Source organism: Steroidobacter gossypii (assembly GCF_016801985.1).
Lineage (GTDB): Bacteria > Pseudomonadota > Gammaproteobacteria > Steroidobacterales > Steroidobacteraceae > Steroidobacter > Steroidobacter gossypii.
The window spans coordinates 115,344-576,716 of record NZ_JAEVLS010000003.1; the positions used below are offsets into that span (position 1 = coordinate 115,344).

Sequence of the window (461,373 nt, forward strand, 5' to 3'; positions counted from 1 at the left end):
TGGCCAGCATCTCGTGTGCTTCGCCTTCGGCCCTGACGGCCGCTTGCGCGGCATAGCCGGCCGCTGCGGTGATCACAGCGCTGCCCGCAGCGATCGGCATCAGACATTGACCGACTCGGCTGAGTGCGGCGTTGTCTGTGACATGCCCGAGCGCATCCAAGGCCAGCGCGGTAGGCACCAGCGCCAGTGGGAAATGCACCAGCGACGGATGTACTTCGTGCAATCGCATGGCCATGGCTTCACCATCCGCGCTCGTTGACTTCAGATAGCAAGACAAAGGCGCATGAAGCGCTTTGGTTCCATGAGGCGTGGCGCCGCGGCTATCGGCCGCTGCGGACCATTTGTATGGGCCCGCCCCAACCTGGTCGCTCGCGATGGCCGGGATTTCGACGACCGTGCTAGCATCGGCTGACCGGGGCAGGGCAGCCTTCAAATCTCAAGGAACAGGAAGTATGAGAAACGGGTATCTATCGTTGCTGATCGCCAGTGTGCTGGGCATGGCTTCGACGGCGTCGGTCGCCGCCGTCTGTGCATCCAATGCAGCATCATCCAATACAGACGCGGCCGTTGCGTATTCCGCGGATGGTCAAGTACACATCTTCCATTCGCTCACCAATGGCAATCTGGTGCGTCGATTCGGCAATCCGGGCAATCCGGCCGGATTGAACGTTGAAAATCTCGGCGGCGTTGCCGGCTCCGAGCCGTCGGCGGCTTCATGGGGGCCGGGACACGTTGCAACCTTCCTTCGCGGCAGCAACGGCGCGCTGTGGTACTTACAATGGGACAACGGCTCGTACAGTAACTGGCAGAGCCTGGGTGGGACCGTGACCTGGAATCCGTCAGTCGTCGCGACCGCGCCCGGTCAGATGACCGTGTTCTATCGTGGCGCCAACCAGCAACTCTACTATCTGGATTACAACGGCGGCTGGAGCGGACATCAAGGCCTGGCCGGCGTACTCACATCGAGCCCGGTGGCCGTCTCGTGGGGTCCGGGTCATGTCGCCGTGTTTACACGAGGCCAGGCGAACGATATCTGGTTTCGTCAACGCATCAACGGCGTCTGGGGCCCGTGGGAAACTCTCGGCGGTAACTTCGCAGGTCCCGATCCGGCGGTCGCCTCGAGAGGTCCCGGCCTGATCGACGTTTTCATGAAGGGCAACGACAATCAGTATTACGTGAGGAGCTACAACGGCGCCTGGACGCCCAACTGGTTGAAGATCGACCTGCCCCCCGCAGTCTTCAATCGCGTCTCCGAGCCTGGTGCGACCGGCAATCCGAACGGCACGGTCACAGTGTTTGGTCGTGGCATGATCCTGCAGGGACACAACGGCAATCCGGACACCATCGCCATTTTCGCGAAAACTTCTCCGGATGGTCTGAACTGGTCTGCCAGCTGGCAGGCTCTTCAGACGGTGACCGGCCCGAGTGTCAGCACCACTGCCGCCAATCCTGAAGCAGCTGCGACAGGATACGGCTCGTGGACGGTAGCGAACCCCGTCTCCAACGGCGGGCCGCTGGTACTTTGCACGGGTCCTTAAGCAGTGAATGAAGCACGGGAGCGCACAACGCTCCCGTGCTTCCTCTCAGAACTGTTGGATGAGCCTGTTGACGCGAGCGGCCAATCAGAAGCTGTAGATGACGCCAAGGAACGCTCGTCCGGCGCGGCCGGCATCTTCGTCGATCAGGGGACTGTCCTTTATCTCGCTGGGCAGCGCTTCGTAAGCCACCTGGCCGAAGAGCCGCCATTTCTCTGCAAACGGCACCGCCGCGGCCAGGCCGACGTAGGGAACGACTGTGCTGTCGGGCTGGTACAGCGGCACGCCGCGCTCGACCTCTTCTTGCAAGGTTCCGTAGTAGTAGTTCGCAAGATCTTCGGATAGAAACTTGACTCCTACGCGCGGTGTCAGCATCACGCGAGAAGACAGGCGTATCGGATAGCTGTATCCGAGGTCGGCCTCATAGCCTTCGCTCGCGCCAGTGACATCGGCTCGTAACGAAAGCTCGATCTCTCCGGCGTCACCGCGCCAGCTGGCGGACATGCCGACATCGGCGCCGTCATCGCGATCTTCCAGCAGGTCGCGATCGATGCCGCGCGCGGCCAATTCGCTCCTGCCGAAATCGTCGGCATCCACCGCGTCCAAGCGGCCAGCGACGAACCCGTCGATCACGAAGGTCTCGCTTCTTACGAGGTGATAGCCCAGTGACAGGCCACGCCAATAGACACGTTCGCCCTCATAGCCAATCAATGGAAAAGCCCGCACGGTGGAGTCTTCGCCGGCGTACAAACTCTGGCGAACGCCTGCGGCTGCGCCGACGCTCCAGTTCGATGGCGCTACGTCGGCGCGATCTTCGCCTTCCTTGACGACTTGCGCGAACAGCAACTGTAGGGGCGTCATCAGCAGGACGACGATAGATGAAAGAGCAGGTGCGATGCGCATGACACGGTCCTTATGCGTCCAGGGTGATATGTAACAGAGTCACGCGCGCATCTGCGCGGTCGGCGCAGAGTGTAGCTGCCAATGCGTCCAGCGGCGATAACCGTCATCAGGCTGACATCTTCCTGAGACCCAACTGTCACACGCCGATCTCATATTGCCGCCCCTGTAAAGTTTCCTACATGGGATCGGTATGTCGAGTCATGTTCGCGGTGTGAATTGGCTGATTGCAACGGCTGTTGCCGCGGCGCTATCGCAAGGTACGGTCATGGCTCAGGAGCTCTCGACCGAGCAGACGGAGCTGAATGAAGTGCGGGAGGTGGTGGTGTACGCCACCCGTTACCGAGACCGCACTGCCGATATCGCACCCGTGCTCAGCTATGACCTCGAGTACTTCCAGAAGTTCGAGCCGAACACCGTGGGCGACATGCTGAAGCGGGTGCCTGGGGTTGCCTTTGTTGGTTCGGATATCGCGGAGTACGACGGTGCTCAGCTGCGCGGCTTGGGCGGTGGCTACACGCAGGTGTTGATCAACGGCAAGAGAGTCCCGGGCGCCGGTGACGACCGCTCGTTCTGGGTGGATCGCATTCCGGCGGAAATGGTCGAACGCGTCGAAATCCTCCGCAGCAACAGCGCCAATCGCAGCGGCGACGCGGTGGCCGGCGCAATCAACATCATCCTGCGCGACTCCTATTCATTCGACGGCACTTATGTTCGCGCCGGTCTGAACCATTGGTACGACGGCGAAGCGAATCCGACCTTCGGTGCGGTGACCAGCGGCGATTTCGCCGGTGGTCGCATTCTCGCCGGCGTCAATATTCAGGATCGCTATCGCGCCAAGGAGAAGCGTTCCGATCGCTTCAGCGATGCCTCGCAGGAAGAACTGGTCAGCTGGGAAGACCAGACCGAAGTCAAGGATGGTCGCGACTATTCGGCCAACCTTTCCTACATCGTTGACGTTGGCGACGCCGCTCGCCTGACCCTCGACGGCTTTTTCGTCAAGACCGACCGCGATGTGACCGAAGTGTCGTTCGAAGAAGAACTGGACGACGGGCAGACCATCGACGCCCGCGTCCCCGGCCTGAACCCGATCGATCAGAAGAACTGGGGCTTCGGCGGCGAGTTCGAGTTCGACATGATGGGCGGCGCCACTGAAATCAGCGTCGACCACGCTCGCTTCCAGGACGACAGCTCGACCACCGAGGAGACGCACTCCTACATCAGTGAGGTGAGCAACTGGGACCGGGTCTGGAGCATCGACGGCGCCGATTGGGATGGTTCCGAGGCCGAGGCGGAGTCCGTGGACGCCAGCGACGCCGAGACGGGATTCAAGCTGGCCCACAAGCGGCCGCTCGGCAGTGATGTGCGAATGGAATTCGGCGTCGATTACCGTCAGAAGAAGCGCGACATCACTTATACGACGCTGGAGTGGGAAGCCGAAGAGGAAGGCGACCCGGTGATGTACGAGCCGGACAGCATCATCACCAGTGTGATCAAGGAAAAGCGCCTCGACCCGTACATGCAGTTCTCCGGCGACGCCGGCAAGCTGAGCTGGGAATTGGGTCTGCGCTACGAGACCACCGATTCGGACATTCGCTACGTCGAGGATGGCGCCGTCGAAGGCGCAGCCAGCACCGACTACGACAAGCTGCTGCCGTCGGTCCACTTCAAATGGGACGTGAGCGAGTCGGATCGCATAAGTCTGTCGCTGGCTCGCAGCGTCAAGCGCCCGAATTTCAACGAGCTGATCCCGGCGCTGCTGGATGGCGAGTACGGTGACAATGACTACATCGGCAATCCACGGCTCGAGATGGAAACCGCCAATGGCGTCGACCTGGGCTACGAGCGTCGGCTCGGCAGGCAGGGGGTGGTGGGCGTCAATCTCTTCTATCGCAGGATCGAGAATCTGATCGAGCTGACCAACACCGGAATCGCCGGCCAGGACGCGCTTGCGAGCATCGGCGAGGATGAGCTGGACGACGAGGATTTCGCCGGTGACTTCATGGACGATTATATGGATGAACATCCGGGCGCTTCCAAGAGGGAAGCGCAGGCCGCCGCCGATGCGGCGTTGCGGGCCGCGGTGGCGGACGCCGGCGGCGAATTCGAACCGGACAGCTGGCTGTTTACCTCGGAGAACGTCGGCACCGGCAAGGTGTATGGCGTCGAGCTCGATGTTTCCACCCCGCTGAGCGTGCTGGGCTTGCCGAACACCGGCGTGTTCCTCAACTACTCCTGGGTGAAATCCGAAGTTACCGATTTCCTGGGTGAACGCCGCTTCAACGACCAGGCCAAGAGCGTCTACAACATCGGCTTCATCCACGATCTGCCGGTTCTGGACGTGTCCTTCGGCGCCACCTATCGCAAGCAGGGCGACGCGTTCAGTCGCGTGCTGGCCGAAGAAGTGACCATCAGGTATGGGGACGAGCTGGATCTGTTCGTCGAGAAGCGCTTCGGCAATAACTTCTCCGTGCGCCTCTCCGCGAACAACCTGCTGGATGCCTCGAAGGACGAGATCTTCCACAAGTTCGACAACATGGACGATCAGATCGACCGCGACTACGACGAGTTCGAACTGGAAAGCGAAGAGGCGGGTCCGTACTATCAGATCGTCGCGCGTTGGGCGTTCTAATTCAGGCGAAATCTTTCGGTTGACGGAAGCAGCCGGCGTGCGCCGGCGCTTTCACAGATAATGAAATCAAGATGAATACGAACATGAGCCGGCCGCTCGCGCTGCTCGCGGTGGCGCTGCTGGCCGGTTGCGGCCAGGGAGAGGGGAGGGATGTCGCCAGCTCCAAAACGCCCGCTGCGGCCGCTCGCGTCGCGGTGGATCAGGATCTGCCGGTGCCTGCCGAAGGTACGCCCTTCGGGGCAGTGCTCTGGTCGCATCCGACCGATCTGGCGCGCAGCTTGGTGGTGACCGCATCGGGCAACGCCGGTGTGACCCTCAGCACTCTGGATGGGCAATCGCAGGGCAGCTCCTCTGGTTTCATCGCTGATGCCATCGCGCTGTCGTACGGTTTCGATACCGGCGCAGGCCAGGCGCCATTGTTTGTGGTCCATGACCGCGGCACCGCCGCGCTGCGAGCATTTTCCATCGATCCAGGAACGCTCGAGTTGCGATCCCTCACTGCTGCGCCCCTGCTGTTGGAGGCGGAGCTCACAGGACTCTGCCTCTATCGAAGTTCGACCACTGGCAAATTCTATGCGTTTGCCGCCACCGATCCCGGCCAGCTACAACAGTGGGAACTATCGCCGCGGGATGGCGCGATTCAAGGTCGCCTCGTGCGAAACATTGCAGTCGGTGCGGGCGCCGGCCACTGCGCCGCCGATGAGATGGAGCAGGTGGTGTACGTCGCCGACGAAGCGGTCGGCATCTGGCGCATCGCGGCCGAACCCGAGGCCGATCTCGCGTCACGCGAATTGCTGGATCTGACCGCGCCGCGCGGACATCTCGGCGAGGAAGTCAAGGGACTCGCTCTGCTTCATGGCGCGACGACGAACTACCTGCTGGCCGCAGACGAAGATGCTGCGGCGGTCTATGTTTATAAACTGCCGGAGGCCAAGCACGTCGGCAAGTTCACGCTAGCGGGTGTCGAAGGTGCGAAGTTTGAATCGCTGTGGGCCGGCTTCGCACCGACGCCGCGCGATGCGGGGGTCGTACTGATCCCGGACGAAGGAGAAACTGCTGCCTTCCGCATGCTGCGATGGGACGCCATCGTCAGCGCGCTAAAGTTGCCGGCCGAAGGAGCTCGCGATCCGCGAAAGGTCACGCCGATCGCCGTGAACACCGTCGAACCGGTGGTTGAGACGGAGCAGGTCGAGGACTACGGTGACGCGGCCGACGATCCGGCGATCTGGGTGCATCCCACCAAGCCGGAGCTCAGCCTGGTGATCGGCGCGCAGAAGAAACGTGGCATCGAAGTTTACGATCTGAGCGGAAAGCGGGTGCAGGTGCTCGCGGTGGGGCGCACGAACAATGTCGACTTGCGCCAGGGCGTATCGCTCGGAGGCAAACGACGGGACATCGTCGCCGGATCGAATCGCGATCACCGAACGCTCACGTTATACGAGATCGATTCAGCCACCCGAAAGCTGACTGATGTGGCCGCGGCGCCGATAGCCACCGGCCTTCGCGATCCCTACGGTTTGTGCATGTATCACAGCGCGAAGAGCGGCAAGCTCTATGTGTTCATCAACAATCCGGACGCCGGCGAGTTTCGGCAGTGGGAGATTCAAGCCAGCGGCTCCAAGCTCACCGGCAAGCTGGTGCGTGAGTTCACCGTCGGCACGCAAGCGGAAGGCTGTGTGGCCGATGACGAAACCGGCGCGCTCTACATCGCGGAGGAGGACGTCGGCCTGTGGCGATACGCGGCGGAACCGGATGATTCTTCGCCACGTCGGCAGCTGGATTCGACCGGCGATGCCGGTCGTCTGAAAGACGACGTCGAGGGTGTCGCTATCTATCGCGGCCAGGATGGGGTCGGATATTTGATCGTGTCGAACCAGGGCGCCGACAACTACGCGGTCTACCGGCGCGAGGGCGAGAACGACTTCGTCGGGTTCTTTTCCATCGTCGCCAACGACGAGTTGGCCATCGACGGCGCGTCGGAAACGGACGGCCTGGATGTGACCAGCGCACCGCTTGGCCCGCTTTTTCCGCACGGCCTGCTGGTGGTGCAGGACGGCCGCAATATCACGCCGGTGGAACGGCAGAATTTCAAGCTCGTTTCCTGGGAGCACGTCGCTACCGCGCTAGGCCTGCAGCAGCGGTAATCAGGAGGGCGTAACACCTGGCGTTCACAGCCCTCCTGTAAATCGTCCCGGCCTCGGGAGTTCACCGTGCCGGCGTGCAACTCCCGAGTGACAAATCCGCAGGCCGCCGCATAATCGACACAATGAAAACCATTGTGCTGATTCCAATCCTGCTGTCGCTGCTCTGTTCTGGATGCGCGAGCATGGGTGGCGCAGGTGGTGAAGAGGAGCCGACGCTGATCGATGCGGCAGGCGATTCGCCAGCCGAGGTGGCCGCGTCGCTCGAGCAAGCGGCGCCCGCTCCGGAAGTGGGTTCGAAGCAAGCAGAAGGCGAGGTGCCCCTGGCGGTCGCCGAGTCCGAGCCGCCCAGTGACAAGCCCGAGGAGGTCATCGTCCATGGCCGCAATCTCAACCGTCACCAGGTGATCCAGGATCTGGTCGCCGAAGCGCAGAGCGTGCTTGCCGACGTCGAGCTTCAATACGTCTTCACTGGCAAGGGCAAGAGACAGATCCTCCGCGGCCGACCCGTTGCCTTCGCTCTATGGAACGAGACGAAGCAGGAGTGGACCGTCGCTCATATCGAGCTGCCGCGGCCGCCCATCAAGTGGCAACCCGGTCGCAGGCCCTTGCCGTTTCGCATGCTCACGCCCGGTATCCAGGCCAAACACGTCAAGGGCACCGGCGCCGAGCGGCTGATGTTTGCGTTCTCCCAGGACGGCACTCCGTTGAAAGTGTACGGCCGCAAATTCCCGGTCTTCGACAACAACCTGCTCAGACGCGGGCAGTGGCGTGCCGTGGTCCAGACTGCGAAGCCCATCATCTATCTGCCATTCACCGAAGATACGTTCGACCCGGGCCTGGTCAGCGCGGGCAGAGAGTTTCTCGTCGCCACGGCGCGCCAGGCGATCGAGGAACTGCGTCTCGCGGAGGTGCCGAGTGCGGCCTTTCGTGGCGAATTGCTCGCCGACTCGATTCCACTTCAGGTCATCACCACGCTTGCAGTCATCGAGCAGACGGATGACGCCGATTACGTCAGCAAGCAGACGCTCGCCTTCGACGAGGTGCTGAACCAGTACGGGTTGAAGCAGGAAGAGGCGTATCGGTACAGCGTCTCCAGCGCCAATGCGCTGGGCCCCATGCAATTCACCAATCGCCGGGGCAACGGCACCTATTCGCTCGTCGTCAGGCGCTGTCCTCGCGCCAAGCTCGATCCGGTGTTCGAGAGCGGCGCGACGAATCTGTTGAACGCCATGAAGGCGGCAGTCTGCCTGCTCGATCTCGAACTGGCGGGGATGCGAGCGGATATTCGTCGCGCGTATCGCGACAATCCCGCCGTGCTCGGCATCTTTCCGGTCGCCGCATATAACGGCGGACCGCGCAATGTCACGAAGCTGCACCGTGTGCTGACTCGAATGAAGGTCAAGCTCGATGAACTGAGTCGCCCCGGAGTGCAGCTCGCCGAAGCGCCGGTGAAGTGTCCGTGTGTCTGGAAGGCCGTGGGTACGGAAATCCGTCCGGTCCCGATCCCGAGATACAACAATGAAAACCGGTGGTACATCGAGAAGTACCAGAGCATCGTGAGTCTGTTCGAATAGCAGTGTCAAAAAATTGTCGGCGACGATGCACTGTCCAGTGCGGTGTCGCTTTTCCTTACAACCGGCTAGACTAGCTCGCGTTGCTGCATGGGGCGCTACTGGAAGGCGTACGGATGGCGAATATAAGTGTCGATCTCTACCGATCCTGCAAGTCGTCGGGATGGACCGGAAAATCCGCGGCGAAGAAGACCGAGACGTTCACCGCCGCGCATGGCAGGGGCAGTCTCTATCCGGACTACCAGGGTTTCTGGAAGAAGGATAGGAGCAGCTTCCGCCCGCCCGACGTCACATGGTTCGAGGACGACGAAGGCACGGCATGGGTGCGTGGCGTCGAGGATCGGAACGATAAAGGGCGCCACTATGTCAGCTGGAAGGAAGGCGTTTCCGTCAGTGACGCGCCCGGCGGTTTTGGCTACAAGGGCTGGTTCTACTTCCTGTTGCCGGAAGGCACCACGATCCCCAATTCGCTGGATGTGACGCACACGCCAACGCGCAGCAACCCGGGACACTACTCGATCCGCTGTCGCAACCTGATGCGACGGGATGCATACGAAGGCGCCCTGGACAATCTGGCGCGCGCGGCCCTCGCGAAAGCAGTCGAGCTCGGCAAGCAGTCTCTTTACCACTCCGAGTGAACGAGGTTGGATCTCCATGCGATCGATCAGTGAACGTGACCTGGCGGTGGTGATCCCGCTGCTCGCCGCGAAGATCCGCGAGCTCACGGCGGAGTTGCGCGCCACCGACGAACGGCTCGACGACCTCACCGAGGAGGAGGTCGAAGACCGCGTGCAGCTGCAGGATATGCTGGAACAATACGACGGCGTGCTCGACTCGCTGCGAACCGAATATGAAGAGGCGTTGTCCGAGGGTATCAATCTACCCAGCTACGACCAGCTCGTGGCGCCTTGAGCGTTCGGCGCTCGCTCAGCTGAGCGTTCCCATCTGCGCCTGTAGCAGCCACACCAGTTGCGCCTCGTCGATGGGCTTTTCGAGCACCAGCATCCGGTCCTCGATGGCCCATCGCGCGATGGTGTCCTCATCGTAGGTCGTGCAGATGAAGATGGGCAGTTCGGGGGCGCGCGCTCGGAGCCGTTGCGCCACACGATGCGCGCCGATGTCGGTCGGGCCGGCATCGATGATCGCGGCGTCGAACTCACCGCCGGCCGCCACACCGATGGCGCGTCCGCCGTCCTGCTCACATTGAACACGGAATCCAGCCTTGCACAGTGCGTCGGTCAGCGCCACCGAGAAGGCCCTGGATTCAACAAGTAGGATGGTGCTCATCGATGCCTCCCAGGAAGTCGCCTTATTGAACACGTATTGCGAGGCCATTTAGTTGCCTGCGAAAGCGCGACGTCGAAGAGCACTTACGGTAGATTCGCACAGTAGTCCTGCTCCCGACAGAGAACGTCGGGCCTGACCGTGAAGAATTTGGAGAGCTCATGATTACACGCCGCACGCTGATGCATTCCGCGTTGGCCGCCACTGCATTGGGAGCAACGTCACCGCTGCTCGCGGCGTCATCGAAGCGCAAGTTCAAACTGAAGTTCGCTCCGCACCTCGGTCAGTTCGTCGGCCACGCGGGCGAGAACATTGTGGATCAGTTGAAATTCATGGCGGACGAGGGTTTCACGGTCCTCGAAGATAACGGCATGATGCAGCGATCGGTCGCTACGCAGGAAACGATTGCCCGCACCATGCAACAACTGGGCATGTCGCTGGGCGTGTTCGTGGTGGCGGTGGGCGGCAATGAGAACCGGCTGTTCACGACGGGTCATCCCGACAATCGCAAACAGTTCGCGAAGGCCTGTCAGGAGGCGGTGACAGTCGCGAAGCGGGTCAACGCCAGGTGGATGACGGTCGTCCCAGGCGTGTTCGAGCGCAAACTGCCGATCGGCATACAGACGGCCAACGCGATCGACGTACTGCGCGCCGGCGCCGAAGTGTTCGAACGAGAGAACCTGGTCATGGTGCTCGAGCCACTTGCCGACACGCCCGATCTGTTCCTGCGCACGGCCGATCAGGCGTATGAAATCTGTCGCGCCGTCGACAGCCCGGCCTGCAAGATTCTGTTCGACATGTATCACCTGCAGCAGAATCAGGGCTCGATCATCGCAAGCATCGACCAGACCTGGAGCGAGATTGGCTACTTCCAGATGGGCGACGTGCCGGGGCGGCTCTGGCCTGGCACGGGCGAGATGAATTACGGCAACATCTTCAAGCACATCCTGGGCAAGATGCGGGAGAGCGGCCGCGACTTCATTTTCGGCATGGAGCATGGACCGTGGAAGCCGAACAAGGCAAGCGAGCGTGCCTGCATCGAGTCATATGCGGCGCTCAACGCGGTGTTGTGACGTCGAGCTGTCCGTTCATCGCTTCAGTTCTGGAAAGACGATGACGGTGTTGGCGCCAGGCAGCTCTCTGCTGCGCTTTCTTGCGGCAGCAGGCAGAGAGGAAGATTTCCAGGGTTCACCGGTGGCGAACGTGTGGATGTCATCGTAGGCGCCCACCACCTCGAAACCAGAGAACACGTACGGTAGTCCTTCCGCTGCAAGCTCCGCCTCGGCATCTGCGACGTGAAAATGAAGGTGAGGGCCGGACGAGCTGCTGCCGGAGTTGCCGAGTCGCCCGAGCACCTGGCCGCTCTTCACCCGATCTCCACGTTTGACCGCGATGCTGCCATGTTGGAGATGCTCATAGAACGCGTAGCGGCCGCCGCCCAGGTCGAGCGTCACGTAGTTGCCGCTGGCGTTCTCGAGAGCGAGCGGGCCGGTTGCCTCCGACAGCGTCGCCCCTTCGGTCATGTCGTCGACGGCTTCAGCGATGACGCCGTCCGCAACGGCAAGCACCTCGGCGCCGTAGCCATGCCAGTTTCGGATACTGTTGACGTCGCCGCGTGCGCGTGTCGCGTCGTCACCCAGCTTCACCCAATCGATGGCGAAGCGCGCAGGAATGCGGGCACGTCCATTGAGTGTGTAGACAGATGTTCGATGCCCGCCAACCATCAGCGGGTCATACAACGCAACCCACGGCCCACCACGCAACGGCGCGTTGAGAACGACGGGCTGCTCGCCACGTACAGCGCACCCGCTATCAGTAATGACGGCGTGCTCGCGTCCTGACGACCGCATGAGATCGAGCTCGATTCTGTGCTGAAGCCTGGCAGGGATTGCTGACCTGTCTTCCAACGGCAGCCATAAATAGATGATCGTCCTCCCGCCAGGGGGGATGATCTGGCGCTCAGCGTCCGCCACTCGCGCGCCCACGCGATCGAGCCTTGCTGCGAGCTGCGAATCGCTGAATTCCGCTACGCGGCTGTCGCGACCGGCGTCCAGTATCTCCAGGCGCTTCAACACCACGTCGACCGGTCGAAAGTTCGTGATGTGCAACTCATAAGCAAGGTGCCGGGCGCCAGCGATGGTGACCGGCGTGGGTGCGGACGGAATCTGAATGTCCACCGACTGCACCAGTCGGGCGCGCTGTTGCGAGGCTGCCGCCTGATCGAGCGGAGCGAACCAAGCCAACATCACTAATACGACGACGCTTGCGCTGCTTGTCACAAAGCGCTCCCTGCAAGTAGACGATGCGCGCGATTATCCGGTCGGCGCCTGTCATTTGTCCGATATTGCGTCGAACTGTTCTCCGGTTGCGATGGACCGCGCTCGGTGGGCTTTGGCGTTACGCGAGAAGCCGCCAACCAGGCGGTATGTAACTTCCCCTGACAGTCGTCTGGTCACCAGGACTCGCTGATGACGAGCTGCACGCTCTCATCATCCACCGCTGTGGTGATCGAGGACGAGAATGCCTGCACGTGACGTTTGAATTCTTCCGGCGTGCGGCCGTTGAAATCGAGCCAGTTGAACTTTGCGACGAACTCCGGCTTGTTCAGCGCGGGCTTGAAAGTCACATACATATCCCGCGGGCCGCGGCAGGTGATCTCTTCGACACGTTTGACGTGCGCCCGGCATTTGTAGCCGCTGGCTTCCGCCACTGCCCAGAAGGACTTCGAGATTTTCTCCGGCAGCGGCTTAGTCGGCCACTTCGATTCATGGTTCGAGCTCTGCGCCGGGACCGGATAGGAGAGGGTGAGGATGGCGTATTCACCCTTGGCGCACGAGGCGACGACGAGGCTTGCGGCCAGTGTGAATGCAAGGCGCTTCGCCGCTTGTGGCATGTCTAGTTCCAAGTCGGGCGAATCGCGAGATTCGATTCGCTGAATGTAGCGCATCGCTGCGCCGGTCGCGATTTGCGTGATCGCGCTTGTGGTATACGATATACCTACATATGAAAGCCTTCACCTGCTTATCGCTCGCTGCGCTGCTGTCTTCGATCGCGGTTACTTCAGTGCTGGCCGCTGCTGATTCCGCGGCGGTCCGGCGTTCGGTCAGTCTCCGGGACGATTGGATGTATCTCACTCGGGACGTGGCCGAGCCCGCCGAATGGACGCATGACGGCAAGCGATTTCACTATCGGAAGACGGTGGAGGGTGGCTTCGCCTTCGTCGAAATCGATGCGCGCACGCTGAAGCGGCGCGCTCCTTTCGACCCGGGCAAGCTCGCTACAGCGCTCAATGAAGTGACTCAGCAGAGTTATCAGCCCCTGCGCTTGCCGTTCGAGACGTTTGAATACACTGATGAGAACCGCGCGATCAACGTGACAGTCGAAGGTCAGCGATGGACCTGTGGCATCGTGAACTATGCGTGCAACAAGGCCGAACCCAAGGACAGAACCCGCCCCCGCGCCTTCGGCGTGGTTCGCGATCTGGACGTGCCGGCCGACAACTCTCCGCGCACATCGCCTGACGGGAAATGGGAGGCATTTGTCGAAGATGACAATGTCGTCGTCCGTCGCGTGGGATCGAAGGAAGTCATCGCGCTCAGCACCGACGGCACGCCGGGCGAGTTCTACGATCCGGAGACGCTCGCCTGGTCGCCCGATTCGTCTCGCTTGGTCGCGTATCGAGTGCGCCCGGGTTTTCGCCGCATTGTCACGCGAATCGAAGCCGCTCCGTTGCGACAGCTGCAACCCACCGTGCGCACGCAGCTCTATCCCAAGCCTGGCGATCCCGTCGATATCGAACAGCCCGTGTTGTTTCACGTGCTCGAGCGGCGCCGGCTGGACATCGACAACGCGCTATTTCCCAACCTGTATGAGCTTTCTGCGCCGCAGTGGCGCAGGGACGGCCGAACCTTCGCGTTCGACTATCAACGGCGCGGGCACGGCCAGGCGCGAGTCATCGAAGTCGACGGCCAGACGGGCGCGGCCAAGGCCGTGATCACAGAAGATGCGCGGACGTTTGTTTTTGCCGACCGTCGTTATCGACACGATGTCGGCGACGACGCGCGCGAGATCGTCTGGATTTCCGAGCGCGATGGCTGGCGGCATCTGTATCTCGCCGACGCCGCCTCAGGCGAGATGAAACAGATCACTCGCGGAGCGTGGATCGTGCGAGACGTGCTCAAAGTGGACGATGCCAAGCGGCGCATCTGGTTTTCGGCCAGCGGCATGGATGAGGGCAAGGACCCGTACTTCAAACATGTGTTTCGCGTCGACTTCGACGGCGCCAATCTCACTCGGCTGACCACTGCGGACGCCACGCATGAAGTGCGCTTCGCGCCCGACATGTCTCTTTATGTCGATACGTATTCGCGTGTAGACATGCCGCCGGTGTCGGAGCTTCGCCGTGCGGACGGCTCGCTGGTTGCGACACTCGAGCGCGGGGACATCTCTCGCCTCACCGCCGCCGGCTGGCGCCCGCCCGAGCCCTTCGTGGCCAAGGGACGCGATGGCGTGACGGATATCTGGGGGCTGGTCGTGCGTCCGCGCGACTACGATCCCGCCAGAAAATATCCGGTGATCGAAAACATCTACGCCGGTCCGCACGACAGCTTCGTGCCCAAGAGCTTCTGGCCGTTCGGCTTTCATTCGGGCGGCGACAAGGTCATTGGCATGCAAGCGCAGGCGGACCTGGGTTTCATCGTCGTGCAGATCGATGGCATGGGCACCGCAAATCGATCCAAGGCGTTTCACGATGTCGCCTGGAAGAACCTTGCGGACTCCGGCTTCCCAGACCGCATTCTCTGGCACAAGGCGCTGGCCAGCCGCGATCCTTCCTATGACATCGGTCACGTCGGCATCTATGGCGCCTCCGCCGGCGGCCAGAGCGCTCTGAATGCGTTGCTGTTCTATCCCCATTTCTACCGGGCCGCGGTCGCGTACGCCGGCTGTTACGACAATCGGATGGACAAAATCAGCTGGAACGAGCAATGGCTGGGCTGGCCAGTCGATGCGAGTTACGCGGCTGCCTCGGGCGTCGAGCACGCCGCCAGATTGCAAGGTCGGCTGCTATTGATCGTCGGTGAGCAGGACTCGAATGTGGACCCGGCTTCGACGATGCAGGTGGTCGATGCGCTGATCAAAGCGGACAAGGACTTCGAGCTACTGGTGGTGCCCGGCGGCGAGCACTCCGTGGGCCGATCGACGGGCCCCATCCACTACGTGCAGCGCCGTCAGTTCGAGTTCTTTATGCGCGCGTTGCAGAGCGTTCCGGCGGCGAATGGAAACAGCGGGCCGACGTGATCATTCGGCTCGCCCCGGGGGCGCGCTGGACCTGGCCTGCGCGCCGCTGCGATTCGGCGGTGCACGCATCACAGTCTCATGCGACTTGACGGCCGCCGCACCAGGTTGCGACAACGACCGGGCCGTGCGCTGAGTCGCGGACCCGAACGAGATCGGCGCGGTGCCCGGTCTGAATGCGACCGCGATCGTGCAGCCCGAGGACTCGGGCGGGGACCTCGGCGACGCTGGCGATGGCCTGCGGCAACGAGTGATGGAAGTGGCTCGAGAGGTAAAACGCGGCTTGCAGCAGGCTGGGGGGAAAGTAGTCGGAGGAGAGGATGTGGCATACGCCGGCCTTGACCAATTCGCTGGCGGCGATGTTGCCGGAATGCGAGCCATTGCGGATCAAGTTGGGAGCGCCAGCGACGACGTTCATGCCACGGCCCGCGGCCGCTATCGCAGCCTCGAGCGAGGTCGGAAACTCAGCAATCCGACAGCCGTCACGATGAGCATCGGCGATACTGGCGGCGTTGCAGTCATCGTGACTTGCGATGATGGCCGCGTACTCAGTGGCAACGCGAATTGCGAACCGTCGATTTTCGTCCGCGAACGTTGCTCGCGCCTGTTGTCGGCGAGCAATCAGGGCGTCCAGCCGCTCGGCAGTCATGCCGTAACGAGCCTGGTAATGCCGACGAAATCTGCCGAGGTCGGTCCATTGTCCCTGGCCGGGCGTGTGATCCATGAGTGACACGATCCGGGGCGAACGTATCTCACAGGCGCGGAGAAGTTGCGCGGGCATGCGAGGGCTGCTCAGCTCGCAGCGCAAGTGCAGTTGATGATCGACTCGCAACAAGCCGGTGCGTTGAGCGGAGAGGGTAGCGAGAATCTCTTCTAGATAGGACTCATCGTTCGCCTCGTCGCTCAGGTCCGCGCCCAAGGTCACTGCATCGAATGCGGTGGTGATGCCCGCCGACGCCAGCTCGGCATCGTGCGACAACACGGCGCGCTTGGCCAGCCATGGAGCGCCCAGGCGTGGGATGCGGTGACGTTCGAAGTTATCGGTGTGCAGCTCGATCAAGCCCGGCAGCAGATAGTCGCCTTCGCAGTCGATCTGCCGAAGCGATGTTTGCAATCCCTCCCCGATGCGACCAATCCGACCGTGCCGCACTTCGACGGTCAGCAGCGCCAGCCGCTCCGGCAGAACCGCCTGAGCGTTGCACAGCGCGAAACAGTTCGGATCGTCGGGAATGCCTCGAACCTCAAGCCGTGCTCAGTTTCGCGACGCGGGGAGCGGGCTTCGGTGCGGTGGTTTCGACGCCCACTGCGGCGAACAACTCCTTGACGGGAGCGCAGACCGCGTCCGCTTCGGCCGAGCGATCATGCTGCAGGATCAGCTCAGCTGCCTGCTGCATGCTCCGATACGCCGCGCGGATCATATGATTCCCGTGGATCACCAGGCGAACGCCGTGCTTGTGTAGCTCTGCACCGGTCAGATGATTGTAGGCGGTAGGGATGCAAGCGAGCGGCTTGCTCACGCCGGTCTGCTGCTGAAGGCGACGGTAAGCTTCCATGAAGCGCGTGGCTTCGGCGCCGGAGCGGTCTTTGGAATGAATCACGACGGCGTCGGCGTCGCTGTGCAAGTAGCGCTCGGCCCGGGCAAGCGCATCGGCCATGCCGGCGCCCGCGATCAGGCTCTCGATGCGAGCAAAAATCAGGAAGTCGTCGCTGAGCAAGCGATCCTTGGCCGCTGCAATCTTCCAGCACACCGTCTCTGGATCTTCCAATTCATGGTTGGCGTCGTCCGCCAGGCTGGTGCGCTTGGAGCCCGACTTGTCTTCCAACACCACGCCGGAAACGCCGAGATCTTCCAGTCGCCGGCACAGATAACCGAAGGCCATTGCGTCGCCGCCAGTATCGCCATCGGCCAGAATCGGCTTCGACGTGACGGCCGCGATGTCGGCGATGGCATCGAGGCGGCGTTCCAGCGTCGCCAGCTCTGCATCGGGCAGCGCCAGTGCGGTAGCGTGGCTGAAGCCGCTGGCCCATAACACGTCGAACTCTGCGTGCTGAGCGTCGCGGCTCATGGCCGTTGCGGCCAACACCGCCGACAGCGGCGAATGACATTCGATCGCACGCAACAGGCGCGGCGTGCTCAACATTTGTTTGAGGAGCGGGCGGCGGACCTCGGGCAGGAGGGAACGTACCAGTAACATCAGCGTCGCTCGATCTCGAGGAGAAGAGCGCTTCTTACCCTACGGCGCCATGCCATGTCTACTAGGAGAGTGGTTTCAGTGCCGCTGCCAGCGGCTCAGGAAGGCACCACGAACTGCAGCCGGTCGGCGCGAAAGCAGGTTCTGGCGAAGGTGACCGGCCGATCGCTGTCGCCGATGTCGATGCTCTCGGTTTCCAGCACAGGTTGCTGGCGCGGCATGCGCAGTTGCGCGGCTTCTTCGGCCGAAGGCAGGCGTGCGCCGATTCTGGTGTGGGAGCGCCGATACGACTCGACGCCGCAGGCGCTCAGCAGTTCGGTGATCGACAGTGAGCGATGCGGCTGAGCGAGCTGCTCCAGCGCCGCATCGAGCAAGGGCAGGCGTTTGCTGGGGAAATAATTGTGACCGAGGCTGAGCGGCACGTCGTCGGCCTCGCCGAGCAGGACCAGCAGGTGACAGGGCGCGCCGACTGCGATCTTCAAGCCTCTGGCAACCGCTTCCGGCGCTTCGATCTGGGTGACTTGCAGGATTTTCCGGCGCGGATTGCGGCGTTGATCGAGCAGATTCTGAGTGAAGCGCGTCTGTGCGCCGAGCCGATATTCGAGCAGACCTTCGACCACGAACGTGCCCTTGCCCCATTCGACGCGCACCAGGCCCTCCTGCTCGAGGTGTGCGATCGCCCGGCGCGCGGTGTGCTTGTTGCAGCCGAAGCGTTGCGCCAGCTCGATATCGGTGGGCACTCGATCGCCTCCCTGCAGCACCTGACGCTCGATGTCGTTGGCGATGGAGTCGCTGATCTGCCGCCACAACCTGGGGGGGCTGTCTTTCTTGAGTCGGTCGGTCGAAGACATGAGGAGCATTGTTCACCGGGCAAGTACCGGGGGCATTGTAGGATCTGGCGTGCCGCAACGGAAATCCAGCCTCGATATATCTCGGATTGTTCGCCGGGATGTCATCTGCTCGTAACGATCGGCTTGCTACCCTAGGATCAAGTCCCCTAGTGGAGTGAGTCGTGACACAACTGCCGTTCAGCCTTCGGGCAGGCTGCGCTTTCATGCTGACGGCCGCCGCGGTCGGTTATCCAGCGTCGGTGCTTGCCGACGATGCGCAATCCACAGTGGCGACGGCCGTCGACGGCGTGACGGAAGAAATCATCGTCACCGGTTCGAACGTGCGCGGCGCGCCGATGAACACCATGGTGGATCTGCAAGTGCTGGATCGGGCGGTGATCGAACAGACCGGCGCGCGGCAGGTCAGCGATTTGCTCGCGAACGTGCCCGCGAATACCGGCAGTCAGCTCTACAACGAAACCGGCCAGCTGAGCGGCACGGCGCAGTTCGTGTTGCGCGGGCTGGGGTTTGCTTCGACCTTGACGCTGCTGAACGGCCGCCGCGCCGGTGTCTCGCCGCTTTCGGACAAGTCGGGCGCGGACTTCGTCGACATCAATCAGTTTCCCCTGCTCATGATCGAGCGTGTCGATGTCCTCAAGGATGGCGCGTCGGCGATCTATGGCTCGGACGCCGTGGCGGGCGTGGTGAATCTGGTGACGCGCAAGCGGTTCGATGGGCTCGATCTCAGCACCGACTATGCCGGCTCCTCCAACGACGCTTACTCGGTCAGCGCAGCGGCGGGCCGCACTTTCGATCGCGGCTCGCTCAGTGCGTTCGCCACCTATTACCGCCAGAGCGGCAATGTTCGCTCGGACTTCGATTGGATCATGGAGCGACTGGCGGGCAACGGAGTGCCCGGCCGGTCACAGCTGCTCACCAGCAACAGCTATCCAGGCAACTACGCGCGCGCCGCGTTCACCGATATGGGGCAGCCGACGCTTGCTCCAGGCGCAACTGCCGTCGCGGATCCCAACTGTGAGGCGGCCGGCGGCGTGTTTCGAATCAACAACGACGGCAGCGTCAATCGCAACACCTGTTACTTCGACTATCACGATCAGATCGCCGTGGTGCCGGAGCAGCAGCGGCTGCAGGCGTTCGTGCAGGGCGAGTTCGAAATCACCGAAAGGGTTCGCTACTTCAACGAGAGCAGCGCGTCCGAGAACGAAAACCTCATCTACAAACAACCGGGGAGCTATTCCAACGGCCTGTCGACCGGCAATGCCGCCGGCAACATCTATGTGCCGGCGGAGTCGCCGTTCAACTTCTTCGTGGCCGACGCCAGTCGGCCGGGTGGCATCGCATACATCGATCCGGCGCAATGGGATCCGAGCGTGCATCAGGCGGTGCCGCTGGTCGGCAATTTCCGGCCGCAGGGCATTCATTTTTCGGGCGACAAGCAGCAGACCAACACCTATCTGCGCAGCGTAAACGGCTTGGATATCGGCTTGGGCGGCGACTGGCAGATGACGATTTCGCATGCCTATGCGCACGCCAGATACGATGAGCGCGATCCGGTGCGCATGGACTCGCGTGCGTTGAACCGGCTGCTGCTGGAAGGCCGCTACAATCCATTTGCCACCTCGATCACCGATCCGACGCTGGTGTCGCCGAAGGACGGCGTGAGCGTGGCGGGCAACTCACAGGACGTGATCGACCAGATCTTCTATACCGCGGAGATCGAGCGTCGCACTCATCAGCAGGTAGTCGACCTTTCCGCTTCGGGGCCGGTGCTCACACTGCCGATCGGCGAAGTGTCTCTGGCAGTAGGGGCTCAATATCGCGAGCAGTCGCTGAAATCGAGGCCCGATGCGCTGGCGCTGCAGGGCCTGGCGGATTCTCCAGCCACCGACCAGCCTTATTCGGCCTCGGCCGACGTGCTGGCGGGCTACGCGGAAGTGGTGCTGCCGATCAACGATCTGGCGATGGTTCAGGCGGCGGTTCGTCACGAAGATCACGGTGGCAGCGTTGGATCCTCCACCGATCCCAAGATCGCTGGCCGGCTCAATCTGTTCTCTGGCGCGCTCGCGCTGCGCGGCTCCTGGGGCACGTCCTTCCAGGCGCCGACCCTGACGCAAGGCGCGACCTCGCAGGCCTTCGTGGTCATCAACGATCCGGTGGTGATGGGCCCCAACGGCTTGACCTGTGGCCGTGCCACCTCTGGAAACAACGTGAACGTGGTGACGTTCGGCGGCGGGTTGGAGCCGCAGCAGGCCACGAACTACAACTTCGGCGTCGATTGGCGTCCGTTCGAGGCGCTGACCCTGGGCGCCGGTTACTGGCACTACGACTACAGCGAGCTGATCGCCGCTGGCCAGAACGGGCAGGCGATCGTGAACGGCGAGTGCGTGAACGGTGTGTACGTGCCGGATCCACGCGCCGTGCGTGGCTCGGGCGGACAGTTGTTCCAGATCAACACTGAGTATGAGAACGTAGGCAAGGTGGTGACCGACGGCGTCGATCTGTCCGCGATGTATCGACTGTCGACCGATCGCGCGGGCGACTGGCTGTTCCGGACGGAGGCCACGCGCGTCAATCGCTTCGATGTGTACGGCGCGAACGGCGCCGTAAGTCGCAACGTCGGCAGCCGCAATTTCAACAACAATTTCGCGCCGATGCCCGAGTGGCGCGCCTTCGCGCAGGCGGTGTGGTCCGGAGACGTACACGAGCTGAGCCTCGCGGTGCGTTACACGGATGGATACAAAAACGATCAGAGCAACAACGCGCCCATCGACAGCTTCACCACCGCCGACCTGCAGTATCGGCTGACGCTGGAAGAACTCGTGCCGCTGGGCTCCAGTGAGTTCACGGTCGGTGTGAGCAACCTGTTCGACCGCGATCCGCCCTCGCTGGTGCGCTATGACGCAGCCGGGCAGCTCATCTCCGGCACCACCTCGGACATCGATCGCCCCGGCTACGATCCGTTGTCGGTCGCGAACATCCAGGGCCGCTCGATATACCTGCGCTTTCTGCAGAAGCTCTGAGGCATCACGATGGCGTCAATCGCGTTGGATCGCATTGCCAAGGTATTCACGCGCCCGGACGGTTCGCCGACCCGGGTGCTCGATGAGCTGACGCTGCAGGTCGCGGCCGGAGAGTTTCTGACCTTGCTCGGGCCGTCTGGATGCGGCAAATCCACGTTGATTCGAATCATCGCGGGCCTGGAGCCGCAGAGCGCCGGCTCGGTGAGCATCGGCGGACAATGCGTGGATGGTCGCCATCCGCGCCAACGCGACGTCGCGATGGTGTTCCAATCCTACGCCCTGTATCCCCACATGACGGTGGAGGCGAATCTTGCGTTGCCGTTGGTCATGCGCCGATTGACAGCGTTGCAGCGTGCGCCGTGGATCGGACGGTGGATGCCTGGCTATCGCCGTGTGCGCGAGACCATCGACCGCGACGTGCGCGAGGTCGCCGGCGCGCTCGAACTGACTCATTTGCTCGAGCGCAAGCCCGGGCAGCTCTCCGGTGGCCAGCGGCAACGAGTCGCACTGGCTCGAGCGATGGTGCGCCAACCGTCCGTGTTTCTCATGGACGAGCCCTTGTCGAATCTGGACGCCAAGCTGCGCACGCAAATGCGTGCCGAGATCACGGCCCTGCATCGACGGCTACGCACCACCTTCGTTTATGTGACTCACGATCAGACCGAAGCGATGACGATGTCGGATCGGGTGGCGGTGATGTTCGACGGCCGGATCGAGCAAATCGGTCCACCGACCGAACTCTACGCGCGACCCGCCACACGGCGCGTGGCCGAGTTCATCGGCACACCGCAGATCAACTCGATCGACGGCATCGTGCGTTCCGCCAGCACCATCGAAGTGGCCGGGGCGGTCCTGCCGATCGGTACTTGCCTGCCCACGGGATCGGTGGTGACGGTGGGCTTGCGCCCTGAGAGTTTGACGCCGGTCGAGCGCGCCGGCGCGACGGTGCTGCTGGGACGAGTGCAGCGAATCGAACATATGGGCGCCGACAGCTATGTCTACTTCCATGTGCTGGGGCAGGCGCGAGCGCTGGTGCTCAGAACATCGGCTGCGCGAGCCGCCGGTCTGCAGCCGGAGATGGTGTTTCACGTCGCCACTTCGCTCGATCAGGTGTTGCTGTTCGACTCGCAGGGGCGCGCCATCGACAGCGTGGTTCCACAGATCGCCTCGGTCAGGAGCTTTCGTTGACGACCGACGCGCAGGCGACCTCAATGGAGCACGCCTCGCAATCCAGCCACGGTTGGCTGCTTGCGGGGCCGGCCGCCTTTGCGTTGCTGGCGCTCATCATTCTTCCCGCGCTGTCAGTGTTCTTCGTGGCGCTGACCGACTGGCAATTCGGCGCGCGCACGTTCTCGTATGTGGGTCTTGAGAACTACCACGAATTGTTCGCGGATCCGGACTTCTACAAATCGCTGCGCAATACCTTTGTGTACGTGCTCATCGTGGTGCCGGGAACGGTGCTCACCGGATTGGCCATCGCGCTGCTGGTGGAATCCGACCGCACTCTGCGTACTTTCTATCGAGCCGCTCACTTCCTGCCGTTCATGGCGACGCTGGCAGCGATGGCCGTGGCCTGGGAGGCTTTGTTACATCCCACCATCGGTCTGCTCAATCAGGCGCTCAGCGACCTTGGACTGCCGACCGCCAACTGGTTGCGTGACCCGTCCACCGTGCTGGTGACGCTGGCGGTGATCGCCATCTGGAAAAATCTCGGCTTCGCGATGGTGCTGTTCATGGCAGGGCTGAAGGCCATCCCGCGGGATCTTTACGACGCGGCTGATGTCGATGGCGCGGTCGGCGCCACGGATCGGTTGCGAACGGTCACGCTGCCGATGCTCGGGCCCACGATGTTGTTCGTCGTGATCGTCACCGCCTTGCGCGCGCTGGAAACGTTCGACACGGTGAACATCCTCACTCAGGGCGGGCCGGCTCGGGCCTCCGAAATGTTGTTGTACACGTTGTACGTGGAGAGCTTCGGCTATCTGCAAGCCGGGCGGGGCGCCGCGATCACCGTCGTGTTTCTGATCATCGTGGTGTTACTGACGCTGTTGCAGATGAGAGTCATGGACAGGAGGGTTCATTACTCATGAGCGTGCGCAGCCTGCCGTGGCCAGCGGCGGTGGCCAGGCATTCGGTGCTCATCGTGACGGCGGCCCTGATGCTGTTGCCGTTCGTGTGGATGCTGAGCCTGTCCGTGAAGGGGCCGGGCGAGATGTTCCGCTCGGGCTTTGCGCTGCTGCCTGCACATTTCCACGGGCTCGACAATTACCGTGCCGCGCTTACCGCTGCGCCGCTGCCCAGATTTCTCTTGAACGGGGTGTTGGTGTGTGGATCCATCGCGATCCTGCAGTTGCTCCTGTGCGCGCCGTGCGCGTACGCCCTGGCCAAGTTGCAGTTCAAAGGGCGCGGCGCATTGTTCGCTCTGGTGCTGCTCGGCCTGATCATTCCTCAGCAGGTGCTGGCGCTGCCATTGTTCTTCATCGGCTATCGGCTCGGACTGTTGGACAGCTACGTCGGCCTGATCTTTCCCTTCGTGATCTCGCCTTTCGGGATCTTCCTGCTGCGCCAGTTCTTTCGGGGCATCCCGGACGACATCGTGCACGCCGCGCGTCTCGATGGTGTGTCCGAGTTGGGCATCGTCTGGCGCATCATGGCGCCGATGGCGCAGCCGGCAATCATCGCGTTTCTGATCTTTTCGGTGGTCAGCCATTGGAACGATCTGTTCTGGCCGCTGATCGCGGTGCGCAGCGAGTCGCTGATGCCGCCGGCATTGGGCATCGTGACATTCCGCGATGCTGAGGCCGGCACTGACTACGGACCGCTGATGGCCGGCGCGGTGCTGGTCGTCGCGCCGCTGGTGCTGGCGTTCCTGCTGGCCCAACGTCGCTTCATCGAGAGTCTTACCCTGGGCGGCGTCAAATAGCCGCGTCGTCTCCACTTCTCACGAGCATCATGAACACAGACAACGGCATCCATGTCATTCCCGCGACTCCCTACATTGGCGCCGACGTTCACAACGTCGATCTGGCGCGTGTCGTCGATGTCACCGACGTGGCCACCATCGAAGCGTTGCGACTCGCGCTCGATGAGCATCTCGTGCTCCGCTTGCGCGGCCAGCATCTCAGTGCGTCGCAGATGGAGCGCTTCGGCGCATACTTCGGCGGTTTCGTGAGTCTGAAGCGGCCCGAGCAGCGCGACGCTTTGCATATCCCCGGACTACAGTTCGTGAAGTGTATTTCCAACGGCGTGACAGCGGACGGTCGGCCGGTCGGAGATGGCAGCGCGAAGCCTCAGGACTGGCACACGGATGGGGCCATGAAGCCGCGCCCGGCGACTTATTCGCACTTCTATGCTCGAGTCGTGCCGGCGGATCCGCCGCGCACGTATTGGATGAATATGTATCGGGTCTACGATTCCCTGCCGGCGCAGTGGCGCGAGGAGATCCAGGATCTCTGGGTGATCCATCATCAGTATTCCGCGGGCAACGAGTTTCCGTTGCCGCCCTCACTGCCGCTGGCGAAGCGGATGGAGGGACCGAGACATCCCTTGGTTCGTCGCCATCCGACCAGCGGACGCCCGTTGCTCTACTTGCCGCACCGTGACGACGCCATCGTGGTCGGCAGAGATGAGGCCGCAAGCCGACAGTTGCTCGCTCGCCTGCGTGACTTCGCAGCCCGCTCGCCGTACTGGTGGTCGGCGGCAATGGAGTTGGATGACTTCGTGATCTGGGACAATCGCGCCTGTCTGCATCGTCGCGACGGCTGGGATCCGGCGCGTGAACGCACGCTGTGGCATCTTGCGAACGAAGGGGAGGTTCCCGTGCCGTATTACGCAGCGTCGGAGCTGGATGTGAAACAAGCTTCCTGAGGGCGGCGTGTCGTTGAGCATGCATCGTTCGATTCGAGCAATGGCGCGAGGCTTGCTCGCGGCGCTCGCGCTCCTGGCGGCCGGTTGCGACCGGCCCGAGTCGGATGCGCTCGTCATCCATGCACAGCCCTATATCAAAGAGGTCTATGCGCAAGTCGTTGCCGACTATGGAAGTGCGCATCCGGATGTCAGTGTGCGTTTCGAGCCAGGACCCCGGGACGAGGAGCAGATGGTGCAACAGCTGCTGCGCTCGAGTTTGATAGGTGCGCCACTGCCCGATGTCGTGATGGTGAGTGGCAACTTCGTGAGATTGCTCGCCGAGCGCGAACTGGCGGTGCCGCTGGGCGCGTTCATCGCAGGTCATCCGCACTGGCGCACCACGGTGGCAGAGGCAGTCATCGAAGCCGGGCGCTACGGCCGATCCAGCTACGGGCTCGCGTTCGGCTTTTCCGTCCCGGTAGTGCTGTTCAATAAGCAGCTCGTGCGACGCGCCGGTGCGGACCCCGAGCATCTGCCGACGGATTGGCCACAGATTCTGGCGCTCGCAAAGCGCATCGACGATTCCGCCGAGGGCGTGGTCGGGGGCTTGCTGGAGTACGACGGGGGCGGCGCTTTCGCTTTTCTTGCGCTGCTCGAGAGTCATGGCGGCACGCTGCTGAGCGGGGATGAGCGTGAAGTGGCCGTCGATACAGTCGCCGGACTGCAGGCGCTGGATGTGGTGCGCGGGTTCGGATTGGCCGGGCAGGCGAGAGCAGACATGTCGCGCGATCAGGCACGTCAGGCGTTCGGCGCCGGCTCGGTCGGAGTCTTCGTCACCATGAGCAGCATGCTGCCGCGTCTCGAACAGGCCGCCGAAGGATATTTCGAGATCGGTATGGCGCCCTTTCCCATGCAAGCACAGGGCAGATTGCCGACCGCAGGGCCGGTCGCTGTGATGTTGACTCGCGATCCCGCGCGTCAACGCCGCGTCTTTGCATTGATGTCATATCTCACCAGCGCCGAAGCGCAGATCGCGATGGCGAAGGCGAGTGGCTATGTTCCTGCGAACTCGCTGGCCATCGCACAATCGGCTGCCTTGCGCGGACTGCTGGAGGAGCGCAGTTTCTCTGCGGCGGTGCTTGGACGGCTCGACGCGGCGACTCGCTGGTATGCGCCGCCCGGGCCCAACGCCATCCGTATCGCGGATCGCATCACGACTCGCATGCAGCAGGTGGTGACTCTCGAACAGGAGCCAGCGGCGGCGCTGCGGCAGCTCGTTGATGAGATCCGGCCGCTGTTGCCCGATCCGACGTCCTGAAACCGGCGCTCAGTCGGCCGGCTGCCCGGCGATGAATGTTTCATTCACATACGTCATCGTCACCACGCCTTGCGTGTCGGCGTGACGAGCAAAGATCGACAGCGCCTCCGCCAGCACTGCATCGATGCCGAGGCGCTCGATGGCGGATTGCAAGATGGTAGAGGTGCGCACGAGCTGAATCAGATTCTGACGATCGACGCGTGCGTCGATGGGCCAACGCAGCGCCTCCACGTCGGTGAGCTGTGACGCCTCGCGCAGCTCTGTTGCGTAATCGATGTCTTGATAGCTGCCATCGCGCGCGGTGCGCATTCCCCGTCGATACGTGGGCGCGTGTTTCTCCAGCATCGAGAAGTATTCATCGACGAAGGCGCTGCGACTGTCGTCGAGACTGTTCTGCACGAGCGCGAGAACTCCGCCCGGCGCGAGCACACGACGGGCTTCAGCATAGAAGCGCGGCCGATCGAAACGCTGCGCAGCCGCGGCGGCAACCACCAAGCGCGCGGCGCCATCTTCGACCGGAAGTTGCTCCGCCGCACCATCGATGTAACTCACCTTCGCCGCGTCCGGGGTCGATCGTGCAGCAGTCGCCCGCATGTCGCTGCTGGGCTCGATGGCAAGGATGGGGCCCGCCGGCCGCAGTTCGCGAGCCAGCAGCCGAGTGAAGATTCCGGTGCCCGCGCCTACTTCGATGACTGCGCCTTGCAGTCGAGGTGACATTCTGCGATTGATCGCCTCGACGCTTTCGCGAGGGTACGGTGGCCGGCAGTCATAGTGCTCGGCAATCCCGGTAAAGGCCTTCCAGGCGGTGCTATCGACGGCCATCGGCGAGCTCCTCGTAAACGTTTCTCAGCACGCGCAGACCCTGCACGAGTTGCTCGCGATTCGGCGCATCGCCGATCGCGGGCCGCACACCATGCATCGTCGCTGGACCGGAGTTCATCGCATAGAGATCGCTGGCACGCACCGGAACACCGGCCTCGAAAGCGGCGCGTTCCAGCTGCGCAGCGCTACGATTGTGAGGCGCCGGCAACCAGAAGTGCAACCCGTAAGAAGATCGGCAGCCGGGAATGTTCTGAAACACTTCGCGCACCAATTGCTGGCGCGCGCGTAGCTCGGTGCGATTCGCTTCGAGAATGGCATGAGCGGCGCCGGTCCGGATCCAATCCATCACGAGCGTCGCAACCAGGGGCGCGGGATGCCACGTGGAGAGGGTACGGACGCGAGCCAACAAGGCCTGAGCCGCCGTGGACGAAGGCGCCACCATGAAGGCGGTGCGGATTCCAAGGCTCAGATACTTGGACAGGCCCATCAGATACCAGCTCAGTTCCGGCGCGAAGGTGGCAATCGGCGGCGCGAGGTCCTCGGCATACAAGGCCTGAGCTTCGTCCTCGATGATGGCAATTTGATAACGCCGGGCGACCTCGGCGATGTCGCGACGGCGCGAGGCCGGCATGACGGTCGCCGTGGGACTTTGAATGGAGGGGTTGCAGTACAAGGCCGTGGGTTTGCGAGGCGAGCGGCAGATGTCTTCGAGCGCGTCGGCGCGCAAGCCGTGCTGATCCATCTCCACGCCGACGATGTCGACGTTGAACAGCGAGGCGATGACTTTGACCTGAGGGAATGTATAAGCCTCGGTGGCGAGTCGACCGCCAGGTCCCAACAGCGTCGCCTGCAACAGCAGCAGGCTGTTCATGGTGCCGTTGGTGACGATGATTCGATCGGGCGAGGGCTCCTGGCCCAAACGTGGCGACAACCAGCGGGCGGCGAGCGCTTTGTCGTCGGCGGTGCCGTCGAAGCGATGCTGTCGAAACAGTTCGGCGTGACCGTCACAAGCGGCCGTGAGCTTGTGTAGCGCTTCGCGGACGCCGGCGCCGAGAATGCCGAGCGGCGGCGGCGTCGCACGAAGAAATCCAATGGGAGTCCGGGCGTCGCTCATATCAAGGGCTCGGCGAGAACGCGGTGGGCTTGAGCAGAGTATTGCTGACCCGCTGAACCAACGGACCGTCGCTCTCCGTCTCGTGCCGGACGGCCAGCCATTCCGGGTCGGCCTGGAATGCGCCCCAGCGTTGCTCGCGCTCGGCCATCGACGCCCAGCGCAGCAGATAGATCAGGTTCTGGCTGGATTCGCCGATCACCACGGTCCAGAAGCCCACCGGTTCGATGCCATGCTTGCGAAACATGTGCAACGTGGTGGCTTCCATCCGTTTGAGCACCAGCGGCAGCTTGCCCGGTACGCAGTGATAGGTCCTGAGCTCGTAGATCATAGCGACGCCTCCGCGGCGACCGTGGTTGCGGCGAAACGTTCGGGTCGATACGGGGCGAGTTGTTTGACCGGATCGCCCAGAATTTCCTGGCTGGCCAGCCTGCCGAGATAACAACCCAACGTCATGCCACTGTGGCAGGTGAGCACATACGCCCTCGGCTGCCGATGAAGCCAGCCGAGCACTGGCAAGCCATCCTCGGGCACCGGCCGCGCGCCAATCAGGACCGCGTGTGGCGGCATGTTTCGCAGGGCGGGCAAGCGGCGGCTCAGTTGCTCCGCGATGAGCTGCGCCTCCATTCCGGGAGTGCAACCTGGAGGAAACTCGCCACCATGGTGGCCCGCCATGATCCTGCCGGCGCCGTCCGGCCGGAAATGCAGATGGCCGGCATAGCAGGTGTGAGTCAGCCTGCTGGGCAGGTAGTGCGATACAAACAAGGTGCCCGGGTCGGATCTCACTGTAAGTTGCGTGCCGAGGATCGCCGCCAACGAGCCGGTATCTACGCCGGCGGCCAGCACTACGACATCACCATCGATCGGCCCATGATCCGTGCGCACAGTGACCGAACTGGCGCGCGTTTCGAGCCCGGTGACTCGCGTGCATCGCCATGAAAACCCGCTGCGCGCCTGAGCCGCAGCCAGCAATCCGCCAACGAACGGCGCTCCATCCATCCAGCCTTCGTTGGGAATGCGGACGATGTCACGGGCGATGCCGTCGACATTCAGATCGGGTTCGAGGTGACGCCGCACGTCGGCGGGCGAGAAGAACTCCACGGCGACGCCGCGCTCGATCAGCGCATTGACGCTGCGATTGAGCTTGTCCCAGCTGTCCGGCGTTTCGCCCCAGCGCAGGGTGCCTTGCAGGTGCAGCCATTGCGACACACCGAGCTGCGCGGCAAGCTCGCGCGTGTAATCGATCGAGTTGCGCCGAAGCGTGAAGTACGGTTCGTGCCAATAGTTGAAATAGTTGATGCAGGCGAAGGTGGTCGAGGAGGCAAGGGCGGCGGGGCCGATGCGATCGATGGCCGTGACCTTGACGCCTCGCTCGAGCAGATGATGCGAGACAGACAGGCCGAGTATGCCGGCGCCGACGACGATGACGTGCATGGCAAGTCCTTTTGAGCATGAGTCGTTTGCGGGAATTCAACGGCAGCATGTCAGGCCGCCGTCGAGATACAGGGTTTGTCCAGTGATGTAGTCCGCGCCGGAGGAGCAAAGGAACAGCGCAGCTTGCGCGACATCTTCAGGCAGCGCGAGACGCCCCAGCGGAATCGGTTGCACCCAGCGCTGCAAGGTGGCCAGGTCGCCGGTTTGCGCCGCGTTTTTGGCGGTGCTGACGATGCCCGGTGCGATGCCATTCACGCGAATGCCCAGCGGCCCAAGCTCGGCCGCGTGTTGACGGACCAGCGCAGCGAGTCCGCCTTTGGCGCTGGCGAACGATGAATAGCCGCGCTCGAGATAGCCGAGGATGGAGCGCAGCGACAACAAATGGATGTGCCGCCCGCGGCGGCGCTCGGCCTGATGTGAAGCCACCGACTGGGCCAGAAACATCGCGGCCTTCAGCTGAGTGCCGACCACCAGGTCGAACGCCTCTTCAGTGACTTCCAGCAGGCGCTGCTCGCGCTGCGCGCCGAGACAATTGATGAGGAAGTCGATGCCGTTGCAGCGGGCGTCCACTTCGGCCACGACAGATCGGATCTCGGACACGTTTCGCACATCCAGCTCGGCGGCGGAGGCGCGTGCGCCGGAACTGCAGAGCCGTTCTGCAAGAGATTCGGCATGTTCCAGCCGACGGCCCGCGATCACAACGTGACAACCAGAGCGAGCGAAAGCGGTGGCGATGGCGCTGCCAAGCGCGCCGTAGCCGCCAACGATCAAGGCCGCGCAACCGTTCAGATCGACTGACAGGGTCATGGAGATCTCCTGCTCAATGCGTGCCCGGTGGGGCAACGGAAGATGTCCCGGCGGTGGCCCGGCTGCCGATCCAGGCCGCGCAGAGAATCATCGCGCCGCCCAGCAAAGTGGCGGCGCCGATCGTCTCGTTGAACACGAGCACGCCGGCGATGGTGGCGAAGATCAAGCGCAGATACTCCAGCGCCGCAGCCTGCTGTAGCCGCAAGGTGCCGAACGCGGCTGCAGCCGCGGCCTGACCGAGCACGAGCAGAGCCGCCGCCACGAAGATGCCTGCGAGCGCTGTGTGCGAAGGCCACTCCCAGACTTTCAACGCCGGCAATGCCGCGAGCGGAATGGCCGGGGCGAGTCGCAGGAGCGCCGAAAGCGTCGGCGTCTCACGCCCACGGAGCATTCGGAGTTGAGTGATCGTCAGCGCGGCCAGCGCCGCTGCAAGCAGCGCGGCGGCCACGCCGTCGACGCGGACCTCGCCAGCGGTGGGTCGCAGCACGATGAGGACTCCGCATAGTCCTACCGCGAGCGCAAGCCAACTGCGGCGCTGAAATGGCTCTTTCAATAGCCACCAGGCGTACAGTCCGGCGAACAGTCCGGTGGTGAAGAACAGGCTCGTCGCCATCGCCAGCGGCAGAGCGATCATCGCGTACAGCCACGCCATGGAAGCCAGGTAGCTGACGCCGCCGCACACTGCGTAACGCAGCAGGCGCGACCGGTCTGTCATCGGCTGATAACGACCCGGGCGCAAGCGTCGATCGGCCGCGACCCACGGAGTGACGAGCACGGCGGCGAACAGCAGGCGAAGAAACAATGCCTCGGGCGGACTGAGCGCGATAGCGGCGGTGCGCAGCAGAACGTGCGACACAGTGGAGAACATCATCTCACCGACAATGCAGCTGATCGCCACCACCTGTGCAGAGCGCGCTGCCACTCTAAAGGAGTTTTCCATCACGAGGCGCTCGGCGTGAGACGTTGGGCGCGCCACTGCGCTGTGCCGAACTGGCGCTGGAACACCGGGCCGGCGTGTTCATCGGAGGCGGCGCCCAGATGCACAGTGCCGGTCAAGTCGAGATCGCTCGAGCGGCCCAGGAACTCGTAGTACAGAGGCAAGCTGCCCTGCGGATGTTTCGCGATCAAGCGACAATGCTCGCCGGCGACCGAGCCCGTGAGCTCGCCTTCTGAGAATCGCGAGATGTGTGTTCCGGTCACGTTCCGACCGCGCTGTTCGAGGATCAATCGATGTTCGGCGCGACCGTGCAGGAAGGTGAGTCGCACCAACCAAGTTCCCGACAGATCGACCGTCGGCGCAGGGTCGTCTGCGACCGGCGTTCGGGCGAGCATGGAGAGCGCTCGTTGAAGGGTCTTGCAAACCAGCCGAGCCTCGGCGTCTGTGAGATTGATCGGATCGATGACGATCGAAAACCGCCCACACCAGAAGTCGTGAATGAGAATGCGCGGTCGACTCTCGAGCAGCATGGCTCGCAGCGCGCCGCTGTCGTGAGGAATCACTGAGGAATCCCATTCGACGCGAACCCGCGGCGCGGTGACAAACGGCGTATCGGGGATGAGCGTCATCGTGAGCGCCGGTGTGCCGGCGAGCTCGCGGCAGATTAACTCCGCGCGCTGCCGCCATTGCGAGCGTTCCTCGCGGGCGGTATCCGAGTTCAGCCATCGATCGAGCGCGACCACCGCGCCCACCATTTCTTCCTTGCCCACCTTCATGGTCCGGCCGATCGCTTGATGCGGGGCGCTGTTGCGCCAGATGGCCTCGCACAGCCGTCTGTCTCCGAGCACAATGCCGGTGGAGTGGGGCGCTCTCAGATATTTCCCGCCCGAGTACACGACGAGATTCGCTCCGGCGGTCAGCCATCGATCGGGTCGGGCCGGCGAAAGCCCGGCAGCATCCACCAGCACCGGCACTTCACGAGTGCGCGCGAGGGCCGCAATCTCTTCAAGTGATGGATTGGAGCCACGTCGCGCCAGCAAGCAGATGAGTACGACGCTGCCGTCGAGCAGAGACGCCAGATGTTGCAGATCGCGAGCGGTCACGATCTCGGCGCCTACGGATGACAGCGCGTGATCGTAGTCGAAGCGCTGCTGCTCGAGCATGGCCACCCGATGGGCGAGACCCGCCGTGCGCGGCAAGCGCAACATGTACTCGGGATTGTTTCCTGCGATACAGGCGGCAGCGGCCAGGGCGAGCGCCGCGGTCGTGCCGGATGTGACGACGCCCCAGGGTGCATCGGTCAGCTCATGCAGCCGCTGCCCGATGCCTTCGGCGAGCTCATCGAGGTCGACGAACTGCTCTGAGGCCGCCGCCATCGCGGCCAGCACTTCGGGCGCGGGATTGGCGCCGCCCCATTGAGTCCGTACGCCGCCGCAGTTGATGAGCGGCTCGACCCGCAGTTTTCTGAACACGTCGAGCGCGTCCGTCGGCGCCGCCTCCAACCGGGCGGCGCTCATTGCATTCCTCGAATGAACAGCGCCACCGAGGATGCAACCGTAAAGGCGATGATGCCGCCAAGGTAGACGCCGCGCGCTTTGGGCACCAGCAGCGACGAAACATGTAACACCGCCAGCAGCAGCAACGAGCTGTTCACCAGCGCTTGGAACAGCTGCGCTTCGAGCCATGGTCGAAACAGGAACAGCAGCGCCAGTGCAGGCAGATCGTATGAAAGCGGCACGCCGGTGAAGTGCTGGCCGCCGGAGAGACCAAAGGTGTTGAAGTAGCTCAGGCGCAGGGCGCCCGCCAGCAGCAACAGCCCCGCCAGCCCGAGCGACAGCAGCGAAGCGCCGTTCAACTGCAACACCAGCATCGCCGGGAACACCGAATCCGAGATCAGATCGGTGAACGAGTCGAGTTGCTTGCCGATCGCGCCGGCGTTCTGCCGGCGATTGCGGGTGCGCGCGGCGACGATCCCGTCCACGTGATCGGCGATCAGCGCCCAAAGCGCCGCGGCGAGCGCAACCTCGAGCTGTCCGATGTGGACGTAGTACAGCGCCAACAGGGCGAAACACAATCCTACCGCGGTGATGGCGTTGGCCGGGTCGCGCAAATAGCTGACCATCAGCGTTTGCGATCTCATGCGAACCGCTCCGCCAACTGGCCTTCTGGCGCAGGCTGCTCCGGCGCGAAAATGCGCTCGGCGATGCGCAGATCCTCGACGCTGTCGATTTCGAACCAGTTCAGATCGCCACAGTCGACTGCCCCGAGCTGCAGCCCTTGTGGACGTATCAATGCGCTGAGGATCTGCTCCACGTAAGCGCCGTGCGCGCCGCCGACGATCGTCCGGTCGAGTTCCGGGAGCAGCTGCGACTGGAGCGTCTCGGCGGTGAAGCGATAGATGTTGATGGTCTTGTACAGGGGCTCGACGAGCGCGTCGGACATTTTCTGATTCAAGCGCAGCTCGCGGGCGCGACCTCGTTCATCGAGCGTTGCCGCCGAGCCGGTGAGCAGCGGCGACATCGGTGCAACCGCGCCAGCATCGGGATGTTCCGAGCGCAGCAGACGTGTCAGCACAGCCCTCTCGAAGAACACATCGCCTTCCAGCAGCAGGCAGCTGCCGGCCGCGAGAAAATCCCGAGCCAGCCACATTGAGTAAGCGCTGCCAGTGCGTTCGAAAACATCGGAGCGCACGTAGCTCAGGCGCATACCCCTGAAATGATCGCCGTACACGCCTTCCACCGCATCGCTGCGATATCCCACCACAATGGCGGTCTCACGAACGCCGCAGCTGGCGAGCTGGCGTAGCGCATTCTCCAGAATGGCGACGCCATGAACCTTGATCAGTGTCTTGGGAACGTCGGCGGTCAATGGGCGCAAGCGGGTGCCGAGTCCGGCCGCTAGAATGAGTGCGCGATGGGTGCCTGTGGTTGGCATGGGTGCGTCCTTGCTCCAGTTGTTGAGAGTTGCTAACGGATGGAGTTCAGCTCGCGAACCAGTCGGGGCAAGCCGCTGCGAAGCTGTTCCGCGGATACGCCATATGAGAGTCGCAAGCCGGCGGGATCGCCGAACGCCACACCAGATACCCCAGCTACGCCGGCTCGCGTGATCAGGCGCGCCGCCACGTCGTCTGCGGTTCGCAACGACTCATCCGCGCCGATGGGCGCAAGCAGATTGGAAAGATCCAGATAGAAATAAAAGCCTCCCTGAGCGTTGGGATCCGGCACGCGCTCCAGCTCGGCAAGGATCGTGAGACCCTCGTGTCTGGCTCTGAGCAGTTGCTCGCGCAGATCCGCCACGAAATGGCCGCTGCCGCTGCGCAGATGCTCCAGCACCGCATGTTGCGCGATCACGTTGGGATTGGAGGTCGTGTGACTCTGCAAGGCGCGCACGGCCTTGATCAGTGGTGCAGGTCCGGCCATGTAGCCGATGCGCCATCCCGTGATGGCCAGTTGTTTGGAAAAGGCGTTGACGATCACCAGTCGCGAGCGCAACTCGGGTGCGAGACCGACGATGGAATGGTGGATGTGCGGCGCGTGCGTCAGCTCTCCGTAGCATTCGTCGAAGATCACCCAGAGCTGGTTTTCGATCGCGAATTGCGCGATCGCGAGCAGGCACTCGCGTGAGTAAACCGCGCCGGTCGGATTGTTGGGGGTGTTGATGATGATGGCGCGAGTCGCCGGGCTCGACGCATCGCGCAGTGCCTGGATGCTGGGCAGATATTGAGTCCGCCGGGTGTCGACGAACACAGGCTTGGCGCCCGCCATGGTCACCTGGGCAGGGAAGGTCGACCAGTACGGCATCGGGATCAGCACTTCATCGCCGGGATTCAGCAATGTCATGGCGGCGTTGAACAGCGCCTGCTTGGCGCCGGCGGTGACCGCGATCTCATCGGCGCTCCAGATCTGCCAGGTTTCGCTGGTGAGCTTGGCCGCGATCGCTTCACGCAATTCCGGCATGCCGATCGTGTCGGAATAGCGCGTCACGCCTTGCTCGAGGGCGTTGAGGGCGCCTCTATAAAGTGTCGGGGCGAGATCGGCGCTGACTTCGCCGGCGCTCAGATCGAGAACGGTGGTGCCCGCGGCGGCAGCCGCCTTGGCGGCTGAGCGCGCCGCCGCCGTACCGGAATTGCCAAACGACTGCATCCGTTGTGCAAGCATGTGAGTGCTCTCCGAAGCCGTAGATGAGTTGTCTCAGGCCGAAGCCGATGTTTCTGGGAGGTAGCGGCCTTCGGCATTGGCCAGCTCGTCGTAGCGCATCAGCTTGAATACTTCTTCGAGGGTGGCGACATCCGGCTCGATCCCGGCGACGCTCTCCTCCGACAGGATTCGCCGGCACACTTGCCCCATGGCGCGAACCGAGGCGCGCATCGCATGATTCGCCCAGATGACGGTGGAGATCGATGCCTGCCGATAGGCGGCGACCGGGGTCCGATAATATTTGGTGGGAACGATGATCAGCGGCAGGCGATTCTTCCAGGCCCGGGCGAAGGACAGGACTTCGTCCGCCGTTCCCTTGCGGGAATGGATCAGGATTGCATCCGCGCCGGCTTCCGCATACGCATGCGCTCGTGACAGCGCCTCTTGCTCGTCGTAACCGGCAATCAGCGCTTCAGTGCGCGCAATCAAGCAGAATCTGTGCTCGGGAACCGTGTCTTTGACCGCTCGCAGTCGACCGGAAAATTCCTTGACGTCGGCCAGCGGATGCTTGTCGCCGACGAACGAATTGAGCTTCGGGAAGCCCTTGTCCTCCAGACAGATGCCGGAGGCGCCGCGTTGATAAAGCTTGAGCGCCGCGAGGCGGGCGTTGTTGAAGTTGCCGAAGCCGCTATCGCCGTCGACCAGAATGGGAATGTGGGTCACATCCGCCATGCGCTCGACCACTTCGACCACCTGGGTCCATGACGCTTCGTTCGCATCCCGGTAGCCGAGACTCGAAGCGATCGACAGGCCCGACGCCCACAGCCCGGGGAAGCCACTCTCTTCGGCAATCGCCGCCGACAGTGCGTCGTGCGCTTCCATCAGAAAGGTCAGTTCCGGAGAGTGTAGTAACTGGTGTAACGCACTCGACGTTGCGGTTGAGAAATCCTGGGTGTGTACGCGAGTGGTTTCAACGCTCATCGATGCTCTCCGTTGCTTGCTCAAGTGACGACGTCCGTTCGGCGTGGGGATTGTTTGTATTGCGTCGTCGTAAGCAGCGTCAACGGATTGCGCACCCGCTTTGTTACAACTGATGAACCTTATATTTCAGCCGAAAGATCCCAGCGTCGATGGCCGGTCGAGAAGCAGGCGAATGTGACAATCAGATAACGGACAGATAACGCTCTGGGCGGCGAACACTGCAGCGCGCCTAGCGTTCGCGCCGTCGGTGAGGTCTCGGATGGGCGCTCGCGCGGAGCGGCGCGGTTATATCGGCCGCAGTCGCGTCCGGTACATCGGGTGGCCCGGGGCGCGGTGCGTTCGAACGAGTTGGGTGTCAGTCGTGGGAAGTTGACATCGGCTCGACTGGCGAGCCTTTCGATGACTGGGATGAAACGCTCGGACCAGACAGGTGACTTGTTATTGCGTGCTTATGGATCGCTCGCCGCCCAACTCAAGGGCGACCGCTTCCGTGTGTCGCCACGCCGCTGCGATCGCTGCGATCAGCATCAACACCGCCGCGACGAGCGCTGACATCGCGAAGCCCAAGCTCGTGTGAAGTGGACCGAAAGCGGCCGTTCCTGCGAAGCCTGCGAGATAAGTGACGGCGCTGTTCAATCCCATGATGGTGCCCCGACGCGATGGATCGAGCGCAGTCAGGCGCATGATCAGCACATTGAGGCCGAAGTGATTGGCCAGTCCCCAAACGAACACCGCGACCAGCAGCGCGCCAAAGCTCTTGCCCAGCAGGGCCATAGACACATACACGGCGCAAGCCGCGACGAATGCGACGGGCATGACACGCTTTGCGCCCACGCGGTCAACGAGATTGTCGAGCAAAGCGGCCGCGCCGAAACCAACGCCGTACACCATCGCCGCGAGTCCGTTGGCGCTGACCGGCTGGCCGAGCCCGTTGTTCAAATAGTCGCCGAGATAACCATACATGCCGTAGAAGGCCGCCATGAATGCGCCGCAGGCGATCAGCAGCGGTTTGGCGCCTGCAATTCTGAGCGCCTCGAGCGGCAGAGGCGCCGATTGGGTCGCCAGAACTTCGCGATATTTGCCGATCGAAAGCATCGCGACGGCGGCGAAGGCGAGAGCCGCGATCGCTCCGAACACCGCACGCCAGTGAAGGACGTCTGCGAGCACCGCGGACAATGAAACGCCCGCCACCATGCTGAGCGTCCAGCCGGTGAGCACGACACCGATGGTTCGGCTTTCTCGTCCTGGCGGAGCGACGGCGGCGGCGCTCGAATATATGGCCGGCAATGCAACGCCCGATGCGACGCCTGCGATCAACTGGCTTGCAATCAGCACACTGACCATCGGCGACAGCGCACTTAGAATGAGTGCCACGGCCAACAGCGCCAGCGCCAGTTGCAACATGCGACGCGCTCCGATGCGATCGATGTGACGCGCAAGGAACAAAGCGCTTGCGGCGGTCCCGAGCCCGAATGCGGCCGCCGCGGTCATGACGACAGGCACTGTAGAGCCGAAGGAGCGGGCGACTTCCGGTGCGATCGGGCCCAACCCCAGGGAGTTCGAGCCGATGACGGCGATACAACCGGTGAGCACATAAGCCATCCGCGGCAGCGGCGCGGCGGCTTCGGTGGTGCGAGCGAAGGATTGATCTGTGTTCGCCATAGTTGCATATTGACCGAATCGTATTCAGCCACAAGCGGAATCGGCGGTATGAACCAAGAAACAGATGGCATTCGGCAGAACGGCGGGCGCGGGCGCGATCTGGATGCCTTCGACCGAAAATTGTTAAGCCTGCTGGTCGAGGATGCGACGCGCAGCTATGTGGAATTGGGCGAGCAGATCGGGCTCTCCGCGCCCGCCGTCCATGAGCGCGTCAAACGTTTGAAACGCACCGGCGCCATCCGGCAGACCGCCGCGCTGCTCAACCCGATCGCCATCCATAAGACGTTGCTGGCGTTCGTTCATGTCGACACGCACGGCTGGGGCAAGTCGCCGGAGCTGCTTGCGATCTCGAAATATCCCGAAGTGGAGGAAATGCACTCGGTAGCCGGCGACACCTGCATGCTGCTCAAAGTGCGCACCAAAGATTCACGAGCCCTCGAAGGACTCCTCGCGCGCATCTACGACGTTCCCGGTGTGATCAAAACGCGCAGCTACGTCGTGTTGTCCACTCACATGGAGCGTCCGGTGCAAGCCGATATCACCACCGAATGGCCGGCGCCTCGCCAGGCGGCCCGGCCGCCGCGCTGAAGCAGCGTGCCTCTGCGCAGTCATTAACACGCGTGAGAGTGAGTGTTGACGGCGGGCCCCGCTCACCGGCATTATCGAATCGCGCCGGCGTCCGGCCGGCTGCGACACATATTCGATGGCAGGGGGGAATGCGATGGGCAAGCTGGTTTCGCACGGCACGGCTGCCGTGTGTCGGGAGCGTTGATTGGCTGCCGTGCCCCTTGCACGGCCCGACGCGCGGGCATGGTTCGTGCTCGGCATGTTGTGCTTCGTGTATGTGTTGAACTTCCTGGACCGGCAGCTGCTGTCGATTCTGGCCAAGCCGATTCAGGACGATCTGCAGCTTAGCGACGGGCAGCTCGGACGCATCGGCGGTTTGTATTTCGCCTTGTTCTATTGCCTGATCTCCATTCCGGTGGGTTGGCTGGCCGATCGCACCAATCGTGTGAAAGTGCTTTCGTTTGCCTGCGCGCTGTGGAGTGCGGCGACCGTCGCTTGCGGAATGGCGTCGACCTACCCGCAACTCGTCGCGGCGCGCATGGCGGTGGGAGTGGGCGAGGCGGGCGGTGTGCCGCCATCCTACGCGATCATCTCCGACTACTTCCCTTCGGGCACGCGAGCGACCGCGCTCGGTTTGTTCAATCTCGGGCCACCATTGGGGCAGGCCCTGGGCGTCGCGTTCGGCGCATCGGTGGCAGCAACTTATGACTGGCGCAGCGCCTTCGTTGTTGTCGGCGCAGTGGGCGTCGTCACGGCGCTGCTTGTTTATATGTTCGTCCGGGAGCCCGTTCGTGGCGGCCTGGACCGAGCGCCTTCGGTGGCGCCTGTGGAATCTGCGACGGCCCACGCCGGCTTCCGCGCCACCATCGCAATGTTCTTCTCGAGGCCGGTGCTGGTGCTCGTGGCGCTCGCTTGCGGCGCGACTCAGTTTGTGACTTACGCATCGCTGAATTTCACGACGCTGTTCCTGATGCGCGAGAAGGGCATGACCCTGGAGGAGATCGCCGTCTACTACGCGTTGCTGATCGGCATTGGCATCAGCGCTGGAATGTATGTTTCGGGGCGCATCACGGATCGCCTGGCTCGTAACGGCAAACAAGCCTATGCCCTGGTGCCGGCCGTGGGTCTGGCGCTGGCGATCCCATTTTTCATCGGCTTCGTCTGGGCGCCCGGCTGGCAGCTGGCATTGTTGTTCCTGATCGGACCGACCTTCTTCAATTACTTCTACCTGTCGCCGGCGGTGACGTTGGTTCAAGAGGAAGTGCGGCCGAGCGAGCGCGTGCTTTCCGGTGCGCTGCTGCTGTTGGTGATGAACCTCATCGGTCTGGGCCTGGGGCCCACCTACCTCGGCGCTCTGAGCGATCTGCTGCGCGACACTCATCCGGAGAATTCGCTGCAGCTGGCCTTCTACACGCTCGTGCCGTTCTACGTGCTGGCCGTGGTGATGTTTGTCGTTCTGGCTCGCAAGTTGAAGCGCGAGCCGCTGGTCGTCGGAGATCAACCTTGATGTCCCTGGTTCTGCGTGCCGCTGCATTGAGTGCGCTCGTGCTGCTGGCCGCGCCCGCATCCGCTCAGGATCCTGTCGTTCGTGCCCCGGCCGGCGCAGTCAGAGGCGTCGCTCAGCAGGGCGTGCGCGTCTTCAAAGGGCTGCCTTACGCGATGCCACCCGTCGGTGCGGCGCGTTGGAAGCCACCGGTAGCAATGCCGGCCTGGAGTGAGGTTCGAGACGCGACCCGCTTCGGGGCGGCCTGCGTTCAACCGAAGGGGCGAGCCGACAGCATCTACGCCTGGGATCTCGAGCAGACCAGCGAAGATTGTTTGTTTCTGAACGTGTGGACGCCAGCACAAGCCCAGAACGCGCCGGTCATGGTGTGGATTCACGGTGGCGCGCTCACGACAGGCGCCAGCAGCGATCTGATGTATGACGGCGCCGGATTCGCCAGGCTGGGTGTAGTCGTCGTATCGATCAACTATCGGCTTGGCGCGCTCGGTTATCTGGCGCATCCGCAATTGAGCGCGGAGTCGCCGGAGGGAATCTCGGGCAACTATGGATTGCTCGATCAGATCGAAGCGCTGCGCTGGGTGAAACGCAACGTCGCCGCGTTTGGCGGCAATCCAGAGAATGTGACCATCGTGGGCGAGTCGGCCGGCGCGTTGAGCGTGATGTATCTGATGGCGTCGCCGCAGGCGCGCGGGCTGTTCAACAAGGCGGTCGCACAGAGCGCTTATATGATTTCGATGCCTGAGCTGAAGCAGGCGCGTTTCGGCCAGCCCGCGGCTGAGGCGATTGGCGCCAGCATCGCGGCCGAGCTCGGCGCCAAGGACCTTGCAGCGCTGCGTGCAGCGCCTGCATCCGAGCTGATCGCCGCGTCGACTCGCGTTGGTTACTTTCCATTGGGCACGGTCGATGGTCGCGTGCTGACTCGACAGCTGGTGGAGACGTTCGATCGGGAAGAGCAGGCGCCAGTGCCCATCATCGCCGGCTTTAACAGCGGCGAGATCCGGTCGTTGCAGATGCTTGCGGCGCCGATGCCTGCGAACGCGGCAGCGTATGAATCAACCATTCGCGAGCGCTACGCTGATCTCGCCGATGAGTTCCTGAAACATTATCCAAGCAAGGATCTCAAGGAGAGCATCCTCGCAGCGCCGCGCGACTCGCTGTATGCCTGGACCGCGGAGCGGCTGGTTCGCAAGCAGACGGCCATTGGCAAACCTTCGTTTCTCTATGTGTTCGATCACAGCTATCCGGCGGCGGACGCCGCGGGGCTGCACGGCTTCCATGCCGCCGAGCTGCCTTTTGTATTCGGTACGCTCGACCGAACGCCGCGTCATTGGCCCAAGGTGCCGGACACCAGGACGCAGAGGGATTTATCCGCGGCCATGATGAGCTACTGGGCCGGATTCATGCATTCCACCGAGCCACGTGCGAAGGATCACGCGCAATGGCAAGCATATGGATCAGATCGAGCGTACATGAGATTCGCTGAAAGGCCGGAGTCTGGCACGCGTCTGCTGCCGGGCATGTTTGAATTGAACGAGCAGGTCGTCTGCCGACGACGCGCCAGCGGCGATCAGCCGTGGCACTGGAACGTGGGATTGATCTCGCCGCCGCTGCCGCCCGCCGTGGAGTCCTGCCGATGATCGACGGCGCAATGCAGGATTTCGCACTCACACTGGACAAACTGCTCGATCACGCCGCCAAGTGGCATCCAAGCGCTCAGGTCGTCACCGGGCGCGAAGGCGGCAGAATCGATCGCGTGAGCTATGCGGACCTGAGAGATCGCAGTCTGCGCGTCTCGGCGCTGCTGCGGGATCTTGGCGTCGAGCGCGGTCATCGAGTCGCGACTCTGGCCTGGAATACGCAGGCGCACGTCGAAGCCTGGTACGCAATCATGGGCATGGGGGCGGTCTGTCACACGCTCAATCCCCGGCTCACTGCAGCTCAGCTGGCGGCGATGCTGGCGCAGTCCGAGTGTCGAGTGATCGTGGTCAGTGCCGATCTGGTGCCGCTCACCCGGCAGATCGTCGAGCTCACTCCGACGATCGAGCAGGTGTTGATCATCGATGGCGGTCCGGATGCGTGGACCGGCGAGCGACGCCGGCCGGTTGTGGACCTGCTCGAGGAGGCGATGGCCCAGGCGCGCGCTCAGATCACCTGGGGCGGCTTCGATGAACGCGCACCGTGCGGGCTGTGTTTTACCTCCGGGACCACGGGCGCTCCCAAGGGCGTCACGTACACCCATCGTTCCAGTTTTCTCCACACGTTGCGAAGCCTGCAGGCGGACGTGTTTGGAATCACGGCCGCCGACAGTGTGCTCACCGTCGTCCCCATGTTTCATGCAAATGCGTGGGGCTTGCCGTTCGCAGTGCCGGCGGCGGGTGCGAAGCTCGTGCTTCCCGGGCGTCAGGCGGACGGCGCGAACCTGGCCCGTTTGATCGCGGCGGAATCCGTGACGATCGCGGTCGGTGTTCCGACCGTGTGGCTCGGATTGGTCGAGCACCTCGATGCGCAGGGCGGCGAGCTGCCCTCGCTGAAGCGCATCATCGTGGGGGGCGCACCGTTGCCCCCAGCGCTGATGGAGCGAATCGAGCGGCGCCTGAATGTTTCTATACAGACGAGTTGGGGCATGACGGAGCTTTCGCCTTCGGGCACCGTGGCGTCGCCGAACGATCCCCAGCGATCCGCCGCATCGTCGGGACGCCCGGCTGTCGGCGTGGATCTGCTGTTGACCGACGCAAGCGGCGCGCCACTGCCAGAGCAGCGTGGCGTGGAAGGTCATTTGCGGGTGCGTGGCGCCAGTGTGATTCAACGTTACTTTGGCGATGAGCGCTCGGCCACCGACGACAACGGCTGGTTCAACACAGGCGACCTGGCGCGCATCGATCCGGACGGTCAGTTGTTCATCACTGGCCGGGCCAAAGATCTGATCAAGTCCGGCGGCGAGTGGATCAATCCCGCGGAGATCGAGGCCATCGTCGGCGCCTTGCCCGAAGTCAGCCTCGCCGCGGTGATCGGCCGCCCCGATCCGAAATGGGGCGAGCGCCCGTTGCTGCTGGTGGAGACGCGTCCACATCAGGCGATCAGCGATGAGACGCTGATCGGGGCGTTGCGCGGTCAGGTGCCGCCCTGGTGGATTCCCGATGCGGTCATTCGGCTCGAGCGAATGCCTCTGGCCGCCACTGGCAAGATCGACAAGCTGCGCCTGCGCTCGGCCTACGGCGGCGCTTGAAACACTCGAGCACCGGCCTCTCTGCCGGTGTTCTCTGATCTTATTTTGGAAGGAATGGCACGCATGATTCTGCAAGACCGAGTCGCGATCGTTACTGGAGCCGGTGGGGGACTGGGGCGAGCCCACGCGCTATTGCTCGCGCGCCACGGCGCCAAGGTGGTGGTCAACGACATGGATCAATCCGTCGCCGTTCGTGTCGCCGATGAGATCATCGCCGAGGGCGGACAGGCCATCGCTGCCGCTGCCTCGGTGACCGAGGAGACGCAGATCGCCACGATGGTCGAGCGCGCGATGAGCCGATGGGGCCGCATCGACATCCTGATCAACAACGCCGGCATTCTGCGCGACAAGAGCTTCGCGAAGATGACCCTGGCCGACTTTCGCCTGGTGCTGGATGTTCATCTGATGGGCGCGGTGATCTGCACCAAGGCGGTGTGGGAGATCATGCGCCAGCAGCAGTATGGCCGCGTGGTGATGACGACTTCGTCTTCCGGGCTCTATGGCAACTTCGGTCAATCCAACTACGGCGCCGCCAAGATGGCGCTGGTGGGATTGATGCAGACGCTGGCGCTGGAAGGCGAGAAGTATGGCATTCGCGTCAACAGTCTCGCGCCGACGGCGGCCACGCAGATGACCAACGGCATTCTCACCAAGGAAGCGCTCGAGCGCCTCGATCCAAAGCTGGTCAGCCCGGGCCTGCTGGCGTTGGTGGGCGAGAATGCGCCGACGCGTGCAATCCTGTGCGCGGGCGCGGGCCACTTCGCTCGTGCGTATGTCACGTTGACCGAGGGCCGCTATGTGGGCAATGCCGACGATGCCGGAGAGCGGGTGATCGCCCGCTGGGAAGAGATCGGCGATCGCTTCGGCGAAACCGTGCCGCCTTATGGATTCACTCAGGCGGAACACGAGCTCGCGAGCGCTGGTTGCGCCGGCAAAGTGCTGGCCGGCGGACACTGAAAGTCGAATCGCTACTTCGACGGAGGCGCCTGCAGGCTCGCGTTCACGCGATCGATATTCGTTTGATGCGCGTCGAGCATGTTCGATAGCTGGTCGCGCAGTTCCTGGTCGCGCACCTGGGGAAGCAGTTCGCGCAGGCGTTTCACAACCCAGCCCTGACCACGATTCACGAAGGCCAGTCGTTCTGGCAGGTCGGGGATCGCCATGGCTCTTTCGTTGAAAGAGCCGATGCGCGAGGACGGCGTGCCACCCAGCCTCACGATGGCCTGGGTTAGAACGCTGCACCAGTGCGCTTCGTCGCGCTGGATGTCTTTCACCAATGCCGCCAGTTCCGGATCTTTTGCTTCCTCGGCCGTAAGCAGGCAGACGCGAGAGCCGGCGCGCTCGGCTTCGAGCAATTCGTTCAGAGGTGTGAGCAGCTCGGCCTGTTTGGTGAGGATCTCGGTCGCTTCGGCAATGATGCTTTGCAGACGTTCACCGACGCTGACGATGGCCGCGATGCGGCCAACGCCGGTGCCTGAATAGAGCGCCATGGCTTCGAAGTCGCCGGTCATCGAGCACAGCGGCGAGTCGGTGCTGAACAGGTAGATCGGCCGGCCGTTTTCATCGCCAATGATGACTCTTTCTGCACGGAACGGATCGCCATGCTCGCCCTGGGTGACACTGTTGGCGAGCACGCGCACTTTGGCGCCGCGAGGCCAGTTGATGTGAAACATATCGGTAAGCACGGTATCCGTATCTTTGGCCGCGAGCAGTCGTCGCTTGTGATAGGGGTGCGCGAAAGACTCGTGAGTAGCCATGAGCGCGGTGCCCAGCACCGCGCCTTGGGCGCCGAGGGCGAGTACGTCCGCCACGTCCCGGCCATCGGAGATGCCACCAGCTGCGAGCACCGGACAATCCACGGCTGCAACGACTTGAGGAAGGATTTCTCGAAGAGGTGAAGCGCCGCGTACGTGCCCGCCGGCTTCGCAGCCTTGCGCGATGATGGCGTGCGCTCCGGCCTGCCTGGCGGCGACGGCTTCTTCCACCGAGCCCACCTGACAGACTACGACGATGCCGGCCTCCCGCAGCCGCGTGACGATCTGCGCCGACAGATCCCAGAAGAGAGTGACCACCGGCACAGACACCTCAGCGCATACCTGCAGCTGGGCTTCGAGCAGATCGGGAGGCGTGGCGGCCGGAATCAGGTTCACGCCGAATCTCTGCACGCCGCGCGCTCGCATGATTTGCACTTCACTGCGAATCAGCGAAACCGGCTCCCGCACCATTCCCAGGAAACCGAATCCACCCGCCTCGGTGACCGCAGCCGCCAACCCGGAGCGCGCCACGCCTCCCATGCCGGCCAGCACCAGGGGATAGGTGCAGCCGAGCAACTCGCAGATGGGTCGATGCAGGACAGTGCTCATGAAACGCTCCAGATCATACTTGTGCTTGCGTGTGCCAGACACCTGCGGCTTGCGCAGCGCAACGCCTGAATCAATCGCTGAGCGCAGGCTGTTCCACGTTTTCTCTGTTGTAACCTCATCGTTGGATTCGATCCATCAGGAATCAGCACGCCGCGCTCGCGGGGCCGGCGGTATGGTTAGAGAAAACGGAACGTATCGCTAGAATAATTCCAATTGAACGCAGGTCGGACGAGGCGGTACAACACTCCTCACCCCTGAGTAAGGCTTGCTGTGATTCGAGGTTATCCGATCGAACAGTGCTGCTCGCATCGCGGTCAGCTCGTCCAGCTCGAGTTTGCGCGAAGAGCCATGCCGCTGTTGCCCAATGATTCGAGCACCGTGTTCGAGGCGGATGAGCGTGGCCTGGTGATCGCGGCCGAGACCGAGATGGCGTTGGAACGGCCGATGCGCAGGCTCGCGGACGTCTACGGCGACATGGTGCGCATCGGTCCACCGAAGGTCCGATATCGTTACGGCAATCGTATCGAGCAGCCCATCATGGGCTTGCGCGTGCTGTGCGCGCCGCAGGTCTATGCGGCCGTTCGTGAGGATCTGCGTTTGCGTCGCGCGACGATCATGGATGCCGAAGTCAATCGTCAGTTTGGCATCGTGCGCGCCGCTGCGCCGCTTGCATCGCTGATCGGGTACCCCGATCGGATCGCTGCGCTCAGCGGCGGACGAGGGCAGCTGGTCATGTGGCTCAGTCACTACGAGCAACTCGACCATCCACCACCTGCCGGGGTCGCGGCGTGATACATCGGCGCTGCTGACAGCGGGTTTCATTCTCCCTGCAAGTCGTCCGCGTTCGGCACGAAGAAGCGCCCCTGCAACTGCAAGAGCTCACGACGGTGCAGATCGGCGAGTCGGGCGAGCTTCTGTTCTCCCTTCGGCGTCAGATGAACGTGCACCACGCGCCCATCCGCATCGCTCACACGCCGTTGCACCAGCCCGGCGGCTTCCGACCTCGTAATCAGCGCCACCACCCCGTGGTGCTTGGCTTGCAGGCGCTCGGCAAGCTCGGTGACCGAGGCATGTTCCCGTCCCGGGAAGCCCTTCACATGCAGCAGCAATTGGTATTGGAGCGGGGTGATGCCGTGGCGACGGGTCATCTCCTCGCTCTGCCGCAGATAGCGTCGCAGCTCGTAGCGAAACGCCGCCAGAGCCTGGTACTGGCGCTTACCGATGGGGCGGGCGGTCATGCCGGTTCCGTATGTGTTCAAAACCAATCGTTAGGAATATATCACACTGTGAGGGGTATGCTTCCATCCCGTTGGCGCATGGAGCGCTCATGATGGGGAGAGATCCATGACTCTGCAGATCGGCGATACCGCTCCGGACTTTCAGGCCCACACCACCGTGGGGCGCATCCGTTTCCACGAATGGGTCGGCTCGAACTGGAGCGTGCTGTTTTCGCATCCGAAGGATTTCACCCCGGTTTGCACCACCGAGCTGGGCTACACCGAGCGGCTGCGCCCGGAGTTCGAGAAGCGCGGTGTGCGGGTGATCGGCCTGTCGGTCGACTCGATCGGCGATCACGAGCGCTGGGCGGATGACATCGAGGCTACGCAGGGCGCGCGGCCGTTGTTTCCCATCATCGGCGATGCCGATCGCAGCATCGCCAGTCTGTACGGCATGCTGCATCCGAAGGCGGACACCACGTTCACCGTGCGCTCGGTCTTCATCATCGATCCGGCCAAGAAGGTGCGCGCCATGATCACGTATCCCGCCAGCACCGGCCGCAACTTCGACGAGATCCTGCGCGTGATCGATTCGCTGCAGCTCACCGACAAGCACAAGGTGGCGACCCCGGTGAACTGGCGGCCGGGCGACGATGTGATCATCGTTCCCTCGCTGTCCAACGACGAAGCGCGCAAGCTGTTCCCGGAAGGTTGGAACGAGCTGCGTCCGTATCTGCGCGTCACCAAGCAGCCTGCGTGAGCACGCGAAGATCCATACGGGTCAAATCATGAGCGAGATGGCAGCGGCGAGCGCGACGCTCGACGTATTCCCGTTCGAGAGGGCGCTGGCGGAGGATGTGCGACGGATCGTCAACCGGCTGGACGCCACGCAGCGCGCGTGGCTGAGCGGCTATCTCATCGGCACGCTGAATACGGCGGCGGTTTCCCAACCCGCTGCCGTTCCCGCTGCCGCGCCGATCGCCACGATCGTGTACGGATCGCAGACCGGAAATTGCGAGACGGTGGCGAAGCGCCTCAGCGAGGCGCTGTCGGCTGCCGGCGTGAGCAGCGTGATGCTCGACATGCTGGATTGCCGTAAGGTCGAGCTCGATCAGGCGCGGCACCTGCTGGTGATCGTCAGCACACACGGGGAAGGCGATCCGCCGGATCGTGCCCGCCCGCTGTACGATCTGTTGCACGGTCGCAAGGCGCCGAAGCTCGCCAGTCTGAAATATTCCGTACTTGCGCTCGGCGATTCCAGCTACGAGCAGTTCTGCGAAGCCGGACGTCGCTTCGATGCGCAGCTGGAAGCGCTCGGCGCGCAGCGGCTCCATGAGCGTGTCGAATGCGATGTGGACTTCCAGGAGAATGCGGATCGCTGGATCGAAGCGGTCGTCTCGCGGCTCGCCACCGTCCGTGGCGACGTAGTTGCGCCACCCCCGAGTCTCGCGCGGCCCAGCGCCACTGTGGCGACCGCCTACACGAGAAAGAATCCCTGGCAGGCCCCTGTGCTTGCAAACATTCGATTGACGGCGCGGGATTCGAGCAAGGATGTTCGTCACATCGAACTCTCAACCGAAGGCGCCGGCATTCATTACGAAGCGGGCGACGCGCTCGGCATCGTGCCCCGCAACTCCGAAGCCGAAGTGAATGCGTTGCTCGAGCATCTACCCTTCGACGGGGACTCCGCCGTCGAAGTGAACGGCGTCAACGTGTCTTTGCGCACCGCCTTGACCGATCACTTGGACATCGGTCCGCTCAATCGGTCCGTGTTCGAGAAGTACGCGACCCTCAGTCAACGGCGCAGCCTGCTGGAGCTGATGGAGCAGGGCGCCGGTGATCGGCTCAATGCAGCGCTGCGCGACAGCCATCTGATCGACCTGATCGCGGATCATCCAGCCCAGGGCGTCAAAGCCGAGGATTTCGTGCGCATCCTGCGGCCACTCGCGCCTCGCCTGTATTCGATTGCTTCGAGTCCGCATGCAACGCCCGACGAGGTGCATTTGACGGTTCGTATCGTGACTTACCAGTCCCGTGGACGCATGCGCGGCGGCGTCGTATCGACGGCACTGGGCAGCGCGACGGATGCGCATGCGAGAGTGGCTGTCTATCCCCATCGCAATCCCGCTTTTCGCTTGCCCGCCGATCCGAATGCTCCGATCGTGATGATCGGGCCGGGCACGGGTGTGGCGCCGTTTCGTGCCTTCGTCGCCGAGCGTGAAGCGCTTGGCTCGCGTGGCAAGAACTGGCTGCTGTTCGGCGATCGAACCTTGCGCAGCGACTTTCTCTATCAGACCGAGTGGTTGGACTGGCGCAAGCGCGGGGCCTTGCATCGCCTCGACGTGGCCTTCTCTCGCGACGGGCATGAAAAAGTTTATGTCCAGCATCGCATCCGGGAGCACGGAGCGATGCTCTATGCGTGGCTGCAAGACGGCGCTTACGTCTATGTCTGCGGCGATGCGCAGCAGATGGCGCCCGATGTCGACGCAGCGCTGCGTGACGCGATTCGGACGCATGGAGCGCTTGGCGACGAGCAGCTCGAGGAGTTCATGTTGAATCTGCAGCGCGAGCGCCGCTACCAGCGAGATGTGTATTGATGGACGCGATTCGCAAGAACGATCTTTCCACGCCAGTGGAGCAGCTGCATTCGAATGAGCAGCTGAAGCTTCGCAGTCGCTTCCTGCGGGGAACGCTCGAACAAAGTCTCGCCGAGCCGCTCACGGGGAGCATCGCGGCCGATGATGCACTGCTGACCAAATTCTTCGGCGTCTATCAGCAGGACGACCGTGACCTGCGCGAAGAGCGGCGCGTGTCGCGTCTGGAACCTCTGTATTCGTTCATGGTTCGCGTCCGCCTGCCGGGCGGGGTGTGTACCGCCAGGCAATGGCTGGCGCTCGATGCTCAGGCGCGCGCCACTGCGAACGGCCAACTGCGCATGACGACCCGTCAGACGTTTCAATTCCACGGCGTGCTGAAGCACAACCTGGCGAAGCACATCCAGGGCATCGCGGCCGCCGGCCTGGACACCATCGCTGCCTGTGGAGATGACAATCGCAACGTGATCTGTACCGCCAATCCGCTGTTCTCTCGCGCGCATGCAGAAGCAACCGCAACCGCGCGCAAGCTGAGTGAGCACTTGATGCCGCGAACGGCTGCCTATCGAGAGCTGCTGTTGCAGCAGCCGGCGTCCTCGGGTCTGCCGGAGAACGAGGAGCCGCTCTACGGCCCAACCTACTTGCCGCGCAAGTTCAAGATCGCCATCGCCGTTCCGCCGAGCAACGATGTCGACATCTACGCGCACGATCTCGGGTTTGTGGCCATCGTGGAGAACGGCGAGATCGTCGGTTACAACGTGCTGGTCGGTGGCGGCATGGGAATGACGCACAAGGTGCCCACGACGTTTCCAAGACTGAGCACGCTGGCGGGATTCTGCAATGCCGAGGAGATCGTGGAGGTCGCCGAGCACACCATGTGCATTCAGCGCGATTTTGGCGACCGACTCGATCGCGCGCACGCACGCTTCAAGTACACGATCGAAGACCGGGGCATCGAATGGTTCAAGGCTGAGTTGGCCCGGCGTCGCGGCAAGCCTTTGGAGCCAGCGCGTGCATTCGGGTTCACCACCAATGGCGACCGCTACGGTTGGCATCGAGGCGAGGATGGGCGTTGGCACTGTACGGTGTTCATTCGCAATGGCCGCATCGCCGACTCGGCAGAAGCGCCACTCATGTCCACGCTGCGACAGATCGCGAGCGAGCTGCCCGTGGTGTTCGCATTGACCACCAACCGGAATGTGACATTGGCCGGAGTCGAAGACGCCGACCGATCGCGGATCGATGCGTTGCTGCTAGCGGGTGGCCTGGCCGGCCTCTCATCGCCGGCCGGACTGGAGCAGAATGCAATGGCCTGCGTGGCGCTGCCGACCTGCGGTCTGGCGATGGCCGAGAGCGAACGCTATCTGCCATCGTTACTTCACAAACTGGAAGCTCTGGTCGAAGCCGCAGGGCTGGCGGACACCCCAATCACGATTCGTATGAGCGGCTGTCCCAACGGCTGTTCGAGACCGTTCCTGGCCGAGATCGGCCTGGTCGGCAAGGCGCCCGGGAAATACAACCTGTATCTCGGCGGCAGCCCGCGTGGTGAGCGATTGAACTCGCTGTGTCGAGAGAATATCGGGGAGCAGCAGATTTTGGATGCGCTGCGCCCCTTGTTGAACGCCTATGCCAGCGAGCGAGCCGGCGGAGAAGCGTTCGGCGATTTTCTGATTCGCACTGGCGCCCTCAGCCGAGCGAGCTGAAGACGCCGTTTGGAGTGCGATCAGTGGGCGGCAGCCAACGCCTGATCCAGATCGGACAGGATGTCCTCGATATCTTCGATACCGACCGACAGCCGGATCGCTTCCGGCGTGACGCCGACGCTGCGCTGTTCCGCCTCGCTCAACTGGCGATGCGTGGTCGAGGCCGGATGACAGGCCAGCGATTTGGCGTCGCCGATATTCACCAGGCGCTTGAACAGTTTCAGCGCATCGTAGAACCTCACGCCGGCGTCGAACCCGCCCTTGACACCGAAGGTGAGAATGCCCGCGGCGCGGCCCTTCATATATTTCTGGGCAAGGTGATGATGCGGATGGTCCTTCAGGCCCGCGTATCGCACCCATTGAATCGCTTTGTGAGATTGCAGGTGCTCGGCGACGCGCTGAGCGTTCTCACAATGCCGTTGCATGCGCAGCGGCAGCGTCTCCATGCCCTGCAGGAGCTGGAAGGCATTGAAGGGCGAGAGCGCAGAGCCCGTGTTCCGTAGCGGCACGGTGCGCGCGCGGCCGATGTACGCGGCAGGCCCTAGCGCGTCGACATAGACGACGCCGTGATACGACGGTTCCGGCTCGCTGAACATCGGATAGCGATCTTTGTGCGTACCCCAGGGAAACTGCCCGGAGTCGACGATCAAGCCGCCCAGGGTAGTGCCATGCCCGCCGATGTACTTGGTCGCCGAGTGCACCACGATGTCGGCGCCATGCTCGAACGGTTTGAGCAGCACCGGCGTCGCGACCGTGTTATCGACGATCGTGGCGACGCCATGGCTGCGGGCCATCTGGGTCACCGCGGCGACGTCGACGATGTTTCCAGCCGGATTGCCGATGGTCTCGAAGAACACGGCGCGCGTCTTCTTGTCGATGAGCTTCTCCAGGTCGCTGGCCGCATCGCTCTTGGCGAAGCGCACCTCGATGCCCAGCTTCGGCAGCATGTGAGCGAACAGCGTGTACGTGCCGCCATACAGCTGCGGCGTGGTCACGATGTTGTCGCCCGCTTGGGCCAGGTTCACGATCGCGTAGTGGATCGCGGCGCTGCCGGCCGAGACCGCCAACGCGCCCACGCCGCCTTCCAGCATCGCGATGCGCTTCTCCAGCACATCGCAAGTCGGATTCATGATGCGGGTATAGATGTTGCCAGGCACGGCGAGATTGAACAGGTCGGCGCCGTGCTGGGCATTGTCGAACTCGAATGCGACGTTCTGATAGATCGGCACGGCCACGGCATGCGAGGTCGGCTCGGTTTCATAACCGCCATGGATGGCGATGGTCTGGTCTTTCATGAGTCCCTCGAGGGCGTCGGGTTCAAACGGGATCCACCGGCGAATCCAGGCCATTCTGGACGATGCGCGTCGGCAAGCCCAGTCGATTCAGTTGCCGCAGGAACGGTTGCGGCGGCAGTTCCTCGACGTTGGCCATCCTGCGAACGTCCCATTCGCCCGAGGCGATCAGCAAAGCGGCGGCCACCGCGGGCACGCCGGCAGTGTAAGAAATGCCCTGGCTGCCGACTTCCTGGTAGGCCTGTTTGTGATCGGCCACGTTATACACGAAGGCCTGATGCGGCTTGCCTGCGCGTTCGCCCTCGACCAGCGTGCCAATACAGGTCTTGCCCTCGTAATCGGGCGCGAGCGAGGCGGGATCCGGCAGCACTGCTTTGACGACCTTGAGCGGCACCACTTGCAGCCCTTCGGCCGTGCGTATCGGCTGCTCGGAGAGCAGCCCCAGACTCTTGAGCACCGTAAACACGTTGATGTAGTGATCGCTGAAGCCCATCCAGAAGCGCACGTTCGGAACACCGAGCAGCTGCGACAGCGAATGCACTTCGTCGTGGCCGGTGAGATAGGCTTTCTGCAGACCCACCACGGGCAGGTTCCACTCGCGGCTCACCTCGAACATCTTGTTGGACGTCCACTTGCTGTTCTGCCAGCTCCAGACCTGCCCGGTGAACTCGCGGAAATTGATCTCCGGATCGAAGTTGGTGGCGAAGTACCGGCCGTGCCGGCCGGCATTGATGTCGACGATATCGATCGATTGAACGCGGTCGAAATAGCTGTCACAAGCAAACTTCGCATAGGAGTTGACCACGCCGGGGTCGAAGCCCGCGCCGAGGATGGCGGTCAGGCCGGAACGTTCGCACTCCGCGCGCCGCTTCCATTCGTAGTTTGCATACCACGGCGGCGTTTCGCAGATCTTGGCGGGATCTTCATGAATGGCGGTGTCGATATACGCCGCGCCGGTCTCGATGCAGGCCGACAACACCGACATGTTGAGAAACGACGAGCCGACGTTGATGACGATCTGCGCACCGGTTTGTTTGATGAGCCTCACGGTCGCCGCGACGTCCAGGGCGTCGAGCGCGTGCGCCTGCAGAGCGCCGTGGGTCTTGAGCGCGTTCTTTTCGTGGACCGAGGCGATGATGCGCTGGCACTTCTCGACGGTGCGCGAGGCGATGTGAATATCGCCGAGCAGCTCGTTGTTCTGGGCGCATTTGTGAACGACCACCTGACCGACGCCGCCAGCGCCGATGACCAGCACGTTCTTTTTCATTCCGGGAAGAACTCCTTCATTGCGAAACACGGTTGGGGAAGGGGACTCAAGACAGGCTGGCTTGAAAATCCGCGAAGCTGAACTCGCGCACCGGACGGATCGACCCGTCGAGCTCGCGAATCACGATGCTGGGCATCTGCACGCCGTTGAACCAGTTCTTCTTGACCATGGTGTAGCCGGCGGCGTCCTGGATGGAGAGTCGGTCGCCCACCTGCAGCGGCCGCGGAAAGCGGAATGTGCCGAACACATCGCCGGCCAGGCACGACTTGCCGCACACCATGTATTCGTGCGGCCCTTGGTTCGGGGCGATGTGAGCGCTTTCGCGATAGATCAACAGATCCAGCATGTGCGCTTCGATCGAGGAGTCGACGACGGCGAGGTGCTTGCCGTTGAACAACGTATCGAGCACGGTGACTTCGAGCGTGGTGGTCTCGGTGATCGCCGCTTCGCCGGGCTCGAGATAAACCTGCACGTCGAAACGTTCCGAGAAGCGCCGGAGGCGCTCGCAGAACTTCTCGATCGGATAGCCTGCGCCGGTGAAATGAATCCCGCCGCCGAGACTGATCCAGCGAACCTTATGAAACAGCGCGCCGAAGCGTTCCTCGATCTGGCCGAGCAGCCGATCGAACAGGTCGAAATCCTCGTTCTCGCAATTGTTATGGATCATGAAGCCGTCGACGCGATCCAGCACGCTCGCGATCTTCTCGACATCGTGTTCGCCCAGCCGGCTGAAAGGCCGCGCGGGATCGGCGATATCGAAGCCCGAAACGCTGACGCGCGGGTTCAAACGCAGCCCGCGCGCGATGCCGGAAGCCTTGTCGGCGAAGCGCTCGAGCTGTCCGATGCTGTTGAAGATGATCTTGTCGGCGAGCGACACCGCTTGATCGATCTCGGCATCCGACCAGGCCACGCTATACGCTTGAGTCTCGCCGCCGAAGCGCTCGCGACCGAGTCTCACCTCGAACAGAGATGAGGACGTAGTGCCGTCCATGTACTCGCGCATCAGATCGAACACCGACCACGTCGCGAAACACTTCAGCGCGAGCAGCACCTTCGCGCCCGAGAGCGCCCGCACCTGCGCAATCTTCTCCAGATTGCGGCGAAGTGCGGACTTGTCGATCAAATAATAGGGTGTCTGGATCATGGCTCGGCTTGGATGAGCAGCGGCTCAGGCCGCGGGATCCGGCATGTCGCTGCCGTACACGGCCAGCACGGTGAGCGTGCGCGGCTCGCCGACCGGTCGAGGCCAGGTGATCGACTGCCCCGGGCTCATGCCGAGCAGGGCTGCGCCTACCGGAGACAGTACCGAAATGCGATTACGATTGACGTCCGCCTCCAGCGGCCAGACCAGCCGCACGGTGCGATAGCGATCGTTCGCGCCGTCGCGATACGCGACCAGCGAGCCGACCCGCACGATGTTCGGGCATTGGTCATCGGCCACGACCTCCGCGCGATTCAACTCCTGCGCGAGAAAATCGACCACCGGCGTCGGCGCGCGTTCCGCGGCGTCCACCAGCGCGATCAAGCGGTCATAGTCGCCCGCCGGGATCGAGATGGGCGGTAAATCGCCCGTGTTCATGGGTTCCATGATGGATCTGCCCCTCCAAACAAATTCGCCCATCGAACCGGCGCGGCCATGGCGCCGGACTCGCGAGCGAAGCAAATCAGTGGTGAAGAAGCCTCAACCGGTTCGGATGGGGAGCCGGTCGGGCAGGTGCCTGAGACCGAAAAGCCCCGGGCACAGCGCGTGAGAATGCGCTACACCCGGGGCGACGCGTCCCGGATGTGAGTCTCGCCACAATGCGGGTGGTCGAGTAAAAAATGCGCGGAATCAAGCATGGGGGGAGGATAGTTTGTTACGCTGAAGAGTCAAGCTCGCAGGTCCAATCTGCGGGCCCGATCCGCAGACTTGACAGGCGGTTCCTACGACTTCCCACCATTGTCACGAGCGGCGACGTCGTCGACTCTCGCAGCGTGCGTTTTCAAGTCAATCCGCCGGTATTTTTCACTTCCGCCGCCGTCATTCTGGTCTGCGCGACGCTCGGCGCATTGTTTCCTGCGCGGGCCAGGCTGCTATTCCAGCAGTTGCAGGCGGGCATCATCGAAGATTTCGGCTGGCTGTATATCGCAGCAGTCGCAGGCTTTCTGATCTTCGCGCTGTTCCTGCTGTTCAGCCGCTATGGCGATGTGAAGCTTGGGCCGGACGACAGCGAGCCGGAATACGGCGGAGCCTCGTGGTTCGCGATGCTGTTCAGCGCCGGCATGGGCATCGGGCTGATGTTCTTCGGCGTTGCCGAGCCTATCCAGCACTACATGGCGCCGCCGACCGGCGAGGGCGCCACGCTCGATGCGGCTCGTCAGGCCATGGTGCTCACCTTTTTTCACTGGGGCCTGCACGCCTGGGCCATCTACGTCATCGTTGGGCTGGCGCTGGCGTATTTCGCATTTCGTCGCGGATTGCCCCTGACGTTGCGCTCGGCGCTGCATCCGCTGATTGGCGATCGCATTCACGGGCCGATCGGTCATGCCGTCGATGTGTTCGCGGTGTTCGGAACCATGTTCGGGGTGGCGACTTCGCTCGGCCTGGGCGTGCTGCAAGTCAACGCTGGCGCCACTTATCTGTTCGGCTGGCCAGCGACCATCCCAGTGCAACTGATGCTGATCGCGGCGGTGACCGGCCTTGCGACGCTCTCGGTGATGCTGGGCCTGGATCGCGGCATCCGTCGACTGAGCGAGCTCAACGTGGTGCTGGCCAGCCTGCTGCTGCTATTCGTATTGATCGCCGGGCCGACGCTGTTCCTGCTGCGGGCGTACGTTCAGAACATCGGCGCTTATCTGAGCAACGTCGTGCCGCTCACGTTTCGTTTGTATGCCTATGAGCCGAATCCCTGGCTCGGCGAATGGACGTTGTTCTATTGGAGCTGGTGGATCGCATGGTCGCCGTTCGTGGGCATGTTCATCGCGCGCATCTCGCGGGGACGAACCATCCGCCAGTTCATCGGTGGCGTGTTGCTGGTGCCGGTGCTGTTTACGTTTCTATGGATGACGGTGTTCGGGAACACTGCGTTGTGGCAGCAGACCTCGGAAGCGTTACCGTTGGCTGAGGTTGTGAGGGATAATCTGCCTGTCGCGCTATTCGCGTCGTTGGAAGGTCTGCCGCTCGCTACGCTCAGCTCGGCGATCGCTACCATTCTGGTCGTCACCTTCTTTGTGACATCCGCGGACTCCGGTGCGCTGGTGATCGACACGATCACTTCAGGCGGCGCGGCCGATTCTCCCGCCTGGCAGCGAGTCTTCTGGGCGACGGCCGCCGGGGCCATCGCCGCGGTGCTGCTGGTTGGCGGTGGGCTCGATGCGCTTCAAACAGCGACCATTGCGAGCGCATTGCCATTTACGATCTTGATGATCTTCATCTGTTACGGTGTGCTGCGCGCGCTGCAGCTCGAAGGCACCGCGCGTGCGGACAGCGCACTGATCGAGACTACACATGTCGAGACCAGCTGGCAGCAGCGCCTGAGCATGTTGCTCAAGGCGCATACGCGAGCGGATATAGAATCGTTCCTGGCGGATGTCGCCGCGCCGGCCTTGCAAGACGTGGCGGCACGCATTCAGGAGGAGGGGCATGCCGCGGACTTCAACTGCGGTCCGGACCGGGTCGAGCTTGCGATCTCGCATGCCGGGCGCCAGACGTTTCGTTATAGCGTGCGCCTGAAGGGATTTCGCGCTCCGACCTTCGCGCTCGCCGAGCGGCCACTGGCGGACACGGGCGATAGTGAGCGCAGCTATCACGCCCTCGCCGAGTCCTCGGTGGATGGTGTGACTGACGTGACCGCATTCACCCGCCAGCAGCTCATCGACGATTTCCTGGCCCGCTATGCGCGCTCGCGAGCGCTCGCCAGGAAACAATGACCTCACATCGGCGCTGACCAGCCTCGGGTTTCCAGTTCCCGCACCCGGCGCATGAGCTTCAAGCCGCGTCGGCTGACGTTAGTGCGTCACCAAACCTCGCACCTCTGCGCGGCGGGACGGACCATCGGTGCGCCGGTTTTACATTGGAATGCTTGCTGGAATTCGGGCAGGTTCGACAGTGGACCGATGACACGGTATTTGGCGACGGGATGCGGAGCTCCCTGCACCATGGAGCGCGCCGTTTCAGGGCGCGTTTCATCGCCGCGGAACTGGCCCCAGGAAATGAAGAACTGCTGTTCCGGAGTGAAGCCGTCGATAGTGGGCAGTGGCGCTTTGCCACGGCGGGAGATCTGAAGTGCGCGATAGGCGATGCGAGCGCCGGCCAGATCGCCGATGCTTTCGCCGAGCACGAGTTTGCCGTTGTGATGAATGCCCGGCTCGATGAAATATCCCTCGAACTGCTCCACGACACATGCCGTGCGGGCCTGGAATGCTTTGAGATCGGCGTCGCTCCACCAGTTCTTCAAGCGCCCGTGCGCGTCGTATTGGGCGCCTTGATCGTCGAAGCCGTGGCTGATTTCGTGGCCGATCACCACGCCGATGGCGCCGTAATTCACCGCGTCGCTGGCCGCCAAATCGAAGGCGGGCGGTTGCAGGATGCCGGCGGGAAACACGATCTCGTTGAGCAGCGGATGGTAGTACGCGTCTGAGGTCGGCGTGGTGATGCCCCAGCGCTCGCGATCCAATGGCTTGCCGACCGACGACCAGTTGTCGCGCACGTTGAATTGCCGTCCCGCCACGACATTGTCCCAGTAGCTGTCGCGACTGACGCGCACGCCGCTATAGTCGAGCCACTTGTCTGGATAACCCACCTTGGGCCTGAACGTCGCCAGCTTTTCAAGCGCGCGCTGTTTGGTGGAAGCGCTCATCCATTGCAGGTCTCGAAGGGTCTCGCGCATCGCGAGACGAAGGTTTTCGACCATCTCCTGCACCCGCGCCTTCGCTTGGGGAGGAAAGTATCTCTCCACATAGATCTTGCCAACTGCCTCGCCGAACAGCGCGTCGGCGGATTCGGCGCATTGCTTCCAACGCGGCTTCATCTCTTGGACGCCCTTCAGGAAGGCCGCGTTGAAGGCGAAGTCTTCCTGCACGAACGGCTTGGACAGCGACGGCGCCGCGGATCGGAGCAGGTGCCAGCTCAGGTAGATTTTCCAATCGGCCAGCGGCGTCGCCGCGAGCTGTCGATCGATCTCCTTCATGAGCTCCGGTTGCGCCACATTGAGCTCGCCGCGCGGCAGCTTGCTGGCCGAGTAGTACTGCGGCCAGTCGAAGTTGGGCATGAGCTGTGTTAGTTGCGCAAAGGTCAGTTTGTGATCCGTCGATTTCGGATCGCGCAGCGCCACGTTGTCGAGCGAATGCTGCGCCAGGGATGTTTCCATTTTCATCACGGCTTGCGCGGCGGCTTTGGCATCGCCGGCGGCGTAGCCGGCCAGCTCGAACATCCTCTGGACGTGGGCGAGATATCGGCTACGGGCTTGCTGGAAGCGGTCTTCGGCCTTGAAGTAATAATCGCGGTCGGGCAGACCGAGCCCCGCCGCGTCGATCTGCACGATCACATCGTCGGGATTGCGATCGTCGGACAGACCATACAGATTGAAGGGGGCGATCACGCCCATGGCATGCAGCTTCTGCATCTCACGCTGCAAACCGGCGCTGTCTCGAATGTGGGAGATCTCGGTGAGTAGTGGCTGGAGCGGCTTGATGCCGAGGTCCTCGACACGCGCCTCATCCATGCAGCTTGCATAGAAATCGCCGGTGAGCTGAGCGATGCTGCCGTGCTGTGCCCGGGTGGCCGCAGCCGCTTCGAGAATGACCTTGAGCCGATCTTTGTTTGCTTCGCTCGCTGCCCAGCGACGGCTCCAGCGCGTCATCGAGGCAGGGATCGGATTCTGCGCGCGCCAATTGCCATTGGCATACGCGTAGAAGTCGCTGCAAGGTTCGGTCTTGTGGTCGATATCGCCGAGCTGGACGCCATGTTGTCCACCCTCGGCGGCGCCGGCCACGCCGGCGATCAAGAACAGGACGCCGGCTGCTGCTGGCCATTTCATGCCGTTCTTCCCTGACCAGAGAAGAGCGGATCGTACGTTACGTTTCGAGGGCCGACAATGTGCCGTCAGCGGCGCCTGGTCAGGGAGCTTCGCCCCGCTGCGCAGCCGACGTCTCGCCGGGCAGCTGGCCCAGGAAATCGCTCAGGCTGCGCCGGCCATCTTTCCATTCTTCGTAGTATTGCGGCCGGTTCGGGACGCCCAGCGCGGCCAGCTCGATCCGGGTCGATGTCGCCAGCGCCCGCAGGTCGTCGCGCTCGATGGGATAGTAGATGAAGGTGGAGCCGGAGATGGGCAGCGGCAGCGTCGGGTCGCCGATGCCCAGCTCGGCGACGTCGCCTGCATACTGATTCAGAACGAGCATGCGCTCCTCCGTGCGGATCTCGATCTCACCGAAGGAGCTTTCGAAGCTCGTCATCTGTTTGGGCGTGAGATCGCCCGAGGTGCGAGGAATCAGCGTCAGGTACAGGCGGCGGGCGCCCATTCGGTTGACTTCGATGGCCATGAGCTGCGCGAAGTCGCGCCGATTGATTTTGCTCGAGCTGGTGACACGGGCCAGCACCAGCGGCTGGGTTTGCGAAGTGATGGTCGCGACCGAGACCGGATCGAGCCAGGAGGTGACGGTAGGTTGCGCCATGCAACCGGCCAGGCTCAGCAGCAGCAACAGCACTGAATACTTCATGAAGATCAACAGGCTCGGGCGTCGAATGCAGAGTAGATCGGCGCGCGAACCTGGGTGGATTCACGCTGCCTTGGAGCAGCGCAAGCGCCGACCTGCCGCGACCTGTAGAATCGCCGGTCTTCCATGGGATTTGCAATGACCAGGCCCGAAGTCGCGATGTACTTGCCGATCAGCGAGCGGTTGCTCGCGCCGGTGCTGGATGAGGCGCGCGACCTCGCCTCTGCGCTGGCGCCGCTCGATGTGCCGCAGATCGCGGCGTTGATCGTTCTTCAGTACCTGCCGCGGTTGCGGGGCGAAGTGGCGAGCTCGCCGCAACAGATCCTGAGTAACGCCGTTCGGGGCGGTCACGAGCAGGTGAGTCGGACCGGGCTCCAAGCATTCGTCGAGCAGATCGCCGCGCAATTGGATCGGGCGAAGGTGCGCGCGGGCGTTGCTTTGCTGGGCGAGTTCCGGCTTGCTTTGGCCGGCGATACACACGCGCAGGAAGGTCTGGAGTCGATCGCGCTGCTGAGCGGCGATCGCGCGGTTCTCACCAGCGAGCAAAGCCGGATCTTCAAAGAGGTGAGGGCGCAGACGGACGATCACATCCACGTCCAAGGCTATGCCGGTACTGGCAAGTCGTTCCTGATTCGATCGCTGGCGGCGATGCTCGAGCCTTCGGGCGCAAGGCTGCTGGTGCTTGCCGAACGACAACGGCAACTGCATGCCTTGCTGTCGGGCTTAGGGCAGATGACGCATGTGCAGGCGTCCACCTTCGAGCGGCTGGTCACTGCCATGACCCCGAAGGGCTTGATCGATCCGGTGAACGTGCGCATGAGTCGCACGAACTATCATGCGCCGACGCCGCACGATCAGCAGGTCGCGGAGTACTTGAATATCCAGCCGACCGGTCAATTCTCCACGCACGATCTGGTGCGAATGGTTCGAAGCACGGTGGCCGCGTTTTGTTTCAGCGGCGAGCGTGAGATCGATGGCAGCCATATTCCGGCTTGGTGCGCCTCGTCGCTCGACGATTCGACGCGGCTCATGGTGCTTCACCACGCGAGCCAGCTGTGGCAGGCGACTTTGTTGCCGGACTCGCCGGGCTTCGAGCCGCCCGTGCGCGGCTATCACCGCATCAAGTGGGCTGCGCTCAACGGATGGAAGATTCCATCGCGCTACACGCACGTGATCATCGACGAGTGTCACGATCTGGCCAAGCCCATGTTGCAAATCCTGGACGCGAGTCCGCAGGCGGTGATCAGTGTCGGCGACGAATATCAGAATCTGCAGGGAAGGCCGCAACGGCGCGCCAACGTCATCCGTCAGCGCGCGGTCACCTCTTCGGTGCGCACGGGCACGGCGCTCGAACAGGTGGTGAACTCGCTCATCCTGGCTCATCCGGGCGCGACCAAATTGCCGTTCCACGGCAATCCTCTGGCGCGGACCGAGATCGTCTACTACGACCGACCTCAGGCGCCCGAGGCGCCCGCGACGATTCTCGTGCACGATACGTGGGGCCTGTTCGAGTGGTCGCAGCGCCTCGCCAGCGAGAACATCGAAGTCGAGCTGTTGAGCAGCTCGGAACGTCTTGATGTCTTCGTCAGCGATTGCATCGATTTGTATCAGCGCGGCGCGCGCCCGCGGCACCCGGAGTTGTTTCGCTTCGAATCCTGGCAGGCAGTCTCGGAGCGTTTTGAAAAGAACCGCGGCTTTCAGCGCATCGATCGCATGCTCACGCGCGGCTATGGCGCACAGGATTGGGCCAAGGTCTCTGCGCGTCGCCTCGATCCCAGCGCGCGTCGCTGTTCTCTCGGCTTGATCTCCGATGTGCGCAATCGAGAATTCGACGTCGTCATGCTGACGCCCGAGCTCGTGGAGCACGCATGGCAATCCAGATTCGACGCGCTCGCCGCGGCCAGCTCATCCATCTACGTCGCCGTCACCCGCGCCCGCCGCCGTCTCATCGTTCCAGAACGTTTACGACAGTGGATCGAAGAAATCACGACCCGGCGAAACTCTCCGCGACTGCCTTTTCAGATCGCGTAATTTCCGCCACCCGAGCGCGGCGCCTCGCTCAGCGTGAGCTCCCGCGCGGCCAAATCCTCACACGGCAGCCCCGTTCTTGAGACCAGGAACGGGGCTGCTTCGTTTTCGAGCGTGCCAATCAGGCGATGCACCGTTTGCGTTCCTTCGGCCGGCGGGCTTGACACCATTCCCTCAAGGTATATCGTAGTTCGTATACGATTCGCGAATAACGACAGGGGAGTGACGATGACCATTCAGTTCGCCTCGATCCAGCCACCACGTCGTGGGCCTGCCATATCGAACACCGTTCGCGCGCTGCTCGCGTTGTCAGTCGCCGCTGCGCCCTGCCATGTATATGCGCAGGAAACACTCACGGAAGTGGTGGTCACCGGATCGCGACTGGTGCGCAGTGACCTGAGCGCACCGAGCCCCACCACCGTGCTCGGGCAGGACCTGGTCCAGCTGTCCGGCGACACAACGGTTGAGACGGTGCTCAACGAACTGCCGCAGCTGTCGGCAGGCACAAACTCCAGCGTGAATTCCGGCGGCGGCTCGGGTGTGTTGACCGCGAACCTGCGCGGCTTGGGTTCGATGCGCACGCTCACGTTGGTCAACGGCAGACGGTTCATCCCGGCGAACGGCGCAGGCAACGTGGATCTGGCGACCATCCCGAGCGCGCTGGTCGAGCGTGTCGAATTGATCACCGGTGGCGCCTCGGCGGTGTATGGCTCCGACGCCATTGCCGGCGCAGTGAACTTCATCCTGCGAGACGACGTCGAGGGCTTGGAAACATCGGTGCAGTACGGTGAGACCGCCGAAGGCGATGGCATGAGCCAGAACTACGATCTGTTGTTCGGCACCAACGTCGGCGAGGGTCGCGGCAACGTCACGCTGTATCTGTCTCGCTCGGTGCGCGACCCGGTGATGATGGAAGATCGTGATTTCTCGCGAGTTCCGCTGAATGCGCAACTTGGCGTAAGCGGTTCGAGCAACATTCCGGGCGGACGCGTGAGTCTGAGCGCAGCTCAGCTTGCGACGCTCGATGTCGGGCAGGGCCCGGGCGTGCTGCCCACCGGCGCCGAAGGTTGCTCGCAACGGTTGAACTCGATCCGCTTCGGCGCCGGCGGGCAGGTGCTCGCCCACTGCGACCCGGAGAATCTGTACAACTATGCTGCAGGTAACTATCTGCTGCGTCCGCTCGAGCGCTGGCAGGTGGCGGGCTTGGCGCGATTCGATGTGACGGACAACGTCGAAGCGTACACCGACGTTCACTACGCGCTGTCCAACAACGAATATCAGCAAGCTTCCGATTCGCTCGCCATCGTCACCGGCACGGCCCCGTATTTCGAGGTGCGCGACTACGCCACCAATCCGGTGCTCACCGAGGACGTGCGCGCGCTGTTCATGAACAATCCACAGATCTTCGACCCGACCGGAAGCGGCGATGCACGGATTTCCGGTGGCATCGCACGTCGCTTGGATGAGCTGGGCCTGCGCACGTTCGCGTTCGAGCGTGCGACGCTGGGCGGCACCGCGGGTCTGCGCGGCGATTTCGATATCGGCGAGCGCACCTGGAAGTGGGACGTGTTCGGTCAATATCAGCGCTCGCGCACCGATGAAACAATCAACGGCATGATGTCGGCCGCGCGCATGTCGCTCGGGCTCGACACGGTCGTCGATGCTTCCGGCAATGTGGTTTGTGCCACTGCAGTGTTTGGCTGCGTGCCCGTGAACCCGTTTGGCATCGGCTCGATCTCGCCCGAGGCCGCGGCCTTCATCACGCCAGCGCGGTCTTCCACTGAAGTGTTCGAGCGCAAGGTCGTCGGCGCGTCGCTGGCGGGTGAGGTGTTCGATCTGCCCGCGGGCCCGGTCTCCACCGCCATCGGCGTCGAATATCGTGACGATCAGTACGAGTTCATGCCGGGCGCGACCGATCTGGCGCGCGAATACGGCTCGGCCTCGCGCGGTATCACTGTCGGCGGCTTCGATGTTTCCGAGGTGTTCGGCGAAGTGCGTGTGCCGATTCTGTCGGGACTGCCCATGGCCGACATCCTCGCCATCGAAGGCGCGGCCCGGTTGTCGGATTATTCGAACTTCGGCGACGCCACGACGTGGCGACTCGGCATGGAGTGGGGTCCCGTGCAGAGCCTGCGCTTCCGTGCTGCTTATAACGTCGCCATCCGAGCTCCGGCGATCTCCGAGTTGTATGCACCGATCAGCGAAGGCTTCTCGCCGGGCACCGATCCGTGCGCAGCGGTTCGCAATCCCTCTCAAGCCCAGAAAGATTTCTGCGTGCAGCAGGGCGTTCCGGCCGCCGAAGTCGACAATTTCCAGCAGACGGTGCTGGGCTTCAGCCAATTGTCCGGCGGCAATCCGAACCTGCGGGAGGAGGAGTCCGAAACCTTCACCGTCGGTGCGGTCGTGCAGGTGCCCTGGGTCGACAACCTCAATGTCGCGGTCGATTACTTCCGCATCGAAGTGGAAGACGCGGTGGCGACCATGAATGCGCAGACCACGCTCGATGTTTGCTATCAGATGCTCGATGCTGCCAGCGAGCCGTGTCAGGCGATCCTCCGTCTGCCGGGCAGCGGCCAGGTGTACCAGGTGCGCGCCAGCAACAGCAACATCGGCTCGCTGTCGGTCGAAGGCGTCGATCTGTCGACCGACTACACCGTCGATCTGCCCGATGGCTTCGGGCTGTTCGAAAACTCCGCGAAGCTGGGCGTGGTGTTGCATGCAGGCTGGCTGTTCGAGCGTGTCAGGCAGATCATCGGCGCGGCGCCGATCGATTGCGCCGGCTACTTCGGCTCGTGCACGGCTCAAGGAGCGGACTCGGGCGGCTCGCCGGATTTCAAAGCGACCTTGATGGCTTCGTATACCAGCGGGCCGCTGCTGGTGCGCACGCAGCTGCGCTACATCGACGACCTGCAACCGCTCGCCAACATCGTGGCCAGCACGCCTGTGAAGGCGGACTCGGTGACCTATGTCGACTTCTCCGCCAGCTACAAGATCAACGACAGCGTCGAAGCGTTCGGCGGCATCGACAACGCCTTCGACGAACAGCCGCCGCTGTTGACCTCCAGCTGGGGCGGCGATGCAAACACGGATGTGACTTTGTATGACGTGCTGGGGCGTCGTTACTTCGTCGGCCTGCGCACGCGCTTCTAAGCGTAAGGCGGGCCCACTGGAAGGGTGGGCCCGCATCCGCGCCCACGTGCGGGATTCGATTCATGGCCGTCAGCAGCGCCGTTCGCGTATCATATGCGCGTATATAAATCGCCGTTCCGGCGAGCCAAGCTTGCATCCCATGAGTCGTTCTCCCGAGTCGTCGTTCATGAGTTCACCGCCACTCGAGATTCGGAATCTGTCCGATCGTCTGGTCGAGGTCGTTCGCGACTTCATTCTGTCCGGCGCCATCGCGTCGGACTTGCCCATCCGGCAGGACGCGCTCGCTGCGGAGCTGCGCGTCAGCAAAATCCCGTTGCGGGAGGCGCTGGCGCGGCTCGAGCAGGATGGGCTGGTGATCTCGCATCCCAATCGAGGCTTTTTCGTCCGGCCGATGTCGCCGGACGAGGCTGAAGAAATCTATGCGCTGCGTTTGAAACTGGAACCGGACGCGGCGGCGCGTGCCTGTGTGCTCGCCACCGACGCCGATCGCGAGCGCGCCAAGCAGGCGCTGACGTTGTTCGATATCGATGCGGCCGCTCAGAAGCCCACCGTCGGTGCGCTGAATCGTGCCTTTCACCTGGCGTTGGTGCAGCCGGGCGGACAGCAGATCACTACGAATACCGTGGCCCGGTTGCACGTGCTCGCCGATCGTTATGTGCGCAAGCACCTCGAGCCCAAGGGCAGGTTCGTCGCGGCGGAAGCCGAACATCACGAGATCCTCGACGCCTGGCTCGCCAAGCGCGACGCTCGTGTGCGCAAGCTCATCACCGAACATCTCGAACATACCCTTCGCGACCTGCGCTCGGCGCTGCGCCCTTCGAGCGAAGTGCGTGTCGCGCCGGTTCGCAAGAAAGTCTCGCGGAAATAGCGCTGCGTTCGCCGGCCAGAGCAATACCCGCACTCTCGCCAAGGGTGCGGCTTGCAAGGAAAGCTAAATCGGTTGACTTGTACCCCGTAGAGGATAGTATTTCGTATACGATAACTCCCAGGGGATCGAGGATGGCGAGAAGCAGGGCGCTGGCACTCACGACTCTTGCTGCAATCGTCGGCTGGAGCTGCCAGGCCGGCATTGCGGCCGAGTCGGGCAAGCCACCGGTTGCGGATCCCATCCCGGCTCGCACGCAAGGCATCGGTCCGCACAAGCGCATCGTTCTGCGCAACGTCACCATCGTCAACGGCACCGGCGCGCCAGCGCAGGGTCCATACGACATCGTGATCGCCAACGATCGGATCGGCGAGCTGAAAGCGATCGGCGCGCCGGGCGCTATCGATGAGAAGCAGCGCGCGGCAGCCGGCGACCACGAGATGGACCTGACTGGTTACTACGTGCTGCCCGGCTTCGTGGATACGCACACACACCTGCACAGCCTGGGCGACAAACAGCATGTGCCATCCGACTACGTCCTCAAGCTCTGGCTCAGCCACGGCGTGACATCCGTGCGGGATGTGGGCAGCGATCGGCCGATCGAATGGCTGGTGGACATCAAGCAACGCAGCGCGCGCAACGAGATCGTCGCTCCGCGAATCGACGTGTATCCGATGTTTCATCAGATCCTGCCAACTCCGCCGAACGACGCGAACACCGCACGCCACGCCATCCGCGAAGCCAAGCGTCGCCGCGCCGACGGAATCAAGTTCATCAACGGTGAGCAGGACGTGCTGTTCGCGGCTCTGGATGAAGCGGAGAAGGTGGGCTTGCGCACGACCATGCATCACGCCCAACAAGTGGTCGCCTACGCCAACGTGCTCGACACCTCGGCGCTCGGGCTGGACTCGATGGAACATTGGTACGGCCTGCCCGAAGCCATGTTCACCGATCGCTCGGTGCAGGACTGGCCCGTCGACTACGTGAACACCGACGAGCAGATGCGCTTCGGGGAAGCCGGCCGGTTATGGCGGCAGTCCGCGGCGCCGGGCTCGGAATCCTGGAACAAAGTGATGGATCGGCTGCTGGAACGAAAGTTCGTGCTCAGCCCGACCTTCACCGCTTATCTCACCAGCCGCGATTTCATGCGCATGAGCCGGGCTTCCTGGCACGACGAATACACCATGCCCGCATTGTGGGATTGGTATCGACCCAGCCGCGTCAATCACGGTTCGTACTGGTTCGACTGGACCACCGAGCATGAAGTCGCCTGGCGCGAGAACTATCGGCTGTGGATGCGCTTCGTGAACGAATACAAGAACCGGGGCGGCACCGTCACGGTCGGCAGCGACAGCGGCTACATCTATAACCTGTACGGCTTCGGTTATATCCAGGAGATGGAGCTGCTGCGCGAGGCCGGCTTCAGCTCGCTCGAGGTCATCCATGCCGCGACCGAAGCCGGCGCGAAAGCGCTCGGTCGCGACGACACAGTTGGCACCATCCGCGTGGGCCGCAAAGCCGACCTGGTCATCGTCAAGGGCAACCCGGTCGCGAACCTGAAACTGCTGTTCGGCACCGGCACCCTGCGCCTGAACGACGAGGCCGGGCAGGTGGAACGCATCGGTGGCATCGATTACGTCGTCAAGGACGGCATCGTCTACGACGCCCGTAAGCTGCGCGCCGAAGTTCGGGACATGGTCCTGCGCGCAAAAGCCGAAAGAAACATTGGCCCCGGCCCGATGAAGATCGAAACCGTGGACCACTCTCACTGACCGAGTATCGAAGGAGATTGCGCATGCGTCGGCTCCGAAACATTGCGGTGACCCTGCTGCTGTTTGCGCCTGTGTGGGCGAACGTTGCGATCGCCCAGCAGGCGAGCGGTCCCGGAGCGAGCGCGGACGCGCGACTGCAGGCGCTGTACAACGCGGAGTGGGAGTGGCGGCTGAAGGAGATGGCGCGCGAGCCTGGTGACCCGAAGCGCGGGGCGACCGCGGATCATCTCCCGAAAGTCGACGCCACCAGCGAGCAGGCCAGGCTGCAGTATTGGACCAGGACGCTGCAACAGCTCGGCCAGATCCCGTTCGACCAGCTCTCGCCGGAAGAGAAGATCAACGCCGGCGTGTTCCGCACCATTCTTCAAGACGAGATCACCGACATCCGCTTCAGGAACTATGAAGCGCCGTTCAACGCCGACACGTTCTTCTGGACCAGTTTCACCCCGCGCGAAGGATTTCAGACGGCTGACGAGTATCGGCGCTACCTCGGCCGCATTGCCGATGTGCCGCGCTATTTCGATGAGAACATCGCCAACATGCGCGCCGGACTGAAGCGCGGCTTTTCCGTGCCGAAGGTTTCGGTCACGGGGCGCGATCGCACCATCGAACCCTATCTGAAGGCGGACGATACAAATCCATTGTACGGACCGTTCAAGATGATGCCGGTGTCGATCGCGCCGGAGGAGCAGGCGAAACTGCAGGCCGAGGCGCGCCAGGTGATCGCCGAGAAAGCGGTTCCCGCCTATAGCAAGCTGCTCGACTTCATCCGCAAGGAATATCTGGTGAAGGCGCGCACCACGCTGGCCGCCTCGAAGCTGCCGGACGGCCCGAAGTACTACCAGGCCATGATCGAGAAGCACACGACCCTGAAGCTCACGGCGCCGCAGATTCACGAGATCGGATTGAGCGAAGTCGCGCGCATCAAGGCTGAGATGGAAACGACCATGCGGCGGACCGGGTTCACCGGAACCTTGCCGGAGTTCATGACCTTCCTGCGCACCGATCCCCAGTTCTACGCCAAGACACCGCGCGAGTTGTTGCAGACGGCCGCGTACATCGTGAAAAAGGCCGACCTGAAGCTGAAAGACACGATCGGTACGCTGCCGCGCTTCCGTCACGGCATCCTGCCGGTGCCCGACGCGCTCGCGCCCATCTACACCGGCGGGCGAGGCGGGCTGGAAAGCTGCCTGTTCAATACATACAACTTGCCGGCGCGTCCGCTCTACACGTTGCCGGCGCTCGCGTTGCATGAATGCACTCCGGGTCACAGCTTCCAGGCGGCGCTTGCTTTGGAAGGACCGGAGCGGCCGGCGTTCCGCAACGAAGTTTATTTCTCCGGTTACGGCGAGGGCTGGGGTCTGTACACGGAGTGGCTCGGCCGCGTGATGGGCATTTACGAGACGCCGTACGAGGAGTTCGGCCAGCTCGTGTACGAGATGTGGCGCGCTGCTCGTCTGGTGGTCGACACCGGCATCCATCACTACGGTTGGAGCCGTGAGCAGGCCCTGGCCTACATGAGAGACAATGTCGCGTTGTCGGAGCACGAGATCACCACCGAAGTCGATCGCTACATCGCTTGGCCGGGCCAGGCGGTCGCCTACAAGCTCGGCGAGTTGCAGATTCGTCGTCATCGCAAGGAAGCGGAGCAGGCGCTCGGGCCGAAGTTCGATCAGCGCAAGTTCCACGACGCGATCCTGGCCATCGGCGCGGTGCCGCTACCGGTGCTGGAGCAGCGTATGGCACAGTTCATTGCCGACGGCGGCGAGAATCCGCCGCCACCGGCGGACGAACGAAATTTCTCGGCGCCATGACGCAAGCAGGGATGGCGGCTGTCAGGATGTTTGAACACCTTCATGCGTAGCATTCGAGTATTGGATTCCCACACGGGCGGCGAGCCCACGCGTCTGGTCATGAAGGGCGGCCCCGACCTCGGGGACGGGCCACTCGACCAACGGCTGCAACGATTCAAAGGCAGCTTCGATGCCTTTCGCTCCGCCATCGTGAACGAGCCGCGCGGCAGCGACACGGTCGTCGGCGCTCTGCTGTGTAAGCCGCATCGTGAGGACTGCGACTTCGGTGTGCTGTACTTCAACAACGTCGGCTATCTCGGCATGTGCGGTCACGGGACCATCGGCGTGGTCGTGTCGTTGGCGCACGCGGGCATGTTGAAGCCAGGTGAAATCAAGATCGACACACCGGTGGGCGCGGTCCACGCCAGGTTGCTTGCCGATGGCTCGGTCACCATCGCGAACGTGCCTAGTTTCCGCAAGGCGCGCGCTGTGAGCGTCGATGTTCCAGGCTTGGGTCGCGTGACGGGCGACGTCGCATGGGGCGGCAACTGGTTCTATCTGATGGAGTGGGCGTCGGCGCCGATCGAATTGCGGCATGTGGAGCAGCTCACCGATGTTTCCTGGCGAGTCAGACAGGCCGTCAACGCGCAGGGCTTCCCCGAAGTCGACCATGTCGAGTTGATGACGCCCTCGCACTCACATTCGGAGAAGCGTGGCCGCAACTTCGTGCTGTGCCCGGGCCGCGCTTACGATCGCTCCCCGTGCGGCACGGGCACCAGTGCAAAGCTCGCTTGCCTCGCGGCCGACGGTCATCTGCAGGAAGGCGAGGAGTGGACGCAGGAAAGCGTGCTCGGCAGCGTATTCACCGCAAGCTATCGCTGGCTCGATCGCGCCGCCGGAACCATCGCGCCCGAAATCACCGGCACCGCGTTCGTCACGGCGGAGGCGAAGCTGCTGCTCGATCCCGCCGACCCGTTCTGCTGGGGAATTCGTTCCTAGGCGGCGGAGAAGCGCCCGATGTCGAATGGCCGCAGGTCGACCGTGGGCAGCTGATTCCAGATCAGCTGCCCCACCAGCTCGGCGGTGATGGCAGCGAGCGTCAAACCGAGATGCTGGTGACCGAATGCGTACAGGATGTTCGGGGCGTCGGCGACGCGGCCGATCGCGGGCAGGTAATCGGGCAACGTGGGTCGGGCGCCCATCCATTCAACGGTCCCTGACTCGGGCTGCGGCTCGCAGGGCAAGCCGAGCTCGGCGATGTGATTCCGCAGGCGGTCCCATTTGCGTCGGTCAGGCGGCGCGTCCACGTTACCGAACTCGACAAAGCTCGCCGCGCGCAGGCCCGACTCGAAACGAGTGACGATCATGGAGCGGTCCTCGAACACGAGCGGCGGCAGATCGGGCCAGCGATGGTTGGGCATCTGCAGGTGATAGCCGCGCTCGGCGATCAGCGGCACGCAATCGGCAAAGGGTTCGAGCAGTGCGCGCGATCGAACGCCCGCAGTGATGAGCACGAGATCGGCGGACAAACGTTTGCCATCCTCCAGCAACACGGCAGTGCCGGAGCCGCCATGTTCGATGGCGCGAGCCGCGCCTTGCACGAGTTCCACGCCGTGTTCGCGCAGCGATGCGCTGAGCAGGGCATTCAATTTGGGAAGGTCGGCGATTTGACCTGTGTTCTCGAAGCGGATGCCTCCGCTCAAGGGACGCTTGATGAGTTGCGCCACTTCGCGCAGCTCGGCTTGATCACATTCGTGAAAACGCGCGGTGCCAACATCAACGGAACGCCAGGAAGCGAGGCCGGCCGCAGCGGTGGCGGGCGATTCCCAGACCACGATGTGACCTTGTTCCAGCAGCACGCCCGGTGCGCCCAAGCTCGCAGCCAGCGTGCGCCAGGCGGGCATGGCCGCTGCAAGCAGGGAACGCAGAGCTGCGCGCCCTCGCTGCACGTGAGCCGCGGACGAAAATTTCGTCATGCGTAGCGCGAACGGCAGCCATCGACCGATCTGGCTCAATGGCAATCCGAGCGCGCCCCCGGCGCTGAACAAGCGGCGGGGCGCGGAGCGGATCGTGGCCCAGGAGGCAAGCGGCTCGACCTGCTCGATGGCAATATGTCCGGCGTTGCCCCACGAGGCCGCCCGGAGCAGGTCCGAAGGATCGACCAGCGTGACCTGAAGATCTCCTGCGCGCAGGCGCAAAGCCGTGCTCGAGCCGATAATGCCGCCGCCGATGACAATGATCCGCATGCAACCTCTGTTGGATCTTGAGCGATTAGTAGATAATATACGATATACGTAACCTGCTCGACCACGAGGCAATCATGATCCCCACCTGGCAAGGCGTTTATCCGGCGGCAACCACTCAATTCAAGCCGGATCTGTCGATCGACGTTGCGGACACTCAGCGCGTGGTGGATCACCTCATCAAGGATGGCGTGCACGGCATCATCGCCATGGGCACGGTGGGTGAGAACAACTCGCTGGACGGCGATGAAAAGCGCACGCTGCTGCGCGCGGTGGTCGAAGCGGTCGCAGGCCGGGTGCCGGTGGTGACTGGCGTGTCCGAGTTCGATACGCGTCGTGCGGTGGCATACGCCAAGGACGCGCAGCGCGCTGGCGCCGACGGCCTGATGGTATTGCCGGCCATGGTGTATGTGCCCACCGAAGAAGAGTTGATCTTTCACTTCCGCACGGTCGCCGAAGCCACCGACCTGCCGATCATGTTGTACAACAACCCGCCGGCCTATCGGGTGAACATCACCAGCGGCGTGTTGCAGGCCTTGAGCGATGTAAAAAACATTGTCGCCATCAAGGAATCGGCGCCCGATCCGCGCCGGTTCACCGATCTGATCAATGCGTTCGGCGACCGCTTCAAGCTGCTGGCGGGCCTGGACGACGTCGCCTTCGAAGGCCTCGTGCTGGGCGCGGTGGGCTGGGTATCGGGCCTGACGAATGCGTTCCCGCAGGAATCGATTCAGCTGGTGGAGGCTCTGCGTCGCAACGATCTGAACCGCGCGCGCGCCATCTATCGCTGGTTCATGCCGCTGCTGCACCTGGATGCCGAGCACGATCTGGTGCAATCGATCAAACTCGCCGAGCAGATCATGGGGCGCGGCTCGGAACGCGTGCGTCCGCCTCGCTTGCCGCTGTCCGGCGCGCGGCGTAAAGCGGTCACAGCCCTGGTGGAGCAGGCCGCAGCAACACGCCCGAGCATGCAAGCCTCATAGCCCTGAACCGGCGCCAAGTTGCCGCAATCGTCACAACCGGACTTAAGGGGAAGAGCTTGGGCATATTCGGTTCGCGTAAACCGCTGCAATCCGGGGCGGTCGCCGAGGAAGGCACGCGCTTGGCCAAGACGCTGAGCTGGCCGCACCTGATCGCCCTGGGCGTCGGTGCGATCGTGGGGACGGGCATCTACACGTTGACCGGCGTCGGCGCAGACCGCGCCGGTCCCGCGGTGATCGTGGCCTTTGCCATCGCCGGAGCAGTCTGTGCATGCGCCGCTCTGGCCTACGCCGAAGTGGCCACGCTCATGCCGACGGCGGGCGGCGCCTACACCTATACTTACATAGCCATCGGCGAGCGGCTCGCATGGATCGTGGGATGGAGCTTGATCCTCGAATATTCGCTCGCTTGTAGCACTGTTGCGGTCGGATGGTCGGCCTACCTCGTGGGCTGGTTGCAAAGCGCAGGCATCGAGTTGCCAGCCGCCCTATTGAATGGACCTCATGCGGGCGGCATCGTGAACTTGCCCGCCGTGCTCGTCGCCCTGGTGATTGCAGGCATGCTCATCATGGGCACGCGCGAGAGCGCGACGTTCAACATCCTGCTGGTGGTGATCAAGCTCACGGCGCTGGCGTGCTTCGTCGCGCTCGCGCTGCCGGCATTCAACGGTGAGAACCTGCAACCGTTCATGCCTTATGGATTCACCAGTCATGTCGAGGGCGGCGAGGTCCGAGGCGTGATGGCGGCAGCGGCCATCGTGTTCTTCGCGTTCTATGGTTTCGATGCGGTCGCCACCTCGGCGGAGGAGGCTAAGAATCCGGGCCGCGATCTGAAGATCGGCATCATCGGCTCGATGGCCGTGTGCACCTTGATCTACATGCTGGTGGCGATCTCCGCGGTCGCTTCGGTCAACCATACCGAATTGGCCGCGTCCGCCGAGCCGCTGGCCTATGTGTTGCGCACGTTGAATCATCCGTTCGCCGCCTGGGCCATCGGGCTGGCGGCGTTGATCGCGTTGCCTTCGGTGATTCTGGTGATGATGTATGGCCAGAGCCGTATCTTCTTCGTGATGGCCCGCGATGGTCTGCTGCCGCGGCGCCTGAGCGCAGTGTCTTCGCGTACTGGTACGCCGGTGCTGATCACTGCGGTCACTGGCGTTTTCGTGGCCGCCGCGGCGGGCTTGTTCCGGCTCGATGAAATCGCTGAGCTCGCGAACGCGGGCACCTTGCTCGCTTTCGTGACCACTGCGGCGTCGATGATGGTGCTGCGTCGTACTGCACCCGAGCTGCCGCGCGTGTTTCGTTGTCCCGCGCCCATGCTGATCGGTACGCTGGCCATCCTTGGCTGCGCCTATCTGTTCTTCAGCCTGCCGGCGTTGACCATCCAGCGGTTCCTGTTGTGGAACGCCATCGGCTTCGCGATCTATCTGGCGCTGCAAGCATTTCGGCAGAACCGAGTGGCAGCCGCATCCGATGCCGGTGGCTGACGGGCTCGCTCACTGGGAGGGGCACGTGCCGATGAGCCTGCCGGTGAGGCGTTGAGAGAACGTCATGTTCTTGCCGCCGAGTGTTACATCGAGCGTGCCGCGGATGTGGCGGTCGCCGATTTGCCAGGTTGCTGTGCCGGTGGTGCCCGACGAGTTCTCACACAGCAGGACGTAGGCGATGGTTGCTTCGTCGGTGATTTGCTCGTGTAACTTGCAGCCTGCGAGTGGAGGCTGCTGAAGAACAGGGAAGGCCGCTGCGAGATCCTCGCGGGTCAGGCATCGCTGCGTACGTGAGACGGCGTAGCGCAGATTCTCTTCCAGGTGAGGCATGCTCGTTGCGACAGTGACGTCGTAGAGCCGCGCCGGACCGCTCGTGTCGGAAACTAGCGGTCGCGGCAAGGCGGCGAGAGCCAGCAGAAAACACCAGCGCCACATCGTCAGCAAAGCCTCCGAGCCGGACTCGTAAAACCTGCGCGATCCTGTTTATACCCCGAGTCGCAGCCCCGGTACCCTCCGGTTGTTGCGGAACTCGGCGGTCGGGCTGTCCACCAACGGTGTTAAGGTTTGACATCGGTTGGAGCAGCGATCATGCACACACTTCTGATCATCGATCCCCAGAACGACTTCTGCGAACCCCGGGGAACCCTGTTCGTGCCCGGCGCGGGCGAGGACATGCAGCGGTTGGCGAGTTTCGTCCGATCCGCCCGCGGAGGGCTAAAGGAGGTGGTGATTACGCTGGACTCCCACCCCAGCATCGCCATCGAGCGTCCGACGTTCTGGAAGCGCGGCGACGGTCAGCCGGTCGCTCCTTTCACGCAGATCACTCATGCGCAGGTGGCGGCCGGCGACTACACCCCCATCGATGCCTCGTTGCGGCCGCAAGTTTTGAGCTATCTGCAGACCTTGGAGGCGCAGGGCCGGTATAAATTGATGGTCTGGCCCGTGCACTGTGTGATCGGCGCATGGGGTCACAATATCCATGGCGCCGTGCTCGAGGCCGTCGGCGAGTGGGAGTTTCAGGTGCAGCGTGGAGCTTTCAAGGTGCTCAAAGGTCAAAATCCGCTGACGGAGCAGTACAGCGCGGTGCGCGCCGAGGTGCCCTTGCCTGACGATCCGCGCACACAGACCAATCATCAGCTGATCGAGAAGTGCCGGCCGGGCGCAGGGCTGTTGCTGGTGGCGGGCGAGGCCGCGAGCCACTGTGTGGCCGCGACCCTCGATCACTTGTTCGAAGAATTCACCGCTGACGAGATCGAGCGTGTGGTGCTGCTCGAGGATTGCATGAGCCCGGTCTCCGGCTTCGAAGCGCACGCCGCGGCCTGCTATGAGCGGACGCTGGCGCGCGGCGCCAGGAGGTCGAGCAGCGCTCAGGCCCTCACCGAAATGTTCCGACCATAAGCCCTGGCGGGTCTCCCATGTTCACCCCCATCATTCACTCGCTGCTCGATACCGATCTTTACAAGCTGACCATGCTGTCGCCGATACTGCATCGGTTTCCGGCCAATCAGGCGGTTTACAGCTTCGTCTGCCGCAATACCCCGCAGTATGCGCTGGCAAGCCTGCAAGCAGACGTCGAGGCGCAGCTCGACCATCTGTGCACGCTCAACTACACCGAAGAAGAGCTCGAGTACCTCGCGACCAAGTCGTACTTCAAGAGCGACTTCATCGATTTCCTGCGCATCTTTCATTTCCAGCGGCGTTACATCACCGTCAGCACCGAGGGCGACACGCTCAAGATCGTGGCGCGAGGCCCGCAGATCCACGTGATGGGCTTCGAAATTTTCGTGCTCTCGATCGTGAACGAACTGTACTTTCGCCGCTTCAACTCACCGGAGACCATCGAAGAGGGGCGTAAGCGGCTCGCCGAGAAGATTCGCATTCTGCGCGAGTTCCGTTCACAGCCGCCGGTCGCACGGGTCTCGCCGCCCAACCTGTTGCAGTTCGCGAACGGCACCAGCGCGCCGATCGAGGCGGCCGGCGTGCGAGCGGTCAAGCATCCGTTTCAGTTCTTCGACTTTGGCACGCGGCGTCGATTCTCACGCGAATGGCACGAGGAAATGGTCACGACGTTTGCTCGCGAAGTGCCGCAGTACTTCAAAGGCACCTCGAACGTGCATCTCGCCAGGAAGTACGGCTTGACCGCCATGGGCACCATGGCTCACGAGTATCTGCAAACCTTCCAGGCCGTGGGAGTGCAGTTGAGGAATTTCCAGAAGGAAGCGCTGGAAGCCTGGGTCCAGGAATATCGCGGCGACCTCGGCGTGGCATTGACCGACGTGGTCGGCATGGACGCCTTCATCTCCGACTTCGACCTCTACTTCGCCAAGCTGTTCGACGGTCTGCGCCACGATTCCGGCGATCCGGTCGTGTGGGGCGAAAAAGCGCTGGCGCACTACCAGCGGTTGCGCATCGATCCCCACACCAAACGTCTGGTGTTCTCCGACGGGCTCAATATTCCCAAGGCGCTGGCGCTCTATGAATATTTCGCCGACCGGGTGCAGTGTGGCTTCGGCATCGGCACCGACCTGTCCAACGACATGGGCGTGCCGGCGCTGAACATCGTCATGAAACTTACCGAGTGCAACGGCCAGCCGGTCGCCAAGCTCTCCGACACGCCGGGCAAGACGTTGTGCTCGGATGAGACGTTTCTTGCCTATCTGCGTCAGGTCTTCAAACGCGCTGCATGAGCAGGTGATCCATGAACCCCAACGTCGCCGTCATCATTGGCCGATTCCAGATCCTGCAGCGGGGACATGGCACGCTGTTGAAGGCGGCGCTCGCTCTCGCGCCTCGCGTGCTCATCGTGATCGGCTCTGCGTTTCGAGCGCGCGATGCTCAGAATCCTTTTACCTGGGAGGAGCGCAAACAGCAGTTCGAAGCGGTGCTGAGTAAAGAGCACAGGGAGCGCGTCGAGTTCCTGCCGGTGCGCGACTATTACGACGATCAACGCTGGGGCGACGCGGTGCGTGCGGGCCTGGAGCGCTTTGCGGGTCGCGGCGCTCGAGTGACCCTGGTGGGATTCAAGAAGGATCGCACGTCGGGTTATCTCGATGCCTTCCCGGGCTGGACCGTGCATGAGGTCGAGCCGCAGTTCGACATCAACGCGAGCGATCTGCGTCGTGTGTACTTCGAAAGCACCAGCTTGTCGGCGGCGCTGACGGTCATCGGCAACTACGTCGAGCCTGGCGTGCGTGACTACCTGGAAGCCTGGGCGCAGCTGCCTGCCTATCGCCAATGCCAGGCGGAGCATCGTGCGGTCGCCGAGTATCGCGAGAAGTACACGGCGCCATTTTATTTGACGGCGGATTCGGTCGTGACGACGCAGGATCATGTGCTGTTGATCAAGCGCGGCGGCACTATCGGTCACGGCTTGTGGGCGCTGCCCGGCGGATTCGTCGATGCCTGGGAACGTTTCTACCCGGCAGCGGTTCGCGAGCTGGCGGAGGAGACGGGTTACAAACCCCATCCTGCGCAGCTGCGCGCTGCGCTGAAAGCGTCGGCCGTATTCGATCATCCCGCCCGCTCTGCTCGCGGACGGATCATCACCAATGCATTTCATTTCGATCTCAAGGATGCGGAGTTCCCGGATGTGCAGGGGGCGGATGACGCGAAGCTCGCGCAGTGGGTGCCGATCGCACAGCTGCCGTCGCTCGAACCGCAACTGTTCGAAGATCACGCCTGCATCCTCGATCACTTCCTCGGGCTCTATCCCGCACCATGATCGATCGCCAGCTGCGCTCCTGACGCGCTACGGCGAGCACGCAGGTCCAATATCGAGTTTCAGATTGCGGCGCATACTCCCTCGCAATCCATGGCGCGAGGTGAGCGGATATGAGCACGATCACGACCAAAGACGGAGTAGAGATCTACTATAAGGATTGGGGCAGCGGGCAGCCCATTGTGTTCCATCACGGCTGGCCGTTGTCGGCGGACGATTGGGACGCGCAGATGATGTTCTTCCTGGAGCGCGGCTATCGAGTGATCGCACATGATCGCCGTGGTCATGGTCGATCGAGTCAGACCGCGACCGGCAACGACATGGATACCTACGCCGCCGATATGGCGCAGCTCGCCGCTCACCTGGATCTGCGCGATGCAATTCACGTCGGGCATTCCACTGGCGGCGGCGAAGTCACTCGCTACGTCGCGAGGTATGGCGCTGGACGTGTGGCCAAGGCGGTATTGATCGGCGCGGTGCCTCCGGTCATGGTGAAATCCGCGAAGAATCCTGGCGGGTTGCCCATCGAAGTATTCGATGGCTTCCGCGCCGCTCTCGTGGCGAACCGCGCCCAGTTCTTCCGTGATATTCCAGCCGGACCCTTCTATGGTTTCAATCGCCCGGGCGCCACGCCGTCGCAAGGTGTGATCGACAACTGGTGGCGGCAGGGAATGATGGGCGGCGCGAAGGCGCACTACGACTGCATCAAAGCATTCTCCGAGACCGACTTCACCGAAGACCTGCAGTCGATCAGCGTGCCGGTGCTCGTCATGCACGGCGACGACGATCAGATCGTGCCGTTCGCGGACTCGGCGCCGCTTTCCGCCAAGCTGCTCAAAAATGCCACGTTGCAGGTGTACCCTGGACTGCCGCATGGCGTCTGCACGACTCATCCGGACATCGTCAACCGGGATCTGCTGGCCTTCATCGAAGGGAAATGAATGAGCGCCGGCGCGGTGACGCGCCGGCGAAAGCCAAGCTCGTACGCACGATTACGCTCAAGCGTACGAGCTGGCGACACCTCAGGGCTGTCGGATGTTGATGTCGTCGTAACGAACCGCGGTCTTGAACGCGGCCAGGCCGTGGCTGCCGCGAGCGTGCGACGTGTCGTTCGCTTCCAGCATCAAGCGGCCGTTGACATAGAGCCGCAGTGAGCTGCCGATCGCTTCCATGCGCAGAGAGTACCAGGTGCCCAAGGTGACCTGCAGCGGCGCGCTGTCGAGCACGGTGGTCACGCCATTCACCAGCTTACGCAGCGAAATGGTGTTGTTGTTTCGGGCGGTCACATAGTAGTAGTTCTGATCGTCGACGAAGCGCGTGATCAGCCCGAACCAACGCTCGCCCGTGGTGGTGAAGCTGGTCGGTTTGGCGCGCGCCTGCAGGATCTGGTCGTCGGCCGCCACGCCGACGATGGCGCGGGCGCCGCCGGCAAGCGAGGTCTGCGCGAATACCACTGAACTGTCGTTGGCCAACGCCCAAGTGCCGGTCTGCGGCTGCCAGAAAGGATCGAGAATGCCGCGGCTGTCGAAATCGTCGCTGAACAGCGTGGTCTGCGGGCTCGGTGTCACGATCACGTTGTCGAAGTCTGCGCTGGTTTTGTAGGTGTACAGGCCGGCGCGGCCGCTGGAGTGCGACGTATCGCTGGCGCGTAACACTTCGTTGCCGTCGATGAAGACGCGAACCAAGGTGCCGATGGCTTCGAGACGTAAGTTATAAGTGCGCCCGAGCGTCACCGGGAAGCTGGCGGTGTCCAGCGTCACGATCGCGCCGTTCACCAGCTTTCTGAGTTGCACGGAGTTCGTGCTGCGCATGGTGACGTAGTAGTAATTGCCCACGTCGGTCTGACGCACGGTCAAGCCGAACCAGCGATCCGAACCGTTGAAGGCGGTGGGCTTCACGTCCGCCTGGATCGATTGATTCGCCCAGTCCATGCCGGTGGGCGAGGAGGCCGCGGCGCCAGCGAGACTCGACTGCCGATACACATAGGTGCCACCGGAGGAAACCACCGTGAAACCGCTGCCGGCGATCGGCGTCCAGGTGCTCGCATTGCCGTCGCCGAAATCGTCGGCGATCACCGCCGGCTGACTCAGATCGGCAGGCAGCTCGAACAGGTAGACGCCACCGCCGGCGCTGGCCACCACCGTGCGGCCGTGAATATCCACATCGCCGCCGCCGAATCCGTTCACCTGGGTATCGCTGGTGACCAGCTTGGCCGAGTAGCTGAAGTTTTGGTTGTCGCTGCTGGTGAACACGGCAATCGAGCCGGCGAATGCAGCGCGCTCCGGATCGTCGAAGCTGGGCACGAGCGCTACCCCGTTGTTCAGCACCAGATTGCCGGTGCGCCCGGCCCTCAGGGCATCAGGCCGCAGCAGATTTCCGCTGCTCTGTTGATACGGCGGCAGGAAAACATAAGGGCCGCCCGCGGTCGGAGGCGCGCCGATCAGTAGTGTGTCGTCGGACAGCGCGACGTATTCGTTTTCGCCAAGACCGGAAGGGGACACGGTCGGCGTGGGCACCAGCATGCGCTCCCAGTTGGCGCCCGAGGTGTTGGTAAACAGGTAAGCCTGGGGACCGCCCACCACGACGCGATTGCCGCTGATGTCCACCTCGCGGCCATAGAATTCATCGTCACACCCATCCGGATGCATGGCGCCGGTGAAGTCCTGCACGATCGCGAAACTACCGTCGGCCTGACGTTCAATCAGGCGTCCGTAATAGCCACAGCCGCCATCGCTCACCAGGAAGCGCCCGGCATCGGCTTCGATATCGAGGCTGTTGGACGCGCCGGCCGTGGAAGGGATACTGATCCAGCCGGTGGCGGTACGCTCGAAGAAAAGCACTCGGCCGAACGCGACCGCTGCGATCGAGCCGTCCAGTGCGACCGAGATCGGAGTGATGTGTCCGATCCGGTCCTGAATCACGGCGGCCAGCTGCGTGACGTATTGCCACTGGCCAGCGGAGTTACGTTCGAAAGCGAACGCCGCCTGCTCGATGCTGCCCGGGTCGCCGCCCGGGTCGCCGGGGCGGCTGGCGGTGACGATCAGAATGTTTTCGCCAAGCGCCACCGAACCGCAACACTGCCAGCTCGGATCCGGCAAGGTGACTGTCGCTTGTTCCTCGAGCACCAGTGGCCGGGCGTGCGCGAGACCGCCGAAGCCGGCGACGATCGTAAAAAACAAGGCCAGCGCCCAGCCCGGTGCCGTCCGAAATTGCTGACGCATATTTCCTCCCCCGGCGTGATCGTTTTCGATGTGCCATGGCGGAACGCCGGAAAAGGAACAAAGATCCCCGGTCCAGATGCGATGCGAGGCAGGCGCATGGTTGCGAAAGCAATGCGGCGGGTAACACACCTGAGCCCGCGTTGCATGCGCAACTCCCACAGCGTCATCGGACCTGCGTCACGTTTGATGCGCGATAAAGATTGATCCACTTCACGATTGTGCCGTCGGTTTTATGACACCCATCACGTTCCCGGATTAAGTCCATTCGGCTGCGCAGCATTTGGCTACGGTACGCGCGTCGTTTGTGCCGTAAGTTCTCAGCGGGCTCCCGGTCGACAACGACTCAAATCAACTTCGGACGGGAAGCTGCAGATGCTCAAGCCGTGGGCCCGGATGCCGCGAGCGGGATTTTTCTGGTGGTTGTCGCAAGCGACGTTGCTAGCGTGGCTCGCCGTGATGTTCACGGCCGGGGCGGTTCACGCCACGCCGTTGATCGAAGTTCTGACGTTGCAGGATTCGGTCGATCCGGTGCCTGCGGGCGGCGAACTGACGTACTCCGTGCAGGTCAGCAACGTCAGTTCGTCGACGCCCGCCACGGGTGTAAGCCTCACCGTTGCGCTACCCGCCGGCACGACGTTCGTTTCCACCGATAACGCGTCTTGCTCACATTCTTCCGGCACGGTCACGTGTTCATTCGGCACGTTCCCTGCCGAGCACGACGTCCTGTTCGACATCGTCACGCGAGTCACCGCTGCGGGCGGCACGACGCTCACGGCCGTCGCGACCGCGACAGGGGATGGCGAAACTCCCAGCACCCTCGAGCAGGAGACGACCGTCATGAACGGCGCCGACCTGACGCTCTCGATGGGCGCGACGCCCGATCCAGTGGCCGCGGGCGGCGATGTGACTTACACGCTGTCCGTGCAGAACGAAGGGCCGGACGCGTCTTCGAACCTGCAGATCGTCGACACGCTGCCGCCGAACATGACTTATGTGTCTTCGTCCGGAGCAGGGTGGTCGTGCTCACCCGCGGGCAGTACGGTAACCTGCAATCGCAGCGGCACGCTGGCGAACGGCGCGAGCAGCGTGCTCACCATCATCGGTCGGGTGCAGAATTCGCTGAGCGGCTCGCTCACCAACTCGGCCACCTTGAGCGCCGACACTGCCGACGGGGTGCCCAACAACAACACTGCCACTGCATCGGTGAACGTCATCGCCGGCGCGGATCTGACTCTCACCAAGCTCGCCTCGCCAACGCCGATGATTTCGGCTGCGCCTGCGACCTTCACCTTGCAGCCACGCAACGCCGGGCCCGATCCGGCGGCGGACGTCACCGTCGTCGATACATTGCCAACGGGTTTCACCGCCATCGCGGCCAGCGGCTCGAACTGGTCGTGCTCGGTGGATCAAGCGACGCGCCTGGTGACGTGTACGCGCGCGTCGATGCCGGTGGGGGCGAGCGACGACATCACGATCACGGCGACGGCGCCGGATGACACCGTTGTGCCGCCGGGCGGCATGACCACGAGCAACACGGCCAACGTCACTGGCGCCACGTCCGATCCGGACAATGGCAACAACGATGGCAGTGTCGACATCACCATTCAGCGCGATGGCGCCGACATGTCCATCCAGAAGAGCAAGTCGCCCAACCCGGTCGCGGCAGGCTCGCCCCTTACCTCCGTCATGCAGGCCACTAACAATGGTCCGCGTGCGCTGGATGCGGATGACACCATCACGATCATCGACACGCTGGCAGCAGGGGAGAGCTATGCAGGCGCTTCACCGTTTACCGATAACGGCTGGACGTGCACCTACAGCGCGCCAGCATTCACGTGTTCGCGCCCCGGGCCGTTGGCGGTGGGCCAGACTACGCCGCAGCTGACGCTCATCACGACGGCGGCAGCGCCGACTTCCCTCACCAATACGGCATGCGTCGCGCTCGCGGGCTCGCAGACCGATCCGAACAACACCAACGATTGCGCCAGCGCGAATTCGAGCTCGACGGCCGCGCACGGCGATCTGCGCATCACGAAGACGCAGAACCTGTCGACGGTGACCGCGACGGACACGTCCATCACGTACACGCTCACAATCGCCAACGACGGTCCGCAGGATTCCGCGAACGTAGTGGTTCGCGATGTCATTCCGATGCGCACCACAGTGGTCGCTGGCACGCCCACCGTCATCAACGCGAGCGCCGGGCTCGGCAGTAAAGGATCGGCCGGCAATTGCAGCGTCGCGGCGCAGGTCGTGACTTGCGATTATCCGACACTGCTTTTCGAGAGTGCCGGTACGGGCGCGCCGAACACACCGGAAACCGCGGTCATCACCATCACGGTGGCACGGCCGATGGCGGACGGTGCGTTCACCAATACCGCGACCATCACTTCGACCAACGTCGGCGATCCGGATCATGCCGACAATACTTCGTCGGTGAACACCACGGTCGAGCCGGTGGTGGATGTGCAGGTCGAAGCCAAGACGGTGACGCCGTCCGCCGTCGAAGCGGGCGTGAATGCGACGTACGTGATCACCTTCAGCAATCGCGGTCCGTCGACGGCGCAGGACGTCACGCTGACGGATCAGTTCAATCTGCCGGGTGGCGATGCGGGCTACGAGGTGATATCGATCACCGCCAGCAAGGGAACCTGCAACCCGCACGACCCGGTGGCTCACCGCATCGATTGCAACATCGGCACGCTGGCCGCAAACGAAGCGCAGACCGTGCAGGTGGTGGTGCGTCCCATCTGGATGGCGTCGCCGCCCATGGGGCGCAATCTGCCAAACACGGCCACGATCGCAACCACTACGTTCGACTCGGATGCGAGCAACGATGCGCGCAGCGCGACGCTGGATATCACAGCGGCCGAGGTCGATCTGATCTCCAACGTCTCGGATGTTTCCAGCTTCGTGGGCGTAACGGCGGATCCGCTGGCGTACGACGGCGGCGCGCCGGACACGAACCTCATCACCTACCGGGTTACGGTGAGCAATCTCGGACCGTCCGAGGCGACCTCGGTCGATTTCGTCAACACCTTCACGCCGCCGGGCGGGCGTCAGGTCACCTTCCTGTGCGATTCGTCCGATCCACTCTCATGTGCTGGTACGCCCATCTGTAGCAGCATCACCGCCGGGACCGTCATTGGCACGCCTCAGCAAGTCACTTGCGCCGCCGGCGACATGGAGGCCGGCAGCTCGTTCACCCGCTACCTTCGGTATCGCGTGGAGACGGCGCCCGGGCCGACCGGCGACGCCTATCAAAGCGCGGTCACGGTCGACTCGAACGAGAATGAACCCAATACCGGCAACAACAACGCGCAGGAGCCCACTGCGGTGCGCGCCAAAGCGGACCTGCAGGTGAGCAGCAAGACCGCGCTGATCAGCTCTCCGCCGTTACAGTACGGCCAGGAATTCCAGTGGCGGATCGTGGTCGCCAACAACGGCCCCGGCACGGCGTATCAAACGACTCTGACCGATACGTTGCCTGCGCACATGGTGCTCACGATGCCGTTCACCGCCGTCGTGACCCCGTCCGGCAGCTGCACCAACACCGGCAACACTCAATTCTCCTGCGATCTCGGCGATATGCTGGCCGGCGCGGGACAGGAGCGCACGATCACGGTGAATGTGCGCATCGACCGTCCGGCTTCGCCGCCGTATCCATCGACCTATAGCAACACCGCCTCGGTCACCACGACCTACAGCGTCGATCCGATCTCGAGCAACAACTCGAACAGCGGGTCGGTGAGCCTGGTGAAGTCGAGCATCGCGGGCACGGTCTATCGCGACAACGACAACGACGGCGTGCTGGAGGCGGGCGAAGGCGGCATCGCCGGCGTTTCGCTCACGCTGACGGGCCAGGATGTCTTCGGCAACGCCGTGACTCGCAGCGCCACGACGGATGCCAGCGGCAACTATATCTTCGACAACCTCGAGCAATCGAACGCCACGGGCTACACGATCACGCAGTCGCAGCCGGCAGGTTACAGCGACGGTCTGGAGACGGCAGGCGTCGGCACCGGCGCGAATCCGCCTGGTGGAGTCGTGTCGGCCGCGCCGGACTCGCAGACCATTTCGAACATCGTCCTCGACAAGGATCAGATCGCCAGCGGTTATAACTTCGGCGAGCTGCGTCTGAACTCGCTGGCCGGCCGGGTGTTCGCCGACGTCGACAACGACGGTGTGTTCGATACCGGCGCCATCAGCGATCGCGCTTTGCAGGATGTGGAGATCACACTCACGGGCACCGATGTGCGCGGCGGGGCCGTCAACCTCGTGACCAACACCGACAGCACCGGCAACTACACGTTCAGCAACGTGCTGCCGGGTAGCTATCGAATCATCGAAACGCAACCCGTGCGGTATCTCGATGGAGTGCACACCGCGGGCACGCCGGCCGGCGACATCTCGGTCAACGACGAAGTTGCGTTGGATGTCACAGATCAGGACGGCACGGGCTACAACTTCGGCGAGCAGGGCGGCACGATCAGTGGCCGCGTGTGGCGCGACGCCAATCGCGATGGCGTGCTCGATGCCGGCGAGGTGGGAATCAACAACGTCACGGTCACCTTGACCCAGACCGATCCGCTCGGCTCGTTCACGCTGGTCACAACCACGAACGCCACCGGCAACTACAGTTTCTACACAGTGCCGGCTGGAACATTCACGATCACCGAGTCGCAGCCCGCGGGCTTCGGCAGCACCACGCCGAACAGCATCGCTGGGATCACGATTGCCGCCGGCGGGTCCAGCACCGATCACAACTTCGGTGACTCGACGTCGGCACTACAGGGCACAGTGTTCTTCGATCGCGACGGCAACGGGGCGAATGGCGGCAGCGACACCGGCATCGCTGGCGTGACGCTCGCGCTCACCGGCACGAATGCCGCCGGCGCTGCTGTGAATCTGAGCACGACCACCGGTGCCGATGGCACGTTCTCCTTCGACGATCTGCTCGCGCCCAACGGCGCCGGCTACACGCTGACGCAAACTCAACCAGTCGAGTTCGCCAATGGCCAGATCACTGCCGGCTCGGCCGCGGGCACGGTCAATCAGGGCGCGAATCGTGTCAGCGCAATCGCTCTCACCAGCGGCACGATCGGCAGCGGCTATCTGTTTGCCGAGCTGGGCACGCCGATCTCCGGTGTCGTGTACCGCGACGCCAATCGCAATGGCGTGAAGGAAGCGTCGGAGCCGGGCATCGCGAATGTCACGATCAGGCTGCGCGACGCGGGCGACACGGTCATTGCGACCACCACGACCGCCGCCAACGGCACATACAGCTTCGCTCCACAGCCGGGCGGCAGCTACACCGTCGAACAGGATCAGCCCGCCGGATTCTCGAGCGGCCCCGAGAATGTGAGCAATAGCGTCGCGCTCGCGCTGGTCGCCGGCACTCCAGGCGTGGTCGATTTCGGTGAGAGCACCGGATCGCTGTCCGGTGTGGTGTTCATCGATGTGGATGAAGATGGCGTGCAGGATGCCGAGGACGTGGGCGTGCCGGGCGTGACGCTCACGCTGACCGGCACTGATGCGCTGGGCAGTGCGGTCAATAGAAACGTCGTGACCAATGCCTCTGGCCTGTACGTTTTCAACGATCTGCTGTCAGGCACGTACACGATCACTGAAACGCAACCTGCCTCGCTGGGCGACGGCTTGGAAGTGCTTGGCGCGGGCAACGTCGGGGGCACCGTCGGTAACGACGTGTACAGCGCGATTTCGCTCCCCGTTGGCGAGCAGGCGACCGGCTATAACTTCGGTGAGTCCGGCTCGGCGGTCACCGGTGTGGTGTTCCGTGACTTCAATCGCGACGGCGTTCAACAAGCGGGCGACACGGCGATCGAGAACGTCACGATCACACTGCGCGATGCAAGCAACAACGTGGTCGCCACCACGACCACCGCGGCCGACGGCAGCTACATGATCGCCGGCATTCCCGCTGGCAATTACACCGTCGTTGAAACGCAGCCGGCAGGCTATGGCTCGGCGGCAACGTCGCCCGACACGGTGGCCGTTGTCGTTCCCACCAACGGCGTCGTGACGGCCTCCTTCGCCGACACGCTGTCGACCTTGGCTGGCGCCGTGTACATCGACTTGAACAGCAACGGCGTGCGCGATGCAGGCGAGGCGGGCATCGCTTCGATCACCGTGACGTTGACCGGTACGGATGCAAGCGGCGCCAGCGTCAGCCGCAGCGTCGGCACAGACTCGACCGGTGCCTTCATGTTCATCGATCTGCTGACCCCCACGGCTGCCGGTTACACGCTGACCCAGCCCACTCAGCCCAGCGCATTCGCGGACGGACTCGACACCGCCGGCACGGCAGGCGGCAGCGTCGCGAACGACGTGATCACCGGGATCCACCTCGCGGTGAACACCGACGCGACCGGCTACTGGTTCGGTGAAGGCGCCTCGACCATCGGTGGGGTCGTGTTCAAGGATGTGAACGCGAACGGGACGCGCGATGGCGGCGATACCCCGATCGCAAACGTGGTGATCGTGGCGCGGGACGTTTCAAACACTGTTGTCGCGACCACGACGACCGATGCCAGCGGCGCCTATACATTCGTGGGCTTGCCGGCCGGCAATTACACCATCGAAGAGACACAACCGGCAGGTTACGGTAGCAGCACGCCGAATTCCGTCTCGGTGACGGTGAACGTTGGCAGCTCCGCAACTGCGGACTTCGGTGAAACCACCTCGAGCATCGCCGGTTTCGTCTGGACGGACACGAACAACAACGGCGTTCGTGATGCCGGTGAGCCGCCGATTGCAGGCGTCGCCATCGCGCTGACCGGTACTGACGCTTCCGGCGCATCCATCAGCCTCGCGACCACGACCGATGCGACGGGCGCGTTCCAATTCGTCGATCTGCTGAGTGGCACGTATAGCTTGAGCGAGACGCAGCCTGCCGCATACGCGGACGGCATGGATGTCGCGGGCACAGCGGGCGGCACGGTTGGCAACGATGTGATTTCCGCCATCGCGCTTCCGGCAGGCACGGATGCGACGGGCTATGCCTTCGCTGAAATGGGCCAGGCCGTGGTGGGCCGCGTGTGGCGTGACAGTGATCGCGACGGCGTGCTCGGTTCGAGCGAGGCGGGCATCGCCGCCGTGACCATCACCCTGCGCAGCAATGGCTCGATCATCGCCACCACGACCACCGATGCAGACGGCAACTACTCGTTTGTGAATATTCCGGCAGGTCAATACACCGTCGAGGAGACGCAGCCGGCCGGTTACGGCAGTTCCACGCCCGACAGCGTCAATGTCGAGTTGATCGCGGGCGTCGTCGCGCCGAATGTGAACTTCGGCGACACCGTCGGCAGCATCGTCGGCCGCGTTTATAACGATGCCAACAACAACGGCCGCATCGATGCAGGCGAGCCGGGCATCGCCGACGTTGCCATCCAACTCACGGGCACCGACGCACGTGGCAACAACGTGCTGCTGAGCGCGAGCACGGATCGCGACGGTCGGTATCGCTTCGATGATGTCGTGGGCGGCACGTACGCGCTGACCGAAACACAACCGACCGGCTATCAGGACGGCACGAACACCGCAGGCACAGCGGGCGGCGCGGTCGCCGGCGACACCATCAGCGCAATCGCGCTCGGTGCACAGGTGGACGCTGCGGACTATCTGTTCGGCGAGCGCGGTGACTCCGCCAGCATCGTGGGTCATGTGTGGCGAGATGCCGATCACGACCGCATTCGCGAATCAGGCGAGGCGGTGCTCGCCGACTGGATCGTCGAGCTGTACCAGGGAACGTTGCTGGTGCAGTCGGTGCGCACCAATGCGGACGGCGCGTACGAGTTCTCGAATGTCGCCTCCGGCAGCGGCTATGAAATCCGCTTCCGCGAGCCGAGCAGCAATTCCGTGTACGGCAAGGCGGTCACAAACGAGAGCGGCGTCGATGTTGTCGCCGGCGCGGTCTCGGCGGCGAATCCCGGCGGCGCCGATCCACGCGGCGGTACGCTGCTTGGGATCATTCTGCCGCCGGGCAGCCAGCTCATCGAACAGAGCTTGCCGCTCGATCCGATGGGCGTGGTCTACGACAGCGTCAGTCGTCAGCCCATTGCTGGCGCGACGGTCACGCTGAGGGGACCGTCCGGGTTCGATCCGGCCCTGCATCTGCTGGGTGGCGCGAGCAATATCACTCAAGTCACGGGTGCGGATGGTTTCTATCAATTCCTGTTGCTGACTGGCGCTCCAAGCGGCGACTACTCGATCAGCGTGACTCCGCCCTCCGGCCGTTACATGCCCGGTCCCTCGACCATGATCCCGGTATGCCCAGGGATTCTGCAGGTCGGCGCGATGCCCGATCCAGCGCTGGTGCAGAGCTCGGTGTCCGCGCCCGCGATCGGTATCGGCAATGTGCAGAGCTGCCCAAGCAACTCGGTGGGGCTGGCCGCCGGCGTCGATACGACCCAATATTTCCTGGCGTTCAACCTGACGCCGGGCACGTCGGCCGACGTGATCAACAATCACGTGCCGGTCGATCCCATCCTGCAGGGCGCGATCGTGGTCACCAAGACTACGCCGATGATCAACGTCACTCGCGGCGACCTGGTGCCGTACACGATCACGGCGACCAACATGTTGAACGCGACGCTCACCAACGTCGATGTTCGCGACCTGTTGCCGCCGGGCTTCGCTTATCGCAGCGGCACGGCCTCGCTCAACGGCGCGATGCTCGAACCGGAACGCGTCGGTCGGCAGCTCACCTGGCGCGATCAAACCTTCGCGCCCAGCGAGACCAAGACCTTCAAGCTGGTGCTGGTGGTCGGCTCCGGCGTGAGCGAAGGCGAGTACGTGAACCAGGCGTTCGCCTTGAACAATCTGATCGATCCGGGCCTGGCCGATCCGACGCTCTCGAACGTTGCAACCGCGGCCGTGCGTATCGTGCCGGATCCGGTGTTCGATTGTTCCGATCTGATCGGCAAGGTGTTCGACGATCGCAACGCCAACGGTTATCAGGATCCCGGCGAGCCCGGCCTGCCAAACGTTCGCGTCGTGACTTTGAACGGCATCATCGTCACCGCGGACGCGGACGGTCGATTCCACGTCGCCTGCGCAGCCATTCCGAACGAATACCGTGGCTCGAACTTCGTCATGAAGCTCGATGAGCGCACGTTGCCGTCGGGCTATCGCGTGACGACCGAGAATCCGCGCGACGTTCGCCTGACCCGCGGCAAGCTCACGAAGTTGAACTTCGGCGCAACCATCCATCGCGTGGTGCGAGTGGAAGTGACCGACGAAGCCTTCGAGCCTGGCTCGACCACATTGCGCGCCGAATGGCGTGAGCGGCTGTCGGAGCTGCCGAAGACGCTCGCCGACAAGCCGTCGGTGGTGCGCGTCAGCTATGCCGGCGACGAGGATGCGAAGCTGGTGAAACGTCGCAAACAGACGCTCATCCGGCAGATCCGAGAACAATGGGAGGCGCTGCATCGCGAGTATCCGCTGCACGTCGAAGACGAGACGGAGGTGCAGCCATGAACGGGCGCTCCAGGCTGTTGGCGGCGACGATCGCCAATGTATTGATCATCGCCAGCACGTATGCGGCGAGCGATGAGTCGATTCGCGGCAAGATGGTGGATCGCAGCACGTCGAGGACGGTGGCGCCGACCGCCAACATGGAGTTCGACACTTCGTTGGACGGGCTGACGGGCCATTCCGACGTGCGCGTTCGCGATCTGGAGCTGATGCGCAAGTCGGTGTCGACACTGCCGCGCGAGCAGGCCACCGAAATGCAGACGCTCTCGGATGCGGACCAGGGCGCTTTGTTCGAGTCCGGTCGCGATGAGTTGCTGCCGTCTTCGCGCGAGCGCCTGACCCGCATTGCCGAGAATCTGCGGCATCGGAGCAATCTGCGAATCCTGGTCATCGGTCATGCCGATGCACAGCGCCTGAGCCCGGCGACTCGCAAGCGCTTCGAGAACAATCAGAAGCTATCGGAAGCTCGCGCCTACCAGGTCGCGCAGTTCCTCCGTCTGAAGCTGGCGCTGAATCCGACATCGTTCACCATCGTCGGCAAGGGCGACACCGAGCCGGTGGCCAGCAACGCCACGCCAGAAGGCATGGCGCGCAATCGTCGCGTCGAGTTGCAGGTGTGGTACGACGTGGAGAAGCCGGTGACTGCGCAAGCGCCCGTGGATCCGGAGCGCTCGCTGTGCTCGACGAGCACGGCGCTCAGCGCCGCGCCCATGAGCATCACCGTGGATGGCCGACCGCTCGAAGGCATCGACAATCTGACCGAGGCAGACCATCAGCGCTGCGTCGACGTGGCCGTGAATCGCCACGACATACAAATTCAGTTCGATCCGCTGAAGACCGAGCCGGCTCTGAATATCACAGCGTGGCCGAGCAGCGTGGTCGCAGGCAAGCCCGTGGAGCTGATTCCATACAGCAACTACGTGCATTGGATTCGCAAAGCCGAAGTGCGGTTCTTCCTGCCGGGGCAGGATACGCGCGAGCAGCCGCTGGCCGTGGTGCCGATGGAGATCGGCTCGTCGCTGTCATGGACGCCGGATGCAAGCATCCCTGCTGAAAGCGCGTATGTGCTGCGCGTCTACGACGAGAAAGGTCGCTTCGACGAAACCGCGCCGAAGCCGCTGACTATCGTCGATCGCGAACGGTCGCCGTCGGATCTGGAACGTCCGGAGCGTGAACGACTGACGGGCTACGGCGAGAGCGCGCTGAAGATCCGGAACATCTCCGTGAGCGGCGGCAGCGTCACGGTGAGTGGCCGCAATGTCGCGAAGGGCACGACCATTACCGCGCTCGGATCGACGGTGCCCGTGGACGATCAAGGCCGCTTCGTCATCCGACAGCTGCTGCCTTCGGGCCGACACAGCGTGCTGGTCGAAAGCAGGCGTGAGAACGGCGAGTTCGAGAAGTACCGGCGCAACATCGAGCTGGCGGGCAGCAGCTGGTTCTATGTCGCGCTTGGCGAGCTCACGGCGGCCAAGAACAATACGACGGGTCCCGCGCAGCTGGTGACGCAAGACACGATGCGCTACGAGGATGACACGGAGATCACCGGTCGCGGCGCGTTCTATGCGAAAGGCAAGATCGACACAGACTGGCTGGTGACCTTGAGCGCCGATACTCGCGAGCAGCCGATCGAGGATCTGTTCAGCAACTTTGCATCCAAGGACCCGCGCTATCTGCTCGAGCGTATCGATGCCGAACGAGCCTATCCGGTGTACGGCGATGACAGCAGCAGCGAGTGGGATGCGCCCACCAATGGTCGTTTCTACCTCCGTGTCGATCACAAGGACTCGCGCGCCGTGTGGGGTAACTTTCAGACCTCGTGGACGGGCCTGGAACTCAATCAGTTCAGCCGCGGCCTGTATGGCGCCGACGTGCTCTACAAATCGGAAAGCTCGACTTCCTTCGGCGAACGGCGCGTCATCAACGACCTGTTCGCGGCAGAGCCGGGCACATTGAACTCGCGTGAGGAGTTCCGCGGCACCGGCGGGTCACTCTATTACTTGCGACGACAGGACATCACGCGCGGCTCCGAGCGTCTGTGGATCGAAGTTCGAGATCCGACCTCTGGCATCACGTTGCAGCGGGCACAGCTGATCCCGGGAATGGACTACGAGCTGAGCTATCTGCAGGGACGAGTGCTGCTGCGTGCGCCGTTGTCGTCGATCGCGGAGAGCAATTCGCTGGTGCAGCTCGGCAGCTTGAGCGGCAATCACGTGTATCTGGTTGCCACCTATGAATATGCGCCTGGGCTCAACGAGCTCGACAGCAACGTCTACGGTGTGCGACACAGCTCCTGGCTCACCGATCATGTGCGCGTCGGCTTGAGCGGCTACGAGCAGGGCGAGTCTGCGGACAAACAGAGGCTGGGCGGTCTGGACATGACCTTGCGTTTCGCACCCGCGACCTATCTCGACCTGGAAGCGGCGCGCTCCGAGGGCGTCGGCTCGCAGTTCGGATCTATCGACGGCGGCTTCGGGTTCAATCAAAACCTGACGCCGGGCGAGGAAGCCGATGCGTTCCGTGCTCAGGGCGTGTTCGATCTGGCCGAGTTCTCGTCGCTCCGGGGCCGCGGCAGTGTGTACTGGCAGAATCGGGAAGCGGGTTTCTCCGGCGCGGGCGCGCTGGTGGGCGGCGAGGAAGTCGAGCAATTGGGCGCAGCCCTGAGCCTGCCCATCGCGGATCGCGTGTCGATTGACGCCAAGACGGATCGGCGCGATGCGCGCACCGACAGCGTCGAGGCGCAAGAGCTTGCGCTTCATTATCAGACCACTGAAACCTGGAGTGTGAGCGTCGGCGGTCGTCACGACGATCGACAGAATGCCTTCGCGAACGCGAGCCCGTTGCTGTCGCAGAACGGCCAGCGTACGGACGCCATCGTTCGTATCGACTACAAACCACTGCCCAAGGAGGAGGGGGATCCTCTCACGCGTGCGCTGGGGACGAGTGCTGCGCCGACCAATGAGTTCGACGTGACACGCGCCGCTGTTCCGGCGGACTTCGCCGCTCAGGTCGCCGCTCGACCATCGTCATGGCAGGCCTATGGATTCGCGCAGGCGACGGTCGATCGGACCGGCACGCGCGATGAGAACAATCGCGGCGGTCTGGGCGCCGAGAAACAACTGACCGATCGCTTCCGCGTGGGGGCGGAAGTTTCCGAAGGCACCGGCGGCGTCGGCGGCAAGCTGACGGGCGACTATCGGCTCGACGATCGCGCCAATGTTTATTTCGGGCACACCATGGAGACCGAGCGGCAGGACTCGTCGTATCGGGGCCGCTTTGGCAACACCGTCCTCGGTGCGCGCACCAAGCTCAGCGACCAGGTGAGTATTTACGACGAAGCTCGCAATGCGCGAGGCGCGGGGCCGGAGAGCCTGACCAACGCCTTCGGCGTGGACCTGGCGCCGAACGATCGTTGGACCTTTGGCATCACCGCGGAAGTCGGCACGGTCAGCGATCCGCTCGCCGGCGATCTGGAGCGTCGCGCGGGCGGCTTCGGCATGGCTTATAAGTATGAAGACGTGAAGTTCACCAGCAATCTCGAATATCGCGACGAGCAGGGCACGAACGGCGAACGCAAGACCTGGCTGGCGCGCAACACCGCCGGCTTCCAGGTGACGCCGGACTGGCGCTTGCTGGGCAAGGTCAATGTTTCGTTCAGCGAAGCGAGCGCAGGTAATTTCTTCGACGGCGATTTCGTCGACGCCGCCTTGGGCGGGGCGTACCGTCCCGTGGGCAGCGATCGCTGGAACACGCTGGTGCAATATCGCTATTACTACACGCTGCCTTCGCCCGGTCAGGTCGGTGTCAGCGACGATCTGCTCGATTACGCCCAGCGCAGCCACGTGGTGTCTATCGACACCATCTACGACGTGCTGCCGTGGCTGTCGTTCGGTACGAAGTACGCGCAGCGCCTTGGCGAATTGCGTGACACGCGTATCGGTGGCGAGTGGTATTCCAGCCGCGCAGATCTGACAATCTTCCGCGCGGATTTGCATCTGGTGCACGAGTGGGATGCGGTGATCGAAGGCCGACGCTTGACGGTGAAAGAGGCGGATGACTCGCGCAGTGGCGTGCTAGCGGCGGTCTATCGCCATCTGAACGCGCATGTGAAACTTGGCGCCGGTTATAACTTCACGGATTTCTCCGACGACCTCACCGATCTGTCCTATCGCAGCCGCGGACCGTTCATCAATATTCTGAGCACGTTCTAACGTCGGTAACTTCAGGCAGGGGGCCGACGTCAAGCGGCCCCGTCAAGGTTAGTCACGATTGCAGATCCAGCAATCCATGTAGAATGCGGGCTCATGTCAGTTTCAGGCCCGTCCGCGTCGCCCGCCGAAAAGAAAGTGCTGCTGGTCGAAGACGACCCGCTGGTGCAGGAGTGGGTGAAGGCCATCCTGGAGTCCGCCGGTTACACCGTGAGTGCGGTGCATTCCATTCAGGCGGCGCGCGCGGTCGTCGCGCAAAGCTTTCATCCCATCGCGATCCTGGATCGTCGACTCGCCGATGGCGACGGCCTCGCGCTGTGCGGGGACTTGCGCAGCCCCACGAATCCACATCGGGTCTATGTAATGGTGCTCTCGACGCGAGACACCGTGCGCGACATCGGCGAAGGACTGCGCGCCGGCGCAGACGCGTATCTGAGTAAAAGAACCTCGGAAGCCGAGCTGCTGGCCTATCTCGACGCAGCCGTGCTGGCCAACGAGTTCGTCGCCCGAGGTACGCGAACGCCCAAGTAGTTTCCCTGTTTCAACGCAGGTCGCCGACGCCAACGAGGAGTTGTCGCGACGAACCGACGAACACACCGCGAGCCTGGAAGAGACGGCCGCACGATCGCGGAGCTCCGGGAATTTACGTCTCGATCTGTCTGTCGTCGCCCGGCAACGTGGCGGTCACATCTGACGCACCGTGGCCGCGCTTGCTTCATGTGGTTCGACCGGAACAACAGCAGCGGTCCGTCGTTGCTTCAGCGAACGCCGCCAAATTCGCTGGAGAGCGCCATGAACACCGCCGTCGCCAATCGCATGACCCCGAGCGTCACGACCATGATCCGCATCGATCATTCGCATGCGCTGGCATTGTTCCACCGCTACAAGGCCGATACGCCGCCGAACCGCAAACGTGCGTTGATCCGCAATGCGTGCCTGGCGATCCAGGTGCATGCCCAGCTGGAAGAGGAGATTTTTTATCCGGCGCTGCGCAACGTCATGAGCGGCGATCCGGTGCTGGACAAGAGCGAGCCGGAGCATCAGGAGATGCGGCGACTGATCGACGAGTTGCTCTCCCTGACCGCCGGCGACAATCGCCTGCTCGATGCCTCGTGCGATGAAAAATTCTTCGCGCTGATGCGGCTGGTGATTCATCACGTGGCGGACGAGGAGACTCAGCTGCTGCCTGCCGCCGAGCGGCTGCTCAGAGATCGACTGGCCGAGCTCGGCATGGAAATGACCCGGCGGCGCGTGGAGTTGATGAAGCCGTACGCCGGTGAGTTCGCGGCCAACACGGTGCGCTCGTTCCCGGTGGGCGCTGCTGCCGGAGCCACGTTGCTCACAGCCGGCGTCATTGCGTTGGGCGCGATCGCGTTCGCGCGTCAGAAGAACGGACGCGGGGCGTCGCGCTGGACGCGGCCGCATCGGTGAGTCAGGTTTCCGGGCTTGCCGAAATCAGGCGCTTCTTGAGCAAGTATTCACGCCACAGAATGATCAGGCCGGCGCCGACCACCAGCGGCGCCCCGATCCACACCGACAGCGCCGGAATCTCGCCGAAGAACACATAACCGAGAATGATGGCCATCACCATGTTGCTGTAGTCGAGCGGCGCGATGGTGGAGGCTTCGGCGTAACGATACGAATACGTCATCAACAGCTGGCCGAACACGCCGAACAGGCCGGCGAGCACGATCAGCAGCCACTGCGTCGAGGTGGGCTGCACCCAGCCCAGCAGGGAGGTGAGGGCGGAACAGACGGTGAAGGTGAGCGAGAAGTAGAACGTGATGGTGATGGCGTGCTCGCCGACGCTCATCTTGCGCAGGAACGTCATCGCGATGGCGGAGAACAAGGCCGCGCTCAACGCAATCAGTGCGCCCAGCTGTTGCTGCGATGAAGCGCCCGCGCCCAGCGACAGGTGCGGCCCGATCATGATCATCACCCCGAGAAAGCCGATGCCGAGCGCTGTCCAGCGAAAGCGGTGAATGCGCTCGCCCAGAAACACCATGGCCAGCACGGTGAGGAACATCGGCGCGGTGAACGAGATGGCGGTGGCGTCGGCCAGCGGGATCATGGTCACGCCCACGAACAGGCAGAACATGCTGACGGTGCCGGACAACGAGCGCAGCGCATGCGAGCGCCAGTTGCCGGTCTTGAGCAGCTCCGGCCGGCCGGTTTGCCAGGCGATCAGGGCCATCACCGCCATGGAGATCAGGCCGCGAACGAAAATGGTCTGGCCGGCGGGCACTGCCTGCCCGAGCATCTTCACGCATACGGTCATGCCGGAGAACAGCACGACCGAGCCGAGTTTGAAAGCGATGCCGAGGACCGGACGAGGGGCGGAGGAGGCTGAAGGACGCAAGACGCACCGGACCGTTAACCGGGCGGCACGTCATACCCTTTGCCGGCCGGGGTGTCAAAGCGATTGACGAGCCGGACGTATTCGGGCGGGTAGAGCTGCGAGACTTCGAACTGGCCGGTGGTGCGCTCGGCGACGGCGTCGATGGTCTGCCTCAAGATCATCGCGTGGCCCACCATGTTCCATTGGCCATCGATTTCTTCAACCAGCAGGACGCGGGTGGGCTTGAGGTTGTACAGCCGCCGTCCCGCGATGCTGAAGTCGTATACGCCGCCGACCCGAACGTTCTCCGGGAAGCCGGCGCCGCGCTTGAGTTTCAGCGTGTCGTTGAGTTCGATGAGGTGGCCCATGCGGTCGAGTCGGGTGTTGGGTTTTTCGGGATGCTACTGGCGTTGACACAAGTTTCACCAGTGGCCCGTCTCGGCAGGGGGGCGGGGGTGGGTTTGCATCGTGTAAATTGCGCGCATCGGCGGTGCGGTTTAGGCTGCGGGCTTGCGGGTCGAATGGATTCCAATGAACAAGCTTTCCAAGGCCGAAGCGCAGTTGCGCGCTGACCAGATTCGGGTGTTTCGAGAAGAGTTGCAGCGCCTGCAGGCGGCGGGCGTGCTGAGGCTGACGGCTGAGCAGCAGGCGGCGGTGGGCGAGCATCACGACGGTCTGCTGGCCGGTTTCGCGCAGGCTTTCGACATCGATCGGGACCGGCAGGCCAAGCAGCTCTCGCTGGGCATGCGCATCGCTTCGTTTCTCGGCGCACTGGCGCTGGCGGCGAGCGTTTTCTTTCTATTCAACCAGTACTGGGGCCTGTTTCCAGCCTCGCTCCAAGTCACGCTTTTGATCGTCGCATCGCTCGGCTCGTTGGGGGCCACCTTCTGGGTGGGCGAGCGAGACAGCAGCGGCTACTTCGCCAAGCTGGTGGCGATGGTCGGGTTCGCCTGCTTCGTGCTGAATGTTTCTCTGCTGGGCGGGATGTTCAACATCACGCCTTCGGACAAGGCCTTCGTGGTCTGGGCGGCGCTGGCGCTGCTGCTCGCGTACACCTTCGATCTCAAGCTTCTGCTCGCCGCTGGCATCTTGTGTGCGGTGGCCTTCATCGCGGCTCGCGCCGGAACGTGGAGCGGTATGTACTGGCTGGAGTTCGGCGAGCGGCCGGAGAACGTCTTCCCAGCCGGCGTGCTGCTGCTCCTGACCCCGGCCTTGATCGCACATGACCGCTTCTCCGGCTTCGCCACCATGTATCGGGTGTTCGGCCTGCTCACGCTGCTGTTACCGATCCTGGTGCTCGCGAACTGGGGACGCGGCAGTTACCTGCCGCTCGCGACGATCACGATCGAGTATCTGTATCAGGTGCTCGGCTTCGTGGTCAGCGCCGCCGCCATCTGGTGGGGCGCCCGTCGCGACCATACCGAAGCGATCAACACCGGCACGACTTTCTTCGTGATTTTCCTGTACACCAAGTTCTACGACTGGTGGTGGGAGCTGATGCCCAAGTTCGTGTTCTTCCTGATCATCGCGCTCACCGCCATTCTGTTCATCCTGGTCATGAAACGATTGCGCTCTGCCGCGCAGGCCAGCGGAGGTGCGCAATGAAGCTCCAGTGGTCGCGCACGCGAGCGCTGCTCACCGGAGCGGCGCTGATCGTAGTGACAAACGCCGTGGTGCTCGCCGGCGTCGCATACAACAGAAGCGGCGAGCCGGAAGCCGTGCTTCGCCTCACCGAGCGGGAACTGCGACTGAGTTACTGGAGCTGGCCGGACAACGAGAACAGCAGTATCGACCTGCAACTGAGCTGGCGCGTCGCGCGGACCCAGCAGGATGAGCGCCTCGGCTATCTGTATGGCGGCCTGGACTGGTTGCAGCCGGCACAGCTGCAGGAGCTGGGATTCGACGTCTCGGGCGACATGCAATCCAATGAGGATGCGCAGCGCGTGTCCCGCCAGCCGTCCCGACGCGTCTGGGTGGCGCTGGAGTACGATGGCCCGGCCTATCAGGCTGCCCTCGAGCAAGCCCGCGCCGCCTTGGAGCGGGCGACTGCGTTGGCGCAGGCAAACGCGGGTGAAGAAGAGTTCGAACAACGCCTGAGAGCCGCGCAGGCGGGGTTGGAGAGAGAAAAGCGCATCGACTCCCGCTTGTTCATCGTGGATGTCGGGCTCGATCCAGACGCACTCCGGGCGCGGCATCCGAACCGGCAGCAATATGTGATGGTCCCCGGCCGGCTCCGCGTCTCGATTCAAGGACCCGAAGGGCAGCAGCGCCCCGTGGCGCACGTCTTCGATCTCGATGTGGATGCGATCCGCGTGCCTTATGATTATCGTGACATCGTCGAGCCGCTGACGCGGGCTGCCGATGCAACGTACTACGATCGGCGCGAGCCGCGCTTCCAGGCGACGGTCAACTTCGGCCGGCGCTTCGAGCCCTGGATCGTGGAGGTCCAATCATTGCAGGCCACTCAGCCATGAGCCTTTCGCCGTTTCATCTCGCCATTCCGGTGCACGATCTGCCGGCCGCCCGCCGCTTTTATGGCGAAGTGTTCGGCCTGGCCGAAGGCCGCTCGAGCACCCAGTGGGTGGACTTCGATTTCTTCGGCCATCAGCTGGTGATTCACGAACATCCCAGGACCGCTTCGCAGGAGCACGCGCACACCAATCCCGTCGATGGCCATGACGTACCGGTGCCGCACTTCGGTGTGGTGCTCGAGTGGGCGCAGTGGGAGGCGCTGGCCGAACGCCTCAAATCGTTCGACGTGAAGTTCGCGATCGAGCCGCACATTCGGTTCCGCGGCCAGGTGGGTGAGCAGGCCACGATGTTCCTGTTCGATCCCTGCGGCAATGCCCTGGAGTTCAAGGCGTTCAAGGATATCGGTCAGCTGTTCGCGAAGTGACATGAGCGCGGGCCAGGACGCCTTGCTGGTGAAGTTGACGCCGCCGGCCACGGAGGGCGTGTATCCACGGCGCCGGCTCATGAAAGAGCTCGATCGACTTCGAACTCGCGCGGCGGTGTGGGTGACGGCGCCGGGCGGTTCGGGCAAGACCACGCTCGTGGCCAGTTATCTCAAGGAGCGACGCCTGCGTTGCGCCTGGTATCAAGTCGATGCCGGCGATGCGGATCTGCCGAGCTTTTTTCATCATCTCGCCCTGGCGGTGCGTCGCGCCTCGCCGCGTCATCGCCGTTCGTTGCCGCAACTCACGCCGGAGTATCTGGCCGACGTCGAAACGTTTGCGCGCTGGTTTTTTCGTGAGATCGGCCGACGTTTGAAAAGCTCCACGCCCCTCGTGCTCGATGACGTGCAAGAAGCCGGTCCGGGCGAGGCGTTACATCGAGTGCTGCGCATCTGCGTGGAAGAACTTTCTGGGCTCGTGCCGCTGATTTTCATCAGCCGTGCCGATCCGCCCAGCAGCCTGGCTCGGTTACGATTGAATGGGCGCCTGAGGTGCCTGGATTGGAATGCGCTCAAGCTACGCGAAGACGAGTCGCGAGCCCTGGTGAAACTGATGGCGGGCGATGTCGCTGCTCGCAGCAATGTTTCTCGCCTGCATCGGCAGTGCGACGGTTGGGTGGCCGGATTGATCCTGTTGCTCGGCGGAGCGAGCAGTGAGCCCACCGTCGAAGAAGGCAAGCTCGACTGGTCGAGCGCGCAGCCGCTGTTCGATTATTTTGCGTCGGAGATCCTGGCGCATCGTACCCCGGAGGTGCGGGAGTTCCTGCTGCTCACGGCGTTGTTTCCGGCGTTCACGGCATCGATGGCCGAGGCGCTGACGGGGAGGGCAGGTGCCAGCGAATTGCTCGAGGAACTGGTCAGTCAGCACCACTTCACCGAGCGCCACGGCCAGACCCAGCGCACTTATCGATACCATCCCTTGTTTCGTGACTTCCTGCGCGAACAGGGCGCGCGGCTTTGGAATGAAACCGGGCGATCCAAGCGATTAGTCGCCGCGGCGACCATCCTCGAGAACGCCGCTCAGCTGGAGCATGCGCAGTTGCTGTACCTGGAGATTCGTGATCACGAAGCTGCTGCCCGCGTGATCCTCGCGCAAGCGCCGGCCCTGGTCGCTGCCGGTCGCCTCGGGGTTTTGAGAAATTCGATTTCGCAGCTGCCTGCATCGGTGCTCGAAAATCATCCGTGGCTGCGGTACTGGCGAGGCGTGTGTCATCTGGTCAGCGACCTGGCGGCTGCACGCGCCGATTTCGAGTTCGCATATCGGGCATTCCGCGATGGCGGCGATGCGCAGGGAAGTTATCTTGCATGGGCGGGAGTGGTCGACTCGTTCGTCTTCCTCTGGGGCGAGTACATCCAGCTGCGAGGTTGGATCGCGGAGTTCGAGAAGCTACGGCGCGACTTCCCCAAGTATCCGTCACGCGCCGTGGAAGAGCGCGCGATATACGCCATCTTCACTGCGCACGTGTTCGCAGCTCCTGAGTGGGATTCGATCGGCAAATGGGTGTCGCGCGCCGAGCGAGTGGCGCGCGAAGCGGAAGATCCAAGCCTGCGAATCATGACGGTGGCGTCGTTGGCGCTCTACTATCCCTGGGTCGGAGAGTTGCAGCGCTTTGAAACGCTGACGCGGACGACACGTGATCTCGCTCGTAGCGATACGGCCACACCCTTCGCTCGGCTGAGTCTTCTGAGCATGCAGTCGCGCACGGCTCTGCTGTACGGCGACGTTACCAGCGCTCGGGCATTTGCGGAGGAGGCCACCGCGCTCGCCGAGTCCAGCGGCGTGCACATCATGGATCGCTCGAACTGCGCCGGTCTGGTGTATGCCTGCGCTCACCTGGCCGACCTCGATGCAGCTCGCGTCGTGCTCGAGCGCTACCGCGGGCTGATCGCACCTGGCATGCATCTGGAAGAGGCGTTGTGGACCTACCTTGCGAGCTTCGTCGAGCTGCTCGACGGAAGACTGCAGGAAGCCGAAGCGCGCGGTCGCCACGCCGTGCGGTTGGCTCGACAGTGCGAAGTGCCGTTCGCAGTCGTCGTTTGCAGCTTGCACCTGGTGCGGGTGCTGGCGCGCGCCGGTCGGCACGATGAGGCGGAAGCCTTGATCGAGGAAATACTGCCGGTTGCGAGGGCGATCCGCAGCCATCTGTTCGAGTGCGAGTGCGCTCTGAGCTACGCATGGTCGGCGGGGCGCAAAGGAGATATCGCGTCGTGCCTGAAACATCTGCGACGCGGGCTGTCGGTTGCGCAGAGGCACGGATTGAAGTCGTTCATCGCGACGGATCCGAATTGGTTGGCGGAGCTGTGCGCGATCGCGTTGGAGCACGACATTCAGGTGGCGACCGCGCGAGAAATGATTCGTGTTGGCGGACTGGCGCCACCGGCGGATGGAAGTGCTTCGGCAGCGTGGCCCTGGCCGGTGAGAATTCGCACGTTAGGTATGTTCGACTTGCGCGTGCATGACGAGCCGGTCCGCTTTGCTGCCAAGGCGCAGAAACGACCGCTGGAGCTGCTCCGAGCATTGATCGCGCTCGGCGGACGGGCGGTTCCTGAAGAACAACTCACCGAGTTGCTCTGGCCAGAAAGCGACGGCGACGCTGCGCATCGAGTCTTCGACACGACGGTGCACAGGCTACGCAAAGTGCTCGGCTCGGAACGAGCGGTGATCGTGGCAGGTGGAACGCTGACGCTCGATGCGCAGCTGGTTTGGGTGGATGCGTGGGCGTTCGAGCGCGCCATGGCCCGCAGCGAGTCCGCTGATCCAAAGCTGCTGGAACGCGCTGTTTCACTCTACTCGGGCGCATTTCTTGGAACAGAGTCGGCGCCCTGGACGGTGCCCATGCGAGAGCGGCTGCGTTCCATGTTTCTGCGAGCCGTGGAGCAGCTCGGGGCGATGCATGAAGCGAGGGGAAGGTTGCAGGATGCAATCCAATGCTATCGCCGCGGTATCGAGGCGGACCCGCTGGCCGAAGCGCTCTATGGCCGCCTGATGATTTGTTACGAGCAGCTCGATCGACACAGCGAAGGTCTCGCCACCTTCGAGAGACTCCGCGCCGTTCTGAGCTCGCAGCTGGGTGTGAAGCCGTCCGCACGAACTCGCGAGCTGCAGGAACGCCTGCGCCGATCGGCGCAGCTCACCGCTAGGTAAAGCAAGGCGAGAACGGCGTCACGAATCGCTGGCCGTCGCCCACCTTCGAAACCGATCTGTAAGTCATCGGTAAGCGCCGCGCTCTTAGTCTTCGCGCCCATTGCCCGAGCCGGGGAAGGGAGTGTTCGCATGCTGTGGCCGATGCGTTTCCGCACGCTGTTACGTGGCAGTTTACTGGTCGGCCTCTTGCTTGCTTCCAGTGCATACGCCGCGGACGTGGCGGGCTCGAAGGACCATCCGATCGTGTCGCGCTATAGCGGATCGGAGATCCTCAAGTACGAGACCAAGGACTTCGACAGTTTCACCTTGCCGACCGGGCCGGTGCGCGATCGCCGCAGCGGCGCCTCCAAGTCGCAGGCGCTCGAGGGCCGCATCACGCGCATCCATTATCGTGCGCCGGAAGGGCGCAGCGCGCTGGAAGTGTTCCGAAACTACGAGGAGTCGCTCAAGAGCGGCGGCTTCACCTCGGTGTATGAGTGTCAGAACCAGGCATGCGGCAACGATTTCAGCTACGCGCTCGATCCGCCGAGCATCATGCACTTCAGCAGCAAGGATCAGAAATATCTCGGCGCTCGCCTGTCGCGACCGACCGGCGATGTGTATGTGTCCGTGTACACGACGGCGGCCTATGGCGTCGGCGGCGCCAACAAGGATCGGGTATTCACGCTGCTCGATGTCGTCGAAGTCAAACCGATGCAGACCGGACAGGTCGTGGTGGATGCGGGCGCGATGGCTCGCGAAATCGCTGCCACCGGGCGCGTCGCGCTGTACGGCATTTACTTCGACTCGGGCAAGGCCGAGGTGAAGCCCGAATCCCGGGACGCATTGCTCGAGATCGCGAAGCTGATCAAGCAGGATCCCGACCTGCATCTGCTGGTGGTCGGTCACACCGACAGCACGGGCACGTTCGAGCACAATATCGACCTGTCGCGTCGACGCGCTCAATCGGTGGTGCAGGCGCTGGTGTCGAGCCATGGCATTCACCCCGATCGTCTCAAGCCATGGGGCGTGGGTTATGCCTCGCCGGTCGCTTCGAACAGCGCCGAAGACGGGCGCGCCAGGAACCGACGCGTCGAACTCGTCGCCTGGTAGCTCTGGCCGCGCTACGTGCTAACGTAGCGCGATGTCAGATCGTCAGCGGCGGATCTCTGTAAATTTGCATCGGTTGAGCAGAGCGGCGGCGGTTCTCGCCGTCGCTCTGTCGGCTGCCTGCTCGGCTCCGCGAGTGCGCGAGCCGAGGATCGATCCGGATGTGGCACGCGCCGAGATCGTCAAGCGCATTCCAGCGGCGACCAGGAATCGCGAAGGTTGGGCGATCGATATCTTCGCCGCCTTCGAGGCGCTGTCGATTCGTCCCACGCCTGAGAATATCTGCGCGGTGCTGGCTGTGACCGAGCAGGAGTCGACATATCAAGTCAATCCGCCGGTCGCGGGACTTTCGACCATCGCTCGTCGCGAGATCGATGCGAGAGCGAAGCGCTACAAGATTCCCCAGCTCATGGTGAATGCGGCGTTGGGCGTGCAATCGCCCAATGGCAAGACGTATCGGGAGCGGTTGGAGCAGGTCAAGACGGAGCAAGAGCTGAACGATCTGTTCGCCGATTTCATCGGCATGGTGCCGTTGGGCGAGCGATTGTTCGGCAGCTTCAATCCGGTGCGTACCGGCGGGCCGATGCAGGTGAGCATCGCGTATGCGGAAGAGCACGTTCGAAACAAGCGCTATCCGTATCCGATGCCCGGCAGCGTGCGCGAAGAGGTGTTCACCCGCCGCGGCGGCATGTACTTCGGCATCGCGCATCTGCTGGACTATCCCGCGGACTATTCCGACATGTTGTTCCGCTTCGCCGATTTCAACGCGGGTCACTATGCCAGCCGCAATGCTGCCTTTCAGAGCGCCGTCGCCAAGCTGAGCAAAACCAAGCTGGCGCTGGACGGCGATCTGTTGATTCACGGCTCGGATCAGCCGAGCAAGACCGAGCTGGCGGTGCGCAGTCTGAGCGCCGAGCTCGGTTTGAACGATCGGGAGATCCGCCGCGATTTATCGCTGGGCCGGGAGGAGTCGTTCGGCGAGAGCAAATTGTTCGAGCGAGTGTTTGCGCTGGCCGATAAGCGGCTCAAATCTACAACGCCGCGCGCCGTGGTGCCCACCATCCGTCTGGAAAGCCCGAAGATCACCCGCAAACTCACCACGGCGTGGTTCGCCACACGCGTCGATCAGCGCTACGAGCGATGCCTGACTCGGCCTAAGAAGTGAGCGCAGCTGTGAGCCCCACAGCACTGAAGTGCTACGCTATGCCGCCATGAAGACGACCACTGCGATTTGCGCGGCCCTGTTGGGCACTTCTGGCGCCACCCTGTGCGGCGTAGCTTCGGCGGAGAACGTGGAGCCGAAGCGTCTTTCGGAGATCGTTCGCATTCTGGCTTCGGATGAGTTCGAGGGGCGCAGTCCTGGGACGCCGGGGGAAACGAAGACCATCGAATATCTGGTGGATACGTTCAAGCGCCTGGGGCTCGAGCCGGGCGGTGCAGGAGGTGGCTGGACGCAGCAAGTGCCCTTGCTGCGAACGCAGATCGAGAAGCCGCGCACGCTGCAAGTGAGCATCGATGGCAAGGTGCGGCCGCTCACTCAGGCAAAAGACATTTACGTCAGCACCATTCGCGATTCGACGGTAGCGAAGATCGACAACGCTGCATTGGTGTTCGTCGGCTACGGCGTGACGGCGCCGGAACGTCAGTGGGACGATTACAAGGGCGTCGATCTGAAGGGCAAGATCGCGGTGTCGCTGGTCAACGATCCGGATTTCTCCGCTGCCGAAGGCGAAGCCGTGGCTGGGAAGTTCGGCGCCCGCCGCATGACCTACTACGGCCGCTGGTCGTACAAGTTCGAGGAAGCGACCAGGCGCGGCGCGATCGCGTCGCTGATCGTGCACGACACTGAAGGCGCAGGTTACGGCTGGTCGACGGTGGTGGCGCCCGGCGGTGGTAATTTTGCATTGGTAGAAACAGCCGCGGCGCCGTCCACTCTGCGCCTGCAGGGTTGGTTGGAAGGCAATGCCGCCGCCGAACTGTTTCGCAGCGCCGGCCTGGATCTCGCCGCGCTTCGGGCGCAAGCGCGCCGCGCCGATTTCAAGCCAGTAGAGCTGAAAGGCGTCACGTTGAGCGCGGATGTGCCGGTCACCACCGAAAAGGCGGTGAGTCGCAACGTGCTGGCGAAGATCACGGGTAGCGAACATCCGGACGAGACGATCATGATGGCCGCGCATTGGGACGCGTATGGCATGGGCCCGCCGGATGCGCAGGGCCGGAAAGTTCGGCCCGGCGCGAACGACGATGCGCTGGGCGTGGCAGGAGTCATCGAGCTCGCGCGCGTGTTCAAGAGTGAGCCTCGCCCGAAGCGTACATTGGTGTTCGCCGCGTGGACGGCGGAAGAGCGCGGCCTCATCGGCTCGCAAGCCTATGCGGCGCGACCGATCTATCCACTGCCCAAGACAGTGGCCAATCTGACGCTGGACATTCTGCAGACCGCGGGTCTGGCGCGCGACGTCCTGCTGGTGGGGGCAGGGCAGAGCGATCTGGAAGAGGATCTGGCGCGCGCGGCCGCCACTCAGGATCGAACCATCACGCCGGAAACTCTGCCGGAGCGAGGTTTGTTTTATCGCGCCGATCATTTCCCATTGGCGAGGCAGGGCGTGCCCGTGCTGTTGCTCATGGCGTTGAGTGGCGCGCCCGACATGCGCGAAGGCGGGCGGGCCGCCGGCGACAAATGGCTGACGGACTACATGCGGTGTTATCACCAGACCTGCGATACCTGGGACCCCAACTGGGATCTGCGGGGCGCAGCTCAGGATGTGGAATTGTTTCACACCATCGCGCGCGATCTCGCCAACTCACGCCGTTGGCCGCAGTGGCGAGCCGATTCGGAGTTTCACGCGATTCGCGAACAGTCCAAAGCGCAGCGCTCAACGGCCCGTTGAGCGGCCTGCCTTCAGAAGCGATAGCCGAAGCCGACGAACACTTCTTCCTGCAATGTTTGCTCGCCCATGCCCTCGGTGAGATCGAATTCGAACCAGCGCATGCCGCCGAACACCAGCACCTGCGCACCGAAGCCGAGCTCGACGCGAGCCATCAGGTCGGTGAGATTGTCGGCCGTGCCGAAGGTGAGGATGTCCGGCGAGTAGTAGGCGTGGCCGGCGACCGCCAGGCCCAGACTGCGGTTGAGCAGCACGCGCGCCTGCGCTCCGACGCTGGCCGCGAGCACATCGTTGTTTTCTTCATCCAGTAATGCGGCATACACCTGCGGTCCTACGTGTAGAGACAATGGGAACGGGCCGACATCGATGTTGGCTGGGAATCCCAATCCGGCGCTGAGCACGATATCGCGCTCTTCACTCAGGAAGAATGCGCCGGTGAGCAGGGTTTCCTCGCCGCCGAAGTTGCCCGCCGGGCCTTCGTATCGCAATTGCAGTGTGTCATTGCTCAGGGCCAGCTCGCCAATGGCGTCGTATTCCTGGTTGTTCTGCGCTTGCGAAATGTTTGGGAGTGAAACGAGAGCGCAGCTCGTGAGCACGAGCGCGGTGAGCGATTTAATCATTGGCGGCTCCCTGAAAAGACGTGCAAGCGCACGCACTAGGGCAATCGGCGCGGATAGGAAATGTTCCGTTTCCTGGTCTTGCAACGACCTGCGTGCGACCGCGACGCTGCACGCGGGTCGCAATGTGTTATCAATTCAAGGTGTGCTGTAGTGAAGCGGCCGATGTGAATGCGACCGGCCGGCCCAGGGAACTGACTACAGACTCGGGTGTTAGAAGCATGTGTTCCATCAGGGAGTCGAAACCATGGCGCAATCGCAGGACAGCTCCATCGTAGTGAGCGCCCTTTGGATGATCGTGATCAGTCTGCTGTTGTTCTTCCTGCCGGCCATCAACGGTCTGATCGGCGGCGCGGTCGGCGGCTATAAGGCCGGATCCGCCGGTCGCGGCGTGAGCGCGGCGATCTTGCCGTCACTGATCGTCGGCGCGGCGCTGTGGGGCGTTCTGGCCGCTTTCGATCACCCCATCCTGGGGTTCTTCGGTGGATTGGCCGTCGGGCTTTGGGCCGTGATTTCCAGCGTCAGTCTGCTGATCGGCGCGGCCATCGGCGGAGTCATGGCGCCGGAGCGCGGCCGTTGAAGCTGCCATTGCCATAACGCCAGCCGCGCCTGTCATTTCGCCAATAATCCTGGCGGCGCGGCGCAAAGTGCCGCCTTCAACATGACATTGCCCGCCCCTACGATGATTGCAATACGAAATCGAGGGTGGCAACGATGGTCGATTACGTCGGCATTGCGGATATCCAGCATCTGATCGAAGAAGTCGGTGCGGGCGAATTCATGGAGCGGCTCGCTGCGCATCTCGAAGCGGATTACCGGCGCTGGAGCGCGTTCGAAAAATCGGCGCGGCTGGCCAGCCACTCCTCGGTGGGTGTGATCGAGCTGATGCCCATCAGCGATGGCGGGCTGTATTCGTTCAAATACGTCAACGGTCATCCGAAGAACACGAGTCAGGGCCTGTTGACCGTTACCGCGTTCGGCGTGCTGGCGGATGTCTCGACGGGATATCCGCTGCTGCTTTCCGAATTGACCGTCACTACGGCGCTGCGGACCGCGGCGATGTCGGCGCTCGCGGCGAAGTGGATGGCGCGTCCGGACAGTCGCTCGATGGCGCTGATCGGCAATGGCGCGCAGAGCGAGTTCCAGGCGATCGCGTTCCATCGCATGTTGGGCATTCGTGAGCTGCGTCTGTACGACGTAGATCCTCAGGCCACCGCCAAGCTGACGCAGAATCTGCGCGCCATGCCCGAGTTGCGCGACATCTCGTTGGTGCGTGCAAATTCCGCTGCGGAGGCTGCGCGCGGCGCCGATATCATCACCACGGTGACGGCCGACAAGCGCAATGCCGTCATTGTCACGCCCGAGATGATCGAGCCGGGCATGCACTTGAACGCAGTCGGCGGCGATTGCCCGGGCAAGACCGAGCTGCACGTCGATATCCTGAAACGTCAGGATGTTCGCATCGTGGTCGAGTACGAGCCCCAGTCGCGTATCGAAGGCGAGATTCAGCAACTCGCGAGCGACTCGCCGGTGATCGAGTTCGCCGACGTGGTGAATGGCGTGCAATCGGCACGCCGCTCGACCGAGGAGATCACGTTGTTCGACTCGGTGGGCTTCGCGCTGGAAGACTACTCGGCGTTGCGCTTCCTGCACGAGCTGATCGGCGAGCGTCCGGAGTTGTGTCGCCAGATCGATCTGGTGCCGGAGCTCGACGATCCCAAGGATCTGTTCGGCGGCACGCTCGGCAAGCGACGTGCGCGCATGCGCCGCGCGGCCTGAGGCTAGCTCAAGCGGAACGTTTGCAGATGGATGCTGGTCTCGGTATTGCCGATGCCTTTGATCTTGCGGATGCGCTCGAGCACCACGGAGAGCTCGCCGATCGAAGCGGCATGCACTTCGGCCAGCAGATCCCAGCGACCATTGGTGTCGTGAAGTGAGCGCACCGAGGGCTCTCCAAGCAGGCGTTTGACCACTTCCCGGGTCTTGTCGCCTTCCACGGCGATACTCATCCACGCCCGGATTCCGCTCGGTTCGGCGTCGGCGCCGACCTGCGCGGTATAGCCGAGGATCACGCCGCTCGCTTCCAGACGCGCGATGCGATTTGCGATAGTGCCCCGGGAGACGCCCAGCTTCTTCGCCAGCGTCGCGGTCGCCGTCCTGGCGTTGGCGCGTAGCAGGGCGAGCAGCTGGTGATCGAGATCGTCCAGCGCAACGCGTTTGTCTGTGATCGGCTTCGATTCGCTCTGCATGGAAAGGCGGCTGCCAGCGCGTGAGGGCGCAATGGTAGCAAAGCTTCGACGAGCGCTGAGGGGAGCGTTACGTTTCGAGCGATTGCGAGATTCGCTCGTAGAGCTGCGCCCGGGTAAAGGGCTTGGAAAGCAGTGGAATGTCCATGACGGAGCGGGACGTGGTGGGCGAGGGCATCTGCGCGTAGCCGCTCGTGAACAGCACACGCAGCTGCGGGTAGCGACGTTGCACGGTGGCCGCCAGCTCCCGGCCATTCAACCCCGGCAGTCCGATATCGGTGAACAGCAGATCGACGTTGCGATTGTGGTCCAGAATCCTCAGCGCTTCGGAAGCGTCGACCGATTCGATCACATTGAAGCCGAAGTCGCGCAGGGTATCGCAAGTGAAGCTGCGGACCGCATCGTTGTCCTCGACCACCAGGATGGTTTCCTTGCGGGCCCGATTCATCGTGGCCACCGCGCCTTGCTGAGCGCTTCGCTCCTGACCGTCGTCGACCTGCGGCAGATACATCTTGATGGTCGTGCCGTGGCCCGGACGACTGTACAACTTGAGGTTGCCACCGGATTGCTTGACGAAGCCGAACACCTGGCTCAAGCCCAGGCCCGTGCCCTGGCCGATCGGCTTGGTGGTGAAGAACGGATCGAAGGCTCGCTCGAGCACCTCCGGTGTCATGCCCATGCCGGTGTCCGTCACACAAATCACAGCGTAGCTGCCGGGCCTCAGGTCGGGCTGCAGTTTCACATCCTCGGCGCCCAAGAGCGCGGTCGCGGTCTCGATCGTCAGCGTGCCGCCGTTAGGCATCGCGTCCCGCGCGTTCACCACCAGATTGAGCAGAGCGCTTTCGAGCTGATTGGCGTCGACCTCGACGATCCCGGCGCCCTCATCCTCGACGCGCCGGATACTGATGCTCTCCGGCAGCGTGCGACGGATCATGTCGGTCCAGCTGGCCAGCAGCCGATTGAGCTCGACCGGCTTGGGCTTGAGCGGCTGGCGGCGCGCGAACGCCAGCAGCTGCTGAGTCAGGCCGGCGGCTCGTTCAGCGGCGCGCAACGCCTGCTCGACCGAGCGACGCCAACGGAGTTGTTCGGCCGGCAACTGCTGCGCCAGGGTATCCAGATTGCCGAGGATCACCGTGAGCAGGTTGTTAAAGTCGTGCGCCACGCCACCGGTGAGCTGACCGATCGCTTCCATTTTTTGCGACTGATGCAGCTGTTCCTGCATCAGTCGACGCTCGGTCATATCGCGCGTGATCTTGGCGAAGCCGACCAGCTCGCCCTCGGGCGAGCGCAGGGCGTCGATCAGCACGCTGGCCCAGAACTTGGTGCCGTCCTTGCGCAGACGCCAGCCCTCGCCCTCGAACTTACCGGCTTTTTCAGCAGCGGCCAGCGCCCGAGCCGGCAGGCCGCTGGCGCGATCTTCGGGCGTATAGAATTCGCTGAAGTGCCGGCCGACGATTTCTTCGGCGGAATAGCCTTTGATGCGTTCCGCACCGGGATTCCACGAGACGACATTGCCGCGAGGATCGATCATGTAGATGGCGCAATCGCGAATGCCGTCGATGAGTCGCGCCAGGTGAGTGCCGCTGTTCTGCAGGCTATGGGTGACACTTCCCTTGTCGTTGGCGGCTCCGGCGCTGGCTGTGTCCCCTTGTTTCGGTCCCATAGCGTCGTACTGTGAGTTGTGATGCCACTGAACCAGCCAGTGGGGCCAAGAACAGATAATTCGCCTGGCCGCTACGAAGTTCCGGCATGCCAGTATTTTTTTCAAACCCGGCGTCCGGCCGAGATCCCTACAATACCCACCCCGTTCGCATTGCTAAAGCAAAAAGGAGTCTCGCTGATGATCCTGCGAATCCTGCACGGATTGCTGTTTCTCTCGCTGTCCGCGGTGGCCCTGGCCGAGGACCGGGTTTTCGACGTGCACGTCCATATCTGGGAGGGCGACCGGTCGGTGAAAGAATATTTAGGTCAGGTGGCCTCGGCCGGTCGGCAAGTGACGGGTTTTGGCGGCATCCATATGGCCGTGCTCGGCAAGCTGGAACACACCCGCGCCAAGAACGACGATCTGATCGCGCTCGCCAGGCGCTATCCCCAGTTGATGCCCATCGCTTCGGTGCATCCGTACGACGGGGAAGCGGCTTTTGCGGAGCTCGCGCGCCTCGACGGGCTGGGCGTGAAGGCCATCAAGCTGCATCCTCACACGCAGAAGTTCGATGCCGCCGATGAGCGCGTGCTCGCCATCTGCAGGCGCGCCGGCGAGCTGGGCTTGGTTGTGCTGATGGACAATGCAAACGTTCTGCCCGGCGACAATCAGAAGCTGTTCAATCTCGCGCTGGCGGCGCCGAAGACGCATTTCGTGTTCACGCACATGGGCGCGCTGGAGTTTCGTTTCTGGAACATTCTGCCGCTGGCGCGCACCGCCAAGGGCCTGCTGGAAAACAACATCCATTTCGACATTTCGGCCACCTCGGTGCTGGCCGCCGATTCGCCGCTGGAAGAGGAATTCGTCTGGACCATGCGCAACGTCGGCATCGACAATCTGGTGCTCGGCTCCGACTTCCCGCAGCTGTCGCTCGAACAGGCGGTGGATGCGCTGGAGCGTCTGCCGCTCACCGAAGAGGAAAGGCGCAAGATCCGCTGGCAGAACGCCAGTCGCATCTTCTCGCTGGAGGACGCTGCCGGCTCCTCCAAGGCGACCGCGCGCTAATCCCGGTAGAGATAAGTCAAGATGGTGCTCTTGGCGGGATGAGCTTTCAGCCAGGCGCGCAGCGCTTCGACTTTATCCGCCTCCTCGGCGCCGAGCGTACGTCGCAGAATCTCCTGACGCGTACGCTCGCTCGCTTCCGTGCGCAGTTTGCGTTGCCAGGCGTCCGTGAACACGGCCGGGAGTTTGTCGCTGAGCTGCAGCTGTTCGAGCAGCTCCCATTCACCGCCGTCGAGCCAGGCTTCATCGCAGATGTTGCATACGTCGAGCCGGTTGCCCACCGTGCCGCTGAGCCGATACTTGGTCATGATGCGCGCACACTTCGGGCAGTGCAGGGCGCTGGCGGTGTCCGCCGGGGCTTCAGCGATGGTGCCGGGCGCGGTGGTTTGCTGCTGCGGCCGATGTTTCTCCGCCCAGTGCCGATAGTAGAGCAGACCGACCAGCGAGCCTTTGCACAGCTCGCAGCCCATCGCGGGCAGCAGCTCTTCGATCATGGTGGGTCGCAGATCGGCGCGCTTGCATGCCGGACACTTCATTCAGCTTTCTCCGCGAGTCGAACCATCGGTCGCGCACAATAACCAAGCAGGGCTCCACTGTTAAGTGAGCCGTTCGAGGTTTTGTCCCGCAATCGCGGCGGGGTCGCGCTGTTTCGAGTTCGACTGGCTAAGTGGTTATACGCAAAGCGCATTTGCAGCATCTTCTGAATGTGAAATCGCTCCAAAAATCGATCGACGCGCTTCCGTACAGTCGCGCCCGCTCCGCGCTGTCACGTGGAGCGTTACCAACAAGAGATGGGAGTGCATGATGATCAAGCGTGGAATGATTGCAGCGGGCATGGGGCTGCTGTTGAGCGCCGGTTCGAGCGTCGCGGCCGAGCAATCGACCGGTTGGTACTTCGGGGCGACCGGCGGACAATCGCAGGCCGATCTGGACAAAGGCGAGTTCGACGCCATCGTTGAAGATGCATTTTTCTTCGCCGGCACGCCGATCCTTTCCGGCAGCTCGGATCTGGATGACAAAGACGTCTCCTGGTCGCTGTTCGGTGGCTACCGCTTCTCGCCGTATCTTGCGGTCGAGGCCAGCTACATCGATCTGGGAACGGCGGAATATCGGGCGACGGGCACGGTGGATCCTCCGGGGCCGGTCCCGTCCGTGAACGCGAGCTACGGCGCTGACTTCGAAGTGAGCGGCTTCACCGCTGCGGCTGTCGCCGCCGTGCCGGTGGGTGAGATGTTCGATCTGCACGGGCAGGTCGGCGTGCTGTTTGCCGATATGGAATTCTCCCAGCGTCTTGCGGCGACAGGAGCTGGATCCTTCAGCGACAGCTTCTCTTCGGATTCGCGCGACTTTTTCTTCGGCCTCGGGGCGGGTCTGAGCATCGGCGCGCAATGGTCGTTGAATCTGGATTGGCAGCGCTTCAAGGATGTGGGCGACGAGGACGAGACGGGTGAGACGGATATCGACCGCATTTCGCTCGGCGTGATCTATCGCCTGTAACGCGATGAAGACGACCAGCGGGGCGGCCCGCTGGTCGTCGATCTCGCCATTGAATGTCGCGAGCCTCGGGCGTATATGCACGACAAGGCAGTCGCGAGGCGCCCCTCCATGACTACTCCCACGAGAGCCCGCAACCCCTTCGTCATCCTGGCATGTGTGATCGGCGCGACCGCAGCGTGGGGAGCGCAGTGGGAGGGATATCCGCAACTCACCAGAGGGGAGTTGGTGGCGCTGATCGAAGCTGCGCCACAAGGTGAGCAGCCGCAGGTCAATGGCAAGAATCTGAGCGATCTGGATCTCACGCGAGTGGATTTTCGCGGCGCGAATCTGTCCGCCTCGGTGTTGAATGGCGCCAAGCTGATCGATGCCAGGCTCGATGGTTGCAATCTCACTGTCAGCTTCATGGAAGGCGCGGACCTGTCGGGCGCCACGTTGCGTGATGCAATGCTGTTTTCCACTCAGTTGGCGGGGGCGAATCTGTCCGGCGCCGACCTCACGGGCGCGCGGTTGATCGGCGATATGCGACGCGCCGATCTTTCCAAGGCGAAGTTGGTGCGGATGAATGCCGCGGCCGACATGAAGAATCAATCGATGGGGCTGATGCGCGCCAACCTGGTGAACACCACCGCCATCGAGGCCGACTTCTCCAATTCAGACTTTTCGCGCACCGATTTCAGCTTCTCGGACTTGAGTCGCGCCAGGCTGGTCAAGACCACCTTGTATCGCGCCGACTTCAGCGGGGTGAACCTGGGCGGCGCGGACCTGAGCGGCGCCGATCTTCGTAGTGCGATCCTGATCGATACGGACTTGAGCGGCGCGAATCTGAGCAATGCCGACTTCACCGGCGCCACTTTCCGTTCGGTTCGCGGACTCGACACCGCCACCACTAGCGGCGCCCGCGGCCTGCCGACGAACGCAGCACAGTAACGACGCGCCTCACGTCGGCAGATACAACGTCTCCTTGATCTCCTCCATCACCACATAGCTGCGCGATTGGGCGGAGGCGGGCAGCCGTTGCAGGATGTCGCCGAGCAGGGTGCGGTAGTCCTGCATATCCGGGATGCGGGCCTTGATCAGATAGTCGAAGTCGCCCGAGACCAGGTGGCACTCCATCACGTCCGGGATCCGCTGCAGCTCGCTCTTGATCTTCTCGAACACCTCGTCCGATTTGGCGGCCAGCTTGATCTCCAGGAACACCAGCAGGTTCCTGCCCACCGCCTTCGGCGCCACGCGCGCGTGATAGCCCAGAATCGCGCCGCTGCGCTCCAGGCGGCGCACGCGATCGGCGCAGGGCGTGGCCGACAGCCCCACTTGTTCAGCCAGGTCGGTGATGGAGATCCGGCCGTCGCGTTGCAGAATGTCCAGGATCTTGCGATCGATGCGATCGAGCTGTTGCATGCGCCAGTGGGATCGATCAGGAGCGATGGGTCGAAGGAGCCCGCCCGGGCCCCGCCATAGGCTAAGCCCTGAGCCTGCGTCCTGGCCAGCGTTATCGACTGGGACGTCCGTCACAGCCAGTGTTTTTCACTGGCCGACCCGCTTGGGCCCAGGGCATGGCAGGGGAAAGCGCTGCCAAATGCCACTCTTCGATGAAAGTCACTGCCGGGCTCTCCATAAAATGGAGCGCGTCGAACGGTTCCGGAGTGAAGTGTTCATGCATGTGGTCGTGGTGGGTGGTGGCGTCATCGGCGTGTGCAGCGCCTGGTATCTGGCCCGCAGGGGAGCGCAGGTCACGCTGATCGATCGTCAAAGCGCGGTCGCCTCCGAGACCAGCTACGCGAACGCAGGCCAGGTCTCGCCCGGCTACTCGACGCCCTGGGCCGCGCCGGGCATTCCCATGAAGGCACTGCGCTGGATGTTCCAGAAGCATGCCCCGCTGTCGATCCGGCCGGACGGCAGCCTGCACCAGCTCAAGTGGATGGCGGAGATGTTGATGAACTGCTCGCCCGAGCGGTACGCCGTCAACAAGGAGCGCATGCTCCGTCTCGCCGAATACAGCCGCGACTGTCTGCGAGCGCTGCGCGGCGACACCGGCATTCAATATGAGCAGCGGACCGGCGGCACGCTGCAGTTGTTCCGAACCCGGGCGCAGTTCGAAGCGGCCCGTCAGGACATCGCCGTGCTCGAGCGATGCAATGTTCCCTACGAGTTGCTCGACGCACGCCAGCTCGCATCAGCCGAGCCGGCGCTCGGTCGCGTGCACGGTAAGTTGACCGGCGGTCTGCGGCTGCCCAACGACGAGACCGGCGACTGTCATCTGTTCACGCAGCGGTTGGCGCACGCGGCGGGGCAGGCCGGCGTGACCTTCAAGCTGAATCGCTCGGTTACCGGTTTCGAGGCGCGCGGCGGTCGAATCGTCGGCGTGCGCGTCGGCGAAGAGCAGATCACAGCGGACGCTTTCGTGCTCGCTTGCGGCAGCTACTCGCGCGAGCTCGCGTTGCCGCTCGGCATCGATCTGCCCGTGTATCCGGTGAAGGGCTACTCACTGACGTTGCCTGTCGTGAGCGATGCCGCCGCGCCGGTATCGACCGTGCTGGATGAGACTTACAAAGTGGCGGTAACGCGTTTCGACAACCGGATTCGGGTCGGCGGCATGGCGGAGCTGGCAGGCTTCGACAAGCGGCTGCTGCCGCGTCGGCGCAAGACGCTCGAGCTGGTGGTGAACGATCTGTTCCCCGGCGCGGGCGCGCTCAACCAGGCGCAGTTCTGGTCGGGCCTGCGGCCCATGACGCCGGATAGCACACCGATTGTGGGCGGCAGCGAATATCGCAATCTGTTCATCAACACCGGTCACGGCACGCTCGGCTGGACCATGGCGTGCGGCTCGGGCCAGCTCATCGCCGATCTGGTCACGGGCTATCGGCCGGAGATCCGCACCGACGGTCTGGATGTTTCGCGTTACCAGAAGTCGCGCGCCTCGCGACAGACGCTGGTGACGGGCGAGGACGCGGCGTGACGCGTCCGACTCAGATTCGAATCGATGTAGCGGCCCTGCGCGCGAATTATCTGTTCGCGCGCGGCTTGCATGGCGGTCGTGCGCTCGCAGTGATCAAGGCGGACGCCTATGGTCACGGCGCGGTCGCTTGTGCTCAAGCGCTCTCAGCGGTGGTCGATGGCTTTGCCGTCGCGTTTCTGGATGAAGCTCGCACCTTGCGTGAAGCGGGCGTGCGCAATCCCATCCTGGTGCTGGAAGGGGCATTCAATGCGAGCGAGATCAAGCTCGCCCAGCAGCTGGATCTCTGGCTGGTCGTGCATCACGACGAACAGATTCGTTTGTTGCAGGAAAGCCCGGCGCAGGCGCGCTTCAATGTCTGGTTGAAGATCGATACCGGCATGAGCCGTGCTGGTTTCAAGAGCTCGGATGCAACTGGTGCGCATGAGCGACTGCTGAGCAGCGGCAAGGTCGGCTCGATCACGCTGATGACGCACTTCGCGCGGGCCGACGAGCCCGGCGTGCCGATGACGGTTCAGCAGATCGATCTGTTCGACAAGGCGACCGCGTCGCTTCCGGGAGAGCGCAGCTTGTCCAACTCGGCGGGTTTGCTGACGACGCCGGCGGCGCGTCGCGATTGGGGCCGCCCGGGATTGATGTTGTACGGCGCGACGACTCACGGCGCGGAAGTGCCGGAGTTGCAGCCAGTGATGAGCTTCGAGAGCAGTGTGTTCGCGACTCGAACGCTCGAACCCGGTGAGTCGCTGGGCTACGGCGCTACGTTCGTCGCTTCACGACGAACGCGTGTGGGACTGGTGTGTGCCGGTTACGCCGACGGTTATCCGCAAACGGCTCCGAACGGCACGCCGGTCGCGGTGGACGGTCAGACGACGGCGCTGATCGGCCGCGTGTCCATGGACATGTTGACGGTGGATCTTACCGATCTGCCCGATGCCGACATCGGCAGCTCGGTGGAGCTGTGGGGAAGAAACATTTCAGTGGGCGCCGTTGCACGCGCCTCGGCTCGCAGTCCTTATGAGTTGCTGTGCGCGGTTCGACGCGCGCCGCGCGTTTATCTCAATACAGAGAACTCGGAGGATCATTGCGAGATCCTGTCGTGGCCGCGAGTCAGGACCGGCTGAAGAGCGTCAGCGCGGCTCGCCGGCATGACGCTCTGAAGATTCCTTAAGATCCCGCACCATGTAATCGACCGCTCGGGTCCAGGACGCATCGTTGTCGCCGCGGAAGCTGAAAGATTTACGGGCGGCGATCTGGCCGGAAGCCACGTCGTGGATCTCGTACGTAAGATCCAGGATCAGCGCGCTGATGCGATGGACCCACGCGACCATCACCTGATCGGCTCCGAGCTCACGTCCCACCTCGAGGTCGCAGCCGTTGCAATCGTGCAGATAGCGGTGTTGGGAGCGCAGCTGGTCGATGTGATCCTGCACGGGCGCGGGATCGACCACTTCATAGAGACCACTCCGCGATAGGTATTCGCGCAGCCGGGCGCTGGTCAGCTGCAACCGTTCCGTTTGTTCTGCACTCGGCTCCGTGCCGCCAAGATCCCCCGTCAGCTCGATGTCCAGCACGAGCAGCTCCGGGCGCGTGCCGGGATCGGCAGCGATCGCGGCCGGCGCGCAGGCTGACAACCCAAGGCTCAGGACCCAGGCGGCTCGGTTGTTACTTCCCGTTTTCCTCATTTGTGTCTTCATATGGCGATCATACGCCGTGCACAGCGCCATGCGAGTGTCGGCGTACATCGAGCGCCGGCTATTCCCACCCCACCTCGGAAGTCAGCCGACGATTACCGGCGTTCCGAACGATCGTCGTTCGGTAAGTCGTATTTCGCTCACGTCGAGAGGAACTAGTCCGTTGACCGGTCATTGCACCGGTGAATTGGCGCGAGCCACGGCAAACGATCATCAGGGGTGAAATATGGCTACGGTAGTGAATGAACACGTCGAGGTCCCCCTGGAGGGATTTCGTCTGTCCTGGGGCGGCATCTGGGCGGGCGTGCTGACCGTCATGGGGACGCTGTTGTTTCTTACGACTCTCGGTATCGCCGTAGGAATATCGGCGGCGGAGCCGGGTTCGGGCAACGCCGACGAGATCGGCATGGGCGCGGCGATCTGGTCGGCGCTATCGCTGCTGATCGCGTTGTTTGTCGGCGGCATGGCGGCGACCCGCCTTGGCCTGGTGTTTGACAAAGCCGCGGGCGCGTTCGAAGGCGCGCTGGTATGGGTGCTCAGTTTTCTGGTGATTCTATGGCTTGCGAGCAGTGGCGTCCGACTGGTTGCCGGCGGCATCTCCGGAGTTTTTGGCGGCGTGACGCAAACCATCAGCTCGGTCGCCACGGGCACGGAAGATCTGTCTTCAGGTGACGTCGATCAGATGCTCACGCGCCTGCGCGATCCGGATCTGGCGCGAACCCTGGCGGGCGCGACCGGTATGCCGGAGGAGGAGGTTCGCTCCATCCTGAGCAACGCGGCTCAGCGTGCAGAGATGGCGCGTAACAATCCAGAACAGGCCGCGATGGAAGTTCGCGAAGGCACGCGACAACTGATGGATCGTGCTCGTCAACAACTTCCGGTGATGGCGGAACGGGCGCAAGACACAGCGACCAAGACCGCATGGACCACGTTTGTGGCCATGGTGATCTCGTTGGCTGCGGCGATCGTCGGTGCAATGGTCGGGCGTCGACGAGCGGAAAAGCGCGTGCTGCGCGCGGCGGCGGGCGAGCCGGTCTCCTGATTCGATCCGGCGTCGAAGGCTTGAGCGCAGATGGCGCGGCGGGTCATCCCCGCCGCGCTGCTTTCTTGCGTGGCGCGCGCTTCTTCGCTTTGGTGGTCTTGCTCGCCGATTTTTTCTTGGTCGAGCTCGAGCGAGCGTCGCGCTGAGCGCGTCGTTCCGCAAGGTCGATGGGCTCGCTGCCGCCGGCCGTCGTGACCACGGCGTTCTTGGACAGGCTCTTTCTCAGCACTTCCATCAGATCGATGATCTTGGCGCCTTCGCCGGCCTCGGTGTCTTCGGCGGCATCCGCGCCTTTGGGATGGATCACGTCGTCGCTTTCTTCCTGCTTCGACTCGACCAGCTGCTGTAATTCCCGGGCTTCGCGATCTTCCAGGTCCGCGACTTCGATCTCCTTGTGGGTGAGTGCTTCGATCGCTTTGGAGAACTGAGTGACTTTGGTGGTCGCCACCTTGCCACGCCTGGGCAGGCCGATGGTTTCCGGCGTGCGAATCTCGTCGGCATAACGCAACGTATCCGCACGCAACACGCCATTGTCTGGAACGATGGCGACCAGATATTCATGGCCGCGCATCACGAAGCTGCCGATGGCGACGCGGCCGGTGCGCTCCATGGTCGCGGCCAGCAGCACATACGCCTTGGCCGATTTCCCGGAAGGCGCCAGGAAATAAGGCTTCTGAAAGTACAGCGCCGGGATCTGCTCGATCGGCACGAAGCTGCGCAGCTCGATATCGGCCGACATCTCCGGCGCAACCGATTCGAACTCCTGATCGGTGATGACCACCATCTTGCCGTCGTCGGTTTCATAGCCGCGCACCAGGTCGTCGTAGGCGAGCCGTTTCTCTTCCTTGGAGCAGTGATATTCGCGGCCCAGCGCGTGCCCCTGGGTGTCGACCAGTTTCATGGCCGTCTGGCGCGGACGAACGGCAGTGAGCAGGTCCACCGGGATGCTCACCAGGCCAAAGGTGATGGTGCCGGACCACAGCGAGCGTACGCTGGCGCCGCCGCGCTCCTGTTCCTGCTCCTGTTGCGGCTCGGGGGCGCGTTTGCGTTTGCGGCTAGGCAACTTTCTTCTCCCTGGCGGCGGCGATGCTGGCCTTCAGGCTGTCGGCGAGACTGCCCTCGGCGCGCTTTTTCTTCGCGCGCACCGGCTTGATCTTTTCACCGCGAGCCTTGGCTTCAATCAGCTTGCACAGCCGCTCGCGATATTCGTTCTGCCACTGTTGCGGATCGAAATCCGCCTCGATGGACTTCACCAGCTGTTCGGCCAGCTTGAATTCGTTGGCTTGCGGCGTCGCCGCCCGGCCGGGCTCGATGCCCGAGAAGCTCAGCACCTGTTCGGCACGCCGCAGAGTGGTCATGACGAGATAGCCATCCACCACGCTGATCGCACCGAGGTAACGTTTCTTGCGCATGACCCAGCGTGCGATGCCGATGACTTCCTTGCGTTGCATGGCTTCGCCCAACGCGAAATAACCGTCCTCATCGCCATCGGGACCCAGGTAATAGGGGCGCTCGTACCATTGATCGCCGAGCGCATCGGGCGGCACGAATCTGGTGATCTCGATCTCGCGCGACTCCGGCGGCACCAGCTTCTCGATCTCATCCGGCTGCAGGATGACGGCGGTGTTGGGGCCGACTGCATACGCCTTGCGCATTTCCTCCTTGGGCACGTCCTCGCCGGTGTCCTTGCGCACGATGTGCTGTTGGACCGGAGCGCGATCCTTCTCGTGCAGCAGATGAAAGTGCACGCTGCGATCTTCGATCGCCGAATAGAATTTGACGCCGACGTGCTGCTTGCCCAGTGCGATCGCGCCTTTCCAGATGGCTCGGGCTGCCATTACGGTGTCTCCTTGTCGCTCTCGGCGCACGACACGCACATCCAGCGCCCGTCGGAATGACGCCGCCGGCAGTGAAGGCAACTGATGGTGTCGCACTCGGGGCAGCGGAACTCCAGCTCGTAGATATAGAGCTCGCCGCAGGCCGGACACTCTTCATCGCCTTGCATCAACCACCAGGGAGCGGGCTTGGAGATGATCGCCTTGGTTCGAACCTTTGCCATGGATGTCCTCGAGGAGTCGCGGTCGCTGTAGGAAAACGAAGGTACGGCGCTGCCTGTTCCCACGGCAAGGCAGGACCGCTGTGCCGAAGTTACATTCGGTACATTTCTTACAAGCGGTGCACACGCCGTGCTAACGCCCGCGCGGCGGCTTGGCCATCGTGAATTCATCGGGGCGCGTCCCGCGCTCCACACTTGCCCAACTCACCGGCGCGGCAATGGGAAAGCCGGGCCGTGCACGTGGTGAGAAGGTGCCCACTGCGGTGGTGCCGCGACCATTGCGAAGATAGTCCACGAACAGCCGGCCCTTGCGTGCTGCCGGTGACGCTGTAATGGTGTAACGATCGGGATCGGTGCTGACGAGCAACTCTGACAGTGCTCGGCTCTGCTTGTGAGCCGCATCGTGCGTCATGCGCTCGGACGCGGGCGCCATCACATGCAGACCCTTGCCGCCCGTCAGCTTGGGCCAGCTGTCTCCATAGCCGTGTTGGTCGAGCAGCTCGCGCAGTGTGAAAGCTGAATCCACCACGAAGCTCCACGGCACGCCCGGCCCGGGATCGAGATCGAACACCAGGGTGTCGGCATGCTCGATGTCATCGACCTGCGCGTTCCATGGGTGCAGTTCGACGACATCCATCTCAACCAGGCCGATCAAGCCAGCCAGATCGTCGATCCACACGCGCGTTCCTTCGCCGCCCTCACGCTTGCGAATCTTCAGCTGATGCACAGACTTCGGCACGGGAGGCAGCGCGCCCTTGTGATAGAACACCTGGCCGCCGACCCGGCGAACCAGCTTGAGGGGTCGATGCGCAAGATGGGGCAGCGCTCGCTTGTGAATGCGGGTCCAGTATTGGGTGAGCTGCTCCACGTCGGGGGCGACTGCATCGTGGAGCAACTGCAGGATGTTCTCGCGTGGCACGGTGCGTTGCTTGCGCACCATACGCGCAGCCCGTTTCGGTGCGCGCACCGCTCGAGTGTCCGCCAGATCGTCCCGGATGCCTTTGTAAACAGGCGCTCTCAGCAGCCCGTCCGCGGTGTAGGTGCTGAACTCGATCTCGGCCTGCAACTTCGGTTCGACCCAGGTCGCTTTGGGTTTCTTCACGGGCACGGCAAGCGGCGACTTGCCCGCGATCAACGGGTCGAGCAGCTCGCGCAGCTCGACCAGCTCCTGCATCGTGAATCCGGTCTGCGCCTTGCCGGCGTAGAGCAACTTTCCCTGCTCGTAACGGCCGAGATACAACGAAGCGATCCGGCGCGGCCGCGCGCCCAACTTTTCTACGAAAGCGATGATGGGAAACGAGTCGCTGTTGTGACATTTGATCTTGAGCCAGGTCATCTGACGCCTGGAGCGATACGGGGCGTCGAGTTGCTTGCTGATGATGCCTTCCAGCTCCATGCGGCACGCCAGCTGTAACAATTCATCCGAGTTGGATTCGATGGCGTCGCTGAACAACAGGCGCGGCTGTGGCGGGTCGAGCAGGCCTTGCAGCAAGTGGCGACGATGTTTCAGGGCGGCGTCGCGCAGGTCGTAGCCATCCAGGTACAGCAGGTCGAAGGCGCAGTAGGCGAGGCGGTCGGCGCGCCCCGAGGCCAGATCCGCCTGCAACAGCCGGAAATCGGAGCGACCGGAGGGCGCCTGCACGATCACTTCGCCGTCGAGAATGGCCGACTTGCTGCCGATGGCTCGCAGCGCCTGCGGTATGCCGGCGAAGCGCGTGGTCCAGTCATAGCCGTTGCGCGTGAACAGCCGCCATTTGCCGTTGGCGAGATGGGCCTGCGCCCGGTAGCCGTCGAATTTGATTTCGTGGCACCACTGGCCGCGAGTTGGAACTTCTTCCACCAGTGTGGCCAGACACGGCTCGATGAAGCCGGGCATCGCGCTCCGACGTGCGCCAGGGATGTTGGCGAGGGTGCGCGATGCGCGAGCCACGACGCCCTCGAGCGAGGACTGATGTCAGTGCAATGAGAAACCGCCGTGGCCGGTTCCGACCCGGGGCGGTGGGGCGCGGGAATGAAGGAGCTACAGTTCGACGATGGTGACCATCTCGCCTTCGGGCGTATTGGCGAGAATGAAATCGATCAACTCCTGTTGATCCGTGCGATACGCGAAATCGACACCGGCGCACACCTGGCTGGACAGACCGAAGGAGGTGACGCCGACGATGATGTTGGAGCTGAAGCCGCCGTAGAACACCGGACCGCCGGAATCGCCGAAGCAGGTGCCGCCGCCGACGCCGGGATTGTTGGTGGTCTGCAGATTGAAGCCGCCGGTGAGGGCGCTGCGCAGATTGACCAGGCGCGAGCTCGCCATCAAACGTTCGCGAAACGAAATGGTCTTGGCTGGGTTGGTGTAGCTCAACCCGTACCCGCTGACGGTGAAGTCGATGGCTTGCCGGCCGCGCCGGGTCGCCAGCGCATCCAGCGAGCCTGCTTCGGCGAGCACCCCGTACTCGCTGAGCAAGATGGGATCGTCCAGGATGAGCAGGGCCGCGTCGCGCGTATTCGGGAAGCCGGCCGGATAGCCGTAGTTGATCAGCTCGCTGGATGTCGTGCACGGCTGACTCAGACAGGTTTCCGGATAGCCCGTGACGGGATCGAGCTCGGTGACCGGATCGAAGTTCGCGCCGGCGCCCTGCTGAAAATAAACGCGCGCACTGTCGGCGCCCTCGATGCAATGCCCCGCGGTCAGAAACAAGGTGGGCGATAACAGCGAGCCCGAGCAGCGTCCGATGAACTCGCCCTGCTCGTCATAGAACACCGCGAGCCCCACGAAGGGATGCTCGAAATCGTCCACGAACTTGCCGGTGATGGCATGGGCCGGCTGCGCGGCACTGAGAACCAGCAGCAGACTCGCCAGCAAACTGATGAAGCGCATCACTTTCTCCCCCATAAGTCGTTGTTGCTTATCAATGTGATTTTTTGGCAACGCTCGTGCAACTAGAGTTTCCCGCAGCTGCGAAACCTCCGCGCAGCTGCTGCGTTGGCCTGATATCTGCTATGGGTTTGACGGAGCAATGAGATGCGACGCAACGTGGTGTTCGACAAAGGACGCGGCTGGCAAGGCGCCGGGCATGGCGCCCAAGTAGGCGAGTACCGACCCCAGGAGACCAGTGAATACAGTGACGCTTATTACGGTCCGGGCGACGAGTATTCACGCCGGGGATCCGCGAGCGGTGGATACAGTCGTGAACAAGAGCCTTTGCCGCAAGGTGATTTGCGGCCTGGCCATCCTGTCGGTCGCTTTGCTCCCGAGCGTCATCCAGACAACCGCATCTATGGCGAGGTGCGCTCGTTCGGTGAGTTGCAGCAGGGCCGGCAGAGCTGGGCAGATCTGGGCGTCAACTCGTTTCGTGGTAAAGGTCCGAAAGGTTACACGCGCAGCGATCAACGTCTGATCGAACTGATTTGCGATCGACTGACGGACGACCCGCACATCGACGCGAGCGAGATATCCGTGGAAGTGCGCAATGGCGAGGCGACTTTGACGGGCAGCGTGCGTGATCGACAGGCCAAATGGCGTGCCGAAGATCTGGTCGAGTCGTGCAGTGGCGTGAGCGCTGTACACAACCGGCTGCGGGTCCAGCGCTGACGTCCGGTCATGACCGTGGCTACTTACATGATCTCCGGAGCGATCATGTTCAGTCTGCTTTGTGCGCCCGACCTGAATGCTGCCGGGCCTGCCTCCGATGACGCAGCGGCGCGGTCGGAGATGGTGACGCGCCAGATCGCGGATCGAGGCGTGCGCGACCAGCGCGTATTGTCAGCCATGCGCAAAGTGCCACGCCACGAGTTCGTGCCGGCCGCCGAGCGGCGTCATGCATATCGCGACACGCCTCTGCCCATCGGTGACGGTCAAACAATCTCGCAGCCGTACATTGTCGCTCTCATGACCGAGCTGGCCCGACCCGACCCGTCGGACCGCGTACTCGAAATCGGTACTGGATCGGGCTATCAGGCTGCGGTGCTGGCCGAGCTCGTGCAACACGTCTATACGATCGAAATCGAACCGGTCCTCGCGCAACGCGCGAAGCAGGCGCTGGATCGGATTGGTTATCGGAACGTCACCGTGCGAGCCGGCGACGGCTACGCGGGTTGGCCCGAGCACGCGCCATTCGACATCGTGATAGTCACTGCGGCGCCCGATCACATCCCGCAACCGCTGATTGATCAACTGAAGGCTGGCGGTCGCATGGTCGTGCCGGTGGGCCCCATCGCGTCCACGCAACAGCTGCGGGTGCTGGAAAAAGACACGACGGGAAAAGTCAGTTCGAGCGTGGTGGCCCCGGTGCGCTTCGTGCCGCTGCGAAGAAACAGCGATTGACGCCGCCGATCGGGGGAACCGCGATTCGGCGCCACGACTAGGTGAAAAGACACTACAAATAGCAGATCTGGCAACGATGGTAGCGGTCGAGCCCAACTCCCGTAGCGATACGGGAGACGCGCGGAGCGAACCCAGACACCACGACAGCAGCTCAATGGGTCCCCGGCCGCTCGTGAAAGCGTGGGTTGCTGCCCTTTTGTTGTATGCACTGCTGGTCTACACCGACCTGCTCAGCTACGACGCAATAACAATTGTTAATGACATCGCCTGGATGATCGCGGCTGCGCTCGCGGCGATCAGTAGCTTGCGCGCCGCGCTGAGCTCGGAAGGCCGGCATCGGGCGGCCTGGATGATATTCGCACTGGCTTGCACTGCCTGGACGGCCGGTCAAATCGTCTGGAACGTGTATGAGTTGTATCTTGGCGTGCGAGTGCCATTCCCCAGCTATGCCGACGTGGGTTATCTCGCGTTCGGCCCGCTCATGATTCTGGGGCTGTTCACGCTGCGTGCGACTCAGCCGGAACGACGTTTGACCTGGCTGCGCGTCGCCAATCTCGGCCTGATTCTGTGCACCCTGGCCGGCCTGTTAATCGGCACGCTCACGCGTCCGTTCGCCGAGATGCGGCAGTCGCTTGCGGATTCGCTCATCGTGGTCACCGAAAACGTTACCATCATGCTGGCATTCATCGTGGCCATTTATTTCCTCTGGTCGTATCGCTGGGGTGAGCGGCTCACCTCGTATTCATTGCTGACATTGTCGCTGGCGGTGCAGGCCATTACCGGGCTGATGTACACGCACGGCATCCTGGTCAACGAGTATGGCGCGACCAGTCTGTTCAATGTCGGCTGGCTGCTGGGCTTCGCGCTCCATCAATGGGCGGCCGAAGTGCAGGTGAGCGTCGACAAGCGCGGCCAGCCGGATGCACCGGCGGCAGGGCCGAGCCAGGGTTGGGTGGAAGCGGTGGTGCCTTCGTTTCTTTTGATCTGCGTGGCCGCGTCCGCAGCTTTGCTCGCCGAGGAGCTCACCGTAGAGACCATCCAATGGCGCACGCTGGTGCTGGTGATCTTCGCAGCGATCCTGGCCTCGCGCGAAGCGTGGTTGTACTGCCAGGGACAGCAACTGCGAGCGGCCTTCGATGTCTCCGAACAGGCGTTGACGCGTGCGCGCGAGCGACTGACCAGCGTGGATACCAAGCGACGCCAGCTGGAGCGCGAGGTCGAGCTGACCGCGCGCGCCGGCGGCGTGGGACTTTGGGAATGGGACATTCTCTCCAACGAGGTGCGATTCTCCGCCGAGTACAAACGACAGCTCGGCTATGGCGAACACGAGCTGCCCGATCGCTTCGAGGAATGGAGCAGTCGTTTGCATCCGGACGAATACTCCGAGGTCATGGCGTATCTGGATCGTTTCATACGCCACCCGGAACAGGAACTGACGATCGAGCACCGGCTGCGGAATCGCGATGGGGTTTATCGCTGGTTTCTGGCGCGGGGACGCCTGGCGCAGGACACCTCGGGCCGGTCCGGACGCATGATGGGCTCCATCGTCGACATCACCACCTTCAAGGAACTGGAACAATCGTTGCGCGACAGCGAGCGTCGCTATCGCGAGCTGGTCGATGCGTTGGAAGGCCGCGTCGGCGAGCGCACGCGTGAACTGTCCGATGCCTATCGCGAATCGCGCAACTTCGCTTACGCAGTAGCGCACGATCTGAAGGCGCCGTTGCGCGCCATCAACGGCTTCTGCGCGTTGCTGGAACAGAGCGTCGGAACGCGCTTGACGGAGGTCGAGCGCGGTTACATTGAAAGGGCGCGCCAGGGCGCCACGCGCATGGCCGGGCTCATCGACGACCTGCTCAACTATTCCCGCCTGGAACACCGCGAGCAGCGCTTCGGGCCGATCGATTGCCGGGAGTTCGTAGAGGATCTGCTCGACACCATGGCCGACGTGATCGAGGAGGCGCGCGCGGAGATACAGGTCGATCTGGATCGAACGCCGGTGCTGGCGGACAGCGAAGGGTTGCGCATCGTTCTGACCAACCTGCTGGAGAACGCGTTGAAGTTCTCCAGGAACTCGCAGCCTCCCCGTGTCGTGTTCGATTCCTGCCTGGACTCGGGACGCTATGTGCTCAAGGTTCGTGACAACGGCATCGGCTTCGATCCCGCCTATCGGGACAAGATATTCGAGATCTTCAATCGCCTGCATGCCGCCGGTTACGAGGGCACGGGCATCGGCCTGGCGCTGGTCCGCAAGGCCGTTCAGCGCATGGGCGGCGAGGTCTGGGCCGATTCCAAGCCGGGGCAAGGAGCGACATTTTACGTCAGTCTGAAGCTCGCCCATGCAGAAGTGATACGCCGCACGCTTTGAAGCGCTGCCGTGCACAGTTCCTTGACCCTGTTGTTTGCTACGGCTAGCGTGCCCGCCGCCAGGGATCAAACATCACAACTTCAATACTCGGCGGGAGAGATTCATGAGGAACTTCAAGGCGGCGCGCTGCGCGCTGGCCATGGGCATGGTCGGCGCCAGCCTGTTCGCAGGCGGCTGTGCATCCATCGTTCACAATGGCAATCGATCGATCGAAATCGCCACCCAGCCTCCGGGCGCCACGGCTTCCATTCGCAAGACCGGCGGCGGCGTGATGGACGTGGTCTCGGTGTCGAAGACACCGTGCATCGTATCGCTCGACCCGAAGGGCGGCTATTTCAAGGGCCAGAGCTATACGCTGCGGCTGGAGCTGGACGGCTACAAGACCACCGAGCTGGAGCTGACGCCGAAGATGTCGGGCTGGTACTGGGGCAACCTGCTGTTCGGCGGACTGATCGGCATGCTGGCGGTGGATCCCGCCACCGGCGCGATGTGGAACATCGAGCCCGAAAAGGTCGATCAGAAACTGCGTAGCGGCCAGAGCGCGATGATCAAGAACAAGAGCGGCTTCATGGTGGTGCTGGAGTCGGAGCTGACGCCGGCCGAGCGCATGGCCATGGTGCGTGTGAACTGACGAAACTTCGAGTCGATGGGCCGGTCAGCGACGCGATTTCGCTGGCCGGCCGTTCTCCATGGCGCGCGCCAGCACCTGGTAGACGCGCTCGCCGTCCATGTGCGTGACGTTGAAGCGCATGAAATCTTTCGCCGCGCCGCTGGCGCTGAACGCATTGCCTGGCGCAAGCACGACGTTCTCCGCCAACGCGCGCCGCGTGACTTCGGCGGCGTCACATCCCTCCGGCAGCTTGCACCAAAGAAACATTCCGCCCGCCGGTTCGATCCAGGGCACGATGCCCAGCCTGGCGAGTTTCAGCTTGACCGTCTGACGCAGGCGGGCGAGGCGATCGCGTACGCGTTCGAGATGTCGCCGGTAGGTGCCATCGACCAGCATTGCGGATAGCAACTCGGCATTGAGGGTGCTCGTGGCCATCCCCGTGACCATGCGCAGATCGGCGAGCCCGCGGATCCAGTCCGGGCGGCCCGCGATGTAGCCGCTGCGTACCGAAGCGGACAATGTTTTGGAGAAGCTGCCGACGCGAATCACGCGATCCAGTCCGTCGAAGGCCGCAAGACGCGGCGCCGGTTGTTCCTCGAAGTCGCCGAAAATGTCGTCCTCCACGATCACCAGGTCGTGCGGCGCGGTGATTTTCAGCAGTCGATGCGCGACGGCGGCGCTCATGGTCGCTCCGGTAGGATTCTGCAGGCCGGAGTTGGTGATATAGATGCGTGGCTTGTGCGTCTCCAGGATGGCTGCGAACGCGGCCAGATCCGGGCCTGTTGGCGTAACGGGCACACTGAGGACATTCGCGCGATGAGCACGCAGCAGCGCCATGAAGTTGAAGTAACAAGGATCGTCGATGACCACGGTGGCGCCGGGCTCGAGCAGGAAGCGACACACCAGATCGATGGCTTGCGAGCAGGAGTCGGTGAGCATCACCTGTTCAGGGGTGGCTTCGACGCCCTGATCCCAGAGTCGTCGTGTGATCAAAGTGCGCAGTGTGTCGGCGCCCTGGGTCGGCGCGTATTCGAATAGTGCGGGGCCGGTACCGTCGCGTGCGGCGCTCCGCAACGCTTTGCGCATTGTTTCGTGCGGCATCCAGCTTTCCGGCAGCCAGCCGCAGCCAGGCCGTATGTCGTCGCCGCCAGGTCGCAGGGCCTGGCGCATCATCCACAGCGGATCCACGGTCGGGTCGGTGTCGGGACTGAGCTCGGCGAGATCGAGCGGCGCGAGCGGGGCGGCCACATAGAAACCCGACCCCAACCTCGGCTGCACCACGCCTTCGGCCGCCAGACGACCGTAAGCCTCGACCACTGTCGATTTGGAAACACCCATGCTTTCCGCCATCGCGCGCACCGAGGGAATGCGCGATCCGGGCGTGTACTGGCGACGATCGATCCGGGCCTGGATCGCTCGCATCACTTGGGCCACCCGCGTGGGCTGCAACTGTTCGGCTGATTCGACCATGACAGTTCGCTTATACCGTACTGGACTGTGCTTGGCCATCGTACGCGGCTTTGCCCAAGATTCCGGGCATGAACAGTCGAGACCAAGGGCTCACTCTGGGCCTGATCGCGGTGGTGATCTTCAGCGGCTCGTTGCCTGCAACGAGGGCCGCGGTCACTGGCTTTGAACCCATGTTTCTAACCGCGGCTCGCGCACTGCTGGCGGCGCTTGGCGCGGCGCTTGCGCTTGCGTTGTTTGCGAACGGCCGGCCGGAGCGTTCTGAACTGCGCTCGCTGCTGATCGTCGCGGTGTCGGTGGTCGTCGGGTTTCCGTTGCTCAGCGCGATTGCGATGACTGAAGTGAGCGCGGCTCGCGGCTTGTTGTTCACGGGTCTGTTGCCGCTGTCCACCGCCATTTGGGCGGTGGTGCGTGGCGGGGAGCGGCCGCACGCGGCGTTCTGGATCTTCGCCGTGGCCGGCTCTGGCTTACTCGCTGTTTACGCGTTGAGTAACGGCGGAACCGAGGGCGCTTTGGTTGGCGATGCCTTCATGCTCGCCGCGATCGTGATTTGCGGTCTCGGTTATGCCGAAGGCGCCGTGCTGTCACGTCGTCTTGGCGGATGGCAAGTCATTTGCTGGGCGCTGCTCATCGCCGCGCCCGTGATGCTCGCGCTCGCCTGGTTCACCTGGCCGACCCAGTGGCCCGATTCGCGTTCCAGCGCCTGGATCGGACTGGGCTACGTCGCGATGTGGTCCATGCTCTTCGGCTTCTTCTTCTGGTATCGCGCTCTCGCCATCGGCGGCGCCTCTCGCGTGGGCCAGCTGCAGTTGTTACAGCCGCTGCTCGGCATCGGTCTCTCTGCAGCCCTTTTACACGAACGCGTCGCCTGGCCTTTGATCGCCACCGCCGTCGGCGTGGTCGGCTGCGTCGCCGGCGCCCGGCGGGCGGCGTGAGCTACCGAGCGGCGATCTGACCGCCGCCAAGGGCGACGTACAGGGAGACGAGGTTGGAGACTTCGGAGCGGCGGACCTGGAGCAGCGCTTGTTCGGCGGCGAACAGGTTGCGTTCGGCGTCGAGCACTTCGATGTAGCTGACGACGCCTTCGTTGTAGCGGCGGCGAGCAAGTTCAGCGAGCTGGCGTTGGGCGGTGGTGGCGCGTTCCTGGGCGCGGACCTGTTCGGAGAGGAAGCGGCGGCCGGCGAGGGCGTCGGAGACTTCCTGGAAGCTGACCTGGATGGTGCGCTCGTAGTCCGCGATCGCGATGTTCTCGCGCGCGGAGGCGACATTGAGATTGCCGCGGCGGGCGCCGAAATCGAACAGCGGCAGTGTGATGGTGGGACCGTACGACCAGCTGCGTCGGTCGTTGCCGACCAGCTGATCGAGCTCGGTCGAGGCAAACCCATAACTGCCGGTGAGCGTGATCGAAGGAAAGAACGCTGCACGAGCCGCTCCAACATTGGCGCGCGCAGCCCGCAGCCGCAGCTCGGCGCCGACGATGTCGGGTCGATTCGACAGCAGATCGGAAGGCAAGCCCGCCGCCAATGTTTCCAAGCGGGCCTGCTCGGCCAGCGGCAACGGCTCCGGCAGCGGCTCCGCGATCGCTCGTCCGACCAGAGTCGCCAGCAGATTCTCATTCTGCGCCTTGGTGAATCGCAGCCCCGCCAACTCAGTCTCGGCTTGAGTCAACAAAGTTTCGGCTTGCCGGAAGTCGAGCGCAGAAGTCACACCCGCATCCAGACGTTTCTTCGCGATGCGCAGCCCCTCACGACGACTTTCCACCGTCGCTTCCGCCAACTCTAGTCGCTCGTGAGCCTCGAGCAGCGCAAAATACGTCAGCGCCACATCGCGAATCAGAGACAGTTGAAACGACCGAGTGGCTTCAACCGTGGCCAGATACTCCGCCCGCGCCGCCGTCGACAGGTTACGAACCCGACCCCAGAAGTCCAACTCGAACGAAGCGATGGCAGCGCCCACCGTATAACGATCGAACGTCACATCGCGGCCAGGCGCGTCGCCGATACCCTGAGTGGCCGCGGCCTCCGGCCCGAGCCCGGTGCGTGTGGCGTCGGCGCTGGCGACAACCGTCGGCAACAGCTCCGAGCGCTGAATCCGATACAACCCACGCGCCTCTTCGATCTGCGCCACTGCAATCACCAGATCTCGATTGTTCGTGAGCGCCGTGGAGATCAGCGCCTCCAGCCGGGGGTCGACAAAGAAATCCCGCCAGCCAAGCGTGGTCGCCTGCGCGCCCGTGCTCGGATCTTCGACGTAACTTTCCGCGTAAGCATCCGGCGTCGGCAGCTCCGGTCGCACATGGCGAGGCGCCAAACATCCGGCGAGATGCACGCCGGCGAAGGCAAAGACAAATGCAATGGAAACCCTAGCCATTTGCCGACTCCGTAACATCGCGCGTCGAGGCGGGAGGCCGGCGCGGATTGCGCGCAATCCATCGCCGCACGCTCATATACAAGAGCGGAATGAAAAACACGCCCAGGATGGTCGCGGCAATCATTCCACCCATGACGCCGGTGCCAACCGCGATCCGGCTGGCCGCGCCCGCGCCGCTCGACACCACCAACGGCACCATGCCCAGGATGAACGCAAGCGACGTCATGACGATGGGCCGCAGGCGCAGCTTGACCGCATTCATGGTCGCCTCGAGCGGCGCCTTGCCATGCGCTTCCTCTTCGAGCGCGAACTCGACGATCAGAATGGCGTTCTTGGCCGCCAGGCCGATGATCGCAATCAGGCCGACGTTGAAATAAACATCGGCCGGCAAGCCGCGCAACATCGTGAACAGCACCGCGCCCAAGACGCCCAACGGCACGATCAGCAACACGGACAGCGGCACCGACCAACTCTCATACAACGCCGCGAGCAACAGAAACACCACGATGAGCGACAAGCCGAGCAGCGCGCCCACTTGTCCGCCGGCCTGTTGCTCTTCATACGAGATGCCGGTCCATTCGAAAGCGAACCCCTCGGGCAGTTGCTCGGCGAGTCGCGCCATTTCATTCATGGCTTCGCCGGTGGAGCGGCCCGGGGCAGGCGAGCCTGAGATGGTCATGGCGGGATAGCCGTTGTAGCGCTCCATCTGCGGCGGGCCCGCCGTCCACTCGGTGGTAGTGAACGCGCCGAACGGCACCATTTCGCCTTGCGCGTTTCTGACTCGCAGCGCCAGGATGTCCTCGGGCGTCATTCGATAGGGCGCGTCGGCTTGCAACAGCACGCGCAGAATGCGCCCCTCGCGGCTGAAGTCGTTCGCATAGGAACTGGCGAACGAGATGGCGAGAGTGGCGTTGACGTCTGCGATGGAGAGCCCCAGCGCCCGCGCTTTGATTCGGTCGATGAGCACTCGCAGCTGCGGCGAGTCCGCCTGTCCTTCGGGGCGAACTGCGGCGAGCAGGGGACTCTGAGTCGCGGCGGCCAGCATCTGATTGCGCGCATTGAGCAATGCCTCGCGCCCGAGACCGGCTCGATCCTGCAGCTTGAACGTGAATCCGGCCGCGACGCCGAGCGATGGAATCGACGGCGGGTTCAGCGTGAAGATCATCGCCTGTTTCACCTGCGACAACGCCATGTTGGCTTTGCCCACCAGGGTCAATGCGTTGTTCTCCGTGCCCGGGCGTTCATCCCAAGGCTGCAGCGAGACGAACGCCATCGCATTGGATTGCCCCTGCCCGAAAAAGCTGAAGCCCCGAACGAACACGATGCTTCTCGTCTGTGGCTGCGCGCGATAGAAGCCGCTGACTTGTTCGATCGCCTCGTTGGTGCGAGTGATCGTCGCGCCCGGAGGCGCTTGCACGACGGTGATGACGGAGCCCTGATCTTCTGCGGGCAGAAAGCTGCCGGGCAGCCGCATGAACAACAACAGGGTCAGTCCCACCATCAGCAGGAACACGGCGAGAAAGCGCAGCGGCCGGGCCAGAATCTGGCCGACGCGGTTCTGATAGCGCTGCGTCACCCTGGCGAACCAGTCGTTGAAGCCCTCGAAGAAGCACTCGAACCACTGGCCGACGCGGCTGCGCGCATGACCATGCTGCTCGCCCCCGTGCGCGTCTTCCGGCTTGAGCAGAGTGGCGCAAAGCGCGGGCGTCAGGGTCAAAGCGAGCAGGGCGGAGAAGGCGATCGACAGCGCCAGCGTGAGCGAGAACTGTCGGTAGATCCCGCCGGTGGACCCTGGAAAGAAAGCCATGGGCACGAACACGGCCACCAGCACCAGCGTGATGCCGATGATCGCCGAAGTGATTTGCGTCATGGCCTTGACCGTCGCCTCATACGGCGGCAGCCCTTCCTCGGTCATGATGCGCTCGACATTCTCCACCACCACGATGGCGTCGTCGACCAGAATGCCGATGGCCAGCACCATGCCAAACAACGTCAGCACGTTGATGGAAAAGCCGAGCACCCATAGCCCGAGACAGGCGCCCGCCAGCGCGATCGGCACGACGATGGTGGGGATCAAGGTGGCGCGCCAGTTCTGCAGGAATAGAAACATCACCAGGAACACCAGCACCATCGCCTCGATGAGCGTTTTCACCACCTCGTCCACCGAGATGCTGATGAACGGCGTGGTGTCGTAGGGCACGGCCCAGCTGATGTCTTGCGGAAAGTTACGTTGCAGCTGAGCCATGCGCGCTTTGACGCCTTCCGCGGTGGCCAGGGCGTTGGCGCCCGTGGAGAGTTGAATGCCCATGCCGGCGGCGGGCTTGCCATTCAGCTCCAGATCGGAGGCGTAGCTCTGCGCCCCGAGCTCGATGCGCGCCACATCGCCGAGACGCACCGCGGATCCATCGGGGTTCGCGCGCAAGATGATGGATGCAAATTGTTCCGGCGTGGTGAAGCGGTTCTGCGTCAGGATCGGTGCATTCAACTCGGATTGCCGGGCCAGCGGACGATCGCCGAGTTGTCCGCCTGGCGACTGAGTGTTTTGCTCCTGTACGGCCGCGAGCACTTCCGCGGCCGACAACCTATAGGTGGTGAGGCGGTCCGGATCGAGCCAGACGCGCATGGCGTATTCGGACGAGAAGGAACGAATGTCGCCGACGCCAGGCACGCGGCGCAGCTCGTCGATCACGCGCGTGGCGGCGAAGTTGCCCAGCTCCAGCGAGTTGGTCGCGCCGGTTCGGGAGGTGAGGGCGACGATCATCAAAAAGCTGGAGGTTGCCTGTCTCACCAGAATGCCCTGGCGACGCACTTCTTCGGGCAGGCGTTGCTCCACCGAGCGCAGCCGGTTCTGCACATCCATCTGCGCGATGTCGATGTCGGTGCCCGAGGCGAACGTCACCGTGATCGAGGCGCTGCCGTTCGACTGGCTGGTGGAAGACATGTACAAGAAGCCTTCCACGCCGTTCAACTCCTGCTCGATCACCTGCGTGACATTTGTTTCCAACGTCGCGGCGTCCGCGCCGGGGTAAGTGACGGCGATGGTGAGCGAAGGCGGTGCGATGTCGGGGTACTGCTCGATGGGCAGCGAGCGCAGCGCCAGCGCGCCGGCGAGCAGAATGCCGAGCGCGATCACCCACGAGAAGATCGGCCGATCGATGAAGAAGCGCGGCGACACTCCTCAGCGCTCCGTCGGCTGCGCAGCCTTGTCGGCTGGCTGATTCGCCGGCGCGATCCGAACACGCGCGCCGGGCTGCACTTTCTGCAGGCCCTCGACGATGACGCGATCGCCGCTTTCGAGTCCTTCGAGCACCACCCATTGATCGCCTTGTTGAGTGCCCAGCTTGATCGGGCGTGCGGCCACCGTGTCGTCTTCGCCCACGACCAGGACGTTGGCGCCGGACGGCGTCAGCTGTACCGCGCGCTGAGGAATCGCAAAGCCGTGGGGCCGCACGCCTACTTCGATGCGGGCGCGTACGAACTGCCCGGGCAACAGAATGCGGTCGGGATTCGGAAACTCGGCGCGAATCGCGGCAGTACCTGTCGCCTGGTCGATGGACAGATCCAGGAAATCGAGATGACCCGGGTGTTTGTAAGGTGTGCCGTCCTCCAGCAACAAAGTGACGGCGACTTTGCCCAGCTCGGGCACCTTGAGTGTGCCAGCGGCCATCTCGCGTCGAATCGACAGCAGATACGCGCTCGACTGGGAAAAATTCACAAAGACCGGATCGAGCTGCTCGATGGTCGTCAGCAAGGTCGCTGCCGAGGCGCTGACCAGCGCCCCTTCAGTGACCTGAGCGCGACCCGCGCGACCTGCGATCGGTGCAGTCACAGTCGTGTAACTCAGGTTCAGTCTGGCGCTTTCCAGTTGCGCTTGAGTCTGCGCGACATCTGCCTCGGCGGTTCGCAGTCGAGCGAGAGCAGCGTCGAACTCCTGCTGACTGATGGCCTGTTCCTGCACCAGCCCTTTGTAACGTTCGACATCCTGTTTGGCGTTGGCGGCTGTCGCCAACGCTCGAGTGAGCGCGGCTTCCACGGCGCTGACGCTGGCGCGCAGCTCGCGAGGATCGATCAGGAACAAAGTCTGTCCGGCCTTGACGTCGCTGCCTTCGTTGTAAAGCCGTCGCTCAACGATGCCGTCAACCCGCGCACGCACCTGCGCGGTGCGCACCGCCTGCACCCGGCCAGGCACCTCGGTGATGTTTTCGAGCGATTGCGCCTGGGCGACGACGACTTGAACTTCGGGCGGGGGCGGCGTGGGAGGCGCGTTACCGCCGCACGCAGCCAGGAGAACGAAACAAGCAACTCCGCTACGTCTGGCCTGCTGCAGCATGGGGGCGCCTTGGATGTCAGCGTTACGACATCCCGGCGTAACGCGGGCTTGCGTGTTTTGGTTGCGTAGCATCGCGTATAGCGCCGCGATGTTTGAAAAGCAATTAGGAGAGTCGCACATGTAAAATGTGCTGCGCGCCGCGCCGTGAGATGGATGGCAGCGGCTGCTATCTAGCCGTCGTGGTCACGGCCGCACATCGAAACAAGCGAGAGGCTGAAATCGATGCGCGGCCGCTGGTGCGAGGGCGTGTCGAGTCGATCGAGCCTATTCAGCGACCCACACGTAGCTGTCGTCGCGCTTCTCGAATTTGCCCAGACCGGGATACGGAAAATGCACGGCGTAGATGCGCTGTCCGCTGGCGGCGCTTTGCGCAATCAGTTCGGCGCGGCTCTTCTGGGCGGTCGGCGCATCGCGATCGAAGGCAATCGTCCAATCGGGTTTCTGCACCGAGACCACGTGGTGATGCATGGAATCGCCGATGTACAGCAGCGAGTTGTCGCCCGAGCCGATCAGAAAGCCCGAGTGGCCGGGCGTATGGCCGCGAATCTCCACCGCTTTGACCACGCCCGGAAGCAGCTCCGCGCCGGGCTTGAACGCATTGACCTTCGGCGACATCGCGGCGACCTGCGACTCGTAATTGCTGAGGCCGATGCTCGCGGCCGTTTCCGCATCCAAGCCCTGCAGAAACGCCCAGTCGGCGGCCGCGATGTGAATCGTGGCGTTGGGGAAGGCGAGGGCGCCCTCGGCAGTCACCAGCCCGCCGGCGTGATCCCCATGCGGATGTGACAAGAACACATCGGTGACGCTGGCGGCCTCGACACCGGCTTCCGACATCGACTTCATCAAACCGCCCGCGCTCGGGCCGAAATTCGCACCGGCGCCAGTATCGAACAGCAGCACGCGATCGGGGGTCTTCACCAACAACGGCTGGATATTCAAGCTGAGCTTGTCGGTGGGCAGGCCCGCCGCGCTGAGCAGCTGCGCAATCTCTTCAGGCGTCTTGCCCACGCCGACGATCTTGTTGTCGTTGGGGAATTCCAGGCCGCCGTCGCGCAGGGCGAAGCCGGTGAATTCGCCAATGCTGAACGTCTGCGCGTTGACTTGATCGTTGCTGAGGGCGCTCGTCTCGCTGGCGGGCGCTTCCGGCTGCGCTTGCTGTTCAGTGTTGGGCGGCGCCGCCTCGCGCGAACAGGCGGCGAGCGTCAATGTGGCGATGATGGCGAGCGTGAGGGAGCCAATGTTGGGTTTGTTCATATGTTTCCTCGGAGATGCGACTCATTATAGCCGCTTTGCGATTCGTCTCCCGCTGTCGCTTCTGGGCCCGCTTGTACTGGACCGGCAACGCATGCCGCATCTCCGGCGCTAGGTCATGGAGCACCCGTCGAAAGCCGGCTCGCATCGTGGACAGCGGAACAAGCGGATGCCGGTAGTTGATCAGGCCTGGCGTCCAGGCCGCGCCCAGCAGCCGTGCGACGTACCAGCCGATGGTCTCATCGATCTGTAACGAACAAACTCCGGCGCGTTCGCAAGTAGCCGGCGCCAACGGTGCGGGGATCTGGCTGCGCATCTGAGCGAGCGCAGCCTCGCCGAGCGGCTCGTGGCGGCCCGCACCGTGGGCAAGCGAAGTCGTCGTCGACCGCCGCGTCTGAGATTAGAATACAGCGCCGCTGACGATGGAGACTCCAGACGTGCCTTCAAATGTGAAACCCCGGCGCAAGCGGGCGACCAAGACCCGGCAGTCCACTGCCAGATCCGCCAAGGCGCGCGGCAAGCGCCCGACCAAGGCGGAGCAGCGCGCCGAGATGATGGAGCAGATCCTGGACGCGGCCGAGGAGCTGTTCTCCAAACATGGTCTCTATGGCGTCACGCTGAAGGACGTGGCCCAGCGCGTGGGCGTGCATCACACGCTCATGAACTATTATTTCCAGGACAAGAAGAAGCTGTTCGACCAGGTGTTCGGCCGGCGCGCCGTGGTGACCAGCACGCGCCGCATCGAGGCGCTCGATGCCTACGATGAGGCCACCAAGGGCAAGCCGTCGGTCGAAGGGGCGTTGCGCGCGTTCCTCGATACCGACCTCGATCTTTACATCCAAGGCGGGGAACGCTGGAAGAACTACGGTGCGCTCGGTGCGCAGGTCGCCAACACGCCGGAGTGGGGCGCGGAGCTGATGGACAAGCATTTCGATCCGGTGGTGCTGCGCCTGATCGACTTGCTGAAGCGGGCGCTTCCGCATGCCGCCGACGAAGATATCTTCTGGGGCTATCACTTCGTGACCGGCGCCTTGCTGCTCACCCTGGCGCGCACCGGGCGCATCGACAAGCTGTCCGGCGGCATCTGCCAGTCGGAAGATTTCGAGGCGGTCAAACAGCGCATGGCCAAGTTCATGGCGGGCGGTTTTCTCGCCATCTGCGGCAAATAGCCGGCGCTAGGCCGGCTCCTGCTTCATCCCGAGCGAGCGCCACAGCAGCATCACGGCGTAGCTGCGCCAGGGCCGCCAGCTCTGTGACAACGCTTCGGCTTCTTTGGCGGACACGCCGCCGAGTGCGTTGCGAATCGCGATGTCTTCTTTTGGGAAGGCGTCGGGCCAGTTGAACGCGCGCATGGCGACGTAGTGCGCGGTCCATGGACCGATGCCGGGCAGCTCGGCCAGCCTGCGAATCGCCTCTTCGGGTTTGTAGATCACGCCGCCATCGAGGGCCAGGGTTCCCGTCACTTGTGCTTGCGCCAGCGCGATGATGCTGCGTGAACGCATGCTCACGATGCCGTGCTTGGCGATATCGTCGATGGTCGCAGTCGCCACACGCGCGGGGGCAGGCGTGAGCCGGTGGAGCTCGGGATAGGGCGTTTCGATGGGCTCACCGAACGCTTCGACGAAGCGGCAGCCCAAGGTCGTCGCCGCTTTCACGGTGACCTGCTGACCGAGAATGGCGCGCAAGCCCAGCTCGAATCCATTGAATGCGCCCGGGACACGAATGCCGGGGATCTGCTTCACCAGCGGCGCAAGCTTCGGGTCCTTGCTCAAATGGCGAGAGATCACGTCCATGCGCGCGCTCAGATCGAACAGGCTGCGCACCCGGCTCAATAGCGCAGGCAGGACGTTCGTCAGGCCGTGACTGAACTCGAGGGTCAGAGTGTTTGGTTGCTTGCCTTGAGCGACGCGGATCCATCCTTTCGCATCGCCCAGCTGCACCGTGCGCGAATAACTATCGTCCGTCACCCATTCGATGCCTTTGAGCTCGCGGCCGGCCAGGAAGTCGAGCACGCCTTGCCAGTCATAGGGCGGGCGATAGGCGAGTTGCAATGTCGAGGTCTCGCCGCGCGTTGCGGCGCCGTTTGCGACCTTCTTGCGCAGGCGGGAGGGTGCGAGCCCGTAGCGTGTGTTGAACGCGTCGTTGAAGCGTCGGAGGCTGGAGAAGCCGCTGGCGAACGCGATCTCGGTCACGGGCAGGGCTGTGTCCGTGAGCAGGCGTTTGGCCAGGAGCAGACGGCGGGTCAGGAGTAACTGCACGGGTGCGACGCCCAGCTCCTTGTGCACGATGCGTCGGATCTGTCGCGAGCTCAGCTCGAACTGGTTCGCTATTGCTTCCAGGCCGGCGTCGCTGCCGATGGAGCCGTCTTCCAGGCGTTCGATGATGAGTTGAGCGATGCGTTGAGAATCGTCGACCGGTGCGTTGCCGGGCGCAAGTTCGGGCCGGCAGCGCAGGCATGGGCGGAAGCGAGCCTGTTCTGCTTCCTGGGCGCTGTCGAAGAACAGGCAGTTTGCCTGCTTCGGCGTTCGCACCGTGCAGATCGGGCGGCAGTAGACGCCGGTCGACGTGACGCCGACAAAGAACACGCCGTCAAACCGCCGGTCGCGCGCGGACAGTGCGCGGTACAGATTGTTGTGATCCTGTGCCATGGAGGGAACTATAGGTCGCGCGGCGGTCCCTCGATAGCCGTTTTCGGACATCATCCTGGGGGCAGGGTGCTGTCCGAAAATGGCCAGCGTGTTCGCTTGAAGTGTCTAGTATGGGTCTATGCGACAGGTGTTCGAGGCGGTGTCATGCAGCGCTATTTCGGTAAGGTGATCGCTTCGCCCGTCGGGCTTTTGAAGCTGGTCGCGAGCGATCGCGGCCTGGCGGCCATCCTGTGGGAAAACGACGATCCGCGGCGGGTGCCGCTGGGGGAGGTGGTCGGATGTGGCGACCATCCAGTGTTGTTGGAGACGGAGCGCCAGCTTCGAGAATATTTCTCCGGCGTGCGAGAGGTGTTCGAGCTGCCGCTCGACGTTCGTGGCACGGAGTTTCAGCGTCGCGTATGGAATGCGCTGCTCAGCATTCCTTACGGCGAAACTCGCTCCTATCTGCAAATCGCGCGGCACATCGGCAACCCCGCCGCCGTGCGCGCCGTCGGCGCCGCCAACGGCCGCAACCCGCTTTCCATCATCGCCCCCTGCCACCGCGTCCTCGGCTCCAACGGCCAACTCACCGGCTTCGCCGGCGGCCTCGAAATCAAGGCCCGGCTGCTCTCGCACGAGCGCCGGGAGGTGGTGCTTTGCGCCGCGTGATGCAATGAGCCACGCTGTATTCATCGAACGAATACAGACAATATGCCGCCCCCCGTTGCTCAAGGTAACAAACCTCCCGACCATGCGTTCAACGTGGGGAGTCTCGAATCGGGAAGGGCGCATGAAGCAGCGGCAGGTGAAACCGGCGATGCTGATCGAGCCGGGGGTGATCGCGCAGCTGGCGCGGGACAGCTCGATCGAGATGAACGTGCAGGATGTGCCCGATCTCGCCGCGAGTCGGGAATTGTTGCCGGCGGGCAAGAAGGTGTACGTCAGTCATCTGCCGAAGCAGACCTGGCAGCAAACCCTGCACGCCTGTCGCAAGGTCCGAGAGGCGGGCTTCGATCCTGTGCCCCATGTGCCCGTGCGTCTGCTAACGAGCGAACGCGAACTCGATGACCTGCTGAAAGGGGCAGTGAGCGAGTCCGGTGTACAGGAAGTGCTGCTGATCGCCGGCGACTATCCCAAAGCAGCCGGTCCGTATCCGGCCGTCGCCGACGTACTCAAGCAAGGGAAGCTCACTCAACACGGCCTGGGACGAATATCGCTGGCCGGCCATCCCGAAGGACATCCCAAAGTATCGCTGACGGAAATCCGCCGCGCGGAGCATGAGAAGGCGCAGCTCGCACAAGATGCCGGCCTTCAAACAACTTTCCTCACCCAGTTCTTCTTCGAAGCACAACCTTTCCTCGACTGGAGCAACGATCTAAGAGCGAACGGCGTGCAGGCACGACTCGTCGCCGGGCTGGCAGGCCCGGCGAGCATCGCCACGCTATTTCGATACGCCGTCCGCTGTGGCGTCGGACCGTCGATACGGGCGCTCGGCGCCAGGCCCTCATCGCTGGTGAAACTGATCGGCGACCACGGCCCCGAGCGCGTAATTCGCGACCTCGCCAGCACAACACACAACGAGTCGTTCAACGGCATCCACCTGTTTTGTTTCGGCGGCTTCCTCCGCACGTGCGCCTGGCTGAAGCGCGTCAGCGACGGCAACTTCAAGCTCGACGATCAGCGCGGCTTCGTGGTCTGACGCAGCGCTATCAGTAAACGTTATCGCTCGAGCGCCCATCGGCATTGGCGCGGCCGCCGCGCGCGTCTCAATATTTCAAGCACGGAGAGCAACCAAAAGATTCACGGGCGCATCCTTGAGCACCATCGGGACCAGCAGGGGTGAGAGCAGAGCGCTGACTCTGGGCCGATACGCTGGAGCCGCCGAACGTCGCGGCGATGGATCCTGGAGCCTGCGATCGATCGAGCCGCTAGGTCAGTATCCGGAGCGCTTCACGGAATATCTGGTACGTTGGGCAGATCGACGCCCCAACGCCGTGCTGCTCGCCCAGCGTGATAACAACGGTGAGTGGCGAAAGCTCACCTACGCCGAGGCGTACGAGCAAATCCAACGCATCGCGAGCGCGTTGCTCGAGCGAGGACTGAGCGCGGAACGCCCGCTCATGATTCTATCCGGCAACAGCATCGAGCATGCCTTGCTCACGCTGGCCGCGATGCATATTGGCGTGCCGGCCGCGCCCGTATCACCGGCATACTCGCTGCTCGATCCCGAATGTGCTCGCGTGCGCCATGCAGTCTCGCTGCTGACGCCCGGACTCGTGTATGCGGAGCATGCAGCCGCGTTCGAGACTGCGATCATTCAAACTGTGCCCGCGCAGACCGAAGTCGTCTCATTGATAGGTGAGTTGACCAGACGCACGCATACTCCATTTCAAACGCTGCTGAGCGAACCCAGCTCGAAGCTCGATGAAGCTCATCGAGCCGTCACAGGCGACACCATCGCCAAGTTCTTGTTCACATCAGGTTCCACGCGCATGCCGAAGGCGGTGATCAACACCCATCGCATGCTTTCCTGCAATCAGCGGATGTATGCGCAGTGTTATCCCTTCCTTGAAGAAGAGCCGCCGGTGCTGGTCGACTGGCTGCCGTGGCATCACACGGCGGGCGGCAACGCCAACATGGGCACGGTGCTCGCGAATGGCGGAACACTGTATATCGATGCGGGCAAACCGACTCCAGCCGCCATTGCGCAAACCGTGGCGAACCTGCGTGAAGTAGCGCCGACCATCTACTACACGGTCCCTAAAGGACTGGAAATGCTCGTCGAGGAGATGCGCGAGGACCGACAACTGCGCGAACGTTTCTTCAGCCGCCTGCGCCTGATCTACCCTGCGGGTGCGGCCCTGCCGCGACCTGTGCAGGAGGCCGTCGATGCCATGTCGATACAGGTGAAAGGCGTCAGAACGCCCATGACCATGGGCTTGGGCATGACGGAAACGGCGCCGTTCGCCATCTCCGCGCATTTGCCAGACTGGCAAGCCGGCGTGATTGGCCTGCCAGCGCCTGGCGTCGAAGTGAAGCTCGAGCCCATCGGCGACAAACTCGAAGTGCGCTATCGCGGCCCGAGCATCACGCCGGGCTACTGGCGTCAGCCGGAACTCAATCAGCAGGCCTTCGACGACGAAGGTTATTTCTGCAGCGGGGACGCGGCCACATTCATCGTCCCCGAACATCCGGAAGAGGGACTGCGCTTCGATGGACGCATCGCCGAGGACTTCAAACTATCGAGCGGCACATGGGTGAATGTCGGCGCCATGCGAGCGGCCGTGCTCGCTGCGGGCGCGCCGTATCTGCACGACGTCGTGTTCGTCGGACACGATCGGGACGAGCTGGGCATGCTGGTGTTCCTGAGCGCCGCCGCCAGCCGTCTTTGCCCACACCTGAACGGTGAATATCACGAGATCGCAAGCGACGTACTGGTAAAGCAGTGGCTGCACGAGTTGCTCGAACAGCTCGCAGCGCGCGCGAGCGGTGCTTCGCAGCGGATCGTCCGCGCACTGATCCTGGATCAACCGCCCTCGATCGTCGCGGGCGAGATCACTGATAAGGGCACGATCAACCAGCGAGCCGTCATTCAACGTCGCCAGGCGGCGGTCGAGCTGCTGTATTCGCCCGAGCCCCCCGAACACATCGTGGTGCTCACATGACCACGCTGGTGCTGGTGCCCGGCCTGCTGTGCGATGGATTTGTTTGGTCCGAACAGCAACGGGCTCTGTCGGCGCAAATGCAGGTGTGGGTAGCGGACCACGGCGCGCTCGACTCGCTGACGAACATGGCCTCGGCCATCTTGCGAGACGCGCCCGCAGAGCGGTTCGCGCTCGCCGGTCATTCCATGGGCGGGCGAGTTGCCCTCGAAGTGTTCAGGCTCGCGCCGCATCGGGTGCAGCGACTTGCGCTGCTCGACACGGGCTGGCGTCCACGTCAACCGGGCGCCAAAGGCGAGGAGGAGCGGACGTCACGCCTGGCGCTGCTGGAAACCGCGTTCCAGCACGGGATGCGAGTCATGGGCCGGCAGTGGGCCAGCGGCATGGTGCATCCGAACCGGCTCGACACGCCGATCTTCGAAGCCATCGTCGCCATGATCGAGCGCAAGACGCCGGAGATCTTCGCCGCTCAGATCCACGCACTGCTCACGCGACCCGATGCGACGGCCCAGCTGCGCGCTCTGCAATGCCCAGTGTTGGTCTTGTGTGGGCGGCAGGATGCCTGGAGCTGCCTGTCACAACATGTGGAGATGGCCGAGCTCATCCGTCGATCCCATTTGCGCATCATTGAAGAATGCGGTCACATGAGCACCCTGGAACAGCCGGCGGCGGTGACCGCGGCGCTCACGGAGTGGCTCGGAGACATGGAATGACTCAGCTCGATCCCAGCCTGCAACTGCGTCGCGAGCCGATGAGCTCGTTTCAGATCGTGGCCGTCGCGATCTGCGTGGCGCTGAATGCGCTGGACGGCTTCGACATTCTCGCCATCACCTTCGCCGGCCCGGGCATCATGCGCGAGTGGGGGCTGGGTCCCGGCGGCCTCGGCATCGTGATCTCGACCGGCCTGGTGGGAATGTCGGTCGGCTCGCTGGCGATTGCGCCGCTTGCGGATACGCGCGGCCGCCGGCCGATCATTCTGCTTTGTTTGATCCTGATGACGCTGGGCATGTTGTTCTCGGCCACGGCGAACAACGTCGTCGCGCTGTCCATCTGGCGCGTGATTACAGGGCTCGGCATCGGCGGCATGCTCGCGTCGATCAACGCCATGGTGGCGGAATACGCCAACGATGCGCGCCGGGATTTCTGCGTGAGTCTCATGACCATCGGTTATCCGCTCGGCGGCATGCTGGGCGGCATGGCGGCGGCCGCGCTGCTGGCGCACTTCGACTGGCGCTCGGTGTTCATTTTCGGCGGCGTGGTTTCGATCGGCATTCTGGCGGTGGTCTGGTGGCGGCTGCCGGAATCCATCGAGTTCCTGGTCTGGAAACGCTCGCCCGACGCACTGAACCAAATCAATGTGATTTTCCGTCGCATGGATCGCGCACCCATCACCCAGATGCCGGCCGCTGCGCGCAGGGAGCGCGTTAGCGTGTGGCAGGCATTCGACAGCACCCTGGCGGCGCGCACCGTGCTGATCTGCGCGGCGTACTTCTTGTACATGATGACCTGCTATTACGCATTGGGCTGGATCCCATCGATCGTTGCTGCTCTGGGGTTCACACCGAGCATCGGTGCCGAAGTGTCCGTGTGGACCAACCTCGGCGGCATCATCGGCGGCATGTTGCTGGGTTATCTGGCCCGACATATCGGTCTAAAGCCGCTGGCGAGCGGGGCGATGATCGCCACCGCGCTGGCGCTGATGCTATTCGGTCGTACGCAGCCCGATCTGATGCTTCTCAAAGCCGTGGCTTTCGTGCTGGGTTTCTTTCTGTATTCATCCGCCGTGGGCTTCTATGCAATGTTCGTGCGCGTGTTTCCTACGCACGTGCGCGCGACCGGCACGGGGCTCGCCATCGGTCTGGGACGCTTCGGCGGCATGTTGGGCCCGGTGTTGGGCGGCTGGTTGATGGCGGAGGGCACGAGCCGGCCAAGCGTCGCTGCAATCATGGCGCTGGGCGCGGCGCTCGCGGGGCTGGCGATCTGGTTGCTGCAAGGATCGATGCTCGCCGCGCCCGCGCGGCCGGCGCCGCAGGGTTCGTGAGCTGCTATCAGTATTTCGTATCGCTTGAGCGCGAACGGTATTGGTTGGGACGATGTGACCAGTCCCATACTTCAAGATCGAAGACACGCTGATTAAAAAAGATCGGACACGACAGGGGGCTGTGGTGTTGTCATTCAAACGTTACCCGACGACGGTGGCCGTGGCATTGACGCTGGCGGCGCCGCTGATGACCGCGTTGCCGGCACGCGCGGCGGAGCTCGAAGAAGTCATCGTCACGGCGCAAAAACGTGAGCAATCGTTGCAGGATGTGAGCGTGGCCGTCACGGCCGTCAGCGCTGACGACCTGCTCCGAAGCAACATCAAAAGCATCGAAGATCTGCAGACCCGCGTACCGGGCGTGACTTTCGGCAACGACTTCAGTTTCGCCAAGCTGTTCATTCGCGGCGTCGGTCTGAACAGCTCGTTCGCCGGCATCGATCCTTCCGTCGCTCTGCACGTCGACGGCGCGGTGGTCGCACAGGCTTCGGCGCAGTTTGCGTCGCTGTTCGACCTGGAGCGGGTGGAAGCACTGCGCGGCCCGCAAGGCACGCTATACGGTCGCAACGCTACAGGCGGCTCGATCAATCTCATCACGGCCAAGCCGACGCAGCACTTCAGTGGCTACACCAATCTGTCCATCGGCGGCAGCGACTTGAGCTATGGCCTGGACTCGGCGCTGAGCGGACCGCTGACCGACGCGATGTTGGGACGCGTGGCGGTCCACTATCAGCACCATGACGGTTATGGCATTCACACCGGCAGCGGCAAGGACATCGACGACCTGAACGTGATCGCCACGCGAGCTCATTTGCAGTTCAAGTTCAGCGACAACGTCGACCTGCTGTTGAGCGGTGAATACGCCAAGGAAGACGATCACAGCAAGTCGGTGCATTTCATCGCGCCGATGTTCCCGGTGCCGCCGCAACCCAGCCTGCGGGCGCTGGGTCTGCCGAACGTGCTGGCGAACTCGCGCAATGTCGGCGGCGACTTCCGTCCATCGTTCGAGAGCGAGACCTGGTCGACGACCGCCACGCTCACCTGGCAGCTGAGTGACGCGGTCGCCTTGAAGTCGCTGACGAACTATCGTGAGTTCGACGATCAGCTGGTGCAGGACTTCGACGTGTCCGACACGGTCAACGGCGGATTTCCGCCAGCGCCCACCTCGACCATGCAGCTGCAAGCCATTGGCGACGAGCAATTCTCCGAGGAGCTGCAATTCATCTACGAGGGAGACAAGCTGCGCGGCATCGCCGCCGCTTATTACTTGCAGGAGAGCATCGACAGCCTGGTGTTGCTTGGCCGGGATCCGGTGAGATTCCCGGAGCGCTCGCGCGTGGTGGTGCCGGCGACACTTGATGTGGATGCGTGGGCGGTGTTCGCCAATTTCACATACGCGATCAACGATCTTTTCTCGGTGAAAGCGGGCGCGCGCTACAGCGCTGAGGAGCGCACGGTGGAGAATCGCTTCGGTGTCGCGAGCCCGGTCGATCCGGCCGCGGTGTTCGACCCCGTACGCCGCGCCTCACGGGACTATTCCGATTTCTCGCCTGAAGTCGGTGTGGAGCTGCGGCCGTCCTCGGACATGATGCTTTATGCAACGTACTCGGAAGGCTTCAAGAGCGGCACCGCCAATCTCGGCGAGCGCGTGCCGAACCTGGTGAATCCCGAGACCATCGAGAACTTCGAAGCGGGCATCAAAAGCCGCTGGCTGAGGGACACGTTGCTACTGAACGTCGCGGCGTTCAAATACAAGGTCGAGGACGCGCAGTACGACCGCACTTACGCCATCACTGCGCCGCCATTCTATGCAGCGCGCCTCGAGAACGCCGCGACCACCGACGGGCGGGGCGTGGAGCTGGAGTCCAGTTGGCTGGCGACGGATCGCTTCCGCCTGTCGCTCAGCGGCACCTACTATCACATCCGCTTCGATCGGTTCCTGTCGCAGAACCCGATCAATCCCGCGTTGTTCGGTCCGGCCGGATCGAGCCTGCCGCCGGAGGATCTGGCGGGCAACAGCCCGCGCAACACGCCCGATTGGACCGCCGAGTTGTCCGCTACCTACAAATGGCCGTTGACCAGCGGTGCGTCGCTGGCGTTGACGGCAGCGGCAGCCGCGCGAGATAAACAGTACTACACGGAGTTCAACGACGATATCACCGGACAGGACGACTACACGCTGTACGATGCGAACTTGCTCTACACCACGCCGGGCGGCAAGCTCACGCTCAATCTGTGGGGCAAGAATCTGACAGATGAGATGATCGTGTCGGGCATCTACGTCACATCGACCGCACGCACCATCACGGGTACGTATCTGCCACCGCGCACATATGGCGCGACGGTGGGTTACAAGTTCTAGCAGTAACGGGGATTCGATGCAGTCTGAAGCCGTCGGCTATCGTCACACACAACACGTCGGCTTGCTGCTGATCGATCACCCGCCAGTGAACGTGCTCGGCGCAGCGGTGCGCGCGAGCCTGGCGCATGGTTTGCAAGCAGCGCTCGCGGACGATGCTGTGCAGGTCATCGTCATCGCAAGCACGGGCAAAGCGTTCTGCGCCGGCGCTGACATCGCCGAATTCAATGCGCCGATGAAGGAGCCAACGCTGCAGGATGTATTTGCAGCGATCGAGGCGGCCAGCAAACCCGTGGTCGCAGCGATGCACGGTGTGGCATTGGGCGGCGGACTGGAACTCGCGCTTGCCTGTCACTACCGAGTGGCGTCGAGAGACGCAAAGCTCGGCTTGCCCGAGATCACATTGGGTGTGATTCCAGGAGCCGGCGGCACACAACGATTGCCGCGAATCATTGGAGCCGTGGCCGCGTTCGACATGATCGTCGGCGGCACGCCCGTCGATGCGACCACTGCACGACACCTCGGCTTGATCGACGCCTTGATCCAAGGTGACTTGATGGAGGGTGCGCACCAGTTCGCCGAGCAATTGCTCAGGCGGGGCGCGGGGCCGCGACCGACGCGGGATCGATCCGTCGATCTCACCGGCTTCAATCCGGCCGGCGTGGCCGCTGTTCTGGAGAAACATTCGCGAGCGCTCAAGGGCCGCACGACTCAGCAGCTCGTCATCGAGGCATTATCGGCGGCCATCCAGCCGAACTTCGATGCCGGCCTCGCCATGGAGCGGCGGCTTGCCGATTACTCACTCTCCACCACCGAGAGCCGGGCGCTGCGTCATCTGTTCTTTGCCGCCCAGGAGTTTAAGAAGCTTGGAGGCGCATCCGGCGGAAGTTTCGAACTCATCGGCCCCAGGATGATGGACGCCTATGCAAGCGAGTCGGAGCGATTGATGCAGGAGGGCGCGACGCCGGAGCAGGTGGATAGCGCCATGGAGACGTTTGGATTCTCGGCGGGACCGGCGCGTAGCCAGAAGACGCCGGCGTCCACGAACGGGGTCGAGCGTCGGGCCATCGACGCCGCGGAGATCATGGAGCGCTGCGTGCTCCAGCTGATCAACATGGGCGCGCGCCTGCTCGAAGAAGGCGTTGCCTTGCGAGCCGCGGACATCGACGTGCTCTGGGCCCAAAGCTATGGATTTCCGCGTTACCTGGGCGGGCCGATGTTTTATGCCGGTACGCTCGGGCTGGCGCACGTTCGCCAACGCCTCGAATACTATCGGTTACGACTGCAGGATGATCGTTGGACGCCAGCGCTGCTCATCGAGCGCCTGGCGCGACGGGGTGAGACGTTCGAGCAGTGGGACAGCGAACGCCGCGCTCCGGAGCCTGCCCATCTCAGGTGATCAGGAAGGGACCCCATGCCCGCGCGAACGGCTTCCATTCTGCTGCATCCGAATGTGACTCGTGAGCGTGCGCCGCCGGCCCGCGCTCTGCCGGCTCGCTTGGAAATGAACATGCGCCAGCTGCGGGCGCTGGTCGCCGTAGCGCAAGGCGGGTCGGTTCACAAGGCGGCGTCCATTTTGCATGTGACTCAGCCTGCCGTGACGCGCGCAATCCACGAGTTCGAACAAGCGCTCGGCCTGGAGCTGTTCGAGCGCACGGCCAAGGGAATGGTGGCGACGGCCGTGGGCGCCATTCTCGTCGAGCGAACTCAGCGCGCACTGGCGCAACTGGCTCAGGCCGAACAAGAGCTGGCCGAGATGGGCGTGGTGCGCCGTTCGTCGGCCAGTATCGGCGCCAAGGTCACGCATCGACATCTAAGAGTGCTTATTGCTATCCATGAGCATCAAACGGAAACAGCGGCCGCCGTGGAACTGGATGTGTCGCAACCCTCGGTGACGCAGGCGCTGCGCGAGATGGAGCGCATCGTCGAAGCCGATCTGTTCCTGCGGACCGCGCGGGGCATGTTGCTGACGCGGGCTGGCGAGGTGATGGTCCGACGCACCAAGCTGATGCTTCACGAGTGGCAATTGGCGAGAGACGACATCGCCGCGCAACTTGGCAATATCACCGGTCGCATCGTGGTCGGCGCATTGCCTCTTGCCAGCACGTTGCTGGTGCCGCGAGCCGTTACTCGATTGAAGCAGGAGTATCCGGAACTGCTGGTGACGATTCTCGAAGGGACCTATGAATCGCTGCTCGACAGTCTGCGTTGTGGCGACGTCGATCTGCTGGTCGGCGTGCTGCGCTATCCGATTCCCTGCAGCGACATCGTGCAGGAGAAGCTGTTCGAGGATCTGCTCTCGGTGGTCGGTCGCAAGGATCACCCGTATGCCACAGCGAAGGCGCTGCGGCTCGCCGACGTGATCGACTCGGAATGGGTGCTGCCTTATAAGGGCGCGCCGTCGCGCCGGGCCTTCGAGCAGGCGATGCATGCGGCCGGCTTGCCGCTGCCGAAGAATGCGATCGAGTCCAACGCACTGGTGGCGCTGCGTGGCCTGCTGATCGAGAGCGATCGACTTTCCATCCTGTCGCGCAACCAGATCCATTACGAAGAGCTGCACGGCATGCTGTCGGTATTGCCCATCGACATGCGCGGCAGCGAGCGACCGATCGGCATCACCACCCGCGCCGACGCGAAGCGTTCGGTCGGCCTGGATGCGTTGATGCGCCATTTGCGAGCGGTCGGCGATGCAATGAAAGACGGGCCCCACTAGTTCGGAGAGCGAAGCGATGACGGCCAAGAATCTGGAAACGGTGATGCAGGCGGCGGGCAATCCGGTGCGCATGCTGCGCAACTCAAAGATCGGCGCTTATGTGTATCCGGTGGTGCCCAACGAGTTCACCAACTGGCGCGACGAGCAGCGCGGCTGGCGTGAGACGGCCGTGCTGTTCGATCAATCGCATCACATGGCCGAAATCACGGTCAGAGGTCCGGATGCGCTCAAGCTGTGTTCCTATCTCACGATCAACAGCTTCGCGAATTTCCAGCCCGATCGCGCCAAGCAGATGGTTCCCTGCAGCTACGACGGCTATGTGATCGGCGACGGCATCCTGTTCTATCTGGAGCGCGACGAGCTGCTGTTCGTCGGCCGCGCGCCCACCGTGAACTGGATCCAGTTTCATGCGGAAACCGGCGGCTTCAAAGTCGAGGTCATCCGCGACGATCGCTCGCCCTCGCATCCGCGAGGAAAACTGGTCACGCGGCGGCACTATCGATATCAGATCCAGGGGCCCAAGGCGGCGCAGATCCTGGCCAAGCTCAACGGCGGGCCGCTGCCGGATGTGAAGTTCTTCACCATGGACCGCATCAACATCGGCGGCCAGCCGGTGCGCTGCCTGCGTCATGGCATGGCGGGCGAGCCGGGGCTCGAGATCTGGGGGCCGTACGAACAGTACGACGAGATTCGCGAAATCATCCTGGCTGCCGGTGCGGAGTTCGGGCTGGTGCAAGTGGGAGCGCGCGCCTACTCGACCAACACGCTGGAGTCCGGCTGGATTCCGTCGCCGCTACCGGCGGTGTACAGCGGCGACAAGATGCGGTCGTATCGCGAATGGTTGCCGGCCACGGGCTACGAAGCGACCGGCTCGATTGGCGGCAGTTTCGTCTCCGACAACATCGAAGACTACTATCTCACGCCGCACGCGCTGGGTTATGGACCGTTCGTGAAGTTCGACCACGAGTTCATCGGCCGCGAGGCGCTGGAGAAGCGGGCTCAGCAGCCGCAGCGAAAGAAAGTGACCTTTGAATGGAATGCCGAGGACGTGGCGCGCATCTATCGGTCGTTGTTCGATCCGTCGATGCCGAACTACAAGTACATGGATATTCCCAATCTCAACTACGCCTCGTCTTCCTATGACGCGGTGATGAAGGGCGACCAGGTGGTTGGGTTCTCGATGTTTGGCGGCTGCAGCTTCAACGAGCGGCGCGTGTTGTCACTGGGCGTGGTCGACCCGGAGATCCAGGTCGGCGACGTGCTGACGCTGGTGTGGGGCGAGGAGAACGGAGGCACGGAGAAGTCCACCGTCGAGCGACACACGCAGACGGAAGTTCGCGTGAAAGTTGCGCCAACACCCTATGCGAAGGATGCGCGCGAGGGTTATCACCAAGGTTGGCGCACGCGGCAAGTGTAGACTAGGGCCGTCAACCGGCGCGTCGGACTCCTTCGGCTCTGTCGGAGGTCTGCCAGCGAGTTTGCAGCATATCGAACAGCGCGCGGGTGGATTTCTGGAGGGCAGGTTCGGGCACTTTGGAAATCCACCAGCTCAGCGCCATCACCATGGCGACCGCCATGCATAAGGCAGTGGGCGTCGATGCGCCCCAGTCGACGAAGGCGCCCATCAGTGCTCCGCCAGTCACGTTGTGCAGCAGATAGAGCGGATACGTCATCAGCCCGAGTCGTCGCAACAGCTGCAGGCACCAGATCGGCAACTGCTGGATCTTCGCGTTGTTGGTGACGACCAGGCAGAAGAACGCCATGGCGCCGAGCCACATCGCGCAGGGCAGCAGGGGAGAGAACTCGACGCCCGTCTTCTCCAGCTTGAGCGAGTTCTCGCCTGCGATCTGCAAACAGCCGCCGATGGCGAATAGCACCAGCCATGCGGTCAGGCGGCGCGAGGGCTGCTGCACCAGGCGAGACCATAGCAGCACGCCAAATGCGAAGAACACGCCGTGCTGGAGCAATGTCAGTTGCGCCCAGCGCGACCATTGCACGTCGCTGAACAGTTCAAACGGGGCGCTGTGTCGGTCCATGCCGGCCACCGTGAAGCCGATCCAGAACAGCGTGCTCGCCAGGCCGACGCCGCACATGATGGGCTGGATCAAGCGTCGACGCTCGGTGAACAGCAGCGCGAGCACCAGCAGGTAGAAGCAGATCTCCACGCCGAGCGTCCAGTACACGCTGTCGATCCACGCGCCTTGCGGAAAGAACGCTACGCTGCGCACGTACATCGCGAGCAGCGACAGCGGACGAGTGTTGGCGTCGATGAGCAGCCAGGCGAGCAGCGTGATGGTCGCGCAGACCCACACGCCCGGCACGAGCCGGGTGAAGCGGCTCACGAAGAATTTGAACGGAGTGCTGCGTTCCGCGGACACTACGATGACGAATCCGGAGATCACAAAAAAGATCTGCACGCCGGCCCAGCCGAAGGGCGCGAAGGTGGTCCAGTCGTGGAAATTCGCCACCCCGTGTGAGGCGATGGCCACTTGTCCGGCGGGGAAGGCCCACGACCAGAACACCAGATGAAAGATCATCACGATGCATGCGGCGAAGAATCGCAGCAGGTCCAGTCCTGGGACGTATTGAGCTTGTTGAACTTTCATTCGCAGCGAAACCCGGAAAGCGCGACAGTATGCACGGCGCGGCCGCTTCAGTCGGCCTGTCGCAGTTCACGAACAACCGGCTGCCACAATTGATCATGATGTCCGCTGCAACCTGCAGCTATGCTGCCGGCCTTTGCAGAAATTACGGAGGGAACGAGCATGCAGGGTCGCTGGGCGACGGGTGTCGTATCGTTAGCATTGCTGGTCCAAGCCGCCGGCGCGGCGTCGATCGATTGCACGCAGTGTGAAAAGTGGAATCGCGACCAGGCGCCATTCCAGATCTTCGGCAACACGTACTTCGTCGGCACGCACGGCTTGAGCTCGGTGCTGATCACGACGCCCGGCGGACATGTGCTGATCGATGGCGCGCTGCCTCAGTCCGCGCCGCTGATCGCAAGGCATGTGGAGCAGCTGGGCTTCAAGATGAGCGACGTGAAGGTCATTCTGAACTCACACGTTCACTATGATCATGCCGGCGGCATCGCCGAGCTGCAGAAGCTGAGTGGCGCCAAGGTCATCGCCAGCGACAAGGCCGTGAACGCATTGCGCACCGGCAAGCTAGATCCCAGCGATCCGCAAGTCGGATATCCGATTCATTATCCTGGGGCGGAGAACGTCGAAGCGCTCGGATCGCGCGAGTCGATCGAAGTCGGCGGCGTGCGGTTCAACGTGATTCACACACCGGGTCACACGCCTGGCGGCACGTCGTGGCGCTGGCAGGCGTGCGAGGCAGCGCGATGTTTGAACATCGTCTACGGCGATAGCTTGACCGCGGTCTCGGACGATTCATTCAAGTTCAGTGGCGATCCACGGTATCCAAATGCGGCGGCGGATTTGACTGCCAGCATCGCCGCCATCACAGCCACACCGTGTGACATTTTGATCGCCGCTCATCCCGAGCGGACGGGGCTATGGTCGGTGTTCGACGAGCAGGGTAAAGGCGATCGCGCGCGGCTCATCGATCCTTCGGCGTGCAAGCGTTCCGCCGCGGAAGCGAAGCAGTATCTTGACCAGCGGCTGGAGAAAGAGCGCCAGTCCGCCCGGAGTCCCAACAAGTCATCCTAGCAAGCGCAACGGCGGCTTCGATCACGGCCATGGTCAGCAGGGCAAAGCTGACCAGCCGATGGTCGGCGTCGTGAATGTCGATACGCCACACGTGCGTACGCTCGTTGATAGAAACATTGTGGCAGCGGGCGATCATGGGGCCGGCCGATGATCGATGCGTGTGATACACGTTGAGCGTCTGACCGACCACGCGATTCACCGACGTGTCGATGGCCATCGTCGCCGCCGTGCTGCCGATCGTCTCGGCGAGAATCGACAACGCTCCGCCGTGCATGTTGCCATGCTCGTCGATGGTCTTGGCATGCAATGGCAACTTCGCCTCCACCCAGTCCGGCCCGATCGCGGTGAACGACATGCCGAGCTGGCCGGCAGCGGATGAGCCCTGCAACTCATCGAGCTCGGCGGTGGTGTAGGGGCGATTCCAGAGTGTCATCGGGCGTTCTTGGGTCAGCCGTCGTCCTGGTGCGGGCGTGCCAGTCTACAGGCCGTGACGGCGCTTCACACCCATGGACCTCGGCGCACGTCAGTCCTAGAAGGGCTTGAGCAGAGTGGCGTAGCCTTCACACTCTTTCGAGGTTTCCAATGAACGCCAGCAGTCAAGCACCTGCCGACGAGCGGCCGGCCCAGGACGAGACCGCTCTTTTGAACGATTGGCTCGACACCGCGCTCGAGCAGTCGTTCCCCGCCAGCGATCCTCTGCCTGCGTTTCGTGGCGATCCGACCGCTCCATCGAACCACGCCACCGCGGACACCGCACAGGGCGTGTGATCCTTGACCTCAAGTCGACTTGAGCTTGTAAAGTGCGGCCGTGGGCCACAGGCAGGCGGAAGGAGACGAGGTATGAGCGGGGCGAATCAAGATCAGGTTGCGCTATGGAATGAGGCGTCCGGGCGAACCTGGGTGGAATTGCAGAGCGTGCTGGATCGGCTGCTCGAGCCGTTTGCTGCGTTGCTCGTGAATGAAGGGTCGCCGGGCGAGGGCGGGCGAGTGCTCGACATCGGTTGTGGGGCGGGTGCGACGACGCTTGCGATGGCCAGGCGCCTCGGGCCGAAGGGTCGGTGTGTCGGCGTCGATATCTCGGAACCTCTGCTGAGCGCAGCCAAGGCGGCGGCCACTGCCGAGCAGATCAGCACGGCGGCGTTCATACAAGCCGATGCGCAAACTCATGCTTTCGAGCCGGGCAGCTTCGATGCGGTGATCTCACGTTTTGGCGTGATGTTCTTCGACGATCCCGAGGCGGCGTTCGCCAACATCCGCCGCGCTGTGACAAACGCGGGCAAGCTCGCTTTCGTCGCGTGGCGAAGTCCCGCCGAGAATCCATTCATGACGACCGCGAGGCGGGCGGCCGAGCCGATGTTACCCAATATGCCTACGGCGGATCCGCGAGCCCCAGGACAGTTCGCGTTTGCGGATGGCGATCGCGTCCGACAGATCCTGGCGAGCAGCGGATGGAGCGACATCGAAGTGCGCCCCATCGATATCGAAGGAGTTATTGCCGAGAACGACTTGCTCGCTTATGCCACGAAACTCGGACCGGTCGGCGTTGCCTTGAGAGAAGTGGACGAAGCGACTCGCGCCGGTGTCTCGAAGGTGGTGCACACCGCTTTCGAGTCATATGTTCAGAACGGCGTCGCGCGTTTCAACATGGCCTGCTGGCTGGTGAAAGCGATACGCGTCCATTGATAACAATCGAACAGGGAGAACAATTGGAGACCGGCGCCACATAGGAAGGTTCAGTATCGCACTCGGTGGCTTGTACGGAGATCGACGCTGCCGTGGTGTGCGCTACCTTCCATTGCAACAGCGAACCTCGGCTCGAGTCGATAGCTTCCGAAGAGGGAGTTACGTCCATGGCGATGAGTGTTTCCTCCGCTGGCAGCGGCGAACCGATGGTGGATATGAACACCACGCCGCTGATCGATGTCATGCTCGTGTTGCTGATCATGTTCATCATCACCCTTCCGGTGATGACGAATAACATCGATCTGGACTTGCCTCAGGGGCCGGGTAGTACCGCCGCACGAGAGGCCATCAATCTGTTCATCGACTACGACGGCACCATCGTATGGAATGGCGCGACGGTGTCGAACCTCGAGCAGTTGGAGCAGTACTTCCGCGCCGAGGCTGGCAAGCCCAACCAAGCCGAGCTCCACGTGCGGCCGGACAAGCGCGCCAAGTACGATGATGTCGCGCAGGTGCTCGGCATGGCCCAGCGCCATGGCATTCAGCGCATCGGCTTCGCCGGGCAGGAACAGTACCTACCTTGATCGGCGAGGCTTAGCGGCGGAACACCGAGCCGACGGCTTCGGCGAGATAGTCGATCGATTCCAGGCTGATGCCGGCGATGTTGATGCGACCGTCGCGAGTCATGTAGATGTGATGTTTCTCGCGCAGCGTGTCGACGGCTTCGGGCGTCAGCGGCAGCATCGAGAACATGCCACGCTGCCGGTCGATCGCGGTGCCGACTTCGGCGTTGCAGGTCTTGGTCAGCGCCGCTGCGAAGGTGTGGCGCAGCTTCAGCATGCGATTGCGCATGGCGTCGAGCTCGTTGCGCCAGTCGGCGTTGAACTTGGCCTCGCTCAGGATGCGCGCGACGATGGCGGCGCCATGATCCGGCGGCATGGAATAAATGCCGCGAGCGATCTTGCGCAGGTGGCTGGCCGAGGCGTTCGCCTGAGCTTCGTTCTCCGCGAGCACCATCAGTAGACCGACGCGTTCGCGATACAAACCAAAGTTCTTCGAGCACGACACCGCCACCAGAGCTTCCGGCACCGTCGCAGCGATCAAACGTGCGCCTTCGGCATCCTGCTCGATGCCTTCACCGAGCCCCTGATAGGCGATGTCGACATATGGAATCAGACGACGTTGCAGCAGAACGTCCGCCACCTTGCGCCATTGCTCCATCGACAAGTCCGCGCCGGTCGGGTTGTGACAGCAGCCGTGCAGGAGCACGACATCTCCCGCTGGCAGCGCATCGAGGCGCTCGAGCATGGCGTCGAACCGGACCGCGCCGGTGCGCGCATCGAAATAGGGATAACTTTCCAGCTTCAGGCCCGCGCCGCTCAACAGCGGCACATGATTGGCCCAAGTCGGATCGCTCACGTGCACGGTCGGGCGCGAACCGGTGGCGATCAGCAACTCGGCGCCCAGACGCAATGCTCCACAGCCGCCCGGCGCCTGAACGCCGCGGACGCGGCGGCTCGTCAGAGCAGTGTGCTGCTTGCCCAGAATGAGCTCGGTCATCAACGCATTGAATTGGTCGTTGCCGCCCGGGCCGACATAAGTCTTGGTCTGCTGATCCGCCAGCACCGCCTGCTCGGCGGCGCGCACCGCGGCCAGCACCGGAGTTTTGCCATGCTCATCCTTGTAAACCCCGACGCCGAGGTCGATTTTTCGAGAGGCGGGGTCGGCTCGGAAAGCCGCCATCAAGCCCAGGATGGGGTCCTCGGGAAGCGCCTGCAAACTGTCGAACAAGGGAAGACTCCGTCAAATCGGCGCGAGTCGCACCGGGATGGGGCGGCTATCTTAATCGGCGGCAGGCGGCTAAGCCACCGCCGACGCGCCGGGGACCGCGCGAAGTCCGACTCGCGATGGTTCTAGAAGCGGTACGACAGCTTGAGTTGCAGAATAGGCCAGAGCTCGTAGTCATCGAGCTCGTCCTCGATGCGACTTTCCTCACGTTCGATGTCAGCCTCGAATTGTGGTGCGTTGGCGAGCAGCCCGGTGCCGCGCAAGTTCTCGATGGTAGGCTCGCCTTGCCAGAGCACACCCAGCTCGGCGCCGAACGTCAATCCTTTGGCGAGCGTGCCTCCGTAGCCAATGCTGAGCGCCGGTGTGAAATCATCGGTGGTCACGGTGCCCGTCAGCGTGCCGATCTGTTGCGGCGTGTATGTGGTATCGCCGATGGTCACGCTGCTGGAGGGCGCGCCGGTCAGATCCACCTCGTTGTCGTTCGCCCGGCCGCCGATCGAAATCCGAAACCCGCCGCCGAGCGGATACCAATCCAGCATGGCGCCGAAGGAACTCAGTTCGAGGTCGCCGTCGTACTCGATCTCGTCCACTTCCTCATCGCGCGAAACCGTCAGAAACCCAGCGTTGGCGCGAATGCCCAAGTGCTCATTGGGCCGGAACGACACCTGCGGCCCCACGCCGAGCGTGCCGCCTGTGACACCTACGCTCCAACGACCTTCTTGCGCGACCGCGGCGCTCATTGCTGTACATGTACCGAACGCTGTAACGCACAGCGCAATCCATAGGGATGTTTTCACAGCGGATACTCCAGGCTTCGCTCGCGATGAACGAAGCACGTCGCCTGGAGTTCCTGAGGGAAATTACCACCAGATGGTGTAGAGCGCGGTCAGGATCGCGATCACGCCGAAGGAGCACATGTTGAAGCTTGCCGAGGTGCCGTACGTGACATCGGCGGTGTTGACGCGATTCGAGCCCGCGGTGGCCGGCTGCTTGATGGAGAACACGACGGCGAGCGCGAGAGCCAGCACGAACACGAGGGCCATGCGGTTCATGAAGGGCAGCGACGGCCACAGCGCCTTGAGGGCGATGGACAACACGAAGGAGCCGATGGTGGCGGCGAGCGCGCCGGCTTCGGTGGCGCGTTTCCAGAACAGGCCGAGCATGAAGATCACGACGATGCCGGGCGTGAAGAACCCGGTGTACTCCTGAATATACTGAAACGCCTGATCGAAGCTGCCGAGCAGCGGGCGAGCCGTGACGATCGCAAGCAGGATCGACGCCACCGCGGTGATGCGACCCACCAGCACCAACTGCTTCTCGGGCTTGGGCTCACCGAGCTTGTTATAAATATCCAGGGTGAAGATGGTCGCGATGGAATTGATCTTGGAGGCGGTCGAGGCAATGATCGCGGCGATCAGCGCCGCGAACACCAGGCCGGCGATGCCAGTCGGCAGCAGCCGCATCATGGTCGGATACGCTTCGTCCGGCTTGGCCAGATCCGGCGCCAGGATCACCGCGGCAATGCCGGGCAGCACGATGATGACGGGCATCAGCAGCTTCAGATAGGCCGCGAACATCACGCCTTTCTGCGCTTCCCGCAGGCTCTTGGCCGCAAGCGCGCGCTGAATGATGTATTGGTTGAAGCCCCAGTAGCTGAGATTGGCGATCCACATGCCGCCGATCAGCACCGACAGGCCGGGCAGATCCTTGTAGTACGGATGCGCCGAGTCGAGGATCATCTCGAAGTGCCCCGGTACGCGCTCGAGCAGGGTCGAGAAGCCAGCGACCACACCGGTGCCGCCGCTGATTTCATTCAACGTGAGCCACGAAACCAGCAGACCGCCCAACACCAGCAGCGACACTTGGACGATGTCGGTCATCGCCACCGCTCGCAGACCGCCGCGCAGCTGATACACGAGGGCGAAAAGACCAAGCCCCACGAGCGCCATGCTCTGATCGGCGCCGGTCACCTTGGCCATGGCGATCGAGCCCAGCCACAGGATGGAAGTGAGATTCACGAAAATATACAGGCCGAGCCAGAAGATGGCCATCAGCGTGCGAATGCGCGTGCCGTACCGCTGTTCGAGAAACTGCGGCATGGTGTAGATCTCGTTCTTCAGGAAGATCGGCAGGAACCATTTGCCGACGATGATCAGCGTCAATGCCGCCATCCACTCGTAGGAGGCGATGGCCAGGCCGATCGCATAGCCCGAGCCGGACATGCCGACGATCTGCTCGGCGGAGATATTGGCGGCGATCAGCGAAGCGCCAATGGCCCACCAGGGCAGGGTCTTGGAGGCCAGGAAGTACTCGGCCGAATCTTTCTCACGACCGCCGCGCTCCCGCGACACCCACTGCGCCAGTGCGAACAGACCGATGGCATAGATGACGATGATGACCAGATCGAGCGTGGCGAGCTGCATGTCTGTTGTTCTCTAATCCGTGTCTAAAGTATGGCCGTACCTGAGAATGGCCGCATCCGAAGGCTAGAAATGAAAAGCGGCTCGTTCGTGACGGCGGCCGAGCATCAATGCATCCTCGACCAGTCGCAAAGGTCGGCAGTCCACGTCGCACGCTCCGGTCGCAATGAGATCCGAAAACCGCCGGTAGAGCCGCGCATATTCCTGATCGCTGCCGGCAAGGTGCGGCGTTTCATCGATGAACATGCGGTGTCCGCCCTCGGTGAGCAGCAATGTTTCCCGGTCGGTGCGCACTTCGATGTTCCAGCACGGCGTGCCGGTATAAAGGAAATCGAGCGATGCCGCCACCCGCGCCGCGCCGGCATGCGACAGAACCATTTCAGCGGCGATCGGCGACTGACAATTGTTGGGGAAGTCGAGCGAAGCCGACTCCAATGTCAACCGGCCGGGCAGAATGCGCGTGAGGATAGACAGTGCATTGATTCCTGGATCGAACACGCCCATGCCGCCCGCTTGCAGAATCCAGTCCTGGCCGGGATGCCACACTCGGATGTCTTCTTTCCAGGTAACGCTGACGCTTTCGATCACGCGCTCGCTGAGCCAGGCGCGCGCCGGCTCGACGCCGCCGGCCTCGCGTGAATGCCATGTCGTGAATAATGTTCGGCCGCGCTGACGAGCCCGAGCTTCCAGATCGTGAACTTCCGTCACGGTCGCTGCGGGAGGTTTCTCCAGCATCACATGCAGCCCCGCATCGAGGGCCATGCGAGCCAGCTCATAACGGCAGGCGGGCGGAGTGCATAGTGAGACCGCATCGACCTCAATGCCGGACTCGAGCATCGATTGCAGATCCGCGAAGCTGGACAGGCCGGCAATCGGCCCATCGCGGTTGACGGCCGCGACCAGCTCGAAGCCCTCGCTGCCGGCCAGCGCCGGCAAATGCTGACCGCGCGCGATCTTGCCTACACCCACGAGCGCCAATCGTTTCGCAGTGGCTCCCACCTGTATTCCTCTCACGTCTTCGGGCCCGTCGGAAGCCGCGGCGCTGGCATTTAGCGACGCATGCGGCTATCTTCGTCGTGGCAAGGCTGATTTATATGATATATAGGCTTTATAGACCGTGACATCGCCAATAGCAACAGCGAGGTCGCGCGCCCCGGGTCGGCCCGGGGCATCGCTTCGGGGTACAGGGGATTTGCATGACTGATCGTGGTGAAGCTCGGCGGAAATTGCGCTCGCGGCAGTGGTTCGACAATCCGGCCAATCCGGACATGACGGCCCTGTACATCGAGAAGTACCTCAACTACGGGCTGTCCATGGAGGAGTTGCAGAGCGACCGGCCCATCATCGGCATCGCGCAGACCGGCAGCGATCTTGCGCCCTGCAACCGTCAGCACCTGATCCTGGCCGAGCGCGTCAAGGCGGGCATTCGCGAAGCGGGCGGCATCCCGCTGGAATTTCCCATCCATCCCATTCAGGAAACCGGCAAGCGGCCCACCGCGGGCCTGGATCGCAATCTTGCGTACCTGAGTCTGGTCGAGATCCTGTTCGGGTATCCGCTCGACGGCGTGGTGTTGACCATCGGCTGCGACAAGACGACGCCGGCCTGCCTGATGGCCGCGGCCACCGTGAATCTTCCGGCCATCGCCTTGTCGGTCGGCCCGATGCTCAACGGCTTCCATGAAGGCAAGCGCGTGGGCTCGGGCACCATCGTCTGGAAGGCGCGCAGCATGCTCGCCGCCGGCGAAATCGATTATCACGGCTTCGTGCGTCTGGTCGCCTCGGCAGCGCCGTCCACCGGTTTCTGCAACACCATGGGCACGGCCACCACCATGAATTCGTTGACCGAGGCGCTCGGCATGTCGTTGCCGGGATCGGCCGCCATTCCGGCGCCGTATCGTGATCGGCAGGAATGCGCCTATCGCACCGGCTTGACCATCGTCGATCTGGTCAACAAGGACTGCAAGCCGTCGGACATCCTCACGCGCGATGCGTTTCTCAACGCCATTCGCGTGAACTCCGCGATCGGCGGCTCGACCAACGCGCCCATTCATCTCAACGCGATCGCTCGTCACGTGGGCGTGGAGCTCACGCTCGATGACTGGGAACGACACGGTCACGATGTGCCGCTGCTGGTGAACTTGCAGCCTGCCGGCGAGTATCTCGGCGAAGATTTCTATCGCGCGGGCGGCGTGCCGGCGGTGGTGAATACGTTGATGCGCGAGGGTTTGATCGCCGAGAACGCAATGACGGTCAACGGCAAAACCATCGGCGAGAACTGCGCCAATGCCCGCAACCTCGATGAAGACGTGATCCGCCCATACTCGCAGCCGTTGAAGCCGAAGGCGGGGCTCACGGTGCTCAGGGGCAACCTGTTCGACTCCGCGATCATGAAGACCAGCGTGATCTCGCCCGAGTTTCGTCAACGTTACTTGTCGGATCCCAACGATCCGGATGCGTTCGAAGGCAAGGTCGTGGTGTTCGACGGTCCCGAGGACTATCACTCGCGCATCGACGATCCAGCCCTGGGCATCAATGAGCGTTCGATCCTGGTGATTCGCGGCACCGGCCCGATCGGTTATCCGGGCGGCGCTGAAGTCGTGAACATGCGGCCGCCCGCGGCGCTCATTCGCTCCGGTGTCGACGCCTTGCCTTGTATCGGCGACGGCCGCCAGTCGGGTACGTCGGGCTCCCCATCGATCTTGAATGCCTCGCCGGAAGCGGCGGTGGGCGGCGGCTTATCACTGCTGCGCACCGGCGATCGCGTGCGCATCGATCTGCGGCGTCGTGAAGTGCGTGTGCTCATCGACGACAAAACTCTCGCCGAACGTCGCAAGGAAGCCGAAGCCGCGGGCCCGAGCTATCCGGCCTCGCAAACGCCTTGGCAGGAGATTCACCGCGCCTTGACGGGACAGTTCGATACCGGCGCGGTGCTGGAGCTGGCGGTGAAGTATCAGCGGCTCGCCCAGACCGTCGACAACTTGCGCGACAGCCACTGATCCACGGGGAACGATTGATGTCGAGAATGTGTCTGCACGTGACGCCACGGTCGGCCGTGTCGTTGAGTTTGGTTTGTGCGATGTCGCTCGCTGGCGGTGTCGCTCACGCCGCCGATTATGCGCGCGCATCCTTCGGCAAGCTGCCGGATGGCAAAGCCGTGGAAGTCATCACGCTCAGCAATGCCAAAGGCGTCAAAGCCGGCGTGATGACGTATGGCGCGGCGTTGCAGTCGCTAGTGATGCCGGATCGCGATGGCAAGCTCGCGGACGTGACCTTGGGCTATGCCTCGCTCGAGGGTTATCTGAAAAAGCCGGAATATTTCGGCTCGACCGTGGGACGTTTCGCCAATCGACTCGCGGACGGACGCTTCACGCTCGATGGCAAGAGCTATCAGACCCCCCGCAATAACAACGGCCAGGCGTTACATGGCGGTGAGCGCGGCTTCGACAAAGTGCTATGGGACGTAGTGAAGGTCGAGCGCGGCGACACCGCATCGGTGCGTCTTCGTTACGTGAGCCCGGATGGCGATCAGGGTTATCCCGGAACGCTGACGGTATTCGCCACCTATTCGTTGAACGAAGCCAACGAGCTGCGCATCGAGTACACGGCCACGACCGATCGGCCGACCATCGCAAACATCACCAATCATGCGTACTGGAATCTGGCGGGCGAGGGCGCACCGGCCGGCGCGATGGGCCACGTGCTGACCATTCCGGCCGAACACTATACCCCGGTGAACGAGGTGTTGATCCCGACCGGAAAGTTGCAGCCGGTGGCGAACACCGTGTTCGACTTCCGTCAGCCGACGCCGATCGGCGCACGAGTGCGCGAGGCGAGCGATCCGCAGATCGTGTTCGGCAAAGGCTATGACCATAACTTCGTGATCGCGCGCGATGTGGCCAAGGAGCCGCGCCTGATGGCGAAGGTCGAGGAGCCAGGCAGCGGTCGCGGTTTCGAACTGCTGTCCAACCAGCCGGCGGTGCAGTTCTATTCGGGCAACTTTCTCGATGGCACGGTGGTCGGCAAATCCGGGCGGGCATATCGGCAGGGCGATGCTCTGGTGCTCGAGCCGCAGGTGTCGCCGGATGCGCCGAATCAGCCGCAGCTCGGCTCGGCGCGCCTGGATCCCGGGGCCACCTATCGGAACGTGATCGTGTATCGATTGTTTGTTAGCGGGGAGCGTGCGCGCTGAAGCGTGCGTAATCGTCAGTGCAGGAGATCTTCATGACTAGAACCAAATCCATCGCCACAGCCATCTTGCTACAAGTTGCGCTCTTGATGCTCTCGCCGGCGTTCGCCGCCGAGCGCTGGAGCGAAGTCAAGGCGCACGAGTGGTACAACGCTCAGCCCTGGCTGGTGGGCGCCAACTACATCCCCGCCAACGCCATCAATCAGCTGGAGATGTGGCAGGCCGAGACGTTCGATCCGGCCACCATCGACAAGGAACTGGGCTGGGCGCGTCAGCTGGGCATGAACACCATGCGCGTCTACCTGCACAACCTGCTGTGGGAACAGGACGCCAAGGGTTTCAAGCAGCGCATCGAGAAGTTCCTGCAGATCGCGGCCCGTCACGGCATCAAGCCGATGTTCGTGCTGTTCGACAGCTGCTGGAATCCCGAAGTGAAACTGGGACCGCAGCATCCGCCGATCCCCGGCGTGCACAACTCCGGTTGGGTGCAGGCGCCCGGCCGTGCGCGTCTCGAAGACGCCTCGGGCTATCCGAAGCTGGAACAGTATGTGAAGGGCGTCGTCGGCGCGTTCGCCAAGGACTCGCGCATCCTCGCGTGGGACGTGTGGAACGAGCCCGACAACGACGGCGGCGGCAACTACAAGAAACATCAGGGCAAGCAGGGCTATGTCGAGAAGCTGCTGCCGCAGGTGTTCGACTGGGCCCGTTCGCAGAATCCCACGCAGCCTCTGACCAGCGGCGTGTGGCATCACGATGACTGGTCTTCGCTCGACAAGCTGAACGCCATCGAGAAGATTCAGATCACCCAGTCGGACGTGATTTCGTTCCACGACTATAGCTGGCCGGAAGTGTTCGAGCGCCGCGTGAAGCAGCTGCAGGGCTATGGCCGTCCGTTGCTGTGCACGGAATACATGGCGCGCGGCAATGGCTCGACGTTCGACAACACGCTGCCGCTCGGCAAGAAGCACAACGTGGCCATGTTCAACTGGGGCTTCGTCGACGGTAAGACCCAGACGCGCTTCCCCTGGGATTCCTGGAAGAAGCCATACACGTTGGAAGAGCCCATCCTGTGGTTCCACGACATCCTGCGTGCCGACGGCACGCCGTATCGCAAGGCCGAGACCGACCTGATCAAGCAGCTCACCAGTGAGCCGCGCAACAAGTCGGCGACGCAATAAAGGCTCGAGCGGGTGACAAGGCCAAGGACGGCTTCGGTCGCCATGACATTCATTTCACATCGAACATTCTATTGAGTCGGGGGCATTTCCATGAAGACGGTAAGCAACATCCTGCGCTGGTCGGCCGCGTTGGCGTTGGGTTCTACGAGCGCGGTCCACGCGCAATCCGAGCCGGCTCAATCCACAGCCGAGACCGGCGCGGTGGAGGAGGTCGTGGTCGTCGGCTTGCGGGCCAGTCTCGAAGCGGCAGCCGAGATCAAGCGCAGCGCCGATCAGGTGGTCGACTCCATCGTCGCCGACGATATCGGCAAGTTTCCTGACAACACCACCGCGGCCGCGCTTCAGCGCGTGCCTGGCGTGCAGGTGACGGTCAATGACAACAACGAGATCGCCAATCCCATCATCCGCGGCATCCCGGACATTCTCACCACCCTCGACGGGCGCGAGATTTTCACCGGCGTGGGCCGCGGCTTCGCCTTCCAGGATCTGCCGGCCGAGGCGCTGGCGGGGGCGGATGTTTTCAAATCCAACACCGCCAACCTGATCGAAGGCGGCGTGGCTGGCGTGATCAATCTGCGGCTGCACAAGCCGTTCGATTTCGAGCCGGGCTGGAGCGGTGCGCTCAACACGCGGGGCATCTATGGCGACAACGTTGACAAATTCAGCGGCACCATCGGCGGTCTGATCAGCAATCGCTGGCAGGCGGGCGACGGCGAAATGGGCGCGCTGCTCAATGTTTCCTATTCGGACATCAACTTCGATCGGCCCGTATCGTTCAACTGCGATCCGCGCTCGGGCACCAATGGCCCGCCGGGCGCAGCCGGCGTGATCCTGCCGACCTGCGTCGGCGGCTTGAATCAGTACGGCGACTACCAGCGTCCTCAGGTCAACGCGGCGTTCCAGTGGCGGCCGACCGATGCGCTGGAGGTGTATGCGGACGGCATCTACACCGAGTACGAGTCGCGCTGGGAGTCGGACTTCATCTTCTCGGATATCTTCGCCGCGCAGAATGTCACCAACGTCAACGCGACGGATCGTTGCGCCGCCTACGACGTGACCGATGCCGGCTTCGGCGGCGGCGACACCCGCCAGGATCTGTGCATCGGCCAATCGGCCCGCTTCAACAACGTCCCGGTCATGACCAGCACCCAGGCGCGCGACAGCGGCACCGATCAATATCTGTTCGCCACCGGCCTGCGCTGGAACTCCGGCGCCTGGCACCTGGACGGCGATCTTTCCTATCAGCGCTCGCACACCGAGAATCGCATCATCATCGTCGACATCGGCAAACAGGCGAGCGCCGTCGATGTCACCATCAATGCCGGCAAGCACGGCACCACCAACATGGTCGGCAATCCGCTCGGTGACGCCAACGGCTTCCTGTTCGCCAACAGCCTGTTCCAGGATCTGAACGACGCGGTCGGCACGCAGTTCGCATTCGCCGGCAACGGCGCGTACGACCTCGACGGCTGGCTGAGCCAGCTCCAGTTCGGTGTGCGGTACGCCGATCGCGACTCGGAGTTCCGTGCGTTCTCCGGCGGCCCGGCGGCGCCGGGCGGCAATCGCGCCACGCTGGTGAGCTCGGTCGGCCTGCCCGACAACTTCCTGGTGCGCTCGCGCTCGAGCATTTCCTATATCAACGGCGGGCAGCGCTGGATGACGCCGAATCGGGATTTCCTGCTCGACCAGACCGATGCGCTGCGAGCGATCTATGGCGCGCCGGCGGGCGATCCGGCATACACGCCCACGCGCAACTACGACGCCAACGAGAAGAACTATGCCGCGTATCTGCAGGGCAAGTATGAGTTCGACTTCGCCAACGGCATGTCGCTCGACGGTCTGCTGGGCGGCCGTCTCACCCGGACCGATCGTGAGCTCTCGGGCACCGGACTGGTCACCGACGAAGGCACGGGCGAACAGGTGCTGACGCCGGTGAACAGCGACGTGAGCGATACTGACTTCCTGCCGAACTTCAGCGCGCGACTGCGCATCACGCCCGATCTGCAGCTACGCTTCACGGCCGCTCGCACGCTCGCGCGACCGGCGTTCGAGGATCTCAATCCGGGTCTTACGTACGAGGTGCCGATCAACGCCAACATCCGACCCAACGGCTTTGGCGGCAACTCGGATTTGAAGCCGCAGCAGTCAGACGCGGTCGATCTCACGCTCGAGTATTACTTTGCGCGCAGCAGCTACGTGTCCGCTGGCCTCTACTATCGCGACATCAAAGATCGAATCATCGACGCGATCGAGCCGGAGACCATCGACGGCATCACCTACAACATCACGCGTCCGCGCAACGTGGGCGGGGCCGAGTTGCAAGGCATCGAGATCGCGGGACAGACGTTCTTCGATTTCCTGCCAGGCTTCTGGAGCGGCTTCGGCGCGATGGCGAACTTCACGCTGGCGGACAGCGAAGTCACCACCAAGGGCGATCCGCTGGAGGGCAGGGAGCTGCAGGGCGTGTCGAAGTACAGCTACAACCTGGGTCTGCTGTACGAACAGTTCGGCATCACCGGCCGCCTGATCTACACGCATCGCTCTGAGTACACTGAGACGCTGCTGGCGGGTCTGCTATCGCCCGTGGGCAGCGGCCCGCAGTTCAACGGCGTGCGTGACAACGGTCGGCTGGATCTGTCGCTCGGCTATGACGTGACCGACAACGTGACGGTGAGCGTTGACGGCACCAACCTTACGCAAGCGAAGTACTACAGCTTCTTCGGCACCGAAGCATTCCCGCACGACGTGCGAGATGACGAGCGCACCTTCGGTGTGAGCTTGCGCGCGAGGTTCTAAGACGTTGGGCGGCGGCGGACGGGATGTTCGTCGCTTGCCTTCTGCCGCCGGGACGAAGTTATTTGCGCTTCGTCCTGGCGGGCTTCGCTTCGCGCTCGTTGGTGTCGATCAGCTCGAGCACGTCGCTGACGATCTTCTTCATCGCAGCTCGCGCCTTGTCCGGCTGTCGCTTGGCGATGGCCTGTTCGACCGCGGCGTGGTCCGGGATGCTTGCCGAATGTCCCTTGATGCGGTTGGTGAACTGGATGGAGCTGCGCAACGCCGTTCCCACCACGTCCTGGAACTGCGCGAAGAACGGATTCTTCGAGCCTTTCAATACGGCGACGTGAAACGCGATGTCGGCTTCCAGGATGTGATCGGCGCCGTTTTCGGCCGCTTTCATGCGCTCGAGCCCCGCCTTGATGGCGGCAAGCTCGCTCTCATCCGCCAGCGTGGCAGCGAGCGCCGCCGCTTCGGGCTCGATGGCGATGCGCAGCTGGTTGAATTGTACGAGTAGATCCAAAGAAAACTTGCGATTCAACAGCCAGCGCAGCACGTCGGTATCGAACAGGTTCCACGACGAGCGCGGCTCGACGATGGTTCCCTGGCGCGGGCGCGCGCTGACCAGACCCTTCGCCGTCAGCATCTTCACCGCTTCACGCGTCACCGAGCGGCTCACGCCGTGTTGTTTCGCGAGCTCGGCCTCGGTGGGGAAGGAGCCGTTGTCATACTGGCCCATGACGATTGCGCGGCCGAGTGCATCGAGCAGGCCATGCGTGAGGTTTCTGCCCAGATTGGGCCGCTGTCCCGCGGCAGTGGTATCGATCACGGCGACGACTGACTTCCCTTGATTCGTCATATAAATCGACATTACCACATCCCGCGTTTGTGACGCACGATGAGATACGGGCGCCGCGAGGGCGCCCGTCACTCGTCGCGATGGATTCGAAACGATCAGCGGTGACGCGCGCCTTGGGCGGTGGCGGTCTTGGATCCGCGCGCGGCGATGTTCGCTTGCGGCGTCTGTTCTTCACGTGAACCGTCGGTATACGTCGGACCCTGACGATTCTGGCCCGGCCGCGGCTTGCCTTCGAGCGGCGGCAGGGCTTTGGCGCGCTCCAGATCGATCCCGGCGGCCTTGGCGACTCGCGTGCCGTAGTCCTGATCGCAATGCCAGAAGTGCCAGACCATACGGAGTTGGATGGGCTCCGGGCACTGTTTCAGATCGTTGCCGAGGTTGTTGATCAGGTCGTTGCGCTCCCACTCCTCGAAGGTGCGATAGCGCTCGCCCGCTTGTTTGTAATCGTCGGCGGTCTTGGTGGTCTGATAACGGCCCAGGTGACCTTCCACATATTGGTGATAGTCGGGCGGGGTGCGCGGCGCTTCGCGCAGGCCGCCCATTGAGCTGGGTTCATAGTTCACATGCGGATTCTCGCCGCCGCCATCGACGGCGTACGCCATCTGACCGTCGCGCTGATTGGTGGTGGCAGGCTGCGCCGGCGCGTTCACCGGCAACTGCAGATAGTTGGGCCCCACGCGATAGCGCTGCGTGTCCGAGTAGGAGAGCGTGCGACCCTGCAGCATCTTGTCGTCTGAAAAATCGATGCCGTCGACCAGCACGCCGGTGCCAAACGCGGATTGCTCGGTCTCCGCGAACACATTGGCGGGATTGCGGTCGAGCACCAGGCGGCCCACCGGCAACAACGGGAACTGATCTTCCGGCCAGCGCTTGGTGTCATCCAGCGGATCGAAGTCGAGCTCCGGATGTTCGCCGTCCGCCATGATCTGCACGCACATTTCCCATTCCGGAAATTCGCCACGATCGATGGCGTCGTAGAGGTCGCGCGTCGCATGGCCTACGTCGCGCGCCTGGATCTCGGCCGCCTGTTCGCTGGTGAGGTTCTTGACGCCCAGCTTGGGCTCGAACGAGAACTTGCACAGCACGGCTTCGCCGCGCTCGTTCACCAGCTTGTATGTATTCACGCTCGAACCTTCCATCTGCCGATAGTTCGCTGGAATGCCCCATGGGCTCTTGACCCACGTGACCATGTGCAGCGCCTCCGGATGCAGCGACACGAAGTCGTAGAAGCGCCACGGCTCCTGGCGATTGGAGACTGGATCGGGCTTGAATGCGTGGATCATGTCCGGGAATTTGATGGCGTCGCGAATGAAAAAGATCTTGAGGTTGTTGCCGACCAGGTCCCAGTTGCCATCCACGGTTTTGAATTTGATTGCGAAGCCGCGCGGGTCACGCGCGGTCTCGGGAGAGTCCTTCGCGCCGATCACCGTGGAGAAGCGAACGAACACCGGCGTGCGAACGCCGGTCTGCGTCAGCACCTTCGCACGCGTGTACTTCGAGGCCGGCTCCTTGCCAATCTTGCCGTAGGCTTCGAAATAACCATGCGCGCCCGTGCCGCGGGCATGCACCACACGTTCGGGAATGCGCTCGCGATCGAAGTGGGTGATTTTCTCGATGAACTGATAGTTTTCCAGCGTGGCGGGGCCGCGCTCGCCGACCGACCTGAGGCTCTGATTGTCGGTGACGGGATGACCTTGCCGGGTCGTGAGAATGCGGCGATCTTCGCTCATGGCGGGGACTCCGGGTGTCAGCAGTGCGGAATCGCACGGGACGACGTAACCCGCGCCTTGCGATGAGTGTTCCTGTAGGCCGGTCCGCATTGGCCGCAGCACTGAGCAATGAGGTACGCTGACTGCCTAGTACGGGTAGGTGAAGATGACAGCGCACGAAAACCAGGACGACGACGAGCCGCGGGAGTACAGCTCGCCTGCCTGTTCGATGCACGAGTTCGATCTGGCCGGCGAACGCCGTAACGCCCGGATCGATGCGGCTTCCCGGATCATCGCTGCTACGCCGGCGGCGCTGTATCGTGCTCACATGGACCCGCAAGCGTTGATCTCATGGCTGCCGCCGGAGGGAATGAAAGGGCGCATCGAGCAGTTCGAGCCGCGGGTTGGCGGCACCTATCGGATGGTGCTGACATACGAGCAGTCTGGTCAGGGCGCTTTGGGCAAGACCACGGATCGTTCGGATGTGGTCGCTGGACGGTTCGTGGAACTGGCACAGGATCGACGCATCGTTCAAGTTGTCGAGTTCGAGTCCGACGATCCCGCCTTCGCCGGCGAGATGCGGATCACCTGGACGTTCACGCCGGTAGCCACAGGCACGCACGTCATGGTTCGTTGTGAGCACGCGCCGCCCGGAATTCGGGCGGAGGATCATCAGGCGGGCCTTGCGTCGTCGCTGGGGAATCTGGCGCGCTACTGCGAGTGATCGATCGCATATTGGACGCCCATGAACGATTGCCGAACACGGATTTTCGCGCTGTCAGATGTTCATGTCGACTACGAGGTGAATGCACGTTGGGTGCAGAGCCTGTCGCGCGAGGACTATCGCCACGATCTACTGATCCTGGCGGGTGACATCACTCACAGGCTGCCGGAGCTCGCCTCGTGTTTGAGCGCCTTCGCCGAGCGCTTCGCCAAAGTGCTGTTCGTGCCGGGCAATCACGAATTATGGGTGGCCGGCGACCGATCTGAGCGCACCTCGCTGCAGAAATACGCCGACGTGGTCGCGGTCGCCGAGCAGAGCGGCGTGTGCATGCGACCGTACCTGCATGGCAACGTCCTGATCGCGCCGCTGCTCGGCTGGTACGACTACTCATTCGGCCAGCCCAGCGACGAGCTGCGCCATCTCTGGACCGACTTCCACGCCTGCCGCTGGCCGGCGGGATTTCAGCCAGAGGACGTCGCCGCACACTTCACCAGATTGAATAACACGCTCTCTGTGCAGGGCGCGGCGCGGGTCATCACCTTTTCACACTTCCTGCCTCGTATCGATCTGTTGCCGAGCTACGTTTCGAGCAGCCATCGTGTGCTGGACCCAGTGCTGGGCAGCTCTCGCCTGGAGCGGCAGCTGCGCGCGCTGGGATCGAGCATGCACGTATATGGCCACAGCCATATCAATCGCCGCATCGAGCTGGACGGTGTAACGTACATCAACAACGCCTTCGGCTACCCCGGCGAGGAGCGTATCGCCGCGCGCGGGCTTCTTTGTATCGACGAGCTATGACACAGCCTTCACGGATCCCATTGGCCGCCAGCGAACGGCACATTGATGTGTGGCTGGCGTATTACAACGAGATTTCCGATCCCAGCCTGCACGCCGCCTATCGCGCGCTGTTGACCGAAGAGGAGCGCGGCAAGGAGTTTCGTTTCTATTTTCCCGATGACCAGCGGCGCTATCTGGTCACGCGCGCGATGGTTCGCACTGTTCTGTCTCGCTACCTTCCCTCTGTCGAGCCTCGATCCTGGCGATTTTCCAACAACAGCTACGGTCGACCGGAGATCTGCAACTTCAGCAGCGCCGAATGCGGCCTGCGCTTCAATATCTCTCACACGCGTGGTCTCATCGCTCTCGGCGTCACGCATCGGCGCGAGCTGGGCGTGGACGTCGAGAACGTTCGAACTCGCGAAGTCTCCTTGGACATCGCCGATCGCTTCTTCGCCGCCCCGGAAGTCGCGGAGCTCGCGACGGTGCCCAAGGAGCGGCAGCAGGATCGATTCTTCGAGTACTGGACCTTCAAGGAGTCTTACATCAAGGCTCGCGGCATGGGCCTGTCGATTCCGTTGGGACAGTTCAGTTTCCATTACCCGCATGAACGCGGCGTGCACATCGCGATCGATCCTCAGCTCGGCGACGATGCCAGTCGCTGGGGGTTCTGGCAGTACCGGCCGACGGCGGAATATCTGCTCGCCGTGTGCGCCGAGCGTCGCGAAGGGCCGGGGCCTTCGCTGACGCTTCGGCGGGTGGTGCCGATGGTGGGGGAGGAGGTGGTGGACGCGGAGGTGCTGAAGAGCTCGGAATGCCGCGAGCTCTGACTAACGCCCGAACTTGGTAAATACATCGATCAGTGCAACGACCGCCGGACCTACGGCCACCAGGAAGAACGACGGGAACAAACATAGCACCAGTGGAAAGATCATCTTGGTGCCGACCTTCGCCGCCTGTTCCTCGGCCGCCTGGGTACGCTTGTCACGGAATTCCTCGGAGTACACGCGCAAGGCCTCGGCAATGCTGGTGCCGAACCGCATGGTTTGCACCAGCAACGAGGTGAGACCTCGAATATCGTCGAGCCCGGTGCGGTCGGACATATTCTTCAATGCTTGGCCGCGCTCCACGCCGGCGCGCATTTCGGCGTTGACCAGCGCAAGCTCATCGGCGAGTGCCGGGTGACTCACGGCCAGTTCGTCCGCCACCCGTTGCAGTGCCGGTGCGAGGCCCAGGCCTGATTCGACGCACACCACCAACAGGTCCAGCGCATCAGGGAACCCTGCGCGCAGACCACGCTGACGTTTGGCAACCTGCCTTTCCAGCCAGATGGAGCAAGCTAGCCAGCCGAGGTAACCGGCAACGGCGGCATACAGCATCAACTGATTGGTGGTCAGCGTAGGAAGCAGTGGCGAACAGACCAGCACCAGAACGGGCAAGATGAGCGCCAGCAACGCTTTGACGCCAAAGTACAACGTCCGCGCATTGGCAGAGCGATAACCTGCATGCAGCAGCATATTGTCTATGCGCAGGCGGTCGCGCTCCGATCGAGGTGTGGCGAGATTAGCAAGACCACTCAGACTGTCAGCGATGCTTGCCGTGGTGGACGGCCGTTCGTTTCCGCCGGAGCGAAGTTGTCCGAGGCGTCGCCGCACCGGATCGAGCAGACCGACAACAAACGCAGACAATCCCATGCTCAACGCGAAGGCAGCCGCTGCCGCGAGCAAGATGAGTAGGATGCCGGAGCTGCCGTCATCGCCTAGGAAATCCTGCAGAATAACCAGCACTGAGTCCACGGCGACCTCCTCACACCTCGATGCGTACCAGCTGACGAATCCACAGCACGCCGATCGTGCCCAGCACGACCGCGCCGCCTATGAGCGTCGAGCCCATTGGATGCCCAGTGAGTCGTCCTACATAGTCCGGATACAACAGCCACAGCACCCCGAACAGAACGAGAGGAGTCATCGAGAGAATCCAGCCCGATAAACGCCCTTCGGCGGATAGCGTTTTGACGCGTCGCTGAAAGCGAAACCGACCGCGAATCACACTGCTGATCTTCGCCAGGTTCTCGGCGAGATTGCCGCCAGTCTCACGCTGCACCATCACCGCCGTGATCAAAGCAGTCACGGAGACGCTCGGCACCCGCTGCAGCAAGCCAAACAACGCACGCCGTGGATCGTTTCCATAGCTGAGATCCGCGAACGTCGTTTCGAACTCGCGCGAGATGGGCTCCTCCATGTCTTCCGCAACCAGCTTCAGACACTGGCCGAAAGGATGTCCTGCCTTGAGTGCACGCTGGATCATGTCGATGGCGTCAGGCATCTGCTCCTCGAAGCGCATGAATCGCTTTGCTCGCGCGCGTAGCACTTGGAAGTAGGGCAGGGCAAGACCCACCACGGCGCCTGCGATTGCGACCGGCCACCATCGCGACATGATCCACGCCGCGATGGCGACACCCACTGACAACCCGAACGAAAACAGGACGAGCCGGTACGCGGGAGTCTGGCGGCCTGCCTGCTCGAGGATGTGCGCTAGTCGTCCCATACCGGGCAGGGCTTCGAGGGTGCGCTCGAAACTGGACAAATCTCGCAGATATTTCTCACGCAGCAGTGAGTTGAATTCCAGACCGCCGGTGGCTTCGGCGAGCCGTTGCAGTCGCGCCTGGATGCGCTTGTTCATCTTGCGCGAGTCACTGAAGACTGGGACCACCGTCCCCTGCAGCAACAGCACGACGGTGAAGAACACCAGCAATGCGAACAGCCAGATGCCGTTGGACATAGAACTATCTCCGCGGCGGATGCGAGCCCACATCGGCTCGGAAGGTTTCGATGGGCAGTTCTATGCCACGAGCGTGCACCTCACGCAGGAAAGCGGGCACGATACCCGTCGGCTTCAGCTCACCGAGCACATTGCCTTGAGCATCGACGCCCTGGCGCACGAAAACGAACAACTCGGTAGAGGTGACGATATCGCCTTCCATGCCATTGATCTCTTGCAAGCTCACGACCCGGCGCTTGCCGTCTTCCATGCGCTCCACCTGAATAACGATGTCGATGGCCGAAGCAATTTGCGCACGCAGCGCCTTGGTTGGGAAGTTGATGCCGGTCATGGACACCATGTTCTCGATCCGGCCGAGCGCGTCCCGAGGAGTGTTGGCGTGGATCGTGGTCAACGAGCCATCGTGACCGGTGTTCATCGCCTGCAGCATATCCAGAGCTTCGCCGCCACGGACTTCGCCCAGCACGATGCGGTCCGGTCGCATACGCAGACTGTTTCTTACCAGATCCCGCTGAGTGACGGCGCCGCGCCCTTCGATGTTGGCGGGGCGAGTCTCCAAACGCACCACGTGCGGCTGTTGCAACTGCAGTTCGGCGGAGTCCTCGATGGTGACGATGCGGTCGGTATCCGGGATAAAGCCGGACATCAGATTCAACAATGTGGTCTTGCCCGCGCCTGTGCCGCCCGAAACTACCACGTTCAGTCGAGCATTCACGATTGCGCTCATCACCTGCGCGATCGCCGGCGTCAGGCTGCCAAGCTGAATCAGGTCGGCGATGCTCAGCAGCTCGACTGCGAAACGCCGGATCGACAGTATCGGACCGTCGATGGCGAGTGGCGGAATGATCGCATTCACACGCGATCCATCCTTTAGCCGCGCATCCACCATGGGAGAGGACTCGTCGATGCGACGTCCCACCGCCGACACGATGCGATCGATGATGTTCAGCAGATGAGCATCGTTGCTGAAAGTGATGTTGGTCAGCTCCAGCTTGCCGCGCCGCTCGACGTACACTTGCCGCGCGCCGTTGACCAGAATGTCCGAAACCGACTTATCGGCCAGCAGCGGCTCTAGCGGCCCCAGCCCGAGGACTTCATCTTCGATGCGCCGGATGATCCGTTGCCGCGAAGCGATGCTGAGCGGCGCGCGTTCCTCTGCGATGAGGTTCTCGCATACATCGCGGATCTGTCGCCTGGCGTCTTTATCGTCGGCGCCCGCGAGCAACGATAGATCCAGCACCTTCAAAAGACGCTGATAGGTGATCTCTTTCCATTCGCGCTCGGCGGGCGAAAGTGGCCGCATGCGATCGTCTGCGGCGTCGGCGGCCTCTTCGCTCACGAGACCGGGACGCTTCGCGAGCAGTACGGTCAGATCCGCGTTCATCGGGTTCTCCCAGGCAGCAAGCTAGAGAAGGTGCGCGCGATCACGCTGGAGCGCGCCTGAGCGGAGGTTCCGCCCAACCGGGTCTCCAAAGCCATCACCGCGCGCGTGATGGAGGCGTTGCCCGCGTAGTCGAGCAAAGCAGTACCGCTGTTGATGCACTCTGAGACCGTGCCGAAATCGTTCGGCACCAAGGCTGGCTTGCCGCAGCTCAGCGCCTTCTGAATGTCGTCGACGGCGACTGTCGCGCTCTTCTCGAAGCGATTGATGACCACGCACAATTGATCCTTGGCGACACCGACCTCCGAGCGTAGCCATTGCACCAAGCGAGTGGCGTCGCGCACGGCGGTGACGGACTGCTGCAAGACCAGCACGATCTGATGAGCGCGTTGCATGACTGCGGTAGTGACGGCACCAACGCTTCTGGGCGTGTCGACCACGACGTGCTCGTGACCGCGCAGAGCCACGTTGAGCAGCTGATTGACGGCGGCCGGAGAAATGTTGCTGGCTGCGAGCGGCTCATCGGTCGCATGGCTCAAAACATTCAAGCCCGAGGCGTGCTTGGCGAAATACCCTTCGAGCGCGAGCTCGTCGAGCCCCGCCAGATTGTCCAGCGCCTGTTCGATGCCACGCTTCGGATAAAGGTCCAGGTAAAGCGGCGCCGCACCGAATTGCAGATCGAGATCGAGCAGTGCGGTGCGTTGTTTCGAGCGCGCGGCGAGCACATGAGCCACATTGCACGCGAGCATGGTCGCGCCACAACCGCCTTTCGCGTTCATGAATACCGAGATCCTGCCCGCACCCGTGGTGGTCGGCCGGCGGCGCTCCTCCTGCATGCGCTGAATTGCTGGCAACAGATCGCTCTTCACCAGCGCGTCAGGCAGCAGGTCGCGAGCGCCGGCCTGCATTGCCAACCGCATGACATTCATATCGGCAGCCGGACCGATGACGATCAACGCGGGCCGGTGTCCGGCAGGTAGAGCGGCGATCGCCTCGAGTTCTTCTCGCCACAGCCGACTCAGGTGCAGCACCACCAGCTCGGGCAGCGGATCGACTCCATGCAGCGGGTTGACGTGGCCGTTGTCATTGAGTTGCCGGGCCGGAGCGAGATCTGCCGCGTGCAGGATTTGCTCGAGGTGATCGAGCACCTCCTTTCGGCGGGACACGAGCAGAATGTTGAGCGGGTGAGTCATGCCTATACCGCCGCGCACGGCAGGAATGCCTGTTGAGTAGGGGAGTAGCCGAGGCTCTCGATGGGCAATGTCGCGCTGAAAGGTGGCATCAAGAAGCTGGGCATCGCGAACGGAATCAGCAATTGTTGCGTATAGTCCACGATGCTCACCTGTACGTAGCGAATGGATGAATAATTCGCGCCGGGATCTGCGAGCGTCGCGCCGGACTGGTCGAGATAGGAAACAAGGACGTTGGCAGTAGTGAGGTCCGGCGCGATGTCGCTGACGCCGTCGCCATCGGCGAAGATCGCGACCTGGGCCGGCCGGCTGTCTCCGACCGGACATATCGCCGCCACCCGTGCGCCGCGCCGGGTGCCTTCTACCAAGGCGTTGGCTACGAACAGCGCTCTACCGAACTCGATCACGGCGAACAGCACTATGAACAACACGGCACCGACGATCGCGAATTCGACGGTGGTGATGCCTCGCTCATGGTTTCGCATCACAGGGCCCTCATCAAGACGCTCGCTGGCAGCGTCAGCGTCAGATCGATCGGCGCGCCCAAACCGAATGTTGGTAGCGTCGCTCCCACGACGGGAGCGTAGGTGTAGGTTGCAGCCACCCGCACGAATCCATTGCCTACGTCCGTGACAGTTACGTTGTCGACACTCAATCCTGGTAGCAATGGCGCGCCTGTGCCCAGGCGATTGCCGGTAACGACCAGATTACGGGTGTCGTCGCGCACCGCCGGAGTGATGTTGACGACTCGCGTCGTGCCAACAGCTGCGTTGGTTGCCGCGTAACGCGCGCCGTCGCGCACCGCCTTCATCAGGGTGTTGTATTGGAACAGTACTCTGCCGATTTCGGCAGTCGCCAGCATCAGCAATAACAGCCCTGGGATGCAGATGGCGAACTCGACCATGGCGAGCCCACGTTCGGAGCGGCAACCCCGCGTGCGGAGGTGCGCGTTCATGAGTCGTTACTCGCTGGATCGTCATAGAGTTGAATGATGTGTGGGCCGGTGCCTGCGACAGGATTCGGTCCTGGGGTGCCGGTCACGGCGCAGTCCGAGACGAACTGGCCGTATACGAACGAATCGTTGCCTTGCTGTTCCGCCGGTTGCAGCAGGAAGAAACATGCGAATCCCAGCAGTGGCACCGAGCCCTGCCCGTTGACTGTGCCGTCGCAGTTGCCGACCGGCACCGCCAGCACCCGCCGCTCGAATGCGCCGATCCCGCCTTCGTTGATGGGCTGGTAATCGTACGTTCCGGGATTCCGGAGATCGTTCATGTAGTCCTGGTAGTTATAGAGCACGTCGATGTTGGACGGGGTGATCAGCAGGTTCCCCTGGTAGACGTCGTAGCCCGTCCCATTCTGGACGGCGCGCAATGCCGGCGTCTGAGCGTCGACGATGACATCGGGCGGATAAGTGGCCTGCTGACCGTTCATCGGTCCGTTGTACTGGCCGAATCGCGTGTTGAGTCCTTGCGCGACCGGCCCCGCTTCGTTGCCGGTCTGCGTTTGGATCGTGCTGCCCCCGGTGAGGCACGCGCCATAGCTGCCAGCCATGTTCTCGCGCACGATCGCGGCGCCGGGACCGCCGAGCTGGATCAGTTGGAAATTGCCGGGGCCGACCGCGGACTGACCCCCGGGCGTCGATTTCTTCAGGACGACGGCTGAGTTCGGTGTATATCCGAAGTAGCCCGGGCCGCCCGCATTGCCACAGACCATCATGGGCGCGACGTTGCAAACGGTGCTGCCGACATTCAGCGTGCGCGGCCCGGCGACTGCAGCCGCTGCCACCGTCTTCTGGAAGATGCCGCCAGCGCGAACCAACCATGCAGGCATCACGAACCCGGTGGCCCGCACTCGAACGTATGGACCGTTGGCAGCGCCAGCCGCGAACGGTGGCAGCGTCTCCGAATATTCGATCGTGACCTGGATGCTGCCGTTACCGGCACCGTACGCATCGCCAAGCTCACCATTGCCGCTCGCCGATGCATTGTCACCGAAGGCCTGCAAAGCCTCGGCTGTGGCCAGCCCGGTATTGCCGGTGTCGTCCAGCGTCTTGGCCGCCGCGAGCGCCGCGGCGTCTACCGTGTTTTGCAAACGGGTCTTGTTGAGAAACACATGACCCATGTCGAGCGCCATCCCGGCGGTCAGGATCAGTGCTCCCATGGCGACCGCCATCAGGACGACGACGGCGCCTCGTTGCGAATGGCATGACTTGATGGGTTGCATGGCGTGCCTCGCGAGGACGGTCTTGCGTAGATTTATTGCTTGGAGCCAATCTCGAAAACCACCGGCTGCTTGACCTCAGCGATGCCTTTGGCGACATCCTGGCGATAGATTTCGAGCGCCTTCTCCAGGCGCGCGCCATCGGTGATGGCCGGTGCCAGGGCGGGTGGGTTGCTGGCTGCGGCCGGGTCGAGCGTTTGAGCTTGAACCATTTGTCGCACTGACTCGCCGAAATCGGCGTCGGCCAGCGGCGTGTCGGCGCAACCGCCGATCAGCAGTGTGGCGATGGCAAGCGCAGTCACATTGACGATGTTCATGTGTGATTCCTCGCGGGCATGCATGGGCGCGTTCATTTGCTGTCCGAGCTGCCAGATGGAGCGGCCGCTTTGGGTTTGCCTTCGATCTTGCCGCCGAGGAAGAAGGCGGCAGCGCCCGGATCGCCAATGGCGTCGGTGGGCAGCTTGATGTCGGCAGGCTTGATCGGTTTGGCCAGCTTGGGCGTGACCAGGATCACCAGTTCGCTTTCACCTTTCTGAAAGCTCTGGCTGCGAAACAGATGACCGAGAATGGGCACGTCGCCGAGGCCGGGGAACTTGTTCACGGCCGAGCGCATGTTTTCGTTCATCAGGCCGGCGATGCCGATCGTCTGACCGTCACTCAGCTCGACGGTCGATGCGGCGCGACGCTCGGTCAGCGAAGGGATCGTGAACACGGCGGAAGTGCCGATGGGTTGCAGCGAGACCGAGTTGGCGTTGGACAGCTCGCTGACGCTGACATTGAGCTTGAGGTTGATCCGCTGCGGATCGAGGATCAGCGGCTGGAACGACAGCTTCACGCCGAAGTCCTTGAACTCGATGCTGATCTGACCGTTCTCCTGGGACACCGGAATCGGAAAGCTGCCACCGGAAAGGAACTGCGCATCCTGGCCCGACAACGTTGTGAGGGTCGGCTCGGCGAGAATTTTTGCCAGGCCGCGCGTCTGATATGCGTCTAGCACCACGTTGGCGAGGAAGTCGCTACTGAGGAAACTGCCGAATAGGCCGGTGCTGGTGACGATCTGCTCGTTGGGTGCGAACTCATCGAACACCGGTCCGATCGGATTGCCGTTGGCGTTGGCGCCGTCGCCGAAGACCGGAACGCGCACGTTGCCCGGTTGAAACAAAACATCCGGGAAGGTGGCGCCGCCGTTGACGCCGCCGGTCACCCACTTGCCGGTGTTTTGCAGAAAATGTGCCTGCGCGTTGAGATTGCGGATCGCCTCGCGATTCACTTCCGCGACTCTCACTTGCAGCATCACCTGGTGCGCGCCGCCGACCGTCATGAGGTTGATGACTTCGCCCGCTTTCTTGTCGGGCTCGCCCATGCCGCCGGTCTCTGTTTTGAACATGATCTTTTCCTTGGCCGTGGCGGTTTGTTCCAGGTAGCCCTTGGCGACCTGCAGCGCGGCGTCCATCTTGGCGGTGCTGGAAACCTGGCCGGACAGCACGATGTTTCGCTGGGCGCTCCATATTTCGACGTTCTCGCCGGGCAGCACGGTCATGATCTGCTTCTTCAAGTTGTCCAGGTCATGCGTGACGGTGATGTTGAGCGCGCTGACCAGCCGATCGTCGCGATCCCACAGCATCACGTTGGTCGCACCGAGATCCTTGCCGAGTACGTACAGCGCGTCGTCGCCGATCAACAGCACGTCGGCTATGTCGGGGTTACCAATGGATACGCGCTTCACCGCCGCTGGCAGCTCCACGACGCGGCTTTTGAAGATGGGTACCGAGAAAGTCGTGCTACGCGTCGCGCGAATGACCTGATCCGGTGCTTCCTGTGCCGGTGCGAAGGACGATGTGATCACGCTCGCCAATCCAATCATCAGTGCACACATATTCGCTATCGGGCTCGACGTCGGGCTCTTGTGACGCATGTTGATTCCGTTACGGATTCCGTGTGGCAAAGGGAGTAGGGAAGCAGTGGAGTTGCTAGTTGGTGGGGAACGTTTCAGGAGCTCTTCTCGGCGGTGTCGACGAGAGTGCCGCGAATGATCGTGACACTTGGGGGCCGCGGCGGCGTGCGCGCGGGTTTCACGACGGGCCGGGGCGGTGGCGGCTCGGCCGCCAGCTGCGGGCGAAACTCATCGGTGGGGTTGCGTAGAGTGAGTTGGATACGTCCTTCCTCACGAGCGCGCACCAGGACCTCCGCTTCCTGCGGTGTCATCTCTAACGTGACGGCGCGCACCACCACAGGCTCGCTTTTGTCCTGGGTCGAGGTCTGATCGACTGCGAGCACATGGATGTTCATCAAGATGGTCTCGGTGGTGGCGCGATCGTTGACCTTGCGCGCGGCGACCACATCGACACGATTGCCGGGCAGCAGGAAGCCGGCCACACCGACGACATCATCGACACGCACCGTCACCGCACGCATGTCGGGCTTTATGAGCGCGGCGAGCGTGCTTCCTGCTCCACCTTTGGTGAATCGCTCTTTCAGCAGGACTTCGCCGGCGAGCACCTTCTGGGCCGCGATCAGGCCTTCCACTTCTTTTATGTTGCCGAAGTTGTTGCCCAGCGACGTGCCGGTAGGGACCGTGATCACGTTCAGATGCCGGCCCTCGATGACGGTGCCATAGGGAATTTCCATCGCGGCGACCACAACCGTCGCGCCGGCGTCCGGCGTCTGGGTGACACGCGCACGCTGCTCGACCCAGTTTTTCGCGGACCAAGCCGCCGCGGCGCCGAACACCAGCGACAGCATCACCATCATCAAGCCTCGACGCTTCATCTTTGCCATCTCCGCGGTTCTGCCAGGCTCAGTCGCGACCTGGCGTGGTTACGAAATAGTTGTCCCACGCCCAGTGCAGCGCTTCGGCCGTCAGGCGGTCACGCATGTCCAGGTACACGTTGCGGTCCAGCGCCATGCCGATCAGATCTCGTGGGTGACAGGGCAGCAGGGGCGTGCCGGTCGGCGTGTAGAGCGCATCGATCATGTGTTGGCAGAGCGCCGGATCGTAATGAACGCCGTGGGTTTCACAGACCCGCTGCCACACCAGATGGAACTGTTTGGCGTCCAGCGGGTGGAATCCGATCTTGTACCCGATGCGTCGCAGGAATGCGTCGTCGACCAGGTCGCTCGGCCGCAGATTCGTGGAGAACACCAGGATCACGTCGAACGGCGTGCGGAAGTGCTGTCCGGTGTTCATGCTCAGATAATCGATGCCTTCTTCCATCGGCAGAATCCAGCGGTTCAGCACGATGTTCGGCGCGACACGCTGACGGCCAAGGTCATCGAGAATCAACATGCCGCCATTGGCTTTGACCTGCAGCGGCGCGCGGTACTGTCGCGTCGCGGGATCGAATTGCACTTCGAGCATGTCAGTGGTGAGCTCGCCGCCAGTAACCACCAGCGGGCGCCGGCACAACACATAGCGCGGATCGTGCCCTCGAGTGAGCATCACCACGGGTGAGTAGTCTTGAAACTGACGGTGGACGCTGGAATCGAAGATGCGCACGACGGTATCGCCGATGGCGATGGCGTGCGGAATCAGGCAGGTGTCATCGAACAGCCGTGCCAGGCGCTGGCTGATATAAGTCTTGCCCGTGCCGGGCGCGCCGTAGACAAAGATCGCCTTGCCTGAATTCATCGCAGGGCCCAGCCGGTCCAGCATCGCTGGATCGAGCACAGTGTCTGAAAAGGCGGCACTCATGCGCGCCCGAGTCACGCGCCGGCTGCGAACCGATTGCATCCGTACGGTTTCGACATAGCGCTCGAGGGGCACGGGGGCGGGGCCGACGTAGCCACTGACCATCAACGAGGCCATTGCGCTGCCACGACCTCTCTCGGTGAGAACGTAGCCGAGACCGGGGGTGTCACCTTGCTGCGCACGAACCTCGATGCGGCCTTCTTTACGTAGGAAGCCGAGCAGTTCCTCCAGCAGCCGCCCGGAGAGGGCGCTACGAATGACGAGCTCGCGCATGCTGAGTACGCCGCCCTCGAACAGATGCTTCTCCAGCAGATCGCACAGAAATGCTAGCGGCAGCCCCGTGGCCGCAAGCGTCTGCGGCCGCGGCGCGATCTGCGCTGGATCGAAGCTCGGCGCGTGTGGCTGTGGCGCTTGATATGTTGGTGTCGACATGAGTTTCTGCCTTCCTGGATCGGTGTCTCATCGAGTAGTGATCAGTAGCGCGACAGCAGTGCCGCACGCGATGGCCACGCCATATGGGAAGCGGAGGGATGTAGCGTCGCGGGTCCGGCGCGAGTTGCGCATGCTGACGACGGGCGCCAGTAACAGGCCGAACAACCGATGCATGGTGGCCCTGGCGTGCGTTGGCTTGAATAGAAGCACGCAGAGTCCGAGGACCGTGCCGGCCATCAATGTCATCCCGACTGCGAGCAGCGTGTGCTCGAGTCCCAGGAAAATGCCGACCGTGGCCATGGCCTTCACATCGCCGGCGCCGAAAGCTCGCAGCACATAGAAAGGTAGAAACATGGCGAAGCCCACTGCGGCGCCGCCCAGGGCGGTAAGCAATCCGTCTTCGCCATGCAGCCACAGCTGTGAGCTCAGACCGAAGATGGCTGCGGTCGCACACAGGAGGTTCGGAATGCGGTGCGTGCGCCAGTCGATGATCGCGACCGCCAGGACGAAGGTGATCAGAGCGGCGTGCATTTGGTCGAAGGGCGCGAGCATCGGAGATCCCTGCTGGTGGGCCATGCGGAGAGCACCTGGTGGGGCGCCCTCCGCATCGGCGGTTAACCGGTGACCGCGGCGATCAGTTCGTTGATGCGGGCGAGAACTGCGCCACCGAGCGCCTCGAACGCCCCCGCGACCGCCACGGTGATCAAACCACCAGCCACGGCGTACTCAACGATGGTCAACCCTTCCTCTTCGCGAATGAAATTCAAAACCGCCTGCTTCAGACTGTTCATTTGTTGACTCCTCAATTTCAACTCACCCGATATGGGCCGGGTGCTGACCCTTTCTTCCCCGCCGTCCGCGGTGGAGCGAACTTTCCCGGAATTGCGACGCGCGAGGCGCGCATGTTCTTGCGGAAGGGCAGGACGTTTTTGCGGGTGTGGCGGCGAGGTGTGTTCGGATTCACACCGCACTACGTGGTCGCCACAGTTATGCAACTAAGGGGAATGCGGAATTAATGTGTCCCAGACGCTGGCGAAGAGAACAAGGTGATGGGAGTCACTAAGGAACATTTCTCGCCGGCGTAGTCTCGGAATCAGCTGAATTGCAGCGTTTGCGTGGGAGCCTGCGGGTCATGCTGCTTTGGGTCGATATGTGTTGCGGTGCGCGCGTTGCGGCATCGTTGGCGGAGTTTTCGCGCATTTGCGAGGTCCGGGCGACGGATCAAAAGCATTTGTGGGCGGCGTTGTCGCTGGCGACTCCCGCCGATGTCATCTGTTTCGACTTCGAGCACCCGGACATGGGCTGCCTCAAGTTCGTCACCGACACCAAGGCCAGGTTTCCGTCGGTGCCCATTATTATGTTGCTCTCCCAACAGTCGGCCGACGTAGTGCTATGGGCGCTGCGCACCCGAATCTTCGATGTGCTGCTCAAACCTTTGACGGCACGCGACGTGTTGCGCTGTGTGCAACGCCTGTCGCCGGTGCTCGAGGCGCGGCGGACGCAGGGGACGCGCTCCAATGCGACCGGCGCGGAGGCAATTCCAGATGAGGCTCGCTATCACGCCAAACGCAATACCCGAGGCAAGCTGGACGGTGTGCTGGGTTATATAGAAAAGAACTATGCGCAGCCGATCAGCGAGCAGGAGGTGGCGCGTGATTACGGCATGTCGCCCTTCGAGTTCAGCAGGGCATTTCGCGCCGCGTACGGCATCACTTTCCGAGACCATCTGAGCGATTGCCGGTTGCTCCAGTCGAAGCGGTTGCTCGGCATTCCGCAGGTGTCCGTCAGCGACGTGGCTGCCATGGCGGGATTCAACGATCCTTCATATTTCGCTCGGTTGTTTCGCAAACGAACTGGCCTGTCGCCGAGCGCCTACCGCGCTTCGGTGCTGACGGCGCAGAAGGCGCCGCAAGGTTCCGGGTTGATGGAAGCCGGTACCGAAGCCACCGGCTGAAGCGTTCAATCGCGCGGTGTGGCGAACCCGGACGCTCTTCCGTGAGCGTCCGAGCGAATGATTCAAGTTAGCGTTGCGGCAGATGTCGGCCCAGGAAGTCCAGCATCAGCGCGGCGATTCGATCGCCCTGGTCTTCCAGCGCGAAATGTCCGGTGTCGAGCAGATGTAACTCCGCCTGCGGCAGATCGCGCAGATAGGCCCGGGCGCCTTCGGCGGGGAAGATCTTGTCGTTACGTCCCCAGACGATCAGGGTCGGCGGCTGCCGCTCACGAAAGAATCGCTGGAACTGTGGATACAGGGCGACATTGGTTCGGTAGTCATAGAACAGATCCAGCTGCACCTCCACGTTGCCGGGCCGATTCATCAACGCATCGTCGATGAGCCAGGTGGTGGGATCGACCCGCGTGGGGTCCTTCACGCCATCCAGATATTGCTCGCGGATCGCAGCCAGGGTGGTGGCGGCGCGCAGGACTTCGCGGTCGGCTTTCGAGCCGCTAGCCCAGTACGCTTTGATCGGATCCCAGAATTCTTTCAACCCTTCGGTGTAGGCATTGCCGTTCTGAGTGATCAGCGCCGTGACGCGCTCGGGATGTTTGAGCGCCAGTCGGAATCCAACCGGGGCGCCATAGTCCATCACATACAGCGCGTATTTATCGGCGCGCAGTTCGGTGAGCAGCTTGTCCATCAGGTCCGCGTAGTGCGCGAAGGTGTACTCGAACTGGTTGCGCGGTGGGAATGCACTGTGACCGAACCCGGGATAGTCCGGCGCAATGACGCGATATTTGGTCGCGAGCGCAGGAATCAGGTTGCGGTACATGTTCGAGGAGGTCGGAAAGCCGTGAAGCAGCACGACGGTCGGTGCATTGGAGGCACCGGCTTCTCGATAGAACACGTCGACGCCGTCGATCTGTTTGGTGTGGTACCGGACGGCGGATCGATCGGAGGTAACAACCGGTTGAGCGCCCGGACGGTCGGCGTTTGCCGGCGTGACGGTCGCGATCACCAGGGCAGCGGCCGCAAGATGTTTCAGTGGAAGTCGTTTGAGCAGGTTCATAGCGAGTCTCTTGGGTTGGGTGGAAGAGGGTGTAACCAGAATGGATTCGCTTTACAAGTTACGTGGCCCCTCGTAACTTGTCAACACGGGATTTAATGGTTACGATGGGTCCCTGTTGACGAGGTGCCCATGCAACCCCAGTTCATTGGCAGTCACCCGGCCGCCGATCTCCTGAATACCGCCTTCGAGCCGCAAGGCCAGCACGTCGAGATCATCGGCGACGGCAAGGCGCTGCTCGAATGGCTGCAGGTTTCCGGCCTGCTCGATGCTGAGCAAATTGCGCGGCTGTCGCGGAAGCTCGGTGCGAAAGGACTGGATGCCGCGGCTGCAGAGGTCAGGAAGCTGCGAGAATGGGCGCGCGCCTGGCTGATGCGCTGGCGTAGCGCGCCGGGGCGCGACTACAGCGCTGAGATTGCGACGTTGAACAAAACGCTCGCCAACCTGAGCGTGCGGCATGAAGTGACGCGGACCAAGGAGGGGCTGGAACGGGTCGCGAACTACCAGATCGATACGGTGGAAGAACTGTTAGCGTTGTTGGCCTCGCAGGTCGCCGATCTGGTCACGGAGGAAGACCCGAGCTTGCTCAAGTCATGCGCCGGCGACGGCTGCACCTTGTGGTTCCTCGATCGAACCAAAGCGCATCGACGCCTGTTCTGTAGCGCCGCCGGCTGCGGCAACCGAGCCAAAGTCGCCGCATTCCGAGAGCGCCAGCGCGAGGGCTGATACTGATTCGCGCTCAATGACAAAGCGTTCATCGCGCGAGCTCGGCACCTCGACGAACGGTCGATACGCGATTGCATTCTTCATGGTCCGGGAGTATTCCTAACCGCACGCGCCGTCGTGACATGAATCACGGCGCGCGAAATCTACAGACCGTCGGCCGACGAGCCGAAGGTCACAACAGACGGGGGATATCTCATGACGACGGATCATCGTCGGAAAGCTGCTATTGCCGGTCGGAGTCGGTGGCGGATTTGCGTGCCACCGGCAGTCGCGATGCTTGCGTTATGCGCTGCCGGAATCACTCACGCTCACAACGGTCGCGGGTGGGACAAGGATGATCGGGATCGTGATCACGGCAAGGGACACAGCTCGGTGGAGCTGAGCGTGGTTTCGAGTCCCGCGCAGTATGTTTCAGGCGGCGATGCTCGCATCGAAGTCCGTGTGCCGCCCGGACTGCAGAACAAAGTCGAGCTGTATCTGAATGGCCGGCGCGTGACAGCCAACCTCAAGCCCGTCAGCAGCAAAGGGCATCGGCTGCAGGGCGTGATCACCGGATTGGTTCGCGGCGAGAATCGGCTCGAAGCGTTGCTCAAAGGCCGTTGGGATCGGGACGCGCTCAGGCTGATCAATCATCCCATCACCGGCCCGATGTTCTCCGGCCCACAGCAACATCCCTTCGTGTGTACAACGACCCAAGGCGCGGTAGGTCGCCAGCCCATCGTGGAGAGCGCGACCCCGCCGGGCACGCGGGTCTTCGACGCGGCCGGCAACGTGATTGGATACAGTCGCGATTGTTCGATCGAAACCTTTGTCACTTATCTATATAGGACCACGGCGAACGCCTGGGCGCCCATGCCAGCCGATGGCAGCCGGCCCGCCGATCTTGCGCAGGTGACATTGCCGGACGGCCGCACGGTGGATTTCGTCGTGCGTCGTGAAGTCGGATCGATCAATCGGTTCCTTTATAGCTTCGCCATGCTGGCGCCGGCGAACGAGCAGCCGGGCAAGCTCGATCTGAGCCGCTGGAACGGCCGGTTGCTGTATTGGTTTCAGGGCGGCGTGGCCATCGGCCATACGCAGGGCACGGTGCACAGTGGCTCGCTGAACCCGGACATCCTGCGGCTCGGCTATGCGATTGCCCATTCCAGCGGCAACAACACCGGCACGCATTACAACCTGGCGGTGGCGGGCGAGACCATGATGATGACCAAGGAGCGTTTCATCGAGCGCTATGGCGTGCCGACCTACACGGTCGGTCTCGGCGGCTCTGGCGGCGCCATTCAACAGTACGTCATCGGTCAGAACCAGCCCGGCTTGCTGGATGCGCTGTTGCCCGTGCAGTCCTATCCCGACATGGTGACGCAGACCATTCACGTCGGCGATTGCGAGCTGCTCGAGCACTACATGGATGCGACCGATCGCGCCAACCCCAAATGGCGCGTCACTAAGAATCGCAGCTGGCTGGTCGGCTTCAATGCCGAGGAGGGCTTCGACGATGTGAACGATCCTTTGGCGCAGCTGAAGGTGGCGCTCGGCTACAGCACCGCGCTTGGCACGACCGAGTGTGTGCCGGCCTGGCGCGGCCTGTCGCCGCTCGCCATGAACCCATGGTATGGCCAGGCGCCGAATCAGCAGAACTACGAGCCGCAGTCTGCCATCGCGGCGATTCGCTGGACGCACTGGGACGATCTGCGGAACATCTACGGCGTCGATGAGACCGGCGCGGCGCGTCCGACGTGGGACAACGTGGGCGTGCAGTACGGATTGCGTTCCTTGCAGGAGAGCAAGATCACGTTCGAAGAGTTTCTGAATCTGAACTGGCACGTCGGCGGTTGGAAACAACCGAATGAAATGGTGCAGGAGGGATTCCCCTTCCTGGGCACTTCGCCGGAGGAGATCAACAAGGCGCTGACGGTACCGGGCTACTTCGATCCGTGGAGTCGGCGCAATATGAATCTCAGCACCGATCCGGCCAAGCCTGCGCCGCGCACCGAGGCCGATCTCAGACCGATTCGCAATGCCTACACCTCGGGCATGGTGTTTCAGGGGCAGCTCGATCGGCCGACCATCGATCATCGCCAATACATGGAACGCGAGCTCGACATGCACAACGTGCATCAGAGCTTCGCTGTACGTCAGCGTGTGCTGGAACGCATGGGCAACAGCGACATGCTGGTGATCTGGTTCACCGACACCATGCCGGGCCTGCCGAAGGCGAGCCAGTCCATGGATGCAATCCTGGTCATGGAAGAGTGGATGAGAAACATCCAGAAGAATCCGCACAAAGGGATTCGACGCAATCGTCCGGCGCGCGCCGTCGACAGCTGCTTCGATGTCAATGGTCAGCTGATCTATGCAGGCGACGATGCGTGGAACGGCATCCTCGATGACAAGCCCGCGGGTCCGTGCACGCAGCGCTTCCCGATCTACTCGACTTCAAGGATCGTGGCGGGCGCACCGATCGAGGGCGGCATCTATAAGTGCGCGCTGAAGCCGGTAGAAAAAGCGATCAAGGAAGGGTTGTATGCGCCGTGGACACCGACGGCGCAACAAGTGCAGAAGCTGAAGCAGATCTTCCCGAGTGGCGTCTGCGACTACAGCCGGCCGGATCAGGGACGGCCCCGCAAGCGGCATTGAGTTTCAGATTGTTTGCTCGAGGCCGGACGCGCATCGATGCAGTCGACCGTCCGGCCCGGAATCTCGAAGTCTGGTATCGCCCGATCCAGGCGTCCAGCGATGGGCAGCCTGGATCGGCTTCAAGGTACCCATTCAGATCGCCCGCCGGATGGTGATGCTGCCCAGTTCAGCTTCGCCGTTCTGGCTGCGGTACTCACGCGTGCGGAAGTAACGGGCAAAGGCGATCTTCCAGTTGCCCCAGTGCGCGGCGACTCCGACACCCAGATCGGCAACGACGTCTTCGCGCTCGACACTGGCGCTGTCCTTGAATGTATTGCCATCCAAAGTGATGTCGTGAGCGACGTAGCGAACATCCAGCGCCACGAAGCCGTGTACGCGGACCGTGTCGCTGTAGAGGGCGCCGATGGTCGGCGCGGTGTTCTCCGCGACGGGTAGTGCCGGCGCACTGCCGAAGTTATCCGGAATCCAGCCGCCGATACGCACTTCAGCGCCAGCGTTCACGAAGGTGGTGAGATTGCCGATCGCGCCGCCGTAATGAAAGATCACATCCGACATCCAGGTGGGCTTGGTGAACGTGCGCTTGTGAAGCCGCTGCTGCATCAGGCGGAACACCGGCTCGTCACGCAACTGATGATCCCAGCCGGCGAAGTCCTCGCCACCGACCAGGCTGTGCACGAAGTCCTGCGTTTCTTGTGCGAACGCAGATGGGCCCACCATGCCGACGTTGAAGGTGGTGCTTCGCATGCTGTTCTCGTCGCGGCCGTTATAAGTCACGCCCAGCATCAGCACGCCAGCATAGGGGCGATCGTTCGGATCGGGCGTCTCGAGGCGCCAGTCGCTTGGCGTGAATATGCCCTGACCCAGCGTCATCACCATGTTGTTGTACTCGTAGCCTTGCGGCTGCAGCCATGCCAGTTTGCGATTGAGCCAGCGCGTGCTGCCCGACAGGCGCTGATCCTGGAAGCTCTGGATGGTCGGCGAGACGAAGCCGAACTCCGTGCCGTTCGAGTAGCCGCGATCGGTGCCAGCGAACACGTCGTTGTCGAGGCGCATGTAGGCAGTCATGCCATTGGCGTCGTCGGGCGATTCGCTGGCCTGGCTCAGTGTCGAGCTGCCGAGCGCCAGTGCGATCGAAGCGGCCCAAGCGAGGGAGGGACCAGAGGTGGTGCGCGTTTGCTTGTTCATGATGTTTCCCCGTTTGCGATGCGTCGAAATGACGATCCGTCGTTGCGAGGAAATATCCGCCGTCACGGCGTGCAAGCCGAGTTCAGAGGCGTGAAGCTCAGTGAAGCGTTGCGTCGGTTGTAACAACGTGCCCTTGCACGACTTAACAACTCGTAAAAGCTTCCCTGCTGCGCTAACAGAGGAATGCGGGCAGGTCGAGCGGGAGGAGAGCTAGCTGGGAGCTAGCTGGGAGAGTCAGCTGGGAGAGAGGTGCAATCGTGTCGGAGGATTCGGCGTGTCGAGCAGATCGATCAGCGCTGCAGCGAGCTTGGCCGGGTCGCTCGCCTGCGTGGGTTGGGTAGCCGCTGCCAGCTGACGCATCGCGCCCGCGCTCGTTCGATAGTCCTGGATGTTTCGGGAGCTGGCCGAAAGCGATTTCGGATCCAACGAGTTCGTGTGAAAATGCTCCGGCGCGACGACCGTGACATGGATCCCGACGGGCTTCAGTTCTTGAGCCAGCGCTTCCGTCAGTGCTTCGACTGCAGATCGGGTCGAGCAGTACACGCCGCAGCCGGCATGAGCGACATCTCCGCCGACGGAACATACATTGATGACATGACCGGTGCGTCGACGCCGCATGTATGGCAGCACCGCGCGCGCGACGGCCAGCACGCCGAACACGTTGGTGCGATAGATGGCTTCGATTTCCTTGCCGGACGCTTCCTCGACGGCGCCGATCAGAACGTAGCCCGCGTTGTTGATCAACACGTCGATGCGCCCGAAACGGTCCACCGCGGCCATGGCCGCGGCGTGCGCTTGCGCCTCGTCAGTGACATCGAGTGCGACCGGCAGCGCGGCGGGATGATCCCGATACCGCTCCACCAGCGCCTGTGGATCCGGAGCAGTCGCCACCACCGAATGGCCTCGGGCGAGGGACTGCTCGACGATGGACTCGCCGAAGCCCCGGTTGGCTCCGGTGATCAGAACGACCTTACTGCTCATGCGCGACACATTGAGGCCGCGGCGGGGTCGGGACGAGTTTTGACCCGTGAATCGGTGTGAATCGCTGTAAACGCCCCGGCAGTCAGGCGGATTCGAGCCCCGCCATGACCTGTAACAGCTTGTTCTCCCAGCTCGGTGTGCCTTCGCTGCGGGCCAGCTCCAGGCCGCGCCGGACGCACTCGGCGGCGGCCTCGCGTTGCCCGGAATCGAGCAATATTTGCGCCTTGATCCGGTGCATCTCCGGCAGATCGTAGGACCGACCCACGGCTTCGCGCTGGGCGATCGCCTGGTCCACCACGTCGAGCGCGGCGCCCGGCTCGCCGGTGGCGCGCAAAGCATCCGCCAGGATGGCCGAACAATACGGCGCTTGAGCGACCTGTCGTTCCCGATTCAGTCGTTGAGCGGCGTCCCTCAGCAGCGGCACCGCGGCCTCATGGTCGCCCAGACCGTGCAGCAACTCGCCTTTGAGCATCTTGCCGCCGGCGAAATAGGGCTCGAGCAAGTAGTGATGCGAGGTATCGGCCAGGCGCTCGATGGCCTGCTCGGCCTCGACCCAGCACTCTCTCCACAGGTACACCGACGTGGCATAGAGCAGGGTGAGGCAGTACGACACGGGATGTTTGAGCTTGGCGCCTTCGTCGATCGCCTGCGCCGCGACCTGCAACGCCTTGTCGGTTTGTCCGGTGAGCCACAGGAGTCGCGCGCGGACCGCAAGACCGGGCGTGCGCTGGTCGTAGCCGAAGTAACGTTTTCGGGTGCCGGGCGGGGCGGTCGGATGTGACATGGCCGCATCACAACTTGCCAAAGCCGCGACCTGATCTCCGGCCAGGTGCAGGGCCATGCCCAGCATCCACTGCGCGCTGGCCATCTCAGCATGATTGGCCACTTCGGCGGCCGAAGCGGCGGCATCGCGCGCTCCAGGGAAGTTTCCGGTCCGAGCCGAGAACGCGTGCATGCCGGTGAGGAACTCGAACTGCCCCCGCTGGTCGCCGAATTTGCGAGCCAGCTCCAGGCCGCGCACGATTTGCAGCCGCACTCGCTCATCGTTGCCCAGAGAAAACATCGTCGAGACGGACAGCGTCCTGAGCAGCTGCGACTCGTGGATGCTGTCTCGATCCGCATCGATGAGCCGTTCCAACGCTCGCGAGCTCCAGACACGAGCCTCGGCCAGGAGCGACCAGCGCAGAATCACTCTCGTCGCAGCGACGCTCAGGTCTCGCGCGATGGCTGGATCGCCTTGCTCGGAGAAGCTCCATTCGAGCGCCGAGCGAATGTTGCCGAGATCACGACTGTCCAACGCGCCCGGCGCGGAGGCGTTTTCAGACTCGCGACAACGCAGCGCGAAGTAGCGCGCGTGTCTTGCGGCAATGAGCTGCGCTTCTCCGCTCTCGGTGAGTTTGAGCAGCGTGTAGGCACGCACCATTTCGAGCAAACGATAGCGAGGCTGGCCTTCGGTGATGCGCATCGACACCAGCGATTTCGCCACCAGGCTCGCGATGATCTCGATAGTCGCGGAGGAATCCTCGTCCTCCTCGCCGACGATGGCCAGGGCGCCGGCGAGGCTGAATTCGCCCATGAACACCGACAATCGGCGTAGCACCTGTTGCTCCTGGTCGCAGAGCAGGGAGTAACTCCAGTCGAGGGTGGCGCTCAGCGTCTGATGTCTGGGCAAGGCCGTGCGACGGCCACGCCATGCCAACGCGAGTTGCTTCTCCAGCAACTCGGCCGTGCCGCGAATGCCGAACACGCTGACCCGCCCGGCGGCGAGTTCGACGGCCAATGCAATGCCATCCAGGCGGCGGCAGATCTCCGCGACGATCGGCGCTTCCTCATCGCTCAAGGTGATCGGCCCGGCGGTGGCGCCGGCGCGTTCCAGGAACAATTGAACGGCAGGATATTCGAGAGCGCGCGCGGCGGTCATGTCATCCGTCGTTTCCGGCGTGCCGAGCGGTTCGAGCGCATAGACATGCTCGCCTTCGACATTGAGCAGTTCGCGACTGGTCGCAAGGATGTGGACGCGCGGCGCTTCGACGAAGATCCGCTCGGCGAGAGCGCCGATCGCCTGGATCACGTGCTCGCAATTGTCCAGGAGCAACAGCAGATTGGTCTCGCGCAGGAAGGCCAGGATTTCAGGCGTCGGATCTTCTTTGCGAACGGTCAATCCGAGCGTGGCGGCAATCGCATTGGGCACACCGGCGGCATCTGTGACCGCGGCGAGGTCGACGAACACCGCCGCGGTGAACTCCGGACTGAGCAGGTGCGCGACGCAAACGGCGACGGTCGTTTTGCCGAGGCCGCCGGGGCCCACGATAGTAACGAAGCGAGTGCCTCGGACCTGTTGTGTCAGGGCGGCGATGGCGGAATCGCGGCCCACCATGCGGGTCAATCGCGCTGGCAGAGAGGAGGCGACACGAGCGGGGGCGCGCTCCGAGGTGGAAGCCGGCGATGCCGGCGCATGAGGCGTCGATTCCGATGGGACGTTCGAATGGGGCGTGGAGACGGGAGCGACGAACGAATAGCCGCGGCCGGGAACATTGGTGATGTAACGAGCGCCGTCAACGCCGTCGGTGAGCGCTTTCCTGAGCGCGGCCACGTGCACGCGAAGGCTGCTTTCCTCGACGATCACATCCGGCCACACTCGCGCGACCAGAGTTTTCTTGCCGATCACCTCGCCAGCGCGCTCCACCAGCGTGATCAAAATGTCCAATGCACGGCTGCCGATTTCGACGGGTGCACCGTCTCGTAACAAACGGCGCTCGATGGCATGCAGCCGAAACGGACCGAAATGGTACTCGCGTGCGGGTGAAGGGGGCGGGCCCATGGTTCGAGTCTCGAGTTCGCGCGGGAAGCGTGGATGATACCGCGTACGCGGGACGGTAGCAGTGAATGCACTGATACCACGGCCCGCGGCGCCGTAGCGTAATGACCCGGTCAACGGATCGGAGGTGTGTCATGGCAAGCAGCGGACTACTCATCCGGATGGACGCAATTCATGGCAAGGAGCGCGAGGTCGAGCAATTCCTGCGTTCGGCCGTGCCTCTGGTGGAGGAGGAGATCGGCACCACCTCCTGGTTCGCCGTGCGTTTTGGGCGTGGCGAGTACGGAATCTTTGACACGTTCCTGGATGATGCCGCGCGCGAGGAACATCTGGCCGGGCCGGTCGCCGTCGCCTTGCGAGAGCATGGCGACAACCTGTTCGATTCCCCGTTGCGCATCCAGCGGGTGGAAGTGCTGGCCGACAAGATGCCGGTCACGCATCCGTTCCCGGACACCAAGGGCATCCTGCTCACCTTCAAGCCCAAGAGCGGTCACGAAAAGGAAGTGGAAGAGTTTCTGGTCGACGCCAGGCGCATGGTGATGGAGGAGCCGAACACCGCCGCCTGGTTCGCTCTCAAGACCGAGAACGGTGAGTACGGGATCTTCGATGTCTTCCCTGACAACGGTGCGCGCTTCGTGCACCTGGTGGGCCACGTGCCGCGCGAGCTGGCGAAACACGCCATGTCGTGGCTGGGCTCGGTGCCAGAGGTCGAGTTGGTCAGCGTGCAGGCCGAGAAGCTCGGGGTGTGACCGCGGCTGTTTGAAATAACGTGATCGCAATGTCATCGAAGCCCACCGCGCGCACGTGGAAATGAATGCCTAGGCAGCCGACACGACAAGGAACTTTCCCGACAAACATACGTTAGTCATGTGTGTTGTCAGCTACGTGTGTGAGAGCGGGCGCCACAGCGCGGACACGACCGGACTTCCGGTCATTGCTGCTGCTGATTCCATTGGCCCTGAGCGCGGCCTGCGCTCAGAATCCGCAAGTCGAAACTCCTGAACGGACGCCACCGATCGTCACCCGACAGCGAGCGCTGTCCGAGCACGAGAGCGATCCGTTGCTCAAGGCGGCGCTGGAGGATTACAAGAACGACGCCCAAGTGCGCGAGCTCGTCAGTGCCGTGCGGCGCTATTCGTCGGCGCCGTTGACGACGGGCAATCGCGTCGGCGTGCTCATCGACGGGCCGCAGACCTATGCCTCCATCGAAGCGGACCTGAAGGCGGCCCGACATCACATTCACCTGGAGACCTTCATTTTCGGCGCCGACGATATCGGCCGGAAGTTCGCAGATTTGCTGGCGCGCAAGCGCAAGGAAGGCATCGAAGTGCGCGTGCTCTACGACAGCATCGGCAGCATGGAAACCCCGAAAGATTTTTTCGAGCAGCTGCGTCGGCAGGGCATCGAGGTGCGCGAGTTCAGACCGATGAATCCGGTCAAGAACCCGCGCATCTGGGACATTCACAATCGCGATCATCGCAAGATCATCGTGATCGACGGCCAGGTGGGCTTCACCGGCGGCATCAACATCGATAACACCTATTCGAGCGCGTCGACCAGCCGGCCGGGGCCGAAGCGCGGCGTCGAAGACGGCTGGCGCGATACCCACCTGCGCATCGAGGGCCCGGCGGTCAAGCAGCTGCAGACGTTGTTTTTGCAGTCCTGGGCGGAAGCCGGCGATCCGGTGCAGGCGACCGACGGCGATCGATACTTACCGTCGCCGCGATCGGCCGGCGACACGCTGGTCACCATCGTTGCCAACGATAGCGAAAGCGAGGACCGCTCCCTGTACGGCACGTATCTCGCGGCGTTCAAACATGCCAGCAGCCGATTGTGGATCACGCACGCCTACTTTGCTCCCAACGACGAGCTGTTGGATGCGATGGCGGATGCCGCGCGTCGTGGCGTCGATGTGAGGCTCATCGTGCCGGCGTTCACCGATTCGCGGCTGGTGCTCAATGCCACTCAGTCGACGTTCACGCCCCTGCTGAAGGCGGGCGTGAAGATCTATGAATTGCAAGATGCGCTGTTGCACGCCAAGAGCGTGGTGATCGATGGCACGGTCTCGATCGTCGGCTCCGCCAATCTGGACATGCGTAGCTTCGTGCACAACGATGAAGTCAACGCCATCGTGATCGATCGCGATTTCGGTCGACGCATGGAGCAGGTGTTCGATCGCGACCAGCGCGCGGCGAGCCCGGTCACGCTGGAACGTTGGAAGAAGCGCTCGCTGTGGCAGCGAATGAAGGAGTTCAGCGTCAAGCTGTTCGGCTACTGGCTGTGACACCTTGCCAGGCGCGCATGAACTCCGCGCGTTGCGTGGCTTCGTCGTCGTGATAGCGCGATGAGAAATGAAACGGATGCGCGTCTTTGACTGACGCCAATCGGGCGACGGCGCCCGCTTGCGCCGTGGTGAGATGAGACTTGCCGGCGGCTAGCTCCTGGTCTGCTTCCAGGAACACCGCTTCGATGAACAGCAGGTCCGCGTCGGCGGCGAAGTCGATCAGGCGTTGCCGATTGGCGTCGGTCCAGCCCACGTCGGTGATGTAGCAGACCTTCTGGCCGGGCACGAACTCCAGCACGTCGCGTTTCAATTCGCCCAGCGAGAACGTTTCTTCGCGGAAGCCGTCGCGCGTGCGCCATCTGACGTGAATGGGTGTGTCGTCAGGCGCGTCCGAGCGTGCTTGTTTTTTGAGCTCCGTCAGCCACGGGCCGGTGGGCAAGCCGCGGCTCTCGAGTCGATTCTTCCACACGTTGATGTGCGTGCTCTCCTCGAAGCGGAAGGCAAGTGATGTGATGTCGTGATGGTCCAGCGCCACAGTGCGCACCAGGAATTGTTCGTCTCGCAGGAGCACCCCGTCGTCGGCTGCGATGTTTGAAAGCGGCTCGCGCTGGAATCGGTCACGACTGCGGAAGCGGGCGCGCGCGACGGTGCCGTCCGTTCGCATCTCATGCGCCTCGATGACGAAATCTACGCTGTAGTTCTGCACCAGATTCCAGGTGTACGCCGCGAGCTTATGCTCCACCTGCGAAATGAAATGCTCCGGTCCGTACAGACGCACGCCGGTATCGCGGCCGAGACATACGCGCAGCAGGTGATCGAAGCCCGCGAAATGGTCCATGTGCGTGTGGCTCACGAACACATCGCTCACTCGCAGCAGCACGCGCGTGGAGAGCGATCGTACGTCCCCGATATCGAAGAGCAGGGCGCGCCTCTGGAACTTCAGGTCGATGCACACGCCCGGGTCGCCCCACACTCCGTTGACCAGCCTGGCGTGATAGATCGGTCGCATGCCCGCGCAACGCCGTCACACCGGTGAAGTTCCTGCGCCTGTCACTGTCCGGGGATGGGCAGGCACTCCATGACTTCCACCGACTGGCCCGGGAAGATGGCGAAGTGCGGATGATTCTCGAACATGCGCGCCGCCGCCTCGTGGGACTCGGCCTGGACCACCACATAGCCGACCAGATTATTGGTGATGTCGGAAACGCCTGACCGATCGATCTGCTTGGTCTTGCCGAGCGGTCCACCTTGCGCCACCACGACCGCCTGGTGCTTCTGCATCCAGGCGCCCCAGGCCTGCATGCCTTCCTGCTCGCGCTGCTTGCGCTGAGCTTCGGGCATCGCGTCCCACTGTGCTTTTTCCGGCGCGGTGGCCGCGCCGGTGTAGACCGCTAGGAAAGTTTTCATGTGGCCCTCCTCAAAAAAATTGCGACTCGATGCGGCCGGGAACCGCTGGCGCTGCGCTTGTCCAATCGGTTCCGAGCCCGGGCTCGGTACTATAATTCTCCACGGCGGCCGGGACGACCCGCGCGGCTGTTTTAGCACGAGGGACGACCCTCGCGATCATGGAGCGCACCATGAATGGTGCTCGCCGGCATCGTCGGATTGAAGATGAGCTCAGCTCGAGGACGGCGCTGACGCTTGGGCGGCGCCCGGAATCTCGTTCAGCGCCTTGCCTTCGCTGCGAGGCTTGCTGAACGGCGTCGGGCGCGTCGGCGCTTGCGGCGTGTTGCGAAGGAGCATTCCCATGCCTGCTTCGTAGCCGCCGCCGGCGACCTCGAGCGCGAAGCGTTCGGCATCGCGCTCGCGAATGGTGTCGATGACCTCTTCGATCTCCGCATCTTCCATGCCCAGCTGACGCAGGGCTGCGCCACCAAACTGCAGTGCCGATTCGAATGTTTCCCGGATGTGGTAGTCGACGCCCGCGCCGACCAACAGTCGCGCGTGCTCTCGATCGAAGGCGCGCACCAACAGCTTCGCTTGTGGGAACTCGGAGCGGACGAGTTCGACGATGCGATCGGACGCTTTCCGATTGTCGACGCACACGGCAATCGCTCTGGCATTGCCCGCACCGGACGCTCGTAGCACATCCAGACGGGTGCCATCGCCGTAATACACGGTGAAGCCGAAGCCCTGGGCGGCGCGGATCATCTCGATGTCCGAATCGATGATGCTCACATCGACGCCGCGCGCGAGCAGGGCCTGGCTCACCACCTGGCCGAAACGGCCGAAACCGATCATGAGCACGCTGCCGGTGAGGCCTTCGGCGATGGGAATGCCGTCCAGCGACTGGCGCGCTGGCTGTATGAAGCGGCGGACCACGATGACGACCAGCGGCGTGAGCACCATCGAGAGCACCACGATCGCGGTGAAATTCGCGTTCACCTGGGCGTCGATGAGTCCGCGGGCGGAGGCGGCGCTGTAGAGAACGAAGGCGAACTCGCCACCTTGGGCCATCAACACGGCGCGATCCAAGGCTTCGGGATGCGAGCTGTGGGTGAGCCGGGCGACGAAATAGATGCACAGCGCCTTGGTCAGCATCATCGCTGGGACGGCGGCGGCGATCAGCGCCAGGTTCTCGGCGACGACGGACAAATCCAGGCTCATGCCTACGGCGAGGAAGAACAGGCCGAGGAGCAGACCGCGGAATGGTTCGACGTCGGCTTCCAGCTGATGCCGGAAAGTCGATTCGGAAAGCAGCACGCCGGCGAGGAATGCGCCCATGGCACTGGATAGCCCGCCGGCCTCCATCAACAGCGCCGAGCCGAGTACGACCAGGAGCGCGGCGGCGGCCATCACTTCGCGAGTGCGAGCGGCGGCGAGCAGGCTGAACAGCGGGTTGAGTAGCCAGAGGCCGGCGAAGATCAGCGCCGCCAGCGAGCCGATGCCGGTGACGATGGCAAGCCAATGGGGAGTGTCAGTGGCGGCGGCGACGCTGGGCGAAAGGAAACTGACGAGCGCCAGCAGGGGCACGATCAGCAGATCTTCGAACAGCAGCACGGAGACCATCTTCTGGCCGTGCGGGAGGGCGATGTCGCCGCGCTCGGCGAGCAGTTGCATGACAATGGCGGTCGAGGTGAGCACGAAACCGGCGCCGCCGACGAATGCCACCACCGGTGAGAAGCCGAACGCCATGCCAACGCCGGTGAGGCCGAGCGTGCAGGCGCCGATCTGCAGGGCGCCGAGGCCGAAGATCTGTTTTCGCAGGTGCCACAGATGGGACGGGCGCATCTCCAGGCCGATGATGAAAAGAAACATCACGACGCCGAGTTCGGCGAAGTGCAGGATGGCTTGGGGGTCGGAGAACAGACCCAGGCCGAAGGGGCCGATCAGCAGGCCGGCGGCGAGGTAGCCCAGCACCGAGCCCAAGCCCAATCGTCTGAACAGTGGCACGGCGATGACGGCGGCGCCCAGCAGGGCGACTGCGCTGATGAGCATGTTGGAGTCTTGTTCGGGGGCCATGTCGTTAGCCTGTGCGAAGAAACGGATGGTCTGCGTCGGCGGCTTGCAGCGGCAGGGCGGTGGTACCGGCCGTGGCTCGATGCCTTCCGATCAGACGGCACTGGTACCGGCCCCGCTTCGATGCCTGCGTATGGGGCGACGCAGTCGCGGGGTTAGCTTGCGCGCGCAGGCTGAATCATATCGATCTGATGGCGCACGCGCAGGGGAAAGTCGTGGAGCGCGCACGATCGTGATAGTCGAGGGTCAGCGCGACTTGGGTGAGCGCTGGAACAGGTCGGCGACGACCGAGCGAAGCCAGCGGTTGCGTTCGTCGTGGTGGAATTTTCGGTGCCAGAACTGTTTCAGGTCGATGCGTGGTGAATCGAAGGGCAGGCCGACCACTCGAAGTTGGGCGGATACGCGGGAGAAGTAGCGGGCCAGGGGTTCGGGCACGGTCACGATCAGGTCGGATTGCGCAACGATGATGGGGGCGCTGGAGAAGTGTGGCGTCGTGAGCACCACCTGGCGGCGCAGTTTGCGACGAGCCAGATACCGTTCGATCACCTCTTCAGTGCGACTCTCCGCACGCACCACGGCATGTTCCAACTGCAGATACTGCTTCAACGTGAGCTTGCTGGCCGTGACTGGATGATCCGACCGCAGCAGGCTCGCGAACGTATCCGAGAACAAGGTCTGCTGAAAGAAGTTGTGCTTCTTCAGATCGGGAAAGTAACCCATCGCCAGATCGATGCTGCCCGCCTCGAGCCCGGCCGCCACATCGTTGGCTGGCAAACTCACCGCACGCACTGCTGCGCGAGGGGCAAGCCGGCGAAGCTGCTTCAACAGCGAGGGCAGAAACACCACTTCGCCCACGTCCGACAAAGCAAGACTGATGGTCTGATGGCTGGTGGCGGGATCGAACGTCGGGGCCGCGACGATATCCGAGCCCACGCGTCCTAGAACGAACCGTGCCGACTCGACCAGCGACAACGCTCGCGGCGTCGGTTGCATGTTGTTGCCGGAGCGCACGAACAGCGGATCGTTGAAGAAATCGCGCAGCCTGGCCAAAGCGGCGCTCACGGCCGGCTGGCTCTTGCCGAGCTTCACGGCGGCGCCGCTGACGCTGCGGCACTCATCGAGCGCCACCAGCGTGTAAAGGAGATTCAGGTCCAGCTCGTTCACGATTGCCCCTGTCAGGCCCCTATCAAGCCATGAGCCACTATCCGTTTGGCAAATACAGCGAATATATAGGATCCCGTTGCCCGATCCAGCATGCCCGCCCGAACATCGAGCATTCTGGCTGAAATGTCGAAGGGGAATGAAATGGCGCGGCAGTCTTTGGAGCAGTTGTTGAAGGGCGCCGGCAATCCGGTGCAATGGTTGCGCAACTCGCAGCTGGGCGCGTACGTGTATCCGGTGGTGCCGACCGAGTTCAGCAACTGGCGCACCGAACAGCGCGCCTGGCGAGAAAGCGCGGTGCTGTTCGACCAGTCGCATCACATGGCCGAGATCACGCTCAAAGGGCCGGACGCGCTCAAGTTGTGCTCGTACACCACCATCAACAGCTTCAACAACTTCGCGCCTGGCAAGGCCAAGCAGATGGTGCCGGTCAGCTACGACGGCTACGTGATCGGCGACGGCATCCTGTTCTATCTGGACAAGGACGAACTGCTGTTCGTGGGGCGGGCGCCGACGGTGAACTGGTTGCAGTTCCACGCCGAGACGGGCGGCTTCAACGTGGACTTCATTCGCGACGATCGTTCGCCTTCGCATCCCAATGGCAACGCGGTGCGGCGTCGTCATTATCGTTATCAGATCCAGGGTCCCAAGGCGGCGCAGGTGCTGGAGAAACTGCACGGCGGTCCGCTGCCCGAGATCAAGTTCTTCAACTTCGGCGCCATCAACATCAACGGTCAGCAGGTGCGTGCGCTCCGGCATGGCATGGCGGGCGAACCGGGTCTGGAGATGTGGGGGCCTTACGAGCAGCGCGATGAGGTGCGCGCCGCCATCCTTGAAGCCGGCAAAGACGTGGGCATCGTGGCCGTCGGCTCGCGCACGTATGCGAGCAACACGCTAGAGTCCGGCTGGATCCCTTCGCCGCTGCCGGCGGTCTACACCGGCGCCAGCATGCAGAAGTATCGCGAGTGGTTGCCGGCGGCAGGCTACGAGGGGACCGGTTCTATCGGCGGCAGCTTCGTCTCCGACAATATCGAAGACTACTACCTGACGCCGTATGAGCTGGGCTATGGTCCGTTCGTGAAGTTCGATCACGATTTCATCGGCCGCGAGGCGCTGGATCGGATGATGAAGGAAGGCCGGCCGCAGCGTCGCAAGGTCACGTTCGAGTGGCATGGTGACGATCTCGCCAGAGTCTTCGCTTCCTTGTTCGATCGCGAGCGCGAGCCCTACAAGTTCTTCGATCTGCCGATCGCGAACTACGCTTCGGCGTCCTACGACAGCGTGCTGGACAACGGCAAGCTCGCGGGCTTCTCCATGTTCACCGGCTACAGCTTCAACGAGCGCTGCGGACTGTCGCTGGGCGTGGTCGATGCCGAGGTGAAGACTGGCGATGAGCTCACTTTGCTATGGGGCGAAGAGCAGGGCGGCACGCGCAAGCCGACGGTGGAGCCGCATCGCCAATGTGAGATTCGCGTCAAGGTCGCGCCCGTGCCTTATTCACGCGATGCGCGCGAAAGCTATCAACAGGGTTGGAGAACCCAGCAGCGATAACGCCGATCACTCGTGCTCCGCCTTGCGGCGGAGCTCCTCGGCGACTTCTTCGGCCGGCAGCATCAGCGTCTCGTCGGACAGCACGACGGCTTCGGAGATGGTGGGCGATTCGTCATGCGACTCGCCCGCGCTGACAGCCTGTTTGACCGAGGGCAACGAGCTGTCGGCATTGCGCACCACCTTGAAGGCCTCTTCGGCTTCCAGCGCGCCATAATAGAAATAACCTTGCGCATAGTCGCAGCCCATCCGCTGCAGATCGTTCGCGGCCGCATCGGTTTCGACGATTTCGGCCACGGATTTCAGTCCCAGGCTCGAGGTCATCTGCACGATGGCCGCGGCGATGGCGCTGTTGGCGTGAGCGCTGCCGGCGCGATCCACGAACGGCCGGTCGATCTTCACATAGCTGAAAGGGAACAGCTGCAGATAGCTGAGCGAGGAGTAACCGGTGCCGAAGTCGTCCAGCATCATCTCCACGCCCAGGCTGTGCAGGTCGTCGAGTATGTCGCGGGCCGCGCCGGGGTTGCTCATCAGCCCGCCTTCGGTCAGCTCCAGCTTCAGAATCTCCGGCGGCGTTCCCGTGTCTTTCAAGACTCGCGCGACGAAGGATGTGAACTCGGGATCGCGCAGCGCCGCGGCCGAAATATTCACTGTGAGATAGAAGTCGCGCTCGCGAGGCAGTCGATGACGCCACTCCGCGGCGAGCGTGCAGACCTGCTGGATGGTCCAGCGGGTGATGGGCACGATCAAACCCACTTCCTCGGCGAGCCCGATGAACTTGTCCGGCGTCAACACGCCTTCGATCGGATGCCGCCAGCGCAACAGCGACTCGGCGCCGGCAACCCGCCGATTGCGCAAGTCGACGATGGGTTGATACATCATGTGCAGTTCGCGGCGCTGGAGCGCGACGTGCAGGTCGGCCTCCAGACTCACAAGGCTGGCGGCGCTGCCGCCCATCGCGGGCTGATAGGCCACGGCGGTCGCGGTGTCATGGCGCTTGGCGACGGATAGAGCGATATCGGCCTCACGCACGGCTTCTTCGGCGCGTTGCAGGCCCGAATCGATGCAGGTCACGCCGACGCGAGCGGCGGCGTTGAGGCGATGCTTGCGCAGCTCGAAGGGCTGTTGCAGCTCCCCTTGCAGGATGCCGGCGATGTCGAGCGCGGCGTCCGTCGAGGCAACGTCGAACACCAGCACGGCGAACTGATCGCCGCTCCAGCGCGCCAGCACACATTCGAGCTGCGCGGTGGCTTTCTGGAAGCGACGCGCTGCCTGCACGACGAGCTCATCGCCCGCGGTGTGGCCCAGCGAGTCGTTGATCAATTTGAAACGATCGATATTGATGAGCATCACCGCGAGCCGCTTGCGCCGACGGGTGCGCACTTCTCGCAGCGCGCGGTCCAGCTGATCCATGAAGTAGCGCCGGTTCGGCAAGCCCGTGAACGCGTCGTGATAGCGAGAGTGCTCGAAGCTCTGTTGCAGGTTCTGACGTTCCTCGATCTCCATCGCGAGCTTGCGATTGGTCGCCTGCAACTGCCGGCGGGAGAGGGAGAGCGCATCGCGGGCTCGATGCAGGGCGTGCACCAGATCGTGAGTGGCGAATGCGAGCAGCCAGGCGACCACCGCCAACAACGCGATGGCTGCCGCGAGCTCGCGAGCGGGATACCAGCCGGTCTTCGGTCGTAACGCAAGCTGCACGTATCCACCAGACAATTCCTGCGCGTACGCCTGCGGAAGTCGGATGCGGCTGATGATGGCGTCGGCGAGCGGCTCGATCTTGCTGCTGACAAAGATTCTCGGCGCGCCGCCGGAGCCATCGACCTTGGACAGCTCGAAGTCGTACCCGGCATCGACCATCCGGTTCAGCTGCAGCTTGGAGAGCACTTGATCCAACTCGCCGGCGGAGCCTTGTTGCGCGAGTGTTTGCAACTGCCGCTCCAGGGAGCGGCTGTAGGTCGTGACCAGCGTGCCTGCGGTGGCGCGCATCTGTTCGGCGCGCGCATTGACGCTCAGCGCGATCAGGCGACCGCCGGCCAGCAGCACGACGGCCAGCACCACGAGGGTGAGCCCCCATTGCGAGCCATGCTTGAAGGACGAAAGTTTCATCGCCCTCTCGAGCCGAGGAACGCGGTGAACGTCAGCGTCACCGTGATCTTCTCGCTGTCGGAGACTTTGAGGTAGTCGCCCAGCAGCTGGAACTCACCGCGCTTGAAGGTCCTGCCGATGCCCACAAAGCCTTGCGTGGAATGGGTCGGCGGCAGCACCACGCCCGGCAGAGGGACCAGCACCGCGGGGTTCGCGGTACCGGTGGAGCCGCCGAGGAGCAAGTTGACACGTTTGCCGTAGTAGTCGGCGCGCGCGCTGGTGAGCTCGGTGCCGAGATTGCCGCTGACAGACTTCGCATAGGAAACATTGGTTACGAAGCGCGGTGTCCAGACGTAGGTCAGACCCAGCTCGGGCAGATTGCCATCGGTGGTATCGATCTCGAACTGGCGCGTCTCGAGCTGCACGGAGAATTTGCTGGTGAGCGCCTGGCTGATGCCGAGGACGCCCACCCTGTAGTCGAACTTGCGGCCGACGTCGTCACCCTCGCCGTAGTAGGCCTCGGCCAGAAAAGTGAATCGTGAGCTGGGCTCACCCCGGCCCCAAGCGCCGCGCAGCGAACCGTAGGTCAGCTCGGTGTCCTCGACGAACGTATGATCCACACCGCCGCCCACGAGTGCATTGGGCGTAAGGTAATGCAGATAGCTGAGCGCACCGCCGCCGCCATCGGCATCCGAGTTTCGAAAGTTCGAGACGTTGCCACTCACTGACAACTTGTCCGGCGGGCGCGCGTCGATCTCGGCGGCGGTGGCGGGAATGGCCGCCGCCATCGACGTGAGACACAGAGCAGTGAGCGAAAGCCTCATGGGGGTGTCACCAACGTTGAATTGGAAGCGCTGTTCTTTGGAGCGTCGACGAGCGTGGCCGCCGTGATCTCGCTGCGATCGAGCGCGGCGCGGCCCATCGGCAGGAACGAGACGATGTACAGGCGCTCGTCTTCACCGGGCAGCGGCGTGGCGGAGCAGGTGACTTGATACACGCGAGGGCCAATCTCGATGTGCATCTTGCGTCGCCCGGTGAGGCCCGGCTCCCACCAGCGAGCCGGCATGCCCCCGAGGGTGAGCATCTGCGCCGCGTCGACATCCTTATCCAAGGCGGCGAACAGGGCCTGCGCGGGTTTGTTGAATGAGAGCAGGCGTCCTTGCGAGTCGATCACCAGCATGGCCTGACCGCTGACATCGAGCGCGGCGTGTGCGGTGAACTCCTCGGTCTTGTCGTGAATGACCACGAGAGAGAAGCGTCGTCCCGTCTGCGTGAGGTGCCGCACCTGAACCTCGGTGGCGCGCAGTCGGTCGTCGACTTTGATCATGCTGAGCGGCACGACGCCGCCATTGCCCGTGATCAATTCCTGCACCATTTCCGGATAGGAGAAACGAATGGTCTCGAACAGCGCATGACCGGACAGCGAATCGCCGCTCTGGAACTTCGACGCTCGCGTGCTGGCGCAGACCACCTGCAACGTATCGCTGTCGACGAGCAGCGCAGGCAAGGGCATGGCCTCGATCAGCGTCGTCCAGAATTCCTGCCCTCGCTCGGCTTCTGCGCGTGCGACATCCACGTGCGAATGCAGCCGCTCGAAGATCGTGCCCAGATATTCGGCGGCGACAGCGCAGGCGAACATCAGGATGGTGAAGACTTGCAGCAACACCGCGTAGAACGCGGACGGCGCATAGAAGCCAGGGAAAGGCGAGCTCGCGGCGGCGCCCTGCTGGCCGAGGATCACGGCGAGGGACGCGCCGATGGTGCTGAGGCCGGGCACGTACCACCGCAGCTCGGGAGCTTGCGCCAGCGCCACGACACCCGCGACCACGATCGCAATCAGCGCCATCAAGTACGGTTGCCAGCGCGATAGAAAGATGGCGCCCACCACGGGCAGCACGAAGACCATGAGGAAGGCCGGGTTCTGCAAGCCGCCGGCGTTCATCCAGACGAATCCCACTACGAGGATGCCGGCCACATGCAGCAGCGTGAGCACCGGGCGGCGTTCGCCGACACGTGCAGGCTTGCCGACCACCGTAAATGCGATGTGAATCGCGCCGAGCGCAAGCAGCCCGAGGCAGGCGGCGACGAAGTTGATATCGAGCGCGCTGACCAGCCAGGGCACCACCGTTGCGAGCAGAATCGCGAAGATGGTCAGCAGCCACGTGTCATCCAGAAGATGGATGCGTGGATCGGTCCACGTCGGCGCGGGTATCAGCTGTGTGTCACCGATGTTCATCGCTGCACGACTCCACCGGACGCCTTCGCGTTGCCGGCCGCGACTGTGGCCGAGCCGATCTTGAAATTGTTGCCTTCGAGAAACGGTGCGGAACGAATCTTTTCTCCGCCACCCTCGGGCTCGAAGTCGATCACCTTCAGCGGCAGTCCGCGCGGCCGCATCACCTGGTTGCCGCGCAGAATGGGCGAATCGCCGATCACGTCGATGCCGGTGACCTTCGGCTCGATGATGGTGTTGTCGATGGCGCTGCTGGGATTGCGTGGCGTGCCGAGTACGAACGCCAGGCCGTAGCCGCTGTTGTGAATCCGATTGCCGCGCACCAGGGTGTCGGCGGAGCCTTTGAGCATGATGCCGTAGGCGGCGAGGCCGTCGAACTCGTTATCTTCGATCACGACACCGCGTGCATTCTCGGCGACGATGCCCATGGCCGCGCCGCGACTGATACGATTGCCGCGCGCGACCGCACCAGTGCCCATCAACTGCATCGCCGCTTCCTGCGAGTCGAGCAACTCGTTGCGTTCCAGCAGCACCGACACGTTCGCAGTCAGGATGCCGATGCGCTCCTTGCTGAAACGATTGTCGCGAATGCTGATGCTGCCGCCGCCATTGTCGGGCTCGCTGCGCACCGCCCAGAGCCCGGCGTCACGATGCCCGGAGAACTCGTTCTTCACCACCACGGCGTTGCGGTTGGAGGCGGCGAAGCGCACGCCGACCCGATTGTTCGCGAAGCGATTGCGCTCGAGCATGATCTGGTTGGAGTTCTCCGCCACATCGACGCCGACGTCGCACGACTCGATGGTCGTCGTTTGCAGCTTGAAGCGCTCGGCGCCGCGCAGGACGATGCCGGTCGCCTTGCAGTCGCGGATACGAACATTCTCGATCGAGACATTCGCGCCGGCGACATCGAGCACCGCGCCGGTGGACAACGTGCTACCGTCGATCTCGGTGCCTTGCTCGTCGCCGACGAGGCGGATGCCATGCGCGTTCGCCAACGGCGGGAGCGTGGAGGCCAGCGTGATCTTGGGGACCTGCAACGCGATGACGACTTCAGTGTCGGCCGCGGTGGCTTTGAACAACGCTTCACGCAAGGAGCCCGGGCCGCGGTCGTTGCCGCTGGTGACATCGATCGAGGCGGTGTTGGCTGCCTGGCCGGGTGTTTTCTCTCGCGACTCGTACCAGTAGCCGAGCCCGACGAAGACCGCGAGCAGCACGAACACCGCGATGGAGATGCTGGAGCGACGGCTAAGCGGCATGGGCGCCTCCGGTACGCTGCAAGACGAACACCGCGTGCCACGACTGTTGCACGGCGACCCTGCCGAAGATCACGTCGATGGGCGTCGACAGCAGCGTCACCGCCGCGATGGCCGACACCGCGAGCGGGCGAGGCAGCCGTCGCAGATGGGGCAACAACCAGGTTTTGAACGGCGCGGGATCGACGCCGCTGATGGCGCGCAGCTCGACGCCGGCCTCTGCGAACAGATCCAGGTAGACACTGCGCTGGCGGGCTCGGAACACCGTGGTGTCGCAGTGCTGAGCGACATCCACAGGCGCAGCTTCCAGCAACACCATTCGTCCACCCGGTGCGAGATGACTCGCCATGCGCTGCGCGGCCGAGCGCAGCGCTTCCGGATCGAGAATGTGCTGAAGCACGGTGACGCCGAGAATCAGATCGAATGTTTCTCCCGCATCGAGCTGCGCCAAGTCCTGCACCAGGAAGCGACAGCGGTTTGAAACATTCTTGAGCTCGGCGCGACGCCGGGCTTCGGCGATCATGGTGGGGCTCAAGTCCATGCCCGTGACGCTGCCGCCTCGTTTGGCGAGCAACGTGCTCCAGCGCCCGACGCCGCAGCCGACATCGAGCACCCGCGTGCCGGGTTGGATGTTCAGCCAGGGACGCAGCGCCAGGTGCTGGCTATAATGGATCATGCGGTTGTAGAACTCCGGCATGCCGTACGAGCACACGGCCGCAAGCCCCGAGCCTTCGGCGGCGAAACGCCGCGCGCGATCTTCCCAATAATGTTGGGGCAGGTAGTGCTCGGGCGCCGGCGCGCCCCGGGCGTTCACATGGGCATTCACGGGGGCATTCACAGGGACGTTCAAAGGGGCGTTCATGAAGCCTTCCGCATGAGACTGGTTTTCTCTTCCAGGGGCAGCGTCGTGCTGGCGCTGGGCAGCGGCTCGTAGTGATCGCGGTACACCCGGCGACCCCACAACTTCATCGCCAGCCAGTTGACGTAACCGACCGTCATCGGTGCGATGTGAGTAAGGGCGTAGAACAGGTACAGGGGCACGATGGGCGCGATGTAGGCGCGCTCCTGTTTGGGCACCACGGTGAACAACGCGAACACGCCAAGGGCGAGATAGCTGCCAATGGCCGCGATGAAGTACGTCGGGTTGATCAGCGCGTTTTGCGGAACCAGGTTCGCCAGGAACAGATTGTCGAAGCCGCTGATGAAGCTCAGCACCAGCAGCAGGGCGCTGATGATCTTCAACGGGTGAACGATCAGCGACAGGCCGCCCAGGTAGATCACGAAATGATACATGGCGAACGGGGTTCGCTTGCTGATGCGCCAGATCTCGCTGAAGCGCTCGACGTACACCTTCAGCAGCCCGTAGTACCAGCCCACGCGCTGCGAGAACCAGCGTCGCACGTTGCCCGGGCCTTCCGTGCTGACCACCAACCGACCATCGTAGTAGATGCGCTCGCCGTGGCTCAGCAGGATCAGCGCGTTCTGCAGATCCTCGGCGTAGACCGAATGGGTGTGCTCGGCAAGGGCCCGTTCCAGCGCGCTGCGCCGATAGCAGGAAACACCCGAGGTGATGCTGTAGTCGGCCAGGCTTTCACGCCCGATGCGAAACGCCAGCGCATATTCGAAGGCCTGGAACCGCGCGAGGAAGCCGTCTGGCTCGATCATCACACGCGGGCACACGGCCGCGGCGCCGGATTGCTGGAAGTCGCGAATGAACCGCTCGAAATCGATGCGACTGCCGCCGCTCTTGTCGCGAATGCGAATGTCTGGATCGACCACCAACACGGTTTCGATATGTGGCGGCAGACGTTCCAACAGGCGGCGGATCGCGCCGGGTTTTTTACGATTCACGCCATCGTCGAAACAGCGCCAGCCCGCATGGCGCAGACGGAGCACCGTCGCATCGGTGGAGCCGTCACTGATCAGCCACACCTTGTCGCGATAGGGCGCGAACGCGTCCATGAACTCATCGAGCAGCGGCTCGAGATTGTAGATGGAGGCGATGATGGCGTACGGACGCACCGGGACCAGTTGCCGCGCGCCGCTCGGCAGTGCCGCAGATAAATCGATGGACAAGTGACGATTCTCTTCGGTGGGCGCGGTGGCGATGTGCCGGCGACGCACATGCAGGCGCAGAATGAAATCCAGCGCGTCGGTGTAGACGATCAGATTCGCCAGTCCGTACACCAGCAGCGAGAAGCTCGCGGTCTGCAGATTCGCCGCCGACAGCGCGATCCAGCCGGCGAGCAACGCACATACCCCCAACGGGGCCAACAGACTCCAGGGGGTATTGAATTTCACGCTATCGCGACGGCACGTTTGGCCGTCGCCCTCCTGTCCTGAGGTAAGCGGGACTCGAGCTCGGCGCGCACCTCCTGCTCGGAGGCGACGTCGATTCCATGTTGAGCGAGAACCGGCACACCGGCGAGGATCCATACCAGCGAGCGCAGCCGTGAGGGCAGGTGCGCGGCGCGAGGTTGCAGCTCTGCCAGCACCGCTTCGAAATTGCGCTCGATCTGCAAAATCACTTCGCGCACCGTGGGATCCATGGGCAGGATCTTGGCCGGCTGCTCCCATTCGATGTGGGTGCCGTCCACCTGCCGATGCGCATATTCGGTGTGCGGACGAAGCGCGGGGTCTCGCGCAAAGGCCGCGCCCGAGAACGGAATGACATAGGGATACATACCGATCTCACAACCTTGCCGCAGCCATCGATACGCTTCGCGCAAGGTCTCCGCCACGTCCTCGAGCGTCGCGCGCGGCGAGCTCAGAATCAGATCCAGAAACGGCGTGATGCCCAGCTTCAAAGTCTCGGTCAACATCGGCTCGATGTGACGATGGATCTGGCCCTTGTTGAATTCATTCAACACGTTGCGCGAAAAGTTTTCGATGCCGAAACCGAGTACGCGGAAACCGGCGCGGCGCATCGCACTCAGACGCTCCTCGCTCATGGCGTCGATGCGATTGGTGCTGATGAACTGCAGATGCTTCGGCAGCTCGCCGGACTGCTTGGCGGCCACGATGCCCTCGCACAGCGGCAGCACGCGGCGGTCCTTGGAGAAAACGAAAATGTCGTCCTGGAAGATGATGGTGCGCACTCGCGGATGCGTCGCGACGATGCGCTTGATCATCGCGAGACATTCATCGGCATCCAGCCGGGCGATCGAAGCCACGCTGCCTTGCGCCTCGTGCAGAAAATTGGTCGAAGAACAGAACGTACAGCCCATCGGGCAGTAGTTCAGCGTGATCAGACGCACCGAGCGGATTTCCGCCAGCGCCGCTTCCCGCGCCGCTTTGGTGGGCAGGCCGCCGACGCGATAGGCCGCTTCGAGCCTTTCCCAGTAGGCCTCGTACGGCATGCTTTCATAGGGCGTGGAGAAGATCGCGGCGCGCAACTCGTCATGGTTCAGCGCCGTCTGCGGCAACCGAAGCAGCGTGCCGTCATCGCGTCGCTCGGCGGTGCCAACGATGCCACCCAACGATTGCTGCGATTGCAGCCGCGTGGCGATTTCCAGCAGCGGGCGTTCACCTTCGCCGAGAATCACGCGATCGAACGGACCGAGATCGAACATCAGCTCGGGACGAAACGTCGCTTCCATGCCGCCGGCGACCATGAATGCCTTGGGCGCCAGCCGTCGGGCGAGGTGCGCCAGCTCCAGGTCGAACTTCAACGTCATGCCGGTGGTGGACACGCCGATGACATCCCATGTATCGCGCAATATTTCCTTTTCGAGCGCGCGCTCCGGCGGCCCCACGCAACAGTTGGGATCGAAGACTTTGACCTCGACGCCTCGTTCTGCCAGTACCCCGGCCAGCCGCCACACGCCAAGCGGCGGCGCCAGAAAGGTGTACTCCCCGCAATGTGGGTCGTAGGGGCCCACTAAGAGAAATTTGGGCAAGATGGCACCCGAACTTCTGACTTGTAAATTGTGCGGACATCAAACGCGCCAGAATGCCGCTACGTTCCGCGTAGGTAATATTTGATTTGCGTGCGCGACAATTCAGGTAAGTGTCGGGACGCGCAACCCCATGCTGCAAAGTGTGCCCGGTCGCACCTGATGCGCAAGCCGGCGGAATACGGACGGGCTATAGCGTGGCTTCGACGCCGGCGGAAAATCGGTTGCCGCGATAGTCGTAGTCGGAGAGGTCGGCTTTGTTTTGGGTATATGCGTAGCGGGCGACCAATCGCCAGCGGCGGGACAGGGTGCGGGTCACGGCCAGACCCAGGTCGCTGCGGCGTTCGACGCCATAATCGGAGAGGTCGTAGTCGCTTTGCCGAAGCGAAGCATCGAACTGTACTGTCCAGTCGTTGTTGATGGGATGCTCCACGTCCACTCTCACTTCGTGGCGGGTCGAAGACAGCGTCGCTGCGTCGTAGTCGGCGAGCTCCAGCCGATATGACGCGTAGATATCCCAATCGGCATAGGTCCATAGCAGCGCGGCGCTGCCTTCATGCCGCAGACCGCTGATCCCGCTGTATTCGTCGAGGCCGTCGATGTGATGCAAGCGATAGCGCGCGTACAGGTACAGATCCGGGCGCAACCCTCGACGTGTTTGTAACGAGAGCGTCTGTCTGCTCTCGAAGCCGGAGCCGTCGAGCAGCGAATAACCAGCCCGCAGGCCGGCGTCGTGGGTCCAGTCGCCCGTCGCCCAGCGGTAACGCGCGCCGCCGTAGCCGGTCCACTGATCGAATGTATCCAGATCCTGGTAGTCGGTGAGCATCAACGCGCCTTCCAGGCGCCAGGCGTCCGCCACCGGAGTGCTCACCGCGAGTTGCAGATCGGCGAAGCTGTCTTCGGTGTCGCTGATGCCAAGCACATTGGAGTTGGAGACCAGCGCCACGTTGTCGTCGTAGCCCAGAGCGAAAGCGGCGTAGCCGTACCATACACGAGGCGTTTCCTTCGGGCGCAGCTCGGCCAGCCTGCTTGCGGCCAGCGCGTGCAAACGTTCGTCGCTGGTGGCGGGTCTGACTTTGTCGAACCAATCGGCGGCCGTGGCGGAATCGTTGCGAGCCAGCGCGACCAGGCCGAGGTTGTAATGAGCGAGCCCGGCCATGCTCGGCGTGCGGGCGGCTTCCAGAAATGCGGTCTCCGCGCGGGAGTAATCGCCGCTGCGATAGGCAGCGACGCCGATATTGAAATGAACCGCGGGGCCGGTCATGCCTGCGGCGAGCGCCGCTTCGAAGTCAACCAACGCTTTGGAGTAGTCGCCGGCCTGAAAGGCAGTGCTGCCGGAGCGGAACTGTCGTGCGGCCTCGTCGCTGGCCGCCAATGCTTCGATGCCGACCAGTAACAGCGCGAAATTCAATAACGCGGCAGGCAAGGGCCGCGCACGCGATGTTTCAATTGCGGGGTGAACGACTCGGGCGTTCGTTCGAGCGGATGCGATCCTGGGGAGGAACGCGGGCGTCCGATCGGGCGCGAGCATCCGGCCGACCGCGATCATCTGGCGGGCCGCGATCATCGGGAGGGCCACGGTCGTCGGGAGGACCGCGATCATCCGGCGGGCCGCGATCGTCGGGAGGCCCGCGATCATCCGGCGGGCCGCGATCATCGGGAGGCCCGCGATCATCCGGCGGGCCACCCGACGACCGTGGCCCGCGATCATCCGGCGGGCCGCGATCATCGGGAGGCCCGCGATCATCCGGCGGGCCACGGTCGTCGGGAGGACCGCGATCATCTGGCGGGCCGCGATCATCGGGAGGCCCGCGATCATCTGGCGGGCCGCGATCGTCGGGAGGCCCACGATCATCCGGCGGGCCACGGTCGTCGGGAGGACCGCGATCATCCGGCGGACCACGGTCGTCTTGCTCGCGCCGACGTTCTTCGGCGGCGGCCCGGCGAGCTTGCTCACGTTGTTCGTTGGCTTCCTTGGCTCGTTCTTTGGCGGACTGCGCGACTTCGCGCCCCAGCTCCTGAGCTTCGCGAGCGCGATTCTGGCCCTGGGCGCGATCCTTCTCTTTATCTCCATCCTGACCCGGCCGGTTGTCGCGTCCGCCGGGCTGCGGGGCGGACTTGCGCTCGGGCAGCGGGATTCGGCGAACGACTTCGTCGGGCAGCTTGGCATCAGGATCCACGATGATCTGCATGGTCACGTCGAGGTCGTCGCCTCTGCGTTCCCGCTTCGATGCGGACTGCTGTTGCGCCAGAGCGCCGTGCGCCAGCAAGCACAGGGCGATGATGGTTACGTACCTCACTCGTGGTCGAATGATGGTCGCCCACCCCTCGGGTGGCAAGCAGGCAGCTGTGACGGGCGTCATGGTCACGAGGTTTGGCTGTCCAGCACGTTGAGCCTGACAGTCACCCGGCGCGTGCGGCCGCCGTGCTCGATGACCGCCACCAGCTGGCCGGCGCCGGTTGACCGAGCCACCACCGGCAGCGACAGCACGTTGTTGCCGGGTGCGAGATGCGTCTGCCAGTCGATCTCGCGCTCCTCCTCGAAACCTTCCAAGGCCACGCTGCCGGTGGCCACGATGCGGATGGTCGCGTCTTCGAGGGCGCGTTCGGAATCGATCAGGACGTCGATGGCGCGAGTTTCGTTCAGCGCGAGTGTGATGTCCGCGGGACTGGAGCCCGGCGGGCGTAACAGAAACAAGGTGAACAGCACCGCGACGGCGGCGCCCACGACTGCACCCGTCCAGGTTTCCCAACGGCTCACCAGGTGCGCGAGCCGGCCTCGCGGCCGCGCCTGACCGGTGGCTTTGGCGAACGCACGATCGACGAACTCGGGACGTGGCTCCGGCGCAGGCATGCGCTGGAGCGCCCGGCGCAAGATTTCGGAGTCTTTATCCACGGTATATGCCTGAATGTCGGAAGGTGACGACGGTGGGCCCACGCTTCATACACGAGCCAGCCGTGAATTTCGTTCCGAGGCCAGCAGTTCCCGCAACCTGGCGCGGGCGCGGTGCAATCGTGACTTCAACGTACCCAGCGGCACGTCCATGATCTGCGACAACTCCGGCAGGCTGTAGTCCTCGATATCGTGCATCGACAACACGACCCGGTGTTCTTCGCCGAGGCTTTCCCACGCAGCCAGCACCCGCTCCTGGGTGAGCTCTCGTTCCATCAGTTCGGCCGGACCGGCCGAAGGATCGATGTATTCCTGGCCATCGTCTTCGCCGCTGTCCGCGGGCGCGTCGGCGACGAACTGCACCGGCGAGCTGCGCTCGCGCCGCACCTGATCCACGAAGATGCGATACATCACCCGCAGCGCCCACGGGCGGATGCGGTCGAGCCGACGTAACTCATCGAGCTTGGGAAACAGGCGGACCAGCAGTTCCTGCACCAGGTCTTCGGCGCGGTCCACCGCTCCAGTCCAGCGAAACGCGGCGCGGTACAGGGCGGGGACGTGCGGTCTCAGCAGATGGTCGAACTCGGCTGCCGCGTTGGCATGCGACGGACGATCGCGCTTCTGCAGAACCATGATTGCCATTAAGCCTCACACGGATCGTTCTGTCGAATGGTTCCGTTGGCAAAGCATTGGAACCGTTTGCTCGAGCCGACCGTGTCACTTCAAAGGCGTAATGTCGCGTCGTGCCTGGAAGCGAGATTGGGAATGTTCAATGACGATCAGGTGAAGATGACCGGTTCGATCATCCTCAGTTTGATCTGGACGCTGTTGGTCAGCAGCGTGTTGTTTGCTCTGGCGGGTTAGCCGCAATCGAGTCTGTGACCGATGCCGCAGTCGACCGCGCCGCGAGTGTGCTAGCGCAGCTCAGTGGAGGGTCGAATCCGATTGCTCACAGTCTCACCTGATCAGCGACGTGACGCCCCTGTCGTGAGCCGATTTGTTTCTAGCGGGCGAGCAGTGTTTGCCGTGGGGAGCCGTGTCGCCGGGGCGGGGGAGCCGCCTCGGCGACGCGTTTTCTTTCTGACGCGGATGCGGGCGCATTCTTTCTGACGCGGGATCCGAGCATCTGCCCGGCCCCGCGTGGCGAGTCGGCAAAAGCGGTGACTTTTGCCTTCTCGCCCGCCAACGTTGTGGCGGGTACTTCCCTGTTCCGGGGGCTGGGTGCCCTGACCTCACATAACGATCTCAATGCACGCCGGGGCGCTGCTCGTTCTGAGTTGCGCGCGCGCCCTGGCGCTGACGGGCGTGGCTGCCTTCTTCGATCTCTTCGATGATCTTGGCGGAGAAGGCGTCGAGATCGTCCGGGTTGCGGCTGGTGATGATGCCGCGATCGGTCACCACTTCGCGATCCACCCATTTGCCGCCGGCGTTGATCACGTCCGTCTTGATCGAGTGATACGACGTCACCTGCCGGTCGCGCACCGCGTCCAGCTGCACCAGCAGCCACGGCGCATGGCAGACCGCCGCCACCACCTTGCCCGAATCCAGAAACGAACGAATCAACTGCAACGCCTGCTCATTCACGCGCAGCAGGTCGGGATTGATCTGTCCGCCCGGTAGGACGATGGCGTCGTAATCGTCGGCCTTGACTTGATCGAGCGTCTTGTCGACGGTGACGCTTTCACCCCAATCCTTCAACTTCCAGCCGCGGATCTGGCCTTTCTCGGGGGCCACCACGTCGACCTGCGCGCCAGCTTCTTTCAACTTACGCTGCGGGACCAACAACTCATCCTGCTCGAAGCCGTGTGTGGCAAGAATGAGGACTTTAGCTTGGCTGATTTCAGGCATGACGCACCTCCTTCAACGAGTACCACTAAGCGTGTGAATGCCACTGAAGTTCCGGGGCCGCAGGCCTCGATAGAAGGCGCGTGAGCAGGGTCGCCACGTGGACGTCAGCATCCGCCGGCGCTACAGTCCGTCGCTTCTTCGGAAAGGGAAATACCGGCATGCATCGACGAGGCAGATTGTTTCGCATGCTCTCGCTGTGGAGCTGCCTGGGTCTTGCTTGCGGAGCGAGCGCGCAGGAGCTGTCGACATGTGAGTTGCCGGACATCGCGCAGCAGGCGAAGTGCGGAACGATCGAAGTGCCGGAGAACTGGCAGCGGCCCGAGGGACGAAAGCTCGGAATCGCAGTGGCGGTTCTGCCGGCAACCGAACCGAAAGCGTTGCCCGATCCGATCGTCTTCTTGATGGGCGGCCCAGCCGAAGATGCGATCAGCGCCGCGAGCGTGTTTGCGAAGTGGTACGAGCAGGCGAGGCGTGATCGCGATCTGGTATTCATAGATCAGCGCGGCACCGGCAAGTCACATCGGCTGGCGTGCGACATCTATGCGGGCATAGACGCTGAAACATTGTTCCGGGACGCTTTTCCGCTAGCTCCCATCGAACAATGCGCTCGCGACCTGAGCAAGATCGCCGACCTCACCCAATACACCTACGGGCATTTCATACGCGACCTGGAGCACATACGCCAGAAACTCGGCTACGGCCCGATCAATCTCAGCGCCGGCTCCTACGGCACGCGCCCCGCGCAATTGTTCATCAGAACGTATCCACAAAGCGTCCGCACCGTCTTTTTCCACAGCATCGTTCCCATCGATGTCGCCATTCCACTGCCGATGAGCAAGGCGGCCCACACTGCGATGGACCGCGTCTTGAACGACTGCCAGGCGCAGCCGGAGTGTCGAGCCGCATTCCCTAACGTGCGCGAAGAACTCACCGAAGTGTTACGGCGGCTCGACACGCAAGAGGTGAAGGTCGCCATTGCCGGCCAGGCAGAGCAGGTGCGACTGCATCGCGGCCGTGTCGCCGAGCGGCTGCGTTCGATGATGTATCGGGAGGAGGGTGCGGAGCGCATCCCGCTGGTCATTCACCGGATGTATCAAGGTGACTACCGCGACGTGGTCGAAGACATCCTCGAGAACGCGCGGGGCGCATCCACTGCGATCAGCTTCGGCTTGTTCTTTTCGATCGCCTGCAACGAGGACGTGCCGTTCATTCGCGAGTCGGAGATAGCCCCGGCTACCGCAGGCACCTACCTGGGCGAGTATCGAGTCCGGCAGCAACAGGCGGCCTGTTCGAAGTGGCCGAAGAGCTCGTTACCCGCCGGTTATCGCCAGCCGATTCGTTCAACGGTCCCGGCGCTGTTCGTATCGGGCGATAGCGATCCTGCCACGCCGCTGTGGTTCACGGAACATGCCGCGAAGGGATTCGGAAACAAGGCCGAAGTCGTGCTCGGCAATCGCGGGCACACCGAATGGCGGCCCTGCGTCGCTGAGATCTACCGGCGCTTCGTCAGTTCGGGAACGGCGCAGGACCTGGATACGTCCACCTGCAAGCCGGAACCGCGGCGTCCGTTCAAGATCCCCAGCGAAGGCTAGCAACCTGCCATCCCACGATCGCTGACGCCGTGAAATAAAAAGCGAGGTCGGCCGGTCCATAGAGGAACGGTCATCGTCCGCGCAGAAACCATGCGTGCACGGAACCAACGTTGGAAGATATCCAGCGTCACTCGAGGCCGGATGCCGCGGGCTCGCAGGATTGGATACGATGGGTAGCACTTTACGAATATCGGAGTCGCCATGAACACAAGCTTGAAGGGGATGCTTCTGACGGGTCTGCTGGCGGTGGGCACGGCGTTGCCCGCGTGGGCAGCGTTGCAGGAGGGCGCCAAGGCGCCGGACTTCGTCGCGCAGGCATCGCTTGCCGGCAAGCCGTTTACGTTCTCGCTCAAGGATGCGCTGAAGAAGGGGCCGGTGGTCGTGTACTTCTATCCCTCGGCGTACACCGGCGGCTGCAACGTTCAAGCACGCACGTTCGCCGTCAACAAGGAGAAGTTCGCCGCGGCCGGCGCGTCCATCATCGGCGTCTCGCTCGACAGCATCGAACGGCTCAACGATTTCTCCGCCGATCCCGAATTCTGCGCCGGCAAATTCCCCACCGCCTCGGATGTGGACGGCAAGATCGCCCGTTCTTATGAACTGACGGTGCGCGAAGGCAGTTCGGGCGCGAAAGACACGCGCGGACAGGACATCGATCACGGCTTCGCCGAGCGCACCACCTTCATCGTGACACCCGACGGCCGCATCGCCGCCACGGTCGGCGGCCTCAACCCTGTCGATAACGTCAATAAGTCCCTGGAAATCGTGCAGAAGCTCAAGGGCGGCTGACGAAAGGCGGCTAGCGATGAATCGGGCTGGCGCCGGTGTTTGAACACTCTCCGGCGCCATTCCATGAAAATATATAAAGGTCCGTTGAAGGCTGGGCGTGCTGTTCCACCTGCACGATTGTCAGCATCCTGTCCGCGGCGCCACAGGGACTAGTTCAATTGAATCTCATCCATCCCCATTCCCTCAACGGAGAACGGATTCAGAAACTGACGAGTTGCGAGTAGCGCACGATCCGTCTTTGAGATCTCAGCCTCCTCGCACACAGCATCCCAGTGCTCTGCAATCGCCGCAACCTGCCGCTGTGCAATCTCCATTGCTTCATCGTGCGACAACAGAAAGTGATGTGCGGCCGCCAGGCACGTTGAAATTCTGCTCAGGTTGTCGTTTCCTGCGATCAGCATTGCCTGCGATGCCTCATTGCCTGCCCGCGGCTGCGGACAAATGTCATAGGCAGGCGTCAGTCTGAGGTATTCACCGTCCCAAAACGCAGCGTGATTCCGCGCATGGTCGTCGGTGTTGCCGCACAGAATGTTGAAAACCAGTCGCGAGAACAACTCGCGCAGATCTGCCCGTGGATCGGCAAACCGATGACGAATGATTTCCGCCAGATCCTCGTAACTCGCATATCGGGCCATCATCTCGTCCAGACCCAGCAGCGTCAGGGCGGACACCATTGCCTTGCGCTGCCACCCTCCATTTACCGCCGCACGATCGAACCGCTCGACCAGCAGCACATCCCTGCTCGAAGCGCGCCTTAAGCTCACGCCGGCCGAGTTCAGCCCTGCGTATCGAGCCAACCGCATCGCGATGAATTCTGCTTTCACGATGCTGTACAGATCGGTTGATGAGGAGAACTTGGCCAGATACTTGAGGTTGCCATCTTGAATGAGCGCTTTCGGACGCGCTCCACCGATCGCGCTGCCGTGCTGCAAGGCCTCTGCGAGTTCCTGCGTGAGAGGCACGCCCTGTTCGACGCGGTCCGCTGCCTCCATCAACTCAGTCAATGTCGCATTAGCGCCCTGCCGTGGCACGTACTCCGTTGCCGATGTTTGAAAATCCAGAGCGCCTGCCCGATCCGAACCGGATTCCATGAGATACGTCAATTCATCCAGTTGCGTTGTATCTGTCCGCGGACCGCGGATCCCGAGCAGCCTGTTGATCAATACGCGCCGTCCCCACGCATCAGGCGCCGCATCTCGAATACATCCAGGCATCGAAAGGCCTGGAAGGAGGGGTAGCACCCCGGCGCGCAGTGGCAGCTCCGTGTCATAGAGCGAAATCGCATTGGTGCGATCCAGGTAACTTCGGCCGTAGTTGAACTCGAGCCGAGTGCCGTTGGCGCTCAATCGTCCGGCCACGACCGGGTCGGTAGCACCGGGCAACCACGTCCAAACGAATGCTTCCGTGAACCCCTTCTTCTTAGAAAGCATCCTGGACCTTCTTGTCGGGGTGCGTGTGAGCCGGCAGCAACGCGATCTGCTCGTCGGTGCGCTTGATCCTCGCGCTCAAGGCGGCACTATCCGCATCGTAGAGCGGTACTCCAACAATCGCCGCCGCCTCGAACACCGCGCCGATTTGACATCCCGGATCGCCTTTTTCGATTCGCTGAACCAAGCCGCGAGAAATCCCTGCGCGATCCGCAAGCTCTTGTGCCGTCATCCGACGCTGCTTGCGCGCAAGCTTGATCTGCTGGCCGAGCAGTGTGATGGCCTGCCGACCGACTCGGGAGAATGGGCGTACCTTGGGTTTTGGCACAATTTGATCCATACCTAGTCCATATCTATCGGATATGGATCATTAATGAATCATTATACTAATCCGTAAATCGCCGCGCGTCAAAGCCGATGCGAGCTGCCTGTCGCTCGACGCTAGTACGGCCCGCGGGGCGCGCCTGGTTCTGGAGTTTCCCGAACCTCTGTAAGTTTCACGCCTTGCTCGCCACGCAGGGGTCAGATCGATGCTCAAGTCGAGGTTGGAAGAGGCGCAAGTTGCGGGGCCGCAGGTCCTTGTGGACGGTCAGCGTTCGATCAGGCCGGCGCGTAGCGCAATTAGCGTCAGCTCGGCCTGATTGCCGGCGTGCAGCTTTTGTTTGATGTTGTAGAGGTGCGTGCCCACGGTGGACGCCGAGAGGTTCAGCTCCGAGGCGATCTTGGGCACGGCCGCGCCATTGGCCAGACGCAGGAACACTTCGAACTCGCGTTCGGACAGCGCCTCGATCAAGGAGCTGGCGCCGCCGACTTCGGCGAGCGCGATCTCCTGCGCGAGTTTGGGATCGATATAACGCTGGCCCGCCGCGACCATGCGGACTGCTTCGAGCAGCGTTTCGGGCGCGGTGCGTTTGGATAGAAACCCGAGCGCGCCTTGTCGCAGAGCGCGCCGCGCGTGCATGGCGTCGTCGTGAGCGGAGAGCGCCAGGATTCTCACATCCTTATCTCGCGCACGCAGCCGCTTGATGGTTTCGAGCCCGCCCATCCCCGGCATGGACAGATCCAGCACCACCGTGTCCGGCGACAGTTCATCGAAGCGCAGGCAGGCCGCTTCGCCGCTGTCGGCTTCGGCGACCACGCGTACGTCGTTGACGGTTTCCAGGAGCAAGCGAAAGCCGGTACGCACCACGGTGTGATCGTCGACCAGCAGCACTTTGATCATCGCTGCGCTCCGAGCGGGATCTCCGCCGTCAGCTCGACGCCATGCGGAGCATGTTCGGTCAGAGTCAGCTTGCCGCCCAGCATTGCCATTCTTTCTTGCAGTCCTCGCAATCCGAAATGTCCCGGCCGCGACCATTCTTCCGGGAGTCCGACGCCATTGTCCGCCACGCGCACGCGCGCCGTCGAATCCGAGCATACGACTTCGACGTCCACCTGGGTCGGGCGCGCGTGCCGGACGGCGTTGATGACCGCTTCCTGCACCACGCGATAGATCGCGATGGTGATGCTATCGCCCAGCTGCGCCGGCAGCTCGTGGCGTAACGAGAATTGTATGGCCGGATGGCGACCTCGCCATTGTTTGATGAAGTCTTCCAAGGTTTCGGCCAGGCCCAGCGTGTCCAGCGTCAGTGGCGCGAGGCGAGGGATGAGGCCGTGCATGGCGTCGTAGAGCCGCGCGGCTTCCGTCGAAATCAATCGGGCGACCTCGGCGGTGCGCGAGCCGGCGTCGTGCTGATTGGCGATCACCACGGCGAAGCTGCGGATCGCCGTGACCGATTGGGCGAACTCATCGTGCAACTCCCGGGCAATCAGCCGTCGCTCTTCATCGAGCCGTTGCTCGATGAGTTGATCGAGCTCGCGTCGCTGCTGCAGGCGTTGCTCCGCCTCGAAGGCTTTGCGATCGCTCAGCTGCTTGTCCTGCAGCGCGGCGGCCATGCGATTGAAGGTCGCGCCGATCATGTTGGCTTCGTGACCTTTCAGCGGGGGCAGGCGATGCGCCAGTTCGCCTTGCTCGACGCGGGTGAGCCCGTCGACGATCACCGGCCAGGGCGCCATGGCCCGGCCGACCAGCCAGAACACGGCGATATTGAGCACCGCGAAGGCGATGCCGCCGAATATCACAAGCTCGATCAGATTGTCCCAACCGTCGAGGATAGCGCGCGAAGCATTGGCCTCGACACGCACTTCACCACCACCGCTCAATGGGAACACATGCACGGGCATGGTCGGCAATATCAGGGACGCAAACCAAGCCGGCGGTTCGCGGCCGGCCTTGTATGGCGAAGGCGGGGATTGATAGATCACCTCGTGATTCGCGTTCCGCATCGTGATCTCGTGCGCGCGCACGCGGCCGAGTTGCTCCAGGAAGGCGAGAATGGCCGCTTCGCCGCGTTGATCGAGTCCGACGATCATCCGCGCCAGCAACTGGGTGGCGACAATATTGGCGCCGGCGATTTCCTCGCCCACCGAGCGGCGCGTCCCGTCGAACTGCAGCCAGGCCGCCAGCATGACGAGCGCGGCGCTTAGGCTGGCGACGATCAGATTGACGTGAGTGCGGAGCTTCAAGGTTCGTCCTGAATGCCGGGAACGCCAAGTATGCACGGCGGGGCGCGAGGCGCGTTCGGTCTCATGAAAATCATGAGTGGAGAATCATGATGCTCGCGTGGCGGCGCCGGCCCGCCCGGGTGCATGGTCGGCTTGGAGTCGAGCGATCCATAAGGAGCCAATCATGATCTGGGAAACACCGGTAGCCATCGATCTGCGGCTGGGCATGGAAATCACCATGTACGCTGAACATCGCTGAGCGATGAGGGCGGGGCCGTCGCAACCCGGCGGCCTTGCCTGCTACATGCAGGTAAGAATTCTAGGCTCCGCCGCGGGCGGCGGCTTCCCGCAGTGGAACTGCAACTGCCGGAACTGTCTGGGCGTGCGACGGCGGGAGTTGAATGCACGGCCCCGGACGCAATCGTCGATCGCCATTCGCGGTGCGGACGAGACCGCATGGACCCTGGTCAATGCCTCTCCCGACATCCTGGCGCAGTTGCAAGCCAACCCGCAATTGCAGCCGGCTCGCACGGCGCGCGACACGGGCATTCGCAACATCGTTCTAACCGATTCGCAGATCGATCACACCACCGGCTTGTTGATGCTGCGCGAAAGTCCGCGGCCCTGGCCGCTGTGGTGCACCGATGGCGTATTCGCCGACCTCACCAGCTCCAATCCGATCTTGCAGGTGCTGCAGAATTATTGTGGCGTGAATCGTCAGCGCATCGAGCCGGGTGAATGGTTCACCGTCGAGGGCAGCGAGGAGCTGCGCTGGCAGGCGATCGCGTTGCCCGGAAAACCGCCCCCGTATTCCAAACGCAGCGCTCAGCCCGGCGACGTGATCGGGCTGGTGGTCGAGGATGTGCGGGCCGCTCGGCGGCTGTGTTACGCGCCTGGCGTTGCCTCCGTCGATGCGTCGCTGTTCGAGCTGATGGCCGGTGCTCACTGCGTGCTGGTGGACGGCACGTTCTGGACCGACGATGAGCTGATCGAGCTCGGCGTGTCGCGCAAGCGCGCCGCCGACATGGGACATCTCACGCAATCCGGCGGCATGATCGGCTGGCTCGACCGGCTGCCGCCGAGCACCCGTCGCGTGCTGATTCACATCAACAACACCAATCCGATTCTGGTCGAGGACTCGCCCGAGCGCGAAGTCCTGAACGCTCACCACATCGAAGTAGCGTACGACGGCATGGAGATCACAGTGTGAGCAACGCTGAGCTGGAGTCCGCCTGGAGCGCCGAGGATTTCGAGCAGAAGCTGCGAGAGCAGGGCCGCGCGTATCACATCTATCATCCGTTCAACGTGATGTTGAATTCGGGCCGAGCCACGCGCGAGCAGATTCAGGGCTGGGTGGCGAACCGTTACTACTATCAGATCAATATCCCGCGCAAGGATGCGGCCATCCTGGCGAATTGCCCGGATCGGGAGGTGCGGCGTCAATGGGTCGAACGCATTCTGGATCACGACGGACATGGCGACGATGCTGGCGGCATCGAGGCCTGGCTGCGCCTGGCTGAAGCGGTGGGCCTGGAGCGCACGGAAGTGGAAAGCCTGAGTCGCTTGATTCCAGGCGTGCGCTTCGCCGTCGACGCCTATGTGAATTTCGCGCGCCAGCAGCCGTGGCAGGAAGCCGTGTGCTCATCGCTGACCGAGCTGTTCGCACCAGACATTCATCGACAGCGTCTGTCGTCGTGGCCCGAACATTATCCCTGGATCGATCAGCAGGGACTGCAGTACTTCCGCAGTCGAATGTCGCTGGCTCAGCGAGACGTGAATCACGGGCTGGCGGTCACGCTGGCGTATTTCAAGACGCACGAACAGCAACGGCGCGCGCTCGAAGTGCTCAAGTTCAAGCTCGACATTCTCTGGGCGATGAACGACGCCATGGCTCGGCATTTTGGAGTGCAGTCATGACCCACGCCGACCGACCGAGCCTTCGCAGCGGAATTCGGTTGCAGTGGGAAGCCGTACAGAACTCGTATGTACTGCTATACCCCGAAGGCATGGTGAAGTTGAACACCAGCGCCTCGGAGATTCTGCGTCGTTGCGACGGCGTGCGCAGCGTCGATGAGATCGTGGCGGACCTGGAAGCCACGTTTCAACGCGCGGGTCTGCACGACGATGTGATGCACTTTCTCGAGCTCGCAACCGCGCAGGGCTGGATTGGCGCGACTCAATCGTGAGCACGACATGAGCACCGCCCATCCCTACTTGCCGGATGCTTCCAGCAGCGTGGGCCCGCCGTTGTGGCTGTTGCTCGAGCTCACCTATCGTTGCCCGCTGCAATGTGTGTTTTGTTACAACCCGGTGGACTTCGCGTCGGTCGAGAACGAGCTGACTACGCAGGAATGGCTGCGTGTGTTGCAGGAGTCGCGTGCGCTCGGCTCGGTGCAGCTCGGATTGTCGGGAGGCGAGCCGCTGGTGCGCGACGATGTCGAGGAGATCACGGCTGAGGCACACCGGCTGGGTTATTACACCAACCTCATCACATCAGGCGTAGGGTTGAGCCGCGAGCGTTTGACGGAGCTGAAGCGGGCAGGGCTGGATCACATCCAACTGTCGTTTCAGGATTCCACGCGCGAGATGAATGATTTCCTGTCGCACACGCGCACCTTCGAACTGAAGCGGCGTTGCGCCGAGTGGATCAAGTCGAGCGGCTATCAGATGGTGCTCAACTGTGTGATCCATCGCCTCAATATCGACCACCTCGAGACCATCATCGACATGGCCGCGCGCATGGGCGCCGATTATCTGGAGCTCGCCAACACTCAATATTATTCATGGGCGCATTTGAACCGGGAGCACTTGTTGCCATCGCGCGCACAGCTGGAGCGCGCCGAGCAGACGATGCGCCAATGGCGCGAGCGGCTGAAAGGCAAGATGCGCATCTTCTTCGTCGTGCCGGACTACTACGAACAGCGCCCGAAACGTTGCGCGAACGGCTGGGGAACCACGCTGATGACCGTGGCGCCCGATGGGACCGCGCTGCCGTGTCATACGGCGAAGATGCTGCCGGGCTTGAGTTTTCCGAATGTCCGCGAGCACGGCATGCGCGACATCTGGTTCGATTCCGAGGGATTCAATCGCTTCCGTGGCCAGGGCTGGATGAAAGAGCCCTGCGCCAGCTGTGAGGAACGCGACAAAGATCTCGGCGGCTGCCGTTGCCAGGCTTATCTGCTAGCGCATGATGCCGGCGCGACGGACCCGGTCTGCGCCAAGAGTCCGCATCATCATGTGGTGCTCGCCGCCGTCGAACGGGCGCAGCAACCGCGAGCGCCCGAGGCCCCGCTGGTGTTTCGCCGAAAAGAAAGCTCGCGGGCGCTGGCCCAGCGGCCGCTGCCTACACGATAGGTCCGCGCGAGTGTTGCAGCGGAATGTCGAGCCGCTTGCAACGCCGATATAACGTGTTGCGACTGACGCCCAGACGCTCGGCGGCGCGTGACATGTTGCCATCGCAGTCGCGAATGCATTGGATCAACGCATCGCGTTCGATGGAGCTCGGCGCCTCGCTGGTTTCTTCCGTGTGGGTCTGGCACAGCCGCACTTCGCTGGGCAGATCGACCAGCCGGATCACGTCGTTGTCGCAGATCGCGAGGATGGTGCGGATCACATTGCGCAGTTCGCGAATGTTCCCTGGCCAGCTGTAATCGAGCAGGCGCTGGAAAGCGTCCATCTCGATGGCCACGGGCCGGCCGTCGCAGCTCTCGGTCGCCAGGAACTCGCGAATCAAGCGTTCCTTGTCGCTGCGCTGAGCAAGCGAGGGCAGCTCGATGGTGATGCCGTTCAATCGGTAATAGAGATCCTCGCGGAATGCGCCGCGCGCGATCATCGCTCGCAGGTTCTGGTGCGAGGCGCACATCACCCGAAGATCGACCTGAATCGGCGTATCGGTTCCAAGCGGCATGACTTCCTGTTCTTCCAGCACGCGTAACAGGCGTGTCTGCAAGCTCAGCTGCATGTCGCCGATCTCATCCAGGAACAGCGTGCCGCCGGAGGATTGCAGGATCTTGCCTTTCATGCCGCTCCTGCGAGCGCCGGTGAATGCGCCGGCGGTGTAGCCGAACAGCTCGCTTTCAATCAGCGTTTCGGGAATGGCGGCGCAGTTTAGAGCCACGAACGGCCGATTGGCTCGATCGCTGGCGGCGTGCAGGGCGCGGGCAAACATTTCCTTGCCGGCGCCGGTCGGGCCTTGGATCATGACGGGCACGCGCGAAGTCGCCACCCGCCGCGCGCTGCGAATGTTGCGCGCCATCTGCGCATCTTCGCCGGCGAGGTCTTCCAGCGTGAAGATGCTCTTGCGCGTGGGCGCAGGCGGCAGTTGCAGAATCTCGCGCGTCGGCGTGGGAACCGAGATGGAGCGGCGCGCAGCCGCTTCCTGATCCAGGCTGAGAAAGAAATGTCGGCCGTAGGTCACATCGCGCACCGGGCGCAACGAGGTGTCGGTGCGACGTGAGGGTTCGACCAGTTCGGCGGCGCTCACGTCAAAAATCTCGTCAATGCCGCGACCGACGAGGGACGCGCGATTCTTGGCGCGCAACAGCCACAACGCGGTCTCGTCGACCGCGACGATTCGGCCGTCGCGCGACACTGCGATGGCGCCGCTGTGCTGCAAGTTCACGAATTCCGGTCGCGCGTGGAAGCGGAACACGGTCTCGCTCTGGAACTGCTGCAGGAACAAACATTTTTCAATCAGCTGAGCCGACAGGCTCACCAGCGCCATGGTGTGCGCCAGACTTGCGCGAGTGTCCCGCGCATTGAGCGTGGAAGCGTCGAGGACTGCGACCAGATTCCCCGAATGATCGCGAATCGGCGCGCCCGAGCACGACAGACCGATATGACAGGAGCGGAAGTGCTCCTCGCGATACACGATCACCGGTCGATTCTCGGCGATGCAGGTGCCGATGCCGTTGGTGCCTTCCTGTCGCTCGCTCCAGTCCGCGCCGATCATGAGTCCGGCGGAGCGGAACACATCGACCAGCGTGGCGTCGGTCTTCTCATACAGCACGATGCCGCTGGCGTCGGTGAGCACCAGCGCGTAGCCGGAGCCCGCGATGTGCTCGTACAGCCAGTCGATTTCGGCAGACGCGATCTGTAACAGATCGGCATGCTGGACCAGGCGCTCGGCCAGTTGCGCCGCGTCGATGACGGTGGGCGCATAGGTGCGTCGCCCCGGATCGATGGAGTAGTCGAGCGCGCAGCGGCGCCAGGAACCGGCGATCGCCGGATGCAAAGTGAGCGGAGGACCGAGTGCCGGCGTCTTGGGCTCGCGCACGAGCTCCAGTACATTGCCCGCATGCACTGCTGTTGCGTCCATGGGTTCTCCTTCGGTTCATCCCCCATGCGGCAGTGTGTCAACTGTGTCGTGACAGTGTCACGCCCTGTATCGCCCCTGACACACTTGCCGCGGATTGATTTTCCACTGCATCCCTTGCAGTGATCGTTACCGCCGGCTGCGCGAGTTTAACCGTCTTAGTTAATCTGTGGCATATGACTTGCTCGATCCGAACCCGAAAGGAGGGCAGAAGCATGGCATTTGTAGCTTGGCGGCCACTTGGATGGTTGATTTTCTTCGGTGTATGCGGATCGGTATTCGAAGTTGCCGCAGCCGATAACAATGCAGGCAGCGGCCGCGCCTATGTTTCCAACGAGGATGGACAGAGTGTTTCGGTGTTGGATCTGGCCAGCAACACCAGCATCGCGACCGTGGAAGTAGGCAAACGACCGCGCGGGCTGAAGCTCTCGCCCGACGGATCGCGCTTGTTCGTGGCGGTGAGCGGCTTGCCGAAATGTCCGCCTAGCGTGCCGGACGAGGTGTGCGCCAAGCGCGAGCGCGATTTGAAAGCCGACGGCATCGCCATCGTCGATACCGTCGAACACAAGCTTATCAAAGTGTTGGCGGCGGGCTCCGATCCGGAACAGTTCGCCATGAGCGCCGACGGCAAGCGCCTGTATGTGGCCAACGAAGACGTGGGCCTGATGTCGGTGGTCGACGTCGATGTCGGAAAAGTGCTTGCGAAAGTGAAGGTGGGGCTCGAGCCCGAAGGGGTGGGTGTGAGCCCGGACGGTCGCTGGGTGCTGGTGACCAACGAATCGGACAACTCGGTGTCCGTGATAGATACCAAGACACTCGAGGTGAAACAGCATGTCACGGTCGGCAAACGTCCGCGAGACATGGCTTTCAGCCCCGACGGCTCGGTGGCCTATGTGTCCGGAGAGCTCGATGCTTCGTTGTATCGGATGGCGGTGCCGGCAGGCGAGCCGGTGCAACGCGTGTTGCAGCTCAGAGAGGCTGCCAAGCCGATGGCGGTGGTTCTCGATGATGCGCGCAAACGCTTGTATCTGAGCACCGGGCGCGGCGGCACGGTGGCCGTGGTCGATACCAAGCAAGCGCCGAAGACTTACAGGCTGATCAAGGAGATCGAGGTCGGCGCGCGGCCGTGGGGAATCGCGCTAACGGTCGATGGCCGCTTTCTCTACACCGCCAACGGCCCCTCCAACGACGTGACGGTGGTGGACACCACGGCGCTCAGCGTCGTGAAGCGCATTCCGGTGGGAAAAACCCCTTGGGGTGTCGTGATCGGGCCGGCCCCACCGCGGTGAGGCCCAGCCGGTCATTTCTCGATCCGGTCAGTCCTTGATCAGGCCGCACTCGCGCTCTGCTTCGGACTCCAGCAGACGAAAGCGTTTGGCCAGGGCGCGGCCTTTTTCCGGATCGCGGAACACCGCGCCGCCCTCGCCAGGCAGCCCGGCGTAGCGCGCGAAGGTAATGGACTCGACGAAGTCGTCGTAGCTGAGCTGATCCGCGATGCGGTCGATCGTGCACGAGCACTGATAGACGTTCGCGAGGCTGTCCTGATGCCTGCCGATACATTCATTCACGTATTCCACCCGCGCCTGCGTCGGATAGTCGTGCTTCGGCGGCGCGCTATTTACTGGAATGCTGAATGTCACCAGCGCAACCACGAATCCGATCGTGATCATGCGCGCCGTCGAGCGGCGGGCTGCGGAGTGGCACAGGCGTTGCATCGTCATGTTCGCCTCGTTGAGGTGGAGTGTGTTGGCGCCGACCATCATTGTGCATGCAGCGCGCCAGCGGCGATCAACAAAAAATTTCTCGGTCAGTCTCGGGGGATTGAACATGAAACGTCAGCATTGCTGGGTCCTGCTGGTGGCTGCCACGTCCACTGTATCCGTGGCTTCGGCGACGGACTTGGAAATGGCCATGAGCAAGTCGTCCAATTGGGCGGCTCAAGCCGGCGATTACGCCAATCATCGTTATAGCGACTTGAAACAGATCAACGCCGGCAACGTCGGCCGGATGCAAGTGGCATGGACCATGTCGACCGGCGTCCTGCGCGGTCACGAGGGATCGCCGCTGGTCATCGGCGACACCATGTATATCCACACGCCGTTTCCGAACAACGTCTACGCCATCAACCTGAAGGACCAATCCTACAAATGGAAGTATGAGCCCAAGCAGGATGCGGCGGTTGTCCCGGTCATGTGCTGTGACACTGTGAACCGCGGCCTGGCCTACGGCGATGGCAAGATCCTGCTGCAACAGGCCGACACCACGCTGGTGGCGTTGGACGCCAACAGCGGCAAGGTGATGTGGACCGCCAAGAACGGCGATCCGAAGATCGGCGAGACCAACACCAACGCGCCGCATATCTTCAAGAACGTGGTCATCACCGGCATCTCCGGCGGCGAGTTCGGCGTGCGCGGTCGGCTGCTCGCGTATGACTTGAAGACCGGCAAGAAGCTGTGGACCGCGTGGAGCACCGGTCCGGACAACGAGATCCTGGTCGATCCGGCCAAGACCATGACCTGGACCAACGGCAAGATGGCGCCGGTGGGCAAGGACTCCTCGATCAAGACCTGGAAGGGCGATCAATGGAAGCTGGGCGGCGGCACCACCTGGGGCTGGTATGCCTACGATCCGAAGCTGAACCTGGTGTATTACGGCACCGGCAACCCGGGCACGTGGAATCCCGCGCAGCGCCCCGGCGACAACAAGTGGTCGATGACGCTGTTCGCGCGCGACTTGAACACCGGCATGGCCAAGTGGGCCTACCAGATGACGCCGCACGACGAATGGGATTACGACGGCGTCAACGAAAGCGTGCTGGTGGATCTGAACATCAAGGGCAAGCAGGTGCCCTCCATCGTGCACTTCGATCGCAACGGCTTTGCCTATACCTTGAACCGCGAGACTGGCGAGCTGCTGGTCGCAGAAAAATACGATCCGACCGTGAACTGGGCCACCAAGGTCGACATGAAGACCGGCCGGCCGGTCGTCGATAAGAGATATTCGCCAGGAACGACCGGCCCGGACGTGAACGTGAAAGACATCTGTCCGGCCGCGCTCGGCACCAAGGACCAGCAGCCCGTCAGCTTCGATCGCAAGAGCAACCTGTTCATGGTGCCCACCAACCATGTCTGCATGACGTACGAGCCGTTCCAGGTTGAGTACACCGCGGGTCAGCCGTATGTCGGCGCGACTCTGACGATGTATCCGACGCCGGGCAGTCACGGCGGCATGGGCAACTTCATCGCGTGGGACGCGGCACAGGGCAAGATCGTCTGGTCGAAGCCCGAGCGCTTCTCGGTCTGGTCCGGTGCGCTCACTACCGCCGGCGACGTCGTGTTCTACGGCACGCTCGAGGGCTACATCAAAGCGGTGTCCCCGAAGGACGGCAAGGAGCTGTGGAAGTTCAAGACGCCCTCCGGAATCATCGGCAACGTGTTCACGTATGAGTACGGCGGCAAGCAGTACGTCGGCGTGTATTCGGGTATCGGCGGTTGGGCAGGCATCGGCATGGCGGCCGGCTTGACCGAATCGACCGAAGGCCTGGGCGCGGTGGGCGGCTATAAGGACCTGGCGAAGTACACCACCTTGGGCGGCTCGCTCTTCATCTTCGGACTGCCGGACTCCACGTCCTCGGCCACCACCTCCCTGCAGCAGTGAAGATTCATGAATTACAACGTTCAGCGGGTCATGAAGTGGTCAACGGTCGTTTTGAGTCTCAGCATCGCCGCGGTGTGCGTCAGCGCAAGTGACGCGCCCGCGGCGGGCGCCAGCAAAGCGTCCGCGGGCGATGCTCTCTACCAGGTACAGGACGGCAACAAGGTCGACCAAAAAACCCTGCAAGGTTGGAAGACATGGCGGGCGCTCGCGTGCGAGCGCTGCCATGGCGCCGCCCAGGAAGGCATGGTCGGTCCGTCGCTGGTGGAGTCGCTGAAGACACTGAGCAAAGAGGACTTCCACGACATCATGATGAACGGGCGGCCCGAAAAGGGCATGCCGCCGTTCAACACCAGCGCCATGGTGAATGAGAACTGGGAAGGCCTGTACGCGTATTTGAAAGGTCGCTCCGATGGCAAGATCCAGCCTGGTCGCCTCTCGCCGATGCAATAGTGTGCGCCTGGGCGCGTCCGCGCTGATTTGTCTGTTGTTGTCGCCAGGGGCAACTCCGGCGAATCAGGCGGAATCGGTCCTGCGCGTGTGTGCCGACCCGGACAACATGCCGTTGTCCAATCGGCGCGGCGAAGGCTATGAAAACAAGATCGCCGAGGCGTTGGCGAGCGATCTCGGCCGTCGCGTCGAGTACACCTTTTTCCCGCAACGCATGGGCTTCGTGCGCAACACGTTGCGAGCGCGCGATGAGAAGACCAAGCAGTTCAAATGTGACGTGATCATCGGAGTGCCCAAGGGATATGAGCTGACCGCGACCACGCGGCCTTACATGCACTCCACTTATGCAATGGTGTTCGCGCAGCGTCCCGAGTTCGGCGATCTGCGGGCGGCGGACGACTTGATGAAGCTGCCCCGAAACAAGCTCGCTTCGTTGCGCATCGGAGTGTTTGCGCGCTCGCCGGGCGCCGACTGGTTGTTGCGCAACGGGCTGATGGAGCGCGCCGTGATGTACGCGGCTCAAAGCGGCGATCCCGCCGAGAATCCCGCGCACACCATCGAACAGGATCTGGCGGCGAACAAGATCGACCTCGCCATCGTCTGGGGCCCCATCGCCGGTTTCCTGGTGGAGCGACATTCGGGCGACCGGCAGTGGCAGGCGGTGCCGTTCCTGCCCGATCCGCAGATCAAGTTCGATTATGAGATCGCGATGGGCGTGCGCTTCGGCGAAAGGCAATGGCAGGGCGTGCTCGATGCCTGGATCGACCAGCACCAGTCGACCATCGATCGGATCCTGTCGAGTTATCGCATTCCGCTGCTCGACGCCAGCGGCCAGCTCAAGCAAACCGTTCCGGAGAAAGGTACATGAAAGTCAAAGCCGCAGTCGCCTACGCCGCCGGCAAGCCCCTCGAAGTGACCACGGTCGATCTCGACGGGCCGCGCGCCGGCGAAGTGCTGGTGGAAATCAAGGCCACCGGCATCTGTCACACCGATGAGTTCACTCGCTCCGGCGCCGATCCGGAAGGTTTGTTTCCTGCCATCTTCGGCCACGAGGGCGCCGGCGTCGTGGTGGATGTGGGGCCGGGCGTGACCACGCTGCGCAAGGGCGATCATGTCATTCCGCTGTACACGCCGGAATGTCGCCAGTGCAAATCGTGTCTGTCGCGCAAGACCAATCTGTGCACGGCGATTCGCGCGACCCAAGGCAAGGGCGTGATGCCCGACGGCACCAGTCGCTTCTCCGTCGGCAACGAGATGGTGCATCACTATATGGGCTGCTCGACCTTCGCGAACTTCACGGTGATGCCGGAGATCGCGCTCGCCAAGATTCGCGAGGACGCGCCGTTCGACAAGGTTTGTTACATCGGCTGCGGCGTGACCACCGGCATCGGCGCGGTCATCAACACCGCCAAGGTGGAGCCGGGCGCCAACGTGGTCGTGTTCGGCCTGGGCGGCATCGGCCTCAACGTCATCCAGGGCGCGCGCCTGGCCGGCGCCAACAAGATCGTCGGCGTGGATATCAATCCCGGCCGCGTCAAGCTCGCCGAGGCTTTCGGCATGACGCATTTCGTGAATCCCAAAGAGGTGGGCGGCGATCTGGTGGCACACCTGGTGAATGTCACCGATGGCGGCGCCGACTACAGCTTCGAGTGCGTCGGCAACGTGGATCTGATGCGCCAGGCGCTGGAGTGCTGTCATCGCGGCTGGGGCGTTTCGGTGATCATCGGCGTCGCCGGCGCGGGCCAGGAGATCAAGACGCGTCCGTTCCAGCTGGTGACCGGGCGGGTCTGGAAGGGCACGGCGTTCGGCGGCGCGCGGGGCCGCACCGACGTGCCGAAGATCGTCGACTGGTACATGGAAGGCAAGATCAAGATCGACGAGCTGATCACGCACCAGATGCCCATCGATCGCATCAACGATGCGTTCGACCTGATGCACAAGGGCGAGTCGATCCGCAGCGTGGCGATCTTCTGAGCGGCCAGTCAATTCCTTCAGATCAGGCAACAACGAATTGGAGAACGATCATGGCAGCGTTAAAGATTCATCCGTCGGTCGACAACGGCGTGCAGGCCGGCCAGAGCGGTTTCGCGGGCGGCACCTTGACCTGCAGATGCAAAGACAATCAGGTCACGGTGAAACTGGCAGGGGACGTCGCGTTCAATCACGTCTGCGGCTGCACCAAATGCTGGAAGCCCGAAGGCGCGTTGTTCTCCATGGTCGCGGTCATTCCTCGCGACAAGCTCCAGGTCACGGCCAACGCGCAGAAGCTGAAGATCGTCGATGAGTCGGCCGCCATCCAGCGCTATGCGTGCACCGGCTGCGGCGTGCACATGTATGGCCGCATCGAAAACAAGAACCATCCGTTCTATGGCTTCGACTTCGTGCACACCGAGCTGTCCACCGACAAGGGCTGGGCAGCCCCCGAATTCGCGGCGTTCGTGTCGTCCATCATCGAGTCCGGCGCCAAGCCCGAGAACATGGGCGCGGTGCGTGCGCGGCTGCAGGAGCTCGGCTTGCCGACGTACGATTGCCTGTCGCCGGCGCTGATGGATCTGATCGCGACACACACCGCGAAGGCGAAAGGCGTGCTGGCAGCGTGACCCAGCAGCAGCGCTACCAGCGATGGTGAACGTGGCGGGCGATGTTTCGTTCGTACATCGAGCGCAACGCCTGCATTGTTTCCTGGGACAATGGCGCAAGGTCACTTGCGACCACGTTCGCCTGCGCCTGCTCTCGCGATTTGGCGCCGGGGATGACGACTGATACGGCGTCTTCCATCAGGATCCAGCGCAGAGCGAAAGCCGCCATCGACGCGCCTGCCGGCACCAGCGGACGAATCGCGTCGATGGCGTCCAGGGCGATTTCGTAGGGTACGCCCGAGAACGTCTCGCCGACATCGAACGCCTCGCCATGACGATTGAAAGCGCGGTGATCGTCGGCGGCGAATTGTGAGTTCCTGTTCAACTTGCCGGTCAACAGGCCGCTTGCCAGCGGCACGCGCGCGATCACGGCAACCTTGCGCGCCTTGGCTTCCCTGAAGAACAGCTCCGCCGGGCGCTGACGAAAAATGTTGTAGATGATCTGCACCGAGACCACGCCGGGGTACTCGATGGCCTTGAGCGCTTCTTCGACCTTTTCCACCGACACGCCGTAGTGACGGATCCTGCCGTCGGCGATCATGCCTTCCATCGCCTCGAACACCTCGGGGCGGTAGTACACCTCGGTGGGTGGGCAATGCAATTGCACCAGGTCGAGCGTGTCGACGCCGAGATTCTTCCGGCTGCGATCCACGAACGCTTCGAGATTGGCTCGCGTGTAACCGTCACCCACGTGCGGCGACAACCTGCGCCCGGCTTTGGTTGCGACGATGGGACGCCGGCCCGTCCAGTCCTCGAGCACATCGCGAATGATGCGCTCGGAGCGACCGTCCCCATACACATCGGCGGTATCGATGAAGCTCGTGCCCGCTTCCAGGGCGGCGAGCAGCGCATCGCGCGCCTGTGACTCTTCGACATCGCCCCACGAGCCGCCGATCGCCCAGGCGCCGAAGCCGATTTCCGAAACGTCCCAGCCGGTGCGACCGAACGGGCGAGTGTGCAAGGTCATCGATTCACTCCCGAAACGACACGGTAAAACGCGCAGGATAACCACGGCTGCGGGCGGTGTCGCGTCGATCGGCCGTTCGAGAACGGAACTCGATCGCGCATCGGCAGATTAAGGACTCAATACCGGCAGATGACACCGGGGCCGCCGCCGTGCGAACGGGTATCGCCCATCGCCACAAAATCCTGTTTGTCTCCATCGGCGCGATCGCGCTGGTCGTCATGGGCGCCGCCGCGGGCGCGGTGGTCTTGCTGTCCGGCGCGTACAGCACCGCTGCGACCAAGCAGCACTTCGGCATCACGTATCGCATCCTGGAGCTGGGCCTGCGCTTCTCTGTCACCCGTCACGCGGACCAGATCGTCGTGCCGGACCTGCAACGCGTGGCGAATGTAAAAGTGGGCTATGCCTGCTACCGCCAGTATTGCCAGCAGTGTCATGGCGCGCCCGGCGTGGCGCGCGATCCGCTGGGGCGCGGTCAACTGCCATCGCCGAGCAGCCTGTCCGAGTCGGCTCGCGATTGGCCCGAGGCGCATCTATTTTACGTCACGGCGAAGGGCGTACGCATGTCGGGCATGCCGGCGTGGGAATTCCGGATCTCGGAGGACGGACTGTGGTCCACGGTCGCCTATTTGAAAGCCATGCCGTTCATGACGGCGGCCGAGCATCGAGCGCTGGATGCATCGATGACGACAGAAACCTGTCCGCCGCCCGCCTCTGCGCCGCGCTACAGCCGGGAGAACGCGCACATCATGTTCCGACAATACGCCTGCGACAACTGCCACATCATCGGCGGCATGGTCGGGCCGAACACGCACGTCGGGCCATCGCTCGAAAAATGGCGCGAGCGAAAATACATTGCCGGCGTCCTGCCCAATACGCATGAGAACCTAGTGCGCTGGATCGTCGCGCCGCAGGACATCAGCCCTCACACCCTGATGCCGGATCTGGATGTGATCGAATCGCACGCTCAGCTCATGGCGCGCTACTTGATGACGACGGACGAGTAGTCATGCGTCATCGATCCATCGCGTGCCGCTCGATCGCACTGACGCTCATATGGTCATGGCTTGCCGGCTGCATCCCCGGTCACGACTACGAGCCCAGGGTCATCGGTGGAGATCCGGAGCGCGGGCGTGCGGCGTTGGCGCGCCACGAGTGTGGCGTCTGTCATGTGATTCCAGGGGTGCCCGACGCCGTGGGCAAAGTCGGCCCCGCCTTGGACCGATACGCGCGACGCTCGTATGTGGCGGGCAAATTCCCGAACGAGCCGGAAACATTGGTGCGCTGGATCGTGGATGCGCCCGCCATGGCGCCGCAGACTGCGATGCCCGCCGTTCCCATGTCGGACAAGGACGCGCGAGACATGGCCGCTTATCTCTATGAGTCGGATTGAGCATGCAGTCGACTCATCCTTCCTCCGCTCTGGATCCTGCCGCGAACAGCGGCGCAGCGCTCATCGATCAGTTGGGAACTGTGCTCTATGTGGGGGCCGCGATCATCTTCGTGGCAGTGATGGCGCTTGCGCTGTATGGCGTGATCGCAAGAGCCAGAGCGATCAATGCGCGCAGCTGGATTCTCGGTGGCGGTCTGGCGTTTCCGATCTTCACATTGACGGTGCTGCTGATGTACTCGCTGGCGGTCGGCAACGGCTTGAACGCCATCGGTTCAAGCAATGCGCTGCAATTGTTTCTGGAATGTTTCGGCATCGGCGAGGCCCGCGAGCGTGCGCCCGCGGACGGAGTGTTGAAAGTTCATGTCATCGGCAAGCAATGGTGGTGGGAAGTGCGCTATGAGCAGCCAGGACGAGAACCAGTGGTGCTGGCGAACGAGATCCGCATGCCGACCCATCGGCCCGTAGAACTGGTGCTCTCGACCACGGACGTGATTCACAGCTTCTGGGCGCCGTCACTGGCCGGCAAAGTCGACATGATTCCCGGTCGCACGACCCGCTTGCGGTTGCAGACCAGTGAGGAAGGAACATTCCGGGCGCTATGCGCCGAGTATTGCGGCGGGCAGCACGCGTTGATGGCGCTGTTCGTCATCACCCAGAGCGAGGATGATTTCGGTGCCTGGCTGGCGCGTCAGGCGCAGCCAGTGACTGAGCCGCGCGATGCGTTTCTGAAGCAGGGTTACGACGCGTTCTTTCGCGGCGAATGTCACGAATGCCATACCGTTCGCGGCACGCCCGCCAATGGCGTCTCGGGTCCTGATCTTACGCACGTCGGCGGCCGCAGGTCGCTCGCGGCTGGGACCTTGAACAATCACATCGGCACCATGGCCGGCTGGATTGCTGGCGCGCAGGAGGTGAAACCGGGCAACAAAATGCCATCGAGCCTTGCGTACACCGGCGTCGAGTTGAGAGCGCTGTCGGCCTGGCTGGGGAGTCTCGAGTGAGCATGCGTCCGCCCAAGGAGTTGCCGAATCCGTTGCCGCGCCCGGATGGTGAGTTCGAGCGTCTGCAAGCCGTGTGGGAACCGCCACGCGGCTGGCGCGCGCTCACGCAGGTGAACAACACCGCCGTCGGGCTTTGGTATGTCGGCGCGGCGCTGCTGTTCCTGGTGCTCGGTGGCATCCTCGCCTTGATCATGCGAACGCAGCTGGTCGTGCCGGGCAACAATCTGGTGGATTACGACCTGTACAACCAGCTGTTCACCATGCACGGCTCGGTGATGATGTTTCTGTTCGCCGTGCCGGTGATCGAGGCCATCGGCATTCTGCTGCTGCCGGCCATGCAAGGCGCGCGGGATCTGCCGTTTCCGCGGCTGTCGGCGTATGCATTCTGGGCCTATTTCGTGGGTGGGCTGGTGTTCTTCACCACCATCTTTTTCGATCTTGCGCCCGATGGCGGCTGGTTCATGTATCCGCCGCTCACCAGCTACGAGTTCTCGCCAGGCTTGCGCACCGACTTCTGGCTGCTGGGCATCGGCTTCATCGAGATCTCGGCCATCGCCGGCGCGATCGAGATCGTGGTGGGTATTCTGCGCACGCGCCCGCCCGGCATGACCCTGGACAAGATGCCCATCTATCTGTGGGCCATGCTCATCGTCGGCGCCATGATCATCTTCGGCTTCCCGCCAGTGATCCTGGCGACGGCGCTGCTGGAGCTGGAACGTGCGTTCCACTGGCCGTTCTTTCTGGCGGAGCGGGGCGGCGATCCGCTGCTGTGGCAACATTTGTTCTGGCTGTTCGGCCATCCCGATGTCTACATCATCTTTCTGCCCGCGGCCGGACTGGTGTCGATGATGGTGGCCACCATGGCGCAGACGCCGCTGGTCGGGTATCGCTGGATCGTGGTTGCGATGCTGGGCACCGGCACCATCTCGTTCGCGCTGTGGGTGCATCACATGTTCGCGACCGGCATGCCGCACATCTCTTTGAGTTTTTTCTCAGCCGCGAGCATGGCCGTGGCCATCCCGGCAGGGCTGCAGGTGTTCTCGTGGATTGCAACGCTCTGGCGCGGCAATGTGCAACGGGCCACGCCGACGTATTTTCTGCTGGGCTTCTTCGGCGTGTTCGTGCTCGGGGGCCTTACGGGCGTGATGCTTGCCGTCGTTCCCTATGACTGGCAGGCGCACGACACGTATTTCGTTGTCGCTCATCTGCACTACGTGCTGATCGGCGGCATGTTGTTTCCCGTGTTCGCGGGCATTTACTACTGGGCGCCCCTGATCAGCGGGCGGCAGCTGTCCGAGCGCATGGGTACGTGGGCATGCGCCATCATGTTCATCGGTGTGAATCTCACTTTCTTCCCCATGCACATCGCCGGCCTGCTCGGCATGCCTCGCCGCGTCTGGACGTACGCGGACGGGTACGGCCTCGAGATATACAACCTGCTGTCGACGATTGGCGCATTCATATTCGCGGCCGGCATCGGCATCGTGCTGCTGGATCTGCTGTTGCATTTTCGACCGGCGGGCAAGGTGAGCACCAATCCCTGGAAAGCCGGCTCGCTCGAATGGCTGCCGCAGGATAACTATGCCATTCGCAGCATTCCTTTCGTCACCAGTCGCGATCCGCTGTGGCAGCATCCGTCGTTGCCCGAGGAGGTTGATGCAGGTCGGCACTATCTGCCGGGCACGGTGACGGGCGGGCGCGAGACCATCGTCACCAGTCCCATCGATGCGCGGCCCCAATATCTGTTGCGCCTGCCGGGACCGAGCTGGCTGCCGGTGCTTGCCGGCGTCGGCACAGCGGTCTTCTTCCTGGCGCTCACCGTGAAATGGATGTTGGTCGCGGTGGCTGGGGCGGCGGTCGCTCTGGTCAGCATCCTGCGCTGGCTGTGGCAAAGCGACGTGGCGCCCTCGGGCAAGCTGTTCGACGTGGGAGGCGGGCTGAGCCTGCCTGACTACCTGAGCGGCAGCAGCTCGCATTCGTGGTGGTCGGTGGTGGTGTTGATGCTCGTGGACGGCAGCATCTTCGCGTGTCTGATCTTTACGTTCTTTTATCTGTGGACCATCACGCTCTCCGACTTTCCGCCCGAAAGCCTCGATCTGCCGCTGCTTGGCAGCTCGGTCGCAGCGGCGCTCGCTTGGGCGGCGTCCGTGGGAGCGATGTATGTCGCCCATCGACAGTTGCGTCCGGATCGAACGAAGGTGGTCAGCCTCGCACTCGCAGCCGCGCTGATTGGCGTCTGGGTGGCGTTCGCACTCAGTTTGCACGCACTGCTTGCGACCAATCTACGGCCACAACTGCATGGCTTCGCCTCGACGGCTTATACGATGCTGGCCTGGCAGGGACTGCATGCCGTGCTGCTGACGTTAATGGCCGGGTTCACGCTGCTGCGATTGTGGCTGGAAATGGTCGATCCGGTGCGGCGAGTCGTCTTCGATAACACGCGCATCATGTGGTACTACTGCGCGGCGCAGGGCCTGATTGCGCTCGCCGTGATGAACTTGCCGCGGTTGGCGATGTGAGATCGAGCATGCAACATCGCTTCACGGCAACTACGTTCCTGGTCAGCGGTGGCTTGCTGGTCTGGATGGCGAATTTCACGTTCGTGTACGTGTTCGCCGCGTTGGCCTGCGCTCGCGGCTTTGCCGACGTGGATCTGCTCGGATTGCCAGTCGTGCCGTTGGCGTCTCTGGTCGCGACTTCGCTCGCTGGAGCAGTGACCGCAATGATCGTGCGTCGAGGCTTGGTGTTGCATCGTGAGAGCGACGAGCACACGCGCTTCATCGGGTTTGTGACATGGGCTGGCGGCGCGTTGGCGCTGGTGGCGCTGGTGCTGTTGGTGATCCCGGCGCTGGTGGTCAGCGCCTGCCCGCAGTACTGAAGGGCAGGTCAATGTTTGCTCGCGCGCTTCCAGCGCCAGCCGCGTGGGCCGACCGTGTCGGCGGAGAATGCGCCACGCTCGCCCAGCGGTTTGCCCGGGCCGATGGTCGTATCGTTGACCGTCTGGCGCTCGAGCTCTGAGTTGATCTCGGCGCCGAGGATGACGACGTAGGAGGACACGTAGAACCACATCAGCATCACCACCACGCCACCCAGCGCGCCGTATGCTTCGCCGTATGAATTGAAGTTTCGCACGTACACCGCGAACAGCACGCTGCCCAACAGCCAAAGCGTGGCGGCGATGATCGATCCGGCATTGACCCATTCCCAGCGCGGTCGCGTCCGATGTGGGGCGAAGCGATAGAGCAGCGAGAAGGCGAACACGACCATCAGCCACAGCAGCGCCCAGCGCACGGTGAGCAGCACCCATTCGGTGGCGCCTCCCAGCGGGAAGAACGCCAGCACGACCGGAACCGCGACGCCGAGCGCCACCAGCAATACGAAGCCAAGAACACCGCCCACCGTAAAGGCGAACGAGACCAAGGTTCGCATCAAAAACGAGCGACGATCGTGCTCGTTGTAGGCCACGTTCATGGCAGTGATGAGCGCCACCATGCCTTTGCGCGCGCTCCAGATCGCCACCAGAATGCCCGCGACGACGCCGATGCTGAGCGTCTGATTGCGCTGATTCACCAGCTGATAGAGCTGGTTCTGCAGAATCTCCACCGTGCCTGCGGGGAGCAGGTGGCTGAATGCCTGGATCTGCGAGGCGATCGCCTCGGGTGAGGCGACGATGCCGTAAATCGCGACCGCAGCCGCGAGGCTCGGAAACAGCGCCAGCAGCCCGAACAGCGCAAGACCGCCTGCGACGATGGACACATTGTCGGCATCCAGCTGATTCTTCACGCGCCAGAGCACGTCCCACCAGCCGTGCCAATTGATGTCTCGGGGGCGGTGTGCAAGTCGGCCCCGGTCCGCTTCAGCGTCCGCGATCTCCGCGGGATTGACTGACACAGGCATTGCAACACCCGAGCCGCTGCATCGATGTGGACTGGAGCAATGACGCAGCAAAAGGCAGGATGTTCCGCAAGGTTCAACGGCTTGCGCCGCCAGCGCATCGTTGCGCGTCCACGCCGGGCAGCTGTCCCTTGCGCAGCAGAATCAGATTGATTCGTGCGACGTAGTCTTCCGGGCTCAAGGCGATGGCCCGCTGGAATTGCGTGGCGGCCTCGTCGAAGCGACACGCCATCGCATAAGCCATGCCGAGATTGTTCGCTGCGCGCGAGTTGTCGGGATTGCGCACACTCGCGTCTTGCCAGAACGTGATTTCGGTTTGGTAGACCTGGTTGCGCTCGAACGTCGCCCAGCTAAGCGCCGCAAGCAATGTTCCTACAGTGGCGAACAGCATCGCAGGTCGCTGTCGCCGCCAGAGAATCAGCCGCGTCGCAAGCCACCATGCAGGCCCCGTCAAGGCCAGGTACAGCTGTCGGTCGTTTGCCACGTCGAGCCGAGGCAGCAGCGAATTGGTGGGCGCCAGCCACAACAAAAACCACAGCACGGCAAGCGCGCTCACTGGCGCCCGACGCACATTCCACAACGCCCCGGCGAGAATCGCCAACCAGGCCAAGCAAAGCATCGCGCTCAGCCCATCCAGCGTCGTCACGACGGGCAAACGCGGATCCGCATTGCTGTTGGTGATGCGGATCAGTTGACCCGCCAGATACAAGACGGCCTGCGCCTGCGTCAGAAGATTTTCACCGATGGTTCGGGTATCGAGGCTCACGGCCAGCAAGCGTCGATACGTCGGCAGGCTGAGCGCGATGCATGACATCAGCGCCACTAATATCAACAGCGGCGCCATTCGCTTCAACGTCGTCGACAGCGGCCGATCGGCAGAGTAGAGCAGCAGCGCAAGCGGCAGTATCAGCGCTGTTTCCTTGGTAGCCGCGGCCAGGCAGAAGCAAACAGAGCACGCCGCGAGCCATGCGCGAGCCCAGGCTCTGGCTTCGCTTTGTTCGCTTCGGACCCAGCAATAAAGACTCAGCAGACAGAAACATCCGGCGAGCGAGCTCGAGCGGCCCGAGATATAAGTGACCGCTTCGGTCTGCGCCGGATGCAGCGCGAAGAACAGCGCCGCGAGCAACGCCGCGCACGATGCGTCCGCTTCGGTCAGCCCGGCGCGCAATCCACGCGTACGAACCAGCGAGCAGACGAGTGTCGCACTGACCATGTGAATCAGGATGTTCACGACGCGGAAACCGGCGGGGCTCGCATCGAAACTCATGTTGAGCGCGTAGCTCAGTTTCAGCAGCGGTCGAATGCCCGGCATCGACTGCCACCAGGCAGCAAGCGAATGCACGCGGAGCTCATTGACGATGACGTTCCAATCATCGAATTGAAAACTCGCGGTCAGCGACGGCCACCACAGCGACACGATGGCAAGTGTGGGCAGCGCCGGCGCGAGCGTCGCCAATGACGATGCCCTCCAGATGCGCTGCTCAGTCCGCGCCAGCGAATGCATCTTCAATCATTCCATGCGCGAGCCACCAGCGCTGCGTTCCGCCCAACATCACCAGCCAGACTTCGTGATCCTGCCGGCGCACGTACGCAATCAAGCATTGACCGGCCTGTGACGTGTTGCCGGTCTTCAGGCCTTGCGCGCCTGCCAATCGACCGAGCAGGGCGTTGGTGCTGTTGAACTTGATGATGCGCCCCGCGCGCGTCGTCAGCTGCGCTTCAGGCATTGCGCCCAAATGCGCAATCAACGGGACGGCCCGCGCGGCTTGCGCCAGCTTCAGCAGGTCGGCCACCGTGCTGTGCTGGCCATCGGCGTCGAAGCCGCAGGGATCGACGAAGTTGGAATCGGTCATTCCCAAGCGCACCGCTTGCGCCGTCATGCGCGCTCTGAACGCGGTGAGATTGGCGCTGAACCCTTCGACCAGCACGCGGCACGCATCGTTGGCGGACCGGATCAGCATCGCTGCCAGCGCCGCCCCCGCGGTGATTTGTTCGCCCGCCTTCAGGCCGAGTCGCGAGGGCGGCACGCTCGCGGCATAGGCGCTTACGGTGAGCCAGCGATCGGCCTTCCAATCGGTCTCCAGAACAACGAGCGCAGTGAGTAACTTCGCGAGCGAGGCGGGTTGCAATTGCAGCGTCGGCGCGCGTTGCCAGAGGATCTGATCATCGCGCACGAGCAGATAGCTGCGCGCCGCGTGAGGGTAGGGATCCGGCGCGTCAGCGTAGAGAGGAACAGCGATCGTCAGAAACAACGCGCCGAGCAGCGAGGCAAGCCTCACCGATCGGCGCGAGCTGTGATTAGTTGTTGAACAAGCCACCCAGCGCCTTCTTGCCCTTGTTGAACAAACCTTTGGTCTTGTCCATCGGCGTTTCGGCTTGTTGCTGTTCGGCCTGCGCCTGGTTGCTGGCGTATTGCGAGCAGAAGTTGCGATAACGTTCGGCGATCGCCGTGTAACGACGACCGGCGCACTGCGCAGCGGCGATGCCGGCCGCCTGAGTCGGGCACTCGGTAGCGATGAAGTCCAGCTTGCCGCTCTGCTCGGCGGTGAGGCACAGCCCTTCGCGTTCCTTCTCGACGCCGAAACCGCAGATGCGCGCGGAGTGGGTCAGCGGCTTGCCATTGAGATTGTTCGGATCGTGGGCGGCCCAGTTGGCGTTCCGGCGTTCCTGTTCGGCGAGCCGCTGGAACTTGTCGTGCGAGCGGATGGCCTCGCAGTAGGTGCGCTGATCGGCCGGGTCCTTGCACATCGCGAGAAAACCGGGGCCTTCGGCTTTGGCGGCTTCCTTGTGGCAGTTCTCGATCATCTGCTGCTCGGCCAGCTTCTGCTGACGCTCGCCCTCGGCGATCATCTTCTTGGCCTGCAGGTTCATTTCGCCGCCGTCGCACTTGCCGAGCTTCTGGCCTTCGTAGCTCATGACCATGGTCTCACCCTGCGTGGTCATTTCCATCTTGCCCTGGTAGCGATCACTGCCGAGGTAGGTGAACTGCGCCGAGCCTTCCACCGGATCCTTGCCGGTACAGCGCATCTTGAAGCTCTGCACGTTGCCGTCGCGCTTCATGTCGTAGATCTGGCAGTTCTCTTCGGTCTTGATCGGCGCGGTGTCCTCGCCCGGCTGCTTGCAGATCTCCGAGGACATGCCCGGCATGGACATGCCGGCCATCTGCATGGAGCTGGTGATCCGCCATTTCTCGCCTTCGACCGAGCCCTGAGCGTGCGCCAGCGACGCGCCGACGCAGCTGAGCAACAGCAGCTTGCATACCTGTTTCATGAGGATTCCCGCATGTTCGAATTCTGGGGAGCAGGCTCGCATGCGCCGCTTTTGGGCGTCTATGCCACGTCAAGGCAGTTGACTTTTGAGTGGCGATGCATTTGCGCATCGCTGTTTGCGAGGTCGTGTCGGATTCGAGCGGCCTCGACCGTCCTTGGGGGGAGTGTCACTTCACTGGAGCAAGTCATGCCTTACGTGGAAGGTTTCATCGTCCCGGTGCCCAAGGATAAGCTCGCGCTTTACAAGGAAAAGGAGGCCGCCATGGGCGAGATATGGAAAAGCTACGGCGCCTTGAGTTACGTCGAATGCATCGCCGACGACGTGCCGTATGGCAAGCTCACCTCGTTTCCGCGCGCCGTGCAGGCGACGCCGGAGGAGACGGTGGTCCTGGCCTGGATCACTTATGAATCGCGCCAGCAGCGCGACGCGATCAACGAGAAGGTGATGGCCGACCCGCGCATCCAGGCGATCTTCGAGGACATGCCCATCGATGGCAAGCGCCTGATCACCGGCGGGTTCGAGGTGTTTTTGCAGATGTAGGGATGGGGGACCGGACGGACATGTGTCGCAACATCAAGACGTTGTTCAATTTCGAGCCACCGGCGACCGACGACGAGATTCACGACGCGTCGTTGCAGTTCGTGCGCAAGTTGAGCGGCTTCACGATTCCGTCCAAGGCCAACGAGGCGGCCTTCGAGCGCGCGGTGGAGGAGGTGGCAGCCGCCGCGCGCACGTTGCTACATTCCATGACGACCAACGCCGAGCCGAAGAATCGGGAGATCGAAGCAGCGCGAGCCAAGGCTCGCAACGCTGCAAGGTTTGGCGCCAAGGCATGATTCGGAGTCGTCGATGGACAAGCTGATAGGGAAGCCGCTGCTGGTGGTGGCGATGTTCCTGGCGCCGTGGCTGGTTCGAGCCGAGCCGGCCGTGTCGTTCGATTGGTTCGAATACACCGGCAAGGACGCGGTGTTCGACACGCCGCTGCCTGCCGGCAGCTACCGCAATCCCATTCTCGCCGGCTTCTATCCCGATCCAAGCGTCACGCGGGTCGGGGATAAGTTCTATCTGGTGAACTCGACGTTCGCCTATTTCCCCGGCATCCCGGTGTTCGAAAGCAGCGACCTGGTGCACTGGCGTCTGCTCGGGCACGTGCTGGAGCGGCCGGAACAGTTGCGTTTCCAGGGCTTGGGCGTCTCGCGCGGCGTGTTCGCGCCGACCATCGAACATCACGACGGCGTGTTCTATGTGCTGAACACGCTGGTGGACAGCGGCGGCAACTTCATTGTGACGGCCAAGAGCGCGGCCGGCCCCTGGTCGGATCCCGTGTGGCTGCCGGAAATCGATGGCATCGATCCCTCTTTGTTCGTCGATGCGGACGGCAAGGCATATGTATTGAACAACGGGGCGCCCGACGAGCAGCCTCGCTACGAAGGGCATCGCGCAGTCTGGATGCAAGAATTCGATCTGAAGCGCATGAAGCTGGTCGGTCCACGTCGTGTTCTAGTGAACGGCGGCGTGGATATTTCCAAAAAGCCCATCTGGATCGAAGGTCCACACATTTTCAAGCGCGGCGACTGGTACTACCTCTCGTGCGCCGAGGGCGGCACCAGCGTGAATCACTCGCAAGTGATCCTGCGCTCCAAGTCGGTGTGGGGCCCTTACACGCCGTATGAAAAGAATCCGATCCTGACCCAGCGTGATCTGCCGAAGGAGCGCGCCCATCCCATCATCAATGCCGGCCATGCCGATCTCATCGAGGCGCCCGATGGCACCTGGTGGGCAACGTTTCTTGCGTCGCGCCCGTACGATGCGGTGAATTACAACACCGGCCGGGAAACCTATTTGTTGCCTGTGAGCTGGCAGGACGACTGGCCGATGATTCTGGGCCCGGGCAAGCCCATTCCGTATGTGACTTCGTCACCCAAGTTGCCCAACGTCCTTCGAGACGCGGCTGCGTTGAGCGGCAACTTCACGTGGCGCGACGAATTCGATGCGCGCGCTCTGGATGGCGCGTGGCTGCAGGTGCGCGCGCCTGCACGGCGCTGGTTCGACTTCACGGCTGAGCGCGGGCGATTGCAGATGCTGGCCACGAGCGAGCGACTGGATGGCGCCGGCAATCCGGCGTATCTGGGGCGACGCCAGCAGCACCTTGCGTTCGAAGCGAGCACGGCCCTGCGTCTGCCCGAACAGCCCGGTGTGGCCGCTGGCATCGCCGCGTTCCAGAACAGCGATTACTGGTACTTCCTCGGGGCGCGCCGGGTCGGCGAGTCGGTGCAAATCTTTCTGGAGAAGAAGAGCGGGGCGACAGTGAAGCAGCTCGCGACCAAGACCGTGAAACCTGCCCCCCGTGGCGATCTCGAGCTCAAGATCGCCGGGCAAGGACGCAACTATTCGTTCTATTACCAGGGTGATGGTTGTCAGGCGCTGGTCGAAAACGACGACGGTTCCATTTTGAGCACCGAAGTCGCGGGCGGCTTCGTCGGCGCGACGCTCGGGCCACACGCCCGGCTCGAATAGCGAGCTTCAAACATTGCGGCCCTCCGCAATGAGGGAACCTTGCGCGGCGCGGACGATTATTCGAGCAGCATGCCCGAAGGTCCTTCGCTGATCATCCTGCGCGAGCAGGCGCAAATATTCAAAGGCAAGCGAGTGCTGGCCGCGGAGGGCAACTCGAAGATCGACAAGACGCGCGTGGTCGGCCAGCGCATCGTTTCGCTGCGCAGCTGGGGCAAACATTTCCTGATCGAATTCCCCGGCTTCACGGTCCGCATCCACCTGCTGATGTTCGGTCGCTACTGCATCAACGAGCGCAAGCCGGACAAGCCGATTCGTTTCGGGCTTCGTTTCGCGCGTGGCGAGGAGCTGAACTTCTACGCCTGCTCGGCGCGCTACCTCGAGGGCGATCTGGACAGCACGTACGACTGGAGCGGCGATGTGATGTCGGATTCGTGGAACGCCGCGGCCGCTCGCAAGAAGCTGCGCGCGATGCCCGATACGCTGGTCTGCGATGCGCTGCTGGATCAGACCGTGTTCGCCGGCGTCGGCAACATCATCAAGAACGAAGTGCTGTATCGGATCCGTGTGCATCCGTGCTCGAAGGTGGGCGCGCTGACGGCGGCGAAATTGCGGCAGCTGGTGGAGGAGGCGAGGCGCTACAGCTTCCAGTTCCTCGAGTGGAAGCGGGCGTACGTGCTGAGCAAACACTGGCTGGTGCACAACAAGGGCATGTGTCCGCGCTGTGAGATCAAGCTGCAGCGGGCCTATCTGGGCATCACCGACCGGCGCACTTTTTTCTGCGAGCGGTGTCAGATCCGCTATTCGCCGCCCGCCCGGCGGACCGCCCGCGCCAAGCGCCGACGGATTTCAGCGCGCCGTTAGACGCGTCTTGCGGCGGCTGCCCCCGCCGGCGTGCCAGCCGGGCCCCGGGTTTGTTACTATCGCGCGCCCTCGGCCGCATGGCGCGCCAGGCAAGTCGTTGGGAATCAAACGCTTAGGGAATATCCCGCTTACACATGCTACAAACCATCCGCGACAAGATCACCGGCTGGGTCGCCGGGCTTTTCCTGGGCGCCATCGCCATTGTGTTCGTGTTCTGGGGCATCGACTTCCAGTCCACCTCGGCAGCCTTCGCCGCCAAGGTGGATGGCGAGCGGATCCCGGCCGAGACGGTGCGCCGGGCCTGGCAGCAGCGCCAGTCTCAGTTGCAGCAGATGCTGCGTGACGAGCTGCCGCCGGAGATGGCCAAGGCCCAGCAGAGCGCGCTGCTGGATCAGTTCGTGCAGCAGTCGCTGCTCACCCAGCGCGCCCACGACCTCGGCTACCAGGTGAGCGACCAGGCGCTGGTCAAGCGCATCATGGAAATCCCGCAGTTCCAGGTCGACGGCAAATTCTCTCAGGACCGCTATGCCGGTCTGCTGCGCTCCAATGGCACCACCGAATCGCAGTTCGAGTCGGATCTGCAAGCCGAGCTGCTGCTCGAACAGCTGCAGAACGGCGTGATGGAGTCGGCGTTCACCGTTCCCTATGAGCTGGACCGCCGCTACGCGCTGGAGAAGCAGCAGCGCGAGATCGACTACGCGCTGATTCCGGCGAACGAGTTCCTGGCCTCCGCCAAGGTCACCGACGAGCAGATCCAGCAGTACTACGAGCAGAACGGCGACGATTTCCTGCTGCCCGAGACGGTCGATCTGCAATACATCGAGCTGACGCGCGCGCAGGCCGAGTCGAAGGTCGATGTGAGCGAGCAGGCGCTGAAGGAATACTACGAGCAGGTGAAGGAGCGCTTCGAGTCGCCCGAGCGCCGCCAGGCTCGTCACATCCTGATCACGGCCACCGACGGGCTGGATGACGCGGCCGCGCAGAAAAAGGCGCAGGAGCTCACCGAAAAAGCCAAGGGCGGCGCCGATTTCGCGCAGCTCGCCAAGCAAAATTCCAAGGACCCGGGCTCCGCCGAGCAGGGCGGCGATCTGGGTTGGGCGCAGAAGGGCATGTTCGTCGGGCCGTTCGAAGACGCCTTGTTCAGCATGCAGCCGGGCGAGATTCGCGGCCCGGTGAAGACCCAGTTCGGCTATCACGTGCTCAAGCTCGAGAACATCGAGAAAGGCCATCTGCTGAGCTTCGAAGAAGCGCGCGCCGAGGTCGAAGCGGAATATCGCAAGGATCGCGCGCAGAGCGGCTTCTACGACGATTCGCAGAAAATGGCCGATGCCGCGTTCGAGGCGCTGACCGAGCTCGACTCGGTGGCGAAGAAGATGAACCTGCAGGTGAAGGAGATCAAAGGCTTCACACGGGAAGGCGGCGGCGAGTTCGGCGCCGACCCGGGCGTGATCGATGCGGCTTTCAGTGAAGACGTGCTGGAGCGCCGGCAGAACAGCCCGTTGATTCCGGTGGGTGAAGACAAGGCGGTGGTGTTGCGCGTGGTCGCTCACAAGCCGGCCGAGCCGCGCCCGCTCGCCGAAGTTCGTGGCGCCATCGAATCGCAGCTGCGCTCCCAGCAGGCGCGTGAAGCGGCGGCGGCGAAGGGCGCCGATGCGGTGGCCCGTCTGCAGAAGGGCGAGAACTGGGAAGCGCTGAGCGCGCTGGGCGTGAAGCCTGTCGGCAAGCGGTTCGTCACGCGTGACGATTCGATCGCGCCGCCGGCGGTGCTTCGCTCGGCGTTCCAGGCGTCGAAGTCGGAGATTTCGGAAGCCAAGCCGTACGTGGCCGGTGTGACCACCGACGATGGCAATTACGCCGTGCTCGCCGTCACTCAGGTGCGCAATGCTGAAGCGAGCAGCGAGGCTGAAGCCGAGCGCAACAACCGTCGCCGGCAGCTCGAGCGCCGCACCGGGGGCGAGGAATTGACCGCCTACGTGGAAGAGGCCGAGCGCAACGCGGATATCGTGCGTAACGAAAAGGTATTCGAATAACGCAGCCGCATCGTTGTTCTATCTGGTGAGCTTCGCCGGCCAGGAATGACGCCGGCGAGGCTGACGGGATCGGGTTACAGCAACACGCCGCGCGCTTCTTCGATGAAGCCGCGGCGTTTGCTTTGATGGGGTTTATTCCCCTTCGGGGAAGGACATGCCGACCGTGCTGTAGCCCGCGTCGACATAGATGATTTCGCCGGTGATGCCGGCCGACAGGTCGGAGGCGAGGAAGGCGGCAGTGTTGCCCACGTCCTCGATGGTGACGTTCCGGCGCAGCGGCGCAATGGAGGCCACGTGGCTCAGCATCTTGCGGAAGCCACCGATGCCGGCGGCGGCGAGGGTCTTGATCGGACCGGCGGAGATGCCGTTGACGCGAATGCCCTTCGGGCCGAGATCCGCCGCCAGGAAACGTACGCTGGCCTCGAGGCTGGCCTTGGCGAGACCCATGACGTTGTAGCTCGGCAGCGAGCGGACCGCGCCGAGATAGGTGAGGGTGAGGATGGAGCCGGCGCGTCCTTCGAGCATCGACTCGGCCGCCTTGATCACGGCGGTGAGGCTGTAGCTGGAAATGTCGTGAGCGATGCGGAAATTCTCGCGCGTGGTGGACTCGACGAAGCCGCCGCGAATGGCATCGCTCGGCGCGAACGCCACGGCGTGCACGATGATGTCGAGCTTGTCCCAGCTCTTTTTCAGGGTCTCGATACCGGCGTTGATGCTCTCGTCGCTGGCCACGTCCATTTCGAACACCGCGGCGGCGCCGAACTCCTTGCCCATGCCTTCGACGCGGTCCTTGAAGCGCTCCTGATAGCTGAACGCCAGTTCCGCGCCTTCACGCTTCATCGCCTGGGCAATGCCGTACGCGATGGAACGCTCGGTCGCCAGTCCGATGATGAGGGCGCGCTTGCCTGCGAGAAATGCCATGAACCGCTCCAGTGGAAAGACTGGAGCGTAGTTTAACGGAACCGCTTCTCTTTAGATCCCCGCGCGGCGGCGATCTTCGAGGTACATCACCAGCCGCTGACCCGGCTTGATGACGCTGCGCTTGGTGAGGTTGTTCCAGCCGAGCAGGTCGGACAGGCGCACGCGGAATTTGTCGGCGATGGTCGACAGCGAGTCGCCGCGACGGACCACGTAGGTGGTGGAGCGAGCCACGGAGCTGCTGTCGTTGGAAGCCAGCTGCGCCGTGCCAGGCACCTTGAGGACCTGGCCGATCGAGAGTGTTCCACTGCGGGCGAGGCCGTTGCTGTGGGCGAGGCTGTTGACGCTCACCCCGTACTTGCGAGCGATGCTCCACAGTGTGTCGCCGCGGCGAACCACGTGCTTGTCCGAGGAGCCCCGGCGACGCACCGGCGGTTCATCATCTTCCAGCGCGGCGAGCTCCGCTGCCCCAGGCAACTTCATGCCCTTGGGCGCCGCTGCGATCAGCAGATCCTGACCAGGATGAATCATGCTGCCGCGAATCTTGTTGGCGGTCTTCAGGGCCGCCACGGAAACGCCGTACTTGTCGGCGATTTCGCCGAGCGTGTCGCCACGACGCACGCGGTGATAGACGATGCGCACGCGCTCTTCGGGCGGCAACGCGGCGATGCCTGCCTGGAAGCGCTCGTGACGATCGATCGGCACCAGAATCTGATGCGGACCATCGGGATCGGTGACCCAGTGATTGAACGCGGGATTGAGCGCCAGCAGCTCTTCCTTGGACAGGTCGGCGAGCTCGGCAGCGACGTGCAGATCGAGCTGACCGCCGACATCGACCTTCACGAAGTAGGGCGCGTTCGGAATCGGCGCGAAGGCCAGCCCATGGCTGGTCGGATCGCCGACGATGCGACGCATGGCCAGCAGCTTCGGCACATAGGCGCGGGTCTCGCGCGGCAGTTTGAGGCTGAAGTAGTCAGTGGGCTTGCCCTCGCGCAGATTGCGCGCCACTTCGCGGGCGACGCGAGCTTCTCCGCAGTTGTAGGCGGCGACGGCCAGCAGCCAGTCGCCATCGAATTCGTCGGCCAGGAACTGCAGATAGTCGAGCGCAGCGTTGGTGGAGGCGATCACATCGCGACGGCCGTCGTAGTACCAGTTCTGTTTCAAGCCGTAGCGACGGCCGGTGGCGGAGATGAATTGCCACAGACCGGAAGCGCGGGCGCGCGAATAAGCGACCGGATTGAAAGCGCTCTCGACGACCGGCAGCAGCGCGAGCTCGAGCGGCATGTTGCGCGCTTCGATCTCACCGACGATGTAGTGCAGGTAGCGCTCGCCGCGCTTGAAAGTGCGATCCAGATAGTCGGGGTGCTTGACGAACCAGCGCAGCTCCAGGTCCACCGAAGGGTGCTCGACATCGGAGAGCATGTAACCCTTGCGAATGCGCTCGAACAGGTCGCCCGCTTCGGCGGCCGGCGCGCCCTCCTGGCCGAGCTCGCGCACCAGGCGCGGTCCGGTCCTCGCGTCCAGCGCCTCGATGGCATCTTCGATCTGTTCCGGGCCCGACACGCCGATGGCGGCTTCGTCCAGCTTGGTGATGCTCGGGTCGAGCTCGACCATCTGCACCGGATCTTCATCCTCGGGGTCTTCCAGATCGGCGCTGGGAGTGTGATTGCAGCCGGCCAGGAAGACCGCCCAAGGGACGACGAGCGTCGTTGCAAGAATTGCCCGCAGCGCGGACGCTGGTCGCCATTGAAACATCAGATTCCTCCACCTGCCTCGTCCCGGTGCCGGGCAGGCGTTGTCAAAGCCAAAATCGGCCCTTGAAACTCGGCAGACCGAGCCGGCGGGCGACTTTCACACTCCGGCGCGCTTCGGCGCCCTGATTGATCGTCTGCAACTTGCGTGTCCGCGTGCCTTCGGACACTGACTCAAACGAGCTTACCGAAAGCTGTCTTTCCACTGACGGATGACAGCGAACACTTCAGGTTCACTCTGTAGCCCGCGGCCCGCATGGGCTTCAGCGGCCTGTTTCACACTCTCGTCGTCACACCGCAGGAACGGGTTCACATTCCTCTCCCGCCTGATGTCCGATGGAATGGTCGCCTGATCGCGGGCCCGCAATTGCTGGCAGTGTTCGAGATAGCTCGCGGCCGCCCGATTCTCCGGCGCCACCGCCAGCCCGAACTTCAGATTGCTCAAGGTGTACTCGTGGGCGCAGTACACCAATGTTTCGGCCGGCAGCGCCGCAAGCTTCGACAACGAGCGATGCATTTGTTCCGGCGTGCCCTCGAACAGACGGCCACAACCGGCGCTGAACAGCGTGTCGCCACAGAACACGGCGCCGTGACCGACATACGCGATGTGGCCGGCGGTGTGTCCGGGAACATCCAAGACCTGGAATTCGAGCTCGAGCTCGGCAAAGCGCGCTCGATCGCCTTCGCGCAGGCGCTGCGGATGGCCGGGCACGCTTTCGTTGGCGGGCCCGAAGACCGGAATGGAACGGTCGCGCAGCAGCTCGGTGACGCCACCGACGTGATCGCCGTGATGATGAGTGATCAGCAGCCCGGCCAGCGTGAGATTGCGATCGGCAAGGGTGCGCTCGACGGGGCGGGCGTCGCCCGGATCGACGACGACCACGCGCGCAGGATCGCGCGGCGAATGAATCAGCCAGATGTAGTTGTCAGTAAATGCCCGAACCTGGGTCACTTGCAGCATGTTTTGGAGCGACCCCAGGGGACATCACCTGCCAGTATTAAACATGCCATGTCGCTGAGCGGCAAGCGTTTAGTTAATGATCAAACGGCGCTCGCGGCGCTCGGTTCCATTGGCACTAGAACCCTGGGCGGCTCCGATCCGTTATCCTAGCGCCATGGCCGAACCTTCCGCCCTCGATCTGCACGCCTGGCTGCGCTCGCCGCTCGGCCAGCGGGTGTATGCGCTCGAGCGCAAGATCGCGAGCGAGGCGCTGGCGCAGGTATTTGGCTGGCAGCTGCTGCAGATCGGGCAATGGGGCGACGATGACGGCCTGCTGGCCGAAGCGCGCACTCAACGCAAATCGGTGCTCGCCTGGCACGGGGTGCGTCGGCCAGGCGTCGCGTCGGCGATTCGCTCGCGTACCGATGCGCTCGCCATCCAGTCCGATTCGGTCGATGCCGTTTTGTTACCCCACACGCTGGAATACGAGCCCGAGCCGCACGAGATCGTGCGCGAAGTCGGCCGTGTGCTGTCGGCGGAGGGGCATCTGATCGTGTTCGGCTTCCGGCCGTTCTCCAGTTGGGGCCTGCGGCACTGGTTCGCCAAAGATGGATTCCCGCCAGGGCTCGAGCGCCTGATCAGCGAGGGGCGATTGCGCGACTGGCTCAAGCTGCTCGGCTTCGAAGTCGTCGATGCGCGACGCTATCTGTTCAGCTTGCCGTTCAGCGCCAGCTCGCCATCGTCACAACGCTTTTTCGAGCGCACCGGCAATTACCTGTGGCCCATGTTCGCCGGCGGCTATCTGCTCAAAGCTCGCAAGCGCGTGTACACGCTCACGCCAATTCGCCCGCGCTGGCGGCTGCGCCCCAAAGTCGTGGGCGGCCTCATCGAACCTTCCACACCACGCAACGTGACGCGTCGAACCTGACGCACTGGCTGATCTACTCAATGGCTGCAGTCGAGATCTACACCGACGGCGCGTGCCGCGGTAATCCGGGGCCGGGCGGGTGGGGCGCGATTCTGCGCTCCGGCGGGCATGAAAGAGAGCTCAAGGGCGCCGAAGCGCTCACCACCAACAATCGCATGGAGCTGATGGCGGCGATCCAGGCGCTCGCCGCCCTGAAGCGTGGCTGCGACGTGGTGCTGTACACCGACTCGCAGTACGTGCGCAAAGGCATTCTCGAATGGCTGCCGCAGTGGAAACTGCGTGACTGGCGCACGGCCGACAAGAAGCCGGTGAAGAACGTCGACTTGTGGCAGGCGCTGGAGCGCGAGATCGCGCGGCACAAGATCGAATGGCACTGGGTCAAGGGGCACGCCGGCGTGCCCGGCAACGAGCGCGCCGATCAACTGGCGAACGCGGCCATCGACGAGATGCAGGCGCGCCTGCCGGTCGCGTAAGGCGCACTCACTCGGTCGGAGAGGGCCGATCGCACCGGTCGATCAGCAATGGCCGTCGCATGAGCTATCATGCGCGCCAGCTTGCGATCATCACCGGGCCGTTCCATGGACTTCATCGATCTCAAAACTCAGTACCGCCGAGTCCAGGACTCGGTCAATGCGCGCATTCGCACGGTGCTCGAGCACGGGCAATACATTCTGGGCGCCGAGACGGTCGAGCTGGAGAAGGTGCTGGCCGAGTACGTCGGCGCCAAACATTGCATCGGCGCGTCCAGTGGCACCGATACATTGCTGATCGCGCTGATGGCCTACGGCATCGGGCCCGGCGATGAAGTCATCACTTCGCCATTCACGTTCATCGCCACCGGCGAGATGATCGCGCTGGCGGGCGCGAAGCCGGTGTTCGTCGACATCGACGCGCGTACTTACAACATCGATGCGAAGCTGATCGAAACAGCGATCACGTCTCGGACCAAGGCCATCATGCCGGTGTCTCTGTATGGTCAGTGCGCCGACATGGATGCGATCAACGCCATCGCCCGCAAGCATCGCATTCCGGTCATCGAAGACGCCGCGCAAAGCTTCGGGGCCATGTACAAGGGCAAGCGCTCTTGCGCGGTCTCCGACGTCGGATCGACGTCGTTCTTTCCTTCCAAGCCGCTCGGCGCGTACGGCGACGGCGGCGCGCTGTTTACCGATGACGACAACCTGGCGAAGCTGATGCGCGAGATTCGCGTGCATGGTCAGGATCGTCGCTATCATCACCCGCGCCTGGGCATCAACGGTCGGCTCGATACGCTGCAAGCCGCGGTGCTGCTCGCGAAAATGGAAATCTTCCCCGAGGAAGTCGAGGCGCGCAGCAAGCTCGGCGACCGCTACTCGGCGATGATCGAAGAGGCTTTTGCGAAGGAGAGCGATCCGGCGCGGAAAGTGGTCACGCCGTATGTGGCCCCGGATTGCACCAGCGTGTATGCCCAATACACCATCGAAGTGGCGGATCGCGCCAAGGTCGAACAGGGCATGAAAGCACGCGGCATTCCCACAGCCGTGCATTACCCGGTGCCGCTGCACTTGCAGCCGGTGTTCGCAAGTCTGGGCCAGGGCGCCGGCAGCTTCCCGATCTCCGAAGCCGCCGGTAACCGGGTCATCAGCCTGCCCATGCATCCATACCTTACGGAAGCGCAGCAGGCGGAGGTCGTTCAGGCGCTCAAGGACGTGGTGCTGGGCGGCTGATGCGTCAGGTCATCCTCGATACCGAAACCACCGGCCTGGAGCCCGAACAGGGGCATCGCATCATCGAAATCGGCTGCGTCGAGCTGGTGAATCGGCGCAAGACCGGCCGGACGTTTCATCGTTATCTGCGGCCGGATCGCGAGGTCGATCGCGGCGCCATCCAGGTGCACGGACTCACCAACGAGTTCCTGGCGCAGCAGCCTCGCTTCGCCGACGTGGTCGATGAGTTGATCGAATTCATCAGCGGCGCCGAGCTGATCATTCACAACGCGGCGTTCGACCTGGCCTTCCTGGATGCGGAGCTGAAGCGGCTGCCGGGCCCACGGCGTGAGACACGGAAGATCTGCAATGTGATCGATACGTTGCCTCTTGCGCGCCAGATGCATCCGGGCCAGCGCAACAGCCTCGATGCGCTGTGCAAACGTTACGGCATCGACAACTCACATCGCGAGTTGCACGGGGCGTTGCTCGACGCGCAGATCCTGCTGGAAGTTTATCTCGCGATGACCGGCGGCCAGACGGCGCTGATCCTCGGCGAGGCGAGCGACGCCAGCGCCGATGTCGCCTTCGAGCCCGTGGCGGCGGTGGTTCGTCCGCGTGGATTGCTGCGAGTGGTGCGAGCGTCGGATGATGAGATTGCGGCGCATGAGCGCATGCTGACCATCATCGACAAGAGCAGCGGCGGCAAGACGCTTTGGAAACAATTGGTGCTGCCCGAGATGGCACCAACGCCGGCGCCGACGGCGGCTCCGGTCCCCGCGATGGTCCCGGCGATGAATCCAGCGATGGCCTAGCCCAAAGCATCGCTCATGCTGCAAGCGTACCAGCACCTGTTTCTCGGCCACGCGCCTCGCTGGTACAAACTCGCCATCGTCGTCTTCCTCGTGCTCAATCCAGTGGTGCTGCTGCTGGGCGGAGCGCATGGCGCGACCGTGGCGGGCTGGCTGATATTGCTGGAGTTCATCTTCACGCTGGCGATGGCGTTGAAGTGTTATCCGTTGCAGCCCGGCGGCCTGCTCGCGCTGCAAGCGGTATTGCTGGGGCTGACCCAGCCCGAGTCGGTGTATCAGCACACGCTCACCGCGTTTCCCATCATCCTGCTGCTGATCTTCATGATCGCCGGCATCTTCTTTCTCAAGGAAATGCTGGTGTTTTGTTTCACCAAGCTGCTGCTGAAGGTGCGCTCGAACCTGGCGCTCGCGTTGCTGTTCTGTCTGGTGCCGGCGGTGTTGGCCGCCTTTCTCGACGCGCTCACGGTGCTGGCGGTGGTCATCGCGGTGGCGACGGGGTTCTACGAGGTTTATCACAAGGTTGCTTCGGGCAAGACGCATCAGGATGCGCATGACAGCTCGGCCGATGAGCATGTCGGTGAGCTGCATCGTTCCGATCTCGATGCGTTTCGCGCCGTGTTGCGCGGCCTGCTGATGCATGCCGGCGCGGGAACAGTGCTCGGCGGTGTGATGACTCCGGTGGGCCAACCGCAAAATGTGCTGGTGGCGGAGCAGGCCGACTGGACCTTCATCGAGTTCTTTTTGCAAATGGCGCCGGTGGCGCTGCCGGTGTTCGTAGTCGGCATCCTGACCTGTTTCACGATCGAACGAATGAAATGGTTCGGTTACGGCGTGCGCCTGCCGGATGCGGTCCGTCAGGTGCTCGAAGCGTACGATCGCGATCAGCAGGCGCGGCGCACGCCGCGCGATGTGGCGATCATCGTCGTGCAGGCGATCACGGCGGTGATCCTGGTCTTCGCGCTTGCGTTTCACCTGGCCGAAGTAGGCTTGATCGGCTTGCTGGTGATCGTGCTGGCGACCGCATTTACGGGCGTGACCGAAGAGCAGCGCCTCGGCAAGGCCTTCGAAGCGGCGCTGCCGTTCACCGCGTTGATCGTGGTGTTCTTTGTGATCGTGGCGCAAATCCACGATCAGCATCTGTTCGAGCCGGTGGTGGGCTGGGCGCTGTATCAGCCGGGCGAGGCGCGGGCGGCCATCTTCTATCTGGCGAGCGGCCTGCTGTCCGCGGTCAGCGACAATGTTTTCGTCGCCACCATCTATATCACCGAAGTGAAGGCCGCCTTGCTGGAAGGGGCGATCGGCGCCGCCGAGTTCGGCCGGCTGGCGGTGGCCATCAACACCGGCACCAACATTCCCAGCATCGCCACACCGAACGGCCAGGCGGCGCTATTGTTCCTGCTCACCTCGGCGGTCGCGCCGTTGATCCGCCTTTCCTATGGGCGGATGGTATGGATGGCGTTGCCATACACCATCACCTTGACGCTCAGCGGACTGTGGGCGGTGCTGTACCTGCTCTGACAAGGAATCCGACAGCGGCGCGAACGCTGCCCTTTAGAGCCATGTCTCTATTTCGACAACGGTTCTGTGGCATTCTTGCGCCCTTTGTGGCGTTCAACCCGTTTAGCACTCTCTCAAGGTTGACCTCGGACTGTTATGTCTCAATTTAGTCTGCGCGAATGCAAGCTCGGTGTGATCGGTCTGGGCTACGTCGGCCTGCCGCTGGCGGTGGAGTTCGGCAAGTCGTTCCATACCGTCGGTTTCGATATCAAGGCGGCGCGGGTCGCCGAGCTGAAGAAGGGCCGGGACAGCACGCTGGAAGTGGAGCCGGCCGAGCTCAAGGCCGCCAAGCGGCTCAGCTATACCACCAATGTGAAAGATCTGCGCAGCTGCCAGGTCTATATCGTCACGGTGCCCACGCCCATCGACGGTTACAAGCGACCGGACCTCACGCCCATCGAGCGCGCCAGCGAGCTGATCGGCCAGGTGCTGAAGAAGGGCGACATCGTGGTGTTCGAATCCACCGTGTATCCGGGCTGCACCGAAGAGGTGGCCGTGCCGATCCTCGAGCGCCTGTCGGGCCTGACCTTCAACAAGGATTTCTACGCGGGCTACAGCCCCGAGCGCATCAACCCGGGCGATAAGCAGCATCGACTCACCACCATCAAGAAAATCACTTCCGGCTCGACGCCCGAAGTGGCCGACTTCATCGATGCGCTCTACGGCAGCATCGTCAAGGCGGGCACGCACAAGGCCTCGAGCATTCGCGTGGCCGAGGCGGCCAAAGTGATCGAGAACACGCAGCGCGACGTGAACATCGCGCTGATCAACGAGCTGGCGCTCATCTTCAACCGCCTCGGCATCGACACCGAGGAAGTGCTGGAAGCCGCCGGCACCAAGTGGAACTTCCTGCCGTTCCGCCCGGGCCTGGTGGGCGGCCACTGCATCGGGGTGGATCCGTATTACCTGACGCACAAGGCGCAGGAGATCGGCTATCACCCCGAGATGATCCTGGCCGGCCGCCGCATCAACGACAACATGGCCATTTACGTCGCCGAGCGGATCGCGCAGCTGATGATCAAGAAGCGCATCCACGTGAACGGCTCGCGCATCCTGGTGATGGGCCTGACCTTCAAGGAAAACTGCCCCGACCTGCGCAACTCCAAGGTCGCCGACGTGGTGGCCGAGCTGAAGAAATACGGCGCCAAGGTCGACGTGTTCGACCCCTGGATCGACGCCGAGGAGTGCGAGCACGAATACGGCATCAAGCCCATCCGCAAGCCGCAGCCCGGCAAGTACGACGCCATCGTGCTGGCGGTGGCGCACAAGCAGTTTCGCGAGATGGGGATCCAGCAGATCCGCTCGTTCGCGAAGAAGCCGCATGTTCTCTACGACATCAAGTACGTGTTTGATGCGGATGAGGTCGATGGCCGACTCTGATCTGGTAGCTGGCGGCTGAGTAGTTGGTGGCTCGGTCAAGGAGCGGCTGATCGACGAACTGTCGGCGTGCACGCTCTGGCATGTGCCGTACGGCCTGATGTGACAAGGCTGCGGATCAAGCCGTTGAGCAGGCGCCCGACGTGAGCTATCTCCTCGAGGGTCGCGCCCGCATCGCCGAGCAGCGCCAGGCGATTGATGATCGTGTACTGCGTCTCCAGCTCGGCGAGCGAGCCTCGCGCGACGTACAAGAACTGAAGGAATTCCGCGCGGCTGCGTCGTGCGGAACCTTCGGCGATGTTGCAGGGTATAGAAGCGGCGGCGCGCCGCAGCTGGCTTTGCAAGCCGAAGCGTTCGTCCCTGGGCAGCTGTCGGCTCGCGGCGTAGACTTTGCAGGCCAGCGTCACGGCTTTTTGCCAGGCAACCAGGTCCTTGTGACTGACGATTTTATCCATGCGCGACGAATGTTCGGCGGGCGCGCGGCCTGCGAGGCCGCGACAAAGTAGACATCCGTCGAGTTATTGGCGGCCTTTTATCAATCGACATCGGCTAGGCATGTTATGAAACTCCTTCTCACCGGAGCCGCCGGCTTCATCGGCTTTCACACCGCTCAGATTCTGCTGGCCCGCGGCGACGAGGTCGTCGGGTTGGACAATCTCAACGACTACTACGATGTGTCGTTGAAGCAGGCGAGGCTGGCGATCCTGCAGAAGTCGCCGAACTTCCGATTCGTGAAGCTGGACGTGGCGGATCGTGAAGGCATGGCGGCGCTGTTCAAGCAGGAGAAGTTCCAGCGCGTGATTCATCTCGCCGCGCAGGCCGGCGTGCGCTACTCGATCCAGAATCCGCTGGCCTACATCGACAGCAACGTGGTGGGCTTTGCGAACATTCTGGAGGGCTGCCGCCACAATGGCGTGGAGCATCTGGTGTATGCATCGACCAGCTCGGTGTACGGCGCCAACACGAAGATGCCATTCTCGGTGCACCAGAACGTCGATCATCCGTTGTCGTTCTATGCGGCCACCAAGAAGGCCAACGAGCTGATGGCGCACACTTACGCGCATTTGTATCAGCTGCCGGTGACGGGCCTGCGTTTCTTCACGGTGTATGGTCCCTGGGGCCGCCCCGACATGGCGCTGTTCCTGTTCACCAAGAACATCCTGGCCGGCAAGCCCATCGACGTCTTCAACTACGGCAACCATCGCCGCGATTTCACGTACGTAGACGACATCGCGCAGGGCGTGGTGCGCGCCATGGATCGCGTGGCGCAGCCGAACCCGAACTGGAGCGGCGATGCGCCGGATCCAGGCACCAGCAAGGCGCCTTACCGGCTCTACAACATCGGCAACAACGCGCCGGTGGAGCTGATGCGCTACATCGAGTGCATCGAGACCAACCTGGGCAAGAAGGCCGAGAAAAACCTGCTGCCGCTGCAGGCGGGCGACGTGCCGGATACGTTCGCGGACGTGGCCGATCTGGTGCAGGCCGTGGGCTACAAGCCGGCCACGCCGGTGGAAGAGGGTGTGCGTCGCTTCATCGAGTGGTACGTCGGCTACTACGGCAAGTAGCCGCCCACAAGAGCTTCACCCTGCGTTCTCGGTGAGGTAGCCTCCGGCACCATTGCCGTGCCGAACAGCTACCTCAGGAGGATTTCCCATGACGCCAGCGAACACGACGCCTGAGTGGCAGGCGCTCGAAGCACACGCGGCGAGCATGCGAGATCGGCACCTGCGCGATCTGTTCGCGAGCGATCCACAGCGCGCGGTCAACTTCTCGCGCACCTCCGAGCTCAACCTGCTGTTCGATTTTTCCAGGCAGCGCGTAGACGCCGAAACGTTGCGCCTGCTGATCGCGCTCGCCGATGCGCGCGGCTTGCGCGGCCGCATCGACGCGATGTTCAGCGGCGAAAAAATCAACACCACCGAGAACCGCGCGGTGTTGCACACCGCTTTGCGCAATCGCACCGATCGGCCCATCCTGGTCGACGGTCAGGACGTGATGCCCGAGGTGCGCGCGAGCCTCGAGAAGATGCGCACCTTCGTCGAAGGCATTCACGGCGGCCGCATCCACGGCCACACCGGCAAGACCTTCACCGACATCGTCAACATCGGCATCGGCGGCTCCGATCTCGGCATCGTGATGGCCACCGAGGCGCTCGCCAGATATCGCAACCGCAATCTGCGTCTGCACTGCGTCTCCAACATCGACGGCGTGCAGCTCGGCGATGTGCTGGAAAAAGTCGATGCGGCGCGCACGCTGTTCGTCGTGTGTTCCAAAACATTCTCGACGCTGGAAACGCTCACCAACGCGAAACTGGCGCGGCAATGGATCGTCGATCGGCTGGGCGAGGGCGCGCCGGCGCGGCACTTCGCGGCGGTGTCCACCAACAGCAAGGCCATGGACGCGTTCCTGATTCCGCCGCAGAACCGCTTTACGATGTGGGACTGGGTCGGCGGACGCTATTCGGTGTGGTCGGCCGTGGGCCTGTCGGTGGCGCTGGCGCTCGGCATGGATCAATTCGAGCTGATGCTCGAAGGCGGCCACGAGCTGGACGAGCACTTCCGCAGCGCGCCGTTTGAAAACAATCTGCCGGTGTTGATGGGCCTGCTCGGCGTCTGGAATCGCAACTTCCTCGGGCTCGATTCGCTCGCGGTGCTGCCTTATGACCAGCGACTGCATCGCTTCCCGGCGTACCTGCAACAGCTGGAGATGGAGTCCAACGGCAAGCGCGTGACGTTGCAGGGCGAGGCGCTAAGTTATGACAGCGGCGCGGTGCTGTGGGGCGAGCCGGGCTCGAACGCACAACATTCGTTCTTTCAGTTGTTGCATCAGGGCACGGCGCGCGTGGCGCTGGACTTCATCGCGCCGGTGAATGCCTCGAGCCCATTTCAACAACAGCAAAACCTGGCGCTGGCGAACTGCTTCGCCCAGGCCCAGGCGTTCGCCTTCGGCCAGACCGAGACGCAAGTGCGTCAGGACCTGGAGGCCAAGGGCGTCAGCGAAGCCGAGATCGCTCGGCTCATTCCTCACAAACTGCACACCGGCAACCGCCCCAGCACCGTGATCCTGTTCCCGCGGCTCGGGCCCAAGACCCTCGGCCGCCTGATCTCGCTCTACGAGCACAAGGTGTTCACCCAGAGCGTGATCTGGGGCATCAACGCCTTCGATCAGTGGGGCGTGGAGCTTGGCAAGAAACTGGCGGACTCGCTCACGCCGGCGCTGGAGAAGCCGGCGGACGCGGCGGCGGGAGCTGAACCGGCGCTGAAGAATCTGCTGCAACATGTAGCGAAGTGGCGGGATTAGGCGACAGGGTCACGCCGCGCGCGCCTGGGTTCACCGACGTTTTTTCACGGCTGTTTGCATTAGAATGCGCGCGGGCCTGGCCCGTACGTCTACGTTGTGAGGTTTTGTTTGGTCAAGAAGGCTTTGATCACGGGAATCACCGGCCAGGATGGCGCCTACCTGGCTGAGCTGCTGCTCGGCAAGGGTTACGAGGTGCATGGAATCAAGCGCCGTGCGTCCTCGTTCAACACGGATCGCATCGATCACCTGTACCAGGACCCGCACGAAGCCAACGTCAAGTTGTTCCTGCACTACGGCGATCTCACCGATGCCACCAACTTGATCCGCATCATCCAGCAGGTGCAGCCCGACGAGATCTACAACCTGGCCGCGCAGAGCCACGTCGCCGTGTCGTTCGAGACTCCGGAGTACACGGCAAACTCGGACGCGCTGGGCACGCTGCGCATCCTCGAAGCCATTCGCATCCTCGGGCTGGAGAAGAAGACGCGCTTCTATCAAGCCTCCACCTCCGAGATGTACGGGCAGGTTCAAGAGGTGCCGCAGAAGGAAACGACGCCGTTCTATCCACGCTCGCCCTACGGCGCCGCCAAGGTGTATGGCTACTGGATCACGGTGAACTACCGTGAGGCCTACGGCATCTACGCGTGTAATGGCATCCTGTTCAATCATGAATCGCCGATTCGTGGCGAGACGTTTGTCACTCGCAAGATCACTCGCGGCCTGGCCCGCATCAAGGAAGGCCTGCAGGACGCTGTGTACCTCGGCAATCTTGATTCGCTGCGCGACTGGGGTCACGCCCGCGACTACGTCAAGGCTCAGTGGCTGATGTTGCAGCAGAGCGAGCCGGAGGATTTCGTCATCGCTACGGGCGAACAGCATTCGGTGCGGGAGTTCGTGGAGAAAGCCGGCGCGGTGTTGGGCATGAACATCGAATGGCGCGGGCAGGGCGTGGACGAGCAGGGCGTCGATCTGAGCTCGGGGCGCACCGTCGTGCGCATCGACCGTCGTTACTTCCGGCCGACCGAAGTCGATACGCTGCTCGGCGATCCCAGCAAGGCGCGACAGAAGCTCGGCTGGCGCGCCGAGACGAGCTTCGGGGAGCTGGTGAAAGATATGGTGGAGGCCGACCTGGATGCGGCGCGCCGGGATGCCCTGGTGGCGCGCGAAGGTTTCCGCACCTATCAGCGCCACGAATAACAGGCCATCCGTTTCATGAACAAAGACGCGAGCATCTTCATCGCCGGTCATCGCGGGCTCGTCGGCAGCGCCATCGTGCGTCGACTGCAAGCCGACGGTTATTCCAATCTGCTGTCGCGCTCGCGCGCTGAGTTGGATCTGTGCAATCAGGCCGCGGTGAATGAGTTCTTCGCCAGGCACCGGCCCCAGTACGTGTTCCTGGCCGCCGCCCGCGTCGGCGGCATCCACGCCAACAGCACCTTTCCCGCTGACTTCATCCGCGACAACCTGCAAGTCCAGACCAACGTGATCGACTCGGCCTATCGGCACGGCACGAGCAAGCTGCTGTTCCTGGGCTCCAGCTGCATCTACCCGAAACATGCGCCACAGCCGATGCCGGAGGACTGTCTGCTCAGCGGGCCGCTAGAGCCGACCAACGAGTGGTACGCGGTCGCCAAGATCGCCGGTTTGAAGATGTGCCAGGCCTACCGGCGCCAGTACGGTTTCAACGCCATCTCCATCATGCCGACCAATCTGTATGGGCCCGGCGACAACTTCGATCTGCAAAATTCGCATGTGCTGCCGGCGCTGATCCGGAAGTTTCACGAGGCCAAGGTGCGGGGCGAGCAGGAGGTGGTGGTGTGGGGCACCGGCACGCCGCGACGGGAATTCCTGCACGTCGACGATCTGGCCGACGCATGTTTATTTCTCATGCAGCGCTATGACGGCGAGCAGTTGATCAACGCCGGCTGGGGCGAGGATGTATCGATCCGGGAGCTGGCCGGCATCGTGCAGGACGTCACGGGTTTCCAGGGCGAGCTGCGGCTGGATACATCCAAGCCGGACGGGACTCCGCGCAAACTGCTGGATGTGACAAGGCTCAAGGCGCAGGGCTGGGCGCCAAGAATTCCCTTGCGCGAAGGCATCGCCATGACATATGAATGGTTCCTGAAGCACCAAGCCGATTACCGTCACTGATGCCGTCGCAGTAAAAAGCGCGCGGCAGGCGCTTGCGCGCGCCCACAATCAATCGCATCCCTGCAACGATCTGTGTAAACTTGCCGCCCTCGTCGCAGGGAACACCATTCGTCAAAGCGGCCTTGATGTTTAGATCCAGATTTGCCACCCATCCTCTGCGGTGGGCCGCCATCGCCCTGTGCATGCTGTTCAGCGTCGGTTGGCTGTCGCCTGCGTTCGCGCAGACGCCCAGCGCCGATCAGATCGAAATGTTCCAGAACATGACGCCGGAGCAGCAGCAGGCCATTCTCGAGGCCATGGGCGGCAGCGGCTCATCGTCATCATCGTTCCCCCGTAACAGCGGCGTCCGTTCGGATCGTCGGCTGGAGTTTCCGCAAACCGTCCGCCCGCGTCGCGCCGCCGAGGATGAGGATTCGGAAGCGACCACTGCGACGGGCGCGCCTCGGCCGCGCCGCCTGAAAGGTGGCGATACCGTGCTGCTGACGATGGAAGTCCGGCAGTACAAGCGCCGCGCTCCGGAGATCGAGGAACGTGAGCGCCGCGAGCGGGAGCAGAGCCAGGCAACGATGCCGGGCGGCCGACAGATGCAACTGCCTCAAGGCGCCGGGCAGAACGGCGCGGCGGGCTCTCAGCAGCCCTCGATCGAGCCGCTGGAGCGCTCGCTCGAGGAGATCGGGCGGCTGGACAGCATTCGCGAACGAGTCCTGCGTCGCAATCCATATAAGCTCGACAAGTGGGGCATTTTGAACGTGCCGGAGCTCGGCCCCATCCCACTGGCCGGGCTGACCGCCGAGGAGGCGACGCAACGGCTGGCCTCGGAGTTGAGTCTGGCCGAGTTCATCGTGAGTGTGGTGCAGCTGCCGCTCAAACCGATGGGCACCGAGGCGCTCAAGCCGTTTGGCTACGACCTGTTCGCCGGCACGACTTCGACCTTTGCACCCGCCACCGACGTGCCCGTGCCAGCGGAGTACGTGATCGGCCCCGGCGATGCTTTGCAGGTGCAGCTGATCGGCAGCACCAAGGGCCGCTATTCGCTGGTGGTCGGCCGCGACGGTCAGATCAATTTCCCCGAGCTCGGCCCGATCACGGTCAGCGGCCGACGCTTCGACGACGTGCGTCGCGATCTGGAAGGCCGCGTGCGCGAGCAAATGATCGGCACCCAGGTCAGCGTCAACATGGGCGAGCTGCGCTCCATCCGCGTGTTCGTGCTGGGCGACGCGGAAACGCCGGGCTCTTACACGGTCAGCGGCCTGTCCACCATCACCAATGCGCTGTTCTTCAGCGGCGGTGTGAAGAAGATCGGTTCGTTGCGCAACGTGCAGTTGAAGCGGGCAGGCCGCACGGTCGTCACCCTGGACCTGTACGACCTGCTGCTGAACGGCGACACCAGCAGCGACGTGCGGCTGTTGCCGGGAGACGTGATCTTCATTCCACCGGTGGGCGCGACGGTGGGCCTGGCCGGTGAAGTGCGGCGCCCCGCCATCTATGAATTGAAGAACGAAACCACGACTGCGCAACTGTTGCAGCTGGGCGGCGGTCTGTTGCCCGAAGCGGATCCCACGCTCGCCACCCTGGAACGTGTTAACGAGCAGCGCCAGCGGGTGACCGTGGGGGTGAATCTGGCGTCCGCGGAAGGCAAGAGCCGCACCCTGCAAAGTGGCGATACCTTGCGCGTCCCCTCGATCCGCCCGACCCTGGAAGAGTCGGTGGTGATCTCGGGTCATCTGCATCGACCCGGCGAATATCAATATCGGCCCGGCATGCGCCTGACCGATGTGCTGCCGACGCTGGACGAGCTGCAGCCCAATGCCGATCAGCGCTATATCCTGGTGCGTCGTGAGATACCGAGCGATCGAGGCATTCGCGTGTTCTCGGCCGATCTGGAGCAGGCCCTCAACAATCCCAACAGCGCCGCCAATTTCGAGCTCGCGCCGCGCGATCACATCTACGTTTTCGATCGCGAGTCGGGACGTGATCGCATCATCGAGCCCCTGCTGCGCGAGCTGCGCATGCAATCTCGAATCGACGAGCCGAGCCTGGAAGTGAAGATCGCCGGCAAGGTCAAGGTGCCCGGGACTTATCCGCTCGAGCCGGGAATGCGCGTCACCGACCTGCTGCGCGCGGGTGGCAGTCTCGACGAAGCTGCGTACGGCGCGCAGGCCGAGCTCATGCGCTACGAGGTCGGGAGCAACGGCGCGCGACAAGCCGAATTGATCGAAATCGATTTGCGACAGGCCTTGAACGGCGATCCGTCGGCCAACCTGGCGCTGCGTCCGTTCGACTACCTGGTCATCAAGGAAGTGCCGCAGTGGGCCTCGCAGGAAGAAGTCGAGATTCGCGGCGAAGTTCGTTTCCCCGGGCGCTATCCCATCCACCGCGGTGAAACGCTGCGCTCGGTGATGGCTCGCGCCGGCGGCCTGACGGATCTGGCCTTTGCCGAGGGCGCGGTGTTCACGCGTGAGGAGCTCAAAGAGCGCGAGCGCAAACAGTTGGCGACGCTGGCCACCCGCATGGAGTCGGATCTGGCCCAGGCGTCGCTCATGGCTGCGCAGGAAACCGGCAAGGATGCGGGCCAGGCGCTCGCGGTCGGGCAATCCCTGTTGGCAGGATTGCGCAATGCCAAGCCCGTCGGACGTCTGGTCATCGACCTCAATCGGACCACCGGCGCGCGGCCCGGCTCCGAGCACGACATCGTTCTGAAAGACGGCGATACGTTGCTGATCCCGCGGGTCACGCAGGAAGTCACGGTCATCGGCGAAGTGCAGAGCGCAACCTCGCATCTGTACCGAGCGGAGCTCGGACGTGACGACTACGTGGCTATGAGTGGTGGAGTCACGCCGCGCGCGGATGAGGACCGGGTCTATGTCGTCAGGGCGGATGGCAGCGTGGTGACCCGTTCTGGCGGTGCGTGGTTCAACGGCGGTGGCGTGGCCATCAAGCCTGGCGACACCGTGGTCGTGCCACTGGATACGGAGCGTATGCGCCCGCTGCCTTTCTGGAGCGCGGTCACCTCCATCATTTACAACCTGGCCATCTCGGCGGCCGCCGTGAACTCCTTCTGACGAAGGAGGCGATGAGCATGCATGGCGCGGTGGACGGCACGATCCGTAATACCCAGGGACCTGCCGGTGCACGAGAGGATTCTGTGACGACAGCAGGGCGTGACGAGGTGACGTTGCAGGAATTGATTGCGATCCTGTGGCGGGGTAAATGGGTCATCATCGCCACCACGATCGTGTTCGCGGTCGCGGCGGGCGTGATCGCATCGGTGCTGCCCAAGAAATATACGGCGACCGTCACCGTGTCTCCGGTGAGCAACAAGAGCGGTCGCAGCGACAAGATGGGCTCGCTGGCGTCCTCGCTGGGAGGTTTTGCCGCGATGGCGGGCATCACGCTGGGCGCGGACAACGACAAGGCCGAGACCATCGCGGTGTTGCAGTCGGACGTGCTGACTCAGCAGTACATCGAAGACAACGACCTGTTGCCGGTGCTGTTCGAGAAGAAATGGGACGCCGCCAATCGCAAGTGGCGCACCGATCCGGAGGACACGCCAACGCTGTGGAAAGCGAACGAGTTCTTCGACAAGCGCGTCCGCTCCGTGGTCGAGGATCGCAAGAGCGGAATGGTGACCCTCAAGATCGTCTGGACCGATCCGGAGCTGGCGGCCCGCTGGGCCAATGGCATGATCAAGGTCACCAACGACTACCTGCGCAACAAGGCGATCGTCGAGTCCGAGCGGCACATCGAATATCTGAGCGAGCAGGCCCAGAAGACCGACATCGTGCAGGTGCGCTCGGCAATCTACTCGGTGCTGGAATCGGAGATCCGTAACGTGATGCTGGCTCGAGGCACCGAGGAGTATGCGTTGCGCGTGATCGATCCTGCCTTCGTGCCCGAGCGCAAGACGTCTCCGCAGCGTCTGCAATGGGTTGCCGCCGGCTTCGCGGGTGGTCTGTTCCTTTCAGTGTTGGGCTTGTGCGTACGGCATCTGTTGCGGCCACAAAACCGACCGTTGGATTGATGAAAGCGGATGCTGCAAGCCGGCCCGCCGGCACGCTCTTGATTGGCGCCTGCAGCCAAGGGCGGCGAGTGACGTGAGCGTTGGCAAGAACATCGTCGCCAACTACTCCGGCGCGCTGATCACTGCCGCCAGCCCGATAATCGCCTTGCCTCTGTACCTGGCCAGCCTGGGTACGCAGCAGTGGGGCCTGGTGAGCTTCGCCACCACTCTGGCAACGCTGGTGAGCTTGCTGGAGATCGGCTTGTCCCAGCGCGTGGTTCGCGACCTCACGTTGCTCAGACACCGCGACCTGTCGCAGGCGTCCCGCGTCTGGCCCGGTCTGGTCGCATACTACTGGGGCATGGGTGCGATCGGCGGTGTCGCGCTGGTCGGCACGAGCCAATGGCTGGTCGAGGGCTGGCTGCGGGTACCGGCGGATTTGACGGATGCGGCGCTCGCGACCATCTATTTCGCCGCGGTGCTCGCGCTGACGCAGATACCGAATTCGCTTTACCGTAGCGCCATGCTGGCGAGCGGGCGGCATGTCGCTCTCAATGTCCAGCTTGCGCTGTTTTCGGTGCTGAAGCACGGAATCGGCGTGGTCGTAGTCATGCGCACTCGCGATCTCACGTATCTTTATTTGAGTCACGCGACGATCGGACTGATCGAGCTGGCGGTGCGTGGCTGGTTCGCTGCGCGAGTATTCCGTTTCGCGGGTCCTCGGCTCGGTATCGATTGGCCCGGCGTCCACGCCGTGATGAGACCCGCGGCCAAGCTGGCTATCGCGGTGATCGCCGGGATCATGGCGCTGCAGGTCGACAAGGTGTATCTGAGCCGCCTCGTCAGTTTGCATGATCTCGGTGTGTACAGCGTCGCCGCCGCGATCGCGTATGGTTCATTGCAATTGAGTACGCCGCTGATCTTGTCCGTGGCTCCGACCCTGGCGTTGGCTTCGGTCGATCCGGCCCGGCTGCATGCCTTGTGCAAAAAGCTGCTGGGCGGCGTTTTACTGGTGCTGCTGGCCGCCGCCGTGGGCTATTTGACCATCGGAGAGTGGCTGGTGCAGCTGTGGCTCAACAACGATGCAACCTTCGCCGAGGTTCGCGATGTGTTGCGTCTGTTGCTGGTCGGCAGCGCGTTCAATCTCATCTATCAAGTGAGCTATCAGCGCTGGATCGTGCTGGGCCAGAGCCGCCAGATCTTCGTGGTCAACGTGAGCTCGCTGCTGCTGGCGCTCAGCATGACGCCGTTCCTGATCCATGCCTGGGGCCTGCTCGGCGCGGCGTTTGGCTGGATCGCGAACAATTCGATAGGAATACTCATGAACGTCAGGTGGATGTTGCGCAGGTCATGCCGGGCCTCTTGAAACGTATGTGTGGAACTTTCTTCCCGCGAGTCGGGCGTTAGCACATCATGGCCTGTATCGTTCGCTTGAATGGTGGGTTGGGCAACCAGCTATTTCAATATGCCGTGGGGCGAGCCGTAGCTCACAAGTACGGCTGCGAGCTGCTGCTCGATGCCACGTTATTGAACACTCGTCACGCCTCCATCACGCCGAGAAGCTACGAGCTGACGCCTTTCAAAACCGTCGCTCGGCTGATGAGCGCGGAAGAGTCTGTTCGTGCGGGGCTGCCGACGACGCGTTGGGATCGTTGGCTTGCGCGGTGTGGCGTACGGCTGCGAGGGCGCAAGTACCTCATCGAGCGGGGACCGGGCTACCAGCCGGCAGCGCTGGAGTCAGGCGGCTCCCTGCTATTGGAAGGTTTCTGGCAATCGGAGCGCTATTTTTCTCACATCAGGGAATTGCTGCTCGAGGAGATTTCGACGGTCGATTCTGCACAACTCGCTCGAGCCAGCGAGCAGGTACAGGCAGAACAATCGGTCAGCCTGCACATCCGTCGCGGCGACTATGTCTCGAATCCCGCAGCTCACGCGTTTCATGGTGTGTGCTCCACTGCCTATTACCAGGCCGGGATGGCTTTGCTCGAGCAGCGCGTGAGCCGACCCAGGTACTTTGTATTCACCGACGATCCCCAGTGGGTCGCCGACAACCGGGCGTTGTTCGGGCGGGATCTCACCATTGTTTCTGGAGCGATGCAGTTGCAGCCCCACGAGGAAATGGTGCTGATGAGCCGCTGCCGGCACAATGTCATCGCCAACAGCTCGTTCAGCTGGTGGGGCGCCTGGTTGAACCGCAATCCGGATGCCTGCGTGATCGCGCCCGCCGAGTGGTTTCGCCACGCACCCGATAGGGATGTGGTGCCGACGCGCTGGCAGAGGGTGGGATGAGCTCGCCGACCGTGGCGGTAGTCATTCCTGCCTACAACAGGCCGGACGACCTGCTGCGCGCGTTGCAAAGCGTCGCCGCGCAATCGCGGCCGGCCAACGAGGTTGTGGTCTGCGACGACGGCTCGAAAGAGGATCTGTCCGCGGTCATTGCCGCCTTCGAGTCCCGGTTGCCGCTTCGGTGCGTGCGTATCCCGAACTCCGGTGGCCCGGCACGGCCTCGTAACGTCGCGGTCGAGCACACCAGCAGCGATTGGATTGCGCTGCTCGATGCGGACGACTGGTGGGAGCCCAGCAAACTCGCTGCCGTTTATCCAGCACTCGAACGCTCGGAGGTCGTCTACCATAAGCTGCGGAGCGTGTGCGACGAGCGAGGCTATGGGGTGCACCGGCGCGTCATCGGATGGAATACGCTGTCAGCGCGAGCCGCCTTGTACGACCTGCTGACCATCGGCAACCCGATCCCGGCTTCCTCGGCGCTGGTGCGGCGGGAGTTATATGGGAGGGTGGGGGGCATGCAGCATAGTCCCGCCACGGTCGAGGACTTCGACTTCTGGGCCAAGGTGGCGCTGCACGGGGCACGCTTCGAATTCGTGGATCGGATCCTGGGACATTATCAAATCACGCCCAACAGCCGGAGCTCGACTTTCCTGAGCCACGCCGGCTATTTCCAGGAGATGTTCGCGAGGTACGAGCCGCATTTCGATCCTGCGCAAATAAAGGCCGTCGTGGCGTTCAAGCATTACCTGGTCGGCATTCAATACATGCATGGCAGTGAATGGGTACAAGCCAGAGCGCACCTGGAGCGGGCTGCGGATCTGCGGCTCGCCCGCCAGCGGATCAGCCGACTCGCCAAGCTGCTGCGGGTGAGTCTCCGCATGATGCGCGCCGGAGCGCCGCGATGAACTCGTCACTGGCGTCGATCCTCGAGTCGATCAAGCTCAGGTTGAGCCCGGCTGTCGCCATGCTGCTGCTGGCCGCTTACCTGCTGTGCCTCGCGCCGTTTCTTTCCGATCAGTGGCTGTCGGGTTCGCTGTGGGTGGCGGTGCTCATCGCGATCCTGATCGCCGGCGGGCTGCTGCTGCGAATATACAGGCGCAGCGGCCCGATTCTGTGCGTGCTGATCTTCATGTTCACCTACTATCTCGCACCGCTGCCGTACTTCCTGTGGGACATCCCCATCGTTCCCTACCTGGACAATGTGTCCACCGTATATTTCCTGCGCACCTGGGCGGTGATGGCCGTTTTCCTGGTCTGGCTCGCGCTGTTTTCCGCGCTGACTCAGCAGGAACAGCCCGTCGGCAGCGTGGCGTTGCCGGCGCCCAGCTTGATCCGGGTCCGCAGTATCGGCACGTTCGGCACGTTGTATTGGTTCGTCGTGGCGGCGTTCATCGTGCTCACATTCCGAGGCGAGGCGATCGTCAACGTGAGCGGCCAGGACAATTACGACATCTATATCAGTAATCTCAAGTCGCAAAGTGGCGCGCTCGAGTACTTTCTGGTGCTGATCGTCATCGGCCGTGTCATTTCCGTGACCTGGTTTCAGCGGGCCTGCTATGCCGCCTGCATTGGCTACTACTTCTATTTCTGCTTCACGCGCGGTTACCGCGTGCAGCTGCTCGAGATGACGCTGCTCGTTACGGCTCTGCACTTCGCGCATTGGATGTCTTTTCGTAACGTATTGCTGGGTTCGATCGTCGGCTTCATGCTGCTGCAGGCGTTGGGCTTCATGAAATCGGGCGCCTCGGATCTGCAGAGCCTGTTCACCGTGATGGCGGGAGACCAGGTGCGCTCCAATCAGACCGAGGTGTTCTATACCAGCAACAACGTGTTGAACGCGGTGTTCGACGGGCAGATCCCGTGGTTCGAGCGCGCCACATCGCTGTGGCTGGCTATGCTGGCAAGCTTTCTGCCGGGCAACTGGCTGCCCGAGAACTGGCACAGCACTCTGGCCGCCCAGGACTTGACGCAACTGCCCGGTGGCGGCGGCGGCTTCATCGCCGGCCACTATTATTTCTGGGGCGGGCATTTCGGCGTGATGATCGCCGGATTGCTGATCGCATGTTTGTTTCGTTTGTATGAGCGAGCTCGCTCGCAGCGCATGATGCTACTGTCCATCCTGCTGCTCGCAACCTGCCCGCGCTGGGTTGCGTACGAGCCGATTGCGATGTTTTTCCGGCTCGGTCTGTATTTCATGATCGCTCACGAGGTCATGCGCTTCATCCCAGGGACCTGGCGCAAAGGCAAGCAGGTCGTGCCAGCGACCAGTGGCGCATGAAGTTCTGCTTCTATAGCACGGCGGCGACATTCGGCGGCGGAGAGCGATACCTCGCGCTGCTGATCCCGGAATTGCGCAGGCGTGGGCACGAAGTGGAGCTGGTGACGCTGAAGCACGGCGCACCCGAGGAACTACGCAGCTTGCAGCTGCCGGTCTCGCATTCTGCGGGCCCGGTGATTCGCGTATTCAATGGCGCTGGCACGCTGTTTCGATGGGGACTGCGCCCGGGCATGCAGGGGCCGTCGATCATGGTGCATCACAGCTCGATCGGTGACGATCAAACGATCGCCATCAAGCGCTGGTTGCGTCCACTATTGCTGAAGTTGTTCCTGTTGCGTGTGGATCTGCTCGTGCGAGTGTGCCGCTCCAGCCTGCCCGACGGATTTACTTCCCGTCCGATTGTCACCGTGTACAACGGAGTTGCGCCCATCGAGCACGCGCAACCCACGCCGCGCCACGCCGGCGCACGCTTCAATCTGGCCATGGTCGGTACGGTCAACGAGAACAAGAACCAGCGCGCGGCTATCGATCTGTTGGCGCGCTTGCCCGATCTGTTTCATCTAAAGATCGTGGGTGACGGTCCGGCAGCGTCGGAGCTGAAAGTTCATGCCCAGCGGCTGGGGCTCGACCAGCGCATCACCTGGACGGGGTTCACCCGTGATCCGGCGCGCGAGTTGCACGATTGTCACGCGTTGCTCATGCTCTCGCGCAACGAGGCGCTGCCGTTTGCGGCGCTGGAATGCATGGCGTTGGCGATCCCCGTTGTCTGCTACGCGGTCGGCGGTTTGACTGAGCTGGTGATCGACGGACACAACGGTGCGCTGGTGCCGAAAGGCAACCTGGACGAAATTCGCGCCAGGCTGCTGCAGCTCGCTGATGACGACGCAAGCCGCCTGGCGCTGGCCCGAAACGCGTTGACGACGATACGCGGGCGTTTCAGCGTGGATACGATGACGACGCATTTCATCGAGGCTGCCGAGCGGACTGCCCGAAGCGGCCGCGGACCGGATCTTCTCTTGTAAACAGACAGCCATGAGCTCAAGTCCCCCCTCATTTTTTTTCAAGCTGCTTCATCGACTGGAGAGAGCGGCCGCCCATGCTCAAGGCAAGGGGTATGGAACGGCGACTATCCAGCAAGAAGTCAAGTTGCTGCAAAGCTTTCTCACGGCCGAGCCGAAACTGGCCGTCGACATCGGTGGCAACGTCGGCAGCTATACCGCCGAGCTCAGAAGGCGCAATCCGAATCTGGAGATCCACACATTCGAACCCTCGGCGACCAACCTGAGAAAACTGGCCGAGCGATTCAAACATGATCCGCTGGTCACGCTGATTCCGCTGGCGGTCTCCGATCGTTCCGGGGACGCCGTGCTGTTTTCGAACGAGCCTGGCTCCGGTTTGGGAAGTTTGACTCAACGCAAACTGGACCACCTCAATATTCCATTCGACACCACAGAAACGATCCAGACGATTCGTTTCGAGGATTACTGGCGCAATCGCCTCGACAGTCGAGCACTGGATCTGGTGAAGATCGATATCGAAGGGCATGAGCTGGCTGCTCTCAACGGTTTTGGATCCGCCATCGAGGCGGTCAAGGTGCTGCAGTTCGAGTTCGGCGGCTGCAATATCGATACGCGCACGTACTTCCAGGATTTCTGGTATTTCTTCAAGGATCGCGGCTTCGCGATCTATCGAATCACGCCATTCGGGGCGGAGTCGATTTCCGGATACCGTGAGCTCGATGAGTTTTTTTCCACGACCAACTACATCGCCGTAAAAGCTGCCCGATGACTCCGACAGGCGACTGAGCCGGGGCGGCGTGGCGTCGCAGGACCGCCGCATGTAGAATCGCGCCCGCTATGGCGAACAAGGCATCATGAAAGATTTCATTCGCACCTCCGCGTACCGCATTCGGAATCGCCTGGTGTCGTACTCGGATTGGCGCAGGCGGGGGTACGCGGCGCCCAGTCCGCATCACATCAAGCAGGCCTGCGTGATCAGAAATGGTTTCCCCAACGCAACCTGGGTCGAGACCGGCACCTACTTGGGCGACACCACCCGGTTGCTGTCCAAGCATGGCTCCAAGGTCTACAGCATCGAGCCCGAGCCCACCTTGTTCGCGAATGCCAAGCGGCGTTTCAGCAATGTCGCCAATGTCGAAATCATCAACGGCACGAGCGAAAGTGTTTTCCCGAGCCTGCTGCCAACCATCAGCGGCGACGTGAATTTCTGGCTGGACGGTCATTACTCCGGTGGCATCACGTTTCAGGGGACGCAGACCACCCCGATCGTGGAGGAGCTGAAGGTCATCGCCGAGAACCGCGGGCGATTTGGAAAGTTGTGCGTGCAGGTGGATGACATCCGACTGTTCAATCCCGACTTGCCCGAAGGCGCCGGCTACCCTCCGGTGGACATTCTGGTGCAGTGGGCGAATGAGCAAAAGCTCGGTTGGCACATCGAGCACGACATCTTCGTCGCGAGGGGCTAGATAGCGTGCGCTAGCCGAGCTCTCTATCGCCGACTTCCGGCCCAGTTATCAGTTCGAGGCAAGCGCCCCCGAATGTGCGAAAGAAACGTCAAGTCATGCGACGCGGGCGCGTCGCAGCCAGCGTAGCTCTCATAACAACCACTGGGACCAGGATGCGCTCCATTACAAGAATTCTCGGCGCCGTCACCAAGCCGCAGCACTATGTGTCGCTCGCCAATTCTCATATCTATGGCGATTGGCGCGAGTTTTTCGTCAAGCGCTACGTTCTCGGGAGGGGCGACTACCCATACTCATGCCGCATACGCACTCCGACCGGCCCTGTGGCGTTGACGTTGTACCAGCACGAGGATTGCTTCACGGTTCAGGAGATTTTCGGGCTGGAGTGCTACCGTGCCGACGACGCTCGGGTCGTGGTCGATTTCGGAGCAAACATCGGCGTCAGCGCCGCCTATTTCCTGACGCGTCGTGCCGATGCCCGTGTGTATTGTTTCGAGCCGCTGGCGACAAACATCGAGCGTTTCCGTCGCAACCTCGCGGCGTTCGACGGCCGCTGGACTCTGACCGAAGCGGCTGTAGCCGCCGACGCCGGCACGATCAGCTTTCACGTCGAGCCCACGGGCCGCTACAGCGGCGTGGAGTGCCAGGACGGGGAGTTGCGGCAGTTCCCGTGCGTATCGGCGGAGGCGGTGCTAAGCGACGTCATCGATCGCCATGGAACGATCGATCTCCTGAAGATCGACATCGAAGGCGCGGAGGCGCTGTTCATGCGGGCCCTATCGCCACGTGTGCTGGCGAACATCCGTCGCATCTATATCGAAGGTCAGCAGACGTTTGCCCTGCAGGGCTTCCAGCTGAGTCTTACGGTGAGTGGCGTGCACTGCTACTCGGCTGCATCGTCGCGATAGCCGCGGTCCTACAATGTCTCGATGCGTTCGATCAGCGGCGCCAGTTTCGCGGGCCATGAATGGTTTTCCCGAGCGTAATCGAATCCTGCGCGGCCGATCTGAGAGGCGAGTGTCTGATCATTCCAGAGTTTGGAGAACTGCGCGGCATATTGCTCGGGTGTGTCGGCCAACAGGATGTCGCGGCCCGGATGGGCGGCCAATCCCTCCAATCCGATCGATGAGCTGACCACCGGCAGCCCGAGCGCCATATACTCGAGAATCTTGTTCTGGATGCCGGCGCCGACCCGGATCGGTGCGACCCCGGCACGGGCTTGCCCGACCGCGGCTGCGACGTCCCCGACATTCGCGCAAACCTCGGTGTCAGGGTAGCTGCGCAGGCGCGCGGCATGTTTGCCAGAAATGCGGCCGATGATGCGAAACCGGCAATCGATGGACTTGCGAATCACCGGCATGACGCGTTCGGCAAAGTAGGTGCAGGCATCCAGGTTTTGCACGGACGCCATGTTGCCGATGAACACGATGACGGGTTCGCTCTGACGGCGGTCCTGAAACGGCATGGCGTCCAGGTTGACGCCGTTGGAGCACACCAGGACATGAGCGCGATGGGTGCCATTCAGCAGAAAATCGCGATCCGTGTCCGCCACCAGGGTGACCAGGTCGAATTCGTTCATGACCTCGCGTTCGTATTCGAGCAGGCGTGATGCTTCGACCGCATAGATCGATGCCCGCAGGTGCCGTGCCTTGGACAAGGAGCGCGCGCGTTGGTAGTTCATCGAAATGGCGTCGGTCATCTCCAGAATTGTTGGAATCCTGGCCTGGCGCACATAGTGGCCAGTGCGAATCAGATGAGCGAGACAGCAGTCGAACTCGGGCAGTAACTGCAGGATGCGTTGCCGGAACGCTGTCGATCGGTAGTAGGCGACCTGCAGCGGCACGCGGGTGGGCAACGCGCTCATCACGTTGAGAAAGGAGCGCCATTTGGGCAGGTGGAAACGCTCGATACGAGTGAAGATGCCGTCGGTCGGCAGCGCGGCGTCCATTTCTTCGCGAGTCTCGCAAAGCGACAGCAGCGTCAACTCGTGACGCTGGGCCAATTGTCGGCAGATCTCGTAAATCCGCAGGCGATCGCCACCGATGACCGGATAGGGATATCGAGGTGTGAGCACCAGGATGCGTTTACGAGCCCTCATAGGGTACGCCAGAACTCTCTGATCTCGTTGGTGACAGCGCTGCGTCGGTATCGTTGGGCGCGCTGCAATCCAGCCAGCGCCGCCGCTTGCAGCTTCGACTCGTCGCCCAGCGCGAGCTGCAGCGTCGCACTCATTTGCTCCGCGTTCGCAGGATCGAACAGCCAACCCGTGCCGTCGACCACCTCGGGTAACGAACTGCTGTTGCTGCAGGCGACCGGCGTCCCGCTCGCCATTGCTTCCAGCACGGGAATGCCAAAACCCTCGATCAGCGAAGGGAACACGAAGAGTCGCGCGCGTTGGTACAACTCACGCAGCGCTGTCGCTTCCAGGAACCGCTCGAACACCACGCTGGAAGCGATGTTCAGGTGTGCGGCGAGGCTTTTGAACGCGGCTTGTTGAGATGCTTTGACGCCGACGATTCGCAACGTCAACGCGCTATCTGGCGCGGCCGAACGCAGCTGGGCGAACGCTCGCAGCAGGGTGCTCAGGTTCTTGTGTGGTGCTTCGCCAGAGACGGTCAATAAATATTCCGCTCGCTGCGAAGCCGGCAGCGGTGCGCCGATGAACCATTCATCCGACAGGCTGTTGGGGATGACCTGCACTCGATCCCTGGGCAATCCGAAGCGCTCGCATATTTCTTTACGGCTGAACTCGGACACCGTGATCAGCCGGTGCGCGGACCGGGCGACCCGGGGGACGTTCCACCGCCGATAGATGCGGCCGAGCGTCTGGTAGATGGACGTGGAGCGGGGCACGCGGCGCCAGCTTTCCAGATAGATCAAGTCGTGCACAACCAGTACCAAGCGCACACCGGGCGGCAGATGAATCGGGGCAGTGTTGTAGGGACACACGAGCTGTGTCACGTTGAACTGGCGGCACAGTCCGGGCAGCACGCTTTGCTCCCAGTATGGGAAGAACCCCCAGCCCCTGCGCACCGTATCGGGGCCGCTCTCGGGGAAATTGCCTGGCAGCAGCTTGACGATGCTGCGGTCGGCGGACTCGACGAGGGCGTTAGCGTAGTGCCCCATCCCGCGGAACTCCCCGATCATCCAGCGGGCATCGATTGCAACGGTCATTCGGCGCGCCCGTGCATCTTGCGCGAAGAGAAGTAACGCACCTAGTGAATCACTCGAAGCCCGTATATTGATCGTTTGGGAGCGGGGCGCCGGTGGCCGCGAGTTGTCGGATCCGATGGCTGGTTGCCAGCTGACGTAGATCCAATGTTGGCGCTCTTGACGCAAAATTATGCAGGCCGTCCCCTGAATGTGCAACTCAGCGGGCTATGGGCAAAGCAAGGCGTGCTCGCCGATCAGGTTTGGCCCACCGACCGGTGCTGGCTCTCAGGCCGCCTGCATTTCACCCATCCCGGAGTTCGCAAGCTGGTACGATTTGCGGTTGAGATTTGTCACGAACAAGCGCGCTTTAGATTCGATTCAGTACGTCGCCAGCATGCCCATGTCTATCGAACGATACCCGACCCGGCGCCTCGTCCTTCATGCAACGAGCTGGATACGCGAGACCCGCTCGAGCAGCCGGGCTTGCAGCCAGTGCATCGGCGGACGAACCTGCGAAAGGTTCTGAAGGAGTTGGCCGCTTGAGGCATCTGCTGGTCACTGGTGGCGCTGGCTTCATCGGCGCCAACTTCGTTCACTATTGGCTGCAGCATCATCCGGCAGACCGGGTCGTGGTGCTTGACGCGCTGACCTGCGCCGGCAATCGATCGAATCTGGCCGCCGCGGAAGGCTCGTCTCAGTATCGCTTCGTGATTGGCGATATCTGCGATGCACAGCTGGTCGGCGATCTCATGCGTGACGAAAACATCGACTGCGTGGCGCATTTCGCGGCTGAGTCGCACGTCGACCGATCCATCACTGGGCCCGATGAATTCATTCGAACCAATGTGCTGGGCACTCACGCGCTGCTGAAGAGTGCACGTGCGTTGTGGAGTCTGCAAGGGCGGGTGCGCGCCGATGTGAGATTCCATCATGTCTCGACCGACGAGGTGTATGGCTCGCTCACCTCCGCGGCGCCGGCCTTCACTGAGGCTACGGCTTACCGGCCGAACTCGCCGTACTCGGCCAGCAAGGCGGGCTCCGATCACTTAGTGCGGGCTTATCACCATACCTACGGGTTGCCGGCCACGACCAGCAACTGCTCCAACAATTATGGTCCGTTTCAGCTTCCGGAAAAGCTGATTCCACTCATGCTGGTGCACGCTCTGGAGGGCAAAAAGCTGCCAGTGTACGGGCGCGGCGAAAACGTTCGCGACTGGCTGTACGTCGAAGATCACTGCGCGGCCATCGATGCGATCTTGCAGCGGGGTCGGGTGGGCGAGACATACAACGTGGGCGGCTGCAACGAATGGCGGAATATAGACATCGTCACCCACCTGTGTGCGCTGCTGGATGTCAAATTCAGTGAGGATTCATCGTTGAGGAGTCATTTTCCACGCTGTCCAGCGGCACAGGGGCGACCCGTCAGCGAGCTGATCCAATTCGTCACGGACCGGAAGGGGCACGACTGGCGTTACGCCATCGACGCAACCAAGATCCAGACGGAGTTGCAGTTCACACCTCGGGAACGTTTTGAAACCGGAATAGTAAAAACCGTGAACTGGTATCTGCAGCACGAGTCTTGGTGGCGCGCCGTGTTCGACGGCAGCTACCGGGTCGACTCGGAGCGCAGCGGGTAACACGCGCCAACTGTTTCCAAGTGCCGACAGCGTGACATTTTGCCGCCAAGTTTTGCAGTATACGCTGCGGTACATATTTCTATTTGTATCGCCTGAGCTACAATGCGCCATTCAGGCCGGCGGAAGAGTCGCGAAATAAAGGGCGAGGATGCCAATGCGTGCATTCTTGACAAAAGTATAGCAACCATGTCCGGCCAATTTAGGTAAAGGGAAAACATGCCAGGGCGAATACTCGGGCTCGCGCTGCCGCTGCTAGTCACGGTTTTGTTTATGTTCGCCTTACGGCCATTTGCCCGCAGTGTGGGGCTGATCGACCGACCCGGCGGGCGCAAGATGCACATCGGCGATATCCCGGTCATCGGCGGCCTGGCCATGTTTGCAGGCTTTTTGATCAGCAGCATTTACAGTTATCAGGCATTGCCTGACTATCCTTACCTGATCGCCGGCCTTGCGGTGCTGGTGTTGATCGGCGTGCTGGACGATCGTTTCGATCTGCCTGCGCCGGTGCGCTTCATCGGCCAGACCTGCGCGGCGCTGCTGATGGTCGGCGGCGCCAACGTGGTGGCGACCCACATCGGCCCGGTGTTTTTCGGCCAGGTGGTGCAGTTGGGCTGGTTCTCGGACCTCTTCACCATCACCATCGTGCTGACCGCCATCAACGCCTTCAACATGTTCGATGGCAGCGATGGAGTCGCGGGCGCACAGGCGCTGATGGGGCTGGTGTTCATGGGCTTCGCCTGTGTCATGGCGGGGCAGATGGGTTTCATCCCGTTGATCGTCAGCATGATCGGCTGTCTGATCGGTTTCTTGATTTTCAACTGGCCGTCCAAGCGGACCAAGTCGGTGCGGGCCTTCATGGGCGATGCGGGCAGCACCATGCTCGGTTTCCTGCTGGCGTGGCTCGCGATTGACCTGTCGCAGGGGCCCCAGCCCGTGTTCACTCCGGTGGTGGTGCTATGGATTTTCGCGCTGCCGATCTTCGATTTGTTCAGCAGTATGCTGCGGCGGATGATGAATGGCTTGTCGCCGTTCCATGGCGATTCGGATCACCTGCATCATGTGCTGCGTCGGCACGGATTGAGCTCACGCAAAGTGGCGCAGACGGTGCTGCTGGGCGCCGCGATCAGCGCCGCCATAGGCGTCGGCGGTTACCGGCTCGGCATTCCGGACGGCGCGTTGCTGCTCGCCTGGCTGTCGATGCTGGTGATCTATCACGTCGTTTTCGGCAGCAGCCTGGTCCTCGGACGCCGGCACCCGACGCCTTCGGCGAACGAAGGGCTGGCGGCGAGTGCCATCATGTCCTTGTGGAGACAACGTCGCCGCTGAGCGTTCCGACCAGATGGGGCTCGCGCGGCTCACCCGCAGCGAGGGCTCCGTGACGTGAGGAACCTGTCCCGCACCAACAAACGGCTGGTGATGTTGACGGCGGATGTGCTCGGCATTCCGCTGGTCTTCTGGCTTGCGGTGACCTTGGGCGGCGGAAGCTCACAACACCCTGGAGCAGGGGTGGCATGGATTTACGCAGCGCTGCTGCTCACCAGTGTCCCGGTGTTTTTTCAAATGGGCCTGTACCGCGCAGCGCTGCGGTACCTGGGGCATCGCGCGATCGTTGCCGTGACCACGGGCGTGACCGCATCGGTCGCGTTGCTGGCGATCGTGATGCTCATCTGGCCGTCGAGCGCCGTGCCGATCTCGGCGCTGCCCATCTATTGGGCGTTCGCGCTCATCTATGTGGGCGGGACCCGCTACATTGCTCGAACGCTCCTCAACTATCGCGTCTATACGGGATCGCCACGAGTGGTGATTTACGGCGCGGGTGAAGCGGGGCAGTTGCTGGCCGCTTCGTTGTCACAGACCGGGCGCTATCAGCCGGTCGGATTCATCGACGACAACCCGAGCCTTCACGGCAGCATCGTGCTCGGCCTGGAAGTTTTCGCCCGCTCGGCGCTGCCGAAACTGGTGAGCGACGAAGGCGTCCAGGCGGTCTTGCTGGCGCTGCCGTCGTTGACGCGTCGTCGCCGCCAGGAGATTCTGAAATCCATCGAACCGTTGTGCCTGCTCGTGCAAACCGTGCCGGATCACGAGGACATTCTTTCCGGCACCGCCAAGGTCGAAGATGTGCGCGATGTGCATCCGGGCGATCTGCTGGGCCGCGATCCGGTGCCGCCGGACGCGCGGCTGCTGGATGCATGTATTCGCGCCAAGGTCGTTCTGGTGACGGGCGCAGGCGGCTCCATCGGCGCGGAGCTGTGCAGACAGATCGTGCGCCTGCAGCCTGCGAGGCTGCTGCTCTACGAGATTTCGGAACTCGCGCTATACAACATCGAGCGCGAGTTGCGCGCACTGCTCGCGTTGGAGAGCTTGGAGGTGGATTTCGTCGCCTTGCTGGGCGATGTGCATCAGACGCGGCGCTTCAGGGAAGTGCTGCATCTTTACTCGGTGCAGACCATCTATCACGCCGCCGCCTATAAACACGTGCCGATCGTCGAGCAGAACGTCTTCGAAGGCATTCACAACAACATCTTCGGGACCTGGAGGGCAGCCGAAGCGGCGCTGGAAACCCGGGTCGAAACTTTCATTCTGATCTCGACTGACAAGGCGGTGAATCCCACTAGCGTGATGGGCGCCACCAAACGTTTCGCGGAGCTGGTGCTGCAGGCGCTGCAGACTCCCGCCGCGCCCACTCGCTTCTGCATCGTCCGCTTCGGCAACGTGCTCGGCTCCTCCGGCTCGGTGGCGCCGCTGTTTCGTGAGCAGATCTCGCGTGGCGGACCGGTGACGGTGACGCATCCGGAGGTCAGTCGATATTTCATGACCATCCCGGAAGCGGCGCAGCTGGTGTTGCAGGCAGGCTCGATGGGCCAGGGCGGCGATGTGTTCGTGCTCGACATGGGCAAGCCGGTGCGCATCGCCGATCTGGCCAAACGCATGATCAACCTGATGGGACGCACCGTGCGCGACGAGGAGAATCCGGAAGGCGATATCGAGATCGTCTACACCGGATTGCGGCCGGCGGAGAAGTTGCGCGAGGAACTGCTGATCGGCACCAACGTCACAGGCACCGAGCACTCGATGATCATGCGCGCGATGGAGCATTCGTTGCCGTGGCCGCAGATCCGGCAAGTGCTCGATGAGCTGTCGGTGGCGCTGAACCATTTCGATTGTGATAAAGCCCGTCAGCTGCTGATGCAGACCGTGGCCGAATACAAGCCTACGACCGACATCAAAGATCTGGTGTGGGAGCACAGGGCGGTGATGGCGCCGGGCGAGGCAAGCAATGTCACGCCGCTGCAGAGGCGCGTGCGCGGGACCACGCCGCCGCATTCACCAACCGGCCATTGAAACATCCGTCGCGCAGCGAACAACGCGCCATTTCTGGCTGAACTCGTCGTTTAACTGCAGATTTGCCCACCCTTGCCCCGAGGCATGATCTCCGCCAGGGCAAGGGAATGCCCGCCGTCCGGTCCTCCCCACTCCCGCCGGACGATCCTCAGGGAAACCTGGGTCTCCCCACGGAGCACAGGATGTGCTCCGTGGTTCTTTCGCTCTTCTGCGCGGAGCACACGCACGGTTACCCGGTTCGCGCTGTCGATAGCGCGGCGCAGGTCGGGCTTCAGTAGCTTGGCTGGGAATTTAGTCGCCGCGGGTCGCTGTTAACGACCCGCGGCGGACTGAGTGGGGTGATGCGCTTTGCACGTCCGCCTGGCCTCCCTGGCACACGACCTCGTGCTCACGCGGGCTACATCCTGTTCTTGGTGACTCACTTTCCTTATGAGTGTCGTCTTCTGCCGTGGGAGCAGCGCGAAGGCGACTTCAGGAAGAGTTGCGAGCCTGCTCGTTCCGTAGCAGTAACGTGCCGAACACCGACATCCTGTCGACTTTCGACCGTCGCGTGCGTCCCTGCACGGCTCGCGCTTCCTTGGGGCAGCCCTCGTCGTCCGTGGCGAAGCTGCTGTTCCTACTAAGTAAAGCGACAAACGAGACGATTTACCCTCGCAGCCGGGGAGGATTTGCTGAAATATTTTCAGGTTATGCAATATTTCGGGGGAACTGTAGGTGCTCGCCGACTGCTTTACCCTACCTACCGGGTCCGTTAAGCTCCCCGGCCATTTTTCCTTTGAGTCCAGCGAGTTATCGCCATGCGTTTGACCATTTTCGGCTCCGGTTACGTGGGCCTCGTGACCGGAGCCTGCCTGGCCGAGGTCGGCAACAACGTTCTGTGCGTGGATGTGGACGAACGCAAGGTCGAGAGACTGAAGCGCGGCGAGTCGCCTATCTACGAGCCGGGCCTGGACGACCTGCTGCGGAAGAATCTGGCGGCCGGCCGCCTCAATTTCACTACCGATGCGGTGGAAGGGGTCAAGCACGGCCTGTTTCAGTTCATCGCGGTCGGCACGCCGCCGGACGAGGACGGTTCGGCCGACCTGAAGTACGTGCTGGCGGTGGCTGAAACCATCGGTAAAAACATTGGCGAATATCGCGTGGTGGTCACCAAGTCCACGGTGCCGGTGGGCACCGCCGACAAGGTCAAGGCCAAGATCAACGCGACCCTGGAGGCCCGCGGCGCGCAGTTCGAATTCGACGTGGTCTCCAACCCCGAATTCCTCAAAGAGGGCGCGGCGATCAACGACTTCATGAAACCGGACCGAATCGTGGTCGGCACCGACAACCCGCGCACGGCCGAGTTGCTCAAGGCGCTGTACGACCCTTTCACCCGCAACCGCGAGCGCATGATCGTGATGGACGTGCGTTCCTCGGAGCTGACCAAGTACGCTGCCAACGCCATGCTCGCGACCAAGATCAGTTTCATGAACGAGCTCGCCAACCTGGCCGAGCGCATGGGCGCCGACATCGAGAAGGTCCGCCAGGGCATCGGCTCGGATCCGCGCATCGGCTATCACTTTATTTATCCGGGCATGGGCTATGGCGGTTCCTGTTTCCCGAAAGACGTGCAGGCCCTGTCGCGCAGCGCCTCGGACCACAAGTTCAATGCCGAGCTGTTGAATGCGGTCGAGGCGGTCAACAAGCGTCAGAAGACGGTGCTGTTCGAGAAAATGCGCACATTCTTCAACGACGATCTGGCCGGTAAGACGGTGGCGTTGTGGGGTCTGGCGTTCAAACCCAATACCGACGACATGCGCGAGGCGCCGAGCCGCACGCTGCTCGAGGCCTTGTGGGCGGCGGGCGCCAGGGTGCGCGCCTACGACCCGGTGGCGCATGAAGAAGTGCATCGTATCTACGGCGAGCGCGCCGATCTGCAACTGGTGAAGTCGGCCAACGAGGCGCTGCAAGGCGCCGACGCGCTGGCGATCGCCACCGAGTGGCAGGAATTCCGCAGCCCCGATTTCGACCTGATCGCCTCGCAGCTGAGCAGGAAAGTGATCTTCGACGGCCGTAATCTGTACGACCCGGCCTTCGTCAAACGATTTGGATTGAAGTACTACGCCATTGGGCGAGGTGACAGCGTATGTTGATTCCCGTGATTCTTTCTGGCGGTTCGGGCACGCGCCTGTGGCCGCTGTCGCGCGAGCTGTATCCGAAGCAGCTGCTGCCCCTGGTCGGCAAGGGGACCATGCTGCAGGAAACGCTGGCGCGGGTCGCCGGAGTCGAAGGGCTGAGCGCGCCGGTCGTGGTGTGCAACGAGAGCCACCGCTTCCTGGTGGCCGAGCAGGTGCTTGAAGCGGGCATCAAGCCGCAGGCCATCGTGCTCGAGCCGGTGGGCCGCAACACGGCGCCGGCGGTGGCGGTGGCTGCGATGGTCGCCGTTTCCGAGGCGCCGAATGGCGCCAAGACGCCGGAAAGCGATCCTCTGCTGTTGATCCTGCCGGCCGATCACGTCATTCGCGACGTGAAGGCGTTTCGCGCCGCTCTGGACATCGGCCGCAAAGCGGCGGCCGAGGGCAAGCTCGTCACTTTCGGCGTGGTGCCGAACAAGCCCGAGACCGGCTACGGCTACATCAAGCGGGTCAACGGGGCAGGGCCGGCGTACGCCATCGATCGCTTCGTCGAGAAGCCCGATCTCGCCACGGCGCAGTCCTACGTGGCGTCGCAGGAATATTTCTGGAACAGCGGCATGTTCCTGTTCCGAGCCTCGACTGTTTTGAACGAGCTGCGCGAGCTGTCGCCGAAGATCTACGAAGCCTGTGCGCAGGCGGTCACGGCCGCCAAGCGCGATCTGGATTTCACGCGCCTGCCGACCAAGGAGTTCGGCGCGTGCCCGAGCGATTCGTTCGACTATGCGGTGATGGAAAAGACCAAGCACGGCGTGGTCGTGCCGCTGGATGCGGGTTGGAGCGACGTGGGCTCGTGGTCGGCGTTGCATGAGGCCATTCCGGCCGATGAGGAAGGCAATGTCACCTTGGGCGACGTGCTCACCGCCGATTCGAACGGCAACTATCTGCACTCGACCAGTCGTCTGGTGGCGGCGGTCGGCCTGAAAGACCACGTGGTGGTTGAGACCAAGGACGCGGTGCTGGTGGCGCCCAAGAGCCGCGTGCAGGATGTGAAGGAACTGGTCAATCAGTTGAAGAAGCAGGGTCGCTACGAAACTTCCTTGCATCGGGAAGTGTTTCGGCCCTGGGGCAGTTACGACAGCATCGATCACGGCCAGCGCTTCCAGGTGAAACGCCTGTCGGTGAAACCGGGCGCGTCCATGTCGTTGCAGCTGCATCATCACCGTGCCGAGCACTGGATCGTGGTGTCGGGCACCGCGCGGATCACGCGGGGCGACGAGGTTTTTCTGCTGGAGGAAAATCAGTCGACCTACATTCCGCTGGGCACCAAGCACCGCATCGAGAACCCGGGCAAGATCCCGCTGCACATCATCGAGGTGCAGTCGGGCGGCTACCTGGGTGAGGACGACATCGTGCGTTTCGAGGATCGCTACGGCCGTGAAGGCGAGAAATAGCTGACCCCATCGTTCGACTCACTCTTCGCCCGATCACGCATCGAAAACAAAGGAACGTGCATGTCCGCCACCCCGTCCTCCGCTATTGTGGGCTTCAAGGCCTATGACTATCGCGGCCGAATCCCGACCGAGCTCAATCCCGACGTGGCCTATCGCATCGGCCGTGCGTACGCGGAGTTTCTCAAGCCAAAGCGCGTGGTCGTGGGCCGCGACATTCGCAAGTCCAGCGAGGAGCTGTGCGCCGCGTTGACGCGCGGCCTGCTCGATTCCGGCGTGGATGTTTACGACATCGGCCTGTGCGGCACGGAGGTCGTGTACTTCGCGACCTTCAGTGAAGGCATGGACGGCGGCGTGATGGTGACCGCCAGCCACAATCCGCCGGACTACAACGGCATGAAGTTCGTGCGCGAGCAGTCGCGGCCGATCAGCGGCGATACGGGGTTGAAGGACATCCAGCGCATCGCCGAAGCGAACGCGTACTCGCCGCCCGCCAGGCAGGGCACGCGCCACGTGCTGGATGTGAGCAGAAAATATATCGAGCACCTGCTGTCGTACCTCGACAAGTCGAGGCTCAAGCCGCTCAAGATCGTGGTGAACGCCGGCAACGGCGGCGCCGGCCTGATCGTGGATCAGCTCGAGCCGCACCTGCCGTTCGAGTTCATCAAGATCAACCATCAGCCCGACGGCAGCTTCCCGAACGGCGTGCCGAACCCCATGCTGGAAGCGAACCGCCTGGCCACCATCGAGGCCATCAAGCAACACAAAGCGGACTGCGGCGTGGCCTGGGACGGCGACTACGATCGATGTTTCCTGTTCGACGAGCACGGCAGCTTCATCGAGGGTTATTACATCGTGGGCCTGCTCGCCTCGGTATTCCTGAAGCAGGAGCAGGGCGCGCGCATCGTGCACGATCCGCGACTGACCTGGGCCACCACCGATATGGTCGAGTCGCTCGGCGGCAAGGCCGTGATGTCCAAGTCCGGCCATGCCTTCATGAAGGACGTGATGCGCGAGGCGGACGCGGTGTATGGCGGCGAGATGAGCGCGCATCATTACTTCCGTCGCTTCGGTTACTGCGACACCGGCCAGATCCCCTGGCTGCTGGTGGCGCAGATCATTTGCGACAGTGGCAAGAGCCTGTCGCAGCTGGTCGGCGAGCGCATCGCCAAGTATCCGGCCAGCGGCGAGATCAATCGCAAAGTGGCCGACGCCAAGGCCACCATCGCCCGCGTACAGGAGCGGTACCAGCCGGGCGCGAAATCGGTCGACTTCACCGACGGTCTTTCCATCGAGTTCGACACCTGGCGCTTCAATCTGCGCTCATCCAACACCGAGCCGCTGATCCGCTTGAACGTGGAGAGCCGCGGGGACGAGGCGCTGATGAAGTCTCGCACTGCAGAGTTGCTGCAGATGATCGGTGGGGAAGAAGCTCACTGATCGTTCCGTGGGCGGCGCCGGGGTAGGCGATTTCACCTCCGCCGCGACCGGCGTCGACTCGGCCGGGCGCCCAGCAACTGCGAGGACCCTTGGCGCTTCATAGCGGGGTTTACCGGCTTGCTGGGCGACCGGCGTTACGAGACGATCATTGCGGACGCTCGCCGCTGCATCGATCGCGTACTGGCCGGTACGCACACAAGTCGAATTTGATCGATGACTCGCTGGGGCTGGGCCAAGTCACGCGGGTGAATCAAAGCGGCGGCAGGGGGACCTGTCGGTGGACGCGCGCGATCCCGATGCGGATGCGTATCGCTCCGGCCGAGGCCGCGCTGGATCGCGGAGCGACGGTGTTTTTCAGCATTGCCAAGGGGCAGCAATGAGCGAGCGCTACATCCTGCTGGTCGAGGACAACCCGGACGACGAGGAACTGACGCTGCTCAGCCTGCGCAAGAACAATCTCGCGCACGACATCGTGGTGGTGCGCGACGGGGTGGAAGCGATCGAGTATCTGTTCGGCACCGGTCAGTACGCCAGCCGCGATGTGATGAACGCGCCCACCGTGATCCTGCTGGATCTGAAGCTGCCCAAGCTCGACGGACTCGGCGTGTTGAAACGGCTGCGCGCCGACGAGCGGACCCGCAATCTGCCGGTGGTGGTGCTGACATCCTCGAGCCAGGACGCCGATGTGATCGCCAGCTACAATCTCGGCGCCAACAGTTACGTGCGCAAGCCGGTCGAATTCGGGGCATTTGTCGAAGCGGTCAGCAGCCTGGGGCTATATTGGGTCATGCTGAACCGACCGCCGCCGTTCCAAGTGACCTGATGCGTGACATGATTTGACCGCGCGCATCGTCATCCCTAAACTACGCGCCCCTTCAAACCATAAGACGGTTCGTGGGGCCGGCATCGGGCGGTTAGCTCAGCGGTAGAGCACTGCTTTCACACGGCAGGGGTCACAGGTTCAATCCCTGTACCGCCCACCACTCCCTACGATTCGGATGGAAGACCGGCGCCATGGCCGATGAGCAGCCATGGCCATCCGTACTCGTTTCGCTCCCAGTCCCACGGGCTTGCTGCATATCGGCGGCGTTCGGACGGCGCTGTTCTCCTGGCTGTATGCGCGTCGCCATGGCGGCGTGTTCATCCTGCGCATCGAAGACACCGACCGCGAGCGCTCCACCGACGCAGCTACGCAAGTGATCCTCGACGGCATGGAATGGCTTGGCCTCACCGCCGATGAAGGCCCGTTCTACCAGACCCGGCGAATGGATCGATATCGCGAAGTCATTGGCCAGTTCCTGCAGGCCGGGCACGCGTATCACTGCTATTGCTCCAAGGAGGAGCTGGAGGAGATGCGCAACCGTCAGCTCGCGGCCAAACAGAAGCCGCGCTACGACGGCACCTGTCGCAATCGCACCGAGCCGCGGCCCGGCGTGTCGCCAGTGGTGCGCTTCAAGAATCCGCTCGAAGGCAGCGTAGTGGTCGAGGACGCAATCCACGGCAACGTGGTGTTCGACAACATGGAGCTCGATGATTTGATCATTGCGCGCTCCGATGGCACGCCCACGTACAACTTCTGCGTGGTCGTCGATGACAGCGACATGAAGTGCACGCACGTCATTCGCGGCGACGATCACCTTAACAACACGCCTCGCCAGATCAACATGCTCAGGGCGCTCGGCGCGCCGATTCCTCTGTACGCGCACGTTCCGATGATCCTGGGGCAGGATGGCGCGAAGCTGTCGAAGCGTCATGGCGCAGTGAGCGTGCTTCAGTATCGCGAGGACGGCTTTCTGCCCGAGGCGCTGCTCAACTATCTGGTGCGCCTCGGCTGGTCGCATGGCGACCAGGAAGTGTTCTCGATGGAGGAGATGACGCAGCTGTTCGACATCAAGGATGTGAACAAGTCGGCGTCGGCGTTCAATCCCGACAAGCTGCTGTGGCTGAATCAGCAGCACATCATGCGCGCGACGCCGGAACGGCTCGCGCACTACCTGAAGCCGCAGCTCGCAGCGCTTGGCGTCACTGTGAGCGACGACGCCAGGCTGGCGGCTGTCGCCAAGGCTCAGCAGGAGCGCGCCAAGACCCTCAAGGAGATGGCGCAGAACAGTGTCTTCTTCTTCGAGGACGTGACTGCGTACGACGAGAAGGCGGCAAAGAAGAATCTCGCTGCCGAGGCGGCCGGTCCGCTCGAGGCCGTGCTGAAGAAGCTCTCGGACCTGCAGACGTGGACGGCCAGCTCATTGCACGACGTAGTGAATCAGACGGCCACGGAGCTGGGGGTGGGTATGGGCAAGGTGGCCCAGCCGATTCGCGTCGCTGTATCCGGTGGCACGGTGTCGCCGCCCATCGACGTGACGCTCGAAGTGCTCGGTCGTGAGGTGACGCTGTCGCGGCTGGAGCGGGCTTTGGCTTACGCACGTGCGTCGGGCGGCTGATACATAGTCAGGAATCTCGCCAAAAAAGGAGGGCGGAACAGGAAATCAAGCAGCAATCCTTGACAGCTCGGTGCCGCTTCCCTACATTGCGCGCCTCTCGCGTGGGGCTATAGCTCAGCTGGGAGAGCGCTTGCATGGCATGCAAGAGGTCGCCGGTTCGATCCCGGCTAGCTCCACCAAGTCCCGACGTCTTACCGCGTCCCCATCGTCTAGAGGCCTAGGACATTACCCTTTCACGGTAGTAACCGGGGTTCGAATCCCCGTGGGGACGCCATCTTCTGGCTGCTGCGCAAGGCAGTAGCCAGAGTGGGCGTCGGGCGCCTCGATCTACGATCGAGCAATCAGCAGGTCTCCTCTCACCGAAGCCCTCAACTCAAGCTCGCGCCACGATTTCTATGTGGGTAGCGTATCGAGCGGGCACCACCGCGCCGATAGAATTCTTTACGGCGGCAAAGGCCCGATTGCGGTAGAAGCGCACGGCGGGAAGCAGGTTCAAATGCCGCCCCGAGACGATCTCGAATCCCGCGCGGCTCATTTCCGTCATCAGTTCGTGCAGTCCGTAATAGCGAGTGTGTCCCGGGTAGTCGCTGGCCTCGCTGGCGATGCTGTCGAGCGGATTGCGGCCGAAGATCAGCTTGAGAATGTATCCGTAATACGACGCATTGTTGGTGGTGACGTAGATCAGGGCTCCCGGCTTGGCGATGGCTCGCAGGTTCTGCAGCGCTCGCAGCGGCTGGCGCAGGTGCTCGATGATCTCCATGAACAGAATGATATCGGCGTCGCTGGGGGCGCGGTACGACTCGATGCTTTCGTTGATGTGAACGATCGCGTTTCGGCGCAGGAACTCGCTGAAATAGTCGCTTTGGGTGATGCCGAACGACTGGTACTGGTTGTGCTGACCAAACACCTTGAACGCGGTGCCCGGATAGGCGCCGATATCCAGAATCTTCTTTCCCGTCGGCCGCTGGGTTGCTTCGAAAGCACGTTGGAACCGGTATAGCTCCCGCGCGTGGATATCCACAGGTCTGAACAGAGGATCGTCGGCGACGATTAGTTCGTCCATCGGGGTGGCGAGTCTAGCAAAGTAGGCTAGCGCGTACAGCTGTGTAAATTCGCACGCAACGATCTCTCGGTTTTTCGGCGTGCTGCGAGTGTCAGCCGGTGCATTCGATGCAAACACGATTGCGATCGCAGGGAGTGTCGGCTGCTCGCCGCATTCTGCCGTGTGTCGCTGCACGACATTCGCTCCGGATTGAAGCGGCCAGCATCACTTCTGTGCATCCAATAAGTACGCTTTGCGATGGATGATCGTCCGCGTCCTGCGGACAAATGCGCGACTCTCACGCGACGCGAATCAAACAAACAAATAACCTTGCTGTGACCTACTGCCACTATGCCCAAGAATCGCGGGGCTGAGCCGATGCCATATCAATAGTGGCCGGGCTGGTGAATGCTGTGACCGAGCTTGAAGAAACAAACAAAACGCATTGCTGGCACCCATAGGTCAAACCGCCCATGCGGTTGATGGAACGTTCCTAAAGGAGAGTTAACAATGTCTTATCGCCGACGCATTCACGTTCCCGGTGGAACGTATCATGTGGTTCAGCGCGGCACCAAACAGCGGCCGATCTTCTCGCAGCCCGAAGACTACGAGCTGTTCGAGTCGGTATTGCAAGCAGCGCTGCGCAGTACCGGTGCACGGGTGCATGCCTATTGCTGGACGACGGAAGCTGTATATCTGGCCGTGCAGATCGATGAGATTTCTCTGGGGCATTTCATGCAGTGGCTGAAGAGCCGGTATGCCCGCGGCATTCAACGCCGTCTTGGCGAGCGCGGTCATCTCTTTCAGGTGCGTTACGACGCGGTGATCGTCGATCCGAAGGCGTATCTGACCAATGTCATACATTACATTCACTACGTTCCCGTGCTGAAGGGCCTGGCGGCGACGCCGGATGAATTTCAGTACTCGAGTCATCATGCGTATGCAAACACGCGAGAAATCCCATGGGTGCACTGTGGCACGACGCGCCGCTTGCTCGGCAAGAGAGATGAGCAGGCGCAGGCTTACCAGACGTTAATGGCGCAGGCGCCGACGGCGCAGGTGATCAGTATGGTCGAGCGTGGCATGCCCAAGACGCCGGGCATTCTCGGCGGGCCGGAGCTGGCGGAGCTCGCCGGCCATCGCCCCAAGCGCGCAGCCCGCATGACATCCGATCAAATCACGCGTCATGTGTGTCGCATGCTGGATGTGTCGCGTGAAGATGTGTTGTCGAAGTCGCGACTGCGGAAGCTGGCGCTTGCTCGCGCAGTCATTGCCTGGCACGCAACGGTGCGCGGCATTGCGACCCTGGCGGAGATCTCTCGATATCTCGGGCGCGTGTCTTCGACGCTGTCGAAGACCATCACCTCGTATCGAAAGCGGCAGCCGGACCTGTTCAAGCTCGATGCGTTCACTCACTTACTGCCGCTCACGCCGTCGGGCTACGACATGACGGAGGATGAATTCGGCGAAGTCGCTCAACATACCGCGCATGCCGGCAGTCGCGACCAGGACGCCATGTATTGACGCAATGGATCGAGAAGGCTAACGCTCCCAAGTCATGGTCCGAATGCGGGCTTTGGCTTGGGTGATGTACTTCTCGACGGTGTGGATGCTGAGCCCGAGCTCCGCGGCAACCTCCTCATAAGAGAGACCGCGGTGCTTGTGCGCGAGTAGCACCATTGCCTGCGTTCGCGGGAGTCGAGCGAGCGCGCGCTCGAGTTGTTGTTGCAGATTGAGTCGTTCGGCCAGTTCGTCCGTCGTCTCCCAGCCTTCCTCTGGATTCTCTTCTTTCTCGTCTCTGAGCAGCTCGCGCTGTCGCCGCGAATCGGTGCGGTAATCGGCGACCAGGTGGGAGGCGATGCCATATATATATGCGAGCGGCTTCTGCACGCATTTCTCGCCATCCATCCGCAGCAGCCGAAGATAGACCTCTTGCGCCAGATCCTCCGCGTCCTGCGGCCCGAGGCGGTGCGCCAAATAGCGGTGCAGGTGCTTGTCATAGTCCCGAAATGACGAGGCGCCGAAATCGAAACCGTGCCCCCGCAGGGCCAGATCACTTGCGTTCGTTGCCATTCTGCATCACCTGCGCCGAGACGCAGTGACCGCTAGCAAATCGTTGACTCGACAAAATGACGCGCGCTCCGCGCGAGCTTTGCTGCAAAGAACATTTGTATGTGAGTTGGCGACAAAGTGACAAATTCATTACCGACTTTTTGCCGTTGTTTCCGACAAGCTAATCAACACAGCTTCCTTATTGAGTGGGACTGCATCAAACGGCAAGGACAGCCCTGCACATAAGTAAGTGAATGAACGGGGGATAGGAAAATGTTACTGATCGCTGGCTTGTTGACGAATCGACTGCCCCGTGGGCGCCACATGGTGCTGCGCACGTGAGCGGCCAGGCACAACGTCGCCTCGAGGCGGAGCCCGACGCGCAGGTCACCGAGGCCACGGATGAGATTCCAATCACGGGTGAAGAGTCGTCCGCCGCGCGCATGGCCAGTCGCAACGAGCGACTGACCAAATGGTTCGAGGTCTGGCGGGGCGCGATGAAACGCTGGTTGTCGAGCCGCTCGTCGATTCAGGCGGCGGATCTCGACGACGTGGCGCAAGAGGTGTTTCTGCGCTTGTTACGCTACAGCGACGATGCGGTGGTGGAGTATCCGCAAAGCTATCTTTTCCGGATCGCCACCAACGTCGTCAACGAATGGCGCGAGCGCGCGCGAAACAGCCTGCCGCATGACGATGTGTGGCTGGCCGACCTGCAGATCGAGCCGGATGCGGAGCCCGAGAGCTCAGTCGAGCACGACCTGGTGAATGCCTATGTGCGCCGCGCGGTCAGCCGACTGCCGCCGCGCCAGAGGCAGGTTCTGCTGCTTCATATAAGAGAGGATCTGACGTACAAGCAAATCGCCATCCAGCTCAAGTTGACTCCGCGCGTGGTGCGGCGAGATATCGCCCGCGCGTACGCGGAACTGCGATGTGACCTGAGTGCTTCCGACGTCGCGCACGGCTCACGGAAGAAGGGACGCAAACCGCCGCGCGAATCCCCGGGTGAACCGTAGCAATGCGGCCCATCCGGGTCATTCAGTTTCATGGTCCGGTCTAGCAGTGCGGGGGCGGGAGATCCGAGCACCGGATTCAACACCGGATCTGACCCAAGGCCGGAACTGCTAACAAGGGCCGCGTACTCGGATCCATCGCGCATGACTAGGAAGGCGGATGTCTGACCGTCCCCACAATCGAATGTCCAAAATCATCAGCGAAGAGGCCGCTGAATGGCTGGTGTGTCTCAGGGCGGGCATGACCAGCGGGGAGCGCCTGGAGTACGTGCGCTGGCTCAAGCAATCGCCCGCGCACGTGCGGGCGATGCTGGAATTGGCCTCCCTTGAGGGCCTGCTGCGAAGGTCCGATCTGGGAGACCTGCCGCCGACGGGGCCATCGGGTCCGCGGCAGTCGGATTCCACTGTCGTCGAGTTGATCCCGCGGCACGCGCGGGAAGAGTCTCCCTCCGAAGAGCGGCGTCGTTCGGCGTGGCGCCATTGGGCGTTCGCCGCGTCTACGTGCCTGTCTCGGGTCGGCTTCGCCAGCCGCGCCTTGTCCAAGCTGGTCGGCATCTGCCCCTGATCGCGGCCTCGTCCTTCGAGGCGCCCATTCCCATCTGAAATTTTTGAATCCGCGCATCATCGCGTCCGCGCGCAATGGTGCGTTGCGTCTGTGCCGTGTTTACGGCAACGAGCCACGCGCATGCCCGATGGCCGTCAGTAGCAGCCCTTAGCGGTTGACCAATGTTCATTCACAAGAGTATAACATTGAACATCGTTCACAGGGCCGCGCGACTCGGCAAGGAGATGCGGCCGCCGCGGACGCCGGATGACCACCGGGTGACGCCGGATGATCCCGGACGACATAGAGGCCTCAAGACTGACGCCGAGATGGTCCAAGTGGCTCGACAGCGTTGCAGCGACGTCGGAGTGCAAGCTAAGGAGAGCGGCGTTCGATCTCGATGCAGCTCGCTTGAGGAGATCTAGGGTGGCAAGCGAATCATCGTCTTCATGCACCTCTGCGGCGCCGGTCGCATCCTTGGGTGATGTTGGAGTGGCCAACACCGCTGCCCTGCGCGGCAAGCGCCGCCTGTCCTCATGGTTCGAAACCTGGCGCGCATCGCTGCGTCGCTGGCTGTCGGGCCGCTCGTCGGTGCCCTCGGCCGATCTGGATGCCGTGGCTCAGGAGGTGTTCGATCGCCTCACGCGCTACAGCGACCAAACATTGGCGGAGTATCCACAGAGCTACTTGTTTCACATCGCCGCCAACGTCGTGGATGAATGGCACGAGCGGGCCGGCAACAGCCGGCCGGCCGAAGACGCCTGGCTCAAGCTGCTGCAGCGAGAATCCGACGAGCGGGCCGCCAGTCACGTCGAGCACACGCTGGTCAACGAGCAACTCAAGGATGCAGTGAGCAAGCTGCCTTCGCGCCAGCGGGATGTGCTGATGCTGCACATCAATGAAGATCTGACCTACAAGCAGATCGCCAGTCGGCTCAAGCTCACGCCGCGCATCGTGCGGCGGGACATCGCACGAGCGTATGCTCAATTGCGTTGCGAGCTGCGCGTCGTCGAGCTCGACGTCATCTCGTCGGTCTAGATTCCGGGCCCGGTTCCACTCGAGCGACGTCAGTCAACGCCGAAGCCTCCGAGGGCTTCGGCGCGCGACGTGCAGCGTGCGATTTCGAATGATCGACACGGCCCGGGCAATCCGCGTAAAACCCAAGCACCGGCGATGAAACGAGCTTCGCGCACAAACATCGGTTGACTCCGCCGCGCCAGCAGCAAGACTGGCGCTGTCGTAAGGAAGCGTGGCTGAGTCGTATGAAGCAAAAATCCGCTCTGATCACCGGCATCACGGGCCAGGATGGCGCCTATCTCGCCGAGTTTCTTCTGAAGAAGAACTACGTCGTGCATGGCATGCGACGCCGCACCTCGCTGTTCAATACTCATCGCATCGATCATTTATATCTGGACGCGCACGAGCCCAACGCCAGATTGTTTCTTCACTATGGGGACATGACGGACAGCAGCAGCCTGACGCGCATCATCCAGAAGACCCAGCCGGATGAAATCTACAACCTGGCGGCGCAGAGTCACGTGGCGGTCTCGTTCGAGGAGCCCGAGTACACCGCCAATTCCGATGCGCTGGGCACGCTGCGCATTCTCGAGGCGGTGCGCATCTTGGGCATGGAAAAGAAGGTGCGTTTCTACCAGGCGTCCACCTCCGAGTTGTTCGGCATGGTGCAGGAGATTCCGCAGAAGGAGACCACGCCGTTCTATCCTCGCTCGCCGTATGCGGCGGCGAAGCTGTATGCATATTGGATCACCGTCAATTACCGGGAGGCGTACCAGATGTACGCCTGCAACGGCATCTTGTTCAACCACGAGTCGCCGATTCGCGGCGAGACGTTTGTGACCCGGAAGATCACGCGCGCCCTGGCGAGGATCAAATGCGGTCTGCAGGACTGCTTGTATCTGGGCAACTTGAATGCGATGCGCGATTGGGGGCACGCCAGAGATTACGTCGAGGCCGCGTGGCTGATGTTGCAGCGGGAAGCTCCGGAGGACTTCGTGGTCGCCACCGGCGAACAGCGCAGCGTTCGTGAGTTCGTCGAAGTGGCCGCGGACAAGGTTGGCATCAAGCTGCGATGGGTGGGCGAGGGCGTCGAAGAGAAAGGTTACGATCGTGCCGGCAATTGCGTGGTTGCCGTCGATCCGCGCTATTTCCGTCCGACCGAAGTGGAAACCTTGCTGGGCGATTCCAGCAGAGCGCGCGAGAGGCTGGGATGGAAGCCCCGGACTAGCTTCACGGATCTGGTGGCCGAGATGATGGTCGAGGATCTGAAGGAAGCCGAGTGCGAAGAGATGCTCAGGCCCCATGGATTCCCGACAGTGTTCGGCTCGCGCATCGCTTCCTGACGCGCCTGCATGCCGCGAGCGCTCATCACCGGCATCAACGGTCAGGATGGTTCTTACCTCGCCGAGCTGCTGCTCGATCGCGGTTATCGCGTCGTCGGTCTCATGCGTGAAGGCGCCGGGGAGCGCACTTCTCGAATCGATCATCTGAAGACGCGCATCGACCTGGTCACCGGCAGTCTGCTCGATGAAGCGCTCCTGCGAAGAATCATCGAGGACTATCGGCCCGACGAAATCTACAACCTGGCCGCGCGCGCATCGAGCCGCCAGTTGTTCGTCGATCCGGTGTTGACCGGCGACTTCAACGGGCTGGCCGTGGCGCGCATCCTGGAGGCGATTCGCACCGTGCGTCCGGGGGCGCGTTTCTGCCAGGCCTCGAGCAGCGAAATGTTCGGGGACGCCGGCGAAGCGCCGCAAAGCGAAGCGACGGCGTTCCGCCCAATCAATCCTTACGGCGTGGCCAAGCTATTCGCGCACGGCATGGTCCGTAGCTATCGAGAACACTTCGGCGTGTTCGCCTGTTCGAGCATTCTCTTCAACCACGAGAGTCCCCGGCGCGGCCCTGACTTTGTCACTCGAAAAATCTCCATGGCGGTGGCGCGGATCAAGAAAGGCAGCGCGAGCTCGTTGGAACTGGGGGATCTGGACGCCGTGCGCGATTGGGGCTACGCCGCGGACTACATGCACGCCATGTGGCTGATGCTGCAAGCGGAGTCGGCCGATGACTATGTCGTCGCGACAGGGGAGAGTCATTCCGTTCGCGAGTTCTGCGCCGTGGCGTTCGCTCACGTCGGCCTCGATTATCGCGACTATGTGCGCGTCGATCCCGGTGCCCGGCGGGCTGCAGAGAGGGTTCCGCGGATCGGAGACCCTAGCAAAGCACGCAAGATACTCGGGTGGCGGCCGACGGTTCCATTTGAAGATCTCGTCAGGATCATGGTGGACGCGGACCTCGCGGCGCTCTCTTAGCGGGCCGAGTAGCGAGCGCCATCCAGCGGATCTACGCTCAGTGAGCCAGCGGCTGTTGCCCGGGCGCCGGCTTGTTCGCGCCGGCATCCAGCCGCAGCGAACTCGACATGTCGCGCTTCGAACCGGTCATGCGCACCATTTCCAGTTGTGGCAGCGGAAAGATCAGATTCCGGTCGGTGAACCGGTCGTGCTCCAGAAAGAAATTTCGGAAGTGCCACGGCAGCACCAGGATGTAGTCCGGCTGCATCGCGAGGACTTCCTGCTCCGAGACGATCGGCAGCAAGGTCCCGGGCGTGAAGGCTTCGAATTTGTCGGGATTGACTTCGCCGACTCGCGCAATGTCGGCGGGAGTGATGCCGCAGTACTGCAAGAGCACGTTGCCCTTGGTCGAGGCGCCGAGCGCGCAGATGGTCTTGCCGAACTGCCTGGCCTCGTCCAGGAACGCGCGCAGCGTGGTTCGGCTGGCCGCGACATTGCGGGCGAAATCGTTGAACGGCCGCAGCGTGTGCAACCCGGTGCGCGCTTCCTCATCGAGGATTTGTTCGACCGCCGGGGACTCGGGATAGCGCGAGTCGCGCTTGGCCACCATCAGCGAGAAGCTGCCGCCGTTGATGTCGTTGAACTCGACGTCGACGATCTTCAGGTCGGCGCGGTCCGTCATCCACTTGATCTGTTTCAGGCCGTAGTACTCGAGGTGTTCGTGGCACACCGTGTCGTAGGAGTTCCTGAGCAACATGGTGGGCATATAACTTTGCTCGAGCACCCATACACCCTCGTCGTCCAGCACTTCGGCGACCTCCCGCATGAAGCCGAGCGGCGCTTCCAGGTCGTAGAACATCGAGAACGAGGTGACCACCGAAGCTTTGCGATCGGGGAAATGCCGTCGCAGGGTGGCGGCGGAGAAGAACTCGGGAATCAGTCGAATGTGCGCGGGATAGAACTGCTGGAACTTGGTGGCGGTCGGATCGATGCCGACCAGGGTGCAGCCCTGCGCCGGGTACGCCTGTAGCGTGGTGCTGTCGTTGGCGCCGATATCGACGATCAGTGCGTCGGCAGGCAGCGTCACCCGGTCGAGAATCCTGCGAACCTTGGACTGCAGGTGAGCCACCATGCTCGCGTTCAGACCCGAGCGATAACCATAGTTGTCGCCATAGAGCTCGCCGAGGTCGTAGGTATGCTGAAGCTGCAGCAGCCCGCACACGTCGTCCTCGCCGATGCATTTCACCAGTTTGAGCGGCCCGGAGGAGACCGGCTGCGTCCTGGACTTTGGAAAGACGCCGGTGAGCGCCTGGACCCCGAGGTCGAGAACTTCCACCAATTGCTTGTTCTTGCAGATGCGACACTCGGTGATCTGTTGATACATGTCCGCTCCACTGCATCAGTGCGTCCGTGGCTGATGGGGGGAAGGGTGCGTTCGCTCGCGCAGAATTGTTCGAGGCGGCTACTGGCGAGGAGCGAACTGGTTGAGCGCCGGGGAATTTGTCCGCCGGGTCTGTCGCGAGACACTTCGATGAGCAAACTCGACCGCCCGGCCTGTGCAGTCGCCCGGCCCGCCGGCCTTGTCTTAGGCCTGCTTTAGGGCGCCATCTCACGGCAGGCGACGTCACCCTGTCTGTGTTCAGCTACAAGGCCAACTCACGTTCAGATTCAGCGTGTTACGCAAGGCCATTCAGGTGCGACGGACAAAAATTGTCAGTAATCCGCGACGCACTCGGTCATCCCGGCCTGGTCAGCAGGGCGGTGCTTTTCACCTAACCGAATGATTCCACTGAGACTTTCAGCCGCTGGCACAGGTCTTGTTATCTCTTACGCCATGCTCTCGCACGCTTCGCCGGGCGAGATCTCAGCTCCCAGATATCAACGGCGCTATCAAAGACTTACAGCAGTTACCGCGAAGCAAGGTGAGCCTCGCGGGCAGCGGCACTAGTGGAGAATCATGCGTTCTACTTACTTTCCGGGTTGTTTGACCGGCTGCCTGGTCCTGGCTTCCGTACTGCTGACCGGCTGTGGCGGAGGCGATGGCGGCTCTTCCACCGGCAGCGCCACGAAGCCGGACGGCTCCTCCAACGCCGCGCCCTCCGTGAGCGGCACGCCAGGCGCGAGTGCGGTCGTAGGTCAGGCCTATAGTTTTCAGCCGGCTGCGACGGACGCCGATGGCGATCGTCTGACCTTCACGGTGGCCAATCTTCCCAGCTGGGCCAGCTTCAGCGCCGAGACCGGTCGCATCTCTGGAACCCCGACCGCCGCACAGGTGGGCGCGTACGAAAACATTACGATCACGGTGTCGGACGGCGCGGCCAGCGCACAGCTCGGCCCGTTCGCCATCAACGTCACGGACGTGAGCAGCAACAGCGCCACGCTCTCGTGGACGCCGCCGACGCAGAACGCCGATGGCAGCGCGCTGAGCAATCTCGCGGGCTACCAAGTGCGCTACGGCCGTAGCCTCAGCAATCTCGATCAGACGGTCAACCTGGACAATCCGTCCATCAATCGCTACGTGGTGGAGAACCTGAGCGCAGGCACGTGGTACTTCGCGGTGGTCGCGGTGAACAGCCGTGGCGCCACCAGCGAAATCTCCAACACGGCGAGCAAGACCGTCACCTGATCGTTGCCGCCGATGTCGAGAGGCCTCGGCCCCAGGATGTGCTGGGTCGCCGAGGCCTCGTTCACTTCGCCAAAGATTACGATCGGCGCCCGCCGATCAGTCTTCGTCGGTCTCCATCTGCGCCTGGCAGTAGTTCTGGATGCCGACCCGCTTGATCAGATCGAGCTGCGTCTCCAGCCAGTCGATGTGCTCTTCCTCGGACTCGAGGATGTCTTCGAACAGCTCGCGTGAGATGTAGTCGGCCACCTGTTCGCAATCGGCGATGGCCTGGCGCAGGTCCGGATGCGCCTGCATCTCCAGCTTCAGATCGCAGTTGAGCGCTTCCTCGACGTTCTCGCCGATCAGCAGCTTGCCCAGATCCTGCAGGTTGGGCAGTCCGTCCAGGAACAGGATGCGCTTGATCAGCCGGTCGGCATGCTTCATCTCGTCGATGGACTCTTTGTAGGTCCGCTCGCCCAGCTTCTTCAGGCCCCAGTGCTCGAACATCCGGGCGTGCAAGAAATACTGGTTGATGGCCGTCAGCTCGTTCTTCAGAACGTTGTTGAGATGACGCAATACCGTTGCGTGGCCCTGCATGTGCGCTCCTGGTCCAATGAATTCGAAGTCAGCCGCGAATCTTGGGGGAGCGATGCGGAATGAGGCAACTGCGCTACGGCGCAGCGAAGGAAGAGGGGAGACGGCAGCGCGAATTCCCGCGAGAATACGCGCCCTTGCTCAGGCGGCGACCGGACGATTCGCGGATTCGATATGAGACTCAATCACTTCTCGCGCAGATTCCTCGCAGCGGCCGCAGCAGGCGGCGACCGGCAGGCGCATCTGGACTTCGAAGAGCGAGCCCGCGCCCTGGTCGACGGCCTCGCGAATCTGGCGATCGCTGATGGCTTGGCACACGCAGATGTACATGGTGGTCGGCTCTCGATCCGAGCGGCCCTTGCATGAGCCGCGACAGTGGGGCCATCCTAAATACAAATGCGAATGATTGTCAATTGATGACAGGTCTGACAGCGCGTGGGCAGATTGCGGTCGGGTCCTCGGTCTGGGACCTGCCGCCCGCATTTGACAGTAGGCCCTGTGACTGCCTTCACGCGGCTGTGAGGGTGGGGCGACTAGACTAACGGCCGCTGGTGCGCGGCGAGCAATTCGCGCCCAATAGCCGGCCGCGATTGGGGACGATCAGAACCTAACAAGTAGCGATAAGGGCACCGTAGCGACCCGTGGCGATTCGAATTTTCCAACATTACTGGCACCTGCACCTGGCCGTGCTCGCGGTCATCGAGGGTGTGATCTTTTTCTTTGCTCCGTACGCCGCGGCCTTTCTGCTGTTCGGGCGGGAGCCTTGGGTGGACGAGATGCTGGGCTCGATGCTGCCGCGGGGCGTCGTGTTCGCCGGTGTGCTGTTCATCAGCATGGCGGCTATGGGGCTGTACAACTCGCGCCAGCGCTCGCGGCTGGTCGGTCTGATCGCGCGTGTCGCCGCCAGCATCATCGGCGGCGGCATGTTCATCACCATCCTGTTTTATATCTTTCCGGCGCAGCTGCTCATCGGGCGGGGCGCGCTGCTGATCAGCCTGGTGATCGCCTTCGGCGGCTCGGTGATCGCGCGCATCGTATTCGACACCCTGGTCGATGAGGATCTGTTCAAGCGACGCGTGCTGGTGTACGGCTCCGGGCACCGCGCCGCCAGCATCGCCCGACTGCGTCGACGTTCGGATCGCCGCGGTTTCGTGGTGGTCGGCTATGTCCCGGCCGATGGCGACGAAGGCATCGACGTGCCCAGCGCCGAGAAGCTGCCGACCAACATCGATCTGCTCACCTTGTGCGAGCGCCATCGGGTCGACGAGATCGTGGTCGCGATGGACGATCGTCGCCGGCATTTCCCGATGGATCAGTTGCTGGAATGTCGGCTGGAAGGCGTCGAGATCCTGGAGCTGGTCACGTTCCTGGAGCGCGAGACCGGCAAGGTGCGCCTGGATCTGCTCAATCCCAGCTGGATGATTTTTTCGGCAGGCTTCGGCCGCGGCCGCATCCACGACACGATGGAGCGCGCCTTCGACATCGTCGCCAGTCTGATCCTGCTGGTGGTGGCCGCGCCGCTGATGGTGCTGACGGCGTTGGCCATCAAGATCACCGAAGGTCCCAAGGCCACCATCTTCTATCGCCAGGTGCGCGTCGGTCAGTACGGCCGCCCGTTCCGATTGCTCAAGTTTCGCAGCATGCGCGAGGACGCCGAAAAGGATGGCGCGCAGTGGGCGAGCAAGAACGATTCGCGCGTCACCACGATCGGCGCGATCATCCGCCTGACCCGCATCGATGAGCTACCGCAGATTCTCAATGTATTGCGCGGCGAGATGAGCTTCGTCGGGCCGCGTCCGGAGCGTCCGGAATTCGTCGGCCAGCTGGAGGAGCGGATCCCGTATTATCGCGAGCGCCACACCATCAAGCCCGGCATCACCGGCTGGGCCCAGCTGTGTTATCCGTACGGCTCCTCGGAGCAGGACGCCATCGAAAAACTGCAATACGATCTTTTCTACGTCAAAAACCATAGTCTGCTGTTCTATCTCGCGATCCTGGTGCAGACCGTGGAGGTGATCGTGTGGAGGAAAGGCGCACGTTGAGAGCCGCTAAATGAATGCGTTCGGCATTGCCAGCTACGGCATCGCGGCGCTGAGCTTCCTGGTGCTGACGCTTCTGCTGGCCACCGCGTGGCGCGGTCGGCAGCAGGGTGCGCACCTGATCGTCGCCAGCGGCGTGACGGCCGTGTGGGCCGCGGTCCTGGCCGTGCAGAGCTACACCGGCCAGGTTTCTGTCCTGGTCATCTATCTTGCCGAGGCAATTCGCGGCGGCGCATGGCTGCTCACGCTGGTGGCGGTGGCGGGAATCGCTGCGCCTCGCACGTTGAGCATGGCGGCTCGCGGACTCTGTGTGTTGCTGCTCGCCGCGGCCGTGGTGCTGCCCCTGCTCGAACACTTCGGCATCGCCATGGTCAATCCCACGCTGCTGCTGTCCCGCGCGGGCCTGGCGCTTTCGCTGCTGGCGTTGATTCTGCTCGAGCAGATCTACCGCAACTCATCGCAGGTGGCGCGCCGCTCGCTGAAGTTCTTCATCATCGGCGTCGGCACTCTGTTTGCGTACGATTTGTTTCTCTACTCGCAAACCGAGTTGCTGCGGGCCGTGTCGGTCGACGCCTGGACATCGCGCGGCATTCTCAACGCTTTCGCCATGCCGTTGATTGCCATCGCCGCGCGCCGCAATCCCGAGTGGTCGCTGGACGTGTTCGTCTCGCGCCAGATCGTGTTCTATTCGACCACCGTGCTGGTGATCGGCTCGTATCTCACCGTCATGGCGCTGGGTGGCTACTACGTTCGTGAGATCGGCGGCGCCTGGGGCAACGTCGGGCAAATCGTGTTCTTCGCAGGCGCCGTGGTGGTGCTGGCGAGTCTGGTGACATCGACTTCGCTGCGACGACACACTCGTGTCTTTCTAAGCAAGCACTTCTATCGCAACAAATACGATTACCGCGTCGAGTGGCTGCGCTTCATCGGCACCTTGTCGTCCACCGACGAGGACGACGTGGGCCGCACAGCCCTGCGGGCGATCGCCCAGATTTTCACCAGCCCCGGCGGCTTTCTGTTCTTGAGCGATGAAACCGGCAAGAAGTTTCTGCCGTACGCCGCCTGGCCGATGAGCATCGACTCGCTCGACTTGCCTGCGAGCGTCTCCGCCGAGGACGATCTGCCGCAGTTCCTCGCACGCAAGCAGTGGATCATCGACACCGAAGAATTCCGTCGCTCGCCGGATTTCTACGGCAACATCGCCATCCCGCAGTGGCTGCTCGATCATCAGCAGCTGCGCATCATCTCGCCCATGTTGCAACTCGATCGCCTGGTCGGCTTCGTGGTGTTGTACGATCCGCCGCCGCCGTTCGAGCTCACCTATGAAGATCGCGACTTGTTGAAGACCCTGGGCCGCCACGTCGCCACTCACATCGCCCAACAGGATGCCGATCGCCGCCTCGCCGAGAGCCGCCAGTTCGAAGCGTACAACCGCCTGACGGCCTTCATGATGCACGACCTGAAGAACTCGGTGGCGCAGCTCAAACTGATCGTCGCCAACGCCCCGCGTCACAAGCACAATCCGGAGTTCGTCGACGACGCGGTCGCGACCATTGCGAATACCGCCGACCGCATGACCAAACTGATCGAGCAGTTGCGCGGCGCCACCTCGGCCGATCGGCACGTCCCAGCGGATCTGCGCGAGCTGGCGCAGCAGGCCGTCGCCCGGTGCAGCTATCGCGCGCCTACGCCGAAGCTTGCGGAAGGGTCGCCGGTGATGGTGCTCGCCAACGCAGAGCGACTGTCGGTGGTCATCGAGCACATCATTCGTAACGCCCAGGACGCCACCAGCGAGACCGGGACCGTGTCGGTGAGCGTCCGACAAAACGGCCGCGAAGCCGAGCTGCTGGTGGAAGATACCGGCGCCGGCATGGATGCGGATTTCATCCGCAACCGCCTGTTCCGGCCCTTCGACAGCACCAAGGGCGCGAAGGGGATGGGCATCGGGGCTTATCAGGTCCGTGAATACATACGTTTGCTGGGAGGGGACGTGGAAGTGCAGAGCAGTCCCGGACAGGGGACCCGATTTAAGGTTAGCCTGCCGCTTTCCCGGACTCAGGATGCGTCCTCGGCCTCACCCGCCGACGCCGTGAACAGCTGACGCTTCCACAGGAGCAAGCAGATCGTGAGCGAAGAAAAACCCAAACTCCTGATCGTCGAAGACGACCTCGGCCTGCAGAAGCAGCTGAAGTGGTGCTTCGATGAGCATGAGGTGCTGATAGCCGGCACCCGCGCCGAGGCGCTGGCGCAGCTGCGCCGGTTCGAGCCGCCGGTGGTGCTGCAGGATCTCGGGCTGCCGCCGGATCCCGAAGGCGTCAACGAAGGCATGCAGACGCTGCGTGAGACCCTGAGTCTTGCGCCGTCCACCAAGGTCATCGTGGTGACCGGCAACAACGACCGCGACAACGCCGTACGCGCGGTGTCGCTGGGCGCGTATGACTTCTATCAGAAGCCGGTCGACACCGACGTGCTGCGTCTGATCGTCAGCCGCGCCTTTCATATCCACGCCCTGGAGCAGCAGAACCGCCAGCTGCAGGAAGCGCAGTTCACTGCGCCGTTCGAAGGCATGATCGCGACCGACGACGCCATGCTCAAAGTCCGTCGCATGATCGAGAAGGTCGCGCCGGCGGCGGTGTCGGTGCTGATTCTGGGCGAGAGCGGCACCGGCAAGGAGCTGATCGCGCGCGCCATTCACAAGCAGAGCGGTCGACGCGACGGCAAGTTCGTCGCCATCAACTGCGCGGCGATCCCGGAGCAACTGCTCGAGAGCGAGCTGTTCGGCTATGAAAAGGGCGCGTTCACCGGCGCCGTGAAACAAACCATCGGCAAGGTGGAGCTCTCGAGCGGCGGCACGCTGTTCCTCGATGAGATCGGCGACATGCCGCTGGCGTTGCAGGCCAAGTTGCTGCGCTTCCTGCAGAACCACGTCATCGAGCGCGTCGGCGGCCGCCAGGAGATCCCTGTGGACGTGCGCGTGGTGTGCGCGACCAACAAGAATCTGAAGCAGCTGATCACCGAGCAGCGCTTCCGCGAAGACTTGTACTTCCGCATCGGCGAAGTGACCATCGAAGTGCCGCCACTCCGTGAACGCCGTGGCGCGCCCACTGTGCTGGCGCACGCCATGCTGAGAAAATTTGGCGGCATGCACGGCCGGCCAAAGCGCGGTTTCACTGAAGAAGCGGCTGCGGCACTGGAGGCCTATTCGTGGCCGGGCAACGTGCGCGAGCTGGAGAATCGGGTCAAGACCGCGATGATCATGGGCGAGGGCTCGCTGCTCACCGCCGAAGATCTGCATCTGAAAGAAAGCGTCGAAGGCGAGCTGCTGTTCAACTTGAAAGAAGTGCGCACGCGCGCCGAGCGGCAGGCGATTCGTCAAGCGTTGTCCATCACCGAAGGCAACATCTCGCGCACCTCCGAACTGCTCGGGGTGAGCCGACCGACGTTGTACGACCTGATGGACAAGTACGGCATTGCCCACTGAGATGAGCAGCCCGCGACTGCCGTCGGCGCCGTTGGCGGACATCGCCAGCAATCCGACTGCGTCGTCGCGCGCGTTGAACCTGCGCGCAGCGGGTTCGATCGCGATCGTCGTGCTCGGCTTGCTGCTGTTCTGGCCGACCACGGCTTCGCTCATCGAGCATTGGGAAGACACGGTCCGCCGCACCTACACGCACGGCTATCTGCTGGTCGGGATCGTGCTCTGGCTGTTATGGCGCAATCGCGTGCTGTGGGCCGACGTGCCCGTGCGACCCAGCCTGCTGGCATTCCTCGGCGTGCTCGGGGCGGGCGTCGTTTGGTTGATCGCGCTGCGAGCGGCGCTGCAGATCGTGCACCAGGTGCTGCTGCCGCTGATCCTCTTCGGCGCGTTCGTCAGTTGCTATGGCTGGCAGGCCGGTCGTCGGTTGAGTCTCACATTCGCTTTGTTGTATTTCGCGGTGCCGGTGTGGGACGTCTTCACGCCGCTATTGCAGACGGCGTCGGTGGTGGCCGTGCAGTTCCTGTTGAGGGTGGTGAGCATTCCGGCATTTGTGTCCGGGAATATTTTCACCCTGCCGGCGGGCTCGCTGGAAGTCGCCGACGGCTGCGCGGGCCTGCATTTCTTCGTGGTCGGACTCACCATCGCCGCGCTCTACGGCGAGATCAATCACGACTCGCTGTGGACGCGAATCAAGCTCATGGCGTTCGCCATGGTGCTCGCGATGCTGACCAACTGGGTGCGCATTTTCATCATCGCGATCGCCGCCCAGGCGACCGATATGCAGCACTACCTGGTGCGTGAAGAGCACTACAGCTTTGGCTGGGCGCTGTTCGCCGTCACGTTGGTCGCCTTCTTTCTCGTCGTGCGGCGCTGGCCGGCCGCGCCGGAGCCTCAGGCGACCGCTGCGGTGGGCGCCCCGATTTCCTGGCTGGGTGCGGCGCTTGCTGGCGCTGGACTGCTGTTCGCGCCGGTATGGCAGCACATCGATGACAATGTCGTAGCCGACCACGCGCCGGCGCAGGCGCTGCCGAATGCAATGACCGGCTGGAGCGTCGCTCGCGACACGCACAGCGACTGGCTGCCGGTGTTCAATGGAGCGGATGTCACGGAGCGTGCGACGTTCACGCGCGCTGGCGCCAGCGTCGAAGCCTTCGCCGCGACATACAAAAATCAGCATCAAGGCAAGGAGCTGATGGGCTTCGGCAACTCGCTGGAAGGCGAGAGCTTGCACGTCAGCCGTCGCGGCGGCGCCGAACATCCCTGGCTGGAGACTGAAGCGACCGATTCACTCGGGGAGCGCTGGCTGCTGTGGCACTCGTATCGTCTCGATGAGCGCTGGTTCGATCGTCCGCTGGCGCTGCAAATCCAGTATGGCATCGGGGCGTTGATGGGCGCGCCCGCCGCATCGATCCTGGCCTTCAGAACGCCTTGCAAGGGTGTGGACTGCACCGATGCGCGCGCGACGTTGCAGCACTTCGCCGCGACGGTCCGGTCCAGCGACAAACAATAGTCGGAGCATAGCTAGAGTGATGCAATTCCCTCGCGTTCAAGGTGAGCGCCTGCGCGCCTCGGCCCTGGCCTTGTGCCTGGTCACGACGCTGCTGGCGCTCTCCGGCTGTGACTTCCTCGTCAGCCCACAGCAGCGCTACGAGCGGGCGCAGTCGCAGGTGGCGCAGGGCGAATATCGTGGCGCGCTGGTCGAGCTGAAGAACGCGCTGAAGAAACAACCGGATCTGCACGAGGCGCGAGCGCTGCTCGCCGCAGTGGCGTTGTGGTTGGGCGATCCGGCCTCGGCCGAAGCTGAATTGAACCGGTTGCCTGAAACATCGGACCCGAGTGCGCACGCCGATCTGCGCCTGCGAATCGATCTGGCGTCGGGGCGGCCGCAGGCGGTATTGGACAAGTCGGCCTCGGGCAGCGTGGCCGGGGTCGCTCCGGCGAAGTTGTCTCTGTACCGTGGCGCTGCCCTGGACGCATTGGGGCGCACTGCCGAAGCCCAGCAGGAATATCGAGCGGCGGTGCAGAGTGATCCGTCGCTGCTCGATGCGCAGGTCGGCGTGATCGAAACCACGGCCGCGCTGGGCGACTCGGACGCGGCGTTGCAGGCCGCGACGCAGCTCACCGAGCAACATCCGAACTCGGCCATCGCCTGGTACGCGCAGGGCTCGTTGCTGGCTCGAACCGGCAAGACCGACGAAGCACGCACGGCCCTGCTGAAGGCGCGCGATCTCGCGGGCAAGCAGATCGAGGTGTCTCGCCAGGCCGCGTTGCTCTCGACGTTGATCGAGCTGCAGCTGGCGAGCCGCGATGTCGAAGGCGCCAGGAGCAATCTCGAAGCCATGAATCGCATCGTCGGCGGCTCGTCGCTGGCGTCGCTCACCGCCGCGCGCGTCTCGATGGCTAGCAACGATTACATCGCGGCAGCAGGCGAGCTGCGCCGTCTGGTGAACTCCGCTCCGCAATTTACAGCCGCACGTTATCTGCTCGGCGTGGCGCTGGTTGCTCAAGGCAATCTGGAGCAGGCCAGCCAGGAGCTGGGTCGAGTGGTCGAGCAGGCGCCACAGAATCTCGAAGCGCGACAGTTGCTGGCGCAGGTGCGCATGCGGCTGCACGATCCGGATGGAGCGCTGCGCGTGCTGGTGCCGGCCATCCAGGCCAACGCCGACAACTCCCGACTCGCGGCCATCTTCGATGAGGCGCGCAACCAGGCGGGCGCCGACGCAAGCACCATCGCCACGTTGGAAGAGGCGTTGCGCAAGGCGCCGGACAACGCCAATCTGCAGTTGCAGCTGGCCAATCTTTATTTACAAGCAGGCGCGCCTGACAAGGCCGTCGCGCTGCTTCGTCGCGATCAGCCGAGCGGGCCGCTGGATCCGCGCCGCGAGTCCGTGCTGCTACAAGGCATCGCGCGGTCGCAAGGACAGGCGGCGGCGAACGCGCATATCGATAAGTTGCTGGCTCGCGATTCGGGCCCCGGGATCGTCAGCCTGGTGGCGGGCTTCCATGCGCGCGAGGGCAACTACGACAAGAGCCGCACGCTGTTGAATGCCGCCCTGGCCAGGGACCCGAAGCAGCCGGAGCTGCTGTTCACATTGGCGCGAGTGGAATGGAGCGATCGCAAGCTCGACGCCGCGCGCTCGGCGTTGCAGCGTGTGATCGACGGCGATCCTGACAACCATCCGGCGCAGATGTTGCTGGTGGAAATGGACATCGCGCAGGGAGCGGAGCAGGAGGCGGCCGCGCGTCTGGAAAACATGCGCAAGGCCGATCCCAAGGCGATCGAACCGACGCTGCTGCTGGCTCGCCTGGCTTTGCGCCAGAACGACCCGAAACGCGCCGACGAGTTGATTTCCGCGGCCGTGCAGGTCGCACCCAAGCGCCCCGAGGTGTTGAACACGGCGGGCCTGTTGTATCTGGAATCGGGACGTTTCGATCAGGCCGCCGCCTTGTTCAAGGACGGCGTCAACGTCAACGGCGCCAACCCGATGTTGTGGCTGAATCTGGGCCGCGCCCAGCTGGGCTTGGATCAGAAAGGTCCGGCGCGCGAGGCGCTGGAGAAGGCGTTGAGCCTGCAGCCCAATTGGTTGCCGGCGGTGGGGGCGCTGGCGTTTCTGGAAGTGCAGGAGGGGCGGGAGGCCGCAGCGCTCGAACGTATCGAAGGACTGAAGCGCACCCAACCGAAGGATCCGGCGGTGCTCGCGCTCGAAGGCGAGGTGTATTCGGCTCTGCGTCGTTATGAAGACGCCGCGCGGTCGTTCGATGCCGCCTCGGCCCTGCGTCCCTCCAGTGAGCTGGCCATCAAGAGCTATCAGGCGCGCCTGGCGGGCAAGCTGCCCGATGCAATCGCGCCGCTCGAGCGCTGGTCACGCGACCATCCGGATAACCCGGGATTCAACGCCGTGCTCGCCGACGCGTACATCAAGCTCGGCGAGCGTCAGAAGGCCGTGCAGCTCTACCAGCGCATCCTGGAGCGGCAGCCCAACAGCGTGGCGGCGCTGAACAACCTGGCTTGGCTGTATTACGAACTGCACGACGAGCGCGCCCTGACAACTGCCCGTCGGGCGTATGCACTCGCTCCACAATCTGCTGCGATCATGGACACGCTGGGTTGGATCCTGGTGGAGCGCGGCTTCGTCACCGAAGGGCTGACGCTGCTGGAGCGTGCGGCCACGCCGAAAGCGGGGCCGGAAATCCAGTATCACTACGCCGCCGCGCTGGCGCGCTCGGGCGCGAAGGACCGCGCCAGGCAGCGGTTATCGGAGCTCCTCGGAAATGAGACGACTTTCGCCAGCCGCGAGGCTGCGCAAAGATTGTTGGGCGAGCTGTAGACCGTAGCGGCCGCCAAGCGCGCGCTACGTCACGGTTTGCAGGGTCTTACCGAGGCTTTTGCGACTTTTCTGCTAGGCTAGCGCAGCTCCAATCGTGGTTGCTGCGCTGGCTGTGATCACGATCCGCCACCCTACATAGTGACGAACCGGATGCCGAAGCCACTTTCGTTGTTGAGCGTCGCGGCCCTTGCAATGTTTTTCTGGGCAGCGAACCTCTGGGCACAACAGCCGCAACCCGCCCCCGGCCCTTCCAACACGCAGCCCGCCGCCGAAACTGTCAATCCTTCCGACACTCCGATGCCGCCGATGGCGGCGAGCTCGGTCGCGCCGGACTACCGCATCGGCCCGGGCGATACGTTACAAATCTTCGTCTGGCGCAATCCCGAGCTGACACAAAGCGTGCCGGTGCGTCCGGACGGAAAGATCTCCACGCCGCTGGTCGAGGACATGGTGGCGGTCGGCAAAACGCCCTCGCAACTGGCGCGTGACATCGAAGGCGTGCTGGCCGAGTACATCCGTTCGCCGCAGGTCAACGTCATCGTCAGCAACCCGCTCAGCGCCTTCAGTCAGGTGAAGGTGATCGGACAGGTGGTGAATCCACAATCCGTTCCGTATCGAGAAGGCATGCGAGTTCTCGATGTGATTCTGGCGGCGGGCGGGCTCACCGAATTCGCTGCCGGCAATCGCGGCAAGATTGTCCGTAAAGTCGATGGCAAGGACACGGAGCTGCGTGTCAAGGTCGACGATCTGGTCAACAAAGGCGCCATGAAGTACAACCTCGAGCTTCGGCCGGGCGACGTCGTGGTGGTGCCGCAGTCGTTCTTCTAGGCAGTCATGCAGGCACTGATCGAAAAGATTCTGAACGAAGGGCGGGGCGCGTGGCGCTTCCGCCGCTATGCGCTGCTGATCGCGTGGGCGGTGTGTCTGATCGGCTGGTTCGTGGTCTACACCATCCCGGATACCTATCAATCCAGCGCCCGCGTCAACGTCGATACGCGCACCGCGCTGAGCATCGTGGTCGACGGTCTGGTGGTTCGGCCGGACGTCGAGGCGCAGTTGAACCTGGTGCGCCAGACGCTGCTGGGTCGCGCCAATCTCGAGAAGGTGGCGCAGCAGGTCGGTCTGGATGTCACGGCGCGCACCGCCGCGGAGCGCCAGGCGCTGCTCAATAGCATCATCTCTCGAATCGAGATCGCGCTCGAGCCGCCGATGGTCCGCGATCCGCGCATTCCGAATACGCTGTTCAAGATCAGCTTCTCCGACAGCAATCGCGAGACCGCGCTGAAAGTGGTCGACGTGCTGTTGAATTCATTTGTCGAGGACACGATCGGCTCGGATCGCACCGGCACCGCCTCGGCGGAGCGCTTCCTGCGTGACCAGCTGGCCGATTACGGCCGGCGACTGGCCGAGTCCGAAAATCGACTGGCCGAGTTCAAGAAAAAGAACATGGGCCTGGTGCCGGGCGATGAGGGCGGTTATTTCCAGCGCCTGACCACCGAGATCCAGGAAGTGAAGCGTTTGCAGGCTTCGCTGTCCGTCGCCAACAGCCGCCGCGCCGAGCTGCAGCGTCAGCTGCGCGGTGAAGCGCCGTTTGTGCCGCCGACCGATGGCATGCCGGGCGCACGCCCCAGCACAGGAAACAATGGCAGTGCGCCGCGAGACACGGCGACGCGCATCCAGGAAACGCAGTCGCGGCTCGACGATCTGTTGCTGCGCTATACGGAGAAACATCCCGAAGTCATCGCCACTCGCGAGACGCTGGACGAGCTCAAAGCGCGTCAACAGCAGGAACTGGCGGCGCTGCGTCGGGGCGATCCGGGCGCGGCGGCGCTCGCCAATGCGACCAGCAATCCCATCTATCAAAATATCCAGACGCAGTTGAATCAGATCGACGTGGAGATCGCGGCGCTGCGCAGCCAGCTCAGCGATCGTCAACGCAACGAGGCGGAACTGCGCCGCCTGGTCGACACCGCACCCGAGGTCGAAGCCGAATACGCGCGCCTGACCCGCGATTACGATGTCACCAAGACCCAATACAACACGCTGTTGGAACGTCTGGAGAAGGCGCGCCTGTCGGGCGATGCGGAACAGACCGGCGTGGTGAAGTTCAACATCGTCGATCCGCCGAGCGCCGGTTTCAGTCCGGTGTTTCCGAATCGGCCGCTGTTCCTGTTCGCGGTGCTGGTGCTCGGCGTCGGCCTGGGCGGCGGCGTGGCTTACCTCATGCACATGCTACGTCCGGTGTTCGCCACCAGCCGTACGCTCGGCGAAGTGACGGGTCTGCCGGTGCTCGGCACCGTGACTCGCAGCTGGGTTGAAAAGTATCGCGCTCAATTGCGTCGCGGGCTGCTGCGTTACGCGGCCGCCTCGGCGCTGCTGTTCGTCGTGTTCATCGTGGCCGTGGTCGCGCAGCAGCCTGCTTCGCGAATGCTGCGCCAGTTGCTGAGCTGACCGAGGTTACGATGAGTCTCGTCGAACGAGCATTGAAGAAGATCCAGGAGTCCCGGGGCCAGACTCCGACTTCTGTTCCGCATGCCGGTGCGAGCACCATCACGCTCGACCTCACGCCACGCGCCGTGCCGCCGCCGGTGGTCACGCAGGCGGTGAACGTGGCGCGAGTGGCGCCGCGGCCGGAACCGGCGCGTCCTTCGCAAGTCGTGCACATCGACCGCGAAGCCTTGCGTCATGCCGAGTTGTTGCCGCCGCTGAGTCAGGAACGTCAGCTGGCAGGCGAATATCGTCACATCAAACGTCCGCTGATCGCCAACGCCTTGGGCCGCGGCGTGCCGAAGCTGCCGCAGGGCCATCGCATCATGATCGCGAGCGCCATGCCCGGCGACGGCAAGACGTTCACCAGCATCAATCTGGCGCTGTCGTTCGCGCTGGAGAAGGATCTGTCGGTGGTGCTGGTCGACGCCGACGTCGCCAAGGCGCATCTGAGCCGAACGTTCCGCGTCCACAACAACCCGGGCTTGATGGATCTGTTGCGCGACGAAAGCATGGACGCCGAATCGGTGATCCTGCCGACCGACGTGCCCGGCCTGAGTCTGCTGCCCGCCGGCAAGTCCAGCGATACCGCGGCCGAGCTGCTCGCCAGCTCACGCATGGAGCAGATCGCAAGCGAGATCACCGCGCGCGAACCCAATCGCATCGTGCTGTTCGATTCGTCCCCGTTGCTGGTGACCAGCGAAGCCATCTCGCTGTCCGGCATGGTGGGGCAGATCGTGCTGGTGGTGCGCGCCGGCATGACCGCACAGAGCGCGGTGCTCGACGCCATTGACCTCTTGGGCGAAGGCAAATCGATCGGATTGGTGTTGAATCAGACGGATGAACCCGTCCGTCCCGGCTATTACTATCGGTACAGCTACGAACAGGGCCGTGCCGAAGGCGAGGGCGATCTTACCGACGACATTCCGGCCGCCGGCCCACGCGGCGAAGCGGGCTGAACGCAGCAACGAGCAAGAGGCATTCATGGGGAAGCTGGGTCGAACGCGGGCCGTCGGTTCCGTCGCCGGCGTCATGGCAGTGCTCTTGAGCAGCGCGGCGCACGCCGAACTGCAGGCGATGCTCGAAGCGGGCGTCGGCCATTCCGACAATATCGTCCGCGCCGAAGTCGACGAGGTCGAAGAGACCATCGGCACGATCGGCTTGCAGCTCGACTGGCTGGAGCGCACGCGTCGCATCGACGGTGAAGCCACCGTCGATCTGAGTTACTACGAATATCTCGACAACACTTTCGAAAGCGAAGTGGTCGGCACCGCCAACGGCTCGCTCGCCGTCGCCATTCTGCCGGAGCGGCTGCAATGGATCTTCGAAGACAGCTTCGGCCAGGCGCAGGACGATCCGTTCGCGCCGGCCACGCCGGAGACCCGTGAAGATCTGAATTATTTTTCTACCGGGCCCGATCTGACGGTGCGCTTCGGAAGCGCGGGGTTCACCCGCTTGTTCGGCCGCTGGTCCTCGACCACCTACGAGACCAGCCCGCTCGACGCCACGCGAACCACCGGCGGCATCGCCTTCGGGCGCCGCTCATCTCCGCGCAGCGAACTATCCTTGAACGGCATCGCCGAGAGCATCGACTTCGACTCGGATCTGAACGCGGACTACGACCGCAAGAGCGCTTTCATCAGCTGGCGTGTGGACGCCTCACGCACCTTGCTGACCACCGAAGTGGGCTACACCTGGCTCGATCGCGATGGCAGCGACGATACGACGGGCAGCGCGCTGGTGAACATCGTCGTCACACGCGATCTTTCCGCTTCCTCCGCGCTGTTGCTGACGTTGGGATCGCAGTTGGGCGATACCGGCGACTCCCTGCGCAGCGCGCTCACCGGCAACGTGGTCGGTGTGGGCAGTCAGATCACCGCGACCGCCGATCCGTTCGAGAACCGAGTCGTCTCGCTGGAGTATCGTTTCCGGCGCAGCCGCACGGGTTTTGCGCTGGGCGCGTCCTATAACGACGACGAATATCAGACCCAGACGCAGTTCGATCGGACTCGCTATGTCTACAACGCCGCGTTCTCCCGGCGTTTGACCGGCACGTTGGAGCTGGAGCTGGGCGCGGCGCTCAACAGCGAGGATTTCGTGAACACCGGCATCGAGACCGATGAGCTGCGCTTCGATGCGGGGCTCAACTGGCGCGCATTCCGCACCCTCGGCTTTCGTTTCCTGGTGGAGCGCTACGTTCGGGAGACCGCCGATGGCTCCGGTGAATTCCAGGAGAATCGCGCCTTCCTGACGCTGGCGTATTACTGGGGCGAACGCGACGCGACCGCTTTGGGCGGTTTCCGTTGAGCGCCATGAGCCAATCTCACTGCAATGCGATGACGGTGGACGTGGAGGACTATTTCCACGTCTCGGCGCTGGCCGAAGTGATCCGTCGCGATGACTGGAATCGCATGGAATATCGCGCCGAGCAGAGCACCAACCGGCTGCTCGAGCTGTTCGGCAGGCATGGCTTGCGAGCCACCTTTTTCGTGCTCGGCTGGGTCGCCAGGCGCTCGCCGGAGCTGATCAAACGTATTCACGCCGCCGGCCATGAGGTCGCCTGTCACGGCCTCACTCACGAGCTGGTCTATCGGCAAACTCCGGAAGTATTTCGCCAGGAGACGAGCGAGTCCAAGGCGTTGCTGGAGGATCTGATCGGCGCCCCGGTGCTCGGCTATCGAGCGGCGAGCTACTCGATCACGGCGCGCTCGCTGTGGGCCATCGACATCCTGTGCGAACTGGGCTTTCGCTACGACTCGAGCATCTTTCCCATCGCGCACGATCGCTATGGCATTCCTGGCGCGTCGACGCGCCCGGGTCTGATGCATGCCAAGAACGGAACCTCGATCGTCGAGTTTCCACTCTCCACCGCGGAGCTTTTCGGGCGCCGTGTGCCGGTGGCCGGCGGCGGCTATTTCCGCCTGCTGCCGTACTGGTTCACGCGTTGGGGCCTGCGCTCGATCAACGAAAGTCAGGATCAGCCGTTCATCTTCTATTTACATCCGTGGGAAATCGACGCTGAGCAGCCGCGCTTCAAGGCGAGCTTGCTGTCGCGCTTCCGCCATTACACCAACCTGCATGTGTGCGAGGCGCGTCTTACGCGTCTCATTGGCGAGTTCAAATTCACCACGGTCAAAGACGTACTGCGTTCACATCTGGAAGCCTCGCAAGTCGGCGGTGTAGCGGCTGCAACCGTGTGACGCAGTGGGCAGTCGCCCGAGAGTCCTCGCTGTAACCTATACTGGACAGCAGAGGAATCGTCGGCTCGATTGGCACCATGCGTGCGCGCGCGTTTCTCCATCCGGCAACCCAGGCCCCGGCGGATTCATCGGCGGCGACGGGAACTGTCGTAGCGCGCGACGCCGATAACAGCAGCGCCACCGGCCGCATCTCGATCCAGCTCATCGAACGTCGCGCGGACATCCCTCTGACCGCCGCAGCATGGAACGCCGTGGTCGCTCGCAACGAAACCAATTCCATTTTCCAGACGTACGAATGGTTCGATGCCTGGTGGCAAACATTCGGCGCCGCGCATCAGCTGTTCTTTCTGCTGCTGCGAGCCGACAATCGAATCATCGGCTTCGCCGCGCTGATGTTGCGAAGGCGCTTGCTCGGCGGGACTCGGCTCGAGTTCGTCGGCACGGGCAATGCGGACTATCAGGATGTCGTGGTGCTTCCCGGGCACAAGGGCGCGGCCATGATCGCGATCTGCGATTTCCTGCATGCGCACGCCGGTCGCTGGCGCTCGGCGTGGCTGTGCAACGTGCCGACTCAGTCCAGCACATTGAATTATCTGCGCAGTCTCGGCGCCGGGCACGAGTTGTATCTGGTCGATGAGGCGGTGCTGCGCTGTCCTTCGTTGCAGTTGCAGTCCGAGCAGCACGAGGCCGAGCGTCTGCTGAAGAAATACAGCATGAAGCGGCCGCTGAACTGGTTCGCAGCGCGCGGGGAGGTGCAGTTCCGCCACCTGTCCTCGCCGGCCGAGATTCAGCGGCAGCTGCCGGTGTTCTTCGATCAACACGCAAGACGCTATCGCGCCGCAGGCCGGGCGAGCCTGTTCGAATCCGCCAGTCAGCGAGCGTTCTACACGAAGCTGGCCAGTACGATGCAAACCTCCGGGTGGTTGTTATTTTCCGTAGTGGAGTTCAACGGCCAACCCATTGCGTTTCATTTCGGCTTCGATTATTCCGGCAGCATCACCTGGTACAAACCTTCGTTCGAGGTGCGGTACGCAGAACATTCGCCGGGGCTGCTGCTGACGCGTAAGCTGATCGAGGACGGCATAGCGCGCGCGCGGCGTGAGGTCGATTTCACGATCGGGGATGAGCCGTTCAAAGACCGCTTCGCCAACATGTCGCGCTTCAACGAAACACTGCGCGTGTATCACAGTCGACCGAACGCATGGCGCGCACGCGTCTGGCGCTGGCTGCGGCGAACCATGAGCCGTGCACGTCGCGGCGTGCGGGGGCTGAGCTCCCTGACGGTGAGTACGGCGCGATGAGCAATCCCCTGGTCAGCGTCATCATTCCTACCTACAACCGCGCGGCCCTGGTGCGTGAGGCGGTTGAAAGCGTCTTGAAGCAGACGTATCGCGAGATCGAGATCATCGTCATCGACGATGGCTCGACCGACGATACGGCCGCGGCGATGCAGGCATATGGCAATCGCATTCGCTATTCGCGCCGACCGCACGCGGGCGAGAACGCCGCTCGCAACGTCGGGTTCAAGCAAGCCAAGGGCCAGTACCTGGCGCTGCTCGACAGTGACGATTTGTGGGAGCCGTACAAGATCGAGTTGCAGGTGGCGCTACTGAAGAAGTTCAGTGACGTGGGCTTCACGTTTTCGAACTTCGCCATCTTCAGGGGCGCATCGCCCGAGTCTGGCGCGTGCCATGGCGACGGCATCGCCACCTGGTTCGAGCATGAGCAAGCCAGGCGCGATCCGTATCGCTGGCGCCAGCAGTTTGCCTCGCTCGGGCTGTCCGTCGGCGCGCCGCTGCCCCGGGATTTCACAGTCAGTGGTGGCGATATTTACGGCGCATCGCTGTTCTGTCCTCATGTTCTGCCCAGCACCACCCTGATCCGTGCGTCGGCGCTGGGCACCCTGCGTCTGCAGGAGTTCGATCTGACCTGCGGCGATTGGGAGTTTTTCGCGCGCTTGTCCAAGGAGCGCGGCTGCGTCTACGCCGATCTGGAAACGACGTTCAATCGCAGTCACGAGGACGCGGTACGCCTGACTCGCGTGGACGCGAGTACTCAACTCGGCCGGCGTATCGCGATGATCGATCGCGTCTGGCGCGCGGATCGTCCGTTCTATTCTCATCACCGCGACGAGGTCGACGAAGTTCAGCATCGATTGCTGCTCCAGGCGGCGAAGCAGCAGTTGCTGACCGGCCGGGGGGCACAGGCGCGAGCGAGCTTGAAACGGGCCAAGGCGCTTCGCACCGATGCGTCGATGGAAGAATCCATGTTGCGCGCCCTTGCCGGGATTCCCGGCAGCGGTTTGCTGCTGATGGCGCTGCGAGCCAGCGTGCATGGCATGCGACGGCTGGCCGTACGCGAGTGACCTCGATGATCTCGACGCGCCAGACCGTCGAGATCCTGCGACGGGTCGAGTCGCTTCAATCGTTGCTCTCGGGCTGGACCCATTTGCCGCAACCGGCTCAGCAATTGTGCCTTTCGCCGCAATGGCTCGCGACCGCCGCCGAAACGCTCCATGAGCCGGGCTCGCTGCGATGGATCCAGCTGTTGCGCGATGGTGAGGTCGCTGCTTCCGCGCCGCTCGTGCTTGCTCGAAGCGCCCAGGCGGAGCGCATCGAAATCGCCGGGGCGGCGGTGCTGTTCGAGCCGTGCGGGTTTGTCTATCGGGATTCCGCCGCGCTCAGCGAGCTTTGCCGTGCTGTCATCGAAGCCGGTCGCCCGGTTGTTCTCCAACGCATTGCCCTCGACGATCCGCTGCTCCCCGCCTTCAAAGCGGCGGCGCGAGGGCGAGGGCAGCTGCTGCAATTCAGTGCAGCCGGCGCGCCGTTCGTCTCGATCGACGGAACCTGGGAGCAGTACCTGCAGTCGCTCTCGTCCCGGCGGCGACAGGATTTCCGCCGCGCCCGGCGGGCCCTGGAAAAGCTGGGGCGGGTGACGGTCGAGATCCAGACACCGTCCGCCGCGAGCGTGGATGCCGGTTTGTCGGAAGCCATGCAAGTCGAAGCGTCGAGCTGGAAGGCGCGCAACGGCAGCGCCATGCTGACCCATCCGGCTCTGGGCGGCTTCTACCGTTTGCTGGCGCGGCGGCTTGCGGCAGAAGGCCAGCTGCGGCTGTGTTTTCTAAGGCTGGACGGTGCGCCGCTGGCGATGCAGATCGCAGCCGTGTACGCGCAGCGCTGGTGGGTGCTCAAAATCGGCTACGACGAGCGCTGGGCCGAGCATTCGCCCGGCGTCCAGCTGATGTGGGAGGCGCTGCGCGAGGCCTTCGGTCTGGGCCTTAAGACCTTCGAGATGTTGGGCAGCGCCGAGCCCTGGCTGACAATATGGGCGCGTGACCGGCGGGACTATGGCACGCTGGCTTTCTACCCGTACAACCTACGCGGCACGATGGCGCTGGGCGCTGACATAATGGGCGCCCTGGCCCGACGCTGGCGCGGCCGGCAACAATCGGCGCAATCGCCGGGGAAAAAGCCAGCCACTGTCGCTGGGATTGACAGCTGAGGGCGCTTGCTCGTGACTCCGGTCACGCGCTGCAATGGCAAAATCCCGGACAATTGCCGCGGCATCGGGCCAGCGGTTTTCACCTCGATTTTCTGAGCATGTGTGGCATAGCAGGCACCCTTTATTTCGATGCGCAACGGCTGCCTGAGCAATCCCGGCTCGAGCGCATGGTGCAGGCGATCGCCCATCGCGGGCCGGACGGCGACGGCTATCACATCGAGCCGGGCGTCGGTCTCGGACATGCGCGTCTGAGCATCATCGATCTGGGCGGCGGCGCGCAGCCCATCCACAATGGCCGACGCACGGTGTGGATCACCTACAACGGTGAGATCTTCAATTACATCGAGCTGCGCCAGTTCCTCGAAGCGCGCGGTCATCGTTTCTACACCCACACCGACACCGAAGTGATCGTGCATCTCTACGAGGAGCTTGGTGATCGCTTCGTCGATGAGCTGAACGGACAGTTCTCGTTCGCGATCTGGGATCAGCCCAAGCGTCGCATGCTGCTGGTCCGCGACCGCGCCGGCATCCTGCCGCTGTATTACGCGAAGACCAAAGACGAATTGGTGTTCGCCTCGGAAGTGAAATCCATCCTCGCCAGCGGCGCCGTATCTGCCGCGCTGGATCCGGACGGCCTCGATGAGCTCATGACATTCTGGGCGCCCCAGGCGCCGCGAACCATGTTCCGGGGCATCAGCCAGCTCGGTCCCGGCGAGATGCTGATCGTCGAGAACGGCGCGATGGTCCACAAGAAATATTGGGAGTGGAGTTTCCCTGAACCGGGCGAGCATCGCCGCGCCGCCCAGGGCGATCTCGAACACGAGCTGCGCGAGATTCTCGCCGACGCCACCCGATTGCGTCTGCGTGCGGACGTTCCGGTCGGCGCCTATCTGTCGGGCGGCCTGGACTCCTCGACGCTCGTCGCGCTGTTACAGGAGCGCGTGCCCCAGACGCTGCGCACGTTCTCGATCGGGTTCGACGATGCCGGGCTGGATGAGTCCGTGCACCAACGTACAGTCGTGGATTATCTACGCACCTCGCACAATCACGTGCAGTGCTCGACCGCCGATATCGCCCGTGCGTTCCCCAGAACCATCTATCACAGCGAGATGCCCGTGCTGCGCACGGCGCCCGCGCCGATGCAGATGTTGTCAGGCCTGGTGCGTCGTTCGGATGTGAAGGTGGTGCTGACCGGCGAGGGCGCCGACGAGGTGCTCGGCGGCTACGATATTTTTAAGGAAGCCAAGGTGCGGCACTTCTGGGCGCAGCAGCCCGAATCGAGCTGGCGGCCGGGCCTGCTGAAGCGGCTGTATCCGTATCTGAATCTCACGTCCGCGCAGAGCGCGGCGTATCTGAAGGAATTCTTCGGCGTCGGGCTGCAGAATCCGGACGATCCATGTTTCTCGCATCTACCGCGCTGGGCCACCACGGCCCAATGCAAGTTGTTCTGGTCCGATGATCTGCGCAGCCGTGTGCAAGGCTCGGCGGTGGAGCGACTGCGCGACTCGCTGCCGGCGCAGATGCGCGGTTGGCACCGCTTCAATCGCGGCGAATATCTCGAAGCCAAGACGCTGTTGCCGAGCTATCTGCTCTCGGCGCAGGGCGATCGCATGCTGATGGCGAGTTCGGTGGAGGGGCGCTTTCCGTTCCTGGACCATCGCCTGATCGAGTTCGCGAACCGCTTGCATCCGCGCTACAAAATGCGCGTGCTGAAGGAGAAGCACCTGTTGAAGCAGGCGATGCGTGAGCGCTTGCCTGGCGCCATTCTGCAGCGGCATAAGCAGCCGTACCGGGCGCCGGACGCGGCGGCCTTCGTCGGCTCACAGCCGCCCGAATATGTGACAGAATTGCTGAGTCCGCAGGAAATCGCGCGTTACGGCTATTTCGACCCCGACAAGGTCGCGCGTCTGGTCGCCAAGCTACAGCGGGCCAAAGTCCCGGCGGCTCGCGACAACATGGCCTTGGTCGGCATCCTGTCCACCCAGTTGTGGCACGCGCAGTTCGTCGCGGGCCGGAAGTTCGAGTAGCAATTTCGTACGCGAGCAGCGACGCTCGCGTCAGCCGCCTTCAGATCATCGATCGATAGATAACCGAGGAAACCTCATGACCGACGCGCTGCGTGAACAAGTTCGCGCCTTCATCCTGGAAAACTACCTGTTCACCGACGACAAGTCGGCGCTCGGCCTGGACGATTCGCTGCTCGAGCGCGGCATCGTCGATTCCACCGGCATGCTGGAGATCATCTTTTTCATCGAAGAGCAGCTGGGCGTGAAGGTGAAGGACGAGGAGATGATCCCGGACAACCTGGACGGCGTGAACAAGATCGCCGCGTTCGTGCACTCCAAGCGTCAGGCCGCCTGACGAGCCGTTGTTTGCGGACATGAGCGGCTCGCTGATTCATGATTTCGACCAGTGCGCCCGGCAGACGCCGGACGCGCCGGCGTTGTCGTGGCATGGCGATGTATGGACGTATGGGCAGCTGCGTCGTGCGGTCGGTTGCGCGCAGGGCATCCTCGTTCGCAACGGCATCGCGCCGGGCTCGCGTGTTGCGCTCTTCGTTCGCAATTCACCTCAGTATGTCGCGAGCTATTTCGGGGTCATGGCTGCGGGCTGCGTCGCCGTGCCGCTCAACGTGCAGGAGCGCGCCAGCGTTCTTTCGCGACAGATCGAGCATGCGGACTGCCGGGTCGTGATTGCCGATGCTGGACATCCCGAGTGGGCGGCATTGTCCGTCGCTCTCTCTGCCGTGGCGCCGCTGACCGTGACCGTCGACCTGCAGCCGGGCAGCGCGGGATGCGATCAGTTCTGTGCGGCGCTCGGCGCGGCTGAGCCGGAGCTGCGAGATCTTCCGGCCAATGCACCGGCCATGATGATCTACACCTCGGGCACGACCTCGCGTCCCAAGGGTGTCGTGTTGAGCAACGGCAATCTGCTCGCCAATGCTCGCGCCATCGCCGCCTATCTGAAGATCCAGCCTTCGGACAAGGTGCTGTGCGGGCTGCCATTCCATTTCTCTTATGGCAGCTCGGTGTTGAACAGCAATGTGATCGCCGGCGCGCAGCTGCTGCTGGAAGATAACTTTGCGTTTCCTCAGCAGACGCTCCGACGCATGCAGGACGAGCGCGTCACCGGTTTCCCCGGCGTGCCGTCGACGTTTGCGCTGTTGCTGGGCCGTTGCCAATTGAGCGACTTCGATCTTTCTCAGCTGCGTTACATCACTCAGGCCGGCGGCTCCATGCCGCGCGCGCAGATCGAGAAGCTGCGGGAGCAGTTGCCGCATACACAGGTGTTCATCATGTACGGCCAGACCGAGGCAACGGCGCGTCTGAGCTATCTCGATCCGACCGAGCTCGAGCGCAAGTTGGGTTCGGTAGGCAAGCCGCTGCCGGGCATCGACATCGAAATTCGTGCCGAGGGGCGCGTGCTGCCGGCAGGCGAGGTGGGCGAGATCTGCGCGCGTGGCCCGAATGTCATGCTCGGCTACTGGCGGCAGCCGGAGTTGAGCGCCCAGGTGTTGCAAGACGGCTGGCTGCACACCGGCGATCTCGGTCACTTCGACGAAGAAGGTTTTCTATACATCGACGGCCGTGCCGTCGACATGATCAAAGTCGGCGCGTTCCGCGTCAGCCCGCAGGAAGTCGAGGAAGTGCTGGCCACGTTCCCCGGCGTGCAGGAAGTCGCGGTGACCGGCATCGCCGATCCGGTGCTGGGTCAGGCGATCAAGGCCGTCATCGTGCTGCGTGAAGGCGTGGCCGCCGATCTCATGGGCGTGAAGGCGCATTGCCGCCAGAACCTGGCCAATTACAAAGTGCCGAAGGTCGTCGAGTTCGCCGCCTCGCTGCCGCGCACCTCCTCCGGCAAAGTTCAACGTTTCAAACTCGCTTGAATCGCAACCCATAAAGTCTTTAGAGGTATTCATGGCCGCACGCAAGCCGCTCGATGCATCGGTGCTGGAGATGGACAACGATCGTGTCATCGAGACGATCACCACGCGCTTGCGCTCGATTCTCGCCAAGGATGTGGGCCGTCGCGGTTTCGTATGCGCCATGTCTGGCGGCATCGACAGCTCGGTGAGCTCCGCGCTGTGCGTGAAGGCACTCGGCAAGGACAAAGTGTACGGCCTGATGTTGCCCGAGCGCGATTCCTCCGGCTTCAGCACCGCCCGAGGTCGCCAGCTCGCCGAACATCTGGGCATTCGCTACGAAGTGTTCGATATCGCGCCGGCGCTGGAAGGCATCGGTTGTTACCAGTGGCGCGACGAGGCCATTCGCAAAGTGTTTCCTGAATACGGCGAGGGCTGGAAGAACAAGATCGTCATCAGCGGCGGGCTGGAAGGCCAGATCAATCATTTTCAGCTGGTGGTGCAATCGCCGCAGGGCGAAACCAGGCAGGCGCGCCTGCCGTTGCCGGAATATCTGCAGATCGTCGCGGCGACCAATCACAAGCAGCGCATTCGTAAGACGGTCGAGTATTTCCATGCCGATCGGCTGAACTACGCGGTCATCGGCACGCCCAACCGGCTCGAATACGATCAGGGCTTTTTTGTGAAGAACGGCGATGGCAGCGCCGATGTGAAGCCCATCGCGCACCTGTACAAGACGCAGGTGTATGCGCTCGCCCGGCACATGCAGCTGCCGAAAGAAATCTGCGAGGCCATTCCGACCACCGACACCTACAGCCTTGCGCAGGGTCAGGACGAGTTCTATTTCGCGTTGCCTTACCAGCAGATGGACATCGCGCTGTACGCACTCAACCACGGCTACTCCTCGGAGGAGCTGGCGGCCGCCATCAACATCACGCCACAGCAGGCCGCCAATGTGTATCGTGACATCGAAGCCAAGCGACGCGCGACGCGCTACATGCACCTGAGGCCGCAGCTGGTCGAGCCGGTGAACGAGATCAAGGTCTGACGGCAGGGCGGACGCTGACGAGACCATGCAAGTGGAGACGTTCTTCTGGGTGTGCCTGGTGGCGATCGCGTATCCGTACGCGATCTATCCTGCGCTGCTGGTGGCCATCAACCGGCTCGCGGGCCGCAAGACTCATGCGGGGGCCGAGCGCTACGAGCCGACCGTCACGGTGATCCTGCCCGTGCACAACGAGGCGCGACGCATCGAGGCGCGGCTGCGCAATCTGGCGGAGCTGGACTACCCCAAGGACAAAATGCAGATCCTGGTGATTGGCGATGCGTGCACCGACGACACGCTGGCGCGGGCGGCGCGCTTCGAATCGGTCACCACGCTCAACTTGCCGACTCGCGCTGGCAAAGCCGCCGGGCTCAACGCCGGGCTGGAGCGGGCCACCGGCGAGATCGTCGTGTTCACCGACGCCGGCATCATTCTGGAGCGGCAGTCGCTGCGCGCGCTGCTCGCGCACTTCACCGACCCCGCAATTGGTTGTGTGTCTGGCGAAGACTATATCGAGGGCACGCAGACCGAAGGTCTGTATGGCCGGCTCGAGCTGCTGCTGCGGCGAGAGGAGGCGAAGCTGCACTCGATCGCCGGCGCGAGCGGATGTTTCTATGCGCAGCGTCGCGAGCTGTGCAAGCCGTTCATCGCCGGCATGGCGCCCGACTTCCTCTCCGTGCTGGTCACGGTCAAGGCTGGCAAGCGAGCGCTGGCCGAGCCGCTGGCGCGCGGCTCGATGACCGCGACGTCGAGTCAGAGCGCCGAGTTCACTCGCAAGGTGCGGACCTTTCAACGCGGACTCACAGCGCTGTTCGGCAACGCCAGTCTGCTCAATCCTTTCGGCTACCCGGCTTTCAGCTTCATCCTCTGGTCGCACAAGCTGATGCGATGGCTTGCGCCTTTGCCGATGATCGGCTGCTTGCTGGCGGCGTGGACGCTGCGCTCGCAGCCGCTGTATCTGCTGATGTTTGTCGGTCAGGCCGTGTTGTACGTCGCGGCCGTCGCCGGTCTGAAGTGGCCCACGCTGGCCGCGAAAGTGTCGCTGGTCCGGCTCGGCGCCTTTTTCCTCCTGGTGAATGTCGCGGCGCTCAAAGCGCTGGCGCTGTGGCTGTCGGGCTCTCGGGTGGAAATCTGGGAGCCGACGAGGAGGCCGGGATGAGCGCCGCGCGGCCTTTGATCGAAGAGCCGGTATTTCTGGGCTCGGGCGACGAGCGGCTGTTCGCGTTTCTGCACCCGGCGGCGCAGGCCGCGCGTGGCACGATCGTGATGTGCCACGCCTTCGCCGAGGAGAAGCTGTGGTCGCATCGCGTGTATGTGACTTTCGCGCGTGAGGCGGCGCAGGCAGGTTTCAACGTGCTGCGCTTCGATATGCGCGGCGAAGGCGATAGCGCGCTGGATTTCGAGCAGTCGACCATCGAGACGCGCATCGAAGATACCTTGCGGGCGATAGCCGCCGCGAAGAATCGATGGTCGACCCACGACGTCGTACTAGTTGGTCATCGCCTGGGAGGCTCGATCGCGGCTGTTGCTCAGACACGTGCGGCGAGCGACGTACGCGCCGTGGCCATTTGGGATCCCATCCTGGATGGCGAAGATTATTTCGGTCAGCTGCTGCGCTCGAACATGACGACGCAGATGGCCACGCAGGGCAAAGTCACCCGCATGCGAGATGCGCTGATCAAGGCCATCCTGGATGGTGAGGTCGTGGTGGTCGACGGCTACGGCCTGACCGCGGATCTGTATCGAGGCATCGCGGCGCTGCGTCTGGCGCAGCGGGAGGAGCTGTTCCAGGGACCGGCGCTGCTCATCGAAGTACCCAAGGGCGAGCAGAATGCGCCGTCCGAGCCGCTCAGGGTCCTCGCCTCGACGCGTCCGCGGTTGCAGCTCGCGTTGGAAGCCGAGCCGCCGTTCTGGCGCGAAACCAAGCAATTTCACAAGCGGGCCGGCGGGTTCACCGCCGACACGCTCGAATGGCTCAACGGATTGACGACATGAGCGAACAGATCGTTTCGCTAAGAAACAGCGCGGGGCATGCGCTGCACTGCATGTTCGAGCTGCCGCCGCCCGGCGCTCCCAAGACCGATCTCGGCTGTGTGCTGTTGTCGCCGGGCGTTAAAATGCGGGTCGCTCCGCATCGGCTGTATCGCAAGCTTGCTGCCGAGTTTCTCGAGCGCGGTATCGCGGTGATGCGCGTGGATTTCCACGGGCTCGGCGATTCCGAAGGCGATCTGCCCGAGCAGCAGCTCGATCAGTTGTACCGCCAGGTGCAGCTTGGCCGCCATGTGGACGATGCGCGCACGGCCTTGCGCTGGTTGCAGCGGGAGCACGGTTTGAAACGTTTCGTGATCGGCGGCCTGTGCGGTGGCGCGTTGACGGGATTGTTGGCCTCGGAGGTCGACGAGTCAGTCGTCGCCTTGTACGCCATCGGCATTCCCGTGGTGCTGGATGCGTCAGGTCAGCACGAGTCACAGAACATGACCCAGGGTCAGCTGCGTGACATGCGTGGAACGTATCTTTCCAAGCTGATGAACCCGTCCGCGTGGCTCCGGCTGCTGAGTTTCAAGAGCGACTTCCGCTCCATTCTGCGCTCGCTGTTTCCGAAGCTCGGCGCGGGCGCGAAGGGCAAAACGGTCAGCGATACGCGGGTGCCGCCGCCGGAAAGCGCGACGGCCGCAAATCTCAATCCGAAATATGCTCCGGCAATGTTCGGCTTGTTGCAACGGAACCGTTCGGCGCTGCTCATTTTCAGCGGTGCGGATCGATTGCAGTTCGAATATCAGGAGAAGTTCGTCGCGCCCTGGCGCGCCGCGCTGGAGAAGTTCGCATCGCTGTTGACCGTCGAGGTCATTCCGCAGGCAAATCACGTGTTGGGCGATCCCGCCTGGATGGCGCAGGCGCGGGTGTTGACGGGCCGCTGGCTGGATGAGCGATTCAAGTGAACGCCGCTGCCAACATGATGCCGGCGAGGCGTCCACTGCGGGTGCTGCATCTTCGCGATTCGCCGTGGGTGGACGGGCCCGGACGCACGATTCTCGAGACCGGTAGTCACATCGACGCCCAGCGCGTCGAATATCACATCGGCGCGTTCGCCTCGGGCGGCAAGCATGCGCTGGTGGAAGGCGCGCAAGCGCGTGGCCTCAACGTGCACGTGATACAGGATCGGCGGGGCATTGCTGCCGAGCTGGTCGACCGTATCGTCGAGCTCATCGATCGGCTGCAGATCGATGTCTTGCACACCAGTGAGTTCCGCTCCAACGTGCTTGCGTTGCTGGTGCGTCGCCGCCGCCCGATCAAACTTGCCTGCACGGCGCATGGTTGGATCGCGAACGATCTGCGCGGACGCGTGTTTCGCGCAGTCGACAAGTTCGTTCTGCCTCGCTTCGATGTGGTGTTTCTGGTATCGCAGGCGACGCGCAATCTGGTGCCGCGCTGGTGGCTGCCGGATCGTCGCGTGCAGGTGTTGCCGAACGCGCTGGTGCTCGGCGTTTATGGTCGTGAGATCGTGGAGACGCCCAGGCCCAAGCGCGACACCAGCGCCGGCGCGACCGTGCTCAATGTCGGCCGTCTATCGCCGGAGAAGGGACAGGACTTGCTGTTGCGGGCCATCGCCGCACTTGCGCCACGCTATCCCAGGTTGAAACTTCAGTTCGCCGGCATCGGGCCACTGGAGCAGGAACTGCGCGCCCTGGCGGCCTCGCTGGGCATCGCCGATCGGGTCGAGTTTCTGGGCTACATCGACAACATGCCCAAGCTGTATGCCGATATCGACCTGGTGGTACAAAGCTCGTTCACCGAAGGCATGCCCAACGTCATCCTGGAGGCGGCCTACCTGCGGGTGCCCATCGTGGCGACCGCGGTCGGCGGCACGGCGGAAGTGGTCGAGCATGGCAAGGGCGCGTGGCTGATTCCGCCGCATTCGCTCGAGGCGCTCACCGCCGGCATCGAGCGCTACTTGCGCGATCCGGACGGGTTCGCCAGGATGGGGGACGCCGCGCACGCCCGTGTGTGTGCGGAGTTCTCCTTCGATGTCCGGACCCGCAAGCTCATGGACGTCTACGAAAGACTCTGCAGCGTGAGCGCATGAACCGGCGCCGCCAAGCGCAGGTCACGCCCGAACAAGTCGAGCGCAGTACTCGCATCTACTACTATTGGCTGCTGCTCGCGCTGTTCCTGGAATACGCGCGCCCGGCCAGCTACTTCGCTTTTCTGCGAGTGCCGTTCCTTTACAGCGCCATTCCTTTGTCGCTGTTCGTCGCCACGTGCTTTGCGCCCGGCATGCGGTCGATGCGCGAGATCCTGGCGGATCCGCTCACCAAATGGATCCCGATCTTCGTCGCCCTGATCGCGTTCTCGTTTGCTCACGCCGACGTGAGCCTCTATGTGTACAACATCTTCAAGCTGGTGTTGGGCTACGCGATCATGTTCATCATGATCGCGCGCATCGTCACCAGCGAGGCGCGGTTTCGGGGCGTGATCGCGACGTTGCTGCTCGCCCATTTGTTCCTGCTCGCGATGAATCCCGCCGTCGTGATGAACCCCAACGAGCGCAACTACATCATCGGCGCGACCTTCCTCGGCGACGGCAACGATTTCTCCATGTCGCTGTGCATCCTGATCCCGTTCGCCATCTCGATGGCGCTCGGCGCGACCACGCGCTGGGGCCGCTGGTTTGCCTGGGCAGGCGTGGGCATCGGGTTGCTGGCGATCATCGCCTCTCAGTCCCGAGGTGCGGCGCTGGGCTTGGGCGCGGTGCTGATCTATCTGTGGCTCATCAGCCCGCGCAAGATGGCGGTGCTGGCCGGTGTGGCCGTGGTCGGCCTGGTGGTGCTGGTCTACGCGCCGCCAGTCTATTTCCAGCGACTCGGGACCATCGCCAACTACGAGACGGAAGGCTCCGCCATGGGCCGCATCACCGCCTGGAAAGCCGGCCTTCGCATGGCTGCCGATCATCCGATCACCGGCGTCGGCGCGGGTCATTATGCGATTTCATTCGGCACAAAATATCGGCCGCCCGAAGCGCAGGGCATGCCCTGGCTCACGGCGCACTCCAGCTACTTCCTGGTGCTGGGCGAGCTGGGCCTGCCGGGCATCATCACTTTCCTGGTGCTCACGTGGGGCAACATCCGTGCGAACGGCAAGATGCGGCGCTTCGTGCGCAAGCGCGCCGGACCCGATGTGGATCCGGCCAAGCTCGCCTTTGCGAATCGAGTGCTCGTGCTCAGCAGTGGCGCGGTGCTGGGCTTCGCGACGGCCGGCGCGTTCCTGTCCGCGGCTTACTATCCGCACGTGTTCGTGTTCACCGGCTTGTTGCTTTCGCTTCGAAACATGGTCGCGACATCGCTGAACGTGAGCGTTGCGGAGGCGCTGGGACGCAATCCGGCGGTTCGCAAGCCGCGTCGGGGCATCGCGGTGCCGCCGGCGACCGATGATCCGAAGGGCGGCGGCCAGGTCGCGACGCCCTCGCTCGGGCGCCGACCTCAGGCCTGACGACTCACATAATCCGTTCGGGAGCTCTCGATCCATTTCGCGAGAGCGGGCCGATCGGGCTTGCCGTTGGCGTTTCTGGGCAACGCTTCGAGCACATGGATGTCGGCGGGCGCCATGTACGGCGGCAGATGCAGCCGGCAATGGCGGCGGATCCGCTCGATCAGCGCTTCTGCGTCGCCGACGCTGCCAGCCACCGCCACCACGATCTTCTGACCGAGCAGCTCATCGGCGATGCCCAACGCCACGTTTTCGATCACGCCGTCGACTTCGCTCACGATGTCCTCTATCTCGGTCGAGCTGACTCGATAGCCGGATGTTTTGATCAGCTGGTCGGCGCGCGCCACGAAATACAGATATCCGTCGGCATCGGTGCGCGCCAGATCGCCCGACCATACCGCCATCTCGCCGGCAGTCGCCGTGGACACCCAGGCGGGCACGGAGCGAAAGCGCCTGGCCGTGGCCTCGGGGTTGTTCCAATAGCCTTGCGCGACCAATGAGCCGCGGTGAACCAGCTCGCCGGTCTCGCCCGGCTCGCAGCGGCTCCCGTCGGATCGCACCAGCAGGATTTCCTGATTGGGAATGGCCTTGCCGATCGAGCCGCGTCGCTCATCGATCCGGTCGGGATCGAGATAGGTCGAGCGGAACGCTTCGGTGAGCCCATACATGCAGAACAGGCGCGCCGAGGGCAGACGCGCGCGCAGCGAGCGAATCAGAGTTTGAGTCAGCGCGCCGCCCGAATTGGTGATGTATCGCAGTCTGTCCCGTGCAGCGGCGGGCCATTCGGCCGCGGCCAGATACGCCCACATGGTCGGCACACCAGCGAGACCGGTGATCTTTTCGGCCGCTGCCTCCTGCACGATGGCGGCGGGCATGGAATAGTTGGTGAGCGTCGCGCAGGCGCCGACGTGAAAGGCGGTCGTGATCTGACTCAGTCCGTAATCGAAGCTCAGCGGCAGGGCGGCGAGCAGGCGATCGTCCGAAGTGTTCTCGAGGTACTGAGCGACACACACCGCCCCGGAGACCAGGTTGTGATGCGAGATCATCACGCCCTTGGCGGGGCCGGTGCTGCCGGAGGTATACAGAATGGCCGCGAGGTCCCGATCGATCGCCACGGCGTTCGCGCCGATCGGCTCGTATGAGCGCAGCTCCTCGATGCGCAGCTGACGCACCTCGCGGCGAATCTGCTTCAGCGATTGTTTGGCCTCGACCAGCACGACGTTGCGCACGGCGCCGCTGTCTTCGATGCTCGATAAGGCGTAGGGCAGCAGCGAGTCGGAGAGCACCAGCGTCGTGGCGCCGCTGTCGCGCAGGATATGAGTGAGCTGACGGCTGCGAAGCATCGGGCTCACCGGGATGAATATCGCGCCCATGCGGCTGCAAGCCAGCGCGATTTCGACGGCCTCGGGGCGGTTCGGCAGGAAGATCACCACTCGATCGCCGCGCGCCACGCCCAGCGCTTGGAGGCCGCTCGCCGTGCGCATGCTGATGTCCTGCAGCTGCGCATAGGAAGTCCCCTCACCCCGATAACGCACGGCGTCTTTGCCGGGCGTCAGGCGGGTGGATCGATCCAGAAGGTGGTGCAGTAACGTCATCCCGGCGCCGCTGAATTCGTCGGCTGTCAGACCGGGAACGATACAGACTCTCGAGGCGCAATACAGCGAATGCGTCGCAAACTCTTCGGGCCGCGCTCAGAGGCTCGGCGGTCGGCGAAACACCAGCAGATTGCCGTAGGCGGGCCCACCCCAGGGCATGACACGGAACCAGGTGTTGTTGAACGCGTGCACCAGCTGCCGGGCGAACTTCCACGGCAGCAACATGAAGATCTCGGAGAACTGGCCCGCCTGGCGCCGTTCCAGTCGCAGGCCGTGCCGCTGGAATTCGCGAATCAGCCACGGAATATCCGCCTGTCGCGTCATGAAACGACCGGACGATGTTTGTTCCCAATGTTCCAGGCCGGCCGGCGTGTCGACGAACTCGCCACGCTGGCGCCCGAGCAGGCGTTTCAAGGTCCGCAAGCCGACCGACTGCAGCGAGCGCCGGTTGCCTTCGCTGATCACGAGCGTGCCGCCGGGCGCGACGATGCGGGCGAGCTCCGCTACCGCCTTGTCGATGGCGGGCACATGCATCAGCACGCCCCAGCAAATGACGCGCCGGGCGCTCTGGGTGGGCAGGTCGGTGTTGGTCAGGTCGGCGCGTCGCAGCTCGATCTGCGAAGCCAGGCCCGCCTGCGTCGCGGCCTTGCGAGCCTCCTCGAGGATGGATTCGGAAATATCCAGGCCGATGACCCGATAGCCGCGCCGGGCCAGATGCAGCGACTTGGTGCCCGAGCCGCAGCCCGCGTCGATCACCGGATCGGCGGTGTCGGGCGGTCCGAACTGGCGGGCGATGAAGTCGAAGGCGAGGTCATAGAAGGGCTCGTTCTCCTTGCCACGGAAGTGGTCCACCCACTTGCTGTGCACCTCCATCTGCTGGAGCACTCGTTTGGGTTCTTCGCGAGTTCGCACATCGACTGACATAACGTACGCCCACTCGTTGCCAAGGGTCGGATCGGAATAAAGTCGAGATCGGCAGGCGTGAGTTTTTCGCCTCGGCGACACAATGTCCAGGGTATCGAGGGGAAGTGCGGATGCGTCACGAGAGCCATGGCCGGAGCGCAACCCGCCACGCATAATAGTGGGCCGACAATGGGCCTCGGTACTGAATGTGTTTACTTCGTTGCGGACGATCTGTAACAAAATTCGACGGCGCTTCGCGGCGCTCCGCGCGGTTCGGCGCGCTCGCGCCGATACACACGCGCGCCTTGCGGGCGGGCCCGTCCATCGCATCCTTGTCATCTGTTACGGCAATATCTATCGAAGCGCCTTCCTCGGACGCTATCTGAGCGAGGCTCTGCAGGGCGTCGCTGAAGTGCGCTCGGCTGGCTTTCATCCGGTGGGCGGTCGTCCATGTCCTGAGCGTCACGTCGCGGCAGCGGCGCGCCTCGGCGTCGACTTGCAACAGCATCGGTCGGCGGTGCTGCGAAAGGAAGATCTGGACTGGGCCGACGCCATCCTGCTGATGGATCGCCACAACTGGGCCGCGCTGGAAGAGGCGGGCGCGGACTCGCGCAAATACATCTGGGCCGGCGCGCTGTGCGACGGACCTGTGGAGGTCGTCGATCCGTATCAGCTCACCGACCAGTCGGCGGCGGCAATCACCGAACGTTTGTTACATGCGGGGCGCGGCTTCGTCGAGCGCATTCGACAGGGCGGTTGATCAGAGGCTCACTTGCCGCCCAGCCATCGACGTGTTTCCAACATCCAGGGTCTCACGTCGTTCCAACGCAGGATTTCATCGCGCTGTTTTTTGCCGCCGAACTTGAGGAAGTTCCATAGCGTCCGCAGGCGGCCAGGATGATTCGGCGGCAGGTTGAGCGCGGCGCGGCTGCGTAGCATGACGGTGAGCAGCGAATCCACATCGCCCCAGAACCAGCGGCTGCGCACACCCACATCGTAAGCGGCGATCGGCGCCGGATGCCTGCCCGCCGCCATCTCGACCAGCAGGGCGGGGAAGTCGACGCCCGCGTCGATGGCCAGTTGCAGCGAGCCCCAGAACCGTCCGTTGATTTCCATCAAGCGCAGCGAGCCATCTCGATCGTCGCGTTTGAACTCGACCATCGCGACGCCGTGCCATCCGAGGTGAGTGAGCAGCTTGGTCGCGTGATCGACGGCCGCCGGATCGAGCGGCGCGCTCTCACGCAGCACGCTGACGCCGCCTGAGGGCGGCTTTTCCCGAATGCGTTTGTGAGTGAACCATGCGACCGGCTGGCCCTGATCGAAACACGCAAACACGCCGACGCCCGGTCCCTGGATCCGCTCCTGGATCAGCAGCGGATATTCCTCTGCTCGCAGGCTTTGCACCCTTTGTACATAGATCTCCCGGCTCGCGGCGTAGCTGACCGCGGTCGAGATCCAACCGTCCGGCGTCTGCACTCGTGAGCGGGCGGGTTTGATCACCGCGGGAAATTCGAGCGTTTCCGCGAGCGCCAATGCTTCCTTCGAAGAGTTCACGATCCGAGTCGCCGGCGTGGGAACGCCCAGTTCATCGGCCGCCTGCACCACATAGGCTTTGTTGGACGCTCGCGCCACACACTCCATCGGCGGGAAGGGCAGGCGGCAATGCTCCGGCAGCAGATGCTGATGCTCGGTCAACAGCAGCGTCGTGATCTCCGTCATCGGCAGCAGCACATCGATGCGCTGGCGCGCGACAATCTGCATGATGGCCGCAACGAATCCCTGCGGATCCGTCGACGCATTCGGACAGCTTTCAACGGCGGATGCGTAACGCGACACCGACGCCAGGGCCGGATGACGTTCGGCGGCAATGACGACGGCGTGACCGCGAGCGCCCAGAGATCGGGTCGCGGCGAGCGCCGAACGATTGTCGGCGTCAGTGATCAATACGCGCAGCGTGGTCATAGCAGACGCAGGATCCGGCACAGGAATTCTGCCGAGGTCGCAGTGCCGCCCTCGTGGATATTCACGCGCGGGATGAGCAATGGATCCGCGCCGGGCCGCGCGTAGCCCGAATCGGTGGTGAACGCCAGCGAATAGCCGGCTTGCCGTACCGCGCTCACACTTTCCGGGCTGTAATCGCCATTGGGGTACGCGAAGCTTGCAACAGGCGAGCGTAGCCGACGCATCAGTTCATTGCGTGACTCGGTCAGCTCCTTCTGCAGATCGAGCTGCGTCAGCCGAGGCAGAGGCGTGTGCGAGTGGGCATGCGAGCCGATCCGCACCATATCGCTGTGCGCGAGTTCTTCAGCCTCCTGCCACGTGAGGAAGCGATCGTCGCCGTGATCGGTGGGCAAGGAACACTCTCGCAGCAGCTCGAACGCTCGCGCGGTCAGCGATTCGATCTCTGCCGCCGGCCGCGATTTGATTTGTGTAACCAGCGAGCGGGTGGCGTCGCGCGCGGAAGCTTCATCGACCTGCGCCAGGTGTTCGCCGCCGATCTCGCGCAGGAACGCTGCAGCCTTGGTCTGCTTGCGCAAAAGAAACAACGCGCGGGTCAGCCGTTCCTGCCAGAAGCAATGTTCCGTGCCCACGTAGCCCGTCGCCGCGAAGATCACCGCCGGCACGCCGTGCTCGCGAAGCAGAGGCAACGCGTAAGCGTGATTGTCGAACCAGCCGTCATCGAACGTCACGAGACACGCTTTCGGTGGCAAGGGACGGCGACCATTCACAACATCGTCGAACTGTTCCAGCGTCAATGGATTGAAGAACCGACGCAAAAAGCGCATCTGCCGGCTGAAGGTTTCGACGCTCACCACGATGGCGCGGGCCGAATGAGAGTCGAGGTTCTTCGGCAGCACGCGGTGATACATGAGCACGACGACGCGCCCGCGCAGATTGCGGGCCGCCAGCAGCCACAGGGCGCCGGAGTAGTACAGGACGCTCGCGATGAGCCGTCGAACGATCGCTTTCAAGTGTCTACCCAGACCTTGTCGTTGGAGTGCAGATTGTCCAGGGCAGCAGCGTCGAGGTTGCTCATCGGCCGAGTTGTTCGCTGACCACGCGAGCCGCGCGGGCGGCCAGATCCGGCGGGCAATAGCCGTGCGTGGGCAATGTAACGATGGTGTTGGCCACTTCCCTGGCGCCCGGCGTGTTCAAATCCTGCGCGGGCACCATGGCGGCCACTTCCGGAACGTCCGCCAGTGCATTCGGATAAGACGTGGTGGCGCCGATGCCGGCGCGATCGAGCGCTTCGACCACGCTGGCGCGTCGTGCGGACTCAGTGACGAACATGGGAAAGCGCGCGTACACCGGCTCCGCGCCGGGCAGTAGCTGCGCCATTCTCACCCCGCGAGTTGCACTGAGCGCATCGCGCAGACGGCCAGCATTGGCAGTGCGGACCGCGTTGATCGCGTCGAGCCGACGATATTGTCGCTCCGCCAGGCTCGCCAGTGCGCGACTGTAGCGCGCGATGGGATATCGAGGCTCGTAGGCGGTGCGCCCAAGGCCCAGAAAGGGCAGGCGATGGACCACGCCGTACAGCGACGGTCTAAGCAACGTTGCGTACACCAGCATCTTGGCCGACAGCGACAGAGTCTCCACGGTGGAGGCGGCATCGAGCGCCTGCCAGTGCCGCTCCATGGCGGCGGCCAGCGGTGGTCCGGCAACGATGGCGCCGCCTTGAATGGTGGTGATGTTCTTGCCCTTGTCGAAACTATAAAGGCCGGCGTCGCCAAAGCCGCCGACTGCCCGGCCGTTGAGCCTGGCGCCGAGCGATTGAGCCGCATCGTCCAGCATGAATACGCCATTCCGCGCGGCCAGGGCTTCGATGTCGTGCAAGGCGTTCGGGATGCCATACAGGTTGGCGCTGACGATGGCCAGCACGCGGCTGAAATCGAAACGCGCCAGCGCCGCGGGGTCGTAGCTCAAAGTCGCGGGATCGATATCGCACAGGCGCGGCTTGAGACCGGCGCGGGCGATCGCGGCCGGCACCGAGTAGCACGTGTAGCCAGGCACGATGACTTCGTTGCGACCTCGATCCGGGGAGATCTCGTACATCGCTTGCAGAATCGTGGTCATGGCCGCGCGACCGGATGCGACCAGGCGGCACAAAGGCTTTCGCGCGCGAGTTGCCAGCTCGTCCTGCAGACGATCGAAAGCGTTCGTGGGCGCGATGCCGACGCCGAGTCCCACGAGGACCTCGAGGAGCGAAATGCGCGTGCCGGCAGGTGCTATGTAACCCAAGGCGAGATCCGTCGCTATGTCAGGGAATGAGCCGCGCAATCGGCGGGCCCAGTTGCCGCGTCACTGCCAGTGGCAGGCGTTGCCAGGCCGCTATCGCCAGTCGATATTTTGGATTGCTCACGTTGAGCGCCGGCAGCGCGGCGGAGGCGGGCTGACCTGGCCGATGGTAGTACCAGTGAAGCTGCTGGGATTCCGAATTCCAGCGCCGCTTGAAGTCCTCGGCGCCGGAGGCCGCCGTGGAGCGGCCCAGATGGAAGCTGTGACAGCCTCGCAGGCACGCGTCACGGATCATCTCCCAGTACAGCACGAAGTTGGCGTCGAGTTGCCGCGCCAGCGCGCCGCCACCGGCCCACATCCCTTCGACCGTGCCGTTGAAATAGCCGTTGAAGGTCACCGCCACAGGCTCGTCGTTGCGATGACAAAGAAAGATCGCGGTGTGCTCGGGAAACGTGCGCAGGATTCGTTCGAAGTAGTCGCGCCGGTAGAGCGGCGTGCCGAGGTTGCGCCAGGATTGCTCCATCATCTCATAGAACACCGGCAGCAGATCCTGCCCGCCCTTGCGAACTGCCAGGCCATGCTTGTACGCGCGCTTGATGTTGTTGCGATGTTTGCTGGTGAAGGCGTTCCACAGTACGTCCGGATCGGCGTTCAGGCCGATGGTCATGCTGATCTTGTGCAGCGAGACGGGCAGATCGACCGGCAGCGTCTGGGGACTGCGCAGCTCCAGATAGTCGACTCGCAGCTCGTCGGCCTTGGCGATCGCGGCATGGAGCAGCGCGCGGTGACTGTCGATGTCGTCGGCGCAAGGGCCGCCGAAGTTGACGAAGGGCAGGGAGCAAAGGATTCGTCCGAACAGAAGGCTGCTCACCAGGGTCAGCGGCAACACGCCGGTGACGACCTCGCCACGACGAGCGACCAGGTAGAACGAGCGATGCCCGAGCGCCGCCGAGTTCACTTCCTTCCAGTCGTACAGGTGATAGAAGGACGCGCTCGGGCAGCGGGCCAGATAGCCATCCCATTCGGCGCGCTCCGATGCAGCGACGGCCTCGCTTACCACGGGCGCGGCCAGGTGCGACACGGGGGACTCAGTTTCGGTCAACGCTGAGGACATAAGGCTCGCAGGGGCTGCTCGGGTGGGACTCGGGTGAGGCTTGGATGAGGGCTGGGCGGCTCAGGACACCGGGGTTCGCAACGATTCGAGGAATTGGACAAAAGCGCGCGCAACGATTTTACGGCCACGTGCGTTCAAGTGGCCACCGTCGTTAGTCCAATCGCCACGCAGCGCGCGGCCGGCGGCGGCGGTCTGTCCGGCCGGCGAGCCGGATTCGAGGGCTGCGAGGTCGAACAGCGTTGCTGCCGGCACCGCGTCGCGCAGCCGCTGGTTGAACGCCTCGCGAGCGCGGTTGTGCTCGACCTCCGGATCGGAACGGCCGAGCATGCGACCCAACGTGGCGCGCCACACAGGCTGCACGGCGCGCAACGGCACCGTGCAATGTGCAAATCGGATCTGTGGCAGCGATCGAGCGAGCGCCGTCATGCGAGTCATGTAGGTTTGAAACAAATCCTCGATCGCCGTCTCGATCGTCACATCCACATAACAGAACTTCAGGAGCGCCACGTCGACCTCGGACGCGAACTTCTCGCCGATCAGACGCTCGAACTCTTGGAGCTTCGACACTGGCTCGCGGTTGCGTCCGACCGGACAGTGAAACAACCGCCAGCGACTGTCGGATGACTTGCCATCGAGCGCCATGTGATGGGCATCACAGATTCGAGGTCCGGCGAGCGGCTGCGTATGTGTCAATTCGGTGAGACCAGTCACGATATTGGCGCCGACCGACTGATGGCCGAACAACACGCCGAAGGGTCGCAGCGGCGCGGCGCTCGAGTGGGATGGAGCCATGGCAGTCATGCGGCGAAGTCTAGCCGGGCCCGGATTTCGGGATCGTGAGGCGCTCGTTGTTACGAAATATCAAAGCGACGGTCGGCGACGGCTCAGCAGGGACTTACGACAATGCCGGAATCGCGGCATCGTCACCGCCTGACACAATAGGGTGTGAAGATTGTGAGCTGCATCCGCGACGCTGCCGACGAACATCGCTCGCGCTCGCGCCATGGCCGCGACGAAACGCGTCAAGGGCCCGTTTTTTACAGTGTTTGCGTCGCTCGCAGAAAACGACCGGTGCGCGTGCAAGTCGCAAAAATCTTAGGGGCATACCTGATGCAACTTCGTTTCATGTCGGCTATACGAGACATTATCGCCCGCCGTTCAGTCTCTATATTCTTCGCCTCCAAGAAATGCCGTGGCGTCCGGCGGCATGAGGAATCGGAGTCGACATCTATGAATCGAAAGTTTGCATCACTGACCGCTGCTGCCAGCCTGTGGCTCGGCATCGCCGGCGCCGCGTTCGCGCAGGTGCCGAATCCGCCGACAGACCTCTCGGTCGAAGGTGGCACGAGCGTGCCCTCGCAGCCGACCAATCCGGGTCGCTCGCTGTTCTTCGACGATTTCGAGTACTCGGTGGGCCGCAGCTCGACCACCGCCGGCTCGACCTTCGTGCAGAACGGTTGGGCCTTCGCCAAGGCGGAGAATACCTCCGAGCGCAGTGGCGCAGGCTTTCTCTACACCCAGTCCGATAGCACCCGCGGCTCGCGCGTGCTGGTGATGGAGTCGGTGCCGTCCATGTACCCGCCGCCGGGCGACTTCCCGTACACCCAGACCGACTACTATCTGCAGTACGGCCGGGAGGGCTCCAGCTCGGTGCCGACCAATCTGTGGATCCAGTTCTGGACCTACGCCACCCCGGAAAGCCGCTTCGCCACTCGCGACAAGACCATCTATCCGTGCCGTGGCTACTATCCTTGCCATCCCACCTGGCTCTTCATGTGGGGCCGTGGCGGATTCGAAGGCGTGAACGCCCCGGACGGCGGCCGCTACCTCGCGGTGGAAGCTCAGAGCGCCGACCGCGACACCCGCGTGAACGACGGCAACGAGGCCAAGCTGTTCCAGAACGTCAGCCGCACGCCGCTGCTGGCGGGCCGCTGGTACCAGGTGCGCCTGCACTTCGACATCTCGGGCTCGCAGGGTGTGTATGAGGCCTGGATCAAGGAGCGCGGTCAGTCGAGCTTCACCAAGGTGGCCGATTGGCGCGGCGGCGTGACGCCGAACTTCTCCTGGCCGCTGAACTCGACGGACCGTACGCCGTTCACCATGCTGCGCTCGCCGACCACGGTCAACGGCCCGGGCAGCTCGAAGGTGTACATCGACGATTTCGCGCTCGCGACCTCGTCGGCGGATCTGCCGCAGTAATCTGACCGTGTTGTGATCGCGGCGCCGGTCGGTCGTCCCCGACTGCCGGCGCCGCGGCTTTTCCGGCCCGGCGCGCTCCCCATGCGCCTATTGGCCATCGGTTCCTCCCCGATTGGCGCTTTTCGTGATTAGATAGACAGCTGCAAGCGGCGTCCTTCGCGTAAAAGGCACACCGCTGGATCGAGCGGCCGCATTCCGGCCGTGTGTTTCTTGGGGAGTGCAAGGTGGTCGTGACTTCAGTGCCGCCCGGTCTGTCGCCGGCTGCTGCCGCCGTTTCAGGCGAGCTTCCGGCTCTTGTCGCCAGGCGCGACACGGCCGGCGCGCGTGTTTCGGTGGTCGCACCTTTCTACAACGAAAGCGAAGGCGTGTGGCTGTACTACGAGGCGCTGCGCGCCATGGCCGCCGGCCTGCCCAATATCGAGTTCGAATTCGTGTGCGTCGACGACGGCAGTCGCGACGACACACTGGTGCATCTGGTGGCGGCCAGCCGCATGGATGCGCGCTTTGTCGTGATCGAATTGTCCCGCAATTTCGGCAAGGAAGCGGCGCTCACCGCCGGCATCGACGCCGCCAGCGGCGACGCCATCGTGCCCATCGACGCGGACCTGCAGGATCCGCCCACCCTGATTCCCAAACTGATCGAGGAATGGCGCAAGGGCGCCGAAGTGGTGCTGGCGCGTCGCATCGATCGCAGCAGCGACTCGTTCCTGAAGCGCAAGACGGCCGAGGCCTTCTATCGCGTTCACAACAAGCTCTCGAGCGTCGAGATTCCCGAGAACGTCGGCGACTTCCGGCTCATGGATCGCGCCGCCGTGGATGCCCTGAAACGGCTGCCCGAACGGCAGCGCTTCATGAAGGGATTGTTTGCCTGGGTCGGCTTCAAGACGGTGACGGTCGACTACGCCCGCCAGCCGCGCGTCGCCGGCAAGACCAAGTTCTCCGGCTGGAAGTTGTGGAACTTCGCGCTCGAGGGCATCACCAGCTTCAGCACCGCGCCCTTGAAAATCTGGACCTACGTGGGCGGCATCGGCGCCTTGTTGACCTTCAGTTACGCCGCCTTCATCGTGATTCGCACGCTGATCTACGGCATCGACGTGCCGGGCTATGCCTCGGTGCTGGTCGCCATATTGTTCTTTGGCAGTCTGCAGCTCATCAGCGTCGGACTGCTGGGTGAGTACATCGGACGCATGTATATCGAGAGCAAGCAGCGGCCCACCTACCTGGTGCGTCGATGCTATCGGCAGGGGCATGGCTCCGAGCGCGTCTCCGAGATGACCGGTTGACGGCGAGGCATTCGGTGATTCTGTCAGCCCAGGTGCGCCGGTTCCTGCTCTCCGGCGTGCTCGCCACCGCGGTGCACTTTGTAGTCGCCGCCTCGTTGATCGAACAGGCGCAAACCGAGCCCGCCATCGCCAACGCAGTAGCATTCACAGTGGCCACTGCGTTCTCGTATGTGATCAATACGCTGTGGAGCTTCAACAGCTCCATCGATGGACGGACGCTGATCCGTTTCGTGCTGGTGCAATTGCTGGGCGTAGGGCTTGCCGCGGGCGTGTCGGGCACTGTCGATTGGCTCGGCTTGCATTACATCATCGGCATCATGTGCGTGCCTGTGTTCGTCACGCCGGTGACATACACCCTGCATAGGTTGTGGACCTATCGCCCGCGCACGGCGAACTAGTTGCCTCGGAGAGATGATGTCCACCACGGCGCCTTCCGCCCCCCGGACTGCCGCAGAGCGCATCGCCATCGTCGCGTTCGCGCTGGTGTATCTCATCGTGTTCAACCGCACCTTGCCGCATGGCGATGCGCAGCGCGTGGTGCGGCAGATCGAGAGCGCCGAGCTGCTCTGGAATCCGAACCATCTGCTGCTCGAACCCATCGGCTACTACTTTCATGCGCTGCTCACGGCGCTGGGGCTCGCGCTCGATCCACTCGCCAGCTTCGAAATATTGAGCGGCATCGCGACACTGATCTCATTGACGATCTTCCATGCGGCGTTGCTACGCGCCGGCATTGCCTCGCCCGCGACGCGCCTGTTGTGTGTCGGAGGGCTGTTCGCTTCGCACACGTTTCTGACTTTGACGGTGAATCAGTATTACGTCATCGTGCAGATGCCCATGCTGATGGGTGTCATCTATTACTACGTCGATTTCCTCGCGGCCGCGCGCCGGGGCCAATCGAGAGAGCGCAATCTCTATTACATCGGATTGTTGTTGGCCGGCGCGGTCGGCGTGATGTTCAACAATCTGCCGCTTGCCATCGTCGCCGGTGTCGTAGTGGGTTTCAGTGGAGCAGGGATGCGGCCATGGCAGCCGCGCTACACGCTCAAGTTATGGGCGAGTGCGGCGGCGCTCGGATTTCCGATATTCATCGCGGGTTATCTGCTGTCTGGCACCGACGCTGCGTTTCACACCTGGCTGACCGCTTATCAGGGTGATGCTTCCAGCCGCTTGAACGAGCTGTATGGTCTGGACCTGACGGTCACGGGTCTCATCGAGGCCACTGCATTGGTGGGCTTCAATGCGTTGCTCGGTGCGACGCTTGCGACCGCCGGGCTCGGCACGGTGCTGAAAGTGCTGGCGTTCTCGCAACCGTTCGAATTCATTCCCAACTACGGCACGATCGCCTTGAGCTTGCTGCTGGCGCCTGCCGTGGTCGCCTTCGTCATGGGCGTCGCGTGGTTCGCGTTCCGGCGCGCGCTGAGCGAGCCGCTGGTTCGTTTCCTGTTGGCATGGGTGCTGGTGTACCTGGCGTTCAACTTCCTGTGGGTCGCTGGCGACGATATTTTCTGGGGCCAGATTCTCCCCGCGGTGTGGATGCTCGCGATGCTGGGGCAGGGCGTCATGCCGCAAGTCACATTCGCGACCGGCCTCGCGACGCCGTCCTGGGGGCGCAGGCAATGGCGCCGATTCGCCTTGATGGCGTTCGTGCCGGCGCTGCTCGTCGTCAACACGGCCACCGCCGTGCAGCCGATGTCGGATCGCTCGTTCCTGGAGAAACAGCGGCAGCATGCCGAACTGCTGCACCCCGGAGACATGGAGATCATCCCGGGCTGGGATCAGCGCAAGTGGATGCAGCTCGGCGAAGAAGCAGGCAACGTACGCAAGCTCGTGCTCATGAACATGGCCCTGGCCAAGGAAGGTACGCCCGAGCACATCAGCCGCGCGCCGGAGCAGATCGAGGCGCAGTTGAACGCCGGCGGCCGGGTGATCGTCGCGCGGCTGTACGATAAGGATCACGATCTGATGCCGTGGTATGCGCTCGCCGAGATGGGCTGGCCGCGGCAGAGGATCCAGCAGTTGCTATCGGGCTTCTGCCATCGGCCGGTCGCGACCATCGGCGACGTCGTGTTCCATGAGCTGCACCGCTGCGACTCGCGGCCGCAGACGTCCACTACACCCGATAAGCCTCTCGCCACAGCGACAGGTTGAGCACGCCCCACAGCAGCTCGCTATGGTCGGCGGCGCCACTGCGGTGCTGACTCAGCAGGTCGGTGAGCAGGCGCGCATCGAGCGCTGAAGCGATCGCCGGGCTGCGCAGCGCCTCATCCAGCAATTTGCCCACCGGCCCGTTGCCGGCGAACCATGGTTGCAGCGGCACGCCGAAGCCCGATTTGCGTCGATGAATGATCGGGCCAGGCAGGTAGCGCAGCGCCACATCCTTCAGCACGCGCTTGCGATGCTTCAATGTTTGTTTGTAATGCAGCGGCAAGCTGCGCGCGAAGTCGATCATCTCGTTGTCGAGGAACGGCACGCGCGATTCGATGCTGGTGGCCATGCTCATCTTGTCCTGACGGTTGAGGATCGAGACCAGATAAGTCTGGAAATCCAGGGTCGCAAGCGACGTGACGACATCGAGCCCACGGGCCTGGGCATCGGCCAGACGCTCCTCTCTGTATTCGAGCGGCATCGCCCCGTTGGCGCGCGCCACCTGGCGGACCAAAGACGGATCGGTGCCGGTGGTGTTGTAGATCATCGCGTCGTGCACCGGCCGGCGAGTGAAATCCGCAAGCTTACGCAACCGATGATCCCCGGAGCGGGCCAGCATGGCGAGCGCAGGCGTGCGCAACAGGGCAGGGACGCGATTGATCGTTTGCAACAGACGCGGGATGTAGTAACGCGGATAGCCGCCGAACAGCTCATCGGCGCCTTCGCCCGTCAGCACCACCGTCACGTGCTTGCGCGCCAGCTCGCTGATCGCATAGATGTGCACTGAGTTCGCGAAGTTGAGCGGCAGGTCATGGTGCCATACCAGCTTTGGCAGCAGGCTGGCGAAGTCGCGCTCATCGATGCGCAGCTCGTGGTGATTCGTGCCGCAGGCCTGGGCGGCCATGCGCGCGTACTCGCTTTCGTCGTACGCCGCCTCGTGAAATCCCACCGAGAACGTATTGATGGGGCGCCCCGCATGGCGCGCGGCGATGGCGGTGGTGAGACTCGAATCGATGCCACCGCTACAGAAAGTGCCGAGCGGCACATCGGACATCAGCTGTCGGGCCACCGAGCGGTTCAACACGCGATCGAGCTCGTCGACGGCTTCCTGATAGCTGCCCTGAAAGGGGGCGGGCGACGTGCGGATCGACCAGTATTCGCGCGGCGGCGAGGCGACGCCGCCGACGATCTCCATCGTGTGCCCGGGCGGCACCACGTGCACATCGGCGAACAGATTCTCCGAGCCCGCCACTTGCCGGAACAGCAGATATTCCGCCACGCGCTTTTCGTTGAGGCGCGGCGTGACCAGATCCGATTGAAACAGCGTCTTGATCTCGGAGCCGAACACCACGCCGCGAAGCGTTGCGCTGTAGTAGAGCGGCTTGATGCCGGCCCGGTCGCGCGCCAGTAGCAAACGTTTCTCGACCTTGTCCCAGAGCGCATAAGCGAAGATGCCGTTCAACCTGGCGACGGCGGCGTCGCCCAGGCGCGCGTGCAACGCCAGGATCACTTCGGTATCGGAGCTGCTGCGAAACTGCGCCCCATGCGCTGCGAGCTCCTGCTTGAGTTCGGCGTAGTTGTAGATCTCGCCGTTGTAGACGATCGCGTAACGACCGTCGGCCGTGAACATGGGCTGATGGCCCGCAGGGCTCAGATCGATGATGCTCAGGCGTCGATGACCGAGGCCGAGTGGGCCGTCGATGAAGTCGCCGGCATCGTCCGGTCCTCGATGCGAGATCACGTCGCGCATCGCCATGAGGCGGGCGGGATCGCAAGCCGCATCCCGATAGAACACACCGACGATACCGCACATGGTTAAAGACCTAGATCCACTTTCGAAATCACCCACTTGAACTTGCCGCGCGCGGTGCGCTCGAGCCGCTCGACCTTTTCGATCTCGACGCGCATGTCGGCGCCCAGGCGCGCCTTGAGCTCTCGCACCAGATGGTCGGAATCGCGCTGACTGTACTCGGGCCGCGGTATCAGGCGCACCACCAGCCGGTCAAGGTCTGTTTGCACCAGCTGCGAAGCCTCGATCGAATCCAGCGGCTTGAACGGATGCGTGAGCACCGACGGAGGAATCAACCGCCCGTCCTTCAGACGCAGCAGGTCCTCGGCCTTGGTGGTCACGTCCTCCATCAATCGCAGCGGTCGACCGCAACTGCATTCGTGGGTTTTGAATGCAGTCCTGTCGGTGGTGCGATAACGCAGCATGGGCATGCCGATGTTGTGCAACGACGTGCCGACCATGACGCCTTCCTGTCCGGCAGGCAAGGGCTGGCCGTCCTCGTCGCAGATTTCGGTGACGCCGTACTCCTCGCACAGGTGATGGCCCTCGTGCCTGTCGCATTCGACCGAGAACACTACGCGCTCGGCGGCGGCGTAGTAATCGAACACGCGACACTGGAACGCAGCTTCGATCGCCTCGCGCTGGAAGTCATATAACGTTTCGGAGGAGGTGATCACTGCCTTGACCGGCAGGCGCTCGCCGCGATTGAGGAGCACTTTGGCGAGCACGTACAGCGAGGAGGGATAGCCATCCATCACCGCCGGCTTGAATTCGCGCAGCACCTCGAAGTAGCTGACCAGGTTCTCCGGCGTGAGATGGAAGCTCGACATCAGCAGCTGATTGAGGCTGCGGTTGTGACGCCAGAACGGCGGGCGCTTCTGTGATAGAGGCACGATCACGTTGCCTCGAACCACGGCGGTGCGGTCGCCGTCACGCTGCAATCGGGCGCCGGCCCAGCGATACTGACGATCCATCACCGCGTAGTTCATGGTGATCATGTCGTCGCTGTAGTAGATCTGCAGCGGCGATCCTGTCGTTCCACTGGTATGGCCCTGGGTCAGACGGCGATCCTCGGGGCGCCTGGACTTCAGTTCTTCGCTGCGTCGCTGGATGGTTTCACGCGTGAGCACCGGTATGCGGGGCAAATCTTCCTGCCCGCGGAATTTCTGTGCATCGATGCCGTGATGACGAAACAGCTCGCGATAATACGGGACGTGCTCGGCTGCGTGACGAACGATGGCGCGCAGCCTCTCGTCTTGCCATTCGCGCATCTTCTGAGCATCCCACCACTGACTTTCCTCGAGCAGCGCGCGGAATTCTTCGAAACGCCCGCCGTAGCGCTGACGCTCCAGTCGCGCGCTGAACGCGCTGACCAGCGCGCTCTGCACCGAGGCGGGCGCCAGATCGTATAGGCGCTTGAGCACCGGATTCATCGCTTCGCCTCCTCGACGACGCGGGCGTAGTGACGAGCCAGATCCTCGCTGAGCATGGGCCAGGCGTAACGCTGCTCGGCGCGCTCGCGTGCGGACGCGCCGAGCTGTTGCCGACGATTCGGATCGCGCAACAGATCGATCACCGTGCGCGCGAAGGACTCGGCGTCGTCCGCGAGCAGGAAATGCTGGCCGTTCTCGCCATCGATGCCTTCGGCGCCGACGGACGTGGCGACGATAGGCTTGCCTTGCGCCATCGCATCCACCATTTTGAGCCGCGTGCCACCGCCGACGCGTAGCGGGACGACGTAGACGGCGGATTTCGCAACCCACGGCCGCACGTCATCGACGAACCCCGGCGCTTCGATGGCAGGATCGCTCGCCGCCGCCGCGAGGATGCGAGGGCTCGGGCGCTGGCCGATGGCAAAGAAACGAGCCTCGGGCACCGCGGCCTTGACCTTCGGCCAGATCGCGTCGATGAACCACTCGACCGCGTCTCGATTCGCGAACATGTTCATCCCGCCGGTGTAGATCAGCGCCGGCGTTTCTTCGCCGAGCCGAGGCGCGAAATATTCCGTGTCGACGCCATTGGGGATCACCGCCGTTTTGGCTCCCGGGCAGATCTGTTTCAGCAGCCGCGCATCGGCCTCCGAGACGGTGATGTTGAGCGCGAACTTGTCGGCCTGCTGCTGCTCGTAGCGAACCAAGCGCTCTGTCTGAGCTCGCACATACATTCGAGCCGCCGCGCTCGATTCATGTTCGGCGCGTCGCTTCATCAGCTGCGACTCGATGTTGTGATGAGCGAGCACGGTCGGAACATCGCCGCGGTACTGGCGGAAGGGCGCAAGCGCAATCGTGTCCAGATGCAGGACATCCGGCTTGCGCGTCCGGCAAATTTCATCGATCCGCCGGGCGAGCGCAGTGCTCTTGTGAGCGAGCACGCCGAACGGCTTCGAATACACCGCGCCCGCGGCGAAGGCGACCAGCTTGTGCACTGACGACTGCTTGGGCCACAGCGGAAAATATTCAAGCTCCGCGCAGAACTCTCCGAGCACCTCTCGACTGCGAGCCAGCGGCTCGCCGTGCGGCAACTCATCGGGATGGTGGAAGGCGAGCAGTTGCACTTCATGCTTGCGCCCGAGCTCGCGCAAGAGGTTGAAGCCCCGCTGCAACACGCCTCCGTGGGGTGGATACGGAACGATCTGGGTGACGAAAGTGATGCGCATCAGTGAGTGCCGGTCGGCGGATTGCCCAGGATCTCGTCGTAGAGCGCTTGGTAGTCTTCGACCATGTTGCGCACCTGGAAGCGCTCGGCATGGCGCACGCGGGCCGCGGCGCCCAGACGCCGGGCCCATTCGGGATCCTGCAGCAGGCGATACAAGGCATCGGCCAACGCATCCGAGTCGGCCGAGGGGACGAGCAGGCCGGTCTTGCCATCCTCGATCACATGTGGATTTTCGCCGACGCGTGTGATCACCATGGGACGCCCGTGCGCCATGGCTTCGAGCACCACCACCGACATGGCTTCCCACAGCGAAGACTGCACGAAGATATCGCACGCCGGCAGGGCGCAGTCGGACGCCTCCGGGATCCAGCCGAGAAAGCGCACCTGCTGCGGATCGAGCCCGAGTTGCGCGGCCTGCTCCTGCAGCTGAGTTTGTAACGGACCGCCGCCCACGATCAGCAGCCGGAAGCGGGCGCCCCGGTTTCTCAGTTTCACCGCCGCTTCCAGCAGATGATGCAGGCCCTTTTGTGGGATGAGCGTGCTGATACTGCCGATGATGGGATCGCTGCAGCCGTCGACCGCCGCCTGCACGACCGGCGAAACGCGGGGCACGGGCGCGTCCACCCCATTCCACAAGACGCGCATGCGCCGTTCTGGAATGTCGTACAACGTGCGAATCGAATGTGCCTGTGCGTGGCCGACTGCGACCAGCGCATCCGGAACGCGCCAGAACAGGCGCTCGACCCGCTTGAAATGCGGCTCACGATGCGGGTAGTTGCCGAAATGAAAGGTGTGGATGTGCCGGACCCTCGGGGTCAGCAGCCGACACGCCGAGCCATCCATGAAGCCGTGCATGTCGTGCGTATGTATCAAGTGGAAATCGCGCTGCTGGATCAGCCGGCGCAGCTTGATGAAGGTCAGCCGATCCAGCTTGCCATATTCCCGGCCCGGCAACGGCAGCAGCTCCACGCCCTCGCGTTGCATCTCCTCGCCGACCACGCCGTTCTCTTTCAGGTAACAGACGCTCACGTCGAAGCGCCGGCGATCGATGTTCTTGGCGAGGCACGCCATGACGCGCTCGGCGCCGCCCACGTGCAGCGTCGAAGCCACGATCAGCACCCGGCGCTTGCGCGCGACGGCGGGCTTCGAACGGCTGGCGGCCTGGGTCCCGCGTACTGGGGGAGCGTCGGTACTCACTCGATTGTCGTGTATTCTTGGCAGCTCGGTCACGCGGGTACCGGTCAGCAGATCTGGAGCCGCGAATGATATCTGCAGAGGGGCGGTGTCCGTGTGACTCAGTTGGCGGTCGGCGGGGCGCAGGTGTTGTCTTTGCCGACAGCTCGTATCATCGCTCGACGCGGACGAATCCATGTACAGACGACAGTTCTATTGGCTGCTGCCATGGCTGCTGCTATATGCCGGCGCCGCAAGTTCACAGTCCTCGCAGGACGGAGATGTCCACAAAGTGAATCAGGTCCCATCCACGGCCACTCTGGTGCTGGCCGGCGCATCGTACGTGGGCGGCTGGAAGGAGCCGTCGCTGCCGGGCTATCGCGTCGTCAATCGGGGCGCAGGCGGCGAGGAGACCCATCAGGTGCTGGCGCGCTTCGAGCGTGACGTGATCGCCGCCAAACCGCAGGCCGTGCTGATCTGGGGCCACATCAACAACGTGCACCGCGCGCCGCCGGGCGGCATCGAGGCCACCAAGGAAAAAGCCAAGGCGGACTACCGCGAGATGGTGCGGCTGGCGCGTGAGAACGGCATCGAGGTGATCCTGGCGACCGAAGTGACGGTCAGCGAGGCGGTGGGCCTGACCAATCGAGTGGTGGCGTTCATCAACAACCTGCGCGGCAAGCAGAACTACACCGCCTGGGTCAACGAGCACGTGCGCGATGTGAACGCCTGGTTACGGACGTATGCCCGTGAGCAGGGCCTGCGCCTGTGGGATTTCGAGAAGGTGTTCGACGATGGCGAGGGTTTTCGCAAGCTCGAGTATTCGAGCGAGGACGGCACCCACATCAGCCCCGCCGGCTATGCCGCCTTGACCGATTATGCCCAGGCGCAGCTGAGGCCAAGGGTTTGATGGGCAGGACGCCCGAATGGGGCGGGCGCATGGATGCGCCGCAGGAACCGTAAAAAAATGCGTCAAACGTCGTAAAAAAATGCGTCAACGCAATGTGAGCATTGCATCGCAGACCCGCGCCGGCGGGCTACGCGATCATGCGCGGATCCTGTCCGTTTGACCTAGTGCCTGAATGCGCCCGGTTGGTGTCCACTAGCGGGCTGCAAAGTCACCGAGAATCGTGGGGCGCGAAGGGCCCGTTGAGAATCAAGAATGCCTACCTGGCTCATCAACCTGCTCGGCTCGATCTATTCCAAGCTGCCGGTGGCGATCCGCCCGCCGCTCAAGCGCCTGTTCATGTGGGGTCTGATCCGCATCCAGGGCCTGAGCTCCGGCCGGCGCGTGCAGCATGGCAAGCATGTCGAGTTCCTGGATTTCGAGATCGCCCACCTGGAGCCTTATGAGTTCCTGTCGCCCGCGCCGAACGAAGTGCAGGTGCGCGTTGCGCGCACAACGGTGAGCCCGGGCACCGAGCGCGCCGTGCTGTGCGGTTTGCCGGGCGCGCGTCGACCGTTTCCGTATGTGCCGGGATATTCCGCCGCCGGTGAAGTGGTCGCCGTGGGCAAGAATGTGAAGGGCATTGCGGTGGGCGACCAAGTCGCGGGCCGAGTGCATCACTCGAGCGATGAGACCGTGCCGGCCGCATTGTTGTTTCGTGTTCCGCCGGGCGTCGCACCGGAGTCGGCCAGCTTCATCGAACTGGGCATCATCACCTTGCAGGGCATTCGCAAAGCCAAGATCTCCGCAGGCGATCGCGTGGCGGTCGTGGGCCAGGGCTTGATCGGCCAGCTCGCCAATCGGCTGGTGCGCGCCGTCGGCGCATCGAGCGTCATTGCGGTGGCGCCGAGCCGCCGTCGCGCCAAGACAGCGCTCGCGGGCGCGGGCGCCGATGAATTCATTTCGCTCGAGAAGGGCAACCAGGTGCTCGATGACATCCAGGCCGACGTCGTCATCGAGGCGGTGGGCACCCCCGATGCCGTCACGACTGCGATGCAATGCGCCCGCGACGGCGGCAAGGTCGTGTTGTTGGGCAGCTCGCGCGGCTTGAGTCGCGACGTGGACATCTGGTCCACCACCCAGCAGCGCAATCTCACTATCATCGGTGCGCACATCAGCGCCATTCCCGAGCGCGACGCCAGCCTGACGCGCTGGAGCTACCGGCAGGAAGGCAAGCTGTTCCTGGATCTGCTGCACGCCGGTCGCTTGCAAGTCGCCGATCTGATCACATGGCACGCCGCGCCCAACGAATGCAACGCCGTTTTCGAAGTGCTGGCCAAGGGCGGCGCCGATCAGGTCGCGATCAGCTTCAACTGGCAGGCCGCGCGCTGATCACGCAGTAATCGAGCCATCAGCGCCGCGGCGCAAATCGAACAAAGTTTCTTGCAGAGGTGACATCGGTGGAACCGTTGAGAATTGGTATTGCAGGCGCCGGCGCCATTGCGCAGCGAAATGCGCGCGAGGCGGCGACGTCCGGCGCGGCGAAGATCGTCGGCGTCTTCGATGTCAATCAGAAGGTCGCGCGCGACATGGCGAGCGCGCTCAAGGCCCCGTTCTTCTCCACGTACGAAGATCTGCTGCGCAGCCAGGAAGTCGAAGCGGTGTTGCTCTCGACGCCGCATCATCTGCATCGGCCGCAGACCGTGCAGGCCGCCAACGCCGGCAAGCACGTGCTGGTGGAAAAGCCGATGGCGAACAATCTCGAGGAAGCGGAAGAGATGATCCGCGCCTGCCGCGAGAACGGCGTGAAGCTCACCGTGAACTACAGCTTTCGCTATCTGCCCAAGATTCGCAAAGCCAAGGAGCTGATCGACGCCGGTCTGCTCGGCACCATCACCGGCATCCAGATCATTTCGCATCAGTTCAAGGACCCGGGCTACTGGACCGGCGCGCGCAGCAACTCGCCGGACAACTGGCGCGCCTCGCGCGAGAAGTGCGGTGGCGGCTATCTGATCATGAATGTCTGCCACATCATCGATTACATCTATTTCCTCACCGGCCTCAAGGCGTCGCGCATCTATAGCGAATACGGCACCCTCGGCTCGCCGGCGGAAGTCGAAGACATCATTTCGATTTCATATCGGCTCGACAACGGCGCGATCGGCTCGATCAGCGCCAGCTCGATCATGCGCGGCACGGAGCAGTCCGAAGAGCGCATCTGGGGCACCAACGGCAGCCTGATCCTGAACGGCGAGGGCATCTCGTTCTATTCGACGCGGCCCATCGATGGCAAACGCCCCGGCCAGCTGTACACCCTGAAGAAATTTCCGGAGTTCAGCTGGACCGCCGAGTGGGTGCGCCAGTTCGCCGCCGCCGTGCGCAAGGCGGATGGCCAGCCGGAAGTGTCCTCCCGCGAAGGCTGGGAGAACCTGGCTTTCATTCGTAGCGCCTATGCCTCGCTCGAGCGCGGCGCGCCGCTCGAGATTCCAAAGTTCGAAACGGTCAGGTAGCAGTCGTGGCCGCAATGATCAATGACACAGCGCAGTTCAAGCTGACGGTGGAACGCGTGCAGCCGCCGGTTGCCGCACGCGGCACGCCGCAGACCTATGGCGTCGCAAGCGCCGAAGGCGCTGCGACGGGGCGAGTGCTCGCGCTGCTGCCCGGTCCGGATGTGAGCACGGTCGAGGTCGAGAGCACTCGGTGCATTCCCATCGATGGCCACTTGAGCGCGGAGCATGCGCTGCATGTGCCGGCGCTGGCGATCTCGCTGTGGGCGTGGGAGACGATGCAGCTCGAGATCGGCGAGGCTGCGCTCTACACCGCCGAGTCGCCGTTCGAACATTTCTTGGGCGAGACCGCGTTGCTGCGTGGCGCACTGCCGGTGCTGCAACTTGGCGCGGCGTCGAACTACGCAGCTCCCGAAGGCGTGCAGGTGCTTACCGCCGGCGAGGCAAGCGAGCTGCTCGCCGATCTGAGGGCTCGTCTTGCGGACAGCGTTGGTTTCGCAGCGGTGGACGCGAGCGGCAAGGCCGAAGTCACCGACGTGATATTCGAGGCGCTGCCGCGCTGGGGCAGGCTGTTGCTCGCTGCGCATCGGCCCGCGCCGATCAATGTCGACTTTTATAACAATGTGCACAGAAAAGGCATCGACATGCGCGGCGGTTCATTGGATCCTTTGCGACTGTTCGACCCCGCGCAGCGAGGGACCTATGACGTGTTCGTCCGCCGCGCCATCGCGCTTTTGATGCGACGCCCGGAGGCGGTGCTGCCAAAGCGCGGGTGAGGCTGCATGATCGCCGACACATCCTCGGTTAGCGTAAGAGACGCGGCCCGACCGGTTCGCGTCTGCATGTTGAGCTACTACTATGCGCCGCATTACAGCGGCTCGGCCATCCAAGCTCGCAATCTCAGTTTGCATCTGCAGCCGCGTGGCGTGGAGCTGTTCGTGGTCAGCGCCAACATGACTGGCAGTGCGGAATACGAACTGGTCGACGGCATCCCGGTGTATCGCTTGCCCGTGGTGAAAGACCCATCGCTGCAGGTGCCGTCGTTCATGCTGAGACTGGCGATGTTTCTGATTCGTCGACGCAACAGCTACGACGTGATCCACGCGCATGGAACGTTGCAGCATGCGATCGCATCCCCGGTCGCGCGTCTGCTCGGCAAGCGCTCGCTCTTGAAGGTCGCGATGGCCAACAGTGACATCGACTTCGACCGGCAGGGGCGGCTGTGGGGCCGCGCCAATCGGTACATGGTGAGTCGCTTCGATCGTTACATCGCCACCAGCCGGATCATCCAGGACGAATTCAGTCGCCACTCGTTCGCCAACGGCCGGGTGTACCTCATGCCCAACGGCGTGGACACCGACACCTACCGTCCGTGCGCGACTCGCCAAGAGAAATCCGAGCTGCGCGCGTCCCTGGGGTTGCCGGACAAGCCGACGGTTTGTTTCGTCGGCATCATCATCTCGCGCAAGAACGTCGATCTCGCCCTGCGCGCCTGGCGTGAGGTGCGCCGGGAGCAGATCGATGCGCAACTCGTGCTCGTCGGCCCCTTGCCCGACCGTAGCGACGCAGGCGCCTGGCGCTACTACGAGGAGCTGCTCGGCTACATCGAGCGCGAAGGTTTGAAGGATTCGGTGATCTTCACGGGCTTCAATCTGGCGGTCGCGAGTTACTTGCGCGCGTCCGATATCTTTCTGTTTCCGTCCAAGCAGGAAGGCATGCCGAATGCGTTGCTCGAGGCGATGAGCTCGGGGCTGCCGAGCGTGGCTTCCAGGATCAGCGGCACCGAGGATTTGATCGAGCAGGGCAGCAATGGCTTCATGTTCGCCCTGGAGGACGAGCCGGCCTTCGGGCGCACCTTGATCGAGCTGCTGCGCAATCCCGAGCTCACCCAGCGCGTCGGCGATCAGGCGCGTCGGTTCGTCGAACGGTCGTATTCACTCCGCGCGCTGTCTGCCAGCTACGAGCAGATCTATCGCGACCTGATAGCCGCCCGCGCCTGATGCTCAACGCCAAATCGCCAGCCCTGTGGATCTCGCTCGCGGCGCTCACGCTGGTGACGCGCCTGCCGTATCTCTTTGTCGACGTGATCGACTGGGACGAGAGCACTTTCATCCTCATGGGGCACGCGCTGCTCAACGGCTTTCTGCCCTACGAGCACATCTGGGATCTGAAGCCGCCTGCCATTTTCTTTTTCTTCGCCGGCGTCATCGGCCTCGGTAACGACGTGCTGATGGTGCGAATCGCCGCGATGCTGCTGGTGCTGGGCACCGCTGCGGTCGTGTATGGGATTGCGCGACGACTGCATTCGCATCGGGCGGGGGTGTTCGGAGCGCTCGTGTACGTGCTTAGCATGTGCGCGACGGCGTCCGGTCAAGCGCTCACCTCTGAGTTGATCGCCACGCTGCCCGTGCTGACGGCGCTGTGGCTGTTGCTCACGCGTCGGGGGCTGGGCTGGTACGTGTTGATCGGTGCGCTGCTGTCGTTCGCCACACTGGTTCGTTTGAATCTTGCGTTCGTGGTGATTGCCTTCGCCGTGCTGATTCCGTTCCACGAGCGCGCCGGCGGCATCAACCGCTGCGTGCAGGCGTTAGTCGCTTACGGGGTGGGCGGCCTCGCCGTGTTGCTGGCCTTCATCGCGCCCTACGCGCTAAGCGGTCAATTCCCCTTGTTCTGGTATTCGGTGTTCGAAGCGCCGTTTCGATATGCCACCGAGCAGAGCGGCCCGCTCGAGAACTTCCTGCAACACGCGTTCAACGCGATGGGCATGCGCTGGGGCTTCGACGGCCCGCAGTTCGCCGTCGGCGTGGCCGCGTGGGTGATGGGCGTCATCGGTATCCTGACGGCGATCAATGCGGCGCGGGCGGACAAGGCGCGCGGCAGTTGGCTGGCTCTGGGGACCGCGACCGTTGTGTTGGTGACCACGGGGCTGTCAATCGTGGTCAGCGGCGTCGCGCCCATGCATTATCTGATCGGCCTGCTGCCTTTCATGACATTGTTCGCAGGCATCGCTTACGCGTGGCTCGCGGATCGGGGCTGGGCGTTGGCAGGATGGGCGCTGATCGCGGTCTGCTCGCTTGTGATGCTCGCGCCGCTCGCGGCCGAGTACCGCAGCAGCTGGCAACGGCTCGCCAACGGAGGCGAGCTGATGCACGGCCCCTCGTTTGGCATCGCTGCGTATCTGCGTCAGCCGTGCGCCGACGGCTGCAGTGTCTATCTGCTGGAAGATCACCTCGCCTATGCGCTGCTCAACGTCGATCCGCCCAGGAAGATCGTGACCCATCCCTCGAACATCTCCAAGCCGTCGCTGTTGAATGCCGACATAGGCGCGGAGCCGACGCCGGACGGCGAGATGCAGGCGCTGCTTGCCACGCATCCGGAATACATCGTGAAGCGCGAGCAGGTCTGGTACCTGTTGCCAAGCCAGGCGCAGATGCTCGAGCAGACGTTGCAGCGGCATTACCGCGTGGTGCATGAGGTCGACGGACGCCGGATCTACCAGGCGATCGCTCCCGCGCCGAGCGCGGATGGATCATGAGCGGAGGCCAAAGCATATTACGAGGGATTGCTTCGAACTGGGCGGCGCTCGGCCTGAGCATCGTCATTTCGTTCTTTCTTTCGCCGTTCGTTGTCAACAAGCTCGGCAGTGTCCATTACGGCATCTGGGCGCTGACGCTGCAGTTCACCGGCTATCTGCACCTGCTGGATTTCGGCGTGCGCGAGTCGGTGGTGCGCTACACCGCCAAGTACTGCACGCGCGATCAGCCGGGCCAGCTCAATGCGGTGCTCTCGACCGCGGCGCTCACTTATCTGCCCATCATCCTGTTTTGTTTGTTGATCACCGGACTGGCGGTGTGGGCCGTGCCCGGTCCGTTCAAGATCGAGCCGCAGTATTACACCGAGACCCGCTGGGCCGTGCTGTTCACCGGGCTCACCATCACCCAGTCGTTCTTCTTCAACATCTTTCTCGGCGTGCTGCAGGGCCTGCGTCGCTACGACCTCGCCAACGGCCTGGAGATGGGCATTCAGTTGATTCGCGTGGCCCTGATCGTGACGCTGTTGTCGATGGGCTTCGGGCTGATCGCGCTGTCGGCCATTCAGTTCGGCACGGCGCTGCTGTTGGGCTTCATCGTCATGGGCGTGGCCATCCGGCTGCTGAAACAACGCGGCGTGAAGCTGCGCCCGGCATTGCCCAGAGGCAGGCGGCTGCCCGCGATGGTCCGTCGCATCGTCGGCTACGGCTTCTATTCGTTCGTCCACAGCATCGCCCAGAAGATCGTGTTCTCCTCCGACGTGCTGATCGTCGGCATGACCATGGCGATCCAGTCGGTGACGTTCTATTCGATCGCGGCGACCTTGACTCAGTATCTGAAGACGCTGGTCGGCACCAGCGCACGCGTCTTCCTGCCGGTGTCGAGCGAGCTGCACGCGAGCGGCCGCACCAGCGAGCTGTCGAAATTGTTTCTAGCCGGCGCCAAGTTGAATGTGCTGATCGCTCTGCCGATCGCTTTGACGCTCGCCATTCTCGGCGCTCAGTTCGTCGGCTTGTGGATGGGGCCGTCGTTCGCCGAGCCCGTCGCCACGGTGCTGCCGATTCTCGCATTCACGCAGATTTTTTCTTCGCCGCACAACGTCGTCGTGAACATTCTGTATGGCATCGGGCGACACGCGGCGCTCGCCTGGCTGCGCCTGGGCGAGGCCGTCATCATGGTGATCCTGACGGTGCTGCTGGCGAAGTCCATGGGATTGCCGGGCGTGGCGGTGGGGCAGGCCATTCCGCACGTGCTGCTGGTGATGATCGTGCTGCCCTGCCTGCTGCGATCCATCCTCGGGCTGCCCGTGTCGCGCTACATCGCCGGGGTGTACCTGCGGCCGCTGTTGGCGGGCATTCCCTTCGCTCTGGCGGCGGTGTGGATCCACCGCAGCGTGCACCTGTCCAATCTATTCGAATTCGCCGTGGCGGTGGCGCTGCTGCTCGTGATCTATGCGCCGAGCGTGTACGCGATCGGCTTGACGGCGGAGGAGCGTCAGATGGTGCTCCGAAAGATCGGGCTGCGTCGTTCGGCGCGAGCCATCAGCTGAAGTCCCTGGCCGATCGCGTTCTGCTGTCGGCTTGCTTTACATCTCAGGTTCCCGACCTTGCCGTTTCTCCCCGGCGATGCCGGCAGAATGCCGGTTTCGACGCCGGCTCGTGCGAATTTTGTGGGTGATATGTCACAAAACGGCAGTCAGAAGGGCAGTTGTAGGTGTTTTGGCGGTGCTGCGTGGGAAGTTGGTATGGCGCTTGCTTGATAGTACGCAGCAGCGATCGGGCGAGCTTCACGGGAGGCGCCACGATCGCCAGAAAATCAAAGATCCCATTATCAGGAGAAGATATGTTACGGCCCCTGTTTGTCGCCTCGCTGCTCTCGGTTTGCGGGCTGGCCAATGCCGACATCGTGACGTTCGATGAGATTCCTGCCCACGAAGCCATTACGACGATGGTGAATTCCGGGGAGTACTCCTTCACCTCGAGCCACATGCACACCTATGGCTGCGGCCACTGGGACCTGGTGGCCTCCAACGGCACCACGCACCTGGGCTATGAGTCCGGGCGCGGCTCGCCGATCACCATGACGCGTCAGGACGGCGGCACGTTCTCGCTGCTGTCGCTGGATGCTTCGGAGTTCTATCCGAACGACGGCGGCGATCGGCCGAACGCGGAGTTCCTCCGTATCATCGGCACGTGGCTCGACGGCACCACCGCCAGCCTGGACCTGATGCTCGATGGCATCACCGCGGACGGCGTGGGTGGCGTCATCGACTTCGAGCACTTCACGCTGCCTTCGATCTTCACCAACGTGGTGTCGGTCGTGTTCGAAGGCCTGCGCTTCACCAGCCGCTCCGGCCTCGGCTTCTCCGGCGGTGTCGCTATCGACAACCTCGAAGTGGTGACCGGTGCGGGCACGACTCCCGCCAATGTGCCGGAGCCGGCCTCGCTGGCGCTGCTGGGTCTGGGCCTGGTCGGCATGGGCATGGCCCGTCGCCGCCGCAAGGCCTGAGCCTCGATTCGCCTCTGACGCACAACTCTGCTACAGAGGGATGAAGCAAAACGCCACCGCAATCGCGGTGGCGTTTTCGTTTGGGCGGGAGACTCTTCGATCAAGCCGCGCTTTCGGAACGCTCCTCGATCGGCGCCGGCGGCGCGGTGTTGGCCGCGGCGATGACTCGCTGAGCCACGGCCGGGTGATAGTTCTCCGACTTGAACGCCGCATACAGATCCAACGCCGGCTTGCCCGGGCGCAGCGCCTTTTGCAGCAGGACCGCAAGTCCGCTCAGCATCTTCAGCACCGGGAAGGGCATCCAGAAGAACTTCAGCTCCGGTCGGCTCTTGCGCAGCCGGTTGGCCAGATCGCCACGGGTGGTCGGCGGGACTTCCACCAGATTCACCATCGGCGGGGCGGCCTCGAACGATTCGGCATACGAGCGGATTACTTTCGCGGCCGTGTGGACGTCGCACACGCTCAGCGGCTTCGACGGTCCGCCCATGCCGACGAACAGGCGCACCACGTCGCGGCCCAATCGACCCGGCGGAGTGAAGTCCTCGAAGTCCACCAGAGGTCCCAAGCGGATCGTGCGAACGTCAACGACGCCAGTCGCCGCGTGCTCGATGGCGATGGCTTCGGCTTCGGCCTTGGCCCAAACGTACGGGCCGCGCGCCAGATTGCCGCGATCCACCGGGGAATCTTCCTGCAACACGCTCGGGCCGGGCTTCAGCACCGCGACGCTGCTGATGTTGATAAGTCGGCGCACGCCGGCGCGCTGCATGGCGTCCAACAGATTTCGAGTGGCCACGATCGAGTTGCGCTCATGCGCCGCCTGGTTGCCGGCCGTTTCGGCGGCCAGGTGAGCGACGACAGAAACATCCTTGAGCGCCTCGGGCGGCACTTCGCGACCGAGATCGCCTTCGACATATTCGACGCCGGGCACCTGCGCCCGGGCCGACGGTTTACGACGCACCAGCGCCCGCACCGGCCAGCCTCTCTGCCGCAGTTCTCGCAGCGTCGGACGGCCCAGGAAGCCCGATCCGCCCGTGACCAGTACCACGCCACGGGAATGATCCACGCGCGGCAGGCGAGCCGTGCGTTCTTCCAAACTGCGTCGGGCTTCTTCCTCGGCCCGCGCGTCCACCGCATGCAGGCGTTGTGAGATCTCTTCGCAGATCTGCACGGTGTTCATGATCGTCGCGCGCTCCATCGGCAGCGGCGCAGAGGGCGAGCGGACGCTGTTGTAGAGGCGCTCGAGCAACTCGCCCAGGCCCGGATAGCTCTTCTGGCGACGGAACAGCAGGCGACCCACGCCGCCCACGCTGCCCCAGAATTTTTGTGACGACTGGCTGAAGGGCTTGAACACCACCGCCGGGGCGGACGCGCCGGGGCCGAAGGATTTGACGATGTCGCCCAGAATGAAGTCGGCGGTCACCGAACCGTTGGTGCCGACCACGCGCAGGTAGGACTCCACTGGCCGACCCCGCAGCGTGACGATCAGGGTGGCCAACGTTTTGCCGCTGCGAATCACGGCGCGCACTTCGCCTTCGTGGGCGACTTCGAAGGAGGCGAGCTGCGGCATGGCGCCAGGCTCATGCTCCAGGGCACTCAACAACAGATAAACCGGATGCGGCAGGATGTCGATCAACTGGTCGACCGCCGACAGCGGCGCGCCGCCATCGGGCCGGCGCCGCACCGGCTTGAACGAGAAGTAGCTCTCGACGTGGATCAAATCGCCGATCATCGGCAGGTACTGCTGATACAGCTGCCCGGCGCGCTGGAACAACACCTGATGGGCGGCGCAGGCGCGCAGACCGCGACTTGCGGCGAGATCGAGAATCTCGGCGGCTTCACGCCGGTTCAAAGCAAACGGCTTTTCGACATAGACACTCGCGCCGGCCAGCAGACACTGCTTGGCGAGCTCGTAGTGGGTGTGCGGCGGAGTGACGATATGCACGATGTCCGGCTTCACCTCCTGCAGCAAGGTGGCCGCATCGGCATAGGCCTGGATGTCGGCGCCGAAGCGCTCCTTGATCTCCTCGGCCGTCAGAAACGGGTCGCCTACCGCAACGAAGCGCGCCCCCGGCTGCAGCCGGATGGCTGTTCCGTGCTTCTGGGCCATCTTGCCGCCGCCCAGAATCGCGACCCGAAGTTCCTTGCTCATGACACCCCGCCGATGCGAAAAACGGCGGGGAGTTTACCCGCCGGGCCGGCCTCCTGGGTGGGATGTGACCCACACGTTCACAGGTTGGCTCGAAGCCGTGGAAACCGCGCAGCTTAGCGGCAGAACGACTTCATGCGCGGCCCCTAAGTCGGTAGTACAGGCGGCCCAGATACTCGTGCACGGCCAGATCCGAGACCCCGAGAGAGTTGGGCGAGGGCCAGGGCTCGGCGAGCGACCACCGATGCGGCAGCTGATGATCGGTCGGCGCCGGGACGGCATGCAACTGCTGCCGCTCGACGGCCGCCATGGCGCGCGGCAAATGTCCGGCCGAAGTGACCAGAAAGAATGGCGCATCGCCCACCAGCGGACGTAGCTGGGCGGCGCTTTCGGCCGTGGTGAGCGAACGGCTTTCGAGCACCAGCTTCTCGCGAGGCACGCCGAGTTTCTCGAGCACGGCGCCCATGGTCCGCGTCGTCGTCGGGTCGCCGGTGACGACCACGTTGCAATCGGGCCGGTCGTGATACAGCTCCAGCGCCATCAGGATGCGATAGGCGGCGGACGCGCTGAGCCTGCCGCTCAGCGGCATCTCCGGATCTTCGGCGGCCCAGCCGGTCAGCACGACGATGTGGCGCGCCTCGGGAAACTGGCGCCCATCGTGCACCGTGGGATAGGCGTATTCGAGCGGGCTCATCAGCGAGGCGGCGGTCATGCCGGAGGAGAACACGAACGTCAGCGTTCCGGACGCCGCGAGCAACCCCCAGGAGGCGCGTCGCGCCCGGGGCCACGCGTAGGCGAGCAGACCCAGCACAAACAACAGATACGCCGCACCCGACGGCAGGACTATCTCGCTCAACGCAGTCTCCCCTATGCTCCTCGAAGTGATTTTGCCGGGTGTGGCGGAATCGTTGTTGGAGTTTCGATGCTACACAAACGGATCGTGAGCCAGCGCTCTGGGAGCGCCGCGACGCTTGGATGTTTGCTTGCCCTGTCTGCGCTCGCGACGCACGCGCAGGAGCGACCTGTTTCGAGCGAGCGTTTTGCATTGCGCGTCGAGACGGTCGCGAGCGGGCTCGAGCATCCGTGGTCCGTCGCCTTCCTGCCCGACGGTCGGATGCTCGTCACCGAGCGGCCGGGTCGGATGCGCATCGTCAATGGCGACGGAGAATTATCCGCGCCGCTGCCAGGACTGCCGGCCGTGGCGGCGCGTGGGCAGGGTGGCTTGCTCGATGTGGTCCTCGCGCCAGATTTCGCCGAATCGCGCCAGGTGTTCTGGTCGTATGCGGAGCGTCGCGCCGAGGGCAGCGGCACGAGCGTGGCGCGCGGCCGGTTGGTGAACGACCGTCTCGAAGACGTAAAAGTGATATTCCGCCAGACGCCCGGTGTCGAGAGCCATGGCCACTTTGGCTCACGCCTGGTGTTCGCGCGCGATGGTGCGCTGTTTGTGACATTGGGCGAGCGGCAGGCGCGTCACTTCGCCGTCCGCGCCCAGGACCTTGAAACTCATTTCGGCAAGATCGTGCGCCTGGATCGTGACGGCAAGGCGCTCCCCGACAATCCATTCTGGCGCGTGGCCGGCGCGGCGCCGGAGATCTGGTCCTACGGCCATCGCAATGTGCAGGGCGCGGCGCTGCATCCGCAGACAGGCGAGCTGTGGGCGGTGGAACACGGGCCCAAGGGCGGCGATGAGCTCAACATCGTGCGAGCCGGTGCGAACTACGGTTGGCCGCTCGTGACTCACGGCATCGCCTATTCGGGCGAGCCGCTCGGCGTAGCCACCGAGCGCCCCGGCATCGCCAGTGCGGTGAAGGTCTGGGTGCCATCGATTGCGACCACGGGTCTTGCCTTCTACACCGGCGATCGGCTGGCGCCCTGGCGAGGAAATGTTTTTGTCGGCGGTCTCTACGGCATGCTGGTCAGGCTCGAGCTCGACGGCGAGCGGGTGGTTCATGAGGAACGTTTGTTGACCGAGCTCAAGGAGCGCATCCGCGATGTGCGCCAGGGCCCGGATGGCTGTTTGTATGTGCTCACGGACAGCCCGAAAGGTCGCCTTCTGAAGCTCGATCGCGCCGCGCCCTGAGCATTGCAGACGCTGCCAGCAGAGTACTTACGATGGCGCAGTCGCGGCGCTCAGCATCTGCAAGATTTGTCTCAAGTTAAGAAATGATTCCACGTTGAGGTGCGCTTGGAACGTTTGCAGCGGCGTTCGAGCCGCAATCAGCTACTTTGAAGGAACCGTTTCATCGGCGACAGGTTTTCCCCTGGTCGGGCGTATGTCGCGCGCCGACGCTTCAGCGGGAAATCAAGTCATGAAACAGTTCACCACCAAACGAGTCCTGGTTACTGGCGGCGCGGGCTTTCTCGGCTCGCATCTGTGCGACCGCCTGGTGGCGGACGGTCACGACGTGCTGTGCGTCGACAACTTCTTCACCGGCTCCAAGGTCAACATTTCGCAGCTCATCGATCGGCCCGGCTTCGAGCTGATGCGTCACGATGTGACTTTTCCGCTGTATGTGGAGGTGGACGAGATCTACAACATGGCGTGCCCCGCCTCGCCGATCCATTACCAGCACGATCCGGTGCAGACCACCAAGACCAGCGTGCACGGCGCGATCAACATGCTGGGCCTCGCCAAACGCGTGGGAGCGAAGATCCTGCAGGCCTCGACCTCGGAGGTGTATGGCGATCCTTCGGTGCATCCGCAGGTGGAGGAGTACTGGGGCAACGTCAATCCGATCGGGCTGCGCTCTTGTTACGACGAGGGCAAGCGCTGCGCCGAAACGTTGTTCTTCGATTACTACCGGCAGCACCGGCTGCGCATCAAGGTCGCGCGCATCTTCAATACCTATGGTCCGCGCATGCATCCCAACGACGGCCGCGTGGTGTCGAACTTCATCGTGCAGGCGCTGCAGAGCGAGCCCATCACCATCTATGGCGATGGCAGCCAGACGCGCGCGTTCTGTTACGTCGACGACATGATCGAGGCGTTCTTGTTGCTCATGAAAAGTCCCGATCCGGTCACCGGTCCGATCAACATCGGCAATCCCGGCGAATTCACCATGCTGGAGCTGGCCGAGGCGGTGCTGGAGATCACCAACTCGAAATCCAGGATCGTGCGCCAGCCGTTGCCGGTCGACGATCCGAGGCAGCGGCGGCCGGATATCGAGAAGGCGCAGCAGCTGCTGGGCTGGACGCCCAAGGTGCCGTTGAAGGAGGGGCTGGCGCGGACGGTGGAATATTTCGACAAACTGATCAGCGCGCCCAAGAAGGCGGTCCGAGTCGCGTCGTTGCCCGGAGGAGACGCCCGCGCGGTGGCGCGGGCGTGATGCTCAACGCTGCTTGAAGTCTTCCGGCGTCAGCTGATGACGCGCGAGCAGCTTGTAGAAGTCCGTGCGATTGCGTTTCGCCAGGCGGGCCGCCTGACTCACGTTGCCGCCGGTGATTTGCAGGATCTGCGACAGATAGTTACGGGTGAACTCATCGCGCGCCTCATCGAAGGAGGGCAGGCGAGTGGGGCCGCCGCCCAGCGCCGCCTGCACCAGCTCCGCGCTGATGATGGGGCTGGTGGCGAGCGCCACGTTCTGACGAACCACGTTTTCCAGCTGACGCACATTGCCCGGCCACTCGGCGCTGACCAGCAGCTCGACCGCCTCCGGCGCATAGATGTGCCGTTGCTCGCCGGTTTCCTGAGCGACCTTCTCCAGGAAGTGCGACACCAACAGCGGCACGTCCTCGCGACGCTTGGCGAGCGAGGGCATCTCGATGTGCACCACGTTCAAGCGGTAGTACAGATCTTCGCGGAAATGGCCGCCCATGATGAGCTGCTTCAGATCGCGGTGGGTCGCGGAGATGATGCGCACGTTGACGGTGGTCGCATCGGTGCTGCCCACCGGGCGCACCTGATTCTCCTGCAACACGCGCAGCAGCTTCACTTGCAGACGCATCGGCATGTCGCCGATCTCATCGAGCAGCAGGGTGCCGCCGTCAGCCGCCTGGAACAGGCCGCGATGCTCGCGGATGGCGCCGGTGAACGCGCCCTTCACATGTCCGAACAGCTCGCTCTCCAGCAGGTTCTCCGCCATGGCGCTGCAGTTGATGGCCACGAACGGACGATTGCGACGCGGGCTCGCCTTGTGGATGGCGCGAGCGAGCAGTTCCTTGCCGGTGCCGCTCTCGCCAGTGATCATGACGCGCGCATCGGTGCCGGCCACCATGTGGGCCTGGGCCATGCGCTCTTCCATCACGGCGCTGCGCGTGATGATCTCGCTGCGCCAGTCTTCGGTGGTGTCGGCGAAGCCGGAGACCTTGAGCGCCTTCTGCACCTGATCGAGCAGTTCCTGCTTGTCGACCGGCTTGGTCAGGAAGGCGAACGCGCCGCTCTGGGTCGCCTGCACCGCATCCGGAATGGTGCCGTGGGCGGTCAGGATGATGACCCGCAGGCCGGGGGCCCGGCTCTGGATCTCTTTCAACAAACCGATGCCGTCCATCTGGTCCATGCGCAGATCGGTGATCACCAGATCCGGGCGCACACGGGCGAGGGCGGCGAGCGCCGCGGCCGCGCTTTCGACAGCGTCGACCTCGTAGTTCTCGGCACGCAGGCGAATCGTGAGCAGCCGGAGCAGCCCCGGATCGTCGTCAACGACTAGCAGACGGGCTTTGCGTTTCACTTGGGGCGGCATCGCGATTGCCAGGGGGCGTGGGACTGCGTTCAATGATAGACCTCTCGATTTCTTTGATCGCGTCCAGCTTCTGCTGGGCTTCGGCGAGGGCACGACGCAGACGTTGGTTCTCTTCGATCTGCGCCTGAATGCGCTTGTCCGAGTTTGCCTGCGTTCGACTGCGGTCGTCGAGTGTCGCAAGCAACCGACGATTTTCGGCCTCGAGCTTCAATCTAACATCGGTCTCATGCAGCAATACTGCGGCAAGCGTGCGCTCATCCTGCGTGAGCCGCTCCGGGGTGGCCAGCAGCGTTTCCAGCAAACGTTTGCCCTCTGAGGGACTACTTGCGGGATGGCCAGCTGTGACCAGTGCAACGGCATAACGCAACGTGCTCGCAGTGGTCGGCGCGCGCGTGTATTCGCGCTCGACCTCATAAAACAAATCGGCCTGGCGCGCCGGATCCGGCGTGCTCAGATTGTTCATGATGTCCAGATAAGCAGGCGCATTGCCGCTCACCGGCGCGCTCGCCATCGGCGCGTTCTCGGCGGCGGCATTCGCCTGTGCTTCGGTGCGCAGACGCTCGATGAGCGCGCAGCCTTGCAGGAGCAGCATCGCCACGCAGATCGACAGCAGACGGGAAGTGCGATTGAGCTTCATCATGGCCCGCTATGCCGGCTCGTTTTCGAGTGCGGGCGCGAGCGGCAGCCGGACGCGGAAATGCGCGCCCGGAAACATGCCGTCCAGGATCTCGATCGAGCCGCCGTGGGCCTGCACGAATTCCGAGACCACCGACAGGCCGATGCCAGTGCCTTTGAGATGACCGGAGACCGGCGCACGGCCGGAATAGAACGCATCGAAGATCGCAGAGCGCTCATCCTTGGAGATGCCGGGGCCGGTATCGGCGACATCGAGCACCAGCTGTTCCTTGTCCGCTTTGGCATGAATGAAAATGGTCCCGCCTCGAGGGCTGTATTTGAGCGCGTTCGACAGCAAGTTATCCAGAATCAGCTTGAGCTTGGCCCGATCGGCGTGCAGCTCGATATCTTGTACTTTCAGATCCAGGTGCACCCGCTGCGCCAGCAAGGTCAGCTGATGCGTCTCCAGCGCCGATTTGATCAGCGGCCGCAACCGGAACTCGGAAATCTCCAGCCCCGAATGCCGCGCCTGCCAGGCGCTGAATTCCAGCAGGTTCTCGATCAGCTGCTGCAGCTTGATGCCATTGTCGCGCAGGATGGTGGTGACCTCGCGCTGCGCGCTGTCCAGCTCACCGACCGCGCCGTCCATCAGCAGTTCCGTGCCCTCGCGAATACTGGCAAGCGGAGTTTTCAACTCATGCGACATATGTCGCAGGAATCGATTGCGCTCTTGCGCCAATTCCAGCAGCCGCACCCGCAGCCATTCCAGCTGCCGGCCCAGATTCACCAGGTCGGTCGGGCCGCGCACCGCGATCGGTCGCGAGAACGTGCCTTTGCCGAGCTGGCTGATCGCCAGGTCGATCTGGCGGATCGGTCGCATCAGCAGGAACGTAAACACGCCCACCAGCATCGCCGTGAGCAGGATCAGCACCGCCGACTGCCAGAACAGATATTTCTGCGTGTCCGCGGTCGATTGCTGCAGCCGTGACAATCCGGTCTCGACCTGTTCTCCCGTGACCGCCGACAGCGCGAACGCTGCCTGCCACATCGGCGCGATCGCCTCGACCGCGTCTCGCACCGTTTCGGGCGAGGCCGGCGCCGGCGAGAGCAGGGCGGCGTCGATCCGTCGCAACGAACTGCGCAGCGCTCGCAGTTGCAGCCCATGCTCAGGATCGACGGCGACCGTCTCGATGCTCTCCAGCGTGGCCAGCAGCCGCTCGCGACTGTCGTTGTAGACATCGAGGAGACCCGGATCGTTCAGCACCTGATACAGCTTGGCGCTGCGCTCGATCGGCGCGATCTGCTGAAACAGCTGCTGAGTGTAATGCGTGGTCTGCACGCCGCTGCGAACCAACGTGGCGCTCTCTTCGGAGAGATTGCGGACCTTGGTCGCGGCGATCACCACCCCGAGCAGCAGCGGGATGGAAACCAGCGCGAAACCGGTCAGCATCAGGCTGTTCAGAGAGCTGGGGCGGGGCAAACGCATGGGGGCGGATTCTAGCGCTCGAAGTGGCTGCATTGCGCATCCGCGCGAGCTAAAGCGCGCTGGCCTGCCGGGGCAGCCAGGGTCGAGCTCACGCAAGCGCTGCGAGTCGGTCTCATGCCAGATTCAGGGCCGTCCTTGGCGAGCGACAGCGCGAGTTAGTTTTTCTGCAATTCCGGCTGCTGCTGCAGGCGGCGCTCCCAGGCGATCTGCGAGCGGACGATGGCCTCGAGGTCGTCATGCTGCGGAACCCAGCCCAGCAATTGGCGGACGCGTTGCGCCTTGGCGACGAGCGAGGGCGGGTCGCCGGCGCGGCGGGGCTCTTCGACGGTCTTGATCGGCTGGCCATTCACGCGATTCACCGTCGAAATCACCTCGCGCACGCTGTAACCATGCCCGTAACCGCAATTGAGCGTGACCGATGCGCCGTTGCCACGGAGGTAATCGAGCGCTTTCAAATGCGCGCTCGCCAGGTCCTCGACGTGGATGTAATCGCGCACGCCGGTGCCATCGGCGGTCGGATAGTCGGTGCCGAAAATCGACAGCTGCGAGCGTTTGCCGACCGCGACCTCGGCGGCGACCTTGGTCAGCAGGGTGGCTTTGACGGTCGACTGGCCGATGCGCTGCCCCGGATCGCAACCGGCGACGTTGAAGTAACGAAGCACCACGTAGCGCAGTGCCGTGGCCGCCGCCAGGTCGCGCAGCATCCACTCGCTCATCAGTTTCGAGGTGCCATACGGATTGATCGGCTGGGTTGGGCTGTCTTCGGCAGCAAGGCCGCCTTCGGGGATGCCATACACCGCGGCGGTGGAGGAGAAGACGAAATGTTTGACGCCGGCCTCCTGGCAGCCTTGCAGCAGGTTGCGCGTGGAGCAGGTGTTGTTGCCGTAGTACTTGAGCGGATTCGACACCGATTCGGGAACGATGGTGTTGGCGGCGAAGTGCATCACGGTGTCCACGCGATGCTCGCGCAGGATGCGGCCCACCAGCTCGCGATCGCCGGTATCTCCGACCACCAGCTCACCGTGCAGCACTGCCGAGCGGAAGCCGGTGGACAGATTGTCCAGCACCACCAACTTTTCCTGGCGCTCGCCGAGCTGCCGAACAACATGACTGCCGATGTAGCCGGCGCCGCCGGTGACGAGGATGGTCATAGGATGTGATCTGGTCCGTTGAAAAGATTGCGCAAAGTCGATTCTAGCAGCTGCGGCCCGCAGAGTAGTTCATCCACTGTCACCGCGTCCTCGCGTCGCCGCCATGGGACAGGAGTCCGGGAGACAATCAGCGATGGACGCGGATCGTTCCCGCCAGTCACCATTAGCAGCTGCCGATCCGAACTCTTCATCGTCCATGCCCAAACCCGATCCGCATCCGTACGAGCGTCTGACCCCCGACGTGATCATCGCCGCCGTGGAATCCCTCGGCCGCGATTCCGATCGCCGCATCCTTGCCTTGAGCAGCTACGAAAACCGTGTGTACCAGGTGGGCATGGAGCAGGGCGCGCCGGTGATCGTGAAGTTCTATCGACCTGGCCGCTGGAGCGACGCGTCCATTCACGAAGAGCACGGCTTCGCGCTCGAGCTGGCTGCGGCCGAAGTGCCCGTGGTGCCGCCGCTGGTGCGCGACGGCCGCACCTTGTTCGAATACGAAGGGTTTCGCTTCGCGCTGTTCGAGCGCCGCGGCGGTCGCTGGCCGGAGCTCGGCTCGGCCACCGAGCGCGAGTGGATGGGACGTTTTCTCGGGCGCATTCATATGGTCGGCCGCCGCCAGAAGTTTCGTCATCGCGAGCGCATCGACATCGCGCGCATGGGCGAACAGTCGTGTGAGTTTCTGCTCGCCAACGGTTGGATCCCGGCGCACCTGGAGGACGCTTACGACACGTTGACGCGCGATCTGCTCGACGCGATTCATGAGAGCTTCGATAGCGCGAGCGGGGTGGCGCAGCTGCGCCTGCACGGCGATTGTCATCGCGGCAACGTGCTGTGGACCGATGAAGGGCCGCACTTCGTCGATCTCGACGACTGCGTGATGGGACCTGCGATTCAGGATCTGTGGATGCTCTTGTCGGGCAACCGGCGCGACATGGCCGAGCAGTTGTCACAATTGCTCGAGGGCTATACCCAGTTTGCTGATTTCGATCATCGCGAGCTGGTGCTGGTGGAGAGCCTGCGCACGTTGCGCATGATTCATTATTCGGCGTGGCTTGCGCGTCGCTGGGCAGACCCGGCGTTTCCGGCCGCGTTTCCGTGGTTCGTCGAGCCGCGCTATTGGGAAAACCAGGTGCTGTCGCTGCGCGAGCAACTCGGCGCCATCGCCGAAGGCCCGCTCGATCTGCGCTGAACGCATGCTGAATAGCGCCGCGTGGCGTCGTCATGTGCGCTACCGGTGCACCGCGGCGTTATAACAGAATGCGACCGTGTCGACTTTTTGTGAACTGATCGCTGTGATAGCGTGCCGCGCCAATCGGCAGCGCGTGTGCTTGCAGGGGCACGAAATTGGTCGCCGGTATGGATATCGCACAACGCAAACATTCGGCCCGGCTCGGGCGCTCGAGAACTGAACCAATGCCGCAGGAATTCTCTCGTCTCGTTCGCTTGTTCATCGCCTTCACCGGCCTTGCGGCGCTTGCCGCCTGCGGCGGCGGTGGCGGCGGCTCGCTCGGCAGCGACGACGGCAACAATCCGCCGCCGGGCTCTTCCGGTCCGACGGTAACATTGGATGCGAGTAGCAGGTCCATCGCGACCGGCCAGACGGTCACGCTGACCTGGAGCAGCACCAACGCGACCTCTTGTACCGCTTCGGGCGGGTGGACTGGCGCCAAGGCGACCTCGGGTTCGGAAGTGACCGCAGCCTTGAGCGCCAACACTAACTTCACCTTGACGTGTACCGGGGACGGCGGCTCGAGATCGGCCAGCGTGTCCGTGGTCATCGTGCCTGCGCCGACTGTGACATTCAGCGCTGCTCAGTCAGCGCTCATTGCAAACTATTCGACCACATTGAGCTGGAATGCGGCGAACGCCACCAGCTGCACGGCTTCCAACGACGGCGGCGGGACTTTCACCGGAGACAGGCCGGCGGTGGGCGCCGACGCAACGGGCCCGGTATCGGCAACCACCACATACACTTTGACTTGCACAGGCGTGGGTGGCACCACCTCACAGAGCGTGACGGTCACCGCCAGCGCACCGCCGGCCGGGCAAGTCGTGCTGTTCGGCCGAGTCACATTCGACCGCTTGCCCTTCAGCTCGGTCCTGGAACAGGGCCTGAATGCCTCGCAACCGGTGATTTCGCCGGCTCGTGAAGTGGTCGTGCAGGTCACCGGTGGCTTCAGTGCTTCAACCGTCACCGACGCGGGTGGTTACTACGCCGTGACTGTACCTGCAGCGACTTCCGTCCAAGTCGCTGTGCGAGCTCAGATGCAAAAGAGCGGCACCGCGCCGACGTGGAACTTCCGCGTTCTGAACAACGCGAACAGCGACGCGCTGTACGTGCTCCAAGGCAGCAGCGGCGTGCCCGTCGAAAACACGCCACGCAATCTGCATGCGCCGTCGGGCTGGGGCGGCACTAGCTACACAGCTCCTCGCGCGGCCGCGCCGTTCGCGATTCTCGACACAGTTTATAACTCCAAGCAGATGATCCTCGGGGCGTCCCCCAATGCTCAGTTTGCGGATCTCAATCTGTACTGGAGCACCAGCAATCGGACCACGATCAACAACTTCTGCCCTGACAATGGTGATATCGGCACGTCGTTCTATTTCCGCGATCCAAGCGGCAACACCTTCGACGATTGCGGTCAACCCTTGCCCGAGGGCATCTACATCCTCGGCGACTACGCCGGCGGCAGCGGCGACACGGACGAATTCGATGCCCACGTGATCGCGCATGAGTTCGGTCACTACTTCGAGGATCGTTTCAGCCGCTCCGACTCGCTCGGTGGCGAGCACGGCAGCGGCGATCAACTGGATATGCGCGTGGCCTTCGGCGAGGGCTGGGGCAATGCGTTTGGCGCCATGTCGCTGCGCGATCCGCAGTATCGCGACTCCTTCAACGGCATCTCCGATGATTTCGGCTTCAATCTCGAAGCCGACTCGGGGAACGACGGCTGGTTCTCCGAAGCTTCGGTCGGCGAAATTCTTTGGGACATTTTCGACGACAGCCCGGCCGAGTCGCGTGACGATGTGGCGTTGGGCTTCGGGCCCATTTTCGAAGTGATGACCGATGAGCAGGTGAGCACCGAAGCGCTGACCAGCATCTTCTCGTTCGCGTCGGCCTTGCGCAGCGCCAACGGCAGCGCCTCGGGAGAAATCGCCTCGCTGCTGGATGACGAGAACATCAATGGCGACGGCGCTTTCGGCGCGGGCGAGACCAACGGCGGCGGCGATACCCGCTTCACCGAGATCTACACCTCGATCGCTGTCGGCGCGCCGGTGACCGGCCTTTGCAGCACGTCCAACGCCAGCGGCAACGTCGATGGCAACAAACTCGGCAATCGACGCTTCCTGCGCTTCACCAAGAACACGACGGGGCTGGTCACCATCGTGGCCAACGGCGTCGCCTCCGGCGCCGGCACCCAGGCGGCGGTCGATCCGGACATCCTGGTTCACTCGCGCGGGCAGGTGCTGTCGTTCGGTACCAATGGCAATGGCGAGCCGATCGGGCAGAGCAGCGCCAATGGTCAGGAAACGATCTCGCAGGTTCAGCTGCCCGCCGGCACCTATGTGATCGAGGTGTACGCCTACGAGGTCATCGATCCGAATCAGAGCGTAGCCACGCCTCGTTGCATGTCGGTCAGCATCAGCGGCACCAATTGAGCGACGTAGCGCGCCATGCGTAGACCCGAAACGCGTCATAATAGAGGCATGATCAGGATGAACCTTTCACTCCGGCGGTTGCTGCTTTGTATTCCGACGGCCAGCCTGGTGCTACTGGCGGCCTGCGGTTCCGAGCCCGAGCCCGCCGCGGCGGCTCCGGCCCCCGCGCCGGCAAAGCCCGTGGTCGCCAAGACGCAGGAAGACGAAACCAGCTCGTTCGCCAAGGCGGTGGGCGACGGCAAGCCGGGCGCGGCGGTGAGCATTCGTTACGAGTTCAGCGGCAAGCCGACCATCGGCACGCCCACCGAGCTCGACGTGGCGCTGATTCCAAGCGCCGGCGTCGATTCGCTCGAAGCGAAGATGAGCGGCATGGATGGCATCACCCTGGCGGGCCCGCTGACCGCGAGCTTCAATTCCGTGGAGTCCGGCAAGGCCTATCGCCACAAGATCTCGGTGCTGCCCGATCGCACCGGCGTGTTCTATGTCACTGTCTCGGTGAACACGGCGATCGCCGGCTCCACCTTGAACCGCACCTTCGCAATCCCGTTTGTGGTCGGCCAGCCCGTAGCCCAGCAGAAGCCCGCACCCGCGACGGATGCGAAAGGCGAACCCATCGAGCCGATGCAGGCCGAAGAGAGCAGCGAGCCGAAACGATGATCCGGACACCGTGGGGTCCGGCGATGCTGGACCCCACGATGTTTTCAGCGCTCGCGTCGCGCTTGCATCGAACTCTGAAAATTCACACTGATGCGAGCTTCGGCCACCTCCGGTGCTTTGGGCACCGAGTGCACCCAGTCCTCCTGAGATCGCCCGCCCATCACGATCAAATCTCCGGAGCGGGGCGAGAAGGCGTGCGATGGACCGCCGGATCGCGGCTTGATGAGGAAGCGACGCGTCGCCCCCAGCGTGAGCACCGGCACGATGCATTCCGGACGGCGACAAGAAAAACGATCGCGGTGCCAGCCGGTGCTGTCGCGGCCATCGCGATACAAGTTCATCCATAGACTGTCGTAGGTCACCTTGTAGTGATTCGACAGCGCCGCGGCGGCGGCGAGCAGCATCTCGTGCGGCAGGCGATTCAGGATGCGGTACTCGGCCGTGAGGCGCGGCTCGAGAAATGTTTGCTCGAACAGCTTGCGATAGTGCTGGCTCCAGGGAACGGCTGCAGCCAACGCCTCGAACAGGACTTCAGGTCCCGACATCCAGCCGGGCACCAGTTCGATCCACGAGGTGGCGTCGAGCGGGATCCGCCGGGCGCTGGCGAACGAGGCATCGATGGCGAGCGAGGCCGGGGTAGTGAACAGATCTGCCTGCGCATGCACCGATTACAATCTCCGATCCGAATGCAAGTCTATGATGCGTAAAGATACGCAGCGTAGGCGGACGCCTTCCGGCAAAGGCGTAGTCACGCCCCAGCAGGGGGCAACGATGTATTTCAGCCCGCGGAGGTGGCCGGAACCCCCGTCGCCCCTCTACAATGCGCGACTTTTTTCCTCCCACCGGTCCACTGCGTGTCCACTTCCCAGCTTCGTAATATCGCCATCATCGCCCACGTCGATCATGGCAAGACCACCCTGGTCGATAAGCTCCTGACCCAATCGGGCACGCTCGATGCGCGCAAGGCCGTGCCCGAGCGCGTGATGGATTCCAACGCGCTGGAAAAAGAACGCGGCATCACCATTCTCGCCAAGAACACTGCCATCCGCTGGCGTGATTACCGCATCAATATCGTCGACACGCCGGGCCACGCCGACTTCGGCGGTGAAGTGGAGCGCGTGCTGTCGATGGTCGACTCGGTGCTGCTGCTGGTCGACGCCGTCGACGGTCCGATGCCGCAGACCCGCTTCGTGACCCAGAAGGCGTTTTCCCACGGCCTGCATCCCATCGTCGTGATCAACAAGATCGACCGCGACGAGGCGCGCCCCAGCTGGGTGCTGGATCAAACATTCGATCTGTTCGACAAGCTCGGCGCCTCCGAATCGCAGCTCGACTTCCCGGTCGTGTACGCCTCTGCGTTGCGGGGCATCGCCGGCAATGCGCCGGATCAGATGGGCACCGACATGACGGCGCTGTATGAAGCCATCGTCAAACATGCGCCGCCGCCGGACGTGAACGAGAACGGCCCGTTGCAGCTGCAGATCAGCCAGCTCGATTACTCCAACTACGTCGGCGCCATCGGCATCGGCCGCATCAAGCGCGGCAAGATCCGGAAGAACAGCCCGGTCGCCGTGGTCGACAAGGACGGCAAGGTGCGCAACGAGCGCATCATCCAGGTGCTTGGCTTCCTCGGCCTGGATCGCGTCGAGGTGGAAGAGGCGAGCGCGGGCGACATCGTCGCCTTCGCCGGCATCGAGCATCCGCAGATCTCCGATACGATCTGCGATCCGGCCAAGCCCGAGGCGCTGCCGGCGCTGGTGGTGGACGAGCCGACCATCAGCATGACGTTCGAAGTGAACACTTCGCCGTTCTGCGGCCGCGAAGGCAAGTTCGTCACCAGTCGCCAGATTCGCGAGCGCCTGCTGCGCGAGACTCGTCACAACGTGGCGTTGCGCGTGGAGGAGACCGACGATCCGGACAAGTTCCGCGTCTATGGCCGAGGCGAATTGCACCTGGGCGTGCTGCTTGAAAACATGCGTCGCGAAGGTTATGAGCTGGCGGTGTCCCGGCCGCGCGTGGTGACCAAGGAGATCGACGGTCAGCTGTGCGAGCCGTATGAAACGCTCGCGGTCGACCTCGATGAAAGCTCGCAGGGCGCCGTCATGCAGGCCCTCGGCGAGCGCGGCGGGCAGCTCACCGGCATGGTCCCGGACGGCAAAGGTCGCGTGCGACTGGATTACATGATCCCATCGCGCGGTCTGATCGGCTTTCAGACCGAGTTCCGCACCATGACCTCGGGCCTGGGTCTGATGCATCACATCTTCGATCACTTCGGCCCGGTGCTGGACAAGGAAGTGGGCCAGCGCGTGAACGGCGTGCTGATCTCCAACGGCCAGGGCAAGGCGCTTGCCTACGCGCTGTTCAGCTTGCAGGAGCGCGGCAAGCTGATGGCCTCGCATGGCGATGAAGTCTACGAAGGGCAGATCATCGGCATTCACAGCCGCGACAACGATCTGGTGGTGAACCCGCTCAAGGCCAAGAAGCTCACCAACATGCGCGCGGCCGGCCGCGACGAGAACATCATTCTCGTGCCCCCGATCCGTTACACGCTGGAGCAGGCGATGGAATTCATCGCCGACGACGAGCTCGTGGAAGTAACGCCTTCGAACATTCGAATTCGCAAGCGCTTGCTGAAGGAGAACGATCGCAAACGGGCGGGCTACAAGTCGTCTTCGGACGACTCGGACGAATAGTTTTCCGCCTGGCCGAAGATCCCTCCCGCGGGCGCGTGCGGGAGGGAAATCGGCAATAACAGCGGCCGGCATGAATCGCAGGACAGCAATCTTGTCTCCCTGATCAGACATAACCCGAGTTTGACCTTAGTCGTTTACCTTGCTTTCACATAAATCCGGGAGCTGCTTCACACCTGCTTGAGCGTCAACGTCTTACGATGCCCAGCAGCGGAATTGCTTCACAACTCAAGGTGGGGACGATATCGGCGCAGGCCACGCGCCGTACCGGTCGGGAAGACGACATGCATCGACTGCTCGAACAGCAGATCAGGGAAGCGACGCAATCCGGCGGTGAGCTGGAACTCGGCAAACTGCTTGCCGCGGTCAGCAATTGCTACACCAAGACCGATGAGGAACGCCGCGGCATCGTGCGTTCCATGCAATTGATGTCCGATGAGGCCACGCAGCTCACTCGGGAGCTGCGCGAGAGCACCGCCAGTCAGTTGCAGGCCGTGCTCGATCACGTGAAGGACGTGATCATGACCGTCGACGACGCCGGCCACATTGCCTCGATCAACGCCACCGGACAGCGCGTGTTCGGTCATGCCGAAGCCGACGCCATCGGTCGGCCCCTGAGTTTTCTGCTGCCGCAGCTTACGGCCAAACAATCGATCACCGCTGAACTGGAACAGCTCGCCGCGCGCCTTGACGACACGCAAGTGGATCTGGCTCCGCATGAGACGCTGGGCCAGCGCAGCGATGCCACGCAGTTCTCCGCCGAGATCGCCGTCAGCAAGACGCGAATGAACCGTCGCGATGTCTTCGTCGTCTGTCTGCGCGACACCAGCGATCGGAAAATGGCGGAGGCCGCCCTACGCGACAGCGAAGCGCGCTATCGCACGCTCGTGGAGCATGCGCCGGAAATCATCGTGGTCGTGGACCTCGATGAGAATCGGCTGGTCGATGTGAACGAAAACGCGGTGCGTTTTTTCAAGATGCACCGCGAAGCGTTGCTCAAGAGCAGCCCTGACACTTTGTGTCCGCCGCATCAGCCGGATGGCTCGTTGTCCTCGCATGCCCACCGCATGCACTTCGATCGCACGCTGGCGGGCGAGGCGCCGGTGCTCGAATGGGTGTTCCGGGACAGCTTCGGGAACGACATTCCCTGTGAAGTTCGCTGGGTGCGGTTGCAGTCGCACGGCCAGTGCCTGGTCCGCGGCAGCATCACCGACATCACCGAGCGCAAGCGGGCCGAGTTGCTCGCGGCCGGTGAGCGACGGGTCTTCGAGCGCCTCGCGGCGAATGTCGATCTGCGCATCACTTTGCAAGCCATCACGGACGTGGTCGAGCGCGTCGCGCCGGATTGTGTCTGCGCCATCCGCATGCTCGATGACGAAGGCAAACATTTGACATTGTGCTCGGGACCGCGCTTGCCGGCCGTGTATGCGCAGGCGATGGAGGGCATTGCAGTCGCCGCTCGCAACGGCTCGTGTGCCGCGGCGGTTTATTTGCAGCGTCAGGTCATCGTGGCGGACATCGCTCGCGATGCGCTGTGGGAGAACATGCGCGATGCCGTGCTCGCCGCCGGCTTGCGCAGCTGCTGGTCGACGCTGATCCATTCATCCGATGGCCGCATTCTGGGCACATTGGCGCTGTACTTCCGTGCGCCGAAGAGCCCGTTGCGTCGGGATTTCGAATTGATGTCGCGCATGACGCAGCTTGCAGGCATCGCGATCGAGCGACGCTTCGCCGAGAACGCCCTGCGCGATAGCGAGGCGCGCTATCGACGTTTGTTCGACAACGTCATGGAAGGCGTGTACAGCTCGACCAGCGACGGTCGTTTCGTGTCGGTGAATCCCGCGTTGGCGCGAATGATCGGTTATTCGACGCCCGCCGAGCTGCTGGCCCTGCCGCCGGCGAGCATGTATCACGATCCGGCCGAGCGCGCGGCCATCATCGCCGCGATCCAGAAGGACGGCGAGGTTCGCAACGCCGAGTTCCAGATGCAACGCGTGGACGGCACTGTACTCACAGTGCTCGAAAGCGCTCGGGCTGTTCGCGACAAGAGCGGGCAGCTGATCGGCTATGAAGGCACGATCACCGATATCACCGAGCGCAAGCGCGCCGAAACCGCGGTGTTCGAAGAGAAGGAGAAGGCGCAGGTTACGCTGCAGTCCATCGGCGACGGTGTCATCACCACAGACGCCCATGGCTGCATCGAGACGTTGAACCCGGTGGCCGAGAATCTCACCGGCTGGGATTCAGGCGAAGCCCGAGGCAAGAAGCTGCACGAGGTCTTCAACATCCTGAACGAAGCGACGCGCGAGCGGCTGGAAGATCCGGTGAGTCGCGCGCTGCGCGAGGGACGGGTGATTGCGGTGGCCGATCACACGGTGCTGGTGAATCGCCGTGGCCAGGAGATCGCCATTCAAGACTCGGCGGCGCCGATTCGCGACCGCTCCGGCAAGATCATCGGCGCGGTCATGGTGTTCCATGACGTGAGCAAGGAGCGTCGGCTGCGGCGCGCGCTTGCGTATCAGGCCAGCCACGATGCGCTGACCGGGCTCATCAATCGTCGAGAGTTCGAGAATCGCCTCACCGAAGCGCTGCTGACGGCGCGCTCGGACGAGGGCACCACGCATGCATTGATGTATCTGGACCTGGATCAGTTCAAGCTGGTGAACGATACCTGCGGCCATCAGGCGGGCGATCGTCTGCTCAAGCAGATCACCGGCCTGCTTCAGACGCGCATAAGAACCAGCGACACCATCGCGCGGCTGGGCGGCGATGAGTTCGGCGTGCTGCTGCAGGATTGCACGGCCGATCGTGCGGCAAAGATCGCTGACAGCTTGCGGCAGGCGATTCGTGAGTATCGCTTCGAGTGGCAGGATGGCGCGATGAACGTCGGCGTCAGCATTGGCATCGTCGAGATCAACAGCGCCAGCGAGAGCATTGCGAGCGTGATGGCGGCCGCTGATGTGGCGTGTTATGCCGCGAAGGATTCGGGGCGCAATCGCGTTCATATGTATCAGTACAGCTCGGCGCCGGAACGGCATCGCGAGATGCAATGGGTGTCGCGCTTGACGCGCGCCTGCGAGGAGAATCGGCTCGAGCTTTATTACCAGCCCATCGTTCCCATCGGCTCGACTCGCGATACGCGCGGCCACTACGAGTTGCTGCTTCGCATGCGCAACGAGCAAGGGGAGTTGGTGCAGCCTGCGGAGTTCATTCCGGCGGCGGAGCGTTACAACGTGATGCCCATGATCGATCGCTGGGTGGTGAGCCAGGCGCTGGGCGCGCTGGCGCACTATCGCGCCGATGGCGATCCTAGGCATGGATATACGTTGTCCATCAATCTCTCGGGCACGTCGTTGAACGATGATCGCTTCCTGGAGTTCCTGATCAACGAGCTGCAGACGTACGATTTGAGCCCGGGCGCGGTGTGTTTCGAGATCACCGAGACGGCGGCGATCTCCAATCTCGCCAACGTCGTGCATTTCATGCGTGAGTTCCGCACGCGCGGGTGTTTGTTCTCGCTGGACGACTTCGGCAGCGGGTTGTCGTCGTTCATGTACTTGAAAAACCTCCCCGTGGACTTCTTGAAGATCGACGGCTCGTTCATCCAGAACGTGACCACCGATCACGTCGATCGCAGCATGGTCGAGGCCATCACGCAGATCGGTCGAGCCATGGGACTGAAAACCATCGCCGAGCGCGTCGAGAGCGCCGAGGTGCTCAAATGCCTCGCCGAGATCGGCGTCGAATACGCCCAGGGCATCTACATCGCCACCCCCGAGTCCGTCGAATCTTTGAGCCGCATCACCCGCACCCACCCCCAGCTGCGCCTGGTTCATTCGGCCTGAAACAGAAGAGGCGTCGGCTCTCCTCGCACGCCACCGGGGTGAGGTGGCGGCCGCTTGCTCGCGCAAGACCCGGAGTGTCGACACAAAGGACTCTGCTTAAGCTGCGGAGATTGTTTCAGACAGAGGTCCACTCATGGTCGACGAGCTCGACTGGCAGCGCATTTCCGACGAGCTGGGCATTCAAGGTCATGCCGTGATCTCACGGCTGCTCGAGCCTGAGCAATGCCGGTCGCTTGTCGATCTGTACGCCGATCAGGCCCTGTTCCGGAGCCGAGTGATCATGAGTCGGCACGGGTACGGAAAAGGCGAGTATCAGTACTTCAAGTATCCGCTGCCCGAACTCATCGCCTCACTGCGAACATCTCTGTACCCGCACCTCGCGCCCATCGCGAATCGATGGAACGAGCTGCTCAAGATCGATGTGCGCTTCCCGAACGCGCACAAGGACTTCATCGAGCGGTGTCATGCAGCGGGTCAGCTGCGGCCCACCCCGCTGCTGCTTCAGTACCAAGCAGGCGATTACAACTGCCTTCACCAGGATCTCTACGGCGAACACGTGTTTCCGCTACAGATCGCCATCCTGCTCTCGCAGCCGGGGCGCGATTTCACGGGCGGGGAGTTCATATTGACCGAGCAGAGGCCGCGAATGCAGTCGCGGGCGGAAGTGGTGCCGTTGGCGCAGGGCGATGCGGTGGTGTTCGCCGTCCATCATCGCCCGGCGCAAGGAACGCGCGGGATTTATCGAGTGAACATGCGACACGGGGTGAGCCGGCTGCGATCAGGTCGCAGGCACACGCTCGGAGTGATTTTTCACGATGCCGCTTAGGAGCCGAAGATGGGCTCAGTGGCTTGCAGCGCCGGGGCGGGTATGAACATACCCGACCCTGACGCCGCCGATGCGTTGGGCTCAGGCCGCGGCCGCGGCGGCGGGGCGATGGCTGTCACGTAGAGCGGATTTGGCGGCGGCGGGTTCGATGGTTTCGCCGGCTTCACGAGCGATGGCGCACAGCAGGCGCACGGCCTCGCCGGGATTCTTATCGCTGCCGGTGGCGAGCTTTAGTTTGTGATGTTCGAACGTGGCGCGCAGGCCCTCGGCGGCAATGCGAAGCGCGTCCTCGGCGCCGCCTTGCTTCATCTCGCCGACCGTCGCGTCCGCCGCCTGGCTGGCGCGGATGAGCCAATCGAGCATTTGCGTGCTCTGTGGACGAGCCAGTACTGGAGAGCCGAACAGCTTGGTGCCAAGCGCATCGAACGCCTTGCGCTCGATCGCAGTGGCCTTGCCGCCATGCGCTTGTTCCAGCCATTCGACCAGTGCGCTGGCGTGCTTCTGGAAGGTGCGCAGCGACTGGCGCAACTCCGCCTGCGCATCGCCGGCGCGCAGCGCATGTTCGCGACGGTAGCGCTTGGCAAGACCAGCGACGTGTTCGACGAATTCGTCGGCGTCTTTGATCTCACGCGCGACCGCTTCCAGGCGCTTGCCGATCTTGACCACTTTGGCCGACGCCTCGGACTTCGGCCGGGAGGTCTCTTGGGCGCGGGAAACGGGGCGGCGTTTGCTCGCAGGCGACTTAGATCTGGCGGACGACTTGACGGGCATGAGGGCACACGGCTTCGTTGGAGGCCGCTATTCTGCACCAAGCCACCAGGCGCGCCCAATCCGACACGAAGGACGGGTCGAGCGGCGCCGGGTCAGGCCGTCGTCCGGCAGTAGCTGTTGATGAAGTCCTGATGCCGCGGCAGCTTCGCCACGGTCTGCGCCACCTGGTTGCGCAACCCGTTCAACACCCGGGCAAGCTCGCGCTCCTGCATGCCGCGGGGCGAGGGGTGATAGTGCTTGGGCACGATGCCTTGCCCGAGCAGCACCTGCACCCACGAGTCCACGCGGAACAACTCGCCCTCGGCCTGATAGGCGTGGCCGCCTTCCTTGAACAGCTCGATGCGTCGAGCCAGCGACTCCGGAATGTCCATGTTCTTGCAGTAACGCCAGAACGGCGAGTCGTCGCGCTCGGTGATGTGATAGTGCAGGATGATGAAGTCGCGGATCCGCTCCATCTCGAGCCGCGATTCGTCGTTGAATTGGTCGACGAACGACTGCCGCACGCCGTCCAGAGGAAACATCTGCATCAGGCGCGTGGCCGCGGTCATGATCACGTGGATCGCCGTGGACTCGAGCGGCTCGACGAAGCCGCTCGACAGGCCGATGGCCACGACGTTCTTGTTCCAGGTCAGTCGGCGTCGGCCGGGTTTGAACTTGAGCACGAATGGCGGCCGTATCGGATTGCCGCTGACCGCCTGCAGCAGCTTCTGCTTCGCGTCCTCGTCGGAAAGATAACGGCTGCAATACACCACGCCGTTGCCCATGCGATGTTGCAATGGAATCAGCCAACGCCAGCCGGCTTCGTGAGCGATGACGCAGGTGTATGGATTCGGGGGGGCGGTGATCTCGGTCTGCACCGCCACTGCGCTGTCGCACGGCAGCCAGTGCGACCAGTCCTCGAACCCGGTGTGCAAGGTCTGCTCGATGAGCAGGCCGCGGAAGCCCGTGCAATCGATGAACAGATCGCCGGGCACCACCCGCTCCGACTCCAGCGTCAGCGACTCGATGAAACCCGTGGTGGGATGCTGCTGGACCGACTTGATCTTGCCTTCGACCCGGCGCACGCCCTTGTTCTCGGCGAAGCGCCGCAGGAAGCGGGCGTAAACCGTCGCGTCGACCTGATAGGCGTAGTTGATATCCGACTGTGGGGAAGTTCCGAAGCGGCCCTGTTTGGCCGCGAGCCACTCGACGCAATATTCGCCGAGCTCGGAATTCAAGCCATGGCGCAGGCCGTGCAACCAGAAGTGATGAAACTCGCACAGCCAGGTGGGCTTGCCGTGGCGGCCGAACGGATGGATGTAACGATCGCCGATCTGACCCCAGTTCTCGAACCACACGCCGAGCTTGAAGGTCGCCGAGACGCTGCGCATGAACTCCTGCTCGTCGATGCCGAGCAGCTGATGAAACACGCGAATCGGCGGCACCGTCGACTCGCCGACGCCGATCGTGCCAATCTCCTCCGATTCCACCAGGGTGATCTCGAGCAACGGACCGAGCTGATGGGAGAGGGCGGCGGCCGTGATCCACCCGGCGGTGCCGCCGCCGGCGATGACGACTCTCTTGACTGGCGTGACGCTCATGCTCGCTCCGCGGATCAACGATTCAAATTGTTGAGCAGCATCGCGCGGATGCGGCGGGCGCTGCTGTCATCGATCGGCCCGAGTGCGCCGCGCGCCTGCTCGGGCAGGTGCTCGCCGGCGCGCTCGGCCGGGCCGAACACGTAGTAGTCGAACATTTGTTTCCAGGCGCGCTTCTCGCGCTCGGGGCGATCTCGCAACGTCCACAGCGCGTGATACAGAGCATTCATCGGCGAGGGAATGAACTTCGGCGAAGTGCTCCACCAGTAGTTGATCAGAGTATTGAACGGGCTCAACGCTTCGACGTGATGCCACCACAGACTCGGGATGAACACTGCATCGCCCGCTTCCACGTCCGCGACTTGCCCGGCCGCCAACGCCTCCCGAAAGCGAGGGAAGCGCTCGAAGTCGGGATTGGAAAAGTCCACCAGGCTCACGGCCTGGCCGCCGGGCGTGGGCTCGAGCGGACCGGGATACAGGTTGACGATCTGTTCCGGAGGAAACATCGTGAAGCGTCGCTGCCCGACGGCGCAGCACGCCAGATTGTTGGGCGCGTCGTAATGGCACGAAGCGATGGTGCGATTGCCGATCCAGATGCTCGCAAGCGGCTCGAAGCCGTGCTTGCCGAAAGGCAGATCGTTGTCGCGACGAAAGCCGGGCAGGCAGGCGTCGATGGTGGTGGAGGCGATGTAGTTGGTCGGCGGCCGGTCATCCTCGATGTGCTTCTCGATGTCCATCAGCACATGATCCAGCGGCGCGCGCTGGCTGAGGAAATTCAGCTGGGTGTAGTCGGCGTTGTAGAACAGCCGGCCTTTGATCTGTGGGTCGCCGCGCGAGGTGCCGACGGTCTTGCCGTTGTAGAACGATCGCAGGTAGTTCATCGCCTCGTGCCGCGATCGCAGGCCCGCTTGCACCAGCGGCCAGTGCGCAACCAATCCTTTGAGGACCACCGGCTCATCGCCCGCCAGGAGCTCCGCGAGCGGCAATGTGTCGGCCGTGTAGCCTTCGAGCTCGCGCGTTCGCTTGGTTACGCCGGTCATGATGCCGTTGCCACCTCCGCCTGTCGGCGCCGCCGCCGATGTTTCATGTCGATGAGCTTTTTCACGTTGTTGAGCGAGGCGATCACCAGGAAGGCGCCTTGCAGAAAGCCCGCGCTGTTCAACTTGTACAGCGTATCGCCGTCCAATGCGCGCAGGCGTTCCTCGCTGATGGTGTATAGCCCGCGCAGATTGAACTGCTCCTCGTCGCTGAACTTGATCTCCACGTTGACCGGCTCGATCAGCTCCGCTGCGGTGAACGCGTCGAACATGGTCTTGCTGAGCGCGAGGCCCAGATGAATGCCCTGCAGAACAGTGCCGATGCGCTCGAGATAACGGGTGTTGCCGCCCTGAGGCAGAAACACCGGCTCGCCCTCGGTGGCGCTGATGCGCGGACTGTCCAGATCGACGTGGATGACGGGTTCCCTGCGCAACTCACCGTCGACGTCTTTGTTTTGAAAGCCGATCAGGAACGGTCCGCGTGCCACGATGCCGGGAATGTAGGCAGCGTGCCAGCCTTGCTCGTCGAGGAACAGATTCTCGTCCTGCTGAAAGCCGAGCAGGGCGATGGATTGAAACTCTCCGGTCTGCGGGTCCTTGCGAAAAAAAATCGGGTACTCGCGCTGCACGTCGCCGTACTCGGTAGGGAAGGTGAGCACGGTGGCGACGTTGTCGCCGAATTCGGCGCCATGGCGGGTGATCACCCGCAGATCCTTGTGGGCGATGTTGTTGAGTAACTCGTGCCTGGCCACTGAACCCCCTGCTCTGAAACTCGGGATCGGGCATCCTGCCACGACCCAGCTGCGAGCGGCAAAAGGCCGCGCCTCTTGCCGCCCGCTTCGCCACCTGCGTGGCGGGGTACGTCCCTGTACCCGGGATCGCTGTGGTTGGCTAGAACTTGTAGCGGGCGCCGAAGGCGTAGCGCGCGCCCTGGTCCTCGATGTACCAGGGTTGCATCACCGAACGGCCGTGCCAGCGCACGTCTTCCTCGGTGAGGTTGATGCCCTCGAGCGACAGCGACAGGTTGTCGTTCACTTCGTAGCCCACGCTCAAGTCGACCTGGTAGTACTCCTCCACGTACTCCGGATTGCGGAAGTTGCCGCGGTTGGTGTTTTGCAGGAACTCATCGCGCCAGTTGTAGGCCAGGCGCACCTGGAACCCGTAGTTCTCGTACATCAGGATCACGTTGGCCGAGTCGCTCAGACCCAGCAGCGCGAACTGGTTGACGTTCGGATCGCCGGCGTCGTTGAAGCCCACGTCGCCGTTGACGAACGTGTAGTTGGCCTGGATGCCGAAACCGGTGTCGCCGAAGAAGTGCTGACCGCCAAGCTCCCAGCCGTCGATGGTCGCATCCGCGTTGTTGATCGGCCGGGTGATATTGAACCGGTACTCGGGATCCTCGGCGGTCGGGAACAAGTCGTACTGAGTGGCGAAGGCCAGATGCTGCGCTTCGGACTGGTTGAAGTTCTCCGCGCCGCCTCTCCAGGTCACACCGTTGTGCACGAACTCTTCGTCGGGATGCTCCATCATGGCCATCATCACGAACAGATTCGTGTCGTCGGTGCGGAAGCCGCCCGCCTGAAGTGCGGCGAGCGCCTCGAGCGCACGCCGGCCGCCGGTCTGGTCCGTGATGCCGAACAGGCCGCGCTGGTTCACTTCCTGGCCGATGAAGTTCTTCACGTCCTTGCGGAAGTAGCCGGCGGACAGATAGCTGGCATCGCCGAAGTACCATTCGACGGACAGATCGTAGTTGTCCGATTCCAGCGGCTCCAGGTCCGTGTTGGCTTCATTGGCCGTCGGAATCTGACCGTTGATCGTGGAGCCCTGCGAGCCGCCGAGGTCGATGGCCGCGCGCAGCTGGTTGTATTGCGCGCGGGCGATCGTCTTGCTGTAGGAGAAGCGGGCTTTGACGTTATCGATGACCTCCATGTCGACGTCGAAGTTCGGCAGGAAGTGGTCGTAGTCCGACTCTTTGCGCAAGGTCGTCATGGTCACGCCCTGCCAGACCGAGAAGTCGTTGTTGTCCTGCCAGATCAGGCCGCGAGGCTGCAGCTGGTTGGACACGGCCTCGACGTCGGTCTTTTCATAGCGCACGCCGAGCAGCACGTTGGTCGGGCGAGAGAACAGCTCCGTGCGCAGTCCATACTGCACGTAGGCCGCCTGAGTGTCTTCCTCGACGGTGTGGTCCTGATTGAAGGCCGGGTTATAGGACAGCACGCCGTTGGTCTGAGTCGCATCACGCCAGGTGCCGTAGGTGTCCACTGCCCACTGCGCGAGGGCGTTGGCATTGCCTTTCCAACCGGACACCGGCACGCCGGCGGTGTTGAAGTCCTCGAACTGGTTGATCAGGCTGAAGGGTTGCAGCAGGTTGGTGGGCAACTCGCCGGGGCTCGACACACCCCAGTCGCCCAGCGTCATCTGCGCATTCGATGCGCGTTGGCGCGACTCCATCGCGCGCGTTTCGATGCCGAATTGCACGCGATTGTCGTCGTTGAACTCGAGCTGGCCGTCCAGGCGCGCCTGGGTGATGTCGGTGACCTGCTCCTGATAGTTGATGCGCAGGTACTGACTGCCCAGGTGATCCGGCGTGAAGGCGAAGTTCGGATCGCCGCCGGAGGCAGGGATGCCGGTGGTCGGCTCTCTGAAGAGGGTTCGCGTCGCAAGCGGCAGGCCGTCGTTGAAATAGAACGTCTGCAGGAAGCGATTGGTGCAAAGGTTCTCGATGACCGCATCGCACGTGCTCGGCACGCGCGCCGCGAAGCTGAAGAGCGTTTCGCCGCCGCCGGTCACCGGATCGCTCGGCAAGCTTTCCGCCTTCGAGTCATGCACGTCGAGGGCCAGCGAGAAGCGGTCGGTGACCTGCCATTCAGCGTTGAAGCCGATGGAGTTCAGCTCGTTGGTCTGCTCGCGGTGCTGTTGTTCGAAGCCGAAGTCCTTGGAGGTGCCTTCGTCTTCCGCGAGCACCATGGGCGTGGCGACCGCGCGGCCGGTGTCGAATTCCACGAAGCTGTAGCGGTTCGCGTTCATCCACAGCGTCTGGTCGCCGCGATCCTCGATCAGCTCCATTTCCGCGTAGGTGTAATCGGCGGTCAGGGTCAGCGTATCGGTCGGAGCGAACTGAACGGTCAGCTGTGCGTTGGTGCGCTCACGCTCGCGATCGGAGAAGTGATATCGGATGTCGTTCGGGATCGCATACAGCGAGCCTTCGGCCGGCGCATTGATGATGGTGGCGTTGTCCGCGAACTGCGTGGTCTGGTTGCCCGGCTGCCAGCGACGGATATTCCAATCGTTGACGGTGGCGCTGGAGGAGCCGCTGTCGCGCTTCTGATAGCTCGCGGACAGGCCGACGCCGAAATTCCGGTCGTCATTGGCCCAGCTGAAGATGCCCGAGACTTCCGGCGTGAAATCGTCGCCGGTGCGATTGGTGGTGTCGTTGACGGCTTTGACGCCGACGTTCACGACCGGGTCGCCGTTACCATCGAGCGGACGGGCGGTCTTGACGTTCAGCGTGGCGCCGATGCCGCCGGTGGTCATGTCGGCGCGGCCGGTCTTGTACACCTCGATTGCGCTGATGGACTCGCTCGCAAGGTTCGCGAAGTTGAAGGCGCGGGACTGGCCGGCGATGCCGCCGTCACCGGTGTTGCCGCCTGCGAACGCATCGGCCGCCGGCATGGTGCGACCGTTCAACGTCACCATGTTGTATTGAGCGCCGAAGCCGCGCGCGGTCACCAATGCGCCTTCGCCGTTACGGCGGTCGATGGAAATGCCGGTGATGCGCTGGAGCGACTCGGACAGATTGCTGTCCGGAAATTTACCGATGTCTTCGGCGCTGATGGCGTCGACGACGCCGATGGCGTCGCGCTTGATGTCCATGGCCGATTCCAAGCTGGCCCTGAGACCGGTCACCACCACCTCTTCGAGTTCGCCGGCGCCCGGCGTGGTGCTGGATTGCTCCGAGGCGGCTTGAGCGTTGGCCCCGTGCAAAGGCGCGACCGAGGCCAGCGCCGCGGCAATGGCTACCGCGAGCCTGTTCTGTCTCATCATCACGATTCCCCCTGATTAGCGGACGTCGATCAAATCAACTGCGAAAAAAGCTCCAATGTGTCGGCGGCGAGGGCGGCAGATACCGCTACCAGCGCCAGAATGGCCGCGCGCATCGAACCGTGTCCTCAGTGGCTGCGATGAGGACCGGCGTGATGCAGACGGCCGGCTGCAGGCCGATCGAATCGACCGATCGGCTTGGAAATATCGGCAAGGTTGCATGGGGACGGAGAGGAGGCAGGACGAGCGACGGCGCAGGTCGCATCTGACATCGCTGTCAATTCGCGGTGCTCAACAAGTCGTTCCGCCCTGTACGACACAGTCATCCCCCACCTGATACCGCTATCATTGTTCGGCATAAGATGATCCAGTCCGCGGCAGTTTGCAACACCTTAATGCAACGTCGCCAGTTCAGGTTTCGAGAAGATCTCGGCCATGACAGCGTGAGACGTGCGATTCGGCGGGCAGGCGGCGACTGCGGGCTGGGGCAGTGGCGCTGTCCACGACCTGGAGCACACTTCGAAGGTGGCGCAACGACCACGGAACCGTCAACAATTTAGCGTTGCCGGGCGCGGGGTTACGGTGACAGAATCGCGCGCCTTCAACGAAACGGAACGCTCATGACCGACGCTGCTCCCGCGCCCGCCGCAGGGCCCGCCTCTCTGCCGATGTTCTATAAGAATCCGATGCCCCTGGAGCCGCAGCGTCATGCGACGGCCGGGCTGAAACCGCAGAGCGACCTTCGATTCGCCGCCCACACCAACGCGGTGCCCTTGACCTCGACCGAATTGGCGTTCGCCGCGCGCACCTATCCGATCGTGTTCTCGACCCACTCGCCGACCGTGCCTTTTGCGGTGGTGGGCTTGCGGGAAAACGAGAATCTGTTCGTGGACGAGCAGGGCGCCTGGCGCGAGGACTGCTATATCCCCGCGTATGTCCGTCGCTATCCGTTCATTTTCTCCGAGGTGCCCGAGCAGCAGCGCTTCGTGTTGTGCATCGACGAGGGCGCGGAGGCGTTCGAGAACAATTCGGCGCGACCGCTGTTCGTCGATGGCAAGCCGAGCGAAATCCTGCAGCGTGCCCTGCAGTTCAACGAGACCTTCCAGCAGCACTATGCCGATACGCGTCGCTTCGGTGAGTGGCTGGACAAGAACAACATGCTCGAAGACCGCGTGGCCCGCGCCGATCTCGGCGGTGGGCAGAGCTACACCTTGCGTGGCTTCAAGCTGTTGAATCCCGAGCGTGCGCGCCTGCTGGAAGATTCGCAGGTGCTCGAGCTGCACAAGCGGGGCTGGCTGCCGCTGCTGCATTTCCATCTGCAGTCCTTGAACAATTGGGGTCTGCTCGGCTCGCTGACGCGTGCGCGCGGCGGCCTTCAGCCGTCGCAGTCCCAACCTTCCTGATACCCCCCAAGGTTCTGAAACGGCCGCGAGGGCGCCCCTCGCGGCCGGATAACGAGAACCATCCATCATCTTTTTGCGCCCGACTTGGCTAGCATCGCCGTTTGCAATGCTGCCGAGAGCCACCATGGGCGCACTAACGGAAGAGCAAGCCAGGTCGTACATCGTCAAGCTGCTGACGGCCATGAGCCAGGCCGGCGGCTCGGATCTGTTCGTCTCCAAAGACTTTCCGCCCTCCATGAAGCTGCAGGGCGCGATGAAGCCCATGACCCAGCAGAAGCTCACCGGCGAGGTGACGCGCGCGCTGGCGCATTCGCTGATGAACGAGCGGCAGCGCGAAGAATTCGCCCGCGATCTGGAATGCAACTTCGCCATGTCCGTGCCGGGCGTGGCGCGCTTTCGCGTCAACGTGTTCGTTCAGCAGCAGAACGTCGGCATGGTGATCCGCACCATCGCCAACGACATCCCCGATCTGGCCAAGCTTGGCCTGCCCGACACGCTCAAGGACATCATCATGACCAAGCGCGGTCTGGTGCTGGTGGTGGGCGCGACCGGCTCCGGCAAGTCCACGACCCTGGCCGCGATGATCGATCACCGCAATCGCACCTCGGCCGGCCACATCGTCACTGTCGAGGATCCGGTGGAGTTCGTGCATCAGTCGCGCCAGTCACTGATCACCCACCGCGAGGTCGGCATCGATACGCACTCCTGGCACAACGCGCTGAAGAACACGCTGCGACAGGCGCCGGACGTGATTTTGATCGGCGAGATTCGCGATACGGAAACGATGGAGCACGCCATCACGTTCGCCGAGACCGGTCATCTGTGCCTGGGCACGCTGCATTCGAACAGCGCCAACCAGACGCTCGATCGCATCATCAATTTCTTTTCCGAGGACCGGCGCAAGCAGCTGCTGATGGATCTGTCCAGCAACTTGCGCGCCATCATCTCTCAGCGACTGGTGCGCACGGCCGATGGCAAAGGCCGGCGCGCGGCAGTGGAGATCCTGCTGAACACGCCCATCATCTCCGACAAGCTGCTCAAGGGAGAATTCCACGAGATCAAGGCCATCATGGCCAAGTCTCAGGAGCTCGGCATGCGCACCTTCGACGCCTCGCTGTTCGAGCTGTACAACGAAGGCGCGATCACTTTCGACGAGGCCATCAAGAACGCCGATTCCGCCAACGAGCTGCGTCTTAACATCAAGCTCAACGGCCGCGTACAGGCGAGCGAAACGCTGTCGCTCGAGCCGGCCGCCCCCGAGAAGAAGGACGACGCCGCGGCCGCCTAGCCGCCGGCCTGGCCGGAGATCGGGCTGGTCCGCAAGGAACCAACCCACCGGGAGCGCGTTCCAACTGGACATGAGAACGGTCACCGGTACAGTGATATCTCCGAATCGCAGCGCCGACAACAGCGAGCGCGCCCAGCGGCTGCGCACGATCGCCTGGCTGATGGATAATTCGATCCCGCTGCCGGGCGGGTTTCGGATTGGCGTGGATGCGATCATCGGCCTGGTGCCCGGCGTGGGCGACGCCATCGGCGCGCTGATCTCCGCTTTCATCATCAACGAGGCGCGCAGCATGGGCGCGCCGCGCAGCGTGCTGCTGCGGATGATGAGCAATGTGATGATCGAGACAGCCATCGGCGCCATTCCGTTCGCAGGCGATCTGTTCGACGCCGCCTTCAAAGCCAACAGTCGCAATCTGGCATTGCTCGCGCAATATCAGCTCGACCCGGTCGGCAGTCGCCGCGGCAGTCGCCTGTTCGTGGTCGGCTTCTCTTTGCTGCTGGCGTTGCTGGTCGTGCTGATGATTGCGATTCCGGTGCTGATCATTCTCGGCATCGCACAACTGTTCTAAGCGCAGATCGGATCAAACCAATCGCACGTCGACGCCTTGCGCGTTTGTTTCCAACGGCGTGGCAGCGCCCGTGAACTCACGCTTTCAACGAGGTCGCAGCCACGGGCAGCTTGCGCAATCGCTTGCCCGTGGCGGCGAAGATCGCGTTGGTCAGTGCCGGCGCAATGGCCGACGTGCCGGGCTCGCCGACGCCTCCCGGGGCATCGTTGCTCTTGACGATATGCACTTCGATGGTCGGCGCTTCGTTGATGCGCATTACGCGGTAGTCGGTGAAGTTGTTCTGTTGCACGCGGCCCTTCTCGAAGGTGATCTCGTTCCATAGCGCCGCCGACAGGCCGAAGTTCACGCCGCTTTCCATCTGCGCCACCACCGTGTCCGGGTTGATCACCTGGCCACAGTCGACAGCGCACACCACTCGATGCACCTGGACTTCGCCTTCCGGGCTTACCGAAACATCCGCTACCTGGCTCATGTAGCTGCCGAAGGCGAACTGCACCGAGATGCCCCGTCCCACGCGCTTGCCTTCGACCGAGCGAGGCGGTTGCGACCAACCAGCTTTTTCGGCGGCAAGGTTGAGAACCGCGAGCATGCGAGGATTGTTCTTCAGCAGCTGCTGTCGGTACACAAGTGGATCCTGCTTGGCGGTGGCCGCGAGCTCATCGATAAAACTTTCCACCACCCAGATATTGTGAGTCGCGCCGACGCCCCGCCAGAAGGCGGTCGCCACCGGCGATTCGTGCCGCACGTATTCGACGCGTACATTGGGAATCTCGTAGGGCTGATCCTTCGCGCCTTCGACAGCGTCGCTATCGATGCCGTCTTGCACGGCGGCCGGCGCGAATCGAGCCATGATGGATGAGCCGGTGATGCGGTGGAACCAGGCCACCGGAATGGATTTGTCGTCGAGGCCCGCCGAGATTCGATCGAGATAGTAGGGCCGATACATGTCGTGCTGGATGTCTTCCTCGCGCGAGTAGATGAATTTCACGGGACCGCGCGCCTGTTTGGCGAACTCCACCGCCAGCCCGATGAAGTCGACCTCCAGCCGCCGTCCGAAGCCGCCGCCCAGGTAATGATTGTGAACTCGCACTTTGTCGAGCGGCAGCCCGGTGAGCTTGGCGGCAATGCCTTGCGCCAGCGCAGGCACCTGCGTGCCGACCCACAGCTCGCACAGGCCGCTGCGCAGGTCGACCGTGCAATTCATCGGCTCCATCGTGGCGTGCGCGAGATAGGGCATCTCATAAACGGCTTCGACCTTGCGAGGCGCGCGGGCGATGGCCTCCTGCGCCTTGCCATCGTTGCGAGCCACGGCGCCTTGTTTTTCCGAGGCAGTGCGCAGCCCCGCGACCAGGGTCTGCGTGGTGAGCGTCGCGTTGGGGCCGTCGTTCCAGGTCGGCGCGGCGGCCGCCAGGCCCTGCTTGGCCGCGCCCATGTGATCGGCGAGCACCGCTATGGCATGGTCCAGCTTGATGACCTGACGCACGCCTTTGACGGCGAGCGCCTTCTTGTCGTCGGCCGATTGCAACTTGCCGCCCGGCACCGGCGTGATGGCCACACTCGCGACGCTCATGTTCGGCAATCTCACATCGATGCCGAACACGGCCTGGCCGTTCACCTTGTCGGGCGAGTCCAGACGCTTGAGCGGCTTGCCGATCAGTTTGAAATCTTTGGGTTGTTTGAGGGGGACATCCTTGGGCGCACGCATTTTGGCTGCGGCGTCCACGACATCGCCGTAGTTGAGAGTTCGACCGCTGGCTTGATGGGTGATCACGCCGTTACGAGCCGTGCAGGTGGACGGTTCGACCTGCCATTGTTGGGCCGCTGCCGCGACCAGCATGGTGCGTGCGGTCGCGCCTGCTTGCCGTAACGGCTTCCAGCTGGCGCGGATCGAAGTGCTGCCGCCGGTCACCTGGCCGCCCAGCAACGGATCGCCGTAGCGTTCGTTGTCCGCCGGCGCCTGTTCCAGCTTCACCTGCGCCAGATCGACTTCGAGTTCCTCGGCCAGCAGCATGGGCAGCGAAGTGAACGTGCCCTGGCCCATTTCCACTTTGTGAATGATGAGCGTGACCGCGCCGGCGCGATCGATGCGAATGAACGCGTTCGGCTCGAGGCCCGAGGACTCCTGGGTCATGTTTCGAGTGGCCTGTCCGACCGCGGCTTCCGGCGGCTTCTCGTTGCGCTTTTGCTCTTCAGCGCCGAAGCCCGGCAAGGTGAAGCCGAGCAACAGTCCACCGCCAGCTTGTAAGAACGTGCGCCGAGAGGCCTGCAGTTGCGTGCTCATGTTCGCTCCGCGGCGCGTTTGATGGCCGAGCGGATGCGCCCATAAGTGCCGCATCGGCAGAGATTGCCGGCCATCGCGGCATCGATGTCCGCATCGGACGGGCGGGGCGTGGCGGCGAGCAGCGCCGTCGCAGCCATGATCTGTCCCGACTGGCAGTAGCCGCACTGAACGACATCCAGTTCGCGCCAGGCTGCTTGCACCCGGCGCCCGACCGGATCCTGCTCGATCGCTTCAATGGTCACGATCTGCTTGCCGATGACGGCTTGCACCGGGGTCACGCAGGAACGCATCGGCTGACCGTCGACGTGCACTGTGCACGCTCCGCAGGCGGCGATGCCGCAGCCGAACTTGGTGCCGGTCAGTCCGATGACATCTCGCAAAGCCCACAGCAGTGGCGTGTCGGGCGCGACATCCACAGAATGGGATTTGCCATTGACGGTGAGGGCGGGCATACAGATCTCCCACAGGACCGGAAGCCGAACGGGCCTGCTGATGGCTGGCGTACAAGGACGCCTGTGCATCAAGGGGGTTCCTGGTTTTGATCCGGCTGCGCAAAGTACGGACAAGCGGTGAACGGCCCGCCCGACCCGGCGATGCGCAATTGACGCGCCCAAATAGTCGATCGCTGACGCGACTGTCGGTGAACTTTCTTATCTGCAGATGCGTTTTCCACGATCAGCTCACGGGGAGGAGAGCCATGCCAACGTCGAATCGACATCGTGTTCAGTCGTGGGTGAGCGCCGGCAGTCTGGGCCTGCTGCTGACCTGCGCCGCCAGCGTCCTGGCCCAAAGCAGCCCGGCGGCGAGCGCGCAGAACGCACGCGAAGAGTGCGAGAAAACATTCAAGCCCAGCACCGGCCAGCCGGGCAAGGACGTGGTGTGGGTGCCGACCAACGATGGGTTGGTGACCCGCATGCTGGAGATGGCGCAGGTCGGCAAAAACGATCTGGTGTATGACCTGGGCGCCGGCGACGGCAAGATCGCCATCGCGGCGGCCAAACAGTTCGGCGCACGCGCGGTCGGCGTCGAATACAACCCGGACATGGCCCGGCTCGCCCAATGCATGGTCCGCGCCGAAGGCGTCGGCGAGCGCGTCAACGTCATCCAGGGCGATATCTTCGAGACCGATTTCAGCAAGGCCACCGTGGTCACGCTGTATCTGTTGCCCGAGCTGAATCTGCGGCTGCGCCCGACGCTTCTGAAGATGAAGCCGGGCACGCGCGTGGTGTCGCATTCTTTTCTGATGGACGACTGGCGGCCGGATGAGAGCTCGGTCTCCACCGACGGCGCCGCCTATCTCTGGATCGTTCCGGCGGACGTGTCCGGCAAGTGGACCTTCCAACAGCAGGGCGGCAAGGACAGCTTCGAGGTGGAGCTCGCGCAGGCGTTCCAGAAGCTGAGCGGCACCGCTGGCACAGCGAAACAGGAAATCACCAGCGGCGAGATGCGAGGCTCGCAGATCGAGTTGATGTTCTCCGAAGGCGACGTGCACACGCGCCTGAAAGGAGAGCTCAAAGGCGACCGGATCGAAGCCGAAGTCACGCGCAACGATAAGACGTCCACCTACATAGGCGCCCGCCGTAGCTCATGAGCACCACGTTCGAACGGGAGCGGGGCGCGCCGGAGATTGCGAGCAGTTGGCCAGAGCAGGGCGTCCCCACCCCGACGTTGAGCGTGTTCGATGCCACCATGATCACGGTCGGCATCGTGATCGGCGCGGGCATCTTCCAGACGCCGTCGCTGGTGGCCGGCATCGCCGGCTCGCCGACCTCGATGCTCGTGGCGTGGGTGTTGGGCGGCGTGCTGTCCTTGGTCGGCGCGCTCACGTATGCAGAGCTTGCGACGACTTATCCGAGCGCAGGCGGCGACTATACGTTTCTGACTCGCGCCTACGGTCGGAACGTGAGTTTCCTGTTTGCCTGGGCGCGCAGCATGGTGATCTGCACCGGCTCGATTGCGTTGCTGGGTTTCATCCTGGGCGATTACCTGTCGCGACTGTTCAGTCTGGGGCCATATTCCTCGGCCCTGTATGCAGCGCTCGCGGTCGTCGTGCTGACGCTGATCAATCTGGTCGGGCTGCGCGGCTCGTCGCGTTTGCAGAACATCCTGACGTTGCTCGAGATCACCGGCGTGCTGCTGGTCGCCGTCGCCGGAATGACACTGGAACCGGTCGCGCCTGCGACCACTGCGATGGCTTCCGAAGGCTCGGGCGCGTTCGGCCTGGCGATGGTGTTCGTGCTGCTCACCTTCGGCGGCTGGAACGAGGCGGCTTATGTGTCGGCCGAAGTGCGGGGTGGCCCGCGTGCGGTGGTGCGGACGCTGGTGATTTCCATCGGCGTCATCACGCTCGCGTATCTCGTTTTCGTGTTCGGCATATTGCACGGTCTGGGCTTCGAGCAGCTGAAGGCAAGTCAGGCGGTGGGCGTGGATGTGATCGAGCGCGCATTCGGCTCGACGGGCGGGCAACTGATCGGCGTGATCGTCGCGATTGCCGCGCTCACCTCGATGAACTCGACCATGATCGTCGGTGCGCGCAGCAACTACTCGGTGGCTCGGGATTGGCCGACGCTGCGCTTCATGGGGCAGTGGCAAGGCGAGCGGCATGCGCCCACGGTGGGCTTCATGGTTCAGGCCGCAATCGCGCTCGCGTTAATCGTGTTCGGCGCGCTGGAGAAGGACGGGTTCTCCACCATGGTGGAGTTCACCGCGCCGGTGTTCTGGTTCTTTTTCATGCTGAGTGGCATCGCGTTGCTGGTCTTGCGGCGCCGAGATCCCGAACGTCCTCGGCCGTTTCGCGTGCCCTGGTATCCGTTTCTGCCGCTGGTGTTCGTTGCGACCTGCGCGTATCTGCTTTATTCCAGCGTCACGTATGCCCAGTCGCAAAACGCCAGCTACGTCGCACTGGTGGTGATGATCAGCGGTGCGCTGGTGTTGCTGGCCATCCGAGCTCGCACTCTCAGGGCGTCTTGAGGCCTTTGCCGGTGGCGGCCCAGTAGATGCCGCCGTACAGGTGGTGCAGGAACTGTTGATCGGAGTAGGTGGCGGGCAAATGTCCCAAGGCGGTGTAGAAAGCACGCCCGCCATCGTAGCTTTGATACCAGCTGATCGGATGGAAAGGCGCTTTCTTCGCTTCCGCGCGCCGTTGCTCCGAAGTCTGATACGTCGATTCGTCGACCGACAACAGATATTTCAGATCCGGCGAGCGGGACGCATCGAATTCATACCATTCCTCGGTGGCAAGGAAGCGTGGGGCGAAGCGCTCCATGCCGGGAAAGTCGCGGCTCTCGACCTTGACGGTCGCGGTCTGAATGGCGGGGTGGCGGACGAACATATGGCCTAGCATCTTGTTGTACCAGGGCCATTGATACTCGGTATCGGCCGCGCTATGCACGCCGACGAAGCCGCCGCCGTTGCGGATATAGCGCTGGAAGATCGCTTGCTGTTCGTCGTTGAGCACGTCGCCCGTGGTCAGCGCGAAGATCACCGCCGCGTGCCTGGCGAGCAGGTCGTGCTTGAACAAACGATTGGGATCTTCGGTCCAGAAGACCTCGAAGTGATGCAGCTTGCCCAGCTCGCGAATCGCACTGACCGCCTCCAGGATCGATTCGTGATGCCAGCCCCCGGTCCTGCTGTAGACCGCGACGCTGAACTGCTGCGCCATCGCGCCCGGCGCGATCGAGCAACCCAGTACACCAGCCAACAAGCTCAAGCCAATCTGCAACTGTTTCATGGAACGACCGTGTGCGAGGCGACGGCGAGCATCTTGCTCGATCGCATCCGTCGCTGGAAGTCCCCTCGTCGGTCGCTCCTAGTGCACCTCGAGCGCGCGCTCGACAAAGGTAGTCACCATGCGCGTCAAACGGGCGCGATTGATCTTGGAGTTGTCGGCGATGGCGGCGTCGACGCCGCCGTGGAACGCATGAAACAACATGACGGCGGTGGAGCGGGGGTGTTCAGCCTTCCACGCGCCGTGCTTTGCGCCCTCGGTCAACAGATCGGTGAGTTGATCGACCGCGGGGTTGTGGCTCATGGCCTTGCGGTCGTAGTGCTCGATCTCGTGGAAGATCACGTCATGCAGCGCGACCTGATCGAGATAACCCTCGATGATGGTCTTCACCCAGACCTGCAGGCGCGCGCGCCATCGATTCGGGCCGCAGCGCTCCATCGCAGCGTCGAGCCGGGCGCAGAAGTCGTTGACGAAGCGTTCCTGGAGCGCGGTGAGGATGGCTTCCTTGGAAGCGAAGTAGAGATAGAACGTGCCTTTGGCCACGTGCGCCGCGCTCACGATGTCGTCGATGCTGGTGCCGGCGATGCCCTTGGCGAGAAACAGCCGTTGAGCCGCATCCAGCAACTCCTCACGACGCAACTCCGCTGGCTTGGTGCGGGGCCGGCCCCGCGCTCTGGCTGGCGCCGTCACTAAGCGACACCAGCGAGATTGGCTTCGATGGCCGGTCGGTTGATCACGAGCTCGTGCGGGCGGAACGCACGCGCTTCGAGCCAGCACAGAGCGGTGCTCACCGAAGCGAACGTGCCGGCAGGCACGCCGAACACCGAGTGCGTGCCGATCTGAGGCACCTTGTGGAACTGAGCGGCGGGGATGACGGAGGCAAGTCCCATGACATTGCAACGAATCGCTCGTCGCTGACCCTCGAGCCACCAATGCAACCATCGGTCGCGCTCGGCGAGCAGGGCGCGGTCGCCATTGGGAAAGATCTGCAGGGCGGCGAACGGCTCGTTCCAAGACAGCCAGTCGCGCCAGCGGGCCGCGACATCGCGCAGATCCTCTGCTTTCCTGGCGCCATCGATGATGGAAACCACCAGGGGCCATTGACTCACGTCATGCTGTGTCATGCCGCCAAATAATGACTGGCGGTCAGTCAGTAGTCAAGCCAAGTGCGAATGGATCGCATTTGGCGCGATCGGGGCGGCCCGTGGTGCGTGGACGCGCCACGGGCCGTGATCGATTAGAACTCCTGCCAGCTCGAGTCGTCGCCGCTGGCCTTATGATGGACAGGATGTCCGAACGCAGCGGGCGCTTGGACGCGCTGGCGCTGCTCCACAGGAGCTGGGCTCGACCACGCCGCTTTCGCTGCGGGCTTGCGAGCCGACAGCTTGCGCACCGTGGCGCGCGGGGCGGAGGAAACATTCGAGGTGAACGTCGCAGGCGTCGGCGCTTGATAGCTGGCGCCGCTGACGGAGAAGAACGACACCTTGTCGACCAGCAGCTGCGCCTGCTGTTCCATCGCCTTGCTCGCCGCGGACGCCTGTTCCACCAACGCGGCGTTCTGCTGCGTCGTGGTGTCCATCTGGGTCACCGCGGTGTTCACCTGATCGATGCCGCTGGCTTGCTCTTCGCTCGCCGCTGAAATCTCGGCCACGATATCCGCCACGCGCTTGACGCTCGCGACGATCTCGTTGAGCGACTTGCCGGACTCATCCACCAGCTCGGTGCCGGCTTTGACCTTGCCCACCGAATCATTGATGAGATCTTTGATTTCTTTCGCGGCCGTCGCGCTTCGCTGCGCGAGGGCGCGCACTTCAGTGGCCACCACGGCGAAGCCGCGACCCTGTTCACCCGCGCGCGCCGCTTCCACCGCGGCGTTCAAGGCGAGCAGGTTGGTCTGGAACGCGATCTCATCGATCACGTCGATGATATCGGCGATGCGCTTGCTCGACTCGTTGATCTCGCCCATGGCGCTGACCGCGCGGCCCACCACGTTGCCGCCGCGGTCGGCCTGTTCACGCGCGCCGACGGCGAGCTGACTGGCCTGACGGGCGTTATCGGCGTTTTGTTTCACCGTGGCGGTCATCTCTTCCATGGAGGAAGCGGTTTCTTCGAGCGCCGAGGCCTGTTCCTGCGTGCGCTGGCTCAGGTCGTCATTGCCACTGGAGAGCTGACGGGCCGCCGAGCCCACCGAGTCGGCGCCCATTCGCACCGAGCCCACGATGTCGCTCAACTTGTTGTCCATGTCCTGCATGGCGCGCAACAGCCGGCCGAACTCGTCTTGCGTGCTGATGTCGATGCGATTGCCGAGTTGGCCGCGAGCAATGCGCTCGGCGGTGTCGACCGCGGATTTCAGCGAGCTCATCATCGAGCGGATCAGCATCATGCCGAGCACGGCCCCCATGCCTCCGGCAATCGCCATCGCCAACCAGGAGATGAGCATCGCGCGGCGGTTCGCGGCGGCGCTGGCTGCGTTGGCAGCCTCGGCCATCTTTTCTTGATGAGCGGACAGCTCGTCGCCGGCGCCCACCATGTTTTCAATCGCCGGGTGCAACTCTGCGACGCGCATCCGGCGGGCGCCTTCCAGATCGCCGGACCTGAGCGTATCGACCGTGCGCTTGCGCACCTCGCGATACTTCTCGCCCAGCTGCATGAATTCGTCCGCGAGGGCTTCTTCTTCGGCGTCCGCTTTGGTCGCCTTGTACTTGGCCCACAGCTCATCCACCGTCTTGGTGGCGTTTTTCTGGACTTCTTCGTATTGGCGGAAGGACTCTGCATCGCCGGTCATCAGCGCTACGTCGATGGCGCGGACACTGTCGCGGCGAGAGGCGGCGAGCCTGTGTATGTAATTCGCGGCCAGCAGTCGATCGCGATAGATCTCCTCCATCTGGGCACTGGAATTGCTCAGTGCGCGTTGGCCCAACAGCCCCACCACCACCATGGCGGCAGCCATCAGACCCAGGGTCAGGAACAGGCGTGCTTTGACGCTCAACTTCTGCATGATCAGCATTACTCGGGGAAGGACACGACTGGAACGCGGCAATGGACACGATCCAAACGGCGCGGATGGTGGCGCGCCGCCCCCAGGAATTCTCAACGTGCAAGTCACTTTCCGCAGATTCATGGTCGGTCTGAGCGGCGCCTTGCGACTGCCCCCCATCGGGCCATTGCAAGCCGCCGAAGAAGCGTCCAGGCTGTCGGCAAAGTCACGGCGCGGGTAGGCGTGGGAGCGAATATGAGCAGCGTTCGGCAAGACCTGGCGGTGCCGTTGCTGGGCACGATGATGGTGGCCTGGGCGATGCAGGCGTCGCCGGCGCTCGCCGCCGAGCATGAGCAGCATGCGCTGGGCAAAGTGGAGTTTCCGATCTCGTGCTCACCGCCGGCGCAGGCGCAGTTCAATCAGGCGATGGCGCTGCTTCATCACATGACTTATCCGCAAGCGCGAGAAGCATTCGAGAGAACCATCGAGATCGAGCCGGCCTGCGCCATGGCGCATTGGGGCGTTGCCATGACCTTGTTTCAGCCGCTCTGGCCGACGCGCCCGAACGCGGCGGCATTGGCGCGGGGTTGGGAGGAGGTGCGGAAAGCCAAGGCGTTACAGGCGAGTGGGCGCGAGCGGCGGTTCATCGCGGCGGCCGAAGCGTTCTTTACCGAGCCCGACTCGCACGAATATTGGGTGCGCATTCATCGCTGGGCCGTTGCTTCCAGGCAAGCTTACGAAGTCCTGCCCGGCGATGACGAAGCAGCGCTGTTCTACGCGCTGTCACATCTTGCAACCGCGCCACCGACCGCCAGCTCTCGCGAGCACGCCGACCAGGCCGCCGAAATCCTGCTGAAGGTGTATGAGAAGCAGCCGGATCATCCGGGCGCCATGCACTATCTGGTGCACGCCAACGATGTGCCCGGTCGCGAACGCGAGTTGTTGGAGGTCACGCGAAAGTACGACGCCATCGCGCCCAACAATCCCCACGCACTACACATGCCCACTCATATCTATACGCGCTTGGGCGACTGGAGCCGCGTCATCAAGGGGAATCTGCGGGCCGCCGACGCCTCGTTGCTGCACCCGGCGGGTGAGCGGGGCGAGCTGGTCTGGGATGAATTCGCTCACGCGATCGAATATCTGATGTATGCCTACTTGCAACAGGGCGCGGACACGCACGCTGCCGAACAACTCAGCCGGTTGCAAAGCACGCAGCGCATGGAGCCGACATTCAAAACCGCGTTTCATCTAGCCTCCACGCAGGCTCGCTACGCCCTGGAGCGCCGTGCATGGAACGAAGCGATGAAGATCCAACCGCGCACGCCGGCCTGGCTCGACTGGGATCGTTACATGTGGGCCGAAGCCATCGCGCAGTTCGCTCGCGGACTCGGCGCCGCCCGCCTTGGAAACAAGCAGGAGGCGGCGCGCGCGATCCAACGTCTCGCTGAACTCGAAGGCGTCGCGCGTCGCGCCGGCGAAGATTTGTTTGCTCGAAGCATCAAGGTCCTGCACCTGGAGCTGACGGCCTGGTCTACGCACGCGCACGGCCAATCCGCGCGGAGCGTCGAGATCATGCGTGAGGCGGCGGAGCTCGAGCGAGCGACGCCGAAGCATGCCGTGACGCCAGGTCCAACGCTGCCTGCCTTGGAGCAACTGGGAGATTTGCTCAGCGAGCAGAACAAGCCGGCCGAGGCGCTCAGCGCCTATCAGAGCTCGCTGAAATCCTTCCCCCGGCGCTTCAACAGCCTGCTTGGCGCTGCCGAGGCGGCACGAAAATCCGGGGACTCGACCCAGGCGCGCGCCTTCTATGCGGAGTTGCTCGACGTGGCGGCGCCTGATTCATCGCGGCCTCAAGTCAAAGAAGCTCGCCGATACGTCGCTGCGGGTTCACTTCCCTGAGCCGAGCTTCGCCGCCGCCTTTCGAACGCGATCCAACAATCGCGCATCGCCCGATTGCTCCGCATAAGTTGCGAACTCGGGCGTCGGTCCGCGCCATTCGAGCGCGTCGACGCTATCAAACAACGGCGCATCGGTGCGCAGCGTGGCCAGCCGCTTGAACAACAACGCGAGCTCGTACCGCTCGCCGAGCGAGCCGGCGGGGAAGGCTTCGATCGGTCCATGTTTATTGAGCAGACGCGCGGCGCTCACCTTGCCAATGCCTTCGAGCCCGGGATAACCATCCGCCGCATCGCCGACCAGCGCGAGAAAATCCGGAATCAGCGCCGGCGGCACGCCGAACTTCTCCTGCACCCCCTGCGCATTGCGCATCTGCTTGCTCTTGCGATCCATCTGCACGATTCGATCTTCGCGCACGCACTGGGCGAGATCCTTGTCCGGCGTCCAGATGCAAACTTTCTGAACGCGCTCATCGCGAGCGGCGAGGTGCGCGGCCGAGGCGAGCGCATCGTCCGCCTCGAGCTCCACCATTGGCCAGGTCGCCACGCCCATCGCCTTCAATGCCTGCTCGAGCGGGTGGAACTGTGCCCACAGCGCCGGCTCGATGCCATCGCCGGTCTTGTAGCCGGGCCACAGCTCGTTTCTGAAAGATTCGATCACGTGATCGGTGGCCACGCCGAGGTGAGTTGCGCCTTGCTCGATCAGCTCCAGCACCGTGTGCAGCACGCCATTGGCGGCGCCGAGCGGCTTGTCCTGGCCCTTGTTGAATCGGCGCAAGCCATAGAAATGACGAAACAACTCGTACGTGCCGTCGACCAGGTGAATGATCATGCGCGCGCCTGTGGAGGATTGGAGGAGTAGTCTGACATGCGCGCCCGATCCCGTCGCCACGTCTGCGCGATCCGATCATTTGCCCGCTCGCGGGCAAGAAGCGGCGGTGATCGCTCGATGCGTGCTACCTTACGCGCGACTTTGGACAACGCGCTGGATGACTGATTTGGATGCTCTGTTTCAGGGCCGCTCGTTCGCGGCGCTCCTGTTCGATATGGACGGCACGCTGCTGAGCTCGATCGAGGCGGCCGAAAGAGTCTGGACCCGCTGGGCCGCGCAGTTCGGCATCGACGCTCGGACTTTTTTACCGGATATCCACGGACGACGCGCGGTCGACTCGGTGCGACGCCTGAATATTCCTGGCGTGGATCCGGAAGCCGAAGCGGAGGCGATCACACTCGCCGAAATTGAAGATGTCGCAGGCGTGCACGCAATCCCCGGCGCGCGCGAGTTTGTGGCGACGCTGCCGAAAGATCGGTGGGCCATCGTCACCTCGGCGCCGCGTGCGCTTGCAGTTCGTCGCCTGGAAGCCGCGGGGATTGCTGCGCCGGAGGTGTTCATCACCGCCGAAGATATTCCGCGCGGCAAGCCTGATCCGGCGTGTTATCAACTCGCCGCACGCAAACTGGGCTGGACCGCGGATGATTGCGCCGTGTTCGAAGACGCGCCTGCCGGCATTCGGGCAGGCGAGGCGGCGGGAGCTGCGGTCGTCGTCATCACCGCCACTCATCAGCATCCGTTCGAGACGCCTCACCCGACGCGTGCGGATTTCAGGAGCTTGCATGCCAGCGTGCGCGACGACGGCCGTCTACAGCTTCGATGACATAAGTTTCACGGAAATTCCGACATGACACTTATTCTGCCGCCGGGCGCTCGCGTAGCGCTCGGATAGTGCGACAATGTCGACTCCAGCAAGGAGTTCGCCATGGCAGATTTTTCAGCCTTTCCGATCACCAAGAAGTGGGCGCCCCGGCACCCGGATCGGTTGCAGCTGTATTCGTTGGACACGCCCAACGGCGTGAAGGTATCGATCGCGCTGGAAGAGATCGGTCTGCCGTACGAAGTGCATCGAGTCAGCTTCGATACCAACGATCAGTTGTCGCCGGAGTTTCTGTCGCTGAGTCCGAACAACAAGATCCCCGCCATCATCGATCCGAACGGGCCGGGCGGCAAGCCGCTGCCGCTGTTCGAGTCCGGCGCCATCCTGATGTATCTGGCCGAGAAAACCGGTCAGCTGATTCCGCAGGATCCGATCCTGCGCTATCAGACGCTGCAGTGGGTGATGTTTCAGATGGGCGGCATCGGGCCCATGTTCGGCCAGGTCGGCTTCTTTCATAAATTCGCCGGCAAGGAGATCGAAGACAAGCGGCCGCGCGATCGCTATGTCAACGAGTCCAAGCGCCTGCTCGGCGTGCTCGACAAACATCTGGAGAACAAGACCTGGATGATGGGCGATCAGTACACCGTCGCCGACATCGCCATCTTCCCCTGGGTGCGCAATCTGGTCGGCTTCTATGAAGCGGCCGAGCTGGTGGGCTTCAAGAACTTCCCCAATGTGCAGCGGGTGCTGAACGCGTTCCTGCGGCGGCCGGCAGTCGAAACGGGACTGACCATTCCGCCGCGGCCGTCCAAGAGCTGAGTGTTACTGCTCGCCCTTGTTGGGATTGATCAGATATTTCTCGCCAGTCGCGCGTCGGTTGTAGGCCTTGATGACCTCGAGCTGCAGCGCTTCGATCAACGAGATTTCCGCGGTGTAGTGACTGGCGAACGTCGTCTTCAACTCGGAGGCAACGCGCTCGCGTAATTTCTGCGTCGCCTGCGGACCGATCTTCTCGAGGAACCAGGTGAGCAGCCAGCCACCGACGCTCCACGCCATGCCCACTTCGCTGCGATCGATTTCGATGGGGCGCGTATCGAGCACGCCATAGGCGTACACCTGTTTGTGAACTGGCGAGCCGTAGCGGTTGTAGCTGGTGCTCTTGCGCAGAATGGCCGCTTCCATGCAGATCAGGATCTGGTTGGCGAGTTTGCCGCCGCCGACGGCGTCGAAGGCCAGCGTCGCCCCCGTGGTCGCGATCGCATCGGTCAGCTCCTGCATGAAGTTGGATGACGTGCTGTTGCAGACGTGCTCTGCGCCCTGCGCGCGCAACGTTGCGGCTTGCTCGTCGCTGCGCACGATGTTGACCAGCGCGATGCCGTCCTTCAAACAGATCTTGTTGAGCATCTGACCGAGATTCGACGCGGCCGCAGTGTGCACCAATGCGGTGTGATTCTCTCGACGCATCGTTTCAACCATGCTGAGCGCCGTCAGTGGATTGACGAAGCAGGAGGCGCCTTCCGCCGGCGTCGTGCCTTCCGGCAACACCAGGCAGGCAGCCGCTTTGGCGACGCGATACTGCGCGTACATGCCGCCACCCAGCGCGGCGACCGTTTTGCCCAGCAGCTTCTGCGCATCGGCGCCGGCCTTGACCACGACACCGGCGCCTTCATTGCCGACCATCATCGATTGATCGATTCGCTGCGCCACGCTGTTCATCGACTGCGGCGGAATCTTCGCAGTGAGGGTGGGACTGTCGGGCGTGCCGCCCGCGCGAGCTGTGGAAAGATCCGCCGGACCGAGCAGCAGCCCCAGGTCGGACGGATTGATGGGCGAGGCGAGCACGCGAATCAACACCTCATCCGCGGCGAGCTCGGGAATCTGCGACTGCCGCAGCGACAGTTGCAGTTCGCCGCCGGCCGTGATCAGGGATCGCAGCTGCAGATTGGTGTTGCTCATGACGGTGCTCGCGGTGTTTGTGAAGGTGGTTTCAGGGCAGGGTACACCACGTGCTCGCGCCAACGCACTCCGGGTCACGCGCGCGCGATTTGTACCGACAGGCGAACCGAACGCGTCGCCGGGCGTTACCCGGCAACCCGAGTCTCCGTCAACTGCTCATGGGGTGTCGCATGGCGAGCAAACGCAAGAATTCTCTGGTTGCAAACATCAACCGCCGCAAGCGCGCCGGCAAGAGTCGGCCCAAGTCGCGCTCCAGCGTCAGCAAGGACTCCTATGAGCAGATGCAGAAGGGCTGGCCTCAGGCCTCCAAGAAGAAGGCCGCCAAGAAGAAGACCTCGAAGAAGAAGGCCAGCCGAACCTCGAAGCGAGGCGCCTCCGGCAAGACCTCCGGAGTCACGCGCGAAGCCGCCCGGACGAAGTCCGGCGGCAAACGCAGGGCGGCCAAAAAGAAGTGAGCGCGTGCGGACGCTTATTCGCCATCGTTGAGGCCGCCGCCGAGGACGCGGTACAGGGTGACGACGTTGTTGCTGGCCGTGAGGCGGGCGGACACGAGCGACTTCTCGGCGTTATAGAGCGTGCGCTGGGCGTCGAGCGCGTTTAGAAACGTATCGACACCCTTGGTGTAGCGCGCTTCCGCCAGTTGATAGCTGTCGGCGGCGGCATCGACGAGGGCGCGTTGGGCGTCGAGTTGTTCCTGGATGGTGCCGCGGACGGCGAGGGCGTCGGCGACTTCCTTGAATGCGGTTTGTATGGCCAGCTCATATTGCGAGACATACAGATCGCGCTGGGCCTTGGCATAAGAAAGGTTCGCGATATTGGCGCCGCCGTTGAAGATGGGCAGCGTCAGGCTCGGCCCCACCGACCAGATCGATCCGCCATCGCTGAACAGATCCGAAAGCTCGGTGCTGGCAAGGCCGGTGCTCGCCGTGAGCGACAGGGAAGGGAAGAACGCCGCACGCGCCGCGCCGATATTTGCATTGGCCGATTTCAACTGATGCTCGGCTTGCAGGACATCGGGCCGTGACAGGAGCACGGAGGAAGATAAACCCGCTGGCACATCGGTGAGCCACTGATGGTTTTCGGGCAATTGCGCCGGCAGCAGCTCATCGGGCACCCGTCCGCCCGTCAGCAACTCCAGCGCATTCCTGTCCTGCGCAATCAAAGCGGTCGTGCTCGCAAGATCGGCGCGCGCTTGCTGATAGATCGTCTCGGCCTGCCTCACGTCGAGCCGCGAGGACACACCGGCTTCCAAACGTTTGCGGGTCACTTCCATCGAACGCTGCGCGCTCTCGACCGTTCGACGAGCCAGCTCCAGCTGGCTGTTGTCCGCCGCCAATGTGAGGTAGGCGCTGGCCGTCTCGGCGATCAAGCTGATGCGCGTCGCCCGGGCCGCCTCTTCGGTCGCGAGATACGATTCGAGCGCCGCCCTGGATAAGCTGCGCACGCGACCGAACAAGTCGATCTCGAACGCGCTCAAGCCAACGCTGGCCGTATAGAACTCGTTCTCGATCGGCGTGCCCGCGCCAGTAAAAGTGTTGACGCTCTTGGACCGCGTGGCGCTGATGTCGCTGTTGATTTGCGGAAACAGATCGGCGCGCTGGATACGGTACTGAGCCCGAGCCGCCTGAATATTCGCCAGCGCGCTGCGCAGGTCCCGATTGTTGGTGAGCGCCAGCTCGATGACCTTCTGCAGCTTTTCATCCCGGATGAACTCACGCCAGGGCAGATCCGCCGCCGTCTTCTCGCTCGCAAACGCCGGGTCATAGGCGGCGCCGCTGGGCCAGGTCTCCGCCACGGGAGCCGCGGGTCTTTCGTAGCGCGGCGCCAGGGTGCAGCCGGCCAACACCACGGACACCGCCGCAGTCAGCATCAAAGAAACATTACGCATGTTGAGCTCCTTCGCCCTGCACGCGCACGCCGGCGCTCTCCGGTTCACCCACGACATCGGAGCGATCTTTGAACAGCTTGCGCACCAGAACGAAGAACAGAGGCACCAGGAAGATGGCGAGCACCGTCGCCGTCAATGTGCCGCCGACCACGCCAGTGCCGATGGAGATACGGCTGTTCGCGCCCGCACCGGTGGACACGGCCAGCGGCATCACGCCAGCGACGAACGCGAGCGACGTCATGATGATGGGACGCAGACGCAGCCGGGCCGCTTCGACCGCTGCATCCACCAGGCTTGCGCCGCGCATGTAAGCGGCTTCCGCGAACTCGACGATCAAAATCGCGTTCTTGGCCGACAGACCGATGGTCGTCAGCAGCGCGACCTGGAAATAAACATCGTTCTCCAGCCCGCGCAGCGTGGCGCCGAGCACCGCGCCGACGACGCCGAGCGGGATCACGAGCATCACCGAGAACGGCACCGACCAGCTTTCATACAACGCGGCGAGACACAGGAACACGACCAGAATCGAAATGCTATAGAGCAGCAGCTTCTGTCCGCCGGCCAGCCGCTCCTGATATGACAGGCCGCTCCAGTCGAAGGCTGCGCCTGGCGGCAGCTTGCCGACCAGCTCTTCCATCTTGTCCATGGCCGTACCGGAGCTCACGCTGGGAGCGGCGGCGCCTTGGATGGAATAGGAAGCCAGTCCGTTATAGCGACTCAGATTCTCCGGACCGTAGGTCCACTGGGTGGTGGCAAAGGCGGAGAAGGGCGTCATCGTGCCGGACTCGCTCCGCACGTACCAGTGCGCCAGATCCTCGGGCGAGGAGCGAAACGGCGCGTCCGCCTGCATGTACACGCGCTTCACGCGAGCACGATCGATGAAGTCGTTCACATAAATGCCGGCCCACGCCGCGCTGAGCGATGTATTGACGTCGGCGAGCGACAAGCCGAGCGAGCTCGCCTTGGCCTGATCGATCTCCACATGCAGCTGCGGGGTATCCGGCAGCGCGCCCAGACGAACCGAGGAGAGCGTGGCGTCGGCGCGCGCGTGGTTGAGCAACTCATCGCGCATTTGTCTCAGCGTTTCGCGATCCGTGCCGGCGCCGGCCTGCAACTGGAATTCGAAGCCGCCCGACTGGCCGAGACCGGCGATGGAGGGCGGATTGAGCGAGAACACCTGCGCATCGCGAATCGTCGAGAACGCCATGGTCGCGCGCCGCGCGATGTTGTCGGCGCGATTCTCGGCCCCTTTGCGCTCGTTCCAGTGCTTCAGGTTCAGAAACGCCATGCCGGCGTTCTGGCCGCTGCCGCTGAAGTTGAATCCCGACAGCGTGAACATCGTGTTGATGTTGTCCTTCTCGTTCTCGAGGAAATATTTCTCGATGGTCTTGGCCACTTCCACCGTGCGCGAGATGGACGCGCCGGGCGGCAGCGTGAACTGCACCATCACCTGGCCCTGGTCCTCGGTGGGCAAGAAGCCGGTCGGCAAGCGCAACAGCAGCAAGCCCATCGCCAGCGTGATGGCGCCGAACACCAGCATGCCCTGCAGCGGGCGCTTGAGCACTTTGATCACGCCGTGCTCGTAGCGATTCACCGCGCGATCGAAGTTGCGATTGAACCAGCCGAAGAAGCCCCTTTGCTCCTGTTCGCCATGCACGTGCTTCAGAATCTGTGCGCACAACGCCGGGGTGAGGATCAGCGCCACGACCACCGACAGGATCATCGAGGACACGATGGTGATCGAGAACTGCCGGTAGATGACGCCGGTGGAGCCGCTGAAAAACGCCATGGGCAGGAACACCGCCGAGAGCACCGTGGCGATGCCAATCAGCGCCGGCGTGATCTCGCTCATGGATTTGAGCGTGGCGTCGCGAGGCCCGAGACCTTCCTCGCGCATGATGCGCTCGACGTTCTCCACCACCACGATGGCGTCGTCGACCAGCAAGCCGATGGACAGCACCATCGCGAACATGGTCAGCGTGTTGATGGAATAGCCGAACACCTGCAGCACACCAAACGTGCCCAACAGCACGACCGGCACGGCGATGGCCGGGATCAGCGTGGCCCGCCAGTTCTGCAGGAACACGAACATCACGATGACCACCAGCACGATGGCCTCGATCAGCGTCTTGACCACCTCTTCGATGGAGATCTTGATGAATGCGGTGCTGTCGCGCGGATAACCGAGCTCATAGCCTTCCGGCAGCGAGGGGCGCAGCTCATCGACCACCTTGCGCACGCCTTCCGCCGTGGTGAGCGCATTCGCACCGGGCGCCAGTTTCACCGCCAGGCCGGAGGCGGGATGGCCGTTGGCCCGGGGCACCGAGTCGTAGCTTTCGCTGCCGAGCTCGACGCGAGCGACATCGCCGAGTCGTACAGTCGCGCCGCTCGTATCGTGCTTCACGATGATGGCGCGGAACTGCTCGGGCGTTTGCAGCTTCGATTGCGCCGTCACTGTAGCGTTGAGCTGCTGCCCGGGCGGTGAGGGCAACCCGCCGATCTTGCCGGCCGACACCTGCGTGTTCTGCGATTCGATCGCGGCACGCACATCGCTCGGCATCAGGTTGTAGGAGAGCAGCTTGGCCGGATCGAGCCAGATGCGCATCGCATATTGCGAGCCGAACACCTGCACGCCGCCGACGCCGTGCACGCGCGCGATCGGGTCCTGCAGATTGCTGACCAGGAAGTCGGCGAGATCGCTGGCCGTGGCGCGATCGGTCGTGTCGGCGACGGCCACGATCATGAGGAAGTCGTTTTGTGACTTCACGACCGTCACGCCCTGTTGCTGCACCGAGGAGGGCAGACGCGGCAGCGCCTGCTGCACCTTGTTCTGCACCTGGACCTGAGCGGTGTCCGGATTGGTGCCCTGGTCGAAGGTCACTTGAATGGACGATTGACCGTTCGAGCTGCTGGAGGAGGAGAAATACAACAAACCGTCCAGGCCCGTGAGCTGCTGCTCGATGACCTGAGTGACGCTGTTTTCAACCGTTTCCGCCGACGCGCCGACGTAGGTGGCGCTGATGGCGACGGTCGGTGGCGCGACATCCGGGTACTGCGCGACCGGCAGCGACGTGATCGCCGCCGTGCCGGCCAGCATGATGACGATGGCGATCACCCACGCGAAGATGGGACGCCCGACGAAGAATTTTGCCAGCATGATCAGCCTCCCGAGGTGGCCGGGGCGGCTTCGGCGGCCGCGGCCTTGGCGCCGGAGCCTACGTCCACGGGATTCACAGTGTCGCCGACGCGAATCTTGTTGGTGCCTTCAACGATCAGCCGATCGCCGACTGCGAGGCCCTGGCTGATCAGCCAGCGATCGCCGATGGCGCGCTCGGCCACCAGCGTGCGCTGCTCGACCTTGTCGTCGGGCGTGAGCACGAGCGCCGTGGCGTTACCTTTCAAATCGCGAGTGACACCCTGCTGAGGCGCAAGAATGGCGTGCGTGTTGGTTGCCTGATCGAGCACGGCGCGAACATACATTCCCGGCAGCAGCACGCCATCGGGATTCGGGAACTCGGCGCGCAAGGTGACCGAGCCGGTGGAAACATCGACCGCCACTTCGGCGAATTTCATGGAGCCGGGATGCTGGTACGCCGAGCCGTCCTCCAGTTTCAGATGCACCTTGGCGCGGCCGGACTTCATGCCCGTCTCGCCCATCAGCCGGCGCAGCTTCAGCATCTCCGCGCTCGACTGCGTCATGTCCACATAGATGGGATCGAGTGTGCGAATCGTGGCCAGCGCCGTTTCCTGATTGGCGGTGACCAGCGCGCCGGGGGTGATCGAGGAGATGCCGATGCGGCCGGAGATCGGCGCGCGCACCCGGGTGTATTCCAGGTTGATCTGCGCGCTCGCGAGCGTCGCCTGCATCTGTGCGACCTGGGCGACTGCCTGTGCATGCGCGGTCTTGGCATCGTCCGCTTCCTGCTGTGACACGCCTTCGATGGCGAGCAACTCGCTGTAGCGCTGATCTTTCAAGCGAGCGGCATCGACCGCGGCCTTGGCGTTGGCGAGGGCGGCTTTCGCCTCAGCCACCGCGGCTTCATACGGCGCAGGATCGATTTCATAGAGCACCTCGCCGGCTTTGACCTGCGCGCCTTCCTCGAAGCGACGCGACTTGATGATGCCCGACACCTGCGGCCGCACCTCGGACATGAGATAGGGCCGGGTTCGGCCGGCCAGCTCCGACTGCAGCACCAGCGGCTGGGGCTGGACGGTGATGTAGCCCACCTCTGTGGCGGGGCGCTGCGGACCGCCGGCCTGGTCTTTCCCACAACCGGTCAAGCCCACGCCGAAGGTGAAGAGCAGAAGCGCGAATCGAGTCAGTGATTTGGCAGTGGGGCGGGACATTGGGCTGGACAGCGAAAAAGACATTGAACTAATCTGCGGTCGAAACTGAGTGTGAACGTTCATTCTCACTCTAGTATGCCCGAGCCCCCGGGCGCGCGCCCAGAGGCAGATTGTGAAAACATTGTGAACATGGCTTTGCCTAAGGAAAACAAACGTCCGGTCAAGCAGTTACGCGATCAGGTCCGACGCGACCAGATCGTCGCCGCGGCGCGCGCCTGCGTGGTCCGCCACGGGTTCCACGCGGCCAGCATGGGCCAGATTGCGGCCGAAGCGCACATGAGCGTCGGTCAGATCTATCGCTACTTTCCCAGCAAGGAAGCCATCATCCACGCCATCGTGGAGGACATCGTGGCGCGCCGTGTGGAGTGGATGATCGACAAGGATCGGCGGATCGACTTCGCGGCTCGCTTTGCTCATCGCGGTCATGTGGATGCCTCCGAGGACGAGCGCAGCGAACGCGTCCTGCTGCTGGAAATCACTGCCGAGGCCACTCGCAATCCGGCGGTCGCCGAAATCGCCCGCGCCGCCGATCGGCGCCTTCGCGATCAAGCGGTCGAGCTCGTCAGGGCCATGTTCCCGGAGCTTTCGCTCGAGGAGGCCGAGGCGCGAGTGGAGTTCGTCAGGGTGCTCTCGGAGGGTAGCGCGTTTCGCAGCGTGACCGAACAGATTGCCGCGCCGGCGCTGCTGGAAAGCATTTATCGAGATGCGCTCGAGCGGGTGTTTCCCGGCATGGGCGAGCGGGGCTTGCCCTAGCCCGCTACAATTGCACGCTCACCATCATCAATTCAGCCGGGGTTCCGGCTCCGGAGGGCGTCGTAGAATGATCTCTGCTCAAGAAGCGCTGCAGCGCTTGCGCGACGGCAACCATCGATTCGTGTCGAGCATCGGCAGCGGTGAGATGCACCTGAATCTGGCCCGAGGCGTGGAGCTGATTCAGCAGCAACAGCCGATCGCCATCATTCTCGGTTGCTCGGATGCACGCGTGCCCGCGGAGATCGTGTTCGATCAGGGGCTGGGCGATCTGTTCGTGATTCGCGTGGCCGGCAACGTCGTGGCGCCTTCGCAGGTGGGCAGCGTCGAGTTCGCCGCGTCGCGCTTCAACACGCGCCTGGTGGTGGTGCTGGGACATTCCACCTGTGGCGCGGTGCTCGCGACCATCGAAGAGTTGCAGCGGCCGGCGGAGAATCAATCCATCAACCTGCGCTCCATCGTGGATCGCGTGCGCCCCTCGGTGGAAACCCTGCTCAAGACCGAGCTCAAGAACGATCTTCCTTCGCTGGTGAAACACGCCGTGCGCTCCAACGTGCGCGCGTCGGTCGATCACTTGCGGCATGGCTCGGCGGTGCTCGAGCAATTGATCCGCCACGAGGGCCTGATGGTGGTCGGCGCCGAATATTCTCTCGAAACAGGTGTGGTCGAATTCTTCGATGGCGTGTGACGCGGATGTGACTTTCATGGCGCGCGCCATCGAACTGGCGCGCCAGGCTGAAGGCGCGGGCGAGGTTCCCGTCGGGGCGGTGATCGTCAAGGACGGCGTCATCGTCGGCGAAGGCTGGAATCGACCCATCAGCACCAACGATCCGACCGCGCACGCCGAGATCATCGCGCTGCGAGCCGCTGCGCAGAATCTCTCGACCTATCGACTGCTGGACACCACGCTCTATGTAACATTGGAGCCGTGCGCCATGTGCGCCGGCGCGATGGTTCATGCCCGGGTGAAACGTCTGGTGTACGCCGCCACCGACCCGCGGGCCGGCGCGTCCGGCTCGATCTTCAACATCACCCAACATCCGGTCCTGAACCATCGGCTGGAATGTGAAGGCGGCGTGCTCGGCGAGGATTGCGCGGCCCTGCTCAGGGCGTTTTTCGTCGCGCGGCGCTGAGCGCTTTTTGCGGTAATATAGCTGTCAGCCAGCCCCGGTTCGCACCGAACCTCAGCCAGCCAGATCCGTTCAGGAACGCTGGAGACCACAATGCGAATCGGAGTCAGAAGGGCCGTGGCGCTGGCCGTCGCCACCGCCAGTGGCGCAAGTTACGCCCAATCCCCCACAGATCTGGCCGGGCAGACGCTCGAAACCCTGGTGATCACCGCCAAGCGCGCCGATCGCGTCAGCAAGGGCGCCACCGGTCTGGACATGGATATTGCCGAGACGCCGCAATCCATCAGTGTGGTGAGCGCCGAGCAGATGAACGACTTCGGCGCCGACGACATCAACGAAGCGTTGCGGCTGGTGACCGGCATCAACGTCGAGGAATGGGAAACCAACCGCACCAACTACATGGCGCGCGGTTTCGAAATCAAGAACACTCAGGTCGACGGCGTCGGCCTGCCCAACGACTGGGGCATCGTTCACGGCGCCATGGATTCCTTCGGCTACGAAAAGATCGAAGTGATTCGCGGCGCCAACGGCTTGCTGACCGGCGTGGGCAATTCCTCCGGCACCATCAACTATGTTCGCAAGCGTCCCACCAACTCTGCCCAGGGCAGCATCGGATTGAGCGCCGGCTCGTTCGAGCAGCGAAGGGTCGAGGCCGACTATTCGACGCCGTTCACCGCCGATGGCAAGTGGGCGGGTCGGCTGGTGGTCGCAAGCGAAGATCAAGATTCCTATGTGCGCGGCCTGAGCAACGATCGCACCTTCGTTTACGGCGTGGTGGACGGTCAGCTCGGTGAGCGCTCCACGTTGACGCTCGGCGCGTCCTACCAGGATGCGAACACCGATGGAAATATGTGGGGCGCGCTGGTGCTGGCATACACCGATGGCACCCAGGCCGAGTTCGGCCGCAGCGCGTCGACCGCGCTCGATTGGACGTTCTGGGACACCGAGAACACCACGGCGTTCGCCGAATATACCTTCGCGCTCGCCGACGCCTGGGACTTGAAGCTCACTTATAACTATCGCAAGTACCAGGACGACAGCAAGTTGTTCTTCGCCTTCACCAACGAAGGCATCGATCGCGAGACCGGCCTGGGACTGTGGGGCTTTCCGGGCAGCTGGCCCACCGAGGACGAGGCGCACATGTTCGAGCTGTCCTTGAGCGGCAGGTTCGAGCTGTTCGGCCGCGAGCACGAGGCGATGCTCGGCCTCAATCACTCGAGCAGCGAACATCTGCAATTGTTCCGGCCCGTGGATGTGAACGATCCCGCCTGGGGCGAGCTGCCGCCGTTTCCTTATCCGGGCGACGCCTTCGCCGAGCCGGTGTGGGGCGCGGCCCAAGTGGACAGCCGCACAGAGCAGACGCTCAAGCGCGCCTTCGGCGCGACGCGTTTCAACGTCACCGACAAGCTGCGCGCCATCGTCGGCTTCAACTATTCCGAGTATCAGCGCGACGGTCATCAGAGCCTGGTGCTGTTCGATCAGCGCGAAAGCGAGCTCAGCCCGTACGCCGGTCTGACGTACCAGCTGCTCGGCAATCTCATGGTCTACGGCAGCTACTCGGATATCTATCAGCCGCAGGACCAGTACGACATCAACGATCGCTATCTGGTGGCCTCCAAGGGCTTGAACTACGAAGTGGGCCTGAAGGCCGAATGGCTCGATGAGCGCTTGCTGACCACCCTGGCGCTGTTCGAAGCCGAGCAGGAAGATCTGGCCACTTTCGCCGGTCAGCACCCGGACGGGCAGTACTACTACGAAGGCGTCGATGTGAATTCCAGGGGCATCGAACTGGAGGTCGTGGGTCGCATCGGTGAGCATGTCAATCTGGTGCTCGGCTATACCACGCTGCAGCTCGAAGACGAGCAGGATCAGGATGTCTACGAGTGGGTGCCCCGCCGAACCGCGAACATCGCGTTGAGCGCGCGTCTGCCCAGCTTCACGGCGCTGTCGTTCGGCGTGAATGGCCGCTGGCAAAGCGACATCTCCAAGCTGGATGAGTACACCAACGTGGTCATCCGGCAGGACAGCTACACGACGCTCAATGCGTTCGCGCGGTGGGATGTCACGCAGAATCTGCACGTGCGGGCGAACGTGCGCAATATCACGGATGAGAAGTACATCACCAGCTTGTATCAGGTGGGCTATTACGCCGCGCCCCGCAACTACGAGTTCGGCGTGGGCTACAAATTTTAGTATGGCTGACGCGGAGCGGCGTCATGCCGCTCCGCTTGCTTCATCCCAGTTGTTGCGCGGTCTCGCGCAGAATTGTAAGCAGGCGCCCCTGCGTCTGAGTCGGACGCCAGTCCTCCCGCACGGTCAATCCAATGTTTCGTACGACTGTGCCTGCCGGGTGCTGCAGGCACACCAACATGCCGGCTTGCAGCTCGTAGTGAACCTGGTTGTTCGATGACAGCATCATGTGATCGCCTTCCATGAGGAAGGCGCGCGCCGCGCCCAGCGAATTGCATTCGATGAACCTTTGTGGCGGCTCGATGCCGAGATCGTTGAACAACGCGTCGAAATGCACACGCAAAGGCGAGGTGGCGCGCGGTGCGATCCAGGGATAGCTCGACAAATCGGCGGCGGTGAGCTTGCGGCGCCTGGCCAATGGATGCTGGGCGCGAACCACGATCGACAAAGGATCGTCGAACAGGTGCTCCTGAACGATGCCGGCGCTGATGCGCAGATCGCGCAATGCGCCGATCAGAAAATCGGCCTGGCCGGATTGAAGCGCGGCGAGCAAATGCTCGTAGGTGCCTTCCATGATGGAGACCGCATGTTCCGCGTGCTCGCGCGTGAATTGAATCAGCGCGCTGGGCAGCAGGAAACTGCGGGCGAGCGGCATCGCGCCGATGACGGTGCTGCCGGACTCGCGACCGCGCAGTGCATCGATGTCCGCCTGCGCTTGTGAGATCTCTACGAAAGCTCGATGAGCCCGGCGCGAAAGTTTCTCCGCCTCGCGTGTCGGCACGACGCCGTAGCTGGTCTTCTCGAACAGCGTTGCGCCCAATGTTTGCTCCAACGTCCGCGCAGCGCGATGCATGGTGGGCTGGGATACGCCACTTGCGCGGGCGGCATGGGTGAAGTTACGGAACTCGACGAGCTTGGTCAGCGAGGCCAGCTGGGCGCCGCTCACGCGTCGAAACAGTTGCTCGCGCTCGGCGGTGCTCTGTTCAACTTTCGCCAGCTCCTGGATTCCGTCTCGGAGCTGGCCGAGCGCCCGCGCGATACGATCCGCACAGATTGCGCCGGCCGGCGTCGGCTGCATGCCCGAGCTGGTTCGAGTGAACAGCGATGCGCCGAAATACCGCTCGATGGCGGCAATCGCCTGGGTGACCGCCGATTGTGTCAGATGCATGTTCATGGCTGCGGCGCTGATGCTGCCGCTCAGCACGACTTCGTGGAAGGCCTGCAGGTGGCGTAGATTGGGTATTGCCATGGTCCGAGCGTGGCTGCGATTGCCCTGACCACTATAGCAATCTCTAATACCACGACGCGACTTTGAATAGGTGCCTGGCGCGCCGTTGCCACAGAATGATCAGTGGGGCAGGCCGCCGAGTTCTGTCGCAGGGAACAAAACCGGCTCGCGGCCCGCGAGTCATCAGCTGGGGGATTGCAATGCTTCAAGAGCGGACCGCGCTCGTCCAGGCGCCCAACGTGGTCATCACGGTGGCGCTGTGCTTCCTCGTCGCCGTGGTAGAAGGTTTCGATATCCAGGCGATGGGCGTGGCCGCGCCGCGGCTGGCGCCGCAGTTCGGCTTCAACCCTGCGGAAATGGGCTGGATTTTCGCCATCAGCAACATCGGCCTGGTGATCGGCGCGAGCTGCGGCGGCTGGCTGGCCGACCGGGTGGGTCGCAAGCCGGTTTTCATCGGCGCGGTGGTGTCGTTCGGCATCTTCACCTTGCTCACCTCTCTGGTCGGCACGTTCTGGGCGTTTTTCGTGGTGCGTTTTTGCGCCGGGCTGGGCTTCGGCGCCGCGCTGCCCAACATGATGGCGCTCGCGGCCGAAGTGAGCGCGCCGGAGAAGCGAGCCTCGACCGCCGCCGTCATGTTTTGCGGCATGCCGCTGGGCGGTGGCACGTCGGCGCTGTTGACCCAGTTGCTGCCGCCGGATTTCGATTGGCGCGTGTTGTTCGAGATTGGCGGCATCCTGCCGCTGCTGCTGGCCCCGGCGATCTATTTCCTGATGCCCGAAACCCTCGACAAGAGCAGCCTCGCGGGCAAGCCACGCACCAACGTGTTCGCGGCGTTGTTTGCCGACGGCCGCACGCCCGTGACGTTGCTGCTGTGGCTGGCCTTCCTGCCGACACTGTTGATTCTCTATCTCATCTTGAACTGGCTGCCGACCCTGGTGGTGGCCAACGGGCTGGATCGCTCGGTCGCGCCACAAGCGTCGCTGGCCTTCAACTTTGCGAGCGTGGCCGGCGCGCTGGTGTTCGGCAAAATGGTGGATCGACTGGATACGCGCTGGCCGATGGTCTCGGCGTATCTCGGCTTGATCGTTTCCTTGATTGCTCTCAGCGCTGCGAGCGGCCTGGAAATGACATTGCTATTGAGCGGCGCGGCGGGATTCTTCCTGCTCGGCGCGAATTACGCGTTATACGGCGTCGCGGCCACTTATTACCCGAAGAGCGTGCGAGGCACCGGCTCCGGCGCGAGCGTTGCCGTCGGTCGCGTCGGCTCCTTCGTCGGTCCGCTGTTGGCAGGCATGTTGCTGGGATCGGGCATGAGCGCGAGCGGCGTCGTGCAATACATGGTCCCGGTGGCTGCGCTCGCGGGCGCGGCGGTGTTGGGCTTGAGCTTTTTCCGACGGCCGGCGGAGTGATGCAGCTCTATAGCGTTCCCTAATAGCCTGGCGAGAAATTGAATTGGCCGGGCAGGGCAGGCTGGCGCGACACTTGAGCGTGGAGGATGAAATGTCAGTGGTAGTCACAAAGATTCAGCGGGCCGAGCGTCGTGTGATCGATGGATTGGCCGAGTCCGGGGTCGCGACCGTGCACGAGGCGCAAGGCCGCACCGGTCTGCTGGCGCCGTACATGCGTCCGATTTACGCCGGCGCACGCATTGCTGGATCGGCCGTCACTGTAAGCATTCCGCCGGGCGACAACTGGATGATCCACGTCGCCGTCGAGCAGTGCAGTGAAGGTGACATCCTGGTGGTCGCGCCGACCTCGGCCTCTGATACGGGCTACTTCGGCGAGTTGCTGGCGTGCTCGCTCATGGCGCGCGGCGTGCGCGGGCTCATCATCGAAGCCGGGGTTCGCGACGTGAAAGATCTGACCGCTATCGGCTTTCCGGTCTGGTCGAAGTTCGTGTCCGCCCAGGGCACGGTCAAAGAAACATTGGGCAGCGTCAACGTGCCCATCGTGTGCGCCGGCGCCGCGATCAAGCCCGGCGACGTCATCGTCGCCGACGATGACGGCGTGTGTGTCGTGCCACGCGAGAAGGCGGCGAGCGTGCTGGAAGCATCGACTGCGCGCGAGAAGAAGGAAGCGGGCGTGCGTGCGCGGCTCAAAGCCGGCGAGCTCGGCCTGGACATCTATGGCATGCGTCAGCGGCTGGCGGAGAAAGGTCTGAAGTACGTCGATTCGCTGGAATGACGCCATGCTGAAGTCGATTCCTTGCACCTTGATGCGCGGTGGCACCTCGAAGGGGTTGTACTTCCACGAGCGTGACCTCCCTGCCGAGCGCGAACGTCGCGATCGACTGCTGCTGGCGGCGATGGGCTCGCCGGACGTGCGGCAGATCGACGGCGTCGGCGGTGCGCATCCGCTGACGAGCAAGGTCGCGATCATTCGCAAATCGACCGTTGGTCACGCCGATGTGGACTATCTGTTCCTGCAAGTGGTGGTCGACAAGGCCGAGGTCAGCGACAGCCAGAACTGCGGCAACATCCTCGCCGGCGTCGGGCCTTGGGCCATCGAGCAGGGACTCGTGCCCATCCACGGCGATGTGACGCCGGTGCGCATTCACATGTTGAACACGGCGAGCATTGCAGTGGCTCACGTGCCGACGCCGAACGGCGCCGTTGAGTACGAAGGCGAGGCGCGCATCGACGGCGTGCCCGGCACTGCCGCAGCCATTCCTCTGGAATTCCTGGACGTGGCGGGATCGAGTTGCGGGTCGTTGTTGCCCACCGGCTCGGCGGTCGATGAGATCGACGGCGTGTCGGTGACCTGTATCGATAACGGCATGCCGGTCGTCGTGCTGCGCGCTGGAGACTTTGGCGTCTCTGGCGATGAAACACCCGAGCAGCTGGAGAGCAACGCGACGTTGAAGTCCAGGATCGAAGCGATCCGGCTTGCGGTCGGCCCTCGCATGAACCTGGGCGATGTCACCAGGAAGACAGTTCCCAAGATGTGCCTGGTGTCTGCGCCCCGTCAGGGAGGCGCGATTTCGACTCGCACCTTCATCCCGCATCGGGTGCATGAAAGCATCGGCGTATTGGGCGCCGTGAGTGTCGCCACGGCCTGCGTCATCCCCGGCTCGGTGGCCGCGGAAGTCACGAAGCTTCAAGGCGACGGGGCCGCCAAGCGCATCGAGGTCGAGCATCCGACGGGATTCTTCACGGTCGATATCGAAGTCGAAATCGATGCCGGCAAGATCGACGTGCGTCGCTCTGCGCTGTTGCGCACGGCGCGCAAGCTCATGAGTGGCGAAGTGTTCGTGCCCGGCGCGCTGTGGAGCGGCTCATGAGCGCGATCCAACGGATTTGCCTGCTGGGCTTCGGCGAAGTCGGGCAGACGCTGGCATCGGATTTCCGTGCGGCGGGCGTGACTCGGCTCGTTGCATTCGACCTGCTGTTTCAGGATCCGCAAAGCGCATGCTCGCAGGCGGCGAAAGCGGCCGATGTGCGTATGGCAGCGAGCGCTGCTGAAGCCGCGGCCGAGGCGGATTTGATCATCAGCGCCGTAACCGCCGCTCAGGATCTCGCCGCCGCTCGCTCCGTCGCAGGCGCGGTCAAGCCGGGCGGATATTTCCTCGATGTGAATTCGGTCTCGCCCGGTGTGAAGGCCCAGGCGGCGGATCTGATCGATGTCGGCGGCGCGCGCTATGTCGAGGCCGCCATCATGTCGCCCATCTCGCCCAAGCGCGTCGGCTCGCCGATGCTGTTCGGCGGTAAACACGCGGAGCAGTTTCTGCCACTCGCGCAGCAGCTGGGTTTCACTGGCGCACGGTTCTTTTCCGATCAGATCGGTCGGGCCTCCGCGGCCAAGATGTGTCGCAGCGTGATGATAAAAGGCATGGAGTCTCTGCTGACCGAGTCGCTGCTCGCCGCGCGTCACTACGGTGTGGAGGCCACGGTGATCGATTCGCTGCGGAATCTGTTCCCGGCCGCCGATTGGTCGGCCCTGGCGCGCTACATGATCTCGCGCTCGCTGATTCACGGTCGCCGCCGAGCCGAGGAGATGCGCGAAGTCGCACAAACCGTGCGTGAAGCGGGCATGCAACCCCACATGAGCGCGGCGTCGGCGCAGCGCCAGGATTGGGCCGCGGCGTATCGTGACGCGGCCGCGATCGAAGACCTCGAACCGATGCTGGATGCGGTGCTGGCGCGCGCCCACGCAGAGAACACGGCGGAGTAAACGTCATGCTGATTATCGATTGTCACGGTCACTACACGACTGCGCCCGATGCGCACCAGAAGTTTCGCGATCAGCAGCTGGCGCGGCTGAAGGACCCTTTAGCGCCGTCGCCGACGCCCGCTCGCATCAGCGACGATGAGATCCGCGAGACCATCGAGAAGAACCAGCTCAAGTTGCAAAGGGAGCGCGGCGCCGATATCACGATCTTCTCGCCACGCGCCTCGGCCATGGCGCACCACGTGGGCGATGAGGAGGTCTCGCAGCAGTGGACGCGCGCCTGTAACGATCTGATCAAGCGCGTGGTCGATCTGTATCCGCAGAACTTCGTGGGCGTGTGTCAGCTGCCGCAATCGCCAGGCGTGCCCATCTCGCATTCGGTGAGCGAGCTGGAGCGGTGCGTGAAGGAGCTGGGCTTCGTGGGCTGCAATCTGAATCCCGATCCGTCCGGCGGTCATTGGAACGCGCCGCCGCTCACCGACAAACATTGGTATCCGTTCTACGAGAAGATGGTCGAGCTCGACGTGCCGGCCATGATTCACGTGTCGGCGTCATGCAATCCCAACTTTCATGCCACCGGCGCGCACTACATCAACGCCGACACCACGGCGTTCATGCAATTCATTCAAGGCGACCTGTTCAAGGATTTTCCAACCTTGCGGTTCATCATTCCGCACGGTGGCGGCGCGGTGCCGTATCACTGGGGTCGCTATCGCGGTCTTGCGGACATGCTCAAGCGCCCGCCGCTGGATCAGCACGTGATGAAGAACGTGTTCTTCGACACCTGCGTGTATCACCAGCCCGGCATTGACCTGCTGGTGAAGGTCATCGACATCGAGAATATTCTGTTCGGCTCGGAGATGGTCGGCGCGGTGCGTGGCATCGATCCGCAGACCGGGCACTACTTCGACGACACCAAGCGTTACATCGACGCCTTGAGCATCCCGGAGGCCGACAAGCGTCGCATCTTCGAAGGCAATGCGCGGCGCGTGTTCCCCAAGTTGGACGCGATTCTGCGGGCGCGAGGTCAATAAGCTCATGGCGGCGTTTCAAATGGATCGCGACTGGCTCGTGTTTCATCCCTCGCCCAGCAAGCCGGCGTTCCGGCCGCCGCCGGGCGCGGTGGATGCGCACTGTCACGTGTTCGGGCCGGGCGATGTGTTTCCGTACGCGCCCGAGCGCAAGTACACCCCTTGCGATGCGCCCAAGGAGAAGCTGTGGGAGCTGCGGGATTACCTGGGATTCGAGCGCAACGTCATCGTGCAGGCGACCTGCCACGGCGCCGACAATCGCGCGCTCGTCGATGCGCTCAAAGCATCGAACGGACGTGCACGCGGCGTCGCGACGGTGAAGCACGATGTGACCGACGAAGAGTTGCGGGCGCTCGACGCTGCGGGTGTGCGCGGTGTGCGCTTCAACTTCGTCAAGCGCCTGGTCGACACCACGCCGCGCGAAGTGCTGCGCTCGATCGCCGAGCGCATCCAACCCTTGGGCTGGCACATCGTCATCTACTTCGAGGCGCAGGAGCTGCCGGAGCTGTATGACTTCTTCACGTCGCTGCCGACCACGGTGGTGGTCGATCACATGGGGCGGCCCGATGTCACTCAACCCCTCGACGGTCCGGAGTTCGAGCTGTTCATCCGCCTGCTGCGTGAGAACCCGAATTTCTGGTCCAAGGTGAGCTGTCCGGAGCGGCTGTCGAAGCGCGGCCCGGACGCCTATGAGGACGTGGTTCCGTTCGCGCGCCGTGTGGTTGAAACATTTCCGGACCGCGTGCTGTGGGGCACCGACTGGCCGCATCCGAACATGAAGTCGCATATGCCGGACGACGGCAAGCTGGTGGACTTCATTCCGAAGATCGCCCCCACGGTCGAGTTGCAGCGTAAGCTGCTGGTGGACAATCCGATGGCCCTGTACTGGAGTCGCTGATATGGCGCTGGACAAACCCTACCAAGGCCTGCCGGGCACGACCATTTTCGATGCCGATCAGGCGCGCAAGGGGTATCACCTGAATCAGTTCTGCATGTCGCTGATGAAGGCGGAGAACCGCGAGCGTTTCAAAGCCGACGAGCGCGCCTATCTGGACGAGTGGCCGATGAGCGAGGAACAGAAAGAAGCGGTCCTGGCGCGCGATCTGAATCGCTGCATCGAGCTCGGCGGCAACATCTATTTCCTCGCCAAGATCGGCGCCACCGACGGCAAGAGCTTTCAATACATGGCGGCCAGCATGACTGGCATGACGCAAGAGGAATACGCCAGGATGATGTTGCAAGGAGGGCGCGCGCCGGGCAGCCCGGTGCGTGATCCACGGGAGAATCGTTGATGGCCACCATTACCGCCAGTGTTTATACCTCGCACGTCCCTGCGATCGGCGCCGCGCTGGATCTCGGCAAGACCGGCGAGGAGTACTGGAAGCCGCTGTTCGCGGGCTACCAGCCCTCGCAGGCCTGGATGAAGGACAACAACCCGGATGTGATCTTCCTGGTCTACAACGATCACGCGACCGCGTTCAGCCTGGACTTCATTCCCACCTTCGCGATCGGCTGCGCGGCCGAGTATCGTCCGGCGGACGAGGGGTGGGGGCCGCGACCGGTGCCGGTGGTGAAAGGTCATCCGGAGCTGGCCGCGCACATCGCGCAGTCGGTGATTCAGGACGACTTCGATCTCACCATCATCAATCGCATGGATGTGGATCACGGCCTGACGGTGCCTTTGTCGCTGATGTGCGGTCAGGTGGCCGAGTGGCCGTGCCCCGTCATTCCATTTGCGGTCAACGTGGTGCAGTACCCGGTGCCGTCGGGGCGGCGCTGTTTCAATCTCGGTCGCGCCATTCGCAAGGCGGTGGCCCTTTATGACCAGCCGTTGAAGGTGCAGATCTGGGGCACCGGCGGCATGAGCCATCAGCTGCAAGGGCCGCGTGCGGGACTGATCAATCGCGAGTGGGACAACAAGTTCCTGGATCGCCTGATTGCCGAGCCCGAGCAGCTCGCCGATGTGCCGCACATCGAATATGTGCGCGAGGCGGGCTCCGAAGGCATCGAGCTGGTGATGTGGCTGATCGCGCGCGGGGCGATGAGCGACCAGCCGCCTCGGGTGGCGCACCGCTTCTACCATGTGCCGGCGAGCAACACGGCCGTCGGGCACCTGATTCTGGAGAATTCGCAATGAGCACCATCAGAGTCGCGCTGGCCGGCGCGGGCGCCTTCGGCGTCAAGCATCTGGAAGGCATGCAGAACATCGCGGGCGTGCAGGTGACCTCGTTGGTCGGGCGCGAGTTGGACAAGACGCAGGAGGTCGCAAAGAAGTTCTCGGTGGGTCATGTGACGACCGAGCTTGCGGAGAGCCTGGCGCGTCCCGATGTCGATGCCGTGATTCTGTGCACGCCGACACAGATGCATGCGTCGCAGGCGCTCGCCTGCATGAAGGCGGGCAAGCATGTGCAGGTGGAGATTCCGCTCGCCGATCGTTGGGAGGATGCGCAGGCGGTCGCCAATCTGCAGAAGCAGACGGGGCTGGTGTGCATGGTCGGTCACACACGGCGCTTCAACCCTTCGCATCAGTATCTGAACAAACGATTGCGCGCCGGTGAGCTGAAGATTCAGCAGATGGACGTGCAGACGTACTTCTTCCGTCGCACCAATACCAATGCATTGGGCCAGCCCAGGTCGTGGACGGACCACCTGCTGTGGCATCACGCGGCGCATACGGTGGATCTGTTCCGCTATCAGACAGGCGAGGAGATCACGATTGCGCATGCGATCCAGGGGCCGAAGCATCCGCAGCTTGGCATCGCCATGGACATGTCGATTCAGATGAAGACCTCGTCCGGGGCGATTTGCACGCTGTCCCTGTCGTTCAACAACGATGGGCCGTTGGGAACGTTCTTCCGCTACATCTGCGACAACGGTACTTACATCGCCCGCTACGACGATCTGGTGAATGGCCGCGAAGAGAAGATCGACGTGTCCAAGGTCGATGTCTCCATGAACGGCATCGAGCTGCAGGACCGCGAATTCTTCGCCGCCATCCGCGAGCAACGCGAGCCCAACTCGAGCGTGCATCAGGTGCTGCCGTGCTATCGCACGCTGCATGAGTTGGAACAGCAGTTGCAGGCGCAGGAATGAATCGGCGAACCCTTGCCGGCCGAGCCGTGGCCGAAGTCGGGCTCGGGTGCATGAATCTCAGTCATGCGTACGGCGTGCCGCCGGAGCCGGCGGTGGGCAAGGCGTTGTTGCATGCGGCGCTGGATCTCGGGGTGGATCATTTCGATACGGCGGCGTTGTATGGCTTCGGCCGGAATGAGGAGCTGGTCGGGGAGGCGTTGCAGCCGTTCCGGCAGCGCATATTCCTGGCCAGCAAGTGCGGGATGACGGGCGTCGATGGCAAGCGGGTCATCGATGGCCGGCCGCAGATGCTGAAGCAGACCTGCAAGGACTCGTTGCGTCGGCTGCGCACCGATGTCATCGATCTCTATTACCTGCATCGTTGGGACAAGCGTGTGCCGATCGAGGAGAGCGTCGGCGCGCTCGCCGATCTCGTTCGGGAAGGTCACATACGATCCGTCGGGTTATCGGAGGTTTCCGCGCAGACGCTGCGGAAGGCGCACACCGTGCATCCGATCGCGGCCGTGCAGAGCGAATATTCGCTGTGGACCCGAAATCCTGAGATCAACTTGCTGACTGCCTGTCGCGAGCTGAATATCGCCCTCGTCGCGTTCTCGCCGCTCGGCAGAGGATTTCTCGCCGGCAGCGTCACCGACCCACGTGACTTCGTGGAAAAGGACATCCGGCGCGCCATGCCGCGATTCCAATCGCCGCACTTCGGCCGCAATCGCAAGCTGCTCGATCAATTCAATCGCGTGGCCTGGCAAGCAGGCTGCACGCCCGCGCAGCTCGCCATCGCATGGCTATTGAGCAAAGCGCCTTTCGTGCTGCCCATCGTCGGCACCACCTCGCTCGAGCATCTCAAAGAGGACCTCGCCGCCGCAAACGTCAACGTTTCCGCGGAAACGTTGCAAACGCTCGAACCGCTCATCAACGCTGACACCGTCAGCGGCCCGCGCTACGCCCCGGAGACACTAGCCGAGATCGACACGGAAGAGACCCCGCGCGCCGGCTGACAAAGAAGTTCGTCGCGAGAAAAGAGTCTCGGAAGTTTGTCGCTGTCGCCCGTCCGTTTCCGCGGAAACGCCGTCGACAAAGCAGCCGACGTCTCGGCGACGTCAGCAAGCAAGCCGCACGTCTGGGCGCCTCGGGAATGCAAGCCGACGTCTCGGCGCCGTCCGGCAATGCAAGCCGCACGTCTCGACGCCGTCGGCAATGCAAGCCGCACGTCTCGACGCCGTCGGCAATGCAAGCCGCACGTCTCGACGCCGTCGGCAATGCAAGCCGCACGTCTCGGCGCCGTCAGCAATGCAAGCTGCACGTCTCGACGCCGTCGGCAATGCAAGCCGCACGTCTCGACGCCGTCAGCAATGCAAGCCGACGTCTCGGCGCCATCGGGAGGGGGATGTGTTCTCCCGGCAAATGGGATCAACAGGGACGTTGACCCAATAGCGCTACATGGACGTACAAGCAGCGCGCGAGCGACAGCGACGCGCGGCGGGTGCAGCGGTGCCGGGAGAACACATCCCCCTCCCGACGGTGCGAGCCACCGCGCTTCTTCTCCGAATTACCCCTGAGCTGTGCGCTGCTGTTTCTGACGATACGCGACCGGCGACAACCCGGTGCGCTGAGCGAAGAAGCGAGAGAAATACGCGGGGTCGGGGAAACCGCAGGCTTCCGCGATCATCCCGACGCTCATGCCCGTATAAAGCAACGTTCGCTTCGCCTCGAGCAAGCGACGCGCGTTGAGAAGGGCGAGAGGAGAGCTGGCCGTACTGCGAACGCAGGCCTGACGCAAACGCTCCGAGCTGACGCACAGGCGACGCGCGTAATCGGCGACTTTGAGCGACGAGCGAAAGTGCTCCTCGACGAGCGCGCGATACTTCGAAGCAAGCACCGAGTCCGCCCCGGTATTGCGCTCCGTATCCGGCGACAGCTGCAATCTACGACGAAGCGTCGCCACGAGAATGCCAATGAGCAGCGCCTCGGCCGCCGTGCGCCGCCCCGGCAAATTGCCTCTGAACTCCAGCATCAGCGACTCGAACTTGTCCGCGAACGCCGTGCTCGCATCCACCGGCAGCGGCAGCGCATTCGCATCCGACAACGCCGGCCGCAACTCAGGATTCTCACGCGCGATGCGCTCGATCAGCGCGCCCGAGGCAGTAAGAATCCACCCATCCGTGCCCGGCTTGAAATCGAAGCCATGCACACACGCCAGCGGCACTGAAATCAAGGACGTGTGACCGAAACGGTTCGACTCGCCCTCGGCATAGAACACGCCGCCACCTCGAACCACCAGCAGCAGATGATGCAGGTCCTGATGGGCGTGCGGCCGAATCGTCCAATCGTGCAGCCGGCTGCGCTCGGCGATGGATTCGACGTGCAGAAACCGCTCGTCGACGTCGTGAGTCGTCTCGCCATACAGGAAATATTGTGGAATCCCTCGTCGCACCACTGAAGCTTCAACCTTGGGTCGAGAACCGCATCGGTAAACATCCTACCGCGCACCCGCGCCGGCAGGTTGGGAAATATCCAATAAGTTGTGTTTTTTCTCCATCGTCAGCACGCGCCTCCTCGCGGCATCTTGTACGTGACTTCAGGGGGCTTAAGCGTTGCGAGCACAAGTTGCGATCATTGGCGCGGGACCGGCGGGGCTGTTGCTCGGTCAGCTGTTGTACAAGGCCGGCATCGACGCGGTCATCCTCGAACAGCGCACGCCGGAATATGTCCTGGGCCGCATCCGGGCGGGCGTGCTGGAGCAGGGCACCGTCGACATTCTCGATCTGGCTGGCGTCAGCGAACGACTGCATGCACACGCCTTGACTCATGACGGCGTCGAAATCGGCGCGAGCGGCCACCGCCATCGCATCGCCTTCAAGGATCTCGTCGGCAAAGTTGTTACGGTCTACGGCCAGACCGAAGTCACACGCGACTTGATGGACGCACGCGCCGCCTGTGGCGCGCCGTCGATCTACGAAGCCGAATCGGTAGAAGTACATGACATCACCAGCGCGCGTCCGTCGGTGACCTTCACGCACCAGGGCGCCAAACGGCGCCTGGAATGCGATTTCATCGCCGGCTGCGATGGCTATCACGGCGTCAGCCGGCGCTCCATTCCGGTCGAGGCATTGTCGGTGTTCGAGCGCACCTATCCATTCGGCTGGCTCGGGGTGCTGGCCGATGTGCCGCCGGCCTGGGACGAGCTGATCTACGCCGATTCCGAGCGAGGCTTCGCACTGGCCAGCATGCGTTCGGAGACTCGCGTGCGTTGCTACGTGCAGTGTTCGCTCGAGGACAAGGTCGAACAGTGGAGCGACGAGCGTTTCTGGGCTGAATTCAAACTCCGCGTCGGCGAGGACGTGGCGAGCCGCATGCACATCGGCCCTTCCATCGAAAAGAGCATCGCGCCATTGCGCAGTTTCGTCGCCGAGCCGATGCGCTACGGCCAGTTGTTCCTGGCCGGCGATGCCGCGCACATCGTGCCGCCCACCGGCGCCAAGGGGCTCAACCTCGCGGCCAGCGACGTGTTCTATCTCTACGAAGCCTTGACCGGCTATTACAAAGCCGAGTCGCGCGCGGCCCTGGATCACTACTCGGAACGGGCCCTGCGCCGTGTGTGGCAGGCCGTGCGCTTCTCCTGGTGGATGACCTCGCTGCTGCATCGATTCCCTGGCGAAGATCCATTCAGCAGCCGCATCCGGGCGAGCGAGCTGCAGTATTTGTTTGCATCCGAGGCGGCCCAACGAACGCTGGCGGAAAACTACGTGGGCCTGCCGCTGTAGTCAGCGCCGTGTTCGCACCCGAGATCGCAGTTGCTTTTCTATGAACAGCTCCGCCACCACCGAACGCAGCCAGCGATTCGCCGCGTCATGCTGAAAGCGTGCATGCCAATGCTGTTTGATGATGCGGGGCCTGGCCTTGAACGGCGGCTTCACCAGCTTGATGTCCGCCAGCTTCGCGAGGCTCGCGCCGATGGCGTAGGGCACAGTGAAGATCAAGTTGGATTGACTCAGGATGGTGGGCACGGCCAGGAAATGCTCGATGCGCACCGATACCTTTCGCGTGAGCCCCTGCGCTTGCAACTCCGCTTCCAGCGAGTCGTTCATGTGTCCGGCCGGATGCACCACCGCGTGCAACCCGTCGAGAAACTGACGACGGGTCATCTCGTCCTTGATGGTCGGATGGTCCGCTCGCACGATGCACACGAACGAATGCGAGAACAGTCGCTGCTGAAACAGCGTGGCGCTGTCCAGATCCGGAAAGTAGCCGAGCGCGATGTCCACCTCACCCGAGCGCAACGCCGGCTCGATCAGCGGCGCGGGCAGATTGACCGTGCGCAATTGCACCCCGGGCGCGATCTCGTTCAGGCGCGCCAGGATGTGGGGCAGAAACACCAGTTCGCCAATGTCCTGCATGTTGAAAGTGACCGAGCGCTGCACGGTCGCCGGATCGAAGGTCGGCTGCTGCAGCAGGTCGGCGCGGATCCGGTCGAGGATGGCCTCCAGCGGCGCGCTCAGGCTCTCCGCGTAAGGCGTCGGGTGAATGCCCCGGGAGGTGCGCACGAACAGCGGCTCGCCGAACATTTTCCGCAGGCGATTCAAGGCGAAGCTGGTCGCCGGCTGGCTCATGTTCAGGACCCGCGCGGCGCCGCTCACGCTGCGCGTACGGAGCAGGGCGTCGAATACGACGAGCAGGTTCAGATCGGCGTCTGCGATATCCATGGTGCTTATATCTTATATACCTGTCCGCGGGCTTTCCAAATGACCGCGATGCGGGCGAAAGTTCGCCTCACAGCCGAATCAGGGGGTTCATGATGTCATCGTCCAACGTCGTGCGCGTCGAGCGCGACGGAGAGCTCGCAGTCGTCGTCGTCCACAATCCGCCGGTCAACACCATCGACGCGGAAGTCAGGGCGGGCCTGCAACAGGCGCTCTCGCAGATCCAGTCGAGCAAGGATGTCCGCGGCGTGCTGCTGCTGTGTGAGGGCAGCACGTTCTTCTCCGGCGCCGACATCGGCGAATTCAGTGGCCCGCCGCGGGAGGAAGAGTATCGCCAGCTGTTCAATGGCTACGAAGCCTTGAGCGTGCCCGCGGTTGCGGCCATGCACGGCACAGTGATGGGTGGCGGTCTGGAGATCGCGCTTGCATGTCACTATCGCGTGGCCGCCGCCGGCGCCCGCTTCGGCATGCCAGAAGTGACGCTCGGAATCATTCCTGGCGCGGGCGGAACGCAGCGCATGCCGCGCTTAATCGGCGCTGAGCAGGCGCTCGAATTGATTGTGAGTGCACGTCCAGTGGATGCGGCCAAGGGCCGCGAGCTGGGCTTCATCGACGAGATCGTCGAAGGCGACCTGCGCGCTGGCGCGATCGCATATCTGCGCTCATTGATCGCCGCAGGCAAAGGACCACGCCGCACGAGCGAGATGACGGTCCCGGCCGCGAGCGCCACGGCCGAGATCTTCGAACGTCAACGGGAGCAGGCTCGCAAGCTCTATCCGAATCGCAACGCTGCGCAGGTCGCAGTGGAAGTCGTGCAGGCCGCAACGACGATGCCGTTCCAGCAAGGTCTCGAGTACGAGACCAAGCGCGTCAACGAGTGCAAGCGCAGTGTCGAGTCGAAGGGCGCAGTGCATGTGTTCTTCGCCGAACGTGAGACGCGCCGCATTCCGGGCCTGAGCGACAGCATCAAAGCCAAGCCCATCAAATCCGCCGGCGTCATCGGCGCGGGCACCATGGGCGGCGGCATCGCCATCTGTTTCGCCAACGCCGGCATCAAGGTGACGCTGCTCGATGCGAACGAGCAGGGACTCGCCAAGGGTCTCGCGAACGTGGACAAGACTTACGAGTCCATGGTGAAGCGCGGTCGCTTGAGCGCCGAAGACAAGGCCAGGCGCATGGCACTGATCGGCACTTCGCTGTCGTACGACGACTTGCGCGACGCCGACGTGATCATCGAGGCCGTATTCGAAAGCATGGAATTGAAGCGCAAGATCTTCGTCGAGCTCGATCGGGTCGCAAAGCCGGGGGCGGTGCTGGCGACCAACACCTCCACCCTGGACATCGAGCAGATCGCCGACGCCACCAAGCGTCCGCAGGATGTCATCGGCATGCATTTCTTCTCGCCGGCCAACGTGATGCCGCTGCTCGAAGTGGTGCGCACGACGCGCACCTCGGATGAGACGATCCGCACGGTGATGGATCTGGCCAAGCCATTGCGCAAGACGCCGGTGCTGGCCAAGGTCTGCTATGGCTTCATCGGCAATCGCATGATGGAAGGCTACGCGCGCGAGGCCGAGCGCATGGTGCTGGAAGGCGCGACGCCCCGGCAGGTCGATTCGGCGCTGGAAGAGTGGGGCATGGCGATGGGCATTCTCGCCGTGTTCGACATGGCTGGCATCGATGTCGGCGTGAACGTGCACAAGGCGAACGCCTCGCAGTTTCCGCCCGATCCTGCGTACTACCAGGCGGACTTCGCGCTACACGACGCCGGCCGCCTCGGTCAGAAGAACGGCAAGGGCTACTATCGATATGAGCCGGGCAATCGCGCCCGCTTCGACGATCCGGAAGCCATCGCCATCATCGCCGAGCGCGCCAGGCAGCTGAAGGTGCCTCAGCGCCAGCACACGAAACAAGAGATCCTCGAGCGCTGCCTGTATCCGCTGCTAAACGAAGGTCTGCGCATTCTGGGTGAAGGCGTGGCGTTGCGCGCGTCGGATATCGATGTGGTCTGGGCGGCAGGCTACGGGTTCCCGCGCTATCGCGGCGGCCCCATGTTCTATGCCGAGACCATCGGCCTCGATGTGCTGCTCGCGGGCATGCGCAAATACCAGGACATTTTCGGTCCCATGCACTGGCAGCCGGCGCCGCTGCTGGTGGAACTGGTGGAGCGGGGGCTTACCATCGCGCAGTGGGAAGCCCAGCAACGAGGAGCCGCGCGATGAAGATCGACGAGCTGATTGCGATCGACGTGCACACGCACGCCGAGGTGTCGTGCCGACAGGAGCCGGACGAGGCCTGGAAGCCGTTCGAAGAGGCGTCGTCCAAGTACTTCAAGGCCGGCAAGCGGCCGACCATCGCCGAGACCATCGCGTACTACCGCGAGCGCAAGATCGGCCTGGTGATGTTCACCGTCGACTCCGAGTTTCAGATTGGCGCCAGGCGCATTCCGAACGAGGAAGTGGCCGATGCGGCGCGCGAGAACAGCGACATCATGATGGCGTTCGCCAGCATCGATCCGCACAAGGGCAAGATGGGCGTGCGCGAGGCGCGCGCACTGATCAAAGACGGTGTGATCCGTGGATTCAAGTTTCATCCGACGTGCCAGGGTTTCTTCCCCAACGACCGCATCGCGTATCAGCTGTACGAAGTCATCGCCGAGCACAAGCTGCCGGCGATCTTCCACAGCGGCCACTCGGGCATCGGCACCGGCATGCCGGGCGGCGGTGGCTTGCGCTTGAAATATTCCAATCCCATCCACCTCGATGACGTGGCGGCGGACTTTCCGGACATGACCGTGATCATCGCGCATCCCTCCTGGCCGTGGCAGGACGAGGCGCTGTCGGTGTGTCTGCACAAGCCCAACGTGTACATCGATCTGTCGGGCTGGTCGCCGAAATATTTTCCGCCGCAACTGATCCAGTACGCCAATGCGCAGCTCAAGACCAAGATGCTGTTCGGCTCGGATTATCCCTTGATCAGCCCGGACCGCTGGATCAAGGATTTCAAGGAAGCGGGCTTCAAGCCCGAAGTGCACGAGCTGATCCTGAAGCAGAACGCCATCAAGGCGCTGGGTTTGGCTCGGTGAAGCGGTAGTGGCCATGCAAGCCGAACAGTTGCCGGGATCGCTGTCGTGGACGCCCGATCCGTTCCGAACGGAAGTGGAGCGTCGCGAGGACGGCACGATCTATCTGCGCCCGTCGGAGGCGCTGTCGGCCTTCCCCGAGCGGCTGATGGATTCGCTCGAGCACTGGGCCAGCATCGCGCCTGATCGTGTGCTCGTGGCTCGAAGGTCGGCCGGCGGCGAGTGGCAAACCGTCACGTATCGTCAGATGCTCAACAAAGTGCGGCGAGTCGCGGCGGGCTTGCTCACGCGTGAATTATCCGCCGAGCGACCGATCGCGATTCTCTCGGGCAACAGCATCGAGCATCTGACGATCGCGTTCGCGGCGATGTGGGCGGGCATTCCTTATTGTCCGGTGTCGCCGTCGTACTCGCAGGTGTCCGGCGATCTGCAGAAGCTGACGTATGTGCTCGAGCTGCTGACGCCCGGGCTGATCGTCGCGTTCGACACCGCCGCATTTGAACGAGCGCTTCGATGCGTGTCTGAAGACATCGAAGTTGTTGGCGACGCAGATGTCGCGAGCCGAAAAGTCACTACGCTTGCGGCGCTCGAAGCCGAGCCTACGGCCGCGCTCGATGCGGCCCACGCACGCACCAACGCCGGCACCATCGCGAAGTTTCTGTTGACCTCCGGCTCCACCGGCCAGCCCAAAGCAGTGATCACCACCAATCGCATGTTGTGCAGTAACGCGCACATGTTGCGACAAGCGATGCCGTTTCTGGTCGATGACCCGCCGGTGCTGCTGGACTGGCTGCCGTGGAACCATACATTCGGCGGCAGCCACAACGTGGGCCTGGTCGTGAGCAATGGCGGCTCGCTGTACATCGACGATGGCAAGCCGACCCCCGCCGGCATCCAGGAGACGCTGCGCAATCTGCGCGAAATCGCGCCGACCGTCTATTTCAATGTGCCGAAGGGCTTTGAAATGCTCGCGCATCACCTCGCCAATGATGCGCAGTTGCGTCGACACTTCTACAGCCGTTTGCGCGCGTACTTCTTCGGCGGCGCGGCGCTTGCTCAGCATACGTGGGATGCGCTCGATGAAGCGGCGCTCAAGGAGCGCGGTGAACGTATCCCGATGCTCGCGGGATTGGGCGCGACGGAGACCGGGCCGTCGGTCACGTTCACCACACCGGCCGCCGCTCGCGCCGGCGTGATCGGTCTGCCGGCCAAGGGCAACATCGTGAAATTGGCGCCCGTCGCAGAGAAGCTCGAGCTGCGGGTTCAGGGGCCCAATGTGACGCCGGGTTACTGGCGCCAGCCGGAGCTGACCGCCGCCGCATTCGATGAAGAGAAGTTCTATCGTCTGGGCGACGCCGTTCGTTTGCTCGACGAGAGCGATCCCACCCGCGGCCTGCAATTCGACGGGCGCATCGGCGAGGACTTCAAACTTTCCAACGGCACCTGGGTGAGCGTTGGGCCACTGCGCGCCGAGTTGATCGCCGCACTGTCGCCGATGGCGCAAGACGTGGTCATCGCCGGGCTCAATGCGGATTATCTCGCCGTGCTCATCGTGCCCGATCCGAGAGGCTGCGGGCACGTGCTGGGCGCGAGCGACTCGCCGACATACGATGCGCTCGCCAGTCATCACGATCTTCTCGCGGTGATTCAGCAACGCCTCGCCGCGCACGCCAAGCAGAATCCGGCCAGCACGCGTTGCGTGCGCCGTGCGATGTTGCTGCCCACGCCGCCATCGCTCGATCAAGGAGAAATCACCGACAAGGGGTCGATCAATCAGCGGGCGGTGCTCGCGCATCGCGCGGCATGCGTCGATGTGCTGTACGCCGCGACGCCGCCGCCTCAAGTCGTGCGCATCGACTGAGCCAGGCGCATGAAAGGGGGATCGATGAGCCAGGCGGTCGAACAGTCGGCGCGAAGCAAGTTTCAGTGGCGCGTGCTCGCGCCCATCGTGCTGCTGATCATCCTGAGCTCGCTCGATCGGGTGAACATCAGCTTCGCCGCGTTACAGATGAACGCGGACATCGGGCTGGATCCGCATGCGTACGGACTTGCAGTCGGCATGTTCTTTGTCGGCTACCTGTTGTTTCAGTTTCCGAGCACCTGGGTGCTCACTCGCGTCGGCGCACGCCGCTGGATCGCAGGCTGTGTCGGCCTGTGGGGCGCGGTTGCGGCCGCCATGGCTTTCGTGCGCAGCGCTGAAGAGCTGTTCGTGCTGCGCTTTCTGCTCGGCTGCGCGGAGTCGGGGTTTGCGCCCGGCGTCGTTTATTACTGCAGTGGCTGGATGCCGAAACGCTATCGCGCGAACTCGATCGCGGTGACCATGCTTGCGATTCCAGCGTCCGTGATCATCGGCGGTCCGCTCTGCGGCTGGCTGATGGGCGTGAGCAATCCGCTCGACATGCCCGGCTGGCGCTGGATGCTGCTGATGGAAGGGCTCGTCACAGTGGCCATGGCGGGTGTCGCTTATTTCATCTTCGTCGACAAGCCGAGTGATGCGCGCTGGCTCACGGACGGCGAGAAGGACTGGATCGCAAACGCGCTCGCGGAGGAGCAGAAGGCGGCGCAGGCGCCTGCCTCGTCATCGATAAAGACGGCGCTGGTGGATCCGCGAGCGTGGCTGGCGGCTGGAGTGTGGTGCACGACGCTGATCGGCGCGAACGGGCTGATCTTCTGGTTGCCGCAGGTCATCAAAGAGATGTCGTCCTTGAGTCCGCTCGCCGTGGGCGCGCTGTCGGCGCTGCCTTGGGTGGGCGTGGCGCTGGGCATGGTGCTCAACTCCTGGCACTCGGATAAGACTCAGGAGCGTTATCGTCACCTCGGCGTTGCGCTCGCTATCGGCATGGTTGCGTTGTTGATGGCGTCCGCCATTCCGCCGAGTCCCTGGTCGTTGCTGCTGCTGTTCATCGGCGGCTTCGGTCTGGGTGGGGCGCAAGGCGTGTTCTGGTCCATTCCCACGGGATTCTTCCATCGAGCGGCCGCTGCGGCAGGCATCACGCTGATCAATCTGGTCGGCAACATCGGCAGTCTCGCCGGCCCTTATGTCATCGGCGTGATTCGCGCCGAAAGCGGTTCGTTCTCGGCGCCGATCTGGTTCGTCGCTGCAGTCATGGGCGCGGGCACGTTGCTGCTCGCGTCGTTGCGAGTCAGTGAGAGGAGGGCGATCCGTGGATAGCCGTCGTCTGAAATACTTCGTGCAGATCGTCGACAGCGGCAGCATCACGCGCGCTGCCGCCGTTACTGGCATCGCGCAGCCGGCATTGAGCCAGCAGCTGGCCGTGCTCGAGAACGAGCTGAAAGTGAAATTGCTGGATCGCTCGGTGTCGGGCGTCACGCCGACGCCCGCCGGGAAGATTCTCTACGCGCACGCGCAAACCATTCTGCGTCAGGTCGAGGACATGCGGCATGCGGTCCATCGCGAGATGCAGCCCTTGTCGGGGGCAGTGAACCTGGGCATGTCGCCGACGATGGTCACGCGCTTCGCGCTGCCCTTGATCGAGAAGGTATGCAGCCAGCATCCGGAGATGCATCTGCAGATTCGCGAAGAAGGCAGCGCAGTCCTGCATGAGCTGCTGATCAACGGACGCATCGAGCTGTCGATCTCGCCGACCCGACCCGATAACGAGCTGATCGTGGGCGAAGAGTTGCTGAGCGAGCCGCTGATGCTGATGTACCCGGCGAGCTGGCGGATTGCGAACGACGCGCCGCTCGAAGATCTCGCGGCCTTGCCGTGGATCGTGCCACGTCGCCCGCATTCGATCCGCGCGGTGGTGGATGGGGTGTTCGCGGCGGCGAGCCTGTCGCCTTATGTCGTCGTCGAGCTCGACTCGCTGCAAAACGTCATCGAAACCGTGCGGCGCGGGCTGGGCGTAGCCGCCATGGTGGCCGAGGCAGTGAAAGCCGATCTGGACGCAGGCACGGTGAAATGCCGGCCGCTCGGCCATGTGTCGCCGATGCGGCCGATGTTCCTGGCGCATCGACGCACCCCGGCGCTGTCACGGCCGGCACAGTTCGTCTATGACGTGTTGCATGAAATCGCCATGGAGTTGCGCGTAGAAGAGCCGGAAAAAGCCGCGCATTAGCAACTTGTGACATGGAACAGACATCGGCGCGGCTTATGGCTTCAGACAAATTCGGTGTTACTCCTGTGCGCTGCGCGCTTCCTACAATCGCGTAGCGGGACGCGCCGAGGCTCGGCTCCGCCACGGAACACGTTGTGCTTCGGCCAGGCGCGGCCGATAAAACTTTGCTTGGGGGAAACTATGGTTGGCAATAGCAGGGCGGCGCAGCGCGCGGTCCGTCGTTCGAATGGCTCGATATCAATGGGCTCGATGTCAGTGGCCGCCGTGGTCGCCACGGTGCTCGGCAATGCCGCGCTGGCGCAGAATGCGGCGCCGTCCCAGGCGGTGCTCGAGGAGATCATGGTCACCGCCGAGCGCCGTGAAGTCAGTCTGCAGGACACGCCTGCTTCGGCGACGGTGCTCACCGCGGATGCGCTCGCCGAGCAGGGCATCGACAACGTCTCCGAACTGCAGCAGGTCGCCCCGAGCGTCGCGATCAATACCTACAATCGCTCGACGTTCATCAACATCCGCGGCGTGGGCATCAGTCAGTCGGCGCCCACGTCCAATCCGGGCGTTGCGTATTACATCGACGGCGTGTTCATTCCGCACGAGCAGTTCATCGCGCAGTCGTTCTTCGATTTCGAGTCCATCGAGGTGTTGCGTGGTCCACAAGGCACTTTGACGGGCCAGAACTCGACCGGCGGCGCCATCTACGTGCGCACGCCCACACCCGAGTTCAACGAGTTCTCCGGCTACATCGACCAGACCATCGGCGACTATGACTGGTATCGAACCGTCGGCGCGGTGAACGTGCCTCTCGGCGATACGCTGGCGTTGCGTGTGGCGGGTGTCTACGACGAGCGCGGCAGCTTCACCGACAACATCGGACCGAGCCCGAGCGAACCGGGCAGCGGCACCGATCGCGCCGTACGCGCAGCGCTGCGCTATCAGCCGACGCCGGGCGCGACGTTCGATCTGCGTTATGAGTACTTCGAGCGCGAGACCGACAACAACGCCATCAAGAACCGCAACGATCTGGTGACTCGCGATCCGTTCACCATCGAAGAGGACGCCCTCTCGTTCCTGAATCAGGATGGCTTCCGCGCGTCGCTGGAAGGCCGCTTCGATCTCCCCGCCGACACCCAGTTGCGCGTGCTCACTTCGTATTTCGATGCCGAGACCTCCGATCAGGCCGACGGTGACCGCACGGCCACCGACTTGCCGCAACCCGGGCCGGGTCGCGTCGGCTTCACGCACCAGGAGCTCGAAACGTTCGTCACCGAAGTGAACTTCCTGTCGCGGGGCGAGGGGCCGCTGCAGTGGGTGGTGGGCGCGTTCTATATGGACGAGACCAGCCCGGTGCAGGTGCTGCGTGACAATCGCAACACCGATACCTTCAGGCAGTCCAACTCGACCATCGACACCGAGCTCACCAACGAGTCGATCTCGCTGTTCGGCCAGATCGACTACCGCTTCAGCGAGCAGTGGGCCGTGGACATCGGCTTGCGGCAATCCGAGGACAAGCAGGAATACACCCGCTTCCTGATTCCCGGGCCGCCGCCCCCGGGATGCTTCCCGTGCACCACCGAAGCGGATTCGAACGAGACCACGGGTCGCGTCGGCTTGAAATATTTCGCCAACGACGACGTGATGATCTATGGCACGGTCTCTCGCGGTTACAAGGCCGGCGGCATCAACCTGGATCCGCGCTTGCCCGACTACGATCCCGAAACGAACGAAGTGGCCGAACTCGGCATGAAGACGACGCTCGCCGACGGTCGGCTGCGCGTGAACGGCGCGGTGTTCTATTCGGAGTACGAGGGCATCCAGTTGTCGGCACTGGTGCCGCTGGGGCCGGCCTTCATTCCCAATACGCTCAATGCAGCGCCGGCGGAGATCTACGGCGCCGAGCTCGAGCTCACCGGCCAGTTCGGCGGCTTGGGCTTCAACCTCGGCATGAGCGCGTTGCAGAGCGAGTTCACCGAGGCGGCGTTCCTCACCGACTCGCAGACCAACACCAATCGGCTGGTGCCCGAAGGCTCGGTGGTGCCGTTCGCGCCCGAGTTCACCGCCAACGCGGGCATTCAATATGAATTCCTGCTGGGCGACATGACGCTGACGCCGCGAGTCCAGGTGTCGTACTTGGATGAGCAGCTCTCGACGCCGTTCCGCTATGTCGCCACCACGGTGCCATCGCGCACAATCACCGATTTCCGGGTGACGTTCGTGCCGATGGACAACCTGCGCATCGAAGCGTTCGCGACCAACGCGCTCGACAAGGAGTACATCTCGGCACAAGTGCAGGATGCGAGCAGCGCGCGAGGCGGTATCATCTACGGCGCACCGAGGCAGTACGGCCTTCGCGCCAAGTATGATTTCTGAGGTTCGAGTTGTCAGATTCCACGCAGGATAGGGGCGATTCGCGCAGTGGGTCGAGTCGCCGCCGCCTGAATGCTGCTCGACTGGCAGTCGTTGTCGGCGCCGGCCAGCTGGCCGGCGCCCCGCGCGCCGCGCCAACAGCCGCTCAAGTCGCGGCCAGCAACGTTCCCGGCGCGAGCAAGCGCAGTGTCGCGGGCCATGTGCCCGATCAGAATCAGCAGGCTCAGCAGGCGCCGGTGAGCGACAGCCGGTCGCCGGCGGCGAATCGCTGGTGGTCGCCGGGCGAGGGCACCCCGCTTGCGCCTCTGATTCCCTACCCGAACAGCTTCGGTGAGGTGGGGATTCTCAACACCGCCGGCGTGATCGAAACCAAAGGTCATCCGTTCTTCGAGCCCATCGGCGAGAACGGTCGCGCCTGCGTGAGCTGTCATCAGCCGGCGAACGCGATGTCGCTGTCGGTCGAGATGATCCAGCAGCGCTGGCATGAAACCGACGGTAAAGATCCGATCTTCGCGCCCATCGACGGCATGAACTGTCCGGACCTGCCGCCCGGCGATCCGAAGTCACATTCGCTGCTGCTCGAGCGCGGCCTGTTTCGAATCTTCCTGCCATGGCCGCCCAAAGCGGCGGACGGCTCGAGCATCGATCCCGAATTCACCCTCGAAGTGGTGCGCGATCCGACCGGCTGCAATCTGCATCCGAAGTACGGGGTGAACAGCGACAATCCGATGGTGTCCATCTATCGCCGGCCACGCGTGGCGGCGAACACCAAGTATTTCACGCATCAGGGCTTCGGCGTGTTTTCGTTCATCGGCAAAAATGGTCTGCCGGCAACGCGCGATCCTGAGACCGGGTTGCCCTCCGGCATGAACATTCTGTCCGATGCGCGGCAGCCCACGCTCAAGACTCAGGCGGTCGAAGCGGCCGTCACGCACCTGCAGTTCAACGGCAAGCTCGACGATGATCGCCTGGCGAAGATCGTCAACTTCGAAAGTCAGCTCTATACGGCGCAAGTCATGCACGTCGGCGCGGGCAGCCTGATCGAGCCCGACAGCCCGCCCGGCCTCGGCGTGTACAACCTCGCCAAGGGGCGCGAGGGCCTGCTCGGCAACAACATCACCAATTTCGTGATCCCTATGAGCGAGGCGTGGAAGCAGCCTGCGCCTGCATCGGATCCGGAGGTCGAACGCCGCAATCAAATGCGCGCATCGATCGCCCGCGGCCACGATGTATTCATGTTCCGGACGTTCTGGATCAAGGACGCCATGCACTTGAACACCGTCGGTCTGGGCAACCCCACCAAGCGCACCTGCTCGACGTGTCATGGCATGCACATGATGGGTATGGACATCGCGAACGGCTGGATGGATCTGGGCACCACCAATCTGCCTTGGGCGCGCGAAGAGCCGCTGAATCCCTGGAACGAGCGCAAGCCTCAGATGCCGCTGTTCAAGATCACCTGCAAGCCGGAGGTGCCGCCGCATCCGTTCCTGGGACGCGTCTTCTACACGCAGGATCCGGGTCGAGGATTGATCTCCGGCAAGTGCAACGACGTCGGCGCGATTGTGATGCAACAGTTCCGCGGGCTGGCAGCTCGCGCGCCATACTTCGTCAATGGCTCGGCGGCAAGTTTGCGAGAGCTGGTCGATTTCTACGATCGGCGCTTCAACATCGGCTACACCGATCAGGAGCGCGATGACCTGATCAATTTCCTGAGCGCACTATGATCAGGCGAATCGTTACGCTCGCACTGCTGAGCTTCGCGGTGGCGGCGCCCGCGGCCAAGCCGCCTTCGAATCATCGCAACTTCGTTGCTTGCCCGATCGTGCGCGATACGAGCACCGTGCCTTGCTGGCTGGCGGAGTACGAAGGTCAGACGTACTTCCTCACGATTCAAACGGATGTCAGCGCGCCGGTGAATCCGCCATGGCTCGGTCACAAGGTGCTGGTGGAAGGCACGGTGAGCAACGAGCCGAACATCTGCGGCGGCATCGTGCTGAAGCCGGTGACGCTGTCGGTGATGCACGAGCTGGACGGCTCGTGCAATACCATTCTGCCTGCGGAAGATCGTTACAACCTGCCTTTCGAGCCGCCGCGGCCGCCGGGACCGAGTATGGGGCGCCTGGCATTCGGCGATCCTGTGATGAAGCCGAAGGCGGAGCAGGAGACGGGACCGCGCGCCTTCGAGCTGCGCTACGGATTCGATTCCATGGTGATGTTCCGGCACGCCCAGCCGCTGCAGAAAATCCTGGAGCACGCGAAACAGACGGGCGCGAAGCAGGTGACGATCACCGGCTATCGGGGCGCCACATTGCTCTCCAATGGTCAGCTCATGCAGGAACACAGAGAGATTGGCCGCCGCCGCGCCGAGCAGGTCGCCGAACTGCTTCGCGGCGCCGGCCTGGAGGACATCCACTACGACGTGCAGTGGAAAGACGAGGTCAGGCGTGCGAAGGGCGTGGAAGATGCCGCCCTTCGCAGAGTGCAGGTGGTGGTTTCGCCCTAGCTCGCCGCAGCTTGCATTCGTAGCGGCACATACAGCGGGCCGACTTCCGGCATGCCGCTCATCCGAATCTCGCCCGCAAGCTCGAAATGACTCGTCTTCTGCAGCAACGCGTCCAGCGAGACGCGCAGCAGCTGGCGCGCGAGTGGAACACCGGCGCACATGTGAGGACCGCGACCGTAGGCGATGTGCTGGTTGATGTTCGGTCGACGCAGGATGAATTTATCCGGCTCCGGGAACACGGCTTCGTCACGGTTGGCGGAGGCGTACAGCAACGCGATCGGCTCGTCCTTCGGTATGGTTCGGCCGCGAATCGTTACATCCTGACGCGCCGTCCGCGCAAAGCCGCGATAGGGCGTGTACAGCCGAACGAACTCTTCGACGGCATCGGGGATGAGCGAGCGGTCCGCGCGCAGCTGCTGTTGTAACTCGAGATCGCGAGACAGATGCACGGCGATGCTTCCCATCAGGATGGGAGGCGCCACCAGGCCGACCACCAGTACCTGCCGCACGCAACCGGCGAGCAGATCGTCGGGGAACGGGTTGCCGTTGGCGTCCCGCTCGGCGAGCAGCGAACTGGTCGGATCCACCGTGGGATCCAACGGCTGCACACGCCGTTGTTCGATGAGCTCACGCGCCAACGACGCCAGTCCTTCGCCGGCCACCACGACGCCGGGCTTGTCGAACGCCTCCCAGGCTCTGATGTAAGCGCGCGAGGTTCGGGCGAGATGATCGGTCTGCTGCTGTGACAAGCCGAGCCATTCGCCGAACAATCGCACCGGCAGGATGGCCGAGAAATGCTCCACCAGATCCGCTTCGCCCAGGGCAACGATCGAACTCGCAAGTTCCTGCGCGATACGCTGTGTGGCCGGCAGCAGTGAGGCGACGCGACTGGCGCTCAAGGCGCGATCGATCGCCCGGCGATACGGCGTATGGTCCGGCGGATTCAGATGCAGCGGTGGGCGTCGTCCCGTCGTCGATGACCCCGGCACCACGTTACGCACCGACGTGATGTACATGTCCGAATCGCGCAGCACGTTGACGATGTCCTCATAGCGGGCGAGCGCCCAGAACCCATCGAACTGCGTGCTGTGCGCCACCGGACAGCGGGCGCGCAGGTCGGCAAAAGTCGCATGCACACTGTCGAACGTCTCGGGCAACGTGGGATCGTATTCGGTCGACAAGGAGGGATCGGTGACAGACATGACGTAACGTGACTATGACATTCATCGGCCCGCTGCGGGGCGGTGCGGAGACAGTAGGGCAGAAGCGTCCGGCGGAGGTAACACCTTCTGCGTCTTCCGGCTATAAGCAGCGTCGATGGCGCACCAGTCCCTGTGCGGCCCGCCCCCCCGGTCGCTATTGACGAAAGCGTCTAATAGTGACGTAATGGTTCAAAATATAGCCTGACCCACAGGGCAGGCGTTCAGGACAGGGGGCTGCCGATGACTGTGAAAGGAAGATTCACGGGCCTGCGCGCGTGGGCGACGGCGTTACCAGCGCCGATCCTGATGGGTCTCGCATTGCCTGCTGTCGCAGCGGGGGACGAGGAGGTCCGGCAGGCCAGCGCATTGGAAGAGGTGGTGGTCACCGCTCGCAAGCGTGAGGAATCCCTGCAGGACACGCCGATCGCAATCTCGGCATTCTCCGCCGCGGCGCTCGAGCGCCAGCAAATCACAAGCACCGAAGATCTGGATCAGATCGCGCCCAACCTCCAGTTCGCAAGCTACGGCCCGCTGACTGGAAACAACTCCGCGGCGCAAGTTTATATCCGCGGCATCGGCCAGAGCGATGGCTCCTCCGGCGTGGATCCCGGCGTCGGTTTGTATATTGACGATGTCTATATGGGCCGCTCGGTCGGCGGCGTGCTCGACTTTCGTGATATTTCCAACGTCCAGATCCTGCGCGGGCCGCAGGGCACGCTGTTCGGTCGCAACACCATCGGTGGCGCAGTGCTGCTGACGACCACGCTGCCCGGCAAGGAGTTTGGCGGCACGGCGCGACTGGGCTTCGGCGACGACAGCCTCTACGAAGGATTTGCTGCCGTGGACTTGCCCGTTTCCGACACCGTGTTCACGCGGTTCTCGGCGGGCGCGCGTCAACGTGACGGCTATGTGAGGCGCACCTTCGATGGCCTCGATCTCGGCAATGAAGACACCTATACCCTGCAGTCTTCGTTGCAGTGGCTGCCGAGCGACCGCTTCACCTTCACCTTGCGGGGCGATTACACCAAAGAGGACGAGAACGGCTCGCCCTTTGTTTTCGCGTCGATCAACGAGTCGCAGGTGTTTCCCGCGGCCATCAGCAGTGGCGCCGGCTGTCCAGGGGCAACGTTCCCGCCGCCCTCGGTTCCCTTGGACGTCGTGGATCCACGCTGCGCCAACGATGCGACCTGGGATCTCGGCAAATATCGAAACGGCGGCAACGCGCCGGCGAGCAGCACGCTGGAGAATTGGGGCGTGTCCGGAACGGTGGAGTGGGCGCTCAACGATACGTTCGCGCTCAAGTCCATCACCGCCTACCGCGAGCTGGAATGGAGTGGCAGCCGCGACGCCGACAATACCGGGCTGCTGGTTCTGCACACGGATTTCTCCAGCGCTGGAGATCAGTTCAGTCAGGAACTGCAGGCGCTGCTCGAGACGGACCGATTGAGTGGCGTGCTCGGCGCCTTCTATTTCGAGGAAACCATCGACGATTTCCTGCTCGTACCGTTCGCCGCGCCGCCGCCATTGGTGGCAAGCGGCGCCATCCCGGGGTCGATCGACTATCAGCGCGCGCTCATCGATAACGACAACTTCGCTTTGTTCACTCAGTGGACCTACGAGGTTACCGATGCGTTCAGCATCACGGCGGGCGCACGCTATACCGAGGAAACCAAAGGCATCGAGATCATTGCCTTCACGCTGACGCCCCTGACGCGACCGCTGGTGATTCCGACGACGCTCAACTTGCCGTTCACGCCCGGGCCGGGACTCAACATCATTCCACGGCCGTTCCAGAACAAATATGAATCCACCACGGGCTCGGCCAGCGTCCAGTATCGCTGGAACGATGCGCTGATGACGTACTTGAGCTGGTCGGAAGGATTCAAGAGCGGCGGCTTCAACCAGCGCTACAACCAGGCGCCGGCGGGCAACCTGCCGGTGGCCTTCGATGAGGAGACCGCCGAGACTTTCGAGTTCGGCTTCAAGTCGCAGATCGGCGCCAACGTTCGCTTGAACGGCGCGATCTTCAGCACCGATTACGACAACATGCAACTCACTTATCGGCTCGGCATCGTGCCGCTGTTGTTCAACGCCGGCAAGTCGTCGATCGAAGGCGCGGAACTGGAGCTGACGTACGCCCCAGGTCGGCTGATCGTCGAGGCCAGCGCCGGCTATCTGGACAACTCCTTCGACGAGATCGCCACCGTGCCCGACACGACCCAGACCGTCGGCCCCGACAATACTTTGCCATTCGCACCCGAGTGGCAGGCCAACCTCGGCATCGGCTACGACTTCGATCTCGGCAGCGCCACTTTGACGCCGCGCCTCAACGTCACGCACACCTCGGAGCAATACTTCGACGCCGCCAACTCCATCGAAGTCGCGCAGCTCGACGACGTGACGCTGCTCAATGCCTCGCTGACTTTGGAGATGGGCGCATGGCGATTCAGAGCTGGCGTGAACAACGCCACCGACGAACAATACCGCGTCGCCGGCAACTCCTCCTTCAGCACCTCGGCCGGCTACGCGGAAGTGATCTACTCGCGCCCAAGGAACTACTTCGTTTCGGCTAGCGTGGACTTCTAGGCTTGAGACAACGCCTCGAAGGCTGCGGCGCCGTCGATAGATGGCTCCGGCTCAAGCCACATCGGCGAGGATATCTTCTGCCGCCTCGGAAGCGAGGCGATCGGCTTGAACAGCTGGCACGCCCAGCGAACGGAGCAAGCCGGCCGCCATGCCCTTGGCGATGCTGATGGGCGGTGTAACGAGGCGCTCCTCCAGGGCATGACGCAGCGAGATCACGATGGTGCCCATCACCAGCAGCACCGCCACTTCGAGATCCACATGTTTGAATCTCTGCTGCGTGATCCCTTGCTGAACGTCTTCTCGCAGATTCCGGTTGATCGGGGCATCGACCATGGTTGCACCCGAATTCAAACGCCATAGCACCTGAGCACTCTCGCGATGTTCAATGGCAAACCGCATGAACACGCATAGTGCCCGGGCCAACTGAGCCGCCGGGTCCGTGACACCGGCGTTCGCTTCGTTGACCGCCTGTTCCGCCTGCCGTCGCACGGCGCTGGCGATCTCGCGAGCGAACACGTCCTTGTCGATGAAGTGATTGTAGAAGCTGCCCTTCGCCACTTCCGCCGTGGCAACGATCTGATCGACCGTCACGCCCTCGACATCGCGCGAAGCAAACAGCGTGCGTCCGGCACTCATCAGCGCCGCGCGCGTGCGCTCCCACCGCCGATCCATCTTAGGCGGAGCTTTGTCGTTCGGAGTCCGTTTGCTGGAAGACATAGCCCGATGGTATGCGCCGACGGAAAATTGGCAAGAGACAACGGGAAAACGTCGCTATCGCTCTCGCTTCGGAGGCTGCAACTGCTCGATTTCCGCGGGGCTGAAACCCAGCGAGTCGAGGATCTCATGGCTGTGCTCGCCAATGCGGGGCGGAGCCGTGTTCACGCCGGGCGTGTCCTCGCTGAACAGAAATCCTGCGTTGACGATCTTGACCTGCTCGCGCTCCGGCAAGCCGGGGATGCTGAGGTCAAGTTTCAGCCGGCGCGCTTCGAGCGCAGGCAACGACACCGCCTCGGTGACATTACGAACCATGCCGCAGGGGATGCCTGCCGCGCTCAGCCTCGACTCCCATTGCTCAGCGGGCGCCTGGTGAAAGACGCCTTCCAACTCCAGGCGCATCTCGGCGGAATGTTTGCGGCGCAGATCCGGGGTTAGGAAGCGGGCATCGCTCAGCCAATCTTCGCAGCCGACCTCGCGGGCCAGCGTTTCGAATTGCGCCTGCTGCACGACGCCGAGTGAAATCTGCCGGCCGTCACTGGCGGTGAATACCGCCGACGTGGGTTGACCGCTGTAACCGATGTTTCCTGTGCGCTCGGGCGGATTGCCCGTCACGAGGTAAGGAACGACGGCGGACGTCATGAACGCCATGCTGGCGTCGAACATCGCCACATCGATGTATTCGCCTCGACGTTCGCGCTGCCGCCGCAGCAGCGCCGCGAGAATGGCGAAGGCGGCCGTTTGACCGGTGAGCGTATCGACCACCGGAAAGCCCACTCGCGCCGGCGCGTCTCCCGCCGTACCTCCCAACGTCATCATGCCAGTTGTGGCCTGCACGATGTTGTCGATAGCTGGCCAGTCACGACGGGGACCGCTCTGGCCGTAACCGGAGATGGAGCAGTAGATCAGCTCCGGGCGCAGCGCGCGCACCGATGTATAGTCGAGACCGAACTTCGCCATCACGCCGGGCCTGAAGTTCTCGACCAGCACGTCGCAGGTGGCGATCAGACGCCGGGCCGCTTCCTGCGCGAGCGGTTGCTTGAGATCCAGCGTCATGGATTTTTTGCCCGCGTTGACGGCGATGAACGCCGGAGCCATGCCGTCATAGCGCCGATCGTTTCCATAGCTGCGCATAGTGTCGCCGCGCCCCGGCGCTTCGATCTTGATCACCTCCGCGCCGAGCAGTCGCAGCAGGTGGGTGGCGAACGGCCCTGCCATCACATGGGTGAAGTCGGCGACGCGAATGCCTTCAAGCGGTAGGCTCATGTTTCATCTCTGCTGCAGCGGATGCCGGTGTCGTCCTTGACCTGTGCGGCAAGTGAGCGCGCCAGGCGGTAAGCGGGCATGCCATCGATGGCGAAGCGGGCGAGCTCGCGGGCTCGGACTTCTCCGTCGCGCTCGTATAGCGCGTCGAAGCGCGCCTGTTGGTCTGATGGCATGTCGTGGAATTCGATGTTGTGCTCGCGGCCGGCCGCCATGCCGGCTTCGTTTGCAACCAACAGCTCCGACGCGAGCGCCTGCTCCCACACTGCGGTGCTACGCTCGAGCAGATCTCTTTGCGCATCGGTCAACGTGCGCCAGCGACGCTCGCTCATGGCGCGGGCCGCGTAGGCGCCGCGCGGAATCTTGATGGTGTTGAAGTACTTCGCCACTTCAGCGAAATGCAGCGATCGCAATGTATCGGGCGGCGCGATGACGCCGTCCAGCACGCCCTTGGCCAACGCCGAATAGACTTCGCCCATCGGCATGTCGACGGGGTCGGCTCCGAGATTCTCGAGCACGGCGAGCAACTCCGATGGCGCGCGCAGCCGCAGGCCACGCAGGTCATCCAGGCTATGCACGGGGCGATCGCGAGTAACGATGCCGGGCAGATTTCCCCCTTGCACGGCGAGGATCTTCAGATCGTGCAGCTCTCGCTTGAACTGCGGCTCGGCCGCGACCAGGCAACGCCACATCGCGGTCTGTTGCTGGAACGTTTCCAAACCGCCGTAGAATCCGGCCTGCGCCCGGATGAGATGAGCGCCGCCGCGGGCATAGATGGGTGTGATCAGGCCGATATCGGCAACGCCATGTCGCAGCTCGTGCATGGAGTGCTCGGAGGACAGCAACGAGCCGGACCAGTACGGTTGGATGTCGATGGCCCCGTTGGATTGTTGCTCGACCCATTGCATCCAGGCGAGGTCGGCACGGCTGAAGGGGTGAGAAGGGCTGAAGGGACTTGCATAGGTGAGCACCGTCACGCCAGGTGTCGGCTGCGTGCAACCCGCCATACATATAATAAGTAGGGCGAGCAGGGCTCTCACAGCAGGCCCTCCTGGCGCAGGAAGCCCGCGACGTGCTCGACCATGCGCTCATGGCTCCAGTCCTTGGCGCTTACCATATCCGCGGACAACGCAAGCGTCGGAATGCCTGCTCGCGCCAGCGCGTGTTCGGTCAGTTTGGTGCCGGACTGAGACAGTCGATTGTCGGGCGGCACCAGCATGACGGCGGCGTCGATGTCACAGCGATCCGCCTCGCTGACCATCCATTCATTCATCCAGGGCGGCAGATGCAGCACTTCGTTCATGGAGCAGATGCGACTGGCCAGTGCGTGCAGCGGGCGGTCGTGCAACTCGCGAATGTATTGTGGGCCGGCGAAGGGCATGTACATCGACCACACGAACACTGCGCCGTAACGATCTTCCAAGGCGCTGTAGAACCCTGGATCGTGCCACAAGCCGGCGCCGATCCACATCAGACGCAGACGTTCCCGGACGCCGACGCCGACGCCGTCCGCGATGCGTTGTTTCACTTCGTCGCGAAAGCATCGCGCATGAGCCACGGCCCAGGGCGAGCCACGATGCCACTGGGGAATCATGGTGTTGGGCATCTGCTCGGCAATGGAAACGGGGCAGGGCCGGGCGGCGCCAATCATTTGCGCCGCTTCGGCGATATAACCTTCCTGTTCGTTGATGGCGAGCATCAGCTGCAGGAATTTGTCTTCATCGAACTTGCGGCCAGTGCGATCCTCCAGCAGGGCGATCAGCTGGCGCATCTCGGCCACGAGCAGTTCGATGCGACGCTGCTCGAATACTTCTTCCCAACGTTGGTTGGAGTGGCGGAACCACTGCGGGTCCTTGTGTTGCCAGCCCGGCGCCTCCAGCGCAAAGAACTCACTGCCCAGCGCCGTCGCCCACTGGCTGAAAACGTGCTCGATGCATTCGCAGGTGAGACGCGCGACCAGCACGGTCGGCTTGGGAAGGCCGCCCCAGGGCGCCACACGGGGATTGTTGTCCAGCGTGCACGCCAGACCCAGCGAGCAATAGCGGCACCGATTGGCCGGATAGCCGAGATCGCCCAACACCTGATCGTAGTGCTTGGAAAGCTGTTTCGCCGAGATGTACGCGGACCACCACTGATTGGTCACCAGTGGAATGTCCATGACGTGGAAGATCTCGTGCGGCGTGTCGGCCTGCGCGATGGCGAAGGGCTCGCCGGCGTCGATCACACGACGCTTCAGATCGGCGACGAAGTCGCGCTGATACGCGGTGGCCGCCGACGTGCATTCCAGATCTTTGCGGCTGCGTTGGCCGCCGTTATGTGTGCTCATCGAAACACTCCGAGCTGTTGCAGCTCGTCGATGCGGGCGTCGCTCAGACCGCACAACTCCCGGGCGATCGCGATGCTGTGCTCGCCGATGGAAGGCGCGCGATAGGGCGCTGTGGCGCTGCTCGAGAAGCTGATCGGCGTGCGTACATGGCCGAACGTTCCCAGCAGCGGATGATCCAGATCGAGCAGCGCGTGGCGCGCATTGATCTGAGGGTCGCGCTCGATCAAGTCCTCGATGTCCTGCACGACGCCCGCTGCAATGCCTGCGGCTTGCAGCTGTTCCATCAGTGCGTGCGGGTCGTGTTCACGACACCATGCGCTCAGCGCGACGTTGGCTGCTTGGGGAGAGGAGGTTGCATCGAGCTTGGCGATTGCGCAAAGGCGCTGCCAGTCTGCTTGCGAGCCGAGCCGGATGGCGACCCACTGGTCATCTCCGGCGGCGGGATAGACCCCTTGATGAAACGTTCGGGCGTCGTCGTTGCCTTGGCGCGTCGGCCGTTCGCCGCGCGCTGCTGCGACGATGGCGTCGTGCATCTGTTGCACACAGATCTCGTACATCGCCGCGTCGATGTGACATCCCTTGCCGGTGCGGCGGCGATAGTCCACGGCCGCGGCGGTCGCGGCCGCCATCACATAGGGAACGATCACATCTCCGTAAGGAACGGCGCCGGGAATGACCGGATTGCGATCCGGCCAGCCGGTGAGAAACGTTCGGCCCGAGAGGGCGGCGCCCGTGCCATCCACGCCCCACGATTCCGCCAGCGGTCCGGTCTGTCCATAGACGCTGCCGGACACCATGATCAACCCCGGGTGACGTTTCTGCAGCAACGCATAGTCGAGGCCGAGCTTGGCCATGGTGCCGGGCGAGAAATTCTCCACCACGATGTCCGCCCAATCGAGCAGCGGCTCGAGCACCTCGCGGCTTTGCGGCAGCTTCAGATCGAGGGCGAGGCTGCGCTTCGATGTATTCAGATGCGCGAACCAGGGCTTGTCATCGAAGCTGTCCGCGCGTGAGGCGCTCACTTGGACGTCGATGCGAGAAAGGCAGGGACGGCTGCGGGTTTCGACTTTGATGATTTCGCAGCCCAGGTCCCCAAGGACTTTGGTGGTGATCGAGCCCACCAATGCCCAGGAGAAATCGAGCACCCGCAAGCCCTGCAGTGGGCCGGGACGCCTACTCGTGGATGTGGCCGGGCGCACCGATGCGCCGGCTTCGCCTTCGATCATGGCGACAAAGCGCGAAGGTATGCGCTGTCCTGCATTGTTTCTTGTCCAGAAGTCGCGCGCCTGAAGATGAGGATCCGCAAGGACGTCGCCAGGCTCGGCGACCACAGTGGCGTTGATCCCTCGGCGCCGACCTTCGGTCGCGATGTCGTGTCGCGTGCGCGTAGAGAAAAAGGCCTCGATGGCTTGCTCCCACTCGCGGCGTGTTTCTGGAGCGAGCGTGGAGCGGTTGTATTTCGACCAGTCGACGCCTTGCAGCGGATTGGGCAGTCCGGCCTCGTCGATCCAATCGCTCAGGGCCTGATTGGCGGGCGCGCCGAAGCGGCCCGTCATCAGCGTGTGGAAACAAAATCCGTCAGCGAGCGGCCAGATGCAGCGAACGGTGGCGCGCCCGTAGTTCAACGCGCCGCCCACTCGATGCAGTTTGCGACGATCGAACTGCCAGACCAGCACGCCGTTGACGTTGCGTGAGAACGCGACTTCCTGAACCGAGACGTCGACGTGTTGGCCGCGGCCGGTATTCGCCAGATCGACCCACGCCGCCATCGCGCCGGCAGCCGCCACCATATCCGCGTGAAACCAGCAGGCGTCCAGCGCTTCCTTCACTGGGGGCCGGTCCGGATCCCCTGTCACCCGAAGCGTTCCCCCCATGGCCGATGCAATCAACTCTCCGCCGTGCCACGCGGCTCGGGGGCCTTCGCTGCCGAAGGTTGTCACCGAGACATGAATCAATCGCGGATTCATTTGCTCGATTCGCGCTCTCGAGAACCCAGCCGTTTGCAGGGCGGGCAACCCGAGGCTCTCGATCAGAAACTGCGCGTCAGGCAGCTCGTTCGCGAGCGATGAAACATCCACGGCTCGAACGTCGGCCCCAAACGAGGCGAGCAGACGCGCGAGCGCACTGTCAGCTGTGCCATCCAGTGCCAGCACACGCACATCTTGCAACGGCTTCATGCAATCTCCAGCGCGGCTCGGAACTGCGAATCTTGCACTGGCTTCATGCAATCTCCAGCGCGGCTCGGAGCTGCGAATCTTGCATTGGCTTCATGCAACCTCCAGTGCGTTTCGGAACTGCGCGATCTGAGTGAGGGCTGCTGCGCTCAATGCTTGCGGCTGCGATGTGAGCATGAGCGTGGGGAGGCCGGCGTCGCGGAGAGCGCGCTCGATGCGGGGCGCTTCCCAGGCGAGGCCGGTGTCGGTTGCGACCATCCAGACGATGACGGCGTCGGCGCGCAGCGCCTTGGCGACCTTGACGATCTCGGCAGGCGATTGCAGGAGCTCGCGCGCCACGGCCGTTTGTTGATAACAACGTCGCGCCACCGCCTCGATGCCGCGAGATGCCGATAAACCGCTGACGTGGCTCGGCGATCCAACGTCGACGCCTGAAGCGGCAGGGCGTGCGCGCGAGGAGATTCCGCGGCCGGCATGCCGTGCGTGCGAGGACATTTCCGTTGCCGTCGATTCAGCTGAAACAAATGCCTCGTTGATCTCTCCGACGACAACCACATCATCGTTTTCAATCGCCGCGTGCAACTCATCATCGGCCGGCACACTGCCCACAAGCAGCACGCGCTTGCGCGGCTTCATGGTGGCGGCCGCGGCGAGCCACTCGCGCAAGGAGGCGTCGAATGCCTCGGACCAGTCGGCCCGAGCCGCGCGAATGATTCGATGCGCGAGCCGCCCTGAAGGAACCGCGGCCGCACCGCGCAACTTAGCAAGCGCGCCGAGCAGATCGAACCGAGCCGATACTCGCTGAATCGCCGTATCAATGAGCCCTGCATCGGCGCCGAGCGCCGTGGCCAGCGAATGCGTCGACTCGACGGTATATTCCACGCTCGTCCCGCGTCCAATACGCGCCAGGTCATAGAGCAAAGGCTGCGGTCCCTTGCACTCGCCAAAGCGCTGCAACTCACAGAGGTAGTAATACAATCTCTGCGCGCTATCGTCGCTGCGCGAGAAGATGACAGCTGACAGCGAATCGAGCCTGCCGCTCAACCACCACTGAGCAATCGTCCGACTCTGCGCCGAGAAGCTATTCTCCAGATAGCGGTCAGCCAGCACAGTGTCGTCTGGAGCCGCCAGCGAGGCGAGCTGCACAGGCGCCGCGCCAGCGGCGAGAATGAGCTCGACGGGAACATCCCACCCGAGATAGCCAATCGCCCGCCGCGATCCCACGCCAGCGAGCGGCGCGCTCAACACCCGATCCAACAGCGCCGGTAAACTCATTGATGCAACCACCCCGGCAGCGCCAGCGCCAGCGCCGGCACGGCAATCAACAACGACAGATGCAACAGGTCGGCCGCCAGAAACGGCACCACACCTTTGAAGATGCGTCCCAGCGGAACATCCTTGGCGATGCCCTGAATCACGTACAGGTTGATGCCGATCGGCGGATGCACGAAGCCGATCTCCATGGTGCGCACCA

Annotated in this window: 379 protein-coding genes and 3 tRNA genes (2 of these 382 running past the window's edge); 224 read left to right on the forward strand and 158 right to left on the reverse strand. The window is 63.1% G+C overall.

The window, feature by feature from the left end:
• Window positions 1-235: the start of a DUF2231 domain-containing protein gene (locus JM946_RS14485; protein WP_203168008.1), read on the reverse strand. Its footprint begins 398 nt before the window's first position; 235 of the gene's 633 nt are visible here — the first part of the coding sequence; the start codon lies at window positions 233-235; the stop codon falls past the left edge of the window.
• A gap of 217 nt (window positions 236-452) precedes the next feature.
• On the opposite strand from JM946_RS14485, the gene JM946_RS14490 reads away from it, so the two are divergent.
• The gene (locus JM946_RS14490; RefSeq protein WP_203168009.1) at window positions 453-1,538 is read left to right on the forward strand and encodes a hypothetical protein; all 1,086 of its coding nucleotides are present in this window, start codon (window positions 453-455) and stop codon (window positions 1,536-1,538) included.
• Window positions 1,539-1,622: 84 nt separating this feature from the next.
• Here the strand turns inward: JM946_RS14490 and JM946_RS14495 are convergent, their stop codons facing one another.
• Entirely contained in the window at window positions 1,623-2,438 is an 816-nt protein-coding gene (locus JM946_RS14495; protein ID WP_203168010.1) for a MipA/OmpV family protein, read from the reverse strand.
• A 265-nt stretch (window positions 2,439-2,703) separates the two neighbouring features.
• Here JM946_RS14495 and JM946_RS14500 point away from each other — a divergent pair, with 265 nt between their 5' ends.
• The 5 genes from JM946_RS14500 to JM946_RS14520 all read left to right on the forward strand — a co-directional run bounded on the left by JM946_RS14500 (window position 2,704) and on the right by JM946_RS14520 (window position 9,694).
• Window positions 2,704-5,067, forward strand: coding sequence for a TonB-dependent receptor plug domain-containing protein (locus JM946_RS14500; protein ID WP_218042865.1), 2,364 nt, complete (start codon window positions 2,704-2,706; stop codon window positions 5,065-5,067).
• Between the two features lie 71 nt (window positions 5,068-5,138).
• Window positions 5,139-7,211: a phytase gene (locus JM946_RS14505; protein WP_203168012.1), complete on the forward strand. Its 2,073-nt coding sequence runs from the start codon at window positions 5,139-5,141 to the stop codon at window positions 7,209-7,211.
• A gap of 122 nt (window positions 7,212-7,333) precedes the next feature.
• Entirely contained in the window at window positions 7,334-8,785 is a 1,452-nt protein-coding gene (locus JM946_RS14510; protein WP_203168013.1) for a lysozyme family protein, read from the forward strand.
• Window positions 8,786-8,898: 113 nt separating this feature from the next.
• Window positions 8,899-9,420: a Tse2 family ADP-ribosyltransferase toxin gene (locus tag JM946_RS14515; protein ID WP_203168014.1), complete on the forward strand. Its 522-nt coding sequence runs from the start codon at window positions 8,899-8,901 to the stop codon at window positions 9,418-9,420.
• A 16-nt stretch (window positions 9,421-9,436) separates the two neighbouring features.
• Window positions 9,437-9,694, forward strand: coding sequence for a hypothetical protein (locus JM946_RS14520; RefSeq protein ID WP_203168015.1), 258 nt, complete (start codon window positions 9,437-9,439; stop codon window positions 9,692-9,694).
• Window positions 9,695-9,709: 15 nt separating this feature from the next.
• Here the strand turns inward: JM946_RS14520 and JM946_RS14525 are convergent, their stop codons facing one another.
• Window positions 9,710-10,069, reverse strand: coding sequence for a response regulator (locus JM946_RS14525; RefSeq protein WP_203168016.1), 360 nt, complete (start codon window positions 10,067-10,069; stop codon window positions 9,710-9,712).
• 158 nt (window positions 10,070-10,227) lie between these two features.
• Here JM946_RS14525 and JM946_RS14530 point away from each other — a divergent pair, with 158 nt between their 5' ends.
• On the forward strand, window positions 10,228-11,139 hold the full coding sequence (locus tag JM946_RS14530) for a hydroxypyruvate isomerase family protein (RefSeq protein ID WP_203168017.1): 912 nt from the start codon (window positions 10,228-10,230) through the stop codon (window positions 11,137-11,139).
• Between the two features lie 15 nt (window positions 11,140-11,154).
• Here the strand turns inward: JM946_RS14530 and JM946_RS31275 are convergent, their stop codons facing one another.
• Together JM946_RS31275 and JM946_RS14540 are read right to left on the reverse strand one after the other, a co-directional pair.
• Window positions 11,155-12,345 carry a M23 family metallopeptidase gene (locus JM946_RS31275; protein ID WP_203168018.1) on the reverse strand — a complete coding sequence of 397 codons (1,191 nt, stop codon included), beginning with the start codon at window positions 12,343-12,345 and terminating at the stop codon, window positions 11,155-11,157.
• A 173-nt stretch (window positions 12,346-12,518) separates the two neighbouring features.
• Window positions 12,519-12,959, reverse strand: coding sequence for a hypothetical protein (locus tag JM946_RS14540; protein ID WP_203168019.1), 441 nt, complete (start codon window positions 12,957-12,959; stop codon window positions 12,519-12,521).
• Window positions 12,960-13,069: 110 nt separating this feature from the next.
• Here JM946_RS14540 and JM946_RS14545 point away from each other — a divergent pair, with 110 nt between their 5' ends.
• Entirely contained in the window at window positions 13,070-15,364 is a 2,295-nt protein-coding gene (locus tag JM946_RS14545) for a DPP IV N-terminal domain-containing protein (RefSeq protein ID WP_203168020.1), read from the forward strand.
• A 76-nt stretch (window positions 15,365-15,440) separates the two neighbouring features.
• Here JM946_RS14545 and JM946_RS14550 read toward each other — a convergent pair whose 3' ends face one another.
• From JM946_RS14550 to phnF, 3 genes are all read right to left on the reverse strand, one after another.
• A complete protein-coding gene (locus JM946_RS14550; RefSeq protein WP_203168615.1) occupies window positions 15,441-16,592 on the reverse strand; it encodes an alpha-D-ribose 1-methylphosphonate 5-triphosphate diphosphatase in 1,152 nt (383 codons plus the stop codon).
• Window positions 16,593-16,602: 10 nt separating this feature from the next.
• Window positions 16,603-17,556, reverse strand: coding sequence for an isocitrate lyase/phosphoenolpyruvate mutase family protein (locus JM946_RS14555; protein ID WP_203168021.1), 954 nt, complete (start codon window positions 17,554-17,556; stop codon window positions 16,603-16,605).
• Between the two features lie 95 nt (window positions 17,557-17,651).
• Entirely contained in the window at window positions 17,652-18,404 is a 753-nt protein-coding gene (gene phnF, locus JM946_RS14560; protein WP_203168022.1) for a phosphonate metabolism transcriptional regulator PhnF, read from the reverse strand.
• 161 nt (window positions 18,405-18,565) lie between these two features.
• Here phnF and JM946_RS14565 point away from each other — a divergent pair, with 161 nt between their 5' ends.
• The 6 genes from JM946_RS14565 to JM946_RS14590 are packed head-to-tail and all read left to right on the forward strand — an operon-like array spanning window position 18,566 to window position 26,588.
• Window positions 18,566-21,424 (forward strand): TonB-dependent receptor plug domain-containing protein, encoded by a 2,859-nt coding sequence (locus JM946_RS14565; protein WP_203168023.1) that lies wholly within the window; start codon window positions 18,566-18,568, stop codon window positions 21,422-21,424.
• Window positions 21,425-21,433: 9 nt separating this feature from the next.
• A complete protein-coding gene (locus tag JM946_RS14570; RefSeq protein ID WP_203168024.1) occupies window positions 21,434-22,612 on the forward strand; it encodes an ABC transporter ATP-binding protein in 1,179 nt (392 codons plus the stop codon).
• 23 nt (window positions 22,613-22,635) lie between these two features.
• Complete coding sequence (locus JM946_RS14575) at window positions 22,636-23,514, forward strand: carbohydrate ABC transporter permease (RefSeq protein WP_407700556.1); 879 nt, start codon at window positions 22,636-22,638, stop codon at window positions 23,512-23,514.
• A complete protein-coding gene (locus JM946_RS14580) occupies window positions 23,511-24,347 on the forward strand; it encodes a carbohydrate ABC transporter permease (RefSeq protein ID WP_218042866.1) in 837 nt (278 codons plus the stop codon). Before JM946_RS14575 ends, JM946_RS14580 begins: the two co-directional genes overlap by 4 nt.
• Window positions 24,348-24,376: 29 nt before the next feature.
• Window positions 24,377-25,291, forward strand: a complete 915-nt coding sequence (locus JM946_RS14585; protein ID WP_203168026.1) for a TauD/TfdA dioxygenase family protein — start codon at window positions 24,377-24,379, stop codon at window positions 25,289-25,291.
• A 40-nt stretch (window positions 25,292-25,331) separates the two neighbouring features.
• Window positions 25,332-26,588 (forward strand): extracellular solute-binding protein, encoded by a 1,257-nt coding sequence (locus JM946_RS14590; RefSeq protein ID WP_203168027.1) that lies wholly within the window; start codon window positions 25,332-25,334, stop codon window positions 26,586-26,588.
• A 9-nt stretch (window positions 26,589-26,597) separates the two neighbouring features.
• Here JM946_RS14590 and JM946_RS14595 read toward each other — a convergent pair whose 3' ends face one another.
• The 12 genes from JM946_RS14595 to JM946_RS14650 form a co-directional block, all read right to left on the reverse strand.
• Complete coding sequence (locus JM946_RS14595) at window positions 26,598-27,410, reverse strand: class I SAM-dependent methyltransferase (protein ID WP_203168028.1); 813 nt, start codon at window positions 27,408-27,410, stop codon at window positions 26,598-26,600.
• Window positions 27,397-28,524 (reverse strand): aminotransferase-like domain-containing protein, encoded by a 1,128-nt coding sequence (locus JM946_RS14600; RefSeq protein ID WP_203168029.1) that lies wholly within the window; start codon window positions 28,522-28,524, stop codon window positions 27,397-27,399. The genes JM946_RS14595 and JM946_RS14600 overlap by 14 nt, the downstream gene beginning before the upstream one ends.
• A gap of 1 nt (window position 28,525) precedes the next feature.
• The gene (locus JM946_RS14605; RefSeq protein ID WP_203168030.1) at window positions 28,526-28,852 is read right to left on the reverse strand and encodes an NIPSNAP family protein; all 327 of its coding nucleotides are present in this window, start codon (window positions 28,850-28,852) and stop codon (window positions 28,526-28,528) included.
• Entirely contained in the window at window positions 28,849-29,955 is a 1,107-nt protein-coding gene (locus JM946_RS14610; protein WP_203168031.1) for an NAD(P)/FAD-dependent oxidoreductase, read from the reverse strand. Before JM946_RS14610 ends, JM946_RS14605 begins: the two co-directional genes overlap by 4 nt.
• Before the next feature lie 36 nt (window positions 29,956-29,991).
• Complete coding sequence (locus JM946_RS14615) at window positions 29,992-30,762, reverse strand: SDR family NAD(P)-dependent oxidoreductase (protein WP_203168032.1); 771 nt, start codon at window positions 30,760-30,762, stop codon at window positions 29,992-29,994.
• Between the two features lie 13 nt (window positions 30,763-30,775).
• The gene (locus JM946_RS14620; RefSeq protein WP_269141013.1) at window positions 30,776-31,702 is read right to left on the reverse strand and encodes a DMT family transporter; all 927 of its coding nucleotides are present in this window, start codon (window positions 31,700-31,702) and stop codon (window positions 30,776-30,778) included.
• The gene (locus JM946_RS14625) at window positions 31,702-33,216 is read right to left on the reverse strand and encodes a hypothetical protein (RefSeq protein ID WP_203168034.1); all 1,515 of its coding nucleotides are present in this window, start codon (window positions 33,214-33,216) and stop codon (window positions 31,702-31,704) included. Before JM946_RS14625 ends, JM946_RS14620 begins: the two co-directional genes overlap by 1 nt.
• Window positions 33,213-33,839, reverse strand: a complete 627-nt coding sequence (locus JM946_RS14630) for a CDP-alcohol phosphatidyltransferase family protein (protein ID WP_203168035.1) — start codon at window positions 33,837-33,839, stop codon at window positions 33,213-33,215. The genes JM946_RS14625 and JM946_RS14630 overlap by 4 nt, the downstream gene beginning before the upstream one ends.
• Complete coding sequence (locus JM946_RS14635) at window positions 33,836-34,633, reverse strand: phosphocholine cytidylyltransferase family protein (protein WP_203168036.1); 798 nt, start codon at window positions 34,631-34,633, stop codon at window positions 33,836-33,838. Before JM946_RS14635 ends, JM946_RS14630 begins: the two co-directional genes overlap by 4 nt.
• A 32-nt stretch (window positions 34,634-34,665) precedes the next feature.
• On the reverse strand, window positions 34,666-35,856 hold the full coding sequence (locus JM946_RS14640; RefSeq protein WP_203168037.1) for an aminotransferase class I/II-fold pyridoxal phosphate-dependent enzyme: 1,191 nt from the start codon (window positions 35,854-35,856) through the stop codon (window positions 34,666-34,668).
• A 33-nt stretch (window positions 35,857-35,889) separates the two neighbouring features.
• Window positions 35,890-36,816: a phosphoenolpyruvate mutase gene (aepX, locus tag JM946_RS14645; protein ID WP_203168038.1), complete on the reverse strand. Its 927-nt coding sequence runs from the start codon at window positions 36,814-36,816 to the stop codon at window positions 35,890-35,892.
• 438 nt (window positions 36,817-37,254) lie between these two features.
• On the reverse strand, window positions 37,255-38,478 hold the full coding sequence (locus JM946_RS14650) for an MFS transporter (RefSeq protein ID WP_203168039.1): 1,224 nt from the start codon (window positions 38,476-38,478) through the stop codon (window positions 37,255-37,257).
• Window positions 38,479-38,526: 48 nt separating this feature from the next.
• Here JM946_RS14650 and JM946_RS14655 point away from each other — a divergent pair, with 48 nt between their 5' ends.
• The 5 genes from JM946_RS14655 to JM946_RS14675 all read left to right on the forward strand — a co-directional run bounded on the left by JM946_RS14655 (window position 38,527) and on the right by JM946_RS14675 (window position 44,732).
• Window positions 38,527-39,066, forward strand: a complete 540-nt coding sequence (locus JM946_RS14655; RefSeq protein WP_203168040.1) for an Lrp/AsnC family transcriptional regulator — start codon at window positions 38,527-38,529, stop codon at window positions 39,064-39,066.
• 238 nt (window positions 39,067-39,304) lie between these two features.
• Complete coding sequence (locus JM946_RS14660; RefSeq protein ID WP_407700557.1) at window positions 39,305-40,552, forward strand: spinster family MFS transporter; 1,248 nt, start codon at window positions 39,305-39,307, stop codon at window positions 40,550-40,552.
• Window positions 40,552-42,186, forward strand: a complete 1,635-nt coding sequence (locus JM946_RS14665; RefSeq protein ID WP_230979757.1) for a carboxylesterase/lipase family protein — start codon at window positions 40,552-40,554, stop codon at window positions 42,184-42,186. Before JM946_RS14660 ends, JM946_RS14665 begins: the two co-directional genes overlap by 1 nt.
• A complete protein-coding gene (locus JM946_RS14670; RefSeq protein ID WP_203168043.1) occupies window positions 42,183-43,775 on the forward strand; it encodes a long-chain-fatty-acid--CoA ligase in 1,593 nt (530 codons plus the stop codon). Before JM946_RS14665 ends, JM946_RS14670 begins: the two co-directional genes overlap by 4 nt.
• Window positions 43,776-43,838: 63 nt before the next feature.
• Entirely contained in the window at window positions 43,839-44,732 is an 894-nt protein-coding gene (locus JM946_RS14675; protein ID WP_203168044.1) for an SDR family NAD(P)-dependent oxidoreductase, read from the forward strand.
• Between the two features lie 11 nt (window positions 44,733-44,743).
• On the opposite strand, the gene JM946_RS14680 is transcribed toward JM946_RS14675, so the two are convergent.
• Entirely contained in the window at window positions 44,744-46,138 is a 1,395-nt protein-coding gene (locus JM946_RS14680) for a nitronate monooxygenase (RefSeq protein WP_203168045.1), read from the reverse strand.
• A 348-nt stretch (window positions 46,139-46,486) separates the two neighbouring features.
• Between JM946_RS14680 and JM946_RS14685 the strand changes: the two genes are divergently transcribed.
• Complete coding sequence (locus JM946_RS14685) at window positions 46,487-46,930, forward strand: hypothetical protein (protein WP_203168046.1); 444 nt, start codon at window positions 46,487-46,489, stop codon at window positions 46,928-46,930.
• A gap of 26 nt (window positions 46,931-46,956) precedes the next feature.
• On the opposite strand, the gene JM946_RS14690 is transcribed toward JM946_RS14685, so the two are convergent.
• Window positions 46,957-47,376, reverse strand: coding sequence for a MarR family winged helix-turn-helix transcriptional regulator (locus tag JM946_RS14690; protein ID WP_203168047.1), 420 nt, complete (start codon window positions 47,374-47,376; stop codon window positions 46,957-46,959).
• Window positions 47,377-47,482: 106 nt separating this feature from the next.
• Here JM946_RS14690 and JM946_RS14695 point away from each other — a divergent pair, with 106 nt between their 5' ends.
• The 3 genes from JM946_RS14695 to JM946_RS14705 are packed head-to-tail and all read left to right on the forward strand — an operon-like array spanning window position 47,483 to window position 51,652.
• Entirely contained in the window at window positions 47,483-48,115 is a 633-nt protein-coding gene (locus JM946_RS14695; protein ID WP_203168048.1) for a peroxiredoxin, read from the forward strand.
• Window positions 48,116-48,143: 28 nt separating this feature from the next.
• A complete protein-coding gene (locus tag JM946_RS14700) occupies window positions 48,144-49,952 on the forward strand; it encodes an assimilatory sulfite reductase (NADPH) flavoprotein subunit (RefSeq protein WP_203168049.1) in 1,809 nt (602 codons plus the stop codon).
• Window positions 49,952-51,652: an NADPH-dependent assimilatory sulfite reductase hemoprotein subunit gene (locus JM946_RS14705; protein WP_203168050.1), complete on the forward strand. Its 1,701-nt coding sequence runs from the start codon at window positions 49,952-49,954 to the stop codon at window positions 51,650-51,652. The genes JM946_RS14700 and JM946_RS14705 overlap by 1 nt, the downstream gene beginning before the upstream one ends.
• A gap of 20 nt (window positions 51,653-51,672) precedes the next feature.
• On the opposite strand, the gene JM946_RS14710 is transcribed toward JM946_RS14705, so the two are convergent.
• The 4 genes from JM946_RS14710 to rnk are packed head-to-tail and all read right to left on the reverse strand — an operon-like array spanning window position 51,673 to window position 55,790.
• The gene (locus JM946_RS14710; protein WP_203168051.1) at window positions 51,673-52,947 is read right to left on the reverse strand and encodes an O-acetylhomoserine aminocarboxypropyltransferase/cysteine synthase family protein; all 1,275 of its coding nucleotides are present in this window, start codon (window positions 52,945-52,947) and stop codon (window positions 51,673-51,675) included.
• 22 nt (window positions 52,948-52,969) lie between these two features.
• Complete coding sequence (locus JM946_RS14715; protein WP_203168052.1) at window positions 52,970-54,211, reverse strand: saccharopine dehydrogenase family protein; 1,242 nt, start codon at window positions 54,209-54,211, stop codon at window positions 52,970-52,972.
• 46 nt (window positions 54,212-54,257) lie between these two features.
• Complete coding sequence (nspC, locus tag JM946_RS14720; protein ID WP_203168053.1) at window positions 54,258-55,355, reverse strand: carboxynorspermidine decarboxylase; 1,098 nt, start codon at window positions 55,353-55,355, stop codon at window positions 54,258-54,260.
• Window positions 55,356-55,379: 24 nt separating this feature from the next.
• Entirely contained in the window at window positions 55,380-55,790 is a 411-nt protein-coding gene (gene rnk, locus JM946_RS14725) for a nucleoside diphosphate kinase regulator (RefSeq protein ID WP_218042872.1), read from the reverse strand.
• A gap of 395 nt (window positions 55,791-56,185) precedes the next feature.
• Here rnk and JM946_RS14730 point away from each other — a divergent pair, with 395 nt between their 5' ends.
• A complete protein-coding gene (locus JM946_RS14730) occupies window positions 56,186-58,120 on the forward strand; it encodes a BCCT family transporter (RefSeq protein WP_203168055.1) in 1,935 nt (644 codons plus the stop codon).
• An 86-nt stretch (window positions 58,121-58,206) separates the two neighbouring features.
• On the opposite strand, the gene JM946_RS14735 is transcribed toward JM946_RS14730, so the two are convergent.
• On the reverse strand, window positions 58,207-60,228 hold the full coding sequence (locus tag JM946_RS14735; RefSeq protein WP_203168056.1) for a M13 family metallopeptidase: 2,022 nt from the start codon (window positions 60,226-60,228) through the stop codon (window positions 58,207-58,209).
• A 79-nt stretch (window positions 60,229-60,307) separates the two neighbouring features.
• Window positions 60,308-60,907 carry a hypothetical protein gene (locus JM946_RS14740; RefSeq protein ID WP_203168057.1) on the reverse strand — a complete coding sequence of 200 codons (600 nt, stop codon included), beginning with the start codon at window positions 60,905-60,907 and terminating at the stop codon, window positions 60,308-60,310.
• 135 nt (window positions 60,908-61,042) lie between these two features.
• Between JM946_RS14740 and JM946_RS14745 the strand changes: the two genes are divergently transcribed.
• From JM946_RS14745 to JM946_RS14770, 6 genes are all read left to right on the forward strand, one after another.
• The gene (locus JM946_RS14745) at window positions 61,043-62,935 is read left to right on the forward strand and encodes an AAA family ATPase (protein WP_203168058.1); all 1,893 of its coding nucleotides are present in this window, start codon (window positions 61,043-61,045) and stop codon (window positions 62,933-62,935) included.
• A 225-nt stretch (window positions 62,936-63,160) separates the two neighbouring features.
• Window positions 63,161-66,082 (forward strand): TonB-dependent receptor domain-containing protein, encoded by a 2,922-nt coding sequence (locus JM946_RS14750; RefSeq protein ID WP_203168059.1) that lies wholly within the window; start codon window positions 63,161-63,163, stop codon window positions 66,080-66,082.
• Window positions 66,083-66,248: 166 nt separating this feature from the next.
• Entirely contained in the window at window positions 66,249-66,950 is a 702-nt protein-coding gene (locus tag JM946_RS14755) for a GntR family transcriptional regulator (protein ID WP_203168060.1), read from the forward strand.
• A 131-nt stretch (window positions 66,951-67,081) separates the two neighbouring features.
• Window positions 67,082-68,719: an amidohydrolase family protein gene (locus tag JM946_RS14760; RefSeq protein WP_203168061.1), complete on the forward strand. Its 1,638-nt coding sequence runs from the start codon at window positions 67,082-67,084 to the stop codon at window positions 68,717-68,719.
• Between the two features lie 23 nt (window positions 68,720-68,742).
• The gene (locus JM946_RS14765; protein WP_203168062.1) at window positions 68,743-70,533 is read left to right on the forward strand and encodes a DUF885 domain-containing protein; all 1,791 of its coding nucleotides are present in this window, start codon (window positions 68,743-68,745) and stop codon (window positions 70,531-70,533) included.
• Window positions 70,534-70,575: 42 nt separating this feature from the next.
• Entirely contained in the window at window positions 70,576-71,511 is a 936-nt protein-coding gene (locus tag JM946_RS14770; protein WP_218042874.1) for a proline racemase family protein, read from the forward strand.
• Here the strand turns inward: JM946_RS14770 and JM946_RS14775 are convergent.
• Window positions 71,508-72,758: an NAD(P)/FAD-dependent oxidoreductase gene (locus tag JM946_RS14775; protein ID WP_203168063.1), complete on the reverse strand. Its 1,251-nt coding sequence runs from the start codon at window positions 72,756-72,758 to the stop codon at window positions 71,508-71,510. The two genes, JM946_RS14770 and JM946_RS14775, sit on opposite strands and share 4 nt — an antisense overlap.
• A 74-nt stretch (window positions 72,759-72,832) precedes the next feature.
• Here JM946_RS14775 and JM946_RS14780 point away from each other — a divergent pair, with 74 nt between their 5' ends.
• A complete protein-coding gene (locus tag JM946_RS14780) occupies window positions 72,833-73,738 on the forward strand; it encodes a dihydrodipicolinate synthase family protein (protein WP_203168064.1) in 906 nt (301 codons plus the stop codon).
• A 62-nt stretch (window positions 73,739-73,800) separates the two neighbouring features.
• Complete coding sequence (locus tag JM946_RS14785; protein WP_407700558.1) at window positions 73,801-75,222, forward strand: amino acid permease; 1,422 nt, start codon at window positions 73,801-73,803, stop codon at window positions 75,220-75,222.
• Window positions 75,223-75,231: 9 nt separating this feature from the next.
• On the opposite strand, the gene JM946_RS14790 is transcribed toward JM946_RS14785, so the two are convergent.
• The gene (locus JM946_RS14790) at window positions 75,232-75,621 is read right to left on the reverse strand and encodes a DUF3617 domain-containing protein (protein WP_218042876.1); all 390 of its coding nucleotides are present in this window, start codon (window positions 75,619-75,621) and stop codon (window positions 75,232-75,234) included.
• Window positions 75,622-75,810: 189 nt separating this feature from the next.
• On the opposite strand from JM946_RS14790, the gene JM946_RS14795 reads away from it, so the two are divergent.
• From JM946_RS14795 to JM946_RS14810, 4 genes are all read left to right on the forward strand, one after another.
• Window positions 75,811-76,620, forward strand: a complete 810-nt coding sequence (locus JM946_RS14795) for an isochorismatase family protein (protein WP_203168066.1) — start codon at window positions 75,811-75,813, stop codon at window positions 76,618-76,620.
• Window positions 76,621-76,637: 17 nt separating this feature from the next.
• Complete coding sequence (gene pncB / locus JM946_RS14800) at window positions 76,638-77,909, forward strand: nicotinate phosphoribosyltransferase (protein ID WP_203168067.1); 1,272 nt, start codon at window positions 76,638-76,640, stop codon at window positions 77,907-77,909.
• A gap of 11 nt (window positions 77,910-77,920) precedes the next feature.
• Entirely contained in the window at window positions 77,921-78,943 is a 1,023-nt protein-coding gene (locus JM946_RS14805; protein WP_203168068.1) for an NUDIX domain-containing protein, read from the forward strand.
• 110 nt (window positions 78,944-79,053) lie between these two features.
• Window positions 79,054-79,881 (forward strand): alpha/beta fold hydrolase, encoded by an 828-nt coding sequence (locus JM946_RS14810; protein WP_203168069.1) that lies wholly within the window; start codon window positions 79,054-79,056, stop codon window positions 79,879-79,881.
• Window positions 79,882-79,962: 81 nt separating this feature from the next.
• Here JM946_RS14810 and JM946_RS14815 read toward each other — a convergent pair whose 3' ends face one another.
• Complete coding sequence (locus JM946_RS14815) at window positions 79,963-82,161, reverse strand: hypothetical protein (protein WP_203168070.1); 2,199 nt, start codon at window positions 82,159-82,161, stop codon at window positions 79,963-79,965.
• A 372-nt stretch (window positions 82,162-82,533) separates the two neighbouring features.
• Between JM946_RS14815 and JM946_RS14820 the strand changes: the two genes are divergently transcribed.
• The 4 genes from JM946_RS14820 to JM946_RS14835 all read left to right on the forward strand — a co-directional run bounded on the left by JM946_RS14820 (window position 82,534) and on the right by JM946_RS14835 (window position 97,298).
• A complete protein-coding gene (locus JM946_RS14820; RefSeq protein ID WP_203168071.1) occupies window positions 82,534-91,662 on the forward strand; it encodes an SdrD B-like domain-containing protein in 9,129 nt (3,042 codons plus the stop codon).
• Window positions 91,659-95,870, forward strand: a complete 4,212-nt coding sequence (locus tag JM946_RS14825) for an OmpA family protein (RefSeq protein ID WP_203168072.1) — start codon at window positions 91,659-91,661, stop codon at window positions 95,868-95,870. Before JM946_RS14820 ends, JM946_RS14825 begins: the two co-directional genes overlap by 4 nt.
• 93 nt (window positions 95,871-95,963) lie before the next feature.
• On the forward strand, window positions 95,964-96,398 hold the full coding sequence (locus JM946_RS14830) for a response regulator transcription factor (protein ID WP_203168073.1): 435 nt from the start codon (window positions 95,964-95,966) through the stop codon (window positions 96,396-96,398).
• Between the two features lie 261 nt (window positions 96,399-96,659).
• Window positions 96,660-97,298, forward strand: coding sequence for a hemerythrin domain-containing protein (locus tag JM946_RS14835; RefSeq protein WP_203168074.1), 639 nt, complete (start codon window positions 96,660-96,662; stop codon window positions 97,296-97,298).
• A 1-nt stretch (window position 97,299) separates the two neighbouring features.
• On the opposite strand, the gene JM946_RS14840 is transcribed toward JM946_RS14835, so the two are convergent.
• Together JM946_RS14840 and JM946_RS14845 are read right to left on the reverse strand one after the other, a co-directional pair.
• The gene (locus JM946_RS14840) at window positions 97,300-98,226 is read right to left on the reverse strand and encodes a DMT family transporter (protein ID WP_203168075.1); all 927 of its coding nucleotides are present in this window, start codon (window positions 98,224-98,226) and stop codon (window positions 97,300-97,302) included.
• A gap of 14 nt (window positions 98,227-98,240) precedes the next feature.
• Window positions 98,241-98,573, reverse strand: coding sequence for a hypothetical protein (locus JM946_RS14845; protein ID WP_203168076.1), 333 nt, complete (start codon window positions 98,571-98,573; stop codon window positions 98,241-98,243).
• Between the two features lie 163 nt (window positions 98,574-98,736).
• Here JM946_RS14845 and JM946_RS14850 point away from each other — a divergent pair, with 163 nt between their 5' ends.
• The 7 genes from JM946_RS14850 to JM946_RS14880 all read left to right on the forward strand — a co-directional run bounded on the left by JM946_RS14850 (window position 98,737) and on the right by JM946_RS14880 (window position 108,277).
• Window positions 98,737-99,810 carry a DUF2157 domain-containing protein gene (locus JM946_RS14850; RefSeq protein ID WP_203168077.1) on the forward strand — a complete coding sequence of 358 codons (1,074 nt, stop codon included), beginning with the start codon at window positions 98,737-98,739 and terminating at the stop codon, window positions 99,808-99,810.
• Entirely contained in the window at window positions 99,807-100,679 is an 873-nt protein-coding gene (locus tag JM946_RS14855) for a DUF4824 family protein (protein WP_203168078.1), read from the forward strand. Before JM946_RS14850 ends, JM946_RS14855 begins: the two co-directional genes overlap by 4 nt.
• The gene (locus JM946_RS14860; RefSeq protein WP_203168079.1) at window positions 100,676-101,101 is read left to right on the forward strand and encodes a VOC family protein; all 426 of its coding nucleotides are present in this window, start codon (window positions 100,676-100,678) and stop codon (window positions 101,099-101,101) included. Before JM946_RS14855 ends, JM946_RS14860 begins: the two co-directional genes overlap by 4 nt.
• Before the next feature lies 1 nt (window position 101,102).
• Window positions 101,103-104,303, forward strand: a complete 3,201-nt coding sequence (locus tag JM946_RS14865; protein ID WP_203168080.1) for a BTAD domain-containing putative transcriptional regulator — start codon at window positions 101,103-101,105, stop codon at window positions 104,301-104,303.
• A gap of 129 nt (window positions 104,304-104,432) precedes the next feature.
• Window positions 104,433-105,395, forward strand: a complete 963-nt coding sequence (locus JM946_RS14870) for an OmpA family protein (protein ID WP_203168081.1) — start codon at window positions 104,433-104,435, stop codon at window positions 105,393-105,395.
• Window positions 105,396-105,426: 31 nt separating this feature from the next.
• Complete coding sequence (locus JM946_RS14875) at window positions 105,427-106,557, forward strand: DUF1615 domain-containing protein (RefSeq protein ID WP_203168082.1); 1,131 nt, start codon at window positions 105,427-105,429, stop codon at window positions 106,555-106,557.
• A gap of 46 nt (window positions 106,558-106,603) precedes the next feature.
• Window positions 106,604-108,277, forward strand: a complete 1,674-nt coding sequence (locus JM946_RS14880) for a M28 family metallopeptidase (protein ID WP_203168083.1) — start codon at window positions 106,604-106,606, stop codon at window positions 108,275-108,277.
• 11 nt (window positions 108,278-108,288) lie between these two features.
• Here the strand turns inward: JM946_RS14880 and JM946_RS14885 are convergent, their stop codons facing one another.
• Window positions 108,289-108,894 (reverse strand): YfaZ family outer membrane protein, encoded by a 606-nt coding sequence (locus JM946_RS14885; RefSeq protein WP_203168084.1) that lies wholly within the window; start codon window positions 108,892-108,894, stop codon window positions 108,289-108,291.
• Window positions 108,895-109,138: 244 nt separating this feature from the next.
• On the opposite strand from JM946_RS14885, the gene JM946_RS14890 reads away from it, so the two are divergent.
• Window positions 109,139-109,471 (forward strand): hypothetical protein, encoded by a 333-nt coding sequence (locus tag JM946_RS14890; protein WP_203168085.1) that lies wholly within the window; start codon window positions 109,139-109,141, stop codon window positions 109,469-109,471.
• A 134-nt stretch (window positions 109,472-109,605) separates the two neighbouring features.
• The gene (locus tag JM946_RS14895; protein WP_218042877.1) at window positions 109,606-110,670 is read left to right on the forward strand and encodes an ornithine cyclodeaminase; all 1,065 of its coding nucleotides are present in this window, start codon (window positions 109,606-109,608) and stop codon (window positions 110,668-110,670) included.
• A 2-nt stretch (window positions 110,671-110,672) separates the two neighbouring features.
• Here JM946_RS14895 and JM946_RS14900 read toward each other — a convergent pair whose 3' ends face one another.
• Together JM946_RS14900 and JM946_RS14905 are read right to left on the reverse strand one after the other, a co-directional pair.
• Window positions 110,673-111,098, reverse strand: coding sequence for an Lrp/AsnC family transcriptional regulator (locus JM946_RS14900; protein WP_407700559.1), 426 nt, complete (start codon window positions 111,096-111,098; stop codon window positions 110,673-110,675).
• Window positions 111,099-111,207: 109 nt separating this feature from the next.
• A complete protein-coding gene (locus JM946_RS14905) occupies window positions 111,208-112,800 on the reverse strand; it encodes a PAS domain S-box protein (RefSeq protein WP_203168088.1) in 1,593 nt (530 codons plus the stop codon).
• Window positions 112,801-112,977: 177 nt separating this feature from the next.
• On the opposite strand from JM946_RS14905, the gene JM946_RS14910 reads away from it, so the two are divergent.
• Window positions 112,978-113,844, forward strand: coding sequence for an amidohydrolase family protein (locus JM946_RS14910; protein ID WP_203168089.1), 867 nt, complete (start codon window positions 112,978-112,980; stop codon window positions 113,842-113,844).
• Here JM946_RS14910 and JM946_RS14915 read toward each other — a convergent pair.
• Window positions 113,841-114,377, reverse strand: a complete 537-nt coding sequence (locus JM946_RS14915) for a TFIIB-type zinc ribbon-containing protein (protein WP_203168090.1) — start codon at window positions 114,375-114,377, stop codon at window positions 113,841-113,843. The two genes, JM946_RS14910 and JM946_RS14915, sit on opposite strands and share 4 nt — an antisense overlap.
• 268 nt (window positions 114,378-114,645) lie before the next feature.
• Here JM946_RS14915 and JM946_RS14920 point away from each other — a divergent pair, with 268 nt between their 5' ends.
• Both JM946_RS14920 and JM946_RS14925 read left to right on the forward strand, forming a co-directional pair.
• Complete coding sequence (locus JM946_RS14920; protein WP_218042878.1) at window positions 114,646-115,338, forward strand: outer membrane beta-barrel protein; 693 nt, start codon at window positions 114,646-114,648, stop codon at window positions 115,336-115,338.
• Window positions 115,339-115,446: 108 nt separating this feature from the next.
• Window positions 115,447-116,265 carry a pentapeptide repeat-containing protein gene (locus tag JM946_RS14925; protein WP_203168092.1) on the forward strand — a complete coding sequence of 273 codons (819 nt, stop codon included), beginning with the start codon at window positions 115,447-115,449 and terminating at the stop codon, window positions 116,263-116,265.
• A 9-nt stretch (window positions 116,266-116,274) separates the two neighbouring features.
• On the opposite strand, the gene JM946_RS14930 is transcribed toward JM946_RS14925, so the two are convergent.
• Window positions 116,275-116,736: an AsnC family transcriptional regulator gene (locus JM946_RS14930; RefSeq protein ID WP_203168093.1), complete on the reverse strand. Its 462-nt coding sequence runs from the start codon at window positions 116,734-116,736 to the stop codon at window positions 116,275-116,277.
• A gap of 178 nt (window positions 116,737-116,914) precedes the next feature.
• On the opposite strand from JM946_RS14930, the gene JM946_RS14935 reads away from it, so the two are divergent.
• Window positions 116,915-118,294 carry a D-amino acid dehydrogenase gene (locus tag JM946_RS14935; RefSeq protein ID WP_203168094.1) on the forward strand — a complete coding sequence of 460 codons (1,380 nt, stop codon included), beginning with the start codon at window positions 116,915-116,917 and terminating at the stop codon, window positions 118,292-118,294.
• Entirely contained in the window at window positions 118,291-119,412 is a 1,122-nt protein-coding gene (gene alr / locus JM946_RS14940; RefSeq protein ID WP_203168095.1) for an alanine racemase, read from the forward strand. The genes JM946_RS14935 and alr overlap by 4 nt, the downstream gene beginning before the upstream one ends.
• 6 nt (window positions 119,413-119,418) lie before the next feature.
• Here alr and JM946_RS14945 read toward each other — a convergent pair whose 3' ends face one another.
• On the reverse strand, window positions 119,419-120,015 hold the full coding sequence (locus tag JM946_RS14945; protein WP_203168096.1) for a DUF3280 domain-containing protein: 597 nt from the start codon (window positions 120,013-120,015) through the stop codon (window positions 119,419-119,421).
• 193 nt (window positions 120,016-120,208) lie between these two features.
• On the opposite strand from JM946_RS14945, the gene JM946_RS14950 reads away from it, so the two are divergent.
• Window positions 120,209-121,024, forward strand: a complete 816-nt coding sequence (locus tag JM946_RS14950; RefSeq protein WP_203168097.1) for a hypothetical protein — start codon at window positions 120,209-120,211, stop codon at window positions 121,022-121,024.
• 43 nt (window positions 121,025-121,067) lie between these two features.
• On the opposite strand, the gene ku (JM946_RS14955) is transcribed toward JM946_RS14950, so the two are convergent.
• From ku (JM946_RS14955) to JM946_RS14975, 5 genes are all read right to left on the reverse strand, one after another.
• A complete protein-coding gene (gene ku / locus JM946_RS14955; RefSeq protein ID WP_203168098.1) occupies window positions 121,068-122,087 on the reverse strand; it encodes a non-homologous end joining protein Ku in 1,020 nt (339 codons plus the stop codon).
• Complete coding sequence (gene ku / locus JM946_RS14960) at window positions 122,080-122,862, reverse strand: non-homologous end joining protein Ku (RefSeq protein WP_203168099.1); 783 nt, start codon at window positions 122,860-122,862, stop codon at window positions 122,080-122,082. Before ku (JM946_RS14960) ends, ku (JM946_RS14955) begins: the two co-directional genes overlap by 8 nt.
• Entirely contained in the window at window positions 122,862-123,083 is a 222-nt protein-coding gene (locus tag JM946_RS14965) for a hypothetical protein (RefSeq protein WP_203168100.1), read from the reverse strand. The genes ku (JM946_RS14960) and JM946_RS14965 overlap by 1 nt, the downstream gene beginning before the upstream one ends.
• 130 nt (window positions 123,084-123,213) lie before the next feature.
• Window positions 123,214-125,010, reverse strand: a complete 1,797-nt coding sequence (gene ligD / locus JM946_RS14970) for a DNA ligase D (RefSeq protein WP_203168101.1) — start codon at window positions 125,008-125,010, stop codon at window positions 123,214-123,216.
• A gap of 90 nt (window positions 125,011-125,100) precedes the next feature.
• On the reverse strand, window positions 125,101-125,955 hold the full coding sequence (locus JM946_RS14975; RefSeq protein ID WP_203168102.1) for a trypsin-like serine protease: 855 nt from the start codon (window positions 125,953-125,955) through the stop codon (window positions 125,101-125,103).
• A 144-nt stretch (window positions 125,956-126,099) separates the two neighbouring features.
• On the opposite strand from JM946_RS14975, the gene JM946_RS14980 reads away from it, so the two are divergent.
• From JM946_RS14980 to JM946_RS14995, 4 genes are all read left to right on the forward strand, one after another.
• Window positions 126,100-126,669: a BON domain-containing protein gene (locus JM946_RS14980; RefSeq protein WP_203168103.1), complete on the forward strand. Its 570-nt coding sequence runs from the start codon at window positions 126,100-126,102 to the stop codon at window positions 126,667-126,669.
• Between the two features lie 9 nt (window positions 126,670-126,678).
• Window positions 126,679-127,401 carry a protein-L-isoaspartate(D-aspartate) O-methyltransferase gene (locus JM946_RS14985; RefSeq protein ID WP_407700551.1) on the forward strand — a complete coding sequence of 241 codons (723 nt, stop codon included), beginning with the start codon at window positions 126,679-126,681 and terminating at the stop codon, window positions 127,399-127,401.
• 172 nt (window positions 127,402-127,573) lie between these two features.
• Complete coding sequence (locus JM946_RS14990; RefSeq protein WP_203168104.1) at window positions 127,574-129,769, forward strand: sensor histidine kinase; 2,196 nt, start codon at window positions 127,574-127,576, stop codon at window positions 129,767-129,769.
• 103 nt (window positions 129,770-129,872) lie between these two features.
• Window positions 129,873-130,400, forward strand: a complete 528-nt coding sequence (locus JM946_RS14995) for a peptidase associated/transthyretin-like domain-containing protein (RefSeq protein WP_203168105.1) — start codon at window positions 129,873-129,875, stop codon at window positions 130,398-130,400.
• A 24-nt stretch (window positions 130,401-130,424) separates the two neighbouring features.
• Here JM946_RS14995 and JM946_RS15000 read toward each other — a convergent pair whose 3' ends face one another.
• Window positions 130,425-131,849 (reverse strand): aminotransferase-like domain-containing protein, encoded by a 1,425-nt coding sequence (locus tag JM946_RS15000; RefSeq protein WP_203168106.1) that lies wholly within the window; start codon window positions 131,847-131,849, stop codon window positions 130,425-130,427.
• Between the two features lie 68 nt (window positions 131,850-131,917).
• Between JM946_RS15000 and JM946_RS15005 the strand changes: the two genes are divergently transcribed.
• Entirely contained in the window at window positions 131,918-132,781 is an 864-nt protein-coding gene (locus tag JM946_RS15005; RefSeq protein ID WP_203168107.1) for a DMT family transporter, read from the forward strand.
• Between the two features lies 1 nt (window position 132,782).
• Here the strand turns inward: JM946_RS15005 and JM946_RS15010 are convergent, their stop codons facing one another.
• The 5 genes from JM946_RS15010 to JM946_RS31680 form a co-directional block, all read right to left on the reverse strand.
• Entirely contained in the window at window positions 132,783-134,216 is a 1,434-nt protein-coding gene (locus tag JM946_RS15010; protein ID WP_203168108.1) for an efflux transporter outer membrane subunit, read from the reverse strand.
• Window positions 134,209-137,391, reverse strand: a complete 3,183-nt coding sequence (locus tag JM946_RS15015) for a multidrug efflux RND transporter permease subunit (RefSeq protein WP_203168109.1) — start codon at window positions 137,389-137,391, stop codon at window positions 134,209-134,211. The genes JM946_RS15010 and JM946_RS15015 overlap by 8 nt, the downstream gene beginning before the upstream one ends.
• A gap of 3 nt (window positions 137,392-137,394) precedes the next feature.
• A complete protein-coding gene (locus tag JM946_RS15020) occupies window positions 137,395-138,546 on the reverse strand; it encodes an efflux RND transporter periplasmic adaptor subunit (RefSeq protein WP_203168110.1) in 1,152 nt (383 codons plus the stop codon).
• Between the two features lie 264 nt (window positions 138,547-138,810).
• Window positions 138,811-139,800: an MBL fold metallo-hydrolase gene (locus tag JM946_RS15025; RefSeq protein ID WP_203168111.1), complete on the reverse strand. Its 990-nt coding sequence runs from the start codon at window positions 139,798-139,800 to the stop codon at window positions 138,811-138,813.
• Window positions 139,706-140,113 carry a DUF6999 family protein gene (locus tag JM946_RS31680; protein ID WP_407700552.1) on the reverse strand — a complete coding sequence of 136 codons (408 nt, stop codon included), beginning with the start codon at window positions 140,111-140,113 and terminating at the stop codon, window positions 139,706-139,708. The genes JM946_RS15025 and JM946_RS31680 overlap by 95 nt, the downstream gene beginning before the upstream one ends.
• 238 nt (window positions 140,114-140,351) lie before the next feature.
• On the opposite strand from JM946_RS31680, the gene JM946_RS15030 reads away from it, so the two are divergent.
• Window positions 140,352-140,966: a TetR/AcrR family transcriptional regulator gene (locus JM946_RS15030; protein WP_230979762.1), complete on the forward strand. Its 615-nt coding sequence runs from the start codon at window positions 140,352-140,354 to the stop codon at window positions 140,964-140,966.
• Window positions 140,967-140,972: 6 nt separating this feature from the next.
• On the opposite strand, the gene JM946_RS15035 is transcribed toward JM946_RS15030, so the two are convergent.
• Window positions 140,973-142,445, reverse strand: a complete 1,473-nt coding sequence (locus JM946_RS15035; protein ID WP_203168113.1) for a DNA-3-methyladenine glycosylase 2 family protein — start codon at window positions 142,443-142,445, stop codon at window positions 140,973-140,975.
• 144 nt (window positions 142,446-142,589) lie between these two features.
• On the opposite strand from JM946_RS15035, the gene JM946_RS30990 reads away from it, so the two are divergent.
• The 9 genes from JM946_RS30990 to ligM (JM946_RS15080) all read left to right on the forward strand — a co-directional run bounded on the left by JM946_RS30990 (window position 142,590) and on the right by ligM (JM946_RS15080) (window position 154,613).
• Window positions 142,590-143,093, forward strand: a complete 504-nt coding sequence (locus JM946_RS30990) for a methylated-DNA--[protein]-cysteine S-methyltransferase (RefSeq protein ID WP_203168114.1) — start codon at window positions 142,590-142,592, stop codon at window positions 143,091-143,093.
• Window positions 143,094-143,175: 82 nt separating this feature from the next.
• Window positions 143,176-144,123, forward strand: coding sequence for a methylenetetrahydrofolate reductase (locus tag JM946_RS15045; RefSeq protein WP_218042880.1), 948 nt, complete (start codon window positions 143,176-143,178; stop codon window positions 144,121-144,123).
• Between the two features lie 115 nt (window positions 144,124-144,238).
• Window positions 144,239-146,089 (forward strand): feruloyl-CoA synthase, encoded by a 1,851-nt coding sequence (locus JM946_RS15050; RefSeq protein ID WP_203168116.1) that lies wholly within the window; start codon window positions 144,239-144,241, stop codon window positions 146,087-146,089.
• Window positions 146,086-146,799 carry an alpha/beta fold hydrolase gene (locus tag JM946_RS15055; RefSeq protein ID WP_203168117.1) on the forward strand — a complete coding sequence of 238 codons (714 nt, stop codon included), beginning with the start codon at window positions 146,086-146,088 and terminating at the stop codon, window positions 146,797-146,799. The genes JM946_RS15050 and JM946_RS15055 overlap by 4 nt, the downstream gene beginning before the upstream one ends.
• Window positions 146,796-148,127: an MFS transporter gene (locus JM946_RS15060; protein WP_203168118.1), complete on the forward strand. Its 1,332-nt coding sequence runs from the start codon at window positions 146,796-146,798 to the stop codon at window positions 148,125-148,127. Before JM946_RS15055 ends, JM946_RS15060 begins: the two co-directional genes overlap by 4 nt.
• 124 nt (window positions 148,128-148,251) lie before the next feature.
• Window positions 148,252-150,486 carry a TonB-dependent receptor gene (locus JM946_RS15065; RefSeq protein ID WP_203168119.1) on the forward strand — a complete coding sequence of 745 codons (2,235 nt, stop codon included), beginning with the start codon at window positions 148,252-148,254 and terminating at the stop codon, window positions 150,484-150,486.
• Between the two features lie 16 nt (window positions 150,487-150,502).
• Window positions 150,503-151,882 (forward strand): enoyl-CoA hydratase/isomerase family protein, encoded by a 1,380-nt coding sequence (locus JM946_RS15070; protein WP_203168120.1) that lies wholly within the window; start codon window positions 150,503-150,505, stop codon window positions 151,880-151,882.
• Window positions 151,883-151,897: 15 nt separating this feature from the next.
• The gene (locus JM946_RS15075) at window positions 151,898-153,196 is read left to right on the forward strand and encodes a LysR family transcriptional regulator (protein ID WP_203168121.1); all 1,299 of its coding nucleotides are present in this window, start codon (window positions 151,898-151,900) and stop codon (window positions 153,194-153,196) included.
• A gap of 16 nt (window positions 153,197-153,212) precedes the next feature.
• Complete coding sequence (gene ligM, locus JM946_RS15080) at window positions 153,213-154,613, forward strand: vanillate/3-O-methylgallate O-demethylase (RefSeq protein WP_203168122.1); 1,401 nt, start codon at window positions 153,213-153,215, stop codon at window positions 154,611-154,613.
• A gap of 10 nt (window positions 154,614-154,623) precedes the next feature.
• Here ligM (JM946_RS15080) and JM946_RS15085 read toward each other — a convergent pair whose 3' ends face one another.
• Window positions 154,624-155,802 carry an acyltransferase family protein gene (locus tag JM946_RS15085; protein ID WP_203168123.1) on the reverse strand — a complete coding sequence of 393 codons (1,179 nt, stop codon included), beginning with the start codon at window positions 155,800-155,802 and terminating at the stop codon, window positions 154,624-154,626.
• A 159-nt stretch (window positions 155,803-155,961) separates the two neighbouring features.
• On the opposite strand from JM946_RS15085, the gene bla reads away from it, so the two are divergent.
• A complete protein-coding gene (gene bla, locus JM946_RS15090; protein ID WP_203168124.1) occupies window positions 155,962-156,867 on the forward strand; it encodes a subclass B3 metallo-beta-lactamase in 906 nt (301 codons plus the stop codon).
• On the opposite strand, the gene JM946_RS15095 is transcribed toward bla, so the two are convergent.
• The gene (locus JM946_RS15095; protein WP_203168125.1) at window positions 156,758-157,300 is read right to left on the reverse strand and encodes a PaaI family thioesterase; all 543 of its coding nucleotides are present in this window, start codon (window positions 157,298-157,300) and stop codon (window positions 156,758-156,760) included. The two genes, bla and JM946_RS15095, sit on opposite strands and share 110 nt — an antisense overlap.
• 149 nt (window positions 157,301-157,449) lie before the next feature.
• Here JM946_RS15095 and JM946_RS15100 point away from each other — a divergent pair, with 149 nt between their 5' ends.
• The 3 genes from JM946_RS15100 (at window position 157,450) to JM946_RS15110 (ending at window position 159,134) form a co-directional block, all read left to right on the forward strand.
• On the forward strand, window positions 157,450-157,635 hold the full coding sequence (locus JM946_RS15100) for a hypothetical protein (RefSeq protein ID WP_203168126.1): 186 nt from the start codon (window positions 157,450-157,452) through the stop codon (window positions 157,633-157,635).
• A 72-nt stretch (window positions 157,636-157,707) separates the two neighbouring features.
• On the forward strand, window positions 157,708-158,550 hold the full coding sequence (locus JM946_RS15105) for a class I SAM-dependent methyltransferase (RefSeq protein WP_203168127.1): 843 nt from the start codon (window positions 157,708-157,710) through the stop codon (window positions 158,548-158,550).
• Window positions 158,551-158,717: 167 nt separating this feature from the next.
• Entirely contained in the window at window positions 158,718-159,134 is a 417-nt protein-coding gene (locus JM946_RS15110) for an ExbD/TolR family protein (protein ID WP_203168128.1), read from the forward strand.
• Window positions 159,135-159,144: 10 nt separating this feature from the next.
• Here JM946_RS15110 and JM946_RS15115 read toward each other — a convergent pair whose 3' ends face one another.
• The 4 genes from JM946_RS15115 to JM946_RS15130 form a co-directional block, all read right to left on the reverse strand.
• Entirely contained in the window at window positions 159,145-160,341 is a 1,197-nt protein-coding gene (locus JM946_RS15115) for an amino acid aminotransferase (protein WP_203168129.1), read from the reverse strand.
• A gap of 122 nt (window positions 160,342-160,463) precedes the next feature.
• Complete coding sequence (locus tag JM946_RS15120; protein WP_203168130.1) at window positions 160,464-161,078, reverse strand: hypothetical protein; 615 nt, start codon at window positions 161,076-161,078, stop codon at window positions 160,464-160,466.
• 120 nt (window positions 161,079-161,198) lie between these two features.
• Window positions 161,199-162,761 carry a sodium/sugar symporter gene (locus JM946_RS15125; RefSeq protein ID WP_203168131.1) on the reverse strand — a complete coding sequence of 521 codons (1,563 nt, stop codon included), beginning with the start codon at window positions 162,759-162,761 and terminating at the stop codon, window positions 161,199-161,201.
• Between the two features lie 63 nt (window positions 162,762-162,824).
• Window positions 162,825-163,757 (reverse strand): Gfo/Idh/MocA family protein, encoded by a 933-nt coding sequence (locus tag JM946_RS15130; protein ID WP_203168132.1) that lies wholly within the window; start codon window positions 163,755-163,757, stop codon window positions 162,825-162,827.
• A gap of 197 nt (window positions 163,758-163,954) precedes the next feature.
• On the opposite strand from JM946_RS15130, the gene JM946_RS15135 reads away from it, so the two are divergent.
• The 4 genes from JM946_RS15135 to JM946_RS15150 all read left to right on the forward strand — a co-directional run bounded on the left by JM946_RS15135 (window position 163,955) and on the right by JM946_RS15150 (window position 170,918).
• Complete coding sequence (locus JM946_RS15135) at window positions 163,955-165,754, forward strand: IlvD/Edd family dehydratase (protein WP_203168133.1); 1,800 nt, start codon at window positions 163,955-163,957, stop codon at window positions 165,752-165,754.
• Between the two features lie 17 nt (window positions 165,755-165,771).
• Complete coding sequence (locus JM946_RS15140) at window positions 165,772-166,947, forward strand: aldose epimerase family protein (RefSeq protein WP_203168134.1); 1,176 nt, start codon at window positions 165,772-165,774, stop codon at window positions 166,945-166,947.
• A 32-nt stretch (window positions 166,948-166,979) separates the two neighbouring features.
• Window positions 166,980-168,122, forward strand: a complete 1,143-nt coding sequence (locus JM946_RS15145; RefSeq protein ID WP_203168135.1) for an endo-1,4-beta-xylanase — start codon at window positions 166,980-166,982, stop codon at window positions 168,120-168,122.
• 90 nt (window positions 168,123-168,212) lie between these two features.
• Window positions 168,213-170,918, forward strand: a complete 2,706-nt coding sequence (locus JM946_RS15150) for a TonB-dependent receptor (RefSeq protein ID WP_203168136.1) — start codon at window positions 168,213-168,215, stop codon at window positions 170,916-170,918.
• Between the two features lie 58 nt (window positions 170,919-170,976).
• On the opposite strand, the gene JM946_RS15155 is transcribed toward JM946_RS15150, so the two are convergent.
• Window positions 170,977-171,756, reverse strand: coding sequence for a FadR/GntR family transcriptional regulator (locus JM946_RS15155; protein ID WP_407700560.1), 780 nt, complete (start codon window positions 171,754-171,756; stop codon window positions 170,977-170,979).
• A 95-nt stretch (window positions 171,757-171,851) separates the two neighbouring features.
• Window positions 171,852-173,486, reverse strand: coding sequence for a catalase (locus JM946_RS15160; protein ID WP_203168138.1), 1,635 nt, complete (start codon window positions 173,484-173,486; stop codon window positions 171,852-171,854).
• Between the two features lie 208 nt (window positions 173,487-173,694).
• Between JM946_RS15160 and JM946_RS15165 the strand changes: the two genes are divergently transcribed.
• From JM946_RS15165 to JM946_RS15175, 3 genes are read left to right on the forward strand one after another with little or no spacing between them, the layout of a single operon-like run.
• The gene (locus JM946_RS15165) at window positions 173,695-174,189 is read left to right on the forward strand and encodes an SRPBCC domain-containing protein (protein WP_203168620.1); all 495 of its coding nucleotides are present in this window, start codon (window positions 173,695-173,697) and stop codon (window positions 174,187-174,189) included.
• Between the two features lie 21 nt (window positions 174,190-174,210).
• Complete coding sequence (locus JM946_RS15170; protein WP_203168139.1) at window positions 174,211-174,987, forward strand: metallophosphoesterase; 777 nt, start codon at window positions 174,211-174,213, stop codon at window positions 174,985-174,987.
• On the forward strand, window positions 174,984-175,796 hold the full coding sequence (locus tag JM946_RS15175) for a 4'-phosphopantetheinyl transferase family protein (protein ID WP_203168140.1): 813 nt from the start codon (window positions 174,984-174,986) through the stop codon (window positions 175,794-175,796). Before JM946_RS15170 ends, JM946_RS15175 begins: the two co-directional genes overlap by 4 nt.
• On the opposite strand, the gene JM946_RS31280 is transcribed toward JM946_RS15175, so the two are convergent.
• The 13 genes from JM946_RS31280 to JM946_RS15240 form a co-directional block, all read right to left on the reverse strand.
• Entirely contained in the window at window positions 175,797-176,762 is a 966-nt protein-coding gene (locus tag JM946_RS31280; RefSeq protein WP_203168141.1) for a type II secretion system F family protein, read from the reverse strand.
• 10 nt (window positions 176,763-176,772) lie between these two features.
• Window positions 176,773-177,747: a type II secretion system F family protein gene (locus tag JM946_RS15185; protein ID WP_203168142.1), complete on the reverse strand. Its 975-nt coding sequence runs from the start codon at window positions 177,745-177,747 to the stop codon at window positions 176,773-176,775.
• Window positions 177,748-177,751: 4 nt separating this feature from the next.
• On the reverse strand, window positions 177,752-179,050 hold the full coding sequence (locus JM946_RS15190) for a CpaF family protein (RefSeq protein ID WP_407700561.1): 1,299 nt from the start codon (window positions 179,048-179,050) through the stop codon (window positions 177,752-177,754).
• Between the two features lie 77 nt (window positions 179,051-179,127).
• A complete protein-coding gene (locus tag JM946_RS15195) occupies window positions 179,128-180,321 on the reverse strand; it encodes an AAA family ATPase (protein ID WP_203168144.1) in 1,194 nt (397 codons plus the stop codon).
• A 2-nt stretch (window positions 180,322-180,323) separates the two neighbouring features.
• A complete protein-coding gene (locus JM946_RS15200; RefSeq protein ID WP_203168145.1) occupies window positions 180,324-180,803 on the reverse strand; it encodes a TadE/TadG family type IV pilus assembly protein in 480 nt (159 codons plus the stop codon).
• Window positions 180,803-181,273: a TadE/TadG family type IV pilus assembly protein gene (locus JM946_RS15205; RefSeq protein ID WP_203168146.1), complete on the reverse strand. Its 471-nt coding sequence runs from the start codon at window positions 181,271-181,273 to the stop codon at window positions 180,803-180,805. The genes JM946_RS15200 and JM946_RS15205 overlap by 1 nt, the downstream gene beginning before the upstream one ends.
• A complete protein-coding gene (locus JM946_RS15210; protein ID WP_203168147.1) occupies window positions 181,270-182,541 on the reverse strand; it encodes a Tad domain-containing protein in 1,272 nt (423 codons plus the stop codon). Before JM946_RS15210 ends, JM946_RS15205 begins: the two co-directional genes overlap by 4 nt.
• A 32-nt stretch (window positions 182,542-182,573) precedes the next feature.
• Entirely contained in the window at window positions 182,574-182,855 is a 282-nt protein-coding gene (locus tag JM946_RS15215; protein WP_203168148.1) for a hypothetical protein, read from the reverse strand.
• A 32-nt stretch (window positions 182,856-182,887) separates the two neighbouring features.
• A complete protein-coding gene (locus tag JM946_RS15220; RefSeq protein ID WP_218042884.1) occupies window positions 182,888-184,453 on the reverse strand; it encodes a type II and III secretion system protein family protein in 1,566 nt (521 codons plus the stop codon).
• A gap of 74 nt (window positions 184,454-184,527) precedes the next feature.
• Window positions 184,528-185,307 carry a Flp pilus assembly protein CpaB gene (gene cpaB, locus JM946_RS15225; RefSeq protein WP_203168150.1) on the reverse strand — a complete coding sequence of 260 codons (780 nt, stop codon included), beginning with the start codon at window positions 185,305-185,307 and terminating at the stop codon, window positions 184,528-184,530.
• Window positions 185,308-185,335: 28 nt separating this feature from the next.
• On the reverse strand, window positions 185,336-186,658 hold the full coding sequence (locus tag JM946_RS15230; protein WP_203168151.1) for a P-loop NTPase family protein: 1,323 nt from the start codon (window positions 186,656-186,658) through the stop codon (window positions 185,336-185,338).
• 27 nt (window positions 186,659-186,685) lie between these two features.
• Window positions 186,686-187,210 (reverse strand): A24 family peptidase, encoded by a 525-nt coding sequence (locus JM946_RS15235; RefSeq protein WP_218042886.1) that lies wholly within the window; start codon window positions 187,208-187,210, stop codon window positions 186,686-186,688.
• Between the two features lie 62 nt (window positions 187,211-187,272).
• The gene (locus tag JM946_RS15240; protein ID WP_203168153.1) at window positions 187,273-187,449 is read right to left on the reverse strand and encodes a Flp family type IVb pilin; all 177 of its coding nucleotides are present in this window, start codon (window positions 187,447-187,449) and stop codon (window positions 187,273-187,275) included.
• A gap of 341 nt (window positions 187,450-187,790) precedes the next feature.
• Here JM946_RS15240 and JM946_RS15245 point away from each other — a divergent pair, with 341 nt between their 5' ends.
• Window positions 187,791-188,612, forward strand: a complete 822-nt coding sequence (locus JM946_RS15245) for a helix-turn-helix domain-containing protein (protein ID WP_203168154.1) — start codon at window positions 187,791-187,793, stop codon at window positions 188,610-188,612.
• A 67-nt stretch (window positions 188,613-188,679) separates the two neighbouring features.
• On the opposite strand, the gene JM946_RS15250 is transcribed toward JM946_RS15245, so the two are convergent.
• Entirely contained in the window at window positions 188,680-189,666 is a 987-nt protein-coding gene (locus JM946_RS15250; protein ID WP_203168155.1) for an alpha/beta fold hydrolase, read from the reverse strand.
• A gap of 129 nt (window positions 189,667-189,795) precedes the next feature.
• On the opposite strand from JM946_RS15250, the gene JM946_RS15255 reads away from it, so the two are divergent.
• Both JM946_RS15255 and JM946_RS15260 read left to right on the forward strand, forming a co-directional pair.
• Entirely contained in the window at window positions 189,796-190,389 is a 594-nt protein-coding gene (locus JM946_RS15255; protein WP_203168156.1) for a CGNR zinc finger domain-containing protein, read from the forward strand.
• Between the two features lie 384 nt (window positions 190,390-190,773).
• A complete protein-coding gene (locus JM946_RS15260) occupies window positions 190,774-193,026 on the forward strand; it encodes a DUF6351 family protein (RefSeq protein WP_203168157.1) in 2,253 nt (750 codons plus the stop codon).
• Window positions 193,027-193,158: 132 nt separating this feature from the next.
• On the opposite strand, the gene JM946_RS15265 is transcribed toward JM946_RS15260, so the two are convergent.
• The 3 genes from JM946_RS15265 to JM946_RS15275 all read right to left on the reverse strand — a co-directional run bounded on the left by JM946_RS15265 (window position 193,159) and on the right by JM946_RS15275 (window position 198,013).
• Window positions 193,159-194,211 carry a lipid A deacylase LpxR family protein gene (locus JM946_RS15265; RefSeq protein ID WP_203168158.1) on the reverse strand — a complete coding sequence of 351 codons (1,053 nt, stop codon included), beginning with the start codon at window positions 194,209-194,211 and terminating at the stop codon, window positions 193,159-193,161.
• A gap of 234 nt (window positions 194,212-194,445) precedes the next feature.
• Window positions 194,446-195,192, reverse strand: coding sequence for an SDR family NAD(P)-dependent oxidoreductase (locus JM946_RS15270; protein ID WP_203168159.1), 747 nt, complete (start codon window positions 195,190-195,192; stop codon window positions 194,446-194,448).
• 82 nt (window positions 195,193-195,274) lie between these two features.
• A complete protein-coding gene (locus JM946_RS15275) occupies window positions 195,275-198,013 on the reverse strand; it encodes an ATP-binding protein (RefSeq protein WP_203168160.1) in 2,739 nt (912 codons plus the stop codon).
• A 131-nt stretch (window positions 198,014-198,144) separates the two neighbouring features.
• Here JM946_RS15275 and JM946_RS15280 point away from each other — a divergent pair, with 131 nt between their 5' ends.
• Window positions 198,145-198,759 carry a putative quinol monooxygenase gene (locus JM946_RS15280; protein WP_203168161.1) on the forward strand — a complete coding sequence of 205 codons (615 nt, stop codon included), beginning with the start codon at window positions 198,145-198,147 and terminating at the stop codon, window positions 198,757-198,759.
• Window positions 198,760-198,944: 185 nt separating this feature from the next.
• A complete protein-coding gene (gene cls / locus JM946_RS15285; RefSeq protein WP_203168162.1) occupies window positions 198,945-200,294 on the forward strand; it encodes a cardiolipin synthase in 1,350 nt (449 codons plus the stop codon).
• On the opposite strand, the gene JM946_RS15290 is transcribed toward cls, so the two are convergent.
• The 4 genes from JM946_RS15290 to JM946_RS15305 all read right to left on the reverse strand — a co-directional run bounded on the left by JM946_RS15290 (window position 200,269) and on the right by JM946_RS15305 (window position 204,917).
• Window positions 200,269-201,303, reverse strand: a complete 1,035-nt coding sequence (locus tag JM946_RS15290) for a ribonuclease Z (protein ID WP_203168163.1) — start codon at window positions 201,301-201,303, stop codon at window positions 200,269-200,271. The two genes, cls and JM946_RS15290, sit on opposite strands and share 26 nt — an antisense overlap.
• Before the next feature lie 41 nt (window positions 201,304-201,344).
• On the reverse strand, window positions 201,345-201,701 hold the full coding sequence (locus JM946_RS15295; RefSeq protein ID WP_203168164.1) for a YciI family protein: 357 nt from the start codon (window positions 201,699-201,701) through the stop codon (window positions 201,345-201,347).
• Between the two features lie 210 nt (window positions 201,702-201,911).
• On the reverse strand, window positions 201,912-203,756 hold the full coding sequence (locus tag JM946_RS15300; RefSeq protein ID WP_203168165.1) for a monovalent cation:proton antiporter-2 (CPA2) family protein: 1,845 nt from the start codon (window positions 203,754-203,756) through the stop codon (window positions 201,912-201,914).
• Between the two features lie 243 nt (window positions 203,757-203,999).
• Window positions 204,000-204,917, reverse strand: a complete 918-nt coding sequence (locus JM946_RS15305; protein WP_203168166.1) for a LysR family transcriptional regulator — start codon at window positions 204,915-204,917, stop codon at window positions 204,000-204,002.
• Window positions 204,918-205,058: 141 nt separating this feature from the next.
• Here JM946_RS15305 and ligM (JM946_RS15310) point away from each other — a divergent pair, with 141 nt between their 5' ends.
• Complete coding sequence (gene ligM / locus JM946_RS15310) at window positions 205,059-206,465, forward strand: vanillate/3-O-methylgallate O-demethylase (RefSeq protein ID WP_203168167.1); 1,407 nt, start codon at window positions 205,059-205,061, stop codon at window positions 206,463-206,465.
• A gap of 6 nt (window positions 206,466-206,471) precedes the next feature.
• Here ligM (JM946_RS15310) and JM946_RS15315 read toward each other — a convergent pair whose 3' ends face one another.
• From JM946_RS15315 to JM946_RS15365, 11 genes are all read right to left on the reverse strand, one after another.
• Window positions 206,472-208,568 carry a putative bifunctional diguanylate cyclase/phosphodiesterase gene (locus JM946_RS15315; protein ID WP_203168168.1) on the reverse strand — a complete coding sequence of 699 codons (2,097 nt, stop codon included), beginning with the start codon at window positions 208,566-208,568 and terminating at the stop codon, window positions 206,472-206,474.
• On the reverse strand, window positions 208,565-209,371 hold the full coding sequence (locus JM946_RS15320) for a hypothetical protein (RefSeq protein ID WP_203168169.1): 807 nt from the start codon (window positions 209,369-209,371) through the stop codon (window positions 208,565-208,567). The genes JM946_RS15315 and JM946_RS15320 overlap by 4 nt, the downstream gene beginning before the upstream one ends.
• Complete coding sequence (locus tag JM946_RS15325) at window positions 209,368-210,783, reverse strand: hypothetical protein (RefSeq protein WP_203168171.1); 1,416 nt, start codon at window positions 210,781-210,783, stop codon at window positions 209,368-209,370. Before JM946_RS15325 ends, JM946_RS15320 begins: the two co-directional genes overlap by 4 nt.
• Window positions 210,780-212,036: a right-handed parallel beta-helix repeat-containing protein gene (locus JM946_RS15330; RefSeq protein WP_203168173.1), complete on the reverse strand. Its 1,257-nt coding sequence runs from the start codon at window positions 212,034-212,036 to the stop codon at window positions 210,780-210,782. The genes JM946_RS15325 and JM946_RS15330 overlap by 4 nt, the downstream gene beginning before the upstream one ends.
• Window positions 212,026-212,895 (reverse strand): SAM-dependent methyltransferase, encoded by an 870-nt coding sequence (locus JM946_RS15335; protein WP_203168174.1) that lies wholly within the window; start codon window positions 212,893-212,895, stop codon window positions 212,026-212,028. Before JM946_RS15335 ends, JM946_RS15330 begins: the two co-directional genes overlap by 11 nt.
• The gene (locus tag JM946_RS15340) at window positions 212,892-214,334 is read right to left on the reverse strand and encodes a glycosyltransferase family 2 protein (RefSeq protein WP_203168175.1); all 1,443 of its coding nucleotides are present in this window, start codon (window positions 214,332-214,334) and stop codon (window positions 212,892-212,894) included. The genes JM946_RS15335 and JM946_RS15340 overlap by 4 nt, the downstream gene beginning before the upstream one ends.
• Window positions 214,331-215,932 carry a B12-binding domain-containing radical SAM protein gene (locus JM946_RS15345; RefSeq protein WP_203168176.1) on the reverse strand — a complete coding sequence of 534 codons (1,602 nt, stop codon included), beginning with the start codon at window positions 215,930-215,932 and terminating at the stop codon, window positions 214,331-214,333. Before JM946_RS15345 ends, JM946_RS15340 begins: the two co-directional genes overlap by 4 nt.
• Window positions 215,933-216,119: 187 nt before the next feature.
• Complete coding sequence (locus tag JM946_RS15350; RefSeq protein ID WP_203168177.1) at window positions 216,120-217,886, reverse strand: tetratricopeptide repeat protein; 1,767 nt, start codon at window positions 217,884-217,886, stop codon at window positions 216,120-216,122.
• Between the two features lie 408 nt (window positions 217,887-218,294).
• Entirely contained in the window at window positions 218,295-218,825 is a 531-nt protein-coding gene (locus JM946_RS15355) for a hypothetical protein (protein WP_203168179.1), read from the reverse strand.
• Window positions 218,826-218,870: 45 nt separating this feature from the next.
• Window positions 218,871-219,455: an RNA polymerase sigma factor gene (locus JM946_RS15360; protein WP_218042888.1), complete on the reverse strand. Its 585-nt coding sequence runs from the start codon at window positions 219,453-219,455 to the stop codon at window positions 218,871-218,873.
• A gap of 612 nt (window positions 219,456-220,067) precedes the next feature.
• Entirely contained in the window at window positions 220,068-220,670 is a 603-nt protein-coding gene (locus tag JM946_RS15365; protein ID WP_203168182.1) for a type 1 glutamine amidotransferase domain-containing protein, read from the reverse strand.
• A gap of 158 nt (window positions 220,671-220,828) precedes the next feature.
• On the opposite strand from JM946_RS15365, the gene JM946_RS15370 reads away from it, so the two are divergent.
• The gene (locus JM946_RS15370; protein ID WP_203168184.1) at window positions 220,829-222,262 is read left to right on the forward strand and encodes an alpha/beta fold hydrolase; all 1,434 of its coding nucleotides are present in this window, start codon (window positions 220,829-220,831) and stop codon (window positions 222,260-222,262) included.
• A 201-nt stretch (window positions 222,263-222,463) separates the two neighbouring features.
• Complete coding sequence (locus tag JM946_RS15375; protein ID WP_203168185.1) at window positions 222,464-223,051, forward strand: peroxiredoxin; 588 nt, start codon at window positions 222,464-222,466, stop codon at window positions 223,049-223,051.
• 149 nt (window positions 223,052-223,200) lie between these two features.
• On the opposite strand, the gene JM946_RS15380 is transcribed toward JM946_RS15375, so the two are convergent.
• The 4 genes from JM946_RS15380 to JM946_RS15395 all read right to left on the reverse strand — a co-directional run bounded on the left by JM946_RS15380 (window position 223,201) and on the right by JM946_RS15395 (window position 227,043).
• Complete coding sequence (locus tag JM946_RS15380; protein WP_203168186.1) at window positions 223,201-224,481, reverse strand: type II toxin-antitoxin system HipA family toxin; 1,281 nt, start codon at window positions 224,479-224,481, stop codon at window positions 223,201-223,203.
• Window positions 224,471-224,818, reverse strand: coding sequence for a helix-turn-helix transcriptional regulator (locus JM946_RS31685; protein WP_218042889.1), 348 nt, complete (start codon window positions 224,816-224,818; stop codon window positions 224,471-224,473). Before JM946_RS31685 ends, JM946_RS15380 begins: the two co-directional genes overlap by 11 nt.
• Before the next feature lie 249 nt (window positions 224,819-225,067).
• Complete coding sequence (locus JM946_RS15390) at window positions 225,068-225,700, reverse strand: response regulator (RefSeq protein WP_203168189.1); 633 nt, start codon at window positions 225,698-225,700, stop codon at window positions 225,068-225,070.
• Window positions 225,697-227,043, reverse strand: a complete 1,347-nt coding sequence (locus JM946_RS15395) for an ATP-binding protein (protein ID WP_203168190.1) — start codon at window positions 227,041-227,043, stop codon at window positions 225,697-225,699. Before JM946_RS15395 ends, JM946_RS15390 begins: the two co-directional genes overlap by 4 nt.
• A 163-nt stretch (window positions 227,044-227,206) precedes the next feature.
• Here JM946_RS15395 and pqqA point away from each other — a divergent pair, with 163 nt between their 5' ends.
• From pqqA to pqqE, 5 genes are read left to right on the forward strand one after another with little or no spacing between them, the layout of a single operon-like run.
• Window positions 227,207-227,281 carry a pyrroloquinoline quinone precursor peptide PqqA gene (gene pqqA / locus JM946_RS31690; RefSeq protein WP_129645968.1) on the forward strand — a complete coding sequence of 25 codons (75 nt, stop codon included), beginning with the start codon at window positions 227,207-227,209 and terminating at the stop codon, window positions 227,279-227,281.
• 45 nt (window positions 227,282-227,326) lie between these two features.
• Window positions 227,327-228,232 carry a pyrroloquinoline quinone biosynthesis protein PqqB gene (gene pqqB / locus JM946_RS15405; protein ID WP_203168193.1) on the forward strand — a complete coding sequence of 302 codons (906 nt, stop codon included), beginning with the start codon at window positions 227,327-227,329 and terminating at the stop codon, window positions 228,230-228,232.
• Entirely contained in the window at window positions 228,229-228,939 is a 711-nt protein-coding gene (gene pqqC, locus JM946_RS15410) for a pyrroloquinoline-quinone synthase PqqC (RefSeq protein WP_322110938.1), read from the forward strand. Before pqqB ends, pqqC begins: the two co-directional genes overlap by 4 nt.
• Window positions 228,936-229,208: a pyrroloquinoline quinone biosynthesis peptide chaperone PqqD gene (gene pqqD / locus JM946_RS15415; protein ID WP_203168195.1), complete on the forward strand. Its 273-nt coding sequence runs from the start codon at window positions 228,936-228,938 to the stop codon at window positions 229,206-229,208. The genes pqqC and pqqD overlap by 4 nt, the downstream gene beginning before the upstream one ends.
• A 7-nt stretch (window positions 229,209-229,215) precedes the next feature.
• Window positions 229,216-230,376, forward strand: coding sequence for a pyrroloquinoline quinone biosynthesis protein PqqE (gene pqqE, locus JM946_RS15420; RefSeq protein WP_203168196.1), 1,161 nt, complete (start codon window positions 229,216-229,218; stop codon window positions 230,374-230,376).
• On the opposite strand, the gene JM946_RS15425 is transcribed toward pqqE, so the two are convergent.
• The gene (locus JM946_RS15425) at window positions 230,366-232,339 is read right to left on the reverse strand and encodes a sigma-54-dependent Fis family transcriptional regulator (RefSeq protein WP_203168197.1); all 1,974 of its coding nucleotides are present in this window, start codon (window positions 232,337-232,339) and stop codon (window positions 230,366-230,368) included. The two genes, pqqE and JM946_RS15425, sit on opposite strands and share 11 nt — an antisense overlap.
• A gap of 212 nt (window positions 232,340-232,551) precedes the next feature.
• On the opposite strand from JM946_RS15425, the gene JM946_RS15430 reads away from it, so the two are divergent.
• The gene (locus tag JM946_RS15430) at window positions 232,552-233,625 is read left to right on the forward strand and encodes a cytochrome D1 domain-containing protein (protein WP_203168199.1); all 1,074 of its coding nucleotides are present in this window, start codon (window positions 232,552-232,554) and stop codon (window positions 233,623-233,625) included.
• A gap of 27 nt (window positions 233,626-233,652) precedes the next feature.
• On the opposite strand, the gene JM946_RS15435 is transcribed toward JM946_RS15430, so the two are convergent.
• Complete coding sequence (locus tag JM946_RS15435) at window positions 233,653-234,057, reverse strand: hypothetical protein (RefSeq protein ID WP_203168200.1); 405 nt, start codon at window positions 234,055-234,057, stop codon at window positions 233,653-233,655.
• 106 nt (window positions 234,058-234,163) lie between these two features.
• On the opposite strand from JM946_RS15435, the gene JM946_RS15440 reads away from it, so the two are divergent.
• The 5 genes from JM946_RS15440 to gfa are packed head-to-tail and all read left to right on the forward strand — an operon-like array spanning window position 234,164 to window position 239,040.
• On the forward strand, window positions 234,164-235,993 hold the full coding sequence (locus JM946_RS15440; RefSeq protein WP_203168202.1) for a methanol/ethanol family PQQ-dependent dehydrogenase: 1,830 nt from the start codon (window positions 234,164-234,166) through the stop codon (window positions 235,991-235,993).
• 6 nt (window positions 235,994-235,999) lie between these two features.
• The gene (locus JM946_RS15445; protein ID WP_203168204.1) at window positions 236,000-236,443 is read left to right on the forward strand and encodes a c-type cytochrome; all 444 of its coding nucleotides are present in this window, start codon (window positions 236,000-236,002) and stop codon (window positions 236,441-236,443) included.
• Complete coding sequence (locus JM946_RS15450; protein WP_203168205.1) at window positions 236,403-237,308, forward strand: quinoprotein dehydrogenase-associated putative ABC transporter substrate-binding protein; 906 nt, start codon at window positions 236,403-236,405, stop codon at window positions 237,306-237,308. The genes JM946_RS15445 and JM946_RS15450 overlap by 41 nt, the downstream gene beginning before the upstream one ends.
• Window positions 237,305-238,414: an S-(hydroxymethyl)glutathione dehydrogenase/class III alcohol dehydrogenase gene (locus JM946_RS15455; RefSeq protein WP_203168207.1), complete on the forward strand. Its 1,110-nt coding sequence runs from the start codon at window positions 237,305-237,307 to the stop codon at window positions 238,412-238,414. The genes JM946_RS15450 and JM946_RS15455 overlap by 4 nt, the downstream gene beginning before the upstream one ends.
• Window positions 238,415-238,464: 50 nt before the next feature.
• On the forward strand, window positions 238,465-239,040 hold the full coding sequence (gfa, locus tag JM946_RS15460; protein ID WP_203168209.1) for an S-(hydroxymethyl)glutathione synthase: 576 nt from the start codon (window positions 238,465-238,467) through the stop codon (window positions 239,038-239,040).
• 13 nt (window positions 239,041-239,053) lie between these two features.
• Here gfa and JM946_RS15465 read toward each other — a convergent pair whose 3' ends face one another.
• Window positions 239,054-240,040 (reverse strand): aldo/keto reductase, encoded by a 987-nt coding sequence (locus JM946_RS15465; protein WP_407700562.1) that lies wholly within the window; start codon window positions 240,038-240,040, stop codon window positions 239,054-239,056.
• A 155-nt stretch (window positions 240,041-240,195) separates the two neighbouring features.
• On the opposite strand from JM946_RS15465, the gene JM946_RS15470 reads away from it, so the two are divergent.
• Genes JM946_RS15470 through JM946_RS15490 form a run of 5 tightly spaced genes read left to right on the forward strand, consistent with a single transcriptional unit; the run spans window position 240,196 to window position 245,315 of the window.
• Entirely contained in the window at window positions 240,196-241,050 is an 855-nt protein-coding gene (locus JM946_RS15470) for a c-type cytochrome (protein ID WP_203168213.1), read from the forward strand.
• Window positions 241,051-241,052: 2 nt separating this feature from the next.
• Complete coding sequence (locus JM946_RS15475) at window positions 241,053-241,436, forward strand: c-type cytochrome (RefSeq protein ID WP_203168215.1); 384 nt, start codon at window positions 241,053-241,055, stop codon at window positions 241,434-241,436.
• Window positions 241,437-241,438: 2 nt separating this feature from the next.
• Window positions 241,439-242,437 (forward strand): cytochrome c oxidase subunit II, encoded by a 999-nt coding sequence (locus JM946_RS15480; RefSeq protein ID WP_203168217.1) that lies wholly within the window; start codon window positions 241,439-241,441, stop codon window positions 242,435-242,437.
• A 2-nt stretch (window positions 242,438-242,439) separates the two neighbouring features.
• Entirely contained in the window at window positions 242,440-244,956 is a 2,517-nt protein-coding gene (locus JM946_RS15485) for a cbb3-type cytochrome c oxidase subunit I (protein ID WP_230979770.1), read from the forward strand.
• 8 nt (window positions 244,957-244,964) lie between these two features.
• Window positions 244,965-245,315, forward strand: coding sequence for a hypothetical protein (locus tag JM946_RS15490; protein WP_203168220.1), 351 nt, complete (start codon window positions 244,965-244,967; stop codon window positions 245,313-245,315).
• Between the two features lie 8 nt (window positions 245,316-245,323).
• Here the strand turns inward: JM946_RS15490 and JM946_RS15495 are convergent, their stop codons facing one another.
• The 4 genes from JM946_RS15495 to JM946_RS15510 form a co-directional block, all read right to left on the reverse strand.
• On the reverse strand, window positions 245,324-246,334 hold the full coding sequence (locus JM946_RS15495) for a YihY/virulence factor BrkB family protein (RefSeq protein ID WP_203168222.1): 1,011 nt from the start codon (window positions 246,332-246,334) through the stop codon (window positions 245,324-245,326).
• Window positions 246,335-246,407: 73 nt separating this feature from the next.
• Complete coding sequence (locus JM946_RS15500; protein WP_203168224.1) at window positions 246,408-247,835, reverse strand: tetratricopeptide repeat protein; 1,428 nt, start codon at window positions 247,833-247,835, stop codon at window positions 246,408-246,410.
• Window positions 247,813-248,610: a D-alanyl-D-alanine carboxypeptidase family protein gene (locus tag JM946_RS15505; RefSeq protein ID WP_203168227.1), complete on the reverse strand. Its 798-nt coding sequence runs from the start codon at window positions 248,608-248,610 to the stop codon at window positions 247,813-247,815. The genes JM946_RS15500 and JM946_RS15505 overlap by 23 nt, the downstream gene beginning before the upstream one ends.
• Window positions 248,611-248,629: 19 nt before the next feature.
• The gene (locus tag JM946_RS15510) at window positions 248,630-249,601 is read right to left on the reverse strand and encodes a DUF3617 domain-containing protein (RefSeq protein ID WP_203168229.1); all 972 of its coding nucleotides are present in this window, start codon (window positions 249,599-249,601) and stop codon (window positions 248,630-248,632) included.
• A 186-nt stretch (window positions 249,602-249,787) separates the two neighbouring features.
• On the opposite strand from JM946_RS15510, the gene JM946_RS15515 reads away from it, so the two are divergent.
• The 5 genes from JM946_RS15515 to JM946_RS15535 all read left to right on the forward strand — a co-directional run bounded on the left by JM946_RS15515 (window position 249,788) and on the right by JM946_RS15535 (window position 255,009).
• Window positions 249,788-250,141, forward strand: a complete 354-nt coding sequence (locus JM946_RS15515; RefSeq protein WP_203168231.1) for a DUF1428 domain-containing protein — start codon at window positions 249,788-249,790, stop codon at window positions 250,139-250,141.
• Window positions 250,142-250,161: 20 nt separating this feature from the next.
• On the forward strand, window positions 250,162-250,437 hold the full coding sequence (locus JM946_RS15520) for a DUF2277 domain-containing protein (protein ID WP_203168233.1): 276 nt from the start codon (window positions 250,162-250,164) through the stop codon (window positions 250,435-250,437).
• A gap of 52 nt (window positions 250,438-250,489) precedes the next feature.
• A complete protein-coding gene (locus JM946_RS15525) occupies window positions 250,490-252,118 on the forward strand; it encodes a glycoside hydrolase family 43 protein (protein ID WP_407700563.1) in 1,629 nt (542 codons plus the stop codon).
• 69 nt (window positions 252,119-252,187) lie between these two features.
• Window positions 252,188-252,979 (forward strand): DNA-formamidopyrimidine glycosylase family protein, encoded by a 792-nt coding sequence (locus JM946_RS15530; RefSeq protein WP_407700564.1) that lies wholly within the window; start codon window positions 252,188-252,190, stop codon window positions 252,977-252,979.
• A gap of 134 nt (window positions 252,980-253,113) precedes the next feature.
• Entirely contained in the window at window positions 253,114-255,009 is a 1,896-nt protein-coding gene (locus JM946_RS15535; protein WP_203168239.1) for a SurA N-terminal domain-containing protein, read from the forward strand.
• Between the two features lie 132 nt (window positions 255,010-255,141).
• On the opposite strand, the gene JM946_RS15540 is transcribed toward JM946_RS15535, so the two are convergent.
• The 3 genes from JM946_RS15540 to gloB form a co-directional block, all read right to left on the reverse strand.
• Window positions 255,142-255,930 carry an enoyl-ACP reductase FabI gene (locus tag JM946_RS15540; protein ID WP_203168241.1) on the reverse strand — a complete coding sequence of 263 codons (789 nt, stop codon included), beginning with the start codon at window positions 255,928-255,930 and terminating at the stop codon, window positions 255,142-255,144.
• Window positions 255,931-255,981: 51 nt separating this feature from the next.
• A complete protein-coding gene (locus JM946_RS15545; protein ID WP_203168243.1) occupies window positions 255,982-257,682 on the reverse strand; it encodes a LysM peptidoglycan-binding domain-containing protein in 1,701 nt (566 codons plus the stop codon).
• A gap of 180 nt (window positions 257,683-257,862) precedes the next feature.
• The gene (gene gloB, locus JM946_RS15550) at window positions 257,863-258,639 is read right to left on the reverse strand and encodes a hydroxyacylglutathione hydrolase (protein ID WP_203168245.1); all 777 of its coding nucleotides are present in this window, start codon (window positions 258,637-258,639) and stop codon (window positions 257,863-257,865) included.
• 154 nt (window positions 258,640-258,793) lie between these two features.
• Between gloB and JM946_RS15555 the strand changes: the two genes are divergently transcribed.
• The 6 genes from JM946_RS15555 to tviB all read left to right on the forward strand — a co-directional run bounded on the left by JM946_RS15555 (window position 258,794) and on the right by tviB (window position 264,980).
• Window positions 258,794-259,546: a class I SAM-dependent methyltransferase gene (locus JM946_RS15555; RefSeq protein ID WP_203168247.1), complete on the forward strand. Its 753-nt coding sequence runs from the start codon at window positions 258,794-258,796 to the stop codon at window positions 259,544-259,546.
• A 20-nt stretch (window positions 259,547-259,566) separates the two neighbouring features.
• Window positions 259,567-260,019 carry a ribonuclease HI gene (gene rnhA / locus JM946_RS15560; RefSeq protein ID WP_203168249.1) on the forward strand — a complete coding sequence of 151 codons (453 nt, stop codon included), beginning with the start codon at window positions 259,567-259,569 and terminating at the stop codon, window positions 260,017-260,019.
• Window positions 260,020-260,124: 105 nt separating this feature from the next.
• Entirely contained in the window at window positions 260,125-261,252 is a 1,128-nt protein-coding gene (locus JM946_RS15565; RefSeq protein ID WP_203168622.1) for a DegT/DnrJ/EryC1/StrS family aminotransferase, read from the forward strand.
• The gene (dnaQ, locus tag JM946_RS15570; protein WP_203168251.1) at window positions 261,252-262,046 is read left to right on the forward strand and encodes a DNA polymerase III subunit epsilon; all 795 of its coding nucleotides are present in this window, start codon (window positions 261,252-261,254) and stop codon (window positions 262,044-262,046) included. The genes JM946_RS15565 and dnaQ overlap by 1 nt, the downstream gene beginning before the upstream one ends.
• A gap of 15 nt (window positions 262,047-262,061) precedes the next feature.
• Window positions 262,062-263,561 carry a sodium/proton antiporter NhaB gene (gene nhaB / locus JM946_RS15575; protein WP_203168259.1) on the forward strand — a complete coding sequence of 500 codons (1,500 nt, stop codon included), beginning with the start codon at window positions 262,062-262,064 and terminating at the stop codon, window positions 263,559-263,561.
• A 135-nt stretch (window positions 263,562-263,696) separates the two neighbouring features.
• Entirely contained in the window at window positions 263,697-264,980 is a 1,284-nt protein-coding gene (gene tviB / locus JM946_RS15580; RefSeq protein ID WP_203168261.1) for a Vi polysaccharide biosynthesis UDP-N-acetylglucosamine C-6 dehydrogenase TviB, read from the forward strand.
• Window positions 264,981-265,015: 35 nt separating this feature from the next.
• Here the strand turns inward: tviB and JM946_RS15585 are convergent, their stop codons facing one another.
• Window positions 265,016-265,432 (reverse strand): four helix bundle protein, encoded by a 417-nt coding sequence (locus JM946_RS15585; RefSeq protein WP_203168263.1) that lies wholly within the window; start codon window positions 265,430-265,432, stop codon window positions 265,016-265,018.
• A 105-nt stretch (window positions 265,433-265,537) separates the two neighbouring features.
• Here JM946_RS15585 and JM946_RS15590 point away from each other — a divergent pair, with 105 nt between their 5' ends.
• The 14 genes from JM946_RS15590 (at window position 265,538) to JM946_RS15655 (ending at window position 282,388) form a co-directional block, all read left to right on the forward strand.
• Window positions 265,538-266,545, forward strand: coding sequence for an NAD-dependent epimerase (locus JM946_RS15590; protein WP_203168265.1), 1,008 nt, complete (start codon window positions 265,538-265,540; stop codon window positions 266,543-266,545).
• A gap of 88 nt (window positions 266,546-266,633) precedes the next feature.
• On the forward strand, window positions 266,634-268,280 hold the full coding sequence (gene pgi, locus JM946_RS15595; RefSeq protein WP_203168267.1) for a glucose-6-phosphate isomerase: 1,647 nt from the start codon (window positions 266,634-266,636) through the stop codon (window positions 268,278-268,280).
• A 108-nt stretch (window positions 268,281-268,388) separates the two neighbouring features.
• The gene (gene gmd / locus JM946_RS15600) at window positions 268,389-269,477 is read left to right on the forward strand and encodes a GDP-mannose 4,6-dehydratase (RefSeq protein WP_203168268.1); all 1,089 of its coding nucleotides are present in this window, start codon (window positions 268,389-268,391) and stop codon (window positions 269,475-269,477) included.
• Window positions 269,478-269,492: 15 nt separating this feature from the next.
• The gene (gene fcl / locus JM946_RS15605; RefSeq protein ID WP_203168269.1) at window positions 269,493-270,434 is read left to right on the forward strand and encodes a GDP-L-fucose synthase; all 942 of its coding nucleotides are present in this window, start codon (window positions 269,493-269,495) and stop codon (window positions 270,432-270,434) included.
• Window positions 270,435-270,559: 125 nt separating this feature from the next.
• On the forward strand, window positions 270,560-273,496 hold the full coding sequence (locus tag JM946_RS15610; protein WP_203168270.1) for an SLBB domain-containing protein: 2,937 nt from the start codon (window positions 270,560-270,562) through the stop codon (window positions 273,494-273,496).
• Between the two features lie 83 nt (window positions 273,497-273,579).
• Window positions 273,580-274,455 carry a Wzz/FepE/Etk N-terminal domain-containing protein gene (locus JM946_RS15615; protein ID WP_218042891.1) on the forward strand — a complete coding sequence of 292 codons (876 nt, stop codon included), beginning with the start codon at window positions 273,580-273,582 and terminating at the stop codon, window positions 274,453-274,455.
• A gap of 73 nt (window positions 274,456-274,528) precedes the next feature.
• Entirely contained in the window at window positions 274,529-275,800 is a 1,272-nt protein-coding gene (locus tag JM946_RS15620; protein WP_203168272.1) for a lipopolysaccharide biosynthesis protein, read from the forward strand.
• Between the two features lie 47 nt (window positions 275,801-275,847).
• Window positions 275,848-276,723 carry an alpha-1,2-fucosyltransferase gene (locus JM946_RS15625; protein WP_203168273.1) on the forward strand — a complete coding sequence of 292 codons (876 nt, stop codon included), beginning with the start codon at window positions 275,848-275,850 and terminating at the stop codon, window positions 276,721-276,723.
• A complete protein-coding gene (locus JM946_RS15630) occupies window positions 276,720-277,625 on the forward strand; it encodes a glycosyltransferase family 2 protein (protein WP_203168274.1) in 906 nt (301 codons plus the stop codon). Before JM946_RS15625 ends, JM946_RS15630 begins: the two co-directional genes overlap by 4 nt.
• The gene (locus tag JM946_RS15635; protein ID WP_203168275.1) at window positions 277,622-278,998 is read left to right on the forward strand and encodes a hypothetical protein; all 1,377 of its coding nucleotides are present in this window, start codon (window positions 277,622-277,624) and stop codon (window positions 278,996-278,998) included. Before JM946_RS15630 ends, JM946_RS15635 begins: the two co-directional genes overlap by 4 nt.
• The gene (locus JM946_RS15640; RefSeq protein WP_203168276.1) at window positions 278,995-280,020 is read left to right on the forward strand and encodes a glycosyltransferase family 4 protein; all 1,026 of its coding nucleotides are present in this window, start codon (window positions 278,995-278,997) and stop codon (window positions 280,018-280,020) included. The genes JM946_RS15635 and JM946_RS15640 overlap by 4 nt, the downstream gene beginning before the upstream one ends.
• Before the next feature lie 10 nt (window positions 280,021-280,030).
• Entirely contained in the window at window positions 280,031-280,786 is a 756-nt protein-coding gene (locus JM946_RS15645; protein WP_203168277.1) for an FkbM family methyltransferase, read from the forward strand.
• Between the two features lie 85 nt (window positions 280,787-280,871).
• Complete coding sequence (locus tag JM946_RS15650) at window positions 280,872-281,483, forward strand: hypothetical protein (protein ID WP_203168278.1); 612 nt, start codon at window positions 280,872-280,874, stop codon at window positions 281,481-281,483.
• Window positions 281,484-281,635: 152 nt separating this feature from the next.
• On the forward strand, window positions 281,636-282,388 hold the full coding sequence (locus JM946_RS15655; protein ID WP_203168279.1) for an FkbM family methyltransferase: 753 nt from the start codon (window positions 281,636-281,638) through the stop codon (window positions 282,386-282,388).
• Window positions 282,389-282,396: 8 nt separating this feature from the next.
• Here JM946_RS15655 and JM946_RS15660 read toward each other — a convergent pair whose 3' ends face one another.
• Both JM946_RS15660 and JM946_RS15665 read right to left on the reverse strand, forming a co-directional pair.
• Window positions 282,397-283,578, reverse strand: a complete 1,182-nt coding sequence (locus JM946_RS15660) for a glycosyltransferase family 4 protein (protein WP_203168280.1) — start codon at window positions 283,576-283,578, stop codon at window positions 282,397-282,399.
• On the reverse strand, window positions 283,575-284,654 hold the full coding sequence (locus JM946_RS15665) for a glycosyltransferase family 4 protein (protein ID WP_203168281.1): 1,080 nt from the start codon (window positions 284,652-284,654) through the stop codon (window positions 283,575-283,577). Before JM946_RS15665 ends, JM946_RS15660 begins: the two co-directional genes overlap by 4 nt.
• 518 nt (window positions 284,655-285,172) lie before the next feature.
• Between JM946_RS15665 and rfbB the strand changes: the two genes are divergently transcribed.
• From rfbB to JM946_RS15720, 11 genes are all read left to right on the forward strand, one after another.
• Window positions 285,173-286,270: a dTDP-glucose 4,6-dehydratase gene (rfbB, locus tag JM946_RS15670; RefSeq protein ID WP_203168282.1), complete on the forward strand. Its 1,098-nt coding sequence runs from the start codon at window positions 285,173-285,175 to the stop codon at window positions 286,268-286,270.
• A 270-nt stretch (window positions 286,271-286,540) separates the two neighbouring features.
• Window positions 286,541-287,596 (forward strand): MraY family glycosyltransferase, encoded by a 1,056-nt coding sequence (locus JM946_RS15675; protein WP_203168283.1) that lies wholly within the window; start codon window positions 286,541-286,543, stop codon window positions 287,594-287,596.
• A 54-nt stretch (window positions 287,597-287,650) separates the two neighbouring features.
• Window positions 287,651-289,612: a polysaccharide biosynthesis protein gene (locus JM946_RS15680; RefSeq protein WP_203168284.1), complete on the forward strand. Its 1,962-nt coding sequence runs from the start codon at window positions 287,651-287,653 to the stop codon at window positions 289,610-289,612.
• 797 nt (window positions 289,613-290,409) lie between these two features.
• A complete protein-coding gene (locus tag JM946_RS15685; protein WP_203168285.1) occupies window positions 290,410-291,744 on the forward strand; it encodes a UDP-glucose dehydrogenase family protein in 1,335 nt (444 codons plus the stop codon).
• Window positions 291,738-293,177: a mannose-1-phosphate guanylyltransferase/mannose-6-phosphate isomerase gene (locus tag JM946_RS15690; RefSeq protein ID WP_203168286.1), complete on the forward strand. Its 1,440-nt coding sequence runs from the start codon at window positions 291,738-291,740 to the stop codon at window positions 293,175-293,177. The genes JM946_RS15685 and JM946_RS15690 overlap by 7 nt, the downstream gene beginning before the upstream one ends.
• Before the next feature lie 60 nt (window positions 293,178-293,237).
• The gene (locus JM946_RS15695; protein ID WP_203168287.1) at window positions 293,238-294,614 is read left to right on the forward strand and encodes a phosphohexomutase domain-containing protein; all 1,377 of its coding nucleotides are present in this window, start codon (window positions 293,238-293,240) and stop codon (window positions 294,612-294,614) included.
• A 376-nt stretch (window positions 294,615-294,990) separates the two neighbouring features.
• A complete protein-coding gene (locus JM946_RS15700) occupies window positions 294,991-295,437 on the forward strand; it encodes a response regulator (RefSeq protein WP_203168288.1) in 447 nt (148 codons plus the stop codon).
• 85 nt (window positions 295,438-295,522) lie between these two features.
• Window positions 295,523-295,597, forward strand: a tRNA-Val gene (locus JM946_RS15705).
• Between the two features lie 48 nt (window positions 295,598-295,645).
• Window positions 295,646-297,052 carry a glutamate--tRNA ligase gene (gene gltX / locus JM946_RS15710; protein ID WP_203168289.1) on the forward strand — a complete coding sequence of 469 codons (1,407 nt, stop codon included), beginning with the start codon at window positions 295,646-295,648 and terminating at the stop codon, window positions 297,050-297,052.
• A gap of 103 nt (window positions 297,053-297,155) precedes the next feature.
• Window positions 297,156-297,231: transfer RNA gene (locus JM946_RS15715), tRNA-Ala, on the forward strand.
• Window positions 297,232-297,250: 19 nt separating this feature from the next.
• Window positions 297,251-297,326, forward strand: a tRNA-Glu gene (locus JM946_RS15720).
• A 99-nt stretch (window positions 297,327-297,425) separates the two neighbouring features.
• On the opposite strand, the gene JM946_RS15725 is transcribed toward JM946_RS15720, so the two are convergent.
• Window positions 297,426-298,115 carry a class I SAM-dependent methyltransferase gene (locus tag JM946_RS15725; protein WP_203168290.1) on the reverse strand — a complete coding sequence of 230 codons (690 nt, stop codon included), beginning with the start codon at window positions 298,113-298,115 and terminating at the stop codon, window positions 297,426-297,428.
• Between the two features lie 489 nt (window positions 298,116-298,604).
• On the opposite strand from JM946_RS15725, the gene JM946_RS15730 reads away from it, so the two are divergent.
• Window positions 298,605-299,618 carry a transposase gene (locus JM946_RS15730; protein WP_203168291.1) on the forward strand — a complete coding sequence of 338 codons (1,014 nt, stop codon included), beginning with the start codon at window positions 298,605-298,607 and terminating at the stop codon, window positions 299,616-299,618.
• An 18-nt stretch (window positions 299,619-299,636) separates the two neighbouring features.
• On the opposite strand, the gene JM946_RS15735 is transcribed toward JM946_RS15730, so the two are convergent.
• On the reverse strand, window positions 299,637-300,167 hold the full coding sequence (locus JM946_RS15735; RefSeq protein WP_203168292.1) for an RNA polymerase sigma factor: 531 nt from the start codon (window positions 300,165-300,167) through the stop codon (window positions 299,637-299,639).
• A 317-nt stretch (window positions 300,168-300,484) separates the two neighbouring features.
• On the opposite strand from JM946_RS15735, the gene JM946_RS15740 reads away from it, so the two are divergent.
• The 5 genes from JM946_RS15740 (at window position 300,485) to JM946_RS15760 (ending at window position 305,026) form a co-directional block, all read left to right on the forward strand.
• Complete coding sequence (locus tag JM946_RS15740; RefSeq protein WP_203168293.1) at window positions 300,485-301,159, forward strand: RNA polymerase sigma factor; 675 nt, start codon at window positions 300,485-300,487, stop codon at window positions 301,157-301,159.
• Between the two features lie 181 nt (window positions 301,160-301,340).
• Complete coding sequence (locus JM946_RS15745; protein WP_203168294.1) at window positions 301,341-301,721, forward strand: FecR/PupR family sigma factor regulator; 381 nt, start codon at window positions 301,341-301,343, stop codon at window positions 301,719-301,721.
• Window positions 301,722-302,192: 471 nt separating this feature from the next.
• Window positions 302,193-302,738 carry an RNA polymerase sigma factor gene (locus tag JM946_RS15750; protein WP_203168295.1) on the forward strand — a complete coding sequence of 182 codons (546 nt, stop codon included), beginning with the start codon at window positions 302,193-302,195 and terminating at the stop codon, window positions 302,736-302,738.
• A 224-nt stretch (window positions 302,739-302,962) separates the two neighbouring features.
• Window positions 302,963-304,060, forward strand: coding sequence for a GDP-mannose 4,6-dehydratase (gmd, locus tag JM946_RS15755; RefSeq protein ID WP_203168296.1), 1,098 nt, complete (start codon window positions 302,963-302,965; stop codon window positions 304,058-304,060).
• A 9-nt stretch (window positions 304,061-304,069) separates the two neighbouring features.
• Window positions 304,070-305,026, forward strand: a complete 957-nt coding sequence (locus tag JM946_RS15760) for a GDP-mannose 4,6-dehydratase (RefSeq protein ID WP_203168297.1) — start codon at window positions 304,070-304,072, stop codon at window positions 305,024-305,026.
• A 37-nt stretch (window positions 305,027-305,063) separates the two neighbouring features.
• On the opposite strand, the gene JM946_RS15765 is transcribed toward JM946_RS15760, so the two are convergent.
• A complete protein-coding gene (locus JM946_RS15765; protein WP_203168298.1) occupies window positions 305,064-306,389 on the reverse strand; it encodes a class I SAM-dependent methyltransferase in 1,326 nt (441 codons plus the stop codon).
• Between the two features lie 573 nt (window positions 306,390-306,962).
• Here JM946_RS15765 and JM946_RS15770 point away from each other — a divergent pair.
• The gene (locus tag JM946_RS15770; protein ID WP_203168299.1) at window positions 306,963-307,631 is read left to right on the forward strand and encodes a putative Ig domain-containing protein; all 669 of its coding nucleotides are present in this window, start codon (window positions 306,963-306,965) and stop codon (window positions 307,629-307,631) included.
• A gap of 96 nt (window positions 307,632-307,727) precedes the next feature.
• On the opposite strand, the gene bfr is transcribed toward JM946_RS15770, so the two are convergent.
• Together bfr and JM946_RS31285 are read right to left on the reverse strand one after the other, a co-directional pair.
• Complete coding sequence (gene bfr / locus JM946_RS15775) at window positions 307,728-308,207, reverse strand: bacterioferritin (protein WP_203168300.1); 480 nt, start codon at window positions 308,205-308,207, stop codon at window positions 307,728-307,730.
• Between the two features lie 138 nt (window positions 308,208-308,345).
• Window positions 308,346-308,687 (reverse strand): bacterioferritin-associated ferredoxin, encoded by a 342-nt coding sequence (locus JM946_RS31285; protein ID WP_322110939.1) that lies wholly within the window; start codon window positions 308,685-308,687, stop codon window positions 308,346-308,348.
• 158 nt (window positions 308,688-308,845) lie between these two features.
• Here JM946_RS31285 and JM946_RS15785 point away from each other — a divergent pair, with 158 nt between their 5' ends.
• The 22 genes from JM946_RS15785 to JM946_RS15890 all read left to right on the forward strand — a co-directional run bounded on the left by JM946_RS15785 (window position 308,846) and on the right by JM946_RS15890 (window position 337,631).
• Window positions 308,846-310,246: a TIGR03013 family XrtA/PEP-CTERM system glycosyltransferase gene (locus JM946_RS15785; RefSeq protein ID WP_203168302.1), complete on the forward strand. Its 1,401-nt coding sequence runs from the start codon at window positions 308,846-308,848 to the stop codon at window positions 310,244-310,246.
• A 10-nt stretch (window positions 310,247-310,256) separates the two neighbouring features.
• Window positions 310,257-312,344: an XrtA/PEP-CTERM system histidine kinase PrsK gene (prsK, locus tag JM946_RS15790; RefSeq protein WP_203168303.1), complete on the forward strand. Its 2,088-nt coding sequence runs from the start codon at window positions 310,257-310,259 to the stop codon at window positions 312,342-312,344.
• Between the two features lie 21 nt (window positions 312,345-312,365).
• Window positions 312,366-313,724: a PEP-CTERM-box response regulator transcription factor gene (gene prsR / locus JM946_RS15795; RefSeq protein ID WP_407700565.1), complete on the forward strand. Its 1,359-nt coding sequence runs from the start codon at window positions 312,366-312,368 to the stop codon at window positions 313,722-313,724.
• 1 nt (window position 313,725) lies between these two features.
• Window positions 313,726-315,231 carry an exosortase A gene (gene xrtA / locus JM946_RS15800; protein WP_203168305.1) on the forward strand — a complete coding sequence of 502 codons (1,506 nt, stop codon included), beginning with the start codon at window positions 313,726-313,728 and terminating at the stop codon, window positions 315,229-315,231.
• 19 nt (window positions 315,232-315,250) lie between these two features.
• Window positions 315,251-318,049 carry an XrtA/PEP-CTERM system TPR-repeat protein PrsT gene (gene prsT, locus JM946_RS15805; RefSeq protein ID WP_203168306.1) on the forward strand — a complete coding sequence of 933 codons (2,799 nt, stop codon included), beginning with the start codon at window positions 315,251-315,253 and terminating at the stop codon, window positions 318,047-318,049.
• Window positions 318,050-318,199: 150 nt separating this feature from the next.
• The gene (locus tag JM946_RS15810; RefSeq protein ID WP_203168307.1) at window positions 318,200-318,877 is read left to right on the forward strand and encodes an XrtA/PEP-CTERM system exopolysaccharide export protein; all 678 of its coding nucleotides are present in this window, start codon (window positions 318,200-318,202) and stop codon (window positions 318,875-318,877) included.
• A gap of 6 nt (window positions 318,878-318,883) precedes the next feature.
• Entirely contained in the window at window positions 318,884-320,500 is a 1,617-nt protein-coding gene (locus tag JM946_RS15815; RefSeq protein ID WP_203168308.1) for an XrtA system polysaccharide chain length determinant, read from the forward strand.
• A gap of 11 nt (window positions 320,501-320,511) precedes the next feature.
• On the forward strand, window positions 320,512-321,495 hold the full coding sequence (locus tag JM946_RS15820; protein WP_203168309.1) for an AAA family ATPase: 984 nt from the start codon (window positions 320,512-320,514) through the stop codon (window positions 321,493-321,495).
• A gap of 25 nt (window positions 321,496-321,520) precedes the next feature.
• Window positions 321,521-322,843: a hypothetical protein gene (locus JM946_RS15825; protein ID WP_203168310.1), complete on the forward strand. Its 1,323-nt coding sequence runs from the start codon at window positions 321,521-321,523 to the stop codon at window positions 322,841-322,843.
• A 5-nt stretch (window positions 322,844-322,848) separates the two neighbouring features.
• Window positions 322,849-323,736 (forward strand): XrtA system polysaccharide deacetylase, encoded by an 888-nt coding sequence (locus tag JM946_RS15830; protein WP_203168311.1) that lies wholly within the window; start codon window positions 322,849-322,851, stop codon window positions 323,734-323,736.
• A gap of 77 nt (window positions 323,737-323,813) precedes the next feature.
• Window positions 323,814-325,037 (forward strand): GNAT family N-acetyltransferase, encoded by a 1,224-nt coding sequence (locus JM946_RS15835; protein ID WP_203168312.1) that lies wholly within the window; start codon window positions 323,814-323,816, stop codon window positions 325,035-325,037.
• Entirely contained in the window at window positions 325,034-326,101 is a 1,068-nt protein-coding gene (locus JM946_RS15840; protein ID WP_203168313.1) for a glycosyltransferase family 2 protein, read from the forward strand. Before JM946_RS15835 ends, JM946_RS15840 begins: the two co-directional genes overlap by 4 nt.
• A 5-nt stretch (window positions 326,102-326,106) precedes the next feature.
• Window positions 326,107-327,237, forward strand: a complete 1,131-nt coding sequence (locus tag JM946_RS15845; RefSeq protein ID WP_203168314.1) for a GNAT family N-acetyltransferase — start codon at window positions 326,107-326,109, stop codon at window positions 327,235-327,237.
• A 98-nt stretch (window positions 327,238-327,335) separates the two neighbouring features.
• Entirely contained in the window at window positions 327,336-329,264 is a 1,929-nt protein-coding gene (asnB, locus tag JM946_RS15850; RefSeq protein WP_203168315.1) for an asparagine synthase (glutamine-hydrolyzing), read from the forward strand.
• A gap of 76 nt (window positions 329,265-329,340) precedes the next feature.
• The gene (locus JM946_RS15855; RefSeq protein ID WP_203168316.1) at window positions 329,341-329,598 is read left to right on the forward strand and encodes an acyl carrier protein; all 258 of its coding nucleotides are present in this window, start codon (window positions 329,341-329,343) and stop codon (window positions 329,596-329,598) included.
• A gap of 19 nt (window positions 329,599-329,617) precedes the next feature.
• Window positions 329,618-331,123 carry a class I adenylate-forming enzyme family protein gene (locus JM946_RS15860; RefSeq protein ID WP_203168317.1) on the forward strand — a complete coding sequence of 502 codons (1,506 nt, stop codon included), beginning with the start codon at window positions 329,618-329,620 and terminating at the stop codon, window positions 331,121-331,123.
• 31 nt (window positions 331,124-331,154) lie between these two features.
• Window positions 331,155-332,147 carry an NAD(+) synthase gene (nadE, locus tag JM946_RS15865; protein ID WP_203168318.1) on the forward strand — a complete coding sequence of 331 codons (993 nt, stop codon included), beginning with the start codon at window positions 331,155-331,157 and terminating at the stop codon, window positions 332,145-332,147.
• 25 nt (window positions 332,148-332,172) lie between these two features.
• Window positions 332,173-333,303: a glycosyltransferase gene (locus tag JM946_RS15870; protein ID WP_203168319.1), complete on the forward strand. Its 1,131-nt coding sequence runs from the start codon at window positions 332,173-332,175 to the stop codon at window positions 333,301-333,303.
• Complete coding sequence (locus JM946_RS15875; protein WP_203168320.1) at window positions 333,300-334,139, forward strand: alpha/beta fold hydrolase; 840 nt, start codon at window positions 333,300-333,302, stop codon at window positions 334,137-334,139. Before JM946_RS15870 ends, JM946_RS15875 begins: the two co-directional genes overlap by 4 nt.
• Window positions 334,136-335,083, forward strand: coding sequence for an alpha/beta hydrolase (locus JM946_RS15880; protein WP_203168321.1), 948 nt, complete (start codon window positions 334,136-334,138; stop codon window positions 335,081-335,083). The genes JM946_RS15875 and JM946_RS15880 overlap by 4 nt, the downstream gene beginning before the upstream one ends.
• Window positions 335,080-336,228, forward strand: a complete 1,149-nt coding sequence (locus JM946_RS15885) for a glycosyltransferase family 4 protein (RefSeq protein WP_203168322.1) — start codon at window positions 335,080-335,082, stop codon at window positions 336,226-336,228. Before JM946_RS15880 ends, JM946_RS15885 begins: the two co-directional genes overlap by 4 nt.
• Window positions 336,225-337,631, forward strand: a complete 1,407-nt coding sequence (locus JM946_RS15890; RefSeq protein WP_203168323.1) for an O-antigen ligase family protein — start codon at window positions 336,225-336,227, stop codon at window positions 337,629-337,631. Before JM946_RS15885 ends, JM946_RS15890 begins: the two co-directional genes overlap by 4 nt.
• On the opposite strand, the gene JM946_RS15895 is transcribed toward JM946_RS15890, so the two are convergent.
• Together JM946_RS15895 and JM946_RS15900 are read right to left on the reverse strand one after the other, a co-directional pair.
• The gene (locus JM946_RS15895) at window positions 337,622-339,223 is read right to left on the reverse strand and encodes an acyl-CoA ligase (AMP-forming), exosortase A system-associated (RefSeq protein WP_203168324.1); all 1,602 of its coding nucleotides are present in this window, start codon (window positions 339,221-339,223) and stop codon (window positions 337,622-337,624) included. The two genes, JM946_RS15890 and JM946_RS15895, sit on opposite strands and share 10 nt — an antisense overlap.
• A gap of 96 nt (window positions 339,224-339,319) precedes the next feature.
• Complete coding sequence (locus tag JM946_RS15900) at window positions 339,320-340,147, reverse strand: class I SAM-dependent methyltransferase (protein WP_203168325.1); 828 nt, start codon at window positions 340,145-340,147, stop codon at window positions 339,320-339,322.
• Window positions 340,148-340,334: 187 nt separating this feature from the next.
• Between JM946_RS15900 and JM946_RS15905 the strand changes: the two genes are divergently transcribed.
• Window positions 340,335-340,886 carry an arsenate reductase/protein-tyrosine-phosphatase family protein gene (locus JM946_RS15905; RefSeq protein WP_203168326.1) on the forward strand — a complete coding sequence of 184 codons (552 nt, stop codon included), beginning with the start codon at window positions 340,335-340,337 and terminating at the stop codon, window positions 340,884-340,886.
• 8 nt (window positions 340,887-340,894) lie between these two features.
• Here the strand turns inward: JM946_RS15905 and JM946_RS15910 are convergent, their stop codons facing one another.
• The 5 genes from JM946_RS15910 to JM946_RS15930 all read right to left on the reverse strand — a co-directional run bounded on the left by JM946_RS15910 (window position 340,895) and on the right by JM946_RS15930 (window position 346,271).
• On the reverse strand, window positions 340,895-342,088 hold the full coding sequence (locus JM946_RS15910; protein WP_203168327.1) for a carboxylate--amine ligase: 1,194 nt from the start codon (window positions 342,086-342,088) through the stop codon (window positions 340,895-340,897).
• Complete coding sequence (locus JM946_RS15915; protein ID WP_203168328.1) at window positions 342,085-343,098, reverse strand: polysaccharide deacetylase family protein; 1,014 nt, start codon at window positions 343,096-343,098, stop codon at window positions 342,085-342,087. Before JM946_RS15915 ends, JM946_RS15910 begins: the two co-directional genes overlap by 4 nt.
• A 61-nt stretch (window positions 343,099-343,159) precedes the next feature.
• Entirely contained in the window at window positions 343,160-344,368 is a 1,209-nt protein-coding gene (locus tag JM946_RS15920) for a DegT/DnrJ/EryC1/StrS family aminotransferase (RefSeq protein WP_203168329.1), read from the reverse strand.
• A 19-nt stretch (window positions 344,369-344,387) separates the two neighbouring features.
• Window positions 344,388-345,446 (reverse strand): FemAB family XrtA/PEP-CTERM system-associated protein, encoded by a 1,059-nt coding sequence (locus JM946_RS15925; protein ID WP_203168330.1) that lies wholly within the window; start codon window positions 345,444-345,446, stop codon window positions 344,388-344,390.
• Between the two features lie 93 nt (window positions 345,447-345,539).
• Window positions 345,540-346,271 carry an SGNH/GDSL hydrolase family protein gene (locus JM946_RS15930; protein WP_203168331.1) on the reverse strand — a complete coding sequence of 244 codons (732 nt, stop codon included), beginning with the start codon at window positions 346,269-346,271 and terminating at the stop codon, window positions 345,540-345,542.
• Window positions 346,272-346,709: 438 nt separating this feature from the next.
• Here JM946_RS15930 and JM946_RS15935 point away from each other — a divergent pair, with 438 nt between their 5' ends.
• The 4 genes from JM946_RS15935 to JM946_RS15950 all read left to right on the forward strand — a co-directional run bounded on the left by JM946_RS15935 (window position 346,710) and on the right by JM946_RS15950 (window position 351,112).
• Window positions 346,710-347,678 (forward strand): hypothetical protein, encoded by a 969-nt coding sequence (locus JM946_RS15935; protein WP_203168332.1) that lies wholly within the window; start codon window positions 346,710-346,712, stop codon window positions 347,676-347,678.
• Window positions 347,679-348,010: 332 nt separating this feature from the next.
• Window positions 348,011-348,961 (forward strand): glycosyltransferase family 2 protein, encoded by a 951-nt coding sequence (locus JM946_RS15940; RefSeq protein WP_407700566.1) that lies wholly within the window; start codon window positions 348,011-348,013, stop codon window positions 348,959-348,961.
• 14 nt (window positions 348,962-348,975) lie between these two features.
• A complete protein-coding gene (locus JM946_RS15945) occupies window positions 348,976-349,359 on the forward strand; it encodes a GtrA family protein (protein WP_203168333.1) in 384 nt (127 codons plus the stop codon).
• Between the two features lie 13 nt (window positions 349,360-349,372).
• Window positions 349,373-351,112 carry a hypothetical protein gene (locus JM946_RS15950; protein ID WP_218042892.1) on the forward strand — a complete coding sequence of 580 codons (1,740 nt, stop codon included), beginning with the start codon at window positions 349,373-349,375 and terminating at the stop codon, window positions 351,110-351,112.
• Here JM946_RS15950 and asnB (JM946_RS15955) read toward each other — a convergent pair.
• Genes asnB (JM946_RS15955) through JM946_RS15970 form a run of 4 tightly spaced genes read right to left on the reverse strand, consistent with a single transcriptional unit; the run spans window position 351,075 to window position 356,750 of the window.
• Window positions 351,075-352,922, reverse strand: a complete 1,848-nt coding sequence (gene asnB, locus JM946_RS15955; RefSeq protein ID WP_203168335.1) for an asparagine synthase (glutamine-hydrolyzing) — start codon at window positions 352,920-352,922, stop codon at window positions 351,075-351,077. The genes JM946_RS15950 and asnB (JM946_RS15955) overlap by 38 nt on opposite strands.
• A gap of 2 nt (window positions 352,923-352,924) precedes the next feature.
• Window positions 352,925-354,331, reverse strand: a complete 1,407-nt coding sequence (locus JM946_RS15960) for a phenylacetate--CoA ligase family protein (RefSeq protein ID WP_203168336.1) — start codon at window positions 354,329-354,331, stop codon at window positions 352,925-352,927.
• Window positions 354,328-355,554, reverse strand: coding sequence for a glycosyltransferase (locus JM946_RS15965; protein ID WP_203168337.1), 1,227 nt, complete (start codon window positions 355,552-355,554; stop codon window positions 354,328-354,330). Before JM946_RS15965 ends, JM946_RS15960 begins: the two co-directional genes overlap by 4 nt.
• Window positions 355,554-356,750: a glycosyltransferase family 4 protein gene (locus JM946_RS15970; protein ID WP_203168338.1), complete on the reverse strand. Its 1,197-nt coding sequence runs from the start codon at window positions 356,748-356,750 to the stop codon at window positions 355,554-355,556. Before JM946_RS15970 ends, JM946_RS15965 begins: the two co-directional genes overlap by 1 nt.
• Before the next feature lie 172 nt (window positions 356,751-356,922).
• Between JM946_RS15970 and JM946_RS15975 the strand changes: the two genes are divergently transcribed.
• From JM946_RS15975 to JM946_RS16010, 8 genes are all read left to right on the forward strand, one after another.
• Window positions 356,923-357,636 (forward strand): GDSL-type esterase/lipase family protein, encoded by a 714-nt coding sequence (locus JM946_RS15975; protein ID WP_203168339.1) that lies wholly within the window; start codon window positions 356,923-356,925, stop codon window positions 357,634-357,636.
• Window positions 357,637-357,888: 252 nt separating this feature from the next.
• Window positions 357,889-359,004, forward strand: a complete 1,116-nt coding sequence (locus JM946_RS15980) for a zinc-dependent alcohol dehydrogenase (RefSeq protein ID WP_203168340.1) — start codon at window positions 357,889-357,891, stop codon at window positions 359,002-359,004.
• Window positions 359,005-359,072: 68 nt separating this feature from the next.
• Complete coding sequence (locus JM946_RS15985; RefSeq protein WP_203168341.1) at window positions 359,073-360,122, forward strand: Gfo/Idh/MocA family protein; 1,050 nt, start codon at window positions 359,073-359,075, stop codon at window positions 360,120-360,122.
• 14 nt (window positions 360,123-360,136) lie between these two features.
• A complete protein-coding gene (locus JM946_RS15990; protein ID WP_203168342.1) occupies window positions 360,137-360,895 on the forward strand; it encodes a hypothetical protein in 759 nt (252 codons plus the stop codon).
• Between the two features lie 6 nt (window positions 360,896-360,901).
• Window positions 360,902-362,119 (forward strand): glycosyltransferase family 4 protein, encoded by a 1,218-nt coding sequence (locus JM946_RS15995; protein WP_203168343.1) that lies wholly within the window; start codon window positions 360,902-360,904, stop codon window positions 362,117-362,119.
• On the forward strand, window positions 362,119-363,654 hold the full coding sequence (locus JM946_RS16000; protein WP_203168344.1) for an ArnT family glycosyltransferase: 1,536 nt from the start codon (window positions 362,119-362,121) through the stop codon (window positions 363,652-363,654). The genes JM946_RS15995 and JM946_RS16000 overlap by 1 nt, the downstream gene beginning before the upstream one ends.
• Window positions 363,651-365,198 carry an oligosaccharide flippase family protein gene (locus JM946_RS16005; protein ID WP_203168345.1) on the forward strand — a complete coding sequence of 516 codons (1,548 nt, stop codon included), beginning with the start codon at window positions 363,651-363,653 and terminating at the stop codon, window positions 365,196-365,198. Before JM946_RS16000 ends, JM946_RS16005 begins: the two co-directional genes overlap by 4 nt.
• Before the next feature lie 293 nt (window positions 365,199-365,491).
• Window positions 365,492-366,157 carry a PEP-CTERM sorting domain-containing protein gene (locus tag JM946_RS16010; RefSeq protein WP_203168346.1) on the forward strand — a complete coding sequence of 222 codons (666 nt, stop codon included), beginning with the start codon at window positions 365,492-365,494 and terminating at the stop codon, window positions 366,155-366,157.
• Between the two features lie 100 nt (window positions 366,158-366,257).
• Here the strand turns inward: JM946_RS16010 and JM946_RS16015 are convergent, their stop codons facing one another.
• Entirely contained in the window at window positions 366,258-368,306 is a 2,049-nt protein-coding gene (locus JM946_RS16015; protein WP_203168347.1) for a Gfo/Idh/MocA family oxidoreductase, read from the reverse strand.
• Window positions 368,307-368,436: 130 nt separating this feature from the next.
• Window positions 368,437-369,159, reverse strand: a complete 723-nt coding sequence (locus JM946_RS16020; RefSeq protein WP_203168348.1) for a YdcF family protein — start codon at window positions 369,157-369,159, stop codon at window positions 368,437-368,439.
• Window positions 369,160-369,225: 66 nt separating this feature from the next.
• Here JM946_RS16020 and JM946_RS16025 point away from each other — a divergent pair, with 66 nt between their 5' ends.
• Both JM946_RS16025 and JM946_RS16030 read left to right on the forward strand, forming a co-directional pair.
• The gene (locus tag JM946_RS16025; RefSeq protein ID WP_203168349.1) at window positions 369,226-370,383 is read left to right on the forward strand and encodes a PQQ-dependent sugar dehydrogenase; all 1,158 of its coding nucleotides are present in this window, start codon (window positions 369,226-369,228) and stop codon (window positions 370,381-370,383) included.
• Between the two features lie 229 nt (window positions 370,384-370,612).
• Window positions 370,613-371,629 (forward strand): UDP-glucuronic acid decarboxylase family protein, encoded by a 1,017-nt coding sequence (locus JM946_RS16030; protein ID WP_203168350.1) that lies wholly within the window; start codon window positions 370,613-370,615, stop codon window positions 371,627-371,629.
• 3 nt (window positions 371,630-371,632) lie between these two features.
• Here JM946_RS16030 and JM946_RS16035 read toward each other — a convergent pair whose 3' ends face one another.
• The 4 genes from JM946_RS16035 to galE form a co-directional block, all read right to left on the reverse strand.
• Entirely contained in the window at window positions 371,633-372,970 is a 1,338-nt protein-coding gene (locus tag JM946_RS16035) for a sigma 54-interacting transcriptional regulator (protein ID WP_322110941.1), read from the reverse strand.
• A complete protein-coding gene (locus JM946_RS16040) occupies window positions 372,939-373,622 on the reverse strand; it encodes a hypothetical protein (protein WP_203168352.1) in 684 nt (227 codons plus the stop codon). The genes JM946_RS16035 and JM946_RS16040 overlap by 32 nt, the downstream gene beginning before the upstream one ends.
• A gap of 6 nt (window positions 373,623-373,628) precedes the next feature.
• Window positions 373,629-375,083: a sensor histidine kinase gene (locus JM946_RS16045; protein WP_203168353.1), complete on the reverse strand. Its 1,455-nt coding sequence runs from the start codon at window positions 375,081-375,083 to the stop codon at window positions 373,629-373,631.
• Between the two features lie 155 nt (window positions 375,084-375,238).
• The gene (galE, locus tag JM946_RS16050) at window positions 375,239-376,234 is read right to left on the reverse strand and encodes a UDP-glucose 4-epimerase GalE (RefSeq protein WP_203168354.1); all 996 of its coding nucleotides are present in this window, start codon (window positions 376,232-376,234) and stop codon (window positions 375,239-375,241) included.
• A 196-nt stretch (window positions 376,235-376,430) separates the two neighbouring features.
• Here galE and JM946_RS16055 point away from each other — a divergent pair, with 196 nt between their 5' ends.
• The 3 genes from JM946_RS16055 to JM946_RS16065 all read left to right on the forward strand — a co-directional run bounded on the left by JM946_RS16055 (window position 376,431) and on the right by JM946_RS16065 (window position 380,548).
• Window positions 376,431-377,420 carry a serine/threonine protein kinase gene (locus JM946_RS16055; protein WP_203168355.1) on the forward strand — a complete coding sequence of 330 codons (990 nt, stop codon included), beginning with the start codon at window positions 376,431-376,433 and terminating at the stop codon, window positions 377,418-377,420.
• Window positions 377,421-377,644: 224 nt separating this feature from the next.
• On the forward strand, window positions 377,645-379,891 hold the full coding sequence (locus tag JM946_RS16060) for a hypothetical protein (protein ID WP_203168356.1): 2,247 nt from the start codon (window positions 377,645-377,647) through the stop codon (window positions 379,889-379,891).
• 57 nt (window positions 379,892-379,948) lie between these two features.
• Window positions 379,949-380,548 carry a hypothetical protein gene (locus JM946_RS16065; RefSeq protein WP_203168357.1) on the forward strand — a complete coding sequence of 200 codons (600 nt, stop codon included), beginning with the start codon at window positions 379,949-379,951 and terminating at the stop codon, window positions 380,546-380,548.
• A gap of 44 nt (window positions 380,549-380,592) precedes the next feature.
• On the opposite strand, the gene JM946_RS31290 is transcribed toward JM946_RS16065, so the two are convergent.
• Window positions 380,593-381,213 (reverse strand): alpha-ketoglutarate-dependent dioxygenase AlkB, encoded by a 621-nt coding sequence (locus tag JM946_RS31290; protein ID WP_203168358.1) that lies wholly within the window; start codon window positions 381,211-381,213, stop codon window positions 380,593-380,595.
• 189 nt (window positions 381,214-381,402) lie between these two features.
• On the opposite strand from JM946_RS31290, the gene typA reads away from it, so the two are divergent.
• From typA to JM946_RS16085, 3 genes are all read left to right on the forward strand, one after another.
• The gene (typA, locus tag JM946_RS16075) at window positions 381,403-383,241 is read left to right on the forward strand and encodes a translational GTPase TypA (RefSeq protein ID WP_203168359.1); all 1,839 of its coding nucleotides are present in this window, start codon (window positions 381,403-381,405) and stop codon (window positions 383,239-383,241) included.
• A 281-nt stretch (window positions 383,242-383,522) separates the two neighbouring features.
• Window positions 383,523-387,083, forward strand: coding sequence for an EAL domain-containing protein (locus tag JM946_RS16080; protein ID WP_203168360.1), 3,561 nt, complete (start codon window positions 383,523-383,525; stop codon window positions 387,081-387,083).
• Window positions 387,084-387,216: 133 nt separating this feature from the next.
• Window positions 387,217-387,909 carry a 2OG-Fe(II) oxygenase gene (locus JM946_RS16085; protein ID WP_203168361.1) on the forward strand — a complete coding sequence of 231 codons (693 nt, stop codon included), beginning with the start codon at window positions 387,217-387,219 and terminating at the stop codon, window positions 387,907-387,909.
• Between the two features lie 81 nt (window positions 387,910-387,990).
• Here JM946_RS16085 and JM946_RS16090 read toward each other — a convergent pair whose 3' ends face one another.
• The 5 genes from JM946_RS16090 to JM946_RS16110 form a co-directional block, all read right to left on the reverse strand.
• On the reverse strand, window positions 387,991-388,680 hold the full coding sequence (locus JM946_RS16090; RefSeq protein ID WP_218042893.1) for a hypothetical protein: 690 nt from the start codon (window positions 388,678-388,680) through the stop codon (window positions 387,991-387,993).
• Between the two features lie 92 nt (window positions 388,681-388,772).
• Complete coding sequence (locus JM946_RS16095) at window positions 388,773-390,260, reverse strand: tryptophan halogenase family protein (RefSeq protein WP_203168363.1); 1,488 nt, start codon at window positions 390,258-390,260, stop codon at window positions 388,773-388,775.
• Window positions 390,261-390,274: 14 nt separating this feature from the next.
• The gene (locus tag JM946_RS16100; protein WP_203168364.1) at window positions 390,275-391,297 is read right to left on the reverse strand and encodes a cupin-like domain-containing protein; all 1,023 of its coding nucleotides are present in this window, start codon (window positions 391,295-391,297) and stop codon (window positions 390,275-390,277) included.
• Entirely contained in the window at window positions 391,294-392,046 is a 753-nt protein-coding gene (locus JM946_RS16105) for a SapC family protein (protein ID WP_203168365.1), read from the reverse strand. Before JM946_RS16105 ends, JM946_RS16100 begins: the two co-directional genes overlap by 4 nt.
• Before the next feature lie 139 nt (window positions 392,047-392,185).
• The gene (locus JM946_RS16110) at window positions 392,186-395,335 is read right to left on the reverse strand and encodes a TonB-dependent receptor (RefSeq protein WP_407700567.1); all 3,150 of its coding nucleotides are present in this window, start codon (window positions 395,333-395,335) and stop codon (window positions 392,186-392,188) included.
• A 620-nt stretch (window positions 395,336-395,955) separates the two neighbouring features.
• On the opposite strand from JM946_RS16110, the gene JM946_RS16115 reads away from it, so the two are divergent.
• The 3 genes from JM946_RS16115 (at window position 395,956) to JM946_RS16125 (ending at window position 398,594) form a co-directional block, all read left to right on the forward strand.
• Complete coding sequence (locus JM946_RS16115) at window positions 395,956-396,738, forward strand: SapC family protein (RefSeq protein ID WP_203168367.1); 783 nt, start codon at window positions 395,956-395,958, stop codon at window positions 396,736-396,738.
• Between the two features lie 124 nt (window positions 396,739-396,862).
• On the forward strand, window positions 396,863-398,026 hold the full coding sequence (locus JM946_RS16120; protein WP_203168368.1) for a PilT/PilU family type 4a pilus ATPase: 1,164 nt from the start codon (window positions 396,863-396,865) through the stop codon (window positions 398,024-398,026).
• 70 nt (window positions 398,027-398,096) lie between these two features.
• Complete coding sequence (locus tag JM946_RS16125; protein ID WP_203168369.1) at window positions 398,097-398,594, forward strand: DUF4112 domain-containing protein; 498 nt, start codon at window positions 398,097-398,099, stop codon at window positions 398,592-398,594.
• 76 nt (window positions 398,595-398,670) lie between these two features.
• Here the strand turns inward: JM946_RS16125 and JM946_RS16130 are convergent, their stop codons facing one another.
• Both JM946_RS16130 and JM946_RS16135 read right to left on the reverse strand, forming a co-directional pair.
• Window positions 398,671-400,875 carry a xanthine dehydrogenase family protein molybdopterin-binding subunit gene (locus JM946_RS16130; RefSeq protein ID WP_203168370.1) on the reverse strand — a complete coding sequence of 735 codons (2,205 nt, stop codon included), beginning with the start codon at window positions 400,873-400,875 and terminating at the stop codon, window positions 398,671-398,673.
• Window positions 400,872-401,327: a (2Fe-2S)-binding protein gene (locus tag JM946_RS16135; RefSeq protein WP_203168371.1), complete on the reverse strand. Its 456-nt coding sequence runs from the start codon at window positions 401,325-401,327 to the stop codon at window positions 400,872-400,874. The genes JM946_RS16130 and JM946_RS16135 overlap by 4 nt, the downstream gene beginning before the upstream one ends.
• A gap of 245 nt (window positions 401,328-401,572) precedes the next feature.
• Between JM946_RS16135 and JM946_RS16140 the strand changes: the two genes are divergently transcribed.
• Together JM946_RS16140 and JM946_RS16145 are read left to right on the forward strand one after the other, a co-directional pair.
• The gene (locus JM946_RS16140) at window positions 401,573-402,466 is read left to right on the forward strand and encodes a class I SAM-dependent methyltransferase (RefSeq protein WP_203168372.1); all 894 of its coding nucleotides are present in this window, start codon (window positions 401,573-401,575) and stop codon (window positions 402,464-402,466) included.
• The gene (locus JM946_RS16145) at window positions 402,463-403,845 is read left to right on the forward strand and encodes an APC family permease (RefSeq protein WP_203168373.1); all 1,383 of its coding nucleotides are present in this window, start codon (window positions 402,463-402,465) and stop codon (window positions 403,843-403,845) included. The genes JM946_RS16140 and JM946_RS16145 overlap by 4 nt, the downstream gene beginning before the upstream one ends.
• On the opposite strand, the gene JM946_RS16150 is transcribed toward JM946_RS16145, so the two are convergent.
• From JM946_RS16150 to JM946_RS31295, 4 genes are all read right to left on the reverse strand, one after another.
• The gene (locus JM946_RS16150; protein ID WP_203168374.1) at window positions 403,832-404,605 is read right to left on the reverse strand and encodes a ThuA domain-containing protein; all 774 of its coding nucleotides are present in this window, start codon (window positions 404,603-404,605) and stop codon (window positions 403,832-403,834) included. The genes JM946_RS16145 and JM946_RS16150 overlap by 14 nt on opposite strands.
• Window positions 404,606-404,683: 78 nt before the next feature.
• Window positions 404,684-405,292 (reverse strand): TetR/AcrR family transcriptional regulator, encoded by a 609-nt coding sequence (locus tag JM946_RS16155; protein WP_203168375.1) that lies wholly within the window; start codon window positions 405,290-405,292, stop codon window positions 404,684-404,686.
• Entirely contained in the window at window positions 405,292-405,726 is a 435-nt protein-coding gene (locus JM946_RS16160; protein ID WP_218042894.1) for a hypothetical protein, read from the reverse strand. Before JM946_RS16160 ends, JM946_RS16155 begins: the two co-directional genes overlap by 1 nt.
• Window positions 405,727-405,839: 113 nt before the next feature.
• The gene (locus JM946_RS31295; RefSeq protein WP_322110942.1) at window positions 405,840-407,600 is read right to left on the reverse strand and encodes a methyl-accepting chemotaxis protein; all 1,761 of its coding nucleotides are present in this window, start codon (window positions 407,598-407,600) and stop codon (window positions 405,840-405,842) included.
• Window positions 407,601-407,834: 234 nt separating this feature from the next.
• Here JM946_RS31295 and JM946_RS16170 point away from each other — a divergent pair, with 234 nt between their 5' ends.
• The gene (locus JM946_RS16170) at window positions 407,835-409,481 is read left to right on the forward strand and encodes a tetratricopeptide repeat protein (protein WP_203168377.1); all 1,647 of its coding nucleotides are present in this window, start codon (window positions 407,835-407,837) and stop codon (window positions 409,479-409,481) included.
• Here JM946_RS16170 and JM946_RS16175 read toward each other — a convergent pair.
• Window positions 409,470-410,309, reverse strand: coding sequence for a 5'-3' exonuclease (locus tag JM946_RS16175; protein ID WP_203168378.1), 840 nt, complete (start codon window positions 410,307-410,309; stop codon window positions 409,470-409,472). The two genes, JM946_RS16170 and JM946_RS16175, sit on opposite strands and share 12 nt — an antisense overlap.
• A 157-nt stretch (window positions 410,310-410,466) precedes the next feature.
• Between JM946_RS16175 and JM946_RS16180 the strand changes: the two genes are divergently transcribed.
• Together JM946_RS16180 and JM946_RS16185 are read left to right on the forward strand one after the other, a co-directional pair.
• Entirely contained in the window at window positions 410,467-411,132 is a 666-nt protein-coding gene (locus JM946_RS16180) for an HAD-IA family hydrolase (protein ID WP_203168379.1), read from the forward strand.
• A gap of 102 nt (window positions 411,133-411,234) precedes the next feature.
• Window positions 411,235-411,948 (forward strand): glutathione binding-like protein, encoded by a 714-nt coding sequence (locus tag JM946_RS16185; RefSeq protein WP_203168380.1) that lies wholly within the window; start codon window positions 411,235-411,237, stop codon window positions 411,946-411,948.
• Between the two features lie 3 nt (window positions 411,949-411,951).
• On the opposite strand, the gene JM946_RS16190 is transcribed toward JM946_RS16185, so the two are convergent.
• On the reverse strand, window positions 411,952-413,085 hold the full coding sequence (locus JM946_RS16190) for a zinc-binding dehydrogenase (RefSeq protein WP_203168381.1): 1,134 nt from the start codon (window positions 413,083-413,085) through the stop codon (window positions 411,952-411,954).
• A 170-nt stretch (window positions 413,086-413,255) separates the two neighbouring features.
• Here JM946_RS16190 and JM946_RS16195 point away from each other — a divergent pair, with 170 nt between their 5' ends.
• A complete protein-coding gene (locus JM946_RS16195) occupies window positions 413,256-413,540 on the forward strand; it encodes a hypothetical protein (protein WP_203168382.1) in 285 nt (94 codons plus the stop codon).
• Between the two features lie 14 nt (window positions 413,541-413,554).
• Here JM946_RS16195 and JM946_RS16200 read toward each other — a convergent pair whose 3' ends face one another.
• Genes JM946_RS16200 through JM946_RS16210 form a run of 3 tightly spaced genes read right to left on the reverse strand, consistent with a single transcriptional unit; the run spans window position 413,555 to window position 419,320 of the window.
• Entirely contained in the window at window positions 413,555-414,973 is a 1,419-nt protein-coding gene (locus JM946_RS16200) for an efflux transporter outer membrane subunit (RefSeq protein ID WP_203168383.1), read from the reverse strand.
• The gene (locus tag JM946_RS16205) at window positions 414,966-418,130 is read right to left on the reverse strand and encodes an efflux RND transporter permease subunit (protein ID WP_269141020.1); all 3,165 of its coding nucleotides are present in this window, start codon (window positions 418,128-418,130) and stop codon (window positions 414,966-414,968) included. Before JM946_RS16205 ends, JM946_RS16200 begins: the two co-directional genes overlap by 8 nt.
• Before the next feature lie 2 nt (window positions 418,131-418,132).
• Complete coding sequence (locus JM946_RS16210; RefSeq protein ID WP_203168384.1) at window positions 418,133-419,320, reverse strand: efflux RND transporter periplasmic adaptor subunit; 1,188 nt, start codon at window positions 419,318-419,320, stop codon at window positions 418,133-418,135.
• A 129-nt stretch (window positions 419,321-419,449) separates the two neighbouring features.
• Here JM946_RS16210 and JM946_RS16215 point away from each other — a divergent pair, with 129 nt between their 5' ends.
• The 4 genes from JM946_RS16215 (at window position 419,450) to JM946_RS16230 (ending at window position 423,393) form a co-directional block, all read left to right on the forward strand.
• The gene (locus JM946_RS16215) at window positions 419,450-420,073 is read left to right on the forward strand and encodes a TetR/AcrR family transcriptional regulator (RefSeq protein ID WP_203168385.1); all 624 of its coding nucleotides are present in this window, start codon (window positions 419,450-419,452) and stop codon (window positions 420,071-420,073) included.
• Between the two features lie 67 nt (window positions 420,074-420,140).
• Window positions 420,141-420,758, forward strand: a complete 618-nt coding sequence (locus JM946_RS16220; RefSeq protein ID WP_203168386.1) for a carbonic anhydrase — start codon at window positions 420,141-420,143, stop codon at window positions 420,756-420,758.
• The gene (gene tadA / locus JM946_RS16225) at window positions 420,748-421,203 is read left to right on the forward strand and encodes a tRNA adenosine(34) deaminase TadA (RefSeq protein WP_203168387.1); all 456 of its coding nucleotides are present in this window, start codon (window positions 420,748-420,750) and stop codon (window positions 421,201-421,203) included. The genes JM946_RS16220 and tadA overlap by 11 nt, the downstream gene beginning before the upstream one ends.
• 90 nt (window positions 421,204-421,293) lie before the next feature.
• Window positions 421,294-423,393 (forward strand): TonB-dependent siderophore receptor, encoded by a 2,100-nt coding sequence (locus tag JM946_RS16230; protein ID WP_203168388.1) that lies wholly within the window; start codon window positions 421,294-421,296, stop codon window positions 423,391-423,393.
• 40 nt (window positions 423,394-423,433) lie between these two features.
• On the opposite strand, the gene JM946_RS16235 is transcribed toward JM946_RS16230, so the two are convergent.
• Window positions 423,434-424,639 carry a LysR substrate-binding domain-containing protein gene (locus JM946_RS16235; protein WP_203168389.1) on the reverse strand — a complete coding sequence of 402 codons (1,206 nt, stop codon included), beginning with the start codon at window positions 424,637-424,639 and terminating at the stop codon, window positions 423,434-423,436.
• 179 nt (window positions 424,640-424,818) lie between these two features.
• On the opposite strand from JM946_RS16235, the gene mhpT reads away from it, so the two are divergent.
• The 10 genes from mhpT to JM946_RS16285 all read left to right on the forward strand — a co-directional run bounded on the left by mhpT (window position 424,819) and on the right by JM946_RS16285 (window position 433,904).
• Window positions 424,819-426,027 (forward strand): 3-(3-hydroxy-phenyl)propionate transporter MhpT, encoded by a 1,209-nt coding sequence (mhpT, locus tag JM946_RS16240; protein WP_203168390.1) that lies wholly within the window; start codon window positions 424,819-424,821, stop codon window positions 426,025-426,027.
• Window positions 426,028-426,118: 91 nt separating this feature from the next.
• The gene (locus tag JM946_RS16245; protein WP_203168391.1) at window positions 426,119-426,802 is read left to right on the forward strand and encodes a 4-carboxy-4-hydroxy-2-oxoadipate aldolase/oxaloacetate decarboxylase; all 684 of its coding nucleotides are present in this window, start codon (window positions 426,119-426,121) and stop codon (window positions 426,800-426,802) included.
• Between the two features lie 4 nt (window positions 426,803-426,806).
• Window positions 426,807-427,898, forward strand: coding sequence for a 4-oxalomesaconate tautomerase (locus tag JM946_RS16250; protein WP_203168392.1), 1,092 nt, complete (start codon window positions 426,807-426,809; stop codon window positions 427,896-427,898).
• Window positions 427,895-428,788: an NAD(P)-dependent oxidoreductase gene (locus JM946_RS16255; RefSeq protein WP_203168393.1), complete on the forward strand. Its 894-nt coding sequence runs from the start codon at window positions 427,895-427,897 to the stop codon at window positions 428,786-428,788. The genes JM946_RS16250 and JM946_RS16255 overlap by 4 nt, the downstream gene beginning before the upstream one ends.
• An 8-nt stretch (window positions 428,789-428,796) precedes the next feature.
• The gene (locus JM946_RS16260) at window positions 428,797-429,819 is read left to right on the forward strand and encodes an amidohydrolase family protein (RefSeq protein WP_203168626.1); all 1,023 of its coding nucleotides are present in this window, start codon (window positions 428,797-428,799) and stop codon (window positions 429,817-429,819) included.
• Between the two features lie 4 nt (window positions 429,820-429,823).
• Window positions 429,824-430,714: an amidohydrolase family protein gene (locus tag JM946_RS16265; RefSeq protein WP_230979741.1), complete on the forward strand. Its 891-nt coding sequence runs from the start codon at window positions 429,824-429,826 to the stop codon at window positions 430,712-430,714.
• A gap of 1 nt (window position 430,715) precedes the next feature.
• Complete coding sequence (gene ligA, locus JM946_RS16270; RefSeq protein ID WP_203168394.1) at window positions 430,716-431,108, forward strand: protocatechuate 4,5-dioxygenase subunit alpha; 393 nt, start codon at window positions 430,716-430,718, stop codon at window positions 431,106-431,108.
• Window positions 431,108-431,953, forward strand: a complete 846-nt coding sequence (locus tag JM946_RS16275; protein WP_203168395.1) for a class III extradiol dioxygenase subunit beta — start codon at window positions 431,108-431,110, stop codon at window positions 431,951-431,953. The genes ligA and JM946_RS16275 overlap by 1 nt, the downstream gene beginning before the upstream one ends.
• Window positions 431,950-432,909 carry a Gfo/Idh/MocA family oxidoreductase gene (locus JM946_RS16280; RefSeq protein ID WP_203168396.1) on the forward strand — a complete coding sequence of 320 codons (960 nt, stop codon included), beginning with the start codon at window positions 431,950-431,952 and terminating at the stop codon, window positions 432,907-432,909. Before JM946_RS16275 ends, JM946_RS16280 begins: the two co-directional genes overlap by 4 nt.
• Window positions 432,906-433,904: an aldo/keto reductase gene (locus JM946_RS16285; protein ID WP_203168397.1), complete on the forward strand. Its 999-nt coding sequence runs from the start codon at window positions 432,906-432,908 to the stop codon at window positions 433,902-433,904. Before JM946_RS16280 ends, JM946_RS16285 begins: the two co-directional genes overlap by 4 nt.
• 551 nt (window positions 433,905-434,455) lie before the next feature.
• Here JM946_RS16285 and JM946_RS31300 read toward each other — a convergent pair.
• The gene (locus JM946_RS31300) at window positions 434,456-435,343 is read right to left on the reverse strand and encodes a helix-turn-helix domain-containing protein (protein ID WP_203168398.1); all 888 of its coding nucleotides are present in this window, start codon (window positions 435,341-435,343) and stop codon (window positions 434,456-434,458) included.
• A gap of 157 nt (window positions 435,344-435,500) precedes the next feature.
• Between JM946_RS31300 and pobA the strand changes: the two genes are divergently transcribed.
• Window positions 435,501-436,670, forward strand: coding sequence for a 4-hydroxybenzoate 3-monooxygenase (pobA, locus tag JM946_RS16295; RefSeq protein ID WP_203168399.1), 1,170 nt, complete (start codon window positions 435,501-435,503; stop codon window positions 436,668-436,670).
• Here pobA and JM946_RS16300 read toward each other — a convergent pair whose 3' ends face one another.
• The gene (locus JM946_RS16300; protein ID WP_203168400.1) at window positions 436,671-437,609 is read right to left on the reverse strand and encodes a LysR family transcriptional regulator; all 939 of its coding nucleotides are present in this window, start codon (window positions 437,607-437,609) and stop codon (window positions 436,671-436,673) included.
• Between the two features lie 89 nt (window positions 437,610-437,698).
• Between JM946_RS16300 and JM946_RS16305 the strand changes: the two genes are divergently transcribed.
• The 8 genes from JM946_RS16305 to JM946_RS16340 all read left to right on the forward strand — a co-directional run bounded on the left by JM946_RS16305 (window position 437,699) and on the right by JM946_RS16340 (window position 449,634).
• A complete protein-coding gene (locus JM946_RS16305) occupies window positions 437,699-439,828 on the forward strand; it encodes a 3-hydroxyacyl-CoA dehydrogenase NAD-binding domain-containing protein (protein ID WP_203168401.1) in 2,130 nt (709 codons plus the stop codon).
• The gene (locus JM946_RS16310; protein WP_203168402.1) at window positions 439,825-440,691 is read left to right on the forward strand and encodes an amidohydrolase family protein; all 867 of its coding nucleotides are present in this window, start codon (window positions 439,825-439,827) and stop codon (window positions 440,689-440,691) included. The genes JM946_RS16305 and JM946_RS16310 overlap by 4 nt, the downstream gene beginning before the upstream one ends.
• A 13-nt stretch (window positions 440,692-440,704) precedes the next feature.
• Window positions 440,705-442,549: a feruloyl-CoA synthase gene (locus JM946_RS16315; protein ID WP_203168403.1), complete on the forward strand. Its 1,845-nt coding sequence runs from the start codon at window positions 440,705-440,707 to the stop codon at window positions 442,547-442,549.
• 24 nt (window positions 442,550-442,573) lie between these two features.
• Complete coding sequence (locus JM946_RS16320) at window positions 442,574-443,860, forward strand: MFS transporter (RefSeq protein WP_203168404.1); 1,287 nt, start codon at window positions 442,574-442,576, stop codon at window positions 443,858-443,860.
• A complete protein-coding gene (locus JM946_RS16325; protein ID WP_203168405.1) occupies window positions 443,853-444,767 on the forward strand; it encodes a LysR substrate-binding domain-containing protein in 915 nt (304 codons plus the stop codon). Before JM946_RS16320 ends, JM946_RS16325 begins: the two co-directional genes overlap by 8 nt.
• Before the next feature lie 249 nt (window positions 444,768-445,016).
• Window positions 445,017-447,131: a TonB-dependent receptor gene (locus JM946_RS16330; RefSeq protein ID WP_203168406.1), complete on the forward strand. Its 2,115-nt coding sequence runs from the start codon at window positions 445,017-445,019 to the stop codon at window positions 447,129-447,131.
• Window positions 447,132-447,139: 8 nt separating this feature from the next.
• On the forward strand, window positions 447,140-448,855 hold the full coding sequence (locus JM946_RS16335) for a hypothetical protein (RefSeq protein ID WP_203168407.1): 1,716 nt from the start codon (window positions 447,140-447,142) through the stop codon (window positions 448,853-448,855).
• Window positions 448,852-449,634 (forward strand): hypothetical protein, encoded by a 783-nt coding sequence (locus JM946_RS16340; protein ID WP_203168408.1) that lies wholly within the window; start codon window positions 448,852-448,854, stop codon window positions 449,632-449,634. The genes JM946_RS16335 and JM946_RS16340 overlap by 4 nt, the downstream gene beginning before the upstream one ends.
• On the opposite strand, the gene JM946_RS16345 is transcribed toward JM946_RS16340, so the two are convergent.
• Window positions 449,631-450,836: a cytochrome P450 gene (locus JM946_RS16345; protein ID WP_203168409.1), complete on the reverse strand. Its 1,206-nt coding sequence runs from the start codon at window positions 450,834-450,836 to the stop codon at window positions 449,631-449,633. The genes JM946_RS16340 and JM946_RS16345 overlap by 4 nt on opposite strands.
• Before the next feature lie 240 nt (window positions 450,837-451,076).
• Here JM946_RS16345 and JM946_RS16350 point away from each other — a divergent pair, with 240 nt between their 5' ends.
• Entirely contained in the window at window positions 451,077-453,422 is a 2,346-nt protein-coding gene (locus tag JM946_RS16350; RefSeq protein WP_203168410.1) for a TonB-dependent receptor, read from the forward strand.
• 51 nt (window positions 453,423-453,473) lie between these two features.
• Here JM946_RS16350 and JM946_RS16355 read toward each other — a convergent pair whose 3' ends face one another.
• From JM946_RS16355 to JM946_RS16385, 7 genes are all read right to left on the reverse strand, one after another.
• Window positions 453,474-454,139: a TetR/AcrR family transcriptional regulator gene (locus JM946_RS16355; RefSeq protein WP_218042898.1), complete on the reverse strand. Its 666-nt coding sequence runs from the start codon at window positions 454,137-454,139 to the stop codon at window positions 453,474-453,476.
• A gap of 54 nt (window positions 454,140-454,193) precedes the next feature.
• On the reverse strand, window positions 454,194-455,402 hold the full coding sequence (locus JM946_RS16360) for a CaiB/BaiF CoA transferase family protein (RefSeq protein ID WP_203168412.1): 1,209 nt from the start codon (window positions 455,400-455,402) through the stop codon (window positions 454,194-454,196).
• A complete protein-coding gene (dctP, locus tag JM946_RS16365; protein WP_203168413.1) occupies window positions 455,399-456,439 on the reverse strand; it encodes a TRAP transporter substrate-binding protein DctP in 1,041 nt (346 codons plus the stop codon). Before dctP ends, JM946_RS16360 begins: the two co-directional genes overlap by 4 nt.
• Complete coding sequence (locus tag JM946_RS16370; RefSeq protein WP_203168414.1) at window positions 456,436-457,725, reverse strand: 2-hydroxyacyl-CoA dehydratase subunit D; 1,290 nt, start codon at window positions 457,723-457,725, stop codon at window positions 456,436-456,438. The genes dctP and JM946_RS16370 overlap by 4 nt, the downstream gene beginning before the upstream one ends.
• Entirely contained in the window at window positions 457,722-459,902 is a 2,181-nt protein-coding gene (locus tag JM946_RS16375; protein ID WP_203168415.1) for a CaiB/BaiF CoA-transferase family protein, read from the reverse strand. The genes JM946_RS16370 and JM946_RS16375 overlap by 4 nt, the downstream gene beginning before the upstream one ends.
• 90 nt (window positions 459,903-459,992) lie before the next feature.
• Entirely contained in the window at window positions 459,993-461,174 is a 1,182-nt protein-coding gene (locus tag JM946_RS16380; protein WP_203168416.1) for a 2-hydroxyacyl-CoA dehydratase family protein, read from the reverse strand.
• Window positions 461,171-461,373, reverse strand: partial view of a TRAP transporter large permease gene (locus JM946_RS16385; protein WP_203168417.1) — the 3' portion only. 1,090 nt of this gene lie beyond the right edge of the window; 203 of the gene's 1,293 nt are visible here — the last part of the coding sequence; its start codon lies off the right edge, out of view — the gene reads right to left on this strand; it ends in the stop codon at window positions 461,171-461,173. The genes JM946_RS16380 and JM946_RS16385 overlap by 4 nt, the downstream gene beginning before the upstream one ends.

Excerpts from the sequence above, each read along its gene's own strand:
- JM946_RS14490 (WP_203168009.1), top strand. The coding sequence starts at position 453 with ATGAGAAACGGGTATCTATCGTTGCTGATCGCCAGTGTGCTGGGCATG.
- JM946_RS14495 (WP_203168010.1), bottom strand. The coding sequence starts at position 2,438 with ATGCGCATCGCACCTGCTCTTTCATCTATCGTCGTCCTGCTGATGACG.
- JM946_RS14500 (WP_218042865.1), top strand. The coding sequence starts at position 2,704 with ATGGCTCAGGAGCTCTCGACCGAGCAGACGGAGCTGAATGAAGTGCGG.
- JM946_RS14505 (WP_203168012.1), top strand. The coding sequence starts at position 5,139 with ATGAATACGAACATGAGCCGGCCGCTCGCGCTGCTCGCGGTGGCGCTG.
- JM946_RS14510 (WP_203168013.1), top strand. The coding sequence starts at position 7,334 with ATGAAAACCATTGTGCTGATTCCAATCCTGCTGTCGCTGCTCTGTTCT.
- JM946_RS14515 (WP_203168014.1), top strand. The coding sequence starts at position 8,899 with ATGGCGAATATAAGTGTCGATCTCTACCGATCCTGCAAGTCGTCGGGA.
- JM946_RS14520 (WP_203168015.1), top strand. The coding sequence starts at position 9,437 with ATGCGATCGATCAGTGAACGTGACCTGGCGGTGGTGATCCCGCTGCTC.
- JM946_RS14525 (WP_203168016.1), bottom strand. The coding sequence starts at position 10,069 with ATGAGCACCATCCTACTTGTTGAATCCAGGGCCTTCTCGGTGGCGCTG.
- JM946_RS14530 (WP_203168017.1), top strand. The coding sequence starts at position 10,228 with ATGATTACACGCCGCACGCTGATGCATTCCGCGTTGGCCGCCACTGCA.
- JM946_RS14540 (WP_203168019.1), bottom strand. The coding sequence starts at position 12,959 with ATGCCACAAGCGGCGAAGCGCCTTGCATTCACACTGGCCGCAAGCCTC.
- JM946_RS14545 (WP_203168020.1), top strand. The coding sequence starts at position 13,070 with ATGAAAGCCTTCACCTGCTTATCGCTCGCTGCGCTGCTGTCTTCGATC.
- JM946_RS14555 (WP_203168021.1), bottom strand. The coding sequence starts at position 17,556 with ATGTTACTGGTACGTTCCCTCCTGCCCGAGGTCCGCCGCCCGCTCCTC.
- phnF (WP_203168022.1), bottom strand. The coding sequence starts at position 18,404 with ATGTCTTCGACCGACCGACTCAAGAAAGACAGCCCCCCCAGGTTGTGG.
- JM946_RS14570 (WP_203168024.1), top strand. The coding sequence starts at position 21,434 with ATGGCGTCAATCGCGTTGGATCGCATTGCCAAGGTATTCACGCGCCCG.
- JM946_RS14575 (WP_407700556.1), top strand. The coding sequence starts at position 22,636 with ATGGAGCACGCCTCGCAATCCAGCCACGGTTGGCTGCTTGCGGGGCCG.
- JM946_RS14580 (WP_218042866.1), top strand. The coding sequence starts at position 23,511 with ATGAGCGTGCGCAGCCTGCCGTGGCCAGCGGCGGTGGCCAGGCATTCG.
- JM946_RS14585 (WP_203168026.1), top strand. The coding sequence starts at position 24,377 with ATGAACACAGACAACGGCATCCATGTCATTCCCGCGACTCCCTACATT.
- JM946_RS14590 (WP_203168027.1), top strand. The coding sequence starts at position 25,332 with ATGGCGCGAGGCTTGCTCGCGGCGCTCGCGCTCCTGGCGGCCGGTTGC.
- JM946_RS14595 (WP_203168028.1), bottom strand. The coding sequence starts at position 27,410 with ATGGCCGTCGATAGCACCGCCTGGAAGGCCTTTACCGGGATTGCCGAG.
- JM946_RS14600 (WP_203168029.1), bottom strand. The coding sequence starts at position 28,524 with ATGAGCGACGCCCGGACTCCCATTGGATTTCTTCGTGCGACGCCGCCG.
- JM946_RS14605 (WP_203168030.1), bottom strand. The coding sequence starts at position 28,852 with ATGATCTACGAGCTCAGGACCTATCACTGCGTACCGGGCAAGCTGCCG.
- JM946_RS14610 (WP_203168031.1), bottom strand. The coding sequence starts at position 29,955 with ATGCACGTCATCGTCGTCGGCGCCGGCATACTCGGCCTGTCTGTCTCG.
- JM946_RS14615 (WP_203168032.1), bottom strand. The coding sequence starts at position 30,762 with ATGACCCTGTCAGTCGATCTGAACGGTTGCGCGGCCTTGATCGTTGGC.
- JM946_RS14620 (WP_269141013.1), bottom strand. The coding sequence starts at position 31,702 with ATGGAAAACTCCTTTAGAGTGGCAGCGCGCTCTGCACAGGTGGTGGCG.
- JM946_RS14625 (WP_203168034.1), bottom strand. The coding sequence starts at position 33,216 with ATGAGCGCCGCCCGGTTGGAGGCGGCGCCGACGGACGCGCTCGACGTG.
- JM946_RS14630 (WP_203168035.1), bottom strand. The coding sequence starts at position 33,839 with ATGAGATCGCAAACGCTGATGGTCAGCTATTTGCGCGACCCGGCCAAC.
- JM946_RS14635 (WP_203168036.1), bottom strand. The coding sequence starts at position 34,633 with ATGCCAACCACAGGCACCCATCGCGCACTCATTCTAGCGGCCGGACTC.
- JM946_RS14640 (WP_203168037.1), bottom strand. The coding sequence starts at position 35,856 with ATGCTTGCACAACGGATGCAGTCGTTTGGCAATTCCGGTACGGCGGCG.
- aepX (WP_203168038.1), bottom strand. The coding sequence starts at position 36,816 with ATGAGCGTTGAAACCACTCGCGTACACACCCAGGATTTCTCAACCGCA.
- JM946_RS14650 (WP_203168039.1), bottom strand. The coding sequence starts at position 38,478 with ATGGCGAACACAGATCAATCCTTCGCTCGCACCACCGAAGCCGCCGCG.
- JM946_RS14655 (WP_203168040.1), top strand. The coding sequence starts at position 38,527 with ATGAACCAAGAAACAGATGGCATTCGGCAGAACGGCGGGCGCGGGCGC.
- JM946_RS14660 (WP_407700557.1), top strand. The coding sequence starts at position 39,305 with ATGTTGTGCTTCGTGTATGTGTTGAACTTCCTGGACCGGCAGCTGCTG.
- JM946_RS14665 (WP_230979757.1), top strand. The coding sequence starts at position 40,552 with ATGTCCCTGGTTCTGCGTGCCGCTGCATTGAGTGCGCTCGTGCTGCTG.
- JM946_RS14670 (WP_203168043.1), top strand. The coding sequence starts at position 42,183 with ATGATCGACGGCGCAATGCAGGATTTCGCACTCACACTGGACAAACTG.
- JM946_RS14675 (WP_203168044.1), top strand. The coding sequence starts at position 43,839 with ATGATTCTGCAAGACCGAGTCGCGATCGTTACTGGAGCCGGTGGGGGA.
- JM946_RS14680 (WP_203168045.1), bottom strand. The coding sequence starts at position 46,138 with ATGAGCACTGTCCTGCATCGACCCATCTGCGAGTTGCTCGGCTGCACC.
- JM946_RS14685 (WP_203168046.1), top strand. The coding sequence starts at position 46,487 with ATGCCGCTGTTGCCCAATGATTCGAGCACCGTGTTCGAGGCGGATGAG.
- JM946_RS14690 (WP_203168047.1), bottom strand. The coding sequence starts at position 47,376 with ATGACCGCCCGCCCCATCGGTAAGCGCCAGTACCAGGCTCTGGCGGCG.
- JM946_RS14695 (WP_203168048.1), top strand. The coding sequence starts at position 47,483 with ATGACTCTGCAGATCGGCGATACCGCTCCGGACTTTCAGGCCCACACC.
- JM946_RS14700 (WP_203168049.1), top strand. The coding sequence starts at position 48,144 with ATGAGCGAGATGGCAGCGGCGAGCGCGACGCTCGACGTATTCCCGTTC.
- JM946_RS14705 (WP_203168050.1), top strand. The coding sequence starts at position 49,952 with ATGGACGCGATTCGCAAGAACGATCTTTCCACGCCAGTGGAGCAGCTG.
- JM946_RS14710 (WP_203168051.1), bottom strand. The coding sequence starts at position 52,947 with ATGAAAGACCAGACCATCGCCATCCATGGCGGTTATGAAACCGAGCCG.
- JM946_RS14715 (WP_203168052.1), bottom strand. The coding sequence starts at position 54,211 with ATGAAAAAGAACGTGCTGGTCATCGGCGCTGGCGGCGTCGGTCAGGTG.
- nspC (WP_203168053.1), bottom strand. The coding sequence starts at position 55,355 with ATGATCCAGACACCCTATTATTTGATCGACAAGTCCGCACTTCGCCGC.
- rnk (WP_218042872.1), bottom strand. The coding sequence starts at position 55,790 with ATGAACACGGGCGATTTACCGCCCATCTCGATCCCGGCGGGCGACTAT.
- JM946_RS14735 (WP_203168056.1), bottom strand. The coding sequence starts at position 60,228 with ATGAAATGGCCAGCAGCAGCCGGCGTCCTGTTCTTGATCGCCGGCGTG.
- JM946_RS14740 (WP_203168057.1), bottom strand. The coding sequence starts at position 60,907 with ATGAAGTATTCAGTGCTGTTGCTGCTGCTGAGCCTGGCCGGTTGCATG.
- JM946_RS14745 (WP_203168058.1), top strand. The coding sequence starts at position 61,043 with ATGACCAGGCCCGAAGTCGCGATGTACTTGCCGATCAGCGAGCGGTTG.
- JM946_RS14750 (WP_203168059.1), top strand. The coding sequence starts at position 63,161 with ATGACCATTCAGTTCGCCTCGATCCAGCCACCACGTCGTGGGCCTGCC.
- JM946_RS14755 (WP_203168060.1), top strand. The coding sequence starts at position 66,249 with ATGAGTTCACCGCCACTCGAGATTCGGAATCTGTCCGATCGTCTGGTC.
- JM946_RS14760 (WP_203168061.1), top strand. The coding sequence starts at position 67,082 with ATGGCGAGAAGCAGGGCGCTGGCACTCACGACTCTTGCTGCAATCGTC.
- JM946_RS14765 (WP_203168062.1), top strand. The coding sequence starts at position 68,743 with ATGCGTCGGCTCCGAAACATTGCGGTGACCCTGCTGCTGTTTGCGCCT.
- JM946_RS14770 (WP_218042874.1), top strand. The coding sequence starts at position 70,576 with ATGCGTAGCATTCGAGTATTGGATTCCCACACGGGCGGCGAGCCCACG.
- JM946_RS14775 (WP_203168063.1), bottom strand. The coding sequence starts at position 72,758 with ATGCGGATCATTGTCATCGGCGGCGGCATTATCGGCTCGAGCACGGCT.
- JM946_RS14780 (WP_203168064.1), top strand. The coding sequence starts at position 72,833 with ATGATCCCCACCTGGCAAGGCGTTTATCCGGCGGCAACCACTCAATTC.
- JM946_RS14795 (WP_203168066.1), top strand. The coding sequence starts at position 75,811 with ATGCACACACTTCTGATCATCGATCCCCAGAACGACTTCTGCGAACCC.
- pncB (WP_203168067.1), top strand. The coding sequence starts at position 76,638 with ATGTTCACCCCCATCATTCACTCGCTGCTCGATACCGATCTTTACAAG.
- JM946_RS14805 (WP_203168068.1), top strand. The coding sequence starts at position 77,921 with ATGAACCCCAACGTCGCCGTCATCATTGGCCGATTCCAGATCCTGCAG.
- JM946_RS14810 (WP_203168069.1), top strand. The coding sequence starts at position 79,054 with ATGAGCACGATCACGACCAAAGACGGAGTAGAGATCTACTATAAGGAT.
- JM946_RS14815 (WP_203168070.1), bottom strand. The coding sequence starts at position 82,161 with ATGCGTCAGCAATTTCGGACGGCACCGGGCTGGGCGCTGGCCTTGTTT.
- JM946_RS14820 (WP_203168071.1), top strand. The coding sequence starts at position 82,534 with ATGCTCAAGCCGTGGGCCCGGATGCCGCGAGCGGGATTTTTCTGGTGG.
- JM946_RS14825 (WP_203168072.1), top strand. The coding sequence starts at position 91,659 with ATGAACGGGCGCTCCAGGCTGTTGGCGGCGACGATCGCCAATGTATTG.
- JM946_RS14830 (WP_203168073.1), top strand. The coding sequence starts at position 95,964 with ATGTCAGTTTCAGGCCCGTCCGCGTCGCCCGCCGAAAAGAAAGTGCTG.
- JM946_RS14835 (WP_203168074.1), top strand. The coding sequence starts at position 96,660 with ATGAACACCGCCGTCGCCAATCGCATGACCCCGAGCGTCACGACCATG.
- JM946_RS14845 (WP_203168076.1), bottom strand. The coding sequence starts at position 98,573 with ATGGGCCACCTCATCGAACTCAACGACACGCTGAAACTCAAGCGCGGC.
- JM946_RS14850 (WP_203168077.1), top strand. The coding sequence starts at position 98,737 with ATGAACAAGCTTTCCAAGGCCGAAGCGCAGTTGCGCGCTGACCAGATT.
- JM946_RS14855 (WP_203168078.1), top strand. The coding sequence starts at position 99,807 with ATGAAGCTCCAGTGGTCGCGCACGCGAGCGCTGCTCACCGGAGCGGCG.
- JM946_RS14860 (WP_203168079.1), top strand. The coding sequence starts at position 100,676 with ATGAGCCTTTCGCCGTTTCATCTCGCCATTCCGGTGCACGATCTGCCG.
- JM946_RS14865 (WP_203168080.1), top strand. The coding sequence starts at position 101,103 with ATGAGCGCGGGCCAGGACGCCTTGCTGGTGAAGTTGACGCCGCCGGCC.
- JM946_RS14870 (WP_203168081.1), top strand. The coding sequence starts at position 104,433 with ATGCTGTGGCCGATGCGTTTCCGCACGCTGTTACGTGGCAGTTTACTG.
- JM946_RS14875 (WP_203168082.1), top strand. The coding sequence starts at position 105,427 with ATGTCAGATCGTCAGCGGCGGATCTCTGTAAATTTGCATCGGTTGAGC.
- JM946_RS14880 (WP_203168083.1), top strand. The coding sequence starts at position 106,604 with ATGAAGACGACCACTGCGATTTGCGCGGCCCTGTTGGGCACTTCTGGC.
- JM946_RS14885 (WP_203168084.1), bottom strand. The coding sequence starts at position 108,894 with ATGATTAAATCGCTCACCGCGCTCGTGCTCACGAGCTGCGCTCTCGTT.
- JM946_RS14890 (WP_203168085.1), top strand. The coding sequence starts at position 109,139 with ATGGCGCAATCGCAGGACAGCTCCATCGTAGTGAGCGCCCTTTGGATG.
- JM946_RS14895 (WP_218042877.1), top strand. The coding sequence starts at position 109,606 with ATGGTCGATTACGTCGGCATTGCGGATATCCAGCATCTGATCGAAGAA.
- JM946_RS14905 (WP_203168088.1), bottom strand. The coding sequence starts at position 112,800 with ATGGGACCGAAACAAGGGGACACAGCCAGCGCCGGAGCCGCCAACGAC.
- JM946_RS14910 (WP_203168089.1), top strand. The coding sequence starts at position 112,978 with ATGATCCTGCGAATCCTGCACGGATTGCTGTTTCTCTCGCTGTCCGCG.
- JM946_RS14915 (WP_203168090.1), bottom strand. The coding sequence starts at position 114,377 with ATGAAGTGTCCGGCATGCAAGCGCGCCGATCTGCGACCCACCATGATC.
- JM946_RS14920 (WP_218042878.1), top strand. The coding sequence starts at position 114,646 with ATGATCAAGCGTGGAATGATTGCAGCGGGCATGGGGCTGCTGTTGAGC.
- JM946_RS14925 (WP_203168092.1), top strand. The coding sequence starts at position 115,447 with ATGACTACTCCCACGAGAGCCCGCAACCCCTTCGTCATCCTGGCATGT.
- JM946_RS14930 (WP_203168093.1), bottom strand. The coding sequence starts at position 116,736 with ATGCAACAGCTCGATCGCATCGATCGCAAGATCCTGGACATTCTGCAA.
- JM946_RS14935 (WP_203168094.1), top strand. The coding sequence starts at position 116,915 with ATGCCACTCTTCGATGAAAGTCACTGCCGGGCTCTCCATAAAATGGAG.
- JM946_RS14945 (WP_203168096.1), bottom strand. The coding sequence starts at position 120,015 with ATGGCGCTGTGCACGGCGTATGATCGCCATATGAAGACACAAATGAGG.
- JM946_RS14950 (WP_203168097.1), top strand. The coding sequence starts at position 120,209 with ATGGCTACGGTAGTGAATGAACACGTCGAGGTCCCCCTGGAGGGATTT.
- ku (WP_203168099.1), bottom strand. The coding sequence starts at position 122,862 with ATGGCAGCCCGAGCCATCTGGAAAGGCGCGATCGCACTGGGCAAGCAG.
- JM946_RS14965 (WP_203168100.1), bottom strand. The coding sequence starts at position 123,083 with ATGGCAAAGGTTCGAACCAAGGCGATCATCTCCAAGCCCGCTCCCTGG.
- JM946_RS14975 (WP_203168102.1), bottom strand. The coding sequence starts at position 125,955 with ATGCGCTTCATCAGTTTGCTGGCGAGTCTGCTGCTGGTTCTCAGTGCC.
- JM946_RS14980 (WP_203168103.1), top strand. The coding sequence starts at position 126,100 with ATGCGACGCAACGTGGTGTTCGACAAAGGACGCGGCTGGCAAGGCGCC.
- JM946_RS14985 (WP_407700551.1), top strand. The coding sequence starts at position 126,679 with ATGACCGTGGCTACTTACATGATCTCCGGAGCGATCATGTTCAGTCTG.
- JM946_RS14995 (WP_203168105.1), top strand. The coding sequence starts at position 129,873 with ATGAGGAACTTCAAGGCGGCGCGCTGCGCGCTGGCCATGGGCATGGTC.
- JM946_RS15000 (WP_203168106.1), bottom strand. The coding sequence starts at position 131,849 with ATGGTCGAATCAGCCGAACAGTTGCAGCCCACGCGGGTGGCCCAAGTG.
- JM946_RS15005 (WP_203168107.1), top strand. The coding sequence starts at position 131,918 with ATGAACAGTCGAGACCAAGGGCTCACTCTGGGCCTGATCGCGGTGGTG.
- JM946_RS15010 (WP_203168108.1), bottom strand. The coding sequence starts at position 134,216 with ATGGCTAGGGTTTCCATTGCATTTGTCTTTGCCTTCGCCGGCGTGCAT.
- JM946_RS15020 (WP_203168110.1), bottom strand. The coding sequence starts at position 138,546 with ATGCTGCAGCAGGCCAGACGTAGCGGAGTTGCTTGTTTCGTTCTCCTG.
- JM946_RS15025 (WP_203168111.1), bottom strand. The coding sequence starts at position 139,800 with ATGAACAAACCCAACATTGGCTCCCTCACGCTCGCCATCATCGCCACA.
- JM946_RS31680 (WP_407700552.1), bottom strand. The coding sequence starts at position 140,113 with ATGCGCAGCCAGATCCCCGCACCGTTGGCGCCGGCTACTTGCGAACGC.
- JM946_RS15030 (WP_230979762.1), top strand. The coding sequence starts at position 140,352 with ATGGAGCAGATCCTGGACGCGGCCGAGGAGCTGTTCTCCAAACATGGT.
- JM946_RS15035 (WP_203168113.1), bottom strand. The coding sequence starts at position 142,445 with ATGGCACAGGATCACAACAATCTGTACCGCGCACTGTCCGCGCGCGAC.
- JM946_RS30990 (WP_203168114.1), top strand. The coding sequence starts at position 142,590 with ATGCAGCGCTATTTCGGTAAGGTGATCGCTTCGCCCGTCGGGCTTTTG.
- JM946_RS15045 (WP_218042880.1), top strand. The coding sequence starts at position 143,176 with ATGCGTTCAACGTGGGGAGTCTCGAATCGGGAAGGGCGCATGAAGCAG.
- JM946_RS15055 (WP_203168117.1), top strand. The coding sequence starts at position 146,086 with ATGACCACGCTGGTGCTGGTGCCCGGCCTGCTGTGCGATGGATTTGTT.
- JM946_RS15060 (WP_203168118.1), top strand. The coding sequence starts at position 146,796 with ATGACTCAGCTCGATCCCAGCCTGCAACTGCGTCGCGAGCCGATGAGC.
- JM946_RS15070 (WP_203168120.1), top strand. The coding sequence starts at position 150,503 with ATGCAGTCTGAAGCCGTCGGCTATCGTCACACACAACACGTCGGCTTG.
- JM946_RS15075 (WP_203168121.1), top strand. The coding sequence starts at position 151,898 with ATGCCCGCGCGAACGGCTTCCATTCTGCTGCATCCGAATGTGACTCGT.
- ligM (WP_203168122.1), top strand. The coding sequence starts at position 153,213 with ATGACGGCCAAGAATCTGGAAACGGTGATGCAGGCGGCGGGCAATCCG.
- JM946_RS15085 (WP_203168123.1), bottom strand. The coding sequence starts at position 155,802 with ATGAAAGTTCAACAAGCTCAATACGTCCCAGGACTGGACCTGCTGCGA.
- bla (WP_203168124.1), top strand. The coding sequence starts at position 155,962 with ATGCAGGGTCGCTGGGCGACGGGTGTCGTATCGTTAGCATTGCTGGTC.
- JM946_RS15095 (WP_203168125.1), bottom strand. The coding sequence starts at position 157,300 with ATGACACTCTGGAATCGCCCCTACACCACCGCCGAGCTCGATGAGTTG.
- JM946_RS15100 (WP_203168126.1), top strand. The coding sequence starts at position 157,450 with ATGAACGCCAGCAGTCAAGCACCTGCCGACGAGCGGCCGGCCCAGGAC.
- JM946_RS15105 (WP_203168127.1), top strand. The coding sequence starts at position 157,708 with ATGAGCGGGGCGAATCAAGATCAGGTTGCGCTATGGAATGAGGCGTCC.
- JM946_RS15110 (WP_203168128.1), top strand. The coding sequence starts at position 158,718 with ATGGCGATGAGTGTTTCCTCCGCTGGCAGCGGCGAACCGATGGTGGAT.
- JM946_RS15120 (WP_203168130.1), bottom strand. The coding sequence starts at position 161,078 with ATGAGCGCCGCGGTCGCGCAAGAAGGTCGTTGGAGCGTAGGTGTCACA.
- JM946_RS15125 (WP_203168131.1), bottom strand. The coding sequence starts at position 162,761 with ATGCAGCTCGCCACGCTCGATCTGGTCATCATCGTCATCTATGCCATC.
- JM946_RS15135 (WP_203168133.1), top strand. The coding sequence starts at position 163,955 with ATGACTGATCGTGGTGAAGCTCGGCGGAAATTGCGCTCGCGGCAGTGG.
- JM946_RS15140 (WP_203168134.1), top strand. The coding sequence starts at position 165,772 with ATGTCGAGAATGTGTCTGCACGTGACGCCACGGTCGGCCGTGTCGTTG.
- JM946_RS15145 (WP_203168135.1), top strand. The coding sequence starts at position 166,980 with ATGACTAGAACCAAATCCATCGCCACAGCCATCTTGCTACAAGTTGCG.
- JM946_RS15150 (WP_203168136.1), top strand. The coding sequence starts at position 168,213 with ATGAAGACGGTAAGCAACATCCTGCGCTGGTCGGCCGCGTTGGCGTTG.
- JM946_RS15155 (WP_407700560.1), bottom strand. The coding sequence starts at position 171,756 with ATGACGAATCAAGGGAAGTCAGTCGTCGCCGTGATCGATACCACTGCC.
- JM946_RS15160 (WP_203168138.1), bottom strand. The coding sequence starts at position 173,486 with ATGAGCGAAGATCGCCGCATTCTCACGACCCGGCAAGGTCATCCCGTC.
- JM946_RS15165 (WP_203168620.1), top strand. The coding sequence starts at position 173,695 with ATGCACGAGTTCGATCTGGCCGGCGAACGCCGTAACGCCCGGATCGAT.
- JM946_RS15170 (WP_203168139.1), top strand. The coding sequence starts at position 174,211 with ATGAACGATTGCCGAACACGGATTTTCGCGCTGTCAGATGTTCATGTC.
- JM946_RS15175 (WP_203168140.1), top strand. The coding sequence starts at position 174,984 with ATGACACAGCCTTCACGGATCCCATTGGCCGCCAGCGAACGGCACATT.
- JM946_RS15185 (WP_203168142.1), bottom strand. The coding sequence starts at position 177,747 with ATGTCCAACGGCATCTGGCTGTTCGCATTGCTGGTGTTCTTCACCGTC.
- JM946_RS15190 (WP_407700561.1), bottom strand. The coding sequence starts at position 179,050 with ATGCGGCCACTTTCGCCCGCCGAGCGCGAATGGAAAGAGATCACCTAT.
- JM946_RS15195 (WP_203168144.1), bottom strand. The coding sequence starts at position 180,321 with ATGACTCACCCGCTCAACATTCTGCTCGTGTCCCGCCGAAAGGAGGTG.
- JM946_RS15200 (WP_203168145.1), bottom strand. The coding sequence starts at position 180,803 with ATGCGAAACCATGAGCGAGGCATCACCACCGTCGAATTCGCGATCGTC.
- JM946_RS15205 (WP_203168146.1), bottom strand. The coding sequence starts at position 181,273 with ATGAACGCGCACCTCCGCACGCGGGGTTGCCGCTCCGAACGTGGGCTC.
- JM946_RS15210 (WP_203168147.1), bottom strand. The coding sequence starts at position 182,541 with ATGCAACCCATCAAGTCATGCCATTCGCAACGAGGCGCCGTCGTCGTC.
- JM946_RS15215 (WP_203168148.1), bottom strand. The coding sequence starts at position 182,855 with ATGAACATCGTCAATGTGACTGCGCTTGCCATCGCCACACTGCTGATC.
- JM946_RS15220 (WP_218042884.1), bottom strand. The coding sequence starts at position 184,453 with ATGCGTCACAAGAGCCCGACGTCGAGCCCGATAGCGAATATGTGTGCA.
- cpaB (WP_203168150.1), bottom strand. The coding sequence starts at position 185,307 with ATGAAGCGTCGAGGCTTGATGATGGTGATGCTGTCGCTGGTGTTCGGC.
- JM946_RS15230 (WP_203168151.1), bottom strand. The coding sequence starts at position 186,658 with ATGTCGACACCAACATATCAAGCGCCACAGCCACACGCGCCGAGCTTC.
- JM946_RS15235 (WP_218042886.1), bottom strand. The coding sequence starts at position 187,210 with ATGCTCGCGCCCTTCGACCAAATGCACGCCGCTCTGATCACCTTCGTC.
- JM946_RS15240 (WP_203168153.1), bottom strand. The coding sequence starts at position 187,449 with ATGAACAGTCTGAAGCAGGCGGTTTTGAATTTCATTCGCGAAGAGGAA.
- JM946_RS15245 (WP_203168154.1), top strand. The coding sequence starts at position 187,791 with ATGCTGCTTTGGGTCGATATGTGTTGCGGTGCGCGCGTTGCGGCATCG.
- JM946_RS15250 (WP_203168155.1), bottom strand. The coding sequence starts at position 189,666 with ATGAACCTGCTCAAACGACTTCCACTGAAACATCTTGCGGCCGCTGCC.
- JM946_RS15255 (WP_203168156.1), top strand. The coding sequence starts at position 189,796 with ATGCAACCCCAGTTCATTGGCAGTCACCCGGCCGCCGATCTCCTGAAT.
- JM946_RS15265 (WP_203168158.1), bottom strand. The coding sequence starts at position 194,211 with ATGAACAAGCAAACGCGCACCACCTCTGGTCCCTCCCTCGCTTGGGCC.
- JM946_RS15270 (WP_203168159.1), bottom strand. The coding sequence starts at position 195,192 with ATGAGCAGTAAGGTCGTTCTGATCACCGGAGCCAACCGGGGCTTCGGC.
- JM946_RS15275 (WP_203168160.1), bottom strand. The coding sequence starts at position 198,013 with ATGGGCCCGCCCCCTTCACCCGCACGCGAGTACCATTTCGGTCCGTTT.
- JM946_RS15280 (WP_203168161.1), top strand. The coding sequence starts at position 198,145 with ATGGCAAGCAGCGGACTACTCATCCGGATGGACGCAATTCATGGCAAG.
- JM946_RS15290 (WP_203168163.1), bottom strand. The coding sequence starts at position 201,303 with ATGCGACCGATCTATCACGCCAGGCTGGTCAACGGAGTGTGGGGCGAC.
- JM946_RS15295 (WP_203168164.1), bottom strand. The coding sequence starts at position 201,701 with ATGAAAACTTTCCTAGCGGTCTACACCGGCGCGGCCACCGCGCCGGAA.
- JM946_RS15300 (WP_203168165.1), bottom strand. The coding sequence starts at position 203,756 with ATGGCCCCCGAACAAGACTCCAACATGCTCATCAGCGCAGTCGCCCTG.
- ligM (WP_203168167.1), top strand. The coding sequence starts at position 205,059 with ATGGCGCGGCAGTCTTTGGAGCAGTTGTTGAAGGGCGCCGGCAATCCG.
- JM946_RS15315 (WP_203168168.1), bottom strand. The coding sequence starts at position 208,568 with ATGAAACTTTCGTCCTTCAAGCATGGCTCGCAATGGGGGCTCACCCTC.
- JM946_RS15320 (WP_203168169.1), bottom strand. The coding sequence starts at position 209,371 with ATGAGGCTTTCGCTCACTGCTCTGTGTCTCACGTCGATGGCGGCGGCC.
- JM946_RS15325 (WP_203168171.1), bottom strand. The coding sequence starts at position 210,783 with ATGAACATCGGTGACACACAGCTGATACCCGCGCCGACGTGGACCGAT.
- JM946_RS15330 (WP_203168173.1), bottom strand. The coding sequence starts at position 212,036 with ATGCCGCTTAGCCGTCGCTCCAGCATCTCCATCGCGGTGTTCGTGCTG.
- JM946_RS15335 (WP_203168174.1), bottom strand. The coding sequence starts at position 212,895 with ATGAACGCCCCTTTGAACGTCCCTGTGAATGCCCCCGTGAATGCCCAT.
- JM946_RS15360 (WP_218042888.1), bottom strand. The coding sequence starts at position 219,455 with ATGGTTCTGCAGAAGCGCGATCGTCCGTCGCATGCCAACGCGGCAGCC.
- JM946_RS15365 (WP_203168182.1), bottom strand. The coding sequence starts at position 220,670 with ATGCCTGAAATCAGCCAAGCTAAAGTCCTCATTCTTGCCACACACGGC.
- JM946_RS15370 (WP_203168184.1), top strand. The coding sequence starts at position 220,829 with ATGCATCGACGAGGCAGATTGTTTCGCATGCTCTCGCTGTGGAGCTGC.
- JM946_RS15375 (WP_203168185.1), top strand. The coding sequence starts at position 222,464 with ATGAACACAAGCTTGAAGGGGATGCTTCTGACGGGTCTGCTGGCGGTG.
- JM946_RS15380 (WP_203168186.1), bottom strand. The coding sequence starts at position 224,481 with ATGCTTTCTAAGAAGAAGGGGTTCACGGAAGCATTCGTTTGGACGTGG.
- JM946_RS31685 (WP_218042889.1), bottom strand. The coding sequence starts at position 224,818 with ATGGATCAAATTGTGCCAAAACCCAAGGTACGCCCATTCTCCCGAGTC.
- JM946_RS15390 (WP_203168189.1), bottom strand. The coding sequence starts at position 225,700 with ATGATCAAAGTGCTGCTGGTCGACGATCACACCGTGGTGCGTACCGGC.
- pqqB (WP_203168193.1), top strand. The coding sequence starts at position 227,327 with ATGCAGGTAAGAATTCTAGGCTCCGCCGCGGGCGGCGGCTTCCCGCAG.
- pqqD (WP_203168195.1), top strand. The coding sequence starts at position 228,936 with ATGACCCACGCCGACCGACCGAGCCTTCGCAGCGGAATTCGGTTGCAG.
- pqqE (WP_203168196.1), top strand. The coding sequence starts at position 229,216 with ATGAGCACCGCCCATCCCTACTTGCCGGATGCTTCCAGCAGCGTGGGC.
- JM946_RS15425 (WP_203168197.1), bottom strand. The coding sequence starts at position 232,339 with ATGGACGCAACAGCAGTGCATGCGGGCAATGTACTGGAGCTCGTGCGC.
- JM946_RS15430 (WP_203168199.1), top strand. The coding sequence starts at position 232,552 with ATGGCATTTGTAGCTTGGCGGCCACTTGGATGGTTGATTTTCTTCGGT.
- JM946_RS15435 (WP_203168200.1), bottom strand. The coding sequence starts at position 234,057 with ATGACGATGCAACGCCTGTGCCACTCCGCAGCCCGCCGCTCGACGGCG.
- JM946_RS15440 (WP_203168202.1), top strand. The coding sequence starts at position 234,164 with ATGAAACGTCAGCATTGCTGGGTCCTGCTGGTGGCTGCCACGTCCACT.
- JM946_RS15445 (WP_203168204.1), top strand. The coding sequence starts at position 236,000 with ATGAATTACAACGTTCAGCGGGTCATGAAGTGGTCAACGGTCGTTTTG.
- JM946_RS15450 (WP_203168205.1), top strand. The coding sequence starts at position 236,403 with ATGGCAAGATCCAGCCTGGTCGCCTCTCGCCGATGCAATAGTGTGCGC.
- JM946_RS15455 (WP_203168207.1), top strand. The coding sequence starts at position 237,305 with ATGAAAGTCAAAGCCGCAGTCGCCTACGCCGCCGGCAAGCCCCTCGAA.
- gfa (WP_203168209.1), top strand. The coding sequence starts at position 238,465 with ATGGCAGCGTTAAAGATTCATCCGTCGGTCGACAACGGCGTGCAGGCC.
- JM946_RS15475 (WP_203168215.1), top strand. The coding sequence starts at position 241,053 with ATGCGTCATCGATCCATCGCGTGCCGCTCGATCGCACTGACGCTCATA.
- JM946_RS15480 (WP_203168217.1), top strand. The coding sequence starts at position 241,439 with ATGCAGTCGACTCATCCTTCCTCCGCTCTGGATCCTGCCGCGAACAGC.
- JM946_RS15485 (WP_230979770.1), top strand. The coding sequence starts at position 242,440 with ATGCGTCCGCCCAAGGAGTTGCCGAATCCGTTGCCGCGCCCGGATGGT.
- JM946_RS15490 (WP_203168220.1), top strand. The coding sequence starts at position 244,965 with ATGCAACATCGCTTCACGGCAACTACGTTCCTGGTCAGCGGTGGCTTG.
- JM946_RS15495 (WP_203168222.1), bottom strand. The coding sequence starts at position 246,334 with ATGCCTGTGTCAGTCAATCCCGCGGAGATCGCGGACGCTGAAGCGGAC.
- JM946_RS15500 (WP_203168224.1), bottom strand. The coding sequence starts at position 247,835 with ATGCATTCGCTGGCGCGGACTGAGCAGCGCATCTGGAGGGCATCGTCA.
- JM946_RS15510 (WP_203168229.1), bottom strand. The coding sequence starts at position 249,601 with ATGAAACAGGTATGCAAGCTGCTGTTGCTCAGCTGCGTCGGCGCGTCG.
- JM946_RS15515 (WP_203168231.1), top strand. The coding sequence starts at position 249,788 with ATGCCTTACGTGGAAGGTTTCATCGTCCCGGTGCCCAAGGATAAGCTC.
- JM946_RS15520 (WP_203168233.1), top strand. The coding sequence starts at position 250,162 with ATGTGTCGCAACATCAAGACGTTGTTCAATTTCGAGCCACCGGCGACC.
- JM946_RS15525 (WP_407700563.1), top strand. The coding sequence starts at position 250,490 with ATGTTCCTGGCGCCGTGGCTGGTTCGAGCCGAGCCGGCCGTGTCGTTC.
- JM946_RS15530 (WP_407700564.1), top strand. The coding sequence starts at position 252,188 with ATGCCCGAAGGTCCTTCGCTGATCATCCTGCGCGAGCAGGCGCAAATA.
- JM946_RS15535 (WP_203168239.1), top strand. The coding sequence starts at position 253,114 with ATGCTACAAACCATCCGCGACAAGATCACCGGCTGGGTCGCCGGGCTT.
- JM946_RS15540 (WP_203168241.1), bottom strand. The coding sequence starts at position 255,930 with ATGGCATTTCTCGCAGGCAAGCGCGCCCTCATCATCGGACTGGCGACC.
- JM946_RS15545 (WP_203168243.1), bottom strand. The coding sequence starts at position 257,682 with ATGTTTCAATGGCGACCAGCGTCCGCGCTGCGGGCAATTCTTGCAACG.
- gloB (WP_203168245.1), bottom strand. The coding sequence starts at position 258,639 with ATGCTGCAAGTGACCCAGGTTCGGGCATTTACTGACAACTACATCTGG.
- JM946_RS15555 (WP_203168247.1), top strand. The coding sequence starts at position 258,794 with ATGGCCGAACCTTCCGCCCTCGATCTGCACGCCTGGCTGCGCTCGCCG.
- rnhA (WP_203168249.1), top strand. The coding sequence starts at position 259,567 with ATGGCTGCAGTCGAGATCTACACCGACGGCGCGTGCCGCGGTAATCCG.
- JM946_RS15565 (WP_203168622.1), top strand. The coding sequence starts at position 260,125 with ATGGACTTCATCGATCTCAAAACTCAGTACCGCCGAGTCCAGGACTCG.
- dnaQ (WP_203168251.1), top strand. The coding sequence starts at position 261,252 with ATGCGTCAGGTCATCCTCGATACCGAAACCACCGGCCTGGAGCCCGAA.
- nhaB (WP_203168259.1), top strand. The coding sequence starts at position 262,062 with ATGCTGCAAGCGTACCAGCACCTGTTTCTCGGCCACGCGCCTCGCTGG.
- tviB (WP_203168261.1), top strand. The coding sequence starts at position 263,697 with ATGTCTCAATTTAGTCTGCGCGAATGCAAGCTCGGTGTGATCGGTCTG.
- JM946_RS15585 (WP_203168263.1), bottom strand. The coding sequence starts at position 265,432 with ATGGATAAAATCGTCAGTCACAAGGACCTGGTTGCCTGGCAAAAAGCC.
- JM946_RS15590 (WP_203168265.1), top strand. The coding sequence starts at position 265,538 with ATGAAACTCCTTCTCACCGGAGCCGCCGGCTTCATCGGCTTTCACACC.
- pgi (WP_203168267.1), top strand. The coding sequence starts at position 266,634 with ATGACGCCAGCGAACACGACGCCTGAGTGGCAGGCGCTCGAAGCACAC.
- fcl (WP_203168269.1), top strand. The coding sequence starts at position 269,493 with ATGAACAAAGACGCGAGCATCTTCATCGCCGGTCATCGCGGGCTCGTC.
- JM946_RS15610 (WP_203168270.1), top strand. The coding sequence starts at position 270,560 with ATGTTTAGATCCAGATTTGCCACCCATCCTCTGCGGTGGGCCGCCATC.
- JM946_RS15625 (WP_203168273.1), top strand. The coding sequence starts at position 275,848 with ATGGCCTGTATCGTTCGCTTGAATGGTGGGTTGGGCAACCAGCTATTT.
- JM946_RS15630 (WP_203168274.1), top strand. The coding sequence starts at position 276,720 with ATGAGCTCGCCGACCGTGGCGGTAGTCATTCCTGCCTACAACAGGCCG.
- JM946_RS15635 (WP_203168275.1), top strand. The coding sequence starts at position 277,622 with ATGAACTCGTCACTGGCGTCGATCCTCGAGTCGATCAAGCTCAGGTTG.
- JM946_RS15640 (WP_203168276.1), top strand. The coding sequence starts at position 278,995 with ATGAAGTTCTGCTTCTATAGCACGGCGGCGACATTCGGCGGCGGAGAG.
- JM946_RS15645 (WP_203168277.1), top strand. The coding sequence starts at position 280,031 with ATGAGCTCAAGTCCCCCCTCATTTTTTTTCAAGCTGCTTCATCGACTG.
- JM946_RS15650 (WP_203168278.1), top strand. The coding sequence starts at position 280,872 with ATGAAAGATTTCATTCGCACCTCCGCGTACCGCATTCGGAATCGCCTG.
- JM946_RS15655 (WP_203168279.1), top strand. The coding sequence starts at position 281,636 with ATGCGCTCCATTACAAGAATTCTCGGCGCCGTCACCAAGCCGCAGCAC.
- JM946_RS15660 (WP_203168280.1), bottom strand. The coding sequence starts at position 283,578 with ATGAGGGCTCGTAAACGCATCCTGGTGCTCACACCTCGATATCCCTAT.
- JM946_RS15665 (WP_203168281.1), bottom strand. The coding sequence starts at position 284,654 with ATGACCGTTGCAATCGATGCCCGCTGGATGATCGGGGAGTTCCGCGGG.
- JM946_RS15675 (WP_203168283.1), top strand. The coding sequence starts at position 286,541 with ATGTTCGCCTTACGGCCATTTGCCCGCAGTGTGGGGCTGATCGACCGA.
- JM946_RS15685 (WP_203168285.1), top strand. The coding sequence starts at position 290,410 with ATGCGTTTGACCATTTTCGGCTCCGGTTACGTGGGCCTCGTGACCGGA.
- JM946_RS15690 (WP_203168286.1), top strand. The coding sequence starts at position 291,738 with ATGTTGATTCCCGTGATTCTTTCTGGCGGTTCGGGCACGCGCCTGTGG.
- JM946_RS15695 (WP_203168287.1), top strand. The coding sequence starts at position 293,238 with ATGTCCGCCACCCCGTCCTCCGCTATTGTGGGCTTCAAGGCCTATGAC.
- JM946_RS15700 (WP_203168288.1), top strand. The coding sequence starts at position 294,991 with ATGAGCGAGCGCTACATCCTGCTGGTCGAGGACAACCCGGACGACGAG.
- gltX (WP_203168289.1), top strand. The coding sequence starts at position 295,646 with ATGGCCATCCGTACTCGTTTCGCTCCCAGTCCCACGGGCTTGCTGCAT.
- JM946_RS15725 (WP_203168290.1), bottom strand. The coding sequence starts at position 298,115 with ATGGACGAACTAATCGTCGCCGACGATCCTCTGTTCAGACCTGTGGAT.
- JM946_RS15730 (WP_203168291.1), top strand. The coding sequence starts at position 298,605 with ATGTCTTATCGCCGACGCATTCACGTTCCCGGTGGAACGTATCATGTG.
- JM946_RS15735 (WP_203168292.1), bottom strand. The coding sequence starts at position 300,167 with ATGGCAACGAACGCAAGTGATCTGGCCCTGCGGGGGCACGGTTTCGAT.
- JM946_RS15745 (WP_203168294.1), top strand. The coding sequence starts at position 301,341 with ATGTCCAAAATCATCAGCGAAGAGGCCGCTGAATGGCTGGTGTGTCTC.
- gmd (WP_203168296.1), top strand. The coding sequence starts at position 302,963 with ATGAAGCAAAAATCCGCTCTGATCACCGGCATCACGGGCCAGGATGGC.
- JM946_RS15760 (WP_203168297.1), top strand. The coding sequence starts at position 304,070 with ATGCCGCGAGCGCTCATCACCGGCATCAACGGTCAGGATGGTTCTTAC.
- JM946_RS15765 (WP_203168298.1), bottom strand. The coding sequence starts at position 306,389 with ATGTATCAACAGATCACCGAGTGTCGCATCTGCAAGAACAAGCAATTG.
- JM946_RS15770 (WP_203168299.1), top strand. The coding sequence starts at position 306,963 with ATGCGTTCTACTTACTTTCCGGGTTGTTTGACCGGCTGCCTGGTCCTG.
- bfr (WP_203168300.1), bottom strand. The coding sequence starts at position 308,207 with ATGCAGGGCCACGCAACGGTATTGCGTCATCTCAACAACGTTCTGAAG.
- JM946_RS31285 (WP_322110939.1), bottom strand. The coding sequence starts at position 308,687 with ATGCGGGCGGCAGGTCCCAGACCGAGGACCCGACCGCAATCTGCCCAC.
- prsK (WP_203168303.1), top strand. The coding sequence starts at position 310,257 with ATGAATGCGTTCGGCATTGCCAGCTACGGCATCGCGGCGCTGAGCTTC.
- xrtA (WP_203168305.1), top strand. The coding sequence starts at position 313,726 with ATGAGCAGCCCGCGACTGCCGTCGGCGCCGTTGGCGGACATCGCCAGC.
- prsT (WP_203168306.1), top strand. The coding sequence starts at position 315,251 with ATGCAATTCCCTCGCGTTCAAGGTGAGCGCCTGCGCGCCTCGGCCCTG.
- JM946_RS15810 (WP_203168307.1), top strand. The coding sequence starts at position 318,200 with ATGCCGAAGCCACTTTCGTTGTTGAGCGTCGCGGCCCTTGCAATGTTT.
- JM946_RS15815 (WP_203168308.1), top strand. The coding sequence starts at position 318,884 with ATGCAGGCACTGATCGAAAAGATTCTGAACGAAGGGCGGGGCGCGTGG.
- JM946_RS15820 (WP_203168309.1), top strand. The coding sequence starts at position 320,512 with ATGAGTCTCGTCGAACGAGCATTGAAGAAGATCCAGGAGTCCCGGGGC.
- JM946_RS15825 (WP_203168310.1), top strand. The coding sequence starts at position 321,521 with ATGGGGAAGCTGGGTCGAACGCGGGCCGTCGGTTCCGTCGCCGGCGTC.
- JM946_RS15830 (WP_203168311.1), top strand. The coding sequence starts at position 322,849 with ATGAGCCAATCTCACTGCAATGCGATGACGGTGGACGTGGAGGACTAT.
- JM946_RS15835 (WP_203168312.1), top strand. The coding sequence starts at position 323,814 with ATGCGTGCGCGCGCGTTTCTCCATCCGGCAACCCAGGCCCCGGCGGAT.
- JM946_RS15840 (WP_203168313.1), top strand. The coding sequence starts at position 325,034 with ATGAGCAATCCCCTGGTCAGCGTCATCATTCCTACCTACAACCGCGCG.
- JM946_RS15845 (WP_203168314.1), top strand. The coding sequence starts at position 326,107 with ATGATCTCGACGCGCCAGACCGTCGAGATCCTGCGACGGGTCGAGTCG.
- asnB (WP_203168315.1), top strand. The coding sequence starts at position 327,336 with ATGTGTGGCATAGCAGGCACCCTTTATTTCGATGCGCAACGGCTGCCT.
- JM946_RS15855 (WP_203168316.1), top strand. The coding sequence starts at position 329,341 with ATGACCGACGCGCTGCGTGAACAAGTTCGCGCCTTCATCCTGGAAAAC.
- JM946_RS15860 (WP_203168317.1), top strand. The coding sequence starts at position 329,618 with ATGAGCGGCTCGCTGATTCATGATTTCGACCAGTGCGCCCGGCAGACG.
- nadE (WP_203168318.1), top strand. The coding sequence starts at position 331,155 with ATGGCCGCACGCAAGCCGCTCGATGCATCGGTGCTGGAGATGGACAAC.
- JM946_RS15870 (WP_203168319.1), top strand. The coding sequence starts at position 332,173 with ATGCAAGTGGAGACGTTCTTCTGGGTGTGCCTGGTGGCGATCGCGTAT.
- JM946_RS15875 (WP_203168320.1), top strand. The coding sequence starts at position 333,300 with ATGAGCGCCGCGCGGCCTTTGATCGAAGAGCCGGTATTTCTGGGCTCG.
- JM946_RS15880 (WP_203168321.1), top strand. The coding sequence starts at position 334,136 with ATGAGCGAACAGATCGTTTCGCTAAGAAACAGCGCGGGGCATGCGCTG.
- JM946_RS15890 (WP_203168323.1), top strand. The coding sequence starts at position 336,225 with ATGAACCGGCGCCGCCAAGCGCAGGTCACGCCCGAACAAGTCGAGCGC.
- JM946_RS15895 (WP_203168324.1), bottom strand. The coding sequence starts at position 339,223 with ATGACGTTACTGCACCACCTTCTGGATCGATCCACCCGCCTGACGCCC.
- JM946_RS15900 (WP_203168325.1), bottom strand. The coding sequence starts at position 340,147 with ATGTCAGTCGATGTGCGAACTCGCGAAGAACCCAAACGAGTGCTCCAG.
- JM946_RS15910 (WP_203168327.1), bottom strand. The coding sequence starts at position 342,088 with ATGACCACGCTGCGCGTATTGATCACTGACGCCGACAATCGTTCGGCG.
- JM946_RS15930 (WP_203168331.1), bottom strand. The coding sequence starts at position 346,271 with ATGGCTCCATCCCACTCGAGCGCCGCGCCGCTGCGACCCTTCGGCGTG.
- JM946_RS15935 (WP_203168332.1), top strand. The coding sequence starts at position 346,710 with ATGAATCGAAAGTTTGCATCACTGACCGCTGCTGCCAGCCTGTGGCTC.
- JM946_RS15950 (WP_218042892.1), top strand. The coding sequence starts at position 349,373 with ATGATGTCCACCACGGCGCCTTCCGCCCCCCGGACTGCCGCAGAGCGC.
- asnB (WP_203168335.1), bottom strand. The coding sequence starts at position 352,922 with ATGTGCGGTATCGTCGGTGTGTTCTATCGGGATGCGGCTTGCGATCCC.
- JM946_RS15960 (WP_203168336.1), bottom strand. The coding sequence starts at position 354,331 with ATGAATCCGGTGCTCAAGCGCCTATACGATCTGGCGCCCGCCTCGGTG.
- JM946_RS15965 (WP_203168337.1), bottom strand. The coding sequence starts at position 355,554 with ATGCGCATCACTTTCGTCACCCAGATCGTTCCGTATCCACCCCACGGA.
- JM946_RS15975 (WP_203168339.1), top strand. The coding sequence starts at position 356,923 with ATGTACAGACGACAGTTCTATTGGCTGCTGCCATGGCTGCTGCTATAT.
- JM946_RS15980 (WP_203168340.1), top strand. The coding sequence starts at position 357,889 with ATGCCTACCTGGCTCATCAACCTGCTCGGCTCGATCTATTCCAAGCTG.
- JM946_RS15990 (WP_203168342.1), top strand. The coding sequence starts at position 360,137 with ATGATCAATGACACAGCGCAGTTCAAGCTGACGGTGGAACGCGTGCAG.
- JM946_RS15995 (WP_203168343.1), top strand. The coding sequence starts at position 360,902 with ATGATCGCCGACACATCCTCGGTTAGCGTAAGAGACGCGGCCCGACCG.
- JM946_RS16000 (WP_203168344.1), top strand. The coding sequence starts at position 362,119 with ATGCTCAACGCCAAATCGCCAGCCCTGTGGATCTCGCTCGCGGCGCTC.
- JM946_RS16005 (WP_203168345.1), top strand. The coding sequence starts at position 363,651 with ATGAGCGGAGGCCAAAGCATATTACGAGGGATTGCTTCGAACTGGGCG.
- JM946_RS16010 (WP_203168346.1), top strand. The coding sequence starts at position 365,492 with ATGTTACGGCCCCTGTTTGTCGCCTCGCTGCTCTCGGTTTGCGGGCTG.
- JM946_RS16015 (WP_203168347.1), bottom strand. The coding sequence starts at position 368,306 with ATGAGCAAGGAACTTCGGGTCGCGATTCTGGGCGGCGGCAAGATGGCC.
- JM946_RS16025 (WP_203168349.1), top strand. The coding sequence starts at position 369,226 with ATGCTACACAAACGGATCGTGAGCCAGCGCTCTGGGAGCGCCGCGACG.
- JM946_RS16030 (WP_203168350.1), top strand. The coding sequence starts at position 370,613 with ATGAAACAGTTCACCACCAAACGAGTCCTGGTTACTGGCGGCGCGGGC.
- JM946_RS16040 (WP_203168352.1), bottom strand. The coding sequence starts at position 373,622 with ATGATGAAGCTCAATCGCACTTCCCGTCTGCTGTCGATCTGCGTGGCG.
- JM946_RS16045 (WP_203168353.1), bottom strand. The coding sequence starts at position 375,083 with ATGCGTTTGCCCCGCCCCAGCTCTCTGAACAGCCTGATGCTGACCGGT.
- galE (WP_203168354.1), bottom strand. The coding sequence starts at position 376,234 with ATGACCATCCTCGTCACCGGCGGCGCCGGCTACATCGGCAGTCATGTT.
- JM946_RS16055 (WP_203168355.1), top strand. The coding sequence starts at position 376,431 with ATGCCCAAACCCGATCCGCATCCGTACGAGCGTCTGACCCCCGACGTG.
- JM946_RS16060 (WP_203168356.1), top strand. The coding sequence starts at position 377,645 with ATGCCGCAGGAATTCTCTCGTCTCGTTCGCTTGTTCATCGCCTTCACC.
- JM946_RS16065 (WP_203168357.1), top strand. The coding sequence starts at position 379,949 with ATGAACCTTTCACTCCGGCGGTTGCTGCTTTGTATTCCGACGGCCAGC.
- JM946_RS16080 (WP_203168360.1), top strand. The coding sequence starts at position 383,523 with ATGCATCGACTGCTCGAACAGCAGATCAGGGAAGCGACGCAATCCGGC.
- JM946_RS16085 (WP_203168361.1), top strand. The coding sequence starts at position 387,217 with ATGGTCGACGAGCTCGACTGGCAGCGCATTTCCGACGAGCTGGGCATT.
- JM946_RS16090 (WP_218042893.1), bottom strand. The coding sequence starts at position 388,680 with ATGCCCGTCAAGTCGTCCGCCAGATCTAAGTCGCCTGCGAGCAAACGC.
- JM946_RS16095 (WP_203168363.1), bottom strand. The coding sequence starts at position 390,260 with ATGAGCGTCACGCCAGTCAAGAGAGTCGTCATCGCCGGCGGCGGCACC.
- JM946_RS16100 (WP_203168364.1), bottom strand. The coding sequence starts at position 391,297 with ATGACCGGCGTAACCAAGCGAACGCGCGAGCTCGAAGGCTACACGGCC.
- JM946_RS16110 (WP_407700567.1), bottom strand. The coding sequence starts at position 395,335 with ATGAGACAGAACAGGCTCGCGGTAGCCATTGCCGCGGCGCTGGCCTCG.
- JM946_RS16115 (WP_203168367.1), top strand. The coding sequence starts at position 395,956 with ATGACCGACGCTGCTCCCGCGCCCGCCGCAGGGCCCGCCTCTCTGCCG.
- JM946_RS16120 (WP_203168368.1), top strand. The coding sequence starts at position 396,863 with ATGGGCGCACTAACGGAAGAGCAAGCCAGGTCGTACATCGTCAAGCTG.
- JM946_RS16125 (WP_203168369.1), top strand. The coding sequence starts at position 398,097 with ATGAGAACGGTCACCGGTACAGTGATATCTCCGAATCGCAGCGCCGAC.
- JM946_RS16130 (WP_203168370.1), bottom strand. The coding sequence starts at position 400,875 with ATGAGCACGCAACTGCAGGCCTCTCGGCGCACGTTCTTACAAGCTGGC.
- JM946_RS16135 (WP_203168371.1), bottom strand. The coding sequence starts at position 401,327 with ATGCCCGCCCTCACCGTCAATGGCAAATCCCATTCTGTGGATGTCGCG.
- JM946_RS16140 (WP_203168372.1), top strand. The coding sequence starts at position 401,573 with ATGCCAACGTCGAATCGACATCGTGTTCAGTCGTGGGTGAGCGCCGGC.
- JM946_RS16145 (WP_203168373.1), top strand. The coding sequence starts at position 402,463 with ATGAGCACCACGTTCGAACGGGAGCGGGGCGCGCCGGAGATTGCGAGC.
- JM946_RS16150 (WP_203168374.1), bottom strand. The coding sequence starts at position 404,605 with ATGAAACAGTTGCAGATTGGCTTGAGCTTGTTGGCTGGTGTACTGGGT.
- JM946_RS16160 (WP_218042894.1), bottom strand. The coding sequence starts at position 405,726 with ATGACACAGCATGACGTGAGTCAATGGCCCCTGGTGGTTTCCATCATC.
- JM946_RS31295 (WP_322110942.1), bottom strand. The coding sequence starts at position 407,600 with ATGCAGAAGTTGAGCGTCAAAGCACGCCTGTTCCTGACCCTGGGTCTG.
- JM946_RS16170 (WP_203168377.1), top strand. The coding sequence starts at position 407,835 with ATGAGCAGCGTTCGGCAAGACCTGGCGGTGCCGTTGCTGGGCACGATG.
- JM946_RS16175 (WP_203168378.1), bottom strand. The coding sequence starts at position 410,309 with ATGATCATTCACCTGGTCGACGGCACGTACGAGTTGTTTCGTCATTTC.
- JM946_RS16180 (WP_203168379.1), top strand. The coding sequence starts at position 410,467 with ATGACTGATTTGGATGCTCTGTTTCAGGGCCGCTCGTTCGCGGCGCTC.
- JM946_RS16185 (WP_203168380.1), top strand. The coding sequence starts at position 411,235 with ATGGCAGATTTTTCAGCCTTTCCGATCACCAAGAAGTGGGCGCCCCGG.
- JM946_RS16190 (WP_203168381.1), bottom strand. The coding sequence starts at position 413,085 with ATGAGCAACACCAATCTGCAGCTGCGATCCCTGATCACGGCCGGCGGC.
- JM946_RS16195 (WP_203168382.1), top strand. The coding sequence starts at position 413,256 with ATGGCGAGCAAACGCAAGAATTCTCTGGTTGCAAACATCAACCGCCGC.
- JM946_RS16200 (WP_203168383.1), bottom strand. The coding sequence starts at position 414,973 with ATGCGTAATGTTTCTTTGATGCTGACTGCGGCGGTGTCCGTGGTGTTG.
- JM946_RS16205 (WP_269141020.1), bottom strand. The coding sequence starts at position 418,130 with ATGCTGGCAAAATTCTTCGTCGGGCGTCCCATCTTCGCGTGGGTGATC.
- JM946_RS16210 (WP_203168384.1), bottom strand. The coding sequence starts at position 419,320 with ATGTCCCGCCCCACTGCCAAATCACTGACTCGATTCGCGCTTCTGCTC.
- JM946_RS16215 (WP_203168385.1), top strand. The coding sequence starts at position 419,450 with ATGGCTTTGCCTAAGGAAAACAAACGTCCGGTCAAGCAGTTACGCGAT.
- JM946_RS16220 (WP_203168386.1), top strand. The coding sequence starts at position 420,141 with ATGATCTCTGCTCAAGAAGCGCTGCAGCGCTTGCGCGACGGCAACCAT.
- tadA (WP_203168387.1), top strand. The coding sequence starts at position 420,748 with ATGGCGTGTGACGCGGATGTGACTTTCATGGCGCGCGCCATCGAACTG.
- JM946_RS16230 (WP_203168388.1), top strand. The coding sequence starts at position 421,294 with ATGCGAATCGGAGTCAGAAGGGCCGTGGCGCTGGCCGTCGCCACCGCC.
- JM946_RS16235 (WP_203168389.1), bottom strand. The coding sequence starts at position 424,639 with ATGGCAATACCCAATCTACGCCACCTGCAGGCCTTCCACGAAGTCGTG.
- mhpT (WP_203168390.1), top strand. The coding sequence starts at position 424,819 with ATGCTTCAAGAGCGGACCGCGCTCGTCCAGGCGCCCAACGTGGTCATC.
- JM946_RS16245 (WP_203168391.1), top strand. The coding sequence starts at position 426,119 with ATGTCAGTGGTAGTCACAAAGATTCAGCGGGCCGAGCGTCGTGTGATC.
- JM946_RS16250 (WP_203168392.1), top strand. The coding sequence starts at position 426,807 with ATGCTGAAGTCGATTCCTTGCACCTTGATGCGCGGTGGCACCTCGAAG.
- JM946_RS16255 (WP_203168393.1), top strand. The coding sequence starts at position 427,895 with ATGAGCGCGATCCAACGGATTTGCCTGCTGGGCTTCGGCGAAGTCGGG.
- JM946_RS16265 (WP_230979741.1), top strand. The coding sequence starts at position 429,824 with ATGGCGGCGTTTCAAATGGATCGCGACTGGCTCGTGTTTCATCCCTCG.
- ligA (WP_203168394.1), top strand. The coding sequence starts at position 430,716 with ATGGCGCTGGACAAACCCTACCAAGGCCTGCCGGGCACGACCATTTTC.
- JM946_RS16275 (WP_203168395.1), top strand. The coding sequence starts at position 431,108 with ATGGCCACCATTACCGCCAGTGTTTATACCTCGCACGTCCCTGCGATC.
- JM946_RS16280 (WP_203168396.1), top strand. The coding sequence starts at position 431,950 with ATGAGCACCATCAGAGTCGCGCTGGCCGGCGCGGGCGCCTTCGGCGTC.
- JM946_RS16285 (WP_203168397.1), top strand. The coding sequence starts at position 432,906 with ATGAATCGGCGAACCCTTGCCGGCCGAGCCGTGGCCGAAGTCGGGCTC.
- JM946_RS16300 (WP_203168400.1), bottom strand. The coding sequence starts at position 437,609 with ATGGATATCGCAGACGCCGATCTGAACCTGCTCGTCGTATTCGACGCC.
- JM946_RS16305 (WP_203168401.1), top strand. The coding sequence starts at position 437,699 with ATGATGTCATCGTCCAACGTCGTGCGCGTCGAGCGCGACGGAGAGCTC.
- JM946_RS16310 (WP_203168402.1), top strand. The coding sequence starts at position 439,825 with ATGAAGATCGACGAGCTGATTGCGATCGACGTGCACACGCACGCCGAG.
- JM946_RS16315 (WP_203168403.1), top strand. The coding sequence starts at position 440,705 with ATGCAAGCCGAACAGTTGCCGGGATCGCTGTCGTGGACGCCCGATCCG.
- JM946_RS16320 (WP_203168404.1), top strand. The coding sequence starts at position 442,574 with ATGAGCCAGGCGGTCGAACAGTCGGCGCGAAGCAAGTTTCAGTGGCGC.
- JM946_RS16330 (WP_203168406.1), top strand. The coding sequence starts at position 445,017 with ATGTCAGTGGCCGCCGTGGTCGCCACGGTGCTCGGCAATGCCGCGCTG.
- JM946_RS16340 (WP_203168408.1), top strand. The coding sequence starts at position 448,852 with ATGATCAGGCGAATCGTTACGCTCGCACTGCTGAGCTTCGCGGTGGCG.
- JM946_RS16345 (WP_203168409.1), bottom strand. The coding sequence starts at position 450,836 with ATGTCTGTCACCGATCCCTCCTTGTCGACCGAATACGATCCCACGTTG.
- JM946_RS16350 (WP_203168410.1), top strand. The coding sequence starts at position 451,077 with ATGACTGTGAAAGGAAGATTCACGGGCCTGCGCGCGTGGGCGACGGCG.
- JM946_RS16355 (WP_218042898.1), bottom strand. The coding sequence starts at position 454,139 with ATGTCTTCCAGCAAACGGACTCCGAACGACAAAGCTCCGCCTAAGATG.
- JM946_RS16360 (WP_203168412.1), bottom strand. The coding sequence starts at position 455,402 with ATGAGCCTACCGCTTGAAGGCATTCGCGTCGCCGACTTCACCCATGTG.
- JM946_RS16370 (WP_203168414.1), bottom strand. The coding sequence starts at position 457,725 with ATGAGCACACATAACGGCGGCCAACGCAGCCGCAAAGATCTGGAATGC.
- JM946_RS16375 (WP_203168415.1), bottom strand. The coding sequence starts at position 459,902 with ATGAAGCCGTTGCAAGATGTGCGTGTGCTGGCACTGGATGGCACAGCT.
- JM946_RS16380 (WP_203168416.1), bottom strand. The coding sequence starts at position 461,174 with ATGAGTTTACCGGCGCTGTTGGATCGGGTGTTGAGCGCGCCGCTCGCT.